433 protein-coding genes, 8 tRNA genes, 3 rRNA genes, 2 CRISPR repeat arrays and 2 riboswitches (2 of these 448 running past the window's edge) are annotated in these 461,373 nt (G+C 61.6%); of the genes, 187 read left to right on the top strand and 257 right to left on the bottom strand.

The window, feature by feature from the left end:
* From dctP (RN346_RS14415) to RN346_RS14430, 4 genes are all read left to right on the top strand, one after another.
* A protein-coding gene (gene dctP, locus RN346_RS14415; RefSeq protein WP_311961513.1) for a TRAP transporter substrate-binding protein DctP crosses the window boundary here: on the top strand, positions 1-117 show its end. The gene continues 978 nt to the left of window position 1, outside the view; 117 of the gene's 1,095 nt are visible here — the last part of the coding sequence; its start codon lies beyond the left edge, outside the window; it ends in the stop codon at positions 115-117.
* 56 nt (positions 118-173) lie between these two features.
* Positions 174-689, top strand: coding sequence for a TRAP transporter small permease subunit (locus RN346_RS14420; RefSeq protein WP_263586132.1), 516 nt, complete (start codon positions 174-176; stop codon positions 687-689).
* A complete protein-coding gene (locus RN346_RS14425) occupies positions 673-2,007 on the top strand; it encodes a TRAP transporter large permease subunit (protein ID WP_263586131.1) in 1,335 nt (444 codons plus the stop codon). Before RN346_RS14420 ends, RN346_RS14425 begins: the two co-directional genes overlap by 17 nt.
* Positions 2,008-2,233: 226 nt before the next feature.
* Complete coding sequence (locus RN346_RS14430) at positions 2,234-3,907, top strand: iron ABC transporter permease (protein ID WP_311961514.1); 1,674 nt, start codon at positions 2,234-2,236, stop codon at positions 3,905-3,907.
* Here the strand turns inward: RN346_RS14430 and RN346_RS14435 are convergent.
* On the bottom strand, positions 3,873-4,979 hold the full coding sequence (locus RN346_RS14435) for an ABC transporter ATP-binding protein (RefSeq protein WP_311961515.1): 1,107 nt from the start codon (positions 4,977-4,979) through the stop codon (positions 3,873-3,875). The genes RN346_RS14430 and RN346_RS14435 overlap by 35 nt on opposite strands.
* Before the next feature lie 218 nt (positions 4,980-5,197).
* Here RN346_RS14435 and RN346_RS14440 point away from each other — a divergent pair, with 218 nt between their 5' ends.
* Positions 5,198-6,238 carry a Fe(3+) ABC transporter substrate-binding protein gene (locus RN346_RS14440; protein ID WP_311961516.1) on the top strand — a complete coding sequence of 347 codons (1,041 nt, stop codon included), beginning with the start codon at positions 5,198-5,200 and terminating at the stop codon, positions 6,236-6,238.
* A 64-nt stretch (positions 6,239-6,302) separates the two neighbouring features.
* Here RN346_RS14440 and polA read toward each other — a convergent pair whose 3' ends face one another.
* Positions 6,303-9,068: a DNA polymerase I gene (polA, locus tag RN346_RS14445; RefSeq protein WP_311961517.1), complete on the bottom strand. Its 2,766-nt coding sequence runs from the start codon at positions 9,066-9,068 to the stop codon at positions 6,303-6,305.
* A 162-nt stretch (positions 9,069-9,230) separates the two neighbouring features.
* On the opposite strand from polA, the gene RN346_RS14450 reads away from it, so the two are divergent.
* Both RN346_RS14450 and speA read left to right on the top strand, forming a co-directional pair.
* Positions 9,231-10,190: a homoserine kinase gene (locus tag RN346_RS14450; protein WP_311958668.1), complete on the top strand. Its 960-nt coding sequence runs from the start codon at positions 9,231-9,233 to the stop codon at positions 10,188-10,190.
* Positions 10,190-12,109 (top strand): biosynthetic arginine decarboxylase, encoded by a 1,920-nt coding sequence (gene speA, locus RN346_RS14455; RefSeq protein ID WP_311961518.1) that lies wholly within the window; start codon positions 10,190-10,192, stop codon positions 12,107-12,109. The genes RN346_RS14450 and speA overlap by 1 nt, the downstream gene beginning before the upstream one ends.
* A 77-nt stretch (positions 12,110-12,186) precedes the next feature.
* Here the strand turns inward: speA and RN346_RS14460 are convergent, their stop codons facing one another.
* From RN346_RS14460 to thpD, 4 genes are all read right to left on the bottom strand, one after another.
* Positions 12,187-12,852, bottom strand: a complete 666-nt coding sequence (locus RN346_RS14460; RefSeq protein ID WP_311958670.1) for a fumarylacetoacetate hydrolase family protein — start codon at positions 12,850-12,852, stop codon at positions 12,187-12,189.
* A 166-nt stretch (positions 12,853-13,018) separates the two neighbouring features.
* Positions 13,019-13,789: a Crp/Fnr family transcriptional regulator gene (locus tag RN346_RS14465; protein ID WP_311961519.1), complete on the bottom strand. Its 771-nt coding sequence runs from the start codon at positions 13,787-13,789 to the stop codon at positions 13,019-13,021.
* 504 nt (positions 13,790-14,293) lie between these two features.
* The gene (locus RN346_RS14470; protein WP_311961520.1) at positions 14,294-14,797 is read right to left on the bottom strand and encodes a ferritin-like domain-containing protein; all 504 of its coding nucleotides are present in this window, start codon (positions 14,795-14,797) and stop codon (positions 14,294-14,296) included.
* A gap of 373 nt (positions 14,798-15,170) precedes the next feature.
* The gene (thpD, locus tag RN346_RS14475; RefSeq protein WP_311961521.1) at positions 15,171-16,157 is read right to left on the bottom strand and encodes an ectoine hydroxylase; all 987 of its coding nucleotides are present in this window, start codon (positions 16,155-16,157) and stop codon (positions 15,171-15,173) included.
* Between the two features lie 712 nt (positions 16,158-16,869).
* Here thpD and RN346_RS14480 point away from each other — a divergent pair.
* Positions 16,870-18,822: a nitrate- and nitrite sensing domain-containing protein gene (locus RN346_RS14480; protein ID WP_311961522.1), complete on the top strand. Its 1,953-nt coding sequence runs from the start codon at positions 16,870-16,872 to the stop codon at positions 18,820-18,822.
* Between the two features lie 211 nt (positions 18,823-19,033).
* Positions 19,034-20,512, top strand: coding sequence for a flagellin (locus RN346_RS14485; RefSeq protein ID WP_311961523.1), 1,479 nt, complete (start codon positions 19,034-19,036; stop codon positions 20,510-20,512).
* A 326-nt stretch (positions 20,513-20,838) separates the two neighbouring features.
* On the opposite strand, the gene RN346_RS14490 is transcribed toward RN346_RS14485, so the two are convergent.
* From RN346_RS14490 to fliD (RN346_RS14565), 16 genes are all read right to left on the bottom strand, one after another.
* Complete coding sequence (locus tag RN346_RS14490) at positions 20,839-21,543, bottom strand: acylneuraminate cytidylyltransferase family protein (protein ID WP_311961524.1); 705 nt, start codon at positions 21,541-21,543, stop codon at positions 20,839-20,841.
* Positions 21,540-22,592, bottom strand: coding sequence for a nucleotidyltransferase family protein (locus tag RN346_RS14495; protein ID WP_263586117.1), 1,053 nt, complete (start codon positions 22,590-22,592; stop codon positions 21,540-21,542). The genes RN346_RS14490 and RN346_RS14495 overlap by 4 nt, the downstream gene beginning before the upstream one ends.
* Before the next feature lie 28 nt (positions 22,593-22,620).
* A complete protein-coding gene (locus RN346_RS14500) occupies positions 22,621-23,268 on the bottom strand; it encodes an acetyltransferase (RefSeq protein WP_311961525.1) in 648 nt (215 codons plus the stop codon).
* Positions 23,265-24,338 carry an N-acetylneuraminate synthase gene (gene neuB, locus RN346_RS14505; protein ID WP_311958678.1) on the bottom strand — a complete coding sequence of 358 codons (1,074 nt, stop codon included), beginning with the start codon at positions 24,336-24,338 and terminating at the stop codon, positions 23,265-23,267. The genes RN346_RS14500 and neuB overlap by 4 nt, the downstream gene beginning before the upstream one ends.
* Positions 24,339-24,343: 5 nt before the next feature.
* On the bottom strand, positions 24,344-25,498 hold the full coding sequence (gene neuC / locus RN346_RS14510; RefSeq protein WP_263586114.1) for a UDP-N-acetylglucosamine 2-epimerase: 1,155 nt from the start codon (positions 25,496-25,498) through the stop codon (positions 24,344-24,346).
* Positions 25,491-26,135 (bottom strand): hypothetical protein, encoded by a 645-nt coding sequence (locus RN346_RS14515; RefSeq protein ID WP_263586113.1) that lies wholly within the window; start codon positions 26,133-26,135, stop codon positions 25,491-25,493. The genes neuC and RN346_RS14515 overlap by 8 nt, the downstream gene beginning before the upstream one ends.
* An 8-nt stretch (positions 26,136-26,143) precedes the next feature.
* Complete coding sequence (locus tag RN346_RS14520; protein WP_311958680.1) at positions 26,144-27,133, bottom strand: NAD-dependent 4,6-dehydratase LegB; 990 nt, start codon at positions 27,131-27,133, stop codon at positions 26,144-26,146.
* The gene (locus RN346_RS14525; RefSeq protein ID WP_311961526.1) at positions 27,133-28,386 is read right to left on the bottom strand and encodes a hypothetical protein; all 1,254 of its coding nucleotides are present in this window, start codon (positions 28,384-28,386) and stop codon (positions 27,133-27,135) included. The genes RN346_RS14520 and RN346_RS14525 overlap by 1 nt, the downstream gene beginning before the upstream one ends.
* Before the next feature lie 19 nt (positions 28,387-28,405).
* Positions 28,406-30,712: a glycosyltransferase gene (locus tag RN346_RS14530; protein WP_311961527.1), complete on the bottom strand. Its 2,307-nt coding sequence runs from the start codon at positions 30,710-30,712 to the stop codon at positions 28,406-28,408.
* Between the two features lie 273 nt (positions 30,713-30,985).
* On the bottom strand, positions 30,986-31,840 hold the full coding sequence (locus RN346_RS14535; protein ID WP_263586109.1) for a flagellin: 855 nt from the start codon (positions 31,838-31,840) through the stop codon (positions 30,986-30,988).
* Positions 31,841-32,044: 204 nt separating this feature from the next.
* Positions 32,045-32,908 carry a flagellin gene (locus tag RN346_RS14540; protein WP_263586108.1) on the bottom strand — a complete coding sequence of 288 codons (864 nt, stop codon included), beginning with the start codon at positions 32,906-32,908 and terminating at the stop codon, positions 32,045-32,047.
* Between the two features lie 275 nt (positions 32,909-33,183).
* Positions 33,184-34,026 carry a flagellin gene (locus tag RN346_RS14545; RefSeq protein ID WP_263586107.1) on the bottom strand — a complete coding sequence of 281 codons (843 nt, stop codon included), beginning with the start codon at positions 34,024-34,026 and terminating at the stop codon, positions 33,184-33,186.
* 205 nt (positions 34,027-34,231) lie between these two features.
* Positions 34,232-35,092, bottom strand: a complete 861-nt coding sequence (locus RN346_RS14550; RefSeq protein WP_311961528.1) for a flagellin — start codon at positions 35,090-35,092, stop codon at positions 34,232-34,234.
* A gap of 203 nt (positions 35,093-35,295) precedes the next feature.
* Positions 35,296-36,138, bottom strand: a complete 843-nt coding sequence (locus tag RN346_RS14555) for a flagellin (RefSeq protein ID WP_263586105.1) — start codon at positions 36,136-36,138, stop codon at positions 35,296-35,298.
* A gap of 228 nt (positions 36,139-36,366) precedes the next feature.
* Positions 36,367-37,671: a flagellar filament capping protein FliD gene (gene fliD, locus RN346_RS14560; protein ID WP_311961529.1), complete on the bottom strand. Its 1,305-nt coding sequence runs from the start codon at positions 37,669-37,671 to the stop codon at positions 36,367-36,369.
* Positions 37,672-37,865: 194 nt separating this feature from the next.
* On the bottom strand, positions 37,866-39,167 hold the full coding sequence (gene fliD, locus RN346_RS14565) for a flagellar filament capping protein FliD (RefSeq protein ID WP_311961530.1): 1,302 nt from the start codon (positions 39,165-39,167) through the stop codon (positions 37,866-37,868).
* A 363-nt stretch (positions 39,168-39,530) separates the two neighbouring features.
* On the opposite strand from fliD (RN346_RS14565), the gene RN346_RS14570 reads away from it, so the two are divergent.
* Complete coding sequence (locus RN346_RS14570; RefSeq protein WP_311961531.1) at positions 39,531-39,848, top strand: hypothetical protein; 318 nt, start codon at positions 39,531-39,533, stop codon at positions 39,846-39,848.
* A 318-nt stretch (positions 39,849-40,166) separates the two neighbouring features.
* On the top strand, positions 40,167-41,177 hold the full coding sequence (locus tag RN346_RS14575) for a serine hydrolase (protein WP_311961532.1): 1,011 nt from the start codon (positions 40,167-40,169) through the stop codon (positions 41,175-41,177).
* 35 nt (positions 41,178-41,212) lie between these two features.
* Here RN346_RS14575 and RN346_RS14580 read toward each other — a convergent pair whose 3' ends face one another.
* The 14 genes from RN346_RS14580 to RN346_RS14645 form a co-directional block, all read right to left on the bottom strand.
* Complete coding sequence (locus RN346_RS14580) at positions 41,213-41,770, bottom strand: YqhA family protein (RefSeq protein ID WP_311958687.1); 558 nt, start codon at positions 41,768-41,770, stop codon at positions 41,213-41,215.
* Between the two features lie 54 nt (positions 41,771-41,824).
* Positions 41,825-42,418 (bottom strand): exopolysaccharide biosynthesis protein, encoded by a 594-nt coding sequence (locus RN346_RS14585; RefSeq protein ID WP_311961533.1) that lies wholly within the window; start codon positions 42,416-42,418, stop codon positions 41,825-41,827.
* Complete coding sequence (locus tag RN346_RS14590; protein ID WP_311961534.1) at positions 42,411-42,875, bottom strand: TerB family tellurite resistance protein; 465 nt, start codon at positions 42,873-42,875, stop codon at positions 42,411-42,413. Before RN346_RS14590 ends, RN346_RS14585 begins: the two co-directional genes overlap by 8 nt.
* A 79-nt stretch (positions 42,876-42,954) precedes the next feature.
* On the bottom strand, positions 42,955-43,968 hold the full coding sequence (locus tag RN346_RS14595) for a nucleoid-associated protein (RefSeq protein ID WP_263586097.1): 1,014 nt from the start codon (positions 43,966-43,968) through the stop codon (positions 42,955-42,957).
* Positions 43,969-44,009: 41 nt separating this feature from the next.
* The gene (locus tag RN346_RS14600) at positions 44,010-44,771 is read right to left on the bottom strand and encodes an ABC transporter permease (RefSeq protein ID WP_263586096.1); all 762 of its coding nucleotides are present in this window, start codon (positions 44,769-44,771) and stop codon (positions 44,010-44,012) included.
* Positions 44,768-45,703: an ABC transporter ATP-binding protein gene (locus tag RN346_RS14605; protein ID WP_263586095.1), complete on the bottom strand. Its 936-nt coding sequence runs from the start codon at positions 45,701-45,703 to the stop codon at positions 44,768-44,770. Before RN346_RS14605 ends, RN346_RS14600 begins: the two co-directional genes overlap by 4 nt.
* 83 nt (positions 45,704-45,786) lie before the next feature.
* The gene (locus RN346_RS14610) at positions 45,787-46,065 is read right to left on the bottom strand and encodes a peptidylprolyl isomerase (protein ID WP_252106155.1); all 279 of its coding nucleotides are present in this window, start codon (positions 46,063-46,065) and stop codon (positions 45,787-45,789) included.
* 80 nt (positions 46,066-46,145) lie between these two features.
* Positions 46,146-47,252, bottom strand: a complete 1,107-nt coding sequence (locus tag RN346_RS14615) for a serine hydrolase (RefSeq protein WP_311961535.1) — start codon at positions 47,250-47,252, stop codon at positions 46,146-46,148.
* Positions 47,253-47,330: 78 nt separating this feature from the next.
* The gene (locus tag RN346_RS14620) at positions 47,331-48,437 is read right to left on the bottom strand and encodes an acyltransferase family protein (protein ID WP_311961536.1); all 1,107 of its coding nucleotides are present in this window, start codon (positions 48,435-48,437) and stop codon (positions 47,331-47,333) included.
* A 181-nt stretch (positions 48,438-48,618) separates the two neighbouring features.
* The gene (locus tag RN346_RS14625; RefSeq protein ID WP_409335771.1) at positions 48,619-48,927 is read right to left on the bottom strand and encodes a hypothetical protein; all 309 of its coding nucleotides are present in this window, start codon (positions 48,925-48,927) and stop codon (positions 48,619-48,621) included.
* Between the two features lie 358 nt (positions 48,928-49,285).
* Positions 49,286-50,581, bottom strand: coding sequence for a TRAP transporter large permease (locus tag RN346_RS14630; RefSeq protein WP_311961537.1), 1,296 nt, complete (start codon positions 50,579-50,581; stop codon positions 49,286-49,288).
* Positions 50,578-51,117 (bottom strand): TRAP transporter small permease subunit, encoded by a 540-nt coding sequence (locus tag RN346_RS14635; RefSeq protein ID WP_311961538.1) that lies wholly within the window; start codon positions 51,115-51,117, stop codon positions 50,578-50,580. Before RN346_RS14635 ends, RN346_RS14630 begins: the two co-directional genes overlap by 4 nt.
* Positions 51,118-51,187: 70 nt before the next feature.
* Complete coding sequence (locus RN346_RS14640) at positions 51,188-52,177, bottom strand: TRAP transporter substrate-binding protein (RefSeq protein ID WP_311958741.1); 990 nt, start codon at positions 52,175-52,177, stop codon at positions 51,188-51,190.
* 212 nt (positions 52,178-52,389) lie between these two features.
* A complete protein-coding gene (locus RN346_RS14645) occupies positions 52,390-53,298 on the bottom strand; it encodes a LysR family transcriptional regulator (protein WP_263587280.1) in 909 nt (302 codons plus the stop codon).
* Between the two features lie 150 nt (positions 53,299-53,448).
* Here RN346_RS14645 and RN346_RS14650 point away from each other — a divergent pair, with 150 nt between their 5' ends.
* Positions 53,449-54,651: a CoA transferase gene (locus RN346_RS14650; protein WP_311961539.1), complete on the top strand. Its 1,203-nt coding sequence runs from the start codon at positions 53,449-53,451 to the stop codon at positions 54,649-54,651.
* A gap of 10 nt (positions 54,652-54,661) precedes the next feature.
* Positions 54,662-55,597: a hydroxymethylglutaryl-CoA lyase gene (locus RN346_RS14655; protein ID WP_311961540.1), complete on the top strand. Its 936-nt coding sequence runs from the start codon at positions 54,662-54,664 to the stop codon at positions 55,595-55,597.
* Here the strand turns inward: RN346_RS14655 and RN346_RS14660 are convergent.
* From RN346_RS14660 to speB, 4 genes are all read right to left on the bottom strand, one after another.
* Complete coding sequence (locus RN346_RS14660) at positions 55,594-57,039, bottom strand: aldehyde dehydrogenase family protein (RefSeq protein WP_311961541.1); 1,446 nt, start codon at positions 57,037-57,039, stop codon at positions 55,594-55,596. The genes RN346_RS14655 and RN346_RS14660 overlap by 4 nt on opposite strands.
* A complete protein-coding gene (locus RN346_RS14665) occupies positions 57,036-58,670 on the bottom strand; it encodes a 5-guanidino-2-oxopentanoate decarboxylase (RefSeq protein WP_311961542.1) in 1,635 nt (544 codons plus the stop codon). Before RN346_RS14665 ends, RN346_RS14660 begins: the two co-directional genes overlap by 4 nt.
* 9 nt (positions 58,671-58,679) lie before the next feature.
* On the bottom strand, positions 58,680-60,062 hold the full coding sequence (locus RN346_RS14670) for a YjiH family protein (RefSeq protein WP_263586085.1): 1,383 nt from the start codon (positions 60,060-60,062) through the stop codon (positions 58,680-58,682).
* Positions 60,063-60,208: 146 nt separating this feature from the next.
* Entirely contained in the window at positions 60,209-61,159 is a 951-nt protein-coding gene (speB, locus tag RN346_RS14675; RefSeq protein WP_311961543.1) for an agmatinase, read from the bottom strand.
* A 212-nt stretch (positions 61,160-61,371) separates the two neighbouring features.
* Between speB and RN346_RS14680 the strand changes: the two genes are divergently transcribed.
* The 6 genes from RN346_RS14680 to recQ all read left to right on the top strand — a co-directional run bounded on the left by RN346_RS14680 (position 61,372) and on the right by recQ (position 69,267).
* Positions 61,372-62,769 carry a sigma 54-interacting transcriptional regulator gene (locus RN346_RS14680; RefSeq protein ID WP_311961544.1) on the top strand — a complete coding sequence of 466 codons (1,398 nt, stop codon included), beginning with the start codon at positions 61,372-61,374 and terminating at the stop codon, positions 62,767-62,769.
* Positions 62,770-62,852: 83 nt separating this feature from the next.
* On the top strand, positions 62,853-63,977 hold the full coding sequence (locus tag RN346_RS14685; RefSeq protein ID WP_263586082.1) for an ABC transporter ATP-binding protein: 1,125 nt from the start codon (positions 62,853-62,855) through the stop codon (positions 63,975-63,977).
* Positions 63,978-64,023: 46 nt separating this feature from the next.
* On the top strand, positions 64,024-65,295 hold the full coding sequence (locus tag RN346_RS14690) for an ABC transporter substrate-binding protein (protein WP_311961545.1): 1,272 nt from the start codon (positions 64,024-64,026) through the stop codon (positions 65,293-65,295).
* Positions 65,296-65,348: 53 nt separating this feature from the next.
* Positions 65,349-66,233: a sugar ABC transporter permease gene (locus RN346_RS14695; RefSeq protein WP_311961546.1), complete on the top strand. Its 885-nt coding sequence runs from the start codon at positions 65,349-65,351 to the stop codon at positions 66,231-66,233.
* Positions 66,234-66,246: 13 nt separating this feature from the next.
* Complete coding sequence (locus tag RN346_RS14700) at positions 66,247-67,086, top strand: carbohydrate ABC transporter permease (RefSeq protein WP_311962726.1); 840 nt, start codon at positions 66,247-66,249, stop codon at positions 67,084-67,086.
* A gap of 54 nt (positions 67,087-67,140) precedes the next feature.
* Positions 67,141-69,267, top strand: coding sequence for a DNA helicase RecQ (recQ, locus tag RN346_RS14705; protein WP_311961547.1), 2,127 nt, complete (start codon positions 67,141-67,143; stop codon positions 69,265-69,267).
* Positions 69,268-69,286: 19 nt separating this feature from the next.
* On the opposite strand, the gene mtnA is transcribed toward recQ, so the two are convergent.
* The gene (gene mtnA / locus RN346_RS14710; RefSeq protein WP_311961548.1) at positions 69,287-70,303 is read right to left on the bottom strand and encodes an S-methyl-5-thioribose-1-phosphate isomerase; all 1,017 of its coding nucleotides are present in this window, start codon (positions 70,301-70,303) and stop codon (positions 69,287-69,289) included.
* An 82-nt stretch (positions 70,304-70,385) separates the two neighbouring features.
* Between mtnA and mtnB the strand changes: the two genes are divergently transcribed.
* Genes mtnB through RN346_RS14725 form a run of 3 tightly spaced genes read left to right on the top strand, consistent with a single transcriptional unit; the run spans position 70,386 to position 72,232 of the window.
* Positions 70,386-70,970, top strand: a complete 585-nt coding sequence (gene mtnB, locus RN346_RS14715) for a methylthioribulose 1-phosphate dehydratase (RefSeq protein WP_311961549.1) — start codon at positions 70,386-70,388, stop codon at positions 70,968-70,970.
* The gene (gene mtnC / locus RN346_RS14720) at positions 70,967-71,653 is read left to right on the top strand and encodes an acireductone synthase (RefSeq protein WP_311961550.1); all 687 of its coding nucleotides are present in this window, start codon (positions 70,967-70,969) and stop codon (positions 71,651-71,653) included. The genes mtnB and mtnC overlap by 4 nt, the downstream gene beginning before the upstream one ends.
* 30 nt (positions 71,654-71,683) lie before the next feature.
* Positions 71,684-72,232: a cupin domain-containing protein gene (locus tag RN346_RS14725; RefSeq protein WP_311958752.1), complete on the top strand. Its 549-nt coding sequence runs from the start codon at positions 71,684-71,686 to the stop codon at positions 72,230-72,232.
* 94 nt (positions 72,233-72,326) lie between these two features.
* Here RN346_RS14725 and mtnK read toward each other — a convergent pair whose 3' ends face one another.
* Together mtnK and RN346_RS14735 are read right to left on the bottom strand one after the other, a co-directional pair.
* Positions 72,327-73,592 carry an S-methyl-5-thioribose kinase gene (mtnK, locus tag RN346_RS14730; RefSeq protein WP_311958753.1) on the bottom strand — a complete coding sequence of 422 codons (1,266 nt, stop codon included), beginning with the start codon at positions 73,590-73,592 and terminating at the stop codon, positions 72,327-72,329.
* 53 nt (positions 73,593-73,645) lie between these two features.
* Complete coding sequence (locus RN346_RS14735) at positions 73,646-74,902, bottom strand: GGDEF domain-containing protein (protein WP_311961551.1); 1,257 nt, start codon at positions 74,900-74,902, stop codon at positions 73,646-73,648.
* Between the two features lie 144 nt (positions 74,903-75,046).
* Here RN346_RS14735 and RN346_RS14740 point away from each other — a divergent pair, with 144 nt between their 5' ends.
* Positions 75,047-75,331, top strand: a complete 285-nt coding sequence (locus RN346_RS14740) for a YrhK family protein (protein WP_263586072.1) — start codon at positions 75,047-75,049, stop codon at positions 75,329-75,331.
* A gap of 89 nt (positions 75,332-75,420) precedes the next feature.
* Here the strand turns inward: RN346_RS14740 and RN346_RS14745 are convergent, their stop codons facing one another.
* From RN346_RS14745 to RN346_RS14755, 3 genes are read right to left on the bottom strand one after another with little or no spacing between them, the layout of a single operon-like run.
* Positions 75,421-76,896 carry an ABC transporter permease gene (locus RN346_RS14745; protein ID WP_311961552.1) on the bottom strand — a complete coding sequence of 492 codons (1,476 nt, stop codon included), beginning with the start codon at positions 76,894-76,896 and terminating at the stop codon, positions 75,421-75,423.
* Positions 76,896-77,549, bottom strand: a complete 654-nt coding sequence (locus RN346_RS14750) for an ATP-binding cassette domain-containing protein (protein WP_311961553.1) — start codon at positions 77,547-77,549, stop codon at positions 76,896-76,898. Before RN346_RS14750 ends, RN346_RS14745 begins: the two co-directional genes overlap by 1 nt.
* 2 nt (positions 77,550-77,551) lie before the next feature.
* The gene (locus tag RN346_RS14755; RefSeq protein ID WP_263586069.1) at positions 77,552-78,418 is read right to left on the bottom strand and encodes a putative selenate ABC transporter substrate-binding protein; all 867 of its coding nucleotides are present in this window, start codon (positions 78,416-78,418) and stop codon (positions 77,552-77,554) included.
* 287 nt (positions 78,419-78,705) lie between these two features.
* On the opposite strand from RN346_RS14755, the gene RN346_RS14760 reads away from it, so the two are divergent.
* The 4 genes from RN346_RS14760 to RN346_RS14775 all read left to right on the top strand — a co-directional run bounded on the left by RN346_RS14760 (position 78,706) and on the right by RN346_RS14775 (position 82,998).
* A complete protein-coding gene (locus RN346_RS14760; RefSeq protein WP_311958757.1) occupies positions 78,706-79,185 on the top strand; it encodes a peptide-methionine (S)-S-oxide reductase in 480 nt (159 codons plus the stop codon).
* Positions 79,186-79,286: 101 nt separating this feature from the next.
* Positions 79,287-80,264: an ABC transporter substrate-binding protein gene (locus tag RN346_RS14765; RefSeq protein WP_311958758.1), complete on the top strand. Its 978-nt coding sequence runs from the start codon at positions 79,287-79,289 to the stop codon at positions 80,262-80,264.
* Positions 80,264-81,967: an iron ABC transporter permease gene (locus tag RN346_RS14770; protein ID WP_311961554.1), complete on the top strand. Its 1,704-nt coding sequence runs from the start codon at positions 80,264-80,266 to the stop codon at positions 81,965-81,967. The genes RN346_RS14765 and RN346_RS14770 overlap by 1 nt, the downstream gene beginning before the upstream one ends.
* Positions 81,955-82,998, top strand: a complete 1,044-nt coding sequence (locus RN346_RS14775) for an ABC transporter ATP-binding protein (RefSeq protein ID WP_311961555.1) — start codon at positions 81,955-81,957, stop codon at positions 82,996-82,998. The genes RN346_RS14770 and RN346_RS14775 overlap by 13 nt, the downstream gene beginning before the upstream one ends.
* 30 nt (positions 82,999-83,028) lie before the next feature.
* On the opposite strand, the gene RN346_RS14780 is transcribed toward RN346_RS14775, so the two are convergent.
* The 5 genes from RN346_RS14780 to RN346_RS14800 form a co-directional block, all read right to left on the bottom strand.
* Complete coding sequence (locus RN346_RS14780; protein ID WP_263586064.1) at positions 83,029-83,202, bottom strand: DUF1289 domain-containing protein; 174 nt, start codon at positions 83,200-83,202, stop codon at positions 83,029-83,031.
* Complete coding sequence (locus tag RN346_RS14785) at positions 83,202-83,567, bottom strand: hypothetical protein (RefSeq protein WP_263586063.1); 366 nt, start codon at positions 83,565-83,567, stop codon at positions 83,202-83,204. Before RN346_RS14785 ends, RN346_RS14780 begins: the two co-directional genes overlap by 1 nt.
* 30 nt (positions 83,568-83,597) lie before the next feature.
* Positions 83,598-84,746, bottom strand: coding sequence for an MFS transporter (locus RN346_RS14790; protein ID WP_311961556.1), 1,149 nt, complete (start codon positions 84,744-84,746; stop codon positions 83,598-83,600).
* Complete coding sequence (locus RN346_RS14795) at positions 84,737-85,735, bottom strand: GlxA family transcriptional regulator (protein ID WP_263586061.1); 999 nt, start codon at positions 85,733-85,735, stop codon at positions 84,737-84,739. Before RN346_RS14795 ends, RN346_RS14790 begins: the two co-directional genes overlap by 10 nt.
* A gap of 90 nt (positions 85,736-85,825) precedes the next feature.
* Positions 85,826-86,509, bottom strand: a complete 684-nt coding sequence (locus RN346_RS14800; protein ID WP_311961557.1) for a GntR family transcriptional regulator — start codon at positions 86,507-86,509, stop codon at positions 85,826-85,828.
* A 146-nt stretch (positions 86,510-86,655) separates the two neighbouring features.
* Between RN346_RS14800 and dctP (RN346_RS14805) the strand changes: the two genes are divergently transcribed.
* The 5 genes from dctP (RN346_RS14805) to RN346_RS14825 all read left to right on the top strand — a co-directional run bounded on the left by dctP (RN346_RS14805) (position 86,656) and on the right by RN346_RS14825 (position 92,482).
* Positions 86,656-87,645, top strand: a complete 990-nt coding sequence (dctP, locus tag RN346_RS14805; RefSeq protein WP_311961558.1) for a TRAP transporter substrate-binding protein DctP — start codon at positions 86,656-86,658, stop codon at positions 87,643-87,645.
* Positions 87,646-87,735: 90 nt separating this feature from the next.
* Positions 87,736-88,257, top strand: coding sequence for a TRAP transporter small permease subunit (locus RN346_RS14810; protein WP_263586058.1), 522 nt, complete (start codon positions 87,736-87,738; stop codon positions 88,255-88,257).
* A 2-nt stretch (positions 88,258-88,259) separates the two neighbouring features.
* Complete coding sequence (locus RN346_RS14815; protein WP_311961559.1) at positions 88,260-89,594, top strand: TRAP transporter large permease; 1,335 nt, start codon at positions 88,260-88,262, stop codon at positions 89,592-89,594.
* A gap of 12 nt (positions 89,595-89,606) precedes the next feature.
* Entirely contained in the window at positions 89,607-90,965 is a 1,359-nt protein-coding gene (locus tag RN346_RS14820) for a malonyl-CoA decarboxylase (protein WP_311961560.1), read from the top strand.
* On the top strand, positions 90,962-92,482 hold the full coding sequence (locus RN346_RS14825) for a malonyl-CoA synthase (RefSeq protein ID WP_311961561.1): 1,521 nt from the start codon (positions 90,962-90,964) through the stop codon (positions 92,480-92,482). The genes RN346_RS14820 and RN346_RS14825 overlap by 4 nt, the downstream gene beginning before the upstream one ends.
* On the opposite strand, the gene RN346_RS14830 is transcribed toward RN346_RS14825, so the two are convergent.
* Positions 92,477-93,100 carry a cyclodeaminase/cyclohydrolase family protein gene (locus RN346_RS14830; protein ID WP_311961562.1) on the bottom strand — a complete coding sequence of 208 codons (624 nt, stop codon included), beginning with the start codon at positions 93,098-93,100 and terminating at the stop codon, positions 92,477-92,479. The two genes, RN346_RS14825 and RN346_RS14830, sit on opposite strands and share 6 nt — an antisense overlap.
* Positions 93,101-93,272: 172 nt before the next feature.
* Between RN346_RS14830 and RN346_RS14835 the strand changes: the two genes are divergently transcribed.
* The 6 genes from RN346_RS14835 to RN346_RS14860 all read left to right on the top strand — a co-directional run bounded on the left by RN346_RS14835 (position 93,273) and on the right by RN346_RS14860 (position 97,491).
* Positions 93,273-93,734 carry a DUF2170 family protein gene (locus RN346_RS14835; RefSeq protein WP_263586053.1) on the top strand — a complete coding sequence of 154 codons (462 nt, stop codon included), beginning with the start codon at positions 93,273-93,275 and terminating at the stop codon, positions 93,732-93,734.
* A 15-nt stretch (positions 93,735-93,749) separates the two neighbouring features.
* Positions 93,750-94,442: a PspA/IM30 family protein gene (locus RN346_RS14840; RefSeq protein WP_311958767.1), complete on the top strand. Its 693-nt coding sequence runs from the start codon at positions 93,750-93,752 to the stop codon at positions 94,440-94,442.
* A gap of 77 nt (positions 94,443-94,519) precedes the next feature.
* On the top strand, positions 94,520-95,239 hold the full coding sequence (locus tag RN346_RS14845; RefSeq protein ID WP_311961563.1) for a DUF2491 family protein: 720 nt from the start codon (positions 94,520-94,522) through the stop codon (positions 95,237-95,239).
* 53 nt (positions 95,240-95,292) lie between these two features.
* Entirely contained in the window at positions 95,293-95,703 is a 411-nt protein-coding gene (locus RN346_RS14850) for a DUF350 domain-containing protein (RefSeq protein ID WP_252106107.1), read from the top strand.
* Between the two features lie 10 nt (positions 95,704-95,713).
* On the top strand, positions 95,714-96,319 hold the full coding sequence (locus RN346_RS14855; protein WP_263586050.1) for a DUF1190 domain-containing protein: 606 nt from the start codon (positions 95,714-95,716) through the stop codon (positions 96,317-96,319).
* 5 nt (positions 96,320-96,324) lie between these two features.
* Positions 96,325-97,491, top strand: a complete 1,167-nt coding sequence (locus RN346_RS14860; protein ID WP_311958769.1) for a glutathionylspermidine synthase family protein — start codon at positions 96,325-96,327, stop codon at positions 97,489-97,491.
* 16 nt (positions 97,492-97,507) lie between these two features.
* Here RN346_RS14860 and RN346_RS14865 read toward each other — a convergent pair whose 3' ends face one another.
* Entirely contained in the window at positions 97,508-98,437 is a 930-nt protein-coding gene (locus RN346_RS14865; protein WP_311961564.1) for a hypothetical protein, read from the bottom strand.
* Between the two features lie 374 nt (positions 98,438-98,811).
* On the opposite strand from RN346_RS14865, the gene RN346_RS14870 reads away from it, so the two are divergent.
* The 8 genes from RN346_RS14870 to RN346_RS14905 are packed head-to-tail and all read left to right on the top strand — an operon-like array spanning position 98,812 to position 108,387.
* Entirely contained in the window at positions 98,812-100,824 is a 2,013-nt protein-coding gene (locus RN346_RS14870; protein WP_263586047.1) for a methyl-accepting chemotaxis protein, read from the top strand.
* A gap of 19 nt (positions 100,825-100,843) precedes the next feature.
* Positions 100,844-101,887 (top strand): chemotaxis-specific protein-glutamate methyltransferase CheB, encoded by a 1,044-nt coding sequence (gene cheB, locus RN346_RS14875; protein ID WP_311961565.1) that lies wholly within the window; start codon positions 100,844-100,846, stop codon positions 101,885-101,887.
* Positions 101,888-101,898: 11 nt separating this feature from the next.
* A complete protein-coding gene (locus RN346_RS14880) occupies positions 101,899-103,269 on the top strand; it encodes a CheR family methyltransferase (RefSeq protein WP_311961566.1) in 1,371 nt (456 codons plus the stop codon).
* Positions 103,259-105,385, top strand: coding sequence for a hybrid sensor histidine kinase/response regulator (locus RN346_RS14885; protein WP_311961567.1), 2,127 nt, complete (start codon positions 103,259-103,261; stop codon positions 105,383-105,385). The genes RN346_RS14880 and RN346_RS14885 overlap by 11 nt, the downstream gene beginning before the upstream one ends.
* 27 nt (positions 105,386-105,412) lie before the next feature.
* Entirely contained in the window at positions 105,413-105,781 is a 369-nt protein-coding gene (locus RN346_RS14890) for a response regulator (protein WP_311961568.1), read from the top strand.
* A 16-nt stretch (positions 105,782-105,797) separates the two neighbouring features.
* On the top strand, positions 105,798-107,489 hold the full coding sequence (locus RN346_RS14895; RefSeq protein ID WP_311961569.1) for a diguanylate cyclase: 1,692 nt from the start codon (positions 105,798-105,800) through the stop codon (positions 107,487-107,489).
* On the top strand, positions 107,470-108,000 hold the full coding sequence (locus tag RN346_RS14900) for a chemotaxis protein CheW (RefSeq protein ID WP_409335772.1): 531 nt from the start codon (positions 107,470-107,472) through the stop codon (positions 107,998-108,000). Before RN346_RS14895 ends, RN346_RS14900 begins: the two co-directional genes overlap by 20 nt.
* A 3-nt stretch (positions 108,001-108,003) precedes the next feature.
* The gene (locus tag RN346_RS14905) at positions 108,004-108,387 is read left to right on the top strand and encodes a hypothetical protein (RefSeq protein ID WP_311958777.1); all 384 of its coding nucleotides are present in this window, start codon (positions 108,004-108,006) and stop codon (positions 108,385-108,387) included.
* Here the strand turns inward: RN346_RS14905 and glp (RN346_RS14910) are convergent.
* Genes glp (RN346_RS14910) through RN346_RS14920 form a run of 3 tightly spaced genes read right to left on the bottom strand, consistent with a single transcriptional unit; the run spans position 108,362 to position 110,442 of the window.
* A complete protein-coding gene (glp, locus tag RN346_RS14910; RefSeq protein WP_311961571.1) occupies positions 108,362-109,567 on the bottom strand; it encodes a gephyrin-like molybdotransferase Glp in 1,206 nt (401 codons plus the stop codon). The two genes, RN346_RS14905 and glp (RN346_RS14910), sit on opposite strands and share 26 nt — an antisense overlap.
* Positions 109,560-110,069: a molybdenum cofactor biosynthesis protein B gene (moaB, locus tag RN346_RS14915; protein WP_311961572.1), complete on the bottom strand. Its 510-nt coding sequence runs from the start codon at positions 110,067-110,069 to the stop codon at positions 109,560-109,562. Before moaB ends, glp (RN346_RS14910) begins: the two co-directional genes overlap by 8 nt.
* Positions 110,070-110,115: 46 nt before the next feature.
* Entirely contained in the window at positions 110,116-110,442 is a 327-nt protein-coding gene (locus RN346_RS14920) for a DUF1244 domain-containing protein (RefSeq protein WP_311961573.1), read from the bottom strand.
* Positions 110,443-110,619: 177 nt separating this feature from the next.
* On the opposite strand from RN346_RS14920, the gene mobA reads away from it, so the two are divergent.
* Genes mobA through RN346_RS14940 form a run of 4 tightly spaced genes read left to right on the top strand, consistent with a single transcriptional unit; the run spans position 110,620 to position 114,504 of the window.
* Complete coding sequence (gene mobA / locus RN346_RS14925) at positions 110,620-111,228, top strand: molybdenum cofactor guanylyltransferase MobA (RefSeq protein WP_311961574.1); 609 nt, start codon at positions 110,620-110,622, stop codon at positions 111,226-111,228.
* Positions 111,225-112,520 (top strand): gephyrin-like molybdotransferase Glp, encoded by a 1,296-nt coding sequence (glp, locus tag RN346_RS14930; RefSeq protein WP_311961575.1) that lies wholly within the window; start codon positions 111,225-111,227, stop codon positions 112,518-112,520. Before mobA ends, glp (RN346_RS14930) begins: the two co-directional genes overlap by 4 nt.
* Complete coding sequence (gene moaA / locus RN346_RS14935; RefSeq protein WP_311961576.1) at positions 112,501-113,493, top strand: GTP 3',8-cyclase MoaA; 993 nt, start codon at positions 112,501-112,503, stop codon at positions 113,491-113,493. Before glp (RN346_RS14930) ends, moaA begins: the two co-directional genes overlap by 20 nt.
* 9 nt (positions 113,494-113,502) lie before the next feature.
* On the top strand, positions 113,503-114,504 hold the full coding sequence (locus RN346_RS14940; protein ID WP_311962727.1) for a GTP-binding protein: 1,002 nt from the start codon (positions 113,503-113,505) through the stop codon (positions 114,502-114,504).
* Here RN346_RS14940 and RN346_RS14945 read toward each other — a convergent pair.
* Entirely contained in the window at positions 114,434-117,571 is a 3,138-nt protein-coding gene (locus RN346_RS14945) for an EAL domain-containing protein (RefSeq protein ID WP_311961577.1), read from the bottom strand. The genes RN346_RS14940 and RN346_RS14945 overlap by 71 nt on opposite strands.
* A gap of 175 nt (positions 117,572-117,746) precedes the next feature.
* On the opposite strand from RN346_RS14945, the gene RN346_RS14950 reads away from it, so the two are divergent.
* The 8 genes from RN346_RS14950 (at position 117,747) to RN346_RS14985 (ending at position 128,176) form a co-directional block, all read left to right on the top strand.
* The gene (locus RN346_RS14950) at positions 117,747-118,682 is read left to right on the top strand and encodes a LysR family transcriptional regulator (protein WP_263586032.1); all 936 of its coding nucleotides are present in this window, start codon (positions 117,747-117,749) and stop codon (positions 118,680-118,682) included.
* A 195-nt stretch (positions 118,683-118,877) separates the two neighbouring features.
* Positions 118,878-121,964, top strand: a complete 3,087-nt coding sequence (fdnG, locus tag RN346_RS14955) for a formate dehydrogenase-N subunit alpha (RefSeq protein ID WP_311962728.1) — start codon at positions 118,878-118,880, stop codon at positions 121,962-121,964.
* Positions 121,961-122,914, top strand: coding sequence for a formate dehydrogenase subunit beta (gene fdxH / locus RN346_RS14960; RefSeq protein ID WP_311961578.1), 954 nt, complete (start codon positions 121,961-121,963; stop codon positions 122,912-122,914). The genes fdnG and fdxH overlap by 4 nt, the downstream gene beginning before the upstream one ends.
* Positions 122,915-122,916: 2 nt before the next feature.
* A complete protein-coding gene (locus RN346_RS14965) occupies positions 122,917-123,621 on the top strand; it encodes a formate dehydrogenase subunit gamma (RefSeq protein WP_263586030.1) in 705 nt (234 codons plus the stop codon).
* Positions 123,622-123,675: 54 nt separating this feature from the next.
* On the top strand, positions 123,676-124,629 hold the full coding sequence (gene fdhE / locus RN346_RS14970; protein ID WP_311961579.1) for a formate dehydrogenase accessory protein FdhE: 954 nt from the start codon (positions 123,676-123,678) through the stop codon (positions 124,627-124,629).
* Positions 124,630-124,680: 51 nt separating this feature from the next.
* Positions 124,681-126,135, top strand: a complete 1,455-nt coding sequence (selA, locus tag RN346_RS14975; protein WP_311961580.1) for an L-seryl-tRNA(Sec) selenium transferase — start codon at positions 124,681-124,683, stop codon at positions 126,133-126,135.
* The gene (gene selB, locus RN346_RS14980) at positions 126,132-128,048 is read left to right on the top strand and encodes a selenocysteine-specific translation elongation factor (protein ID WP_311961581.1); all 1,917 of its coding nucleotides are present in this window, start codon (positions 126,132-126,134) and stop codon (positions 128,046-128,048) included. Before selA ends, selB begins: the two co-directional genes overlap by 4 nt.
* A gap of 30 nt (positions 128,049-128,078) precedes the next feature.
* Positions 128,079-128,176: transfer RNA gene (locus RN346_RS14985), tRNA-Sec, on the top strand.
* A 12-nt stretch (positions 128,177-128,188) separates the two neighbouring features.
* On the opposite strand, the gene RN346_RS14990 is transcribed toward RN346_RS14985, so the two are convergent.
* Positions 128,189-129,691, bottom strand: coding sequence for an NCS1 family nucleobase:cation symporter-1 (locus RN346_RS14990; protein WP_311958788.1), 1,503 nt, complete (start codon positions 129,689-129,691; stop codon positions 128,189-128,191).
* A 608-nt stretch (positions 129,692-130,299) separates the two neighbouring features.
* Here RN346_RS14990 and RN346_RS14995 point away from each other — a divergent pair.
* The 4 genes from RN346_RS14995 to preA all read left to right on the top strand — a co-directional run bounded on the left by RN346_RS14995 (position 130,300) and on the right by preA (position 135,442).
* Positions 130,300-131,166 (top strand): nitrilase-related carbon-nitrogen hydrolase, encoded by an 867-nt coding sequence (locus RN346_RS14995; protein WP_263587276.1) that lies wholly within the window; start codon positions 130,300-130,302, stop codon positions 131,164-131,166.
* A gap of 30 nt (positions 131,167-131,196) precedes the next feature.
* Positions 131,197-132,639 (top strand): dihydropyrimidinase, encoded by a 1,443-nt coding sequence (hydA, locus tag RN346_RS15000; protein ID WP_311961582.1) that lies wholly within the window; start codon positions 131,197-131,199, stop codon positions 132,637-132,639.
* Positions 132,640-132,722: 83 nt separating this feature from the next.
* Positions 132,723-134,102 (top strand): NAD(P)-dependent oxidoreductase, encoded by a 1,380-nt coding sequence (locus tag RN346_RS15005; RefSeq protein WP_311961583.1) that lies wholly within the window; start codon positions 132,723-132,725, stop codon positions 134,100-134,102.
* On the top strand, positions 134,099-135,442 hold the full coding sequence (gene preA, locus RN346_RS15010; RefSeq protein WP_311958790.1) for an NAD-dependent dihydropyrimidine dehydrogenase subunit PreA: 1,344 nt from the start codon (positions 134,099-134,101) through the stop codon (positions 135,440-135,442). Before RN346_RS15005 ends, preA begins: the two co-directional genes overlap by 4 nt.
* A 12-nt stretch (positions 135,443-135,454) precedes the next feature.
* Here preA and RN346_RS15015 read toward each other — a convergent pair whose 3' ends face one another.
* Entirely contained in the window at positions 135,455-136,231 is a 777-nt protein-coding gene (locus tag RN346_RS15015) for a class I SAM-dependent methyltransferase (RefSeq protein ID WP_311961584.1), read from the bottom strand.
* A gap of 265 nt (positions 136,232-136,496) precedes the next feature.
* Between RN346_RS15015 and RN346_RS15020 the strand changes: the two genes are divergently transcribed.
* The 5 genes from RN346_RS15020 (at position 136,497) to RN346_RS15040 (ending at position 141,396) form a co-directional block, all read left to right on the top strand.
* The gene (locus RN346_RS15020) at positions 136,497-137,378 is read left to right on the top strand and encodes an ABC transporter substrate-binding protein (protein ID WP_263586021.1); all 882 of its coding nucleotides are present in this window, start codon (positions 136,497-136,499) and stop codon (positions 137,376-137,378) included.
* Between the two features lie 193 nt (positions 137,379-137,571).
* Positions 137,572-138,849 (top strand): cytosine permease, encoded by a 1,278-nt coding sequence (gene codB, locus RN346_RS15025; RefSeq protein ID WP_311961585.1) that lies wholly within the window; start codon positions 137,572-137,574, stop codon positions 138,847-138,849.
* Complete coding sequence (gene codA / locus RN346_RS15030; protein ID WP_263586019.1) at positions 138,850-140,097, top strand: cytosine deaminase; 1,248 nt, start codon at positions 138,850-138,852, stop codon at positions 140,095-140,097.
* Positions 140,098-140,147: 50 nt separating this feature from the next.
* Complete coding sequence (locus RN346_RS15035; RefSeq protein WP_311961586.1) at positions 140,148-140,612, top strand: YbaK/EbsC family protein; 465 nt, start codon at positions 140,148-140,150, stop codon at positions 140,610-140,612.
* A gap of 57 nt (positions 140,613-140,669) precedes the next feature.
* Positions 140,670-140,816, top strand: a riboswitch (FMN riboswitch).
* An 82-nt stretch (positions 140,817-140,898) separates the two neighbouring features.
* Positions 140,899-141,396 carry a 6,7-dimethyl-8-ribityllumazine synthase gene (locus tag RN346_RS15040; protein WP_311961587.1) on the top strand — a complete coding sequence of 166 codons (498 nt, stop codon included), beginning with the start codon at positions 140,899-140,901 and terminating at the stop codon, positions 141,394-141,396.
* Between the two features lie 63 nt (positions 141,397-141,459).
* Here the strand turns inward: RN346_RS15040 and RN346_RS15045 are convergent, their stop codons facing one another.
* A complete protein-coding gene (locus RN346_RS15045; protein WP_263586016.1) occupies positions 141,460-141,912 on the bottom strand; it encodes a rhodanese-like domain-containing protein in 453 nt (150 codons plus the stop codon).
* A gap of 57 nt (positions 141,913-141,969) precedes the next feature.
* Positions 141,970-142,416: a GNAT family N-acetyltransferase gene (locus tag RN346_RS15050; protein ID WP_311958797.1), complete on the bottom strand. Its 447-nt coding sequence runs from the start codon at positions 142,414-142,416 to the stop codon at positions 141,970-141,972.
* Between the two features lie 103 nt (positions 142,417-142,519).
* Here RN346_RS15050 and RN346_RS15055 point away from each other — a divergent pair, with 103 nt between their 5' ends.
* The 3 genes from RN346_RS15055 (at position 142,520) to RN346_RS15065 (ending at position 145,694) form a co-directional block, all read left to right on the top strand.
* Complete coding sequence (locus RN346_RS15055; protein ID WP_311961588.1) at positions 142,520-144,088, top strand: PLP-dependent aminotransferase family protein; 1,569 nt, start codon at positions 142,520-142,522, stop codon at positions 144,086-144,088.
* 202 nt (positions 144,089-144,290) lie between these two features.
* Entirely contained in the window at positions 144,291-144,956 is a 666-nt protein-coding gene (gene pcsA / locus RN346_RS15060) for a phosphatidylcholine synthase (RefSeq protein ID WP_311961589.1), read from the top strand.
* 45 nt (positions 144,957-145,001) lie between these two features.
* The gene (locus RN346_RS15065) at positions 145,002-145,694 is read left to right on the top strand and encodes a uracil-DNA glycosylase family protein (RefSeq protein ID WP_311961590.1); all 693 of its coding nucleotides are present in this window, start codon (positions 145,002-145,004) and stop codon (positions 145,692-145,694) included.
* A 162-nt stretch (positions 145,695-145,856) separates the two neighbouring features.
* Positions 145,857-148,753: a CRISPR direct-repeat array (repeat unit 29 nt; unit sequence CGGTTCATCCCCGCGCCTGCGGGGAACGG).
* A gap of 110 nt (positions 148,754-148,863) precedes the next feature.
* Here the strand turns inward: RN346_RS15065 and cas2e are convergent.
* From cas2e to RN346_RS15120, 11 genes are all read right to left on the bottom strand, one after another.
* The gene (cas2e, locus tag RN346_RS15070; protein ID WP_106375122.1) at positions 148,864-149,160 is read right to left on the bottom strand and encodes a type I-E CRISPR-associated endoribonuclease Cas2e; all 297 of its coding nucleotides are present in this window, start codon (positions 149,158-149,160) and stop codon (positions 148,864-148,866) included.
* 1 nt (position 149,161) lies between these two features.
* Positions 149,162-150,082, bottom strand: a complete 921-nt coding sequence (gene cas1e, locus RN346_RS15075) for a type I-E CRISPR-associated endonuclease Cas1e (protein WP_311961591.1) — start codon at positions 150,080-150,082, stop codon at positions 149,162-149,164.
* Between the two features lie 10 nt (positions 150,083-150,092).
* Positions 150,093-150,695, bottom strand: coding sequence for a type I-E CRISPR-associated protein Cas6/Cse3/CasE (cas6e, locus tag RN346_RS15080; RefSeq protein WP_311961592.1), 603 nt, complete (start codon positions 150,693-150,695; stop codon positions 150,093-150,095).
* Positions 150,670-151,353 (bottom strand): type I-E CRISPR-associated protein Cas5/CasD, encoded by a 684-nt coding sequence (gene cas5e / locus RN346_RS15085; RefSeq protein ID WP_311961593.1) that lies wholly within the window; start codon positions 151,351-151,353, stop codon positions 150,670-150,672. The genes cas6e and cas5e overlap by 26 nt, the downstream gene beginning before the upstream one ends.
* Before the next feature lie 2 nt (positions 151,354-151,355).
* On the bottom strand, positions 151,356-152,495 hold the full coding sequence (cas7e, locus tag RN346_RS15090; RefSeq protein WP_311961594.1) for a type I-E CRISPR-associated protein Cas7/Cse4/CasC: 1,140 nt from the start codon (positions 152,493-152,495) through the stop codon (positions 151,356-151,358).
* A 2-nt stretch (positions 152,496-152,497) separates the two neighbouring features.
* Positions 152,498-153,580 (bottom strand): type I-E CRISPR-associated protein Cse2/CasB, encoded by a 1,083-nt coding sequence (gene casB, locus RN346_RS15095; RefSeq protein ID WP_311961595.1) that lies wholly within the window; start codon positions 153,578-153,580, stop codon positions 152,498-152,500.
* Positions 153,567-155,141, bottom strand: a complete 1,575-nt coding sequence (gene casA, locus RN346_RS15100) for a type I-E CRISPR-associated protein Cse1/CasA (protein WP_311961596.1) — start codon at positions 155,139-155,141, stop codon at positions 153,567-153,569. The genes casB and casA overlap by 14 nt, the downstream gene beginning before the upstream one ends.
* 299 nt (positions 155,142-155,440) lie before the next feature.
* The gene (gene cas3 / locus RN346_RS15105) at positions 155,441-158,119 is read right to left on the bottom strand and encodes a CRISPR-associated helicase Cas3' (protein WP_311961597.1); all 2,679 of its coding nucleotides are present in this window, start codon (positions 158,117-158,119) and stop codon (positions 155,441-155,443) included.
* The gene (locus tag RN346_RS15110) at positions 158,106-158,477 is read right to left on the bottom strand and encodes a CRISPR-associated endonuclease Cas3'' (protein WP_311961598.1); all 372 of its coding nucleotides are present in this window, start codon (positions 158,475-158,477) and stop codon (positions 158,106-158,108) included. The genes cas3 and RN346_RS15110 overlap by 14 nt, the downstream gene beginning before the upstream one ends.
* Positions 158,478-158,717: 240 nt before the next feature.
* Entirely contained in the window at positions 158,718-159,122 is a 405-nt protein-coding gene (locus RN346_RS15115) for a type II toxin-antitoxin system HicB family antitoxin (RefSeq protein WP_263586004.1), read from the bottom strand.
* A 23-nt stretch (positions 159,123-159,145) separates the two neighbouring features.
* Complete coding sequence (locus tag RN346_RS15120) at positions 159,146-159,301, bottom strand: type II toxin-antitoxin system HicA family toxin (RefSeq protein ID WP_311962729.1); 156 nt, start codon at positions 159,299-159,301, stop codon at positions 159,146-159,148.
* A 230-nt stretch (positions 159,302-159,531) separates the two neighbouring features.
* Positions 159,532-160,537: direct repeats of the CRISPR family, unit length 29 nt; unit sequence CGGTTCATCCCCGCGAACGCGGGGAACGG.
* 33 nt (positions 160,538-160,570) lie between these two features.
* Here RN346_RS15120 and RN346_RS15125 point away from each other — a divergent pair.
* Positions 160,571-160,876, top strand: coding sequence for a hypothetical protein (locus tag RN346_RS15125; RefSeq protein ID WP_311961599.1), 306 nt, complete (start codon positions 160,571-160,573; stop codon positions 160,874-160,876).
* A 247-nt stretch (positions 160,877-161,123) separates the two neighbouring features.
* Here the strand turns inward: RN346_RS15125 and RN346_RS15130 are convergent, their stop codons facing one another.
* Both RN346_RS15130 and RN346_RS15135 read right to left on the bottom strand, forming a co-directional pair.
* Positions 161,124-161,894: a hypothetical protein gene (locus tag RN346_RS15130; RefSeq protein ID WP_311961600.1), complete on the bottom strand. Its 771-nt coding sequence runs from the start codon at positions 161,892-161,894 to the stop codon at positions 161,124-161,126.
* 167 nt (positions 161,895-162,061) lie between these two features.
* Complete coding sequence (locus RN346_RS15135) at positions 162,062-163,492, bottom strand: PLP-dependent aminotransferase family protein (protein WP_311961601.1); 1,431 nt, start codon at positions 163,490-163,492, stop codon at positions 162,062-162,064.
* Between the two features lie 156 nt (positions 163,493-163,648).
* Between RN346_RS15135 and RN346_RS15140 the strand changes: the two genes are divergently transcribed.
* Both RN346_RS15140 and RN346_RS15145 read left to right on the top strand, forming a co-directional pair.
* Positions 163,649-163,807 (top strand): DUF1127 domain-containing protein, encoded by a 159-nt coding sequence (locus RN346_RS15140; protein WP_311958809.1) that lies wholly within the window; start codon positions 163,649-163,651, stop codon positions 163,805-163,807.
* A gap of 28 nt (positions 163,808-163,835) precedes the next feature.
* Complete coding sequence (locus tag RN346_RS15145) at positions 163,836-164,690, top strand: PhzF family phenazine biosynthesis protein (RefSeq protein WP_311961602.1); 855 nt, start codon at positions 163,836-163,838, stop codon at positions 164,688-164,690.
* Between the two features lie 42 nt (positions 164,691-164,732).
* Here RN346_RS15145 and RN346_RS15150 read toward each other — a convergent pair whose 3' ends face one another.
* From RN346_RS15150 to RN346_RS15220, 15 genes are all read right to left on the bottom strand, one after another.
* A complete protein-coding gene (locus tag RN346_RS15150) occupies positions 164,733-165,923 on the bottom strand; it encodes an MFS transporter (RefSeq protein ID WP_311961603.1) in 1,191 nt (396 codons plus the stop codon).
* Between the two features lie 108 nt (positions 165,924-166,031).
* Positions 166,032-167,453, bottom strand: coding sequence for a dihydropyrimidinase (hydA, locus tag RN346_RS15155; protein WP_311961604.1), 1,422 nt, complete (start codon positions 167,451-167,453; stop codon positions 166,032-166,034).
* A gap of 74 nt (positions 167,454-167,527) precedes the next feature.
* The gene (locus tag RN346_RS15160; protein WP_311961605.1) at positions 167,528-167,926 is read right to left on the bottom strand and encodes a gamma-glutamylcyclotransferase; all 399 of its coding nucleotides are present in this window, start codon (positions 167,924-167,926) and stop codon (positions 167,528-167,530) included.
* Positions 167,927-167,943: 17 nt separating this feature from the next.
* Entirely contained in the window at positions 167,944-168,825 is an 882-nt protein-coding gene (locus tag RN346_RS15165) for a DMT family transporter (protein WP_311961606.1), read from the bottom strand.
* Complete coding sequence (locus RN346_RS15170; protein ID WP_311961607.1) at positions 168,822-171,788, bottom strand: FAD-dependent oxidoreductase; 2,967 nt, start codon at positions 171,786-171,788, stop codon at positions 168,822-168,824. Before RN346_RS15170 ends, RN346_RS15165 begins: the two co-directional genes overlap by 4 nt.
* A 9-nt stretch (positions 171,789-171,797) precedes the next feature.
* Positions 171,798-172,676 carry a 4-hydroxy-tetrahydrodipicolinate synthase gene (gene dapA, locus RN346_RS15175; protein ID WP_311961608.1) on the bottom strand — a complete coding sequence of 293 codons (879 nt, stop codon included), beginning with the start codon at positions 172,674-172,676 and terminating at the stop codon, positions 171,798-171,800.
* Between the two features lie 19 nt (positions 172,677-172,695).
* A complete protein-coding gene (locus RN346_RS15180; protein ID WP_311961609.1) occupies positions 172,696-173,976 on the bottom strand; it encodes a TRAP transporter large permease in 1,281 nt (426 codons plus the stop codon).
* Positions 173,973-174,542, bottom strand: coding sequence for a TRAP transporter small permease (locus tag RN346_RS15185; RefSeq protein ID WP_311961610.1), 570 nt, complete (start codon positions 174,540-174,542; stop codon positions 173,973-173,975). The genes RN346_RS15180 and RN346_RS15185 overlap by 4 nt, the downstream gene beginning before the upstream one ends.
* Before the next feature lie 17 nt (positions 174,543-174,559).
* Positions 174,560-175,531 (bottom strand): TRAP transporter substrate-binding protein, encoded by a 972-nt coding sequence (locus RN346_RS15190; protein WP_263585989.1) that lies wholly within the window; start codon positions 175,529-175,531, stop codon positions 174,560-174,562.
* Positions 175,532-175,791: 260 nt separating this feature from the next.
* Positions 175,792-176,445 (bottom strand): GntR family transcriptional regulator, encoded by a 654-nt coding sequence (locus RN346_RS15195; RefSeq protein WP_311961611.1) that lies wholly within the window; start codon positions 176,443-176,445, stop codon positions 175,792-175,794.
* A 252-nt stretch (positions 176,446-176,697) separates the two neighbouring features.
* Positions 176,698-177,318 (bottom strand): TetR/AcrR family transcriptional regulator, encoded by a 621-nt coding sequence (locus RN346_RS15200; RefSeq protein WP_311958811.1) that lies wholly within the window; start codon positions 177,316-177,318, stop codon positions 176,698-176,700.
* A gap of 88 nt (positions 177,319-177,406) precedes the next feature.
* Positions 177,407-178,084 carry an RES family NAD+ phosphorylase gene (locus tag RN346_RS15205; RefSeq protein ID WP_311961612.1) on the bottom strand — a complete coding sequence of 226 codons (678 nt, stop codon included), beginning with the start codon at positions 178,082-178,084 and terminating at the stop codon, positions 177,407-177,409.
* Entirely contained in the window at positions 178,081-178,482 is a 402-nt protein-coding gene (locus tag RN346_RS15210; RefSeq protein ID WP_263585985.1) for an antitoxin Xre-like helix-turn-helix domain-containing protein, read from the bottom strand. The genes RN346_RS15205 and RN346_RS15210 overlap by 4 nt, the downstream gene beginning before the upstream one ends.
* A 184-nt stretch (positions 178,483-178,666) precedes the next feature.
* Complete coding sequence (locus tag RN346_RS15215; RefSeq protein ID WP_311961613.1) at positions 178,667-180,163, bottom strand: CoA-acylating methylmalonate-semialdehyde dehydrogenase; 1,497 nt, start codon at positions 180,161-180,163, stop codon at positions 178,667-178,669.
* An 18-nt stretch (positions 180,164-180,181) separates the two neighbouring features.
* A complete protein-coding gene (locus tag RN346_RS15220) occupies positions 180,182-181,543 on the bottom strand; it encodes an aspartate aminotransferase family protein (protein WP_311961614.1) in 1,362 nt (453 codons plus the stop codon).
* A 193-nt stretch (positions 181,544-181,736) separates the two neighbouring features.
* Between RN346_RS15220 and RN346_RS15225 the strand changes: the two genes are divergently transcribed.
* On the top strand, positions 181,737-183,008 hold the full coding sequence (locus tag RN346_RS15225) for a Zn-dependent hydrolase (protein ID WP_311961615.1): 1,272 nt from the start codon (positions 181,737-181,739) through the stop codon (positions 183,006-183,008).
* A gap of 232 nt (positions 183,009-183,240) precedes the next feature.
* Here RN346_RS15225 and RN346_RS15230 read toward each other — a convergent pair whose 3' ends face one another.
* From RN346_RS15230 to RN346_RS15245, 4 genes are all read right to left on the bottom strand, one after another.
* The gene (locus RN346_RS15230; protein ID WP_311961616.1) at positions 183,241-183,573 is read right to left on the bottom strand and encodes a hypothetical protein; all 333 of its coding nucleotides are present in this window, start codon (positions 183,571-183,573) and stop codon (positions 183,241-183,243) included.
* Between the two features lie 326 nt (positions 183,574-183,899).
* Complete coding sequence (locus RN346_RS15235) at positions 183,900-185,093, bottom strand: DUF6575 domain-containing protein (protein ID WP_311961617.1); 1,194 nt, start codon at positions 185,091-185,093, stop codon at positions 183,900-183,902.
* A complete protein-coding gene (locus RN346_RS15240) occupies positions 185,086-185,502 on the bottom strand; it encodes a hypothetical protein (protein ID WP_311961618.1) in 417 nt (138 codons plus the stop codon). Before RN346_RS15240 ends, RN346_RS15235 begins: the two co-directional genes overlap by 8 nt.
* 370 nt (positions 185,503-185,872) lie before the next feature.
* A complete protein-coding gene (locus RN346_RS15245) occupies positions 185,873-186,175 on the bottom strand; it encodes an antibiotic biosynthesis monooxygenase (protein ID WP_311961619.1) in 303 nt (100 codons plus the stop codon).
* Positions 186,176-186,253: 78 nt separating this feature from the next.
* Here RN346_RS15245 and RN346_RS15250 point away from each other — a divergent pair, with 78 nt between their 5' ends.
* From RN346_RS15250 to RN346_RS15265, 4 genes are all read left to right on the top strand, one after another.
* On the top strand, positions 186,254-187,861 hold the full coding sequence (locus RN346_RS15250; RefSeq protein WP_311961620.1) for an FAD-binding domain-containing protein: 1,608 nt from the start codon (positions 186,254-186,256) through the stop codon (positions 187,859-187,861).
* Between the two features lie 75 nt (positions 187,862-187,936).
* Positions 187,937-188,383 (top strand): Rrf2 family transcriptional regulator, encoded by a 447-nt coding sequence (locus RN346_RS15255; RefSeq protein WP_311961621.1) that lies wholly within the window; start codon positions 187,937-187,939, stop codon positions 188,381-188,383.
* 123 nt (positions 188,384-188,506) lie between these two features.
* The gene (locus RN346_RS15260) at positions 188,507-189,679 is read left to right on the top strand and encodes a globin domain-containing protein (RefSeq protein WP_311961622.1); all 1,173 of its coding nucleotides are present in this window, start codon (positions 188,507-188,509) and stop codon (positions 189,677-189,679) included.
* Positions 189,680-189,720: 41 nt separating this feature from the next.
* The gene (locus tag RN346_RS15265; protein ID WP_311961623.1) at positions 189,721-190,074 is read left to right on the top strand and encodes a DUF488 family protein; all 354 of its coding nucleotides are present in this window, start codon (positions 189,721-189,723) and stop codon (positions 190,072-190,074) included.
* 7 nt (positions 190,075-190,081) lie between these two features.
* Here RN346_RS15265 and RN346_RS15270 read toward each other — a convergent pair whose 3' ends face one another.
* The 5 genes from RN346_RS15270 to RN346_RS15290 form a co-directional block, all read right to left on the bottom strand.
* Positions 190,082-190,402, bottom strand: coding sequence for a carboxymuconolactone decarboxylase family protein (locus RN346_RS15270; RefSeq protein WP_263585969.1), 321 nt, complete (start codon positions 190,400-190,402; stop codon positions 190,082-190,084).
* Between the two features lie 85 nt (positions 190,403-190,487).
* Positions 190,488-192,377, bottom strand: a complete 1,890-nt coding sequence (locus tag RN346_RS15275; protein WP_311961624.1) for a diguanylate cyclase — start codon at positions 192,375-192,377, stop codon at positions 190,488-190,490.
* 76 nt (positions 192,378-192,453) lie between these two features.
* Positions 192,454-193,716, bottom strand: coding sequence for a sodium:proton antiporter (locus RN346_RS15280; RefSeq protein ID WP_263585967.1), 1,263 nt, complete (start codon positions 193,714-193,716; stop codon positions 192,454-192,456).
* A gap of 185 nt (positions 193,717-193,901) precedes the next feature.
* Positions 193,902-194,789, bottom strand: coding sequence for a carbon-nitrogen hydrolase family protein (locus RN346_RS15285; RefSeq protein ID WP_311961625.1), 888 nt, complete (start codon positions 194,787-194,789; stop codon positions 193,902-193,904).
* 11 nt (positions 194,790-194,800) lie between these two features.
* Positions 194,801-196,174, bottom strand: a complete 1,374-nt coding sequence (locus RN346_RS15290) for an APC family permease (protein WP_311961626.1) — start codon at positions 196,172-196,174, stop codon at positions 194,801-194,803.
* Between the two features lie 281 nt (positions 196,175-196,455).
* Between RN346_RS15290 and RN346_RS15295 the strand changes: the two genes are divergently transcribed.
* Positions 196,456-197,280, top strand: coding sequence for a helix-turn-helix transcriptional regulator (locus tag RN346_RS15295; protein WP_311961627.1), 825 nt, complete (start codon positions 196,456-196,458; stop codon positions 197,278-197,280).
* 66 nt (positions 197,281-197,346) lie between these two features.
* Here RN346_RS15295 and gabT read toward each other — a convergent pair whose 3' ends face one another.
* Genes gabT through RN346_RS15310 form a run of 3 tightly spaced genes read right to left on the bottom strand, consistent with a single transcriptional unit; the run spans position 197,347 to position 201,522 of the window.
* A complete protein-coding gene (gabT, locus tag RN346_RS15300; RefSeq protein ID WP_311961628.1) occupies positions 197,347-198,618 on the bottom strand; it encodes a 4-aminobutyrate--2-oxoglutarate transaminase in 1,272 nt (423 codons plus the stop codon).
* 11 nt (positions 198,619-198,629) lie between these two features.
* Entirely contained in the window at positions 198,630-200,081 is a 1,452-nt protein-coding gene (locus tag RN346_RS15305) for an NAD-dependent succinate-semialdehyde dehydrogenase (protein ID WP_311961629.1), read from the bottom strand.
* A 25-nt stretch (positions 200,082-200,106) separates the two neighbouring features.
* Entirely contained in the window at positions 200,107-201,522 is a 1,416-nt protein-coding gene (locus tag RN346_RS15310) for an APC family permease (protein WP_263585961.1), read from the bottom strand.
* A gap of 232 nt (positions 201,523-201,754) precedes the next feature.
* Between RN346_RS15310 and RN346_RS15315 the strand changes: the two genes are divergently transcribed.
* From RN346_RS15315 to RN346_RS15345, 7 genes are all read left to right on the top strand, one after another.
* Positions 201,755-203,197: a PLP-dependent aminotransferase family protein gene (locus RN346_RS15315; RefSeq protein ID WP_311961630.1), complete on the top strand. Its 1,443-nt coding sequence runs from the start codon at positions 201,755-201,757 to the stop codon at positions 203,195-203,197.
* Between the two features lie 25 nt (positions 203,198-203,222).
* Positions 203,223-203,879, top strand: a complete 657-nt coding sequence (locus tag RN346_RS15320) for a lysozyme-like domain containing protein (protein ID WP_263585959.1) — start codon at positions 203,223-203,225, stop codon at positions 203,877-203,879.
* Positions 203,880-203,888: 9 nt separating this feature from the next.
* Positions 203,889-204,629 carry a sulfite exporter TauE/SafE family protein gene (locus RN346_RS15325; protein WP_263585958.1) on the top strand — a complete coding sequence of 247 codons (741 nt, stop codon included), beginning with the start codon at positions 203,889-203,891 and terminating at the stop codon, positions 204,627-204,629.
* Between the two features lie 118 nt (positions 204,630-204,747).
* On the top strand, positions 204,748-205,134 hold the full coding sequence (locus tag RN346_RS15330) for a hypothetical protein (RefSeq protein ID WP_263585957.1): 387 nt from the start codon (positions 204,748-204,750) through the stop codon (positions 205,132-205,134).
* A gap of 93 nt (positions 205,135-205,227) precedes the next feature.
* Positions 205,228-206,613, top strand: coding sequence for an AbgT family transporter (locus RN346_RS15335; RefSeq protein WP_311961631.1), 1,386 nt, complete (start codon positions 205,228-205,230; stop codon positions 206,611-206,613).
* Between the two features lie 100 nt (positions 206,614-206,713).
* The gene (locus tag RN346_RS15340; protein ID WP_311958847.1) at positions 206,714-207,832 is read left to right on the top strand and encodes an alkene reductase; all 1,119 of its coding nucleotides are present in this window, start codon (positions 206,714-206,716) and stop codon (positions 207,830-207,832) included.
* 199 nt (positions 207,833-208,031) lie between these two features.
* A complete protein-coding gene (locus RN346_RS15345; RefSeq protein ID WP_311961632.1) occupies positions 208,032-208,619 on the top strand; it encodes a cell division protein ZipA C-terminal FtsZ-binding domain-containing protein in 588 nt (195 codons plus the stop codon).
* A gap of 27 nt (positions 208,620-208,646) precedes the next feature.
* On the opposite strand, the gene RN346_RS15350 is transcribed toward RN346_RS15345, so the two are convergent.
* Both RN346_RS15350 and RN346_RS15355 read right to left on the bottom strand, forming a co-directional pair.
* On the bottom strand, positions 208,647-210,239 hold the full coding sequence (locus RN346_RS15350; protein WP_311961633.1) for an ABC-F family ATPase: 1,593 nt from the start codon (positions 210,237-210,239) through the stop codon (positions 208,647-208,649).
* A gap of 111 nt (positions 210,240-210,350) precedes the next feature.
* Positions 210,351-211,211, bottom strand: coding sequence for a CbiX/SirB N-terminal domain-containing protein (locus RN346_RS15355; protein ID WP_311961634.1), 861 nt, complete (start codon positions 211,209-211,211; stop codon positions 210,351-210,353).
* An 82-nt stretch (positions 211,212-211,293) separates the two neighbouring features.
* Between RN346_RS15355 and RN346_RS15360 the strand changes: the two genes are divergently transcribed.
* The gene (locus tag RN346_RS15360; RefSeq protein ID WP_311961635.1) at positions 211,294-211,854 is read left to right on the top strand and encodes a gamma-glutamylcyclotransferase; all 561 of its coding nucleotides are present in this window, start codon (positions 211,294-211,296) and stop codon (positions 211,852-211,854) included.
* A 2-nt stretch (positions 211,855-211,856) separates the two neighbouring features.
* On the opposite strand, the gene RN346_RS15365 is transcribed toward RN346_RS15360, so the two are convergent.
* Together RN346_RS15365 and RN346_RS15370 are read right to left on the bottom strand one after the other, a co-directional pair.
* Positions 211,857-212,384 carry an HPP family protein gene (locus RN346_RS15365; protein ID WP_263585938.1) on the bottom strand — a complete coding sequence of 176 codons (528 nt, stop codon included), beginning with the start codon at positions 212,382-212,384 and terminating at the stop codon, positions 211,857-211,859.
* Between the two features lie 104 nt (positions 212,385-212,488).
* Positions 212,489-212,782 carry a hypothetical protein gene (locus tag RN346_RS15370; RefSeq protein WP_263585937.1) on the bottom strand — a complete coding sequence of 98 codons (294 nt, stop codon included), beginning with the start codon at positions 212,780-212,782 and terminating at the stop codon, positions 212,489-212,491.
* Positions 212,783-212,947: 165 nt separating this feature from the next.
* Here RN346_RS15370 and RN346_RS15375 point away from each other — a divergent pair, with 165 nt between their 5' ends.
* From RN346_RS15375 to RN346_RS15400, 6 genes are all read left to right on the top strand, one after another.
* Positions 212,948-213,874, top strand: coding sequence for a LysR family transcriptional regulator (locus RN346_RS15375; RefSeq protein WP_311961636.1), 927 nt, complete (start codon positions 212,948-212,950; stop codon positions 213,872-213,874).
* Positions 213,875-213,995: 121 nt separating this feature from the next.
* Positions 213,996-215,024, top strand: a complete 1,029-nt coding sequence (gene dctP / locus RN346_RS15380) for a TRAP transporter substrate-binding protein DctP (protein ID WP_311961637.1) — start codon at positions 213,996-213,998, stop codon at positions 215,022-215,024.
* Between the two features lie 65 nt (positions 215,025-215,089).
* Positions 215,090-215,587, top strand: a complete 498-nt coding sequence (locus RN346_RS15385; RefSeq protein WP_311961638.1) for a TRAP transporter small permease — start codon at positions 215,090-215,092, stop codon at positions 215,585-215,587.
* A complete protein-coding gene (locus RN346_RS15390; RefSeq protein WP_311961639.1) occupies positions 215,584-216,861 on the top strand; it encodes a TRAP transporter large permease in 1,278 nt (425 codons plus the stop codon). Before RN346_RS15385 ends, RN346_RS15390 begins: the two co-directional genes overlap by 4 nt.
* Before the next feature lie 4 nt (positions 216,862-216,865).
* The gene (locus tag RN346_RS15395) at positions 216,866-217,618 is read left to right on the top strand and encodes a M15 family metallopeptidase (protein ID WP_311961640.1); all 753 of its coding nucleotides are present in this window, start codon (positions 216,866-216,868) and stop codon (positions 217,616-217,618) included.
* Between the two features lie 72 nt (positions 217,619-217,690).
* A complete protein-coding gene (locus tag RN346_RS15400) occupies positions 217,691-218,452 on the top strand; it encodes an SDR family NAD(P)-dependent oxidoreductase (RefSeq protein ID WP_263585936.1) in 762 nt (253 codons plus the stop codon).
* Between the two features lie 9 nt (positions 218,453-218,461).
* Here the strand turns inward: RN346_RS15400 and RN346_RS15405 are convergent, their stop codons facing one another.
* Together RN346_RS15405 and RN346_RS15410 are read right to left on the bottom strand one after the other, a co-directional pair.
* Positions 218,462-219,349, bottom strand: coding sequence for a GGDEF domain-containing protein (locus RN346_RS15405; RefSeq protein WP_263585935.1), 888 nt, complete (start codon positions 219,347-219,349; stop codon positions 218,462-218,464).
* A gap of 383 nt (positions 219,350-219,732) precedes the next feature.
* Positions 219,733-220,491, bottom strand: a complete 759-nt coding sequence (locus RN346_RS15410; protein ID WP_311961641.1) for a metal-binding protein ZinT — start codon at positions 220,489-220,491, stop codon at positions 219,733-219,735.
* A 195-nt stretch (positions 220,492-220,686) separates the two neighbouring features.
* On the opposite strand from RN346_RS15410, the gene RN346_RS15415 reads away from it, so the two are divergent.
* Together RN346_RS15415 and RN346_RS15420 are read left to right on the top strand one after the other, a co-directional pair.
* Positions 220,687-221,682, top strand: coding sequence for a calcium/sodium antiporter (locus RN346_RS15415; RefSeq protein ID WP_409335773.1), 996 nt, complete (start codon positions 220,687-220,689; stop codon positions 221,680-221,682).
* Positions 221,683-221,711: 29 nt separating this feature from the next.
* The gene (locus RN346_RS15420) at positions 221,712-222,284 is read left to right on the top strand and encodes a hypothetical protein (RefSeq protein ID WP_311961642.1); all 573 of its coding nucleotides are present in this window, start codon (positions 221,712-221,714) and stop codon (positions 222,282-222,284) included.
* On the opposite strand, the gene RN346_RS15425 is transcribed toward RN346_RS15420, so the two are convergent.
* Positions 222,252-224,042 (bottom strand): TRAP transporter fused permease subunit, encoded by a 1,791-nt coding sequence (locus tag RN346_RS15425; RefSeq protein ID WP_311961643.1) that lies wholly within the window; start codon positions 224,040-224,042, stop codon positions 222,252-222,254. The genes RN346_RS15420 and RN346_RS15425 overlap by 33 nt on opposite strands.
* 111 nt (positions 224,043-224,153) lie before the next feature.
* Entirely contained in the window at positions 224,154-225,131 is a 978-nt protein-coding gene (locus RN346_RS15430; RefSeq protein ID WP_263585931.1) for a TAXI family TRAP transporter solute-binding subunit, read from the bottom strand.
* 399 nt (positions 225,132-225,530) lie between these two features.
* On the opposite strand from RN346_RS15430, the gene nhaD reads away from it, so the two are divergent.
* The gene (gene nhaD, locus RN346_RS15435) at positions 225,531-227,000 is read left to right on the top strand and encodes a sodium:proton antiporter NhaD (RefSeq protein ID WP_263585930.1); all 1,470 of its coding nucleotides are present in this window, start codon (positions 225,531-225,533) and stop codon (positions 226,998-227,000) included.
* Positions 227,001-227,036: 36 nt separating this feature from the next.
* Here the strand turns inward: nhaD and RN346_RS15440 are convergent, their stop codons facing one another.
* The 15 genes from RN346_RS15440 to RN346_RS15510 form a co-directional block, all read right to left on the bottom strand.
* A complete protein-coding gene (locus tag RN346_RS15440; protein WP_311958858.1) occupies positions 227,037-227,708 on the bottom strand; it encodes a glutathione S-transferase in 672 nt (223 codons plus the stop codon).
* A gap of 33 nt (positions 227,709-227,741) precedes the next feature.
* Positions 227,742-228,332 carry an antibiotic biosynthesis monooxygenase gene (locus tag RN346_RS15445; protein WP_263585928.1) on the bottom strand — a complete coding sequence of 197 codons (591 nt, stop codon included), beginning with the start codon at positions 228,330-228,332 and terminating at the stop codon, positions 227,742-227,744.
* A gap of 128 nt (positions 228,333-228,460) precedes the next feature.
* A complete protein-coding gene (locus RN346_RS15450) occupies positions 228,461-228,838 on the bottom strand; it encodes a hypothetical protein (RefSeq protein WP_311958859.1) in 378 nt (125 codons plus the stop codon).
* Between the two features lie 6 nt (positions 228,839-228,844).
* The gene (locus tag RN346_RS15455; protein WP_263585926.1) at positions 228,845-229,069 is read right to left on the bottom strand and encodes a DUF2835 domain-containing protein; all 225 of its coding nucleotides are present in this window, start codon (positions 229,067-229,069) and stop codon (positions 228,845-228,847) included.
* A 66-nt stretch (positions 229,070-229,135) separates the two neighbouring features.
* Complete coding sequence (locus tag RN346_RS15460) at positions 229,136-230,914, bottom strand: EAL domain-containing protein (RefSeq protein ID WP_311958860.1); 1,779 nt, start codon at positions 230,912-230,914, stop codon at positions 229,136-229,138.
* A gap of 196 nt (positions 230,915-231,110) precedes the next feature.
* Positions 231,111-231,602, bottom strand: coding sequence for a C40 family peptidase (locus RN346_RS15465; protein ID WP_311961644.1), 492 nt, complete (start codon positions 231,600-231,602; stop codon positions 231,111-231,113).
* Positions 231,603-231,714: 112 nt separating this feature from the next.
* Positions 231,715-232,530 (bottom strand): phosphonate ABC transporter, permease protein PhnE, encoded by an 816-nt coding sequence (gene phnE, locus RN346_RS15470; protein WP_311958862.1) that lies wholly within the window; start codon positions 232,528-232,530, stop codon positions 231,715-231,717.
* A gap of 13 nt (positions 232,531-232,543) precedes the next feature.
* Positions 232,544-233,368 carry a phosphonate ABC transporter, permease protein PhnE gene (phnE, locus tag RN346_RS15475; RefSeq protein WP_311961645.1) on the bottom strand — a complete coding sequence of 275 codons (825 nt, stop codon included), beginning with the start codon at positions 233,366-233,368 and terminating at the stop codon, positions 232,544-232,546.
* Positions 233,365-234,195, bottom strand: a complete 831-nt coding sequence (gene phnC, locus RN346_RS15480) for a phosphonate ABC transporter ATP-binding protein (protein WP_311961646.1) — start codon at positions 234,193-234,195, stop codon at positions 233,365-233,367. Before phnC ends, phnE (RN346_RS15475) begins: the two co-directional genes overlap by 4 nt.
* A gap of 73 nt (positions 234,196-234,268) precedes the next feature.
* Entirely contained in the window at positions 234,269-235,231 is a 963-nt protein-coding gene (gene phnD, locus RN346_RS15485) for a phosphate/phosphite/phosphonate ABC transporter substrate-binding protein (protein ID WP_311961647.1), read from the bottom strand.
* A gap of 77 nt (positions 235,232-235,308) precedes the next feature.
* On the bottom strand, positions 235,309-237,057 hold the full coding sequence (locus RN346_RS15490; protein WP_263585919.1) for a bifunctional diguanylate cyclase/phosphodiesterase: 1,749 nt from the start codon (positions 237,055-237,057) through the stop codon (positions 235,309-235,311).
* A gap of 120 nt (positions 237,058-237,177) precedes the next feature.
* Positions 237,178-239,100 (bottom strand): alkaline phosphatase D family protein, encoded by a 1,923-nt coding sequence (locus RN346_RS15495; protein ID WP_311961648.1) that lies wholly within the window; start codon positions 239,098-239,100, stop codon positions 237,178-237,180.
* On the bottom strand, positions 239,093-240,472 hold the full coding sequence (locus RN346_RS15500; protein ID WP_311961649.1) for a HAMP domain-containing sensor histidine kinase: 1,380 nt from the start codon (positions 240,470-240,472) through the stop codon (positions 239,093-239,095). Before RN346_RS15500 ends, RN346_RS15495 begins: the two co-directional genes overlap by 8 nt.
* Positions 240,465-241,136 (bottom strand): response regulator transcription factor, encoded by a 672-nt coding sequence (locus RN346_RS15505; protein ID WP_263585916.1) that lies wholly within the window; start codon positions 241,134-241,136, stop codon positions 240,465-240,467. The genes RN346_RS15500 and RN346_RS15505 overlap by 8 nt, the downstream gene beginning before the upstream one ends.
* Positions 241,136-241,501, bottom strand: a complete 366-nt coding sequence (locus RN346_RS15510; protein WP_311958867.1) for a PepSY domain-containing protein — start codon at positions 241,499-241,501, stop codon at positions 241,136-241,138. The genes RN346_RS15505 and RN346_RS15510 overlap by 1 nt, the downstream gene beginning before the upstream one ends.
* 168 nt (positions 241,502-241,669) lie before the next feature.
* Between RN346_RS15510 and RN346_RS15515 the strand changes: the two genes are divergently transcribed.
* Positions 241,670-242,146: a PepSY domain-containing protein gene (locus RN346_RS15515; RefSeq protein ID WP_311961650.1), complete on the top strand. Its 477-nt coding sequence runs from the start codon at positions 241,670-241,672 to the stop codon at positions 242,144-242,146.
* Between the two features lie 46 nt (positions 242,147-242,192).
* Here RN346_RS15515 and RN346_RS15520 read toward each other — a convergent pair whose 3' ends face one another.
* A complete protein-coding gene (locus RN346_RS15520) occupies positions 242,193-243,587 on the bottom strand; it encodes a Glu/Leu/Phe/Val dehydrogenase (protein ID WP_311961651.1) in 1,395 nt (464 codons plus the stop codon).
* Positions 243,588-243,696: 109 nt separating this feature from the next.
* Here RN346_RS15520 and RN346_RS15525 point away from each other — a divergent pair, with 109 nt between their 5' ends.
* Positions 243,697-244,656: a DUF1853 family protein gene (locus RN346_RS15525; RefSeq protein ID WP_311961652.1), complete on the top strand. Its 960-nt coding sequence runs from the start codon at positions 243,697-243,699 to the stop codon at positions 244,654-244,656.
* 38 nt (positions 244,657-244,694) lie between these two features.
* On the opposite strand, the gene proB is transcribed toward RN346_RS15525, so the two are convergent.
* The 4 genes from proB to rplU all read right to left on the bottom strand — a co-directional run bounded on the left by proB (position 244,695) and on the right by rplU (position 247,861).
* Positions 244,695-245,834 carry a glutamate 5-kinase gene (proB, locus tag RN346_RS15530; protein WP_311961653.1) on the bottom strand — a complete coding sequence of 380 codons (1,140 nt, stop codon included), beginning with the start codon at positions 245,832-245,834 and terminating at the stop codon, positions 244,695-244,697.
* 109 nt (positions 245,835-245,943) lie between these two features.
* Entirely contained in the window at positions 245,944-247,134 is a 1,191-nt protein-coding gene (cgtA, locus tag RN346_RS15535; protein ID WP_263585910.1) for an Obg family GTPase CgtA, read from the bottom strand.
* A 123-nt stretch (positions 247,135-247,257) separates the two neighbouring features.
* Positions 247,258-247,515 carry a 50S ribosomal protein L27 gene (gene rpmA / locus RN346_RS15540; RefSeq protein ID WP_263585909.1) on the bottom strand — a complete coding sequence of 86 codons (258 nt, stop codon included), beginning with the start codon at positions 247,513-247,515 and terminating at the stop codon, positions 247,258-247,260.
* Positions 247,516-247,549: 34 nt separating this feature from the next.
* A complete protein-coding gene (rplU, locus tag RN346_RS15545; RefSeq protein ID WP_252105958.1) occupies positions 247,550-247,861 on the bottom strand; it encodes a 50S ribosomal protein L21 in 312 nt (103 codons plus the stop codon).
* 322 nt (positions 247,862-248,183) lie between these two features.
* Here rplU and ispB point away from each other — a divergent pair, with 322 nt between their 5' ends.
* The 3 genes from ispB (at position 248,184) to RN346_RS15560 (ending at position 250,645) form a co-directional block, all read left to right on the top strand.
* The gene (gene ispB / locus RN346_RS15550) at positions 248,184-249,185 is read left to right on the top strand and encodes an octaprenyl diphosphate synthase (protein ID WP_263585908.1); all 1,002 of its coding nucleotides are present in this window, start codon (positions 248,184-248,186) and stop codon (positions 249,183-249,185) included.
* Positions 249,186-249,288: 103 nt separating this feature from the next.
* Positions 249,289-249,365 (top strand) — tRNA-Pro (locus RN346_RS15555).
* A gap of 149 nt (positions 249,366-249,514) precedes the next feature.
* Positions 249,515-250,645 carry an endonuclease/exonuclease/phosphatase family protein gene (locus RN346_RS15560; protein ID WP_311961654.1) on the top strand — a complete coding sequence of 377 codons (1,131 nt, stop codon included), beginning with the start codon at positions 249,515-249,517 and terminating at the stop codon, positions 250,643-250,645.
* A 72-nt stretch (positions 250,646-250,717) separates the two neighbouring features.
* On the opposite strand, the gene RN346_RS15565 is transcribed toward RN346_RS15560, so the two are convergent.
* Complete coding sequence (locus tag RN346_RS15565; RefSeq protein WP_311961655.1) at positions 250,718-251,380, bottom strand: GntR family transcriptional regulator; 663 nt, start codon at positions 251,378-251,380, stop codon at positions 250,718-250,720.
* Between the two features lie 166 nt (positions 251,381-251,546).
* Between RN346_RS15565 and RN346_RS15570 the strand changes: the two genes are divergently transcribed.
* From RN346_RS15570 to madM, 4 genes are all read left to right on the top strand, one after another.
* Entirely contained in the window at positions 251,547-252,890 is a 1,344-nt protein-coding gene (locus tag RN346_RS15570) for a malonyl-CoA decarboxylase (protein ID WP_263587273.1), read from the top strand.
* A gap of 41 nt (positions 252,891-252,931) precedes the next feature.
* The gene (locus RN346_RS15575) at positions 252,932-254,473 is read left to right on the top strand and encodes a malonyl-CoA synthase (protein ID WP_311958874.1); all 1,542 of its coding nucleotides are present in this window, start codon (positions 252,932-252,934) and stop codon (positions 254,471-254,473) included.
* Positions 254,474-254,566: 93 nt separating this feature from the next.
* Positions 254,567-255,031, top strand: a complete 465-nt coding sequence (madL, locus tag RN346_RS15580; protein ID WP_263585904.1) for a malonate transporter subunit MadL — start codon at positions 254,567-254,569, stop codon at positions 255,029-255,031.
* Between the two features lie 12 nt (positions 255,032-255,043).
* Positions 255,044-255,805 carry a malonate transporter subunit MadM gene (gene madM / locus RN346_RS15585; protein WP_263585903.1) on the top strand — a complete coding sequence of 254 codons (762 nt, stop codon included), beginning with the start codon at positions 255,044-255,046 and terminating at the stop codon, positions 255,803-255,805.
* A gap of 81 nt (positions 255,806-255,886) precedes the next feature.
* Here the strand turns inward: madM and RN346_RS15590 are convergent, their stop codons facing one another.
* Together RN346_RS15590 and RN346_RS15595 are read right to left on the bottom strand one after the other, a co-directional pair.
* Positions 255,887-257,086 (bottom strand): Bcr/CflA family efflux MFS transporter, encoded by a 1,200-nt coding sequence (locus RN346_RS15590; protein WP_311961656.1) that lies wholly within the window; start codon positions 257,084-257,086, stop codon positions 255,887-255,889.
* Between the two features lie 92 nt (positions 257,087-257,178).
* Entirely contained in the window at positions 257,179-258,075 is an 897-nt protein-coding gene (locus RN346_RS15595; protein ID WP_311961657.1) for a LysR family transcriptional regulator ArgP, read from the bottom strand.
* A gap of 127 nt (positions 258,076-258,202) precedes the next feature.
* Between RN346_RS15595 and RN346_RS15600 the strand changes: the two genes are divergently transcribed.
* Entirely contained in the window at positions 258,203-258,808 is a 606-nt protein-coding gene (locus RN346_RS15600; protein ID WP_311961658.1) for a LysE/ArgO family amino acid transporter, read from the top strand.
* Between the two features lie 179 nt (positions 258,809-258,987).
* Complete coding sequence (locus tag RN346_RS15605) at positions 258,988-260,112, top strand: MFS transporter (protein WP_311961659.1); 1,125 nt, start codon at positions 258,988-258,990, stop codon at positions 260,110-260,112.
* 173 nt (positions 260,113-260,285) lie between these two features.
* On the opposite strand, the gene RN346_RS15610 is transcribed toward RN346_RS15605, so the two are convergent.
* Entirely contained in the window at positions 260,286-261,341 is a 1,056-nt protein-coding gene (locus RN346_RS15610) for a glycosyltransferase family 4 protein (RefSeq protein WP_311961660.1), read from the bottom strand.
* Positions 261,342-261,378: 37 nt separating this feature from the next.
* Between RN346_RS15610 and RN346_RS15615 the strand changes: the two genes are divergently transcribed.
* Positions 261,379-263,481: an HAD-IIB family hydrolase gene (locus tag RN346_RS15615; RefSeq protein WP_311961661.1), complete on the top strand. Its 2,103-nt coding sequence runs from the start codon at positions 261,379-261,381 to the stop codon at positions 263,479-263,481.
* Between the two features lie 2 nt (positions 263,482-263,483).
* Positions 263,484-264,353 (top strand): glycosyltransferase, encoded by an 870-nt coding sequence (locus tag RN346_RS15620; RefSeq protein WP_311962730.1) that lies wholly within the window; start codon positions 263,484-263,486, stop codon positions 264,351-264,353.
* A gap of 13 nt (positions 264,354-264,366) precedes the next feature.
* Here RN346_RS15620 and RN346_RS15625 read toward each other — a convergent pair whose 3' ends face one another.
* On the bottom strand, positions 264,367-265,530 hold the full coding sequence (locus RN346_RS15625; RefSeq protein WP_311961662.1) for a glycosyltransferase: 1,164 nt from the start codon (positions 265,528-265,530) through the stop codon (positions 264,367-264,369).
* 159 nt (positions 265,531-265,689) lie between these two features.
* On the opposite strand from RN346_RS15625, the gene RN346_RS15630 reads away from it, so the two are divergent.
* On the top strand, positions 265,690-266,469 hold the full coding sequence (locus tag RN346_RS15630) for a sulfite exporter TauE/SafE family protein (protein ID WP_311961663.1): 780 nt from the start codon (positions 265,690-265,692) through the stop codon (positions 266,467-266,469).
* Here the strand turns inward: RN346_RS15630 and RN346_RS15635 are convergent.
* The 6 genes from RN346_RS15635 to RN346_RS15660 form a co-directional block, all read right to left on the bottom strand.
* Positions 266,466-268,715, bottom strand: a complete 2,250-nt coding sequence (locus RN346_RS15635) for an ATP-dependent DNA helicase (RefSeq protein ID WP_311961664.1) — start codon at positions 268,713-268,715, stop codon at positions 266,466-266,468. The genes RN346_RS15630 and RN346_RS15635 overlap by 4 nt on opposite strands.
* Positions 268,712-270,391 carry a VRR-NUC domain-containing protein gene (locus RN346_RS15640; protein WP_311961665.1) on the bottom strand — a complete coding sequence of 560 codons (1,680 nt, stop codon included), beginning with the start codon at positions 270,389-270,391 and terminating at the stop codon, positions 268,712-268,714. The genes RN346_RS15635 and RN346_RS15640 overlap by 4 nt, the downstream gene beginning before the upstream one ends.
* A 61-nt stretch (positions 270,392-270,452) precedes the next feature.
* The gene (locus tag RN346_RS15645) at positions 270,453-270,809 is read right to left on the bottom strand and encodes a hypothetical protein (protein ID WP_311961666.1); all 357 of its coding nucleotides are present in this window, start codon (positions 270,807-270,809) and stop codon (positions 270,453-270,455) included.
* Positions 270,810-270,900: 91 nt separating this feature from the next.
* Positions 270,901-271,926: a histone deacetylase family protein gene (locus RN346_RS15650; protein ID WP_311961667.1), complete on the bottom strand. Its 1,026-nt coding sequence runs from the start codon at positions 271,924-271,926 to the stop codon at positions 270,901-270,903.
* Positions 271,927-271,961: 35 nt separating this feature from the next.
* On the bottom strand, positions 271,962-272,255 hold the full coding sequence (locus tag RN346_RS15655) for a GIY-YIG nuclease family protein (protein WP_263585889.1): 294 nt from the start codon (positions 272,253-272,255) through the stop codon (positions 271,962-271,964).
* Complete coding sequence (locus RN346_RS15660; RefSeq protein WP_409335774.1) at positions 272,248-272,706, bottom strand: YchJ family protein; 459 nt, start codon at positions 272,704-272,706, stop codon at positions 272,248-272,250. Before RN346_RS15660 ends, RN346_RS15655 begins: the two co-directional genes overlap by 8 nt.
* A 147-nt stretch (positions 272,707-272,853) precedes the next feature.
* On the opposite strand from RN346_RS15660, the gene RN346_RS15665 reads away from it, so the two are divergent.
* The gene (locus tag RN346_RS15665) at positions 272,854-273,165 is read left to right on the top strand and encodes a hypothetical protein (RefSeq protein ID WP_252105936.1); all 312 of its coding nucleotides are present in this window, start codon (positions 272,854-272,856) and stop codon (positions 273,163-273,165) included.
* 271 nt (positions 273,166-273,436) lie between these two features.
* Here RN346_RS15665 and argE read toward each other — a convergent pair whose 3' ends face one another.
* Positions 273,437-274,606 carry an acetylornithine deacetylase gene (gene argE / locus RN346_RS15670; RefSeq protein WP_311961669.1) on the bottom strand — a complete coding sequence of 390 codons (1,170 nt, stop codon included), beginning with the start codon at positions 274,604-274,606 and terminating at the stop codon, positions 273,437-273,439.
* A 204-nt stretch (positions 274,607-274,810) separates the two neighbouring features.
* Between argE and ugpB the strand changes: the two genes are divergently transcribed.
* The 4 genes from ugpB to RN346_RS15690 all read left to right on the top strand — a co-directional run bounded on the left by ugpB (position 274,811) and on the right by RN346_RS15690 (position 279,078).
* The gene (gene ugpB / locus RN346_RS15675) at positions 274,811-276,139 is read left to right on the top strand and encodes a sn-glycerol-3-phosphate ABC transporter substrate-binding protein UgpB (RefSeq protein WP_311961670.1); all 1,329 of its coding nucleotides are present in this window, start codon (positions 274,811-274,813) and stop codon (positions 276,137-276,139) included.
* 132 nt (positions 276,140-276,271) lie between these two features.
* Positions 276,272-277,156, top strand: a complete 885-nt coding sequence (ugpA, locus tag RN346_RS15680; protein ID WP_263585885.1) for a sn-glycerol-3-phosphate ABC transporter permease UgpA — start codon at positions 276,272-276,274, stop codon at positions 277,154-277,156.
* Between the two features lie 16 nt (positions 277,157-277,172).
* The gene (gene ugpE, locus RN346_RS15685; protein WP_263585884.1) at positions 277,173-278,021 is read left to right on the top strand and encodes a sn-glycerol-3-phosphate ABC transporter permease UgpE; all 849 of its coding nucleotides are present in this window, start codon (positions 277,173-277,175) and stop codon (positions 278,019-278,021) included.
* A 1-nt stretch (position 278,022) separates the two neighbouring features.
* A complete protein-coding gene (locus RN346_RS15690) occupies positions 278,023-279,078 on the top strand; it encodes a sn-glycerol-3-phosphate import ATP-binding protein UgpC (protein ID WP_263585883.1) in 1,056 nt (351 codons plus the stop codon).
* 15 nt (positions 279,079-279,093) lie between these two features.
* On the opposite strand, the gene RN346_RS15695 is transcribed toward RN346_RS15690, so the two are convergent.
* Positions 279,094-280,731, bottom strand: coding sequence for a 5'-nucleotidase C-terminal domain-containing protein (locus RN346_RS15695; protein ID WP_311961671.1), 1,638 nt, complete (start codon positions 280,729-280,731; stop codon positions 279,094-279,096).
* Positions 280,732-280,947: 216 nt separating this feature from the next.
* Between RN346_RS15695 and phnD (RN346_RS15700) the strand changes: the two genes are divergently transcribed.
* The 4 genes from phnD (RN346_RS15700) to RN346_RS15715 all read left to right on the top strand — a co-directional run bounded on the left by phnD (RN346_RS15700) (position 280,948) and on the right by RN346_RS15715 (position 284,641).
* Complete coding sequence (gene phnD, locus RN346_RS15700) at positions 280,948-281,832, top strand: phosphate/phosphite/phosphonate ABC transporter substrate-binding protein (RefSeq protein WP_311958892.1); 885 nt, start codon at positions 280,948-280,950, stop codon at positions 281,830-281,832.
* A 10-nt stretch (positions 281,833-281,842) separates the two neighbouring features.
* A complete protein-coding gene (locus RN346_RS15705; RefSeq protein WP_311961672.1) occupies positions 281,843-282,643 on the top strand; it encodes an ATP-binding cassette domain-containing protein in 801 nt (266 codons plus the stop codon).
* A gap of 11 nt (positions 282,644-282,654) precedes the next feature.
* Positions 282,655-283,467: a phosphonate ABC transporter, permease protein PhnE gene (phnE, locus tag RN346_RS15710; RefSeq protein WP_311958894.1), complete on the top strand. Its 813-nt coding sequence runs from the start codon at positions 282,655-282,657 to the stop codon at positions 283,465-283,467.
* A gap of 94 nt (positions 283,468-283,561) precedes the next feature.
* Entirely contained in the window at positions 283,562-284,641 is a 1,080-nt protein-coding gene (locus RN346_RS15715; RefSeq protein WP_311961673.1) for an aldo/keto reductase, read from the top strand.
* Positions 284,642-284,747: 106 nt separating this feature from the next.
* On the opposite strand, the gene RN346_RS15720 is transcribed toward RN346_RS15715, so the two are convergent.
* Together RN346_RS15720 and RN346_RS15725 are read right to left on the bottom strand one after the other, a co-directional pair.
* Positions 284,748-285,752, bottom strand: a complete 1,005-nt coding sequence (locus RN346_RS15720; RefSeq protein WP_311961674.1) for a porin — start codon at positions 285,750-285,752, stop codon at positions 284,748-284,750.
* A 262-nt stretch (positions 285,753-286,014) separates the two neighbouring features.
* Positions 286,015-286,482 (bottom strand): Lrp/AsnC family transcriptional regulator, encoded by a 468-nt coding sequence (locus RN346_RS15725; RefSeq protein ID WP_311961675.1) that lies wholly within the window; start codon positions 286,480-286,482, stop codon positions 286,015-286,017.
* A 129-nt stretch (positions 286,483-286,611) separates the two neighbouring features.
* On the opposite strand from RN346_RS15725, the gene kynU reads away from it, so the two are divergent.
* From kynU to RN346_RS15755, 6 genes are all read left to right on the top strand, one after another.
* On the top strand, positions 286,612-287,844 hold the full coding sequence (kynU, locus tag RN346_RS15730; protein WP_311961676.1) for a kynureninase: 1,233 nt from the start codon (positions 286,612-286,614) through the stop codon (positions 287,842-287,844).
* A complete protein-coding gene (locus tag RN346_RS15735; protein ID WP_311961677.1) occupies positions 287,844-288,710 on the top strand; it encodes an alpha/beta hydrolase in 867 nt (288 codons plus the stop codon). Before kynU ends, RN346_RS15735 begins: the two co-directional genes overlap by 1 nt.
* The gene (gene kynA, locus RN346_RS15740; protein ID WP_311961678.1) at positions 288,703-289,563 is read left to right on the top strand and encodes a tryptophan 2,3-dioxygenase; all 861 of its coding nucleotides are present in this window, start codon (positions 288,703-288,705) and stop codon (positions 289,561-289,563) included. Before RN346_RS15735 ends, kynA begins: the two co-directional genes overlap by 8 nt.
* 155 nt (positions 289,564-289,718) lie before the next feature.
* Positions 289,719-290,882, top strand: coding sequence for a glycosyltransferase family 1 protein (locus RN346_RS15745; protein WP_311961679.1), 1,164 nt, complete (start codon positions 289,719-289,721; stop codon positions 290,880-290,882).
* A complete protein-coding gene (locus tag RN346_RS15750; protein ID WP_311958899.1) occupies positions 290,845-291,384 on the top strand; it encodes a phosphatase PAP2 family protein in 540 nt (179 codons plus the stop codon). Before RN346_RS15745 ends, RN346_RS15750 begins: the two co-directional genes overlap by 38 nt.
* A 100-nt stretch (positions 291,385-291,484) precedes the next feature.
* Positions 291,485-292,942 carry a sodium/glutamate symporter gene (locus RN346_RS15755; RefSeq protein ID WP_311961680.1) on the top strand — a complete coding sequence of 486 codons (1,458 nt, stop codon included), beginning with the start codon at positions 291,485-291,487 and terminating at the stop codon, positions 292,940-292,942.
* 86 nt (positions 292,943-293,028) lie between these two features.
* Here the strand turns inward: RN346_RS15755 and RN346_RS15760 are convergent, their stop codons facing one another.
* Positions 293,029-293,163, bottom strand: coding sequence for a hypothetical protein (locus RN346_RS15760; RefSeq protein WP_263585869.1), 135 nt, complete (start codon positions 293,161-293,163; stop codon positions 293,029-293,031).
* A gap of 853 nt (positions 293,164-294,016) precedes the next feature.
* Between RN346_RS15760 and RN346_RS15765 the strand changes: the two genes are divergently transcribed.
* Together RN346_RS15765 and RN346_RS15770 are read left to right on the top strand one after the other, a co-directional pair.
* Positions 294,017-294,151 carry an entericidin A/B family lipoprotein gene (locus RN346_RS15765; protein WP_263585868.1) on the top strand — a complete coding sequence of 45 codons (135 nt, stop codon included), beginning with the start codon at positions 294,017-294,019 and terminating at the stop codon, positions 294,149-294,151.
* A 2-nt stretch (positions 294,152-294,153) separates the two neighbouring features.
* A complete protein-coding gene (locus RN346_RS15770; protein WP_409335804.1) occupies positions 294,154-294,669 on the top strand; it encodes a YqiA/YcfP family alpha/beta fold hydrolase in 516 nt (171 codons plus the stop codon).
* Between the two features lie 51 nt (positions 294,670-294,720).
* On the opposite strand, the gene ntrC is transcribed toward RN346_RS15770, so the two are convergent.
* The 4 genes from ntrC to glnA form a co-directional block, all read right to left on the bottom strand.
* Positions 294,721-296,151: a nitrogen regulation protein NR(I) gene (ntrC, locus tag RN346_RS15775; RefSeq protein ID WP_263585866.1), complete on the bottom strand. Its 1,431-nt coding sequence runs from the start codon at positions 296,149-296,151 to the stop codon at positions 294,721-294,723.
* Positions 296,148-297,206: a nitrogen regulation protein NR(II) gene (gene glnL, locus RN346_RS15780; protein WP_311961682.1), complete on the bottom strand. Its 1,059-nt coding sequence runs from the start codon at positions 297,204-297,206 to the stop codon at positions 296,148-296,150. Before glnL ends, ntrC begins: the two co-directional genes overlap by 4 nt.
* 211 nt (positions 297,207-297,417) lie before the next feature.
* Positions 297,418-297,963 (bottom strand): DUF4124 domain-containing protein, encoded by a 546-nt coding sequence (locus RN346_RS15785; RefSeq protein ID WP_311958901.1) that lies wholly within the window; start codon positions 297,961-297,963, stop codon positions 297,418-297,420.
* 77 nt (positions 297,964-298,040) lie between these two features.
* Positions 298,041-299,447, bottom strand: a complete 1,407-nt coding sequence (gene glnA, locus RN346_RS15790; RefSeq protein WP_263585863.1) for a glutamate--ammonia ligase — start codon at positions 299,445-299,447, stop codon at positions 298,041-298,043.
* Between the two features lie 609 nt (positions 299,448-300,056).
* On the opposite strand from glnA, the gene RN346_RS15795 reads away from it, so the two are divergent.
* On the top strand, positions 300,057-300,362 hold the full coding sequence (locus RN346_RS15795) for a hypothetical protein (protein ID WP_263585862.1): 306 nt from the start codon (positions 300,057-300,059) through the stop codon (positions 300,360-300,362).
* Positions 300,363-301,377: 1,015 nt separating this feature from the next.
* Positions 301,378-302,346: a HEPN domain-containing protein gene (locus tag RN346_RS15800; RefSeq protein WP_311961683.1), complete on the top strand. Its 969-nt coding sequence runs from the start codon at positions 301,378-301,380 to the stop codon at positions 302,344-302,346.
* 613 nt (positions 302,347-302,959) lie between these two features.
* On the opposite strand, the gene RN346_RS15805 is transcribed toward RN346_RS15800, so the two are convergent.
* Positions 302,960-303,121: a hypothetical protein gene (locus RN346_RS15805; protein WP_263585860.1), complete on the bottom strand. Its 162-nt coding sequence runs from the start codon at positions 303,119-303,121 to the stop codon at positions 302,960-302,962.
* 160 nt (positions 303,122-303,281) lie between these two features.
* Between RN346_RS15805 and RN346_RS15810 the strand changes: the two genes are divergently transcribed.
* The 8 genes from RN346_RS15810 to RN346_RS15845 all read left to right on the top strand — a co-directional run bounded on the left by RN346_RS15810 (position 303,282) and on the right by RN346_RS15845 (position 310,941).
* Positions 303,282-303,935: a hypothetical protein gene (locus RN346_RS15810; protein ID WP_311961684.1), complete on the top strand. Its 654-nt coding sequence runs from the start codon at positions 303,282-303,284 to the stop codon at positions 303,933-303,935.
* A gap of 131 nt (positions 303,936-304,066) precedes the next feature.
* Positions 304,067-305,809, top strand: coding sequence for an HD domain-containing phosphohydrolase (locus RN346_RS15815; RefSeq protein WP_311961685.1), 1,743 nt, complete (start codon positions 304,067-304,069; stop codon positions 305,807-305,809).
* A gap of 133 nt (positions 305,810-305,942) precedes the next feature.
* Positions 305,943-306,092 carry a hypothetical protein gene (locus RN346_RS15820; protein ID WP_252105911.1) on the top strand — a complete coding sequence of 50 codons (150 nt, stop codon included), beginning with the start codon at positions 305,943-305,945 and terminating at the stop codon, positions 306,090-306,092.
* Positions 306,089-306,823 carry an ATP-binding cassette domain-containing protein gene (locus tag RN346_RS15825; protein ID WP_311961686.1) on the top strand — a complete coding sequence of 245 codons (735 nt, stop codon included), beginning with the start codon at positions 306,089-306,091 and terminating at the stop codon, positions 306,821-306,823. Before RN346_RS15820 ends, RN346_RS15825 begins: the two co-directional genes overlap by 4 nt.
* Positions 306,807-307,700 (top strand): metal ABC transporter permease, encoded by an 894-nt coding sequence (locus RN346_RS15830; protein WP_252105909.1) that lies wholly within the window; start codon positions 306,807-306,809, stop codon positions 307,698-307,700. The genes RN346_RS15825 and RN346_RS15830 overlap by 17 nt, the downstream gene beginning before the upstream one ends.
* Before the next feature lie 51 nt (positions 307,701-307,751).
* Positions 307,752-308,885, top strand: coding sequence for a metal ABC transporter solute-binding protein, Zn/Mn family (locus tag RN346_RS15835; RefSeq protein ID WP_311961687.1), 1,134 nt, complete (start codon positions 307,752-307,754; stop codon positions 308,883-308,885).
* Between the two features lie 148 nt (positions 308,886-309,033).
* A complete protein-coding gene (ampC, locus tag RN346_RS15840) occupies positions 309,034-310,191 on the top strand; it encodes a class C beta-lactamase (RefSeq protein ID WP_311961688.1) in 1,158 nt (385 codons plus the stop codon).
* Positions 310,192-310,275: 84 nt separating this feature from the next.
* On the top strand, positions 310,276-310,941 hold the full coding sequence (locus RN346_RS15845; RefSeq protein WP_311961689.1) for a cupin domain-containing protein: 666 nt from the start codon (positions 310,276-310,278) through the stop codon (positions 310,939-310,941).
* Between the two features lie 3 nt (positions 310,942-310,944).
* On the opposite strand, the gene RN346_RS15850 is transcribed toward RN346_RS15845, so the two are convergent.
* Complete coding sequence (locus RN346_RS15850; RefSeq protein ID WP_311958908.1) at positions 310,945-311,313, bottom strand: DUF6164 family protein; 369 nt, start codon at positions 311,311-311,313, stop codon at positions 310,945-310,947.
* A 1-nt stretch (position 311,314) separates the two neighbouring features.
* The gene (gloA, locus tag RN346_RS15855) at positions 311,315-311,848 is read right to left on the bottom strand and encodes a lactoylglutathione lyase (protein ID WP_263585851.1); all 534 of its coding nucleotides are present in this window, start codon (positions 311,846-311,848) and stop codon (positions 311,315-311,317) included.
* Positions 311,849-312,013: 165 nt separating this feature from the next.
* On the opposite strand from gloA, the gene RN346_RS15860 reads away from it, so the two are divergent.
* The 6 genes from RN346_RS15860 (at position 312,014) to RN346_RS15885 (ending at position 316,242) form a co-directional block, all read left to right on the top strand.
* The gene (locus RN346_RS15860) at positions 312,014-312,388 is read left to right on the top strand and encodes a DUF2237 family protein (RefSeq protein ID WP_252105889.1); all 375 of its coding nucleotides are present in this window, start codon (positions 312,014-312,016) and stop codon (positions 312,386-312,388) included.
* A gap of 68 nt (positions 312,389-312,456) precedes the next feature.
* Positions 312,457-312,547: riboswitch (TPP riboswitch) on the top strand.
* 23 nt (positions 312,548-312,570) lie between these two features.
* Positions 312,571-313,398 (top strand): hydroxyethylthiazole kinase, encoded by an 828-nt coding sequence (gene thiM / locus RN346_RS15865; RefSeq protein ID WP_311961690.1) that lies wholly within the window; start codon positions 312,571-312,573, stop codon positions 313,396-313,398.
* Positions 313,395-314,006, top strand: a complete 612-nt coding sequence (gene thiE / locus RN346_RS15870) for a thiamine phosphate synthase (protein WP_311961691.1) — start codon at positions 313,395-313,397, stop codon at positions 314,004-314,006. The genes thiM and thiE overlap by 4 nt, the downstream gene beginning before the upstream one ends.
* On the top strand, positions 314,003-314,929 hold the full coding sequence (locus RN346_RS15875; RefSeq protein WP_311961692.1) for a LysR substrate-binding domain-containing protein: 927 nt from the start codon (positions 314,003-314,005) through the stop codon (positions 314,927-314,929). The genes thiE and RN346_RS15875 overlap by 4 nt, the downstream gene beginning before the upstream one ends.
* An 85-nt stretch (positions 314,930-315,014) precedes the next feature.
* Complete coding sequence (locus RN346_RS15880) at positions 315,015-315,446, top strand: DoxX family protein (protein ID WP_311961693.1); 432 nt, start codon at positions 315,015-315,017, stop codon at positions 315,444-315,446.
* A 58-nt stretch (positions 315,447-315,504) separates the two neighbouring features.
* Positions 315,505-316,242, top strand: coding sequence for a class III extradiol ring-cleavage dioxygenase (locus RN346_RS15885; protein ID WP_311961694.1), 738 nt, complete (start codon positions 315,505-315,507; stop codon positions 316,240-316,242).
* Positions 316,243-316,305: 63 nt separating this feature from the next.
* On the opposite strand, the gene RN346_RS15890 is transcribed toward RN346_RS15885, so the two are convergent.
* The 48 genes from RN346_RS15890 to RN346_RS16125 form a co-directional block, all read right to left on the bottom strand.
* Positions 316,306-317,181 carry a DMT family transporter gene (locus RN346_RS15890; protein ID WP_311961695.1) on the bottom strand — a complete coding sequence of 292 codons (876 nt, stop codon included), beginning with the start codon at positions 317,179-317,181 and terminating at the stop codon, positions 316,306-316,308.
* A gap of 93 nt (positions 317,182-317,274) precedes the next feature.
* Positions 317,275-318,654, bottom strand: coding sequence for a serine hydrolase (locus tag RN346_RS15895; RefSeq protein ID WP_311961696.1), 1,380 nt, complete (start codon positions 318,652-318,654; stop codon positions 317,275-317,277).
* A gap of 249 nt (positions 318,655-318,903) precedes the next feature.
* Positions 318,904-319,290, bottom strand: coding sequence for a 50S ribosomal protein L17 (gene rplQ, locus RN346_RS15900; protein ID WP_252105881.1), 387 nt, complete (start codon positions 319,288-319,290; stop codon positions 318,904-318,906).
* A 39-nt stretch (positions 319,291-319,329) separates the two neighbouring features.
* Positions 319,330-320,325, bottom strand: coding sequence for a DNA-directed RNA polymerase subunit alpha (locus RN346_RS15905; RefSeq protein WP_252105880.1), 996 nt, complete (start codon positions 320,323-320,325; stop codon positions 319,330-319,332).
* A 123-nt stretch (positions 320,326-320,448) separates the two neighbouring features.
* Positions 320,449-321,069 carry a 30S ribosomal protein S4 gene (gene rpsD, locus RN346_RS15910; protein ID WP_252105879.1) on the bottom strand — a complete coding sequence of 207 codons (621 nt, stop codon included), beginning with the start codon at positions 321,067-321,069 and terminating at the stop codon, positions 320,449-320,451.
* A 12-nt stretch (positions 321,070-321,081) separates the two neighbouring features.
* The gene (gene rpsK / locus RN346_RS15915) at positions 321,082-321,468 is read right to left on the bottom strand and encodes a 30S ribosomal protein S11 (protein ID WP_009099028.1); all 387 of its coding nucleotides are present in this window, start codon (positions 321,466-321,468) and stop codon (positions 321,082-321,084) included.
* Between the two features lie 52 nt (positions 321,469-321,520).
* Positions 321,521-321,877 carry a 30S ribosomal protein S13 gene (rpsM, locus tag RN346_RS15920; RefSeq protein ID WP_252105878.1) on the bottom strand — a complete coding sequence of 119 codons (357 nt, stop codon included), beginning with the start codon at positions 321,875-321,877 and terminating at the stop codon, positions 321,521-321,523.
* A 124-nt stretch (positions 321,878-322,001) separates the two neighbouring features.
* Positions 322,002-322,115: a 50S ribosomal protein L36 gene (gene rpmJ, locus RN346_RS15925; RefSeq protein ID WP_031384759.1), complete on the bottom strand. Its 114-nt coding sequence runs from the start codon at positions 322,113-322,115 to the stop codon at positions 322,002-322,004.
* 81 nt (positions 322,116-322,196) lie between these two features.
* Positions 322,197-323,528 (bottom strand): preprotein translocase subunit SecY, encoded by a 1,332-nt coding sequence (secY, locus tag RN346_RS15930; protein ID WP_263585843.1) that lies wholly within the window; start codon positions 323,526-323,528, stop codon positions 322,197-322,199.
* Entirely contained in the window at positions 323,529-323,963 is a 435-nt protein-coding gene (gene rplO / locus RN346_RS15935) for a 50S ribosomal protein L15 (protein ID WP_263585842.1), read from the bottom strand. It abuts the gene before it with no gap.
* Between the two features lie 3 nt (positions 323,964-323,966).
* Positions 323,967-324,149, bottom strand: coding sequence for a 50S ribosomal protein L30 (rpmD, locus tag RN346_RS15940; RefSeq protein WP_252105875.1), 183 nt, complete (start codon positions 324,147-324,149; stop codon positions 323,967-323,969).
* Between the two features lie 6 nt (positions 324,150-324,155).
* Entirely contained in the window at positions 324,156-324,656 is a 501-nt protein-coding gene (rpsE, locus tag RN346_RS15945) for a 30S ribosomal protein S5 (RefSeq protein WP_252105874.1), read from the bottom strand.
* A gap of 12 nt (positions 324,657-324,668) precedes the next feature.
* Entirely contained in the window at positions 324,669-325,019 is a 351-nt protein-coding gene (gene rplR / locus RN346_RS15950) for a 50S ribosomal protein L18 (RefSeq protein ID WP_008959159.1), read from the bottom strand.
* Between the two features lie 9 nt (positions 325,020-325,028).
* Positions 325,029-325,559, bottom strand: coding sequence for a 50S ribosomal protein L6 (gene rplF, locus RN346_RS15955; protein WP_252105873.1), 531 nt, complete (start codon positions 325,557-325,559; stop codon positions 325,029-325,031).
* A 9-nt stretch (positions 325,560-325,568) separates the two neighbouring features.
* Positions 325,569-325,961: a 30S ribosomal protein S8 gene (rpsH, locus tag RN346_RS15960; RefSeq protein WP_252105872.1), complete on the bottom strand. Its 393-nt coding sequence runs from the start codon at positions 325,959-325,961 to the stop codon at positions 325,569-325,571.
* A 32-nt stretch (positions 325,962-325,993) separates the two neighbouring features.
* Entirely contained in the window at positions 325,994-326,299 is a 306-nt protein-coding gene (rpsN, locus tag RN346_RS15965; RefSeq protein WP_252105871.1) for a 30S ribosomal protein S14, read from the bottom strand.
* Between the two features lie 10 nt (positions 326,300-326,309).
* Entirely contained in the window at positions 326,310-326,849 is a 540-nt protein-coding gene (gene rplE / locus RN346_RS15970) for a 50S ribosomal protein L5 (RefSeq protein ID WP_263585841.1), read from the bottom strand.
* Between the two features lie 18 nt (positions 326,850-326,867).
* Positions 326,868-327,182, bottom strand: coding sequence for a 50S ribosomal protein L24 (gene rplX, locus RN346_RS15975; RefSeq protein WP_252105869.1), 315 nt, complete (start codon positions 327,180-327,182; stop codon positions 326,868-326,870).
* 14 nt (positions 327,183-327,196) lie between these two features.
* Entirely contained in the window at positions 327,197-327,568 is a 372-nt protein-coding gene (gene rplN / locus RN346_RS15980; RefSeq protein WP_252105868.1) for a 50S ribosomal protein L14, read from the bottom strand.
* 49 nt (positions 327,569-327,617) lie between these two features.
* On the bottom strand, positions 327,618-327,878 hold the full coding sequence (gene rpsQ / locus RN346_RS15985) for a 30S ribosomal protein S17 (protein ID WP_027337515.1): 261 nt from the start codon (positions 327,876-327,878) through the stop codon (positions 327,618-327,620).
* 1 nt (position 327,879) lies between these two features.
* Positions 327,880-328,071, bottom strand: a complete 192-nt coding sequence (gene rpmC / locus RN346_RS15990; RefSeq protein ID WP_252105867.1) for a 50S ribosomal protein L29 — start codon at positions 328,069-328,071, stop codon at positions 327,880-327,882.
* Positions 328,071-328,484: a 50S ribosomal protein L16 gene (gene rplP, locus RN346_RS15995; RefSeq protein WP_252105866.1), complete on the bottom strand. Its 414-nt coding sequence runs from the start codon at positions 328,482-328,484 to the stop codon at positions 328,071-328,073. Before rplP ends, rpmC begins: the two co-directional genes overlap by 1 nt.
* A 15-nt stretch (positions 328,485-328,499) precedes the next feature.
* Positions 328,500-329,204 (bottom strand): 30S ribosomal protein S3, encoded by a 705-nt coding sequence (gene rpsC, locus RN346_RS16000; RefSeq protein WP_263585840.1) that lies wholly within the window; start codon positions 329,202-329,204, stop codon positions 328,500-328,502.
* A gap of 11 nt (positions 329,205-329,215) precedes the next feature.
* Positions 329,216-329,548, bottom strand: coding sequence for a 50S ribosomal protein L22 (rplV, locus tag RN346_RS16005; RefSeq protein ID WP_252105864.1), 333 nt, complete (start codon positions 329,546-329,548; stop codon positions 329,216-329,218).
* A gap of 18 nt (positions 329,549-329,566) precedes the next feature.
* The gene (rpsS, locus tag RN346_RS16010; protein ID WP_027337511.1) at positions 329,567-329,842 is read right to left on the bottom strand and encodes a 30S ribosomal protein S19; all 276 of its coding nucleotides are present in this window, start codon (positions 329,840-329,842) and stop codon (positions 329,567-329,569) included.
* A gap of 33 nt (positions 329,843-329,875) precedes the next feature.
* Positions 329,876-330,706, bottom strand: a complete 831-nt coding sequence (rplB, locus tag RN346_RS16015; protein ID WP_252105863.1) for a 50S ribosomal protein L2 — start codon at positions 330,704-330,706, stop codon at positions 329,876-329,878.
* A 17-nt stretch (positions 330,707-330,723) separates the two neighbouring features.
* Complete coding sequence (gene rplW, locus RN346_RS16020; protein ID WP_252105862.1) at positions 330,724-331,020, bottom strand: 50S ribosomal protein L23; 297 nt, start codon at positions 331,018-331,020, stop codon at positions 330,724-330,726.
* Positions 331,017-331,622, bottom strand: coding sequence for a 50S ribosomal protein L4 (gene rplD / locus RN346_RS16025; protein ID WP_263585839.1), 606 nt, complete (start codon positions 331,620-331,622; stop codon positions 331,017-331,019). The genes rplW and rplD overlap by 4 nt, the downstream gene beginning before the upstream one ends.
* Positions 331,623-331,637: 15 nt before the next feature.
* Positions 331,638-332,276, bottom strand: a complete 639-nt coding sequence (gene rplC / locus RN346_RS16030; RefSeq protein ID WP_252105860.1) for a 50S ribosomal protein L3 — start codon at positions 332,274-332,276, stop codon at positions 331,638-331,640.
* 149 nt (positions 332,277-332,425) lie between these two features.
* Positions 332,426-332,737: a 30S ribosomal protein S10 gene (gene rpsJ / locus RN346_RS16035; protein WP_009098983.1), complete on the bottom strand. Its 312-nt coding sequence runs from the start codon at positions 332,735-332,737 to the stop codon at positions 332,426-332,428.
* Positions 332,738-332,895: 158 nt separating this feature from the next.
* Positions 332,896-334,089: an elongation factor Tu gene (tuf, locus tag RN346_RS16040; protein WP_252105859.1), complete on the bottom strand. Its 1,194-nt coding sequence runs from the start codon at positions 334,087-334,089 to the stop codon at positions 332,896-332,898.
* Positions 334,090-334,118: 29 nt separating this feature from the next.
* The gene (gene fusA, locus RN346_RS16045; protein ID WP_263585838.1) at positions 334,119-336,242 is read right to left on the bottom strand and encodes an elongation factor G; all 2,124 of its coding nucleotides are present in this window, start codon (positions 336,240-336,242) and stop codon (positions 334,119-334,121) included.
* Between the two features lie 151 nt (positions 336,243-336,393).
* Positions 336,394-336,864, bottom strand: a complete 471-nt coding sequence (gene rpsG, locus RN346_RS16050) for a 30S ribosomal protein S7 (RefSeq protein WP_252105857.1) — start codon at positions 336,862-336,864, stop codon at positions 336,394-336,396.
* 116 nt (positions 336,865-336,980) lie between these two features.
* Positions 336,981-337,355, bottom strand: coding sequence for a 30S ribosomal protein S12 (gene rpsL / locus RN346_RS16055; protein ID WP_263585837.1), 375 nt, complete (start codon positions 337,353-337,355; stop codon positions 336,981-336,983).
* Between the two features lie 199 nt (positions 337,356-337,554).
* Positions 337,555-341,769: a DNA-directed RNA polymerase subunit beta' gene (rpoC, locus tag RN346_RS16060; RefSeq protein ID WP_311958915.1), complete on the bottom strand. Its 4,215-nt coding sequence runs from the start codon at positions 341,767-341,769 to the stop codon at positions 337,555-337,557.
* Positions 341,770-341,779: 10 nt separating this feature from the next.
* Entirely contained in the window at positions 341,780-345,856 is a 4,077-nt protein-coding gene (rpoB, locus tag RN346_RS16065; protein WP_263585835.1) for a DNA-directed RNA polymerase subunit beta, read from the bottom strand.
* 329 nt (positions 345,857-346,185) lie between these two features.
* Positions 346,186-346,557 (bottom strand): 50S ribosomal protein L7/L12, encoded by a 372-nt coding sequence (gene rplL, locus RN346_RS16070; protein WP_263585834.1) that lies wholly within the window; start codon positions 346,555-346,557, stop codon positions 346,186-346,188.
* A 91-nt stretch (positions 346,558-346,648) separates the two neighbouring features.
* Positions 346,649-347,155: a 50S ribosomal protein L10 gene (rplJ, locus tag RN346_RS16075; protein WP_263585833.1), complete on the bottom strand. Its 507-nt coding sequence runs from the start codon at positions 347,153-347,155 to the stop codon at positions 346,649-346,651.
* A 310-nt stretch (positions 347,156-347,465) separates the two neighbouring features.
* Positions 347,466-348,158 carry a 50S ribosomal protein L1 gene (rplA, locus tag RN346_RS16080; protein WP_252105851.1) on the bottom strand — a complete coding sequence of 231 codons (693 nt, stop codon included), beginning with the start codon at positions 348,156-348,158 and terminating at the stop codon, positions 347,466-347,468.
* 2 nt (positions 348,159-348,160) lie between these two features.
* The gene (gene rplK / locus RN346_RS16085) at positions 348,161-348,592 is read right to left on the bottom strand and encodes a 50S ribosomal protein L11 (RefSeq protein WP_263585832.1); all 432 of its coding nucleotides are present in this window, start codon (positions 348,590-348,592) and stop codon (positions 348,161-348,163) included.
* 175 nt (positions 348,593-348,767) lie between these two features.
* Entirely contained in the window at positions 348,768-349,301 is a 534-nt protein-coding gene (gene nusG / locus RN346_RS16090; protein WP_263585831.1) for a transcription termination/antitermination protein NusG, read from the bottom strand.
* 8 nt (positions 349,302-349,309) lie between these two features.
* Positions 349,310-349,693: a preprotein translocase subunit SecE gene (secE, locus tag RN346_RS16095; RefSeq protein ID WP_263585830.1), complete on the bottom strand. Its 384-nt coding sequence runs from the start codon at positions 349,691-349,693 to the stop codon at positions 349,310-349,312.
* Between the two features lie 72 nt (positions 349,694-349,765).
* A tRNA-Trp gene (locus RN346_RS16100) sits at positions 349,766-349,841 on the bottom strand.
* Positions 349,842-349,985: 144 nt separating this feature from the next.
* Positions 349,986-350,060 (bottom strand) — tRNA-Thr (locus RN346_RS16105).
* 31 nt (positions 350,061-350,091) lie between these two features.
* A tRNA-Gly gene (locus tag RN346_RS16110) sits at positions 350,092-350,165 on the bottom strand.
* Positions 350,166-350,259: 94 nt separating this feature from the next.
* Positions 350,260-350,343: transfer RNA gene (locus RN346_RS16115), tRNA-Tyr, on the bottom strand.
* Between the two features lie 130 nt (positions 350,344-350,473).
* Entirely contained in the window at positions 350,474-351,313 is an 840-nt protein-coding gene (locus RN346_RS16120; protein ID WP_263585829.1) for a type III pantothenate kinase, read from the bottom strand.
* Positions 351,310-352,293, bottom strand: a complete 984-nt coding sequence (locus tag RN346_RS16125; protein WP_311958916.1) for a biotin--[acetyl-CoA-carboxylase] ligase — start codon at positions 352,291-352,293, stop codon at positions 351,310-351,312. The genes RN346_RS16120 and RN346_RS16125 overlap by 4 nt, the downstream gene beginning before the upstream one ends.
* A 163-nt stretch (positions 352,294-352,456) precedes the next feature.
* Here RN346_RS16125 and typA point away from each other — a divergent pair, with 163 nt between their 5' ends.
* The 5 genes from typA (at position 352,457) to RN346_RS16150 (ending at position 358,493) form a co-directional block, all read left to right on the top strand.
* Positions 352,457-354,283: a translational GTPase TypA gene (typA, locus tag RN346_RS16130; protein ID WP_263585827.1), complete on the top strand. Its 1,827-nt coding sequence runs from the start codon at positions 352,457-352,459 to the stop codon at positions 354,281-354,283.
* A 319-nt stretch (positions 354,284-354,602) separates the two neighbouring features.
* On the top strand, positions 354,603-355,373 hold the full coding sequence (locus RN346_RS16135) for an ABC transporter ATP-binding protein (protein ID WP_311961697.1): 771 nt from the start codon (positions 354,603-354,605) through the stop codon (positions 355,371-355,373).
* Between the two features lie 42 nt (positions 355,374-355,415).
* Positions 355,416-356,162: an ABC transporter ATP-binding protein gene (locus RN346_RS16140; RefSeq protein ID WP_263585825.1), complete on the top strand. Its 747-nt coding sequence runs from the start codon at positions 355,416-355,418 to the stop codon at positions 356,160-356,162.
* A 16-nt stretch (positions 356,163-356,178) separates the two neighbouring features.
* Positions 356,179-357,183, top strand: coding sequence for a branched-chain amino acid ABC transporter permease (locus RN346_RS16145; protein WP_311958918.1), 1,005 nt, complete (start codon positions 356,179-356,181; stop codon positions 357,181-357,183).
* Positions 357,183-358,493 (top strand): branched-chain amino acid ABC transporter permease, encoded by a 1,311-nt coding sequence (locus RN346_RS16150; protein ID WP_311958919.1) that lies wholly within the window; start codon positions 357,183-357,185, stop codon positions 358,491-358,493. Before RN346_RS16145 ends, RN346_RS16150 begins: the two co-directional genes overlap by 1 nt.
* A 76-nt stretch (positions 358,494-358,569) precedes the next feature.
* Here RN346_RS16150 and RN346_RS16155 read toward each other — a convergent pair whose 3' ends face one another.
* From RN346_RS16155 to RN346_RS16165, 3 genes are all read right to left on the bottom strand, one after another.
* The gene (locus RN346_RS16155; protein WP_311961698.1) at positions 358,570-359,778 is read right to left on the bottom strand and encodes an ABC transporter substrate-binding protein; all 1,209 of its coding nucleotides are present in this window, start codon (positions 359,776-359,778) and stop codon (positions 358,570-358,572) included.
* A 141-nt stretch (positions 359,779-359,919) separates the two neighbouring features.
* Positions 359,920-361,467, bottom strand: a complete 1,548-nt coding sequence (locus tag RN346_RS16160; RefSeq protein ID WP_311961699.1) for a phospholipase D family protein — start codon at positions 361,465-361,467, stop codon at positions 359,920-359,922.
* Positions 361,460-361,708, bottom strand: coding sequence for a hypothetical protein (locus RN346_RS16165; RefSeq protein WP_311961700.1), 249 nt, complete (start codon positions 361,706-361,708; stop codon positions 361,460-361,462). The genes RN346_RS16160 and RN346_RS16165 overlap by 8 nt, the downstream gene beginning before the upstream one ends.
* Positions 361,709-361,774: 66 nt before the next feature.
* Between RN346_RS16165 and RN346_RS16170 the strand changes: the two genes are divergently transcribed.
* The gene (locus RN346_RS16170) at positions 361,775-362,578 is read left to right on the top strand and encodes a TlpA disulfide reductase family protein (protein WP_311961701.1); all 804 of its coding nucleotides are present in this window, start codon (positions 361,775-361,777) and stop codon (positions 362,576-362,578) included.
* A gap of 104 nt (positions 362,579-362,682) precedes the next feature.
* Complete coding sequence (gene rapA, locus RN346_RS16175; protein ID WP_311961702.1) at positions 362,683-365,622, top strand: RNA polymerase-associated protein RapA; 2,940 nt, start codon at positions 362,683-362,685, stop codon at positions 365,620-365,622.
* Between the two features lie 35 nt (positions 365,623-365,657).
* Here the strand turns inward: rapA and RN346_RS16180 are convergent, their stop codons facing one another.
* Complete coding sequence (locus RN346_RS16180; RefSeq protein ID WP_311961703.1) at positions 365,658-366,566, bottom strand: TIGR01777 family oxidoreductase; 909 nt, start codon at positions 366,564-366,566, stop codon at positions 365,658-365,660.
* 198 nt (positions 366,567-366,764) lie between these two features.
* Between RN346_RS16180 and RN346_RS16185 the strand changes: the two genes are divergently transcribed.
* The 5 genes from RN346_RS16185 (at position 366,765) to fabB (ending at position 372,256) form a co-directional block, all read left to right on the top strand.
* Positions 366,765-367,763 carry an FAD-dependent oxidoreductase gene (locus tag RN346_RS16185; protein ID WP_311962732.1) on the top strand — a complete coding sequence of 333 codons (999 nt, stop codon included), beginning with the start codon at positions 366,765-366,767 and terminating at the stop codon, positions 367,761-367,763.
* Positions 367,764-367,937: 174 nt separating this feature from the next.
* Positions 367,938-368,858, top strand: a complete 921-nt coding sequence (locus RN346_RS16190; protein WP_263585815.1) for a MerR family transcriptional regulator — start codon at positions 367,938-367,940, stop codon at positions 368,856-368,858.
* Positions 368,859-368,937: 79 nt separating this feature from the next.
* Positions 368,938-370,344, top strand: coding sequence for a deoxyribodipyrimidine photo-lyase (gene phrB / locus RN346_RS16195; protein WP_311961704.1), 1,407 nt, complete (start codon positions 368,938-368,940; stop codon positions 370,342-370,344).
* A 166-nt stretch (positions 370,345-370,510) separates the two neighbouring features.
* Complete coding sequence (fabA, locus tag RN346_RS16200) at positions 370,511-371,026, top strand: 3-hydroxyacyl-[acyl-carrier-protein] dehydratase FabA (RefSeq protein WP_252105831.1); 516 nt, start codon at positions 370,511-370,513, stop codon at positions 371,024-371,026.
* Positions 371,027-371,038: 12 nt separating this feature from the next.
* Positions 371,039-372,256 (top strand): beta-ketoacyl-ACP synthase I, encoded by a 1,218-nt coding sequence (gene fabB, locus RN346_RS16205; RefSeq protein ID WP_263585813.1) that lies wholly within the window; start codon positions 371,039-371,041, stop codon positions 372,254-372,256.
* Between the two features lie 239 nt (positions 372,257-372,495).
* On the opposite strand, the gene RN346_RS16210 is transcribed toward fabB, so the two are convergent.
* The 4 genes from RN346_RS16210 to RN346_RS16225 form a co-directional block, all read right to left on the bottom strand.
* Positions 372,496-373,257 carry a 1-acyl-sn-glycerol-3-phosphate acyltransferase gene (locus tag RN346_RS16210; RefSeq protein WP_263585812.1) on the bottom strand — a complete coding sequence of 254 codons (762 nt, stop codon included), beginning with the start codon at positions 373,255-373,257 and terminating at the stop codon, positions 372,496-372,498.
* On the bottom strand, positions 373,254-374,153 hold the full coding sequence (locus RN346_RS16215; RefSeq protein WP_311961705.1) for a sugar nucleotide-binding protein: 900 nt from the start codon (positions 374,151-374,153) through the stop codon (positions 373,254-373,256). Before RN346_RS16215 ends, RN346_RS16210 begins: the two co-directional genes overlap by 4 nt.
* Positions 374,154-374,208: 55 nt before the next feature.
* On the bottom strand, positions 374,209-374,829 hold the full coding sequence (locus tag RN346_RS16220; protein WP_263585810.1) for a single-stranded DNA-binding protein: 621 nt from the start codon (positions 374,827-374,829) through the stop codon (positions 374,209-374,211).
* 157 nt (positions 374,830-374,986) lie between these two features.
* The gene (locus tag RN346_RS16225; protein ID WP_263585809.1) at positions 374,987-376,369 is read right to left on the bottom strand and encodes an MFS transporter; all 1,383 of its coding nucleotides are present in this window, start codon (positions 376,367-376,369) and stop codon (positions 374,987-374,989) included.
* Between the two features lie 231 nt (positions 376,370-376,600).
* Between RN346_RS16225 and uvrA the strand changes: the two genes are divergently transcribed.
* From uvrA to RN346_RS16240, 3 genes are all read left to right on the top strand, one after another.
* A complete protein-coding gene (gene uvrA, locus RN346_RS16230) occupies positions 376,601-379,432 on the top strand; it encodes an excinuclease ABC subunit UvrA (protein ID WP_263585808.1) in 2,832 nt (943 codons plus the stop codon).
* 123 nt (positions 379,433-379,555) lie between these two features.
* Positions 379,556-380,299, top strand: a complete 744-nt coding sequence (locus RN346_RS16235; RefSeq protein ID WP_311961706.1) for a Crp/Fnr family transcriptional regulator — start codon at positions 379,556-379,558, stop codon at positions 380,297-380,299.
* Positions 380,300-380,340: 41 nt separating this feature from the next.
* Entirely contained in the window at positions 380,341-380,889 is a 549-nt protein-coding gene (locus RN346_RS16240) for a hypothetical protein (RefSeq protein ID WP_311961707.1), read from the top strand.
* Here the strand turns inward: RN346_RS16240 and RN346_RS16245 are convergent.
* The 26 genes from RN346_RS16245 to RN346_RS16370 form a co-directional block, all read right to left on the bottom strand.
* A complete protein-coding gene (locus RN346_RS16245) occupies positions 380,886-381,548 on the bottom strand; it encodes an OmpA family protein (protein ID WP_311961708.1) in 663 nt (220 codons plus the stop codon). The genes RN346_RS16240 and RN346_RS16245 overlap by 4 nt on opposite strands.
* Before the next feature lie 4 nt (positions 381,549-381,552).
* A complete protein-coding gene (locus RN346_RS16250) occupies positions 381,553-382,368 on the bottom strand; it encodes a motility protein A (RefSeq protein WP_263585804.1) in 816 nt (271 codons plus the stop codon).
* Between the two features lie 39 nt (positions 382,369-382,407).
* Complete coding sequence (locus RN346_RS16255; RefSeq protein WP_263585803.1) at positions 382,408-383,106, bottom strand: RNA polymerase sigma factor FliA; 699 nt, start codon at positions 383,104-383,106, stop codon at positions 382,408-382,410.
* Positions 383,107-383,131: 25 nt separating this feature from the next.
* A complete protein-coding gene (locus tag RN346_RS16260; protein ID WP_311961709.1) occupies positions 383,132-383,536 on the bottom strand; it encodes a flagellar protein FlhE in 405 nt (134 codons plus the stop codon).
* A 37-nt stretch (positions 383,537-383,573) separates the two neighbouring features.
* Positions 383,574-384,071 carry a hypothetical protein gene (locus RN346_RS16265; RefSeq protein WP_311961710.1) on the bottom strand — a complete coding sequence of 166 codons (498 nt, stop codon included), beginning with the start codon at positions 384,069-384,071 and terminating at the stop codon, positions 383,574-383,576.
* A gap of 83 nt (positions 384,072-384,154) precedes the next feature.
* Positions 384,155-386,395 carry a flagellar biosynthesis protein FlhF gene (gene flhF / locus RN346_RS16270; protein WP_311961711.1) on the bottom strand — a complete coding sequence of 747 codons (2,241 nt, stop codon included), beginning with the start codon at positions 386,393-386,395 and terminating at the stop codon, positions 384,155-384,157.
* Positions 386,396-386,435: 40 nt separating this feature from the next.
* Positions 386,436-388,520 (bottom strand): flagellar biosynthesis protein FlhA, encoded by a 2,085-nt coding sequence (gene flhA / locus RN346_RS16275; protein WP_311961712.1) that lies wholly within the window; start codon positions 388,518-388,520, stop codon positions 386,436-386,438.
* Positions 388,517-389,683, bottom strand: coding sequence for a flagellar biosynthesis protein FlhB (gene flhB, locus RN346_RS16280; RefSeq protein ID WP_263585798.1), 1,167 nt, complete (start codon positions 389,681-389,683; stop codon positions 388,517-388,519). Before flhB ends, flhA begins: the two co-directional genes overlap by 4 nt.
* A 115-nt stretch (positions 389,684-389,798) precedes the next feature.
* A complete protein-coding gene (cheZ, locus tag RN346_RS16285) occupies positions 389,799-390,494 on the bottom strand; it encodes a protein phosphatase CheZ (protein WP_311958937.1) in 696 nt (231 codons plus the stop codon).
* A gap of 39 nt (positions 390,495-390,533) precedes the next feature.
* Positions 390,534-390,923, bottom strand: coding sequence for a chemotaxis response regulator CheY (cheY, locus tag RN346_RS16290; protein WP_263585796.1), 390 nt, complete (start codon positions 390,921-390,923; stop codon positions 390,534-390,536).
* Between the two features lie 57 nt (positions 390,924-390,980).
* On the bottom strand, positions 390,981-392,681 hold the full coding sequence (locus RN346_RS16295) for a methyl-accepting chemotaxis protein (RefSeq protein WP_311961713.1): 1,701 nt from the start codon (positions 392,679-392,681) through the stop codon (positions 390,981-390,983).
* A 25-nt stretch (positions 392,682-392,706) separates the two neighbouring features.
* The gene (locus RN346_RS16300) at positions 392,707-393,765 is read right to left on the bottom strand and encodes a chemotaxis response regulator protein-glutamate methylesterase (protein WP_263585794.1); all 1,059 of its coding nucleotides are present in this window, start codon (positions 393,763-393,765) and stop codon (positions 392,707-392,709) included.
* 63 nt (positions 393,766-393,828) lie between these two features.
* The gene (locus RN346_RS16305) at positions 393,829-394,701 is read right to left on the bottom strand and encodes a CheR family methyltransferase (RefSeq protein ID WP_311961714.1); all 873 of its coding nucleotides are present in this window, start codon (positions 394,699-394,701) and stop codon (positions 393,829-393,831) included.
* Positions 394,698-396,860 carry a methyl-accepting chemotaxis protein gene (locus tag RN346_RS16310; RefSeq protein WP_311958940.1) on the bottom strand — a complete coding sequence of 721 codons (2,163 nt, stop codon included), beginning with the start codon at positions 396,858-396,860 and terminating at the stop codon, positions 394,698-394,700. Before RN346_RS16310 ends, RN346_RS16305 begins: the two co-directional genes overlap by 4 nt.
* A 96-nt stretch (positions 396,861-396,956) precedes the next feature.
* A complete protein-coding gene (locus RN346_RS16315) occupies positions 396,957-398,240 on the bottom strand; it encodes a methyl-accepting chemotaxis protein (RefSeq protein WP_263585791.1) in 1,284 nt (427 codons plus the stop codon).
* A 90-nt stretch (positions 398,241-398,330) separates the two neighbouring features.
* Positions 398,331-398,831 (bottom strand): chemotaxis protein CheW, encoded by a 501-nt coding sequence (cheW, locus tag RN346_RS16320; RefSeq protein ID WP_263585790.1) that lies wholly within the window; start codon positions 398,829-398,831, stop codon positions 398,331-398,333.
* Positions 398,828-400,930 carry a chemotaxis protein CheA gene (cheA, locus tag RN346_RS16325; protein ID WP_311961715.1) on the bottom strand — a complete coding sequence of 701 codons (2,103 nt, stop codon included), beginning with the start codon at positions 400,928-400,930 and terminating at the stop codon, positions 398,828-398,830. Before cheA ends, cheW begins: the two co-directional genes overlap by 4 nt.
* A 44-nt stretch (positions 400,931-400,974) precedes the next feature.
* Positions 400,975-401,892: a flagellar motor protein MotB gene (motB, locus tag RN346_RS16330; RefSeq protein ID WP_263585788.1), complete on the bottom strand. Its 918-nt coding sequence runs from the start codon at positions 401,890-401,892 to the stop codon at positions 400,975-400,977.
* Entirely contained in the window at positions 401,889-402,758 is an 870-nt protein-coding gene (gene motA, locus RN346_RS16335; RefSeq protein WP_263585787.1) for a flagellar motor stator protein MotA, read from the bottom strand. Before motA ends, motB begins: the two co-directional genes overlap by 4 nt.
* 215 nt (positions 402,759-402,973) lie before the next feature.
* On the bottom strand, positions 402,974-403,498 hold the full coding sequence (gene flhC / locus RN346_RS16340; RefSeq protein WP_263585786.1) for a flagellar transcriptional regulator FlhC: 525 nt from the start codon (positions 403,496-403,498) through the stop codon (positions 402,974-402,976).
* A complete protein-coding gene (gene flhD / locus RN346_RS16345) occupies positions 403,495-403,827 on the bottom strand; it encodes a flagellar transcriptional regulator FlhD (protein ID WP_263587271.1) in 333 nt (110 codons plus the stop codon). The genes flhC and flhD overlap by 4 nt, the downstream gene beginning before the upstream one ends.
* 102 nt (positions 403,828-403,929) lie before the next feature.
* Positions 403,930-404,223, bottom strand: coding sequence for an EscU/YscU/HrcU family type III secretion system export apparatus switch protein (locus RN346_RS16350; protein ID WP_263585785.1), 294 nt, complete (start codon positions 404,221-404,223; stop codon positions 403,930-403,932).
* Positions 404,223-405,527 (bottom strand): flagellar hook-length control protein FliK, encoded by a 1,305-nt coding sequence (locus tag RN346_RS16355; RefSeq protein WP_311961716.1) that lies wholly within the window; start codon positions 405,525-405,527, stop codon positions 404,223-404,225. Before RN346_RS16355 ends, RN346_RS16350 begins: the two co-directional genes overlap by 1 nt.
* Positions 405,524-405,910, bottom strand: a complete 387-nt coding sequence (gene fliT, locus RN346_RS16360) for a flagellar protein FliT (RefSeq protein WP_311961717.1) — start codon at positions 405,908-405,910, stop codon at positions 405,524-405,526. The genes RN346_RS16355 and fliT overlap by 4 nt, the downstream gene beginning before the upstream one ends.
* Before the next feature lie 7 nt (positions 405,911-405,917).
* The gene (gene fliS / locus RN346_RS16365; protein ID WP_263585782.1) at positions 405,918-406,334 is read right to left on the bottom strand and encodes a flagellar export chaperone FliS; all 417 of its coding nucleotides are present in this window, start codon (positions 406,332-406,334) and stop codon (positions 405,918-405,920) included.
* Positions 406,335-406,479: 145 nt separating this feature from the next.
* Complete coding sequence (locus RN346_RS16370) at positions 406,480-408,174, bottom strand: PilZ domain-containing protein (protein ID WP_311958944.1); 1,695 nt, start codon at positions 408,172-408,174, stop codon at positions 406,480-406,482.
* A 272-nt stretch (positions 408,175-408,446) separates the two neighbouring features.
* Between RN346_RS16370 and RN346_RS16375 the strand changes: the two genes are divergently transcribed.
* On the top strand, positions 408,447-408,794 hold the full coding sequence (locus RN346_RS16375) for a flagellar protein FlaG (protein ID WP_311958945.1): 348 nt from the start codon (positions 408,447-408,449) through the stop codon (positions 408,792-408,794).
* Between the two features lie 141 nt (positions 408,795-408,935).
* Here the strand turns inward: RN346_RS16375 and fliE are convergent, their stop codons facing one another.
* Positions 408,936-409,271 (bottom strand): flagellar hook-basal body complex protein FliE, encoded by a 336-nt coding sequence (gene fliE, locus RN346_RS16380; protein ID WP_263585779.1) that lies wholly within the window; start codon positions 409,269-409,271, stop codon positions 408,936-408,938.
* A gap of 273 nt (positions 409,272-409,544) precedes the next feature.
* On the opposite strand from fliE, the gene fliF reads away from it, so the two are divergent.
* The 13 genes from fliF (at position 409,545) to fliR (ending at position 420,944) form a co-directional block, all read left to right on the top strand.
* Entirely contained in the window at positions 409,545-411,317 is a 1,773-nt protein-coding gene (gene fliF, locus RN346_RS16385; protein WP_311961718.1) for a flagellar basal-body MS-ring/collar protein FliF, read from the top strand.
* Complete coding sequence (gene fliG, locus RN346_RS16390) at positions 411,310-412,317, top strand: flagellar motor switch protein FliG (protein WP_311961719.1); 1,008 nt, start codon at positions 411,310-411,312, stop codon at positions 412,315-412,317. The genes fliF and fliG overlap by 8 nt, the downstream gene beginning before the upstream one ends.
* The gene (locus RN346_RS16395; RefSeq protein WP_311961720.1) at positions 412,310-413,077 is read left to right on the top strand and encodes a flagellar assembly protein FliH; all 768 of its coding nucleotides are present in this window, start codon (positions 412,310-412,312) and stop codon (positions 413,075-413,077) included. Before fliG ends, RN346_RS16395 begins: the two co-directional genes overlap by 8 nt.
* Positions 413,074-414,462, top strand: coding sequence for a flagellar protein export ATPase FliI (fliI, locus tag RN346_RS16400; protein WP_311958947.1), 1,389 nt, complete (start codon positions 413,074-413,076; stop codon positions 414,460-414,462). The genes RN346_RS16395 and fliI overlap by 4 nt, the downstream gene beginning before the upstream one ends.
* 1 nt (position 414,463) lies before the next feature.
* Positions 414,464-414,916 (top strand): flagellar export protein FliJ, encoded by a 453-nt coding sequence (gene fliJ / locus RN346_RS16405; protein WP_263585775.1) that lies wholly within the window; start codon positions 414,464-414,466, stop codon positions 414,914-414,916.
* A 97-nt stretch (positions 414,917-415,013) separates the two neighbouring features.
* Complete coding sequence (locus tag RN346_RS16410) at positions 415,014-416,432, top strand: flagellar hook-length control protein FliK (protein WP_311961721.1); 1,419 nt, start codon at positions 415,014-415,016, stop codon at positions 416,430-416,432.
* Positions 416,433-416,581: 149 nt separating this feature from the next.
* Positions 416,582-417,055, top strand: a complete 474-nt coding sequence (fliL, locus tag RN346_RS16415; protein WP_263585773.1) for a flagellar basal body-associated protein FliL — start codon at positions 416,582-416,584, stop codon at positions 417,053-417,055.
* Between the two features lie 21 nt (positions 417,056-417,076).
* The gene (gene fliM / locus RN346_RS16420; RefSeq protein ID WP_263585772.1) at positions 417,077-418,138 is read left to right on the top strand and encodes a flagellar motor switch protein FliM; all 1,062 of its coding nucleotides are present in this window, start codon (positions 417,077-417,079) and stop codon (positions 418,136-418,138) included.
* A complete protein-coding gene (gene fliN, locus RN346_RS16425) occupies positions 418,131-418,634 on the top strand; it encodes a flagellar motor switch protein FliN (RefSeq protein ID WP_311961722.1) in 504 nt (167 codons plus the stop codon). Before fliM ends, fliN begins: the two co-directional genes overlap by 8 nt.
* On the top strand, positions 418,631-419,053 hold the full coding sequence (gene fliO / locus RN346_RS16430) for a flagellar biosynthetic protein FliO (protein ID WP_311958949.1): 423 nt from the start codon (positions 418,631-418,633) through the stop codon (positions 419,051-419,053). Before fliN ends, fliO begins: the two co-directional genes overlap by 4 nt.
* Positions 419,054-419,061: 8 nt before the next feature.
* On the top strand, positions 419,062-419,850 hold the full coding sequence (gene fliP, locus RN346_RS16435; protein ID WP_311961723.1) for a flagellar type III secretion system pore protein FliP: 789 nt from the start codon (positions 419,062-419,064) through the stop codon (positions 419,848-419,850).
* Between the two features lie 34 nt (positions 419,851-419,884).
* Positions 419,885-420,154 (top strand): flagellar biosynthesis protein FliQ, encoded by a 270-nt coding sequence (gene fliQ, locus RN346_RS16440; RefSeq protein WP_263585768.1) that lies wholly within the window; start codon positions 419,885-419,887, stop codon positions 420,152-420,154.
* A gap of 1 nt (position 420,155) precedes the next feature.
* Positions 420,156-420,944: a flagellar biosynthetic protein FliR gene (gene fliR / locus RN346_RS16445; RefSeq protein ID WP_311961724.1), complete on the top strand. Its 789-nt coding sequence runs from the start codon at positions 420,156-420,158 to the stop codon at positions 420,942-420,944.
* A 66-nt stretch (positions 420,945-421,010) separates the two neighbouring features.
* Here fliR and flgL read toward each other — a convergent pair whose 3' ends face one another.
* The 11 genes from flgL to flgB are packed head-to-tail and all read right to left on the bottom strand — an operon-like array spanning position 421,011 to position 431,299.
* Positions 421,011-422,270 carry a flagellar hook-associated protein FlgL gene (gene flgL / locus RN346_RS16450; RefSeq protein WP_263585766.1) on the bottom strand — a complete coding sequence of 420 codons (1,260 nt, stop codon included), beginning with the start codon at positions 422,268-422,270 and terminating at the stop codon, positions 421,011-421,013.
* A gap of 14 nt (positions 422,271-422,284) precedes the next feature.
* Entirely contained in the window at positions 422,285-423,907 is a 1,623-nt protein-coding gene (gene flgK / locus RN346_RS16455) for a flagellar hook-associated protein FlgK (protein ID WP_311958952.1), read from the bottom strand.
* Between the two features lie 60 nt (positions 423,908-423,967).
* Entirely contained in the window at positions 423,968-425,002 is a 1,035-nt protein-coding gene (flgJ, locus tag RN346_RS16460) for a flagellar assembly peptidoglycan hydrolase FlgJ (RefSeq protein ID WP_311958953.1), read from the bottom strand.
* Complete coding sequence (locus RN346_RS16465) at positions 425,002-426,120, bottom strand: flagellar basal body P-ring protein FlgI (RefSeq protein ID WP_311961725.1); 1,119 nt, start codon at positions 426,118-426,120, stop codon at positions 425,002-425,004. Before RN346_RS16465 ends, flgJ begins: the two co-directional genes overlap by 1 nt.
* A 21-nt stretch (positions 426,121-426,141) precedes the next feature.
* The gene (locus tag RN346_RS16470) at positions 426,142-426,831 is read right to left on the bottom strand and encodes a flagellar basal body L-ring protein FlgH (RefSeq protein ID WP_311961726.1); all 690 of its coding nucleotides are present in this window, start codon (positions 426,829-426,831) and stop codon (positions 426,142-426,144) included.
* A 34-nt stretch (positions 426,832-426,865) separates the two neighbouring features.
* Positions 426,866-427,648, bottom strand: a complete 783-nt coding sequence (gene flgG / locus RN346_RS16475) for a flagellar basal-body rod protein FlgG (protein WP_263585761.1) — start codon at positions 427,646-427,648, stop codon at positions 426,866-426,868.
* A 30-nt stretch (positions 427,649-427,678) separates the two neighbouring features.
* Positions 427,679-428,437, bottom strand: coding sequence for a flagellar basal body rod protein FlgF (locus RN346_RS16480; protein ID WP_263585760.1), 759 nt, complete (start codon positions 428,435-428,437; stop codon positions 427,679-427,681).
* A gap of 27 nt (positions 428,438-428,464) precedes the next feature.
* Positions 428,465-429,703, bottom strand: a complete 1,239-nt coding sequence (flgE, locus tag RN346_RS16485; protein WP_263585759.1) for a flagellar hook protein FlgE — start codon at positions 429,701-429,703, stop codon at positions 428,465-428,467.
* Positions 429,704-429,738: 35 nt separating this feature from the next.
* Positions 429,739-430,434: a flagellar hook assembly protein FlgD gene (locus tag RN346_RS16490; RefSeq protein ID WP_311961727.1), complete on the bottom strand. Its 696-nt coding sequence runs from the start codon at positions 430,432-430,434 to the stop codon at positions 429,739-429,741.
* A gap of 2 nt (positions 430,435-430,436) precedes the next feature.
* Positions 430,437-430,847, bottom strand: coding sequence for a flagellar basal body rod protein FlgC (gene flgC / locus RN346_RS16495; RefSeq protein WP_263585757.1), 411 nt, complete (start codon positions 430,845-430,847; stop codon positions 430,437-430,439).
* A 26-nt stretch (positions 430,848-430,873) separates the two neighbouring features.
* Positions 430,874-431,299, bottom strand: coding sequence for a flagellar basal body rod protein FlgB (gene flgB, locus RN346_RS16500; protein WP_263585756.1), 426 nt, complete (start codon positions 431,297-431,299; stop codon positions 430,874-430,876).
* A gap of 291 nt (positions 431,300-431,590) precedes the next feature.
* Here flgB and flgA point away from each other — a divergent pair, with 291 nt between their 5' ends.
* The 4 genes from flgA to RN346_RS16520 all read left to right on the top strand — a co-directional run bounded on the left by flgA (position 431,591) and on the right by RN346_RS16520 (position 433,894).
* On the top strand, positions 431,591-432,217 hold the full coding sequence (gene flgA / locus RN346_RS16505; RefSeq protein WP_311958956.1) for a flagellar basal body P-ring formation chaperone FlgA: 627 nt from the start codon (positions 431,591-431,593) through the stop codon (positions 432,215-432,217).
* A 102-nt stretch (positions 432,218-432,319) separates the two neighbouring features.
* Positions 432,320-432,583: a flagellar biosynthesis anti-sigma factor FlgM gene (gene flgM, locus RN346_RS16510; RefSeq protein ID WP_311958957.1), complete on the top strand. Its 264-nt coding sequence runs from the start codon at positions 432,320-432,322 to the stop codon at positions 432,581-432,583.
* Positions 432,584-432,589: 6 nt separating this feature from the next.
* Positions 432,590-433,039, top strand: a complete 450-nt coding sequence (locus tag RN346_RS16515; RefSeq protein ID WP_311958958.1) for a flagellar protein FlgN — start codon at positions 432,590-432,592, stop codon at positions 433,037-433,039.
* A 114-nt stretch (positions 433,040-433,153) separates the two neighbouring features.
* Positions 433,154-433,894, top strand: coding sequence for an SDR family NAD(P)-dependent oxidoreductase (locus tag RN346_RS16520; RefSeq protein ID WP_311958959.1), 741 nt, complete (start codon positions 433,154-433,156; stop codon positions 433,892-433,894).
* Between the two features lie 189 nt (positions 433,895-434,083).
* On the opposite strand, the gene rrf is transcribed toward RN346_RS16520, so the two are convergent.
* The 5 genes from rrf to RN346_RS16545 all read right to left on the bottom strand — a co-directional run bounded on the left by rrf (position 434,084) and on the right by RN346_RS16545 (position 439,366).
* A 5S ribosomal RNA gene (rrf, locus tag RN346_RS16525) occupies positions 434,084-434,199 on the bottom strand.
* Between the two features lie 130 nt (positions 434,200-434,329).
* A 23S ribosomal RNA gene (locus RN346_RS16530) occupies positions 434,330-437,219 on the bottom strand.
* A 264-nt stretch (positions 437,220-437,483) separates the two neighbouring features.
* A tRNA-Ala gene (locus tag RN346_RS16535) sits at positions 437,484-437,559 on the bottom strand.
* 110 nt (positions 437,560-437,669) lie between these two features.
* Positions 437,670-437,746: transfer RNA gene (locus RN346_RS16540), tRNA-Ile, on the bottom strand.
* 85 nt (positions 437,747-437,831) lie between these two features.
* Positions 437,832-439,366, bottom strand: a 16S ribosomal RNA gene (locus tag RN346_RS16545).
* The 16S, 23S and 5S rRNA genes sit together here with 2 tRNA genes alongside, the layout of an rRNA operon.
* Before the next feature lie 566 nt (positions 439,367-439,932).
* On the opposite strand from RN346_RS16545, the gene RN346_RS16550 reads away from it, so the two are divergent.
* Both RN346_RS16550 and RN346_RS16555 read left to right on the top strand, forming a co-directional pair.
* The gene (locus RN346_RS16550) at positions 439,933-441,843 is read left to right on the top strand and encodes an ATP-binding protein (protein WP_311961728.1); all 1,911 of its coding nucleotides are present in this window, start codon (positions 439,933-439,935) and stop codon (positions 441,841-441,843) included.
* Positions 441,836-443,218 (top strand): sigma-54 dependent transcriptional regulator, encoded by a 1,383-nt coding sequence (locus RN346_RS16555; protein WP_311961729.1) that lies wholly within the window; start codon positions 441,836-441,838, stop codon positions 443,216-443,218. The genes RN346_RS16550 and RN346_RS16555 overlap by 8 nt, the downstream gene beginning before the upstream one ends.
* On the opposite strand, the gene RN346_RS16560 is transcribed toward RN346_RS16555, so the two are convergent.
* The 3 genes from RN346_RS16560 to RN346_RS16570 form a co-directional block, all read right to left on the bottom strand.
* Positions 443,194-443,865, bottom strand: a complete 672-nt coding sequence (locus RN346_RS16560; RefSeq protein WP_263585750.1) for a metal-dependent hydrolase — start codon at positions 443,863-443,865, stop codon at positions 443,194-443,196. The genes RN346_RS16555 and RN346_RS16560 overlap by 25 nt on opposite strands.
* A gap of 90 nt (positions 443,866-443,955) precedes the next feature.
* Positions 443,956-444,510: a gamma carbonic anhydrase family protein gene (locus tag RN346_RS16565; RefSeq protein ID WP_263585749.1), complete on the bottom strand. Its 555-nt coding sequence runs from the start codon at positions 444,508-444,510 to the stop codon at positions 443,956-443,958.
* A 23-nt stretch (positions 444,511-444,533) separates the two neighbouring features.
* Entirely contained in the window at positions 444,534-445,883 is a 1,350-nt protein-coding gene (locus tag RN346_RS16570) for a sodium-dependent transporter (RefSeq protein ID WP_311961730.1), read from the bottom strand.
* Positions 445,884-446,126: 243 nt separating this feature from the next.
* Here RN346_RS16570 and prlC point away from each other — a divergent pair, with 243 nt between their 5' ends.
* From prlC to RN346_RS16590, 4 genes are all read left to right on the top strand, one after another.
* Complete coding sequence (gene prlC / locus RN346_RS16575) at positions 446,127-448,175, top strand: oligopeptidase A (RefSeq protein WP_311961731.1); 2,049 nt, start codon at positions 446,127-446,129, stop codon at positions 448,173-448,175.
* Between the two features lie 96 nt (positions 448,176-448,271).
* Positions 448,272-448,520 (top strand): YheV family putative zinc ribbon protein, encoded by a 249-nt coding sequence (locus RN346_RS16580; protein ID WP_263585746.1) that lies wholly within the window; start codon positions 448,272-448,274, stop codon positions 448,518-448,520.
* 347 nt (positions 448,521-448,867) lie between these two features.
* Positions 448,868-449,857: a TAXI family TRAP transporter solute-binding subunit gene (locus RN346_RS16585; RefSeq protein ID WP_263585745.1), complete on the top strand. Its 990-nt coding sequence runs from the start codon at positions 448,868-448,870 to the stop codon at positions 449,855-449,857.
* An 88-nt stretch (positions 449,858-449,945) separates the two neighbouring features.
* Complete coding sequence (locus tag RN346_RS16590; protein WP_311961732.1) at positions 449,946-452,147, top strand: TRAP transporter fused permease subunit; 2,202 nt, start codon at positions 449,946-449,948, stop codon at positions 452,145-452,147.
* Positions 452,148-452,344: 197 nt separating this feature from the next.
* Here the strand turns inward: RN346_RS16590 and metF are convergent, their stop codons facing one another.
* Positions 452,345-453,187 (bottom strand): methylenetetrahydrofolate reductase [NAD(P)H], encoded by an 843-nt coding sequence (gene metF / locus RN346_RS16595; protein ID WP_263585743.1) that lies wholly within the window; start codon positions 453,185-453,187, stop codon positions 452,345-452,347.
* 136 nt (positions 453,188-453,323) lie between these two features.
* Between metF and RN346_RS16600 the strand changes: the two genes are divergently transcribed.
* Positions 453,324-454,259, top strand: coding sequence for an AEC family transporter (locus RN346_RS16600; protein WP_311961733.1), 936 nt, complete (start codon positions 453,324-453,326; stop codon positions 454,257-454,259).
* Between the two features lie 11 nt (positions 454,260-454,270).
* Here the strand turns inward: RN346_RS16600 and ligB are convergent, their stop codons facing one another.
* Together ligB and metK are read right to left on the bottom strand one after the other, a co-directional pair.
* Positions 454,271-456,025 carry an NAD-dependent DNA ligase LigB gene (gene ligB, locus RN346_RS16605; protein ID WP_311961734.1) on the bottom strand — a complete coding sequence of 585 codons (1,755 nt, stop codon included), beginning with the start codon at positions 456,023-456,025 and terminating at the stop codon, positions 454,271-454,273.
* 114 nt (positions 456,026-456,139) lie between these two features.
* Entirely contained in the window at positions 456,140-457,360 is a 1,221-nt protein-coding gene (metK, locus tag RN346_RS16610; protein WP_263585740.1) for a methionine adenosyltransferase, read from the bottom strand.
* A gap of 273 nt (positions 457,361-457,633) precedes the next feature.
* Here metK and tkt point away from each other — a divergent pair, with 273 nt between their 5' ends.
* From tkt to RN346_RS16630, 4 genes are all read left to right on the top strand, one after another.
* Complete coding sequence (gene tkt, locus RN346_RS16615) at positions 457,634-459,622, top strand: transketolase (protein ID WP_263585739.1); 1,989 nt, start codon at positions 457,634-457,636, stop codon at positions 459,620-459,622.
* A 33-nt stretch (positions 459,623-459,655) separates the two neighbouring features.
* On the top strand, positions 459,656-460,000 hold the full coding sequence (locus RN346_RS16620) for a CidA/LrgA family protein (protein ID WP_263585738.1): 345 nt from the start codon (positions 459,656-459,658) through the stop codon (positions 459,998-460,000).
* Positions 460,001-460,012: 12 nt separating this feature from the next.
* Positions 460,013-460,735, top strand: coding sequence for an LrgB family protein (locus RN346_RS16625; protein ID WP_263585737.1), 723 nt, complete (start codon positions 460,013-460,015; stop codon positions 460,733-460,735).
* Between the two features lie 66 nt (positions 460,736-460,801).
* Positions 460,802-461,373: the 5' portion of a glyceraldehyde 3-phosphate dehydrogenase NAD-binding domain-containing protein gene (locus RN346_RS16630; RefSeq protein WP_311958968.1), read on the top strand. The gene runs 472 nt beyond the window's last position; the window shows 572 of its 1,044 coding nt (coding positions 1-572); the start codon lies at positions 460,802-460,804; its stop codon lies off the right edge, out of view.

A 461,373-nucleotide genomic window follows, 5' to 3' on the forward strand; every position in this document is an offset into this window, starting at 1 on the left:
TCGATGGTCAGCTACCTGCAGGATTACGCCACCTGGCGCGACGTCTCCTACCCCTTCAACATGAGCCGCACCATGGACAACCTGCCGTCACTGGAAGAGATCGAAGCCTGCCTGTAAGGCGCGTTTACCGCCCCGGCCAGGCCGGGGCTTTCAGCTGACTGCGGAGGGCTTCCATGAATGCCATTGCCAAGGCGATCGACGCCTTCAACGAGCTGTTCGGGCGCCTGATCGCGCCACTGATCGCCGTGATGACCCTGATCGTGCTTTACGATATTGCCTCGCGCTTTTTTCTCGGGCGGCCCAGCGACTGGGCCTTCGATGTCACCAAGATGCTGTTTGGCGCCCACTTCATGCTGATGGCTGCTTACGGGCTCAAGCATCACGCCCACGTCGAAGTCGACGTGCTCAAGCGCCTTTTGTCACACAAGCGCCAAGCGGTGCTGACCCTGCTGGGCTATCTGATCTTCTTCGTGCCCTTCATCTGGATGATGCTGAAATACGGCTGGCTGTTTTTCGAGCGCGCTTTCAGCCGGGGCGAAACGACTTACGGCATGGTGGCGCTGCCGGTCTACCCCATCAAGGGCGTGATCGTGCTCGCCGCCGCGCTGATTCTACTGCAGGCGATCGCGATCGTACTGCGCGCCGTTATCGCCCTGCGTGAGGAACGCTCCCATGAACTTGAGTCCTGAGCTATTGGCGCTGGTGATGTTCGGTGGCCTGCTGGTCGGGCTGTTCATGGGTCATCCGCTCGCCTTCGTGCTCGGCGGGGTGGCGGTGATCGGCGCCTTCGTCGGCCCCGGCGAGCGAGTGCTGGGCACGCTGATCAACAACATTTTCGGCAACGCCATGGACAACTACGTGCTGGTGGCGATCCCGCTGTTCGTGCTCATGGCGAGGTTTTTGAACGACTCCGGCGTCACCGAGCGCATGTTCGACGCCATGCGCCTGCTGCTGGCCAATCTGCGCGGCGGGCTTGCGCTGACCGTGGTCATCGTTTCAGTGCTGTTGGCCGCGACCACCGGCATCGTCGGCGCCTCGATTGCGGTGATGGGCATGATCGCGCTGGTGCCGATGCTCAAGTATGGCTACAACAAGGAGCTCAGCGCTGGGGTCATCATGGCCAGCGGCTGCCTGGGGATTCTGATTCCGCCGAGCATCATGCTGATCTTGATGGCGAGCTACTCGCCGGTGTCGGTCGGTGCGCTGTTCGCCGGCGCCATGGTGCCCGGCGTCATGCTGGGCGTGATGTACGCGCTTTACGTGCTGATCATCTGCCACTTCAAGCCCTCCTATGGGCCGCCGGTGCCAAAGGAAGAGCGCGCGGAGGTGAGTACCGGCGAGCTCTTGAAAATGCTCGGCAAGTACGTGGTGCCGCCGATGGCGCTGATTCTCGGCGTTCTGGGGGCGCTGTTCACCGGTATCGCCACCGCCACCGAGGCCTCGGCGATCGGCGTGCTGATCGCGTTCATCCTGTTTTTGATCTTCGGCGATCGCAAGGTCTCCACCTGCTACCGCACGCTGATCGACGCGGGCAAGACCACCACCATGGTCATGCTGGTGCTGGTGGGCGCGACCGCCTTTACCGGCGTGTTCTCGCGAGGCGGCGGCATGCAGGTGATTCAGGATCTGCTGCTGGCCATGCCCGGCGGCACCACCGGCGCGCTGATCATGATGTTTTTGCTGGTGTTCGTGCTGGGGATGTTTCTCGACTGGACGGGCATCGTGCTGCTCAGTTTTCCCATCATGCTGCCGATCATCGAGCAGATGGGGATCGATCCGCTCTGGTTCGTGGTGATGGTCGCCGTGGTGCTGCAAACCTCGTTTCTCACCCCGCCGTTTGGTTACGCGCTTTTCTATCTCAAGGGCGTTGCCCCGCCCGGAGTGGAGATCGTCGACTTGTACAAGGCGGTGATCCCCTTCTGCGCGCTGATTCTGATCGCCTGCGTGCTGATGGCGTTCTTCCCGGTGCTGGTCACGGGCCTGCCGGGGCTGATGGTCGGCTATTGAGCCCTTGCCGCCGCCTTCGGGCGGCGGCGTCTTGTTCGATCTGCCCACGCTTCCCTCATCACACCGTCCTCCTTTCCTGGCTGCGCCGCTTCTCGCGCGGTGATACTATTCTCGGCCGCACTCTTTTCTCGTTTCAAGCTTTCTCGTTTCAAGCTTTTTCGTTTCAAGCTTTTTCGTTTCAAGCTTTTTCGTTTCAAGGACTGACGCGCCGCCCTGGAGGCCTTTCATGTCGACGCTCCCCCACTGCTCGCCCCGGGCCGCCTGCCGACTCGCTGGCGCCTTGTCGCCCTGGTCTTTGGCCCTTTTTGGCGTAGCCCTGGCAGTGGCGCTGCCGATCTTGATCGTGCTGGCCCACGTGCTGGTGCCGACCGACGGCATCTGGGGGCACCTGGCGAGCACCGTGCTTCCGCGCTATCTGATCAATACGCTGTGGCTGACGCTGGGAGTCGGGCTCGGGACGCTGATCATCGGCACCGGCTGCGCGTGGCTGGTGGTGATGTGCCGCTTTCCGGGTAAGCGCCTCTTCGAGTGGGCGCTGTTGCTGCCGCTGGCGGTGCCGACCTACGTGATCGCCTACGCCTATACGGATTTCTTTCAGGTGGCGGGTCCGTTTCAAAGCGCGCTGCGCGCCTGGTTCGACTGGCAGTATGGCGATTACTATTTCCCCAACATTCGCTCGCTGGGTGGGGCGGCGACGCTGATCACCTTCGTGCTCTATCCGTATGTTTACCTCTTGGCCCGCGCCTCGTTTCTGGAGCAGTCGGCGGGCATGCTGGATGTAGGCCGCACGTTGGGGCGCGGGCCCTGGCGGCTCTTTTTCAGCGTGGCGCTGCCGCTTTCACGTCCGGCGCTGGTGGGCGGGGTGTCGCTGGCATTGATGGAAACGCTCAATGAGTTCGGCGCGGTGCAGTTCTTCGGTGTGGATACCTTCACGACCGGCATCTACCGCACCTGGTTTGGGCTCGGCGAGCCGGTAGCCGCCGCGCAGCTGGCGGCGTGCCTTTTGAGCTTCGTGATCGTGCTGGTACTGCTGGAGCAGGTGTCGCGCGGCAAGCGGCGCTATTTTCACGCCGCAGGCCAGCGCCAGCCGCTGCCGGAGTATCGGCTGGCCGGGGGGAAAGCGGCGGCGGCCACGCTTGCGTGTGTGTTGCCGGTCGTCGTCGGTTTTCTGCTGCCTGGCGGCATTCTGCTCCACTTGGCGCTCACCCAGGGCGATGCGCTGTTGGGCACCCGCTTTCTTCGCTTCGCCTTCAACAGCCTGAGCCTGGCGGCCGTCGCGGCGCTGATCGCGGTGGGGCTGGCGGTCGTGTTGAGCTACAGCGTGCGGCTAAACGACACCGCGCCGGCCCGGCTCTTTACCCGCGTGGCGGCGATGGGCTATGCCATTCCCGGCTCGGTGGTAGCGGTGGGCATCTTGATTCCCTTCGCCTGGCTCGATAGCACGCTCAATGCCTGGCTGCACGCCCGCTATGGGGTGATCGTGGGGCTGGTGTTCAGCGGCTCGGCGTTCATTTTGATCTACGCCTACGTGGTGCGCTTTCTCGCGGTGTCGTTCAACGCCGTGGAGGCGAGCCTTGGCAAGGTGACGCCGAGCATGGACGCCGCCTCGCGCACGCTGGGCCACACCGCAGGCGCCACGTTAAGACGAGTACACACGCCGCTGATGCGCTCGAGCCTTCTGGCGGCGGGCATTCTGGTGTTCGTCGACGTGATGAAGGAGCTGCCGGCGACGATGATCCTGCGCCCGTTCAACTTCGACACCCTGGCGGTGCGCGCCCACAGCCTGGCCTCGGACGAGCGCCTGGCCGAGGCCTCGACCGCCTCGCTCGCTATCGTGCTGGCGGGCATCGTGCCGGTGATACTGCTCAGCGTGGCGATGCGCCGCGGCGCGGGAAAATGAACACCTGGGAGTGATCCAGGTCGATCTCCACCGGCTGGCCGGGCGCGGGCAGGTAGACGCCGGGCACGCGGGCGTGCAGGTGGGCTTCCTCACCGTTCTGGGCGTGGGCGCAAAGATGCACGAGGCTCGCCCGGCCCAGAAGCTTGGCCATGATCACGTGGCTTTCGCGGTGCTCGCCAATGGGCAGATTGAGCGCTTTTAGCCGCAGCGCCTCAGGGCGAATCATCACCTGCACCGCGGTGTCGTCCTCGAGCCACTCTGCTTTCAAGGTACCGATCGACGTCTCTATCTGGCCGTTTTTCACCACGCCTTCGAGCTCGTTGACCTCGCCAAAGAAGGTGACCACGAAGGGGTCTACCGGCAGGCAGTAGAGCTCATAAGGCGTGCCGGTCTGAACGATCTGGCCGTCGCGCATCAGCGCGATACGATCCGCCATGAACATCGCCTCTTCCGGGTCGTGAGTGACCAAGAGCGTGGCGGTGCCAAGATGCTTGAGCACGTGGAGCGTATCGTCGCGGATTTGATCGCGAAGCCTGGCATCCAGGCTCGAAAACGGCTCGTCGAGCAGCATCAAATTGGGTCTCGGCGCCAGCGCCCGGGCCAGTGCCACCCGCTGCTGCTGGCCGCCGGAGAGCATGTGCGGGTAGCGGCTGGCGTGATCCGCCATGCCCAGCTGTTCGAGCAGCGACTGCGCCCGCGGCGCTCTTTCGCGCCGGGGCAGGTGGTTGAGCCCGAAGGTGACGTTATCGAGCACGCTCAGGTGGGGAAACAGCGCCGACTCCTGAAACGCCAGCCCCACGCTTCGCTTCTCCGGCGGCCGGTGCGTTCGGCCGGGCCCGGCGATCTCTTCACCGTCGAGACACACCCGCCCCGTTTGCACCGCTTCAAGGCCCGCGGCGATGCGCAACAGCGTGGTTTTGCCGCAGCCGGAAGGCCCCAGCAAACACATGACTTCTCCCGGGTTGATCACCAGATCGACGCCCTTGACGACGCGATGATCACCGAAGGCGTGCTCGATGCCCTGAAGCGCGAGCGCCGGCGAATCGAAGGTGGGGGCAGTAGACGAGGTCATGGGCACTCTCGGAAAGGGGCAAGCCGCAGGGTTAAAAGCGCCATTGTATTTTCAATCCGCCGCGCTTTCATCCGTTAACATCAACGGATGCGTCTCGTTTTCATTTGACTTGACCCGCACGCGGGGAACCGTTTCAATACCGGCGAATGAAAACCATTATCAAATAATAAGCCCTCTAACCATTTGCCTTACGGAGAACAATCATGAAGAAGACAGGTATGAAAAATACAGTCATGAAGAGAACGCTGACCCTGGCGCCCCTGGCCGCCGCCGTGATCGGCGCGGGCGCCGCGGCCAGCGCCCAGGCAGATGAGGTCAACATCTACTCGGCCCGCCACTACGACTCCGATGAGGTGCTTTACAAGGCCTTTACCGATGAAACCGGTATCGAAGTGAACGTGTTGGAAGGCGACTCCGACCAGCTGATGGAGCGCATGCAGCGTGAAGGCATCGCCAGCCCCGCCGACGTGATGCTGACCGTGGATGCGGGCCGGCTGTGGCGCGCAGAAGAAGACGGCCTGTTCCAGAGCGTGGATTCCGAGGTCTTGAACGAGCGCCTGCCCGAGGCGATGCGCCACCCGGAAGGCCTGTGGTTCGGCTTCAGCCAGCGCGCGCGGGTGATCTTCTACAACCCGGAAACCGTTGACCCGAGCGACATCGCCACCTACGAGGCGCTGGCCGAGCCCGACCTCGAAGGCCGCGTGTGCATTCGCTCGTCGAACAACATCTACAACCAGTCGCTGCTCGCCTCTCTCATCGAGCATCATGGCGCAGAAGAGGCCGAAGCCTGGGCTCAGGGCGTGGTGAACAACATGGCCCGCGACCCGGAAGGCGGCGACACCGACCAGATTCTCGGCGTGGCCAGCGGCGAGTGCGACGTGGCAGTGGCGAATCACTACTACTACGCGCGCCTTCTGAACTCCGACGACGATTCAGAGCGCGAAGCCGCCGAGCGGGTAGAGATTCTGTTCCCCAATCAGGACGACCGGGGCACCCACGTCAACGTCGGCGGCGCGGGCCTTGTGGCCAACGCCCAGAACCCGGAAAACGGCATTCGGTTCCTGGAGTTCCTGGCCTCCGATGAGGCTCAGGAGATTCTGGCCGACCGCAACTACGAGTTCCCGGTGGTCGAGGGCGTGGCCAAGGACCCGCTGCTCGACTCCTGGGGCGAGTTCAAGCGCGACGACATCAACATGAGCCTGTTGGGCGAGAACAACCCGGAAGCGGTGCGTATTTTCGACCGCGTGGGCTGGCGCTAGGCTTTCGCCAGAACCAGAACGGCCCGCCATTCGGCGGGCCGTTTCGTTGTGGGCACCGCTCGCGCTAGTGCGCCTCGTCCCAGTTATCGCCGGTCTCTGCCTCGACGATCAGCGGCACTTTAAGCGCCGCCGCGCCCTGCATGCGTTGTTGCACTTGTTCGATGAACGTCTCGACCTGGTCCTCCTTGACCTCGAACACCAGTTCGTCGTGCACCTGCATGACCATCAGCGCGTCGAATTGGCTATCCAAAAGCCAGGCGTCGACGTCGATCATCGCCTGCTTGATGATGTCGGCGGCGGTACCCTGCATCGGCGCGTTGATCGCGGTGCGCTCGGCGCCCTGGCGGCGGGCGCGGTTTTGCGAGTGGATCTCCGGCAGGTACAGCCGCCGACCCAGCACGGTTTCGACGAACCCGTCTTCCGCGGCCTGGCGTCGGATACGCTCCATGTAGCGCGCCACGCCCGGGTAGCGATCAAAATAGCGGTCGATGTAGGTCTGGGCCTGGCCGCGCTCGATGTGCAGCTGTTTACCCAGCCCCCAGGCGCTCATGCCGTAGATCAGGCCGAAGTTGATCGCCTTGGCGCTGCGGCGCTGATCGACCGTGACTTTATCAAGCGAGGTGCCAAAGACTTCCGCGGCGGTGGCGGTGTGGATGTCGCGGTTCTCGGCAAACGCTTCCAGCAGGCCCTTGTCCTCGGAAAGATGCGCCATGATGCGCAGCTCGATCTGCGAGTAGTCGGCGGCGACGATCTTGTAGCCAGGCCGGGCAACGAACGCCTGGCGGATCTTGCGTCCCTCTTCCGTTCGGATGGGGATGTTCTGCAGGTTCGGGTCACTGGAGGAGAGCCGCCCGGTGGCGGTGACCGCCTGATGGTAGCTGGTGTGGACCCGCTTGCTGGCCTTGTTGATCAGCCGGGGCAGCTTGTCGGTGTAGGTCGATTTGAGCTTCGAGAGCCCGCGATGCTGCATGATCACCTTGGGCAGCGGGTAGTCGAGCGCCAGCTCTTCCAGCACCGCTTCGGCGGTCGAGGGCGCGCCCTTGGGCGTTTTCTTGAGCACCGGAATCTTCTGCTCCTCGAACAGAATCTCGCCGAGCTGCTTGGGCGAGCCGAGGTTGAACTCGCGCCCGGCAAGCTCGAACGCCTCGCCTTCGAGCTCGCGGATACGTTTATCGAGCTGCTGACTCTGCTGGTGCAGACGCTCGTCGTCGATCGCCACGCCGTTGCGCTCGATACGCGAGATCACCTTGATCAGCGGCAGCTCCAGCTTATCCAGCACCTCGGACAAGCGCCCTTCGGCTTCGACCAGGGGGCGCAGGGTGTCGTGCAGGCGTAGGGTAATGTCGACGTCCTCACAGGCGTAGGGCGCGGCCTCCTCGAGCGCGATCTGGTTGAAGGTGAGCTGCTTGGCCCCCTTGCCGGCGATCTCTTCAAACGAAATCGTTTTTTCGCCCAGGTACTTGAGCGCTAACGAATCCATGTCGTGACGGGTGGCGGTGGAGTTGAGCACATAGGACGCCAGCATGGTGTCGGCAAGCTTACCGGCCACAGAAATGTCGTAGTTGGCGAGCACCGAGATGTCGTACTTGAGGTTCTGGCCGATCTTGACGGCGTCAGTGCCTTCGAGAATCGGCTTGAGCGCGGCGAGCACCTCGTCGCGGTCGAGCTGGGTGGGCGCGTCGAGGTAGTCGTGGGCGAGCGGTATGTAGGCCGCCTCGCCCGCTTCCAGGCATAGCCCCACGCCGACGATCTCCGCCTCCATGTAGTTGAGGCTGGTGGTTTCCAGATCGAAACAGAAGCGCTTGGCGCTCTTCAGTCGCTTTAGCCACTTATCGAAAACCGTCTGTTCAGTGATGACGTGGTCCTCGCGCGCCGCGCTCGGCGTGGGCTCACTTTCGTCAGCGTTTGCAGCGACGGGCTCGCCGCCTTTCACGTCGTCGACGCCTTCGTCGCGGCCTTCGAGCAGCTCGGCAAGCCACTGTTTGAACTCCAGCGCCTTATAGAGCTCGGTGAGCTTTTCGCGGTCCGGATGGGCGATCTCGAGATCATCGAGGCCCACCGGCAGTTCGCAGTCGGTCTTGATGGTGGCGAGCTGGTAGGACAGGTACGCCTGCTCGCGGTGCTCCTCGAGCTTTTTCGGCAGCGTCTTGGCACCGCGAAAGCTCAGCGTTTTCACTCTCTCCAAATCGCCGTAGATGATATCGAGGCCGCCTTCCATGCCCTGCAGAAGGCCGATCGCGGTCTTCTCGCCCACGCCGGGCACGCCGGGAATGTTGTCGACCTTGTCGCCCATCAGCGCCAGATAATCGATGATCAAGCTGGGCGGCAGGCCGAATTTCGCCTCGACCCCGGCGACATCGAGGGTTTCATCCTTCATGGTGTTGACCAGCGTAATGTGGCCGTTGACCAGCTGCGCCATGTCCTTATCGCCGGTGGAGATCACCGCGTCGCGCCCGGCTTTGGTCGCGTGAAAGGCGAGCGTGCCGATCACATCATCCGCCTCGACGCCTTCGATGCATAGAAGCGGAAGACCAAGTGCGCGCACGCAGTCGTGCAGCGGCTGGACCTGGCTTCTCAGGTCATCCGGCATCGGCGGGCGGTGGGCCTTGTACTCGCGGTACATCTCGTCGCGAAAGGTCTTGCCCGGGGCATCGAAGACCACCGCCATGGGGCTTTTCGGATAGTCCTTGATCAGGCGCTTCAACATGTTGATGACGCCCTTCACGGCGCCGGTGGGCTGGCCATTGGAGGCGTTGAGCGGGGGCAGCGCGTGAAAGGCGCGGTAGAGATACGACGAGCCGTCGACGAGCACGATTGGAGCGCGGGCCATAACCGGGTTCCCTATTGATGAGTAGCGGTCGCAAAATGCGGATGGCCTTATGATACGCGCTCCCTGGCGCTATTGCAGAGACAGCGATGAAATCGTCTTAACGCTGCCAAGTGGCGCGCTGACTCGCTACAATGGGCGCTCAAAAATTCGGGCGAGAAAACGATGGCAGTATTCACCCCGCTTGGCGACGCGCAGGTCGCCACCTTTCTGGAAAAATTCGACGCAGGCCGACTCACCGCGCTCAAGGGCGTGGCCGGCGGCACGGAAAACTCGACCTTTTTCGTCACCACCGACCGGCGTGAACTGGTACTGACGCTGTTCGAGCAGGGGGAGCACGAGGAGCTGCCGTTTTTCGTCGAGCTGATGGATTACCTGGACGAGCACCGCATTCCGGTGCCCGGCCCGGTGCACGACCGGGAAGGCATTGCGCTTCAAAGCCTGGCGGGCAAGCCGGCGCTGCTGTTTCCGCGCATGCCGGGCAGCCATCCCGCTCACCCGAACCTGGCCCAGTGCCGGGCGCTGGGCGATGCGCTGGGGCGGCTTCACGTGGTCTCCCAGCACTTTCCCGGACAGCGCCCCAACCCGCGGGATCTTCACTGGCTTCAGGCGGTCCACCACAAGGTGCTGGGATATTTGAGCCCGGAAGATCAAACGCTGATGAAAAACGAGGTCGATGATTTCGAGGCCGCGTTCAATCAATACGGCGAGCTTCCCACCGGCGCGCTGCACGGCGATCTGTTCCGCGATAACACGCTGTTCGAGGGCGATACGCTTGGCGGTATCATCGATCTTTACAACGGCTGCACCGGGGATCTGCTGTTCGACGTCGCCATCGTGATCAACGACTGGGCCACGGACGACGATGGCAGGCTCAATCATGAGCGCTACGACGCCGTGCTCGGCGCCTATCTCGCCCGCCGGGCGTTTGTTGAGGCCGAACGCGCGCTGTGGCCGGTGATGCTGCGCATGACGGCACTTCGCTACTGGCTCTCGCGGCTTTTAGTGGTTTACGTGGACCCGCCGGCCCATGATCTGACGCCCCATGACCCGGAGCGTTTTCGCACCATTTTGAAGGCGCGCATCGCACACGGTGCGCTGCCGCTACCCGAGGTGACTGCTTAATGAGTGAATCGCTGACCGTAACGAATGCCGCCCAGCGCGCCCGCCGTACCTGGAACATCGATCAGTGGGGGAGCGGCTACTTCGACGTCAACGACCAGGGCCAGGCGCTGGTAAGGCCGCTGGGCAGCGACACCGACGGGCCGGTGTTGCCGCTCAACGCGCTGGCCCGCGAGCTTCAGGCCGCGGGGTTGCGCCTGCCGGTGCTGGTGCGGTTCAGCGACATTCTTCATGACCGGGTCGAGCAGCTTTGCAGCGCCTTCGACGGCGCCATGCAGGAAGCCGACTACGCCGGCGGCTACACCGCGGTTTACCCGATCAAGGTGAACCAGCAGCGCCGCGTGGTCGAAGAGATTCTCGCCACCGCCGAGCGCGGCAGCGGACGCGTGGGGCTCGAAGCGGGAAGCAAACCGGAGCTTCTGGCCGTGCTGGCGCTTTCCGACGCCGGTTCGTCTCTGATCGTGTGCAACGGCTACAAGGACCGCGAGTACGTGCGTCTGGCGCTTCTGGGCGAGAAGCTGGGTCACAAGGTGTATCTGGTGGTCGAGAAGCTCTCCGAGCTTTCGATGATTCTCGAGGAGGCGCGCGAGCTCGAGGTGACCCCGCGCATCGGCCTGCGCGCCCGGCTCGCCTCGGTAGGCAAGGGCAAATGGCAAAATACGGGTGGCGAGAAGTCGAAGTTCGGCCTTACCGCCAGTCAGATTCTCGAGGTCGTGGAAACGCTCAAAAGCCAGAACGCGCTGGAGAGCCTGCAGCTGGTGCATTTTCACCTCGGCTCGCAGATCGCCAACATTCGCGATATCCAGCGCGGGCTGCGCGAGTGCGCCCGCTTCTACCAGAACCTGGTGGCGCTCGGCGCGCCGGTCGATACGGTCGACGTCGGTGGGGGGCTGGGCATCGACTACGAAGGCACCCGCTCCAGAAGCGACTGCTCGGTCAACTACTCGATGCGCGAGTACGCCCGCAACGTGGTCAACGCCTTCGCTCAGCTTTGCCAGGAAGCGGATCTGCCCGCCCCGCACCTGATCAGCGAATCCGGCCGAGCGCTGACCGCCCACCACGCGGTCCTGATCACCAACGTGATCGGCGAGGAGCGCATCGACGACACGCCGCCGGCGCGCGATGACACCGACGACCCGCAGGTCGAGGCGCTGTGGCGGGTGTTCGACCAGTTGGAGGAGACCCAGGAGCCGCGGGTGCTGGTCGAGGCGTGGCACGACGTGCTGCAGGCAGTCAGCGAGCTTCATGAGCGCTTCGTGCTGGGGCTTTCCAACATCGACGCCCGCGCCCAGGGCGAGCGGCTCTACATGGCCGCCTGCGCGCGGCTTAAGGGCCAGCTGGACAGCCGCAACCGCGCCCACCGCGAGATTCTCGACGAGCTGGCCGAAAAGCTCGCCGACAAGCTGTTCGTCAACTTCTCGCTGTTTCAGTCGGTGCCGGACGTGTGGGGCATCGAGCAGATTTTCCCGGTGCTGCCGCTGACCGGGCTCGACGCCCCGCCCACCCGGCGCGCGGTGATTCAGGACATCACCTGCGACTCCGACGGGCGTATCGACAGCTACGTCGACGGCCAGGGCGTGGAGAGCACCCTGCCGCTGCCCGAATGGCCGGATGACAACGAGCGCTGGCTGGGCTTTTTCCTCGTCGGCGCCTACCAGGAGATTCTTGGCGACCTGCACAACCTCTTCGGCGACACCGACTCCGTGGATGCGGCGCTCAACGAGCGCGGCGAGTGGGTCTTCTCCAACCCCCAGGCCGGCGACACGGTGGCCAACGTGCTGGGCTACGTCAATTTCGACGCTCGCGTGCTGCAGCGCAAGCTGTTCGACCAACTCACCAAAAGCGGCTTTTCAGAAGCGGAGCAGGCGCGCTTCGCGGCGAGCCTCAACGAGGGGCTCGAGGGCTACACCTACCTCGAGTAGCGCCGCTCAAGGCGCGCTGCATGAAACAGAAAAGGGCCGCCGGCACTCAGCCGGCGGCCCTTTTTACGTTTGAGCGGTTATTCGACGACGGAGGTGCTCACCTCGAGCCCACCGGTCAGCGTCAGTTTGAGCGCCGCGCCGCGGGGCAGCTCGCCGACGCCGGCGGGCGTGCCGGTCAGCACGACGTCTCCCGGTTCGAGGGTGAAGTGGCGGCTCATTTCCGCCACCAGCGTCGGGATCGCAAACAGCATGTCGGAGCCTTCACCGAACTGGCGCTGCTCGCCGTTGATCTCGAGCGTAAAGGTCAGCGCGTTCCAGTTGGGCACCTGGCTTAGCGGCAAGAACGCCGAGAGCGGGCAGGCGCCGTCGAAGGCCTTGGCGATCTCCCAGGGGTGGCCCTTCTCCTTGAGTTTGGTCTGCACGTCGCGCAGGGTGAGATCGAGCGCCAGGCCAATCCCGACCACGGCGCGCTCGGCCTGCTCATGGGTCGCGTGGGTCAGCGACTCGCCGATCAAAAGCGCAAGCTCGGTTTCAAAATGCACCTCGCCGCGCGAGAAGGGAGGCTCCAGAGGCAAAGTGATGTCCACCGCGCTGGTCGCCGGCTTGATGAACAAAAGCGGCTCCGAGGGTACCGGGTTATCGAGTTCTTTAGCGTGGTCGGCGTAGTTGCGGCCAACACACACGATTTTACCCAGCGCGTGGGAAAACTCCTGGCCATCGGTAAACCGGGTAACAAAACGCATGGCGGGTACTCTCCTTCTCGTTATACGTGCCGGGACAGGCGCACTAGTCTACCCCACCCGAGCACCGGCACAACAACCCGCCCTGCTTTTTTACCGGCCATCGTTTTACCGGCTGCCTGCAAGTCAAACGCGGCTATCCGCTTGCCCATGACGCCGATCAGGCGGCTCAGTTCATGTAGACGTGCCCGTACATCAGCTGCTCGTCGAAGCCAGTTTGCTCTTTCAATCGCTCGGGCTCGAGCAGCTTGACGACGGTGCGGCTTTTGCGGATCAGCTTTTTTTGCTCGAGCGCAGTCATGCAGCGGCTAACATGGACGCTGGTCATGCCTAAAAGCTCGCCGATCACTTCCTGGGTAATGGGCAGCGAGAAGAAATCGGCATCGTCGTCCTGCTTGAAACGGTAGCGCGCGTAGACTTCGAGCAGATAGTGGGCAACGCGCTCCTCTGCCTTGTGGTGGGTGCAGCTTCTTAGCCGCGCAATGGCGATGTTGTCGTTCACCATGACATAAGAAACGATCGCCTTTCTTATGTCATCGTGCGCCTCGAATAACTCGTGCAGGTCCTCGGCCGCCACTCTTTCCAGCTCGCAGTGCTGTAGCGCCAGAATGGCCACGTCCTGATGGTCAAAAAAGCTTTCACGCAGACCCACGATATCGCCGGGCATATAGACGTTGCCGATATCCTGCCCGTAGTTTTTCACCGAGTGGCAAATGCCCACCCACCCCTTCTTCACGACAAAAAGGCGAGGCTTGCCTTCCTGCAGAAAAAAGAGCTTCTGATGTCTTCGCAGTGTGATGGTTTTTACACCGACGCCGCCCAACAGGCTCTGCGACAACGCGCCGATAGGGCCGTAAAGTCCCAGCGTGTTGGCGAGCGTAATGCGCGCATCCTTGGCACCGCGACCGTTGAGTAGCGGCGTAGAGCTACCTGCTTCCATTAAATCCTTTCCATCAACATTCTGCTTGCTGCGTACTAACGAAGGCCTACATAACCCAGGGCACCCAGCTTAGCGCCGATGATTCGAGCGCCTGAGCACGACTAAAGTCGATAAAACAACGAGCGCAGTACACTGCCTCATTGCGAGAAACGGCACACCTTTAAACCCGATAAATTTAACAAGGGTTAAATAACTGACGATTATTCAGGTGGTCGAGGGCCGTAAATTCGTTTTAAACCAGGCAGATGATAATTGAACATCAGAGATTTTTTGTCAAAGAATAAAGCTATTAAAAATAATAACTTATGTTATTGAAAGAAAACCCTTGTTTAAAAGCCCTCTATCGAGACCTGAAAAAGAATATAAAAAAGGACACTTTTAAAACTTCCATTTAAATAGTGGCTCAACAAACCCTACAATATGAAAGTCTTTAACTAAAAGTTAAAAACCAAACCCCGGTTTAAGGCCGGGGTTTGATAAAAAGGGAATTATTGAAAACTCACATTACTCGGTAGAGTTCGGTACATCGTCTTGAGAGCGCTCCAAAAAGACGCGCGTTGTTTCATCGAAGTGCTCCTTGAGCCATTTTGCCATGGCCACTTCCTCCTCGAGGCTTTCGCGGCAAATTTGTGAGATTTCCGCCTGTTTCGCGTGATCCGCCGCCTTGACGATCGCCTTGTAGCTGGCGATTTCAAAGTGCTCGAACGCATAGGCGGCGATACTGCATTTGACGACGTCTTCGTCCTCCATGGTAGCGCTTAGAATTTGGCTTGATACGGCAGGTGGCGCGCCGACATCCTTGATCGTTGCTTCATCGGTACCCAGAAGTCCCATGCAGTGCTCGAGTTTCTTTATCTGGCCTTTGGTTTCGGCAAGATGCTCTTTGAGACGCTTTTGCAGAATCGGATAGCGTTCGAGCCGTTGAATTCGGGCGCCGAGCATCTGCTCGGCCTCTATTTCCATGGCGTGCGCGTCACGCAGCCAGTCCAACAGGTGTTTGCTTTCCATGACGACCTCTCGTCTTGAACCGAGGCTGCCAGCACGTCCCTGCTCTGGCAGAGGTTGACTGCTCATCCCGGAGCACACTCGGCCGACAGCGTCTGAAAGACTCCGCTTTCACACCGCGACCTCTCTTTTCCCTAAGAAGTGGTTAAAGCAGTTATCGGCTCGCCTGTGTGACCGAGCAAGTGCTCGCCAAAGGAACAAGGAGCCGTTCACTTCATCATAGGCGGGCTTTACACAACATCAAGACACGTAAAGAGTGTGGATTTCTGAACACATGGCGCGTAATAACAGAAACGCTAAAACGCCGCTCTCATTTACCTGCTGGAAAGCGGCGCTCAATAAAAACGGCCGCCTATCAGGCGGCCTGGTAGAACGATCAATCCGACTGCGGCGACCAGTCCGCATCCGGGCCGTGGGCGAGAAAGCCCGGGCGCTGCTTGGGCGCCGCGAAGGGCTCGCCACAGCGGTTATCAAGACGATTGAACACGAAGAATACGTTGCTGCGCGGGTCTGGCGAGAGGTTCGCGTTGGAGGCGTGCAGCGTGTTGCAATCGAACAATAGCAGCCCGCCGGCCTTGCCCTTCGGCGCTTCGATGCCGTGCTTGGCCACCAACTCACTAAGTGCTTCGGCGCTTGGCACGCCCACTTCCTGGGCTTTCAGCGAGCTCTTGTGGTTATCCTTCGGCGTTTCGCCCAGACACGGAACGAACTCCTTGTGCGAACCGGGGATGAGCATCAGCGGCCCATTGAACTCATGGTTATCGGTCAAAATCAGCGAAGCGCTGACGGCGTCCATCCGCGGCATGCCGTCTTCGGCGTGCCAGGTCTCAAAATCCGAATGCCAGTTGAACCCCTTTCCAGCAAAGCCCGGCTTGTAGTTGATGCGCGACTGGTGAATGTAGGGGTCGTCGCCAATGATCTGACGCGCCGCACCGGCCACACGGTCGTCCGAGGCGAGCGCGCCCAGGCGTTCGGAGAGCTTGTGGACAGCGAACAGCGAGCGAATTTCGTTGCTTTCGGGCTCGGTGATGCTGAACTCGCGGTTGCGAAACTCATCCCGATTCATCAGCTCGGTAATATCATCGCAAAGCTCCTCGAGCTCGTCGCCGCTGATCAGGTTGGGAATGAACAAAAAACCCTTACGCTCGAACTCTTCAAGCTGCGCTTTCGATAGCGGCCCATCGAGCTTGCCCCCTTTCACCACCGCATCCTGTCGGGGCTGGGTCAGCGAGGCCGGCGCCTCGGCCAGGCGTGTCGGGTAAAGGTCCTGCGCACTCGTCGTTTGCGTAGAGAGCGTATCGCCGAGTTCACTGAACTGTTTATGGGCGGTCACAACATTAAGCGGTGTGTTGGTGACTGTCATCTAATCCACTCCTTGTATGATTAAACTTCAGATCGATCAATAGCGCTTTATAAGCACCATAAATGTGTAGTGGTAAGGTAGCCGATATAAAAGGGCTTGCAACCCATAAGCAGCCTCCCTATAACGCACGTTATGATCACAACGCCAACCTGCTCATTTGCCCGACTTTGATGCAAGAAAACCGCCTTACTAGCAACTTTTACGGCTATTTAGCTGCCATTCGCGCCTATTTAACTTCTCAACCTCAGTAAGCCCGGATTAAAATCAGCCCATCTTGAAGCGCTAAGACATTTATAAATCAACAAATTCATCAAACGGTATAAAAAACAAACAACATGGATTAAAAAGCTTCCTTTAATTATTAACTTTTGATAGATAAAAATTAAGCTTGCCGTTTTATTACGCTTCGCCGAAAAGACGTTTTTTATCCTTACGTCGGGCAGACTTGCCGTCGGGTTCGTCACTATTGATGCGGCGGTAGCCACCGGATTTGAATCATGTAAGCAGCCTTATGACTGTTGATCTCAACCATCTCGGCCCTTGGATTCATGGCCCAAGAGGAATCAAACGTTTGATTCAGGAGCCTTCTATTTAAATTGAATTATTTTGCTCAATTTCGTCGCTCGGGCGCCGATAGAATATCAATCCTTGGATTAGTCGTGGTTAACCCCGGGGAGTGACCAGATTCCGCCAACGCGCAAGAGATCGACCAATGCTCAAGGCATTACACCGTATCCCCATGGGACGCAAATTCATGCTCGTGCTGTTTCTCCCGCTGCTCACGATGGTGTGGCTGGCGGCCTCCGGCATTCTGGAGCGTAGCGAGATGGCCGCAAGGATGAATGCGCTGCAAAGAATGACCACCCTGAGCCAGCACGCCGGCGAACTGGTGCACGAGCTTCAACGCGAACGCGGCATGTCGGCCGCCTTTTTAGGCAGCAGTGGGCAGAACTTTCGCGTAGAGCTTCCCGAGCAGCGCCGCCAGACCGATCAGGAGCTCGATCAACTCGAGACCTATCTGGCGGATTTCACGTTTACCGACGCCGATGCCGCGCTTAGAGCACAGGTGACGCAAGCCGAGCAGCAGCTAAGCGAACTCGCTACCGTACGCCAGCAGATCGATCGGCTGGGCGTGAGCGGCGAGCAGTCGACCACTTACTACTCGGGGATCAACGCGCTAATGATCGATATCGTTAGCCGCCTGACGTTCAGTGTGGAGCAGGGTGAAATCGTTCGTCAGCTTAACGCCAACTACCACCTGCTCAACGTGAAAGAGCTCGCCGGTATCGAGCGCGCGGTACTGACGACCGCTTTTAGTACCGATGTGCTCTCCCCTGCCGCTTATAGCAACTTTCTCTCGCTGGCGGGCCGCTCGAGCGCCTATCTTCGCAGTTTCGACATGCTCGCAACGCCAGACCTTGCGCAGCGGCTGGCCGAGGTCCGTCAAAGCCCGCTGGCGGACAACTTGGCCGCTATGCGCCAGATCGCCATGGAGCGCGGCGTCGCCGGTGGCTTCGGCGTCAACCACCAGAGCTGGTTCGACCAGCAAACCCAATTCATCGACCAGCTCAACGGGGTGGCCCAACAAGCCTCGAACCAGCTGCTCGATACGGCGCAGCGGCTGCACAGCGAAGCGATCCGAGGATTGATCATCTATCTGGTCGCTTCTATCACCGCCACGCTGTTGGCACTGCTGCTGGCGTTTTTGATCGTGCGCAGCATTACTCGCCCGCTTCAGGCCGCGCTCGACAGCATTCGCAATCGTGGCGGCGATCTCACCCAGCGCCTGGCGGTGCCGGGAAGCGACGAACTCTCGACGCTCTACCTGGCCTTCAACGACTCGACGGCCAACACCGAGGAGCTGGTCGCCAGCATCAAGCAGAGCGCGCTTTCCGTGGAGCTTGCCAGCAAGGAGATCGCCAAGGGCAATGCCGACCTTGCTCAGCGCACCGAGGAGCAGTCATCCTCGCTGGTACAAACCGCCTCGAGCATGGAGCAGATCACCGCCAACGTCAGGCAGAGTGCCGACACCGCTCAGCAGGCACGCCTCTCTACCCAGGACATGGCCGACCAGGCCAATGAGGCAAGCCTTGTCTCGCAGCAGGCGCGTACGGCCATGGAGCAGATCCACCAGGCCAACCAGAAAGTCACCGCCATTGTGGAAGCAATCGACAATATCGCCTTTCAGACCAATATCCTTGCGCTCAACGCCTCCGTGGAAGCCGCGCGCGCCGGCGAACAGGGCCGCGGATTCGCGGTGGTGGCGTCTGAAGTGCGCAACCTGGCCAGCCGCAGCGCCGACGAGGCCCGCCAGATTCGCCAACTTATCGATAACAACGTCGAGAGCATCACCCAGGGCTCGGGCCTAGTGAACGCCACCAGCGAAGCGCTGACCTCCATTGCCGAGCGCGCCCAGCACACCGCCGCGCTGGTCACCGAGATATCCGCCGCCTCGAACGAGCAGTCCTCGGGGATCGAGCAGATCAACCAGGCACTGGCCCAACTTGATGAGGTCACCCAGCAAAACGCCGCGCTGGTCGAGGAAGTGGCGACCGCCAGCGGATCGCTGGATGATCAGGCGGTGGATATGGCGGGGATGGTGGGGCGGTTCAAGGTGACTGAAAAGGAATATACGCCGGTATTGGCCCACAGTAGCTCGTGGTAAGCGCCTATGGTCCATGAAGTGAGAAATTGGAGGGCAATGCTGTCGTTAATGAACGATATCAAACGCAGTAATAACAATATAATAGAGAGCGAAAGCTCCAAGCGGGGTCGCATGGAGCGTCATTACTACCAAGGTAACAAACGGTACAACAACGATTTTTTGGAGAGCGGTTTCGTAATCCAGAGTTAGAAGCAACCGGAGCAGCTACTCCATGATGGGCATCAGGACCAATATGACGAGTCTTGCGTTACAACAGAATCGAGTTACGGCTCGAAATTCTGCTCAAACAGCAATACAACGTCTATCATCCGGTTTGCGTATCAACAGCTCCAAGAATGATGCTGCGGGACGTGCGATCGCCAACAAAATGGAAAGTAGTATTAGAGCCAACGCGCAATCGCAGCGAGGCATGAATGATGGCATCAGCCTGATACAAACGGCCGAAAGCGGCCTGAACAGTATTAATAACCTGCTACACCGCGCCAATCGTTTAGCGGTACAGGCCGCGTCGGAAACGCTATCCAGTAATGACCGTTCGGCGATCAATGGCGAGTACATGCAGCTGCGAGACGAAATTGACCGCATCGCCAATGCTACAGAAGCGTTTGGCAAAATGCCCTTGGCACCGGCTGAGCCGGGGCCCGCCCCTGCTCGATTGGGAAATACTGAGCATATTACGGTCAAACTGGATGACAAGTTAAAGAACTTTACATCAGGAATCGTACCGACTGCCTACATTCCAGCGGGTGCCACCCAAGTGCGTATCGATATGAACTCCCTTAGAGTTGATGACGATATGCAGCTTTTTACACTTGATGGCAAGCATCTGGTAGGAACCCCCGTCATTGGTTCGGATAATAGCCCGACCGACTATGTGTGGTCGTCACGCAATATCAATGATGCCGACTCAGCGGATAAACTGATGACCGAAGAAAACGGTCTTTTACCCGGTGCGGCCTACGATGCCTCAGTATTTAAGGATGCGACAGGTCAGTATAGTATCGACAACCCGCCCGTCGATTTTGAATATAACGGCATGAGAATTACCTATAGCGGTGATCGAGATCGAGCGTTCGCACTAGAGGAGGGCACTGATTTCAATAGCGGCAGCATTGACAACGTTACACCCTCTGAGACGTTTGAAGTCATTACTATCGATAAAACAACTGAGCCCTTGATGCTATTGGTAGTAGGACGCGGCATATTTTATGCCAAAGCGACTTGGGATGAGATGCCTGTCGAATGGGTTGATCCAGAGCCCAGCTCAGCGCCAACTAGCCAGTCAACTACTATTGTTACCAGCGCTGATTATGGAAATGATCTTGAAACCATGACGATCGAAGCGACTCCTTCTGACCATCGATCGCTAGGCCTGGAAGAAGTATCGCTGGATACGGCTGGGAACGCCCAAGATGCAATCTCTTATTTTCAATCCGCGCTACAAACAATTGGCTATTATCGGGGATATTACGGCGCGACACAAAATAGACTGGAAAGCGCAGTTACCGGAAGTGAAAACCAAACCGCTGATCTATATACCGCGCAATCTCGTATCATGGATGCAGACTACGCGCTGGAGAGCAGCCGTTTGGTTAAAAGCCAAATTTTACAACGAGCTGGTGATGCTCTTTTGGCTCAGGCAAACCAGTCATCGCAAAACGTTTTAAAATTATTAAACCTTACCCGCTAACAGTTTACTCTTTGAAAAAACCCAAACATCATGCCTCATTGCCCCTCAAATAGCGGAGCTTAGTAGTCTTCCGTTCAAATTTATTGGAAACTTCATCTGAATCCACGTATCAAGACTCGCAAGCAACTGAAAATTTCATAGTGTATGATTGCGCGTCACTAAACGCTTCATTAGAAGCTTTTATAATCCAAAAACTGGTAGACAAATCTCTAAACACAAGCCAACCCTCCCTACTCAACAAGTATTACTTCCAGAACACACTAGCAATTCAAGAACGATCAAGACACTCGAAAAACACTGATAAATGCTATTTTTTTTATCACACTCTATAAATAATTTAAAAAAAACTCGCACTGTTTAAAGTCAAAAATATCGTCGATATCCAGCGACCCTCTCTTATCCATCATGAATACTTTTGCACTACTGGTTACCAGCTGACGCTGCTCTTTAAGAGTGTATGGAGTCACTATATAAATAGCACCATTCAATCGATATTCCTTTTCGGCCTCCTGAGAACGTGAAACTGAAAGATCAATTCCCACAAGTCCCAAATTTTCATCAACCTTGCCACACCAAGCGGTGGGGTGGTCTACCTCACAAACCGATACAATATTGTCAGCCCGCATCTCAACAAACAGCCGAACAGCCCCTTCGATATCGCTTACTGTCCTCAAAGGAGATGTTGGCTGAAGTAAAACAACACGCTCGGGCCAAACTCCTCGCGCTTCCATCTCGATTAAAGCATGAATAACAACATCGACGCTTTTAGCCGTATCGGTAGCGAGTTCTATTGGTCGCTGGATAATTTCAACTCGGGGGCTCTGATAAGCCTTGGCAATCGAGATAACTTCTTCATCATCAGACGTCACTACCACCAGATCTACCAATTGTGTTTTTAAAGCCTCATCAATCGACCAGTTTATTAACGGTTTCCCTGCCAAAGCGAGCACGTTTTTTCGTGGAAGCCGCTTACTATCTTTACGTGCAGGAATGATGGCCAGCGTACCTATGCGCTTTATCTCTTCTCTCATTGTAGGCTACCGGCTATATCCTTTTGAGCACGCGCAAATTCCTCCATACGTCCAATATCTAACCAGTATTCATGGATAGGGAACATATTGACCTTGCGTTGAGCCGCTATTTCATTTTCAAGTACCGTTGGCATGTCAATATGGTGGTCTGGCGCCGCTCGATGAACGAGTTCAGGATCAAGCAAATAGATTCCTGCATTCACGAAATAACGTTGCAGCGGCTTTTCTACCATGGACGTAATATGGTGCCCTTTACCCTGGATGACACCATAGGGAATCTGATGCTCATACTCACGCACACACATCGTCGCACTTGCGGGATGCGAGTTATGAAACTGCAAGAGACTTTCAAAGTTAAGTGTGGTGAGCAGATCACCATTCATCAAGAAAAGTGGCTGGTCTATTTCTGTCTTGGGCAAGAGCCCCAAGGCGCCTCCCGTTCCAAGAGGCCTCTCTTCATGTATATATTGAATTGATACTCCCCAAGAACGGCCATCGCCGAAATGTGCGCGAATCATTTCGGGCATGTAATGGGTCGAAATATAAAAGCGGTGAAAGCCAGCCTTGATAAAGCTTTCGACAATTATTTGAAGAATAGGCTTATCTCCTACCTTTAGCATCGGTTTGGGACAATCGTTGGTCAAGGGCCGCAAGCGTGTGCCAAATCCGCCCGCCATGAGAAAAACAGGATTGCTATAAGTTGAAGGGTTTAATAAGTCATGCAGACTTTCCAGCCCAATGAGGCGCTGATGATCGTCAACAATCGGCAGCTGCAGAAGTTGCCCCTGCTCCATTACATGAAGGAGCCGTTCACGGCTCCAGTTCAGCGTTGCCACTTTAGGGCGAGGATTCATGGCATCATCCACCGCCGACTCGAGCGGCCTATGGCTGATCAAGGCACGGCGCAGATCGCCATCGGTGAGTGTTCCCAGCAGCTTTCGCTGCTCATCGACCACCAGCACAATGCGCAGGGCGGCGCTATCCAATACCTTGATCGCGTCGCTCAAGCTTGTGCCACTGTTGACTAACGCTTTTTCCCACTTTTTCATTAACGACTGTGCCTCCATCCATTATTTGTTATAAGGGGGTTGGCGAACGCGGTGCCTGACCGATGAGTTGATGATACTCGGGCAGGTCGTGCAGCACCGTTGTCCCCGCGCCGATGATGGCGCCGGTACCGATAGTGACTCCCTGAATGATCGTGACATTAGGGCCTACATGAACGTTATCCGCGATCCTGATACCTCCCGAGAGCACAGCGCCAGGGGCGATATGTACATGCCTACCCAGTTGGCAGTCATGATCGATATGCGCAGCCGTATTGACCAGGGTGCCCTCTCCAATTTGCACGTCGGCTTGGACTACACACCCGGCCATGACTTGGGCGCCGCGGCCCAGAATTGCGCTTTCAGAAAGCACGGCACTGGGATGAACCAGGGTCGCGAAGCGGTAACCTAGAGCAATGATTCGCTCGTGCAGGTTGTGGCGCGTGGACTGGCCGGGCAAACTTCCAACCCCGTTGGCGAGTTCTACCGTGTCAGCTACATGGCTTAACAAGTCGTTATCACCACCCAGTACAGGAATTCCTCGCCATAGGCCACCCGGTTTGTGCTCCAGTATTGGGTCGCATACGCCGATAACGGTGCGCCCAGTGAATCGTAAAAGATCAAGGACTACCTTGGCGTGTCCACCGGCTCCCAAAAGAATAACAGGAGGAGCATTCACAACATTTCACCCGCTCGATAATCGCGGATCGCTTGTTTGCCCAGATAATCCCAGTAGAGGTAGGCAGGCTCGCCCCGGCCAGCTCTGGCAGTGGTCATGTTGTCCGGGGTGAATGTCTCCCCATGTTTGATCGGTCGCCGAGCTATTAACTGCTGGCGTGCGGCATCACGCGTTTGCCATTCGCTTGGCTGAGGTGCCTTATACCCATCGCCCAGCGCGAGACTTACCTGGCGAATGGCATCGACCATACGGGCGAGTTCATTGGGTTCCAGGGACGCCTTATGATCCGGCCCCGGTAACTGGCGGTCTAGAGTAAAATGCTTTTCAATAATGGTGGCTTCTCGAGCGGTGGCGGCAACCGGGATTAGTAAATCCTGGGTATGATCGGAGTAACCCACCGGCAGGCCAAAAACACTGAAAAGAGTATCCATAGCTCTTAAATTAACTTCCGCCATGGGGGTCGGATATTGCGAGGTGCAGTGCAGAAGGCTGACCCTATCCGATAGCACTTCGCGTGCTACTTGCTCACTCCAGTTTCGCCAGACCTCCGTCATGTCTTGTGGCGGCTGGTCATTGCGAATGGCGTGACTGATGATCGCCAGCGCCTGCTCAACCTCCGACAGCGATGCCATGCCTGTAGAAACGACGAGTGGCTTTCCGGTATTAGCAAAAGCCCACAGCAGCGGCGCATTGGTGATTTCCCCTGAGGGAACCTTATAGAAAGGTAGCTTCAGCGTTTCCAGAAACGCAAGGCTCTGCAGGTCAAATGCGGTCGACAGAAACTCGATTCCGCGCTGATGCGCATGGTGTTGGAGCGGCTTGTGCCACTCCATGGGCAGCTCCAACGCCTGCAGCATGACAAGCTGGCTCTCGCCGACATCGGTGGTCTGCTGCTGGTAAGCGGCTTTAGGTGCCGAACCAGCGGCCAGCCGCTTTGCGTTAAAGGTCTGAAACTTTACGGCGTCGGCACCAGAGGCGGCGGCGGCATCTACGAGGTCGAAAGCACGCTGGCGGTCGCCATTATGGTTAACGCCAGCTTCGGCAATGATGAATACCTTATCGGATATCAAAACGGTTACCCCAAATAGTCATGGAAACGTTTGATCGTGGTCAAAGGCATGGATAACAGCATGTCCATAATGCGACCGGCTGCATCACCTTGCCCATAGGGGTTTTGAAAACGTCGAGTGTCAGAGCGAACCTCCGGGCTCAGCGCGTGCTGAATAGCCCCTCGAATCGAAGCTGATGTCGAATCGCAATTAATCACGGACGCAGCGGCTAGACGACCAGCTTGCCGCTGACCAATATTAACGGTCGGCGCCAGAAAGCTCGGTGCCTCGATGATACCGCTTGATGAATTACCTATAACGACAGCGCACTCGGCCAGCGCGGAGTGGTAGCGCTGGGATCCCAGCGATGGAACGGCCATAACGCGATGAGGCTGGCGCGCGCTATACGCCTCAATAGCACCTATCATCTCCCGCCCACCCTCATCGGCATTCGGATAGGTCAGGATGACTTGGTAGTCAGGCCACTCATCAAGTGCTGTAAGAACAGTTTGAAGACTCTCCAGTGCCGGCACGTCTGCAAGAGTTTCAGGATGATAGGTCACCAGAAAAAAAGGGCGTTCAAGTGAAAAGTGAAGCGTTTTAGCAAGCGCTTCTCGGCTCAAACGAGGTGAGCGTTTGACATGATCCAAGCCAAGCGCACCGGTATTCACGACACGTTGAGGATCCTCCCCCATCTGGATAACTCGCTGCCGATAAGGCTCAGCTGCCACAGCATGCATCATCGCCATTTTAGTGATCGCGTGGCGAATGGCATCATCGTAGGCGCCTTCGGTCACCTCACCGCCATGAACATGCAAGATGGGAATCTTGAGCATCAGGGCCGTTTGGGCTGCGGCTAACGCTTCGAATCGATCGCCCAGAATCACGATCACATGAGGTTTCAGGCGATCCAGTGCATCGGCTAGACTGATGACGCCAAGACCGATGGATTTCGCAACACCAACGCCGGTATTCGAAGAAAGCAGCATTTCGACCTTAGCATCGATGCTAAAGCCATCACATTCGATCAGGTTAGATGTTTTACCGAATTCGGGAGAGAGGTGCATGGCAGCCACGATCACCTGCAACGATAGTCGAGGATGAGCGTCGATCTCTTTCATCAACCAGTACAGTAGACCGTACTCGGCACGAGTTCCGGTAAAAACAGCGACGTTACGCATCGCTCCTCCTGCCTAACAGAATCAGGCTGCTAGCCAAATTAACTACTCGCTTCTCTAAACACTCTAAATGGGATATGTCGCCGACGGGCGAATGAGCATACATGGGCAGCCAACTCCTCAATTTCCCGATAAGCAATGTCACCATGATCTTGTGTTTGATCAGCTTGAGCCATTCCGCACGTTGCGCCACCTCGCCACGAATCACCGCATTGAGCCAATAGTTGCTACGCCACCCGTCCTGCTCGGTTATAACGAGAGGATCACCGGCCTCAAAGTGATCAGCAAAGCCCGCTGCCAAGCGCCATTTCTCTCCAGCAAATGTCTCGATTTGCTTGATCTGGCCATTCACACACGCAGAGTTTGGGGTCAGCATGACGTAGTTATAGCCCAGCTCATCGTTCGTATATTCATAAGGATACGGCGCTTTGTTTGTCGCTATTGAGTTGGGGATGCCCCTATAAACGGCAATACTATGCTCTAGCTTGTCAACATAGTTCCTGACGCTGGAAACAAAAGTAGATCCAATCGTTTCAGCCACATAGGTTTTTCTACCACCTTGAGATACAAGTTCAGGTAGGGGATTGAACGCCTCCGTACGGTAATAGCCACGAACGAATTCGATCAGCTTAGGCAGCATGGTATAACTCAAATGTTATATAGATTGGCTTTGTATTTTGCCAACTGGTTGGGTTGAGAAAACCAGTCGATCGTTTTCTTGAGTCCTTCACGAATGTCGTGCTGAGGGGAAAAACCGGTCATCTCGCGAAGGCGGGCGTTATCTCCCCAAAGACGGAACACTTCCGATTTACCGGGACGCAACCTCTGTTCGTCAATAATGAACTCGACATCGTGATCCATTAATTCACGAATGATTCCGAGCGTGTCGCCGACCGATATTTCGTAGTTAGAAGCGATGTTTACTGTTTCGCCGATCGCAATATCGCTGTTGGCCAAAGCCAGGAAACCGCAACAGGTATCTTCCACATAATTAAAGTCACGAGTGGGCGAAACATCGCCTAGCTTGATCTGCTTCATCCCGGATGCTATCTGGCTGATGATGGTCGGTATGACGGCGCGAGCCGACTGACGGGGACCATAGGTGTTGAAGGGTCTAGCTACCGTAACAGGTAGATCGAACGCATTATAGAAACTCATTGCCATGGCATCAGCGGCTATCTTGGACGCACTGTAAGGCGATTGCGGCTGCAACGGATGATGCTCGTCAATAGGGACATACTGTGCAGTGCCATATACCTCACTCGTAGAGGTATGAATTAAACGAGTTACACCATTATCAAGGGCTGCTTGGCAAATATTGAGCGTACCTTTGACATTGGTATCTACGTAGCTATCCGGCGCGATGTAGGAGTAAGGAATGGCAATGAGCGCTGCCAAGTGAAAGACCGTGTCAACCTCCCGGGTAATATACTTACAGAAGTGGGGATCGCGGACATCACCACTGACGACCTCTACGCTGTTCAAACAGCCGATATCTTCAAGCCACCCCCAGCTATTGAAGGAGTTGTATTGGGCAAGCGCCTTTACGCGATAGCCCTCCTCGACCAAAAGCTCGACCAAATGAGAACCGATAAATCCATCGGCTCCCGTTACCAGCACCTCTCTACTCGCTTTCATTAAGAGCTCCCTTCGCTAGCGGGAAGCGACAATACTTTCGAAACCGCATGCGTCACACGCTCTTTTGAACCGAGACTATAGGGGCTAGCCCTGGATAGATCTCTGACGAGGTTATCCTTAGTGACTTCGGAACATCTAAAAAGAAGACCAGTTACGAACTCACGCTCCACCTCATCGATAAGCTCCGAGCAGTGAACAGAAGGCACACCAAAGTTGAGTGCATCTAGTGCACAGGTGGAGGACCAAGTGATATGAACACCGGCCTGCTTTAACGAATCATTGATCGCTAGCTTGTTAGGGTCCTCCAATTTCGCTTTGACTCCCTCTTTTTGGAGTAAAGTCATCACTTCTTTTGCTTCACCAATATGCAGTGGATGAGGTCTGACAACGATCTCGCGTTTTTTCAGTTGATAAACGCGTTTGATCTCTTCCAAGGGCACCGGTATGCCCTTTGATTGTGGCTGATGGGTATAAAGTATTTTATTTCCCTCCTTGGCATCGCGAGAAAGGTAGACAGGCCCGCCCCCCTCGACCACCGTAGCGCCTGATTCAATGGCGCTTCCCTTGGTCAACATGTGTGTTGCCATATCACTCCATGTCCAGAAGATATCTGGCAGAAATGGGCTGTCAATTTCACTTTGTTTGAATCTTGAATAGCAAACGTGTTTAAGCCCATTAATACCGTGCTGAACGTCAATTACGGTAATCCCCAGCATCTTGCAGGCAAAGATAATGGGGAAGTAGTTAAGTCCGTAGTAGACCCTGAAAAGGAGAGCATCGACTCCTGACCGCTTGAGCAGGTCGTAGTATTTTGGAATCATGGCGTTAACGAGATAAAAACGATCTTCGAGCTTCTCGCGGATATCGCAGCCAAACGAAGTACGCAAGTGGTGATCGAAAAAGTCTATCTCCTCTCGCTGCTTGTTACTTAGCACTTTCTTGAATCGCGCAGGAATAAGTTCGAGCTTTTCGACCGTGACACCTTGCGCCTCAAAACCGGTCAGAATATTGCTCAAAAAATCCTGGTCGTGGAAGTAACCAATCTTTCTGATTTCGCGTTTGGCCGGGTATCGAGAACGATCGACGCCCGACAGCCCCAAGCTTTTTGTGTTCTCGACATCGCCAATTTTATCTGCTTTGTCCAGGCAGAACTGAAAGCCCTCCCTGAGCAGTGGTGAGTAGGTCAGCGCGCTACCCACCGGCAGACTCGAGACTATCTCGTCAAAAACATCGAACTTTTCGTAAGCAAACATTCAAGCCGCCTCTGCTATATCAATCAATTAACGCCAAAAGGTTGTCGTCGTGCCCCAGAAAGGCGGCTTGAGACGCGTCCATCCGCGTCGAAGAGCGATTTTCATCACCGCCGTCGGTTTGTGTAGTAGAAGGCAAAATCTTGTGGGCTTCGAGAAATTCTAACGCTTTGTCATGACTGATGCCCGCCATCAACTCGAAGGCCATATCATGTGCGGCAAAGCAGGCACTCATGATAAAAGCGAGTTTTCTTTTCTGCTTATCGCTAAGCTTCGCCATACGCTCGTAACTGGGTAGAAAGAGTACATCCGCACTCTCCTGCTCGCTGGCGCAGGGCGAACGCTCGTTCAGTTTTTCCGGCAGATGGCTATGGTGGCGGATATTATGAAAACGGTAGAAACGGAACCCGTTGCGGCTCGCCCAATGCTGTAGCTCGGCAAGGCTGGGCTGCTTCTCGTGAGTTAATTGAAACGGCACGCGTGCCTGAACCAGCAGCGTCTGTTCGAGATATTGCTTGCCGTTTTCCAGAACGGCCATGGCATCGCTCAACTCGTCCAGAATGAGCCAATCGAGGCTCTCCAGCCCCGTAATGCTGTCCACAGCTACCGTATTGATCGGCAGATCCGCGATTTCCTGTGCCCCTAAATGGTGGCGTTCGGCTAATTTATCTGCCGAAAGGGGTGCCAAAGTGCTGGTCATTTCCGGGGCAACGCAGGCATGCAGGGTGGCCGGTCGACCATCGCCCAATAAAGCGTGCTGGAAAAGCTGAATCGTATCACTGCCTTCGTATTGCTTGGGCGTCTTGATTTCGCTGGCGGGGTCAAAGGCTACGATACCGAACGCCCCAGTTACTGCCATCTGATCAGCCAAACCACTCTTGATCAGGCTGGCACGATTATCAAGTACGATGATCTTCCCCTTTAATTGCCAAGTAAAATCTTCAGTGAGATGCAGCTTGGTCGCTTGGGTGTCGCTCCCCAAAACGCCTTTTATTTTGCCGTTGATCAGCTGCTGTAGAGTGCGATCCACTTTCATTTCTGGCTTGGTGGCCCTGCTTGGAAGGCGTTGGCGATGACGCTTCTTCTGGCTGGCCGAAAACTCCTTGTTACCAGCGCGTTCTCGCACCAGAGGAGCCAAGGCACTAAGCAGTCTGTCGGTAGCACGATCAATGTGGTGTTTCTCTTCACCTATGTTGAAAGCCTGTGCCACGTATTTCTGATAGAGCGCCTCATCATCGAAAAAAGCGACCGCTGCATTGAATAGCGGCTGTAACTCTTGCTCGCCAAGCAGATGCTGGTAGGGCTCTTCATAACACTGTTCGGGGAAATCGAAGGTGATACCCGCCTTACCTACCATTTCGGGCATGCCACCGCGATTGGTGATCAGCGCCGGTATACCATTGAGCATGGCCTCAGCAAGCACCCGCCCGGAGCTCTCCCACCAGAGGCTGGGCGCAGCCAATACGCGCGCGCGGCTATAAGGCCCTCGCATATCACTGGTATTACCCGTCACAGTCACGTTACTCAACGTGCTGCGCTGTTGCCCCATCCGCTTGGTCGTCTCACGCAGCACGGCCGACCAATCGGCGCGCGCCTCCACGACCTCAAGTTCGATATCCGGACGCTCTCGCTCGAGCTTTTCAGCCAGTTGTACGAACACGCTGGCGCCCTTCTGCCAGCTCGGATTCACAAAAAGAAGTCGCTTGCGCTCGTGCTCATCGGCAACGAAGCGGTCCGAGGCAATGAACTTGCCTACCGGCGTGGAGGTAAATCCTACTTCCTTGCGATACATGTCTGCCGTTGCTTGGCTGTCGGTTACGATCAGATCAATATCACGGCACCAGCGGGGCGATTTATAGTTGCCATTAGCCAGATAAAAGGCCACGGGGATACCTCGATCGCGGGCCTCGTCGGCGATAAGCATATCCACGGTCTGGCCACCGTAGAACCACACAACGTCCGGCTTGAAGGAATCCAACAGATATACATACTGGCTATACCAGAGCCCTTCTTCGTGCGTGGTGAAATGATTCCGGTTATAGCTGTAGCTCACGAGCATCTGATGAGTCAGAGGACCATCTTTCGCGTCAATCAACTGGTGCAGATGGGAATCGAGATCAGCGAACTGCTCCTTGAGAAGCGCCATTCCCTTGGGGTTGTCGAATACCGTCGCTCCCAGCACTTTGACGTCATACCCATTGGCCACTAACTGAAGCAGCATTTGGCGTACGGTCATGCTTGCACCGCTGGACGTATCCAAAAGGCAGAACGGGTTGGCCCATAGCAAACGAGGTTTACGTTTGGGTGTGGCGGGAGTCGTCTTGGCCATTAGGCAGCTCGCAAAAAAGTGGCAGTCTGCCTAGTCTACTTCGCGACCACGTGTACCAAAGAGGCAAATGCACCGGTTTTTAAGCAGGTATTCCATGGACTGCTTCAGGAACCAGGGTTGCGAAGGAGATAATTATAGTTACCGAATGTGCGACGCCACGCTTTAGGCTGGCCTGGTAGGAAACGTGTAAAGGAGCTGACACTGAGCCACCTAAAAGAAAACGGGGCCTTTTGGCCCCGTTCGGTTGTTTCATTAGTTGTACCGCTGAAAGAATTAACCCAGCAGAGACAGTACAGACTGCGGCGTCTGGTTCGCCTGGGCCAGCATGGAGGTACCCGCCTGCTGAAGGATGTTGGCGCGAGTCATGTTGGACACTTCTTTCGCGTAATCGGCGTCTTCGATTCGTGAGCGCGCTTCGGACAGGTTGGTCGAGGTGGTCGCCAGGTTGTCGATTACGGAGTCGAAGCGGTTCAGCGTGGCACCCAAGGTTGCGCGGTTGGTGTCCAGAGTCTTGGTCGCGGCATCGACGGAGTCGATTAGATTCTGGAAGCTGCTGTGGGCTGCGGTGCCACCACTAACGGCAAATGTGGTGCCGGTGATTTCACTGCCGCTTGCTAAGCCCAGACCCGCCACAGTCGCATCGACGGTCTTGACACTAATCACGTCTTCGGAATCGGTGTTGGAGCCAACCTGAATGCTCAGGCTGCCGCTGGCATTGAGCAAGCTAGTGCCGTTGAAGTTGTTGCTGCCTGCTACGCGGTCGATCTCGGCCAGACGCTCGTTGATCTCAGTGGTGATCGCAGTACGGTCATCGGCGGTGTTGGTATCGTTGGCGCCCTGAACCGCCAATTCGCGAATACGCTGCAGGTTGTCGTTGATCTGGTCCAGACCGCCTTCCATGGTTTGAACGAGCGAGATACCGTCGCTGGCGTTACGGCTCGCCTGATCCATACCCTTGATCTGGGCGGTCATCTTGTTGGCGATCGCCTGACCTGCTGCGTCGTCGGAGGCGCTGTTGATACGCAGGCCGGAAGAGAGACGCTCTTGCGCCTGAGCCAGCATGCCCTGGGACTTGCTCAGGTTGTTCTGGCCAATCATGGACGTGATGTTGGTATTGATGACGGACATGGGGTAATCCTCTGTGTTTAGTGGCCCAGGAGAGGCCTTTAAATCGGCGCTTGCATCGCCGTTATTATAATTAACGGCTGTTGGAGGTACTTCTTTAGGCCTTTCGCGCGATTCACATGAGAAAAAATGCGGGAGGCGCCCAACGAAAAACGGGGCCTTGCGGCCCCGTCGTTCACTTCACTCGTTGTGCTACTGCTCGAGCAATTAACCCAGCAGAGACAGTACGGACTGCGGCGTCTGGTTAGCCTGCGCCAGCATGGAGGTGCCCGCCTGCTGGAGGATATTAGCGCGGGTCATGTTGGAGACCTCATCCGCGTAGTCGGCATCTTCGATGCGCGACCGAGCTTCGGAAAGGTTGGTTTCGGTCGTTGCCAGGTTGTCGATCACCGAATCGAAACGGTTGAGCGTGGCACCCAGCTCCGCACGATTAGTGTCCAATTCTTTTACGGCGCTATCCACTGAATTAATCAAAGATTGGAAATCACTATGGTCACCACCACCTGATACCGCGGTGGCCGCTGCCTCCAGGTTGGCAACCCCACCACTCACCGCGCCCAGGTTGTCGCTAGTGGCGTCAAAGCGGCTTACTGAAATGGTGTCATCGTCAGTGGTGTTCGCGCCGATCTGAATTTCCAGGTCGTCAGTACTAACGCCGTCCAGCAAGTTAGTACCGTTGAAGTTGTTGCTACCCGCAACACGATCAATTTCTTCAATACGCTCAGTGATCTCGGTGGCAATCGCCGCGCGATCTTCTTCCGTGTTGGTATCGTTAGCGCCCTGCACCGCCAGCTCACGAATACGTTGCAGGTTGTCGTTGATCTGATCGAGACCACCTTCCATGGTTTGCACCAAGGAAATGCCGTCGCTGGCGTTACGGCTGGCTTGGCTCATACCGTTGATTTGGGCAGTCATCTTGTTGGCGATGGCTTGACCTGCGGCATCGTCGGAGGCGCTGTTAATACGCAGTCCGGAAGAGAGACGCTCCTGCGCCTGAGCCAGCATGCTTTGTGAAGAGCTCAGATTATTCTGGCCAATCATGGAGGTGATATTCGTATTGATTACAGACATGAGTATTGCTCCTTGAAGTATAACTGGCCAGCGGGCCAACTTGGCGACGCTTGTGCCGTCGCTACCAAGGGGTAACGGCTGCTATATCCAACACTTGAAGAAACAAGGCTTTTTTTATGTAGCAAAGAGTAACGCTATAGAAAAATGATGCAGAAGATCTGCGTTATTTTCAGGCTATGCGGGGGTTATAGCGTGTAACGAAGTGTTCCATATTTCTCTCAAGCCTATAACGAAAACGGGGCCTTTCGGCCCCGTCGACACTCATTAATGTGTTATTAACCAAGCAGAGATAGAACGGACTGCGGGGTCTGATTGGCCTGAGCCAGCATGGACGTACCCGCCTGCTGCAGAATGTTGGCGCGGGTCATGTTGGACACCTCCTTGGCATAATCGGCATCCTCGATACGTGAGCGCGCTTCGGACAGATTGGTCGAGGTGGTCGCCAGGTTATCGATCACGGAATCAAAGCGGTTCAACGTGGCGCCCAAAGTCGCGCGGTTGGTATCCAGGGTTTTCGTTGCGCCATCGACAGCGTCGATCAAACTCTGGAAAGTCGTGTGCGATGCTCCTGCACCGGAAAGCGCGGCAGCTGCGCCACTCACTCCCAAGGCAGCGCTAGTCGCATCGATTGTGCTCACTTCAATAACATCATTGGTCGATGTATTGGAGCCAACCTGAATGTTCAGAGTACCGCCACCGCTAACATTAAGCAGGTTAGTGCCGTTGAAGTTATTGCTGCCCGCTACGCGGTCGATCTCGGCGATACGCTCGTTGATCTCGGTCGTGATCGCCGCGCGATCGTCGGCGGTATTGGTGTCGTTAGCACCCTGTACCGCCAGTTCACGAATACGCTGCAGGTTGTCGTTGATTTGATCCAGACCGCCTTCCATGGTCTGAACGAGCGAGATGCCGTCGCTGGCGTTACGACTGGCCTGCTCCATGCCCTTGATCTGAGCAGTCATCTTGTTTGCGATCGCCTGACCGGCGGCATCGTCGGATGCGCTGTTGATGCGCAGACCGGAAGAGAGACGCTCTTGTGCCTGAGCCAGCATGCTCTGCGAAGCGCGCAGGTTATTCTGGCCGATCATGGAGGTGATGTTGGTATTGATAACGGACATGGATGAGATCCTCGGTATTTTATGGCCTGAGAAGGGCCTACAGGTCGGCGACTGCGTCGCCGTTATTATAATTAACGGCCGTTAACGTGGATTCTTGAATGGTTTAAAGCCGTTTTGTGAAAATAATTTTGCTTGCAGAAAGAACGAAAAACGGGGCCAATTGGCCCCGTTACTCTAGCTGTCAATGGCAGCACTTACCCGACTATTAGCCCAGCAGAGACAATACCGACTGCGGCGTCTGGTTCGCCTGGGCCAGCATCGACGTACCCGCCTGCTGGAGGATGTTGGCGCGCGTCATGTTCGACACTTCCTTGGCGTAGTCGGCGTCCTCGATTCGCGAGCGTGCTTCGGACAGGTTGGTCGAGGTGGTCGCCAAGTTGTCGATCACGGAGTCGAAGCGGTTCAGCGTAGCACCCAAAGTAGCGCGGTTGGTATCCAGTGTTTTAGTAGCAGTATCAACGGCATCGATCAGGCTTTGGAAGCTGGTGTGGGCGCCAGCTCCGCTAGCGGCCGTAAAGGTAGTCCCTGCGACAATCCCTCCCGACGCGCCAGTCAAACCAAGGCCCGACACGGTAGCGTCAACAGTTTTAACATTGATGACGTCTTCAACATCGGTATTGGAACCGACCTGGATGCTCAGGCTGCCGCTGGCGTTAAGAAGATTGGTACCGTTGAAATTGTTGCTGCCCGCTACGCGGTCGATCTCGGCCAAACGCTCGTTGATCTCGGTTTCGATTGCGGCGCGATCATCGTCGGTGTTGGTGTCGTTGGCACCCTGAACCGCCAGCTCACGAATACGCTGCAGGTTGTCGTTGATCTGGTCCAGGCCGCCTTCCATGGTTTGAACGAGCGAGATACCGTCGCTGGCGTTACGGCTCGCCTGATCCATACCCTTGATCTGGGCGGTCATCTTGTTGGCGATCGCCTGACCTGCTGCGTCGTCGGAGGCGCTGTTGATACGCAGGCCGGAAGAAAGACGCTCCTGCGCCTGAGCCAGCATGCCCTGGGACTTGCTCAGGTTGTTCTGGCCAATCATGGAAGTAATGTTGGTATTGATGACGGACATGGGGTAATCCTCTGTGTTTAGTGGCCCAGGAGAGGCCTTTAAATCGGCGCTTGCATCGCCGTTATTATAATTAACGGCTGTTGGAGGCACTTCTTTAGGCCTTTCGCGCGATTCACATGAGAAAAATGCGCGAGGCGCCCAACGAAAAACGGGGCCTTGCGGCCCCGTCGTTCACTTCGCTCGTGGTACTACTGCTTGAGCGATTAACCCAGCAGAGACAGTACAGACTGCGGGGTCTGGTTAGCCTGGGCCAGCATGGACGTACCCGCCTGCTGAAGGATGTTGGCACGTGTCATGTTCGACACTTCTTTCGCGTAGTCGGCATCTTCGATGCGTGAGCGCGCTTCGGAAAGGTTAGTAGTCGTGGTCGCCAGGTTATCGATCACAGAGTCGAAGCGGTTCAGCGTGGCACCCAGAGTCGCACGCTGCGTGTCGAGCGACTTGACGGCGGTATCGACATTGTCGATCAGCGTCTGGAAGTTGTCGTGAGTCGCGCCGGCACCGGAGAGAGCCGCCGCAGACCCGCTAACACCCAGCGCACTGCTAGTTGCGTCGAAAGTATTGACGGTAATAGTGTCGTTGCCGCTGGTGTTAGAACCGACTTGGATATTGAGCGCCGTGCTCGCGCCGCTTGACAACAGGTTAGTGCCGTTGAAGTTGTTGCTGCCCGCTACGCGGTCGATCTCAGCGATACGCTCGTTGATCTCGGTGGTGATCGCCGCGCGGTCATCGGCGGTGTTAGTGTCGTTAGCACCCTGTACCGCCAGTTCACGAATACGCTGCAGGTTGTCGTTGATCTGGTCCAGGCCGCCTTCCATGGTTTGAACGAGCGAGATACCGTCGCTGGCGTTACGGCTCGCCTGATCCATACCCTTGATCTGGGCGGTCATCTTGTTGGCGATCGCCTGACCTGCTGCGTCGTCGGAGGCGCTGTTGATACGCAGGCCGGAAGAAAGACGCTCCTGCGCCTGAGCCAGCATGCCCTGGGACTTGCTCAGGTTGTTCTGGCCGATCATGGAAGTGATGTTGGTATTGATGACGGACATGGGGTAATCCTCTGTGTTTAGTGGCCCAAGAGAGGCCTATAAATCGGCGCTTGCATCGCCGTTGTTATAATTAACGGCGAAGCGGGGCGATCCTTTAGCTCATTTACCCACTTTTTTATGAAAATTTGGCCTTGAAACTATAACGGGGCCTTACGGCCCCGCTGATAAAATAAATTGTCGTTACGAACGAGAGCGTATTAGCACCGTTTCGTTTGATAGCAAGGTTTACTACTTCTGCATATTGCTCAGCATATCGAACTGCTGGCCCAGGTAGCTGCTCATGGAGTTCATCTGCGCAATCATGCCATCGAGCTGGGCAAACTGCTTACGATAGCGCTCCACGTTGCGCTCGATGCTGGCTTCCATGCGCTCCTTGCGCTTATCGAGACTCTCGATTCGCTGTTCTGCACTGGTGACCGAGCTTTTAATGAGGCCATCTTCTGAGGTAATGGTCGTCAATGTTGTGCTGAGGCGCCCTGCAAAGCCTGCTTCCTTGCTGTCACCAGCGAAGAAGGCAGATAGGCCTTCAGGGTCGTTGGCAACAGCGGCATCGAGCTTTTCTTCGTCGACCTTCAAGCGCCCGCGCTCATCAATCGAGATTCCGATTTCAGACAGCCGCGTGATATCGCCGCCCGCCAAGCTGTCGCTCACGTCACGACTCAAGCGGTTTTCGATAGTGCGTACGGTACGGTCACCTATCAGCTCGCCCGAGATCTCGCCTTCGCCGTTGAACTTGGTCATGCGCTCTACGGTCGATTTCATTTCGTTGTAGTTACTGACGAAGTTATTGATCGCCTCCTTCAAGGAGTCGTTGTCTCGCTCGATCACCAGGGTGGCGGGGGATTCCGACACGGCGGTGAGATCGAGCGTTACACCCTCAATAGCGCCTTCGACGCGGTTGGTCTTGCTGGTGATCGCGATGCCGTTGACGTTGAGCGCAGCGTCCTGGCCTGGCCGCACCGTCGTGCTATCCATTGAAAGCCCATCGAGACCGGAAAACCCTGTGAGCGAGGCGTCCTTGCCGGTTTCCTTTGAGCTGAGCGCCAAACGGTATCCGGTGCCATCGTTGACAAGCGAGGCGGTAACACCCGACTCCTTATTTGCATTGATCTGATCGCGTACCTGGGCTAGCGTGCTGCCTGCCTTGATATCGACGTCAAGGCTCGTCTGCGTAGTGCCCGCGCCGAAATTGAGCTTCAATTTCGTATCAGTAGCAGTGAGCTCCTGATCCAGCGCCACACTATTGGACGCCGCGCTGCCGGCACGAGCCAGCTGAGACACGCTAATTTCAAAGCGCCCAGGGTTGGCCTTCTCACCCGCCGTGGCCAGAACGCCACTGCCGGTTACCGTGCTTTTTTGCTGTTTGAAGGTCGAGGCATCGTTTAGCGCCTTGACCGAGGTGTTGACCCGGTCCATCGCCGACTCAAGACGCCCATAGGCCGAAATTTTGGTCTTTTGAGCACTTTGCTGCTGTAAAACGGGGGTAAGCTTCTGGCGCTCAGCGGCTTTAAGCTGATCCACCAGACCGTTCAAGTCCAACCCGGAACCTACACCAAGCGCGGAGATTGATGCCATGGGTTAAATCCTCGAGTAATAAGTAGCAAAGAGTATGGGTTGATTACCTTGTTTATCGGCGGGGTGATAACGAACTTTAGGCACCTTCAAAAGATACCTCTAAAAAAAGCCCAGCGTTGTAGCTGGGCATTTCCTGTCCGTGAGAGCTGGGCCTAGCTCTGGTTGGTTTGGGCCAGCATTCCCAACTGCTGTTCGAGATAGGCACCCGTCTGATTCATTTGCGCCACCATGCTATCCATTGCTTGAAACTGAACACGATAACGCTCGACGGTTTGCCCGATGCGCTCTTCGGTTCGGCTATAGCGCTCCTGTAGCGACTCGACGCGGCTTTCTGCATTTTCTTTGGCCGTATCAAGGCGGCCGCCATCGCCTACCAGGCGCTCAAGAGACGTATTGATTTGTCCGGCCATGCCGCCTCCTTCGCTGCTCCCTGCGAAAAATTGGGCCAGCCTGTCCGGCTGGGTGGCAATGACGTTATCCAGCTTTTCGTCATCGACCTTTAGCGTACCGTCGGTTTGCAATGAAATGCCGACGTCGGACAGTACGTTGAAGCCGTCACCGCCGGTCATACCGCTAATAGCCTGACGGAGCTCGCGCTCGACGGCTCGTGTAGTCGCATCAGCGTTCAAGCCTCCCGACTGGCCCGTTTCCACATCGAAGTTGGTCAAGGTATTCAAGGTGCTCTTGAGCGTGTTGAAGCTTTCCACAAAGGTATTCACGTTCTCACGCAGTGCTTCATTATCCTGCTCGACCTTGATGGTACTCGAAGTACCGGCCTCCGTGAGCGTCAAGGTCATTCCTTGAATGGCGCCCTCGACCTGGTTGGAGGCACTGACGATATCGATACCGTTGACGTTGAACGCCGCGTTCTGTCCCTTTTGCACGACCTGAGTGTCCGAGGTGGTGACATCACCGGATAGAATGGTCGAGAAATTGGTACTTTCGATACTGGCATCAGCGCCGGTCTCGCTCGACATGACCGAGAGCCGATACCCTTGCCCGTCATTGATGATAGAGGCAGTCACCTGACCGCCGCCTTGATCGTTGATGGCGTCTCGAATGTCTTCAAGCGAACTGCCATCGGCGATCGTGATCTCGGGCATACTGCCTTCAGTCAGTGCGAAGCTGAGCGTCTGCTCACCGCTGACAACACTTTCATCAGCGCTATCCAAACGCTCTGTCACGAGGCTACCAGCAGTTGCCAGTTGATCCACCTCTACGTCGTACCGGCCCGCCTGTGCTTCGCTGGACGCAATGGCGATAACACCGTCGCCCTCGACATTGGTGGTGAGGCTTTCAAACGACGACGTATCGTTCAACGCCTGGGTGGCATCCTGGAACGTGGAAACCGCGCTTTTGAGCGCTCCATAGGCAGAGACGGTCGTGTTGGCAGATTGAACCTGCTCGGCAATGGGCTGAAGTTTGGCGCGCTCGGCGGTTTGAAGCTGATCCAATAGCCCGTTTAAATCGAGCCCCGAGCCAATGCCCAGTGAAGATATGGAAGCCATCGATTGCTGCCCCTTTAAATGTGATCGCCTGCTCTTTAGGCGAGCTGAAATTTGCCTGTGTCAATGCATTGATTATCGGCAAATCGCGCAGTGTCTTTAGCCTTTATCCCACTTTTAACTTAGTAAACGGTTATTTTCTGTAATCTTTACGACTTTTTCGGTTAAAAGAGCCACCCAAGAGGAAATAACCGCAGGGCGCAATACGTACCGAACCCAAGCGTTGAACACGCCAAAAACTTAGACCTTGGTCTAAATAGGTCAGCTCCATTACACTAGGGAAACGTTGTTCGTTAAACGATGGAGCATTCAATGCCCTGCGAAGGTGACACCCCCGGCGCCCCTGCCGCCGTAGATGCGTCTCGGCTGCGTCAGTGCCTATTCACACTGGCAGAGCTTTTGTACGTGAACGGTCATGTGTTGGAAACCGTGACGCTGCCCGGCTGCGGGTTGGCAAAGCGCGAGATCGCGGCGCTCGATGAGCAGGATGCGGGCTGGGCGGCGTGTCGTGAAATGCTTGAATCAAACGCGGCGGGAATGACCAATCAGGAAGGGCGTTTCGTGCTAACGGCGCTGGGCCGGGACATCATGTTCGACCTGTTCGGTCAGGGCGCGGCGGACTGCGCCTAGCGCAAAAGGCTCCGCTCGAACGTAAAAACGCCCGCATTTGCGGGCGTTTGTGTTTGGCACGGCGCCTTGATTAGCGCAGGCCAAGCATCGAAAGAATGAACAGCACGACGACGACCAGACCCACGATATAGATGATGTTACGCATTGCGGCGCTCCTTGCTTTTTTGCGTTTTAGGAAAATCAAAGGGTTGCTTACCCATCGAGGCAACATTCTCATCCTAGCAGGCTTTCGGGCGGTTTGCGTAATTTACGTGCGCGCAACCGCCGCACGCTCTACGCTTTTTAAAAGCCTCGTTGGTATTGCAAAAAGGAAAGCCCATGCGCGTGCGAATGTTCTCTCGGGCGGTGATGCTCGTGCTGGGGTTAGCGCTCTTGAGCGAAGGGGCGCTGGCCCAAACGCCCTCCGACGCGGCCTTCAAGGCGCTCGATGAGCAGGCCAGTGCGCTCGACCGGCTGCATACGGTCGTGGTGGCGGTGGACGGGCATCGGGTACATGAATTTCATCAGGGTGGGCCGGGGACGAGCACGCCGGTCAACGTGAAGTCGCTCTCCAAGACGGTGCTGGCGGCCATTACCGGTGCGGCGATTGAAGCCGGCGTAATCGACTCCCTCGACCAGCGGTTGGTCGAACTACTGGGTGAGCGCGTCCCAATGGGGCTGGACCCGCGCGTGAGCGACATCACCCTCGAGAACCTGCTTTCCATGCAGGCGGGGCTCGAGCGTACCTCCGGCGAGAACTACAGCGGCTGGGTCGCGAGCCCCAACTGGGTGGAAAACGCCCTTTCTCGCCCCTTCGTGGACGAGCCCGGCGGGCGCATGCTCTACTCCACCGGCTCGAGCCACCTGGTCTCCGCCGCACTTACTTACGGCAGCGGTGAATCCACCTACCAGCTTGCCCAGCGCCTGTTGGCTGAGCCTCTTCACATCACCCTTCCCCGCTGGCTGCAGGACCCGCAAGGCGTTTTTTTTGGCGGCAACGACATGCAGCTCTCACCGCGCGCGCTGGTCGAGATCGGTGAGCTGTACCGGCTGGATGGCGTAGTCGATGGCGAGCGACTACTACCGGAAGGCTATGTGGAGGCGTCCTGGACGCCGCGGGGCCGGTCGCCCTGGACGGGGGATGGCTATGGGCTTGGCTGGTTCGTGACCACTTTCGGCGACACGCCGGTCTACTACGGGCGCGGCTATGGCGGCCAGGCACTGTTCGTGATCCCGGAGCGCGCGATGACGGTGGCGATCACCTCCAACCCCAACCCGCCGTCCCCCGGTGGGCAGTTTCAGCAGCAGCTGAATCGGCTGGTAGCCCGCTTGTTACAAGCGCCACGCTAATGCTCGCTGGGTCACGCGGCGCGTTGCTCTTTCATTCACTCTTTTTTGTGCGACTGGCTCATCAGGTAGAGCGTAGCGGCCAGCGCCAGCACTGAAAGCGCTAGATAAATGGCCTCGAGCGGCGTCGTGAAGCGAATATCCACCACGGCGCGAAAGAACTCGATGATGACGGCCAGGATCACCACCCGGGTGATCTTGTCCTTGAGTTGATCGAGCGAGGCAACGTTGAAGGGGTGACGGGGATAGCGCGCTTCAGCCTGATCGATGCGTGACACGAAAAGTCGATAGATCCCCAGGCTAAAAATCAGCAGCACGATGGCGATCAGGTAGATGTCCACCGCAATGATGATGTCAGGCACCAGCGTATCATGAATGTTCTGGCTGCTATCCAGCAGATAGTAGCGGACCACATCGAGTACAACGCTGACGATATCCAGCGTGCCAACAACGAACAACGCAATGGATCCCAGCAGGCTCGGCACGACCGCCAGTAACACCAGAAAGCGTGATCGCCATAGCACGGTTTCGATACGCCGCTCCCAGCTGGACTGCTCGTCTGGCGTTTTAGGCGGTGGTGGTTGTGACTCTGACATGCATTCTCCTTGAGTGATCGATCAAACGCCTGCACGGTGCAGGATCACGTCACGCTATAGAAAATAAACGAGAATCGCGGTAAACGTGGCGCCGGTGATTAGAAACCCCAGTGCCAGCACCAGCCCGTCCCTGGCGACCAGCCCCAGTCCATAAAGCGTCAGCGCCAGGCCCGCGCCATTGGCGGAAAAGGGAACAAACTCCATGGGCGGCATGGCCAGCGCGATCAGCACGCAGGCCAGCGCCGTTGCGCGCATGCCTAGATAGCCGCTCATCCACGCCAAACGCACGCCCATCAGCCCGTCGACCCAGCGCCCGGGCTTGCGCATCCATCTGAGCGCCTTGTCGAACCCCTTGCGCGACACCGATCGGTTCAAAAGCCAGCGCGGAAGCCAAAAAAAGCGGCGCCCAAACAGCAGCTGGCTCGAGGTCAGCAGCACCAGTGCGGCCATCAGGGTGGGCACCCCGGGGATATCGCCGACGACCGGTGCCAGCACGACCAGCCCCGCCACCAGCAGCATCGGCCCGAAAGAGCGCCGCCCCACGGCGTCGACAATGTCCTCGACGCTGACGCGAGTCTTCTCGTTTTCCATTTGATCCAGCGCATCCAAAAGCTCGGTCAGGCTGGACGCATCGTTGTCATCACGCATGGGGTGGGCGCTGCTCCTGGACGTCGAGCTTGGCGCGAATGAAATCGCGGTGGCTGACATGCAGAAGATCCGCCAGGCGGCGAATGCAGTGCTCCTCGAGCGCGTCGACGCTGCCGTCCGCCCAGGCCAGCTGCCACATCAGCGCTACCAGCTCGAAGCGCTGGGCGTAGTCGTAGTGCTCCTTGATGAGGCTGACGAACTGGTAGTGGTCGACCGCCTCATCGACCTCCGCTTCGGCCAGCGCCATCAGCTCGCTTACCCGCGCGTCATCCAATCGATAGCGCGTCATCAGCATCTGCTTGAGCGCCGCCTGCTCCTCCGGGGTTTGCTCGTAGTCGGCGCGCATCACTTCGCACAGAAGCGCCGCCGTGGCGAGTTCCAGCGTCAGGTGATGGTTCTCGCGCCCTTCCGGTGCGGCCAGCGCGTCGTGAAAAAAGTCTCGAATTGCCTCCAGCATGGCCCTCTCCTTTTAAACGCTTGCCGCGTCCATGATCATCTCACACGTCTATCTACTGACTCGCCGCCGCGCAGAAAGGTCACTCCTTGCGCTTGGCGAGCTGCTCCTTGAGCTGCCTGGGCACCTGCTTGATGATCAGCCGGTCCTGGCCTTCGTCGTACTCGATGCTCGAACCCAAAAGGTGCGAGTCGAAGCTGATCGAGACGCCACCGGCGCGGCCGGTAAAGCGACGAAACTGGCTCAGCGTTTTCTTGTCCGGCGGAATCTCCGGCGAAAGGCCGTAGTCGGCGTTGCGAATGTGCTCATAGAACGCCCTGGGTGCTTGCTCGTCGACCAGTCCCGAAAGCTCCTCGAGCGTCATCGGCTCGCCGCGGCGCATCTGCTCGTGGGCGTAGTCGACCAGCGACTCGGTCTTTTCGCGACTGGCCTCCTCGTCGAGGTCTTCGCTTTCCACGTAGTCGCTGAACGCCTTGAGCAGCGTGCGGGTCTCCGCCGGGGCATCGATGCCCTCCTCCATGCCGAGCACCGCCGCCACACCGTCGGCCAGCTTCTTCGCGCCGCGGTCTTTCAAAAACGAAACGTACTGCTGGCTGCCCGCACCATCGCCCTGCTGCCACTGGGTCAGGTTGACCCGCGCGGCCAGGGTGAGCTGCTGGGTATTGAGCTGGGCGGCGGGCACCGCCTGGTGCGCCTCCCCGATGCCGATGCCTTCACGCTGATGTAACAGTGCGAAAAAAAACGTTTCGGTATCGCCCTGGCGCTGATGGGCGATGACCAGATAGCCGCCCACCGAGAGCGTTTCCTGTAATTCGCGGGCCAGCCGCTCGGTCAGCTGAGTGCTCAGCGCTTCGAACTCAAGCTCGCCTTTCGAATACGCGTCGAGCCAGGCCACCAGCGGCCCGGCCTGCTCGCCTTCGCTGGCAAACCGCCCCCAGCCCTTCGCCTTGGTGTTGTAGGTGTCCGCGAGCTTGCTGACCAACGCGGCCATCGTGTCGTCATTACTGTCGGCGGGCCCCGGGGCAGCGGTGACGGTCAGGCGTTCGCCGTCAAGTGTAGGGTCCAAACGGTGCACGATGCTTTGCAAAAGCGGCATAGAGAAACGAGCCTTTTAAGCGGTTGAACGATCGAAAGGGGTCAAGGCTTGAGCCGGTAGCCAGTGTGGAAAATCCAGCCCACCATGGCCAGGCTCACGGCGAGAAAGAGCGCGACCATGCCGACACTCGCCCAGAGGCTGACATCGCTGATGCCGTAGAAGCTCCAGCGAAAGCCGCTGATCAGATACACCACCGGGTTGGCCAGCGTCACGGCCTGCCAAAACGGCGGGAGCATATCGATGGAGTAGAAGCTGCCGCCCAGAAACGTCAGCGGCGTGATGATCAGAAGCGGCACGATCTGCAGCTTGTCGAAGCCATCCGCCCAGATACCAATGATGAAACCCAGCAGGCTGAAGGTCACGGCGGTGAGCACCAGAAAGGCGAGCATCCAGAACGGGTGGGCGATCTCCAACGGCACGAAAAAGCTCGACGTGCCGAGAATGATCAGCCCCAACAGCATCGACTTCGACGCCGCCGCCCCCACGTAGCCCACCACCACTTCCAGATACGAAATGGGCGCCGACAGAATTTCGTAGATGCTGCCGGAAAACTTGGGAAAGAAGATACCGAAGGAGGCATTCGACACGCTCTGGGTCAGAAGCATCAGCATGATCAACCCGGGCACGATAAAGGCGCCGTAGCTCACGCCGTTGATCTCGCTAATGCGCGAGCCGATCGCCGCGCCAAATACCACGAAGTAGAGCGAGGTGGAGATCACCGGCGAGACGATGCTTTGCAACAGCGTGCGCCGGGTGCGCGCCATTTCCGCCATGTAGATCGAACGGACGGGGTAGAGATTCATGAGCGCTCCTTGACCAGATCGACGAAAATATCCTCCAGCGAGCTCTGCCGGGTATGTAAATCCTTCACCAGGATCTCCTCTTCGTTGAGCACGCTCAAAAGCGCTGACACGCCGCGGCCCTCCTCTTCCTGGTGACCATCGTAGGTATACACCAGCGAGCGGCCATCACCACTCAGCGTCAGGGTGTCGACCTGCAGGCGCGGCGGCAGTGCCGGCAGCGGCGTGTGTAGCTCAAGAGTGAGCTGCTTGCTGCCGAGCTTTTTCATCAGCGCGGCTTTCTCTTCCACCAGCACCACTTCGCCGCCGTTGATCACGCCGATGCGATCGGCCATCTCCTCGGCCTCTTCGATGTAGTGGGTGGTGAGTATGATGGTGACGCCGTCGTCGCGAAGCTTGCGCACCACCTCCCACATGTCGCGGCGTAGCGCCACGTCCACGCCGGCGGTGGGCTCGTCGAGAAACAGGATACGCGGCTCGTGGGAGAGCGCCTTGGCGATCAAGACACGGCGCTTCATGCCACCGGAAAGCGTGATCAGGCGGTTATTGCGCTTGTCCCATAGCGCCAGCGACTTGAGCACCTTTTCGATGTGGGCCGGGTTTGGCGCTTTGCCAAACAGCCCGCGGCTGAAGCTCACCGTGTTCCAGACCGTTTCAAACGCCTCGTTGGTCAGCTCCTGGGGCACCAGGCCGATGCGCTCGCGCGCCTGGCGGTACTGCTTGACGTTGTCGAAGCCGTCGACGCTCACGCGCCCGGCGCTTGGGTTGACCAGCCCGCATACCAGACTGATCAGGGTGGTCTTGCCCGCGCCGTTCGGGCCGAGCAGCGCAAAAATTTCGCCACGCTGGATGGACAAATCCACGTGCTTGAGCGCTTGAAAGCCACCTTCGTAGGTTTTATTCAAGCCCTCGATCGAGATGATGGGGTCGTTCAAGGCGTGCTCCTCACACCGCGACGGGCCACGGTGCCTGGCGGCCCAAAGCGGCCGGCGGTTGAGGCCGGCCGGCAACAGGCCGATTAACTGCGGCTGGTGACTTCGAGCAGGTGGTAGCCAAACTGGGTCTGGACCGGGCCGTGGACCTGGTTCAGCTCGCCGTTAAAGACCACCTTGTCGAACTCGGGGACCATCTGGCCGGGGCCGAAGGTACCGAGCTCGCCGCCCTGACGACCGGACGGGCAGTTCGAGTGCTCTTTTGCCACGTCCGCGAAGTCGCGGCCGTTTTCGATCTCTTGCTTCAGCGCGAGACACTGCTCTTCGCTGTCTACCAGAATATGACGGGCGCTGGCACTGGCCATGATAAGCCTCCATTGGGTTCGTTTAAGTGAGCCATGAGTTAGAGGCCTCAGTTTAACACGCACGCCGCCCACCTGGGGGCTCAGGGTGCGCCTACCGCGCCGGTGATTCTGAGCGCTTCGCCCACGCGAGCCAGCGCCTGCTCATGGGCGGCGCGCGGCTGCCCCCCGCGGGTGCAGGTAACGATCACCCAGGGGCCCGCGGTTTGCGCAGCCGCCTCGCTGTACGCAAGCCCTGCGTCGCAGCTTCGGTGATGCTGAGTACCGGTCTTGTGGGCAAAGGTAATGCTCTCCCCCAGGCCACGCGTCAAGCGCGCCTGGCCTGAGCGGGTGCGCGTCATCACTTCGATCAGCGCTTGGCGCTGGGTGGCGTCCAGGTCGCCCTGCCCAGCGTTTTCGAGCGAGGCGAGCAGATCGCCATAGGCGCGCAGCGTCGCGGTGTTTTCGCCAGTGTGCTGGTAGGCATCGAAGGCGCTTTCGTAGTCGGGCTGGCGAAGGCTTTGGGGTGAAACGCCCAGCCGCCGCGCCAGCGCCGCGGGGCGCTGGCTGACGCGGTGTTTGCGAAGCTCGATAAAGTCGGTGCCGGCAAGCGAGCGCGCCTCGGGGTGCAGCTCGCCGTACACGCCCCGGCGTACCCCCTTGAGCGTCGTGATCGGGCCCAGCTCGCCTGGGTCGCCGCCGCTGGCGGCGACCATCTGCGCCGCCCGGGCGTTGACGGCGGCAAGTTCGACGCGGTCGATCAGCATATCGGTGGCGGTGTTGTCGCTGACGGTGATCATCTGTTCGAGCAGATACGCGATCGAGATCGGCGTGCCCGGGTCGTGCCAGATCACCGGGCCCGCGCCGTCGACGAAATCGCTCTGGGCAAGCGTCAGACGCTGGTCAAGCGTCAGATCGCCTGCCTGGCGCCGGGCCAGCACCTCGGCGGCCACGGGCACCTTGATCAATGAGGCCAGATACCACGGCGTATCCGCCTGCCAGGAGAACGCCTCGCCGCTTTGTAGATTCTGAACGTAGACGCCCAGCGCTCCACCAAAGGCCTCCTCGATGGCGGCCAGCCGCGTGCTCAAACTCCCCTGCCAGGCGCTTTGTTTATCGACTTCAAAATACCAGTCGGCCTGGGCCGGCAGCGCGATTGAAAGCGCCACCAGCAAAAGCCCGGACTTGAGCGTGCGTATCAACCCTCGCAAAGCGTTTCCTCTGTATTGTTGCTTCTGTGTCGTTACTACTGTGTCGTCATGCTCAGGCCGACCTGAACCGCGCAGCGTTTAGCGGTGCGCGGCCATCCAGCGGGTAAGCCAGATCCAGAGCGCCGCCCCAAGAATCAAAAGCCCCCCGGCGCCCAGCGCCTGGGGGTACGTGATGGTGTCGTTCAAGCCCAGCAGAAAGCGCAGCACCAGAAAGATCATCACGATATGAAAAATGAACGCCTTGAGCGCGTCGCTTCCGACCAGCGTCAGCGGCAAAAGTGCCCGGGCGGCGGTGCGCCCGCCGGCCAATGCCAGGCCCAGAATGATGAAGGCCCCGCCGACGCTGAACAGCATGAAGGCAAGCCCTGGAGGATGCTTGCCGACGTTATTCGCCACCGCCGTCATGGCCGCGTACACGTCGCCCTGGGCTGCGGATAGCGCGTAAAAAGCACCGACCATCACCGCGCCGAGCGCGATCAACGCTAGCACCAGCCGGCGCTGCGCGCCCTGCTCGCCGTGACAGCGAAGCGCCGCTTCGCCAATCAAAAGCCCGATGAAAATGAGCGGCGCGCGGCTTAGCTGCCCCCAGGCGTAGTAGTCGGGATGATCGACCAGCAGCGCCTTCAAAATGGCGTGGCCGCCGAAATCGAACTCCTGCAGCCAGGCAGAGAGCGCCGTAAACCCTATAATCGCAGCTAGCCGCGACCACAGCGGTGCCTTCGCCCATAGCGGCAGGATCAGCGGCACCCAGACGAGTGCGATGGCGTAGAAGCCGAGGATCTCCACCCAGATGGCGAAGTTGCCGTACAAAAGCGTGGTGAGGATGTCGGCGGGGGCGTAGAAGGGCAGCATTTCGACGATGGTCAGCGCCTTGTACCAGAACCACACCTCGAGGCCACGCAGCCAGAGCTTCAGCCGCCGCTGGGGCCAATCCTCGTTTTGTGTGCGCGGCAGAAACGCCACCGCCAACGCGATACCGAACACCGTAATGAACAGCGACGAGGAAAATTTGGTGAGCAGATGCACCGGCACTATACCCCACTCGGGCACGTTGGGGATCCCCACCAGCCCGCTGACGGTGTGGCTCAAAATCATCAGTCCAATCGCGATACCGCGGGCCAGATCGATCGCCTCGACCCGCCCCTCGATCCGAGGCAATACCGGCACTTCGTTAAAACTCGGCACGTAACGTACATCCCTGTCGGCGGCTTGAAAGCGCTCAAGCCGTAGTGGAGAACGTTAACCTTAGCCCAACGCTCAAATCAGGGGTAGCGAGGCCCTTTAAACGCAAAACGCCCCGCAATCGGCGGGGCGTTTCGTGGCTCATCCGTGAGCCAGAAGCAGTGTCTCCTTTATCAGGAACGGGTTACCAGTTGCTGTCGGACTCCATGTCGGTGTCGGTATCCGTATCGGTTTCCCACTCCTCCTGCTCCTCCTCTTCTTCCTCGTAAGTAAATTCCTGCTCTTCCTCTTCGTACTCGGTCGTCACACCCGGCTGTTGATCCGTTTCATCACTCTGGTAGGTGCCCTGCCCCTCCTGCATCGAGTCTTCGTGCGGCGTTGGCTCCTGTGGCGTGGTGGTCTCTTCTTCCATACCGGCAAAGGCCATTGGGCTTGCCATCAGCCCGAAAGAGACGCCGAGGATACCCAGCTTTTTTAGAGATTCCTTCTTCATGATCGTACCTCCTGGTGGTTTCGCTTTGCTGCTTTAAAACGTGGGCAAAAGATGAAATGCCCGGTTGACACGTTTACTGAGTCGACACGAGAGTGACTCGTCATCCTGACGTTGCGCTCTCGGCCCACTCATTGCAGCGGGCGTACCAGGTTGGCACCACTTATCTTAAAGTCCTTTCACGTCATGATCTTGCAACAAAAACCGTAGGCTAAAGCCTGTTCCAAACCAGGAATAATGAGAATTGTTTTGTTTACGGTTGGCACATGGGCCGGGGTGGTCATGTCAACCGGGGTTAGCAAAACGCCGGCTTGGGAGCCGGCGTTTTACTTACCTCATTCAAAAATGAGAGTGAGGCCTTTTAGTACCCCATCACCTCCGGAAGCCAGGTCGCGAGCCCCGGAATGGCGATCAACAGCAAAATCGCAAGTATCACCGGAATCAGAAACGGCAGGACCGCCTTGACCACCTGGCCGTAGCGCAGTTTGGTGATGCTGACCATCATGAACAGCACCGTGCCGAAAGGTGGCGTGATGACGCCGATCGAGAGCGTAATGACCATGACGATGCCGAAGTGGATCGGGTCGAGGCCGGCGGTCAGCGCGGCGGGCACTACGATCGGGGTAAAGATCAGAATGCTTTCGATCACCGACATGAAGCAGCCGATCAACAGAAAGAACAGCGCAAAGCAGATCAACAGCGCGAAGGTGGGCATGTCGAGGCTCGCAACCTGGCCCGCCAACGCTTGGGGGATGCCCATGCGCACCAGAATCCAGCCGTAGAAGCTCGACACCGCAATGATCAGCAGAATCACCGCGCTGAACATCAGCGTGCGGCGAAAGGCGTCATACAGACTCTTCAGCGTCAGGTCGCGATAGATCACGCCGCCGAGGACGATGGCGTAGAGCGAGGCGATGGCGCCGGCTTCGGTAGGCGTGAAGAAGCCGCCCCAGATACCGCCGACGATGATGGCCGGCATCAACAGGGGTAACATCGCCCGCTTGCCGGTGCGCAGCACTTCGCCGCCGTCGAACGGGGTCGGCTCGGGCATCTTGACCCGTCCGGTCGCGCCGAGAAACACGGTCATGCCCATCAGCAGCGCGGCCATCAGAATACCGGGCAGCAGCCCCGCCATGAACAGCCCGCCGATGCTGACGTTGGCAAGCCAGCCGTACACCACCAGCGCGATACTCGGCGGAAGGATAGGGCCGACCACGCTCGAGGTCGCGGTGATCCCGGTGGTGTAATCGAGCGCGTAGCCGCGCTCTTTCATCGCCTTGATTTCGATGCTGCCAAGTCCCGCGGCATCGGCGACGGCGGTGCCGGACATGGTGGCGAAAATGGAGCTCGCCACCACGTTGGCGTGGCCAAGCCCGCCGCGAGTGAAGCCCACCAGCGCGGTGGCGAAATCGAAAATTCGCGTCGTGGTCGAGCCCAGGTTCATGATGTTGGCTGCCAGAATGAACAGCGGTATGGCCAGCAGCGTGAAATTGTTGAGCGTTTGCACCATGCGAAGCGATAGAAGCTCCACCGGCAAGCCGCCGGCGCCGGTCACCGCCAGCGCGATAAAGGAGGTCACGCCAATGGCGACCACCACGGGTAGGCCGATCATCATCAGCCCCAGCAGCCCGCCAACGAAAATAGCCAATTCGGTCATGGGGCGTGCTCCTCGTGAGCGGTCTCGATACGCCAGCTAACTGGGCCGCGAAGCACCTGCCAAAGCGCGATCACCGCCATACAGGCAAAACTTAGCAACAGCGCGTAATAGAGATAGGTGAAGCTGATGCCGAGCGAGACGGTATTATTGTAGGCACTGGCCTTTGTCATGACCCAAGCGCCCCAGCCCGCGAGGGCAAAAAAGCCAAGCGATACCAGCGCGATGAACCGGTACTGCACCTGGCGGCCCAGCCCATTCAGGCGGTGGCTGAAAAGATCGACGACCAGATGATCGCTTCGCACCCAGGCCGAGATCGACCCTAAACCAACGGCGTAAATGGCCATCAGCGACACGACTTCCTCGCTCCAGGGCATTCCCCAGTTCAGAAAGTCCCGCGCCAGCACCGCGGTGACGACAAGCCCCAGTATGCCCACCAGGATGGCAACCCCCAGGGCGTCGCACACACGGGTGACAAGGCGTAATACGCCAAAGGCAAAACGATCAACGCCGCCCGCAGGCGGCAATGTTTCATCCACGAATTCACTCCTTCGTTTATAACAAGGGGCGGCTAAAAGAGGCGGCGCTCGCGCGAGCGCCGCCGGTCAATCATTCGGCCGGGACGGCGCTGGCGTTGACGGCATCGTCACGAACGCCTTCGGCCATCTCGGATAGCACCTCGTCGATGGCGGGCATGGCCGCTTCGCGGAATGCTTCGACATCGGGCTCGATGACCGTCATGCCCTCTTCCTGAAGCGCGTCGAGGTAGTAGTCGTCGAGTTCGCGCTCTTGCTCGTTACCGTACTCGCGCGCCACGTCCACGGCCTCGCTGATCAGCGTCTGATCCTCTTCGCTCAAACCATTCCACCAGCGCGCGCTCGCCACCCAGCTCCAGGGGAACTGCACGTGGCTGGTCATGATGAGGTAGTCCTGCACCTCCCACAGGCGCCGGGTATAGGGTGAGGAGAGCGAGTTTTCGTGTCCGTCCACCTGACCGGTCTGCATCGCCAGATAGATTTCCGGCGCGGGCACGTTCACCACCTGCGCACCGATCTCCTCCCATACCGTCAGCCAGATCGGCAGTGACGGGAGACGCAAACGAAAGCCTTCCAGGTCCTCGGGCGTATGGATTTCCTTGTTGGCCGTCATGTGGCGCGGGCCACGGTGCTGAAGCCCCAGGAACTTGAGCCCGCCGCGCTGTTCGGCCTGCTCCACCATGGTTTGGCCCGAGGGGCTGTCGAGATAGCGGTCGACCTGATCCCACGTGGTGAACAGAAACGGCACGGTGATAGCGTCATATTCCGGCGCGTACTGCTGGCGCCAGTTGCCACCGGTCAGCGAGATCTGGGTCTGCCCCAGATTGAGAAGCTCCAGCACCGAATCCTCGCCACCAAGCGAGCCTGCGAGGAATGGGCGAACGTCGAAACGTCCGGGTGCCTGCTCCTCCAGGTACTCAGCGAAGCGTTCGACGGCGGCGCTTTCCGAGCCGCCCTCGCTCATGGTGTTGTTGACCTGGATTTCGATCGTGTCGGCCAGTACGAACGGCGCCGCCGTCAACATGCCAACACCTGCCAGCGTGGCCAGTAGTGATTTCCGCATTGTCGTGACTCTCTACGGTTGTCGTTATTAGGCGCTGCACACCCTGGGGCAGCCTGTGTGTTGGCTCGATCTTGAAACAAGGGGTGTCAGGGCTCAAATCGACGTTCGTGAAGGCAGACTTCGTCAAATACGATGGCTTTAAACGCTGTCAGGACGGGTCATTGATAGGGGTACCTCAAAGGCTATACGACTAAAGAAGCATGCGGCGAGACTCACGTTGCGGCGTCAGCAGGCACTTTTCGAGTGAGATGATCAACCAGATGTCGGGCGGTGGCCGAAAGCGTTGCGTAGCGACGCATGCCGATCACCAGCTCACGCTGCGCCCAGGGCTCGGCCAATGGAATGCTTGTTAGCCGAAGGTCTCGCAAATCCCGATAGATCGTCTGCTCGGGCAGAATACCGATCCCCATGCCGTGGTGAATCATTCGGCAAATGGCATCGAAGCTTCGCACCTGAATACGCATGCGCAGCGCGCCGCCCGTTCGCTGCGCCTGCTCGAGGAGCAGGGAGTGAAGGGAGGTATCCTGCTGTAGGCCGATGAAATCGAAATCGAGCGCATCAAAAAAGGTGATGTGCTCACGCTGTGCCAGCGGATGGTCGGCAGCCATGACCAGCATGAGCCGATCCTGACGATAAGGCTTGCACTCGAGATCCGGTGCGGCGACGTGGCCGGCGAACACGCCGACATCGGTGAGCCCATCGCGTACCGCCGTGATGATTTCGCTGCTTACCCGCTCCTGCAGGTCGATTTTGATATCCGGATAGCGCGTGCAAAACGCACTCAGATCCTGTGGGAGAAATGCGATGATCGCGGAGGTGTTGGAGTGGATACGTACGTGCCCCTTGACGCCTTCGCTGTACTCGTCCAGCTCCGCTTGCAGCCGCTCGAGGTTATCCAGAATCTGGCGGGCGTGATGCAAAAAAGCGTGGCCGGCAGGCGTTAGCTCCACGCCGCGCGGCTTGCGATATAAAAGCGTGGTACCCACGAGCACCTCCAGGTCGCTCATGCGCTTGCTCACCGCCGCCAGCGCCAGATGCTCGCGTTCGGCCGCGGCGGTCAGGCGGCCTTCATCCGCGACGGAAATGAAAAGCTTCAATGTCGTGAAGTCGAACCGGCGCATGGCTGTCTCCTGAAAACGAATATTCATGCTAACGCACCCTTTCGTCGTTCACGAAGTCCTGCTTATCGATTGCCTAATTGTCGAACGCGCATCCCTTGAGCATGCTGAAGGTAAGGATACTCCTATAATCGTCATAGAGAGAGGCCGTCGGTGACTACAACGACTCGTGAACTACCGCTAAAAGGCATCAAGGTGTTGGAACTTGGTCAGCTGATCGCGGGGCCTTTCGCCACCAAGTTACTGGGCGAATTCGGCGCCGATATCATCAAGATCGAGCCGCCCGGGACAGGCGACCCGCTTCGCAAATGGCGAATGATGGAAGAAGGCACCTCGCTCTGGTGGCACGTACAGACGCGCAACAAGCGCTCAGTGGCGCTGGACCTTAGAAGCGAAGAGGGGCAGGCACTCGTTCGAAAGCTCGCCCAGGAGGCGGACGTGGTGGTCGAGAACTTCCGCCCGGGCACGCTGGATGGCTGGAATCTGGGCTGGGAGACGCTATCAACGCTCAACCCGGGCCTGATCATGGTGCATATCTCCGGCTACGGCCAGACCGGTCCCTACCGCGACAAGCCGGGCTTCGGCGTGATCGGCGAAGCGATGGGCGGGCTTCGCTACCTGACCGGCCAGCCCGGTGAGCCATCGGTGCGCGTGGGCGTGAGTATCGGCGATTCGCTCTCGGCGCTCTACGCGGTGATCGGCACGCTGCTCGCGCTTCAGGAGCGCCAGAAGAGCGGCCTGGGCCAGGAGATCGACGTGGCGCTTTATGAGTCGGTCTTTGCGATGATGGAGAGCCTGCTGCCGGAATTCGACGCCAGTGGCCAGGTCCGCGAGCCAAGCGGCAGCGCCCTGCCCGGCATCACGCCCTCGAATGCCTACCGCTGCGAAGGCGGCGAGTACGTGCTGATTGCCGGCAACGGCGACAGCATCTTCAAACGCCTGATGGGCGTGATCGGCCGCCCTGATCTGGCCGAGGACCCGGCGCTTGCCCATAACGACGGGCGCAGCCGGGAAGCCGCCATGATCGATGCCGCCATTGAGGCCTGGACCGAGCAGCGGCCGCGCGATGCGATTCTCCAAGCGCTGGACGATGCCCGCGTGCCCGCCGGCTACCCCTACACCGCCCAGGACATCGCGTTTGATCCGCACTACATCGCCCGCGAGATGATTCAGACCTATACCCGCGAAAGCGGCGAGCCGCTGAAGGTGCCCGGCGTGCTACCCAAACTCAGCGCCACGCCCGGGCGGCTCGGTAACGGCGGCCCAACACTTGGCCAGCACACCGAGGAAGTGCTCGACGAACTCGGTATCGACCAGGCCACCCGCGCCAAGCTGCGCGGCGCCGGCATCATTTAAGGAGCGCACCATGATCCCCCAAACTCCCTGCCCCGAGCGCATCGAGATCAATGAAGTCGGCCCCCGCGATGGCCTGCAGATCGAGAAGCGCTTCGTGCCCACGCCGGACAAGATCCGCTGGATCAACGCGCTCTCCCAAACCGGCCTTGCGCGTATCGAAGCCACCTCTTTCACCTCGCCCAAGGCGATCCCCAACCTGGCGGACGCCTCAGAAGTCGTCAACGGCATCAAGCGCCGCGACGGCGTCGAGATTACCGTGCTGGTGCCCAATCTCAAGGGTGCTGAACGCGCGCTGGCCTGCCAAGTCGATGAACTCAACCTGGTCATGTCGGCAAGCGACAGCCACGGCCTGGCCAACCTGCGCATGACGCCCGAGCAGTCGATCGAGCGCTTTGGCGACATCCTGGACGTGGCGCGGGAAAACAGCGTGTTCGTCAACGCCTCGCTATCGACGACCTTCGGCTGCCCGTTCGAAGGCGAAGTCCCCCAGAAGCGCGTTCTGGAACTCATCGAGCAATTGGTCGCCCTCGGGATTCAGGGCGTCACGCTGTGCGACACCACCGGCATGGCCAACCCCGCCCAGGTGAAGGCGCTTTGTGAAGCGGTCATCGCCCGCTGGCCAGGCACCGCTTTCACCCTGCACGTGCATAACACCCGCGGCATGGGCCTGGCCAACGCGCTGGCCGCCTGGCAGGCGGGCATCACCCGCTTCGACTCGGCCCTGGGGGGCCTTGGCGGCTGCCCCTTCGCGCCGGGCGCGACGGGCAACGTCTGCACCGAGGACCTGGTGCACATGTTCGAGGCGATGGGTGTGGACACCGGTGTGGATCTGGACGCCCTGCTGGAGGTGGCCGCCACGCTGCCCGAGCTCGTCGGTCACGACGTGCCCGGGCAGGTGATCAAGGCGGGTAAGTGGGACCGGCGTTATCCAATGCCCAGCCGCTAGGCCGGCCCCACCACGTGCTTCACCTCCAGATACGCATTGAGCCCCCAAGGCCCAAGCTCGCGGCCGATGCCGCTTCGCTTGAAGCCGCCCCAGGCGGTCTCCGGTAGCACCAGCTGCTCGGTGTTGTACCAGATGCTGCCGGCCTTGAGTTGCTGGCCGATGCGCCTGGCGCGATCAACGTCGCCGCTGATCACCGTGGCGGCGAGGCCAAAGTCGCTGTCGTTGGCGAGCGCGACCGCCTCCGCCTCATCCCTGACGCTGCGCGCGCAGAGCACGGGGCCGAAGATCTCCTCGCGCCATAGGCGGCTTTCTACCGGCACGTCGCGGTAAAGCGTCGGGGCGGCGAAGTAGCCCTGCTCGGGCAAGGTGTAGTGGGTGTGATCGCGTACCGCGGTCAGCCCTTCCTGTTCGGCGATATCCAGGTAGCCGTTGACGGCGTTCCGCTGTCTGGCGCTGGTGAGCGGGCCCAGGTCCGTGCCCTCGTCAAGCGGGTCGCCTAGAGTGAGCGCGTCCATTCGCGTGGCAAGCGCCTTAAAAAGCGCCTCGGCCACGTCTTCGTGCACTAAAAGGCGCGAGGTCGCCGAGCAGATCTGGCCGGCGTTGAAATAGATGCCCGCCATGACCCAGTCGGCGGCCTGCGAAGGATCCGCGTCCTCCATCACCAGAATGGGCGACTTGCCGCCAAGCTCCAGCGATACCCCGGCAGTGCGCGCGCTCGCGGCCTTCATCACCGCCTCGCCCACGCGGTTGCTGCCGGTGAAGGAGATTTTGTCCACGCCCGGATGACTTGCCAGCGGCGCGCCAATGCCGTCACCATCGCCGTTCAAGAGATTCAGCACGCCCGCGGGCAGGCCGATGTCCAGCGCGATTTCCGCCAGCGCCTGCTCGGGCAGCGGCACCACTTCGGAAGGCTTCAACACCACGGTACAACCGGCAGCCAGGGCCGGGGCGAGCTTCCAGGCGCTGGTGACCAGCGGAAAATTCCAGGGCGTGATTAGAGCAACCACGCCGGCGGGGTCCAGGTAGGCCCGCGCCTCGACGCCCTCCATCTCGACCTCGACCCGTTCGCCCTGGCGGGCGTCCAGCGCCCGCGCCTGGCCGGCGTAGTAGCGGTAGCAGGCAATCGCGTCGTCCAGATCGATGCCCGCTTCCATTAGCGGCTTGCCGTTGTTGGTGGCACTCAGCTCGATCAGCGCCTCGCGCCGGGCGCTCAAGGCGTCTGCAAAGCCGTCGAGATACTCCGCACGCGCCGCGCCGCCTAGCGCCTGCCACGCGGGCTGAGCCTGTCGTGCCGCTTGCACCGCAGCGTCGACATCCCGAGCGGCACCCGCGGTGACGCGTGCGATCACTTCTTCGCGGTACGGATTAACCACCTCCAGCTTTCGCGTGCCTTCAGAGAGCACCCACTGGTTGTTGATGAACTGCTGATCGAGGATTTTCATGGTGTCTCCGAACGGGTAGCGCCTTGCTGCCAAACGGCGGCGTCGATTTCGATGAGAAGCGGACGAGCGGCGTCGCGCTCGGCAAGCGCCGCCGCCAACTGGGACGGGCTTTCGATATGGGCGGACGGGCAGCCGAAGCCGTCGGCGAGGATCAAAAAGTCTGGCGCCTTGAGATCGACGCCCAGGCGCGCCACGCCGTTATCGTCCATATAGCGGCGGATCTCCTCGTACCCCGCGTTGTGCCACAGCAGGATCACGACAGGAATCTGCTCCTCGACGGCGGTGGCGATCTCCGAGAGCGTAAACATCACCCCGCCATCGCCCACCAGCGCCACCACGGGAAGCTGCGGCTGCGCGAGCTGGGCACCGAGCGCAGCGGGCAATCCATAGCCCAGCGTCCCGTAGCCCGTCGAGGCGTTGAAGTAGCGCCGCGGCTGGGGCTGACTGACCAGATGATTGCCGGCGTAGACCGGTGCGGTGGAGTCGCCCACCAGAATCGCCTCGGGCAGATGCTCGGCAAGCGTCTCGTAGAGTGGCACGAAGGTGGAAAACGCCGGATCGTTTTTCAGATCGAGTTCCGCCAGCGCTTCACTGACCCGCTCGGCACCGCCCCGCGACAGCGGCTCAGGGAAATACTCGGCCAGCAGCGCCAGCGTGCGCCCGGCATCGCCCACCAGCCCAAGCGTGGTGGCCTGGTTGCGCGCCAGCTGCTCGGCGTCGATATCCACGCGAATCAGCGTGCCGGTCAGCAGAAAGCCGTCGTCGAACACCACGTCATAATCGGTTTCACCAAGCTCGGTGCCCACGGCGAGAATCACGTCGGCATCAAAAGCGAGCCGGCGCACCGCGGGGAGTGCTGCGTTGGCGCCGAGATCCAGCGGGTGGTCGCGCCCCAAAAGCCCCTTGGCGTTGATGGTCGTCACCGCCGGGGCGTCGAGGCGTTCGACCAGCGCGTGGGCGGCCTGGAAGGCATCCTCGCAGCCGCCGCCCAAGAGCACCAGCGGGCGCTTCGCCGCCTCCAAAAGCCTTGCTGCCTCGCGCAGGCCTTCCGGGTCCGGCGCCGCGCGGTAAAGGCGCGGTGCCTGCCAGCGGCGAGGCGGCGTGACCGGCGCGTCGAACAGATCGATGGGCATCTCGATATGCACCGGGCCCGGGCGTGCGCCTCTGAACACTGCAAAGGCGCGAGCCAGGACCTCGGGCAGCGTGTCGGCGTCGAGCAGCGTATGGCTGAAACGCGCCACACCGCTGATCACCTGCTGCTGGCTTTGTAGCTCGTGGAGCCGCCCCTGGCCGAGCCCCAGGGTGTCGCGGCGGTTGACGCTCGAGATCACCAGCATCGGCACCGAATCCGCCAGCGCTTGGCCCATGGCGGTGGCAATGTTGGTCATGCCGGGGCCGGTGATGATCAAACACACCCCGGGCTGGCCGCTGGCGCGGGCGTAGCCGTCGGCCATGAAGCCCGCGCCCTGTTCGTGGCGCGGCGTGACGTGACGGATGCCTCCGCCTTCGAGGCCGCGGTAGAGCTCGACCGTATGCACGCCGGGGATGCCGAAGAGGGTGTCGACGCCGTAGGTGTCGCGCAGAAGGCGAATCAGAAGCTCGGCGCAGGTCATCGTATCGTGCTCTTTCATCGAAGCTCCTTAAAAGACGAGGGTATGCGCGATCAAGGCGATGATCGGCAGCGTAATGGCGGTGCGCAGCAGAAAGACCGCTGCCAGCTCCCAAAGCGCGATGGGAATCTTCGACTTCAGCAGCAGCGCGCCGATTTCGGACATGTACACCAGCTGCGTCATCGACAGACACGCGATCACGAAGCGAGTGAGCTCGCTGTCGATATTGGTGGCCAGCACCGCCGGCAGAAACATGTCGGCAAAGCCCACCAGTGTGGCCGGTGCCGCGGCCTGAGCTTCAGGAATGCGCAGCCACTCCAGTACCGGCACCATGGGGTAGGAGAGCCAGGTAAAGAGCGGCGTGAACTCGGCCAAAATCAGCGCGACGGTGCCGATCGCGAACACCAGCGGCAGAAGCGTCAGGAAGATGTCGATGACGTTGATCAGCGCCAGTTTGGCGAGCGCCATGGGGCCGGGTGCCCCGGCGGCGCGGCGCGTGGCCTGCTGCAGGCTGTAGCGGAAAAGCCCGGCGCGGCCGGTGTTCTCTTCGCGAATCTGACAGCCGACCGGCTCATGGTAGTCGTCGGATTTCAGCGACAGCGGCGGAATGCGCGAGACGATGATCGCGGCAATCAGCCCGGAAACCACCACGGTGAAGTAGAACGGCACGAACAGGTGGTTCAAATCGACGAAGTTAACCACCAGCAGGCTGAAGGCAATGGACGCCACGGAGAAGTTGGTGGCGATCACCGAGGCCTCGCGACCGCTATAGAAGCCCTGCTCGTATTGCTGGGAAGTGATCAGCACGCCCACGGTGCCCGAGCCCATCCAGGAGGCGGTGGCATCGATGGCGCTGCGCCCCGGCAGATTGAAGATGAGGCGAAACGGCTTGCGCACCAGGCTACCGATGAACTCCATGAAGCCGAACTCGACCAGAAACGGCAGCAAAATCGCAGCGAAGAAGAAAAACGTCAAAAGCACCGGCGCCAGGTCGTTGAGCATGACCCCGCCGGTAAACGAGGCGGTGACGAATTCGGGGCCCACTTGAAAATAGGTCATCACCACGAAAATGGCGCCCAACACGCGCAGCGCCACCCAGATCGCCCCGACCTGAAACATGTCGCCGAAGTGCCCGCCCTGGGCCCAGGCCGGTTTCGCGGCCTTCACGTAGAGTGTAACGATGACCGACACGCACAGCACCACCATGGCGATCAGCGGCAGCGCCCCGCCGAGTAGTGCCTGCAGGCCATCGGCCATCATCCCCATACCGATGTTGACCGACTCACCGGTTTGAAACGGCACCAGAAACAGCAACACCCCGATGATCGAGGGAATCAGGAACTTGAGCAGATGGCGGCGCGGGATGGCCTCGTCGGGCGCGCGCTCATCGTGTATCGCTTGAGGGTCGGACATGATGTTCACCTGTTGGAAATGATTATTGAAGGTGGGCTGGCGGCGTTCGCAGGAAAGGTTCGACCTTTCTTTTTTGTCGTTTTTTTATCGTTCTTTTTATTACCCGTATCGCTTTCAGACGGGCGCCCGAACGGCGCCCAACGCGATCACTCTCCTTTCTTCACGCCCGGCAGCACGCAGAGCATCTCGTACAAAAGCGTGGCGCCCATCAGCGCGGTATTGCCGCTGGTGTCATACGGCGGCGAAACCTCGACGAGATCACCGCCGACGATGTTGAGCCCTGCCGCGCCGCGCACGATCTCGAGGCCCTGATGGGAGGTCAGCCCGCCCATCTCGACGGTGCCGGTGCCCGGCGCCACCGACGGGTCGAGGCCGTCGATGTCGAAGCTGATGTACACCGGTGTGTCGCCCATCTGCGCGCGTACTTCTTCCATCAAGGGCGCCAGCGACTGGTACCAGCACGCCTCGGCCTGAACCACGCGAAAGCCCTGGTCACGGCACCAGTCGAAGTCCTCGGCGGCGTAGCCGGTGCCGCGCAGGCCGATCTGCACCACCTTCTCTTTCGCCAAAAGCCCCTCTTCCTGAGCGCGGCGGAAGGTGGTGCCGTGGGCAATCTCCTCGCCGAACATGTGCTCGTTGACGTCGGCGTGGGCATCGATATGAATCAGCCCCACCGGGCCGTGCTTTTTGGCCATGGCGCGCAGAATCGGCAGCGTCATGGTGTGGTCGCCGCCAAGCGTCAACGGCACGCAGTCGTGGCTCAGCACGTCGTCGAAGAACGCGGTGATGATGTCCACGCTCTTGGGCAGGTGGAAGGTGTTGATCGGCACGTCGCCGATGTCCGCCACCTGCAGGGACTCAAAAGGCGCGGCGCGAGTGGCCATGTTGTAGGGGCGCAGCATGCGCGACTCGTCGCGAATCTGGCGCGGGCCCATCCGCGTGCCGGGTCGGTTGGAGGTGCCGATATCCATGGGGATACCAATGAAGGCAACGTCGAGACCTTCGGCACTTTCCTGGCTAGGCAGGCGCATCATGGTCGCCGGTCCGCCAAAGCGCGGTACGCTGTTGCCGCCCAGCGGCTGGTTGAAATCACTCACGGCGCTTCTCCTTGTAATGATTCTCGAGTCCAGCGTCCTGAACACTGAGCCCGATCGAAAGGTTTACACAGATACTGCATTTAGCGTGCCAGGCGAGATGAGCCCCCAAAATCGGTCTTTATCCGCCCTGATTGATGCAAAAACGACTCGAAAACGCGTAGTATCGAGTCGTTTTTGCATTGACGAGTCACCATCGGTTCGAGGAAAACGGCGTGGACGAAATCGATCGCAGCGTGCTCAAGACCATCGTGGAGACCGCCAACGACCACTTCTTCATCGTGAGTGGCGACGGTCAAATACTGGACATCAGCCCCGGCGTCGAGGCGGTGTACGGGCTCTCGCGCGAGGCGCTACTGGGCAGCAACGTCAGAGAGCTTGAGCGCGACGGCGTGCTCAGGCCCTCCATCAGTCTGGAGGTCATGCGCACCCACCGCCCGGCGCAGCTGATGCAGGTCACTGGCACCGGGCGGCGGGTGATCGCCGAGGCCCACCCGGTGTTCGTGAACGGCAGGCTCGAGCGCATCGTCAGCCGCTCGCGGGACATGACCGACCTGCAGCTTTTGCAGGACGAGTACGCGCTGTTGCAAAAGCGCTTCAACGAGCACGTCAAGCGCGGCCAGAGTGTGGCCGACGACCCGGCGCTCGACAGCGCTTTGGAGGAGCTTCAGGTGCGAAGCCACGCGATGCGCGAGGTCGCAAGCCTTTTGAAGCGCGTGGCGCCTTCCGGGGCCAGCGTGCTGATGCTGGGGGAATCCGGCGTGGGCAAAACGGCGTTTGCCCGTCAGCTCCACCGCTGGAGCGAGCGCGCGGCCGGCCCCTTCGTCGAGGTCAACTGCGGCGCCATTCCGGAGAACCTGTTCGAGTCCGAGATGTTCGGCTACCAGCCCGGCGCGTTCAGCGGCGCCGCCCGCCAGGGCAAGGCGGGGCTTCTGGAGCAGGCCGAAGGCGGCACGCTGTTTCTCGACGAGATCGGCGAGCTTCCGCTGTTGATGCAGACCAAGCTTTTGAAGGTAATTCAGGACGGCAAGATGACGCGCCTGGGCGACACCCGCCCCCGCCGGGTCGATTTCCGCCTGGTGGTCGCCACCAACCAGGACCTGGCGGCGCGCGTGCAGGAAGGCCTTTTCCGGCTGGATCTCTACTACCGCCTCAACGTGATTCCCGTGACGCTGCCGGCACTTCGCGATCGCCGCGAGGACATTCCGGGGCTTGCCGAGGCGTGTCTGGTGCGGCTCAACGCCCACTACGGGCGGCAGAAGTTTCTCGACAACCACGTCTGGTCGACGCTGATGGGCAGCGACTGGCCCGGCAACGTGCGCGAGCTCGAAAATTGGCTGGAGCGCGCCTGGCTTTCGAGCGCGCTCGATCGCATCGAAGGGTTCGAATCCCCCGCTTCGCCCACCAGCGCGCCTCACACGCCACCGACGCCCAGCGCGCCGCCGCCCCTGGAGAACGAAACCCTGCCCGCCTACCTGGCCCGCCTGGAGCGCGAACTGCTCGAGCGCGGCTGTCGCACGCACGCCAGCACCTACGCGCTGGCCGAGCACCTGGGAATCAGCCAATCAAGCGTGGTGCGAAAGCTCAAGCGTCACGGGCTTAAACTTCGCTGACACACTTTCGCCACGCAAGCGTCACACAACGGCAACGTCCTTGACCCACAGTGATTGGCCACGATCCATCTTTGGTGAAAGCCATGAGCCAATCGCGCATTCAACTGGCGGGCGTCTCCAAACAGTGGGGCGCCATCGCCGCTGTCGACGACATCTCGTTTGAGGTGACGCCGGGGCAGTTCGTCATTCTGCTGGGGCCCTCCGGCTGCGGTAAATCGACCACGCTGCGCATGATCGCCGGGCTCGAAGAGGCCTCAAGCGGCGCGATTCACATCGGCGAGCGCAACGTCACGCGCGCCCCGCCCGGGGATCGCGGCCTCTCGATGGTATTTCAGTCCTACGCGCTCTTTCCCCACCTGAGCGTGGCCGAGAACATCGTCTTTGGCCTGAAGAGCCGCCGCGTGCCCAGGGCCGAACGCCAAAAGCGCCTTGCACACGTGGCCGAGCTGGTCGACCTGACACCCTATCTCGACCGCAAGCCGGCGAACCTGTCCGGCGGCCAGCGCCAGCGGGTGGCGCTGGCCCGCGCCATCGTTTCCGAGCACCCGATTTGTCTGATGGACGAGCCGCTTTCGAACCTGGATGCGCGCCTACGCACCGAGATGCGCCGCGAAATCAAGGCGCTGCAGCGCCGGCTCGATATGACGGTGATTTACGTCACTCACGATCAGGTGGAAGCCATGAGCATGGGCGACCGGGTCATTTTGATGCAGCACGGCCGCATCGTTCAGGACGCCACCCCGAGTGAGCTCTACAACCAGCCGGCGAGCGCCTTCGCCGCCAGTTTCATAGGAAGCCCCGCCATGAATCTACTGCCTTTGGTCGCCGGTGTTGCCGGTGCTGTGATCGACGGCGACACCACCCCCGTCGCGCCGCTGGAAGCCGCCGGCGGGCAGCTCGGCGTTCGCCCCGAGGATATCGAGCTTCGCCCTGAAAACGCGCCCGGCGTTGCCGCACGCATCGAGGGCGAAGAGTACCTGGGCGCCGACACCGTCGTTCACGTGAGCGTGGGCAGCCACTCTCTTCGCGTACGCGTGGCGGGCCGCCCCGCTATCGAAGAGGCGGCCTGCCGCCTCTACTGGGCGCCGGAAAAGGCGCATCTGTTCGCCGCCGACGGTCTGCGACACGAGCATTTGGCGCCCCGCGCCTTCGCCGCCGCCCCAAGAAGCGTTGCCCGCCCGCCGACGGTAGGCTCGTTCCAGCACTGATTCGCCACCTACTCGTTATCCACTCGCTATTCAGAAGGAGCTCATCATGTCGTCTCGTCTTCCCTTTGCCCTCACCGCGCTGGCCGCCGGCCTTTTGAGCGCCACCCAGGCCAGCGCCGCCGTCGACCTCACGATGTACTACCCGGTGTCGGTGGGCGGCGCCTTGACCGACGTGATCGACGAGCTGGTCGAGGAGTTCGAGGACGAACACCCGGAGATCGATGTCGAAGCCATCTATGCCGGCAACTACGACGACACCCGGGTGCGCGCGATGTCCGCCATCGAAGCCGGCGATACGCCCGAGCTTTCGGTGATGTTCTCCATCGACCTGTTCGAACTGATCGAACAAAACGCCATCGTCGCCTTCGACGACCTGGTCGAGACCGACGAGGAGCGCGCGTGGCTGGACGGTTTTTACCCCGGTTTGATGGAAAACGGACAGCTCGACGGCAAGACCTACGGCATCCCGTTCCAGCGCTCGACCATCGTGCTGTTCTGGAACAAGGATGCCTTCGAGGCGGCCGGGCTCGACCCGGATACGCCGCCGCAAAACTGGGATGAAATGGCCGAGATGGCCGCCACCGTGCGCGAAGCAAGCGGTGACCAGTGGGGCGTCATGGTGCCATCCACCGGCTACCCGTACTGGATGTTTCAGGCCTTCGCCTATCAAAACGGCCATCGGCTGATGAACGAGGCCGGCACCGAGGTCTATTTCGACGACCCGGCGGCCATTGAGGCGCTGGAGTACTGGGTATCGCTTGCCGAAGACGGCGTCATGCCCGGCGGCACCATCGAGTGGGGCACGCTTCGCCAGAACTTCCTCGAGCAGTCGACGGCGATGATGTGGCACACCACCGGCAACCTGAGTGCCGTGAAGAGCGACGCCGATTTCGATTTTGGCGTGGCGATGCTACCGGCCAAAACCCAGCGCGGCAGCCCCACTGGCGGCGGCAACTTCTACATCTTTGCCGATACCAGCGACGAGGAGCAGCGCGCTGCGATGACCTTTATCCGCTGGATGACCGCTCCCGAGCGCGCCGCAGACTGGTCGATCGAAACCGGCTACATGGGCGTGAGCCCCGCCGCGTTTGAAACCGAAGCGCTGCGCGACTACGTCGAGGCCTTCCCGCCGGCGGCGGTCGCTCGCGATCAGCTCGAGTTCGGCACCGCTGAGCTTGCCACCTATGAGGGCGGGCGCATTCGCCGCACGCTGGATAACGCCGTGCAAGCCGCGCTCACCGGCCAGATGACGCCGGAAGCGGCTCTGACCCAGGCGCAAGCCGAGGCCGACCGTATCCTGCGCCGCTACGCCCGCTAAGCCTATTCAGGCGCCGGGCCTTCCCGGCGCTCACTTACCGGCGAGCCTTCACCATGACGCTGACCGCCCACCGCAAGCTCCAGCTCTATGGGGCGCTTTTGCTGCTGCCCGCCGCGCTGCTGCTGGGTCTCTTCGCCTATCTGCCCACGATCACCACGGTGATTCAGAGCCTTTATCTGCCCGGCTTTCGCGGCGCGCCGCCGGCATTCGTTGGGCTAGAGAACTACCGGTTTCTGTTCGAGGACCCCAAGTTCTGGCAAGTGGCGCGCAACAACCTGCTCTACGCGCTGGGCACCATTCCGCTCTCCATGGCGCTCGCGCTCTGCATGGCGCTGCTGGTCAACGGCAAACTTCCCGGCCGCGGGCTGGTACGCATGGCCTACTTTACGCCGACGATTCTGCCGATGATCGCCGCCGCCAATATCTGGATGTTCTTCTACGCCCCGCAGATCGGGCTGTTCAACACGCTGCTCGGCGCCTTGGGCCTTGGCGGCGTGAACTGGCTGGGCGACCCTGACGTGGCGCTTTACTCGATCATCGTGATGTCGGTGTGGAAGGAGGCCGGCTTTTTCATGATCTTCTATCTGGCCGCCCTGCAGGGCATTGCGCCGGAGCTCAAGGAAGCGGCGGATCTCGAGGGCACGAGTCGCGCGCGCTTTTTCTGGCGGGTGACCTTTCCACTTTTGATGCCGACCACTCTGTTCGTTTTGATCAACGCGCTGATCAACGCCGTGCGCGTGGTCGATCACCTGTTCATCCTCACCAAGGGCGGGCCGAACAACGCCACCAACCTGCTGCTCTACTACGTGTACGAGAACGCCTTCGCGTTTTTCGACCGCACCACGGCGGCCACCATCACGGTGGTGATCCTGCTGGTGCTGGCGGTGGTGGCCACGCTCAAGTTCACCCTTCTGGACCGCAGGACCCACTACCAATGACGACGTTATGCCAATGAGCACTCTGGCCGCCTCCCACCCACGCCGTCTGGCGCTGACGTTTTCGCTTGAGCATCTTGCCGCCTGGCTTCTGGCGATCGTCTGGATCTTTCCGCTGCTCTATGCGGTGTGGGCGGCGTTTCACCCGCCGGCGTTCATGGTGCGCTTCGAGCTCTTCGCACCATTGAGCCTTGAGAACTTCAAAACTGCCTGGTCTCAGGCGCCGTTCGCGCGCTACTACCTCAACACCTTTTGGCTGGTCACCGGCGTGGTGGCCGCGCAGTTCGTGGTGTGTACGCTGGCGGCGTTTGCGTTTGCGCGCTTCCCCGTGCCCGGCAAGAACGCGCTGTTTTTGCTGGTGCTGATTCAACTGTTCGTGTTTCCCGAGGTGCTGATCGTCGAGAACTACCGTATCGCAAGCGACCTTGGCTTGATCGACACCATCGCCGGTATGGGGCTGCCTTACGTGGCCAGCGCCTTCGGCATTTTTTTGCTGCGCCAGACCTTCAAGACCATCCCCCGGGAGCTCGAGGACGCCGCGCGCATCGAAGGCTGCAGCTGGCTCGGGGTGCTTTGGAAGGTCTACGTGCCGCTCGCCAAGCCCACGTATCTGGCCTACGCGCTGGTCTCGATCAGCCACCACTGGAACAACTTCCTGTGGCCGCTGGTGGTGACCAACTCCGTCGAGAGCCGCCCACTTACCGTGGGCCTGGGCGTTTTTTCCGCGCCGGAAACCGGCGTCAACTGGGCCACGGTCAGCGCGGCGACGCTCTTGAGCATCGCCCCGCTTCTGGTGGCTTTTCTGCTCTTTCAGCGTCAGTTCGTGCAGTCGTTTCTACGCGCGGGCATCCGGTAGCCCCCGCTTTCGTGCGACAATCCTCAAAAACGTCAACAAGCGAGGAGAGCGAGGATGCACGGCGAACCCCACCCGGCGGCGTTGAAAGTGCTGCAGGAAGTCTTCGGCTTCGATCAGTTTCGCGGCCCGCAGCAGGCCATCATCGAACACGTCACTCACGGCGGCGATGCGCTGGTTTTGATGCCCACCGGCGGCGGCAAGTCGCTTTGCTACCAGATTCCGGCGCTTCTGCGCGAGGGCACGGCGATCGTGGTCTCGCCCCTGATCGCGCTGATGCAGGACCAGGTGGCCGCACTGGTGCAAAACGGCGTGCGCGCCGCTTACTTGAATTCGAGTCTCGATTTTCAGGACGCGATGGCCGTGGAAAATCAGCTTCGCGCAGGCTCCCTCGATCTTCTCTACGTCGCCCCGGAGCGCCTGGCCACGCCGCGCATGCAGGCGCTGCTCGACCAGGCGCCGATTGCGCTCTTCGCCATCGACGAGGCCCACTGCGTCTCGCAATGGGGGCACGACTTTCGCCCGGAGTACCGCCAGCTCTCCCAGCTTCACGAGCGCTTTCCAAGCGTTCCCAGGATTGCGCTCACCGCCACCGCCGACGTGCCGACCCGCGGCGATATCATCGAGCACCTGCAGCTTCAAAACGCCGCGCTCTACAACAGCGGTTTCGACCGGCCCAACATTCGCTATCACATCGCCGAAAATCAGGGCAACACGCGCGAGGCGCTCTTGCGCTTCATTCGCGAGAACCACGACGGCGAGGCGGGTATCGTCTACTGCCTGTCTCGCAAGAAGGTCGAGGAGACCGCGGCCTGGCTCGAACGCCAGGGATTGACCGCCCTTCCCTACCACGCGGGGCTTCCGCCGGAGCAGCGCCAGGAGAACCAGAGCCGCTTTTTGCGCGAGGACGGCGTCATCGTGGTCGCGACCATCGCCTTTGGCATGGGCATCGACAAGCCGGACGTGCGTTTTGTGGCGCACCTGAACCTGCCCAAGAGTATCGAGGCCTACTACCAGGAGACCGGCCGCGCCGGGCGCGACGGTTTGGCTGCCGACGCCTGGATGGCCTACGGGCTGCAGGACGTGATCACCCTGCGTCAGATGCAGCAGGATTCGAGCGCCGGCGACCAGCAAAAGCGTATCGAGCAGCAGAAGCTCGATGCCATGCTGGGGCTTTGCGAGATCATCAGCTGCCGCCGCCAGGCGCTGCTGCACTACTTCGGCGATCATCTGGAAACGCCCTGCGGCAACTGCGACAACTGCCTGACCCCGCCGGACACCTGGGATGCGACCGTGGCCGCGCAGAAGGCGCTGTCGTGTGTCTTTCGCACCGAGCAGCGCTTTGGCGTGACCTATCTGGTCGACGTGCTGCTGGGTAAATCGAACGAGCGGATCACGCGCTTTGGCCACGACCGGGTCAGCACCTTCGGCATTGGGGCCGAGCTCAACGCCAACGAGTGGAAGGCGCTTTATCGTCAGCTGATCGCCAGCGGCTATTTGAGCGTGGATATCGAAGGCCACGGCGCCGTCCACCTGACCAATAAGGCCAAGCCGGTGCTGCGCGGGGCGGAGTCGCTGACGCTTCGAAAGCCGGTCAAAACGAAAGCCACACGGCGCGGCAAAGGGGCCGCCCCCGCCCAGGGCCACGGCCCGCTGTGGGAGGCGCTTCGCCACCACCGCAAGGCGCTTGCCGACGAGCAGGGCGTGCCGGCCTACGTGATTTTCAACGACGCCACGCTCAATGAGCTCGTCGAGCGCCGCCCGGAAAACCTCGAGACGCTGGGTGGCGTCACCGGCATCGGCGCGCGCAAGCTCGAGGATTACGGCGAGGGAATTCTGGCCGTGATCGCGGCGCACAAGGGCGACGCCCCGGCGGTGAGCGTCGGTGATAGCGCTCGGCAGTCCGCTGACATGGTGAAACAGGGTCTTCCGGTCGAGGAGGTGGCGAACCGTCGCGGCTTTACCGTCAATACCATCTACCGCCACTTGGCGGAGGCGATTGAAGGCGGAGCGCTCATGCTCGATCAGGTGATGACGCTTGCGCCCGCCGAGCGCGAGCGCATCGAAAGCGCGATCCGTCAGCACGCGGGGGGCGGCATGAAAGCGGTTTTCGAAGCGCTCGACGGCCAGGTCGACTACAACGTGCTGGCCTGTGTGCGTGCGGCGATGAACGCGCCAGGCTGAGGCCAAGACCAGGGCAAGGCTAGCGCTCGCGGCAGTGCTCGCCGCGGGCGATGGCGTCCTGATCAAACACACCGGTGTCGAGCACCCAGCCGGTCACAAGCGTTGCCGGGGTGACGTCGAACGCCGGGTTCCATACCGGGGCATCCTTGGGTGCCCAGCTCGCCTCGCCGAAGGCACCGGTCACGCCGCGCACTTCAGAGCCGTCGCGCTGCTCGATGGGAATCTTGGCGCCGGTGGCGCAGGCCGCATCCACCGTGGTGTAGGGAGCGACGACGTAGAACGGCACTTGGTGGTAGTGCGCCAGCACGGCGAGCATGTAGGTGCCCACCTTGTTGGCGAAGTCGCCGTTGGCACAGATGCGATCGGCGCCGACCATGATCTTGTCGACCTTGCCCGCCGCCATCAGGCTCGCTGCCATGCTGTCGCAAATGAGCTGGTAGTCGATGTCGAGATCCGCCATCTCCCAGGCGGTCAGGCGCCCGCCCTGTAGAAGCGGTCGGGTCTCATTCACGTAGACGTGAAGTTTGGTGCCCCGGGTATTGGCCACGGAGAACGCACCGATGGCCGTTCCCACACCGGCAGTGGCCAGCGCCCCCGTGTTGCAGTGGGTCAGCACTCGGTCGCCGTCCCTTAAAAGATCGGCGCCGCGCTCGGCCATCGCCTGGCAAAGCGCGCGGTCCTCCTCGAACAGCGCCGTGGCGCGCGCCCAAAGCGCCTCGACGCCTTGATCAAAGCAGGCCTCCATCGCGTCCAGACAGTACATCAGGTTCACCGCCGTGGGGCGCGTGGCGCGAAGATTATCGCTCACGCCCTGCCAGTTGCCCTGCGGGTTTCGTGCGGCGTACTGGGCCAGCACGAAGGCCGCGCTCAGCCCGATCAGCGGCGCGCCGCGAATCGCCAGGCGCTTGACCGCCGCCTGCCAGGCCTCTGGCGTATTGCAGGCCTCCCACTGCTCCACCTGGGGCAGACGCGTCTGGTCCAGATACGCGAGGGTCTCGACATCGACGCGCAGGCTGCGGGATTGAACGAAGGGCATGGGCAACTCCTGAGGGGCGACTTATCACGCGCGGAGCATATCATATAGAATGAAGCGCTTTGGATAGCGACCGGTACCGCGCATGACCTCAAAAGACGACCTCTTGGCGGCGATTAGCTGGGCCGCCGGCAATGGCTGGACCCCGGCCACCGGCGGCAATTTCTCCGTTCGCGCCGAGCGGGGGTATCTCGTCACCGCCTCCGGCGTCGACAAGACCCGCGTGCGCGAAGATGACCTGCTCTTGTGCGATTCTGGCGGCCGCGTGCTCGAAGGCACGGGCAAACCGAGCGCCGAAAGCGACCTGCACGCCGCACTCTACCGTCTCGACTCATTGATCGGCTGCGTGCTGCACGTTCACACTGTGGCGAGCACCGTACTCTCGCGCCGCTTCCCCCAGGGCATTGCGCTCGAAGGCTTCGAGATGCAGAAGGCGCTGTTGGGCAACACCACCCACGACGCCTCGATCACGCTGCCGGTCGTTCCCAATTCTCAGGATATGGCCGAGCTTTCGCGCCATGTAGAAGCCGGCTGGCCGATGCCCTGGGGCTTTCTGGTCGAGGGCCACGGCATCTACGCCGTGGGGGCCTCCATCGCCGAGTGCCGGCGCCATTTGGAAGCGATCGAATTTCTGCTTGCCTGCGTTCTGGAAGAGAGCCGCTACTCATGAGTGATTCCACTATCCGCGCCGTGGTCATGGATGTCGAAGGCACCACCACCGACATTCGCTTCGTCCACGACGTACTGTTCCCCTACGCCCACGATCAGCTGCCCGAGTACGTGCAGACCCACAGCGCCCAGCCCGAGGTCGCCGAGCAGATCGACGCCGTGCGCCGCGAGCTTGCAAAGCCCGAGGCGAGCCTCGACGAGGTCATCGAGGCGCTGCTCTACTGGATCGAGACCGACCAGAAGGTCACCGCGCTCAAGGCGCTGCAGGGCATGATCTGGGCGGACGGCTACCAGCGCGGCGCCTTCAAGGGCCATCTGTATGACGATGTAGCGCCGTGTCTTCGCCAGTGGAAAGAGCGAGGGCTTTCGCTCTACGTCTACTCCTCCGGTTCGGTGCAGGCGCAAAAGCTCCTTTTCGGTCACAGTGAGGCCGGTGATCTCACAGCGCTGTTCGACGGCCACTTCGACACCCACATCGGCCACAAGCGCGAGGCAGATGCCTATCGGCGCATCGCGGAGGAGCTTGCTCTCGCCCCGGCGTCGATCCTGTTTCTATCGGACGTGGTCGAAGAGCTCGACGGTGCCGCAAGTGCCGGTATGAAAACGCTGCAGCTGGTGCGCGAAGGCACGCAGGCGGGCACCGAGCACGGCGTTGTGGCAAGCTTCGACGACATCACCCTCTAACGCATAACGCCAATAGCAAAGGAGCGCCCCATGTCACAACTCAAGGTGTTTGCCGACCAGAACCCGCAGGCCGCGCTGGTGGATATCCAGGACGGCGCGCAGATCAAGGCAGAACTCAACCGCGTCGGCGTGCTGTTCGAGCGCTGGGAAACGCCCGGCGAGATTGCCGACGACGCCACCCAGGAAGAGATTCTGGCGCTGTATGAAGCGGACATCGAACGCCTGAAGGCCGAAGGCGGCTACCAGACGGTGGACGTACTCCATATGGTGGCCACGCACCCGGACAAGGACGCCATGCGTCAGAAGTTTCTCAACGAGCACCGCCACCATGAGGATGAGGTACGCTTTTTCGTCAAGGGTCAGGGGCTTTTCTGCCTGCACCTCGACGACAAGGTGTATCAGGTGCTCTGCACCCAGGGCGACCTGATCAGCGTACCCGCCAACACCCCGCACTGGTTCGATATGGGCCCGGAACCCTCCTTCACGGCGCTGCGTTTCTTCGACAACGTCGAAGGCTGGGTGCCCCACTGGACCGACAGTGATATTGCCGGACGTTTCGATCGTCTCGACCAGCTTTAAAACGCTCTCTCGGCCGCCGCCGTGCCTCCAGCACGCATGGCCGCCAGAAACGACAACGCGGGCCATGGCCCGCGTTGTCATTAGTGTTCTTTTCTTAGCGATTGTAAGCGCGAGCCAGCGCCAGTAGCGCGTGGGGTTTGCGGTAGGCGCTCGCATTGACCACCAGCTCCTCGCCCATTTTCAGATTGCGCGCTTCCAGCTTAGCGCGAAGCGCGGTATCGCCGATCTCCTCGAAGTCGGCGTTGTGGGCAAGCGAGAGCACTCGGCGGTGCATCTCGATGCCACAAAACGCCAGGGCGTCGTCGCGAAGCTCCAACAGCAGCGTTTCGCAGGCGGTTTCGCTCTCCTGGTTCTGGTCCTCGAACAGCGCGCGGGGGTAGAGAATGCCGCTGCGCTCGGTGTGCCAGAGGTGGCGAAACTCGTCGTCGAAACGGTTCAAACACTCGCCGATCACCTCGAGAATCCACGCCTGATACGCCTCGAGCGCGTCCGCCGTTCGGTGGGCGGGCTGACTGAAGTAGGCCATCAGAAAGTTCGCCACCGCCATGCCGAGATCGAAGGCCATCGGCCCGTACTGGGAGAACTCCGGGTCGATCACGCGCACGCTCGACTCGGTCGCCATGATCGAGCCGGAATGCAGGTCGCCGTGAATCATGGTTTCGGCGTTGGCGGTGAATTTCAACAGCATCCGCTGGGCCTTCGCCTTGAGCAGGGCGTTAGTGCGAAGCGCGGCCACGGCCTCGGCAAGCTCCGGGGTGTGGTGGTTCATCTCGGCCTCGAAATAGGGGTCGGTGAACACCAGCGACTCGGTAATGGCGGGAATCGCCACGTTGCCGGAAAAAAGCCCGACGTCGGCTTTCTTCTCCGGGCTCGAAAGCGAAAGCTCCGAGCCGCGAAAGGCGGTACGCGCGCAGAACTCACCCAGCACTTTACCCAGCCCCTCGACCCGCTCGCCCTTGATCAGCTTGCGGCGCAGGATGACGTGCGGCTGCAGGTACTCCATCACGATCAGCGCCTGGGCCTTGTCGAAATGGTACACCTCGGGGGCGACGCCGGGGGCGCGTTTGGCCTGGCGTACCAGGGCGTAATACTCGAAGTGCGCCCGATAGAGCGGCAGCGGCCAGCTCTCGCCCACCATGCGCACATAGGGCAGCGCCTGCTTGACCACCACGCTGCCCGTCTCGCCGGTGACGATGAACACCAGGTTCAAGTTGCCGTCGCCCACCTCACGCACGTCCCACTGAGCGGGGTCGCCGCCCACACGTCGCGCAACGTCGTCGACGCCCCCCAGCCGTGCGCCCAGCGTCGCCACATCGAGCGCTTCATAACCGTCGGATTTACCGCTTTGATCGCCCTGCACAACCGTCTCCTTCGAAAATAGTCGGCCTATTTGTGCCTGGCGCGATAGCAAAGTCAACTCGATGAACGCGGCGCTCGAGGCGCATCCATCTCCCCGCTCGCGCTTTTCTGCCATGGGGCGTCTTGAGCCAGGAAGGTGCGGTTGCGCCCGCCAAGCTTTGCCTGGTAGAGCGCGACGTCGGCCCGCGCCAGCAGATCATTGGGCGCCGCGGCTTCACGTTGGCTCGAGACCGCCACACCGATGCTGACCGTCACGATCGCTGACTCAGCGACGCCGGGATTGGCGATATGTAGCGCTTCGATACGCCGACGCACACGCTCGGCGGTTTGATACGCCTGGTGTGAGGAGATATTCGCCAGCAGCAGCGCGAACTCTTCGCCGCCGATACGTGCGACCTGGTCGATCTCGCGGCTTTCGGCCTGCAGGGCGGCGGCGATCCGGCGCAGGCACTCATCGCCTTCGGGGTGGCCATAATGGTCGTTGTAGGCCTTGAAGTGATCCACGTCGATAATCAAGAGACTCAGCGGCGCCTGGGAGACGCTCGCCTCTTGCCACCGGGCCTCAAGCGCAGCTTCGAACTGGCGCCGATTGCCAATATTGGTCAAGGGATCGGTGAGCGAAAGCTTCGAGAGTTTTTCGTTATCCTGACGGTAGTGGCCGGAGCGAATCCTTTCGCGCAGCAGCAGTAAATAGGCGCGCCGTTCGTTGCGCTCCAGCCGATAGCAGGTCACCAGCGTGAAAAGCGCCGTGGAAAAGATTCCCAAACACGCCAACCGTTTGGCCTCTATCGGCATGGGCTCGTACCCGACGAGGGTGACCAGCATGACGGCGATACACACCGCCGTGGTCACGCAGGCAAACGTGAATCGCAGAGGAAAAAATGTATTGCCGGCCACCAGAATCAGGCCGAAGCAGTACACGTCGTAGTACGAAAAGGGGGCCTGGGAGGCGCGCAGCACGATACAGGAGGCGACCATGGCGCCCACGACGATATTAGCGACGAGCGTTTCGCGCCAAAATGGTGTTACCCCTCGATAGAGCAGCCAAAAGGCGGGCATCCCGATCAGCAGTACGGCGCCCACCCGCACCAGCAAAATGAAATCGAAAATGTCGGAGCGAAACGTGTAGTCGTTGGCCAGAAACAAAAAGTAGATGGGGGTCGCGATCAGCGTCGACACCAACATGCTGCGCCGCCGCCGACTCTGGGTATCGGCTTCGAACTGCGCCTCAAGCGGGGAAGGGAAGTTCAGACGAAACTCGCTTTGCGAAAGTTCAGCATCGACGGCTTTCGCTAACGCCCTGTCATCCATACGCTCTCCCATGCCCGTAACGCTTTACCTTTTTTTACATTTTACGGCACGTTTTGAACAATGACACGCCGCGCAGCACCTGTACCAGCACGATGTGACACATGCTCTATCATTAACGTTCGTTTTTAATTCAAGGAGATTTTCATGCAGCGCCAACAGCATTCCCAAAGCGGCGACTGGCTTTTCACCATTGGCCAGCGCGAACTCGTCGTTCATCAGCGCTACGAAGTATTAAGCATCGTTAACGATATTCTGATCGGCATCTGGTTCGTGATTGGCAGCGTCTGCTTTTTCTATGAGGGCAGCATTCAGACCGTCGGCGTGTGGCTGTTTCTGATCGGCAGCGTGCAGCTTTTGATTCGCCCGCTCATTCGGCTTCACCGCTTCATCTACTTCAAGCGGCTGCCGGACACCGACCAGGACGCCTGATCAAGGCTTTGGCGGCGCGACGTTTTTAGCGCAGCCGAGCCTGCGCGCACCCGCTCATCGACTCATGAGTCGCCTTCGTTAGAGAGCGCCTAACACTGCTGGCGATTGACCCCGTGACGCAGGCGCAAATGTCCGCGCAGGCGCCTTGCCAGCACGTCGACGCCAATGTTGAGTAGCGCGGTGATCAATATCAGCACCATCGCGCGGTCAAAGCGAATCTCCTGGATCGCGCTATCCACGTAAAAACCGAGGGTAGCGATGCCGAGGATGCCGAGAATCGCCGTTTCGCGCATGATGATCTCCCAGCGGTAGAACAAAAGCGCCAGAAAGGGGCCGTAAAGGCGTGGCACCATCTCGTACGCGTAGCGGTTCACCCCCGTTGGGGCGTCCTGTCTGAGCGTCACCTCGTTGCTGCGCCGCCCGATAAGGTGCGCGATGATGCCGCCGTTGTGCAGCGCCAGCGCCACCACCGCTGGCAGCATCGACGGCCCCCAGAGCTGCAGCAAAATGAACGCCAGCATGTACTCCGGCGTCGAGCGCATCACCACCAGACCCACGTGGCCCGCCACGCCGCCGAAGCGGCCCATGAAGTGGCGCGAAATCAGCGGAAAGAGCAGCAGCGCCAGCACCCCGGTCGCCACCAGCGCGATCTGGGTGAGCAGCAGCGTATTCCAGATGCCCGGCAGCGCCTGGTCGACGAACAGCCGGGTCAACCACGCCCACAGTGCCTCGAGCCCCTCGCCTCTTCTGAGCGGCGCGGGCACGATGTCCTCGGTGAAAAACCGCGTCACGTTCGACCACATGATGGGAAGCCCCGTGCCCAGAAAGAAAGGCGCTACGAGCAGATAAAGCGGCAGGATTTTCGGGCGCACCCACCACCTGAGCGTACCGATCAACAGGTAAAACATCAGCAAAAGCGCGCCCACCGTCGGGTAGTGGCCTTGGGCGAACGCCGCCATCAGGTGATAGCCAATGGTCGGCATGCCGACGAAACCGAGCACCGCACTGGAGCGCAGCCCGCACTCCAGACGGTAGGCCGTGTAGCTCACCAGGTGCGGCCAGGCCTGGCTGATACGCGCGTAGACGAGTGTCGAGACCCGGTCGGCTCTTCGCGGCAGCGCCTCACCGGGCAGCGGGTCGGTTTCATCGAGGATTTCCGCGTACACCTTGGCGAAGATGCCCGCGTAGGGAATGGCGATGGCCAGCACCCCGGTCACCGGATGCAGGCCGAAGCTTTGAAGAAAGATTAGCGCCCAGAAGAGTTCGTGGATGGCGCGAATGAAGGCGCTGAAGGTGCGCACCCACCAACGGTGGAAGACAAGCGCCAGAAGCATCCCGGCAAGCGAGCCCACCCCAACGCCGACGAAGGCAAACGCCACGGTGCGCAACAGCGCCCCGCCAAGCGAGTCGACGCTCGAAAAATCCGGCTGGAGCAAGCCTAAAAAAAGCTGGCCCAGCGAATGCCAGGGGGCGTGGGCGCTGATCTCGAAATCGCCAAGCGCCAGGCACACCAGCGCCAGCAGAACGAACCCGAGCGTGACGCGGGTCGTGGCAGAGAGCGGCATCAGTAGAGATCCTGAAGAGAGGCGGCGGTGAGCGTCTTGCTCGGCGCATTCAGCGCGATGGCCCCCTCCTTGAGCCCGACGATTCGGGTACAGAACGCAAGCGCCAGCTCCAGATCGTGCATCGCCAGCACCGTGCGCGGATAGCCCTGGGTCAGCTTGCCCATGATCGCACTTGCCTGGGGGCCATCGAGCGCCGAGACCGGCTCGTCGGCCAACAGCAACTCGCCCTGCTGATAGAGCACGCGAGCCGCCGCCACGCGCTGGCGCTGGCCGCCGGAGAGCTCACCGCAGGGCGTCCAGCGCTTCTCGCCAATGCCAACGTCATCGAGCAGCGCGACGATCTCGTCGATGTCGCGCTTCCAGGGTTTGGCAAGGGTCGCCAGGTTGCGCCACCAGGGGTGGCGGTCGAGCCTGCCCATGTAGACGTTGTGAAACACCGACAGCGTATCAACGAGCCCCAGCGCCTGGGGCATCAGCGCCACCGGCTGTGTCTGCCAGCGGTCATACATCAAGGAGAGCAGCGTCGACTTGCCCGCCCCGCTCTTGCCGATGAGCGCCACGTGCTCGCCCTTGTCGATCGTAAAAGACAGCGGCTCGAGCACTCGGGTGGCGCCGTAGTAAGCCTCGGCGTTTTGTAAAACGAAATCGCTCACCCTTACAGCAGGTCCAGCGAGACCGCCACGTCATGAATCGGTTGGAAATCCTCGTTCGAGGCGGGGATGAAGCCCGAGCGCGGGAAGCTCGCCAAAAGCTCCGGGTCGTCCATATCCAGAAGCGCCTGCTGCAACCGCTCGGTGAACCCCTCGCCGAAGCGCTCGTCGACGTCGCCGCGCACGGTCCAATGGTAGTCCGGATAGGTCGGTGATTCCCAAACGACCTGCACCTGCTCCGGGTCGACGTTGCCCTGCTCGACCTCGTTCTCCCAGGCGGTATAGCTCAGAACGCCCGCCTGATACGCCCCGGACTGCACCAGCGACACCGTGCGGCTGTGGTTGCCGCTGTAGCCCACGCGCGAAAAGAGCTCGCCCGGCGAGGCGCCCAGATCGCGAGTCAGAAAGTACTCCGGCATCAGCCGCCCGGACGTCGAGCTTTGCGAGCCGAAGGTGAAGGTCAGCCCCTCGAGCGCTTTTGGTGCGGTATCGGACTCGACCGGCTCGATGCCGGTGGATGCGTTGGCGATGAAGTAGCTCTTGTACTCCGGGTCCTCGACGCCCTGGGCGATCGCTTGGGAGCCGGGCACCAGCTCGCGCGCCTGCACGCCGGTAAAGCCGCCGAACCAGGCCAGCTGTACCTGATTGTTGCGAAACGCGGTGACCGAGGCGGCATAAGAGGTCACGGGAATGAAGCGCACGTCGACATCGAGCTCGTCAGAAAGGTAGTCTGCCACCGACTGAAAGCGCTGCTGCAGGCGCGTCTCGTCCTCGTCGGGAATGGCGGTGAAAACCAGCGTATCGGCGGCGGCCAAGGGTGAGGCCAGCGCAAACAGAACGGCCGCACGGGCCAGTAGCGGTGGGCGAGACATGGGAGCGTCCTTTCATGAATGAAGAAACCGGCGCCGAGCACGCCGAAGCAAACCTAACCCAAGAATAACAGCATCGCCTGCGCTGTCAGTCAAACGGTGCTTGAAAACATCATCCTTTACCGCCAGAGGATTGTCGACTTTCATCAGGAGACCGACGCCTTGTGTGCACACGCTGGTGCGTTTGATAGGCGCCATGAAAGCATCTATAAAAGCGACCGATCACATCAACGCCGCCCCTATTTATCGCATTGAAAGTACCGGCGTTTTTTTTAAAAAGAGTAAAACGAATGACCATACACGAGATCTTTTTTGCCGGCGGCTGCCTATGGGGCGTGCAGGAGTTCATGCGCCACCTCCCCGGGGTCGTGCGTACCGAAGCCGGTCGGGCCAACGGCACCACCTCGACCACGTCATCGAACTACGACGGCTACGCGGAGTGCGTGCGCGTCGAGTTCGATACGCGCGAGGTGGGCGTGGCGGCCCTGATGGGATACTTCTTTGAAATCATCGACCCCTACAGCGTGAACCGCCAGGGGGAGGATGTCGGTGAAAAATACCGCACGGGGGTCTACAGCCGACGAGCGGCGCATCTTGAGGCGGCCCGGGCCTATATTCGCGGGCGTGACGATAGCGACAGGATCGCGGTCGAGGTGGCGCCGCTTTCCAACTACGTCAAAAGCGATCCGGAACATCAGGACCGCTTGACCCTTTTTCCTGAGGACTACTGCCACATCCCGCTCGATCTGCTGCGCAAGTATCGCGTCTAGCGCGCTTTTCAGTGAATGGTTGCCATCCAGGCAGCGCTGTCACAGAAGTGTCAACTATCGCTCGTAGGCTAGTGGGCGCTCACCTTCCTGGAGACGTCCCCATGCTCAAACGCCCGCTTTGCCTTGCCGTTGCGCTTTCGACCCTTACGCTTTCTACCATCAGCGCCGCCGAAACCCTGACGCTTTATACCAGCCAGCCGCAAAGCGACGCTCAGCAGACCGTCGATGCCTTCATGGCAGCGCACCCGGAGATCGAGGTGGAGTGGGTGCGCGACGGCACCACGCGCTTGATGACGCGGCTTCGCTCGGAGCTCGCCGCCGGCGTGAGCAACCCGGACGTGCTGCTGATTGCGGACAGCATGACCATGGAGTCGCTCAAGAATGATGGCCACCTGCAGCCCTACCAGAGCCCGGAGCGCGAAGCGTTCGATTCAAGCCTCTTCGACCCGGAAGGCTACTACTACGGCACCAAGCTGATCACCACCGGCATCGTCTACAACACCGGCGCCGACCACCAGCCGTCGAGCTGGCAGGACCTGCTCGACCCCGACTACGAGGGTCTGGTCGCCATGCCGAGCCCGCTCTACTCGGGGGCGGCGCTGATTCACATGGCAGCGCTCACCGACAACCCGGAGTTGGGTGACGCCTACTATGAAGGGCTTCGCGACAATCGCGTCGAGGCGCAAAGCGGCAACGGCGGCGTCTTCAACGCGGTGGCGGCGGGCACCAAGGCCTACGGCATCGTGGTGGACTTTCTGCCGATTCGCGAAGCGGCCAAGGGCTCGCCGGTCGCGTTCGTGTTTCCCGACGAGGGCGTAAGCGCAGTGACCGAGCCGGTGGCGATCATGGCGGATGCCGATAACGTCGACGCCGCCCAGCAGTTCGTCGACTTCGTGCTCTCTCAGGAAGGCCAAGAGTTGGTCAGCGGCCAGGGCTACCTGCCCGCCCGCGACGGCACCGCCCCGCCGGACGGCTTTCCGGCGCGGGATACCATCGAGCTGATGCCGGTGGATACCGCCCAGGCCCTCGAGCAGGAAGAGGCGCTGAAGGCGCGCTTTAGCGAGCTGTTCGGCGGCTGATGGTGGCCTTCGAGATCGGTGCCGGCGGCCAGCAACGGCGACTTCTGACGGCGCTGACGCTCGTCATCGTCATCTTGAGCCTGGCCCCCAGCGCGCGGCTGCTATTCGAGGCGCTGGGAGATCTCAATCTCGGCAGCGACGCACCGCTTGTGCGCGTGCTACAAAGTGGCGCCACCTGGCGGGCGCTCGGGTACAGCGTCTACACCTCGGGGCTGGGGATGCTGATCGCGCTCGTGCTTGGCAGCCTCTTTGCCTTCGTCATCACCCTGACCGACATTCGCGGAAAAGCGGTGCTGGTGTTCTGCTTCATGCTGCCGATGATGATTCCGCCCCAGGTGACGGCCCTTGCCTGGCTGCAGCTTTTCGGCCCGGCGAGCCCCCTTCTGAAGAGCTTAGGGGTAGCGCCGGCGCTCGGCAGCCCCCAGCCGCTCTACTCCGCCGAAGGCATCGCGCTACTGCTCGGCATTCAGGCAGCGCCGCTGGTGTTTCTGGCGCTGCGCACCTCGCTTCTGTCGCTGCCGCGGGAATTGATCGAAGCCGCGCGCATCAGTGGCGCCCGCCAGTCCCAGGTATGGGGCCATATCGTGCTGCCGGTCACACGCGGCGCTCTGGTGGCGGGGGCGTCCATGGCGTTCATCTCGAGTCTGGGTAATTTCGGCATTCCGGCCATGCTCGGCATCCCCGCCGGGGTTTACGTGCTGCCGACGCTGATCTACCAGCGCATGGCGAGCTTCGGCACCGGGGTGCTGCCGGAAATGGCGTCGCTGTCGCTGTTGATCGGCGTGATTGCGCTTCTCGGCGTGGCGCTTCAGCAGCATTTCATGGGCAAAAGCCGCTTTGGGCTGACCGGCCACAGCGGCCGCGCCCACGACTTTTCGCTGGGGCGTTTCAAGCTGCCCATCACGGCGCTGATGGTCATCGTGCTGCTGGTGATTCTAATCGCCCCACTGCTGGCGCTCATGATCAGCTCGCTGGTGCCCGCCATGGGCGTGCCGCTGAACGCCACTACCGCCACGCTCGCGGCGTTTGAAGAGGTGCTGAGCCGCCAGGGCGCGACCTGGCGTGCGGTGAGCAATAGCCTGTGGCTCGCCGGCGGCGCCGCGCTTTTGCTGATGGCTGCGAGCCTGCCTCTGGCCTACCGCCTTTACCGGCTGTCGCCCAGGCTACAGCACCTGGCGCTCGGCGCGGTGGAGCTGCCCTACGCGCTGCCCGGGGTGGTGCTCGCCATCGCCTGCATTCTGCTGTTCGTGCGGCCGCTTCCGCTCATCGACGTGGCGCTTTACGGCACGCTGACGCTGATCTTCATCGCCTACCTGGCGCGCTTTTTAGTGGTGTGTTTGAAGCCGGTGGCGGCGAGTCTTGCCCAGCTCGACCCGTCGCTCGAGGAGGCCGCCCAACTCGCCGGCGCCGGGCCCTGGCGCCGCATGGCGACGATCGTGCTGCCGCTGGTGGCGCCGGCGCTGTTCGCCGGCGGGCTTCTGGTGTTTTTGCTCGCGGTGAACGAGCTCACGGTGTCGGCGCTTTTGTGGAGCGCCGGCAACGAAACCCTGGGCGTGCTGATTTTCAATCTGGAGGAAGGCGGCGAAAGCGTGCTGGCCTCGGCGGTATCGATACTGGTGGTCGCGATGGTCGCCGTGCTGATGCTCGCCTTGAGCCTGTTGGCGCCTCGTCTACCCAAGGGAGTCGTTCCATGGCAGCGCTGAGTATCGACGGTGTGAGCAAGTTCTTTGGCGAGCACGCCGCCGTCGAAGACCTGTCGCTCACCGTGGAGCCCGGTGAGTTCGTGGCGCTCCTTGGCCCCAGCGGTTGCGGCAAGACCACGATGCTACGCATGCTGGCGGGCTTCGAGCCGGTCTCCCGCGGCGAGATCCGCCTGAATGAGTCGCTGCTGGCAAGCGCTTCGCACCATGTCGAGCCGGAGCAGCGCCACATGGCGATGGTGTTTCAGTCCTACGCGCTATGGCCGCACATGAGCGTGGCGGACAACGTCGGCTACCCGCTCAAGCTCAAGAAGGTGCGCGGCCAGGCCTACCACGAACGCGTTCAGCGAGCGCTGGCGCTGGTAGAGCTCGAAGGCTACGCCAGCCGCACGCCCCAGCAACTTTCCGGCGGCCAGCGCCAGCGCGTCGCGCTTGCCCGATGTCTTGTCACCGACCCGGCGGTGGTGCTGCTCGACGAGCCGCTGGCAAACCTGGACCGCCACCTGCGCGCCGCCATGGAGCAGAGCTTTCACGCGTTTCACCGCCGCACCCAGGCCACCATGGTCTACGTGACCCACGACCAGAGCGAGGCGATGGCGCTGGCGGATCGCATCGCGGTGATGCGCGACGGCCGCCTCGTTCAGTGGGCCACGCCCGAAACGCTCTACCGCGAGCCTAGAAGCCAGTGGGTAGCGGGCTTCATCGGCCAGGGCAGCGAGCTTCACATCGCCGCCGGTGCCCCGGGCCAGCGCCTTGAAGAGGCCGCGCTGATGCAGGGCCTGGCCGCCCCTGCCCAAGCCCGCACCCAGCCGGTGCTGGTGCGCCCGGAGCACGTTCGCATCAAGCCGGATGCCCCGGTTGATCAGGATCTGATCGCCTGCGTCGAGCACCAGACGTTTCGCGGCGAGCGCTTCGAGCTGCACCTGCGCCTTTTGGATGGCACCGCGCTCATGGCCTACCACCCGCACGCGCTGGCGCTTGGCCAGCCGGTGGCGCTGTCGCTGACCGAGGGCTGGTGCCTGGAAAGGGATTAGCCGGCGCAGAAGCTGGCCGACAGAAGGCGTTCAGCGCGCGAGCTTCTTGCGTCGCTGCTCGGCGCGTTTGAGCGTTGACATCTTTTCCGGGCGCTTCATGGAAGACCAGCGGCTGATCTCGTCCATGTTGCGCCCGCAGCCGGTGCAAAGCCCGCTCTTGAGCTGGCAAACCCCGATACAGGGACTTTCGATCTTCTGAGCCATCAGTGCTTGACCCCTTTATCGCGCAACCGGCGCCGCCAGTCGCCCCCGTGGGTACGTGCGCAGGCCTGTTCGCTATCAACCTCGATGTGCCGGGCAGGGGTTTCGATAGCCACGCCGGCCTCCTCGAGCGCCACCGTCGTCAGCGCCTCCAGCCGCTGCTGACCCTCCCCTTTCAGCGCCTGGGCCAAGTGGGCGTCGGTATCGAAGACCCAGATGACGCGCAGGCTTGCTGGAAAGTGGCCGTAATCCACCTCGTGGGTAAGCCAGACGAACCCGTCGAGCTCGAACTTGGCCTCCTCGCAGGCGCGAGTGAGTGAATCGACCAGCGCGCGCTCGACTCTTCCGCGCTCTCGTTTGGCTATCATGGAGACTCGCTCTTTATCAAAAGCACGATCCTACCGGTAGCGCTGCCAGGCCAGCAAGGCAATGGGTAACAGCGACACCGGCAGCAGCCACGCGTTGAGCGCCGCCCAGCCGAGCGTGCTCACCAGCGGCCCGGCCGCGAGCGCCGACACTGCCACGGCGCCGAACACCAGAAACTCGTTGGCTGCCTGCACCCGCGCTTTCTCCGCCGGGCGCCAGGCCTGGCCGACGAGCCCGGTGGCCGGCAGGAACGTAAAGTTCCAGCCAAGGCCGAGCAGCACCAGCGCCACGTTGAAGCCGGCAACGCTGAGCGAGAACTGAGCGGCCAGCGTGCTCGCCGCCAGCAGCAGGCAGCCCACGACGATCACCGTGCGAGCGCCCAGCCGGGCGATCAAGGGCCCGGTGAAAAACGACGGCGCGAACATCGCCACCACGTGCCACTGAATGGTCATGGCCACGTGATCGAAGCCGTGCCCGACGTGACTCATGGCCAAGGGCGTGGCCGTCATCGCCAGGTTCATCACCGCGTAGCCGACCATTGCCGAGACGACCGCCACCAGGAAGGCGGGCTGGCGCAGAATCTCGCCCAGCGGGCGCTGCTCGCCCGTCGACGCCTCACTGAATGCCGGCGGGAGCCGGGTGACGAGCAGCAGACCCAGCGCGAGCACGTAGAGCATGGCGAGCCCCGCAAAGCTTGCCAAAAACGGTATGTCGGCGAGCTCGCGGCTGAACCGGGCAAGCCAGGGGCCGGCGAAGGCGGCGAGCAAGCCGCCGCCCATGACCAGCCCCAGGGCGCGCTCGCGGTGGCGCGCCTCGGCGGCTTCCAGCGCGGCAAAGCGGTAGAGCTGGCCAAAGCCGATGCCCACACCGATCAAAAAGGTCGCGAGCAGGAAAAGCGGGAAGCGGCCCAGCGTCAGCGCCGCCATGGCCACCCCGGTGCCCAAAAGCCCGACGAGATTACCCAGCACGAAGCCGCGCTTGCGCCCAAGCTTGCCCATGATCAGGGAGGCGGGCACGGTGGCGCACATCAGTCCCAGCCACTGGCTCGCCACCGGCATCGTGGCAAGTGAGGCACTGGGGGCGAGCGCGGCGCCGACCAGCGGCGAGACCGCGATCAAGAGGATGTTGCCGCTGACCAGCAGCGCCTGGCAAAGCGATAGCAGGATGACCGTTAGCGGCATGGGGGTTCTCCTTGAAGGGGTTCGCGGTACCCGTGGTGAAAGCGCTGGCGGTAAACGGACGGCGAAACGCCGTAGTGGCGCTGAAAGAGCCGGCGAAGCTGCTCGGCGCCGCCCAGCCCCCAGCGCCCCGCCAGCCGTTCGAGCGACACGTTCGGGGCATCGAGCAATGCTCCACGCGCCTGCTCCAGGCGCAGCCGGGTCAGGTAGGTGCCGGGGGTGAGCGCCAGGTGGCGCTTGAACAGCCTGGTGAGGTGGCGCGGCGAGACCGCCATGACCGCCGCCATGCTCTCGAGGCTGTGCGCGGCGCCGGGGTCGGCGTGAAGCACATCCAAAAGCCGCTTGAGTGGCCCGGCGCGGCCTTGACCTTGCAGCATCTCGCTGAACTGCGACTGCCCGCCGGGCCGGTGCAAGAACATCACCAGCTCCCGGGCGATCTGCCCGGCAAGCGTGGCCCCCTGGTCGGCCTCGACCAGCGAAAGCGCCAGGTCGATACCCGCCGTGACGCCGGCGCTGGTGTAGCGCCCGCGGCTTTCGAGATACAGCGCGTCGGGCTCGACGGCAAGGCGCGGATATTCGCGCGCCAGCTGCTCGGCCCGGCGCCAGTGAGTGGTCACGCGGCAGCCGTCCAGAAGCCCCGCCTCGGCCAGCAGAAACGCCCCGCTGCAGATCGACCCCAGCCGGCGCACGTTGGGCGAAAGCTTACAAAGCGCCGCCGTCAGGGCCGGATCAAAGCGGGCCTGCATCACGCCGCTGCCGCCGGCGACCAACAGCGTATCGAGCGGCTGACGTAACAGCTCGCCGACGGCGCAATCGGCCTGAACCGCGAGGCCGCCGTTGGTGGTGATCATGCCCGGCGTGCTTGCTGCGAGGCTCAAGCGATAGCGCGTTTCACCGCTGAGTTTGTTGGCAGTGGCAAAGACCTGCCAGGGTCCGCTGATATCGAGCATCTGGCAGTCGGGGTAGGCAATGAAGGCGATGGGGCGCGTCACGCAGCGTCTCCGAATCGAGAGGGTAGGCCCAGTGTCCGCCGCCGGCGTCGTGTCGGCAAGGACCATCATCCCACCGATCGGGACATCACCCTAGCCAGTCGAGCCTACCGGGGCTTGAAGGCGATGAACGCTGGCGGCGAAGTCGCTGAACCGCTCGCCCTGGATCAACACGTGCTCGCAAAGCGCCTGCTCGGCCTGGGCGGCGTCGCCCCGGGTGATCGCATCGACGATCGTTTGATGCTCGGCTAGCGACCCACGCATGCGCTGGCGGACCTGCAGCTGCAGGCGCCGGTAGGGCTTGAGCCGCTGCTTGAGCTGACGCGCCTCGAGGGCCAGAAAGGTATTATGGCTGGCGGCGTAGATGCACTCGTGAAAGCGCTCGTTTTCGTAGTAGTACTCGTCGGTGTCGCCGGCCAGCGCCGCGGCCTCACAGCGCCGATGGGCGACTTGCAGGGCGTCGAGCTCCGTCTCGGTGATGCGCCGCGCCGCCAGCCGAGCGCACATGCCCTCGAGCTCCGCCATGACCTCGAACATCTCGATGAGCCGGTCAAGCCCCACGCTTGCCACGAAGGTGCCCTTTTTGGGCGACACGGTGACCAGCCCGCTCGCCACCAGATGCTGAAACGCTTCGCGAACCGGCGTGCGCGACACGTTGAACGCACGGCCAAGTTCTTCCGGGTCGAGCCGCTCGCCGGGTTTTCGTCGGCCGTTGATGATGTCGTCTTCGAGACTGTCGCGCAGTCGCTGAGCGCTGGAGCGCTTGGTGGAAACCATGGCTTTTCCTCGTGCTTGACGTTTATTTTTGTTATGCATGCTTCTTGACATTAGCACACTGAAACGCTATTGAAATATACATCAGTCTCACTGATGAACATTAAAAGCGCTTCCAAACACACAAAAACAAACGTTGGAGATGCCCCATGAAACCCATCGTACTCCCGATGGCGACCGCCCTTGCGCTCTGCGCATCCGCCGCCTCTGCCGATACCGTTCTACGCGCCTCGCACCAGTTTCCCGGTGGCCAGGGCGACATTCGCGATGAAATGGTCCAGATGATGGCCCGCGACGTGGCCGCCGCCGATGTAGGCCTGACCATCGAAGTCTATCCCGGTCAGTCGCTGTTCAAGGCGCGCGAACAGTGGGGCGCCCTTACCCGCGGCCGCCTCGATATCACGTCCCTTCCGCTGGATTACGCCAGCGGCCGCCACCCGGAGTTTTCGGCGACGCTGATGCCGGGGCTGGTGCGCAACCAGGCGCACGCCCAACGCCTCAACGACTCCGAGTACATGGCGATGATCAAGGAGGTCATCATCGACGGCGGCGCCCGCGTGCTGGCAGATGCCTGGCTTTCCGGCGGCTTCGCCTCGAGCCAGCAGTGCATTACCTCGCCGGACACGATCGAAGGCCAGAATATCCGCGCGGCGGGCCCGGCGTTTGAAGAGATGCTCGAAGCCGCCGGCGCCTCGATCTCCTCGATGCCCTCCTCCGAGATCTATACCGCCATGCAGACCGGCGTGCTCGACGCTGCCAACACCTCCTCGATGTCGTTCATCTCCTACCGGCTTTTCGAGCAGGTCGACTGCATGACCCAGCCCGGCGACTTTGCGCTGTGGTTCATGTACGAGCCCATCCTGATCTCCGAGCAGGTCTGGCAGGGCCTTGATGAGGCGCAACAGACCGCGCTGATGGAGGCCGGTGAAGCCGCCGAGGCGTTCTTCGCCGAAGAGGCCGCGGCCATCGACCAGCAGATGGTCGATGTCTACGAGGAGAACGGGGTCGAGGTGGTCAGCATGAGCGAAGAGGATTACAACGCCTGGCTGGATATTGCCCGCGAGACCTCCTACAAGAACTTCGCCGAAAGCGTTCCCAACGGGCAGGCCATCATCGATGCGGCATTAGCGGTCGAGTAAGCCCTTACTCACGCTCCCCCCTGGCCACTTCGCGCGTCAGTACGCAGGCAGTGGCCAGGGGTATCGCCCGCTTAGCTCGATGAGGCCTTTATGACGACTACAACGACGCAACGCCCCGCCGCGCGCGCCGGGGTCATCGGCGGGTATATCCGCTCCATGGATATACTTTCGCGCTTTTTTGCTTATCTCGCCTGCGCGCTGTTCATCGCCGGGGTGCTGGCGATCTGCCAAATGGTGTTCATCCGCTACGCGCTGGGCATGAGCACCAGCTGGCAAACCGAGTTCACCATCTTCTCCGTGACCGGCGCCATGCTGCTGGGAAGCCCCTACGTGCTGATGACCGGGGGCCACGTCGCCATCACCATTTTACCCGACGCCCTTGGGGGCGTGGTCAAGCGCGCGATGCAGCTGATCGCCGCGCTCTTCGGGCTGGGCTTTTGCGTCGCGCTTGCCTACGGCGCTTGGGTCTACGTGATCGAGGCGTTTCACGGTGGCTGGACCACCGGCTCGGTCTGGAACCCGCCGCTCTGGCCGGCGCTTCTGCCCATGGCGCTGGGCGCGACGCTTTTGTCGCTGCAGTACGTGGCCGACATTCTGCGCGGGGAGGGCTAACCATGGATCCAATCACGCTAGGTATCGTGGTGGCGGTAGGCTTGATTGTGCTGATGGCGATCGGCACGCCGATCGCATTTGCCCTCGGCGGCGTGTCGCTGCTCGCCCTGCTCTACGACCGTGGACCTTCGGAGCTTACCTACTTCGGTGAAACCTTCTTCGACCGTATCGCCGAGTTCGGCTTCATCGCCATTCCGATGTTCATTTTGATGGGCGCGGCGGTGGCCTCCTCGCCAACCGGGCGCGATTTGTACCGCTCGCTGGATCTCTGGATGGGTCGGCTACCCGGCGGGCTCGCGGTGTCCAATATCGGTGCCTGCTCCATCTTCGCCGCGCTTTCCGGCTCGTCGCCGGCCACCTGCGCGGCGATCGGCAAGATGGGCATTCCAGAGATGCGCGTGCGCGGCTACCCCGATGGCGTGGCCGCGGGCTGCATCGCCGCCGGCGGCACGCTGGGCATTCTGATTCCGCCCTCGGTCACCATGATCATCTACGGCATCTCGACGGAGACCTCGATCGGGCGGCTATTCATTGCCGGGGTCGTGCCCGGGTTCATGCTGGCCGGGCTGTTCATGGTGTGGACCATGATCGCCTGCAAGATGGCCGGTGGATATAACAATCCCATGGCGGCCTCGGCGGAAAAGCTCACCCAAACGGTCAAGGAGAACGTCGATGCCAACCTGAAGGCGCTGGTACGGGTGCTGCCCTTCCTCGCCGTGGTCGCGGGCATTCTATTCGCGCTCTACGGCGGTGTGGCCACGCCGTCGGAAGCCGCCGGCGTCGGTGCATTTCTCTGCCTCGCCCTGGCGGTGATCATCTACCGCATGTGGCAGGTGGGGCCGATCAAGCTGATCATGCGCGACTCGCTGCGCGAAAGCGTGATGATCATGCTGGTGATCGCCACCGCCGAGGTGTTCGCCTATGCGCTCTCGTCGATGTTCATCACCCAGACCGTCGCCGAGGCGATCGCCAATCTGGAGGTCAACCGCTGGCTGCTGATGGGCGTCATCAACCTGTTCCTGCTGGTCGCCGGCTTCTTTTTGCCGCCGGTGGCGGTCATCGTCATGACCGCGCCGATTCTGCTGCCGATCATACTGGCCGCCGATTTCGACCCCTACTGGTTCGCGGTCATCCTGACCATCAACCTGGAGATCGGCCTGATCACCCCGCCGGTGGGGCTCAACCTGTTCATCATCAAGGGCATCGCGCCAGATATTTCGCTGCGCGACATTTTGCTGGGAAGCCTCCCCTACGCGCTGTGCATGGTGCTGGGCATCCTGCTTTTGTGCCTGTTCCCCGGCATCGCTTTGTGGCTGCCCAACCTGATCATGGGCTAAAGGAGGCGCATCGTGAACATGACGTTTCTACAGGAGCTTTTCAACAACATCACCCAGCGTGATGCGCTGTTGCGGCGCAAGCAGCCGGAGGCGGTGACGCCGGATCATCACCAACTGATCAAGGCGTGCAACGCCTTGATGGCAAGCGACGGCGAGGCGTCGAGTATTGCGCTGGCCAGTAGAGCGCTGGCGCTCTACCAGCGCCTCTCGCCCGGCGAGAAAACCACCTTCTTCGAGCGTCTGGCAGCGGACTTCGCCGCCGACCCGGCGCAGATCGACACCGCCTACGCGGCGTACGCGAAAGCGCGGGACAACCTCACGCTTCAGTCGCTGTTCGAGGCCTGCGAGCCCCGGCGTCAGGAGCTTTTCCGGCGTTTGAACCTGGCAAGCGACGGCACGTTCGACCTGGTCAAGATGCGCGAGGACCTGCTCGGGCTTTTGCGCGAGCAGCCAGCGCTTGCGCCTATCGACGAAGACTTCGCCCACCTATTCGGCTCCTGGTTCAACCGCGGTTTTTTGATGCTCAAGCGCATCGACTGGAACACGCCAGCCTCGATTCTCGAAAAGATCATCCGCTACGAAGCGGTGCACGAGATTCAGGACTGGAACGATCTGCGCCGGCGACTGGACGCGCGCGACCGTCGCTGCTTCGCCTTCTTTCACCCGGCGATCGGCGACGAGCCGCTGATCTTCGTCGAGGTGGCGCTGCACAAGGGCCTGCCCAACCGCATACAGCCGATTCTCAAGGGCGAGGAGAGCGGCCTCAAGGAGCCGGATAACGCCGATACTGCGGCCTTTTTCGGCATCAGCAACTGCCAGACCGGTCTGCGCGGCATCTCGTTTGGCAATTTCCTGATCAAGCAGGTCGTGCAGGAGCTCAAACAGGAGCTTCCCCAGCTCAGGTACTTCGTCACCCTTTCACCGGTGCCGGGCTTTGCCCAGTGGCTTTCAGAACAGCGCCAAAGCGCCCACTGGTCGGAAGAGGTTCAGACGGCGCTCAAGGCGCTCGACACCCCGGGCTGGCCGGCGGACAGCGAGCGCGAGGAGCGCTTGAAAGAGGTGATCAAGCCGCTGGCGGCCCACTATCTGGTCGATGTCAAACATCCAGGGGGGCTGCCGCTCAATCCGGTGGCGCGCTTTCACCTGGGCAACGGCGCCGAGCTTCATCGCATCAACTGGTTGGGCGACACCTCGACCAAGGGCGTCCAGCAGGCGACGGGGCTCATGGTCAACTACCTCTACGTGCTGGACGACATCGAACGCAATCACGAAAACTACACCGCCAAAAAGGCCGTGGCCTGCACAAGCGAGGTCCGCGACCTGGCCCGTCGGGCGAGAAAAACGCTGGCCAAGGGAGAGACGTCCAAATGAATCACAACCTGTTCGACACCTTTGCCGCAACGATGAACGCGCGCGCGGCGGCCGACTTCATCACCACCCGCGAAGGCCGGCGCTACACCTACCGTGACGCCCATGATAAAAGCGCGTGCCTGGCCGGTGCGCTCGTCGCCCTGGGCGTCAAGAAAGGCGACCGCGTGGCCGTGCAGGTCGAGAAAAGCCCGGAAGCGATTCTGCTCTATCTTGCCTGCCTGCGCATCGGCGGCGTCTACCTGCCGCTCAATACCGGCTACACCGGCGATGAAATCGACTATTTCCTGAGCGACGCCGAGCCTGCGCTCTTCGTCTGTGCCCCGTCATCATTGGTAGAGGCGCGCGAGATCGCCGAGAAAACCGGCTGCCCCGCGGTAGAGACGCTGGGGCAAAGTGCCGACGGCACGCTGTGGGAAAAAGCCGCGCAGGCGCCGCCGCAGGAGGAGATCGCCAAGCTCTCATCCCAGGATCTGGCCGCCATTCTCTATACCTCCGGCACCACCGGGCGCTCCAAGGGCGCCATGCTGACACATCAAAACCTGGCCTCCAACGCCAAAACGCTGGCCCGGGCGTGGCACTTCAGCGCCGAGGACCGGCTCATCCATGCGCTGCCCATCTTTCATACCCACGGCCTGTTCGTCGCCTGCAACGTGGTGCTGATGGCCGGCGCGTGCATGCTCTTTCTGCCCAAATTCGACGCCGACGTGATTTTCGAGGAGCTGCCGAGGGGCAGCGTGATGATGGGCGTTCCCACTTTCTACACCCGGCTGGTTCAGGATGCGCGCCTGACGCCAAAGGCAACGGCCAACATGCGCCTGTTCGTTTCGGGCTCGGCGCCGCTCACGGCGGAAACTCATCAGGCTTTTGAAGAGAAAACCGGCCAGGCCATTCTCGAGCGCTACGGCATGACCGAAACCAACATGAACCTCTCCAACCCCTATGAGGGCGAGCGGCGCGCCGGCACGGTCGGTATGCCGCTGGACGGGGTCGAGATTCGTATCATCGACCGCGAGACCGGCCGGGAGGTCGAGGACGGCGATATCGGCATTCTCCATGTACGCGGGCCCAACGTATTCATCGGCTACTGGCGCATGCCGGAAAAGACCCGCGAGGAGCTGCTGGACGACGGCTTTTTCATCACCGGCGACCTGGCCCTGCGCGATACCCAGGGCTACGTGCATATCGTCGGGCGCGACAAGGACCTGGTGATCTCTGGCGGCTACAACGTCTACCCCAAGGAGGTCGAGCAGCTGATCGACGAGCTCGACCCGGTCGACGAATCCGCCGTGATCGGCCTGCCCCACCCGGATTTCGGCGAGGGCGTGACCGCCGTGGTCGTGCTCAAGCCCGGCGCCGAGGCCAGCGAGCAAACGATTCTCGAGCACCTTCAAGGGCGGCTGGCCAAATACAAGCAGCCCAAGCGGGTGTTCTTCGTCGACGAGCTCCCGCGCAACACCATGGGCAAGGTGCAGAAAAACCAGCTGCGCCAGCGCTTCGAGGCCACCTACCGGTCATGATGCGGGCGCCTCGAACCCCTGGATCAGCGCCCGGGATTGCTCACGAATCTCGTTCTGTGCCGCGCGTGCGTTTTGTTTGGTCTGCTCGTCGCCAAGTGCCTCCAGGTTGGCGTTGACGTTGAGCAGCACGCTTTGAACCGCGGCGTGAAGCAGATAGGCGCCGGCGGTGGCATCGCTTTCAAACTGTGCCTCGATGTGCGAAAGCGCCTGGTGGCCAAGCGTGAGCGCCTCCAGGCAGCGCCGGGCGGTGTCCAGCGGCACCTGAACGGCGCGGCTCGCCGCCGCCTGGATGGCCTCGCGCCGGGCGGCTTTCTCATCAAATGAGCGTTTGGGGCGCTTAAGCGCGTCCATCATCGCCTCGAACGCGGCCACGTCCTCGTCGGCGAGCGGCGACAGCGCCTGTTTTAACGCCTCTCCCTCGTCGATCAACGCCTGACGGTCATCGCTTTGCGCGTGCTGCTGGCCAAGGTGTAGCCCCTTGAGTATCAGCGCCAGGCCCAGGCTTGCGCTGACGGCGGCCGCGGCACCGCAGCCCGGCATGGGCTTTAGGGCCAGAGCGTCGCGAAAGTCATCGAGCGGCATCTGCCAAATACTGTCGTGCGCTGTATCATGAGTCATGAACGTTCCTCGAAAGCGGTGGATGCGAGAACTCGCGCGGGCGTGCCGGGTCCTAGAAAGACACGTTTCAGGTTAAATCATTTGTCCCGCGCCGTATCGGAGTGTCAGGGTCTATCCTTGTCTTTCGATCTTCGCTTTTATTCATGGACGCTTTTATCAGGGAGTATCACTTTTGACGACGCTTACCGACACGCCCGCCGCCTCCGCGGCCGAACTTCACGAGCGCATCGTGGCCAGCGCCGCCCACGATGGCTCCCTCGAGTGGCCCAGAGCCGATATGGAGCTCGACGAGGACAACGACACCCTCATTTTTGCGCTACACGACTACGGCAACCTGACGCTCACGTTGTCCAAAAGCGACGACGAATGGGTGGCGATGACCACCATCACGCCGGTCGATAGCGTGGCGGACCAGACCGCGCTGAACGAGGAGCTTTTGCGCCAGGGCGTGATGCTGCCGCTGGCCTCCGTTGGGATCGTCACTTTGGACGGGCGCGACTACTACGTGGCTTACGGCCAGCTTTTCGCCGATTCGCGACTCGCCTCCATCTGCGCCGAGCTTCACGCCACGGCGAGCGCGGCGATGGAAGTGGCGCGCCTCATTCAGTCCGATTTTTCCCATTCGCCGCGTTAATCCCGAGGAATTTTTATGCTCAACAAGATCATGACCGCGCTGCGCGGCAAGGCCAATGAAACCGGCCAGGCCGTCGTCGACTCCCAGGCACTGCGTATCCTCGACCAGGAGATTCGCGACGCCGAGCAGCATCTGAAAACGTCGAAAACCGAGCTTGCCCGCCTGATGGGGCAGCGACAGATCAACAGCGACAAGGCCATCACCCTCGAGAAAAAGATCGATGAGCTCGAGCACAGCGCCGAGGCGGCGCTGGATCGCGGCGAGGAGCAGCTCGCCGTTGAGGTTGCCGAGCGCATCGTTGCCCTGACCGAGGCGCTCGAGGCCGAGCAGCAGATCGTGGGCGAGTTTGATACCAGCATCGAGAGCCTTCGCAACACCATTCGCAACACCGAAAACCAGCTGCGCCAGCTCAAGCAGCAGGTCAGCGTGGTCAAGGCAACGGAGTCCGCCCAGCGCGCCCAGTCCGCCGTGGCCGCTCGCCACTCCGGGCAAAACAGCGCCATGGGCAGTGCGATGGAGTCGCTCGAGCGTATCCGCGAGCGCCAGGCGCTGGACAGCGCGCAGATGAAGGCCGCCGAGCAGCTCAGCGCCGAAGAGAGCGGAAGCGAACTCGAAAGCCGCCTGAAAGCGGCAGGCATCGGTGCCAACGAGCGCCGCGCGGACGACGTATTGGCCCGCATCCGGGCCAAAAAGGCGCCCACCGAGTGAGCTTTTTCAAGTCATAACGCCCAGGGCGATGGCGGCAGGTCGCCGCCGATCGCCGGCCGATTACCCAGGAGAGCCGAATGCTGAAAACCCTGAAAGCGCTGCTTGGCGGGCAAAGCGAGCGCTTTGATGCGCCGGACGCCTCGTCGGATTTCACCGCTGGCCTTCCCATCGGCATGTCGTCGAGCGACTTCGCCGGGCTGCGCCTGGATGGGCGTGTGCGACTAAAGCTCAGCGAGCTCGCCGCCTACCCGGATACGCTGTTTCAGTGGGAAAGCGAGCGTGACTATCACATCGCTGCGGTGGGCCACGTGGAGCTGGGCCAGGGCGCGCACCTGGTGCGCTTTTATCTGGAAAACGATACCTGGCTTCAGGCCAACGTCGAGGGCCGCCAGGTCATCGAGTACAAGGTGTTCGACTTCTACCGGGTGAGCCATCTCTCAAACGATGAGTTCGACGCGCTCTTGAACCCTGCCGAGGCACAAACGAGCACGCTCGGCGTCAAGCGCCTCACCGTGGCCTCGACCGCCGACGAAGGCGAGCGCGTCTTCGACCGGGTGTGGGGCGAACCGGAAAGCGAGTGGTCGCCGCCGGTGCAGTTCGAGGAGCAGGTCATGACGCAGGAGAGCGTCATGACCCGGCAGGTGGTGCATCACGCCATGCTGTACGAGCGCGCCATCGACGGTGCCGAGCGCATGGAGTACGTGCTGTTGAGCGCCGAGGACGATGGCGAAGGTGGCTTCATGCTGGTGGAGAATCTGGGCGTTGACGTCGCCTCGATCGACATTGATGCTATTTGATCCTCGGCGTCTTATGCTGTCAGACCTCATTCGTCAACACGGAAGACTCGACCATGAACTATCTGCAAGGCCTGCCCCACTTTCTCGGCTATCTGATCGGCGCACTGATTCTTTTGGGCGCGTTCATGTACTGCTACAGCCGCATCACGCCGCACAAGGAGTGGGCGCTGATTCGCCAGGGCAACGCCGCGGCCGCGACCGCCTACGCGGGTTCGATCATCGGCTTTACCCTGCCGCTTTATAGCGCCATGGCGAACTCGATCAACTTCATCGACTTTTTGCTGTGGGGGGTGATCGCCTTCGGCGTACAGCTGGCGACGTTCTTCGGCTTGAAAGTCGTTCTTCAGAATCAGGGCGAAAGCCTTTCGACCCATATTAACGAAGGCCATATGGCCTACGGGATTCTGGTCGGCAGTATCTGCATTGCGGTCGGTTTACTCAACGCCGCCTCGATGACGTGGTAAGGAGTCCTTCATGAACCAGCACGACAATCATCTGCCCTCGCGCAAGCGCAGCGCGCGGCTCTCTTTGGCACTGATGGGCGCCGGCGCCTTCACGCTGACCGGCTGCGGCCAGCCCGAGGAAGTGACCGACGTCCGCTTCGACAGCCCGCGCAGCTATCAGAGTGTCGAGGAGTGCGTCGAGGCGAACGTCTATACCCAAAGCGCCTGCGAGGAGTCTTATGAAGCCTCGATCAAGGAAGTGCCGCGCTTTGACTCGCTCGAAGCCTGCGAAGCCGAACACGGCGAAGGCGCCTGCGTGGCGCCGACCGAGGAGCAGGCCCAGGCCGCGACCGGCGGCGGTGGCGGCGGCTGGTTCATGCCGGCACTGATGGGCTACATGGTGGGCAACATGATGTCGCGCACCAGCCGTGGCGCCACCAGCCAGGGGCTTTATCAGGAGCCGGTCTACCGCAACCGGCAAAACCAGGGCAACTGGAACGCGGCCACCAACCAGGCCAGCCAGCGCGTCAACCAGCGTCAACAAACCATGCGCACCTCGGCGATGCAGAGCCGCCAGGCAACCCAGCGCAGCGGCTTCGGCTCACGCTCCTCCGCCCGCGGCGGCTGGGGTTCCTGATCTTCATGCTCAGAGTCGAGATCAAGGAGCGCGCGCAGTGGAAAACCCTGGCCCAGGAGCTGGGGTTTCATTTTCATACCATCGACGGCGAACCCTACTGGAAAGAGAGCGCCTACTACCAGTTCACCCTGGAACAGGTAGAGCGCGACATTGAAGCCCCGACCGAGGAGCTTCACGAGATGTGCATGGCGCTGGTGGACAAGGTGTGTCACTCCAACGCCCTGATGCAGCGTTTGAGCATTCCGGAATTCATGTGGGACGCCATTTTCGATTCCTGGCGCGCGGGCCAGCCCCATCTTTATGGACGCATGGATTTCGCTTACGCAGGCGATGGGCCGGCCAAACTGCTGGAGCTCAACTACGACACGCCCACCTCGCTCTATGAGGCGGGCATCTTTCAGTGGGTGTGGCTCGAGCAGGCGATCGAGCAGGGGCTGATCCCGCGCCACGCGGATCAGTTCAACTCGATTCAGGAGAAGCTTTTAGGGGCGCTGGCGCATATCGGCCAGCGTCTGAGTGATAACACGCTGCACTTCTCCTGCATCAAGGATAACGTCGAGGAGCGTGCTACGGTCCACTACCTGCAGGATATCGCCGTACAGGCCGGACTCAAGGCGCCGTTCATCCATACCGAGGATATCGGCGTTCAGCCCGGCTGCGACTACTTCGTGGATCTGGACAACGCGCCGATCAAGGCACTGTTCAAGCTCTACCCCTGGGAGGAGCTGGCCCAGGAGGAATTCGGCAGAATGATTCCCGAGCTTGCCACCCACTGGTTCGAGCCGCCCTGGAAGGCGGTGCTCTCCAACAAGGGGATTCTGCCACTTTTATGGGAAGAGTATCCGGATCACCCCAACCTGCTGCCCGCCTACTTCGAAAAACCGGACGAGAAGCCACTAGCACCTGGCTGGGTGCGCAAGCCGTTTTTCTCTCGCGAGGGAAGTAACGTTCAGCTCAAAACCAACGATGGAGCGTTCGAGGACGTGGCCGGGCCCTACGTGGATAGCCCCTGGATTCGCCAGGCCTACCACCCGATGCCGCGTTTCGGCCAATATCATGCGCTGGTGGGCAGTTGGGTAGTCGGTGACCGCGCCTGCGGCATGGGCATTCGCGAAGATGTGGGGCGCATTACCAAGGATTCGTCCTGCTTCGTGCCCCACGCGATCATTTAACTCCCACAATAACGGCTTACGCGGCTGTCGCATCCTGAAGCGACCTTTGACTCGCCGACCGGCTTGCCCAAAGGGGAAGCGCCTGAGGGGTGAGCGGTTCGGACTCGACCGGCTTGAAGTTGCGAGCACCGGTCCAAGCGATGGGTTGTCCAAGCCTGACTTCTCGCGCCACGCTGCCTTTGGCCAGGCACAGAAGATAGTCGTTGCTTTCGGTCGGGTGCCAGTGCGACAGAAGCTCGAATGCCTCTGCCTGAGAGCGCCGTGCGGCGATCACGCCCAGCGCAGGCTCGCTGTAAAGCTCGACGATATGCGCCACGCCCTTCTCCTTTAATGCCTGCCAGGTGGCGGCATCCAGCGGTGAGGTGGCGATCGCGGTGATGCCAGCGGGCAGTGACGGCAGGCGTTGGGCGAGTTGGCACCAGCGCTGGCTATCGGTGGCCACGACGTCACCGGCATTGAGCTCCCAAAGCGCGCCAGCGCTTTCGAAAAGTGAGCGCGTTTGCCAGCCGCCCGCCTGGGGTAGCAGCGCGCCGAGCATGAAGCCGGATACGGTCTGCAATGAGAGCCAGCTAATCAGCGTGCGCTCGCTGGAGGTGGAAAGCTCCAAAAACGCTTTGAGCGACTGGGCCTCCTGGGCCAGCGCCGCGCCGACGTGCCGATACGAACGCTGCAGGCGGTTACAAAACGCGTTAGGCGTGGTGTCGAACAGGTTTAAATACTCGATGTCCGCGTGTTCGGCAATGGCACCGGCCCACTCGTCGAGCGTGATGGCGGTGTCCGCCAGCGTCAGCTTTTGGGTACCGAGCAGGTGGCCAATCGCGTGAGCCAGTCCGGCGCGTTCCGGCGTGCCGACACAGGGCAGCATGTCCGTATGCTTCGCCTTGTGGTGCTGGGCCGCAACCGAGCGAAGAACGCTCAGGGTCGTCCGGTGTGAGAGTGACAACATGATTGCTTCCTCTGCAAAGATGTCATTTTGACCGTCATAAATTATTCGATTGTATCACTTTTGTCAAAATAATTATGCGCTACCCACGCCAGCAAAAAGCCTTCCTGACACTGTTTATAAGCGATATTTTGCTTCAAAAGCCCAACTGACTCCTGAGCCTGCCCATCCAGTGAAGGCCGTCATTGTACAACTATTGAATCGAGTTATGAGCTTACGCTTTTTTCGATGTTTCACATTAATTCACAAAATTGGCCGTTCAAAGCGCGCTCAGTGGCTATAGCGCTCAATGCATTTAGCGGTACTATGGAACTAATCACTTATTACCACCTCTTTGGTCATCGCTTGCCGCTCGACCCTTTTGGAGCCCCGCCCGGATGAAGGCACGCTGGAAATCCCTGCCCCTGAGTTTGAGACAGTTTCTCTCCTTTGCCACCGTGATGACGCTGACACTGCTTCTGGCGCTGTACTTGCAAGCTCGCACCCAGACGCAGGCGCGTTTCGAGCAGCTCATCGACGAGGAGTTACCTCAACAGGTCGAGGCGCTGGCTACACGCTTGGTGCTCCGCTTGAGCCCTTCTCTCGCGGTTTCCGAGAGTGTGGCCGATAGCTACGTATTGGAGCAGTGGGTACGCGATGGATTGCCGGCGACCGAACAGGACGCGGTTGCCGGCTACCTGTCACGCACGGTCGATCAACTTCAGGCGGATCTGCTCTTTTTTGCCGTACAGTCACCGGTAGGCGCCTATTACTTTCAGTACCGTGATGGCGAGCTTCTGCAACGCTCGCTCGAAGGCCCCGCCAGCGACGACCGCTGGTATTACGAGTTCACCGATAGCGAAGCGCCCTACAACCTCAACCTGGACAGCGACACCTTCACCCCGGGCGACAGTTTCGTCTTCCTCAATTTTCGCAGTGACGCGCTGGCGCCCAACGGACGCCCGCTGGTCGTTGCCGGGGCGGCGCTGAATCTCGATCAAATGGCCCGACTGATCGAAGACTTTACGCTGGGCGAGACGGGCCACGCGGCGCTACTGGACGACACGGGCGAAATCACCGTCAATAGTGCAGAGGGCACCTCAGACGCCAGCACCACCGTTTCGCTGCCCACTGCGCCAGGTAGCGGCACCAGGGTCGAAGAGGTCCTTCGCGACGGTACTGCCTATCTCACCGCCACGCGCTGGGTGCCGGAGCTTGGGCGCTATTTGATGATCGAGGTGGACAAGCACGAATACGTCAAGGCCGCACAACTGCGTTTTCTAGCCTCGACCGGCTGGGGGCTTTTGATTTTGCTGATCGGGCTTTTATTGCTCTATCCGCTAACCGTAAGACTACTGCGCCCCTTGACGCGCTTTCAGCGTCAACTCAAGGAGATCACGCTAAGCCTTGACCTTACCCGCCGCGTCGAAACCGACGACCGCGCCGAACTGGGTGACCTGGCCGATCAAACCAACGAACTACTGGAGCGCCTGGCCCGCGCCATGACCGCCGTTTCCAGCAATGCCCTGGCGCTTAACTCCGTCGCGGATCGGTTAGCACAGACCGCCGGGCTTTCCGGCGTAAAACACGGTGACATGGGCGTCGAAGCCGACCAGACCATGGCCGCTGCGGTCGAGCAAATGGCCTCGTCGGTGGCGGAAATCACCTCCACCATGGAGGAGCTTTCAACCTCATCCACGCAGATCGCCGATCATTCCGGGTCGGTGGTGGATGTCGCCAACCAGACCCTCGAGCGCAGCCGTAAAGGCGCAAGGGCCATGGAGCTTCTGCAGTCGAAAATGCAGGAGATTAGTAGTGACAGCGAACAGAGCCTGGCGGAAATCGTCGCATTGGGCGCGAAATCAAAGCAGATCAGCAAGGTGATGGAGCTCATCAACACATTGGCTGCGCAAACCAAACTGATCGCCTTCAACGCCGCACTCGAGGCCTCAAGCGCCGGTGACTCCGGGCGACGCTTTTCGGTAGTGGCCAACGAGATCCGTCGACTGGCCGACAGCGTGACCGACTCCACCCAGGAAATCGAAGTCCATACTGAAGAAATTCAGCACGCCATCAGCCGTTTGGTCGTAGCGTCGGAAAAAGGCGCGGCGTCGATTGAGCAGGGCGTGGACGTCAGTCAGACCACGGCACAGGATCTTGATGCGGTACTCAAGGCCGCCAGTCAGACCAGCAATGCGGCTCAGCAGATATCGCTTTCGACACAACAGCAAAAAACCGCCAGCAGCCAGGTCGTGACGGCGCTACGTGATATCGATACGGCCAGCGCCCGCAACGCCCAGTCGGTACGCCATATCACCGATATCAGTCAGGAAATGATTCGCATGTCCGCCGAGCTCAACGAACTCGTGCAGGAGTTCAGGCTCGACTCGTCCACCACGGAGCTCACGTAGCGCGTCCAGGAACCCAACCATGAGTGCAATCCGGGTGGTAATCGTCGACGACAGCCCCGTGGCGCGAGACGTGTTGCGCCATATCCTTGCCCGCGAAAACGACATCGAGATCGTGGGCGAGGGCTCCAATGGGCAGGAGGCAGTCACGCTCGCCCGCCGGCTGGCACCTCACATCATGACCATGGATCTCTCGATGCCGGTCATGAATGGTTTGGCGGCGATCAAGGAGATCATGCACACCAAGGCGCTACCGATTCTGGTGGTCAGCGAACGCTTCGAGGCACAAGCCGCCTGCCAGGCACTTGAGTTGGGCGCGCTGGAAGTGATCGGCAAGCCTGCCTTTGATGGCGAGGATGCCCAACGGCTGGTCGAGCGTATCCGGCTCTTGTCCGGTGTCGCCGTCATCACCCGCATGCGCCGGCGCGCCATGACGCCATGCTCGCTTCTGCCCAACACAACTGCGCCGCTGCGGGCATTCCAACGCATCGTGGCGATCGCCTGCTCGACGGGCGGCCCTCAGGCACTGGCGCGCCTGCTCAGCCGGTTACCGACCGATTTCATTGCGCCGATCGTCATCGCTCAGCATATCAGCCCCGGTTTCATCGAAGGTATGGCACAGTGGTTGTCCACTATCTGCACGCTACCGGTCAACGTCGCCCGTGACGGGGATCACTTGAAGCCCGGGTGCATTTATCTGTCACCTTCGGAAAGCGATTTAGAGATTACCGCGGACCATACGTTCAAGCTTCTCCCGAGCCCGCCGGGGTCGATTTATCACCCCAGCTGCGACACCCTCCTGAGCAGCGTGGCGGAGGTTTACGGCCCGGATGCCGTGGGTATCATTCTGACCGGCATGGGGCGTGACGGTGTGCAGGGCATGAACGCCATCCGCCTTGCCGGTGGCACGACGATCGCTCAGGACGAGGCGAGCTCAGTGATTTACGGCATGAACCAGGAAGCTGTGCGCGCGGGGAGTGTTCAACGAGTGGTCGCCCTCGAGCAGTTGCCAGAGCACTTGATCGAGACCCTGCATACCCCGCGTTGGCCGAGATCATCGCCTTGATGAATACGTATATGCCCCTCAAACAGCTGGTATACGAGCATTACGGCCTTCAACTGGACGGGCTGGCCGAGCCGCGCCTGTTAAAGGCGATCAACGCGCTGATCAACAGCACCGGAAAAACCGATACCGTGGCACTGATCGGCTTGCTCGAAAACGACAAGCGCCTGTTCGATGATTTCATCGGCCAACTGACGATCAACGAAACCTATTTTTACCGGGAGGTTGAGGCGCTCGACTGGCTCGTAAGCCATTACCTTCCCCTGCGTTTGAACGAAACCTCGGCCCCCCTGCGTCTTTTAAGTGCGGGCTGCTCCTCCGGGGAAGAACCTTACAGCCTGGCCATGGCGCTGATGGAGCGCTTTGGACCGCGGGCGACGTCACTTTTTAGCCTTACCGGCGGCGACGTGGATAAACAGATGCTGGCCAGAGCGCAGCGGGGGCTTTATAGCGGCATGGCCTTTCGCACGCTCCCCCCTCACTTGAAGGCGCGCTACTTCAAGGCCTACGGGCGCCAGTACCTGATCGACGACGCGCTTCGCGACTGGGTGCACTTTCAAACGCTCAACGTGCTGGCCCCCACGCCTGAGAGTGATCGACACGCGCCCTTCGATGTCATCCTGTTTCGTAACGTTTCCATCTATTTCGATGAAGAAAAGCGCCGGGTCATTCAACAGCGCTTGAGCGAGCGCCTCGCGCCGACCGGCGTTCTGCTTTGTGGTGTCACGGAAACCCTGGGCAACGATCTGGGCATTCTCGAGCTGACCCAGGACCAGGGCGTGTTTCATTTTCGCCACGCAAACGCCGCCGCCGGTCCGGTCTCGCCAGTTGCCGACGCTCGCCTCGCGCCAGACTCTCGACCGGTGCCCCAAGCGCCGAAGCCGCTTCAACGGCGCTCTGTCGAGAAGGCGACCAATGGGGAGCCACCGCACTCGCCGCCGGCCTCTTTCAAGCAACGCCTCGAGCTTGCGCGCGAGTGGCTGGATCATAACCAATTCGATGACGCCGAAGCTTGCGTGGCGACCCTGCTAAAAGAGCAGCCCTGGAGCGTCGATGCGCTGGTGCTGGCCGGGCTCATCGCCCGCTGGCAAAAAAATGCCGACCACGCTCAGGCGCTTTTCAAGCGCGCCATCTACGTGATGCCGGAATGCTGGCCCGCGCATTTCTATCAGGCGGAGCTGTTTCGCACGGGCGAGCTGCCACGCTCGCCGGCCCCGCTGCGTCGCGGCTATGAGGCCACGTTGCGTTTGCTCGACGCTAACCCCACATCGCCTGGCGGGCTTGAGGTCATGGCACCGCCGATCCCGCCCGGAGACGCGTTCTTTTTAGCCAAACGCTATCTCGAAGCGCATGCCATTGGGCTGGAGGACGACGATGGCCTTTGATCTCTCCCGCTTCATCGCGCGCTTCGTCGAGGAGGCGCAGGATCATCTGCCCCGCTTGAAAGAAGGGGTCGACGCCCTCGGCCGTGGCGAACGTCACGCCGAAGAGATCAACGCCCTGTTTCGCGCCATGCATACGCTCAAGGGGTCATCGCGGATGCTGCGCCTGGACGCCATTACGTCGCTGGCGCACAGCGCGGAAGAGCTTCTGAGCGCGCTGCGCGACGGTACCCGCAAGCCAACGCCGGACACGCTCGAACTATTGAACCAGGCCGTGGAGCTACTGGACACCCAAGTCAACCGCCTGGCCGAAGGCCACGCGCCGGACACGCTGCCTACCGCCGACCCCGCGCTTTGCCAGGCCATGGAGGGCACCACCGCGGCGCCGGCTTCTGCATCAGACCCGGCGCCGATACCCGCGCCTGTCCCTGGCCCAACCTCTGCCGCTGAAAAGAACGTCGCTCAAGCGGCCACCGACGAAGCACTTTCCCGACGCCTCAAACTCAGCGATACCGTTCGCGTTCGGCTGGAGCGACTCGATGATCTGATTCGTCTGATGGGCGAGGTGCTTTCGGGTCATCATCAGCAGCACGACCTGCTGGATCGGGCCCAGGCGCTGGGAAAAGCGTTGCCGTCGACGTATCAGAGCACCTTTCGCGCGTTTCATCGCGATCTTAAGGATAGCGTGCTCACCCAGGACGCACTGATGAGTGATCTTCACGACCGCGCACTGCAGATGCGCATGCTGCCGCTTTCTGTCGTGTTCGACCCGCTCGCGCAGATGACCAGAGATCTGGCTCATGCCCTGAACAAGCAGGCTTCCTGTGAGTTGCAGGGAAGCGAGATCGAGCTCGATCGACAGATGATCGACCGGCTGTCCGAGCCGTTGATTCACCTGCTGAGAAACGCCCTGGATCACGGGCTGGAAACGCCCGATCTGCGGCGTCAGGTCGGCAAGGCCGCGAAAGGCAGGGTATCGCTCAAGGCGTGGCAGGACGGGGGCTGGGTCGTCATCGAACTCAGCGACGACGGCGCGGGTATCGATATCGACGCCGTTCGCCAGAAGGCGCTTGGCCGGCAGTTGATCAATGAAGAGCAGCTCACGACGCTGAGCGAGCATGAAACCCTCGAACTGATTTTCCTGCCCGGATTCTCGACCAAACCACTGATCACCGACATGTCAGGCCGGGGTGTGGGTATGGATGTGGTCAAGCGCACCGTGGTGGACGAGCTCAGCGGCGATATCCGGGTCGACAGCCAGCCGGGTAAGGGCACCACCTTCGCGCTGCGTCTGCCGCTGTCGCTTGCCATGCTGCGAGTGCTGCTGATTCGAGCGGGCTCACAGACGCTGGGCTTCACAGCACCCTATGTTCAGGAGCTTTTGAAAGTCACGCCCGACGACTTCATCGATACGGCGGGCCAGCCCACGCTGGTTTTGCGCGACGAATTCATTCCCGTGGTATCGCTCGCGTCACTGCTGGGCCTTGAAGCGCCGACAGAAAATGCCCAGGTGTTGCTACTGATCGTTCATCAGGGCAGCCAGAAGCTTGCGCTAATCGTCGAGGAGTTGATTGACGAGCGTGACATGGTGATCAAGCCTTTACCGCCCCATCTTCGCCATCTGCCGCTGGTCTCCGGCATGGTCAGCGTCGGGCGCAACGACCTTGCAAGCCTGCTTCACGTTCCCGCATTATTAACTCAGGTTAAACGAGGCGGCCGCCGCTCCTCGATACTGGAACTCAAGCAAGCCCGGGCGCATCGAATACTGATCGTGGACGATTCGCTCAATACACGCGAAATCGAGAAAGATGTGCTCGAGGCTTGGGGATACCGGGTATCGCTTGCCGAAAACGGTCGCGATGGCCTGACCAAGGCGCTTGCCGACTCCTTCGACGCGGTGCTGACCGATGTCGAAATGCCGATCATGGATGGTTTTACGCTCACCGCTCGGCTGCGCGAACACGAGCGCTATCAGCACGTGCCGATCATCATCATCACCTCGCGAGAGAAAGAGAGCGATCGCCAGCGAGGCATCGACGCCGGTGCCGACGCCTATATCGTGAAGGGTAGCTTCGACCAGAACAACCTCGTGGATACGCTCAAAGCCCTACTGGGATAGCGCCCCAGGACCAGAAAGAGGAACCTCATGCGGATTCTAGTCGTTGACGACGATGAGCTAGCGGGCGAGATGACCGCTGCCGTCCTCGCCTCGCAACACTACACCCCAGTGCTTGCGCTGAACGCGATGGAAGCGATCACCCAGCTCGAGCGTCATTCGGACATCGCGGCCATTGTCAGCGACATGCATATGCCGCTGATCAATGGCACCGACCTCTGCTCGATGCTCAGGGAGCAGGATGTGACGCTGCCGTTTATCCTGCTGACCGGTGATAGTCCGGATAGCGACCTCCTTGAGACGCCGGGGATTCATGCCTGCCTGCAAAAGGAGGCGGATATGGCCTCGACGCTGTGTCAAACCCTCGAAAGCGCCCTTGGTGCGCACTCCCCTGAGTGAGAATACAGGTATCGAGATGCCGTCCCACGCCCAAACACTGCACGACAAACTCAACGAGCTGCGCTTGCGCTTCGTCGAGCAGCTCCCAGAACGGTTGCAGGCCGTTACCCAGCAGTGGCAGCAAAGCCAAGCCTCCTGCGAGGCGCGGGCGCGGGCGCGGCTGGCACCGGATCTACATCGTTTTTTCCATAGCCTGAAAGGCACCGGGCGTTCACTGGGGTTCGAGCGACTCGCCGCGTTAGCCGAACAGGGCGAGAAGCTTCTCACCTCGACATCGGCGCAGGCGCATATCGCCCCGATGATGGATACACTGCTTGGCAAGCTCCGTCAGGAACAGGCAAATCTGTTAAAGCAAAAAAACCAGGCGACCACACACGGCTCATCCGCCACGGTGGAACTCCCGGCAACTGCCCTGCGCGCAGGCAATCATCGCCAGCGACTGATCTATCTCTGCGACGATGAGCCCGAGCAGGTCAGCCAACTGCTGCATCATTTACGCTGTTTCGGCCACGAGGCGTACCACTTCGAAGACACGCAGACCTTCTTCAACGCGGTACTGACACGTCGGCCCGACGCCATCATCATGGATGTCCAGTTCCCTCAGGGAAAGACCGCTGGTCCCGAAACCCTGGCCAGCCTGAACAAGCTGACCGGCGAGCGGCTGCCGGCCATCGTACTCTCCTCCTCTGGCGATTTCGGTTCACGACTCAGCGCGGTGCGCGCCGGCTGCAGCGGCTACTTCATCAAACCGGTGAAGCCACTGGAGATAATGCTGGCGCTGGACAAGTTGACCGCCGAACCCGACGACGAACCGCTCAGAGTGCTGGTAGTGGACGACGAGCCGGAAGCGGCTGGCTATCACGCCGCCTTGCTCGAGCGTGCCGGCATGATCACCCAGCAGGCTCACTCCCCCGCCCAGGCATTCGTTACGCTGGAACGCTTCAACCCGGATTTGATGCTGGTAGACATGTACATGCCGGTCTGTTCCGGCGAGGAGCTGGCCACCATCGTACGCCAGCAGCCGGAGTACGTGGGGCTTCCGATCATATACCTCTCTGGCGAGACCGACAGCCAGAAGCAGTTGACGGCCATGAACGCCGGCGTAGAAGGCTTCATCACCAAGCCCGTCATCCCCGATGACCTGGTGGCCGCTGTGACGCTGCGCGCCGAGCGCTTGCGGCACCTGCGCGCGCTGATGACCCAGGACAGCATGACCGGTCTTTATAACCACAGCACCACCACCGATTTGATCAACCGAACGCTGGTGCAGGCGTACCGAGACGACACTCACCATGCCATGGCCATGCTCGATATCGACCACTTCAAGGACATCAACGATACCTACGGCCACCTGGCGGGCGACCAGGTCATCATCACCCTGGCGCACATGCTGAAAACGCGCTTTCGCACCTCGGACATCATCGGCCGCTACGGCGGTGAAGAGTTCGTCATCCTGATGAAAAACGTGACGCTGGACATCGCCACCCGGCTGATCGAGAGGCTACGCCAAGACTTTGAGCAGGTCGATTTTCACGCCGGTGACGCGCGCTTCAACTGCACCTTCAGCGCCGGTATCAGCGATTTTCCCCGCCACCCTTCCACCGAGACGCTGCGCGTTAGTGCCGACCAGGCCCTTTACCGCGCCAAGAGCCAAGGGCGTAATCAGCTCGTCATCAACACGGAGGCCGATGCCCTTGACGACCAATGATGATTCTCGTCTGGATCTCGAGCAGGCGCTTTCAAGCCAGGGCGCCGGATGCTCAGGCCTTGAGGTAGATGAGCCGACTCAGCAAGTGGTGCTTTTTCGGCTGGCCGGTCAGCGCTTCGCCTTGGCCGGAAGCGTGGTGAGCGAAATTCTGAGCGGCGAGCAAAGCGTGTACTTCATACCCGGGCTGCCCGATACCATCGAGGGCGTAATCCATCTGCGGGGCACCATCGAGTCCGTTATTACGCTCGAGCGCCTTCTGGGACTTGAGGCGTCCAGAAGCGATGGCATGATCCTGCTCGTTCGTGGCGATGCGATTACCACAGGGGTACGCATTGAGCAGCTGGACGATGTTTGCGACGTCGTGATCAGCGCGCTCAGGCCCCCGCCTGAAACGCTGCCTGAAGCGCTCAAACCCTTCGTTGGCGCGGTGATCCATAGAGACGAGCGTGAAGCCATCGCCCTGCTCGATGCCCAGGCACTGCTAAGCGCTTTTCAGGCAGGCCAGGGTTAGCGCGTGCCGACAGTCGCGCTCGTCGCCTTCTCGACAGGCCACTACCGCTACGCGCTCGAGGCAAGCCAGGTACGCCGCCTCACCCTGCACGCCGACGTCGAACGCGTCATCCGGGCAGCAGCGCTACTGGGTCTACCGGATAACGACGCTCCCCCGGATCGCTGGCTTACGCTAAGCGATGCACAAGGCGTGTGGCAACTCGGGGTCGGGGGCAGCGTTGAGCTCATCGAGTGGCCCGCCTCAGCGCTTTACCCCTTGCCCGCGCTCGTCAAGGCACGCGCATTGGCCCCCTTGTGCGGCGTGGCCATGCAAGGAGCACGTGCCGAGCTATGGCTACTGGACGCCGAGCGACTCACTGGCCCTACGGCGCCAGCCACAGACACGTAAGCGAATCGCCGGGCGTGACCGTCCGATGCGCCTCGACGACGGCAAGCGCATCGGCGGCCACGCAGGAAGAGAGCACCGAGGAGTCCTGATCCTCGAAGGCGTGCGCCTCAATGCCGCTGGGGGTAAACGAAAGCCTGACGCGCATGTAGTGCTGGCGCGGGCCGGTGGTGGTCGAAAAGCGCGCCACCGCTGGAAGAGGTGAAAGCGAGGTGAGCGCCGGGCAGCCCAGAAGCATCCCCATCAGCGGGCGCAGAAACAGCCACGCGCCGACAAACCCCGATACCGGGTTGCCGGGAAGGCCGACAAAGCGCGCCGCGCTTTCATCACCCCGGGCCAGCCGCCCCAGCGCCAGCGGCTTGCCCGGGCGAATGGCCAAACGCCAGAGATCCAGCTGGCCCAGCGCCTCCAACGCTTTTTTGACGTGATCCTCCTCGCCCACGCTCACCCCACCAGTGGTGATGACCACATCGGCGCCCTGAGCCGCCCGGGTCAGGCAGGCGCAGGTCTCGTTGAAGCTGTCCGGCACGCTTTCGATATGCACGACCTCGGCGCCGAAGCTCTCCAGAAGGCGCTTGAGCATCGGCCGGTTGCTGTTGTAGAGCTGGCCGGGCGCGATCGGCTGGCCGGGCTCGATGACCTCATCACCGGTGGACAATAGCGCCACCCGCGGACGGCGACGCACGCTCACCCGCGCGATGCCCTGCCCCGCCAGATGGCCAAGCGCGGCGGCGTTTAGCCGCGTGCCCGCTTCGAGCAGGACATCCCCACGGGCGACATCCCGGGCGCGGCGGCGCACGCTATTGCCCACCGCGATACCGGCGGGGATGTTCGCCCGCTCGCCGTCGAGTTCGACCTCCTCCTGCATCACCACACAGTCGGCACCCTCCGGCAGCTCGCCGCCGGTGAAGATGCGCGCGCAGGTGCCGGGTGCAAGCGGCGCGGCCGGGTGGCCCGCGGCGATGCGCTGGGAGACCGGCAGCCAGCCGCCGGCGTCCGCGGCGCGCAGGGCGTAGCCGTCCATGGCGCTGTTGTCCCGGGCGGGCACGTCGAGCGCGGCGGTGACGGCGGCGGCCAGCACGCGCTCGGCGGCGTCATCGAGCGCTACCTCCTCAACGTCAAGCGGGCTTACGTCGGCCAGAAGCGCCTCTAACGCTTTCTCGATGGGGGCGAGCTCAGCCATGCTGCCCCCGCCCGGGAATCACCAGGTTGGCGAAGTTGCAGGGCTTATGGCGGCTGTCGAGCTGCTCGGCCAGCAGGCGGTCCCAGCCGGTGCGACACGCCCCGGTAGAGCCCGGCAGGCAGAAGATCACGGTGGCGTTGGCAAGCCCGCCCAGGCAGCGGCTCTGAATCGTGGAGCTTCCGATCTCGTCGCCGCTTAACTGGCGAAAGCGCTCGCCGAACCCCTCGATGGCTTTATCGAACAGTACCGATACCGCCTCCGGGGTGGAGTCGCGCCCGGTAAAGCCGGTGCCGCCGGTGGTGATGACGACCTGCACCTCAGGACTTGCGATCCATTCGGCCACCACCGCGCGAATACGGTACATATCGTCGGCCACGATGCGCTTTTCCACCAGCCGGTGGCCAGCGCCTTCCAGCCGCTCGATTAACAGCGCGCCAGAGCGGTCGCTCTCCTCGGTGCGGGTGTCGGAGACGGTGAGCACGGCGATATTCAAGGCCTCCATGTCCCCTGACCTGGCCGCTTGAGGGCTGTTTTGCGTTTCCAAGGCGCTACTCCTCGTGGCTCTTGTTCGCCTGGCGCGCCTCGAGCACGGCGAGCTGCTCCGGTGTGGCCTTCGCCTGGTGGTGCTCTTTCCACTCGCTGTAGGGCATGCCGTAAACGTGCTGGCGGGCGGCCTCGTAGTCGAGGCGTTCGCCGCGCTCCTCGGCGGCGCTGACCAGCCATTTCGAGAGACAGTTGCGGCAAAAATCCGCCAGAATCATCAGGTCGATGTTCTGAACGTCCTTGTTGGCGTCCAGATGATTCAGCAGCCGACGAAAGGCGGCGGCTTCGAGTTCGGTTTGGGTCGTCGGGTCCAGATCGTTGAAGGCGTGCATGAAAGCTCTCCGCGGTTGAATGGTGCTCAGCATAGCAAAAGAGTCGCTTTAAAAACGTTTTCGCCGCTGCGAATATGGCACACTCTGAGCACGTCGCGACTCAGGCGCGGTCTACCTTTAAAAGCCGCGCCTTTCAGGCGTGCCGACGGCTTCACTCATCACGCGCAGGGCACTTTCATGATCGCGCCACAGCAACTGACCGGACTGATTTTGGCCGGCGGCGAAGGTCGCCGCATGGGCGGGCGCGACAAGGGCCTGGCGCCCTTCGAGGACCTGCCGCTGTTCGCCCACGCCTTGAAGCGTCTGGAAGGGCGCGTGAGCGAAACCCTCGTCAGCGCCAACCGCAATCAGGACGCCTATGCGCTTTTGGGTCCGCGCGTGATCGAGGATGCCAGGCCCGGCTTTTTCGGCCCGCTGATGGGCATCTACAGCGGCCTGCTGGCAGCGAAAACGCCGTGGCTGATCGTGGTGCCCTGCGATACGCCGCTTCTGCCCATGACGCTGGTCGAGCGCCTGGTCGGTGGGCTCGACGGCGGCCAGACGGCCATCGCCTTCGACGGCGAGCGCGACCACCCGACGGTGGCGCTCATCGCCACTGCGCTGGCCGACGATCTCGGCGCCTTTCTGGCCAGCGGCGAGCGCAAGCTCGGCCGCTGGTTCGAGCGTTTTGGAGCGCGGCGGGTGGATTTCTCTGACGTGAAGGAGGCGTTCGTCAACCTCAACAGCGAAGAGGCGCTCAAGCGTTTGGAGCTTGGCCGCGCGGACGCCCGCCGGGAGCGGCCATGACGCCGGATCGAAGTGGCGCGCCGCTGAGCGTCGACCAGGCGCGCCAGGCACTGCTCGCGCTGGTCCCCCGGCCGATGGGCAGCGAGGAGGTTCGCCTCGACCAGGCGCTCGGGCGCCTGTTGAGTGAGTCGATCACGGCGCCCATGGACGTGCCCCGCTACACCAACGCGGCGCTGGATGGCATCGCGCTTGGCTGGCGCGAGGCGCTGCCCGCGCGCTGGCATCCGGCTGGCAGCGCCTTCGCCGGTCAGCGCTTTGACGGCGCGCTCGGTGAAGGCGAGTGCGTGCGCATCACCACCGGCGCGCCGCTGCCGCCAGGCACCGACACGGTCATCGCCTGCGAGCAGCTCGATGAGCACGACGGCGCCGTGATGCTCAACGACCCCGAGCGCGTGGTGAAAGGCCAGAACGTTCGCCGGGCCGGTGAGGAGTTGGCCGCGGGTGCTCCAGTGCTGTCCGCGCTCACGCGTCTCGACCCCGGCGCTCTTGGGCTGATCGCCTCGCTGGGGCTTGCCACGGTGCGCGTCGTCAAGCGCCCGAAAGTGGCGCTCTTTTCCACCGGCAACGAGGTTACCGAGCCCGGCGAGACGCTGCCACCGGCGGGTATTTTCGACGCCAACCGATTCGCCTTAAAGGGGCTTTTACAAGAGGCCGGTGCGCGCGTGCTGGATCTTGGCATCCTGCCGGACGACCCGGAGGCGATCGTCTCCGCGCTGGGCAGGGCCGCCGAGCAGAGCGACCTGGTGCTCACCAGCGCCGGCGTCTCGGTGGGCACGAAGGATTTCACCCGTAGTGCGCTTGAGCGGCTGGGCACGCTCGGCTTCTGGCGGGTGGCGCTGCGACCGGGCAAGCCGCTGGCCTGCGGCACACTCGGCGCGCGCCAAACGCCCTTCGTCGGGCTGCCCGGGAACCCGGTAGCGGCGATGGTGACGTTTCATCAGTTCGTCGCGCCGCTACTGGCGCGCCTGGAGGGCCAACCCGTTGCCGCGCCCGCGCGCCTGACGGCGGTACTCGACTCGCCGGTTGAAGGGCGCCTTGGGCGGCTCGATCTGCTTCGCGGGGTGTACCGGGGCGATGAACAAGGCGTGATACGTGTACACGCGCTCAAGGCCCAAGGCTCGGGTATGTTAACCTCGATGGTGGCGGCCAACTGTCTGATCGAGCTTTGTGAGGAGCGCGATGTCGCCGTGGCGGGCGAGGTCGTCGCGATCCAGCCGCTTCGCGCGCCCCAATCGACTACACTGCCCCCATTCACCGGTTCGAGAGATGGCCATGACCGAGCAACTGATTGACAGCGTTGGCCGCCGGGTCAACTACGTACGGATCTCAGTCACTGATCGCTGCGACTTTCGCTGCGTGTACTGCATGAGCGAGGAGATGACCTTTCTCCCGCGTGCGCAGGTGCTCACCCTCGAAGAGATCGCCACCGTCGCGCGGGCCTTTACCGAGCTCGGCGTCGAGAAAATCCGCCTGACCGGCGGTGAGCCGCTGGTGCGCGGTAATATTGGCGAGCTGGTCGACGAGATCGGCGCCCTGCCCGGGCTCAGTGACTTCACCATGACCACCAACGGCGCAAGCCTCAGAAAGCACGCCCAACGACTTTTCGACGGCGGGCTCAAGCGGCTCAACGTAAGCCTCGACTCGCTCGACCCCGCGCGCTTCAAGGCGCTGACCCGCACCGGTGATCTGGACAAGGTGATCGATGGCATTCGCGCCGCCAAAGAGGTGGGCTTTGAGCGCATCAAACTCAACGCGGTGATCCTCAAGGGGCGCAACGACGATGAGGTGCTGGATTTGGTCGACTTCGCCCGCCGGGAAGGCCTCGATATCAGCTTCATAGAGGAGATGCCGCTGGGGGATGTGTCGGATCACTCTCGCGCCGAAACCTTCTACTCAAGCGACGACGTCAAGGCGCTGATCGAGGCGCGCTACCCGCTGATGCCAAGTACGGTGACCACGCCGGGCCCGTCGCGCTACTTCAAGATGAGTGACAGCGACAGCCGCATCGGCTTCATCTCGCCGCACAGCCACAATTTCTGCGACAGCTGCAACCGGGTGCGCGTCACCGTCGAGGGGCGGCTCTTGCTGTGTCTGGGCAACGAGCACTCGGTGGATCTGCGCGCGGTGCTTCGCCGCCATCCCGGCGACATGGACGCGCTCAAGCGCGCGATCATCCATGCGCTGCCGCTCAAGCCCGAGCGCCACCACTTCACGACCGACGGCGATGTGCAGGTGGTGCGCTTCATGAACATGACCGGCGGCTAACCCGTGACGATGGCGCGCATTCCCACCCACGTGGTGACCGGCTTTCTCGGCAGCGGCAAGACCACGCTTATCCACAGCCTGATCGAGCAAAAGCCTGTGGAAGAGACATGGGCGGTACTGGTCAACGAGTTCGGCCAGATCGGCATCGACCAAACGATGTTCGACCATCGCGACGACGTGGTGGTCAAAGGCCTGCCCGGCGGGTGTCTGTGCTGCCAGCTCGCGTTCGTGCTGCAAGCGGCGCTGGTCGAGCTGATCCGCCGCGCCCGACCCGATCGGGTGATCATCGAACCGTCGGGCCTTGGCCATCCGGCGGGGCTGCTGGATCTGCTGCGCGGCGAAGCTTTTGAGGGCGTGCTGGAGGTGCGCGACATCATCGCCACCCTCGACCCACGCCGACTCGATGAGCCCCGGGTGCGCGAGCACGAAACCTTCAACGACCAGCTCGCCGTGGCGGACGCCGTGGTACTCACGCTGACCGACCAGGCCGTTGAAGCCCAGAACGCCCGCGGCCGGGCCTTCGTCGAGGCGCTATGGCCCGCACCCAAGTGGGTCCACGACAGCGCGGGCGGAGCGCTGCCGCTCTCACTTCTCACCCAGGGCGGCCAGGCGGGTTCATCAACGGTGGTCATGCCCGACGCCCACCGGGTACTGGTCGCCCCGCCAACGCTTTCGGGCCATTTTTTCGACGCCCCGCCCGCGCCTGGCTCGCCGCGACTCGAGACCGCCTCGGCACTAGGCTACGCCAGCAGCGGGCTTCGCTGGCATCCGGATGAGCGCTTCGATCTCGACCGGCTCGCCCACACGCTATCAGAGCTGCCCAAGGCAGCGCGGGCCAAGGGCGTGTTCCATACCGACGGCGGCTGGAAACGGCTCAATCGCGCCGAGGGCGTATTGAGCGTCGAGGCGAGCGCCTGGCGTCAGGACTCGCGCCTGGAAGTCATTCTTCCCGACGACCAGGCCCTGGATCACCCGACCCTTCTCGATCGTCTGGCCGCTCTTTCGCACTGAGCGCGATGGCCTCGAGCGCGGCGACTGGCATGGGCCGGCCGAACAGATACCCCTGAAACGCGTAACAGCCGTTGGCCAATAGCCACTGGTACTGCTCTTGGGTTTCCACCCCTTCGGCAATGACGTCCAGACTCAGACTCGATGCCAGGGCGATGGTGGTGCTTACGATGGCCGCGTTGGCCGAGCTTTCCGGCACCTGCTGCACGAAGGACTGATCGATCTTGAGCTGGTCCAGCGGCAATTGGGCCAGATACGAAAGCGATGAGTAGCCGGTACCGAAATCGTCGAGCGAAAAGCGCACGCCGTGGGCCTTGAGCCGCAGCATGGTATCGCGCACTTCCTCTGGCGCCTCGACGAACAGCGACTCGGTCACCTCGAGCTTCAGGCGCGAAAGCGGCGCCTGGGTGCGCTGGAACACGCTTTCGGTTCGGCGAACGAAGCCCGGTTCGCGAAACTGCAGCGGACTTAGATTGATCGACAGCGTCAGCGTCGCGAGAATCGGGTCGCGCGCCCACTCGATGAGCTGCCAGCACGCCTGCTCCAGAATCCACTCGCCGACTTCGTTGATCAGCCCGGTGGACTCCAAAAGCGGCATGAACGCGCCCGGCGAGATGATGCCACGCTCGGCGTGATCCCAGCGCAGCAGCGCCTCGACGCCGGTCAGGGTGCCATCGGCGTCGACCTGGGGCTGATAGAAAAGATGCCACTGCTTGAAGATGACCGCCTGGCGCAGGTCGGCCTCGAGCCGCACTCGGGTCAAGAGCTCCGCCTGCATGTCCGGAGTGAAGAAGCGCAGCGCCTGACGGCCGCTCGCCTTGGCCTGGGAGAGCGCCATATCCGCCTGCTGCAGGTAGTCGTCCATGTTCTGCTGGTCGTTCGACATCATCGTAGCCCCGACGCTGGCGGTCACCGTGATCAGGCTATCATTGATACGAATGGGCTCACTGAGCGTGGCCATGAGCTTGTTGGCGATGCCGCGGGCCAGCTGGTGCGTTTGCGCCAGGCTGCTGTCCACGCCCTCGACCAGCACCGCGAACTCGTCGCCGCCAAGCCGCGCCAGGGTATCGGTGTCGCGCAGCATCCGCGACAGGCGCCGCGACACGCCTCGCAACAGCTGGTCCCCCGCGTGGTAGCCCAGGGTATCGTTGATCTCCTTGAAGCTGTCGATATCGAACAGCATCACCGCTCCAAAACGCTGGTGGCGGTTGATCTCTTTCAGGGCGGTTTCGAGCCGGTCCATGAACAGGCGCCGGTTGCTAAGCCCGGTCAGCGGGTCGTAGAACGCAAGCTGGTGAATCTCCTGCTCGGCGGCCTTGCGCTCGCTGATGTCGCTGATGGTCGCCACGTAGTGGCTGAGTGTGTCGCTGTCGTCGTAGGTGGCGCTGATGGTGATCCACTGCGGAAAGAGCTCGCCGTTTTTACGCTTGTTCCAGATCTCGCCTTCCCAGTTGCCGCTTTGATGCACGCGCTGCCAAAGCTCGCGGTAGAACGCCGCACCGTGCTGACCCGAGCTGAACATCCGCGGCGTTTTACCGACCATTTCCTCTTCGCTGTAGCCGGTGATGCGCCTGAACGTGTCGTTGGTCTTGAGGATGTAGCCCTTACAATCGGTGATCAGAATGCCCAGATGGGTCTGAAAGGCGGCAGCAGCGATTCTGAGTTCTGCCTGCAGTTTTTTGTCCTCGGTGATGTCGCGCACCACCGACAGCACGCCGCTGAACTGGCCACTTACGTCCGTCAGCGGGCTGACCGTAGCGTTAAAATGGTTGAGTTTGCCGTCGAGGGTCAGTGGATACTCGTAGTTCTCCACCTGACGCAGCCGCTTGACGCGTTCGAAAACGTTCTGAAAGGCCTCGGCCAGGTCCTTTGGCAGTAACTCGGTGAAGTGGCGCCCGATGATGAGCTCAGGCTCGAGCAATAGCCGCGTTCTGTCGATCGCGTGAACGTAGCTAAAACGTCCCTGCTCATCGAAGACGAAGATCAGATCCTGCAGCGAATTCACCAGTGCATCCAGGCGCACGTCGCGCTCGCGGGCCTGTGCCCTGGCGAGCTCGCGCTCCTCGATGCGCGTTTGTAAAAGCCTCGCCAGCGCCAGCCGGTTGAGATAGTGGCGAAGACCCCAGGCACCCAGCAGCGCGATCAGTATCATCACGAAGCACAAAAGCGCCACGCGGTCGCGCCACTCGCTCAAAAGATGCTGGCGGTCCACACCGACGACGGCGTAGATGGGGTAGTCGCCGACGCGCTCCATATGCAGCAGCCGTTCTCGATGATCGATGGGCGAGCGCATCACGAAGGTACGCGAGTACTCGTTGGAGGCGAGCGGCGTCCACGTGGCGGGAAGCTCCAACCGCTGGCCGATCGAGACACGCAGCGGTGGCTGCGCATGGCGTGCGATGAGCTGATAGTCGGTGTCGATCAGCGCAATGCTCTCGCCGTCACTGATGCCGACCCGGGAGAGGGCATCGGCAAAGATCTGCGGGCGAATACGCGAGACGACGATACCGGCAAACTCGCCCTGGGCGTCGTCCCGGCGCCGAGCGCTATAAAGATAGACCTCGCCACTTTCCGGAGAACGCTGAAGCGTGGTGGCATCGTGCACAAGATCGCTACTCTTGAACGCTTCGAAGAACCCGGCATCACGATACGAGACCCCTTCGTAGCGCTCGTCGCTAGCCAGAATGACGCGGCCACTTGCATCGAGTACGCCCATTTCGTCGACGGAGGTGACGTAGCGGGTCAGGTGATCGAGCGCCTGCTCTAGCGCTTCGGGATTACGCCCCCCCTCGTTTTCGAAAAACGACATCAATTCCGAGAGGCTGAAAAGCGCCTGCTCGCTTTGGCCCATGATGCCACTGGTCCACTGAGCGACGACGCTGGCGCGCGCCTCCATACGCAGTTCGGCGGTGCTGATTTCCTGGCGGTACTGCTGGTACATCATCGCGCTGGAGACACCGATGGTGACGATCAGCGCCAGCACGTAGCACAGTACGGCGCGTCGCCCAGTGGCGGCGGGGCCAGGAGGCTCGAGGATCGACGAGGGGGTGCTATCCGGTGAGTGAGACATTACGGGGATGCCTTCTTCATGAGATCAGCAGACCGCGGCCGAACGTGCGGGCGAAAGGTTGTTGACGTTCAAGGTGTGTGATCCTGACCCAAAGCGATACGATAGGTTGTTTAAACACCGGCGCCATTGTAAACGATCTGTCTAAAAAGATCGTTTCCTGGAACAGGAGAGCCTCATGGTATCGCTTGGGCAGATGAGCGACTACGAAATCCGCTTGATCCGGGTATTCAATACCGTGGTCGAGTGCGGTGGCTTCACCGCGGCGGAAACCACGCTCGGCATCAGCCGCTCGGCCATCAGCCAGCACATGAGCGATCTGGAAAAGCGCGTGGGCCTGTCGCTTTGTCAGCGCGGCCGCGGCGGCTTCAGCCTCACCGAAGAGGGCAAGGAGCTTTATGAAGCCGGGCTTACGCTATTGGCGGCGCTGGAAACCTTCAAAAGCGGCGTGAACGCGCTTCATCGCACGCTCAAGGGCGAGCTCAATATCGGCATCACCGACAACCTGGTGACGCTGCCCGCCATGAACGTCACCGATGCGCTTGGCGAGCTCGCCTCGAAAAGCCACGAGATCAGCGTCAATATCCAGATGGACCCAAGTGATGCGGTAATTCGCCAGGTCATGGACGGTCATCTTCACGTCGGCGTGGTACCCAACGTCAACCTGCCCGCCAGCCTCGAGACGCTTTGGCTCTACGACGAGCCCTCCTACCTTTACTGCGGTGCCGGCCACCCGCTTTTCGATGCGCCTGCCCCCGCCTGGGCGCAGATCACCCAAGCGCCGGCGGTGGCGCCGCGCTACCCGCTGCCGCTCAAGGCGCGCCAGGCCCACGACGCCCTGACGCTTCGCGCCTCGGCCTCGGACCGTGAAGGGGCGGCGTTTCTCATCCTGACCGGGCGCTATCTGGGCTTTTTGCCCGAGCACGTCGCCGCGCAGTGGGTCGAGTCAGGCAAGATGCGCGCGCTGCACGCCGAGCGGAGAAGTTATCGCATTCCGTTTGTGCTCATTACCCGCCGGGACCGGCGCCCCAACCGGGTGGTGGATGCGTTTTTAGCACTGGTCAGCGGCGCCGTGGGCGACGTTGACGCGCCCGCAAGCCCGAAGCCGCTTTAATGAAGCGTTGAACGATCACCTGGACCACTGGCCGGCATTAGCTGCTAGTCTGGTTTTATACCCAAACCAATACATCGTACCAGGACCGTACCGGCACCCGACAAAGACAAACGCGCGACAACGCCGTGGCTTTAACGTGGCTCGAATTTGCGCCTTCCCGTCGAGTGCTATCGATGCCCGAGGTGAACCATGACGATCCAAGTAACCCGACGCGGGTTCTTCAAGCTGGGGGCGGCGGGGCTCGCCACTTCCAGTATGGCGATGATGGGGTTTGCGCCGGAAGCGGCGGCGGCCTCCATTCGCCCGTTCAAGCTGACCCACACCAAAGAGACGCGCAACATCTGCACCTACTGCTCGGTAGGCTGCGGGGTCCTGATCTATAGCCGCGGTGACGAGGCGAAAAACACTCACCAGCAGATCATCCACATCGAAGGCGATCCGGATCACCCGGTTAGCCGCGGGGCACTCTGTCCGAAAGGCGCGGGCCTTCTGGACTACGTCAAAAGCCCGTCGCGCCTCGAGTTTCCCGAGGTGCGCGAGCCCGGCACCGATGAGTGGAAGCGCATCTCCTGGGACGAGGCGATCGACCGGATCGCCCGCCACGTGAAGGCGGATCGCGACGAGAACTTCGTTGCAACCGATAGCGAGGGCCGCACGGTCAACCGCTGGACGACCACCGGTTTTCTGGCCGCCTCCGCCTCCTCCAACGAAGCGGGCTATCTGACCCACAAGTTCATCACCAGCCTTGGCATGCTGGCCTTCGACAACCAGGCGCGCGTTTGACACGGACCAACGGTGGCAGGTCTTGCCCCAACATTTGGTCGCGGTGCGATGACGAACCACTGGGTCGATATCCGCAATGCCGACGTCATTCTGGTCATGGGGGGCAACGCCGCCGAGGCGCACCCGGTCGGGTTTCGCTGGGTCACCGAGGCGAAGGAGCACAATAACGCCCAGCTTTTGGTGGTGGATCCGCGCTTTACGCGTACCGCCTCGGTCGCGGACTTCTACGCGCCGATTCGCACCGGCACGGACATTGCCTTTCTCGGGGGCTTGATTCGCTATCTGATCGACACCGATCAGATCCAGCGCGAGTACGTGCTCAACTACACCGATGCGGCCCTGCTGGTGGACGAGGGCTTCGGCTTCGAGGACGGGCTGTTCGACAGCTACGATGAACACACGCGTTCGTACGACAAGGAGCACTGGGTCTATCAGACCGGTGCCGACGGCTTCGCGCTCAGGGATGACACCCTCGAGCATCCGCGCTGCGTCTACCGGCTTTTGCGCGAGCACTTCGACGCCTATTCACCGGAGATGGTCTCCTCGATCTGCGGCACGCCGGTGGAGAAGATCCTGCGCGTCTGGGACACGCTGGCAAGCACGGCCACGCCGGATCGCACCACCACGCTGATGTACGCGCTCGGCTGGACCCAGCACTCGCTGGGGTCACAGATCATCCGCACCGCCGGTATGGTCCAGCTTCTGCTGGGCAACGTCGGTATCCGCGGCGGCGGGGTCAACGCCCTGCGCGGCCACTCCAACATCCAGGGGCTGACGGATCTCGGGCTTCTGTCGAACCAACTGACGGGCTACATTTCGGCGCCGGTGGACGACGAGCAGGACGTCGACACCTTCCTCGAGGCCCGGCGCCGGGCGCCGCTACAGCCAGGTCAGGTGTCGTACTGGCAAAACGCCGACGCGTTTTTCATAAGTCTGATGAAGGCCTGGTACGGCGATAACGCCCGCGAGGACACTCAGTGGGCGTTCGACTGGCTGCCCAAGCTCGACAAGCCGCTCTACGACATTCTCGACACCTTCGAGCGGATGTCGAAAGGCGAGATTTACGGCTACTTCTGCCAGGGGTTCAACCCGCTGGCGGCGATTCCCAACAAGGCGAAGGTGTCGCATTCGCTCTCGAAACTCAGGTATTTGGTCTCGATCGACCCGCTCAACACCGAAACCGCCGAGTTCTGGCGCAACGCCGGCGAGTACAACGACGTCGACCCAAGCGAAATCCAGACCGAGGTGTTCCGCCTGCCGGCGCTGTCGTTCGCCGAGGACGAAGGCTCCACGGTCAACAGCGCCCGCTGGCTGCAGTGGCACTATCCCGCCGCTTCAGGCCCCGGCGAGGCGCGCGCCGACACCCACATTCTGGGCGCGCTGTTCACCCGCGTGCGCGCGCTTTACGCGCGCGACGGCGGCGCCTTCCCGGACCCGATTCTGGGAATGGCCTGGCACTACAAACAGCCCGACAAGCCCGCCCCGGAAGAGCTTGCCCGGGAGTACAACGGCCGCGCGATCAGTGATGTGTACGTCAACGGGCAGCTCGTTCGGCGCATGGGCGAGCAGCTTGCGGGCTTTGGCGAGCTGCGTGACGACGGTTCGACCGCCTGCGGCTGCTGGATCTTCGCCGGCGCCTGGACCGAGGACGGCAACCAGATGGCCAACCGCGACAACGCCGACCCCTACGGCATCGGTCAGACGCTTGGCTGGGCCTGGTCGTGGCCGGCCAACCGGCGCATTCTTTACAACCGCGCCTCGGCCAGGCTCGACGGCACGCCCTGGTCGGAGCGCAAGGCGCTCGTCTGGTGGGATAACGTCACCCGGCGCTGGACCGGTGCCGACATTCCGGACTTCCCGGTGGACTCCGCGCCGACCCGCGGTCAGATGCCCTTCATCATGAACCCGGAGGGCGTGGGCAAGCTGTTCGCAAGTCAGGGCATGGCGGAAGGCCCCTTCCCCACCCACTACGAGCCGCTGGAGAGCCCGGTGCCGGAGGGCAACCTGCTCTTCCCGCGCAACGACAAGGTGCGCTACAACCCGGCGGCCCGGGTCTTCGACCAGGACCTCGAGACGATGGGTACCTGGGAGGAGTACCCGTATGCGGCCACCACCTACCGGCTGACCGAGCACTTCCACTACTGGACCAAGCACGTGCACCTGAATGCCATCGTGCAGCCCGAGCAGTTCGTCGAGATCGGCGAGGCACTGGGTAACGAGCTGGGCATCAAGGAGGGCGACTGGGTACGGGTGTCGTCGAAGCGCGGCTACATTCGCGCCGTGGCGGTGGTCACCAAGCGCATCAAGGCGATCACCGTCGGCGGCCGTATCGTGCACCAGGTGGGCATTCCGATTCATTGGGGCTTTTTGGGCCTTGCCCGTAAGGGCTTTCTGGCCAATACGCTCACGCCTTTCGTGGGCGATGCCAATACCCAGACGCCGGAATTCAAGTCCTTTCTGGTCAACGTCGAGAAAGACACTTCAGGAGGCAGGGCATGAGCAATACGCAAAATATCCTGCGCCGTTCCGCCACGACCACGACGCCCCCTCAGGGGCGTCACGAGGTCGAGCCCGTGGCCAAGCTGATCGATGTCAGCCGCTGCATCGGCTGCAAGGCGTGTCAGGTCGCCTGCATGGAGTGGAACGACGTGCGCGACGAGGTCGGCATCAATAGCGGCACCTACAACAACCCCGGGGATCTGACCGAGAACTCCTGGACGGTGATGCGTTTCACCGAGCATGAAAACGCCAGCGGCGATCTCGAGTGGCTGATTCGCAAGGATGGCTGCATGCACTGCGCCGACCCGGGCTGTCTCACCGCCTGCCCGGCGCCGGGGGCGATCGTGCAGTACGCCAACGGCATCGTCGATTTCGACTCGGACAAGTGCATCGGCTGCGGCTACTGCGTCACCGGCTGCCCCTTCGACATCCCGCGCATCTCCGAGCGCGACAGCAAGTCCTACAAGTGCACGCTCTGCTCGGATCGCGTCTCGGTGGGGCTCGAGCCCGCCTGCGTGAAAACCTGCCCGACCGGCTGTATCGAGTTCGGCTCCAAAGCGGACATGCTCACCCGCGCCGAGCAGCGCGTGGCCGACCTGAAAGGGCGTGGCTTTAGTGAAGCCGGCGTTTACGACCCGGCGGGCGTCGGCGGCACCCACGTGATGTACGTGCTGCACCACGCCGACACCCCGGAGATCTACGCCGGCCTGCCAGCCAAGCCCGCCATTTCGCCGTTCGTCAGCGCCTGGAAAGGCCCGGCCAAGCCGATCATGAGCGCGATCATCGGCATCACGGCGTTCGCCGGTTTCATGCACTACCTCACCAAGGGGCCGAAGGACGAGCCGCTCGACGAAGAGGTGTTCGGCCCGGAAGGCGAGGACGCTTACCTTCGTGATCGCGCTCATGCAGCGTCCGATACCGAGCCGAGCGACGTCCGACAGGAGAAGTGACCATGAGCCGCGACGATCAAAACCGAAACCACCTGGGCCAGCGCATGATGCTGCGCTATTCGGCCTCGACCCGGGTCAACCATTGGACGATGGCGCTGAGTTTCATCCTGCTGGCGCTTTCGGGGCTGGCCTTTTTTCATCCGGCGTTCTTCTTTCTCACCCATACGCTGGGCGGACCGGTGTGGGCGCGCATTTTGCACCCGTTCATCGGCGTGGCGTTCTTTCTGCTCTTTGCGCTCATGGCGGTCAGCCACGTGGGCAACAACCTGCCGATCAAAAACGACGTGCGCTGGATGAAGCAGATCAAGGACGTCCTCGCCAACCGCGACGAGAAGGTGGCGCCCATCGGCAAGTACAACCCGGGCCAGAAGCTGGTGTTCTGGCTTTTGGTGCTCTGCGTGCCGACGCTCTTGATCACCGGCGTATTGATGTGGCGGCCCTGGTTTGCCGGCTACTTCCCGGTCACCATTGTGCGCATCGCAAGCCTTCTACACGCGCTCGCCGCGTTTGGCGCGATTCTCACCATCGTGATCCACATCTACGCGGCGATCTGGGTCAAGGGCTCGTTTGGCGCCATGATTCGCGGCTTCGTGACCCACGCCTGGGCCAAACATCATCACCCCCTCTGGTACGATGACCACGTCAAGCGCGAGCGGTCGCGACCGAGTACGGACGCCCCGACCAGGCGTGACGACCCTGTCGCCTGATCGCAATACGACACCACGGGGCGCCTTCAAGCGCCCCGTTTCGCAGGAGCGCGCATGAGCGACATATCCGACACGCTGCACGACCCAAAGCCCCCGCGCCACGGCGAGCCGCCCCAGGTGGTGGTGGCAGAATCGCGCCTGTTCGCCACGCGCGCGGCCCGCTTTCGCGAGCTGCAAACGCGCCTTGACGAGATGGGCTTGTTTCTGGGCTTCAACGACCACCTGGCCCGCGCCCAGCACCGCGTATTGAAGGAGCGCCAGGCCGACGCCTTCGACCCGCAGAGCTGGGACATGGCGCTGGCCCACGAATTTCCGCCGCTGGCGCCCACGGCGCTGATCGAGACGCTGGACTGGCAGGCGGATCTGACGATGCTGCTCGATGCGCTGGACCGGACCCTCGCCGACGAAGGCGAGACGTTTGACGCCCAGCGCGCACTTTTGGCCACGCCTGGCAAGCTCAGCAAGCGCAGGGAGATCGCCCGTGCCATCGTCGAACAAAAGAGCATCGCCGTTGATCAGCGCGCGTTGGCACCGCTGGTGGGCGCGGCGCTGCAGGTCACCTGGACGCGGCTGGCGCGCTCGCTCAAGCGCCTTCCCGGCCGCCCCAGGGGCGCCGCGCAGGGGCTGTGCCCCTGCTGCGGGTCGCCGCCGGTCGCTTCCACCGTGCAGCTCGGCCGCCACCGCTCGCGGGTGCGCTACCTGGTGTGCGGGCTCTGCGCGACCCAGTGGTATCTCGAGCGGGCGCGCTGTAGCCACTGCTTCGATACCGAAAAGCTCGACTATATCGGCGTAGAGGGCCCGGACGGCAAGCGCGCGCTGCCCCTTCGCGCCGAGAGTTGCGGCGCCTGCCGCGCAAGCGTTAAGTTAATGGACCGCGAATGGGAAACCGATACCGACCCGTTCGCCGACGATATCGCAACGCTTGGCCTGGACATGCTGCTGGAAGAGCTGGGCTACGCCCGCGCGGGGTTCAATCCGCTGCTCGCCTTCGGCGATGCGCAGAGCTGATCCGATTGCGAGACGCCCGGCCACCGCTCGACTCGGATACACGAAAGCCCCATGACTGACACCGCCTCTTCGACAATCGCCTCCTCCCTGACGGCGCCGGACTGGCGCCGCGCGCTGCCCTCGGTCGACCGACTGCTCGACCACCCGACGCTCAGGACGCTTGCCGAGCAGTACGGCCAGCGCCTGTGCACCCGCGTCGCCCGCGATACGCTGACGGCGCTTCGCCAGTCGCCCAGGGCGCCGGGGCTCGACGAGGCGGCGCTGGCACGCCAGGTGAGTGAAAATCTTCTGCGCTTCGTCGCGCCCAATGCCCGGGCGGTGTTCAACCTGACGGGCACCGTGATTCATACCAACCTGGGCCGGGCGCTGCTCTCCGAGCCCGCCATCGATGCCATGGCCCATGTGGCCCGCTACCCGGTGGCGCTGGAGTACGACATCGCCTCCGGCGGGCGCGGTGACCGCGACGACCTGATCGAAGCCTTGATCTGTGAGCTGACCGGTGCGGAAGCCGCCACGGTGGTCAACAACAACGCCGCCGCCGTGGTGCTCACGCTGGGGGCGCTCGGCGCCGGTCGGGAGGCGATCGTGTCGCGTGGCGAGCTGATCGAGATCGGCGGCGCCTTTCGCATGCCGGACATCATGGCCGCCGCCGGCTGCCGGCTTCGCGAGGTGGGCACCACCAACCGTACCCACCCGAAGGACTACCGCGAGGCGATCAATGAAGAGACCGGGCTTCTGATCAAGGTGCACACCTCCAACTACGCCATCGAGGGCTTCACCCGGGCGGTGGACGAAGCGGACATGGCCGAGATCGCGCACGCCGCGGGGCTCCCGCTGGTGGTGGATCTTGGCAGCGGCGCGCTCACCGATCTTTCACGCCTCGGGCTGCCCTACGAAACCCAGCCCTCTGATGCCATTGCCGCCGGCGCCGACGTGGTGACCTTCAGCGGCGACAAGCTGCTCGGCGGCCCCCAGGCCGGCATCATCGCCGGCAAGCGCGAATTCATCGAGCGCATCAAGCGCCACCCGCTCAAGCGCGCGCTGCGCCTGGACAAACTCGTGCTCGCCGCGCTCGAAGCTACGCTCAAACACTACCGCGACGACGACCACCCGGCGCACTCGCTGCCCACGCTGCGCCTGCTGACCCGCGAGGCGGACGTCATCCAGGCCGCTGGCGAGCGTGTGCTGGCCGGTATCACGACGCTTCCCGCCGGGTACCACGCTCACCTGGCCCCCTGCATGAGCCAGCTCGGCAGCGGCTCGCTGCCGGTGGACCGGCTGCCGAGCACGGCGCTGGTGCTGGAATCCAGCGCCCCACGGCGCGAGGCGCGCGAGCAGGCGCTCAAGCGTCTCGAGTGTGCCTGTCGCGAGCTTTCACGCCCGATCATCGGGCGCATCAGGGAGAGCGCGCTATGGCTCGACCTGCGCTGTCTGGCCGTCAACGATGAGCAGCTTCTGGCCGAGTCGCTGACTACCGCGCTCGCCGCCGCCGAGGCGCCGACATGATTCTGGCGACCGCGGGCCATGTGGATCATGGCAAGACGACGCTGCTCCACGCCCTGACCGGCGTGGATGCCGACACCCTCAAGGAGGAGAAAAGCCGCGGACTGACCATCGAGCCCGGCTTCATTTACCCCACGACCGCAAGCGGCGCCGAGCTCGGTTTCATCGACGTGCCGGGCCACGAGCGCTTCGTTCACAACATGCTCTCGGGCGTGGCCGGCGTCGACGGTGCGCTTTTGATCATTGCCTGCGACGACGGCGTGATGCCGCAAACCCGCGAGCATCTGGCCATTCTTACATTGCTCTCGATTCCCGTCGTCGCGGTGGTGCTGACCAAGACCGACCTGGCAAGCGACGAGCAGATTCTAGCGCGCCAACGAGAGGCCGAGGCGCTTGGCGAAGGTGCCCCGGTGTTTAGCGTCTGCGCGCGCCAGGCCACCGGGGTCGAGGCGCTCTCGATCTGGCTCGAACGGCGCGCCGGCGAGTGGCAGACCCGCCCGGCGCCGGGGCGCTTTCGCCATGCCATCGACCGGGCGTTCAGCAAGAAAGGCGCCGGGGTCGTGGTCACCGGCACGGTGGTGGACGGGCGCGTCGAGCAAGGGGATTCGCTTTGGCTGCTGCCCAGGGAAATTCGCGTTCGCGTGCGCGGGCTTCGTCGGCAGAACCAGCCAGCCGAGGCCGCCCATCGGGGCGATCGCTGCGCGCTGAACCTGGCCGGCATCGAGCGCGAGTCGCTCAAGCGCGGCGACTGGCTGGTCGATGCGCCGGAGCCCCCGGCCAGCAGCCAGCGCATCGACGTGATGCTCAAGCTGTTGCCGACGCTCGAGCGCGACGCGCTGCACTGGACGCCGGTGCACATTCACATGGGCGCGGCGCACCTGACCGGGCGGCTGGGGCTTCTTGAAGCGCCGACGCTCGCCCCCGGCGGCCAGGCGCTGGCCCAGCTAACGCTCGACCAACCCGTGCACGCTTGCTGCGGCGACCGCTTCGTGATCCGCTCGCAAAGTGCCGACGAAACCCTGGGCGGCGGGCGCGTGCTCGACCCTTGGCCGCCGCGGCGCGGCGCCCGCCGACCAGAGCGTTTGGCTTATCTAACGACGCTGCAGGCCGCGCTTGCGGCCGGCGCCGCCGAGCGCGAAGACGGCTTCGCGCCCACGCTCAAGGCGCTGGCCGCGCCTCAGCCCGGCGGTATCTCGCTCGATGAGCTGTCGAGTACGCTCAACCGAGGCGTCGAGCGCCTCGCCGCCCAGGCCAAGGCCCAGGGCCTGACGCTACTTCGCGCCGCCAGCGAATCGCGTGCCTTCGACCCGATTCATTTGGAGGCCCTGGCCCGCACGCTGATCGAGGCGCTGGAGACGTTTCACGCAGAGTCGCCTTCGGAAGTCGGTATGGAGCGCGACCGGCTGCGCCGCTGGGTCGCCCCCGGCTGGAACGTCGCGCTCTTTCGCCGCTGGCTCGAGGGGCTCGTCGCCTCGAAAAGCGTCGACGCCCAGGGTCCCTTCATCAAAAGCCCCCATCACCAGGTGGCGCTGGATGAGGCCGACCAGGCGCTGTCGCAAACGCTGCTGCCGCTTTTGGCAAACCAGTTCGATCCGCCGCGGGTGCGCGACCTGGCCCAGGCGTACCATCTCGACGAGCCCCGGGTGCGCGAGGTACTGCACGCCAACGCACGGCTGGGGCGGCTTTTTCAGCTGCGCAAGGATCACTTCTACCCGCCGGAAACGCTCGCGCAGCTCTCCGAGATCATCGAGCGTCTGGCCTGCGAGCACGGCGCGATTCGCGCCGCCGACTACCGCGACCGGACTGGGGTGGGCCGCAAGCTCGCCATCGCCCAGCTCGAGTTCTTCGACCAGGTGGGCTACACCCGCCGCGTGCGCGACGCCCGTCAGCTGCGCCAGCCTGGCATGTGGCACTAAAAGCGGTTAGGCTTTTCGAGACGCAACGCAGGAGGAGGTTCGCTCCCCGGTGGGACGACCGGACTTCAACTCCGAGTAGGGGCTGCCATGCAGCCCCTGGTGGGTTCGACTCCCACCCTCCTCCGCCACGAGCGTTTCCCTCACGTCATGTCCGTTGCGGCCATCTTCTGGTGGGCCTTTTCATGCCCCATGAGCGTGCTTGCCACAAAATAAACGATCGCCCCAAGAATCGAGCCGGTGAACCAGCCGTAGTCGTAGAACCAGTTCATCGTCCCTGTCAAAAGCGATACCAGCGTCAGCCCCACCGGCACCCCGAAGGCGATGAAGCCGGCGACGTTCACCGCCGGATAGGCGTGGCCATCCATGTAAAGACTCGGCACGTCCAGCGACTGCTTCTTGATCAGAAAATAATCTACCGCCATGATGCCGGCGATTGGCCCCAAAAGGCTCGAATAACCCAGCAGCCAGTTCGAGTACATCTGCTCGAGCGAGACGCCCTGGGCGATCACCCCCGCCTTTTGCAGCAGGTCGTAACCCATCAGCAGCACGCCGACCAGCCCCGTCATCAGCACCCCGCGCGTCTGATTGATCAGTTTCGGGGCGATGTTCTGGAAATCGTTGGTAGGCGAGACGATGTTCGAAGCGGTGTTGGTGGAAATCGTCGCCACGATGATCAGAAGCATCGCCAGAATGACCCAGAACGGGCTATCGATGAAGCCGATCAGGCGCACCGGATCCGCCACGGTCTGGCCGACGAGGGTTTCCGAGGCCGCCGTCATCACCACGCCGAGCGAGGCGAAGAAGAACATGGTGAGCGGAAGCCCCATGATCTGGCCGACGATCTGATCCTTCTGGCTTTTGGCGAAGCGGCTAAAATCGGGAATGTTCAGCGAAAGCGTCGCCCAGAAACCCACCATGGCGGTCAGGCCAGCGAAGAAGTAACCGTAGACCGGCGCGCCTTCCGGGCGTGAAGGTGGCTGGGCGAGTAGCTCGGTCATCGACATGTGCGGCCAGGCCCAGACCATCAGCCCCACGCCCACCGCCAATAGCAGCGGCGCAGCCAGTGTTTCCATCCACTTGATCGACTCCGCGCCGCGAATCACCACGTAGAGGTTCATGGCGCCGAAGACGAAAAAGCCGATCACTTCACCAACGCCGCCCAGCGCCGCCCAGGCGGGAAACAGCGCCGACAGCAGCAGATGGATCGCCAACCCCCCGAACATGGTCTGGATACCGAACCAGCCGCAGCCCACCAGCGCGCGCACCAGACAAGGCACGTTCGAGCCCAGAATGCCGAAACAGGAGCGCAATACGATGGGAAAGGGAATGCCGAACTTGGTGCCGGGAAAGGCGTTGAGCGTCAGGGGCAGCAGCAGGATGACGTTGGCGATGAGAATGGTGAAAAGCGCCTCGCCCACGCTCAACCCAAAGTAGGCGGTCAGCACGCCGCCCAGGGTGTAGGTGGGCACGCAGATCGACATGCCGACCCAGAGCGCGGCGATGTTCCACTTGCTCCAGGTGCGCTCGCTTGCTTTGGTCGGCGCGATATCCTCGTTGAAGCGGGGGCTTTGACGAACGTCGTCGTTCACCTCGAGTTCTATCAACCCCTCTCGGTCTACCATGCGAGATGTTGTAACGGTCATGGAGTTCTCCTCAGCAGAGCCACTGTCGTTTATCGTTATTGCGTCAGGCTTTAAATCGAGTCAGCGCTAACCCCAGCAATAAGCATGCCTACACTTGGCTTAAAGCGCATAAACGATTGAATTAAAGCTGACCTTTTCGACATGTAATCTCGTACCAGTCTCGAATTTTTTGTTATTGACAAACCGGCTTTTAAAAGCCATTGCCAAAATAGCGCACTTGGCCTCAAAAACGCACCAAAAAGTCTCTTTGAATAAAAACGGAAAAACAAATAAATCTATAAACAACTGTTTTTTATAAAAAATATTTTTAAAAATCTTTATTTCAAAGCACTCATGAACACGTAATAGACCAATAAAAATTACTAAAAAACAATAAAATCATAACGTTAAAAGTTATTTTAAAGCACGCCACAAAAACCTTGAAAGGCGCCCGCGTTTCGCACTACTCTCAAAAAAGCTGCCGACATGGACAGCTTTATAATCATTACAAAAAAACTCCCTCGCTGCTTGGCGAGTGGATCTTGCAGCACGCCTTGATCGTCAATAGCGATAACCGTCATCGCGCCCAATCGGGCGACGGTGTGTGCAAGCAAAGAGAGGGCCTCGAGATGCAAACGATGAAGATCGGCTTGATCCAGATGGGATTGAAGGCCAGTACCGACCAGGACCCCGCGCAGATTCGTGACGCCATGAACGAAGCGCACTTACCGATGATCGAGCAGGCCGCGAGCCAGGGCGTGCAGGTGCTCTGCTTTCAGGAAGTGTTCAACCAGCCCTATTTTTGCCCCAGTCAGGACGAGAAGTGGTACGCCGCCGCCGAGCGGGTACCCGAAGGGCCGACCTGCCAGCTGATGCAGACGCTCGCCGCCAAGCATCGCATGGTGATCATCGTACCCGTCTACGAAGAGACCGAAACCGGGGTCTATTACAACACCGCGGCGGTGTTCGACGCCGATGGCAGTTTTCTTGGCAAGTACCACAAGACCCACATCCCCCAGGTCGCCGGGTTCTGGGAGAAGTACTTCTTCAAGCCAGGCAAGTCCGACTGGCCGGTGTTCGATACCGCCTTCGGCAAGATCGGCGTTTATATCTGCTACGACCGCCACTTCCCCGAAGGCTGGCGGGCGCTGGCGCTCAATGGCGCCGAAGTGATCTTCAACCCCTCCGCCACCGTCGCCGGGCTCTCGCAATATCTTTGGGAGCTCGAGCAGCCCGCCTCCGCCGCCGCCAACGGCTGCTTCATCGCCGCCATCAACCGGGTCGGCACCGAGGCGCCCTGGAACATCGGGGACTTCTACGGCTCGAGCTACATCGTCAACCCGCGCGGCAAGATCGAAGCCCAGGCCAGCGCCACCGAGGATGAGCTGCTGGTGCACGAAATCGATCTGGATGCGGTGCGCGAGGCGCGCAACAACTGGCAGTTCTTCCGCGACCGCCGCCCCGAGACCTACACCCGCCTGACCGACGGCGAATAACCAAGCGACTGGTACAGCAGGAGAGATCCCATGAGCCTACTCATCAAGGGCGGCACCGTCATCACCCACGCCGACACCTACCGCGCCGACGTACTCTGCGTCGATGGCAAGATCGAGGCCATCGGCATGAACTTGGATACCCCCGAGGGCTGCGAGATCGTCGACGCCACGGACCAGCTCGTCATGCCCGGCGGCATCGACCCCCACACCCATATGCAGATGCCCTTCATGGGCGCGGTGGCCAGCGAAGACTTCTACACCGGCACCGCCGCGGCGATGGCCGGGGGCACCACCACGATCATCGACTTCGTCATCCCGAGCCCCGGTCAGTCGCTGCTGGAAGCTTTCGAGACCTGGCAGGGCTGGGCCGAGAAAGCCGCCACCGACTTCGCCTTCCACGTGGCGATCACCTGGTGGGACGACAGCGTGAAAGAAGAAATGGGCACGCTGGTCCATGAGCACGGCGTCAACAGCTTCAAGCACTTCATGGCCTACAAGGGCGCGATCATGGCCACCGATGACATCCTCGTGGAGAGCTTTTCGCGCTGCCTGGAGCTGGGTGCGGTGCCCACCGTCCACGCCGAAAACGGCGAGCTGGTCTACCACATGCAGCAAAAGTTGCTCGCCCAGGGCATGACCGGCCCGGAAGCTCACCCGCTGTCGCGCCCGCCTCAGGTCGAAGGGGAAGCCGCCAGCCGGGCCATCCGTATCGCCAGCACCCTGGGCGCACCGGTGTATCTCGTGCACGTATCTACCAAGGATGCGGTGGACGAGATCGCCTACGCCCGCCAGCAGGGCCACGCGGTGTTTGGTGAGGCGCTCGCCGGGCACCTGGTGCTCGACGACAGCGTCTACCAGCACCCGGACTGGGCCACGGCGGCGGCGCACGTGATGAGCCCACCCTTTCGCCCGAAAGGCCACCAGGAGGCGCTCTGGCACGGCCTGCAGTCGGGCAACCTGCAAACCACCGCCACCGATCACTGCTGCTTCTGCGAGGAGCAAAAAGCCGCCGGCCGTGAGGACTTCACCAAAATCCCCAACGGCACCGCCGGCGTCGAGGACCGCATGGCCGTGCTGTGGGACGAAGGGGTGAACACCGGCAAGCTCTCGCCGCAGCAGTTCGTCGCCCTGACCTCTACCAACACCGCCGAGATCTTCAACCTCTACCCGCGCAAGGGGGCGATTCAGGTCGGTGCCGACGCCGATATCGTGGTGTGGGACCCCAACGGCACGCGCACCATCTCCGCCAAAACCCACCACCAGAACGTCGACTTCAATATTTTCGAGGGCAAGACGGTGCGCGGCATTGCTCGCCATACCGTTAGCCAGGGTAAGTGGGTCTGGCGCGATGGCAAGGAGCTACACGCCGAGCGCGGCGCCGGACGCTATCTCGAGCGCCCCGCCTATCCGGGCATCTTCGAGCAGCTCAAAAAGCGCGCCGAACTCAACGCCCCCAAAGCGGTAAACCGCTGAGGCAGCGCCCATCGATATAACGACCATCGACAAAGAATAGCGACATAAAAACCATCGATACCCACGTATCGGGAGAGACGACCGTGACCCATCCACTCGACTACCTGCCGAGCGCACAAGAGGTCGGCACCTACGACGGCCCGGCGCTTGCCGGCAACTTCAGCGACCTTCATCCACCGCTCACCCAGCGCCAGGCGATCATCGAGAGCCAGCGCTGTCTTTACTGCTTCGATGCGCCCTGCGTCGAGGCGTGCCCGTCGGAGATCGACGTGCCTAGCTTCATTCGCCAGATCAACGAGGGCAACATCAACGGCGCGGCGCAGACGATTCTGGAAGCCAACATCCTGGGCGGCAGCTGCGCCCGAGTGTGCCCGACCGAGATTCTCTGCGAGCAGAGCTGCGTGCGTAATCACGACGCCGAGTGCCAGCCGGTGCTCATCGGCCTGTTGCAGCGCCACGCCACCGATCACATGCAGTTTGACGGCCACCCGTTCAAGCGTGCGTCCGCCACTGGCCGTCACATCGCGGTGGTGGGCGCCGGCCCCGCCGGGCTCTCCTGCGCCCATCGACTCGCGCTTCTGGGCCATCGAGTAACGATTTTCGAGGCCGAGGCCAAACCCGGCGGGCTCAACGAGTACGGCATCGCCCGCTACAAGATGACCGACGACTTCGCCCGCCGCGAGGTGGAGTTTCTGCTCGAGGTGGGTGGCATCGACATTGAGTACGGCCAGCGCCTGGGCGAAAACGTGACGCTGGGCGAGCTGCGCGAGCGTTTCGATAGCGTGTTTCTGGGCCTGGGCCTCGGCGCCAGCCGGGCGCTGATGCTGAGTGACGAAGACGCCACCGGATCACTCGCCGCCGTCGACTACATCAAGCTGCTGCGCCAGACCAACGACCTGGGCCAACTGCCCGTGGCCCGGCGCTGTATCGTGATCGGTGCCGGCAATACGGCAATCGATATGGCCACGCAAATGGCGCGTTTGGGCGCGTCTGAAGTGACGCTGGTCTACCGGCGCGGGCTGGAGGCGATGTCCGCCACTCACCACGAGCAGGAGATCGCCAAAGCCAACGGCGTGCGCATGCTCACCTGGGCGCAGCCGGATCAGGTGCTGCTCGACGAGCAGGGCCGCGTGTCGGGCATGCGCTTTGCCAGAACCCGCGCCGAGGAGCGCGGCCTGGCGCTGACCGGCGAACACGTCGACATCCCGGCGGACGCCATCTTCAAGGCGATTGGCCAAGGCTTCGAGAGCCAGAGCCTTACGGATGCCACCGCCGCCGAGCTTGCCCGCGACGGCGAGCGCATTCGCATCGACGATCATTTTCAGACCTCGATGGCCGGCGTTTACGCCGGCGGCGACTGCGTGGCACCGGGGCAGGATCTGACCGTGCAGGCCGTGCAGCACGGCAAGCTCGCCGCCCACGCCATTCACCAGGCGCTGATCGCGCGTCAGGAGGCCGCATGAACACCAACGCTTTCACTCCCCTCGCCTTTCCCGGCAAGAAAGGGCGCGGCGACGCCGTGGTCAACGGTGTCGATCTCTCGGTCAACTTTGCCGGCATCAAGGCCCCCAACCCCTTCTGGCTCGCCTCGGCGCCGCCTACCGACAAGGCCTACAACGTGGTGCGCGCGTTTGAAGCCGGCTGGGGCGGCGTGGTCTGGAAGACGCTTGGCGAAGAGCCGCCGGCGGTGAACGTATCGTCGCGCTACTCCGCCCACTACGGCAAGAACCGCGAGGTGATCGGTTTCAACAATATCGAGCTGATCACCGACCGTTCGCTGGAGGTGAACCTGGCCGAAATTACCCAGGTGAAAAAGGAGTGGCCGGACCGGGCGCTGATCGTCTCGATCATGGTGCCCTGCGTCGAGGCGTCCTGGGCCTACATTCTGCCGCGGGTCGAGGCCACCGGCGCCGATGGCATCGAGCTGAATCTGGGCTGCCCCCACGGCATGCCAGAGCGCGGCATGGGCGCGGCGGTAGGCCAGAACCCGGATCTCATCGAGCAGGTCACCGCCTGGTGCAAGAAGTACTACTCGAAGCCGGTGATCGTAAAGCTCACCCCCAACATCACCGATATCCGCGTGGGTGCCCGGGCGGCGCTGCGCGGCGGGGCGGATGCGGTGTCGCTGATCAACACCATCAACTCGATCACCAGCATCGATCTCGACAACATGGTCGCCAAGCCCACCGTGGGCCACCAGAGCACCCACGGCGGCTACTGCGGCAGCGCGGTCAAGCCCATCGCCATGAACATGGTGGCCGAGATCGCCCGCGACGTCGAAACCCCTGCGCTGCCCATTTCCGGCATCGGCGGTATCTCGAGCTGGCGGGATGCGGCGGAGTTCATTGCGCTCGGGGCGGGCAGCGTGCAGGTCTGCACCGCAGCGATGCTCAACGGCTTTCGCATCGTCGAGGAGATGAAGGATGGCCTATCGCGCTGGATGGCGGAGAAAGGCTACGCGTCGGTCGAGGCGTTCTCGCGCAAGGCGATCCCGCAAACCACCGACTGGAAACACCTGGACATCAACTTCAAGACCATCGCCCACATCGACCAGGATCTCTGCATCGAGTGCGGGCGCTGCTATATCGCCTGCGAGGACACCTCGCACCAGTCGATCGCCAAGCTCTCCGAGCCCGGCGGCGCGCGCCGCTATGAAGTGATCGACGAGGAGTGCGTGGGCTGCAACCTGTGCCAGATCACCTGCCCGGTGGAGAACTGCATCACCATGGTGCCTCAGGAAACCGGCAAGGGCTTTCTGGCTTGGGACGACGACCCGCGAAACCCCTTCAAGGCCGCCGGTTAGACGTAAAACGCCTCAAGCGCCCTGCGGGGCGCTTTTTTTCGGCTCGGCCACCATCACGTAGTCCGCGCCGTGACTGAGCCCGCCGTCGATGTCGATGTGCGAAAGCGCGCGGCGCTCCAGATCCTCGACGTGCTTGAGCATCGCCTGGGCCAGGTAACGGTCGGCGATCGTCGCCATGCGCTGGCGGCACATCTTCATCTGGCCCTCGACGAACTTCTTGCCGTAGCGGATCGGGAAGCGTTTGGTCTCGACGACCTCGAAACCGGCGCGGTCGAGCTGACGTTCGACCCAGGCACTCGGGTACTCGCGGTAGGTGCGCTCGCCGGCCAGCAGTAGGCAGGCATCGCGCAGCCGACCGATCTCCACCACCAGCTTGCCCGACGCGGTGGTCGCATCGAACGGCACGTAGGGCTCGAGACCCACCAGGTATAGCCGCTTTTTCGTCAGCGCGCAGAGCCGGGGAAACAGCTCGTCCTGCCAGTAGGGGGCGAAGCCATCGATGGCGCCGAGCAGGTAGTCCGCCAACACGGTGTCGAAACGCTCGTCGGCGAGAAAGCGCGGATCCTGCCAGTTGCCCAGCACCAGCCGGTCCTGCTCCCGTTTTTTTCCTTGTACGGCACGCTCGACACTTTGCGCCATACCGCCGGCGCCGGTCACCGCTGTCCAGCGCGTGGTATCGAGCCCGCTCACCCAGTTGATCGAGTTGATGCCAGTGCCAGCGTCCAGAAAATCGCCCCACTCGCGCTCGCCTTGAAGCGCTTCGATATGTTCGAAAAGTACGGATGCCACCCGGGTTCTCCCTGCCAGGTTGTGGTTGTGACCGCAAGGAGTGCGGGCACGGCCTTAAATAAATATAATATAACATTTCAATTTATCTGGCGATCACGGCTACCTCTTTTGAAAGCGTTCGTATCGAAAGCTTCTGTATTGAACGCTTACGTGTTGAAAGCGTTTGTTTTAAAAGCCTCCGTTCTGAAAAAAAGTGACAATGCCTAACCATTGCTAATATGATAATAAATCTCATATAAAACATCTTCTCAAAAAAGGGAATGTCATGAAGAAAATCGCCATGAAATCAGCGCTCGCCACTTCCTCGCTTCTGGCCGCCGCCGTCAGCGCTGGCGCCCACGCCGAGGAGCGCTTCGCGCTGTTCGATCTGGGCAGCCTGGACACGCTGATCGCGCTGGGCGCCAGCGATCAGGTGGTCGGCTATCCCAAACAGACCATGCCCGGCTACCTGTCGAGCCTGGAAGAGGGCGACTACACCGATATCGGCGGTTTGAAAACGCCGGATCTCGACGCGCTGGCCGAGAGCGAGCCGACGCTGATCGTCTATACCGGCCGTCAGGGCGAGCACAAGGAGGCGTTAGAGGCGATCGCGCCGCTGTTCGACGCGGGCCTGACCGGCGACGACTACCTCGCCGCCTTCGATGACAACGTGCGCACCCTAGCCGAACACGCGGGCCTTGAGAGCGAGGCCGAAGATGCCCTCGAAACGCTGCACAATGAGATCGAGACCCAGCGTGAAGCGCTTGCCGATGCCCCGCGCACGCTGGTCGTGACTCATAATGACGGTAACTACTCGCTCAACGAGCATCCGGTGATTCACGAGCTGCTGGGCGTCGAGAAGCAGGCGATGCCGGACGGCGTCGAGGCCGAAACCTTCGGTGAGCGCAGCTTCACGCGGCTCTCGCCAGAAGCGATCGCCGAGATCGACCCGGAGCGCCTGCTGATCATCGACCGCAGCGCCGCCATCGGCCAGCAGCCGCTCGATGCCGACGAACTGCGCCAGCAGCTCGAAGAGGCCGGCGCCGCCAATGCCGAGGTCGCCGTGCTCTCGCCGGCGCTTTGGTATCTTTCCGGCGGCGGCCTGCAGAGTCTGTCGCTTCAGATCGACGAAGTGGTGAGCGCGCTGGGCACCGCGCCGGCGTCCTGAGTCTCGATCCTTTAAGCCATATAACCTTGAACGCCCCCCGCCCCCTCCCTGCAAGGGGGCGTTTTTTTGCCCCGCCCAACGCGACCGAAGCCAACCACCTCGCAGCTCATTAGAAAACGCTCAACTGGCCTGTTTATTGCTTCATTCAAGGTTTACCGCAACGCGCGCGATGCGCCGTCACGAGGTCTTGAGCATGCAAACATCCGACTACCCCCTGCGCGAGGTGCCCGCCAGCGCCCGTAAGGGGCTTCTCTCTACGTCCGTCGTGTTACTGGGGTTCACCTTTTTCACCGCCACCATGTGGGCCGGCGGCTCGCTTGGTCAGGCCTTTCCCATTGGCCAACTTTTGTGGGTCGTGCTGCTGGGCAATCTGCTGCTCGGCGCCTACGCCGCCGCACTGGGCTACATTGCCTGCAAGAGCGGGCTCAACGCCGTGCTCATGGGCCGATTCTGCTTCGGTGAGAAGGGCAGCAAGCTGTCGGATTTCATTCTCGGTTTTACGCAGATCGGCTGGTACGCCTGGGGCACGGCCACCATCGCCGTCGTGCTGGTACGCACCACCGGGATGCAAGAATGGATGGAAATCCCTCTTATGGTGCTTTTTGGGTTCGGTTTCTGCATCACCGCGATGATCGGCTACCGCGGCATGGACTGGCTATCGCGCGTTGCTGTGCCGGCCATGATGGTTTTCATTCTGCTGAGCCTGGCCGCCGGGCTGGTCGACGTGGGCGGCTTTGCCGGTCTTGCCCGCCAAACGCCGAGCGAGAGCATGAACGTGGCCGCGGCGGTCACGGTCATCATCGGCACCTTCATCAGCGGCGGCACCCAGGCAACCAACTGGAGCCGCTTCGCCAAAAGCCCGCGCGTGGCGGTCATCGCCACGCTGCTGGCCTTTCTGGTCGGTAACGGGCTGATGGTGCTGACCGGGGCGCTTGGCGCGATGATTTACCAGCAGGCGGACATCGTCGACGTGCTGATCGCCCAGGGGTTCGTATCGATTGCGGTGCTGATGCTGTTTCTCAATATCTGGACCACTCAGGACAACACCATCTACAACTTCGCCGTGGCCGGGTGTAACCTGGTCCGCACCGACCGGCGACGCACGGTGACCGTGGCAGGGGCGGCGATTGGCACCGTGCTGGCCGTCGGCGGCATGTACAATTATCTGATTCCATTTCTGGTGCTGCTCGGCACCTTCATTCCGCCAATGGGTGGAGTGATCATGGCGGACTTCTGGCTCAAGCATCGGGGCCGCTACCCGGCCCTGATCGATGCCAACCTGCCCGCTTTCGATCGCCGGGGCCTCACCGCCTACGCCATTGGCGCCGCGGCGGCCTACTTCTCGCCGCTGTTGCCGCCGCTGGTCGGCGTGCTGATGGCCGCGCTAAGCTATGCCCTGCTGCTGCACGTGGGTCAGCCGGCACCGGTCAATCGCCTTTCATCTTCTACCGAACACTCTGTGAGCCACTGAATGCATATCGTCAACGCCCGCCTGCGCCAGCGCGCCGAACTCTTCGAGATTAAAATCGACAACGGCGTCTTCACCGCCATCGAGGCGCAGAGCGCTCCCATCGAGGCCTCGGCCGATCAGCTCGATGCCGGCGGCAAGCTTGCCTGCGCGCCGTTCATCGAGCCGCACATCCACCTGGACGCCGCACTGACCGCCGGTGAACCGGCCTGGAACGAAAGCGGCACGCTGTTCGAGGGCATCGAGCGCTGGGGAGAGCGCAAGCCGATGCTTTCTGAGGCCGATATCCGCGAGCGCGTCATCAAGACGCTTAACCTGCTGATCGGTAACGGTGTGCAGTTCGTGCGTACCCACGCCGACACCAGTGACCCGAGCCTGGTCGGCCTCAAAACGCTGTGCGCGCTGCGCGACGAGTTCAGGGACAAGATCGATATCCAGGTGGTCGCCTTTCCCCAGGACGGCCTGCTCTCTTTTCCAAACGGCGACAAGCTGATGGAAGAGGCGCTGGAGATCGGCGCCGACGCGGTGGGCGGCATTCCCCACTTCGAGTACACCCGGGAGCTAGGGGTGGCCTCGATGAAGCGGGTGATCGAGCTTGCCATGAAGTACGACCGGCTGGTCGACGTGCACTGCGACGAGATCGACGACCCCAATTCGCGCTTTCTCGAAGTGCTGGCCTGCGAGGCGCTGTTCAACGATCTGGGCTCGCGCGTCACCGCCAGCCACACCGTGGCGATGCACTCCTACGACAACGCCTACTGCTCCAAGCTTTTTCGACTGCTCAAGCAGTCGAACATCAACTTCATCGCCTGCCCCACCGAAAGCATTCATCTGCAGGGGCGCTTCGACACCTACCCCAAGCGCCGCGGCGTGACCCGGGTCAAGGAGCTCGACGCGGCGGGCATCAACGTCTGCTTCGCCGAGGACTCGATCTTCGATCCCTGGTACTCGCTGGGTAACGGCAAGCTTCTGCGCACCCTCGATTTCGGCCTGCACATCTGCCAGATGATGGGCTACAAGGATTTCAGCAAGGCGCTTTCGCTGGTGACCGACAACAGCGCGCGCACGCTCAATATCGAAGATCGCTACGGCATCGAAGTGGACAAGCCCGCAAGCTTCAACCTGCTCGACGGTGAGGACGACTACAGCGTGCTGCGCAACCAGGGGGATGTGTTGCTCTCGGTACGCAAGGGCGAGGTGATCATGCAGCGCGAGCCGTCAAGAATCGTCACACCCGCCTGGATTGGCTGAGATCAGAAAAGCGCGTTAATCTGAAACGGTTCAAAACAAGGAGCCGTTTCATGAGCATTGATACCGCGCGCGGGTTTCTGGCCGAGCACGCCCCGGACCTGACGATCATCGAACTCGACGAAAGCACCGCCACCGTTGAGCTTGCCGCGAAGGCCCACGGCGTCGAGCCTGGTCAGATCGCCAAGACGCTGGCACTGAAAGTGGGCGAGCAGCCCTTTCTGGTGGTGGCGGCGGGCGACGTGCGCCTGGATAACGCCAAAATCCGCGAGCGCTTCGACGCCAAGGCAAAAATGCTCGACGAGGCGACGGTGATGGAGCTGACCAGCCACCCGGTAGGCGGCGTCTGCCCCTTTGGCCTGGCCACTGATCTGCCCGTTTACTGCGATGAATCCCTCAAGCGTTTCGACGAAGTGCTGCCGGCAGCGGGCTCGCCCACCAGCGCCGTTCGCATTGCCCCGTCGCGTTTGGCCGAGCTGGTAGGCGCTGAATGGGTCGATGTGTGCGCACCGGCCTGAGATAAACAGCCAATGTAGCGGCGCCAGGCCATTCGACGTACACTGGGGCCGCGTTTAGCACGCTCTCAGGGCGGGGTGAAAGTCCCCACCGGCGGTGATGGCCTTTGACGGCACGAGCCCGCGAGCGCTCCAGCACGCTGGAGGTCAGCAGATTCGGTGCGATTCCGAAGCCGACGGTGATAGTCCGGATGAAAGAGAACGGCTGCTCTCGCGCCCCCGCTTGCCGGGTGCGTTCGGTGCCATGCCGCATGCCCTGATTCTGGTATCCTTTAAAGCGAGAACCACCATGAATCAGACCTTTCCGTTAGAGCTTTCCTCTCATACTACCGCCCAGCGTATCGCCTTCATTCAGGGGCACTGGCACGGCGATATCGTCAATCAGGCCTACACCTCCTTCATCGAGGAAGTCGAGAAAAACGGCATGAGTGCCGATCAGGTCGAGGTATTCACCGTCTCCGGCGCCTACGAGATTCCGCTGCAGGCCAAAGTGCTGGCGGAAAGCGGCCGCTTTGGCGCCATCGTCGGGGCCGGTTTTGTGGTCGACGGCGGCATCTACCGCCACGACTTCGTCGCCCACGCGGTGATCGACGGGATGATGCGCGTCCAGCTCGACACCGGCGTGCCGATCCTGTCGGTGGTGCTCACCCCGCACCACTTCCATGAGCACACGACCCACCACGACTTCTATTTCGAGCACTTCGTCGCCAAGGGCCGCGAAGCCGCCAGCGCCTGCCTGAACACCATTGAAAATCTGCACCGCGCGCGCAAGTTAAGCGAGGCTTGATTTGGCCATACGATCAAACCCGGCGCGATGCCGGGTTTGATGCGTATTGACTGAAGCGACGGCCTAGCAGCCGCAGGGCGCCAGCGCCTCGCTGGCAAGCGTACCGCGCTCGTCTCCTGTCTGCACCGGGTGTTCGTCCCGGCGCCAGAAATCCAGCCCGCCCAGCAGCTCCTTCACCTGGAAACCGGCGCTCGCCAGTTTCCACGCCCCTTTGGTCGAGCCGTTGCAGCCGATGCCGTCGCAGTAGGTGACGTACACCTTTTCGGGGTCGAGGGTCGCGAGCCGCTCGGGCGTCATCTCACGGTGCGGCAAGCTCACCGCGCCGGGTATATGGCCCGCCCGGTAGTGCGCCTGGCTTCGCGTGTCGATCACCACGATCGCTTCCACACCGGCGGCCAGGTCCTGGGCCAAATCCCAGGCATCGGTGTGGTGGCAAAGTTTGTCGTACATCGCGTGCGCCATGACATCCGGCGCTGCCGGTGGAAACGCGAGAACCGCGGAAGGGGTAGAAGACATCAGGTTGCTCCTTTGTGCGATATACGGTCATGTGATATCCGGCTATGCGACATCCCGCTATTTCACATCCAACAAATAGCTATAAAACGCGGTGTTACGCTGCCACCCCAATGACTCATAAAGCCGCTGGGCGGCGCTGTTCTCGACCTGGGTCATCAACACCAGCCGTGGTACGCCGTGCTCGCGGGCCAGCGCACTTGCCGCGTTCATCAGCGCGCGCCCGGCGCCCAGGCCTCGCGCGTCGGGCGCCACGAACAGGTCATTGAGCGTCCAGCGGCTGTTGAGCCCCACGGTGGAGAGCCCGGGATAGAGCTGCACGAAACCGGTCATGTCGCCCTTGTCGTCTTCGCTGACCAGAATAAACGAATCCCCCAGCCCGAAGCGCTGCTCGAGAAAATGGCGCGCGGCGGCTACATCGCTATTCTGGCCATAGAACTGGCGGTAGCCGTCCAGCAGGTCCGTCAGGGTGGGCAGGTCGTTGAGTACGGCGGCTCTGGTGTGCATCGCGGGCTCCATTTAACGCGTTTTGATCCCGTATCGGGCCCCTCAGTCTCGCGCTATAGTGGCTCCCGCATAAGAGCCACTTTCAGCCGTTACGAGGGAACCAGTGACCCAACGCGCAACTTCGACGGACGGGATCATCGACGCCCTGGCGCTTCGCCTGCTTCCGCGTACCAAGACCCCGCTGGCCCGTCAGCTTTATCAGCTGCTTCGCGACTGGATTCAGCGCGGGGAGCTTTCCGCTGGCAGCCGGCTGCCCTCGTCACGGCGTTTGGCGCGTGGGCTCTCGCTTGGGCGTAACACGGTGCTGGCCGCCACCGAGCGGCTGATCGCCGAAGGGCTGGTGGAATCGAAACAAGGCGCCGGGCTCTTCGTTGCCGACCTTTCTCCCTTCGCTGCACTGCCCGCCGCGCCGCGGGCGGCGCCGGGTCACGTTTCCACCCGCGGCGAGGCGCTGTTGGAGCGTTGCGGCACGCTGAGCGAGCGCCACCTGGCCTTCGCCCCCGGCGTTCCGGGGCTGGATCTCTTTCCCCATGCCCAGTGGCAACGCCTGCTGCGCCGCCACTACCGCCAGGCCGAGCAGCAGTGGCTCGCCTACCAGACGCAGGGCGGGCTGTTGGCGCTACGAGAAGCGCTGTGCGATTACCTCACGCTTTCACGGGCAGTGCGCTGCCGCCCGGAGCAGATCGTGATCACCCAGGGCGCGCAGCAGGCCTTCGAGCTGGTCGCACAGCTTCTGACCGATCGTGGTGACAGCGTATGGATGGAGGAGCCAGGCTACGGCGGCGCCCAGACCAGCTTTCTGGCCGCCGGGCTCGACGTGGTACCCGTGCCCGTGGATGACGAGGGCATCGACCCGGCACGCCGCCCGGCGGGGAGCGCCTCACCGACGCTGATCTACGTCACGCCGTCGCACCAGTACCCAAGCGGTGTCACCATGCCGGTGCCCAGACGACTGGCGCTTTTGGAGCAGGCGGCGGCGCACGGTGCCTGGGTGATCGAGGACGACTACGACAGCGAGTTTCGCTACGACATCCCGCCGGCGCCGTCGCTGCAAGGGCTGGCGGCAGGCCCCGGTGATCAGGCGCGGGTGATCTATATCGGCACTTTCAGCAAGGTGCTTTATCCGGCGCTGAGACTGGGCTATATCGTACTGCCCGAGGCGCTGGCGCCCTCTTTCCGCTTGGCCCAGGCCCGGCTACATCGCGAAGGCCATTACCCCATTCAGGCGGCGCTGGCGGAGTTCATCCAGCGCGGAGATTTTTCCCGCCATATCGCGCGCATGCGCATAAGCTACCGCCAGCGCCAGGCCTGCCTGCGCCGGGCGCTGGCCCCGGCGGTGGCCGAAGGGCTTGTGCTCTCGTCGGGCCACGCGGGCATGCACCTGGTCGCCGAGCTCGAATCGGCTGCCGAGGAAGAGGCGCTGATGGCAAAGGCGCGCCTGGTCGGCGTGACGCTGTCACCGCTTTCGCGCTATTACCTGAAGGCCCCCATGCGCGCCGGGCTGGTGCTGGGGTACGCCGGCGCGACCGACGACGCGATTCTTCGCGCCGGGCGCTGGCTGGCGCATGCGTGGCTCGATCTAAAACATTCAAACAGTGAGAGGCAGGCCTTGTCGGAGGGGCCAGGGGGAGCAGTGGGGCACGGTCCAGCGAAAGCGCGCACGCTCGGCTAGCGGATTTGTGCGGGAGCGGCCATGCTGAAAGGAGCCTGGCTGACTGCTTACGCCACGTGGCCTGTTATAGTAGTGTAGCGTCTCGCACGCTTGTCTATACACCAATACAGCAAGGGAACCCGGCGTTCCCAATGGGGTTATCGTGGCTCAACCGCTCTCTTCACACCCACCGTCTCACGCTTCACGATACAAGGCCTGGAGTGTGCACGTGCTCACTGCCAGCGGTGTGCTGCTGGGTACCATGGCGCTTTTGGCCCTGATCGACGATAACCCGGTGGCCTGCCTGTTGTGGCTGGGCGCGGCGATGATGATCGACGGCTTCGACGGCACCCTGGCGCGCAAGTACGAGGTCAAAACCATCCTGCCTCACTTCGACGGCTCCACGCTCGACATGGTCATCGACTACCTGACCTGGGCGTTCATCCCGGCGCTGTTCATCTACTACTTCGTCCAGTTACCGGCGGGCTTCGAGCTTTTGGCGGTGTTCACCATCTTGCTGTCATCGATGTTCTGCTTTTGCAACGTCGATATGAAAAGCCAGGACAACTACTTCGTCGGCTTCCCGGCGGCGTGGAATATCGCGGCGGCTTACTTCTTCATCCTCGATTTCCCGCCCTGGTTCACCTTTGCGGCCATCATCTTCCTGGCCATTCTCACCGTCACCAAAATGAAGTTCCTCCACCCCTTTCGAGTGCGCCGCTTCATGCCGTTCAACATCGCCATCACGCTAATGTGGTGCGTGTGCGCCACCTCACTGATTCTCACAAGCCCCGTACACGCCGGCTGGGCGCTGTTGGGCCTGGCGGTGGCCTCGATCTACTTCGTGGGCATGTGCGTCTGGCGCACCGCCCAGGAGTGGTTCGTCTGATTTGGTTCTGAACTGATCCCGAACGCCGTTTGAAAGGAGGCAAGGATGCCGCTGACCGCCAAACAGCGCGAGCGCTTTAGAGCGCTTGCCGCCGAGATCGACGGTATCGATCTCGAGGTCTACGAGCGCTTCGAGCGCGACCCGCTCGAGCCCATCATCGGCCTGGGCAAAAAGAACCTGCGCATTGGCTTTTTCGGCCGCGATCCGGGCCGGGAAGAAGTCCGCTTCCAGGAGCCCTTCATCGGCGCCGGCGGCCAGCTGGTAAGAAAGGCGCTCTATCAACACCTTTACGGCGACGAGCTGCCGGATTTCGAGGCCTCCAAAGCCGTAGGCGAGCACTTTTTCTGGATCAACACCGTGCCCTACAAGCCGGTTGGCAACAAGGCGTGGTCGATGAAGGTGAAACGCCACTTCCGTGAGCTGATGAACGAAGTGTTGATCTCGCGCTTCGAAGGCCGTGACCTGATCACTCTCGGCCGCGAGGCCTTTTTGTGGTTCGGCATCGACCGCCCGAAAGAGGAGCGCGACCGTCTGGAGGCGTTCTGGAAAAGCGAGGCGCGCTTCGAGCAAAGCCTCGACGTTACCCTCGAAGATGGTCGAGGCCAATCGCGCACCTTCACCCTCCACCCGCTGCCCCACCCGTCTCCGCTCAACCAGACCTGGTACAAACGCTTTCCCGGGCTCCTGGCGCAGCGTTTGAATCAGCTGGACGTGCGCAAGGGTAATCTCACGCTTTGAGCGATTGGCTTTATACCTGGCGCGAGCAGCCCGTGCCAGGTATCAAAGGCCCTCGAACCAGGAACAAGTGGGTTTTATTCAAGCCACCGCCTTTCATTGCAAGAACCTTCGCCCTCTGCCCGACCGATTGAATTACATGAGCGACCACGCGCACACGCTCTACGGTTCATCCTAGTGCTTGCGGGGAATGGGGGTGCCGGCCTGTGAGGAGATCTGCTTCATGACGATTCATCCCCGCGCCTGCGGGGAACGGGCGGTGATCGAGCCGCTCGACTACGAAACCATCGGTTCATCCCCGCGCCTGCGGGGAACGGATGATCTATCGCGGAAACGAGTTGTTGTTCTACGGTTCATCCCCGCGCCTGCGGGGAACGGGCAACGTTGCGTTGATTCTCGAATTGCCCGGCCGGTTCATCCCCGCGCCTGCGGGGAACGGAGCCCCAGGTGCTCGATGTTGTTGAACGTGGCCGGTTCATCCCCGCGCCTGCGGGGAACGGCGCGTGAAGAGTCATCGTCACTGACAGGCGCCCGGTTCATCCCCGCGCCTGCGGGGAACGGTATACCCGTTGCGAGCCGTGACTGGCTCCACGCGGTTCATCCCCGCGCCTGCGGGAAACGGCTTTTGAGGTAATACGGAGGCGCGCCGCACGACGGTTCATCCCCGCGCCTGCGGGGAACGGTCGGTTCATCGGTGGAGCACTTTCTCGAAGGTCGGTTCATCCCCGCGCCTGCGGGGAACGGCCAGTCACGGCAACCGCTTCAAAGCGCATTTCCGGTTCATCCCCGCGCCTGCGGGGAACGGTTGATCATCAAATACTGGGAACCCATCAAGGGCGGTTCATCCCCGCGCCTGCGGGGAACGGGGCGGGCGAACACCCACATAGATCGTCATTTTCGGTTCATCCCCGCGCCTGCGGGGAACGGAGCAGATTTCACGGAGATTTAAACGATCAAGACGGTTCATCCCCGCGCCTGCGGGGAACGGGGCGCCCTGAGCAAGGGCCGCATGAAGCTCGGCGGTTCATCCCCGCGCCTGCGGGGAACGGATTCAAGCCATCGCCATCAATATGATCGATTTCGGTTCATCCCCGCGCCTGCGGGGAACGGAGCTCACTGCCGGCGCCGTCCGTGAACGCCTGCGGTTCATCCCCGCGCCTGCGGGGAACGGGGTCGAGCGCCGACTACGATCATGTCGCCGGGCGGTTCATCCCCGCGCCTGCGGGGAACGGGGTTCCTCTGGTGGCTCCGCGGGCGGCTCTGGCGGTTCATCCCCGCGCCTGCGGGGAACGGGTCAGATTTTTCTGGTTATGCTGCTGACAGCTCGGTTCATCCCCGCGCCTGCGGGGAACGGGTCTGCCCGCCTTTATCCATTATCGGGGCGATCGGTTCATCCCCGCGCCTGCGGGGAACGGTTGATGCTTAACCGCTCAGGCGTATCCACATACGGTTCATCCCCGCGCCTGCGGGGAACGGCAACGCCCTCGAAGCTCGCGCTCATCGCGTCGCGGTTCATCCCCGCGCCTGCGGGGAACGGGCGAGCGGGATCATTTATGGATTCTACAGCGACGGTTCATCCCCGCGCCTGCGGGGAACGGTCAAGCCGATTGCTCATCGCGTCCACTGCCTGCGGTTCATCCCCGCGCCTGCGGGGAACGGTCCTTGGTGCCGCCGCCGTTGCGAGGCGAATCCGGTTCATCCCCGCGCCTGCGGGGAACGGCAAGCTGTTGAATCAAGGCCCAGTAATGATTCCGGTTCATCCCCGCGCCTGCGGGGAACGGTCATGGGCTGCCTGACGATGAAAGAGATTGGTCGGTTCATCCCCGCGCCTGCGGGGAACGGCTGCAATCTCTAAAGGATTACCCAGGCGTTGACGGTTCATCCCCGCGCCTGCGGGGAACGGTGTGTTCAGTTGTAGTGCCGCGCTCATTCGCCCGGTTCATCCCCGCGCCTGCGGGGAACGGACGGTCAGCACGAGCACACCGTTGAGCGCTTGCGGTTCATCCCCGCGCCTGCGGGGAACGGCGCCAGCCCAGCGCGCGACCCGAAATAGGATGCGGTTCATCCCCGCGCCTGCGGGGAACGGCAGGCAGGTACACCCAGGGCAGTCAACCGCACCGGTTCATCCCCGCGCCTGCGGGGAACGGCGACCTCCATCCGAACATTCCACGGGGTACTTCGGTTCATCCCCGCGCCTGCGGGGAACGGGGGCAGGACCCGCAGACAGCACCTCCGCCCACCGGTTCATCCCCGCGCCTGCGGGGAACGGCCCTACGCTGAATCGGGGCTTCTACGAACCCACGGTTCATCCCCGCGCCTGCGGGGAACGGTGACGTTCACTAACGGCAAGCCTAAGCTTGAGCGGTTCATCCCCGCGCCTGCGGGGAACGGAGCACGTCATCGCTGCGGAATACGAACAGGGCCGGTTCATCCCCGCGCCTGCGGGGAACGGGACAGCAGCCCGATAGCGCTGGCTAGCGCGTACGGTTCATCCCCGCGCCTGCGGGGAACGGAGAAACCGGCGCAACAGCACCGGCAGCAACATCGGTTCATCCCCGCGCCTGCGGGGAACGGATCGCTGGAAGAGAAGTTGAGGTTAGGTGGGCCGGTTCATCCCCGCGCCTGCGGGGAACGGAAGTTTTTTCCGATACATCGGATCATAATAAACGGTTCATCCCCGCGCCTGCGGGGAACGGACTCACCATCAGGGCTTTCGAGCGATAGTTGACGGTTCATCCCCGCGCCTGCGGGGAACGGTGCGGGCAACGTGCTGGCAAATGCGCTTGATGCGGTTCATCCCCGCGCCTGCGGGGAACGGAAGCTGCACCGCCGCAAGCGTGGCGCGCTCACCGGTTCATCCCCGCGCCTGCGGGGAACGGTCTATGCGTTTTACTCGAATGACTTTTTCATGCGGTTCATCCCCGCGCCTGCGGGGAACGGCTATCTGCCTTAATCGGCACTGCCTGCCACCCTGGTTCATCCCCGCGCCTGCGGGGAACGGCTCGATGATGCCGGCCAGATTGAGATCGAAAACGGTTCATCCCCGCGCCTGCGGGGAACGGACTAATTGTAGTCACTTGTTTTCAAAAAGAAAAATCGCCAGCGTAAAATCCACCGGCGATTATGATCATTTTTTGAACAGCTCTATATTATTAAAGAGCATCAAAAACAGCTACTTATCCATGGGCGGCAAAAAACGCACCAAGCGTAATCCGTCATGGTCGATAGGCACGCGGCGGTTGTCGCCGAAGGTCTGGAACTCGAAGCCGGATTCGTGATTGCTGGCCCAGGCCATGGCGACGTTGCCGCCCTCCTCGGCCAATACCTCGATCTGCTCCCAGATCATTTCGCGGATACGCTTACTGACGTCTCCCACATAGACACCGGCGCGAATCTCCAGTAGCCAGACGGCGAGCCGCCCACGCAAGCGCGGCGGTACAGCTTCGGTGACGACGACGAGCATGGCCATGTTAATGACTCCTGTGGCCGCTATCGCCTATCGATGCTGGCTCGGGGATGGCCGGCGGCACGGCATCGGCCGGGGGTGGTGGCGGTTCGATCTCGCCTGCCGCCAGCACTTCTTCGATCATGGGGATGATGCGCTGGAGCAGCCGGGTCTGCTTGAAGGCGTCGCGGCAGGCAATGCGCACCTCGCGCTCCGGCATCGGCGGGTTTTTCGCGGCGATGCGAAACGCTGCCGGGACCACGGTTTCGAATTTGACGATATCGGCGATGTCGTAGACGAAGCTCAGCGGCTTACCGGTGTGCAGAAAGCCGATGGCCGGGGCGTAACCCGCCGCCAGAATCGCGGCTTCGGTGATCCCGTAGAGGCAGGCGGTGGCGGCCGAGAGACACTGGTTGGCCACGTCCGAGGCGTCCCACTGCTTCGGATCATAGCGCCGCCCCTGCCATTTCAGGCCGTACTGCTTGGCGAGTACCTGGTAGGTCTTGCGCACCCGCGCGCCTTCGATACCACGCAATTGCTCGACGCTGCGCCGGGAAGGCGGCTCCTCACCAAAGCGCAGCTCGAACATCTTGCGCACGACTTTCAGGCGCAAGCTTTCGTCCAGCGCCAGCTGGGCCTGGTAGAGCAGCTTGTCCGAGCGCGCCCCGCCCGGTTGCCCGGCGCTGTAGAGCCGCACCCCGGCATCGCCCACCCAGATCAACAGCGTACCCACCACTGAGGCCAGCTTGACCGCGGCATGCGAGACTCGCGTGCCCGGTTCGAGCAACAGACAGGCCACCGACCCTACCGGAATATGCATGCGCTCGCCGTTGACCTCATCGACCACGACGAACGCCCCGTCGCGTACGTCGATCTGGCCCATGCCGACGAAGATCATCGACATGCGGTCCTTGAGGGGAATGGGCTTGAGGGGGATGAAGCTCATGGCATATTCATCATCGTGGAGAAATGCTTAGCAAACCGAGTCCGAAAGCCTTGCCAGGCCCAATTCCTTGTTCGATCGCATTTTTTAACAGGGTTGGGTCAATCGCGGTTAGAACACCTTCGAACCAAGCCTGACGTAAGCGAATATTGCCTTGCCGAACATCGAGAGTTTCCGTGGCCATCACCAGCGCTGTCTCTACGTTAAAGCCCGCCCTTACGGCCTGCCGCTCCAGCCACTGATACTGCAGCTCTTCACTGGCGAGCCCGACCCTTTTTCCAGCTTGCGTTACCGTGGGATTGGCAAACAACCTGAATCGATACTTCCCTTTCGCTGTCAGGATTTGATCAATATCGACATTTTTAGACTCTACCTGTGCTTTCAGATAGCCGGCCATCTCGAAGCCTGACCAGTCAGGCTGAACAAGCGACTGAACGACAATGATGGGGTCCCGTCGCCCCGAATCGGGTTCCAATCGCCATAAAAAGCGTGGTGGCTTTTCCTCGGGGTTACTTACGAAGGCTCGTACCATCGATCGATGCATCTCATACGCATCGGCCAGATCCCGCCTGACGCTCGCATTACGCCGATCAAGCGTGAGTCGAGTGAGATGCATCACTACCCCCTGGCGTCAGTTGCAACGTCTTGACGAATCGAGGGCCAAAGCGGCGCTCGGCGAAGGGGGCCACCGGCTCATCGAAGCGAACGGCACCTTCGGCACTATCTTCCACGACAAACCGGCAGGATTGATCGCCCCACTCACTCTCATGCACGTCGGAAGAAAGCGGTGGAAAGGTTTTTAATGCCGTCATGAGGTCAGTCTGCACAAGACCATCAGGCAGATAAATCGGCTGGGAGGGGACGAAGCTCTTACGCCCCAGGCAAAGCGGCCAGTGAGGAGCCCGTAAAGCGCCATGGATACCATTCAGCAACTCGGCACTACCTTCCAGCCCCACCAGAAAAACAGCGTCCGCCAGGTAATAACGCGTACTTACCACGGTTCGGCCAGTATCCGGTTTGCCCGTTGAAGCGACTACGACCCCCGTTGCCGTATGATAATCACGCATCGGAATACCTTCCCGATCAACCCGCACCCCCATACGCAGCTCGGCAAGATCATCGATGGTTTCTGCTCGATCCCGCCCCAAAGCCGCACATACCAGCCCGAGCACCCCGGATTTCGAGGGTTCAAGCTGCGTATCCCGCTCATCGAAACGGCTTTGGGTGCCCCAGGACTGCATCGGGCCCGCCAGACGAAACAATAATGTTGCCATGATTACCCCTCCAGCAATCTAGAGGCGACATCACGGACACGGGAAGCCAGCGTTTTAAGATTGGGCTGCTGCTCACCCTTGTTTTCTGGCCATTTGGACGTCAAATCAAGATAAAGCCACTCATCCTGATCATCTCCATATACGGTGGACAGGCGCTGATCTGCATCAGCCAGGCGAGTCACCGACTGCTCGGTCAACGATTCATCCATGCGCGCATTGACGGGCTTTTCAAAGGCATTGGCCAAGTTCATGGGTGCTACGTGGCGAATACTGATACCAATGAAATCCGGCGCATTATGTGCTGCAAAAGTATTCTGTTTACCCGTTGGTATCGCTCGAACCGTTGCGGTCACGAACGCTTCGACGGCCGACAGGGCAAGCTCACGATCCCCTTGTAAGTTGTCGACCAGCTTATTGATATCGAGTACTGCGTAGCGGTAGAAGGTGGCCGAGTTGAACTCGATCTGGCCGATCATATCGGCACCGGTATCATCTTCCAGACCGCGATCATCGACTGCCGTGTAGTAGTCGAACTCACGTTCGACCCGGTGAGTGCTGATCGCATGTGCCACTTGGCACGCTGCGTCCTGATTCACGGCCGGCAGATCGGCGAGCATACGTCCGAACAGGGCAATGTCCACCGCCTTGCCGCCGTCGAGCAGCGCCTTGGCTTTTTTGGTCACTTCCGGCGCCGCGGCGGCCTTGCGTTGCTTCTTGTTGGCCGCCGCGTCGACGTTGGTGAGTTCGTCCCAGTGCTGGTCGACCAGCTCGGCAAAGCCGGCGATTTCATTTTCACCGAGAAACAGCAGGTATTCGGTCTTGTCACTGTCCTTTTTGGAAAAGCTCAGACCCGCCGCGGCCAGCGCGCTCTCGATCTTGCCCGCCGCTTCTTCCGGATCGCGGTCGGGTAGACGCTCCACCAGCAATCGCTTGAGCCGCTTGGTACGAATGCCTCGATGGGCTTCATCGATGAGATCATACTCGGCTGCTGCCAAGCGCGTGGCCCGCTTGAAGCATTGACTGCTCACCCGCGCACGCCGATGGCCGCCAAAGATCGCGTCCTTGGGTGCGCCGGTGTCGTCGCGATTGAGATTGGAGGGCGCAAAGTTCTGGATCAGATGAAACTCGATAAACGCTCGCATTGTTATGCTCCTTCATTAGATTGCTGCTGCGGGTCTGAATGATTGTTGACTCGAGAAGACTGATAGAAATCTCTGGCCCAGCGCTGGCGGACCTGATCCACCCACGCCGGATCTACCCACGGATTGAGCCAGGTCGAGAGATCGTCCAATAGTCTGATCAGGCTAAAAGGCATATCAGCGGATGCCATAAGGCTGACCGTCTGGCGTAAATGATCCGCCAGGTTGTCAGCATCAGCGCCAAGCAGCGCGATAAAGCGCTTTTCAATACCATCGCTTTTGCTTTCAAGGGCGATCTTGCCAAGGGCTGTCGCCAGACTCTGACGCTCTGATATTTTCGGATTGAGCGCTGCAATACCGGCGACCAGATAGCGTGCTTGTCGCCGCGTATCACGAAGCGACCAGTCGGGCGCCATGAATGGTTCGACAATGGGAAAAGAAGCCGGAAAACCGCCCGGAGCGAATGCCAGGCTTCGGCGTAGAACGGCAAGCTCAGCGCGGGCAGAGGATGAACCATCACGCTCTGATACGAGTGATTGGATATGATCGATGAACGCCCCTGGATCGCTGTTGCCCCCGTCTTCGCTTAACGCAGCGCGGTAATAGTCGCGCCCCCAGCCTTGTTTCACCTTATTCAAGGCGCGCTCATCGCCCTGGGGGTCCAGAAGCAGAGAAAGATCACCGAGCAGCGTGACGTAATCGAAGCCGATCTCCTCGGCTTTGAGCAGGTGCAGGGCCTGGCGTAAATGTGTGACAAGACCTTGTTCACCGGCCTCCATTAGCGCAATAAACCGTTTTTCGATAGTCGCGCTGCCGCGTCGCTCGGATAACTCTCCAAAGGCTGCAGCAAAACTACGGTGGGCATGGTGTGGGTAGTGTGCAAACAAACCCGCTACTGCATATAACGCCAATCGCCGCGGCGAATCGACTCTGCTTTTGGCGCCTGCAAAACGCTCCACCCAAGGGTAAACGTGCTCATCCTGACCCAAGGTGAACGACAGGCTACGACGCAGTGCTGCCATGGCGCCGGTGCTTTGGGATGCCAGACCCTGCAAATAGGTAATGAAGGCTTCATTATGGCTCGCCATGCTGGCTACTCTCCTGTGCAGCGTTATTCTCATTCGACGGCGCCATCTGCTTCAATAATGCAAGCAGGCGGGGATAGAGCTGCGCCTCGGCACGCAAGGCGCGTGGGGTAGTACCCAGCCCTACGATCACGCGTCGCCAAGCATCCAGCGCGCCTTGGCGTAACTCCTTACGCCACTGCTGGTCGGCCCCATCGAAATCGTCTTGTCCGAGTCGTGACAGAACCTCAGGCAGCGCACGTTCGGCACATGAGAAGTAAGTCGCCGCCAACGGCCCTGCAGCGACAAGTGCCTGGGCTCGTTTGCGGGTGTCACCGCTTGCAGGGTCAGGGAGCGTCTGGGTCAAAAGGCGAGTTGCCAGAAAGCGAAGATCGACAAACAGCTTTTCGGCATCGGCCACGAGTGTTTGAAGATACTGCGCGTTCTCGGGGTCAACCAGGAGATTGGCGGGCAGCCTGAATTGCTCCAGACGCCAGCGAAGAAGCTTTGCCTGATCACTTGCCATACCCGCTACCAGCACTGGCTGAAAAACCGGGTCGACACTATCGATGTCATGCAACGCTGCCGCAAAGCTAATTACGGCTGCCGGTCGGCTTGTTTCATTCTCCCGTCGCGGCCCCGGCAGGATCGCCGGCAGATCGCGCCACATGGCACGCCCTTCGTAAAACGAGATACGAACGGGGCCATTACTGCCGGAACGAAAACTTGCCATTGGGTCCGGGGCGTTATCATCATCGGCAAGTGCATAGCCTGCGGCAAATCGAAGCCAGCTTACGCTGCCATCTTCCTCACGCAACAGCAGAACCGCGCGGCTCTGTCGCGTATAGCGGTCATTTGGACCGCTTGCATGAACAGGGTTACCGCTGAGTTGCTCAATTGTCAGCGGTTCGCGCTCCCAGGCCGGTAGATCAGTTGACGCTTCTGCCTGCGAAAACGGGTGCAAACACAGCGCAATCGTCTGCGTCAGGTTGGCTCCCATGGGTATTATCGCGGCGGTATTGGCCAGAGCGCCCGCCTTATCGGAACCGCGCAGCGTTTTAACCAAGCCGCCAGGCGTGAATTGCAAAAACCCGAGCAGCGAATTGATAGCCTCGGCAGGAGTAATCGTACCTGGCGCTATATCGTAGGTATGGTCGAACACTACAGGCGTATTGCCATTGGCGCTGGCCAGAGAAATCTGTGTCCACGGCTTGACCTTGTCGCGGGTGGCCTCGGCGTTGTCAAGCGCCGCCACCTGCATGAAAGGAGAGCTAGGGTGGAATAGATAGAAACGCTCACGCAGCGATTCCAGATAGCCGCACACCGCATCAAGCGGTAGCCCTTCCCGGTACCAACCGGCCCGATCCTTGCTACGCCATTTGCCAACTTTTTGCGTTAGCGCACGGTGCGTGATCGCCAATAGCAAACGGTATTGTGCTATTAGGCCCGGCGGCGATGTTTCGGCCAGTGCGACGATCTCGGCACTGCGTTTAAAAACATCGAGTAAACCGAGAGACATCACCTGCCCGTTAGCGAGTCGTACCGGCAACCATGGCTCATCCAACAATGAGTAATTAGCTGACATTCACGCTCCCCCCACCCCATCCGTTGAAGACGCCTTGCCCGCTCCAGCGACGCCCGATTAGACGACACTACCGCACCCAGAGCATTTGGACAACATATCCATAAGTATAGATACTCAATATTTAGCTATTTAAAAATAACGGTATAAAATATAAAGTCGTTGGGATTTTTCAGGTAAATACTCGTCAATTGGTTTACCATCCTTACTCCCCAAGCTCCTTGGGGATGAACCGTATAGCTACTCTATCCAATTGATTCTCTGATCAATTTCCCCGCTCAGGCGGGGATGTCGAGAACAATTCATTCGCTGGCACCATCCACGTAGACAAGTCCAAGCTCGGAATCCAGATAGACCGCTTGGGCACCAAGTTGCCCTACGCCTTTCTCGAGCGGCAGCGGGTAGAGATGGCGCAGAATTGGATGTTCGGCAAAAGCCACAGGTAATTCGGAGTGCTGGCAGTGCTTGACCACAGCCTTGCGGCCGAGTCGTAGCTGACGTTTATAGAGTGCCTTCGCGCTCTCATCATCGGGCACGCACCGTGGATCGATAATGACGTCCCCCACTTTCCAGCCGCACTCTGTAACCTCGACTGGAACCACGGCTACCGAGTCCGCTCCCAAGCGGGTTCGATTACGCAAACCCAGCTCATCGTCGCCACCGTATGGCAGGTTGCTATACGCCTCCAGCGGTTCTGCATCTATATCAATCGAGACATTGGCAGCCAACTGTCGTTTACCTGCCTCCTCTCCGAGATGGTCGCCATAGGCCTCTATCTCGATAAAGTGGCTGATTGTCTCGGGAAGACCGGCCGGCATTTGTGCTTCGCTGTATACCACCTGAACCAGACGATCGATGTCGACAGGCAAGCGCAGTGTTGTTTCATCACGCAGGAAAGCCCAGCTTCGACCCAGCCAGTAAGGGTCGTAAACATGTCCCCACGCCGTGTCTTCAAGCGACGGCAGGCGATCGCGCTCCAGACCAGCGACCCAAAGCCGAGGTTTTTCATGCTGAAGCGGACGGTCGTGTTGGTGCCGATGCAGACGCCCGGCGCGCTGCAAAATCAAATCAACCGGCGCGAGATCACTGAGCATGAAATCAAAGCTGATATCGAGAGACTGTTCTGCCACCTGAGTGGCGATCATTAAGGCTGCTCGGGGTCGTTGTTCGTCATTTTCTCCAAACAGGTCGAGCACTTGAGTCTCGATTTCGCCGCGCTGGTCGGCCGGAAAGCGTGCATGGAATAAAACCAGCTCAAGATCCTGAAGGTGCAGGGATTGCTCGGCGTCATCGCGCAGGGTTTTGAGCATTCGGTAAAGCGCTTGGGCACGGTTCACAGTATTGACGACAATCGCGCCACAGCCCCCGTCTGCAATCAGCTCGATAGCCTTCTCAGCCACTACGTCCAGGCTTTCGTGAATCCCGTTCAACTCAATGGGCTTGAGGTCACGTGCAGGACAATGTACCCCCTTTGTTTTTTGATCATCGATCATTATGACCCGAGGGTAATCAAACTCGGGCACCAACTTTGAATCTGCCCCCCACGCCTCAACCAACTGGTCCCGGGTTTTACGTGGCAATGTGGCGCTCATCAGAACGACCGAGCAGTTCATCGCTTTCAACCAGCGCACTAACGAGACAATCAAATTACCGGTGTAAGTGTCGTAGGCATGAACCTCATCAAATACCACGACACGATTACCCAGCCCCCAGAGACGAACGAAGTGGTGCTTGACGTTGAGTGTCGCCAGAAGCGCTTGATCGACTGTCCCCACCCCGTAAGGTGATAGCAGTGGACGCCGCCGCTGCGAAAACCAGGCCGAGGCTGACAGCGTTTCTTCGCTGCTGTGCGATATGTTGCGTAAGTGGCGCACCTGCTCGTTCATGGCAGCGCCACCGTGAACCAGCTGGATATCGGTGCGCTCGGTCAGGAAACTTTTCAGGAACCTTTGGGTACGTGTAAACAGCGCATTGCCGGTAGCCTGCGTCGGCAGAGCAAGGTAGAGGCCCCGATGCCCATTGGCCGCCTCAAAACGCAAATGGGCAAGAAATGCCAGCTCGGTCTTGCCCTCTCCCATCGGTGCCTCGACCAACAGCAGAGCTGGGCCCTTGGCGGTTTGTAGCAGTTGATCGCCCTGTATCTGTAATGGTCTGGGCGCCGTGGGCCTGCCTCGAATCCTGCCGAGCAGTTCGGCTGTTCCATTCTGATCTTCGAGTAGCGCTCTGGCTTTCTTCCAGCCAATGTCATGTAGCGCAAGTGCCGCCAACCGCTTTGCGTCGATATAATAGGTTTGCAATTGCTCGTGGCGCTCGCCAAGGGGGAACCAATCAGGATTAGAGGCTATCCAGTCGGCAGTACTGGTCAGGCCTGCGAGCCAGTTTACCGCCACGATATCGAGTTCTCGGGGAAGTATCTCGCCACTTGGCGACAGTACGCTCCAGTAAGCCGCCAAGAGGCATTCGCGCGCGTCAAACCAGCCCTGCGACTCACCTTTGGGCTTGCCTGACTGCCTCTCGCTGATGAGAAAGTGCTTACCGTGATGAGCGCTGATGGCCTGCACTATCGCTCGAAGCCATGAAAGCTCGACCTCCAAACGCTTTTGCAGAGGGGGAACAAGTAGCGCGGCAGTCGCTAGTGAGTGATTACTTTGGCGGCAGGCTCTTTCAGAAAATACGAGCCCTGTACGCTCAATGATCTCTCGCCCGACAGGCCATTTAGCAGCGAACCCGGGTATCGCTTTACCGAAGTCGTGTAGTCCAATAAAGGCGGCGAGCCACCGTGCACAGGATTCACAGGGCAAGCCAAAAGCGTGCGCGGCCCAATCCAGTGTCGATTGAGGCTCAAGTTCCAGAAGCGTTTCTGCAACCGCGGCCACGTCCAGCATATGCGCTAAAAGATTATGACCCGGTCCCTCGATAGCGCTTTTCGACCATAGACTCCGCGCGGCTATGGACAGGCTGGAAAAACTATTGACCGACATGGCTCTCCACCCCCTTAAATAAGCATTGGCTTATGTAGCACCCATGAGACTCACCTTGCGGCAGAGCCATGCCATCGAGCGCGAGCTTCAGCACTTCCTGGAAAGCCCGGGAGAACTTGCCAAGGTCATGTAGGCAGAGCAGAAACACCAGCAGCCGCCGCAGCGGTTCGGGCTCGATACCCAGCTGCGCGGCCAGCTGCCTTGTCAAGGGTCGCTCGGGGGCCAACAGGTGCCAGCCGACGGCCGCGACGTCCAGGCTGTGCCAGGCAAGCAGATGGCAGGCGCCCTCCGACTGGCTTGGCAGCGCCTTGCCGGCGTAGCGGTGATAGGTCGGTAGGCGTGAAGATCGCGTCGGCATGGCCAGAACATTCTCCCTTGATCAGGATGACAGCCACGCTCGCTCAGTAAAATTAGCGAACTGACCAAAACCGACGATAGCGTGTCTACAAGTTGAAGGGAAGGTCCAAAACGACCGGTGGGTGAACGCGTTGCGTCATCATGAAAAAACCCGCTCTCGGTCGAGAGCGGGTTTTCCATTTGGCCTGCGGCTTCAGCGTCACCACATCAATACGCCTGCCTCTTTCAGTCAGGCTATTCGTTACGCGTGGGTCAGCTTTTCCAACGCCGCCGAGGCAATGAACGCAGAGCGGCTTTTGATGCCGTGGGTGGTCACGTATTTATCGATCTGGCGGATGACGTGGCCAGGCAAGGTAACGTTCACCTTTTCAGTTTTGCCGAGATAGGGAGTGATATCGATATCGATAATCCCCCAACCGTATCCTTCGAATTGTGGATTCCTACGATGCTCCGCGATGCTGCGAGGCATGGGAATATCCTTGTTATCGTTGGCCAGTTCTTCCAACTGGATATGGGCCACCTCCACCGCCATCTCATAGGCGTGTTCGGTCGTGTCGCCCGCTGTCACGGCGCCGGGAATGTCGGGAATCACGATACCGGTAGCGGTATTCTCGTCGCCCCATTCGATGGCAATCGGATATTGCATGATCTACCTCCTTCACAGCTGAGCTACTTGAGCCCAGCGAGTTTCCTGATGCTGTGGATAGTCCCCTTGGGTAAATCCTTTTTTGGATGAGGGACGGGCACGCTGCCGGGTTTGGTGGAATGCTTGAATACGTGATGGCTCCCACTAACACGATCAAGATACCAGCCGTCGGCCTCCATCTCCTTGATGAGATCCCTGCTTTTCACTCCGGCCCCTTATTGATTTTCGCCCAATAAATTATAACTCTAGGGTTATATTTTATGCAAAAATTATAACCCTAGCTACATCTCTGTGGTGCAATTATTACTGAAGTCGGCAAGATATCTTAGGTCATATTTAGTTCAGGAATGGCTTACCCCTGCTGGTGTAGAGAACTGATCAGCTCAAGGTTGGCCTCGAATGGCAGCAACAGCTTATTCCCGCGAATGCGGGGAACGGACGGCCTGGAGCTTGCCGATGTAGTCGTCCCACGGTTCATCCCCGCGAGTGCGGGGAACGGGTATCGAGCTGAGTGTAGAGCTCGTCGAAGCGCGGTTCATCCCCGCGAACGCGGGGAACGGAACAACAACAACCCCGGCAGTCATCGGAAACTCGGTTCATCCCCGCGAACGCGGGGAACGGCGTACAGCTGATCGATACGGGCGTGGATCACCACGGTTCATCCCCGCGAACGCGGGGAACGGCGCCTCGACAACTCCGAGCCTCGTACCGTTAGCGGTTCATCCCCGCGAACGCGGGGAACGGCTCCTTGGCGAGCGCCTTCATGGAACGGCTGGCGGTTCATCCCCGCGAACGCGGGGAACGGCGCTGGGCGTTGCCGTTTTCATCCATCCAGCTCGGTTCATCCCCGCGAACGCGGGGAACGGGTGGTCACGCTCGACGCTAGACTCGCTCGTTACGGTTCATCCCCGCGAACGCGGGGAACGGCTCAATATGCGTGTTGACCCCAAGAAACGCGCCGGTTCATCCCCGCGAACGCGGGGAACGGTCAATGCGAACTCTCAGACCCGCAACCCCTTGCGGTTCATCCCCGCGAACGCGGGGAACGGGCCCGGATGGACCGTTAAAACCATGTTCATGGCGGTTCATCCCCGCGAACGCGGGGAACGGATTTTCAAGGACACGGCCGAGAAGATCGGCGACGGTTCATCCCCGCGAACGCGGGGAACGGGAGCGCGGCGTGTAGCGCCTCGGCGGTGATCGCGGTTCATCCCCGCGAACGCGGGGAACGGTTCATATTGTTGCCGCAGGTGCTTCAGGTGGTCGGTTCATCCCCGCGAACGCGGGGAACGGATTGACAAGAATTTGAACGTCTACCCGTTGTTCGGTTCATCCCCGCGAACGCGGGGAACGGTTCCAGCTCCTGCAGGCCATTCCATCTCGACACGGTTCATCCCCGCGAACGCGGGGAACGGTCTAATTTTAGATGATTGTTCTACAAGTAAAAAATGAGCATTAAAAAATCTACCGGCGATTTAGATCAATTATTGACCAACGATATATTATTAAAGATCAATAAAATCAGTGGCTCGAAAAATAACGCCAAAAACGCACCAAGACTGATCGTTCAAGCTTATCGAAGGAACGTGCCATTTTCACGGGGAACAGGGCCATTGCAGTACACGGCGCCTGATGGTGGCAATTGGTTAGAGATGTTCACACCGGTCTTTTGTGGAGTGGCGCACCACTTGCAAGGAAGCTTAACGACGATCGCAGCCTGGATGCACGATATCAACCTGCAGCGCATCACATGAAAAAAGCCGCCCTCGCTAAAAGGCGTAATGCCAGTCAGTTAGCGGGGAAACGTGTCTGGTATTGTGCGACGGTGCCCCCTGGTACGTTAGCGCATAAATTCATAGCGCGGGTAAGCCGATAGGCGCACCCGCGGATCTTGCGAGGCGTCGTAAGGCCGCGCTCTGGGTGACCGAAGGGGCAGTGGCCCCCTCCCGGGCGGCTAACGCCGCCTTATTCCTCTTGGACAAGCGCCCCCCGAGCGCCTCTTTAACGCGCTTGGCGCGGGCGGTAAATACGCCCTATAGAAAACTCGACGAGATTTTTGAAATGGTCATTGATGTTGGCAAGCTCTTGTAGCTCGGACTCGCTGACCTCTTCCCAGTCGTATCTGGCGAAGAGCTCGTTTCGTATCTGATCACAGGCGCGTACTTTAGCCTCTGGTGCGTCGTAGGCGCTGGTGTCTGTGCCAGAAGACCAGGAATACCGTTCAGGATCATAAGTGTAATGGCTCTCGACGAAGACAGGACCCTTTCGTTCGTAAAGCCACATGGGGCACATCACCTTGTCGCCCATGTTCGTGAAGCTTTTCTCGAACATCACCAGTAAGGGCAAGGGAGCCAGTGCATGATGCTCCTGACTATTAGGGGGATAGATATACTGTGTATCCAGGGGGTAGTCGACGTGGGAATCCTTGGCAAAATAAGGCTCATACGGCGTTCTCTCCTCCAGGGCATAGGGGCTGTAGTACGCGGCCAGCCCGATACCCGCTACAGGAATCACCGCAAGAACTCTGCCCCAAAAGCGACCCAACCGTTTTTCGATGAAGTAGGCCACTACCCCCATCAGCAGGGTCGCGATAAAAACGCACGTAACGAGAGTCAGTAACGCCCCGGTGTCGAATCGCCACCCCAGAAAGTTCGTCCGCGCCAGGCCTTCCGCCGACGGATGATGTTCATGAACGTACAGATACAGCATCCAGCTAAAGAAGGTCACTCCCCCCCACGCGTAGAGTCGAGTGACGACAGGTAGTTTTTTCACCGTTCCTCCTTGTTAAGCAGATTCTAAAAAACAAGGAGTTTACCGTTTTATGCGAAGTGGTACATCGAGCCCGCCTGCTGCCCGCTACTCGATGAGTTTGTCATTACCGCTCTCCCGCGGCCAAGTGCGCTCGCCGCCGCCAGTACCACGATCCAGGTACTGCCCCCTCAGCCCAGCGGCGCTCGCATTTCGTCCACCATCACCTTCGCCAACTCGCCCACCGTGCGCACCGCCACTTCGATTTCCGGCGTCAGGGTAAAGGCGAAGTTTAGCCGCAAACACTGGCGAAACTTGCCGGAGGCGGAGAACAGCGAGCCTGGCGCCACGTGAAGCTGATACTCGGCCAGGCGCTCGTTAAGGCGCACGCAGTCCACCGCGGCGGGCAGCTCGACCCAGAGTATAAAGCCGCCCTGGGGGTAGCTGATGCCCGTGCCTTTCGGAAAGTAGCGTTGCACCCAGCCGATCATGACATCGCGTTGGCGCTGATACTGGCGCGTTGCATGGCGCAGGTGGCGATCGAAATGGCCCTTGGCGATGAACTGCGCCACCGCCTGCTGGGGTAGCGTGGCCGAGGCACCGGTGGAGACGTACTTCATGTGCAGCGCCTGGTCGCGGTAGCGCCCCGGCGCCAGCCAGCCGATTCGAAGCCCCGGCACCAGCGTTTTGGAAAAGCCGCTGGCGAGCAGCACCCGGCCATCGTCGTCGAAGGATTTGATGGTCGGCGGCCGGGGCTGGCTAAACGATAGATCGCCGTAGATGTCGTCCTCGACGATGGCCACGTCGAAGCGCTGAGCGAGTTGAAAGAGCGCGCGCTTGCGCTCGGCGGGCATGGTATAGCCCAGCGGATTGTTGAAGGTGGGCGTGATCTGAATCGCGCGGATCGGCCACTGCTCCAGCGCCAGTTCCAGCGCTTCCAGGCTGATGCCGGTTTGCGGGTCGGTGGGAATCTCGAGCGCCTTCAGGCCGTTGGCCTTGAGAATCTGCATGGTGCCGTAGAAGCTCGGTGAATCGACCGCGACCACGTCGCCGGGTTGGGTCAGGGTGCGCAGCGCAATCGCCAGCGCCTCCTGGCAGCCCGTGGTGATCAGGATGTCGTCCGGGTGCAGCAGGCAGTTTGATCCCACGGCAAGGCGTGCCACCTGCTGGCGAAGTTCGGAGCTGCCGATGAGCGTGTCGTAGTTGAAGCTGAGCTCGGTATCGCGGTGCAAACCGCCCAGCATCTTCGCCAACGGCTTGAGCGTCGCGTAGTCTACGTTAGGCACCCCGCGGCCCAGCAGCAACCGCGCATCGTCGCGCTGGGTGGCCAACAGCTCGAGCACCTGATCCCATTGGGAGACGTCCAGCGGCCGCTGGGCCGGGCGCGATACCGATGGCAACACCATTGGTGCCCGGCCGGCCAGCACGAAGTAGCCCGACTTCGGGCGCGATTCGATCAGCGCCGCGTCCATCAGCTGGCGATACGCTTCCTGGGCGGTCGAGATACTGACCGCCATCTCCTGGCAGACCGCGCGAATGGAGGGCAGCCGGTCCCCCGGGCGGTAGATTCCGTGTTCGATGCGCTCGCGCAATACAGCGGCCACCTCTTCATAGCGCGTCATGGCGTTTCCTTTTTCGGCACCATACAGTTGACCCCATAAATCGCCCTACAACGGCTTAAAATCGCCTATCTGTATTTTTAAAATAGCTTTTTCTATATCTGTATGGCAAACCACGCGCTGGGTAATCTGGAGGGGCCACTTACCGGAGGACTCCTCATGGCTCGTTTCAGTCTTGCTCGCCTTCGCCAGCGCTTACGTCGCTACCAGGAACGCCGCCGCAGCCGGCGCCAACTGCTGGCCCTCGATGATCGCCTGCTCAAGGATATCGGCATCAGCCGCGCCCAGGCCCGCCAGGCGAACCGCAAAACCTTCTGACCACCTGCCACATGCGATAAGGAGCCCCATGAACCGCGCCGAGTATCACCTGCTGGATGTCTTCACCGACACCCCCTTTGCCGGCAACCAGCTGGCGGTCTTTCCGGCGGCTGACGGACTGGACACCGCCACCTGCCAGGCCATCGCCCGGGAGCTCAACCTGGCGGAAACAGTGTTTCTGGGCAGTGCCCGCGCCGCCAACCATTACCCCATGCGCATCTTCACGCCGACCGAGGAGCTCGACTTTGCCGGGCACCCCACGGTGGGCACCGCCTGGCTTCTGGCCGAGCTCGGGATGGTGACACGCGATACACCGCTGATTCTCGAACCACCGGTAGGCGAGCTGCCCATCGCGTTCGCGGATGGCAAGGTCTCCTTCATCACTGCCCGCCCCGCCCGGATCCACCCGAGCACGCTGGACGCCTCGTCTGCGGCGGCGCTATTGGGGCTCGAGGCGCACCAGGTGGTCGGCGCGCCGGTAGTCGCCTGCTGCGGGCTGGCATTTCATCTCATCGAAGTCGATGATCCGGCGACCCTGGCGCAGATACGCCTTTCCGCCGTTGACTGGGCACGTCTCGTTACGCCCAGCGGCGTCGAGCAGGTGTATCTGTACAGCGTCGAGTCGGCAAGCGATACCGAGACCGTGCTGCGCGCCCGTATGTTCTGCCGAGAGCACGGCCTGTGCGAAGACGCCGCCACCGGCAGCGCCGCCGCAGCGCTCACCGGCTACCTGGCATGCCGAAGCGAGATGCGGCACTGCATCATTCATCAGGGCGTGGAGATGGGCCGACCCAGCGTGATCGAAACCGCCATGGCCGGCGAACTGATTAGAGTCGGCGGCCGCGCGGTGCGGGTAGGCAAAGGCGAGATCTACGTTGAATAAGCCGCTGGCCCCGACACGCTGCTTTCTTTTTCAGCCAACGTCTCAGGCCGGCTTGCGACGATACAGCAGCGCTAGCGACACGCAGCAAAGCGCCGCTACGGCCAAGTCGAACGTTAGCGCCGTGACCTTCAGGCTGGCCACGCTACTCATGAGCCCGATGCCCACCACCGGCAGCGAGATCGCCACGTACGCGATGACGAAGAAGGTGGAGACCACCGCGGAGCGCTCCTTCGAGGCGCTGGCCGCCGATATTGCACCGAGCCCGGCGCGAAAGGCGATGCCCTGGCCGATACCGGCGACCACCGCCCCCAGCACGAACCCGGCGAGCTGCTCCTCCACCATGCCCCAGGCAACGACCAGCACGCCGGCCAGCAGCACCGCGCAGCCGCTGGGCAAGCGCGACGTTTCGGGCAGGCGCCCCTGCATCATTTGCCCCACGGTGGAGGCGATGAACACCAGCCCCGCCACGAGACCCACCAACGCCGGATGGGTATAGCCCAGCACCTGGCCGAGAAACGCCGGCGAAGCGGCGGTATAAAAGCCGCACACCATGAAGCCGGCAAAGGCAGCGATGGCCGCCGGAATGAATACCGGACGCACCGTCGCCGGAACGCCGGGCTTTTGCACGCTTAGCCGAGGCCGCGCCGGGCGCTCGACCGTTTCCGGCGCGCGCCAGATACAGGCAACGGCCACCAGCACCAGCACGAAATGAGCGCCAAACGGCACGACCATTGGCGCGGCGAAAAGGGAGGCCAGCGACCCGGCCACCATGGGCCCGAGCCCCAGCCCGCCCATGTTGGCGGCGGTGGCCACCAGCGTGCCAGCGCGCTGCCAGCCCGGCGGGGCCAGCTCCATCACCGCAAGCGTAGCCGTGGCGGTGAAGATGCCCGCCGACAGCCCGGACAACACGCGCCCCGCCAGCAGCGCGCCCACGCCGCCAGCCTGTAAAAAGACCAGATCACTGATCGCCGACAGCGCCAGCCCCGCCAAAAGCATCGGCCGCCGTCCCAACTGATCCGACCAGCGCCCGGCGATCAGCAGCGCCGCGATCACCCCCGCCGCGTAGACGGCGAAAATCACCGTGACCATCAGCTGCGAAAAGCCCATCGTCTGTTGATACATGGGGTAGAGCGGCGTAGGCAGTGTAGTGCCCATCATGGTGGTCAGAAACGCCAGGGCGGCGCCAAGAAAAATATTGGCGCGCTGTGGCACCGTCGCGGAGGAAACACTCATGGACATCCTTGCCGATCAAGCGCCCCGCCGCGTGGCCGGCGGGGCTGAATGCTCTTTAGCGTAGACTAAATGAGTCAGCGCTTCGCGACACCGACCTTGTTGCCAACATCAGGATTTTGTTCGATCAGGAATCAGGCTCGATACACCTCGGGGGATAAACGTGCCTTTACCCGCGCTACCCACCGGGCGGCCGTTTTCTGCCACTATCTCACCATTAGAAATGACGGTGACGGGATAGCCTTTCAGCTCCATGCCCTCGTAAGGTGTATAGTCGCAGTTATGGTTAAGCATGGATTGCGAAAGCGTGATGCGCTTCTCAGGATCCCAGAGTGCAATATCAGCGTCCGACCCGATGGCGATGGTGCCCTTGCGGGGATACATTCCATACACCTTGGCATGATTCGTCGCCGACAAGGCCACAAATTGGTTCAGGCTGATACGCCCTTCGCTGACACCTTTGCCAAAGAGTATTGGGAGGCGCGTTTCCACGCCGGGAATCCCGTTGGGCACATATTTGAAGCTGGCATCCGCGCCCGGTTTTTTTTTGCCAGTCTCGCTTTCATGGATGAACGGGCAGTGATCTGACGTGAAGGTCGAAAAAACGTCTCTGGACAGCGCATCCCAACAAGCTTTTTGATTAGCCTTGTCTCGGGGCGGCGGGCTGCATACATACTTGCTCCCTTCCATGTTGGCTTTATCCAGATCGTCTGCGGTAAGCGTGAGATACTGCGGACACGTTTCGGCGTAGATGGGCAGACCACGACGCTTGGCCCACTCGATCTGCTCGATCACATCTCCACCGGAAACGTGAACGACGAACAGTGGGACATCCACAAGCTCGGCAAAACTGATCGCGCGATGGGTCGCTTCGCGTTCGACCACGATAGGCCGAGATTCGGCATGGCCGCGCGGGCCGTTCTGGCCAGCCTTTTCAAGACGCTCGGTCATCTGCTGGATCGCGTCGAAATTCTCCGCGTGAACCATGGTCAGCGCACCTTCACGCCGCGTTGCCTCCATGACCTTGAATATCTCGGCATCGTTCAACGCCATATCCTGGTAAGTCATGAAAATCTTGACCGACGAGACTCCCTCCTGGACCACTTGCGGTAAATCCTGCTCGAGCGCCTGAACGGTCGGGTCGGTAATGATGGCGTGCAGCGCATAGTCGATATAGCACTTGTCCGCCGCACGCTGATGGTGCGCCTTGACCGACTCGAGCAGTGACGCCCCCCGCTCTTGAAGCGAAAAGGCGATGACCGTCGTATTCCCCCCACAGGCCGCCGAACGGGTTCCAGACTCGAAATCGTCCGCCATGACGCTGCCATCGCTTGTCGGTTGAGCCAGATGCACATGGCTATCGATACCGCCCGGCATGACCAGCAAACCGGTTGCGTCGATTTCGCGCTCGGCCGAATCCAGCGACTCCGCCAGAGCCACTATCTTGCCGTTTCGAATCCCCACATCGCAGCGCATGGTATCGCTTGCAGTGACCACGGTTCCGTTACGGATGATCAAATCGAATCCAGTCATGAAAAAGTGCCTTTACTAGTGAAATGAGCGCCTTGAACCAATGAGTGCCCTATCGCTGCTCGATCAACGCGTCGTTATGCCTTTCGGGCAAGGTATTTGAGCCATCCCCCCTCATTGGTGATATCCACCACCCCCTCAGCATCGATTTCCTCAGCTCGCATTTTCATGCTCAACGAACCGCTACCGTCTTCCATTTCGATCACTCCCAGCTCCAGCTCGGAGGGTTCGTTAGGAAGTAATGAATCCCGAAGTTGTGCGTAAGTCACTTCGTAAAGCTCACCCGGAATCGATTGTCCCCCCTGCTCGACAGGCCATAGGCCCGGAAACTCGTCACGTACGGAGTAAAAGCGGTACCTGGCAGCGGTACTGGTAGCTCCAAGAAACTTCGCATCCTTCAACGCAAAATTGATACTGCCGCCCGACATTGCCTGTCCATTGACGAACATACGCACTGTTTTGGATTGCTCGCTCATGCAAATCTCCTCTTCGTTTAGTGTCGATGACGCTCATTGATAATGAGATAACCGCCTGCCAAGGCGACGATCCCTGCCCCGACAAATGTCGCTTTTGTGGGATAGTCGCCGAAAAACCAGTAGCCAATGAAGGTGGCCCAGATCAGTTGGGAATATAAAAAGGGAGAGACCAGCGAAGCCGACGCCGAGCGCATGGCTTCGATCAATGCAAAATGACTCAACGCCCCCAACACGCCGATCATGACGAACAAAGCGATATCCTGATGCTGAATGGGCACCCAGAAAAAAGGCACCGCCAGTGTGCATACGACGCCCCCGGCAGCGGCGGTATAAAGCAGCGAGATCAGCGCTGAATCCTGGGCGGCGAAGTACCGTGTTGCCAATTGATAAAGCGCAAAGCAAACCGCCATGGCTACGGGTAGCAAAAGCTCGCTGCTCAAGCCCCCCGCGTCGGGTTGCACGGCAATCAATACGCCCGAAAAGCCGCCCACAACCGCCAGAACGCGTTTAAAACCAACACGTTCGTTCAAAAGCGGTATTGCCAATAGCGTGACGATAAGCGGCGAGCTGAAATTGACGACATAGACTTGCGTAAGCGGCAGCACACGAACAGAGAGATAGGCAAATATCGTGGCACCAAGCAGCAGTAGTCCTCGCCCTAACTGCCCCCAGGGCGCCTGACTTGCAAGATCGGTACGGTTGAGTCGACCCGTCAAGGCAAGCAACAGTACCAGCACGATCAAATGCACGCTGTAGCGTGACCACGCCAGCTGTACGGGGGAGTAACGATCACCCAGGTATTTGGCGAGCGAGTCCATGGCAACGAACAGCGCCGCGGCCGCCAGCATGCAGGCAATGCCACGAAGCGGGCGCTGCGTGGCAGCAGTTACTGCCGTCACGAAATGTTCTGCCCTTCAAAGCGCTGCAAAGAGAAAGGCGCGAGGTTCCAATCGCTTTTTCCACGCGTGATCAGATCCGCCGTGATCTGACCCACCAGAGGCCCCAGGGTAAAACCATTGGACGTCACTGCATTATAAAAACCGGGAAGTTGCGGTGCCTCTCCCAGAATCGGTGCACCATCGATATTGATATTGATCGCCGCCCAGCTACGCAGTACACGCAGTTGGCCCAGGGCCGGGAGCACGTGTCGCGCTACCCACAAGTTGCCTTCGATACTATCGAGCAACGGACGCTGATACCCAAAAGGAATGCTGAGACCTGCAGGCCAGCCGCCGCCGATAATGACATTGCCGTTCGCCGCCTGCTTGAGCGTTAGGTGTCGATCGGCGTGGGCAAGAAGCACATCCACGACCGGCTCCGCCGCCTCGGTGACAATCATCTGCAACGGCGCCGCATGTACCGGCACGTTTATTCCCGCCAACTTGCCTATGTCGCCCGCCCAGGCACCAGCCGCATTGACGACCCGAGAAGCGCGATAGATACGCCCGCTTTGGGTACCGACCTGCCATTTCCCGTTGACTCGCTCGATCGTCTGTACCGCCTCGCCGGTGTAAAAGTGCGCTCCGGCCAGGGTGCCCGCCCGGACCAGAGCCGGCGTCGCCAATAGAGGATTGATCTTGCCCTCCTCAGCGCACCACGCCCCACCGATCACAGCCTTTGAAATAGCGGGCAGTTTGCGCTCGACATCGGCACGCTCAATGATCCGGGTATCGATACCCAGCGAGCGTTCGAGTGCCGCTTTACGTTCCAAAAAGCGCAGCTGTGTTTCGTTTTCCGCCACCATGAGACCGCCGCTGCGTTTGAATTCAATGTCACCATCGAGCTCACCGGCCAACGTTTCCCAAAGTGAGGCACTCGCCTGTTGCAGTGGTAGCGTGCTGGCGGCAGGCCCGCCACCACCTTCGGCCTTTTTTCCGAAATCGAACGACAGCAATTGAACGTGCAGACTGCCCGCGTTACCGCCCGAGGCTTCGCCATTGGGCAATCCGCGATCCAGCACCGCTACCTCGACGCCCTGACGGGCAAGGGACATTGCGGTCGAACTTCCCGCCACACCAGCGCCGATCACCAGCACATCGACCTCGATGGTTGGCTGTGAAGTGGCAGTCGCATGATGAACCGATGCCCTCGGTGTCTCTACGCGTCGGTGTCCGGCCCACTCACCCTTCTCGATGGCCAGAGCACCGATGGCAACGGGCTTGATTGGATTCTGCGGAGCTGGCAGGTCGAACTGGCTACCTTTTCTATCGCTGGCGATAAGAAGATTGACCGTCGCGGCGCAGTACCGCCCCTGGCAACGCCCCATGCCGGCTCGGGTCTGGCGCTTGATGGAGGCCACATCACTACAGGCTTCGCGCCCGGCAAGAATATCGCCGGCCGTAATACCTTCGCAGCGACAAACGACCGTCTCGTCGGTAAGCCCCGCCAACGGCTTCAAGGGAGAGGCAAAGGCACTCCAAAGTGCTTTTTGAAAGCGTCGATGCTTTCGCTGCTGCGCATTCCAACTCGCAAGGTCTTCGCTTACCTGATAGCCACAGTGTTTGGCGGCGGCGGCTCCCGCCAGCGCGCCTTGGGCAAGCGCCAGCTGAGCACCGCCAAAGCCACCCGCCTCACCGGCGATGAAAACGCCGGGCACATTGCAGCTACCGTCTTGCGCCCTATCTGCCGAAAGCACTTTGGTAACAGAGGCCATGGCGGGCGCATAGAAATGTTCGACACCCAGCAGCCGACCAATTTCGGCCTGCGGTTGAAAACCGTATCCAAGACCTATCGCTTTCACCCGAAGGCGTCGGGTCGATTCGCCAAGCTCCCCTGTCGAGGTTACCGGGGCGAGAACCACGCTTTCGACCTCGCCATCCCCTTCGATCGCCGTGACCGTGTAGCCATCGAAAATGGGGACACGGGCTCGTTTGAGCGTCAGCAGGTAGCCAAGCCCGGCACCTATCAACGTGGGCGCGTGACGCGTCGCTTGACCCGTTTGAGCAAGCGCGGTCGGGGACGTAAGCTTGGCGCTTTCCACAACGCCCGCCACTTCCACGCCTGCAGAGACCAGCTCTGCAGCAACCTGTAGATTGAGTGGCCCGTTACCAGCGACCAGTACGGGCCCCGGGGGCGCCGTTCGATAGGAACGTAGCAGGGTTTGCAACCCTCCCGTGGTCATGACGCCGGGCAGTGTCCAGCCGGGCACGGGATACGGCCGTTCGGTGGCACCGGTCGCGATAACAACGGCCCGGGGCTCGATAATCAAAGCGACACCTTCTCGTTCAACGCCGATCTGTATCTGGTCGGGATGCTCTCGAAACGCGCCCCAAACGAGCGTGTTATGCCAAGGCTTTACATCAGCTTTTACTAACGTCTCTATCAGCGACCGACCTGCCTGCATTTGTTTATCGGGTGCGATGCCCTTTGCCGTTGTATAGGCCGGTGAGAGCTGCTTGAAATACTGGCCGCCAAGGCTTGCGCGCTCATCAATCAAAAGAACATCTGCGCTGGTCTGTCGGGCCGAGAGCGCCGCCTGCAGACCGGCGGGGCCCGCGCCGATGACCAGCACATCGGTCGTCACGCGCTCGTGCGAGGTTTTGAACGGTGCCGGCTCGGCTGGCTCGTAAACAAGGGGGCTTTTGTAGGGATGATGCTTGACCACCAGCCCTTCCTGAACCGGTGTCATGCACGCACGCACGCCATGACGCCCGTCCACGTTGACCAGGCACTCGAAACACGCCCCCATACCGCAGTAGTGGCCGTGCTTACCGCCCAGGCGACCCTCGCGCTGAGACAAATGGCCGGCACCCACGAGGGCCGAGGCCAGGCTCTGGCCCTTCAGAGCGCTTAGCTGTTTACCTTCGAAAGTGAAGGTAACCTCTGGTGCCTTCCTGACCACCTTTCGTCCCAGCGCGTCCATATCGATCCCTTACTTCAGCGAAAGAGTGCGAACGATGCGATCCGCCCACGCCTTGTCTTCGACGGGCGAAGGCAGCCGTGGCGGGCGAGGGTGACCAACGCTTTTACCCATCGACTCAAGCAACGCTTTGGTGCCCGATACGTAGCGATGGCCAAAGACGAAATCGATAACGGGAAGGATGCGGTGATACACCTCTCGGGCGCGATCCAGATCCTTTTCCACGACCGTTGCCGTATAAAGGTCAGCGAATTCGGCAGGCATCACATTGGAGCCCACCGCTACCCAGCCGATCGCACCTTCCACGTAGGATTCGAAGCCCAGCACGCCGCCGAACACGCCAATCTTGTCGCCGCAGAGTCTCAGGATGTCGCGCACTCGGGTTATCTCGAGCGTGGACTCCTTGATATACGCCACGTTCTCGATCTCGGCGAGTCTGGCAACCGTTTCGGGCTGCATATCCACATTCGCCGCATTAGGGTTGTTGTAGATCATGATCGGCAGTGAAACGGCATCCGACACCTGCTTGTAATGATGGTAAAGCTCGTCTTCCGTCGGGCAGCTATAGAACGGCGGGATAATCATCAAGCCATCGGCACCCAGCTCTTCGGCCTCGCGGCTATAACGAACCACATCATTCGTGTTTTCCGCCCCGGTGCCCACCAGTACGGGCACGCGACCAGCGGTCTGATCGATGACGGTCTTGGCCACCAGGCGGCGCTCCTCATCCGTCATCGAGAGGAACTCCCCGGTACTTCCGAGAGGAATCAAGCCATGGATACCCTGCTCGATCTGCCAATCAATAAAAGAGCGCAATCTTTCGACATCTACGTTCAAATCGTTATCGAACGGGGTGATGAGCACACTATAAGTACCAGCGAACTGCGACATTTGAATCTCCGACTCAACGTTAACGGGTTCTAAAAAAATCAGGTAAGGCGGTTACGATATAAGGCACGTAAGTCACGAGCAGGAGCACGGCGATCATGAAGCTCAGCGGCAGAACGATTTTTGAAGCCACACGCATGATCGGACGCTGGGCGATGCTGCTGGCCACGAATAACGTGATGCCATACGGCGGCGTGACCATGCCGATAGAAAGGTTGATGATGATGACGACCCCTAAATGCAGTGGGTCGATGCCATAGCTCTGAGCTACCGGCATGAGTACTGGTACCAAAATCAGTATCGCGGCAATGCTTTCCATGAACATTCCGATAAAGATCAGTCCGACATTGAGCATAGCCAGAAAAATCAGAGGGTTATCGGAGACGGACTGCAGAAACTCTACCAGTAGCTGAGGCGCCCCCTCTCGAGCTACCAGCCAGGAAAAGATGTTGGCTACGGCGATAATCATCATCACGGACGCTGAGATACTGGCGGCCCGCAATATCAGTCCAGGCAAATCGCGCAGCTTGAGCTCACGATAGATCAGAAGCCCCACCAGTAGCCCCGTCGCCACAGCCACCGAGGCTGCTTCAGTCGGAGTGAAGACGCCCCCAATGATCCCGCCGATGATGATCAATGGCATCAGAAACGCCGGAATGGCCTTGAGCGCCGTGCTACCCAGTTCGCGAAGAGAGAAAGGCTGTACTTGGCTGTAAACGCCGCCGTGACGACGAGCATGAAAATAGCCCGCCAGCAATAAACCGAGAGCCATTAGAAAGCCAGGCACTACGCCTGCGATGAACATATCGCCTACGGAAACGTTACCCACCGATGCCAGAACGATCATCATGATGGAGGGTGGTATAACCGGCCCGAGAGAGCCCGCCGCGGCCATCAATCCGGCAGCGAAATCGATATCGTAACGACGTCGTCTCATTTCCGGCAGCATGAGTGACGCTGTCGCGGCCGTATCGGCAGACCCTGATCCCGAGACGGCCGCAAGGCCTGTACCAGAGACGACGGAGACCAGCAGTAGCGAGCCGCGAATCCAGCCCACCAGGGCGGTCGCGAAATCGATCATACGTTTAGCAATGCCGCCCCGCTCCATCAACAGCCCAGACAGAACGAAAAAGGGGATTGCCATGATGGTAAAACTATCAAGCCCCGCGAATAGGCGCTGTGAAATGATGCTGCTGGGAATGCCCTCTCCCATCAACACCAAACTAGCGGATACTCCCATGGTAAAAACAATGGGAGCGCCCAGGATCAAAAGCACCAGGAATAATAAAATGACCGTTATCATGACGTGGCGCCCTTTTTATCTTTCCCTGCGTTATCGATCGGTGTCTTGAAGAAAATTTTCTTTAAGTAGGCGATCAAGAACTCGAGGAAGAAATAGCCTAGCCCTACAGGCAGAGAGAGATAGGGAATCCACATGGGGATCCCCAATGCCGAAGAAGTTTGCATCTGGCCGATTTGCAATAGCCGCTGACTACCCAAAATGGCTAACCACAAGAACCAACTTCCCAGCACCAGTATCAATAGCGCCGTAACGCGCTTGAGAATGTTCGGCAGGGCTTCATATAAAATATCGACGCCGATGTGAAGCCTTTCACGCATGGCCAGTCCGGCGGCCAAAAAGATGACCCATATCTGAGCGAAAGTAGCCGATTCCGCCGCGCCTGCGATGGAAAAGTCGAAAATATATCGGCCCGCCACGAGCGTTAAGATCGCAATGACCATGTAGGCAAATAAAACGATGACACACGCCGATATCAATAGCCGGACACACTGGAGCAGACGCTCTGCCCATTGCATTAAGGGGGGCATAATTAATTCCCGATACGCAGGGCTATTCAAACGAATCATGAATAGCCCTTTATGGGTTAACGTAATTGCTCGATCTCATCCAGGAGTTCTTGTTTTTGGTCCGTATCGACAAACTCGTCATAGACCGCTTGAGATCTCTCGCGAAAAGGTGCCAGGTCGGGCTGCGTAAACTCGACACCCGCACTCAAAAGCTCCTCGCGAATACGTGCGTCCATGTCTGCATATACCTGGCGCTCGTACTCTGCAGACTCTTGACCAGCTACCAACAAGGCTTGCTGTACGTTTTCGGGCAAACTCTGGAAACGCTGCTCAGACATTACAAGATCCGCCACTAGTGTTGTCCAGCTCACTTCAGCAAGATACGGCGCCACTTCATAAAAGCGCTGAGCCTGATAGTTGGTAAACGCCGCCTCGGCGCCATCTACTACGCCCGATTCCAGTGCGGCATAGAGTTCGCTATAGGCAAGTGGCGTCGCATTGGCACCGAACTCGTTGAATGCGGCCACATGTGCCGGAATCTGCATGGTCCGAATACTCTGGCGATCCAGATCTTCGATGCTATTGACCGGCGCCTGGGTCACGATATGGCGAACACCTGCCTCATAAAAACCCAGTAGACGAAAGCCATTTTCCTGCATCGATGAAGCCAAACGGTTCCCTACTTCACCGTCCAATACCTCATACATATGCTGACGGTCGTCAAACAGGAAAGGCAGATCGAAAAGCGAAAGCTCAGAGACGAAGTTAGTCAGCACACCATTGGTGGGTACAGCGATATCAAGCGTGTTCATGAGAACACCTTCAATCATTTCACGCTCATTACCCAACTGGTTATTGGGGAATATTTGCACCGTGACTTCACCATTGGTTTCTCGCTCGACAACCTCGGCGAACTTCTCCAACCCTTTCTGATAGGGCTCACTGAGGTTGGCCGAATGACCCGCCGTTAGTGTCAATGTTTCAGCCCAGGAAAACGTTGAGCAAGTCGCAGTAAACAAAGCAATTCCAAACGCCATAGAGTTTTTCATAGTTGTTCCTGTTTGAAGTTATTATGTATTTGTAGACCAGTGGTATACCAGCTGTCAACTATCTCTTATCACAAGAGACACTCACTCTCTTGCATCAAAAAGTGGCCTTCAAAATTAATTTGCACAGATTTTGTGCACAAGCACGTTTAGTTAACGATCAGAAAGTTATTTGGTCTTACAAGGCTTTGAATTGGGTAGCTCAGCGGCTTACTAACCAAAAGTATAACGCACCAAATTCGAGCCTTAATGATAAATTAAAATTAGATTGCTTCGAATATATTCTTCCTGGTTTCACGCAAATGGAGCTGCATCGCTTGTCGTGCTTTATCAGAATCACCCGTCACGATGGCCTCAATGATAGCCAAGTGAGCATCGTAGCCAGGAAAAGAACGAGCGGGCAGGGTCTGGTTCTCGAAAATCTGCGTCGTTTTCCTGAGTTCCGATATGATTTTGAACAACACCTCGTTGCCCGTTGCCTGCGCAATTCCCATGTGAAGTGTTTGGTCGAACTCCCATTGCTGCTTGAGGCCGGCCTGTTTCGAGTACCTGATAGCATCGAGCTTTTTCGCCCACTCGTTGATCATGGGTGTACCGAATTTGGTCGCCGCCAGGGACGCCGCTTCGGGTTCCAATAGCTCTCTAACCTGCAGCGCTGCAACATATTCATTGATAGCGATCTTTTTAACGCCAATCGTGCGCGCATTTAGCCTTACCAGCCATCCTTCCGCTTCCAGTCGTCGTAAAGCCTCGCGTACAGGCGTACGTGACATATCCAATTCATCCGCCAAGCGCCTTTCCTGGATGATATCGCCACCCGAGAGTTCGCGCGCGAGAATCATGCGCATGATAGCTTCATAGGCCACGCTGGATAGCCCGCCCTTTTCGGCTCGCTCGCCATGCTCGCTATCGTTCAATGCTAGAAACACTCGTTATTCCTCTATTAGCAATACTGGCCGCTATTCAATCCATGTTTTAGCGAACCCTGGAAAAGTCATCACCGACACCGTTGTTCTAATCTTTTATTTTTACCTATAACAATAAACAGCTTACAGACATTAATGATAGCGTTTTTCTCAATTATAAGATTCAAGGGTTAGCCTGTTGACCCTCCATGAATGCCATACCTTCGTCGTGTATGCCGATCACCTTCTTTTGATTCGAGTGGCTCAGCTCGTCAACCCAATCCCGCGCAAAATCACCGAGGTGACCGTCTGTACCGCCTTTTCGAACTGCAGGTCATCGAGCGGCTGGTCGCCGTTGAGCAGGCCGATCTGGTAGTCGAAATCGGCGTAGTGCTGGGTCGAGGCCCAGATCATGTAAAGCAGATGCGACGGCTCCACCGGGGCGATTTGCTTCGTTTTCACCCACTCGCTGATCCTGGCCTCTTTCAGCTTGGCCCAATCGAAGAGGTTCTCGCGCAGGCGCTTACCGATAATGGGCGCGCCCTGCATGACCTCCATGGCCCATATTTTTGAGCCGTGGGCGCGGTAGCGCGAGTGGTTCATCTTGGCGCGAATGTAGGTCGAGAGCACCACGCGGGGATCGTCATAGAGCTCGAAGCACAGCGCATCCTGCTTCCAGAGCTCCAGCAGCGCCAGCAGCACTTCCTGGTAGAGCGCCTTTTTGGTCGAAAAGTAGTAGTGCACGTTGGATTTGGGCAGCCCGGCTAGCGCGGCGATTTCACCCATCGAGGCGCCGGCGTAGCCTTTTTCGGCAAACAAGCGCTCGGCGGCCTGAAGGATGTTCTTGACGTTGGTCTGACGAATCTCTTCCTGGGTTCTTGGCACGCGCGGCTCTGCCCTCTGACACGAAACGGTGAAAAACGCCTGGGCGCTGTTCGCAGGCCCGGCAGGTTCAAAACAAGATGTTGATTTTTCAATTCACCCACGTCAATTCCAGCACATGACGAATCCGCTCGCCGTCCCACTCGTACCCCAAGTGGCGTCCCTGTCGAGTGGCCGACATGACGGGCGGTCGCAACACCGCGGCGCATTCACCGCCCGTCTCTCTCACGCTGGGATATACGATGCCGTCGGCGCCGTCTTCTCGAAGACGCAAACCAATTGCCTGTCCTGCTTGCCAGCTTTCGGGATTCAACAGGGGCGCGGCTTCCGGGTTATCGCGCAGATCAAAAAGTTCGCCCTGAAGATCGGACAGGTAGACGCGCTGCTGCAGCTGCATTGGGGGCTCATTGGAGTCCTTCATGAACCGTTCCATGTGATAGCGCGTCTCGGCAATCGCCGTGGCTTCGGTTCGGGCGCAGTAATAGACGCCGAAGCTTCCGTTGCTAAAACGTGATCCTTGACCGCTGAAGTGGCAGAAAGCCGCCATGATGGGCGTCCATCCCGGGCCGTAGCGTCGATCCGATGCCGGCACCATATGAATCGCGCCGGCTTCCTCTCTCAGGCGAGCGGACGTTTCTCCCTCCAACTGGTTCAGCAGTGACCAGTCGTCCGGCTCGGCCACCCGTTCGAACAAATCGATGGGCGGAAACCGTGAAGGCACCACCCGGTAACTGGGCCGCCACTGCAGGGCCGTACGGGGAAAACTCATGCGTGCCCCGCGCCTCGTGCACCGTCGAGGTGCTGTCGGACCACATAAAGATCGGACACCAGGCCGCTGCGCAGTCGATCCAGCGGCGGCTGGCCGGAGAAAAGCGGGTTCTGGTTGGCGCGGCGCAGCCAGGTATCAGCGGCGTCACTACGCGGTAATAAAATCTGTAGCGCTTTGTAGATCCCCAGAATCAAGGACATTCGTTCCATCTGGCTCTGATCCAGACGCGCCTTATCGGGCGCCTGCTTCCAGCGGCGATAGGTCGCGTCAGGCACGCCCAGCAACAGTGCGGCGTCATGCTCCTTGAGCTGCCAATCCCTGACAATATTGGGATAGGTACGCATGACCGACGCACTCATATTGCGGCGTTCTTCGACGGACATTGTGGTGATGGCCATGCAACCCTCCCTCCTAAAAATGGCGCTTTATAATCATTTTACGCCATTTGAGCGGATTGTCAGCTTGTACTGGCTACGATTTTCGTTAATGACCTATGGTTTTGCACTCAGTGCGCTTTAACACGGCCAAAAAAAGCACCGCCCGAAGGCGGTGCTGAGACGATGTCCTGGTTGGAGGAGGACGTCAACTCTGGTTGGCGGGGAAGGAGAACTCGGCGCGGGTCGCCTCGGACACCGAGGGCCAGCGCTGGGAAACCGCCTTGCGCCGGGTGTAGAAGCGCACGGAATCCGGCCCATAGGCGTGCAGGTCGCCGAACAGCGAGCGCTTCCAGCCGCCGAAGCTGTGGTAGGCCACCGGTACCGGCAGCGGCACGTTGACACCGACCATGCCGACCTCGATGCCGTCGGTGAAGCGCCGGGCGGCCTCGCCGTCGCGGGTGAACAGGCACGTGCCGTTGCCGTACTCATGGTCGTTGATCAGCGCCATGGCATCGTCCAGGCTTCCCACGCGCACCACGCACAGCACCGGGCCGAAGATCTCTTCCCGGTAGATGCGCATATCGGCGGTGACATGATCGAACAGGCAGCCACCGACGAAGTAGCCGTTTTCATGGCCTTTTACTGACAGCTCGCGACCGTCGGCGGTAAGCCGGGCGCCGGCGTTGACGCCGTCTGCGATGTAGCTCAGCACCTTGTCACGGTGCTCGGCGGTGACCAGCGGGCCCATGTCCAGGCCCTTATCGGTGCCGGGGCCAACCTTGAGATCACGAATCTTGGGCAGCATCGTCTCGACCAGCCGGTCGACGGTTTCATCGCCCACGCACACCGCCACCGAGATCGCCATGCAGCGCTCGCCGCAGCTACCAAACGCCGCGCCCATCAGCGTGTTGGCGGCATTTTCAAGGTCCGCATCCGGCAGTACCACGGCGTGGTTCTTGGCACCGCCCAGTGCCTGGACGCGCTTGCCGTTCGCCGTGCCGCGGCTGTAGATTGCCTCGGCCACGGGAGTGGAGCCCACAAACGAGATCGCCTTGACCGCCTTGGCGTCGAGCAGCGTTTCGACCGCTTCGCGCCCGCCGTGCACCACGTTCATCACGCCGTCCGGAAGCCCAGCCTCCTTCAGCAGCGCCGCCACGGCGTGCGCCGCGCTCGGGTCCTTTTCCGACGGCTTGAGCACGAAGGTATTACCGCAGGCGATCGCCATGGGATACATCCACAGCGGCACCATGGCGGGGAAGTTGAACGGCGTAATACCCGCCACCACGCCCAGCGGCTGAAAGTTCGACCACGCATCAATCCCCGGGCCAACGTTGTGGGAGTATTCGCCCTTCAGAAGCTCCGGCACGCCGCAGGCGTACTCGACGTTCTCGATGCCGCGCTTGAGCTCGCCCAGCGCGTCTTCCGGCGTCTTGCCGTGCTCCTCGCTGACAAGCCTCACCAGCCGCTCGGCATCGTCTTCCAGAAGCTGCTTGAAGCGGTACATGACCTGGGCGCGCTTGGCCGGCGGCGTATCGCGCCAGGCGGGAAACGCCGCCTGGGCGGCGGCAATGGCGCGCTCGACGTCCTCGCGGCGACCCTCCGCTACCTGGCGAATCACCTCGCCGGTGGAGGGGTTGGTGACGTCGAGCGTCGTCGCGCTTTGAACGGATTCGCCATTGATCAGGTGGGCCACTAGATCCATCGTGTGTTCTCCAATTGGTTAAGCCATAGCGTCCAGGGTGGTGGCGACGGCGTCAAAGAGCCGCTCGAGTTCGGCCTCGGTGGTGCCGAAAGGCGGGCCGAACTGCAGCGTGTCGCCGCCAAAGCGTACGTAGAAGCCCGCCTCCCACAGCGCCAGGTGGGCGTCGCGCGGGCGAATGGTCGGGTCGCCCGCGCGTGGGGCGAGCTGAATGGCCCCGGCGAGCCCGTAGTTGCGAATATCCACCACGTGCGGCCGGCCCTTAAGGGCGTGCAGCTTTTCCTCGAAGGCCGGGGCGATTCCGCGCACCTGGGCGGGGAAGTCCTCGCGCTCGAGCATTTCGAGCGAGGCCAGCCCCGCCGCGCAGGCCACCGGGTGGGCGCTGTAGGTGTAGCCGTGAGGGAACTCGATGGCATGAGCCGGGCCACCGCCGTGCATGAAGGTATCAAAGATCTCGTGGCTTGCGATCACCGCGCCCATGGGTACCGCGCCGTTGGTCACCTGCTTGGCCACGTTCATGATGTCCGGCGTGACGCCAAACGCCTCGGCGCCAGTACGCGCGCCGCTGCGCCCGAAGGCGGTGATTACTTCATCGAAAATCAAGAGGATATCGTGCTCGGTGCAAACCTGGCGGAGCCGGTCCAGGTACCCTTTTGGCGGCACGATGACGCCGGCGGAGCCGGACATCGGCTCGACGATTACCGCAGCAATGTTCGAAGCGTCGTGCAGGGCGATCTGGTCGAGCAGCGCGTCGGCAAGCTCAGCGCCGGTCTCCGCCTGGCCGCGAGTAAACGCGTGCCCTGCCTGCAGCGTGTGCGGCAAATGGGTCACGTCCATCAACTGCCCGTAGTGCTTACGGTTACCGCCGATGCCGCCCAGGCTTGTGCCGCCGATATTGACGCCGTGATACCCCTTGGCGCGGCCGATCAGGCGCGTCTTCTCGGGCCTGCCTTTCAAGCGCCAATAGGCCTTGGCCATCTTGATCGAGGTGTCCGCCGCGTCCGACCCGGAGTTGGTGAAAAACACATGATCGAGCCCCTGGGGCGTGAGACTTGCGATCTTCTCGGCGAGTTCGAACGCCAGGGGGTGGCCGATCTGAAAGCCCGGCGCGAAATCGAGCGTGCCGAGCTGTTTTGAAACTGCCTTCTGGATTTCCTCGCGATTGTGCCCGGCGCCGCAGGTCCAGAGCCCGGAGAGCGAATCGAAAAGCTTGCGGCCCTGGTCGTCGATGTAATAGCGCCCCTCGGCCCCGGTGATGACCCGCGGGTTCGCGCGAAAATCGCGGTTGCCGCTGTAGGGCATCCAGTAGTGGTGGTTGAGCGGCGTTTCACTGGCCGCAGCCGTCGAAGAAGACGACGCCGGTTTATTCTTCAATCCAAACATGGTGCCTGGCTCCACAGCGATTAGACATGACCCGAGCATGCGGCAAGCCAAATGTTTATCAAACCCTATTTCTCTTTCGCTCACGTTAGCCAATTCATACGTAATAAACGATGTCTTGGCCCTACGCTGTGCAGTAGATCGATAAAAGATGGGAGCCGCCATTACTTGCGCGTACACCGATCAAGGAGCCTTCATGAACTCGTTTACAAAGCCCGATACGTCAGCCCGATTACGTACCGATAGCGACCGCCTTTGGACCTCAATGATGGAAATGGCCAGGCTTGGCGCCACCATCAAGGGCGGCGTCAACCGGCAGGCGCTGACCGACCTGGACCGCCAAGGGCGGGATCTGTTTATCGAGTGGTGCCGGGCGGAAGGCTGCACGATTCGAGTGGATCGTATCGGCAATATTTTTGCCCGCCGGGAAGGCAGCGACCTGGATGCCAAAACGGTGATGGCCGGCAGCCATCTGGATAGCCAGCCCACGGGCGGGAAGTACGACGGTGTCTTCGGCGTATTAGCAAGTCTCGAAGTCATCCGCACGCTCAACCAGCACGATATCAAAACCCGAGCGCCGGTCGAGATCGCGGCCTGGACCAATGAAGAGGGCTGCCGCTTTCCGCCCTGCATGATGGGCTCCGGTGTGTTTGCCGGGGTACTCGATTTTGACGAGATGATGGCGCGCCGCGACGCCGATAATGTAACGGCGAGCGACGCCCTGGATGCGATTGGCTATCGCGGCAATGACCCCGTCTCGACCGATGAGATCGCCGCTTATTTCGAGCCGCATATCGAGCAGGGGCCAATTCTGGAAGATACCGAGACGACGATTGGCGTGGTGATGGGCGGGCTGGGCCAGCAGTGGTTCGACCTGACACTGACCGGCCTGGAGGCCCACGCTGGCCCCACGCCCATGAACCTGCGCCGCGACGCCATGATGGGCGCCGCCGAAGTGACTCAGGCGCTGAATCGTATTGCCAACGCACACCAACCCCACGGCCGCGGCACAGTGGGCTATATGGCGCTGCACCCCGGCTCGCGCAACGTGATTCCCGGTCAGGTCAAAATGACGCTGGACATGCGCCACTGGGAACCGGACGAGCTTAACGCCATGAGCCAAGCCGTGAGCGACGCCATCGCCGAGATTTGCCAGCGTCACGGCCTTGAACATGAACTCACACCAACCGCCAACTTCGCCCCCGAACACTTCGATGCAGGCTGCATCGGCGCCGTGCGCCGCGCCGCCAAGGCGCTGGGGTTGTCTCACCGCGATATCATCAGCGGTGCCGGCCACGATGCGATGTTTATCGGTCGAGTCGCCCCGGCGGCGATGATCTTCATTCCCTGCAAGGACGGCATTAGCCACAACGAGGCCGAAAGCGCCACGCCCGAGCACGTTCACGCGGGTGCCAACGTGCTGCTTCACGCGGTATTGGAGGCGGCAGGTGTAGAAGAGGCTTCTTGAGCCACTCGCGACCGTGAAAGGTTTATCGGTATGCTAAAAAAAACGGTGGTTATCGCGTCGATTTACTCAAGACCGACACCACTTGCAGTATGTAAAACGGCTTACCTTCCAAAGAGAAGGCAAGCCGTTTTGACATGGCGACAGTGGCCGAGCCTTGGCAGGAATAAATACTCTGGATGAATATTCGCGCTAACCGCTCAAGGCGACGCGATCATCACGCCGCGACGCTGCTTTAATCCAGATCACTCAGCGTAACCACGATATCGCGCTGCGAAACATCCACATCCCAGAAGGTGTAGCTGTCCTTGTCTTCATCCACCAGGCGAATATCGAATATAGGGCTTTCGTAGTTGTTTAGCGTCACACGCTGGGTCTCGCCGTCTCGAAATACATTACTACCCAGCACGTCTTCCTCCCAGGTCTCGGCCTTCGCGGGGCTGACGTACATATACAAAACGGTATAGCCCGTATCGTTGGTGATATCGACGTAGTAATCCGCAGCACTTGCCAAGGATGAGCACCCCAGCAGCAGAAGCCCCACGAGCAAGCTTTTGACTAATTTCAAAACCAATTCCTCTTTCTTTCAATGATTCCCACCCAAGCGACCTGCGACTGGATGACTCGCGCCATGAGCAGCCCCATGGCCGGGTTAATATACCGAGCTCGCTGTGTCAGTGGTATGCGGTAGCGTTTGTTGGACTGAGTCGCACCCAACTTCGTGGACACTTTCAAGCTTTTCAGAAGTAATCATATACTGTTTTTTTAAGCTAAAAAAATTCAAAAATCGAAGCTGTTAACGCCTTTCTTACTAGTCTGTTAAGTGGCTCTAGCTTGTGATAAATTTGCGAAGCAAAACACAAGCTAGCAGCGCGTAATTCGGTCTGCGCACAGCTATTTGGTAACTGGCTCTAACGCAACGAGAGCCCACTTTGTATATTCAGCACCAGATGAAAAATTTGTTTCGATAATTTTTTTTAAAGTGACGTTATATATTCCATTAATTTCTGAGTGTCTTATCGCCTCCAAGGACTCGTCTACAATTTTTCCGCTATAGTCTTCATTGTCATTTAAATGACGTACTCGATACCGCTTAGTCTTGGTATCCAAACCTAATAGCTCAGCCCTAAAAACAACTGATTCAGACATATTAATGTCTATTTTGCTAACCAAGTCGAACGCTTTTTTAATTTCTTGTTTAGAGAGCAACAAAACGCGACCACGCTCGCTGTTAGGTGAACCCCAATGCAGCCTCATAGGAGAGTCTAGCTTCGCAACCTCACCTAGAAAAGAGCGATATTTAGATGCAACCCTACCCTTCAATTCGTGAAGTTTATTGCTGATATTATCTTCACTATCTCTTGATTCGATTAATTTTGTTAATTCTAGAAGAACATCGGATGCCAATGAGCTATGAAACAAATCTGATGTTGACTTTGATTTTAACTGTAATCCGAACGAACCTTCAAAAATTTGTGTGGCTCTAAACTTTGTTGCTTCGAGGATTTCAGTAGGGATCGCACCCTTTAAAGTTATATCACCCTTACAATATTGGCCAAGTGCGTTAGAGAGCTCTTGAAACGAAGTAAGTATACCACCTAAATTTTTTGCATCAATTTCAGGGAGCTTAGTATCCCAAGGATAAAAATGAAGGTTATATGTTTCTCTTCTTGAACTCACTGCCGCAACATCTGCATCAACAACTCCAAGACCAATATTAAAACTTTCTTCAGATTCTAAATAAGCAGCCTCATCTGGTAAATCTTCTAGAGGGATCTGCTCTGGAAAGATATGACGCACAGTTGACTCACCGGAAAAGCTCGATTCCACTTCAAAAAGGTAACCATCTTCAGGAGAAAGAAAAGCTTCCCTAAGCGCAATTCCTTTGTTCACAATAGTAGAGAGTCTATCTACTGACACAGGTAGATACAGCCAATTGAAGCTTTCATAATCATCGAACACAGATAATGCTAGAAATTTTGTGCCAGAGTTATTTGCACAAGCGAAGAGTCGGGGAATATCATAAAACTGGAAAACTGCTTCAATGCGAAGCTTTCCTAGTATAGTATTATTTGGAAGGTTAAGCATGAGCCACCTTCGAAAAATCTATTGGTATAAATATTTCAGCCAAGTCTTGGGCGCTAATAAGTGGCCATAATGTCTTGTGATTATAAGTATTTTTCGAAGGGGTAGGAGCGATTACACCTGACTTCGAATCTAGTTCGCCGATACAAAGCTTCTTTTTCTTAAGCGCAGGCACCAATGATATTGCTGTTTTGCAATCTTCCTCTGACGTATAGACGGACAACCCTCTAGCTTGGCAGGCTTTTTGACCCCAATTCTCATCGGGTTTTAATTCATAATAAGATAGAAAATCCCTATCTTTTGGATTAGCTCTATTGGTAAACCTATACACTAAGCCCAATACATCTTCCGCATCTTTCGGGGGGCATTTCTCAGGATAATGATCTGGCCACATTGAGAATTTCTCTTCCATTTTAAACAATTTTTATACGACAACACGGAGCTACCATTACCACTAACAGTGATTATATACTCAGCTTCATAACCTCAATAAACGCTCCGACGCGTTTATTGAGGTTATGAAGCCCGCGCATAAAACATAAAGCATTGATTTAAATATTTTTGACCAACAAAAAAAAGCTACCAACTCCCTATTCGCGTGGCTACTGTTTTGCCCGGTTCAACCATACCTTATCGACAAACTTACCTTAGGTCACGCGTAAATTCGATTACAGCCCTAAACCATAGGTCGCAGGCCTGCACTCACCAATTTTTAGGCAGGCCCCACACAACACTGCCGCTCGTAAGCGGCAGCATCGGACACGTGGTTTCAAAGGGAGGCGTTAAAGCACCACCTCATACCCCTCAAACTTCGGCGGCCCCAAGTAAATCCCTTCCGGCGACTTGGCATTGGCATGCGCCTTACGAAACGCCTCGGATTTGGTCCAGTCACGAAAGGCGTCCTCGCTCTCCCAAATGCTATGGGAAATAAACACAGTATGGTCGTCCTGCTTCTCACCCTGGAGCATCTTGAATTCCTTGAAGCCGGGCACTTCCTCGAGGTGCGAGTCGCGGTTGCGCCATACCTCGAGAAAATCCTCTTCCCGGCCCGGGGCGATACGAAAACGGTTCATGGCGATGTACATGGGCTTGCTCCTTGAGGGATTGTGACCAACGCTTGATGGTAACGCTACGACCCGGGCACGGATAGCCCAAGGAGACCCATGGCTACTGCCGGTATTCACGTGGTGTGGTTCAAGCGCGATCTGCGCGTTCACGACCACGCCCCGCTCACTCTCGCCGCCGAGGCGGGTTGGGTGCTGCCGGTGTTCGCCATCGAGCCCGGCCAGTGGCAGGCGCCGGATAGCGCCCTGCGCCACTGGCAGTTCGCCGCCGACTCGCTGGTCGATTTGAAGGCGGCGCTGAGCGCGCGGGGGCTGCCGCTGTGTATCTGGGAAGGCGACGTGCTCGCGCTGCTCGCCGCGCTGAAGGCGCACTACGGGGCGCTGACGCTCTACTCCCATGGGGAAACCGGCAATGCCTGGAGCTATGCGCGCGACGTGGCGGTGGGTGAGTGGTGCCGTGCTGAAGGAGTAGTGTGGCACGAACACCGCCAGGTGGGCGTAGTGCGCGGGCTGAAAAGCCGCGTGGATCAAAGCGCCTGGGAGGCGCAGTGGGAAGCGCTGATGCAGGCCCCACCCTTTAAGGCACCCGCGAGCGCCCAACCCGCTCCCGGCTGGGCGGCGTTTCATCACCGGCCGGTGGAAGAACTCCCTACGCTCACGCTGGGTGTCGACACCACGCCCTGCCCCGAGCGCCAGCGCGGTGGGCGCCGCGCCGGGCGCGCGCTCTGGTGTGGCTTTATCACACAGCGCGGCGAGCGCTACCGGGGCTCGATCTCCAAGCCCCTGAGGGCCGAGGTGCACGGCTCGCGGCTGTCGCCCCACCTGGCCTGGGGGACGCTTTCGATGCGCGAGGTGGTGCGCTCGCTTCGCCACCAGCGCGAAAAGCACGCCGAGAAAACCCGCTGGGCGCATTCGTTACGAGCGCTCGCCTCGCGGCTGCACTGGCACTGCCATTTCATTCAAAAGCTCGAAAGCGAGCCAAGCCTTGAGACCCACACGCTGCACCCGGCGCTCAAGGGGCTTCGCGAGCGCGACCCGCAGCATCCTCGCTTGCTGGCCTGGAAGCGCGGCCAGACCGGGGTGCCGCTGGTGGATGCCTGCATGCGCTGTCTGATCCATACCGGCTGGATCAACTTTCGCATGCGCGCGATGCTCATCTCGTTTGCTACTTTCGGCCTCGGCCTTCACTGGCGGGAGCCTGGCCTTCACCTGGCGCGGCTGTTCACCGATTTCGAGCCCGGCATCCACTACCCGCAGATCCAGATGCAGTCCGGCGCCACCGGCTTCAATACGTTGCGCATCTACAACCCGATCAAGCAGGCCGAGGACCACGACCCGAGCGGTGAATTCGTCGCCCGCTGGGTACCGGAACTCAACGTGCTGCCCGTCGAGTGGCGGGCCAAACCCTGGGCGCTGCCGGAAAGCCTGCAAACGCGCTACGCCTTCATTCCCGGCGAACACTACCCGATTCCATTTGAGTTCGAGGCCGAGGCGCAGAGGTGGAAAACGCGCATCTTCGAGATGAGCCATACGCCAGAGGCGAAAGCGATCAGCCAAACGCTAATGGCCCGGCTTGCCAGCCACCGCCGCCCCAGTGCCCGGCGCGGGCGCGCCAAACCCGTCGATCATCGCCAGCTGGCGCTGTTCGAGCAGGCGAGCGCATCCGCGAACGCCGGCGTCTCGCCCAATGATGAAACGCCGCTTTGACCCGACATGCGTAAGTGATTAGGCTACGGCCTCCCCTCTTGATGCCCCGTGTGGGGCTAACGCCAGGCGCCCGCCATGCAGCTAACCCGGTTCACCGACTACTCGATTCGCGTATTGATCTATCTGGCCGTCAAGGGTGAGACGCGCGCGACAATCGGTGAAATCGCCGAAGCCTTCGATATCTCGCGCAATCATCTGATGAAGGTGGTTCACGAGCTGGCCCAGAAAGGCTACGTCACCGCGATTCGCGGTAAAAACGGCGGGCTGTTGCTGGCCAAGGATCCTGCCACCATCGGGCTTGGGGCGCTGGTGCGCGATACCGAGCAGGACATGGGCCTGGTCGAGTGCTTTCAACAGGGCAACGGCTGCACGATCACCCCGGCGTGCCGGCTCAGACCCATTCTGGGCGAGGCGCTCGGCGCCTTTCTCGCCGTACTCGACCGCTACACCCTGGCCGATGTGCTCGATGGCCACGCGACGGAACTCGCCGGGCTGCTACGCATTCCCGCCGCCCACGTTTGAACCCAGCCTTTCGCTAATGCACCGGCTCTTGATCTGGATCAAGAGGCGGCGAGCGTCATGCGTTGAGCTTTGTTGGCACGCCTTATAAGATATATTTTAAATACATCTTATAAGGAGCACGCCATGTTGAGCCACGAGCAGGAAGCCCTGATCGACGCCACCGCCCCCGTCGTTGCCGAACACCTCAACGCCATCACCAGCCGGTTCTACCCGCTGATGTTCGAGCGCTACCCGGAGGTCAGGGTGCTGTTCAACGAGGTGCATCAGCAAAACGGCAGTCAGCCGCGGGCGCTGGCCGGCGCGGTGCTCGCCTACGTACAGCTTCGAGGCAACCCGGCCAAGGCGCGGGCCGCACTCGATATCGTGGTCAGCAAACATGTCTCGCTGAACATTCTGCCCAAGCACTACCCGATCGTCGGCGAGTGCCTGATGGCAGCGATCGGCGAAGTGCTGGGAGACGCGCTTACCCCGGAGATCGCCGATGCCTGGGGCGCGCTCTACAATGAGCTGGCCGCCCTTCTGATCGATCTGGAAGATCAGCGCTACCGCGAGTTCGAAAGCCGCCCCGGCGGCTGGCGCGGCGCGCGGCGGTTCAAAATCGCCCGCACCCATCAGGAGAGCTCGGTCATCCGGTCGTTCGTTTTCGAGCCCGAGGATGGCGGCCCCGTGGCAGCCCATGAGCCCGGCCAGTACATTGGCGTGCGCGTGATGATCGACGGCGAGCCGGTTTATCGCCACTACAGCCTATCGGATTTGCCCAACGGCAGAAGCTACCGGATCTCCATCAAACGTGAGGAGCAGGGCCGCGTCAGCCGTCACTTCCACGATGTGTTAGCGGTGGGCGACACCCTGGAGCTTTTGCCACCGGCCGGCGATCTGACGCTCATCGAAGGAAGCGAGCCGCTGCTGCTGGCCAGCGGCGGCGTGGGCCAGACGCCGCTTCTACCCATCGCCCGCCAAGCGCTTCTTGATGGCCGCCGGGTGGTGTACCTGCACGCTGCGATCGACCGCGACCACCACGCGTTTGGCGACGACGTCAAAGCGCTCAAGCGCGACTACCCGGAGCAGCTCACGGTGGCCAACGTGCTCGAACGCGGTGAAGGGGTCGAGCACATCGGCCGGATCGATCGTGACCTGCTGGCCCGCTACCTGCCGGGGCCCAGGGCGCGCTGCTACTTCGTCGGCCCGCAGGGCTTCATGGCCGCCGTGGACACCGCGCTGGCGGGGCTGGGCATTGATGATAGCCACCGCCACTTCGAGCACTTCGGCCCGGCCAGACCGCTGGTGGCCGCCTGACGCCGGGCACGCAATCAGCCTTTATCTACCAGGGAGGCAACATGGCAAGGATCGCACTAAAACGCGCCTTCGATGCGCCGCAGAAAGAGGATGGCTACCGCGTGCTGGTGGATGGTCTCTGGCCGCGCGGCGTCAAAAAGCAGCACGCCCACATCGACGAATGGCCGAAGGAGATCGCGCCCAGCCGTGAATTGCGCGAGGCGTTTCACGACGGCTCGCTCGGCTGGGGGACGTTTCGAACGCGCTACCTCAAGGAGCTGACCGAGCACCGGGAAACGCTCAGGTCGCTTGCTCAGCGCGCAAAGCGGGAAACGGTGACGCTGGTGTTCGCCTCGAAAGAGACGCGCACCAACAACGCCGTGGTGGTGCGCCAGTACCTGAACATGCTGGGCTAGCGGCGGATCAGTTCGCGTCGGTGATATCGGTGATCCAGGTCAGCGCCGCTACGGCAGCGGGAAAGCCGATGGTCGGCACCGCCAGCATGGCCACCTGCTTGAGTTCCTCGGCGCTGATGCCCTCTTCGAGCCCACGGCGCACGTGGGAGTGCACCGCGCCTTCGGAGCGGTTACCGACGGCCAGCGCCAGCTTGACCAGCCGCCGGCTTCGCGCCTCCATCGGCCCGGCCTCGGCGCACGCCTTACCGAGCGCGGCGTAGGCGCTCCATACGTCGGGGTATTCGTCGGCGACATCGCCGGCACCGGAAGGAAGTTTTCGTGACGTCATGGCGCGCATCCTCATGCAACGAAGTATGCGCTCAGTATAGGCGCCGGCCTTGACGATGCCAGGCCGGCGCCCGCCTCGCCAAGGCTTACTTCGCAGGCAGCATAGGGTTGTCGTCGAAAAGAGTGCTGCTAATGGGCCGCAAGCGCTCTTCTCTCTCCTGGCGTACAGAGAGAACAACGCGATTCCGTCCCTGAAGCTTTGCCTGATAGAGCGACTTGTCGGCCTCTTCGGCAAAGGTGGGCAAAGTGTCATCGAGATGGGCTAACCCCGTGGCCACACCAATGCTGACCGTGAACCAAATCGGCTCTCCGGTCGTTGCTACGATCAACTCCGCGATGGCCGTTCGAATTCGCTCGGCCATCGCCTCGGCCCTTTCGCTTGAGAGGCCATAAAATACAGTGGCGAACTCCTCCCCACCGAGGCGCCCGGCAAACGCATTGTCCCCCTGGCAGTAGTGAACCAGCGTTTTACCCACCAGGGCCAGGCACTCATCGCCGACGTTGTGGCCATGGGTATCGTTGATCGCTTTGAAGTGATCGATATCGATCATCAGAAACGCCAGTGGTACGCTCTTCTCAAGGCTAAGCTCGAGCGCTTCATCGAACTTCTCCTCGAAACCGCGACGATTATTGAGGCCGGTAAGCGGGTCGGTGGTACTCAAATGCAACAGTTCCCGATTGGCCTCCTCCAGCTGACGAGTGCGCAAGGCCACCTTCTTTTCGAGCACCTTCGTGTTTTGCTCTTGCACTACCAGAAGTGCTTTTTGAGCTTCCATTCGAGAGGCTCTTTCACGACTGATACGCTCTGCCAAGGCAATGGATAGCAGCAGAAACTCCAGAATAAAGCCAAGCAGTTGGGCCGCACGTATAGCGAAGTTCATGGATAAAACTCCGCTCATTGCCAGCATTAGAAAGAAGGTGGATGTCACCAGACATAACCACGCAATGAAAAAATAACCGGCAGAAACATTGCCCCGCTGCCATATGATGAACGCAATACCCAACATCACGATACATGTGAGAGCGCCCGCCTCTTCTATAAAGAGCTCATAGGCATACTGCGGGAACAATAGAGATACCAGAACGACGCTCGACCAGTAAAAGATAATCATATTGATGCAGCGCTCAAGCCAGCGCCCTTCGCTTTTGATGTTCAAAAACTGACGTTCAAAAACACAGGCAGATAAAAACGCTAGACCAATCGACAGGAAATCCACGCGCAGATTGAACCACGGCCACTCCGACCACAGAAAATAGGAGCCGTAGCTGTAAATACTCCCTACATAAAGAATGATCGCCGCCAAATAGCAGCAGTAATAAATATAGGAACGATCACGAATGAAAATAAACAGCGACGCGCTGTAGAGCATCATGACCAGCATGGCACCGAAGAAAGCGCCCATACGCAGATAGTCATAAAGCGCTTCACGATGGAACGTTTCACGGTCGACCATTCGCATGGGAAGAATCAGGGGCAGCTGACTCTCCAAGCGCAAATAAACCTCGGCAGGGCCCGAGGGTAGTGTGATGGGCAGAGCCAGCACGGGGCTTGCGATACCTCGCTGGGAATGCTCGATGAAATTGCCGGTGCGAACCGGGGCCGACCATTGGCCGTTTGCACGGTCGAACACTCGCGCTTCGATCAGGTGGTAGCTCCAGTCGACCATGAGCAAACGCTCTAAAGGCTCTGGTGAGCGGTTCTCCACCCGAAAACGCACCCAAGCACCCTCTGACCGATTTCCCAGGTTAAGCGTAGGCTTTTGATTGGATTGCCATCCACCTGCACGAGCGGCATCTTCTGCTTCTAAAAAGCGATGGTCATTGGTACCTGTCAGATACTCAAGCTCATCGGCCAATCTGCCCGTCAGGGCATAAGAATCGAACTCATTGGTGTTTGTCCAAATAGAAAATAAACTGATATATCCAATCAACACGATGGCCAAGGCCACCACAAGACCGGCAAGGAATCGCTGCATTCGCTAGCCTATTTTAACAGAGATTAACCTTTTATCGGCGGCTTCACGCCGGTCTTGAGGGCCCAGGTGTCAGGGGTTACCCGCGGCTGCTCCAGCGAATCACCTTCCCCATTGAAAGCCCCTGGACGACGATCGAGAACACCACCACGCAGTAGGTCAGCGTCAGTACCAGGTTTCTCAGATCGCCCTCGGGCAGCGACAGCGCCATGGCCACCGAAATACCGCCGCGCAGCCCGCCCCAGGTGAGAATCCGGATCGTCCCGGGTGATTGCTCCCTGACCCGCTTGAGCGTGCCCATGATCAAGGAGACGCAGAAGCCGCGCGCGCCGACCACGACAGGAATCATCAGTGCGCCGGCCAAAAGCCAGGCGCGCTCGATGGGCAGAATCAAAAGCTCCAGGCCGATCAAAAAGAACAGCACCACGTTGAGTATCTCGTCGATCAGCTCCCAGAAGGTATCGACGTTTTCACGGGTTTCATCCGACATCGCGAACTGTCGTCCGTGGTTGCCCACGAACAGCCCCGCGATCACCACGGCGATGGGCGCGGACAGGTGCAGGCCGTCTGCCAGGGCGTAAAGCCCCATGGCGAGCGCCAGGGTGATTAGCACCTCGACCTGATAGTTATCGACGCGCTTGAGCATCTGGTGGGTGGTATAGCCCACGGCGCACGCCAAAAGCAGCGCCCCGCCCACCTCCTTGAGCAGTAAAAAGCCGACCGCCGCCGCGTCGATCGGCGAGCCAAGGTGCGAGCCCTGCTGTGCCCCGTCGAGCCCTGCGAGCTGTAACAGCACCATGAACACCACCACGCCCAGGCCGTCGTTGAACAGCGACTCTCCGCTGATCTGGCTTTCGAGCTGCTGCGAGACACCGACGGATTTCATGATCGCGACCACCGCAATGGGGTCGGTCGGTGAGATCAGCGCACCGAACAGAAGCGCGTGCATGAAAGGAATTCCGAGCCCCATCCAGCCGAGTATCCACCAGGCAAGCGTTCCCACGATGAACGTGGACATCAGCGTGCCCACCACGGCGAGTAGCCCGATGGGCAGCCACTCCCGGCGCAAATGGTCGAACTTGACGTGAATGGCGGCGGCGAACAGCAAAAACGCCAGCAGCCCGTGCAGCACTACCTGGTCGAAGTCGATGCGCGCCACCAGAGCGGTGGCTTCATCGCGAAGGCCGTCGTTATAGGGGCTGATCAAAATCAGCGCGAGCGAGCCAAGTAGCGCGACCAGCATGACGCCGATCGTCGTCGGCAGCTTGATATAGCGGTAATTAAAGTAGCTCGATACGGCGGCGAGCGTGATCAGTACGCTCACCAGAGAAAACAGGCTCATCGGGGCTCCCGGGGATTTAAAACGGTGACGATCCCATAAAATGACGCCCGGCCGGGCGTCATTTTCAGGAGAACTAATATAGCCTTAAAAAGCGAGGCCCGCCCCCGCCGCAGGCAAACGCTTGCGGTGGGGGCGGGCTATCGATACCACCACGATGGGCGCAAGCTCACCTTTTAACAAAGGCGTTACGCGCGATGTGCCCACTTGCCAGGGTCCAAACGGCCTTCGTACATGGGTAGTTCAAGCACCGGATCATCGTCTCGAAATTGAGACCACATACGGTTCAAGCCCGCTGTTCCGAAGGTTCGCACGCGTTCGACCTCCTCCAGGTTGAGCACGTCGGTCAGCGTTCCCGCCGTGGCGCCGGGCATGCGTGCTCGAATACGACCTTCCGGGTCCACGACCAGGCTCTGCCCTTCCCCTGAAGGCGTCGCGGCATTGACGCTCACCATGTAGACCTGGTTGAAGATGGCGTTGGCCTGAACGAGGATCTGTTCCTGAGCCCGGTCGCAGGTGGTCGTGGCGACCTGGTTGATGATGACGTCGGCCCCCAGCCACGCAAGCTGGCGTACCGTTTCGGGAAACCAGATATCGTAACAGATGGCCAGGCCTACACGGCCGATGCCCGGCACGTCGAACACCTCCAGGCGACTCCCGGGCCGGTAGGGTTCAAAGGGGCGCCAGGGAAAGCACTTGCGATAGGCGGCAACGCGTTCGCCGTCGGGCGAGTAGACCGGCGCCGTGTTATAGAGGTACCCGTCGCTGCCGCGCTCACACACCGAACCGGGTAGCAGCCAGATCCCCAGATTGCGCGCGATGCGTGACAAGTGCCGGTCGCGGGGGCCGTCGATCGGCTCCGCCGCGGCTTCCAGTTGGCTCTTGCGCTGTTCGGGAGTGCCCGAGGCGCTGCACAGGTGCATCTCAGGATAGACCACCATTCGGGGCTGCTCGAAGTCGGCGCCGAAATCGCTGAGCTGCGCGGCGATTTCGGCTTCGAACGCCTGGAGCTCGGCGTCACTGCCGTGCAGGCGAGCGACCTCCTGCATCATTAGTATCGGCAAGTATCGGGCCATGGGGTGCCTCCTTAGCGAGCGTTTGACGTCTCGGTGTGTGCCGAGCCATCCGAGTCATCGAAGTCTACCTCGGGAGGCGGCTGTCGAAAGCCTCGGGTCAGATAGATCAATTGAACCAGCCCGATGGCCAGCCAGATGGCGCCCAACACAAAGGCATTGCTGTCCAACTGGCTCATCAGCCATAGGTTGACGCCGGCACCCACCAGAGGGATCAGCATGCCCTTGACGACCCCGTAGCGGTGCCTGGCGTCAGCGTCCCGGTTCACCATGAAGAGCACCGACAGATTGACCATGATAAAGGCGATGAACGCGCCGAAATTGATGAAGGAGGCGGCCGAGAGCACATCGAGGAACAGCGCGACGACACCGATGGCGCCGGTCAGCACGATATTGAATACCGGCGTACGAAAGCGCGCATGAAGCGCACCGAACAGGCGGCGAGGCAAAACGGCGTCGCGGCCCATGGCATAAAGAAGCCGCGAAGCGCTGGCCTGAGCGGCAAGCCCCGAGGTGAACTGGGCCAGCACCAGCCCGGCCAGAAACACGGCGCCGAAAAGATCTGCCCCGATCATTGTGGCGATTTCGAAAGCAGCGGAATCGGCATTGATGAACTCACTACCTGGGTGTACGAGCTGGGTGGTATAGCCTACCAGCACGTAGATACCGCCGCCGATCAGCGCCGTCAGCATGATGGCGAGTGGAATGTTGCGCCGGGGCTCGATGGTCTCCTCGGTGAGCGTCGTCACGGCATCGAATCCCAGAAAAGAGTAGGCCGCCACGGCAGCCCCGGCGGCGATCGCCGTAAAGCCGGCGTTATCGCCCAAAAACGGCCCCATGCTGAACAGTGAACTCGCACCGCCGGAGGAGACGACGTGGCGCACCGACAGCAGCACGAAGAAGACGATCACCAATATCTGAAAAACCATCAACAGCGAGTTCACCCGGGACGCCATCTTGATCCCGTAAACGTTCAGGCTCGTGGTGATGCCAATGAAGCCCAGCAAAAATAGCCAGCTGGGGACCTCGGGAAAGCGCGCATTGATATAGGCCGCACCGATCAGCCAGATCACCATGGGCAAAAAGAAATAATCCAGCAGTACGCTCCAGCCCACCATGAAACCGACGCGGGAATCGATGGCCTTGCGTGTATAGGTATAGGCTGACCCGGCGATCGGATAGGCGCGCGCCATGATGCCGTAACTGTAGGCAGTGAACAGCATGGCGATGGTGGTGATCAAATACGCGGTGGGCACTGCCCCTTGACTGGTACTGGCAATGACACCGAACGTACCCAGCACGATCAAGGGTGTCATGTAAGCAAGCCCAAATAGCACTACCGCCTTGAGCGATAACGTTCTTTCCAGCTTGATATTATTATCTATCATGATGTGTCTCCTAAAGGCATCGTCAACCATACCGGCGCGTCTTGCGACCGGTCGTCACGACGTTGTTGCCAGGTCATCCGCTTTGGCTTGCCTGACTTGCTATCATTAGGGGCATGGCACTCGATGGCCGTCTGCCTGGCTCCCCTGCCAGACGAAACGGCCTCGTACCCACCCGATAAAGAAGGTAGGGACAGCGCACCGCTACGTATATAACCCCAGGGGGGTATGGGAACAGGGGTATGAGAACAGAGGTATGAGAACAGAGGCATGGAAACAGTGATGTGGAGCGAGTGACGCAGAGCAAACGCGATCAGCAGCTGGCCGATACGATCATGGCGCTGTCCGCCCCGGATTTTACGAGCCACTTTTCTGGCTGGGTCAAGCAGCTGGCAGCGTTCGATAATCTGATCATCATCGCCTATCAGGGAGAGCGACGCCCCGACGTGCTGTACCGGGAGTGCGTCGATCCGGTGGTGTATCAACAGATGGATAGCCACTACCTGGAAGGCGCCTACCTGCTGGATCCGTTCTACCGCGAACACCTCAAAGGCGGCGTACGGGGTATACGCCGCCTGGCCGACGTGGCGCCGGATCGTTTCTGGCGCACGCACTATTACGAGCACTACTACCGCCAAACGACGCTACTCGATGAAATCGCGATTTTCGCGCAGCTTAACGATGACGTGACGCTAAACGCCTGTTTTGGAAAGGATCGCTCGAGCAATCAGCCGTTTAGCCCGTCAGAGCTGGCCGCCCTTGGCCGCCACGAACACACCCTGGCGGGGCTTCTCAGCCGCCATTGGCAGCACTATCGACCGGAAAGCGCCCAACAAGCTCCGCCCTTGCCGCTCGAAAAACGCCTGCGAGAAGCGCTTTATCAGCAGCGCGGCATCCAGCTGAGCCCTCGGCAAGCGGAAGTGGCGCTTTTCATCCTGCGTGGCCACTCTTCGCTTTCCATCAGCCTGCACCTTAATGTCAGCCTGCAAACGGTCAAGGTGTTTCGCCGTCAGCTCTATGCCAGGTGTCGCATTTCCTCCCAGGCAGAGCTGTTTGCACTGTTAATGCCGTTCTTCGCTCAGCTGACGTCATCGATTTCGACACCATAAAAAAGCCCGCCCTCGCTCCAGGCGAGTGCCTGTAGCGAGCGCGGGCTCAGTCAAAACGCTCGTGGTTTAGCCGAGCGTCTCCAGCGAGGCCTCGATGATGGAGAGGCCCTCTTCCAGCACGTCACTCGATACCGTTAGCGGCACCAGGATGCGGATGCTGTTGCCGTAGAAACCACACGACAACAGGATCAGGCCCTGCTCGCGCGCCTTGGCACACAGCGCGGCAGTGGCGGCGGGGTCGGGCTTGCCGTTTTCATCGACGAGCTCAAATGCCGCCATCGCGCCAAGCTGGCGGCCGTGGGCCACGTGAGCAAAGCGCGCTTCCCACACCGCAAAGCGCTCGGCGAGCATGCGGCCCATCTGCTCGCTGCGCGCGAGGATGTTCTCTTCTTCGATCGTCTCGATCACCGCCAGCGCCGCCGCGCAGGCCAAGGGGTTTCCGCTGTAGGTACCGCCGAGCGAATTGGGGCCGGAGGCGTCCATGACGGCAGCGGTTCCCACGACCGCGGAGAGCGGCATGCCGTTGGCCAGGCTCTTGGCGGTGGTCAGAAGATCCGCTTCGACACCGCTGTGTTCCAGCGCAAACAGCTTACCGGTACGCGCGAAGCCGGACTGCACTTCGTCGGCGATCAACAAAATGCCGTGCTCGTCGCACAGCGCGCGAAGCGCTTGCAGGTACTCCGGTGAAGCGATGTAGAAGCCGCCTTCGCCCTGGACCGGCTCGATCACGATGGCCGCGGTGCGGTGCGGGGCGATGTCGGTCTTGAACAGCGTGCGAAGGGCCTCCAATGAGGCCTCTTCGCTGATGCCGTGGATCGGGTTCGGAAACGGCGCACGGAAGACGTCGCCGGGCATCGGGCCGAAGTCGTTCTTGTAGGGCAGCACCTTGCCGGTCATGGCCAGCGTCATCATGGTGCGCCCGTGGAAGGCGCCATCAAACGTGATGATACCGGTGCGGCCAGTGGCGGCGCGGGCGATCTTCACCGCGTTTTCCAGCGCCTCGGCGCCGGTGTTGACCAGCATCGCCTTGCGCTCAGGGCCGCGTACCGGGGTCAGCTCGCAAAGCTTCTGGCACAGCTGTACGTAGGGCGCATAGGAGATCACCGCGGCGCTGGTGTGCATCACCTTCTTGAGCTGCGCTTCCACCGCGGCGACGATTTTCGGGTGGCGGTGGCCCAGGTTCAGCACGCCGATGCCGCCGGCGAAGTCGATCCAGCGCTGGCCGTCGGCGTCCCAGATTTCCGCGTTTTCGGCGCGCTCGGCGAACTGAGCGGTCGGGGTCGCGGCGCCCTTGGCGACAAAACGGTTTTTCAGCTCGTTCAACTCGTGGTTCGTCATTTCAACTCCTCTTATAGACCGCCGACACAGACGTATTTCAGTTCGGTAAATTCATCGAGCCCGTGGTGCGAGCCTTCACGCCCAAGCCCCGACTCCTTCACGCCGCCAAAGGGCGCAAGCTCGGTGGAGATCAGCCCTTCGTTGACACCGACCATGCCGTATTCGAGCGCCTCCATGGTGCGCCAGATGCGGCGGTAGTCGGTGGCGTAGAAGTAGGCGGCCAGGCCAAACGGCGTGTCGTTGGCCATGGCAATCGCCTCTTCGTCGCGCTCGAAGCGAAACACCGGCGCGACCGGGCCGAAGGTCTCTTCAAAGGCCACGGCCATCTCGGTGGTCACGTCCGCCAGCACCGTGGGCGTGTAGAAACGCTCGCCGGCCTCACTCACGCTTCCGCCACACACCACGCGAGCACCCTTGCCTTGGGCGTCGCTGACGTGGCGCTGCACCTTGTCGACCGCCGCTTGGTTGATCAGCGGGCCAATGACGCTGCCGTCCGCCAGGCCGTCGCCGACCTTCAGCGCCTGAACGCGAGCGGCGAGCTTTTCGACGAAAGCGTCGTAGACGCCGTCCTGGACCAGAAAGCGGTTGGTGCAGACACAGGTTTGCCCGGCGTTACGGAATTTCGAGGCGATGGCGCCGTCGACCGCGGCGTCGAGATCCGCGTCATCGAAGACGATGAACGGCGCGTTGCCGCCCAGCTCCATGGCGGTCTTCTTGACCGTGCTAGCGCACTGGGCGAGCAGGCGTTTGCCGACCGGCGTGGAGCCGGTAAACGACACCTTGCGCACGCGCGAATCCGTGGTCAGCACCTCGCCCACCTCAGCGGGTTGGCTGGCGGTGACCACGTTGATGGTGCCGGCGGGCAGCCCCGCCTCAATTCCAAGGTACGCCGCGGCGAGTGCCGTCAGCGGCGTGGCTTCGGCGGGCTTGATCACGACGGTGCAGCCAGCGGCCAGCGCCGGAGCGCACTTGCGGGTGATCATCGCCAGCGGGAAGTTCCAGGGCGTGATGGCGGCCACCACGCCGACCGGCTCGCGCGTGACCAGAATCCGCTTGTCGGCGGCGTGGCCTGGCAGGGTTTCGCCGGCCATGCGCTTGGCTTCTTCGGCGAAGAACTCGATGAACGAGGCACCATAACCCACTTCGCCTTTCGCCTCGGCCAGCGGCTTGCCCTGCTCGAGGGTCATTAGTCGGGCCAGGTCGTCGGTATGCTCGATGATCAGCTCGAACCAGCGGCGCAGAATCTTCGCGCGCTCCTTGACCGGGGTGGCGCGCCAGGCGGGGCCCGCCTCATACGCCGCCGCGACGGCCTCTTCGGTGTCGCGACCGCCAAGCTCCGCGACGCGGGCGATGGTCTCACCGGTGGCCGGGTTGTCGACGGCGAAGGTTGACTCACCCTTGCGCCACTGCCCGCCGATGAGCGCCGGGACGCTGTCGTTCAACCATTGATCGATAAAGCTCATGAAGTGCTCCTGAATGAATGAAACGTTACAAGTCGTCCAACATGTGACGGTCGCTGTAGGCGCGCCCATAGGTGCGCAGCGAATAGACGTACAGCGCCAGCCCTAGAACCGACCAGCCGGCAAAAATGATCCACTCGGCGCCGGTGAGCGCGGCGGGGCTGCCCGGCAGGTAAAGAAACGCCATGGCGAGTGACATCAGCACGGCGGCCACGCCGCAGGGCATGCCGAAGCTCACGCGAAACGGGCGCGGCATGTCCGGCTCGCGCACCCGTAGCACGATGAAAGAGATCGCGACGAACAGGTAGGCGATGACGATGCCCAAACCACCGGCATCGACGATCCACACCAGCGCCGGGCGACCGAAAAACGGCGCGATGCAGGAGAGAAAACCCATCAGAAAGACGGCGTTGGTCGGCGTCTTGTAGCGCGGGTGCAGCTTGGCAAAGGTCTGGGGCAGCATGCCGGCGGAGGCCAGGGCGTAGATCGCCCGCGAGCCGCCGATGTAGAAGGCGTTCCAGCTGGTAATGATGCCCGCGATGCCGGCCAGGACCATCAAATTGCTCGCCCAGTCGGCGTCAAACAGCACACCCATGGCTTCCGGCACGGTCAAACTCGCGTTTTCGAGTGCTGCGCTATCAAGCATCAGGCTGGTGCCCAGAATGATCAGCGAGTACCAGGCCACGGCCAGCAGCACGGAAAGCATCAGTACCTTACCGATCGCCTTGTAGGGCAGGTTGATCTCTTCGGCGGCCTGGGGGATGACGTCGAAGCCGACGAACAGAAACGGCACCATGACCAGCACGGCCATGATACCCGCGGCCATACCTGCCTCGCCGGAAGCGAACAGCGGCGTCATATTGGCGGTGTTGCCCTCGAAAAGCGCGCCGGTGATGAACATCACACCCACCACCAGAATCAGCCCGGTGACGACTTTCTGCAAAAGCGCGGCGGTGGTCACGCCGAAGTAGTTGACCATCATCATGATGAGCGAGCCGCCCACGCCGACCGCCACCCAGGTCGCCTTCACTTCCCAACCGGCAATGGTCCACAGATGGCCCACGGCGTAGTTGGGCGCGATGTATTCGACCACCGTCGGCAGCGCCACGGCTTCGAACGCCACCACGCTCAAATAGCCCAGAATGATCGCCCAGGTACACAGAAACGAGGCGCCGTGGCCCAGTGCCCGGTAGCTGTAAACGTGTTCGCCGCCGACTTTCGGCATCGCCGAGGCGAGCTCGGCGTAGGTCAGGCCCACCAGCAGAATCGCGATGCCGCCCACGATGAAGGCCAGAATGGCGCCGAGACTACCGGCGGATTGAATGGCGGTGCCGGTCAGTACGATCCAGCCCCACCCGATCATGGCCCCGAAGGCCAGTGCCAGCACGTCCCCGCGTGCCAACACGCGAACAAGCTTTGCCTGTTCAGGAGTTGATGTCGTCATGATGGTATCTTCCCAGGAGTGATTGGTTGTTGTGTGAGCGTGGCGCATTGTTATGACAGGGCGCCCCCGCCCATTCGGCGAGGGAGCGCTCTTTAGTACACGCTAGCAGGCAAAACCACCCAAGCGAATGGACCATTGCACGGTTGGACTAGACCACTTTTATCGAACGTGTGATAACGTTCTGATTTGTTGGTGACATAGCGCGTTGGATAAAAGCGTTGAAGGAGCGTCCATGACCGTCCAGGAAATGCTCGAGCAGTTTGCCGAGCTCTACCAGGCCCAGCCCGGGCGGCTCAACAAACAGGTGCGCATCGAGCAGGCGCTGCGCCTGGCCATTACCCAGCGCTGGAGCCAGGGCAGCCGCTTGCCCTCGCACCGGGCGCTTTCTGAGGCCGCCGGCTGCGCACGCCAGACCATGGCTCAGGCGATCGAGACGCTGCGCGGCGAAGCGTTATTGAAGACCGCTCACGGCCAGGGCACCTGGGTGCGCAAGCCGCCGTTGGCGCCAACTCCCAATCCGCTTTCCGCACCGCTTTCCCGGCGCGCCCGTCAGGTGCTCGGCGCCCCCGGGTCGAGCCGTATTCAAAGCGGCGCCTTCATGCCCGGCATTCCTGACATCGCCCGCTTTCCGATGCGCCGCTGGCGCCAGCTCTATGGCAGCGTCACGGTGGCGCAGAACGCGCTGCTGCTCTCCTACTCCACCGGCGGGTACGGGCCGCTCAAGCGCGCGATTCGCGATTTTCTCGCGCGCTGGCGCAACATCGACTGCGACGTGGATCAGATCATCATTACCGACGGTACCCACAACGGCATCGAGCTGTGCGCCATGGCGCTGACCGACGTCGGCGACACCGTCGCGATGGAGTCGCCCTGCTACTGGGGCGCGCGCAACATCTTCACCGCCGCAGGACTTGCCGTCGACATGCGTGCTTGGCACCCAAACGACGGCTATCGTTTGGAGCGCCCGGGCGGGCCGGTGGCGCTGGCGTACCTGACCGGCTCGCACCACTACCCGCTGAGCATGCCTGCCAGCGCCCGGCACAAGCGCGCGTTTTGTGAAGCGCTCCAGCCCGCCTACGTGGTGGAGGACGACTACGAGTTCACCAGGGATGATCACACCGAGCTTCTGTTCGATCCCGGCTCGTCGCGCCATTTGCTGGTAGGCTCGTTTTCCAAGATGATGTTTCCGGGCCTGCGCCTGGGCTATCTGGTAGTGCCACACCACCTGGCAGAGCCGATGAACCGGCTGAGAAGCGAGCTTTTTCGCGAAGGCCGCATGCTAGACCAGGCGGTGCTCGCCCAGTTCATATTCGACGGCGACCTGGACAGCTGGTGCCGACGCATTCAGCGCGACTATCTGGGCCGCCAGCAGGTGCTGCACGACCAGCTTGAGCGCCTGCCCCGGGTCAAGCGCGTCTCACCGCCGAGCAGCACCATCAGCCTGTGCGTGGAGTTCGAGCCCGGGGTGGACGACGTCGCCATCGCTCAGGCGCTTTTGAGAGAGCACCTCATCGTGCGCCCGCTTAGCCCGGTGTGTGCGCCAAATGATGCCCGCTCGGGGCTGGTCATGGGGGTGGGCATGCTCTCCGGCGATACGCTGAGCCGCGAAGTTCAGCGCCTGCGCCACCACCTGGCCGCGCTGCTGCGCCAATCCAACACGCCAGAGAAACGATAACATCAGGGATCGAACAGGAGACGCCATGCGTCATTTACGTACAATGAGCGACGCTTACGCGCGCCCCCTTTGGGCACTTTGCGCGCTGCTTACGCTTTCAGGCTGCGCGGCGTTCGCCCCCAGCCCGCCGCAGGATCAGAGCAACGTGTGCGAGATCTTTCGCGAGCAGCCAAGCTGGTACGACTACGCCCGCGACTCGGAAAATCAGTGGGGTACGCCGATCGCCACGCAAATGTCCTTCATTCAGCAGGAGTCCTCGTTTCGAAGCCACGTGCGCCCGGACCGCAAGTACTATCTCGGCTTCATTCCCGGCCCTCGGCCCTCGTCGGCCAAGGGCTACGCCCAGGCCCAGGACCCGGTGTGGGGCGAGTACCGCGATCAGGCCGGCAGCCTCTTTGCCCGGCGTACCCACATGAAGCATGCCACGGACTTCATTGGCTGGTACAACGCCCGCACCCGCGCGCAAACCGGCATCTCGCTGCAAAACCCGGAGCATCTTTACTACGCCTACCACGAAGGCGCCGGCGGCTATCAGCGCGGCACCTATCGCAATAAACCCCACGTACTGCGCGCCGGGCGTCAGGTCGCGAGCCGCGCGGGGCGCTACCAGTCCCAACTCAACGCCTGCGAGGCAGAGTTTCAGTGCCGCAAGTTCTACCAGGTATGGCCTTTTTGCCGCTAAGGAGTCTGCATGGCCGTTTTGATCGGCGCCCTCTTCGTCGGCGTGGTCTTTTGTACGTCGCTTCTATCCGGCATTTTCGGCATGGCCGGCGGGCTGGTACTGCTCTGGTTTTTGCTGCTGATCTTTCCCGCGGCCTCCGCTATGGCGGTGCACGGGGTGATTCAGCTCACCGCCAACGCCTCGCGCGCGTGGCTTTCCCGGCGCTTCATTAACTGGCGAGTGGTGGCGCTGATGGCCGGCGGCGTGGCCGGCGCGGCGGGGCTGCTGCTGTTATTCGACTACAGCCCCGACGCCGCCACGGTATCGATTTTGATCGGGCTTTTACCGATTCTGGTCTGGGTACCCAAGCGCTGGTTCGCGCTCAACGCCAACCGCGCAAGCCACGCGCTCGCGTGCGGGCTGGCCTCCGGCGGGCTCACCATCGCCGCCGGCGTTTCCGGGCCCTTGATCGACATCTTCTTCGTGCGCTCGGACATGGACCGCCGCCAGGTGGTGGCCACCAAGGCGATGATTCAGGTCGTCGCCCACAGCATCAAGATTCTGTTTTATCTCGGCTCGGCGCTCGCCCTCGGCGCCGGCGACTGGGCCATGGTGGCGCTGGCCGCCCCCTTTGCACTGTTAGGCACCCAAACCGGCACGCGTATTCTGCACCGCTTGACCGACGCCAACTTCCGCGCCTGGACGCGCTGGATCGTGACCGCCATCGGCGCGTTCTATTTGATTCAAGGCGTCTATCTGCTGACGGCTTGAAGCGGCGCATGACTCCCCCGCCCCGTCATTGACACGATGACGGGCACACGCTATCGTCTCGCATAAATACAAATGAGAAACATTTTAATTTAACCGAGTCGCCCGCAGGAGAGCCCGCATGAAACGGTGGAGTGTACCCAGGGATCAGCGCCAGCTTCGCCAGAGCGTTTTGTTGCTGCGCACTTCTTTTGAAGCGATGCAGCACTCGATCGCCCCGCGCCTTGAGGACCCGCTGCCCTGCTGGCTCGATACCGGCACGCTTTCGATGCTCGCCGGCGAGCTTGCCCGCGTTAGCGAAACGGCCAAATCGACGCTCCCGCCCGAGGCCCACACCAGGCTCTGCCTGGCCGCAAACCAGTGCGAGCTGCTGCTCAAACAGTGCCCCGGCGTTTTGAGCAGCGCGTTTTGTCATCGCCAGCTCGGCGCCATCGTCCTTACCCTTAACGCCGCACTTTTGAGCGCGGCGGCGCCGGCACCCAAAAAGCGCTGGTTCTGGTCATCTTGATTCCACGCTAGCGGCCACTGGTAAGATACGCCTTCTTCGCCCGGCGCCCGAGTCGATCGGCCGCCTTACACGACACCCGCGAAAAGGCCCCTCATGACGCCCGCTCCCACTCCTGATAAGCCAAGCCCCTGGTACCGCACGGTGCCGGATCCCATGGTCCTGATCTTCATCATTCTGGTCGCGACCTATCTGCTAACCTTCGTCATTCCCGCCGGGGAGTTCGAACGCGTGACCGAGGCCGGCCGTACCCTGGTGGTACCGGAGTCGTTTCGCTATTTGGACGATGTTGCCGCGATCGCGCCTTTCGATATCTTCGTGGCCATTCCTCAGGGGCTGATCAACGCCTCACAGTATCTGTTCATCGTGTTCATCGCCGGCGGGCTCTTTCATATTCTGCAAAAGACCGGGGCGCTGGAAAACGCTATCGGCGTGGCGGTGAACAAGGTCGGCGTTCACCGGCGCAACCTGATCATTACCGTGGGTACCTTCATCTACGGCTTTTTTGGCGTCGCCGTGGGCTATGAGAACAACATCGCGCTGGTGCCGATCGCGGTGCTGATCGCCAGCGCCATCGGCTGTTCGAGCCTGGTCGGTACCACCATGGCGGTGGGCGGTATCGGCGTGGGGTTTGCGCTGTCGCCGATCAACCCCTACACGGTGGGCGTGGCGCAGGGCATCGCCGAGCTTCCGACCTTTTCCGGCGCCTGGCTGCGCACGCTTTTGCTGCTGTGTTCGCTCAGCCTGTTGGCGCTCTATATCTGTAAGCACGTGGTGCCCATGCCGTTCAAGGAGTCGCCGGACGCCGCGGGCATGAGCCGCCCTCTGAATGAGTACACGCTGAGCCGGCGCAACCTGGCAACGCTTGCGGCCTTCGTCGGCGGGCTTGCGGTCATGCTTTACGGCGTGTTCACCCGCGGCTGGTACATCAACGAAATCGCCGCCATGTTTCTGTTGATGGCGATCGTGATCGGGGCGCTGAACGGGCTATCGCCCAACGGCATCGTTGCGCGCTTGATCGAAGGCGCCTCGAGCGTCACTGCCGGGGCGATGGTCATTGGCCTGGCGGCGTCGATTCAGGTCATCCTCAACGAGGCGTCGATCATCGACACCATCGTTTTTGGGCTGAGCGGGCTTTTGAGCGGCGTACCCGCCGCGCTCACGGCCATCCTTGCAAGTGTCCTCCAGGGCGTGATCAACCTGTTCGTGCCCTCGGGCTCCGGCCAGGCGCTGGTCACCATGCCGATTCTCATTCCCCTGGCGGATCTGGTCGGCATCAGCCGTCAGCTCATGATCACCGCCTTTCAGGTCGGCGATGGGCTGACCAACCTGATCATTCCCACCTCCGGCGGAATGCTGGCGATGATCGCGCTGGGGCGTGTCAGCTATGAGCAGTGGCTCAAGGCCATCCTTCCCTTCATGGCGATGGTCTATCTTCTAAGCTTCGCGGGATTGGTGCTGGGCCACGTTGTAGGCTATTGAGTGATGTCGGCGGGCCGATTTTTCGGTCCGCTGGCGAACAATAGTAAACTGGTCTATTGTTGATGGTCTCGCTTATTTATCCGCAAGAAGGAGTTTGCCCATGGCGTTCGAAACGCTACTCGCCCCGACCCAGCTTGGCAGCCTGACGCTTCCCAACCGGGTGATCATGGCGCCGCTGACCCGCGCGCGCACGCCAAACAGCGTGCCCGGTGAGCTACAGCAAGCCTACTACGGCCAGCGCGCCGGCGCCGGGCTGATCATTAGTGAGGCGACCAACATCTCGCCGACCGCCCGCGGCTACGTTTATACCCCGGGCATCTGGACCGATGAGCAGCAGGCCGGCTGGAAAGGCGTGGTCGACGCCGTGCACGCCAAGGGTGGGCGCATTGCGCTGCAGCTCTGGCACGTTGGGCGTGTTTCTCACGAAATGGTTCAGCCGGACGGCCAGAAGCCGGTCGCCCCGAGCGCCCTCAAGGGTGAAGGCGCCCAGGCGTTTGTCGAGTTCGAAGACGGCAGCGCCGGTCAGCACCCAGCCAGCACCCCGCGGGCGCTGGAAACCGATGAGATCCCGGGCATCGTCGAGGATTACCGCCAGGCGGCTCAGCGCGCTAAAAACGCCGGGTTCGACATGGTGGAAGTTCACGCGGCCAACGCCTATCTGCTCAACCAGTTTTTGGCCACCGGCTCCAATCAGCGCTCTGATCGCTACGGCGGCTCGATCGAGAACCGCGCGCGCTTCCCGCTGGACGTGGTCGACGCGGTGATCGAAGTTTACGGCGCCGACCGCGTGGGCATTCGCCTGACGCCGTTCATCGAGATCTTCGGCTTGACCGACGATGAGCCCGAAGAGATGGCGCTGTATCTTGCCGATGAGCTGGCCAAGCGCGAAATCGCCTACATTCACCTCAACGAGCCGAACTGGGCCGGTGGCGACAACACCTTCCCGGACGGTTTCCGCGAGCGGATGCGCGAGCGCTTCAACGGCAGCATCATCTACTGCGGCCACTACGACGCCGAAAAAGGCGAGGCGATGGTTAAAAGCGGTAATAGCGACTTCATCGCGTTTGGTCGCCCCTATATCGCCAACCCGGACTTGGTCGAGCGCTTTCGCCAGAACGCCTCTCTCAACGAGCCGAACAAGGACACTTTCTACGGCGGTGACGAAAAGGGCTACACCGACTACCCGTTTCTGGACAACGGTTACGACCGTCAACAGTAAGCGCTGTTTTAAAACAGGTTATTGACCTTTTCAATACGCGCTGGATGGATTCAAAGCACCACACTCGTGGTGCTTTTTTTGTAGGCTGGCGCCTGTCAAAACGATCATTTTCACCTACTTTATCGGTACTATGGAGTAAGACGTATCGACATGGACAGGTGGCGGCGTCTCACATTCGGATCAGGCTCGGGGTGATAAAATGGAGAGTAGTTCCCTTCCCTTTTTATTGGCGGGTTTTTCGCTGCTGCTGGGCGTACTGGCCGCTGGGATATTCTGGTATCGAAGAGACTCGATGCAGCGCCCCTTCAAGGCGCGCCGCGTGGCGCCGCCCCCCAGGCCCGCGCGGGCGTCCGAGGTTTCGAGTACAACGCCGAGCGTGCCTCACGCCGCCACCACGCGCACCCGCCAGCACGCGCTGTTCGTGATCTTCGCCCACCCGGATGCCACCACCGACGAGCGCCTGACCGAGTGGCTGCGGGGCAAGAACGCGCGCTTCGATGACGCTCGCAAGGTGTTTTTGATCGATGGGCACAAGCGCTCCAACCCGATCGTCATCGCCAACGCCTACCCGCCGGGCGAAATGGCGGATCTTCTCAGCGGCGAAAGCAACGGTACCGTGCGCGGCGTGAGCCTGCTGGTCAAGCCGCCGCTGCATCGGCGCCGAAACCAGCAGATGCACGTCTACGTGGCGCTGGCCAAGGAGATGAACGACACCTTCCGCGGCCAGATTCTCGATAGCGAGCAGAACCCGGTTTCCGAGCTCACCTACCAGACCATTCTCGGCTGAGTGACGAAGTCGCCCACCGCGTGATCGTTAAGCCACCAGGCCCTGGCTTCGCAGGTAGTCGTCGTAGCTGCCGCTGAAATCGACGATGCCGTCCGGCTGCATGTCGATGATCCGCGTGGCAAGGCTTGAGACGAACTCGCGGTCGTGGCTGACGAATATGAGCGTGCCCGGGTAGTTTTCGAGCGCGAGGTTGAGCGCCTCGATCGACTCCATATCGAGGTGGTTGGTGGGCTCGTCCATCAGTAGCACGTTGGGGTTGGTCAGCGTCAGCTTGCCAAACAGCATCCGGCCCTGTTCGCCACCGGAGATCACCTTCACCGACTTATTGATGTCGTCGCTTGAAAACAGCATCCGCCCGAGCGCGCCGCGCACCACCTGCTCGCCTTCTTTCGTCCACTGACCCATCCACTCGAACAGCGTGGCATCTTCGGCGAAATCTGCCGCGTGATCCTGGGCGAACACGCCAAGCTCGGCAGCATCGGTCCACTTCACTTCGCCGCTATCCGGGGCAAAATCGCCGGCCAGCGTTCTCAACAGCGTCGTCTTGCCGATGCCGTTGGGGCCGATGATCGCGATCCGCTCGCCGGCTTCGACGCCCATCGAAAAGCGCTCGAACAGCGGCTTGTTGGCATCAAAGCCCTTGGTGATCGCCTCGACGGCCAGCGCGTTACGGTGAATCTTCTTGTTCTGATCGAAACGAATGAACGGGCTCACCCGGCTCGAGGGCTTGATGTCCTCGAGCTTGATCTTGTCGATCTGGCGCGCCCGTGAGGTCGCCTGCTTCGCCTTGGAGGCGTTCGCGGAGAAGCGGCTAACGAACTGCTGAAGCTCGGCGATTTGCGCCTTCTTCTTGGCATTGTCCGCGTGCTGACGCTCGCGCGCCGCGGTGGCCGCGGTCATGTAGTCGTCATAGTTGCCCGGGAACAGCGTGATCTCGCCGTAGTCCAGATCCGCCATGTGGGTGCAGACGCTGTTCAGAAAGTGGCGGTCGTGGGAGATGATCACCATGGTGCTGCTGCGCGCTTTCAGAATGTCCTCGAGCCAGCGGATGGTGTTGATGTCCAGGTGGTTGGTCGGCTCATCGAGCAGCAGCACGTCCGGGTCGGAAAACAACGCTTGGGCAAGCAGTACACGAAGCTTCCAGCCCGGCGCGACCTCGGACATGGGGCCAAAATGCTGCTCCAGCGGAATGCCCAGCCCCAGCAGCAGCTCACCGGCGCGAGCGTCGGCGGTGTAGCCGTCGAGCTCAGCAAAGCGCACCTCGAGATCCGCCACGGCCATGCCATCCTCTTCGCTCATCTCGGCCATCGAGTAGATGCGCTCGCGCTCGGCGGCGACTTTCCAGAGCTCGGTATTCCCCATGACGACGGTATCGATCACGCGCTCGTTTTCAAACGCGAACTGGTCCTGGCGCAGCTTGCCAAGCCGCGTGGTGGAATCGAGCATGACCTGGCCGGACGAGGGCTCCAGCTCACCGCCCAGAATCTTCATGAAGGTCGACTTGCCGCAGCCGTTGGCGCCGATCAAGCCGTAGCGGTTGCCGTTGTTGAATTTGACCGAGACGTTCTCGAACAGGGGCTTGGCCCCGAACTGCATGGTGATATTGGCGGTGGCGATCAAGATGAGGACCCTGGCTGACGATGGATGCGTGGCGATGAGTGCGGGCACGTGCCCGTGAAAGGCTCGCGATTCTACGCGCTATTGGGCCATCTGACACCTGGTGGCTCGGCCTCATTCGCCGCCGCGCGGGGCAAGCTCCAGCAGAACCCGACCGTGATCAGTCACTTGCTGAAAACGCGTGCGCAGAATATCGACGATGCCGTTGTGCTCGCCGACCAGCCGAGTGGTAATGACGCGAAGGCGCGGGTGGCGCGCCTGGGCCTGGCGGCAGATCTCGGCGATGTCGCCATCTTCACCGGCGTGGCGGCCCGGGGAGAGAAACAGCAGCGCCACCACCACGGTGGCATCGCGAAAATCAGGGCTCTCCAGCAGGTTTTCCAGAAGCGGCTCGTTGAAGCGGTACGCCTCGCCGTCGCGGCGCTCCATCGAGGCTGGCGCCACGCAGGCGGCGCGCTCGCCCAACAGCGCCCCGAGCTGGCCCGCCAAGCGGTTGCGAACCGCGGTGACTTCGAAGATCGGGCTTCCGTGATCGACCAGCGCCACGCGCGGCGGCGCCCCATCGGGCACTACTTCCATCACGTTGTCAGCCAGAAGCCGTGCCAGGCGCAGGTCGTTGTCGCCGCGCTCGTCGACCAACGGCATCGCCACGCGCACGCTCACCCGCGGAAAGCGCTCCTGAAGCTCGGCCATGCGTTTGGGCAGGTAGTCGGTGAGCGCTCGGCTTTCGCCGAAGAAAAACGGGATAATGATGATCTCGCGCGCGCCCGCCTCGGCGCGGCGCTCGGCGGCGGGGCCAAGCGTTCGGGCGGGTTCGCCGCCGAGTTCATCCAAAGGAATCTTGTTCGAGTGCAGCAGCGATGCCGGCTCGACCGGCTCGCCCAACGCGTCGCCGAGAGCCGCTGCGACGCGGCGAAGATTGAAGACGGCGGCGGGTTTGAGCGAACCGTTATCGACCAGAAAAATCGCGCGCATGAGCCTCTCCCAAAAAGCGTTTTACGTCATGTTACCATGACGCTTTTACGCTACATTCTCTCATGATCATCGCGGGAGCCCCATGCTGATAGACACCACCGCCGTCAACCAGAGCCGCCGCCCGTTCGACGACAACGGCGATATCTGGCTGTTCGGCTACGGCTCGCTGATCTGGAAGGCGGACTTCCCCTTTCTGGAGCGCAAAAGCGCCTATATCGAAGGCTTCGAGCGGCGTTTCTGGCAGGGCTCTCACGACCATCGCGGTACGCCACAGGCGCCGGGGCGGGTCGCCACACTAATTCCCGTGGAAGGCGCGGTGTGCCACGGCATGGCGTATCGCATCAGCGAGGAAACCCTGGCGCCGCTGGATCACCGGGAGAAAAACGGCTACCTGCGCGAGGTCACGCCGCTGCATTTCGCCGACGGTGGCCAGGTGCAGGGCCTCGTTTACATGGCGACCGAGGAGAACCCGGCGTTTCTGGGCCCCGCGCCGCTCGAAACCATGGCGCGCCATATTCATGAAGCCGTGGGCCCGAGCGGCCCCAACCGTGACTATCTGCTCAACCTGGCCCAGGCGCTTCGCGAGCTCGACGTGGAAGACGCGCACATTTTCGCGCTACAGGCAGAACTCGAGCGCCTTTAACATTACCAGTAGCGCGGGTAGCGGCGGTGGCGCGCCAGGTTGTTGACCAGCACCGCCACTACCAGCATCACCACGCAGCCCATACCGATCGGCGCGAGCGGGTACCACCAGCCAAGCGCGTGAACGCTCGACCCACCGCCGACGGCGATCAGCGCCGCCGCCGCGCCCGGCGGATGAACCGTATGAGTAAGCTGCATGACCAGAATGGAGAGCGACACCGCCAGCGCCATGGAAAACGGCGTGGCGCCCAACAGCTGATAGCAGGCCACCCCCACCGCCGCGGACAATACGCTTCCGAACAGCACGTGGCTGGGCTGGGCGAAGGGGCTTTCGGGAGCGGCGTAAATGAGTACCGAGGTGGCGCCGAAGGAGCCAACGATCAGAAGCTGCTGACTGAGCCACTCGGCGCTGAGCCAGCAGATCAGCGCCATGCCGCAAAATGCCCCGATCCATGACCAGAGCGCGTCCTGCCAACCGACCCGCGCACGCTTGAAGGGCTCGCCGCGCATTTTGCCAAGATAGGTTTTCATCGCACTCACTCAAGCACCAAATGAGTGCAGATGATCGCAAAACGCACCAAATAAGCAAATGTTAATGCGTCATGCGCCGATAAATTTCATTCAACCGCTCGTCGCTACATCATCAGCCAGGAAAGAATGAACAGCGCGATGAACGTCTGAATGATCCCGCCGACGATCGACCCGCGCAGAAACGACTTGATTCCGCCCCACAGAATCAGCAGGCCGATGATGAGCACGGCGATGCTGAAAAAGGAGTCGTTGATGCCCAGCGAGCGCGTCAGGCCATCGATGAAATCGCCGAACGCGCCAAAGAAGTTGCCAAAAATACTCAACAAGAACTCCACCACCACGCGAATCGCCTCGCCAATGGTCTCGCCTACCTCGTCGAAAAATCCGTTTGCCTGCATGCGTCCTGTCCCGTGGTTTGAGGAGTACGGCATTGTCGATTAAAACGTAAACCAGGGCAAAGCATAGTGCTCGTTTTATGAAAGGCCCATATAGCGCCAACCCTTGCCGGGTTCGAACTCTGCTAGACTATGCTCCGCTTTTCCCCCCTTCATGGCGTTATTCTCATGCTCAACCAGCGTGCGCTCATCTACCTCAACGAGGTCATCCGCCGGGGCTCGCTGCGTCGGGCGGCGGCGCATCTGGACGTCGATCCTTCCGCGCTGAGTCGCCAGATCAAGATGCTGGAAGAGTCATTGGGCAGCAAGCTCTGTGAGCGCGTCGGCAGCGGTATGCGGGCCACCCAGGCAGGCTTGCTGTTGGCCCAACACTTCAACACCCAGCGCGCACAGGAAGAGGCGGTGCTTTCCAGGCTCAACGCGCTTCAGGGGTTGACCCGAGGAAACGTGCGTATCGCGGTGGGTGAGGGATTCATCGCCGATCTGATCGCCCGCCCGCTGGGCGATTTCATGACCACCTTTGCGGGGATCAACGTGGATATCCGCATGGCGGGGGTGAACGAGGCCATGTCACTGCTGAAGGATTACGAGGTGGATCTGGCACTGCTATATGCCCCGCCCGTGGACCCGGCCCTGTATTGCCATGTGGAAACCCGCCAACCCCTTGACTTGATCGTGCCGCCGAATCACCCGCTCGGTGAACTCGAACGGCCCATTACGCTCGACGATTTGCGCCGCTGGCCGCTGGGGTTGATGGACAACCCTTTCGGGATGCGCCAGATGGTCAATATGGTGGAGCATCATGAACGGATTCATCTCGAGGCACGGCTTTATACCAACTCGGTGGCGGTGCTCAAGAACTTCGTACGCTCGGGCATTGGCGTCACCTTCATGCCGGAACTCACCGTAGAGGACGAAATTCGCCGCGGCGAGATCGTCCCCCTTCCCATGCAGTATGCGTTGATGAACGATGCCCGGGCACAGATCGTCAGTCTGAAAGGCCATGAGCTGTCGGTGGCGGCCAATACCTGCCTGCATCACCTTCATCACGGCATGCGCTTTTTTTCCGCCAGCGCGCCGCGACTGTTGCGTTAAAAACAACACTTTGGGTATTGCATAGTCAACACATCAATGCCTAGGCTCGTCGGGTCACATCATTAATAACGATAAGTGGGCTTTGCATGCCTGCCATTCAAAGGAAACCAGGAGACCCCCTATGTTGCGTTTCAATCTGACGCGCCTGGGCGCTGCGTGCCTGCTAGGCTCAATGGCCATGGCTAACACTGCGCTGGCCGCCACCACCATCAACCTGAGCTACAACGGTGCACCGGACCCGGAAAAGAACGCGGTTCACGTATTTGCTACCAACCTGAAGGAGTTGGTGGAAGAGCGCACCGATCACGAGATCGAGCTGCGGCTGTTCGCCAACAGCATGCTGGGTAGTGAAGAAGAGCGCATGGAGCAGACCATGAACACGCCCATGCTCAATATCGCCTCCTTTGCCGGCGTCTCGCCACTGGCCGACGAACTCTTCGTCAGCGCCATTCCTTTCCTGTTCGAGGATTTCGCTGCCGCGCGTGATTTCTTTGACGAAGGCGCGTACTGGCAGACCTTCAGCGATGAGCTGAGCGAACGCGCCGGGGTAGACATGCTGGCAGTGGTCGAGGAAGGCGGTTTTCTGGCCTTCACCAACAACGAGCGTCCGATTCGCCAGCCCAGCGACTTCGAGGGACTACGCTTTCGCGCCATGGACCCAAGCCAGGTAGCGCTGTACGAGTCTTTTGGCGCCTCCGGCACGCCGATTCCCTGGACCGAAACCTACATGGCGCTGCGCACTGGTATCGCCAACGGCCAGATGAATCCGCCGATGTACATCATTCTGGCGAGTCTCTACGAGGTTCAGGACTACCTGACCCTGGCCAATATCCAGTATTCGGATCAGTTTCTGGTAGGTAACAGCGACATGATCGCCGGCTGGGATGAAGAGCTTCGCGACGCCTTCATGGAGGCCGTCGCCGAAGCCAACCAGCGCGCCCGGGAAGCCAATGAAGCCCAGGTCGAATCGCGCATCGCCTACCTCGAAGAGGCGGGCATGGAAGTGATTCGCCCGAATAGCGACGAGCTCGAAGCCTTCAGGAGCGTCGGCCAACCGGCCTATCTCGAGTGGCTCGAAGAGCGCGGTATCGACCAGCGCTGGATCGACATGGCACTCGAGGATGCAGGCGCTGGTGAGCTGACTCAGTAAGCCACCGCCGCTGACAGGGCTAGCCGCGGCTAGCCCTTTTTCTGATGGTTCGCTGGAGCGATCGTATGCCTACTTCGTTTCGTCATCGCCTGCTCGCCACCAGCCGCTTCGTCACGCTTGCCGTGGCCGGCGCCTTACTGGCGGTCAATGTCATGGTCATTCTCTACGGGGTGCTCACCCGCTACGCACTCGGTGGGGCGCCGATCTGGACCGATGAGCTCTCGCGCTTTCTGATCATCGCCACGGTAATGCTCGCCGCGGGTGCGGTGTGGTCGGAAGGCGGTCACATGCGCGTCGCTCTTCTGGAGCGTCGCCTGCCTTCGCCATTGGGACGCACGCTGAATCTTTATCAGTGGGTGGTTACGCTGGTCGTCGCGGTTGGCGGAGCCTGGATCAGCTATCGCTACGCTGTGTCACCCTCGATCGGGCTGTTCAAGACGTCGGGGCTGGGCATTAGTCGCTCGATCCCGCTTTTTTCACTGGCCATCGGTTTCGCGCTACTAACTTGGCACGTACTGCTTTATGGGCCCGCCCCGCTCAAGACGGTGGAGGACGAACAATGATTCTGACCATGCTGGCGGTCTTTCTGATCCACGTGCTGCTGGGACTGCCCCTGTTCCTTTCACTGCTGGTCACAGCGCTGACGGGGTTTCTCTTCGTCGATCCGTCCATGATCATGCGCATGATGCCTCAACAGTTTTTCGGTGGCATTGATGCCTTTTCGCTGATGGCGATTCCGCTGTTCATCCTGGCCGGTAACCTGATGAACGCAAGCGGACTGACCGAGCGGCTGATGGGATTCGCCCGGCTGATCGTCGGCCACCTCCGTGGTGGCATGGGACACGTTAACGTGGTGTCGAGCGTTTTCTTTGCCGGCGTAAATGGCTCTGCGGTGGCGGATACCTCAGCGCTAGGGTCACTGCTGGTGCCCGCAATGGAAAAAGAGGGCTACTCGCGCGCCTTCGCCGCCGGTCTCACCGCGGGAAGTTCGCTGATCGGGCCAATCATTCCGCCCAGCATTTTCATGATTCTCTACGCCTCGCTGACCAACACCTCAGTGGGCGATCTGTTTCTGGCCGGCGTCGTTCCCGGCATCATTCTGGGCCTGGCTTTCATGGGCATGAACGCTTGGTACGCTTGGCGCCACCGGCTACCCAAAAGTGGGCGCCTGCCGTCGGTCAAGGAGGTTGGCAGCGCCTTCATGGCCGCCACACCCGCGCTCGTCGCGCCGTTCATTATCGTTGCTGGCATCGTACTGGGCTTTGTCACGCCGACCGAGTCCGGTGCCCTCACTGCCCTTTATGTGGCACTTTGTGGTGTGGTGCTAGGAGGGCTCAGATTGCGCCACTGCTGGCAGGCTATCCGGGATACCGCCCGGCTCACCTCAGCGATCTTTTTGATCATGGCGGCCTCGTCCACCATTAGCTGGCTGCTCTCCTACGCCCAAGTGCCGACTCAATTCGTCGAACTACTCTCTCCCTACGTGGATAACGCGATCATCATTTTGCTGCTGCTCAGCGCGATTACCTTCGTGACGGGCATGTTCATGGAAGAGGTCTCGGCGCTGATGCTGCTGACACCTATTTTCGCCCCGGTCGCCATGATGGCGGGAATTGATCCGGTTCATCTGGGAGTGATCATCACCCTTAATATCACTATTGCCTTGATCACCCCGCCGCTGGGGGCATGCGTATTCGTCGCCGCCGCCGTCAGCAAGCTGGAAATCGTCTCCCTGTTCAAAACCATCTGGCCATTCGTACTGCTGGCCGTTTTCGTACTGGTTCTGCTTATCGTGTTCCCCACTCTGACCCTCTGGCTGCCTAATGCTCTTGGATGAATCGATGCCTCTTTCTCATGCCACCCTCTCCGTCATACCGAGTGATCCAGTACCGGACTGGCCGCGGGTCAACGACCTATTTATCGTGGATAACGGCGAACGCCTGCTGCCGCTGAGCCTTGCCCCGGCGCCCATTCGCGTATTTCCGGCCTATTCACGTTTGGGCATTCCGGGCGCGTTAAACGAGTGTTTCGTACGTGAGGGAGTCTACCGCGCGCTGGTGGCGGCCGCTCAAAGCCTGCCAAAAGGGGTGGGTATGATTGTGCTCGACGGTTGGCGTCCTTGGAGGGTGCAGCAGTATCTGTTTGAAACGCTGCAGGAAGCGATCGCTCAACGCTACCCGGAACTCGATGATGACGCACTGTTCGAGCGTACCCGCGAATTCGTCTCGGTGCCTAGCTCCGAACAGGCCGCCCCTAGCCCGCACCTTACCGGTGGTGCCGTGGACGTCACCCTGTGTGACGATATTGGCGTACCGCTGGATATGGGTACGCTGTTCGATGAGGCCGTGCCCGCCTCAAATACCGCGCATTTCGAGCGCGACAACCTCGATGAGCGAGAGCGCCGTGCCCGGAACAATCGTCGGCTGCTCTACCACGTCATGCGTTCCCAAGGCTTCACCAACCTGCCGAGCGAGTGGTGGCATTTCGACTTGGGCGATCAGCTTTGGGGGCATTACAGTGGCCAATGCACAGTGCCGTACGGCCCCGCGGCGCTGGATACCATCGAGAACCGATGGCGGCGCCAGTTAGGTTAAACCTTCACAAGCGCGCGCGAAACCGGCTACATTAAAGCGCGATCATGTTCACGTCCCGATGGAGAGTCTTTGATGCCAAGCGTATTGATCACCGGCGCCACCTCCGGCTTTGGCCGCGCCGCCGCCTACCGTTTTGCCAAGGCTGGCTGGTCGCTGATTCTGACCGGACGGCGCGAGGAGCGCCTGAAAGCGCTCGAAGATGAGCTCAAGGATCAGGTCGACGTACTAACGCTCACACTGGACGTACGCGACAGCGAGGCCGTGGCCCAGGCGTTCAAGGATCTACCGGAAAAGTTTTTACCGCTGACCTGCCTGATCAATAATGCGGGGTTGGCGCTGGCACCGGAGCCTTCGCAGAAGGTCGATCTCAAGGATTGGCACACCATGATCGACACCAATATCACGGGGCTTGTGAACGTCACACACGCGGCGCTACCAAAGCTGATCGAGCACGGCGAAGGTGCGAGCATTTTGAATCTGGGATCGGTGGCCGGGCAGTGGCCGTACCCAGGTGGGCACGTTTACGGGGCGTCCAAGGCGTTCGTGCAGCAGTTCGGTTACAACCTGCGCTGCGACCTGCAGGGCACCGGCGTACGCGTGACGGACCTGGCGCCCGGCATGGCGGAAACCGAGTTCACGCTGGTGCGTACCAAGGGCGACCAGGCCGCCTCCGATGCGCTTTACCGCGGCACCACCCCGCTTCAGGCCGAAGACATTGCCGAGCAGCTCTTTTATCTGGCCACGCTTCCGGCGCATATCAATATCAACCGTTTGGAGATCATGCCGGTGCGCCAGGCCTGGTCGCCCTTCAACGTGGACCGTGACCCGACTTGAAGCCGTCGCCTAGTAGCTGACGCGATCGCGCCCTTGCTCCTTGGCGATGTAGAGGGCGTCATCGACGCGTTTCATCACGCTCTTTTGCGATTCGTTCAGCCGCGCCTCGACCACGCCGAGGCTGATGGTCACCTGACCCGCCTCGGGGAAGCGGGTCTGGCGCACGCAGCAGCGTATTTTCTCGGCCAGCTGGACCGCCTGCTCGAGGGAGGTTTCCGGCGCCAGAATCATGAACTCCTCGCCGCCCCAGCGGGCGCAGACATCGACCTTGCGCAGGTTCTGCGTCAATAGCTGGCCAAGCTTCGCCAGCACCTGGTCGCCTACATCGTGGCCGTGGCTGTCGTTAATCGCCTTGAAAAAATCGATATCCAGCATGATCAGCGAAAACGGGCGCACATAACGGTGGCGTCGGCGAAGCTCGGTCTTGAGCAGCCGGTCGAAACGCACGCGATTGTAGAGCCCGGTCAACATATCGGTGGTCGCCAGGCGCTCGAGTTCGGCTTCTTTCTCGACGCGCTTGGAGATGTCGCGCTGCACCAGCACCAGCACGCGTTCGGCGTAGCCGGGCATGGTCATCGCCGTCACGCGCCACTCGATGAGCATGGGCGGTTGGTTGGCGGAGAGCGGCCAGCTGCTTTTATCGAGCCCGGAAAGCGAATAGCCATCGCCCAACTCACCCTTGGCCAGCGCCCGGCAAAGTTTGCGCAGGAGTTTTCTGTTCTCGATATCGCAGCCCACGATCCTGGGCGAAGCCCCCAGCCACTGGTCGCGCTCGCCTCCCCAGAACCGGGTGTACTCGTCGCTAACGTCCAAAATGGTAAGATCCGAACCGTCTGCACAGGCGCCCATTACCGCAATGGCCTGACGGTTGACCTCTCTGACAGGAGGAGCTGACATTACCAGAGGTTCCAACATCGTGTTTTCGTCCAGTCGATCGTCGATCAGGTTAAGCAGCGCCCTTAACGCTCGCTTGCTCGCCTCGAGCAAGGGGGTCGTGATTTCGGGCCGTCATTACGGCACACCTCGTTTACACTATGATACACTTTTTTACCAATAGCAGGCATATCCTGCATTATTAAACGCACTCCGTTACATGCAAAAAGAGTGTCGGGCACGACGTTTGAGACAAACATTTGATAAATGAAGCATTCTTTGGCGAATACGGGTCAGGCGCACGAGTCAGACATCGGTAACGTTGAAGGGTTGCCCAATCTCCATAAAAAACGCCCCCGGTCCATGGGCCGGGGGCGCGGTGACGAAACGAACCGAATGCGGTTTGATCAGTGCGCCAGCATCTCTTCCACGATACCGTTACTGTCTAGTTCGCTTGGGTAGTAGGTCGGCCAGTTGGTGACCTCTTCCAGCAGCGCTTCACGATCGTCGCCCCAGTACAGGTGGAAATGGTGCGCGTCGGTCGGGTAGATGTCGTGATCCGAGAACTGGATGTAGTGCGGCATGTCGGTATCGCCCTCTTCGGTTTCGAAGATGAAACGAACGCCGCGGTTGCCGGCTGCGTAATCGAGGATTTCGTAGCCGTCGTACTGGTACTCGGCGCTGCGCTCTTCGCCGTTCTCGTAAAACGTCACGCTGTTGCCCTCGATCACGATGCGATCGACGTCGGTTTCGTAACCCACCTCGTAGTATTCGGCATACTGCTCAGCGGTCTTGTCACCGTTTTCGGCTTTCTTCTCGAAGACCGGTTCGAGCGAGCCATCCTGCAGATAGGGATAGACGGACTGCCAGTCGCCTTCCCAGTCGCTTAGCGGGCGGTCTTCGATCTGATCGTCGTCGAAATAGCCGGCGTAAATATCGCTGTCGTGGTCGTGAGAGTGATCATGAGAATGGTCGTGGGAATCGTCGTGACCGTGCTCGTGGGAGTGCTCGTGTTCATGAGCGTGTTCATGGGAATGATCGTGTGAGTGCCCGTGGTCATGATCGTGGGCGTGGTCGTCCTGCTGAGCGTAAGCGCTTTGTAAGCCGCCAACCATTAGCGAACCTACGGCCAATACTCCAAGCGTCTTGCGTGCTAAAAGTGACATGTACTCTCCTTGTGTGACCTGCTGATGAATAGAGCAGAAACAGCTCATATAATTAATGATATAACATATCAATAAAAACGGGCTACGCCAATACTCCCTTGCGGCTTTACCTGGACCGAAGCGTTGAAAAAGCGAGCAAGGGGCTTGCCAATAACCGTAGCGATACGGCTTATTTCACGCTAATTTGAGCGACTAATGGCGCGCGACGCTGATCACCGTGAAGAGATCACCATGCTCTACTTCGTGTTAAGTCTATTGGGCGGTATTGCGCTTTTGACCCTCGGCGGCGAGGCGCTGGTACGAAGCGCGGTTGCCGGCGCCGAGCGTTTGGGGGTATCGGCACTGTTTACCGGGCTTGTGATCGTGGGCTTTGGCACCTCGGCACCGGAGCTGGTCGTGTCGATCAACGCCGCGCTCGATCAGCAGCCGGATATCGCCATCGGCAACGTGGTGGGGAGTAATATCGGCAATATCATGCTGATTCTGGGTCTTTGCGCGCTGATTTATCCGCTGACCACGAAACGCCAGGCGCTCAAGCGTGACGGGCTGGTGATGCTGGCCGCGACCCTTTTGTTTATTGTTTTGGGCGCCAGCGGGGAGCTTGGCCGCCTCGATGCGCTGCTTTTCCTCGCAGGGCTCGTTGGCTATCTCGTCTGGGCGTACCTGAGCGAGCGCCAGACAGCCCCCACGCAGGAGCCGCCCAACGTACTGCCGGAGCCACCGGCCCAGAAGCCGACCTCTACCCTCTGGATCGTTCTCGGCCTGCTCGGCGGATTGGCGCTGTTGATCGGCGGCTCGCAGTTTTTGCTCTACGGTGCCGTCGGTATCGCCCAGACGCTGGGGCTTTCCGAGGCGGTCATTGGGCTGACCATCGTCGCCGTGGGTACGTCACTTCCGGAGCTTGCGGTGTCCCTGGTCGCCGCGCTACGCCGCCATGCCGACGTGGCGGTGGGCAACATCCTGGGCAGCAATATCTTCAACCTGCTGGGTATTCTGGGCGTCTCGGCGTTTTTGCAGCCGCTGGTGCTCATCGAGCGCATGGTGATATTCGATCAGTGGGTGATGCTTGGCTCGGCGGTCGCGCTGCTGGTGTTTCTCTATACGGGGCTTCGCCTGTCTCGAACCGAGGGTGGCATTTTACTGGTGGGCTATGCGGGCTTCGTGGCGGCGAGCTTTACACTCTTTGGCTAAACCCATTTTCTCGATCCAAGGAGCCACTCATGCGCCTGGGCACGCTGGGGCCGGAGAGCAGCAACCACGCACTGATCGCCAAACGCTACCTGGCCAGGCGCGCTAACGGCACAGGCGAATGTGTCTACTTCGAGGATTTCGAGCGTGCCTTCGAGGCGCTGTTGGCCGGCGACATCAGCCACCTGCTTCAATGTACCGCGCACTCGAGCCACGCCGACTGCGTTGGGCGTACCATGCATCGCGCCTTCCCGGTGGACGTGTTCATCGCCGGCTCCCACCCGCTGGCGCTGATCGTGCGCCGCGACGTCCAGCGCCCGTCGCGTCTTGCGCTGCAGCCGGCCACCCGCCACTACACCGATCTGAGCGCCTTCGACGAAATCGTCGAACTCCCCACGACCTCGGCCGTCGCCGACGCCTTGCTTGCCGGCGAGGTGGACGCGGGCCTGTGCGCCGCGCAGGTGGTCTCGCAGGCACCACAAACCCTGCGCATCGAGCGCGCCCTTGGCTCGGCGTTGGACACCTGGGTGATCTACTCGACGACCCAGGCGCCGCCCTCATCACCGCTGCGACTAGACGAGGAAGATGGCGGCCAAGCCCCCTAGCACCAACACCAACCGCCACCAGAGTGCGCGCCGGGCGATGACGCCGAACGAGATCATGCCAAGCCCAATGGCCACCTTCAGCGCGCTTATCAGCGCCGCGCCGGGCGTAAAGGCGAGCTCGATGATATGAGGGTTGGCCACCATGGCCAGCGGGATGATGTAGAGCCCGATCCCCAGCGCCATCGCCTTGACTGCCACCTTGAGCCAGTTTTCACCCACCATGCCGGCCGCGATGAACACGCCGCCGCACACCGGCGGGGTAATGGTGGACAACAGCGCGAACCAGAAGACGAACAGATGCGCGAGCAGCGGTGAAAGTCCCAGCGAGGTCAGCGCCGGCCCCGCCACCGAGACACAGATGACGTAGGCGGCCGTGGTCGGCACCTCCATGCCCAGCACCAGGCACGCGAGCGCGGTGAGCAACAGCGCCGGCCAGAGCATGTCGCCAGAGAGCGACAGGATGCCCGAGGTGATCTTGACCCCGAGCCCGGTCATGGAAAGCACGCCGATCACCAGCGACGCGCAGAGAATGATCGCCCCGATCATCGCGATCTGGCGCCCGGCGGTGAGCGCGGCCTCACAGAGCCGGCTAATGAAGCCCGAAAACGAAAAGCGCAGCCTCACGTTGAACAACAAAAGCGCCATACCCGCGAAGATCGCGATGCTCGCCGCGTATTGAGGCGTAACGCCGCCGTTGAAGATGCGCTCCAGCAGCAGCACGAAGGGAACGGCAAAGAACAGTGAGGTAATGCATACCTCTTTGGCTGTCGGGCGCTCACTTTTGGCCACGGGCTTCAAATCGTGGCGCGAGGCGTAGGCATTGATACCGATCCAGACAGTGAAAAAATAGAGCAACGCAGGCAGCGCCGCCGCCGCCATGATCTGGGTGTAGGGGGTGCCGGTTAGCTCGACCATGACGAAGGCGCCAGCGCCCATCAGCGGCGGCATGATCTGCCCGCCGGAGGAGGCCACCGCCTCCACTGCCCCGGCCAGTGTGCGCGGATAGCCCAGCCGCACCATCGACGGAATGGTGATCGCGCCGGTAGACGCGACGTTGGCCGAGGCGGAGCCGGAGATCGAGCCCATTAGCGCCGAGGAGATCACCGACACCTTCGCTCCGCCGCCGGTCAGCCGTCCGGCAATGGCGCCAGCCAGGTTCATGAACCCCTGCCCCGCCTCGCCGGCGTTCAATACCGCGCCAAAGATTACGAAGATCGCCACTACCCCCACGCTCACCCCGGTCAGCGATCCCCACAGGCCGCCCTCGGCGATGGTGAGCGTTCCCACCAGGCTTGCCAGAGGAATGCCCGCGTGGCCAAAGGCTCCCGGCACGTACTCGCCAAATACGCCGTACAGCAGCGCCAGCAAGGCGACCAGCGGTAGCGGCCAGCCGATCGCCCGGCGCGCGGCCTCGAGTGCAACGAAGATCAGAAACACCCCGATCGCCATCTGCAGATGCGTGTCGATAAACCCATACTGCGTGGCGAGTGCGGTTTCGTTGAGCGCGATATAGCCGCAGGCCGCTATCCCCGAAAGCGTCAGCAGCCAGCCGCTCACATACTGAAAGCGGCTGCGCGCCATGTAGATCAGCACCCAGGGCAGCAGCAGCGCCATGTGCAGCGGGCGGCTCACCAGTGCCGGGGCCAGCCCGTAGAAGATGAGCCCGAGATGAAAAATGACGCTCGCCATCCCCAGCGCTACCCAGCCTGTCGCCCGAGGCGCTGCCGCGACCGCGGCGTCTTTCGATAAAACCTGCATGACGTTTGCCTATACGACTGAAAACACGACGACGATGAAATACACGAAGACAATGAAAAACACCACGGCAACCGGGGCGCCGTGGTGAATCAATTCATGAAAGAGTAAGGATCAGCGCAGCGCGTCTGGAACGTCGACGCCCGCCTCTTCGTAGTAGCGAATTGCGCCGGGGTGCAGCGGCGTGGTCATGTTCTCGAGCAGCGCCGGGGTGATGCTGCCCCACCAGGCGGCTTCTTCGGCCATGGCGTCGCGACGTTCCCAGAAGGTTTTGGTCAGCGTATAGGCGGTGTCGTCGTCCATCTGCGCCGTGGTGTAGGCCATGACCGGAAGCGAGGTCGTATGAACGTCTTCATTGACGCCGGGGTAGGTGCCGCCTGGAATCACCTGAGCGGTCGCGCCGGTCTGCTCGATCTGTTCATCGGTCAGCGACACCAGGGTGATCGGCATGCTGGCAGCGGTTTCGATCACGTTCGGCGTGGGGAAGGAGCTGGCGGTGACGAAGGCATCGATCTGGCCGTTCTTGAGCGCATCGGGACCGTTGCCCAACGCGGCATCCGCCAGGCGAATCTCATCGTCGAGGCCGAAGAGTTCGAAGTAGCGCTGGGCTTCCCGGGCGCCAAAGGTGCCGCGGCCGATCAGTACGTGCTTGCCGGCGAGCTCATCGACGCGGGCGACACCGTCATCCCCGGCAATGACGAAGTGCATGGTGATCGACGGAATAGGGAAGAGCCCACGAATGTCCTGAAAGCGAGGGCTTTGCCGCTTGGCGAAGGGCCCTTCGGCGTCCATGGCTTGCTCGACGAGTGCCGGAGGCGTCGTAAAGACGTAATTGCCCTGACGCGCCATGACCTCCATGACGTTTTGTACCGAGCCCTGGCTCTCTTCCAGGGTCAGCACGATATCGTCATTGGTGCCTTCGCGAATCGCCTCGGAAAGCTCTACGCCCATCTGATAATAGGCCGTACCGGCAGACGACGACTTATAGGTAATACGCGTTTCGGCCTGGGCGGAAAACGCCATCAGTCCCGACACCAGTAAGGCGGTCGTAACCGTAATCGAACGATGAAATAGAGGAGCTAGAGGGCGCATGAAATATCCTTGGCTGGAGCGGCGTTTGCGAGGAAGTTTGCTTGTTGTGGTCGTTAGAGGGTGTCTCTGATGCCCATAAAATACCATGACCCTGGCGGAATGCCAGCCATCAACCGCGCGCAATGCTCGCATTGATCCGGTTTTTAATAACTGGCCTTATTCAGTAAACAATACGCTTTAATAAAAGCGTACTTTAGACCAATGGATAAGAGCATTCGTGACATAACACCAAACGCTAAAACCAGCCATTCTCTAAACGACTAATTTGCTAAAAAAAGACGTTTCAAACCCATTGATAGCGCACTTCTTTCGGTTTTATTCCATATTGCGTTAATCCCCCCGTTGTTAAACTCGAAGTGCCTCTTTTTAGTCCCTTTTAATAATAAGGAAATCACTCTTATGCTGATGCGACATCACGCCTTACGCCAGCCGCGACCCGCTCGCCGCTGGCTTTTTTTATGGGCGATGGCCCTGCTGATCTTCTCGCCCTGCGCTCTGGCCATCACCGGCGAACTCGATTTAACCAGCTCGATGACGGGGTTTCTGGCACTGGGAATTTTCATACTCGCCTACGCGCTGGTCATGGCCGAAGAGAAAATCCACATGCGCAAATCCAAGCCGGTATTGGTGGCAGCGGGCATCATCTGGGGACTCATTGGCTGGGTATACGTTCAAAACGGGCTGTCGGAAACCTCCGAGTACGCGTTTCGAATGACGCTTCTGGAATTTACCGAGCTGATGCTCTTTTTGCTGGTGGCGATGACCTACATCAACGCCATGGAGGAGCGTCGGGTGTTCGATGCGCTGCGCAGCTGGATGCTGCGTAAGGGCTTCAACTACCGCACGCTGTTCTGGCTGACCGGCGGGCTCGCTTTTTTCCTCTCGCCGATCGCCGACAATCTGACCACGGCGCTTTTGATGTGCGCGGTGATCACCAAGGTGGCAGAAGGCGACAAGCGCTTCATCAACCTGGCGTGTATCAATATCGTGGTCGCCGCCAACGCCGGCGGTGCCTTCAGCCCCTTTGGCGACATCACCACACTCATGGTGTGGCAGGCAGGCATCATTCCCTTCCAGGAGTTCTTCATCCTGTTCGTGCCGGCGCTGGTCAACTTCTTGCTGCCGGCGACGATCATGAGCCTGGTCATCAAGGATCAAAAGCCCGCCAGTGTCTACGAAGAGGTCATCATGAAGCGCGGCGCGCGGCGCATCATCGCGCTTTTTCTGCTGACGATCACCACCGCGGTTTTGTGCCATACGCTGCTGGATCTGCCGCCGGTACTGGGCATGATGACCGGCCTTGGCTACCTGCAGTTTTTCGGCTTCTACCTGCGCAAGAGCCTCCCCAAGTCGCTTGCGCGCAAGCGCGAAATCTATAGCCGCGAAGGCGACAATAAAAAGCTCGCACAGCTGGGTAGCGTGGTGCCCTTCGATGTTTTCAACCGCGTCGCGCGCGCCGAGTGGGACACGCTGCTGTTTTTCTATGGGGTGGTGATGTGCGTCGGCGGACTTGGGTTCATGGGCTACCTGGGGCTTTTATCCGAAGCGCTTTACAGCGGCTGGAACCCGACCTGGGCCAACGTGGTGCTCGGTGTGGTGTCCGCCGTAGTAGACAACATTCCGGTGATGTTCGCCGTACTGACCATGCAACCGGCGATGTCCGATGGGCAGTGGCTTTTGATCACGCTGACCGCGGGCGTCGGGGGCAGTCTTCTATCGATCGGCTCGGCGGCGGGAGTGGCCGTCATGGGCCAGGCCCGCGGCTCGTATACCTTCATGGGTCATCTTCGCTGGACGCCGGTGATCCTGCTTGGCTACGTGGCCAGCATCCTGGTGCACCTGTGGCTCAACGCGGCAAGCTTCGGCTAACGGTTTGCCCGGCGCGGGGCGCGCCGGGCACTTTCTTTAGCGCTCGAGGATATCCAGCGGCCCGGCGCGCTCGATCACCCGCTGCCAGGCGGGGTCGCTCTCCAAACGCTGGGTGAATCCTGCGATGGCCGGGTAGTTGCCAAGCGAGCGGGTGCCCTTGAGCGCCAGCATCGGAAAGCTCATCTGTACGTCTGCCCCGCTTGGCCAGGCGCCGCCGAAGTTCTCCTTCGCGCGCAGGTGCGCTTCGATGAACGCCATGTGCTGATCGAGCTGCGGGTCGAGAAAGCGCTCGCGGATCGTCGAGCTGATTCCCTTGGCCACGGGCCTCACCAGCGCCGGCGACTGTTTGGGAATATGGCTGAATACCAGGCTCATGAGCAGAAGCGGCATGAGCGAGCCTTCGGCGTAGTGCAGCCAGTAGCGGTAGTCCAGCCATGTCTCGACGTCCTCAGGATCAGGCTTGAAACGTCCTTTACCGTAGCGCTCGACGAGGTAGTCGATGATCGCGCCGGACTCGGCGATGGTCAGCTCACCATCGACGATCACCGGTGACTTGCCCAGCGGATGCACCTCCTTGAGCGCTTTCGGTGCCTGCATGGTCTTGTCGTTACGTTTGTAAACGTGAATGTCGTACTCGAGCCCCAGAAGCTCCAAAAGCCAGATAACCCGGTGCGAGCGCGATTTCTCGAGATGGTGGACGTGAATCATGGCCCTTCCCTGGTGGTGGATGGTGAAACGCTCTTACAGCCTGGCCTGGGAGCGATGGCTTTGCCACCAGCGGCCCAGCTGTACACGCGGCGACCACCGCCCCTGAAGCCAGGGCGCCAGCAGCCGGGTCGACAGCGGAATGAAGATGAACACCATGATCGGCGTTAGCGCCAGCGTGCTGACCAGCACGCGTGGCACGAGCGCCCAATCGGCCAACAGCGCGCCAAACAGCCACTGAAACATCAGCGAAATGGGAAAAAATGCCAGCCACACCGCCACCGCCTGTTTCCAGCGCGGGGTAGGCTCGACGCCGTCCATGTGAAACCAGGCCCCCAGACCCGTGGCACGCTGCTCGATCGGGGAGTCGAAAAGCCCCTGGCCGCGCTTGAGCCAGCCTTCACGTGAGGCGGAGTGCTGCCAGACGTTGAGCATCTGCTGATCGCTAAAGCGAAACACGATCTGATACTCGTCGTCGCCCCGAGGCGGTGCCAGCACGCCGGAGCCCAGATAGCCGGGGAAATCCGCCGCCAGGTCGCGGCCTTCGTTGAGCCAGCGCTGAAAGTCTTGATAGCGGCCGTTGGCCACGCGGCGGGCCACCATCATCGTCACGGGTAAGGTCGACATGGGTCATCTCCAAAATGAGTCACAGCGAGACCGGGTAGGCCGCTGTCGCTCGCCGGGGCGGGTAAGCCCTGGGCGAGCCCTGCATTATAGACGCAATATCGGTGCCAGAAACGTTCGGCCACTGAAAATTAACGGGGGATTGGCGCTGCACGCTCGCCGCGCTGAAAGGCGCGTACGTGATCGTAAATAGCGATGGCGTCGCGGATCACGGCCTCCTCGCCGGGTTTGAACGACAGCGGCGGCGAGCGGTGATTTTCATTGTCGATCAACGCGTTGACGTCGTCACGATAGCGCTCCAGCACCCCCTCCAGCCCCAGGCGAAGCCGGTATATCTCGAGGGCGAACTGCTGTTTTTGCTCCTTGCGCCGCAGCACCTCGAGCGGGTCGCTGGCGCTTTCGATCAAACTCTCGAGCGTATTGAGCACCAGGGTGTCGGCCTGGTTGAGGTTGGGAATAATGCGCAGCACCAGCTCGTTCAGGCTCGGCGCTTGATGAAAGGCGGGCATGGCGAATTACCTTTGAACGAAATCGATGCGGCTAAAGCGGCCCTCACCCGTAAACGTGAGTCGAAATACCCCGTGCACGCCCTCCTGGTCGACGACTCGGCGCAGCGCCTCGGCGGGAAAGACGACCCAGCGGCCGTCGACGCTGCGCGCGCGTACGTTGCGATAGCGCCCTTCGTAGTACGCCAGGCACTCACGCGGAGTCAAACTCAAAACGACGTCGATGGAAGGCATGGTAACGGTACGAGCAACACTCAAGCGGCCAGGGAAATAATGGATAGAAACGAGCAGGCATCGAGCTTACAACAGCCCCTTCGAAAGCGGCTTGATGGTGTGCCACTCGAGGCGCTCGGGCCAGTGCTCGATCCAATCGGGCACCTGCTCGGCGGGCATGGGGCGTGCGATGCCATAGCCCTGGGCCAGGTGGCAGCCCAGCGCCATTAGCGCGCTCGCGTGGGCCAGCGTCTCCACGCCTTCGGCCAGCATCGGCTTTTTAAACCGGTTGGCCATGTAGATCACGCTCTCGACGATCGCCATGTCATCGTGGTCGTCCAGCATATCGCGCACGAAGCTCTGATCGATCTTGATCAGGTTCACCGGCAGCTGGCGCAGGTGGGTAAGCGACGAAAAGCCGGTACCGAAGTCGTCGATGGCAAAGCCCACGCCCAGCGTCTGACAGCACGCCATGTTGACCAGCGCCGACTGGATGTCGTGAATGGCGGCGCTTTCGAGCACTTCGAGTTTCAAAAGCGACGGGCTCACGCTTGGGTAGCGCGCCAGGTGCTCGCCAAGGCGATGGCTGAAATCCTTGACCAGCAGATGGGAAGGGCTGATGTTCACGCTCACCGTCAGCGCCGTGCCTTGGGTTTGCCATACCGAGAGCTGGCGCAGCGCTTCGTTGATCACCCACTCGCCGAGATCGACCTCGAGCGGGGTCGCCTCGATGTCCGGTAAAAACGCCGCCGGGGCCAGCAGCCCCTCTTCCGGATGCTGCCAGCGAATCAGCGCCTCGAGACCAACGATCTCACCGGTGCGCATGTCGATTTGCGGCTGATAGAAAAGGCGCAGCTCGTCACCGTTGAGCGCATCGGAAAAGCGCTGGCGCTTTTCATGGCGCACGCGCAGCTGGCGGTCCTGATCCGGGTCAAAAAAATGGTAGGTATCGCGGCCGCGCTGCTTGGCGCGATACATCGCCTGGTTGGCGTGGCGCAGCAGTATGTCGCCCTGGGCGTAGTCGTTGGGGTAGAGCGTGACCCCCAGACTCACCGTGAGATAGATACTCTGACCATCGAGCATCAGCGGCTGGCGAATCGAGTTCAAGAGCGTTTCGAAATACGCCTCGTCCACCCCGTGGTGCAACAGCAGCACGAATTCGTCGCCGCCGACTCGAGCGAGCACGTCATCCCCAACCAGCAAGTGGCTCACGCGCCGGGAAAACGCCGCCAGAATGGTATCGCCGCGCTTGGGACCCAGCCGCTCGTTGAGGGTCTGAAAGTAGTCGATATCGAGCGAGCATACCGCCAGCGGCAGGCCCCTGGCATCGGCGTGCTGAATGGATTCCTGAATGAGCTGGGTCAAAAGATGCAAATTGGGTAAGCCGGTAAGCGAGTCGAAGCTGATTTCGCGGTCGAGATGACGCGCGTGGGCGGGAATGGCGGAGAGATCCGACAGCACGATGACATGATAGGCCACCCCGCCCTGCTCGTTGCGTACCCGATTGGTCGACATCATCGCCGGATAAGGCTTGCCATCGTGTCCCCGGTAGCTCACCTGGCTCTTGCCGCGGTCGCGAAACAGCACGTCGTCGTTCAAAAACCGCGAGGCCCGGCTATCCTCCAGCGCCAGAATGCTGAACGATTGGGGCGATTTACCCATCACCTGGTCCAGGGCAAGCCCGGTCAGCTCACAAAAGGCCGGGTTGACGTCGACGACGAGATTCTCGGCATCGGTGATGATGATCGCTTCATTGGCACAATAGAATGCCGCTTCGCAGAGCGAATACGAAGCGCTGGAGGGCACGACCGAGAGCGGCGCGTTACCTCGCAACGACAGCGCGGCATCGAATTGTTGCTGAGCCAATGACTGCTCCTTGGGCAAATCGGGGAGTGAGCCATGCATCGCGGGAAAGCCTGCCAATTCAGCGGCTTGATCAGCGGCGCATTCGCCGCGCGAAGCAACACGGCGCGGATGACTAAATTCATCACGCTTAACAGGCTACCATTATTAACATTTAATGGGCGTACTTAAACGAAACTTCTCATCTTTTTTCGCGCGCTTATGGCGCCAGTGACGCCGCGCCCAGGTAGCGGCTTTCCCAGTAGTCGATGTCCAGCGGTACGCTGACCACCTGACGGCCGCTGCCCGGCGCGTGGATCATCTGGCGGTTGCCGCGGTAGATGCCCACGTGGGTGGCCTTGGCACCGCTGCCGAAAAAGAGCAGATCTCCCGGGCGCGGCTGTGGGGTGCCGGGCAGCGCCCGGTACTGCTGATCGGCGGTGCGCGGCACCTTGAAGCCGGCGGCGCGGTAGGTCATCTCGACCAGCCCCGAGCAGTCGAGCCCTTTGGGCGTATTGCCGCCGAAGCGATACGGCGTACCGATCGCCTGCTGGGCGTGGGAAAGAATCAGCGCGCGCTCCATCGAGATGCCCGCCATGTTCGGGGTCGGGGCGGTGGTTATCTCCTTGCTGGCGCAGCCAGCGAGCAGAAAAAGCGCCAGCAGCGCCCCAAGGCGCCGGCAGGCGCGAGGCAAGACAACGTTAAAAGACAAGCGAGAAGCGGTACAAAAACACGGTGTCGACATGGTGCGCTCGGCCGGTGGCGTCAATGAGGTTTCATCATGGCCCAAGGCGCGCACGGTTGCCACACCTGCCTGTTGAGCCTCAGATCATCGCGTGGCGCACACGCGCCGAGATCCACTCTGAGACCAAAACGGTTGCGAAGATCATCACGAAGATGACGCTGACCTGACTCCAAGCGAGGCTATTGATCGAGGCGTTGAGCTGTAGCCCGATGCCACCGGCGCCGACTAGTCCCAGCACCGTCGACTCGCGAATGTTGATATCCCAACGGTAGACGCTGATGCCGGCGAAAGCAGGCAGGATCTGGGGCAGCACGGCGTAGTTCATCACCTGCAGGCGGCTTGCCCCGGTGGCGCTGATTGCCTCGACCGGGGTTGGGTGGATCTCCTCGATCGCCTCGTACAAAAGCTTGCCGACGAAGCCGATCGAGCGCAGCGCGATGGCAATGATGCCCGCGAGCACGCCGGGCCCAACGATGGTGACCAGCAACATCGCCCAGATCAGCGAGTTGATCGAGCGCGACGAAACGATGACGGTCAGCGCCAGGCTTCGCACCAGCGGGTGCGGCGTGGTGTTGCGCGCGGCGAGAAACGCCACGGGAAAGGCCATCAGGATGCCCAGCGCCGTGCCCAGGGTGGCAATATTGAGCGTGTCCCACATCGGCTGCCAAAGGCTCGCCGCGTACTCCCAGCGCGGCGGCAGCATGCGACTTAGAAGGTCACTGCCCTGGCGCCCGGCGTCCAGGGCGAACACCCACATGGTGTTGTCCGAAATCACTTTCCAGCAGAGCAGAAACAGGCACGTGCCCGAAAGCCAGCCGCCAAAGCGCAGCCACTGGGCGCGGCTGGTGCGCCGCTGCCACAGCGGCAAACCATCAAGAGAGGTCGAAACGGGCATCAAGGATTCCTGCCTATTGGGTGAAGCGGCGAACGTGGCTGGAGGCGTATTCGCTGGCCAGCACGATCGCGATGATGATCAACAGGATCGCCGCCGAGGTGCTGTACTCGTAGCGGCTGAGCGAGGTGTTGAGCGTGGCGCCGATGCCGCCGGCGCCGACGATGCCGATCACCGACGACTCGCGAAAGTTGATGTCGAGGCGGTACATGGAGAGCCCGATCAGCCGCGGCATCACCTGGGGCTGGACGGCGTGGTTCATCACCTGCCACCAGCCGGCGCCGGTCGAGCGCACCGCCTCGACCTGGCGCGCGTCGAGATCCTCGATGTCCTCGGCCAGAAGCTTGGCCATGAAGCCGATGGTGGCAAAGGCCAGGGTGAGCATCCCAGCCAGCGGCCCGAAGCCGAACATCACCACGAACAAAATCGCGATGATGATCTCCTGAAAGGTGCGCGACACCGCGATGATCGCGCGGCACAGCACGTAAACCGGCAGCGGCGCGATATTGCGCGCCGCCCCGAGCCCCACGGGAATGGCGAGCAGCACGCCGATCACCGTGGAGGTGAGCGTCATGGTCAAACTCTCCAGCAGCCCGGCGAGGATGTCGCTCTGGCGGCTTACAAAATCCGGGTGGGCAAAGGCCGCCAAAAAGTTGAGCCCGCGCCCGGCGCCCTCGGCGACCCGCGCCCAGTTCACCTCGACGGAGCCCAGCGCCAGCGCAAGATACGCCAGCACGCCTACGCAGAGCACCACGCGAAGCCACCGGCGCTCGATGAAGGCGGGCTTTCGCCACTGCCCGCGCCGCGCCGCGCTCAGTCGCGCCTGGTTATACGACCTCATGAGGCGGCCACGCGCATTGCCGGCGCCGCGGCCCGCCGCTGCGCGTCTGGTGCCTCATACTCGCTGTCCGCGCTCTCGCGAACATCCCACTCCTCCTCGCCGTAGATCGTAGTAAGCATTTCGGCGGTCAGCTCCCCCGGGGCGCCATCGAAGACGATGCGCCCGGCGTTGAGCCCAACGATGCGGTCGGCGAACTGCTGCGCCAGGGCCACATCGTGGATGTTGATGATCGCGGCCAGGCCCCGCTCGGCGCAGAGCTCGCGGATCAGGCGCATGATCTGGCGCGAGGTTTTCGGGTCGAGACTCGCCGTGGGCTCGTCCACCAGCAAAAGCCTCGGGCTTTGCAACAGCGCCCGGGCGATGCCCACCCGCTGGCGCTGGCCGCCGGAAAGCGCATCGGCGCGCTTGTCGATGGCATGCGCAAGCCCCACCCGCTCGAGCAGGCGAAACGCTTCGCGCACCGCATCCGACGGGTAGCGGCGCAGAAAGCTTCGCCAGAAGCCGACGTAGCCCAGCCGCCCGGAGAGTACGTTCTCCATCACCGTGAGCCGGTCCACCAACGCGTACTCCTGAAAGATCATGCCCATCGAGCGCCGCGCCCGCCGGAGCCCGGCGCCGGACAGAGTGGTCAGCTCCTGATCGCCCAGGCGAATGCTGCCCTGAGTCGGCTCCACCAGCCGGTTCACGCAGCGGATCAGCGTACTCTTGCCCGCGCCCGATGGGCCGATCAGCGCCAGCACTTGCCCCTCAGGAAGGGTCAGCTCGATATCGCTGAGCGCGCGATCACCGGTGGGGTAGCGTTTACCAACGCCTGCAAGTGTGAGCATGGAAGTACCTCGTCAATACGGCACTCGGCCGCAAGCGTAGCTTCCGGCCGAAAGGTCTCGAAAAACGCGGGGGTCAGTCGCAGTCGTAGGTGACGTTGTTGGCGTCGGCGATGGTGCGAATCACCGACCAGTGATCGGCGTAGGTGATCGGAATGAACTGCGCCTCGCCGGAGTTTTCGAACTCCGCTGCCAGCGGCGTGCCTTCCCAGTCATAGCTGAAAAAGGCGTCCTGAATCTGCTGGGCGAGCTCGGGTTTCAGGTTGTGCGCCAGGCCATAGCCGGTGGTCGGGAAGGTTTCCGAGGTATAGATGACGTCGAAGTCGCCTTCGTTGACCACGCCGCGGGCGAGCATGCGCTTGGCCACCGAGTTGGCGATCGCCGCCGCGTCGTAGTCCTGGTTCACCACGCCCAGAATCGAGTTGTCGTGAGAGCCGGAGAAGGCAGTTTCGAAATCCTCGCCCGCTTCCATGCCATACTCGGAGCGCAGAAGCGCCGAGGGCGCGCGGAACCCGGAGTTGGAGGTTTCCGAGGTAAACGCCAGCTGGCGCCCTTCCAGGTCCTCGACGGACGCGATGCCGCTATCCGGGTAGGTGATGATCTCCATCTCATAGCCGAAGCTGCCGTCGTCGGCGGCCATCATGGCGAACGGGCGGAACCCGCCGCAGTTCACCGCCACCGGCAAGCCGCCGGTGTTGAAGCCGGCGATATGCAAACGCCCGGCGCGCAGCGCCTCCTGCTGAGCGGCGTTGGACTGCACCGGGAAGAACTGCACCTCCTTGCCGGTCGCCTCGCTCAAGTGCTCGAGAAAGTCCGCCCACACCTCGGCGTACACTGCCGGGTCTTCTACCGGCGTGTAGGCGAAGACCAGCGTATCCGGGTCGACCCACTGGGACTCGTCGCTGGGCACGTCGGCGATCATGTCACCATCGTCATCGGTGTAGCGCGAGGAGAGATCGGCGGCGGCGCCGAGCGTGGTCAGCGCGAAGGCACCCGTAATGGCGGCGCTAAGAAGCGTGCGGGTAAAAGAGAGCGTCATCGTGAACCCCTAAGCGTTGTTCGAAGTGCCCTCATGGTGACAGCGCCGAATGACAGCCCCGCGACACTAACGTGACATCAGGATGACACTGAGCCCTGGGCCTCACGGCGCTCGACGAACAGGCTGTTGCCGGGAATCTTCTTCGCCTGGTGCTTGAGCTCGGAGAGTTTGGCCGCGACCTCGAGCGCTTTATAGCGCGTCGCATCCAGCACCGGCTGGACGGCGATCGACACGCTCACACAAGGAAAAAAATCCGCCTCCCCCCGACGATTTTCGACCCGCACCCCGCCCTGCTGTCGATCGCTCTCGGTATAGAACTGCGGCGCCATCACGCCAAAGGAGTCGAGAATCTGGCGGCACACGCTCTCCCAGTGCTCGATGGGCAGCAGCATCATGAAGTCATCGCCGCCGATGTGGCCGATAAAGCCGCCGGCGCTGTCCACCTGCGCCTGCAACAACCGGGACAGCGCAATGATCACCTGATCGCCCCGGGCGTAGCCGTAGGCGTCGTTGAACGCCTTGAAGTTGTCCAGATCGACGTAAGCGGCGGCGAAGGGCGTTTGCGCCTCGAGCGTCTGGCTCAGGGTCTCGTTGATCAGAATGTTGCCGGGCAGCCCCGTGAGCGGATTGGCGTGGCGCGCCTGGCGCACCTGAATGGCGGTGATCTCGCGCAGCAGGTCGACGATGCTGCCCATGCCCAGATAGCGCCCCTGCTCGACGATCACGAAATCCTCCTGGTCGATGTCGTGGCGCTCGGTCAGCGCCTGGCTGAGCGTTTCCAGCGGCGTGTCCGCCTCGCTGATCAGCGCACGGGTATCGGCAACGTCCATCACCCGGCGCTTGGCGTAGAGCGCGTGGCTGTAGGGGTTGGTGAACAGAGTCAAAAAGGCGTTTCGCCGCACCACTGCGACCGGCCGGCCGCTGTCGATCACCGCGACACAGCGAAGCGTGGGGGCGTTACGAAAACGCTCGGCCAGCGCCAGCACCGAATCCTCTGGGGCGACGGTATCGATCGGGCGCGAAATAGCGCGGGCGGTACGCCCGGCGCTGCTGATCTGCCCGGCGGCGGGTAGCTGCATATGAAGGGAAAGCGGCGGCGTGGCGCTGGGCCGGGCAAAATAGAAACCCTGCAAGAGCGAAAGTCCGCGGTCGAGCTCCCAAAGGCACAGATGCTCGGCGGCGGTTTCGATCCCCTCGGCAATCAGCTTGCAGTCGAGACTTCGCGCCACATCCAGAATCGAGCGCAGAAACTCCCGCTTGGCCGGCTCCTGGTCGATCCCGGCGATGAAATGACGGTCGAGCTTGACGAAGTCCGGGCGCAGCTCCGCCCAGTGGCGAAGGCTCGAGTGCCCGGCCCCCAGGTCGTCGAGGGCCACCTGAAAGCCCATGTCGCGGTAGTGATCCACCGCTTGGCGCATCAACTCGTAGTCGTGAATCGGCACGTGCTCGGTGAGTTCGATCACCACCCGCTCCGGGGGCAGGTTGCTTTCGCGCACGAACCCCAGGGTCAGCCCCTCCTGAAAGTCGCGCTCGACGATGGTCAGCGGCATGACGTTGAGAAACAGAAAGCCCGGAAGCTCGAGCTCGGCAAAGCGGGTAATCGCCAGGCGCCGGCACAACAGATCGAGCTCGACCAGAAGCCCGGCCTGGGTCGCCACGTCGAACAGGCGCAGCGGCGAGTGCAGCGGCGACGCTTCTGGCCCGCGCACCAGCGCCTCATAGCCAAAGATCGCCTGCTGGCTCGCGTCCATGATGGGTTGAAACAGAACGCTCAGGTCTTCGCGTTCGAGAATGAGATGTAGCCACTGAGCGTCTTGCGCGGTCATGCCAAAGGCCTTATGAACGGGGTGTACGGATAAACCTCATTGAGCCCTGGTCCTTTTGGATGAGATTCGACCCGCAAAATCCTGCGTCATGGCGGTGACATTTTTATGACAACCCGGTGATCAGGTCGGCGCTTTGGGTGGCGGAAAGCGGACCTCCCCGCCCCCAGCATCGAGCTGGCGAATGTCCGTCGGCCGGCCCTGGTGATCCAGCGTTACCAGCCCCAGGCCGCTGGCGTTGTAGAGCCGCTCGCCGGCACTGGCACCGACCGGGTCACGGGGCACGACATCGAACTTGCGCCGTTTGGTGAACCAGTTCAGCGGCGACCAGGGCGCGTAGAGCCAGCGGTTGAGCCGGTCGAACACGTTCAAGAGCTGTTTGGGAAAGGTGTTCTTGATGCCGCTGGAGGTGATCTGCCACAGATGCGGAGGACGTTCGCGGCGGCGCACGAAAACGTCGTAAGCGAAGGAGTAGTGAACGTCTCCCGATAAAATCACGTAGTTGCCCGGCGTTTTCGAGTGGCGCCAGATCTGCAGCAGTACGTTGGCCGCCCCGCGGTGGGCCATCCAGTTTTCGGCGTCCACTACCAGCGGCTTGCCCGCGAGCGTAAAGAGCTTCTGCACGCCTTCGATCAGCTTGACGCCAAACATCGGCGCGGGCGAGACGATCACCGCGCTTTGGCACTCGAGAAGCTGCTGCTGCATCTCCATCAGCGCCTCCCAATCCATCAACCCGGAGGGGCGCCTGGGGCTTCGCTCGCTGCGCCAGCGCCGGGTGCGGGTATCGAGCACGAGCAGCGCCGGCGTACCGGGCACGTGACACTCCCAGCCCTGAAAGCGCAACAGCCGCTCGATGAAGCGATCCTGATGCGGTGCCTCGAGCGTATCACCGGCGGATGCCAGCAGCGCGCCGGCCTCGTCGACCAGCGGAGTGAGCTTGTCCGGGTCGTTCCCCCACCCCTGGCAGAGCAGGTAGGCGATCAGGGCGTTGCCGATGATGCGTTTTGAGAACGGGTGCCCGTAGGCGCAGCGCTCCCAGTCCGCCGTCAGGTTCCAGTCGTCGGTCACGTCGTGGTCGTCGAAGATCATCAGGCTCGGCAGGTGCGCCATCAGTCGCGCGCACTGCGGAAGGCCCTCGACGAAGGCCGCCATCGTCGCCTGCTCCTGGCGGTAGGTGGCCTGATCCTTTGGCTCGAGCGCGGGCTCGGCCGGGTCGATCAGCGTCCAGGGGGTCGGCGACCACGCCAGGCAGTACATGGCGAGCATTTCGGCCAGTGTCATCAGGTGGTTCGAGGCGTTCGCCGAGGTGAACACCGGCTTTTTCACCCCGCCAAAAAAGCGCTCGCGAAGGGCGGCGTTGCTGGTCACGTCCGGCAGCAGCTTTTCGCGGTGATAATACGTTTGCGGCGCGGCGTAGAGCGCCTGGCTATCCTCGACCGTGGCCCCCTCGAGGCATTCGTCGAAAAGCCCGAGCCGGTCGATCAGCGCGTGAATGGCGGTGAGCGTCGGCCCCGCCACGTCGTCGACGTACACTTGGTCGCCGGTCATCAGAAGCCACGCCGGCCACTGCCTGGCTTCGTCCTGACGCGTTGCAAGCCAGGCGTCGCCGCGCACCAGCCCATCGGGGCTTTCGTGATGGGGCTTGCGACATGAGCCGTGCATCAAGCGGTGGTGGCGCGAGGCGAGCACGAAGGCGGGAAACGCCTGGCCGTCATGGCAAAGCCAGGGCGCCCACTCGGCGATCGAGCGCCAGCCGCCGGACGCCGTTTTCAGGCGCAGGTCGTAGTCGATGCGCTCGTCATACGGCAGCGGCGCCTCGAGCGCCACATCGATCAGGCAGATGTGCGCGTGGCGGCCGACCGGCAGGCGCGTCTGCGCCGCGCTTATATCCAACGTGCGCTCGCGCGGCTGGTGGGGGAAGAGGACGAGTGTCATCTCGAGCGGGCGCGAGCTCACGAGCCATAGCGTCAGCCGCGTGGGGCTTAGCCGACGCAGCAGTGGGCCGACCAGTACGTCGGGCAGCGCCTGCTCGATACGCTCAGCCACGGGCCACCACCGGAAGCCGAAGGGCGACACAAAGCCCACCGGCCTGGCCGCGGGTGAGCGTCAGCGTGCCCTGATAAAGCGCTACCAGATCCGCCACGATGGAGAGCCCGAGGCCGCTGTTCGAGCGCTGCTCGTCCAGGCGCTTGCCGCGCTCGAGCGCCGCCTGGCACTGCGCCTCGTCCATGCCCGGGCCGTCGTCCTCCACGCTTAGATGAAGGGTCTCGCCCTGCGTTTGAACACGTAGCGTCACGCGGCTTTCGGCCCAGCGCAGGGCGTTATCCAGCAGATTGCCCACCACTTCCTGCACGTCCTGGCGGTCCATACGCACGTGGGGGCGCGCCTGCCAGCGGGTTTCCAGCGCCACCTGTCGCCGACCCGCCAGCCGGCCAAGGCCCTCGATGAGCCCGGCCAGCGTCTCCTCCAGGGCGATCGGCGCCAAGTGAAGGCCATCACCGGCGGCGCTCGCCCGGGCCAGGTGGTGGCGCACGGCGCTGTCGATGCGCGAAAGCTCGACGTCGAAGCGCTCGCGCGGCTCCAAGGGGAGCTGATTAAGCTGAAGGCGCATGACGCTCAGCGGCGTTTTCAGCGCGTGGGCGAGATTGCCGGCGGCGTGGCGGCCGCGCTCGATCAGGCGCTGGTCGCGGGCGAGCACCGCGTTCATCGAGGTGGCCAACGTGGCAAGCTCCTCGGGCAGGCGGGTTTTCATGCGGCTTGCGCCGCCCCTTTCGACCTCGCGAAGGTCAGCGTTCATGCGCCGAAGCGGCGCCAGCCCAAAGCGCACCTGCAGCGCCAGAACGCCCAGCAGGAGGAGCGAGAGCGCCAGCACACCCAGCCACAGAAGCCGCTGAAAACCGAGAATCTCCGCTTTGAGTGCGCTTTCATCGGCGGCGACGCTGACGTGCAGCGGCGTCTCGAGCGGCGCGAGGTAGATGTCGCGCTCGACCACGCGAAGCGGCTGGCCGCGCGGGCCTTCAAGGCTTCGCGCGCGGGCCAGGCGGCTGTCGGTGACCGGCAGGCGCTGATCCCACAGCGAGCGCGAGGCGAGACGGTGCTCGCCCTGGTCGGTGATCTGCCAGTACCAGCCGGAAAAGACCTGATCGAAGCGCGCATCGCCCAGCGCGCTGGGGTAATCAAGCGTATTGGCGACAGGGTCGAAGGTGACGCCGGCGATCACCACGTTCAGCGTGGCCTCCAGCCGCTCATCGAACGCGTCGACCGCGGCGCGTTGGTAGTAGAGGGCAAGCCAGGCCCCGGCCAGCGGCAGCGCCAGCCCCACGAGCACAAGCGCGGCAAGCAGCAGCCGGGTGGCGATCGAGCGGCGAGCCCAGCGCTGACCAATCCTGGCGCGAAGGCGCGCGCGCCGGCTAGGCATCCGGCGCCTCGGCCAGCAGGCGGTAGCCCTGGCCTCTAAGGGTGACGAAGCGCCAGGCGCCGAGCTTGCGGCGCAGCCGGCTGATCTGCACGTCGATCACGTTGGAGTCCGGCTCCTGGTCACGATCATAAACGTGTTCGGCGAGCTCGGCGCGGCTGACCACGCGCGGGGCAGCGTGCATCAAATAGCTGAGAAGCCGCGTCTCCTGAGCGGTGAGGCTGACCGGGCGCCCGGCGAGACTGACGTGCTGGGTGTGGGTGTCCAGACTCAGCTCGCCCAGACGAATCACCGGGTGGGCATGACCGTGGGTGCGGCGCAAAATCGCGCGCAGGCGAAACAGCACCTCGGCGGACTCAAAAGGCTTGGTGACGTAATCATCGGCGCCGGCGGAGAAGCCCGCCGCCTTGTCCGCCCAGCGCTCACGCGCGGTGAGAATCAGCACCGGCAGGTCGATGCCGTCGTCGCGCCAAGCGCCTAGCCAGCGCGTGCCGTCGCCGTCGGGCAGGCCGACATCGAGAATCAGCGCGTCATAGGTCTCGGTTCGCACCAGAAAATCCGCTTTTTGTCCGGTATCGGCGACTTCCACCAGCCAGTCGCCGTCCTTGAGCGCCAGCGCCAGTTCACTGGCCAGGGCCTGGTCGTCTTCCACCAATAAACACTTCATTATTCGCCATCCTTGACGTCGTCGCGGCGCATCTCGTTGATCCGCACGCCCTCGATTTTCATTAGCTGGCCGCTTTTGCCATCGAACTCGAACTCGACCACCTGGCCCTGGGGACCGAGCATCTTGATCTCGTACTCGATCTCGCCGTCATCGCGCTCCATTTCGATTTCGATGACTTCACCCTCATAGCGCGCCTCCAGCCAGTCCAGAAGCGACTCCAGCCCCACCGTTTCGCCACGCTGCACCTGACCGTGAAGCGTTCGCCACTGCGGCTCGGCGTCGGCCGAGCTCGTCCACGCAAACGTCGCCACGGCCAGCAGCGCGGCGCAAAAGGAAGCTGGATAGAACCACGAAAATCGTTTCATGGGCTCAGGATGCCAAACTCTAGATGAACGCGGGATGAACGCCGCCTTCAGCTTGGCGACAGAACGGCGCTGTTATAAAGAGACGGTCTCACCTTACCAGGCGCTGCGTGAACGCTGATGCGAGATTTCAAGCCTGTAAGGTTTTTATACCGCAATAAGGAGTGTGACATGACGTCGATGAAAAAAGCAGTGCTGCTGCCGGCCTCCGCCCTGTTGCTCGTTGCCACTACCGGCGCCGCCCAGGCCGACCGTTTGGGGCTCGAGCGGTTGGATGAGGTGCTGAACTACACCGCCGACTACGGTTTTACTCATATCGAAGAGCTCAGCGTCGAGGACGATAGCCGTATCGAAGCCGAGGGCTGGCTCGACGAGGAGTGGTTCGCCGACATCGAGCTCTCGCTCGATAGCGGCGAAACGCTCAAGGAGGAGCGCGAGCGTCTGGTCAGTGGCGCTTGGGGCATGAGCGAGGACGATATCCGTCAGGCGTTCGAGATGGCCCGCCAGGAAGGCATGACCACGTTCGAGGAGATCGACATCAGCCGCAGCGGTATCATCGATATCGAAGGCCAGGCTGAAAATGGCCGCGATATCGAGATCAGCGTGCGCCAGGGCTCTTTCGAGGTGGTCGAGATCGACCGCGACTGACGTTTGAGCCTGCCAGGGGCGAGCCAACGCCCGCCCCTGAGGTGCCCTAGCGACAGTCCTGACAGTTGCCGCGCGCCATGATCGCCTCGGCAATCCGCTCGACCCCCTGGCGATACGCGGCCTGACGATAGGTGATCTTTTCGTCGCGGGCGCGCTCCAGCACCCGGTTGGCCTGATCGTCGAGGGTTTCGTCCAACCGCTGGTTGACCTGCTCTTCGCTCCAGGCCTGCCCGGCGCGGTTTTGTAGCCACTCGAAGTAGCTCACGATCACGCCCCCGGTGTTGGCCAATACGTCCGGCAGCACGTCGACCCCGCGGCTTTCCAGCGCGCGATCGGCGTCGCTGGTGACCGGACCGTTGGCGATTTCGAGAATCATCCCGGCGCGAATGTCGTCCACGTTATCATTGGTGACCTGATTCTCCATCGCGGCCAGCGCCAGCACGTCGACCTCGAGCGCCAACAGCTCTTCGCCCTTGATGCCGTTGCCCTGGCGGCATTTGGCAAGCTCGCCGTGCTTCTCCTTGGCCTTTTTGGCCGACTCGATATCGAGCCCCTTTTCCTTGTAGATGCCGCCGCTGGAGTCGGACACCGCCACCACCTGATAGCCGCGCTCGCAGGCCAGGCGGGCGAAGTGGTACGCCGCGTTACCGAAGCCCTGCACCGCCACGGTGGTCTCTTCCGGCTTACGTGACTGCTGCTGCGCCCAGAGCTCCAGCACCTTGAGCGCGCCGCGGCCGGTGGCCTCGACCCGGCCAGGGGATCCGCCCAGCGACAGCGGCTTGCCCGTGATCGCCGCCGGCGCCCGGCGGCGCACGATGTTCTCGTACTCATCGATCATCCAGCCCATCACCTCGGCGTCGGTGTTCATGTCTGGCGCGGGAATGTCACGATCCGGGCCCATGACGTCGGCAATAGCACGAATGTAGCCTCGCGCCAGGCGCTCACGCTCCAGCGATGAAAGCGCCTTGGCATCGACCTGGACGCCGCCCTTGCCGCCGCCAAACGGCAGCCCGGCAACCGCGCACTTCACCGCCATCCAGAAGCTGAGCGTGGTGACCTCGTGCTGATTGACCTTCGGGTGAAAACGCACGCCACCCTTGGCCGGCCCCAGCGAGATATCGTACTGCACGCGCCAGGCGGGGAACGCCTGTAGGCGGCCGTCATCCATGCGCACCGGAATGCTGACCTGCAGCGACATTGCCGGCTGCATCAGCCGTGCGCGGGCGTCGTGGTGAATATCCAGCGCCTCGAACACCTCTTCCAGGCGCGAGCGGGCATCGTCAAAAAGCGCCGCGCCGGTTTGCGGCGTGAGCGCCTGGGCTTCGACATCAGAGTGGGGAGAGGCCGCGTTTTTCGACTCGGCGCTTTTCGAAGACGCCTGCTTTTTGCGCTTGGCGCTATCCTTCGCACTGCTTTTACCGCTATTTTTCGAATGAGCCATGAATACACTCCCTTGCATCGATGGGCCGTTGAGATCGTCAACCGCATTTAAGCGTAGCAGCCGTTTTTCGATTTCACCGCTAACGTGCAGACGCCGCCGGAGCGACGACATGCCGCCACAAAGCCCTCTTGATGCGCCCAGCGCCCCGCTCGAAGACGCCATTGCGCGCGATCTGGCGTGGCTTCTGGACGCCCCGGACATCGTCGAGCTCAACGGTTACCCGGGCCGGCCGAGCCGCGCGGTGCTGGGGCTTGCGCGCGGCGAAAAGGCCTGGCTTTTGCGCCAGGAGCCGGCGATTCGCGCGCTTTCAAAAAAGCGGGTGACGCGCATGGGCCACTACCACGAGGCGCTGTGGCATCTGCTGCTTGCCCATAGCCCCAATACCCGGCTTCTGGCGCACAACGTCGCCATTCGCGAGCGCCGCCAGACCCTGGGCGAGCTGGACATGCTCTACCGCACGCAAGCCAATCCCGCCCCCCTACATCTGGAAGTGGCGATCAAGTTCTATCTGGGACTCGATGAAGGCCCGGATGCACCGGACAGCCCCAACCGCTGGATCGGCACCGGCGGACTCGACAGCCTGGCGCGCAAGTGCGCGCACCTGCACGCTCATCAACTGCCGCTTTCCGCCACTCCGCTTGCCCGCAGTACGCTGCGCCACTGGCTCACCCCACGCGACTGCCCGGGCGAGATCGGCGAGATCACCCAGCAGGTGGCGATGCCCGGGGTGCTGTTTTACCCGTTTCACGCCACGCTGCCCCCGCCGCGAGGCGCGACCGCGCAGCACGACCGTGGGCGGTGGTGCCATCGAAAGGATTGGGAAGCGCTTTTAAAGAGCGCGGGAAAGGTGCGGCTGGCCTGGCTTGCGCGGCCGTTCTGGATGGCGCCGCCTGTCGAGGCGGCGTTTCACCCGCCGGCGGCGCTGTGGCCGCAGATCGAGGCGTGCATCGAGCGCTTCGGCCCGCAGCAGGTAATGCTGAAAGCCGATGATGGTGCGATCGAGCGCGTATTCATCGTGCCCGACGCCTGGCCGCGGGAGGTGCCGCTGCCGATCAAAACGCGGGCTTGAGGCTAGACGATCTAGACGATCTAGACGATCTAGACGATCTAGACGATGACCAGATTATCGCGGTGAATCAGCTCATGCGCTTCGATGAAGCCGAGGATCGCCTCGATCTGGTGGCTCGGCTTGCCGGCCAGCTGGCGCGCTTCGTCGGCGCCGTAATTGATCAGCCCCTTGGCAATGGAGTTGCCCTGCTCGTCCACGCAGAGCACCATATCGCCGCGCTTGAAGCTGCCCTGCACCTGACGCACGCCGACCGGCAGAAGGCTCGAGCCCTTTTCGCGCAGCACGTTCACCGCGCCGGCATCGAGAGTGAGCGTGCCGCGCACCTGAAGCTGGCCGGCGAGCCAGCGCTTGCGCGCCGCCATCGGTGCCTGGTCGGGTTTGAGGAGCGTGCCCAGCGCCTCGCCGGCCATGATGCGCGTGATCACCTCGGGCTGGCGGCCGCTGGCGATGATCGTCAGCGCCCCGGAGCGCGCGGCGAGCTTGGCAGCGCGCACCTTGGTGCTCATACCACCCCGGCCCAGCGCCCCGCCGCTACCGGCCACGGCGGCGAGCTTCGGGTCGTCGGCCCGGCCCTCCTGGATCAGGGTGGCGCTGGGGTCGTGACGCGGGTCGGCGTCGAACAGCCCCTCCTGGTCGGTGAGCAGCACCAGCGCGTCGGCCTCCAGCAGGTTCGCTACTAAAGCGCCCAGGGTGTCGTTGTCGCCAAAGCGGATCTCGTCGGTGACCACGGTGTCGTTTTCGTTGACCACCGGCACCACGCGCAATTCGACCAGCGTGCGCAGCGCCGACAGCGCGTTAAGATAGCGCTTGCGATCGGAAAGATCGTCGTGGGTCAGCAGAATTTGGGCGGTGAGCATGGCGTGGCGGGCGAAGTGCTGCTCGTAGCACTGGGTCAGGCCGTTCTGGCCCACGGCGGCGGCGGCCTGGAGTTCGTGTACCGCGCTCGGCCGGGCCTGCCAGCCAAGGCGCACCATGCCTGCCGCCACCGCGCCGGAAGAGACCAGCACGACCTCGACGCCGCGCCCGTGAAGCGCGGCGATCTGATCGACCCAGGCACCGATGGCCACGTCATCGAGGCCCCGCCCGTCGTCGGTGATCAGGGCGCTGCCGATTTTCACCACCACGCGGCGCGCGCCCGTCAATACCTCCCGGCCCGGCCACTGCTCACGATGTTCCATGCCGCCTCACTCCTGCCCGCCACGTTACAAGCTCGATGGCGATAATACGTTGAACGTTACTGCCAGGCCCGCTGACTGCTGCGAGCCTGCGGGCCCCTTCGCCTTGCCGTCAGGGCGCGTACTCGACGTCGACATCGTAATCGTCGTCATCGAAGTCGTCATCGTCTTCGACGTTGCGCTTTCTGCGGTTATGGGTCAGACGCGCCTCGGTGCGGGCGACGGACTCTTCCTCCATGCGCCGGCGCATCTCCTGCTCGCGCTCGAAGGCCTCTTCGTCTTCGTTTTCAAGACGCTGCTGGTCGGTGAGCCAGCGGTGCGCCGCCTGTACCAGTTTCTCGGTGCCGTCACTCGAAATCGCCGAGATCTGAAACACCGGGCCATCCCAATCGAGCGCGTCGATTACGGCCTGGGCGCGCGCTTCGCGCTCCTCTTCGGGCAGCAGGTCGAACTTGTTGAGCACCAGCCAGCGCGGGCGCTCGGAGAGCGCCGGGGAAAACTCCCCCAGCTCGCGCACGATCGCCTTCGCCGCATCGACCGGGTCGGACTCGTCGAACGGCGCGATATCCACCACGTGGAACAACAGCCGGGTGCGGGTCAGGTGCTTCAAAAAGCGAAGCCCAAGGCCGGCGCCGTCGGAGGCGCCTTCGATCAGCCCGGGCACGTCCGCCATGACGAAGTGCTCGTGCATGCCGAGCTTCACCACGCCCAGGTTCGGCACGAGTGTCGTGAAGGGGTAGTTCGCGACCTTCGGCTTGGCCGCCGACACCGAGCGGATCAGGGTGGATTTACCCGCGTTGGGCATACCCAGAAGGCCCACGTCCGCCATCACCTTCATTTCCAGACGCAGGTTGCGCCGGTCGCCTTCGGTGCCAGGCGTGGTGCGCCTGGGCGCCCGGTTGGTCGAGGACTTGAAGTGAATGTTGCCAAGCCCGCGGCGCCCGCCTTCGGCGACCAGCACCACTTCGCCGATCTCGGTGACGTCGGCGATCACTTCCAGCGTGTCTTCGTCGATCACCGTGGTACCGACCGGCACCTTGACGTGCAGATCCTCACCGGCCTTACCGCTCATCTGGCGGCCCATGCCGCCCTGGCCGTTTTCGGCCTTGTAAAAGCGCTGGTACTTGAAATCGATCAAGGTGTTCAGCGCATCGTCACCGATCAGGTAGACGCTGCCGCCGTGGCCGCCGTCGCCGCCGTCGGGGCCGCCCTTGGGCACGTATTTTTCGCGGCGAAAGCTCAGACAGCCGTTGCCGCCCTTGCCTGCCTCGACAATGATCGAGGCCTCATCGACGAACTGCATTGAATTCTCCCGGCCGCTTTCGCCGCCCTTTTCCCCTGCCTTGAGCGCAGGGGGTTAAACAGACAAAAAAGCCCCGCCAATGCGGGGCTTTTCTTTCGTTCACTCGTCCAAGCGGCTAAGCGCTTACTCGGAAACGATGCTCACGAATTTACGGTTGTGCGGGCCCTTGGTCTGGAACTGCACCTTGCCGTCGGTCAGAGCGAACAGCGTATGGTCGCGACCGATGCCAACGCCGGTGCCGGCGTGAAAACGGGTGCCGCGCTGACGCACGATGATGTTACCCGCGGTGGCCGCCTGGCCGCCGAAGAGTTTTACACCAAGGCGTTTGGATTCGGAATCGCGACCGTTACGCGTGGAGCCGGCTGCCTTTTTATGTGCCATCGAAATAGCCTCCTAATCAGGGGAATAGACCGTGTTAAACGGAAATTCCGGTAATTTTGACTTCGGTGAACCACTGACGGTGGCCCTGACGCTTCATGCTGTGCTTACGGCGACGGAACTTGATGATGTTCACTTTTTCGCCGCGGCCGTGCGAAACGATTTCAGCGGAGACTTTCGCGCCGCTGATCATCGGTGCACCGATGTTGAAATCGTCGCCGTCTGCGACCATCAGCACTTCTTCGAAATCGATGGATTCGCCGGTGGCGACTTCGATTTTCTCGAGCTTGAGGGTCTGGCCTTCCTGAACGCGGTACTGCTTGCCACCGCTTTTGATAATTGCGTACATGTCGCTCTCCGGACTCGTCGTTGAAGCTGGCCCCTTTAAGCCAGCGCTCATCACTTACGCGCTTTCGCGTCGTGCTCTTAAGACCTGCGGCGAGTGGCGCCCCTTTCGGCAGCCATCTGACAGGGAGCATGATGAGTGGGTCGCGGATTATAGCGATGATCGATCTTTACCACAAGCCCCCAGGGGCGTGTCAATTGGCGTGGTGCGGCTCGCCAGCGGCTCGCCGGTGGCTTCGCCTTGACGCCTTACAGGTGGCCCCATAGCATAATCCCCACTCAGGGCGGTAATGGCCGCTTTTCACCTGCTGCGATGACCCTATTTCATGACTAACGTCTCTCCCCAAACGCCTGTCAGCCCCACGCCTTCACCGCTGCACGCCGTGGTGGCGGGCGATTTCGAGGCCGTTAACCGCACCATTGTCGAGCAGCTCAACTCCAACGTCCCGCTGGTCGAAACCATCGGTCAGTACATCATCGAAAGCGGCGGCAAGCGCATGCGCCCACTTTTAGTGCTGCTGGCCGCGCGCGCGCTGGGCTACGAAGGCGACAAACACATCACACTCGCCACCCTGATCGAGTTCATGCACACCTCGACTCTTTTGCACGACGACGTGGTCGACGACTCGCACCTGCGCCGCGGCAAGAAAACCGCCAACGACGCCTGGGGCAACGCACCGTCGGTGCTGGTGGGAGACTTTCTCTACTCGCGCTCGTTTCAGATGATGGTCAGCGTCGGCTCCATGCGCATCATGGCGATCCTGTCGAGCGCGACCTGTATCATTGCCGAAGGCGAAGTGTTGCAGCTCACCAACATCGGCAACCCGAGCCTGTCTGAAGAGGCCTATTTCGAAACCATCCAGGGCAAGACCGCGATGCTGTTCGAGGCAGCCTCCCACAGCGGCGCGGTGCTCGCCGAGGCCACGCCCGAGCAGGAGTGCGCGCTTCAACACTACGGCCGCTACCTGGGGCTCGCCTTCCAGCTGATCGACGATCTGCTCGACTACCAGGGCGACGCTGATGCGATGGGCAAGAACGTCGGCGACGACCTGGCCGAAGGCAAGCCGACGCTGCCCTTGATCAACGCCATGGAGCGCGGCACGCCCGAGGAGGCCAAGCTGATTCGTCAGGCGATTCGCAAGGGCGGGCTCGAGCAGCTCGATGAGGTGCTCGCCATCGTTCACCGCACCGGCGCGCTCGAATATACCCGTGAACGCGCGGTGGAGATGGTCGAGCGCGCGCTCGCCGAGCTCGAAAAGCTGCCGCAAAGCGCGTACCGCGACAGCATGACCGAGCTTGCCCGCCTGGCGGTCGAGCGCCAGTCCTGATTCACGCCCGACATTATTCACGCCCGACATTGACGAGTATTTTTGAATTACCTCTTGAAAAACCCGAGGCGCGGGCGTAAGATTCATCCCCGTTATTGAGCGCCGGAATATAGCTCAGCTTGGTAGAGCGCTGCCTTCGGGAGGCAGAGGTCGTAGGTTCGAATCCTGCTATTCCGACCAGAAATTGTAATAAAAGTGGCCACTTAGCTTTTTTAAAGCAGGTGGCCATTTTTTTGTGCCCAACATTCCCAGGTAGTCTACTTTCATTACGTTAGCGCCTTTCACTGGGCGGCAAACCCACCATTTCGCCACCTGATTCGAGCAACGTCATGCTTTTAAACATTCTACTGTGGGTCGTCCGTGGCCTGACCCTTGCGTTGATCACGGTCAGCCTGCTTCCTGAAATCCCCAGCGGCCACTGGGCGATCCGGCTGTGGGAGTTTCCCCGCTTGCAGTTGAGCCTGGTCATCGCGGTCACGCTGTTACTGCTGACCCTGCACGCCTGGTTGGCCCGTGCCCGGAAAGAGCACGCGGTATTGCTGGTGGCGCTGCTGGCAACGGGCGCGTGGCAGGGCTCCCACATTCTGCCCTTTACGCCGGTGTGGCCCGACGAAGTGGCCGAGGCCAGCGCCCAAACGCTTTCGAATCAGTCCACGTTCAAGATCATGACCGCCAACCTCGACTTCCAGAATGACCGCTACGAAGAGGCGCTGGAGGTGATAAAACGCGAGGACCCGGACATCGCACTGCTCATCGAAGTCGATAGCGGCTGGGAGGATAGTCTGGCGCCGCTGGACGAGCTTTATGAGTACCGCGAGGGGGACGTGCGCGGTGAGGGGCTCGGCATCGTGGTCTGGTCGCGCATTCCACTGCAAAACGCCCGGGTCGAGCACCTGGTGTCCGAGCGTCGCGCGTCGATCTTTGCAACGCTTGACGTGCCGGGTATCGGGCCCGTTCGCTACGCGGGCATTCATCCGGTGCCGCCGGGGCTTAAAGAGCGCACCCCCAACGACGGCGGTGAAACCGAGCGCCGGAATAGCCGGGAGCGCGACGCAGAGCTGATGCTGGTGGCCGAACGCGTGGCCGAGGACGCGGACAACCGCTGGATCGTGACCGGCGACTTCAACGATGCCGCCTGGTCCAATACCACGCGGCTGTTCAAGGAGCTGAGCGAGCTCAAGGACCCGCGCCGGGGAAGAGGACTCTTGAGCACGTACCACACCGAGTACCCCCTGTGGCGCTACCCGATCGATCACATGTTCGTCTCCGACGGCTTTGAGCTCGTCGAGCTCGACCGTGTCACCATCGAAGGGTCGGATCATTTCGCCATCACGACGACATTGACCGCCGCCGCCAAGGACCAGGCGCCGCCGGATGCGCCACAAGAGGCGCAACAGGACGCCGACGAGCTGATAGAGGAAGGCGCCAAGGATGCCAGTGAGCAGGGCGTGAGCAGCTAAACAGCAGCGCTGAACGATAAGGGCCACCCGGCATCAAGGCGGGTGGCCTTTTTGATGGGCGGCGCTTGGCGATCACCCACCATCCAGAGCATGCATCGACGCCACCAGATCGTTGAAGCGCTCGCCCTGCACCATGACGTGCTCGCGCAGCAGCTGCTCGGCGCGGAGGCCGTCGCCCGCCTCGATGGCGGCGACGATCGCTTCGTGCTCGGCCAGCGAGCTTTCGACGCGCATTCGCACCTGAAGCTGCAGCCGACGGTAGGGCTGTAGCAGCGCGTGCAGGCGAGCGGCTTCCTGGGCGAGAAAGTGGTTATGGCTCGCCGCGTAGATGCAGTGGTGAAAGACGCTGTTGTCATAGTAGTAGCCGTTGGCATCGTGCTCCTCGGCGCGGGCGCGACACGCCTTGAGCGCCCCACTCAGCGCGGCGCGTTCGTCGTCGGTAATGCGCCGGGCGGCCAGGCGCCCGCAAAGACCCTCCAGCTCCGCCATCACCTCGAAGCGCTCGACCAGCTCAGTGACGCCCAAGCGAGTGACGAACGTGCCGCGTTTGGGCACGACCTGCACCATGCCGGACATCGCAAGCTGTTGAATCGCCTCACGGATCGGCGTGCGCGAGCACGCGTACTCGAGCGCCAACGCATCCGGGTCGAGCCGCTCCCCCGGCATATACTGCCCAGCGATGATCGCGTCCTCGAGAAGATCACGCAGCCGCTGCGCCTGGGATATCTTCGCCATAAGTCTACCCCCTGCTTCCTTGACTCATAAATTCTTTACCTATATTTGTTATATACAACATGACGCGCTGTTTAATACTTACCACGCTAAGAGACAATGATAAAGCGTTGGCATCGTCACCGGCAGACTGCCCACCCGATAAACTCAAAGGCTGATGCGCATGAACATGAATATGACGTTTCTTCAGGGGCTGCTCACCAATATCAGCTCGCGTACCCGGCAGCTCAGTAGCGCTCTGGGCACCGACAAGGAGAGTGAAAACCACTTCACTGCCCTGAAAGCGGCCTGCCAGGGCCTGATGGGCCGCACCGGTGAAGCCTCGCAAATTCTGATGGCCCAGCAGGCGCTGGCCCATTACCGCGCGCTCGACGATGAGGAGAAGCTGGCGTTTTTCCAGCTGCTGGCCAACGACTACGCCGCCGAACCCGCCGATATTCACAGCGCCTACGCGGTGTACCGCGAGCACGAAGATAACGCCTCGCTCGAGAAGCTGTTCAATGCCTGCGAGCCGCGCCGCCAGACGCTGTTGCGCCGCTTGAACCTCTGCCCCGGCGGCACCTTCGATCTGGTCAACATGCGTGCGGACCTGCTCAAGTGCCTGCGCCAATCGCCGGAGCTCTCGGCGCTGGATAGCGACTTTGCGCACCTGTTCAACTCCTGGTTCAACCGCGGCTTTTTGATGCTCGAAAGCATCGATTGGAACACCCCGGCGGCGGTGCTGGAGAAGATCATCCGCTATGAAGCGGTGCACGAAATCGGCGATTGGCACGACCTGCGCCGCCGGCTCGACCCGGACGATCGCCGCTGCTATGCCTTTTTCCACCCGGCCACCGGCGACGAGCCGCTGATCTTCGTGGAAGTGGCGCTGTGCGACGGCATTCCCGGCAACGTCCAGCGCATTCTCGAGCACGGCGAGGAGCTGCCGCTCGAAGACGCCGACACGGCGGTGTTCTACAGCATCAGCAACTGTCAGGCCGGGCTCAAGGGTGTGTCCTTCGGTAACTTTTTGATCAAGCAGGTCGTTCAGGAGCTGAGCCGCGAGCTTCCGCAGATCAAGAACTTTGTCACCCTTTCGCCGGTGCCGGGTTTCGCCGACTGGCTCGACGAGGCGCGCAAGGAGGCGACGCTGTCCGAGGAGCTCACCGCTTACCTCGACACCCACGAAAGCGAGGAGCTCTCCTCCAGCGCCCACAAGGAGTTCATGCGCCTGGCGTCGCACTATCTGGTCGACGTGAAGCATAAAAGCGGCCAGCCCCTGAACCCGGTGGCGCGCTTTCACCTGGGCAACGGCGCGAGCCTGCATCGGCTGAACTGGCGGGCGGATACGTCATCAAAAGGCCTCAAGCAGGCCCACGGTTTGATGGTGAACTACCTCTACCAGCTCAATCGCATCGAACAGAACCACGAGGCGTACAGCGCCAACCACACGGTGGTGTGCGCCAGCGACATTCGTCGTCAGGCCAATCAGGCGAGCCAGTATTTCGAGACGAAAACACCGGCCAAGGCGTAACGCCCCCGATCACGGCTGACGACAAAAACAAGGAGTCTTTTATGAACCATAACCTTTACCTGCACTTTTACCCGCACTTCGAGCGCGCCCCGGACAAGGTGCTGATGGACACGCTCGACGGCCAGCGCTACCACTACCAGGACGTTCTGAGCCTGAGCCGGCGCTTTGCAAGCGTGCTGTTGGAGCTCGGCGTCGAGCCCGGCGACCGGGTCGCCGTTCAGGTCGACAAGAGCCCCGAGATCGTCATGCTCTATCTCGCCTGTCTGCAGGTCGGCGCGGTCTATTTGCCGCTCAACGTCGCCTACACCGACAGCGAGATCGACTACTTTTTGGGTGACGCCGAGCCGCGCCTGTTCGTCTGCCGCCCAGAGGTGCTGGAAAACGCCCGCGAGATCGCCGAAAAGGCCGGCGTGGCCCGCGTCGAAAGCCTGGGCACCAAAGCCGACGGCACGCTGATGGACAAGGCCGCCGATGCTTTCGAGACCACCACGGTCAGCGAAGTCGGCGCCGATGATCTGGCGGCGATTCTCTACACCTCTGGCACCACCGGGCGCTCCAAGGGCGCCATGCTGAGTCACCAGAACCTGGCCTCCAACAGCCAGGCGCTGACGAAGGCCTGGCACTACAGCGAAAACGATCACCTGATCCACGCGCTGCCGATCTTTCACACCCACGGGCTGTTCGTGGCCTGTAACGTCACGCTGATCAACGGCGCCTCGATGACGTTTTTGCCCAAGCTCGACGTCGATGAGCTGCTCGATTTGATGCCCCACTCGACCGTGCTGATGGGCGTGCCGACCTTCTACACCCGCCTTCTGGCAAGCCCGCGCCTGAACCGCGACGTGGTCGCCAACATGCGCCTGTTCATCTCGGGCTCCGCGCCGCTTCTGGCCGAAACCCACGAGGATTTTAGCGCGCGCACCGGCCACGCCATTCTCGAGCGCTACGGCATGACCGAGACCAACATGAACACCTCCAACCCGTACGACGGCGAACGCCGCCCGGGCACGGTGGGTATGCCGCTGCCTGGCGTCACCGTGCGCATCACCGACCGCGAAACCGGCGCCGAGCTTCCCCAGGGCGAGACCGGGCTGGTCGAGCTCACCGGGCCCAACGTGTTCCAGGGCTACTGGCGCATGCCGGAGAAGACCCAGGCAGAGTTTCGTGAAGACGGCTACTTCATCACCGGCGATCTGGGCCTGATCGACGAGAAGGGTTATCTCAATATCGTCGGCCGCGACAAGGACCTGGTGATCTCCGGCGGCTACAACGTCTACCCGAAAGAGATCGAGCAGATCATCGACGATATGGAAGGCGTCGAGGAGTCCGCCGTGATCGGCGTGCGTCACACGGATTTGGGCGAAGGCGTAGTCGCCGTGGTGGTGCCAAAAACCCAGGGCGCGGTGAGCGAGGAGCAGGTACTCGAAGCGCTCAAGGGCGAGCTTGCCCGCTACAAGCAGCCCAAGCGGGTCTTCTTCGTGGATGCGCTGCCGCGCAACGTGATGGGCAAGGTGCAGAAAAACCAGCTGCGCGACGCCCACGCCGATACCTTCAGCGCCGGGCGCACCGCCACCAGCGCTTGATTCGCGCCATCATCCCATTCACTCCATCGACGGGGCGCTCACCACTCACCAAGCGCCCCTCACACAACAACGACAATTAAAAAGGACATCGCCATGGTCATTTACGGAGTCGCGCTGCTGGCCGGCTGCATGCTGTTCGGCCTGTGGGCGGGTGACGTGCTGGGCATGCTGCTCGGCGTGGAATCCAACGTGGGCGGCGTGGGCATCGCCATGCTGCTGCTGATCTTTCTGGGCGGCTATCTGATCGACAAGAAGAAGATGCCCCCCAGCACCGAAAGCGGCATCACCTTCTGGAACGGGATGTACATCCCCATCGTGGTCGCGATGGCAGCCAGCCAAAACGTGGCCGCCGCCATCGACGGCGGCCTGATCGCACTGCTGGCAGCCCTTGTGGCGGTCGGCGCAAGCTTTGCGCTGGTGCCGGCGCTGACGCGCCTGGGCCAGCCCAAACCAGGCGCCCAGGCCCCGGTCGACGAGACGCCGGTCAACAAGGTCGCCTCGCGCGCCCCTGACGACACGCGCTCGACCTCTACCTCACGCCCCCACCACGCCCGCTAAGGAGCTGCCCTCATGCTCGACTCACTCCTCACACAGCTCGAAAAGCAGCACCTGATCGCCGCCTTCGCCCTGGTAGGCGCGGCCATGTACGTGTCGTACCTGGTGAGCGACAAGCTGACCAAAGGCCGGGTTCACGGCTCCGCCATCGCTATCATGGTGGGCCTGGCGCTCGCCTACGTCGGCGGCGTTTACACCGGCGGCAGCAAGGGCCTGGCGGATATCAGCCTGTTCGCCGGGCTGGGCCTGATGGGCGGCGGCATGCTGCGCGATCTGGCGATCATCGCCACCGCCTACGGCGTGCGCTTTCAGGAGATTCGCCAGGCCGGCATCAGCGGCGTGCTCGCGCTCTTTCTCGGTGTGGTCGTGTCGTTCATCGCCGGTGTGGCCATCGCCTACGCCTTTGGCTACCGCGACCCGGCCAACCTCACCACCATCGGCGCCGGCACGGTGACCTACATCGTCGGCCCGATCGCCGGCGCCTCCATCGGCGCCTCGTCGGAAGTCATCGCGCTCTCGATTGCCGCCGGCCTATTCAAGTCGATTCTGGTGATGGTGCTCACGCCCATCGCCGCGCGCCATATCGGCCTTGATAACCCGCGCTCGGCGATGATCTTCGGCGGGCTGATGGGCACCACCAGCGGCGTGGCGGCAGGCTTGGCCGCCACCGACCCGAAGCTCGTGCCGTACGGGGCGATGACCGCGACCTTCTACACCGGCCTGGGTGCCCTGCTCGCCCCGTCGCTGCTGTACTTCTGCGTACGGGCGCTGTTCTGATCCAGCCGGCAACGGCTGCAAGGCAAAGCGCCGTGGCGATCGCCACGGCGCTTTTTTTATCGCTGTCATGGGGCCGGTTGCTCAACCCGCCTCGACCACCGCGCGCCCCTTGACCAGTGAGCGCGTAAGCATTGCGTAGGCCACCGCGCCGCAGGCGGCCATGGCGAGTACCACCGCCCCCAGAGTGTGAGGCAGCACCGTCGAAAGCCCGCTCAAAATACCGGCAATGCCGAACTGGGCCGCGCCCAAAAGCGCGGCGGCGGTGCCGCCGCTGGTGGGAAAGAACTCGAGAAAACAGGCCTGGATGTTGGGCGAGATCGCGCCCACCGCGCCGATGGTCAGCATCATCGCCGGGACGAAGAGATAAAGCGGCGCCTGGAGAAACGTCGCGGCCAGTAGCAGCACCATGCCCACCGCTTGGCAGGCGGTGGCCAGCTGCAGAATACGCAGCGAAGGCAGGCGCGACAGCAGCACCCGGTTGAGCACGTTGAACACGAACATGGCGACGATATTGGCGGCGAACAGCAGCGAAAACGTCGAGGCGTCCTGTTCGAAGTGCCCCTGGTAGATGAACGAGGCGTAGGTAATGAACATCATCATGACCGAGAACGACCCCGCCTGCCAGGCGATGAACGGCAGCGCCGGTTTGGTCGAGAGCACTAGTTTGTAGCGCGCCAGCAGGCTCATTTCGGCCCCCTTAACGCGCGAGACCTTGCCGCTGCCGGTGAACAGCACCTTGATCAACAGCGGCACCAGCGCCAGCGCATAAAGTGCCAGCGCGAAGAAGATGTAGTGCCAGGAGCCGAGCGCCAGGATTGCGCTGCCCACGCTCGGCGCGATGCCGGGGGCCAGCACGATGATGAAGCCCATCATCGAGAACAGCTTGGCGGCGTCGCGCCCGGCCACCCGGTCACGCACCAGCGCCGGCACCGACACCAGCGTCCAGCCGGCGCCGAACGCCTGCACGGCCCGCCCGCCCAGCAGCACGTCGAGCGATTCGGCGGTGCCGATGGCCACGCTCGCCATGGCAAAGATCGCCAGCCCACTCATCAGCACCCGCTGACGGCCGAAGCGATCCGACAGCGCCCCGCCAATCAGTTGGCCTACCGCCATCATGAACACGTACACCGAGACGCTCAGCGACACCGCCTGCTGGGAAACGCCGAGCGACTCGCCGATCGCCGGAAACGCCGGCAGGTAGGTATCCATGGAAAACGGCGCCAGCATGATCGTCATGGCCAGGCTCAGTACCACGATAAAGGGGGTCTTGGACGGGGGCATGGGCACTCGCAGTCAGAGGATCGGTCAGCGTTCAAACGCTTATGATAAGACTCGCGGCCCGGCTCGGCCAGTCAACGCTTGTGCACGCTCCGTCACGCGCCATCTGACGCCACCAACCAGCCGCCCGCCCGCTGGCGAAGATGGCGCGTCAGATCGGTGAGAAGCTCACCACCCTGGCGCCAGTAGTGCCAGTAAAGCGCCACATCGACCGGGTGCGCGGGAGCAAGCTCCAAAAGTGTACTTCGCTCGAGCTCGGCCTCGACCTGAAGGCGCGGCACGAGCCCCCAGCCAAGCCCGCTTTCCAGCAGTTTCACGAAGCCCTCCGCCGAGGGGCACAGGTGGTGGATGAGCGGGTCGCGAGCGCCCAGCTGTTGAGCGAAGCGGTGCTGCAGGCGGTCGTCGGTGCCGAACACGATGGCCGGGGCCTGACTTAGCCGCTCGCCGTCGAACCCGCCGGCGAAGTGACGCTCGATGAACGAAGGCGCCGCCACGCCGCAGTAGCGCATCGCCCCGAGAGCAACGCTTTTCGCGCCAGCGACCGGGCGCTCGGCGGCGCACACGCAGCCCGCTACCTCGCCGTCGCGCATGCGCTTGAGGCCCACGTCCTGGTCCTCGATGATCAGCTCCATCAGCACCTCGCGGCGGATGAAGAAGTCGCCGGCCGCCGCGGCCCACCAGGTCGCCAGGCTGTCGGCGTTGAGTGCGATACGAAGCCGCTGGGGCGCGCCGTCATGAACGGCAGGCACGCGGGTTTGCAGGTCGCGCTCGAGCAGGCGCACCTGCTGTACGTGGTTGAGAAGCCGCCGGCCCGTCACCGTCGGTGTCGGCGGCGTTACGCGCATCAATACCGGCTGGCCCAGGCGCGCTTCGAGCAGCTTGATGCGCTGGGATATCGCCGACTGGGTCAACCCGAGTGCCCGGGCGCCGCGCTCGAAGCCGCCCTGCTCCACCACCGCGGCGAGCGCGGCCAACAGCTTGTAGTCGAGCAATCAGTTCTCCTAATGCGTCATTACCATTATGCGTTTTATTTATACCGGAAGTCGCCGCACACTGCCTTCACCTTTCGCTTGCCTGAACATGGTACGGCGATTTCAATCGCTTACGAGGATAGTCATCATGGGGCAGAGTTATGCGAACGGCGTATTGATCGGGCTGGGGCTGATCGTGGCCATCGGCTCGCAAAACGCTTTCGTGCTGTCGCAAAGCCTGCGCCGCGAACACCACCTGAGCGTGGCGCTGGTGTGCATCCTGTGCGATGCGCTGCTGATCGCGGCGGGAGTGTTCGGCCTGAGCGCACTGCTTTCCCAAAGCCCGCTGCTGCTGGCGGTCGCGCGCTGGGGCGGGGCGGTATTTTTGCTCGGCTACGCCCTGCTGGCGCTCAAACGCGCCGCCGGTAAAGACGCGCTGCGCCTCGAGCGCGGCACCAAGCGCTCGCACGCCCAGGTGCTGGCGCTGACGCTTGCGATCACGCTGCTCAACCCGCACGTCTATCTCGATACCGTCGTGCTACTGGGTTCGCTCGGCGCTCAGCAGAGCGTACCCGGCGCCTTTACGCTGGGGGCGATGTGCGCCTCGACGCTCTGGTTCGCCGCCCTGGCGCTGGTGGGCGCCAAACTCGCGCCCTGGCTCACCCGCCCCGTCGTATGGCGGCTGATCGATGTGGGGGTCGCGCTGATGATGATCACGGTCGCCCTTCAGCTGATCTTCGGAGCGACGTTTTGAACGATGCGAGGCTTTGGACGATGCAAGATTTTGAACGATGCGACGTTTTGAAAGAGCCACGCTGTAAAAATAGCCTGCTAACAGATGTGCTACTCTAGCCGATCGCTATCGATCAAAACCGGAGAGCCATCATTCACCACGCGACCCACACCAAGGCGGTACTCCTGTTCGCCAGCACCATGACCGTAATGTCCGGCGCGATCATCTCGCCGGCGCTGCCCGGCATCGGCCGCTTTTACGCGGACGCCCCCCAGGTACTGATCCAGCTGATTTTGACGCTGCCGGCACTGATGATCACGCTGTTCAGCCCGCTGATGGGCTATCTGGCCGACCGCTTCGGGCGTAAGCCGCTGCTCATACTAATGCTCTCGATCTACGGGCTGGCCGGCGCTTCGGGCTTTTTGATCGATAACGTGAATCTGCTGCTGGCCTCGAGAGCGCTGATGGGCGTGGCGGTGGCGGGTATCCTGAGCATCAGCACCACGCTGGTGGGGGATTACTTCAGCGGCCCCGAGCGGGTGCGCTTTCTGGGGCTTCAAAGCAGCGCCATGGCGCTGGGCGGAGTGATTTTCATCAACCTGGGCGGGCTGTTGTCGGACTGGAGCTGGCGGGGGCCGTTTCTTTTGTATCTCACCGGCGTGCTGCTGCTGCCCTACGCGCTGATGGTGCTGCGCGAGCCGCAGCGAACGGCCAGTGATAGCGCCGCGTCTCAGGCGCCTGCGGTACGGCTGGATCTCTGGCGTACCGGGCTTGCCTATCTGATCGGCATGATCAGCATGATGATGTTCTACCTGTTTCCCGCGCAGCTGCCGTTTCTGCTGGCAAGCCAGGGGATCGAAAGCGGGCTGGCCATCGGCGTGGCGCTCTCCATGGCGGCGCTGACCGCGAGCTTGATGAGCTTTTGCTACGCTCGGGTGAAGGCACGCTGCTCGGTGATGACGATCTACGTGCTGGGCTTTCTCATCGCCGCGCTGGGCCTGTTCATTACCGGCGCCGCCCGGGGCTACGCCATGGCGATGGTGGGCGCAGCGGTGGCCGGGCTGGGTTTGGGGCTCTTCATGCCCAACACCACCACCTGGCTGATGCGCATCGCCCCGGAGCGGGTGCGGGCGCGGGTATTCGGCGGCTTTACCGCGACCTTCTTCTTCGGCCAGTTCATTTCCCCGGTGGTGGTCTCCGGGGTATCGACCTGGCTCGATTCGCTGCGCGAGGTGTACCTGGCGATGGGGCTTTTATGCCTGAGCCTGGCGCTGGTCGTGGCGGTGCTGGGCAAGACGCTGCTGAAAGCCGACGCCTCTCTTTAGCTTCAGCGCCAGGATCTGTCTGAAAAGTCGACGAGCGAAGGCAAGACAAGGCAAAAATTGGCGAAGAAACGGAGTTTACGATGTGTAAATGAGTATTCTGATCGAACTCGCGCACGAGCCAATTTTTAACGCCGTATTGTCGAGCGCAGGCACTTTTCAGACAGAGCCTAGTGCTAGCGCGCCAGCAGCCGCTCATACAGCGCGACGTAGTCGCGCGCCATGCGCTCGGCGGTGAAGCGCGCCAGAAAACGCTCGCGGATGCGCGCCCGGTCGAGCTCGGCCAAGCGCGCCACCGCGGCCACTGCCTCCTCGATCGTCTCCACGATAAAGCCGGTCACCCCGTGCTCGATGACCTCTTCCACACTCCCATTGCGCCAGGCGATGACCGGGGTGCCGCAGGCCATTGCCTCGATCATCACCAGCCCAAAGGGCTCCGGCCAGTCGATGGGAAATAACAGCGCCGCGGCGCCGCCCAAAAGCACCTGTTTCTGCTCGTCGTCGATCGTGCCCACGTGCACGATGGCGTCGTCGAGCTCACGGGCCACGTGCGCATCGAACCAGTTTGGGTTGCCCACGTCCACGCCACCAGCGAGCCTCAATGAATAGCCGGTTTTGCGCGCCACCGCGATGGCGCGGTCCGGGCGTTTCTGGTCGGTCATGCGGCCGATGAAGGCCAGATACCCGCCATCGCCCGCCCCCAGCGTGAAGCGCTCGGCTTTGAGCCCGTGGTGAACGACGCCGACCAGGTTCGCCGCTGGAATCGCGCGCGCCTGCGCGTGGGAGATCGCCGCCACCGGCAGGTCCGGAAAGCCCTCGAAAAAAAGCTGTCGGTCGAGCTCGTCGACCCGCCAGTGCACGGTGGTCACACTTTCGGCGCGGCGAGCTCCCAAGAGTGCGGCGTGGGCGAACTCGCCGTGGCAGTGAATCACATCGAACTCGTCGAGGTGCGCGCGCAGTGCTTCCAGCACGCGCGCCTCGAGCACGCCAGGCACCCCCGGCGGTACCTGGCCGTGCTGGCACTCGAGGGCGTACAGGCTCGGCGCCGTGGCCAGATGGCGCGCCGGAGTGTGGCAGTCCGACGGGCCTATTAATGTGACATCGTAACCAAGGTTAAAGAGCGCCTCGGTCAAGTCCGCCACAATGCGTTCAGTGCCGCCGCTGCCCGGGGGCGGCGAGGGAAAGATCACTGGAGCGACCTGGGCAATGCGTATACGCTTTTTAATGGTCATGGCGCGGTGAGGCCTTGAGTGAAAGGGAATTCACGACATGCATATCGTACATATTGCCTTACAGGGCTGCCTTCGCGGCCACGATGTCGAATACGGCATTACCGCTGACACCGGTGGGCACATTCGCTACCTGCTGGAGCTGGTCGAAGCCTCGGCACTGGATCCGGCCGTTACGCGACTAACGTTAGTCACCCGCGCCTTTACGTGCCAGTTTAGCGACATCGATTACGGCCCCGGCGCGGAGCAGGTCGGCCCGAACATCGAGCTGATTCGCCTGCCCAGCGAAAGCCCCGACTACCTGCCCAAGGAGGCGCTGTGGCAGGAGCTTCCCTCCTTTACCGACGCCCTCGTCACCTGGCTCGACGCGCTGCGCGACAAGCCCGCGATCCTTCACGCCCACTACGCCGACGCCGGCGAGGTCGCCGCCGACGTGCAGGCGCGCCGCGGCATTCCTTTCGTGTTCACCGCCCACTCGCTGGGGCGCAGCAAGCGCAAGTGCCTGGAGTACGAAGGCGAGACGCTTGACGCCGAGACCCTGGCCGCTCTCACCCGACGCATCGCGTTCGAAGAGCGCGCCATCCGCAAGGCCGCGTTGATCATCGCAAGCTCCCGCGACGAAGCCGAGAGCCAGTACGCCGACTACGACCACTACGCGCCGGGCAAGATTCGCGTGATCGCCCCGGGCAGCCATCTGGATGAGTTCGAATCCGCCCGCTCGACGCCGGCGGTGGATGCACTTCTGGCGCCGTTTCTGACGAACCCGGACAAGCCCGCCCTGATCGCCATTGCCCGGCCGGTGACGCGCAAGAACCTCGCCACCCTGGTGCGCGCCTTCGGCGAAAACGACGCGCTGCGCGAGAAGGCCAACCTGGTGATCGTGGCCGGGGTGCGCGATCACATCGACGACCTCGAGTCCGAGCTTGCCGACAATCTGCACGAACTTTTGACCCTGATCGACGATTTCGACCTTTACGGCCATATCGCCTACCCCAAGCACCACGCCCCGCAGGACATCAAGGCGCTCTACGCCTGGGCCCGGGAGCGGCGCGGTATTTTCATCAACCCGGCGCTCAACGAGCCCTTTGGCCTTACCCTTCTGGAAGCCGCGGCGGCGGGCCTGCCGCTGATCGCCACCGACAGCGGCGGCCCCAACGACATCATCGAGCAGTGCGGCAACGGCGTGCTGATCAACCCGCGACGGGCCGAGGCGATCGGCGGTGAGGCGCTGGCGCTTTTGAACGACCCGGCCCGCTGGCAACAGATGGTCGACAACGGTCGGCTGGCGGTCAAGGCGTTTGACTGGCAGCGCCACGTCGAGCGCTACCACGACCTGCTGTCACGGCTTTGCCACCCGTGCACGGGGCAAACGCTCGACCGGGTCAACGCGCTTCTGATTTGCGACATCGACAACACGCTGACCGGCTCGCCGGTGGGCGTGCTCGCCTTCAACACGTGGTACGCCGCTCAAAAGCAGCTGGGCTTCGGGGTCGCGACCGGGCGCAGTTTTCACAGTGCGCTGGCGATTCTCTCCCAGGCGGGCATCCCCTACCCGCCGCTCATCATCTCCTCGGTGGGCTCGGAAATTCACTACCTGAACGACGATGGCATCACCTACCGCCAGGACACGGCCTGGCGCGAGATCGTCAATCGCCACTGGCAGCGCGACGCCCTGGCCCGCGCCCTCGACACCTTCGATGACCTCCTCCCCCAGGGCCCACTCGAGCAGCGCGCTTTCAAGCTCAGCTACCTGAGCGACGACACCCGCGACATCACGCTGCGCCTGACGACCCACCTCAAGCGTTTGAGGCTTCGCGCCACGGTGATCCACAGCCACGGCCGCTACGTCGATATCCTGCCCGAGGCCGCCTCGAAAGGCCGCGCGGTCGCTCACGTGCGCAAGCACCTGGGCGTGGATGAAGCTGCGCTTTATGTGGCCGGCGACTCCGGCAACGACCTGGACATGCTGCGCGCCTCGAAATGCTCGATTCTGGTGGCCAACTACAGCGACGGTCTGGCCCAGGCGCCGGGCATGGGCCACGTCTACATCGCCCGCGCCCCCCACGCCCAGGGCGTGATCGAAGGCGTGAAGCACTTTCAAAGCCACCCGCCGCGCCAACCCCTCGAGGATATCGCCTCGTGAACATGAGCGTGCTGACACTGGTGCGCGGGCGCCGCGACCACCTGGTCAACCTGATGCAAAGCCTGAACGCGCAAACACACCTGCCGAACGAGCTGGTGATCGCCTGGATGCAGCCCGAGGCGCACGCGGCTCTGCCCGATGTCGGCTTTCCCGTGCGCCACGTGTTCGTTGAGGGTGAGGCGCTGCCGCTTGCCCGCGCCCGCAACGCCGCGGTCGAGGCAGCCTCCAATGAGGGCCTGGTGTTTCTCGACGTGGACTGTATCGCCTCTCCTCGGCTCATCGAGCGCTACCGTCAGGCGCTCACCGAGAAGGCCGCGCTCTACATCGGCGAGGTGCACTACCTGGCCGCGGGCGCGGCACCATACTCGAGTCATAATGAGCTCGACTTCGCAGCGCTTTTCGAGCAAGGCGAGCGCCACCCCGCCCGCCCGGCCATCGACGAGGATGAAATCCGCCCGGAGCCGAATCACGGCAATCTGTGGGGGCTATCGTTTGCGCTCATGAAGGACGACCACCGCCGCGCCGGCGGTATGGACGAAGGCTACATCGGCTACGGCGGCGAGGAGACCGACTACGCCTGGCGGCTTCACGCGGCGGACGTTGCGCTTTACTGGGTCGGCGGGGCGCTGGCCTGGCATCAGCACCACGCGGTGTACGCTCCGCCCTGGCCGCACTTCGAAGCGATCATCGACAACGCCCGGCGCTTTCACGCGCGCTGGGGGCGCTGGTGCATGGAGTACTGGCTCGATCAGTTCGCAAACGCCGGCGCCATCGACTGGTCGCCCAACGCCACGGCGATCGAGATTCTGCGCTACCCGGCACCAACAGAGATCGAGCGCGCGCGGCTACCGGCCAGCGCGCGCTTCGGTTAGACCCTTTTCAGGGTCAGGCCCGTTCGATAGACGCGTTCACAGCGTTTGCGCTCATGGCGGCAGCCGTGGGCGCGCCTTCCCAGAGCCCATCGACCGTGGCTTCGAGCCAGCGGGCGGCGCGCTCGGCGGCGTCGGCCTCATAAAGCGTGGCAAGCTTTTCGACATCGAGCCCGCGCGCCTTTTCGAGCACCGCCTGCCAGCCGGCGAAATCCCCGGGCCACGCCGGCATGTTCACCGCCGCCGAAAGCTCTGAAAGCCGCTCGGCCTTGCGCTGCTGCTCGTTGAAGTAGCGCCACTCCGGGGCAACGATATAGGGACGCCGGAGCATCGCGATTTCGTGCACGGTGTTGTCGCCGGCGGAGGCCAGCACGATGTCGCTGGCGGCGAGATACTCCACCACGTTGTCCACCCAGCCGGCGTTGACCAGGTTGGCGAAGTCGGTTTCGTGGCCTTCCAGATGCAGCGGGCCGATAGTGATAAAGAGCGTCTCGGGTGCGGCCCGGGCGGCCACGGTGAGCGGCGCGTAGGGCGTGCCCGCCCCGCCGCCGCCGGTCAGCGCAACGACGATTTCGCGATCCGGGTCGAGTCCCAGGCGACGGCGCGCCTCCTCCCGGCTGGGTACGGCGGCGGCGGTGGTGCAAAGCCCGCCGCTGTAGAAGGTCTTTTCGCGCAGATGCGCCGGGTAGTCGGCCTGCTCCAGGCGTTCATCGAACGGCGCGAGCATGGCGACACTCGCTTCATAAGCCCCCAGGTGGCCCGGGTCGTTACGATCGCCATGCATGCGAATGCTGACCGCCGGGACGCTGGCGATACGCGATAGAAGCGCCAGTTCGGCGGAGACATCGATGACGAACAGCCCCGCGTCGATGTCGTCGAGATGATCGAGAATGCGCCGCATGGTCTGGCGCATCTCGACCACGCCCATCGGCACGCAGTGCATCACCGACGGCGTCGGCTGGTCATAAAGCGCCTGGGTCGGCACCGCGGCGCCGATCATGTTGGGCAGCGCGATCACGTCGATGGCGCGCTCGAAGCCGTCGAACAGGCTGGGGTCGGCGGTCAGTACGCTGACCGGGCGGTCGATGGCGAAGTGGCGGATGATCGCCATGGCGCGGCGGGCGTGGCCGCGCCCCTGGTGGTGGACGAAAAAGCTGATCGGTTTTTTCGATGTTGGCATGGGAGAACACGTTCCGTTGTGTTGAGAGACCGAGTGAGGCGTCGGGCCAACTGCGCTTTTTGGTCATTTCCTGGTAGGCTTGATTCAGCATAGCCGCCGCCGGAGAAAAAGAACGCGGCGGCGACGCTCTTTAACGTTTGTTCGGTCAAGAGGCGGTCAATGGCGGATCTTTTGTGGTACCAGTACGCACTCATCGGGCTGATCTTTGCCTGGAGTGGCTTCGTGCGTACGAGCCTGGGCTTTGGCGGCGCGGTGCTCGCACTCCCCTTTCTGCTGCTGGTGCATAACGACCCGCTGGTGTTCTTGCCGATCATCGCCATTCATCTTTTGATCTTCTCGAGCTGGATCGCCTGGCAGGGCAACCGCCAGATAAAGGCGGATACGACGACGGCGACCCAGAGCAACATCGATTGGCGCTATCTCAAAAAGGCGCTGAAGATCATGATCGTGCCGAAGCTGATCGGCGTGGTGGGGCTTTTGACGCTGCCCCCCATGATCATGACCAACATCATCTTCGCCATCGTGCTCGTCTACGCCGTGGGCTATGTGCTGAACAAGCCGTTCAAGAGCCAGCACCGCTATGTCGACGTCGTGCTATTGGGACTGGGCGGCTACGTTAGCGGCACCTCGCTCATCGGCGCGCCCTTGATCGTGGCCGTGTTCGCCGCTCACGTGGCGAAGGAGCAGCTGCGCGATACCATGTTCGTGCTCTGGTTCATCCTCGTGGTGATCAAGATGGTCTCGTTCATCGTCGCCGGCGTCGACCTGCAGCTCGTGCATCAGCTCTGGCTCTTGCCCTGCGCCTTTGCCGGCCACCTGCTCGGCGAGCGCGCCCACCGCTACCTGCAAAAGGCCGACACGGTGCTTTTCTTTCGCGTGCTCGGGGTAGTGCTGATTCTGGTGAGCGTCATGGGCCTTGCGTTTTCGGCGCTTGCCTAAAGCGCCCACCAGCTCGGCAAAAGCCCGCGCACGGCGCGCTGGTCGAAGCGGTCGTCCATCAGCACCACCACGCCTTCATCGTCGGGGCCTCGAATCACCCGGCCCGCGGCCTGGACCACCTTGATCATGCCGGGAATGCGGTAGGTGTAGGCCTCGCCTTCGCCGAAGCGCTCGTGCAGGCGCCCCTTGAGCGCCTCGTTGTAAGCGTTGAAGGGCGGCAGGCCGAGCGTGGCGATAAACGCGCCGATCAGCCGGTCGCCGGGCAGATCCACGCCTTCGCCGAAGGCTCCACCCAGCACCGCAAAGCCGATGCCCCGCCCGCCGGGGGTGAAGCGGGCCAGAAACGCCTCGCGCTCGCTTTCGGCCATGCCGCGGGTCTGGGCAAAGGCGGGTATCTCGGGCCAGTCGCGGGTAAAGCGCTCGAACACCGCGTCGAGATAGGCGAAGCTGCTGAAAAACGCCAGATAGTGGCCGGGCATCTCCCGGTACTGCTCGGCGATGGTGGCGACGATGGGCGCAACGGATCTCTCCCGGTCGCGGTAGCGCGTCGAGATGTGGCGCGCGAGCCTGACACTGAGCTGGTGCGCGGCGAAGGGCGAGTCGATTTCGCGCCAGACGCTGTCCGCTGGCAGCCCCAGCAGGTCGCGGTAGTAGCGCGGCGGCGTGAGCGTCGCGGAAAAGAGCACCAGGCTCTGGGCGCGCGCGATGCGTGGGGCGAGAAAGTCCGCCGGAATGACGTTGCGAATGCCGAGCACCGCGCGGCCTCGCTCATGACGGGTGACGTCGCAAAGCGAGTGCTGGCCAAAGGACTCCGCCAGTCGGCAAAACCCCAGCGCCTCGAACAGAAGCTCCTGAAGCGCCAGGCTCGCCGCCTCCGGGTGCTCGCCCAGATACTCGGTGATGGCGCTTGCCACCTTGTAGAGCGCGCCGACGAGCTTGGCGGGCAGCGCCTCCAGAATCCGGTAGCGCTCAGAGCCCGCCTCATCGCCATCGGACAGCGTCTTCCACTGGCGACCCAGCTGCTCCAGCGGCTTTTTCAGCGCCGTCGGGGCGCCCTTTTTCGCCTGGTTGAAGCGCTTTTGCGACACTTCGGCGCTGTACATGCCGCGGGCCCGCTCGATCAAATTGTGCGCTTCATCGACCAGTACGCCCACCCGCCAGTCGCCCGCCGCCGCCAGGCCGTGGAGCAGCGCGTGGGCGTCGAACCAGTGGTTCACATCGCCCACCACCACGTCGGCCCAGCGCGCCATCTCCTGGCCCAGATAATAAGGGCAGACATCGTGCGCCAGAGCGGTCTCTCTCAGCCCGGCGCGGTCGAGAAAGCCGCGCTCGACGCAGGCCGCGCGCGCGGCCGGTAAGCGGTCATAAAAGCCCGCCGCCAGCGGGCACGCCTCGCCGTAGCAGGCGCGCTCCGGAAACTCGCAGGCCTTGCTGCGCGCGACCAGCTCGACCACGCGAAGCGGCGTTTCGTTTGCGGCCTGCAGGGTCTGGAGGGCGTCAAGTGCCAGCCGCCGGCCGGGGGTTTTCATGGTCAGAAACGCCACCCGGTCCAGGCGCTTTCGCGGCATGGCGGTGAGCATGGGAAAGAGCGTGGCGAGCGTCTTGCCGATGCCGGTGGGCGCCTGGACGAGCAGGCAGCGCTCGGTGCTCACCGCCTTGAACACGTTTTCGGCAAGCGCACGCTGGCCCGGACGAAACGTCGCGTGGGGAAAGGCAAGCGCGCCCAGGCGCTCGTTTCTAACCTCGACGTGGGCGGCTTCCTGTCTCGCCCAGGCGAGAAAGCGTCGGCACTGATCACGAAAGAACGCCTGAAGATCTTCGGCGTCGAATTCATGGCTCAGCCGGGTTTCGCGCTGGCTACTGATCTCGAAATACACCAGCGCCAGCGTCACCCGGGAAAGCTCACGCTCGGCGCACAACAGCGCCCCGTACACCTTTACCTGGGCCCAGTGCAGCGCGCGCTGGTTGTCCGCCATGCGCGAAAGATCGCCGCGGTGGGTCTTGACCTCTTCCAGGCAGTGGGTATCCGGGTCATAGCCGTCTGCCCGGCCGGAGACGCGCAGGCCTTCGACGGTCGCGGCAAGGGGCAGCTCGGCGATGTAGCCCTCGCCACGGCGGCTGGCGACCAGCGTATGGCCAGCGATACCCTCCTGGGCGCTGGGCGCCGGCGTGAAGCGGTAGTCGAGATCGCCCCGGCGGGCGGTGAATTCACACAGCGCGCGCACCGCGACCCGGTACTCGCTCACGGGGTGGCCTGCCAGCGCACGTGGCACACCTCGACGGGGATGGCGTGGCGCTGGAAATGGGCGAGCCAGCGGCGCTGGTTATCCTGCAGCCGATCACCGGGCCCCTTTACCTCGATCATGCGATAGCGCGGGCCGTCGTCGGCCTCGGGGAAGAACTGGATCAAGTCGGGAAAGCCCGCCCGGTTGTGCTTGAGATCCTCCAGCAAGCGCTCGAACAGCGCGCGCAGATGCTTACCCGGAATACACGTCAGCGCCGTTTCCAGCAGCGTCTCGTCGAGCGCCGGCCAGTGGATGAACGCCGAGGCGGTGCCGTGCTTGTCGGCGAAAACGTCGCGAATGCCTTGAACGTGGCGGCCGTCGTCGAGGCGCGCCAGGCAAGCGTCTATCTCCTCGCGGCGCGCCTCGACGAAGTCCTCGCGGTAGAGATCCGCCGGGGCGCTGTGAAACGGGTGGAAGAAGGCGCCGGGCAGCGGTTTGAACAGCGCCGGCCACAGCAGCAGGCCAAAAAGCCCGGTGATCAGGCTGTTCTCGACATAGTATACCGGCGCATTGGGCCTGCTCAGGTGCTCGGCCACGGCGCGCTCGACGGGCCGGGGGCCCAAAAGCGTCAGCGTTTTCACGGCCACGGCGGCGCCTTGCCCGCGCTTGACCGGCGGGCCGCCCAGGCGCCGTTCCAGCCGCGGGATCAGGCGCTCCAGCGCCTGGCGCTCGCTTTCGCGCGGGCCGCCTTCGAGCGCGGCGCGGGCGAGCTCCAGCGCACGGCGGTCTTCACCGCGCCGCTCCAGCAGGCGAAGCTGTCGAATGCGGGCGTCGCTGCCGGTAGCCGCCTGATAAAGCGTGAGCGAAAGCGCCTCGTCGCCGCTGCGCTCGGCCTCGCGGCCCATGCTCACCAGCAGCCGGCTTCGCCGGGCGTCAAGCCAGCGGTTGCCGCTGGCCTTCGGCACCTCGTTGAAAAGTGCCGCTGGCGGCTCGCCGTCGCTCAGGCGCTCACGCAGGCGGTGCAGGTACAAATAGGTAGTGACCTCGTCGCGCCGGGCAAACGCCCGGGCGTCGGGCGAGAGCGCCACCGGCTCGAAGCGCTGCCGGCCAAGCTCGGTGAGCACGAACTCCGCCCAGTCCTGGCGCAGGTTGCCAAAGAACATCAGCCGCAGCCGGTCACAGGTCTCCATCACGCTCAGGCGTACCAGCGTATCAGGGGCGTCCGGCCACCACTCGCTCAAGGGCTTGACCGCCGAAAGCGTGGGCACAAGGTGCTCCAACAGCACTTTTTTGGCCGGCGAGGCGCCAAGCCCGGCGGCGCGGATATCAAACGCCAGGGCCTGCTTGAGCTCGGACAAAAGCAGATGGTGACCAAGCTCGGCGGCGGTGAGCATGGGGTCACGCTCGACCAGCCCGGCCTTAACCAGCGGCGCCAGCGCCTGGCCGGTATCGCCAATTTCAACGTAGACGAGCTTGCCGGTGCGAAAGTGTTCGCCCTTGCGCATTACCATGCGCGCCAGCAGCGCCTGGGAGGCGTGCGGAAGCGCTCTAAAGGCGCTCAGAAACGCGCGTTCGGGCTCGCCGAGCAGATCATGGTGGCGATCGTTTACCCACGCGAGCACGAAACGAAAGTTCGTCAGGTAGTAGAAAGGATCATCCAGGGAGGCCGTGGCGGGCACGGAGAGGGCACTGTTCATTCATCCATTGTAGCAGCGCGCCGGCGGTGTCGTTAAGCGCCTGCTTGGCCGACCTTGTGTATTAGCCGACCTTGTGTTGCAGCAGCGCCTCGATGGCCTCGGGGCTCTCTTCCTGAGCCGGTGCCGCGGGGGCCGGGGCAGCGGCGCGGGGCTTTTTGCCGCTGACCAGCACGTACCACTCGGTTTCGGTCAAATAGTGCTGGCACCAGCGGCTGAGGCTGTCGGCGACGACGTCGCTCGCGCCCTGTTCGCCGCGAAAGGTTTGGGCCAGGCACAGCAGGTCCTGGCGAGCGGTGCGGGCCCGGGCCGTGCCGCCGTGCACTTTGGAAAGCGGGCAGCGCCGGTCGAAGGCAGCGTTGACCAGGGCGTTGAGCCAGCGCTCCACCTCATGTGCCTGAATGCCGCCGTACACTGCCACGCGTTAACTCCTTGCCACCGAACGGGCTGAAAAGGGCGCTAGACTGCCCGAATTGACGCGCGCTGTCACCCGCCGCGCCGCGTTTCGAGACCTATCCCTCGAAACCCTGCAGTACGCTTACCACATTGGCCCCGATGTCGTCCACCGCGTAGCCCCCTTCCATCAATAAAACGCAGGGCAGCCCCGCCTCTGCCAAACGCTTGCCCAGCGCGGCAAAGTCGTCGCGCTTGAAGGTGAAGGTGCTGATGGGGTCGTTCTCGAAGATATCCACCCCGAGCGAGACGATCAAAAGCTCGCTCTCGGCGCGGGCGATCCTCTCCAAAGCGTCGTCGAGCGCCGCCATCCAGGTACTGACCTTCGTACCCGGCGCCATCGGGTAGTTAGCGGTGAAGCCTTCGCCCTCGCCTTCGCCGGTTTCATCCGCGTAGCCCGAGTAGTAGGGGAAAGTGACGTCCGGGTCGCCGTGCAGCGAGGCGAAGAAGACGTCCGAGCGGCGATAGAAGATCTGCTGAGTGCCGTTGCCGTGGTGGAAGTCGACGTCGAGCACCGCCACGCGCTTGTGGCCGTTATCCAGCGCGCGTTGAGCGGCGATGGCGGCGTTATTGAAAAAGCAGTAGCCGCCGAACTGATCCGTGGCGGCGTGGTGGCCCGGCGGGCGGCACAGCCCAAAGCTCGGTTTGCCGGTTTCAAGGGTGTACTCCAGCGCCGCCAGTGCCGTGTCCTTGCTGGCAAGCGCGGCCTCATACGTGCCTTCGCACAGCGAGGTTTCCGCGGCCAGGGCGTAGTAGCCAAGCTGGCCTTCCAGCGAGCGGGGAATGCGGTCGGCGCGCAGCGTGCGCGCCGGCCAGATGCTGGGGATCGCCTCGCCCGGGTGGCCTTCGGCCTGCCAGCGCGGCCAGAAGTGGGCGATGAAGTCGATATAGCCCGCGTCGTGCACCGCCTCCACCGGCGCCAGGCCGTACTTGCCGGGCGCGTGCACCTCGAGCCCGGCGCGCTCGAGCGCCTCGAGCACGATCTCCATGCGCCGGGGCGTTTCATAAGGCGCCACCAACGTGCTGCCGTGAAGCTCGGTGGCCGCCTGGCGGCGAAAGCTCTGATCGGAGAAAAACGTCTTCATGGCGGTGGCTCCTTGAAAGTCTCGGAAATCGAAAGTCACGGGGAATCGTCGGGCGCGCCGCAGGGCCAGCGGGCCGCCCAGCGGCGCTTCTCGGTGGGCGTTTGCTGCTTCAGGCGATACTCGGCGCGGCTCGCCTCGGCGCGGCTATCGAACGGCTGAGCGCCCAACAGCGCCTGGGGCGGGTTGGCGCGGGTGTAGCGCGCGCCCTTGCCTTGGCAGTGAGCGCGGTAGCGCCGCGCCAAGTCGTTGGTGATCCCGGCGTAGGTGCCGCGCCGACACTCGAGCAGGTAAAGATACCACGACGCCTTTACGTCTTCGCCATCAGCCACCGCAGCACGCCTTGAGCTTGCGCCCGCTCCCACACGGGCAGCGCTCGTTGCGCCCTAACTTGAGCTTCTCAAGGCGAGGGTCGCCGTCGACGTAGTACCAGCGCCCGGCCTCGAACACGAAACGCGAGACCTCCTCCAGCACGTGCCAGCCGCCTTCCCAAAAAAACGCCTTGAAGTGAACGGTGCCCTGCTCACCTTCCGGCGCGCTCGCGCGCTCGATGGATAGGCGCTTCCACTGCGTGGCCGGGTCCGGCGCCAGCGTTTGAGGCCGGGTGCTGGAGTGCCAGGTGGCGTTCAGGTAATCAACGAGATCGAGTGCAAAGGCGCTATAGCGCGAGCGCATCAGCGCCTCGGGCGTCGGGGCGGCCACGCCCTGGTGGTAGACGCCGCAGCATGTCTCGTACATATCGTCACTGCCACAGGGGCAACGTGTCATTAAGCATGAAGTCATATCGGTGGCCCCATTAACGCCGGTGCATCGGGCCTTTTTCCTGTATCGGTCGCGATCAATGGGGGTATAGTAGCAGAGTCACATGGCCAAAAAAGACGGAGTACGACACACGACCCAACTCTCTTTCCAGACGCAGCGGAGGTTCGCATGAAGGTATACAGACCGGAATGGCAGTGCACGTTCAGCGTAAACGAGGGCGCGGTAGACGCGGCCCGATGGAAAGAAAGGCTTGCATGGCGACTGCGGCGGTTCGCCGACCGCCTTCAGGGCGGCGGCCGTACGGTCAGAATCGACTGTCACGTAACGCCTGCCATTAGCCTCGCCGAGGTGGATACCTGCCTGATGAAAGGCTTCGAAGTCACCCAGGGTCTGATCACCCAGCTTGCCCACCAGCAGGCCTGCGAGGAGGTGATGCGCGACGCCAAGGCGGAGCTTTTTGAAGAGCACTCCTCGCCCTGACAGAAACGTTTGACGATACCAAAACACCCGCTCATGGCGGGTGTTTTCGTTAGTGTCGAGCTCACTATGCTACCCAACCAGCCGTGCCGGGCAGCCCGTAACGAGGGTCTTTCGCCAAGGTCGGAATACCGTTCCCTTCGTTTCCGACATTCCCGCCGTCCTTGGCGGTCAGATGGCGAAAGTAGCGTACAGGGAGGTATTCACAGCGCCCTCGTGTAGGGCTGCCCGGCACCGCCCCCTGTCTCTATCACCCCGCCAAAACCGCTTTCATCTACCCCTCGAACGGCGCTTCCAGCGCTCTACCCATTCGGGTCATGAATTCGACGCACGCGACAAGCTCGCTTTTCTCGATGTACTCGTCCGGCTGGTGGGCCTGGGCGATGCTGCCCGGCCCGAGGATGATCGTTTGCAGCCCCTGCCCCTGGAACTGCCCGGCTTCGGTGGCGTAGGCCACCGCGTGGTTGCAGCACTCATTAGGCAGGTGATCCCGGGCCAGGCGCAGCACGGCGGCGTTGTCGCGATCGGCCAGGCCCGGCACGGTGACGTTGAGCGCCTCGGTGTCGATGGTGACTCGCTTGCCACGCGCCGAAAGCTCGGCCTTGAGCGAATCGACATACTGGGTGAAGCGGTCAAACACCTCGCCGAACGTCTCGGTCGGCAAATGACGAATCTCCCACTCGAAGGTACATTCGCGCGCCATGATGTTGATCGCCGTACCGCCTTTGATCCGGCCTACGTGCAGGCTGGTGTGGGGCACGTTGAAGGCCTCGTCCACCCGGCCCTCCTCGACCAGGGCGGTCATGGTGTCCTCGATGAAACTCACCAGCCGCGCGGCCACGTGGATCGCCGAGGTGCCCTGGTTGACCTGGCTGCTGTGCGCCTCGACCCCGGTGACCGTGGTGCGCAGGTTGGTCGCGCCTTTTTGCGCCACCACCGGCTGCATCAGGGTCGGCTCGCCGACGATGACGTGAGCCGTGGTGGAGTAGTGTTCATAAAAGCGCTTGATCAGCTCCGGCGCGCCGACGCAGCCGATCTCTTCGTCATAGGAGAAGCCGAAGTAGATGGGCTGCTTGAGAGGCGCCTTCACCCACTCGGGCACCATGGCGAGCGCGCAGGCGATGAAGCCTTTCATGTCGCAGCTTCCCCGGCCGTAAAGCCGGCCGTCGCCGCCGTCGTGAAGCGTAAACGGGTCCGTCGACCAGGGCTGGCCCTCGACCGGCACCACGTCGGTGTGGCCCGACAGCATCACCCCACCCGGCGCGTCCGGGCCGATACGCGCAATCAGATTCGCCTTGGTGTTGCAGGGGCTCATGACCCGCTCCGAGGCGACGCCGTGCTTGGCCAGATAGCCTTCGACGAATTCGATCAGCGCCAGGTTGGAGCCGCGGGAGGTGGTATTGAAGGCGATGAGTTGGGAAAGAAGCGATTCTGCATTCGTCATGACGTATCTCGGGTTAAGCGCGTTGCCACCACCCTAGCACTGCCCACCGCGCTCGCCTACTGCCAAAGTGGCATGAGCCTTGAACCTTCGTCCGGTTATCGTTCATCAATTTGTCATATAGACTCACTACTGTTCAGTGCACCTCACAAGCTCAATAAACGTACTGCGCCGCCCGGCCATGCCCGGGCCCACAAGGAGTGATGTATGTCTCGTTTCACGTTACGCGCGTTATCCGTCGGTATCGCCGCGGCAAGCCTGAGCATGTCCGCCCAGGCCGCCACCGAGATCACCTGGTGGCACTCCATGGGCGGCGAGCTCGGCGAGCGCCTGAGCGCCCTGGCCGAGGACTTCAACGCCACTCAGGATGAGTACCAGGTCACGCCCTCCTATCGGGGTGAGTACGAAGCGACCATGGTCAACACCATCGCCGCCTTCCGTGCCGGCGAGCAGCCTCACATCGTACAGATTTACGAAGTCGGCACCGGCACCATGATGGCCGCCCAGGGCGCCATCTATCCCGTGTATGAGCTGATGGAAGCACACGGCAACGACTTCGACGCAGACAACTACCTGCCCGTGGTGACCGGCTACTACACCGACACCGACGGCAACATGCTCTCGATGCCGTTCAACTCCTCCACGCCGATTCTCTACTACAACAAGGACGCCTTCGAGGCCGCCGGGCTCGACCCGGAAACTCCGCCGACCACCTGGGCTGAAATGGGCGAGATGGGCCAACAGATCGTCGATGAAGGCGCAGCGTCCTGCGGCTTCACCATGGCCTACGCGGCCAACTGGATCGGCTTGGAGAACTTCTCGGCGCTGCACAACCAGCCGATCGGCACCCAAGAGAACGGCTTTGGCGGTCTGGACACCGAGTTCGTCTTCAACGGCGAGGTGCAGGCGCGCTTCTGGGATCAACTCAAGGAGTGGAGCGACAGCGGCGTTTACAGCTACGCCGGCCCCGCCAACGGCCCGGACGCTGCGCCCTCGTTCTACGCCGGCGACTGCGCGATGTACATGAACTCTTCGGCCTCGCGCGCCGACGTGCTCGCCAACTCCGACTTCGAGGTCGGTTTCGGCATGCTGCCTTACTATGATGACGTCGAGGGCGCGCCGCAGAACTCGATCATCGGCGGCGCGACGTTGTGGGTGCTTTCCGGTCATGAAGACGACGAGTACGCCGGCGTGGCCGAATTCCTCGAGTACCTGTCGCTTCCCGACGTACAGGCGGAGTGGCACCAGGGCACCGGCTATCTGCCGATCACCACCGCCGCGTATGAGCTGAGCCAGGAGCAGGGCTACTACGAGGAGAACCCGGGTGCGGATCTCGCCATCGAGCAGATCAACCTGAACGAGCCCACCGAGAACTCCAAGGGCCTGCGCTTTGGCAACTACCCGCAGGTACGCATGGTGCTCGACGAGGAGTTCCAGGCGGTGCTAGCGGGCGACAAGAGCGGGCAGGAAGCGCTGGATGACGCGGTCGAGCGCGGCAACCAGATCCTGCGCGATTTCGAGTCAGCCAATAACTAACGCTTGATCGTCTCACGAACCCCGGCCCTTGCGCCGGGGTTCGTCGTGAGAGCCCTCCCCTGCGCCTGCCTTCGCTTTCAAGGCGGGGTTCACGGGACGGCTTTTCCGGGCGCTCGTGATACAGGATTCATCATGCAGACCAAACGCTCCACCTATCAGAACCGGTGGCTTCCCTACTGCCTATTGGCGCCGCAGCTCATCATTACGCTGGTGTTCTTCATCTGGCCGGCGAGCCAAGCGGTGAAGTCGAGCTTCGAGCGCACCGACGCCTTCGGCTTCAAGACCACCTTCGTGGGCCTTTCGAACTACGCCCGTATTCTAAGCGATCCAAGCTACCTGAATGCGCTGGGGCGCACGGCGATCTTTGCCGTGTCGGTCACGGTGCTCTCCATGGGGTTGGCGCTGTTGCTGGCGGTGTGTGTCAACCGGGTGCTGAGAAGCGCGAAGTTCTACACCACGCTGCTGGTCTGGCCCTACGCGGTGGCACCGGTGGTGGCCGGGGTGTTGTGGTGGTTTCTGTTCAACCCGACCATCGGGCTTTTGCCCCACGTGCTCGACTGGTTCGACATCGACTGGAACCACCGGGTCTCGGGCAGCCAGGCAATGATACTGATCACCATTGCCGCGGCCTGGAAGCAGATCTCCTACAACTTCCTGTTCTTTCTGGCCGGACTTCAGTCGGTGCCCAAATCGCTGATCGAGGCCGCCGCCATCGACGGCGCCACGCCCTTCAAGCGCTTCTGGAGCATCGTCTTTCCGCTGCTGTCGCCGACCACCTTCTTCTTGCTGATCATCAACATCAACTACGTGATGTTCGACACCTTCGGGGTGATCGACGCCACCACCGGCGGCGGGCCGGGTCAGGCGACCATGACGCTGGTCTACAAGGTCTACACCGACGGCGTGGCGGGGCTCAACATCGGCTCCTCCTCGGCCCAGTCGGTGCTGTTGATGGGTATCGTGATCCTTCTGACGTTCGTGCAGTTCCGCTACGTGGAACGCCGAGTCAACTACTAGCGCAAAGGTCTTGACCATGGTCGAAAACAGACCCTTCTTGAATATTCTGACCCACGCGGTGCTGATTCTCGGCGTGCTGGTCGTGGCGTTTCCGGTGTACGTGGCGTTTATCGCCTCGACCCACGAACCCGGCGCCTTCGTGCGCGGGGTGCTGCCGCTCACGCCCGGCGACCACCTGTGGGATACCTACTCACAGATGCTCGGCTCGGGCTGGCAGGTCGCCGGCGCCCCACCGCTTTGGCTGATGCTCGGCAACTCGACGATCATGGCGCTCACCATCGCCATCGGCAAGATCGCGATCTCGATTCTCTCGGCGTTCGCCATCGTCTACTTTCGATTTCGCTTTCGCCTGCTGGCGTTCTGGATCATCTTCATCACGCTGATGCTGCCAGTCGAGGTGCGCATCATCCCCACCTACGCGGTGGTCGCGAACTTGGGCATGCTCAACTCCTACGCCGGGCTGACGCTGCCGCTGATCGCCTCGGCCACGGCGACGTTTCTGTTTCGCCAGTTCTTCATGACCGTGCCCGAGGAGCTGATGGAGGCGAGCCGCGTCGACGGCGCCGGGCCGATGAAGTTCTTCAAGGACATACTGCTGCCGGTCTCGATCACCAATATCGCCGCACTGTTCGTGATCATGTTCATCTACGGCTGGGTGCAGTACCTGTGGCCGCTGCTGGTCACCACCGACGAGGATTTCTATACCGTCGTGCTGGGGATCAAACGCCTGATGGCCTCGTCCGATCGGGTGCCGGCGTGGAATTTGATCATGGCCACCGTGATGCTGGCCATGGTGCCGCCGGTGATGGTGGTACTGTTGATGCAGAAACTGTTCGTGAAAGGCCTGACCGAGACGGAGAAATAGCATGGCCAGTGTGACCCTGGAAGGGATCAAGAAAACCTACGCCGGCGGCGTGCAGGCCGTCAAAGGCGTTGACCTTGCCATCGAGGACGGCGAGTTCGTGGTGCTGGTGGGCCCGTCAGGCTGCGGCAAATCCACGCTTTTACGCATGGTGGCGGGGCTCGAAACGATTTCCGAGGGCACCCTCAAGATCGGCGACCGGGTGGTCAACACATTGGAGCCGGCCGAGCGCGACATCGCCATGGTGTTTCAAAACTACGCGCTCTACCCGCACATGACGGTGTACAACAACCTCGCTTACGGGCTGAAAAACCGCGGTTTCAAGAAACCCGCGATCGAGGAGCGGGTGCGCAAGGCCGCGAAGATGCTCGAGATCGAAGAGTACCTTCAACGCAAGCCGCGCAACCTCTCCGGCGGCCAGCGCCAGCGCGTGGCCATGGGCCGGGCGCTGGTGCGCGAGCCGGCGGCGTTTCTGTTCGACGAGCCGCTGTCGAATCTGGATGCCAAGCTGCGCGTGCAAATGCGCGTGGAGATCCGAAAGCTGCAGCGCCGCTTGAAGACCACCAGCCTCTACGTCACCCACGACCAGCTCGAGGCGATGACCCTGGGCGACCGCCTGGTGGTGCTCAACGCCGGGCAGATCGAGCAGGTGGGCACGCCCATGGAGATCTTCAACCGCCCGGCGAGCATGTTCGTGGCCGGCTTCATCGGCTCACCGGCAATGAACATGCTGCCGGTCGAGTATCTGGCCACGCGAAGCGCCGACAACCTGCTCGACGACCTGCCCGCCGGCACCGATATCGTCGGCATCCGCCCGGACGACATGCGCTTGACCCCGCCCAACGCCCCACACCTGGTGGTCGATTCCACCCTGGAGCTTTTCGAGGCCGCCGGCGCCGAAAGCCATCTTTACGTGCGCCTGGCGGGCAGCGAGCAGCCTACGGTGATCCGCACCAGCTCAGGCTCCCCCCCGGTGAAGGAAGGCGAGACGCTGCGCTTTTATGTGGCCCGCAGCGCCCTGCACCCGTTCAATCAGGAAAGCGGCCAGCGCACCGACTGAGGTGCAAGCAAGCACTCACTCGCCCACGTCTCCCTCTGCCACATCGACAATGCGCCCTTCCACCCGGGGCGCGATCTCGCCCTGCTCCACCAGATAGTCGCGCAGCATTTCCCAGTCGGTATTGCCGACGATGTGGCTGCGGTCACTCTCATGGGCGCCTTCAAGCGCGGTGTGGCTGTCGCCGCCGGCGGCGGTGAAGTTGTTGGTAGCGACTACATAAGTGCGCGCCGGGTCGATAGCGGTGAGCGCGCCGTTCTCGGTCACCTTCAGGCTCACCACCCGCTCGCCGGCCGGTTTGGCGCTGTCATACACCACCTCGGTGCCCTGGGAGACGTGCAGGAACGCGCCGCTCTCCTCCGGGGCGCCGGCCAGGGCGATCTCGAAGGTTTTCAGAAGCTCGGCGCCGGTCAGGTCCATTAATGTCAAACGGTTACCGAAGGGCTGCACGGCGATCAACTCGCCCACGGTCACGGGGCCTGCGGGGATCGGCTCGCGCACGCCGCCGCCGTTTTGCAGCGCCAGCACGGTCTGCGGGTTCACCCGGCGCGCGGCGGCCAGCTGGCCATCCGCGATCAAATTGCTCAGCGCGGTTTCGTTGGCGCGCACGCTCTGTTCGTCGCCGCTGCCGTGACGCGGGTTGGGCAAGGCCTCGGCGAGTGTCACGCCCACTTCGGCATCGCGCAGCGCTTCGATTTGGGCCGTATACGGCGCGAGCATCGCGGCGGCATCGGTGTCCGGCTCGAAGTCTTCCGCCGCCAGCAGTTCGCCGCTGGCATCCGTCACTACGCCGTCGTCATCGAAGGTGACCTGCATGACCCCCAGGTACTTGCCGTATTCGTTCGCCTGGCCGATGACCGTGGGCGCTTTCGCCTCGCCCCGGTCGTTCTCGGCCACGGTCACGGGCGACTCGAGCCGGGTGTGGCTGTGCCCGCCGATGATCACGTCGATCCCCTCGACGTGCTGGGCAAGCAGCAGGTCGTTGCCCACCGCCGGGTCGCTATCGAAGCCCAGATGCGTCAGCGCGACGATCTTGTCGATGCCCTGGGCTTCAAACGCCGCGACCATCGCCTCGGCCGCCGCGCGGTAGTCACCAATGGTGACGTTGCCCGGGCTCGAAACGGTCTCGCTCGACGGGGTGCTCAGCCCGAACACGCCAATGCGCTCGCCGCCCTGCTCGAGGATCACGCCGTCATAAAGATGCCCCGGCTGCGGCGCAGCGCTGATCGAATCCCCCAGCCGCTCGCTGAACTCCGGTGCGCCGGAAAAGTCCAGATTGGCGCCCAGAATGGGAAACTCGGCGGCCTCGAACAGAGCCACCAGGGCCTGGTGGCCCTGTTCCGGGTCGTTCAGGTCGAACTCGTGATTGCCGGGCACAAACGCGCCATAGCCCATCGTATTCATGAACTCGACGGCGTCCAGCCCCTTGAACGCGTTGAAGTAGAGCGTGCCGGAGAAAATATCGCCCGCGTCGAGCAACAGCCCCTCGCCGTACTCGCTGCGCGCCTGTTCGAGGGCGCTGACAAGCGGCGGGTACTGGTCAGTGCGCCCGTGAAGGTCGTTGGTGTGATAGATCGTCAGCGTGAAGGGCGCGGCCAGTACGCCCGGGGAAAGTGCCAGCGCGGCGATGGCCCATCCGGTTCTCGATAACGGCATGGTGTTTCCTTTTAAAGCGGGAGTTGTGCGGCGCACTCGCGCCGGGCTTGTAAGCGACGCTTCACTATTACCAGCATTCGTGACAATTATTAATCCCCCGCCGCCTGGTTTAACTCGAAAATCGGCGTCAACGCTGGGTCAACCCGGCTACACACGACTGTCATCTTTGCCTGCCACGCTATTGCCTCTCGATACTTTCTTTTGCCGAGAGCTCTCATGAAAAAATCACTGCTTGCCGCTGCTGTTGCCGCTGCCCTTTCGTCCACCGTTTTCTCAGCCGCCGCCTTCGCCGCGAACGACTTGAACAACGTGTGCCCGAACCCGATTCGCATGGCGGATACCGGCATCGAGGGTATGGGCCCGCTGGCCGAGGCTTTCGGCCCTTTCGCCGAGGCGTTCGAAGCCGCGACCGGCCTTGAGCTTGCCATGTTCAGCCTGAGTAACCGCACCGCCGCCGGCACCGCGCTTGCCTACGACGACGTGGAGCTGGTGTTTGCCGGTCCTGCGGAGTTCGTGCTGTTCGACCGGGAGAGCGATATCGAAATTCTGTTTACCATCGAGCGCCCGCACTACGGCAGCAGCTTTTATGTTCCCGCGGACAGCGATATCGAAACGCTTGCCGACCTGGAAGGCCACCGCGTGGCGCTGAAGGACGTCGGCTCGACCAGCGGCCATATCTTCCCGAGCCAGATGCTGGTGGACGCCGGGCTCGATATCGACCGCGACCTGGACATCATCATGGCGGGGGATGCGCGCATCGCGGCCCTGGTCAACGGTGACGTCGACGCCATGGGCGGCGGCAACCGCGATATCGACGAAATCCAGGCCATGGATCCCACTGGTGAGTACCGCGTAATCGCCCAGAGCGATGCGCTGCCGGGTGATCCGGTCGTGATGCGCGGCTCGCTGGATCAGGCATGCAAGAGCGCGCTGCGCGATACCCTGAGCGACAACGCCGACGAACTCTGGCAGGCACTGATCGCCACCGAGCGCAACGAGGACAAATTCCTGAACCGCGACTCCTCGCTGAGCTTCGACCGTGACAACGCCGACTACGATATCGTCCGCCGCGCCTACGAAGCCGCCGGCATCGCGCTTTGAGCCAGCCGCCATGACCGCCATTTCGACCACCGGCCTCAACAAGCATTACGGCAAGCTCCACGTTCTGCGCGGGCTCGATTTGACCGTGGCCCGCGGCGAGTGCGTGATTCTGCTCGGCGCCAACGGCTGCGGCAAATCCACCCTGATGCGCTGCCTGAATGGCCTTACGCCTTTCGAGCAGGGCGAAATCATCATGCTGGGAGAGCCGCTATCGCGGCTTTCCGGGGGTGAGCTGCGCGCGCTTCGCCAGAAAGTGGGCGTGGTGTTCCAGCAGTTCAATTTGGTGCAGAACCTGAGCGTGTTTCAAAACGTGCTGTTCGGGGCGCTGGGCAGGGAGCGGCTGGGGCTTTTATCCACGCTGTCTTCGCTTGCAAGCGAGCCGCTGCGTGAGCGCGCCATGGTCTCGCTCGAACGCGTGGGGCTTGGCCACAAGGCCGAGGCGCGCTGCCGTGAGCTCTCCGGCGGCCAGCAGCAGCGCGTCGCCATTGCCCGCACGCTGATGCAGGACGCCGAGATCATCATCGCCGACGAGCCTATCGCAAGCCTGGACCCCCGGGCGGGCCGTGAAATACTCGATCTGTTGCTGGATGTCGTTATCGAGCGCGGCATGACGGTGCTTTGCACCCTGCACCAGCTCGAACTCGCCAAGCAGTACGGCGATCGCATCGTGGGCATGAAAGCGGGCCGGATAGTGCTGGATACGCCACGCACTACGGCGTCGTGTGATGAGATGCGCGCGCTCTACCAGGGCGACACCCGCGTCGACCAGACCGCCGCGCCGTCCTCACATGGCGCTTTCGCCGCTACCTGACCGAGACGATCATGTCACAGCAACCCTCTACCGCCGGCGCCTCGACGCCGCTACCGCCACGCTTCAAGCGGCCTTCGCTGTTTACCTGGGCGCTGGGCCTTGGCTTTCTGGCGCTTTTTCTTCAGGGACTTTCGAGCACCAATGTCACCCTGGAGCGGCTTCTACGCGGCGCGGTGAACCTGGGCCATTTCGTTGGCCGCGCCTTTCCACCGGACGTCAGCCGCTTCGACGTGCTCGCCTGGTCGATGTTCGAAACGCTCAATATCGCCATTGTCGGCGTGACCTTTGGGGTGATTCTGAGCGTGCCCTTTGCGCTTCTGGCCGCGCGCAACACCTCGCCCTTCCCCTGGGTGCGCAGTGTGGCACGACTTGTGATCGCCACCATGCGCACCATCCCGGATCTGATCTGGGCGCTGATTTTCGTCGTCGCCGTGGGCCTTGGCCCCATGGCCGGGGTGCTCGCCATCATCATGGACACCATCGGCTTTGCGGCGCGGTTTTTCTCCGAGCGCATCGAGGAGGTTCACCCCGGCCCTTCGGAGGCGCTAAGCGCCACCGGCGCCGGCAAGCTCTCGGTGATCGGCGGGGCGATTTTGCCGGAAACCCTGGCCTCGATGACCGCCACCAGCCTTTATAGCGTCGAAAAGGCGCTGCGCTCGGCGGTTACTCTGGGGTTGGTGGGCGCCGGCGGTATCGGCGTGGAGCTTGCCGCCTCGATGCGCCTTTTCAACTATGACCGGGCGCTGGCCATCATTCTGCTGATTCTGGTGGTGGTGATCGGCTTTGAACAGCTCTCCTCGCAGATTCGCAAGCGTGTCATCTGATCCAAACGGGCCGCTTTGACAAACCCGGCGCATCTCCTAGGCTAATTGCTCGCCTTCAGGCAATACCACTTTCGTTGAGCAGGGATGTGTCGACATGAAATATCGTCCGTTGGGAAATTCAGGCCTGTTGGTCTCGGAAATCGTGCTGGGTACCGTACCGTTTGGCGGCAGCGGCGGCTTCGAGAAGGCGGCGAGCGTCGATGTAAACGGCGCCAAACGCCAGATCGACATGGCCCTCGATGCCGGCGTGAACATGATCGATACCGCCGATCTCTACTCCATGGGCGAGTCCGAGGAGATCGTCGGCAAGGCCCTGGGCGACAAGCGCCAGGATGTCATCCTCGCTTCCAAGGCGCGAAGCCCGCTAGGGGATAACCCCAACCACAGCGGCTTTTCGCGCTATCACCTGATCCAGGCCTGCGAGGCGAGTTTGAAGCGTCTGGGCACCGACCATATCGATCTCTACCAGATCCACAACTGGGACGGCGTCACACCGGTCGAGGAGATGCTCTACGCGCTGGATCACCTGATTCAGAGCGGCAAGATCCGCTACCACGGCACCTCCAACTTCACCGGCTGGCAAATGATGAAGACGCTGGGCAAAGCCGAGCTTCATAACCTGGCGGGGCCCATTAGCCAACAGATCTACTACACGCCGGAGTCCCGCGAGGCGGAGTACGAGCTGATGCCGCTGGCCATCGATCAGAACGTCGGCACGCTGGTGTGGGGGCCACTGGGTGAAGGGCTCTTCAACGGCAAGGTGCGCCGCGGCCAGAAGGCGCCGGAAGGCACCCGCCAGGGCAACGGCTGGCCGGAGCCCTACGTGCACGACATGGCGCGCGCTTACGACATCATCGAGCTTCTGGCCGAGATCGGCGAAGCCCACGGCGCCTCGATTCCGCGCACCTGCCTGGCCTGGCTGAAAGACCGCCCCGGCGTGACATCCCTGATTGTCGGCGCACGCAGTGAAGAGCACTTAAAGGACGATCTCGCGGCCGCCGAGATGACGCTCACAGCGGAGGAGGTCGAGCGCATCGAGGCGGCCACGCGCCCGGCGCCGCAGTACCCCTACTGGCACCGCGTGGTGGCCGGTATGGACCGTATCGACAGGGCCGAACAGCCGTTCATCGACGGCTATAAAAAGACCATCGACCAGCGCGACGACGAGCGCTGATGCAAAAAGGCCGGTACGACTGCCCGTACCGGCCAAAAGGATCGATCAACAGTGCCCGCCTACCGGCGCCCTACCTCATTGAAATGGCGCCCGAATTACCGGCACGTTAGAAGTAGTAGCGAGCGCCCAGAGCGTAGTAGAGGTCTTCGTCGTCGATCTCATCGACCGAGTCGCGGTCACCGTCGTAAAGCTCCAGGAACACATCGAAATTGTCGGTCAGGTTATGCAGCGTGCCCAGTGCCCAGGCATTGCGCGTCCCGTCGACGTCGTCGGCATCGATATGGTAGACATCGCCGTAAAAGGCGGTCGCGTTAAAGGCGTAGGTCGCGCCAAGTCCGTAGCGGTCGAACCCACCGCCGTAGACGTCGCTGTCATCGCGGGTTTCAAAGCCTGCGCGCAGCTGGAAATCTTCGGAAACCTCGAAGGCTGCGGTGCCGCCCACGCGGGTCTGGTTGTTGCCGCCACCGCGAATATCGTCGTCCACCACGCCGAGAGCCAGCCGTACCGGACCGGTCGTATAGACCACGCCGCCCTGGGAAGAGACGCCGCTGCCGCGCTCGGTCTGTTCAGCTTCAGTCAGGCCGCGCTCGGAGAAATGCTTGACCGCCAATACGACCTGGAAACCGTTGAGGTTCGGTGACTCGTAACCGATCGAGTCGCCGCGGGCCTGCAGGCCGCCACCGGCAAACTCGTAGCCTTCGGCGACGTACACGTCGAACGGCGTCATGACGTAGTTATCGTAGAAACTGTCGAAGTTGCCTGCGGTGAAGGTACCGAAGGTGTCGCTTTCGATACCGATGTAGCTCTTGCGCACTTCCTTGAAGCCGGGGCGGCTGCGCTCGTCACCGTTGAAGCGCCACTCCAGGCGGCCAAAGGCGGTCAAGTCGCGCGTGACCTGCTGGCTCAGTTTGAAGCCCAGGCGTGAGCTGAAATCACGAAACTCCGCGCCGTTGTCCACACCGTCGCCCACACCACCGCCTTCGAACCCCATGGCGATGCGGCCGTACAGGTTGACCTTCGTGCCGTCTTCGTCATAAACCGTGGCGGCCTGAGCGGTGGCGCCCGCGAACAAACCACCCAGCGTCAGCGCCAGTAGCGTTTTCTTAAACATGAACGTTCCCATTGCAGTGAGCAGCCGTCGTGCTGCCTGATCTTTTAAAAATAAGCGCGTGGCCGGCGCAGTGAATCCGCCACTCGATCAACGGCCTGTCCCTTGGCGATGGAAACCCTAACGGAGTTGTATGACATAAATCTTAACGTTTCATGGATGAGAGAATAAAAATCAACATTTACTAATGTTTTTATTTTTTAATACGAATTAAATATTTAGCGTGTAAGCACGGTATGTGAACACGTTTGCGGCAAGGCCGTGTTCAATACATGACCTTAAGCGGGCCGGCTTCCTTGAAGCACTCCAGCGCCACCTGGGTTTCAACGTTCAGTACCCCCGGAATCGGACTCACTACCGACGACAGAAAGTGGGAAAGCTCGGCAAGATCCGCCACCTTCACCTTGAGGATGAAATCGTGGCTTCCGGTGGTGGAGTGGCAATCGATCACTTCGTCGCGGGCCAGCAATGAGGCGATCGTTTCACGCGGTGAGCCCAGCCGTGACTTGTCCATCGATATCGTGATGAACGCCGTCACCATGAGCCCCAGCGCCTCCGGCGCCAGCCGCAAGGCGTGGCCCTGAATGACCCCGTTCGCTTCGAGCCGGGCAATGCGTCGCGAGCACTGGCTGGGGGAGAGGTTCACGCGCTCGGCCAGCTCCGTAAGCGTCTGTCGGGGCGAACGCTGCAGGGTATGCAGCAAACGGCGATCAAAGGCGTCAGGCGCATACATATTGCATATTTCCTTGGAAAATTTCGTTTACTTTTCATTAACTGCCAATAATACGCAAAACAAAGCAAATCGGCAGCGCGCCGCTCGTCTTACACTAGGGGCAACTCTTCGACACGACAGGATATGCCGATGCGCCCCACGCTCACCGACGCCCAAACGCTGGACGACCAGGACACGCTTGCCGATTTCAAGGCCCACTTCGCTCTGCCCGAGGGCATGCTCTATCTCGATGGCAACTCGCTGGGCGCGCAGCCAAACGCCGCCCGCGAGGCCCTCGATGTGACGCGGGACCAGTGGCGCGACTCGCTGATCGGTGGCTGGAACCAGGGCTGGTTCGATGCCCCCGAGCGCCTTGGCAACCTGCTGGCACCGCTGATCGGCGCCGGCGAGGGTGAGGTTCTGGTCAGCGATACCATTACCCTCAACCTGTTCAAGCTGCTGGGCTACATCACCGAGTCCCAGGGGCGCGCCAGGCCGATCATCCTTAGTGAAGGCGGCAACTTCCCCGCCGATGGCTACATCGCCGAGGGTTTTTGCCACAGCGCCGGCTTCGAGCATCGCGTACTGCCCGAAGGTGCAGCGCTTGAGGAGCATCTGAGCGATCAGGTCGCGGTGGTGGTGCTGAGTCAGGTCAACTACCGTACCGGCCAGCTGCGCGACATGGCGGAGGTCACCCGCCGCGTTCACGCAAAGGGCGCCGAAGTGATCTGGGATCTGGCCCACTCGGCAGGCGCGTTGGCGGTCGACCTTGCCGGCAGCGGCGCCCGTTACGCTGTTGGCTGCACCTACAAGTACCTCAACGGCGGCCCGGGCGCGCCCGGCTTTGTTTACGTGCGCAGCGATTGCCAGCAGGCCGGATGGCAGCCGCTGTCGGGCTGGCACGGCCACGCCAAACCTTTCGCTTTTGACGCCGACTACGCGCCCGCCTCGGGGATGACGCGTTTTCGTACCGGCACCCACTCGGCGCTGGCCTACGCCCCGCTCGAAGCCTCGCTGACGCTATGGCAACACGTTGACATGGCGGCGCTACGTGTCAAAAGCCTGGCGCTGACCGATCTGTTTCGCGCCTGCCTTGCCGATCTTTTCGAGGCCCACGGCATCGAGGACATCACGCCCGCCCCGGCCCAGCGCGGAAGCCAGGTGGGCCTGGTGCAGCGTGAGCACGGCTACGCCATCGTGCAGGCATTGATCAAACGCGGCGTGATCGGCGACTACCGCGAGCCCGGGTTGATGCGTTTTGGTTTCACCCCGCTCTATCTCAGCCACGCCGATGTCTGGCACGCCGCCGATCAGTTCCGCGAGGTCGTCGAGAGCGGCGAGTATCGCGACCCGCGCTTTCAGACCCGCACGGAGGTGACCTGATGCAGGACGGGCCGGGTCTCGAAGAGCAGAATCTCGATGGACAGAACCCTGGTGAACAGAGTCTAGAGGCGCGCGAGCATGCCCACTCGCCCAGCCAGTGGGCGCGCGATGCCGATGCGAGCCTGGCACAGCAGGCCGAACAGGGCCGAACGCTTCGCGAGCGGTACCCGCCCCTGCGCCTGGCCTATGGCGACGCGGACCACGCCTGGCTGCACCTGCATCGCCCGGCGGGCGACGGCCCCTGGCCGCTGATGATCTTTTTTCACGGCGGCTACTGGCAGGCGCTCGACGCTACCGCCACCGACTTCATGGCAGAGCGCTGGCTGGCGCGCGGCTGGGCCTTTGCCTCGTTGAACTACCCGCTGGCCCCGGACGCCTCGCTGGAGACGCAGATTGGGGAGAGCATCCGCGGAGTGCGCTATCTGCTCGATAAGCGCGAGACGCTGGGGTTGAGCGACCGGGTGCGCCTTGGTGGCCACAGCGCCGGCGCCCACCTGGCGCTGATGAGCGGCCTTGCGCCGGCGTGCCGCCAGGCGATCGAAGCCTTGTGGCTGATCAGCGGCGTCTACGACCTGCGTCCGCTGCTCGGCACCTCGATCGCTCGGCCGCTCGACCTTGATGAGGATCGTGCGACCCGGCTGAGCCCCTTGTGCCTGCCACTGACCGGGCTACCGACGCTGGAGCTGATTCACGGCGAGCAGGACCCGCCGGTGTTTCAGCAGCAGGGCGAGGCGCTGGCGGCGAAGGCCCGCCGCGAGGGCGTGCCGGCGACGATTACCCTGCTAGCCGAACGTGACCATTTCGACATTCTCGAGTACGCCGATACGGCACTCGAGCACGACACGGGAGATATTCCCCATGCATAACGATTCGCCGACCCCGTCTGAGCGCGGCGCCGTCAATCTGGACAACGAGCAGCAGGTGCACTGGGACCAGCCCATGAGCTACGGCGAGTACCTGGATCTGGCGCCGCTGCTCACCTGTCAGAACCCGATCAGCGATCAGCACGACGAGATGCTGTTCGTGATCATTCACCAGGTCTCGGAGCTGTGGCTGAAGCAGTGCCTGCACGAGGCCCACGCGGCGGCCCGGGCGATCGAGACCGATGCGCTGCGCCCGGCGTTCAAGATGCTCACCCGGGTGGCACGCATCCAGGCGCAGATGATCAACGCCTGGGAAGTGCTCGCCACCATGACGCCTTCCGACTATCTCGCCTTTCGCGACAGCCTGGGCCAGAGTTCGGGGTTTCAGTCGTATCAGTACCGCGAGCTCGAGTTTCTGCTCGGCAACAAGCACCCCCGCCTGGCCGAAGCGCACCGCCGCCACCCGGCCCACTACCAGCGGCTGCAAGAGGTACTTGCCGCCCCCAGCCTCTACGATGTCTGTCTGCAGCTACTGGCGCGGCGAGGCTTCGAGCTGCCGGCGTCGTCGCTTGAGCGCGACTGGTCGACACCCTACGTCGCCTCACCCGAGGTCGAGGCCGCCTGGTCGACCATCTACCGCCACTCGGAGCGCCACTGGGATCTCTACGAGCTTGCCGAGAAGCTGATCGATACCGAGTACAACTTCCACAAATGGCGCTTTAGCCACATGAAAACGGTGGAGCGCATCATCGGCCAGCGCAGCGGCACCGGCGGCACCTCGGGCGTGGGCTATCTCAAGAAAGCGCTGGAGCTGCAGTTCTTTCCGGAGCTCTGGTCGGTGAGAGCCGACCTCTAACCGCCTTCGGCGCCGCCCCAATACCCGCGCTTTAATAGCGCGTCAGGGGCCCGGCGAGCGGCGTTCGCCTGTCACGCGTTCGTCACCTGATTGTCCCGTCGCTGTCATCGTCTCTTGCCACACTGGGAGCACACCTTGGGCAGGGGACGAAAGCGATGCGGCTTTGTATTGTGAGTGAAACCTGGGCACCGGATATCAACGGTGTGGCCCATACGCTCAATCGCCTGGCCTGCGAGCTCGACCGCCTGGACGTTCAGGTCGATGTCGTGCGCCCCGCCCCGCGAGCCCAAAAGCCGCGATCGACAGCGGGGGAAGAGCTTCAGGTTTACCGGCTGCCGCTACCCGGCTACGCCGAGGTTCAGGTGGGCCTGGCAACGCCTGGAATGCTCACGCGATTCTGGAAAAAGCATCCACCGGATGCGGTTTATCTCGCCACCCAAGGCCCGCTGGGGCTGGCCGCCCGGCGGGTAGCGCGCAAGCTCGGCATCGTTTGCGTGGCGGGCTGGCACACCAACTTCGACCACTACTGCCATGACTACGGCATCGGCTGGCTGAGCGCGGCGACCCTTCGCTACCTGCGTCACTTCCACAACGGCTGCGCGCTGACGCTGGTGCCGACCCACGCCCAGGCCCGCACCCTGCACAAGGCGGGCATTCGCGATGTCAGCGTGCTCTCCCGCGGGATCGACGGCGAGCACTTCTCGCCGGCCCACCGCGACGACACCCTGCGCGATCAGTGGGGTGTGAACGAGCACCAGAGCGTGGCGCTCTACGCCGGGCGACTGGCGGCAGAGAAAAACCTGACGCTGCTGGTCGAGACCTTTCAGGCCATGCGCGAGGTGCGCCCGGACATGGCGCAGGTGATCGTCGGCGACGGCCCGGCGCGGGCGCAGTTGCAAAAGGCGCTCCCCCAGGCCCACTTCACCGGCTTTCTGGATCAGCCGAGTCTCGCTCGCCACTACGCCAGCGCCGATATCTTCGTGTTTCCCTCGCTTTCCGAAACCTGGGGTAACGTGATCACCGAGGCCATGGCCAGCGGCCTGGCGGTAGTGGCCTTCGATCACGCCGCCAGCGCCGAGCTGATTCGGCACGGCCATAACGGCCTGAGTATCGCCCCCGACGACCCCAGGGGGTTTCATCAGGCCGCCGCCGAACTCTGCCAGCACCCGGCCGACTACGCCCGTCTGGGCCGAACGGCCCGGCTCAGCGTGCTGGAGCACAGCTGGAGTGGCATCGCCGAACAGTTCAAGCGTTACCTGCATACCGCCCAGGAGGCACATCATGCGCTCTCGCCCGCTTGTCGCATTCGATCGTCTTGATACGTGGGAGTGGCGCTTTTGCCAGCGCGTCACTCGGCTTTCGCTGAACCCGGTGTGGCGGCGCGTACTGCAAACCGCCAGCCGGCTGGGCGATTGGCCGGTGTGGGTGGCGCTCATTGCCGCCCAACCCTGGCTCACTCCAAATGGCAGCCAGCGGATGCTGCAGTACAGCGCCATCGCGCTGCTGGCGCTGACGGTGTACCGGCTGATCAAGACCCGGCTTTGCCGCGAGCGCCCGTTCATCACCTATCTGGGCGGCGTTCACTGCGGCGAACCCGCCCGCGACCGCTACAGCTTTCCAAGCGGGCACACCATGCACGCGGTGATGTTCAGTGTGATGGTCGCCGCCCACACGCCCTGGCTTCTGGTCGTCGTGTTGCCGTTAAGCGCGCTGATCGCGATTTCGCGAGTAGGGCTTGGGCTTCACTACGCAAGCGATGTGCTGGCGGGCGCGCTGATCGGCTACGGCTTTGCGCTGCTCAGCCTTTATCTGGTGCCCTGATAGCGCTTTGATTAAAAAACCACTACGGTTAACTCACTCGGAGTGCTTACGTATTCTTTAGCGACGTCGGCGCCTATCCTGCTCATCAGGGAGTGATGACATGACCATGACCGTCGGTGACCTCTTCGTTGCGCTGGTCCTCATTGGGCTGGCGCTTCTACTCAGCAACGCCCTTCGCCTGAAAATCGGCTGGCTCAGACGCCTTTTCCTTCCAAGCTCCGTGATCGCTGGCCTGCTGCTCCTGCTGATGGGCCCGGACGTGCTCGGCCGCTTCATGCCCGAGGTGTTCGAAGAGAGCGCGGGGCTTTTTCCCGCTTACGTGCAGGAAAGCTGGGCATCGCTGCCCGGGCTTTTGATCAACGTGGTGTTCGCGGCGCTGTTCATCGGCAAGACCATTCCCGGCATTAAAACGATCTGGATGCGCGCCGGCCCCCAGGTCGTGGTGGGACAGACCATGGCCTGGGGGCAATACGTGGTGGGGCTGTCACTTGCGCTTTTGGTACTGGCCCCGGTGTTTGGCATGAACCCCATGGCCGGAGCGCTGATCGAAATCGGCTTCGAAGGCGGCCACGGCACCGCCGCCGGCATGGGCGACACCTTCGCGGAGCTGGGTTTCGAGGAGGGCGCGGATCTCGCGCTCGGGCTTGCCACGGTCGGGATCGTCTCTGGCGTACTGATCGGCACGCTGATGATCAATATCGCCGCGCGCCGCGGCGTCGTGACGCCAGAAAAGCAGCAAGAGGAGGGAGCGCCAGACGAGACCCTTCGCGACGAAGAGCGCCCCTCGGCCGGTGAGTTCAGCGAATTCAAAAAGGATCTGACCCAGGAAGCCGGCACCACCGACCCGCTGAGCCTGCATATCGGGCTGGTCGGGGTGGCGATCGTGATCGGCTGGCTGCTGCTGTCCGGGCTTCGATGGATCGAGCAGGTGACCTGGGCGCAAAACGGCGGGCTCGAAATTCTGGCTCACGTACCGCTTTTCCCCATCGCCATGATCGGCGGGGTGATCGTACAGCTGATCGTCATGCGCTTTAATCTGGAGCGCCATGTCTCCACCCGCACCATGTCGCGTATCGCGGGAACTGCGCTTGATTTCACCATCGTGGCGGCGCTGGCTACACTGTCGTTGACCACGCTCAGCGAGTACCTGATTCCCTTTTTGCTGCTGGCCTTTGCCGGCATCGCCTGGGGGCTTTTCGTGCTGATCGTGCTGGCGCCGCGCATCATTCCCCACCACTGGTTCGAGCGTGGCATCGGCGACTTCGGCCAGTCCATGGGGGTCACGGTAACGGGGCTTCTGCTCATGCGTATGGCCGACCCCAAAAACGAGTCCGGCGCCCTCGAAAGCTTTGGTTACAAGCAGCTGATGTTCGAGCCGATCGTGGGTGGGGGGCTGTTCACCGCCGCCGCCCTGCCCCTGATCGCCGAATTCGGCGCGCTCGCCGTCTTGATTCTTACCACCGTGCTAACGCTTGGCTGGCTGGCGTTCGGGCTTCTGTACTTCGGGCGCATGGTACCTGATCGCGGCAGGGGGCGCTGGCAAGGCGATCAGCGCTGAAAAGCGCCCAACGAAACGACTGGCGCCCGCAAACGCGGGCGCCAGTCGTTGAAAGTGGGTAATGGCGGATAAAAGAAAATGAAGGCTTACTTGAGATCCGGCGGGAGGTCGTCGAGCTTTTCCTGAGCCGTTCTGGATGAGGTCTTGACCATGACGTAAACACCCACCCCGGAAAACCCTAAAAACAAAATAAACATGACGAACATGAGAGCCATTGCCATGACGCTTGTCCCTGAGTAGGCAGCTGAACGTTGACGTTTTCTAGCTGCTGGGTTGGTTTATCCCTGAGGATAGACCAAAACGGGATACCCATCCGTATAAAATTTTATACAGACACTTCCCTACCACCACTCGATGAACAAATGCGTATAAATATCAGATCATTAGCACTTTCCTGTGAACGCAAAAAAGCCATCTCGTAAAAACGAAATGGCCAGTTTGCATCGCCGCCGCTCCCTGGCCGTGATGTCGGCGCCGCCTTGCGCCGATAAGAGTGAGCAGACTAGTGTCCGTAAAAATCCGTTTCCCTTTGGCTCCATGCCATCCTGTCTCTTCTGTAGCCTGCTCAAACCGATTAAGCTTTACTAACTCATTGCGGCAGCTCTTGCCTTGATGCTGCAGGGAGCGGGCCAACATCGAATAAAAAGCAATAAAACTCTTATTTATCATAACCCTGAAGCATCGAACTGCTTTACACCATCGAACTCAACAGTGCCTATAACGGCTTTTAATCTGTATAGATGTGGCACATGCGACAATAACGACGGCCCGGCACGACACGTTGGCTCAGTGCCGAGCGGCCTTTCGATTTATTCGCAGTAAGCCGTGATCTCAAAGTCGCATGGATGTTCGCGCGTTCACTTGGCAGCCCCCTACTGATCAGACTCGAAAAGCAGCGGTTTTAGCCGCGCTTTTCGATGCATGAAAGCCGTAAGTTTTGCTTACCAAAGCGGGCATTGCTGGCTAAAGTTAGCCAAGGCAGCCTTTCAAATGAGGCGGCCATCGCCCGGCTCCATGCGCCTGCCGGTAAAGGCTTTTCGCACAACGACTATTTTTAACGACGGATACACACCAATGAAACGCTCTATTGCTTTGGGTCTTTCGCTTTTGATGACGCTTCTCATGGTAAGTGGCTGCAATACGTTCCAGGGAATGGGCCGCGATATCGAACAGGGAGGCAAGGTCGTTCAGGACGCGGCGGAGGATTAATGCTGACCCATGTCTATCTATCCCACGGGCTCGAAAGCGGGCCCGAGGCGCTGAAAGTACAGGCGCTCAAGCGCGTGGTGGAAGCCCGTGAGGATTGCGAGGCGGTCGTGATGGACTACCGCGACCAGCCAAGTCATCAGGCGCGCTTTACTCACCTGCTGGCGACGCTTGAAACCCGCGGCGACGACCCGGCTCACTGCATCATGGCCGGGTCGAGTCTGGGCGGTTTTTTGAGCGCCGCCGTCAGCCAGCGCCACCCGGTACTCGGGTGCTTTTTATTGGCGCCGGCGCTCGGCATGCCGGACTACCCTGAAACCACGGTTACGCTTGGCGCCCGCCACACCCACATCATTCACGGCTGGCGTGACGACGTGGTGCCTTGTGAGCCGGTGATCGAGCACGCCCACCGCCAGCGGCTGTCGCTTCGCATGGTGGACGACGACCACCGCCTGCACGCGAGCCTTCCGCTGATTCTGCGCGATTTCGAGCAGTTTCTGGCGCTTTGCCAAACAGCGTAAGCCCTCACCTTACGTCACGTATCGGTCTGACGGCATGCCAAGCGGCTCGCCTCAAGCCTCGTCGGCCAGCGCCGGCAGCAGCGTTTTCAGCTTGCGGGTGAGCGTGTTGCGCCCCCATCCCAAAAGCTCGGCGGCCTCGCCCTTGCGCCCGCCGGTATGTTTGAGCGCGGTTTCGATCAGGATCCGCTCGAAATCCGGCACCGCCTCCTCCAGCAGGTGCGTATGGCCTTCGGCCAACGCGTGATCCGCCCAACCACGAAACGCGCTGCGCCAGTCGCCCTGCGCGCTGACTGACGAAGCGCCCACGGTGCGAAGTTCCGGCGGTAAATCCTCGATCAGAATTTCGCGGCCCGACGCCATGACCGTAAGCCACCGGCAGATATTTTCGAGCTGACGCACGTTGCCCGGCCAGTCCAGTTTGGTCAGGTGCGTTTCGGCATCAGAAGTGAGCACCTTGATGTCCGTGGCGAGCTCCTTGGCAGCTTCGGCGAGAAAGTGGCGCGTAAGCCTGGGGATGTCCTCGCGGCGCTCGGAAAGCCTGGGCAGGTGCACGCGAATGACGTTCAAGCGGTGAAACAGATCCTCGCGAAAACGCCCTTCGTCAACCAGCGACTCCAGGTTCTGGTGCGTCGCGGCGATGATGCGCACGTCCACCTTCACCGAGGTGTGCCCACCGACGCGGTAGAACTCGCCGTCGGCCAGCACGCGCAGAAGCCGCGTCTGGGTTTCCGCGGGCATGTCGCCGATCTCGTCGAGAAACAGCGTGCCGCCGTTGGCCTGCTCGAAGCGCCCCTGGCGCAGGGCGTTGGCGCCGGTAAAGGCGCCCTTCTCGTGGCCGAACAGCTCGGATTCGATCAGGTCACGGGGAATGGCGGCCATGTTCAGCGCGATGAACGGCTTGCCGGCCCGAGGGCTGTGCTGGTGAAGCGCCTGGGCGACTCGCTCCTTACCGGTGCCGGATTCGCCGTTGATCAAGACGGTGATATGCGAGTGCGACAGCCGGCCGATGGCGCGAAACACCTCCTGCATGGCGGGCGCTTCGCCGATGATCTCGGCGTTGAGCCCCTCCGGCACGCTCACCGGGCGCTGGCGCTCACGGGCGTGGGCCACGGCGCGGCGCACCAGCGCCAGCGCCTCGTCCACATCGAAAGGCTTGGGCAGGTACTCGAACGCCCCGCCCTGGTAGGAGGCCACGGCGCTGTCCAGATCCGAGTGGGCGGTCATGACGATGACCGGCAAATCCGGATGAGCTTCACGTACGCGCGACATCAAATCCAGCCCGTCGATGCCCGGCATGCGGATATCGGTGACCAGCACGTCCGGCGGGTCGTTCAAAAGCCGCTCGAGGGCGGTGTCGGCGCGTTCGATACATTCCACGTCAAGGTCCGGCTGCGCCAGGGCGCGCTCCAGCACCCAGCGAATGGCGCGGTCGTCGTCGACGATGATGACCCGTGAAACATCGGCGTGTGTCGTCTCAGTCATGACGCGTCTCCGGTAAGAGGATTAACCAGCGGAATTAAAAGACGAAACTCAGTCCGTCCCGGGTGTGAGTCGCATTCGATCAATCCGTGATGTTGATGCAGAATCGACTGAGCGATCGAGAGGCCCAGGCCGCTGCCTTCCGCGCGCCCGGAGACCATGGGGTAAAACAGCGTGGCGCGCAGGGCTTCCGGAATGCCGGGGCCGTTGTCGATCAGGCCTACCTCGCTGACCAGCCGGTGGCGCTCCGCGCCCAGGGTGAACTGGCGCTTGGCGCGGGTGCGCAGCACCAGCTCCGGCGCCTCGACCCGGGCTTCGGTCATCGCCTGCACGGCGTTGCGCGCCACGTTCAGCACCGCCTGAATCATCTGCGACTCGTCGCCGGAGAGCTCTGGCAGGCTCGGGTCGTAGTCGCGGGTGATGGTCACCGTCGGGTGTTCGGCCAGCAGCAGCGCCCGCACCCGCTCCAGAATCTTGTGAATATTGACCGGGGCATAGCGAGTCATACGATTCGGGCCGAGCATCGAATCTACCAGGTCCTTCAGCCGGTCGACCTCTTCGACGATGATACGGGTGTACTCGCGCAGCGCCGGATCATCAAGATCGCGCTCCAATAGTTGGGCGGCGCCGCGAATACCGCCCAGCGGGTTTTTCACCTCGTGGGCCAGGCCCCGAGCCAGCACCTTGATGGTCTCCTGGCGGGTCGTCAGCGCCTCCTCGCGGGAGATCTGCATCAAACGGTCGCGGGGTTCGACTTCCAGCAGCAATTCATCCGCCGAGAGCGGCGTGACCGTGTAGTCCACCGTGAGCGGCTCGCCGTTGAGCGGCGTAATGCGCGCCTCGCGCTGGGTGTAGGGATGAAAGGCGTCGCGCGCCTTGGCCAACACGCTATCGACGCTTTCGCCGCAGCCCAAAAGGGTATCCAGGCTCATGCCCTTCACGCGGCTGATACTCACGGCCAACAGCGCTTCAGCGGCAGGGTTCATCCAGCCAACGCGCAGTTCACCATCCAGCAGCAGTACGGCGGTGGTGAGATGTTCGAGTAAACGCTGATACATGGCGTGTCCTGAGGGGCCTTGGGTAAGTCGCGTGACGCTGCGAGGTTCAAACGTTGGGTCGCAAGCGCATGCACTGAAAGTGCAAAAAGCGCGCCAATCGCGCATCGATCGCGCCCCTGATGGATTAATCGCCTCAAGGCGGCGCAAAACGATGCGCCATTGCAACGCGGCGTAAAATTCACACGACGCTAATGCACTATTTTAGTGCATATTATCGCGGCGCGACGATGATACTCACCGCTTCGGTGCGGTGCTGAACCCGCCCCTGGCTGTCGAGCAGCTCGGCTTCCAGCCGATGCGCCCCCTGAGTGAGCCCGGTGAGCCAGAAGGCGTCGCTGTGTAGCGCCGACTGGCTGATCTCGCCGTTCACCAGCAGCCGAATCTGGTGATCCTCGCGCAGCGGCGGTTGAACGCGCACATCCACCGGCGTCATCGTGTCGTCGAGCCGCGTGCCGGGCGCCGGGCTTTCGATCGCGAACCGGTCATAGGGCATGAAGGGCTGACCGGGCCGCGCCTGGCTGCGTGACGGCGGAGGCGGCGGCGCGCCTTGCACGCTCGGCAGTGGCGCCAGCGTCACGGCCTCGCCACCGCTTTCCGGGTTGTCGGTGTAGGTCACCCGGCCGCTCTCATCGACCACACGGTACACCGTTTGCGCCTGGGCCGGACTTTCTGCCAGCCACAGCGTCAGGCTCCCCGCCAGGACGCAAAGCATTGGCGCTTTGGCCCGGCGCGCCCACCGATCGAATGTCGCTTTCATGGCGATTCCCCCATAAAAAAACCCCGCCGAGGCGGGGTTTGGAGCCAATACACCTCGAAGGTGAGGTGGGCCGCTGCTTAGCAGCTGTAGTACATGTCGAACTCGATCGGGTGTGTGGCCATGCGCATGCGCGTGACTTCTTCCATCTTGAGCTCGATGTAGGCATCGATCATGTCGTCGGTGAACACGCCACCTTCGGTCAGGAACGCGCGGTCGGCGTCGAGCGCTTCCAGCGCCTGATCCAGGCTGTTGGCGACGGTCGGTACGGCCTTGCCCTCTTCCGGCGGCAGGTCGTACAGGTTCTTGTCCATCGCGTCGCCCGGGTGGATCTTGTTCTTGATGCCGTCGATACCGGCCATCAGCATCGCCGCGAACGCCAGGTACGGGTTGGCAGTCGGGTCGGGGAAGCGAGTTTCGACACGCTTGCCTTTCGGGCTCGCGGTGTACGGAATGCGGATGGAGGCAGAGCGGTTACGCGCGCTGTAGGCGAGCATGACCGGCGCTTCGAAACCCGGCACCAGACGCTTGTAGGAGTTGGTCGACGCGTTGGTGAACGCGTTCAGGGCGCGAGCGTGCTTGATCACACCGCCGATGTAGTAAAGCGCCATTTCAGAAAGACCCGCGTACTCGTCGCCGGCGAACTGGTTTTCACCATCCTTCCAGAACGACTGGTGCACGTGCATGCCCGAGCCGTTATCGCCCACCAGCGGCTTCGGCATGAAGGTGGCGGTTTTGCCGTAGGCGTGCGCCACGTTGTGGATCACGTACTTCATTTCCTGAACTTCGTCGGCCTTCTTCACCAGCGTGTTGAACTTCACGCCGATTTCGTTCTGGCCGGCGTTCGCTACTTCGTGGTGATGCACTTCGACGGACTGGCCGATCGCTTCCAGGGTGTTACACATCGCGCCACGAATGTCGTGGAAGCTGTCGACCGGGGGTACCGGGAAGTAGCCGCCTTTCACGCGCGGGCGGTGGCCAAGGTTGCCGCCTTCAACGTCGCTATCGGTCGCCCAGGCGCCCTCTTCAGAGCTGATCTTGAACATGGAGCCCTGGATATCGGTTTTCCAGTGTACCTGATCGAAGATGAAGAACTCGGGTTCCGGGCCGAAGAAGGCAGTGTCGCCAAGGCCGGTGGACTCGAGGTAGGCTTCAGCGCGCTTGGCGATGGAGCGCGGGTCGCGATCGTAGCCCTGCATGGTAGCCGGCTCGATGATGTCGCAACGCAGGATGATGGTCGCGTCTTCGGTGAAGGGGTCGAGGAAGGCGGTGCCGTCTTCGGGACGCAGAATCATGTCGGATTCGTTGATGCCCTTCCAGCCTTCGATGGAAGAGCCATCGAACATTTGGCCGTTTTCAAAAAACTCTTCGTCGACGTCCCGTGCCGGTACGGTGACGTGCTGCTCTTTACCGCGCGTATCGGTGAAACGCAGATCTACCCACTTGACTTCATTTTCTTCGATTAGCGCGAGCGTCTTGGCTGACATACTGTTCTCCGTCTCCGGTATGAGCGTGGCTTAAAGCGTGTACTGTAAGCGATCGATTAAACGTATTGTTGAACAAAGCCGTCGTACGCAACGTGCGTAAGCCACGCCTTCGTTGTTTGTTCGCGTGATAGGCGCTGACTCCCGCCCTGACACCTGCGATTCAAGGTAAACCGGCTCTCGTTGTAGCACGCCCAAAAGCGTTTGCCTACGACGCCAGCCGTTGCCTTTTAGTAAGCATGTAGCGTGCCAACTTTGCACCAATATGGCATGCCCTATAACAAGACACTGTTTTGAAAAGTTTTTTCAATTTATTGGCGGTGCAACCTCGATGCATAACGCGGTTGGCTCGCTTCCAGCCTGCGCCCACAAAGCGAAAAACGCACCACAAACGATCACTCAGTTAAAATTTGAACCAAAAAAGTGCATAGCTGTTGATGAAATAGCCAGAACGAAACAATCAAACGCCTTTGCGCCTAAAAATGATGCGTGCCACCGCCTTTCGATAAGGCGATTCCACGGGGCCTCTAATGAAAAAGGCCACAGGTGGCCGATTGCCGACATTACAAACTACACTAAGCTCATCATTCACCCGGTAAAAGGACCCGCAGAATGCATCAACACATCGAATGGGACGACCCAGGCAAAACCAGCGTATCGGAATACTTCAAGAACGACCCGAACCACGACGCCCCCCGCCGCGGCGACATCCTCTCCGCCCGTTACCAAAACCGTATCGTGCGGGTGAAGGTGGAAACCTACCGGGAAGACGAAGGGGTCAGCGTTGGCAGCGTCGCCGCCATCCTCGACGCCCACGGCCACCGCTTCAAAACCCACGGCAAACTCAGCCTCGACGACATCGTCCGCCTGCCCGATGACAAGCGCGCGATGGAACACTGGGATGAGGGCGAGAAATAACGTTAAGCTTCCTTCTCGCTAGTATGGCCCCACCGTTTGAGTGCTTGGATTCCTTGAACGGTGGGGTTAATCCTTTAACAGGTTTTTACAAGCCAAAGTAAAAACTCAAGTCCTTGTCCGTATTAAATTAAATACTTTAGATTACTTACCTCGTTTCAAGCTTTCTAGATCAAGTACTATCGACTTTTTAATTGCCCTGGCTTCCACCGTATTACATTTTGCATCCATCGTTTCTGCATGCCATTTTTTATACTTAACTTTAGGCATATAATTAGCGACGCCACATAAAAAACCATCAGGTAAAACGGTACTTTCTCAGCGCTGTCCGCATTAGTCGAGGTTCAATTTTTCGAGCTTCTTATGATCACTGAGCCATTCTAAACCACGTACCACTACCCTTAAAACCATCTGAATGATACTAAGTACTGCTTCAAGACCTAGCATGGTTCGTTTTGACGAGTGACATTAAATTTTACTTCAAGATAGTACCTGACGCACTCTGGTGAATAAAAATGAATGCTCGCCAGGTCCATGTTATTTCGCTAGATACTCAAACCCTCGAATCGTTGAAAGAATTTCGTTCATAGACAGATCAGTAGTGTGTAGTCTTCTTAGGACAAAAATTCCACCACTACGTATTGAGCGAGAACATGACTAAACTGGCGCTCCTGAAGATGGCTTTGAACGAAGGCTAGTGAAGCTTGGCATGCTGTATCTCAATTTTTATACTCATGGAGACTCAGCTCGCTCATAAGGAGACGGGGGTGGCTGGGGGTATACAATTAAGCGCAATACATTGATAATCGGCGTTTTGTGATGCAGTGATACTTAGATTAATAAGACGCGCTTTAAGTAGAAATGACAAAGAATTGGCACGAGCAACTTAGCATGCTAAAAAAAGCAAAAGAAATGAGTCGTAAGTCACTTACAGCACTTTGCGTTAAATAAAATATTTTCTCACCTACTTCTGCATGCGTATATGCTATTCTCAACCACGCTTACTGGATATAAATATATGGAAATTAATATCAGTAAAAAAAACAAGCTTTATTTTGACAGGAGCAACTACTCTTCACACACCTTCTCTTTTTTAAGATCAATGCACAATGTTGGAAAAAACTGTCTTCTCATATATTTCTCACATAACCAACCAAGAATTAAAAGTGATTCGACAGAACTGGCTTTAATGCAATCTATTGTTTTTACTGTACGAGCACTTGAAACTTTCACAAGAGATTCTTTCATAACTTGTTTAGTAAACATAGACGGCTTCGAAGAAGAAATTTTAAAGAGAACACATGAAAAATACACAGAATATATCAAGGAACTTAGAAGTGAGCCTTATATTCTGCATGAATATTTAGCCTCGATACAGAATTTTCAAAACTTAGATGGAGTTAAAAAAGCTTTTTATCCGTTATACAAAAAGAATTTTCTTACGGTTATTGACGAATATAACACACATGCTTTTATATTCGAAAATGAAACAAAATTAGCACAACTATCTATGATTACTTACTTTAAATCTTGGAGGACATCACTGAAAAAACTATATGATGAAAGGCATGAAATAACTCACAACGCAAACCACAAAATCTCTTTAGATTATGATGACTTCATTAAGCTTTTTAAAACAGCACTTATGTTCGGTCAAATCATTGGAATTATAATTGGTGCATTAGCAAGCACTGATGACACACCAAGTAGTGGACAGGTTCTAATTGAAGCTCCTTTGTATAAAATAATGTGTTGGCGACATTTCCTAATGCATGGAGAGCCATCATTAAGCGAGTTATTCGAAAAAGTTAAACACTATAAAGACGAGAAGAAACTAGCAAGCATAGGTCCTTTTGTATTTCAAGGAATGGAAATTCTTCAGTGTGATTTTGGCAATGACGCATTATTTGATAAAAAAAATGTTTCCCATATTATTGAGATTTCAGAAAATGGTGATTTTAGAATTAAAAACATAGCAAGTATTTAAAAGAGCTATATGGACGGTCAACTCGTCAGCTTAATATTTTTTGCTTAGATGCGGAGGTTACTCTCGATATGGCCATTAGGAACCAAGAGACTCAATAACTGACCAAGCTTTTAGTGGAAGAAATACAGGCCTGTGAAAATCGGCATCTTATAAAGTGAGACCGCAGAGTTAGCTTGGCCGTAAGAATGATTCTGTGGCGTCTTTTGAACCCCCTTCAGCACTTCCAATGGTCACGCTTAAGATGGGCCTCCCATGAAAAACCAATCCCTTATCTTTTTTATCCCATATATTTTTCACACTTGGTCTACGGCCAAAATGTGATCAGCTTAAGGTAGGCCCCCTTCGCTAAGGGGCGGAATATACTCCGCTTAAATTACTGCATATAAATGAAAAATAAGAAAGGGTTCACTATGACCAATACCTACAAGAAGCTCGTCAAGCGAGTGAAGCGCAAAATCGGCAGCCCAAAAGCTAAAGCAAAGAACTGCGCTAAGCTTCAGTATCGTCCAATGTACGTTCTCTTGCACAATAACTGGTGTGTCGAAGCGCGCTCACAGGGGACCAAGGACTCGGCGTAAACATGATTTACCCACCCGTCAGACCCGAGGTGATGTTAGCAATGGTGAATATTCTTGTAGCGCGATTCGCTGCCTTCATCGGTGACGTACTCGACCCGGCCGCCGTTGACCAATACGCGACAGTGCTGCAGGTAGTAAAGATTGGCCCGCTTCGAGTGCAGGATGGTCTTCAGGTCATTCGACGAAACGTCATCCATGGGGCGCCCCTAAGTCTTTTTCATCATCTAACCATCCGCGCTGCTCAAACGCCATTAATCCTCGTCATACTTAAGCCTGGAAAAGAGGCGTTTCAACCGTCGCTTTAGGCCGGGCGTGCTACGCTTAGCGTTACTTTTTCCTCCTTATAGGCTTTCGATCATGCGGCTACGTCTCTGGCTCTGCGCGTTTGCGTGCGCGTTCACTCTTCCCGCTTTTGCGCAGTCTTCCAGTGACTGGGCGGCCTATGACGACGTGTTCGAAAACGGCGCGCGTCAGGCGAATCTTTGGCAGTGGGGGTGGAGCGGCATCTACGCCACAAGCCTGGCGGTGAACGTTTACCAGTCGAGTGAGGCCAGCGATTCCGACGATCGGTTCGATGCACGGGTGGGCGCGGTGAAGTCCGCGCTGGCGCTGGGCGGCATGTTCACCGATCGTCAGCCGCACCCGGCGGCGCTGGCGCGCTACGAGCGCTTGAAGGCGAGCGGTGATTTGAGCGGCGTGCAGGCGCTGGGCCTCGAGCTTGCCCGCGCCGAGCGCGAGCGGCGCGGGTGGGGCGCGCGGGTAGGGTCGCTGGTGGTAAATGGGCTGGCCGCCGGGGTGATCGCCGCCGACGGGCGCGGTGATGACGCGGCGCTCAACTTCGCCTCGGGCATGCTGGTCAACGAGCTGCAGATCTGGACGCAGCCGAATCAGGCGTCATCCGCCATCAATCGCTTTCAGCCGGCGCGGGTGTCGATGGGGCCGATCACGCTGGAAGGCGAGTACGCCCTGACCGTAGCGCCCAACCAGCTCGGCGCGACCTGGCGCTACTGAGTCCTGGTCAACGATCACGCGTATTGCTCAACGAAAACGAGTACTTAGTAACGAAAACAAGTCCTGAGTAACGAAAAGAGAAGAGCGCCGGCCAGACATCCAACAGGCGCCAATAAAACAACGAGACGGCCATGGAAACGGTAGTGTCAGAAAGCGTGACAGGCAACGGTTCAGGCAGTAGCGCGCAAAGCGATACGGGGCACGTACAGATCGTTGATCAAGCGCATATCGCTCGGGTGCTGGTGGGGTTGGATGATCGTCGCCACGCGCTCACGGTGGCCATTGGTGATCAGGCAACAGACTACCCGGCGCACCTGGAGGCGGTGAGCCTTGAAAACGAGGAGCTTTTGCTGACCATTACCGATGCAGGCAGCTTAAGCCCCGCCACGCTCGATCAGCACGGCATCATACTCAAGGCGGAAAACGATCAGCAGCTGAGCTTCGAGCGTATCGAGGTGCACCGAAGCGAGCGTGCGGGCGAGGCGCTCAAGCTATGGGGAGCGCTTCCCGGGCGATTGACGACCGCCGCACGTCGGGGGCATACACGCATTGCGCTGCGCCGGGACATGAGCGTCGAGGCGGCGCTAACGCTGTTCGAAGGGCAGCCGCCTCTTGCGTCGACACTGCGCGACATTTCCGGCGGCGGGTGCCTCGTTCAACTGCCGCTGGCCGAGTGCGTGCCGTTAATCGAAGGAACACTCGTTCCCCACGTGACGCTGACCTTTCCCAACGGCGAGCGCTTCTCCATCGGCGCGTCGGTGCGCCACGTCACACCGGTTGTCGATACGCACGACGCAGCGGTCGGGCTGGCGTTCGAGCCCCTCGATCTTGGCCATCAGCAGCAGCTCATGGATATCGTGTCCACGACGCAGCGGGAAATCGCCTGGCGCAGTGGCGAAGGCTCGCGGCTGGCCTCGCCTTCCGCGCTTTACACCGCGCCGGACACGCGAAAGCGATCAAGGCGCGAAAAGCGGCGCCGCTCAACGCCAGTGGTCGCCTTGCTCAAAAAGATCACCCGCGATCTGCACCTTTTTTTGCTGGCCCTGCAAAGCGGCCAGCCGCTGCCGATCGAGCGGCTGGAGCGTAGCGCCAACCGGCTCATCAAACTGCACGGCGAGGACCGCCAGGCGCTCTTTTATGGCCTGACGTGCCTGACCCACGAGCCGGGCTGGCTGCAGCACTCGCTCGGCGTGGCGGGCAAGCTGGCGGATCTGATGCTGGCGGAGCCCTCTTTTGCCGCGCATACCCATCGGGCGGTGCGCGCCGCGCTCATGCATGACATGGGCAAGGCGCTTTTGATCGACGAGAACCTGCCGTCGCTCGAAAGCGAGATGAGCGAGCCGCAGCGCCAGCGCCTGCAGGCCCACGTGACGGTGCTGATGAGCGCGCTTTCAAAGGCGAACTACCCGTTCGAGGCGCTGGAGCGCGATATCATCGGCGCCATCAACGAACGGCTGGATGGCTCGGGCTATCCGCGCGGTGTCGAGGAGCAAGCGCTTTCGCCCATCGCCCGCATGGCAGCGGTCATCGACGTAATCGATGCCATGACGCGCGCCCGCGGCGACCGACCGCCGCTGAGTGCCGTTCAGGCCTACCGCTATCTTTACAATCGCCCGGCGCGGTTCGATCAGCACTGGGTGACCCGCTACGTGCAGCGCCATGGTTTCTACCCGCTGGGCAGTCTGGTCGAGTTCTCCAACGGCTACCTGGCGTGGGTGCTGGGCGTGGACGAGCGTGGCCAGCCCAACCGGGTGCGCGTGATTCGCAACCTGCGCTGGGACGATGCGTTCTACGACGACGAGGTCGGTCGCCTGGATTTCGAACAGCTCGGCCGGCTGACCGGGGCCGCCCTGCCCCACCTTCACGACCTTTAAAACGTTTTTGCTTGCCAGCCGCGCAGTGCACGCGGAGATTGCCACGCCCCTGCAAGCGGGTAAAATACTCGGCAATTTTTTGGCATTTTTGCATGTTATGTTATAACCTAATCCGTCGCCGAGGAGAGAGACGTTGAGCCACCACCCGCACCGCCACAATCGCGAAGGGCCCTGCCACTTCTCACTGATGTCACTATCCGCCACCAAACGTCTGCTGCTGGTCGCCGTACCGCTGCTGGCGCTGTGGCTGCTGGTTTTCTGGGCCGGCGGGTGGGCGCAATGAGCCATCGCGATCACACGCGGTTAAAGCTGGACGACCTGCACCTGGCCCAGGGTCGACGCATGGTGCTCGAGCACCTGCACGGCGACTTTCTCCCCGGCGCGATCACCGCGCTGGTTGGCGCTAACGGCGCGGGCAAGAGCACGCTGATTCAGGCCATCATGGGCGAACTGCGCCCGGTGTCCGGCCACGTACAGTGCGATATCGCCCCTGAGCGGCGCGCCTGGCTCCCCCAGCAGCTGGCGCTCGACTTGACCTTTCCGATGAGCGTCGAAGAGCTAGTGATGACCGGCACCTGGCCAAGCCACGGGGCGCTCAAGGGGTACTGCGCGGCCCACTACCGCAAGGGGCGCGACATCATGGGGCGGCTCGGCATTTCGCACCTGGCCCACCGGCCGCTGGGCGAGCTTTCCGGCGGCCAGCGCCAGCGCGCGCTGATCGGCCGCACGCTGATGCAGGAAGCGGAGCTTTTGCTGCTCGACGAACCGTTTGCCAACGTGGACCGCGAGACGGTCGATATTTTGATCACGATTTTTCGTCAGATGGCAGAAAGCGGCGTAACGCTGATCATCGTGCTGCACGACATGGATCACCTCAAGCGCCTGGCCGACGAGGTCCTGATCATAAGCCAGGGGCATGGCCGCTGGATGGCGCCGGAAGCGATGGCCGAGCCGCACCTGCCCGCGCATTCTCTCTCCTTCACGCTGGGAGGTCAGCATGCTGGAACTGCTTAACGCCTGGCTGATCGCCCCGTTCGACTACGGCTTCATGCGCCGCGCGGTCGTGGGCGGGCTGGCCCTTTCGATCGCCGCCCCGCCGCTGGGGGTCTTTCTGGTGCTGCGCGGCATGAGCCTGATCGGCGACGCCATGGCCCACGCCATCCTGCCGGGCGTGGCGCTCGGGTTTCTGCTGGCCGGCTTTTCGCTGCCGGTGATGAGTATTGGCGGCGTGCTGTTCGGGCTCATGGTGGCGCTGCTGGCCGGGGCGGTATCGAAAATGGGCGGCCAGCGTGAGGACGCCGCCATGGCGAGCTTCTTCATCATTTCGCTGGCCGCCGGGGTCATGCTGATCTCGATTGGCGGCAGCAGCGTGGATCTTACCCATGTGCTGTTTGGCTCGATTCTGGCGATCAACTCGACGGCCCTGCTGCTCATTGCCGGCATCAGCACGCTGATCGTCGTCACACTGGCCTGGATTTTCCGCGCGCTGGTGGTCGAGTGTCTGGACCCACTGTTTCTGCGCGGCCAAAGCCGGCGAAACGGCTGGGTGCACAGCGTATTTTTGGGGCTTTTGGTGCTCAACCTCACCGCGGGTTTCCAAACGCTGGGCACGCTGATGGCAGTGGGCCTGATGATGCTGCCCGCCACCGCCGCGCGCTTTTGGAGCAAGCGCCTGGAAGGGCTGATGGGCATCGCGGTGGTGCTGGCCATGCTCGCCAGCACCGGTGGGCTCTTGCTCTCTTACCACCTGGATATTCCGTCGGGGCCGAGCATCATTTTGCTGGCAGGCTCAGCGTACTTTTTCTCGGCACTGTTTGGCCGCTATCACAGCCTGGCGGCCAGGCTGCGGCGTAAAACGGCGCCGCTCGAGGCGGCGTCCGAGCTGCCCTAGCGCACAGGCGCCCGGCAGCAGCCGCTCATTAACCACGTATCAGGAGTCGTTATGTCGTTACGTTTTACCCCGCTAGTGGTCGGCGTATCCACGCTGCTGGCCCTGCCCGCCGCCATGGCCGCCGAGCGCGTTCAGGTGGTCACGAGCTTCTCCATTCTGGCCGACATGGTCGAAAACGTCGGCGGTGAGCACGTCGAGGTCAGCTCGCTGGTCGGCCCCGACGGTGACACCCACGTTTACTCGCCGCGCCCGGGCGACGCCCGGGCACTTGCCGAGGCGGATCTGGTCGTGTTCAACGGCCTGCTGCTTGAAGGCTGGATGGACCGCCTGCTGGACGCCAGCGACTACCAGGGCCGGCTGGTCACCGCCACCGACGGTATCGAAGCGCTGGACTACCACCCGCACGATCACGGCCATGATCATGGACACGCGCATGAGCATGATCACGCCCACGACAGCGGCGAGGCCCACGACCACAGCCACGAACACGCCCACGACAGCGATGAGGCCCACGATCCCAGTCACGAGCATGACCACGGCAGCGACGACGCTGACGATCACAGCCACGACGAGCATGACCATGCGCACGGCGACCAGGACCCGCACGCGTGGCAGGACATGGCCCAGGCCGAGGTCTATATCACCAACATTCGTGATGGCCTGATCGACGCCGACGAGGCGAACGCCGATGACTACCGCGCCAACGCCGAACGCTATCTGGAAGAGATGGCCGAGCTCGACGGTGAGCTTCGTGCGCTGCTCGAGGACGTGCCGAGTTCCGCCACCGTGATCACCGGCCACGACTCTTTCGGCTACTTCGCCAACGCCTACGGCGTGCGCTTTTTGTCGCCTTACGGGCTGTCGACGGAAGTCGAGCCGAGCGGCGCCAGCATGGCGGGCCTGGTCGATGTGATCAACGACGAAAACGTGCAGGCACTGTTTCACGAGAACATGACCAACCCCTCGGTGATCGAGCAGCTCGCTGAAGAGACCGGCCTTGAGATCAAGGGCACGCTCTACGCCGACGCCCTCTCAAGCGACGGCCCGGCCAGTACGTATCTGGGCATGATGCGCCACAACGCCGAGCTGCTGCACGACGCCCTGGCTCACGCGGGCAACGCCGAGCAGGCGCATGAGCACAGCCACGACCATGCTCATGAGCATGACCATGAGCACAGCCACTGACGAACGGCCGAGCGTCTGACGGTCTACCGAGCGCCCCTTGCGGGCGCTTTTTGTTGCTCAAGATTTTGTCTGGCGATGGTTTTTCAGGCGCCGCATACTAAAGCGCTCGGCGCTGCGGTAGCCGCCTCGCCTCAAAAGGATGTCATTTATGCGCCTAAACATCTATTTCACGCCTACTCTGCTTGGCACTGCGCTACTGCTCACGAGCGCGGCCCACGCGATGCCGGAACCGCACATGAATGCACTGGTGGATGAAACCATCGTGCCCCTGATGGCCGAGCACCGCATTCCCGGCATGGCGGTCGCCATTCACGTCAACGGCGAGCGCTACCTGTTCGACTACGGCCTGGCCGATCGCGAGGCGGGCGTGGCGGTGGATGCGCAGACGCTGTTCGAACTGGGTTCGCTCAGCAAGCTCTACACCGGTCTGCTGGCCGCCTACGCCGAGGCCAGCGGCGCGCTGGCACTGGCCGATCCGGTCAGCCGCCACCTGACCACGCTCGAGGGCAGTGCCTTCGATGATGTCACCCTGCTTGAGCTTGCCACCTACACCGCCGGCGGACTGCCGCTTCAGGTTCCGGAAACGGTCGAGGAGCCGGCCGTGCTCGACTACTTCCGGCAATGGACCCCGACCTTCGCGCCGGGCACTCACCGCCTCTACTCCAACCCGAGTATCGGCCTGCTGGGGGTCGTCGTCGCCCGCCGCCTGGGCGACACGTTCGAGGCGGCGATGAACGATCACGTTTTTACCCCGCTGGCACTCGAACACAGCTTTTACGATGTGCCCGAAAGCGAGCGGGCACACTACGCCTGGGGCTATTCGGCGGACGACACGCCGCGTCGGGTCAGCCCTGGCGTGCTGGACGCCCAGGCCTACGGGCTCAAGGCCACCGCCAGCGACGTGCTGCGCTTTGTGGAGGCGCACCTGGACAGCAGCGCGCTTGCGCCTGCGCTCCAGCAAGCGCTTGCCACCACTCGCGAAGGGTACGTCAGTCTGGGGGCAATGACCCAGGGGCTTGGCTGGGAGCGCTACGCCTATCCGACGACGCTTGACGCGTTAAAAGCGGGCAACGCGCTGGACGTCGTACTCGAAGCGAACCCGGTGAAACGGGAAGAGACCGTGCTCTCCGCCGAGAGCCCGGCATTTTTCAACAAGACCGGGGCAACCAACGGGTTTGGTAACTACGTGGCACTGGTGCCCGAGGCGGGGATCGCCGTGGTGCTGCTGGCTAACCGTAACTACCCCACTCAGGCACGTATCGAAGCCGCTTACACACTGATCGAACGGCTTAATGAGGCGCCGTAAACCACGCGCTGGCGCTTCGGCGTTGCATTTTGGCCGCCGGATGCGGAGACTTGGCGTCTCCTACCAGTGAACATGAGTGGAACCATGCACCTGAACGCCGATTTTTCCCGGTTTGCCAGCGTGACGCCCGGCGAGTATGAGTGGGTCGACTCCCCCAGCGCCGGGGTACAGCGCATGATGCTGGATCGTATCGGCGACGAGGTCGCCCGGGCCACGAGTCTGGTGCGCTACGCGCCTCATAGTCAGTTCGAGCGCCACGTGCACGGCGGCGGCGAGGAGATTCTGGTACTCGAGGGCGTGTTCGGTGACGAGCACGGCCGCTACCCGGCGGGCAGCTACCTGCGCAACCCGATCGGTACCGACCACGCGCCGCAAATCGGCGAAGAGGGCGCGCTGATTCTGGTCAAGCTCCACCAGTTCGAGCACACCGATACGCTCAAGATCGCGGTGCCCGCCCACCGCTTGCCCTGGCAGCCGGACCAGCGCGAAGGCGTGGCCTACAAGATGCTGCACACCCATGGCCAGGAGCGCGTAAGCCTGGAGAAGTGGGGCGCGGGCGTCGTCGCCCGCTACCCACAGCTCAGCAAGGGGCTCGAGATTTTCGTGCTGGAAGGGACGCTTTGGGACGGGGAGACCGAGTACCCGACGGGCAGCTGGTGTCGCTACCCCTATGGCGCTCTGCCCACGCTCGAGGCCGGCGCCCGCGGCGTTCGGCTCTATCTCAAGCGCGGGCATCTCTCTGCGGCGTAATGCTCAAAGCGCGTTGAGCCCGAGAAACGGCAGCAAGGTCAGCAGCGCGACCAGCAGCACCGCGACGATGGTCAGCACCACCTGGATGGGGTGGGCCAGAAAGCGCCGCCAGAGCGTGGGCGCCTCGCCCCGAGCGCGGGCCTGCTCGAACGCCGCGCGCTCGCGCTGCCGGCGCGCTTGCTGATACTCGGCCAGCGCCGCCTCGGCGGCCTCGCGCTGGCTCGAGTCGCGCAGCCAAATTGCATCGACCCCAAGGCGGAAAAAGCCGGCCTGGGTCTCATAAACGTCGAAGCCGCGCTCATCCAGCAGCCTTCGCACTTCCAGCGCCTCTTCATCGGTCACGTGGCGCAGGCGAAACAGCAGGTGCGCCACCCTAGTCGCCCATACCGGCCATGAGGTCGGCCTGGATCACCTCGATCCAGTAGCCGTCCGGGTCCTTGACGAAGATCACGTCCTTCATTTTGCCCTGATCGGCGCGCTTGACGAAGGTCACCTCACACACGTCGAACCAGGCCTGGGCGGCGTTGAGATCCGGCACGCTAAAGCAGATATGGCCAAAGCCCTGGGGCTCGGCGTTGCCGTCGTGGTAGGCGAAATCCGTCTGCTCCTCGGTGCCCCAGTTGTGGGTCAGCTCAAGAAGCCCCTTTTGCGCGAAGGTCCAGGCAGTGCGCTCGCGCGTATCTTCCGGGATTGGCTCGCCCTGCTCGACGTTGGCGAGAAAATAGAGCGAAAACTGCATCTCCTCGAAATCGAGTCGGCGCAACACGCGCATGCCGAATACGCGAGAGTAAAACGCCAGCGCCGTTTCCGGGTCCTTGACGCGCAGCATGGTGTGATTCAAACGAAACCCCTGGGTGTTGGCCGGGGCGGCGACCACGCCGGGATGCTGCTCACCTTGAAAACTCATGAAATGCTCCTTTAAGGCCGATAAACTTTGACGAAACCGAGGCCGTGTACAAGGATGTACTCTACTTGATACAGGTATGACGCGCATTTACCCCTATCAACCACATCCAACCTTAACAATGAGGTCGGTGGCCCACTAATTCCAGCCCCGGCTTCCGGAGGCATCATGTCTCGTGACCGTAATGTTTTAGGTGAGCCTTTAACGCCCTGCTGCCACAGCCCTAAAACCGGTTTCTATCGCGACGGTTTTTGCCGTGTCGGCCCTGACGATGCCGGTGTGCACTCCGTGTGCGCCATCGTCACCGAAGAGTTTCTCGCTTTTTCCCAGGCCCAGGGTAACGACCTGGTCACGCCGCGCCCGGAGTTCGGCTTTCCAGGGCTCGCCCCCGGTGATCGCTGGTGTCTGTGCGCCAAGCGCTGGCTGGAAGCGTCGGAAGTAGGCCTGGCGCCGCCGGTGATTCTGTCCGGCACCAACCAGAAAACCCTCGATATCATTCCCCTGGTCACGCTCCAGCAGCACGCCATGGACGCGGTACACTAGTCGATTTGACCAGGCTCGATGGATCAGTCTCGACGGCTTTACAAGCCGCCGCCGTATCCGGATAGTAGCACTCACGACAGGGGCGCCCGTTTGGGCTGAGATGCACCCTTTGAACCTGAACCGGATAGTACCGGCGTAGGGAGTCGTGGTGTTCGCACCACCTCTCTCGCCGGGAGGACGTCATGACCCTACCCCCGCTTGGCCACTACCTTGGCGCGCTTCGCGAAAGCACCCCGCTCGTTCACTGCATGACCAATTTCGTCGCCATGAACTCCAGCGCGAACCTGGTGCTGGCCGTCGGCGCGTCGCCGGCGATGCTTCACGCGATCGAAGAGGCGCCGGCGTTCACCGAACTTGCCGGGGCGCTGTCGATCAATATCGGCACCATATCACCGAGCTGGGCCAAAGCGATGCTGGCCTGCGCCGACGTGGCGAGACGCCGCTCGATCCCTTGGGTGCTGGACCCGGTGGCGGTGGGCGCGACCGCCTACCGCCGTGAGCTTTGCGAGCAGTTACTGGCACTCGAGCCCACGGTGATTCGCGCCAACGCCTCGGAAGTATTGGCGCTTGCCGGGCTCGAACGCCAGGGACGCGGCGTGGACGCCGCCCCCACGACCCACGACGTTGAGGCAGCCGCCATGGCGCTCGCCAAACGTCAGCGCTGCGTGGTCGCCATGACCGGCGAGCGCGATGTCGTCACCGACGGTACGCGCCATCTTCATATCGATGGCGGACACGCCCTGATGCCGCGCGTTACCACCCTTGGCTGCGGGCTTAGCGCCATCGTGGCGGGCTTTGTGGCGGCCAGCCCAAGCGCCGCGCTCGAGGCGAGCACGGCGGCTCTGGCCGCCTTCGCCGAGGCCGGGCGTGACGCCGGCGAGCGCGCTCGGGGGCCGGGCAGCTTTCAGGTCGAGCTGATCGATGCGCTCTACCGGCTCACGCCAGCGGCGCTCTCCCAGGCGGGATCGACGTGCGTGACGTCCAAGGGCCGCGAAGGAGATCAACCATGACGCTCGATCTTTCGCTTTATCTGGTGACCGACGCCGTGCTTTGCCGCGACTACGGGCTCGAGCGTACCGTCGAGGCCGCGGTGCGCGGCGGAGTGAGCGTGGTGCAGCTTCGCGACAAGCACGCCAGTGACGCCGCCATGGTCGACGAGGCCAAACGCCTGAAGGCGCTGCTCACCGGCACCGGCGTGCCGTTGATCATCAATGATCGACTCACCGTGGCGCTCGAAAGCGGCGCCGACGGCCTGCACGTCGGCCAAAGCGACGCCGCCGCGCTTGAGGCGCGCCAGGCGCTGGGTGATGATGCGATCATCGGGCTTTCGATCAACACCCTCGCAGAGCTTGCGCGCGCGCCGCGCGAGGCGCTCAGCTACTTTGGCCTCGGCCCCGTGTTTGCCACCGCCAGCAAGAGCGATCACGCCGCGCCGCTGGGCCTGAAGGGCTTGGCCGAGCTTGCCCGCGCCAGCCGCTTGCCAACGGTGGCGATCGGCGGGCTCAAGGCGGAACACGCTGACGACGTGCTCGCCGCCGGCGCCAACGGGCTGGCAGTGATCTCCGCGATTTGCGGCACACCGGACCCTTGCCGTGCCGCGCAGGCGTTCAAGCGGTGAAGCATCAGCTCGAGCATATCAGCGCCTTTGTGAAGGTGGCGGAGCTTGGCAGCTACACCCGCGCCGCCGAAGCGCTGGATCTTTCCCGTACCAGGCTATCGCGCCAGGTGATGGCGCTGGAAGAGACGCTGGGCGCGCGACTTTTGCAGCGTACCACGCGCCGCATTCACCTGACGCCGGAAGGCGAGCGCTACCTGGCCCACGCCCAATCGATACTGCGCGCGCTGGATGACGCGGCCAGCGACGTGGGCAGCACCACCCAGGCGGTACGCGGTGAAATGCGCATCAACGCGCCGATGAGCTTCGGCGTGCGCTACCTGGCACCGCTGGTGGCGGAGTTCATGACCGAGCATCCCGAACTCGAGGTGCGTCTGGATCTCAACGACCGCCGGGTGGATCTCATCGAAGAGGGGTATGACGTGGCGATCCGTATCGGCCAGCTGGCGGACTCCAGCCTGATCGCGCGGCGCCTCACCCGGTGTCGGATGCTGTTTTGCGCCTCGCCGGACTATCTTGCAAGGATGGGTACGCCCACTACGCTAGCGGCGCTGGCCGACCACCGCTGCCTTCGATACCGCAGCGGCCAGGCCAGCGCCGACTGGGTGCTGGGTAACGCGACCACGCTGACCCCGCAGGGCCCGCTTGAAAGCAACAATGGCGACGTCCTGACCCACATGGCAGAGGCCGGGCTCGGTATCGCTCAGCAGCCAAGCTTTCTGGTCACCGAGAGCATTCTGACGGGCCGGCTGGTGCCGCTTCTGACCGACCAACCGCCGGTCATGCTCGATATTCACGCGCTCTATATGGCCAGGCGCTACCTGCCGGCCAAGGTCGAGCGCTTCATCGACCGGCTGCAGCAGGCCTGGGGTAATCCACCCTGCTGGGAAGAGGCCATGGGACTATCGCGCCTGACGCAACAGTGAAGTGGAAAAAGCGCAGATTATCTTCGACTCCGGCCGCGCTAAAGTCTCTCCATCGGCAACGTTCTGCCCCTTTGGAGACCCCCTCATGAACACCGCGCAACCGACATCCACCAACGCCTTCCAACCCTACGTTTTCCAACCCTACGCCACGACGCTGCTGCGCGTAGCGCTCGGCGTCATGGCGCTGGCCCATGGCCTTTTGAAAGTGCTGGTATTCACCCTGCCCGGCACGGTGGCCTACTTCGAATCATTGGGGCTACCCGGTTTTCTGGCTTACCTGACCATCGCCGGTGAAATCGGGGGCGGCCTGGCGCTGATCCTCGGTGTTTATACCCGCTGGGTGAGCCTGGCAATGATTCCGCTGCTGCTGGGGGCGGCCTCGGTTCACCTGGGTAACGGCTGGATGTTCTCCAACGCTGGCGGCGGCTGGGAGTTCCCGGTCTTCTGGGCACTCGCGCTGCTGGTACAGGCAGGGCTGGGGGGTGGACGTTTCAGCCTGACCGACCGCTCTCGCTAATCACGTTACGACGCCATGCCAGGCCCCGGTTGATGGGGCCTTTTGAAGGAGATCGATCATGCTACCCAGCCTGTTTGTTTCCCACGGCTCCCCGATGCTTGCGCTTAACGCCACGCCCGCCCACCGTTTTCTGCGCGAGCTGGGGCAAACCCTGACCCCCAAAGCGGTCATCGTCATCTCCGCCCACTGGGAGAGTTTAACGCTCAAGGTCAGCCAGAGTGCGTGGCCGGAAACCCTTCATGACTTTGGCGGCTTCCCCCGCGAGCTATTCGATTGCCAGTACCCCGCCCCGGGCGAGCCCGTACTGGCCAGGCGGCTGGGTGACCTATTGGGCGCCACTGTCGTCGATCGTGGCTTCGACCACGGCGCCTGGGTGCCGCTGTCGCTGATGTTTCCAAATGCCGACGTTCCGGTCGTTTCGCTGTCGCTACCGCTTCGCTGGTCGAGCGAAAAGCTCAAAGCGCTGGGGGAACAGCTCGCTCCCCTGCGCGAAGAGGGCGTGCTGATCATGGGCTCGGGCAGCCTGACGCATAACCTGTACGAAACCATGGCGATGGGCAGCCGGATGCCGCCGTGGGTCGGCGAGTTTTCCGACTGGGTGAACACGCAGTTCGAAACGAACAATCGCGACGCATTGCTGGCGTGGCAGAGCGCCCCGCAAGCGCAGCGCAATCACCCCACGCCAGAGCATTTTTTACCCTTGCTGGTGGCCATGGGTGCCGGCGGCGATGCCAGGCAGCTTCACCACAGCGTCGAGCACGGCGTGCTGGCGATGGACGTTTACGCCTTCGACTAAACGCTCATCCACATCGCCTGGCACGTGTTTCTGAGCGAACGGTCCCCCGTTACACGAGTGGGCTTACGCCGTCGGGCGGCGCTTGAGCGTAGTGCGGCGGTCGTGATAAGCGATCCAGAGCCCGCTTGCCATGATCAGCGCGCTGCCGATCCATACCCAGCGATCCGGAAGCTCGCCCCAGAACCACCATCCCAGCAGCACTGCCCATAAAAGCGCCGTATAGTCGAAGGGGGCAGCAATCGCAGCCGGCGCATGGCGAAACGCCAGCGTAATGAATGCGGTCGCCGCGACCCCCAGTAGGCCAGAGGCCAAAAAGCCCAGCCAGTGAATCGGTTCCGGCGTCGTCCAGACAAACGGCACCATGGCGCCAGTGAGTAGCATGGGTACCAGGGTCATGTAGAACACCAGCGCCCAAAAGGACTCTCGCGAACCGTAGCGCCGGGCGGTAATCATCGTCAGGGCGTAGAACAGCGCGGCACCGATCAATACCAGCGCGCCGATGTGAAAGGCGTCGCCGCCAGGACGCACCACGACCAGCACGCCGGCAAAGCCCAGCAGCGAAGCGGCCAAGACCGGGCGGTCGATGCGCTCACCCAACAGCGGCACCGACAAGAGCGTGACGAACAGCGGTGCGACAAAGGCGATCGCCGTGGCTTCGGCCAGCGGCATGAGAATCAGGCCAATGATGAAGCAGGTCATGGTGGCGGTATGAATCAACCCACGAAGTAAATGTACGCCCGGGCGACGCGTGGCGAGCTTTCTTAGCCCGCCGGCGAAGTGGGCGAGCAGTGCGATCAGCGGCAGCGACACCAGGCTGCGAAAGAAGGTGATTTGAACCGGCGAGTGGGTTTCGCCCAGCCATTTCGAGATGGCGTCGCCGAGTGCCAGAAACAGCACCCCGAGACACATGCTCAGGATTCCCTTTAGCGACGTCGACACGACCGCTTCTCCTCCATTGGGCAGCGACCGTGGCCACGCCCATAAAAAAAGCCCCGCCGACGATCCGCCGGCGGGGCCACGTTTCTGACCACGCTAAAGGCTTGCGTTGACCACCATGCAGTCCATACCGCGGGCGTGAAGCGTCTGACAGGCAGCGATGGCGCGCGCTTCGTCGAGCGCTACCACGCGAGCGCGAAACACCGGTGTCTGGCCATCAATGGTGTCCACCGCCACGCGCCCGCCGACGTTATTGGGCAGATGCTGGGCGGCTTGACGGGCGAGCTGCTCGGCATGGCTTGCCTGACTGAACGCGCCGACCTGGATACCCCAGCCGCCACTTCCCGCCACGGCCAGTGCCGGAGCGCTAATGCCCTGCTGCTCGTTGATCAGCGCGCGTAGCGGGTCGCGCGGTGCGGCCTCCGGCGAGGGGCGCGCGGGCTGGGCCACCGGTGCCGCGGTGGGCGCCATATTGGCCCCAGCGGTAGCCGAGGGTGACATCGTGGTGGTATCGATGTTGGCCAGAATTGGCGAGGGCGGCGTGCTTGGCGGCGGGGAACTCAAGGGTACCGGTGCCCGGCCAAAGGACATGAACTCCCGCGAGAAATTGGTATCGGCCATCCAGCTGGTGTTGTCGCGCAGCCTGGCGCGGGCGAAGCTGCGATCGAGCAGATCCGCCATGTGGGCATCGCGAGACGAGGAGCTGAAACCGCCCATCACGACCGCGATCATGCGACGGCCGTCGTGCACCGCGGTGGTCGCCACATTGAAGCCGGAGGCGCGAATGAAGCCGGTTTTCAGCCCGTCGGCGCCGGGATAGTCGCGCACCAGCCGGTTATGGCTGGTATGACGCGTGCCCTTGTAGCTGAACTCCTGCAGGCCGAAATAGTGATAATACTGGGGGAAGTCCTGCATCACGCGGGTCGAAAGGATCAGCATGTCGCGAGCAGTCGTGATCTGACCACTATCCGGCAAGCCCGAGGCGTTACGAAAGGTGGTATTGTTCATGCCAAGCTCGCGCGCCTTGGCCGTCATGAGGCTGGCAAAGCGCTGCTCGCTGCCACCGAGCGCCTCGGCCACCACCACGGCCACGTCATTGGCCGAGCGCACGGTCAATGCACGAATGGCCGTGTCCAGATCGATGGTGCTGCCCGCCGAGAGCCAAAGCTTGGTCGCGGGCATGGCGGAAGCCTGCGCGGACACCGCCAGCGGCTGGTTGAAGCTCAACTCACCCCGCTCGACCGCTTCCAACGCCAGATAGATGGTCATCATCTTGGTGAGCGAGGCGGGATAGCGCGGGGCATCGGCATTTTCCGAGTAGAGCACTTCGCCATTTTCCAGATCGACCACGATGCCCGCGTAGCGCGGGTTGCCGTCAGCCTGTGCACTGTTTCCCAGTACCAGCACCATGATGGTCACGGCGCACACAAGCCACCACCGCAGGGCGGTGTGTGAAGTCACGTCCCTCGCTGCCATACTTGCCCCTTTCAATCGCCTTGAGTTGTCCAGAAACCGCCCTACGCGGGCTTCGCCCCAGGCGCTCAGGTTAGCACGTCGGGGGCCGCAGTAAACGCCTTCTAAAACCGGAAAAACGCATTTCCTCTGGTGCAGACATAAAAAAAACCGACCCCGGAGGGTCGGTTTTCGCTGTGTCTTGAAAGCCCGTGCTACGAATACGTGATTCGAACACCGGTCTCAAACGCGGCGTGGCCTTGGTGGCGCGTCTTACTCTTCCGCGGCGGCGTCTTCGATTGCCGGGCGGTCGACCAGTTCGACGTACGCCATGGGCGCGTTGTCACCGGGACGGAAGCCACACTTGAGAATACGGATGTAGCCACCCGGACGCTCGGCGTAACGCGGACCCAGTTCGTTGAACAGTTTGCCGACCGCGTCCTTGGAACGGGTGCGGGCAAACGCCAGACGACGGTTCGCGACGCTGTCCTGCTTGGCCAGAGTGATCAGCGGCTCGATGACGCGACGCAGCTCTTTGGCCTTGGGCAGGGTTGTCTTGATTACTTCGTGCTCGACCAGCGACACGGACATGTTCTTGAACATGGCATGGCGGTGCGAGCTATTGCGGTTTAATTGACGACCACTCTTACGATGACGCATGGTTGTGATTCCTTACCAAACTGGGACTCAAGTCGACGCTTACGCGGAGGCCTTGTCGTCCTTCAGACTCGCGGGTGGCCAGTTCTCCAGCCGCATGCCAAGGGAAAGACCGCGCGCTGCCAAAACATCCTTGATTTCGTTCAAGGACTTCTTACCGAGGTTCGGGGTCTTCAACAGCTCCACTTCCGTGCGCTGGATCAGATCACCGATGTAGTAAATATTCTCGGCTTTCAGGCAGTTCGCGCTGCGAACGGTCAACTCGAGATCGTCTACGGGGCGCAACAGGATCGGATCGATGTGATCCTCTTCCTCTTCGACTTCCTGTTCCTTATCGGCTTCCAGGTCGACGAAGGCGGCCAGCTGCTCTTGCAGGATGGTCGCACTGCGGCGGATAGCCTCTTCCGGATCCAGAGTACCGTCGGTTTCCAGATCGATAATCAGCTTATCGAGGTCGGTACGCTGCTCGACACGAGCGGCTTCGACCGAGTAGGAAACGCGGCGGACAGGGCTGAAGGTGGCATCCAGCTGCAGGCGACCGATCGCGCGGGTCTCTTCATCGGAGCCACGAGCGTCAGCCGGTTCGTAACCACGACCCAGCGCCACCTTGAGCTGAATTTTCAGCTCGGCACCTTCATTGACGTGAGCAATGACGTGATCCGGGTTGACGATTTCGACGCTATGATCAAGCGCAATGTCGCCAGCGGTGACGACGGCCGGGCCCTGCTTGTTCAGCGAGAGCACCGCCTCATCGCGGCTGTGCATCTTGATCGCAACATCTTTCAAGTTCAGGAGGATCTCAATGACATCTTCCTGCACCCCTTCGAGGGCACTGTATTCGTGCTCGACACCTGCGATCTCGGCCTCTACCACGGCGGCGCCGGGCATGGACGAAAGCAGAATGCGACGCAGTGCATTCCCCAGGGTGTGGCCAAAGCCGCGCTCGAACGGTTCGAGAACGATCCTGGCATGATGTGCGCTGATTTCTTCGACCTTGATATCGCGCGGGCGAAGAAACTCTGTCACTGAACGCTGCATATGAACACCTTTCAGGCTGCCAAACGGATACTGAGTACTCTAGAGCGTGTACTCAAGAGCATCCGGGCGAGGCGTGAAACGCCGCGCCCGGGCTTCAAGAAGCAGATTTGCCAAGCAAACGGCTTACTTGGAGTACAGCTCGACGATCAGGTTTTCGTTGATGTCGGCAGTCAGGTCACCGCGTTCAGGCAGAGCCTTGAAAGTGCCTTCCATCTTCTTGGCGTCGATGTCGATCCAGGCGATGTCGCCACGGTTGGCCGCAATGGTCAACGCGTTTTGAATACGGGCCTGGTTCTTCGCCTTTTCACGGACGGTGATGACGTCACCCGGCTTCACTTTGTAGGAAGCCACGTTGACGCTACGACCGTTAACGGCGATCGCCTTGTGGCTAACGAGCTGACGCGCTTCAGAGCGAGTCGAGCCAAAGCCCATGCGGTAGACGACGTTGTCCAGTCGGGATTCGAGCAACTGCAGAAGGACTTCACCGGTCGCGCCTTTCAGGCGAGCGGCTTCCTTGTAGTAGTTGCGGAACTGCTTCTCGAGTACGCCATACATACGGCGTACTTTCTGCTTCTCGCGAAGCTGCAAGCCGTAGTCGGAAAGACGCTGACGACGCTGGCCGTGTACACCCGGGATCTGCTCGGATTTACACTTTTTCTCGAAAGGGGTAACGCCGCTCTTCAGGAAGAGGTCGGTACCTTCACGACGAGAAAGTTTGCATTTCGGTCCAATATAACGAGCCATGAATCTTTCTCCTTAAACGCGGCGTTTCTTAGGCGGACGGCAGCCATTATGGGGAATGGGCGTCGCGTCTACGATGCTTTGCACGCGGAAGCCGGCGGCGTTGAGTGCACGCACGGCGGATTCACGGCCGGGACCGGGGCCCTTGACCAGCACGTCTACGTTTTTCACACCATACTCGGCTGCAGCAGTCGCTGCACGTTCACTTGCCACTTGAGCAGCGAACGGGGTGCTCTTGCGAGAACCACGAAAACCCGAACCACCGGCAGTTGCCCAGGAAAGAGCATTGCCCTGGCGGTCTGTGATCGTCACGATCGTGTTGTTAAAAGAAGCGTGGATATGCGCAACCGCATCCACTACCTGCTTTTTAACCTTTTTACGGTTACTACGCGGGTTAGCCATGTTGATGTCTATTCCTGTCTTAACGCCGACTCTCTATGAGAGAGCCTGCGTGTTATTTGCGGATCGGCTTACGCGGGCCCTTACGGGTACGCGCATTAGTCTTGGTCCGCTGACCACGCAGCGGAAGACTACGACGATGACGCAGACCACGGTAGCAACCCAGGTCCATGAGACGCTTGATGTTAAGCGTGACATCACGACGAAGGTCGCCTTCTACGGTGTATTTGCCAACTTCAGAACGCAGGGTGTCGACTTCTTCAGCAGACAGGTCCTGGATCTTGGCATTATGGGCGATGCCGGCAGCGTCACAGATGTGAGCGGCGCGGGTACGGCCAATCCCGAAGATATAGGTCAGCGAGATCGCCGCATGCTTGTTGTCCGGGATATTGACGCCTGCAATACGGGCCATCAGCTTACTCCGAAATTTGAGCGGCTTGCTCGTTTGTTCATCTTTAAAAGGCGCAACAGCATACCCCTTTCATTGCCCGAAGGCAAGGGGTATGCCGGCGCCCGCTTTAATACAGCGCGGGGTTTTAGCCCTGACGCTGCTTATGCCGCGGTTCGGTGCAAATAACGCGCACGGCGCCATTGCGACGAATGATTTTGCAGTTACGGCACATCTTCTTTACGGAAGCTCGAACTTTCATCGTTCTTTCTCCAAAAACGGCTCGCGGCACGCCCGGCGCCTGACCAACACACGTATCGGCCAGAGCACTGGGAGGGAGCGCTTAACGCGCTATACCGCCGCTACCGTAGCCTTTCAGGTTGGACTTCTTCATCACCGAGTCATATTGATGCGACATGAGATGCGACTGCACCTGGGCCATGAAGTCCATGATGACCACTACCACGATCAATAGAGACGTGCCGCCAAAGAAGAACGGGACGTTCCATGCAACGATCAGGAACTGGGGCATCAGGGAAACTGCAGTGATATACAGGGCACCGAACAACGTGAGACGTGTCATCACCTTGTCGATATAGCGAGCGGTCTGCTCGCCGGGGCGAATACCCGGCAAAAACGCGCCTGACTTTTTCAAATTGTCAGCCACATCCTTGGGGTTGAAGACCAGCGCTGTGTAAAAGAAGCAGAAGAATACCACTGCCGCCGCAAAAAGCAAGATGTAGAGCGGCTGGCCGGGGCCGAGCGCCTGCGAGGCTCGCTGCAGCCACTCCATCCCTTCACCGGCACCCACCCACTGACCGATCGACGCCGGAAAGAGGAGGATACTGGAGGCGAAGATCGCCGGGATAACCCCGGCCATGTTCACCTTCAGGGGCAGATAGCTGCTTTGACCCGCATACATCTTGTTACCGACCTGACGCCGCGGATAGTTCACCTTGAGCCGGCGTTGGCCGCGCTCGATGAATACCACGAACGCCACGGTGGCGATCCCTAGCACTGACAGCGCTAACAGCGGAAGAACATTCCAGGCCCCTTCGTTGCGGGCAAGCTCGAAAGCCTGGCCCACGGCGCTGGGTAGCCCGGCGACGATCCCGGCGAAGATCAGCAGCGAAATACCGTTGCCGATCCCCTTCTCGGTGATCTGCTCACCTAGCCACATCATAAACACCGCACCGGAGACGAAGGTCACCACGGCGGTGAAGTAGAAGCTAAAGTCAGCGCTGTAAGCGATGCCTTGGCTAGCCAGGCCCACGGACATGCCGGTGGCCTGGATAAACGCCAGTATCACCGTGCCGTAGCGGGTGTACTGACTGATCTTTCGGCGGCCGGACTCGCCCTCTTTCTTGAGCTGCTCAAGCTGAGGCGAGACCGCGGTCATGAGCTGCATGATGATCGACGCCGAGATGTAGGGCATGATGCCCAAGGCGAGAACACTCATGCGCTCCAGCGCACCACCCGAGAACATGTTGAACATGCCCAGGATGGTGCCCTGCTGCTCCCTAAACAAGGCAGCAAGCTGGTCAGGATTGATACCGGGAACGGGGATATGGGCACCGATACGGTACACCACGATGGCGAGGAGCACGAAGCGCAAACGCGCCCACAGTTCACTCAGACCGCTGCCCGTCGCCGGCATGTTTCCTGACTTGGCCATTTAGTCCTCTACCTTGCCGCCAGCGGCTGCGATCGCGTCACGGGCACCTTTGGTGACCTTGAGACCGCGAACGGTAACCGCCTTGTTCAAATCGCCGGAAAGGATGATCTTCGCAAACTGCGTCGAGTCCTTCAGCACGTTGGCCTCTTTCAAAGTCTCGAGGGTGACTTCGTCACCCGCGACCTTGGCAAGCTCGGCCAGGCGTACTTCTTCAGAGACCAGCGACTTCGCCGACGTAAAGCCGAACTTCGGCAGACGGCGCTGCAGCGGCATCTGACCGCCTTCGAAACCGGGCTTGACGCTACCGCCACTGCGCGATTTCTGACCCTTGTGGCCACGGCCACCGGTCTTGCCCAGACCGGAACCGATACCACGACCCACGCGCTTTTCAGCGTGTTTGGAGCCCGGAGCCGGGCTTAAGGTATTAAGTTTCATGGATTACTCTCCCTCAACGCGCACAAGGTAGGTCACCTTGTGGATCATGCCGCGTACGGCCGGGGTGTCTTCCAGTTCAACCGTATGACCGATGCGACGCAGGCCCAGACCTTTCATGGTCGCCTTATGCTTGGGCAAAACGCCGATGGTGCTGCGGACCTGGGTAACCTTGATCAAAGCTGCCATGGTGTCTTACCCCGTAATCGCTTCGACAGACAGACCGCGCTTGGCGGCCACGTCGTCCGGTGATTGCATGGAGGCGAGACCATTGACGGTCGCACGCACCACGTTTACCGGGTTGGTGGAACCGTAGCACTTGGCCAGTACGTCGTGGACACCGGCAAGCTCCAGTACGGAGCGCATGGCGCCACCGGCGATGATGCCGGTACCTTCGGAAGCCGGCTGCATGTACACCTTGGAGGCGCCGTGACGGGCCTTGACCGGGTACTGCAGCGTTTGGCCTGCCAGGTTGACCTTGACCATGTTGCGACGCGCCTGGTCCATCGCTTTTTGAATCGCGACCGGCACTTCACGCGCCTTGCCACGACCAAAACCGACACGACCTTTACCATCACCAACGACGGTCAGCGCGGTGAAGCCGAAAATACGACCACCCTTGACCACCTTGGCGACGCGGTTGACCTGCACCAATTTCTCTTGCAGATCACCGCTTTGCTGTTCGTTCTTCGCCATCGTAAAAACCCTTTAGAATTCCAGGCCGCCTTCACGAGCGGCGTCGGCCAGAGCCTTGACGCGACCGTGATATTTAAAGCCAGCACGATCGAAGGCCACCTGGGTGATGCCTGCTTCTTTAGCGCGTTCGGCGATCAGAGCGCCCACCTTGGAGGCGGCGTCCGAGTTACCGGTCGCACCCTCGCGCAGAGCCTTGTCCAGCGTGGAAGCGCTGGCCAACACTTTGCCACCATCCGGCGAGATAATCTGCGCATAGATGTGACGCGGGGTACGGTTGACGCACAGGCGATACACGCCCAGCTCGCGGATCTTGGCGCGAGCGCGGCGGGCACGACGGAGACGAGATTCTTTCTTCGCGTTCATAACCCTGCCTTACTTCTTCTTGGCTTCTTTACGGCGGACCTGCTCGTCGCCATAACGAACACCCTTGCCTTTGTACGGCTCGGGCGGACGGAAGGCGCGGATTTCCGCGGCGCACTGACCGAGCTTCTGCTTGTCCGCGCTTTTCAGCACGATGGTGGTGTTTTTCGGCGTTTCCGCTGTGACACCTTCAGGCAGTTCGTAGTCGACCGGGTGCGAGAAGCCCAGTGAAAGATTGAGCGTCTGGCCTTTCGCTTGCGCGCGATAACCGACGCCAACAATTTCGAGAGTTCGTGTGAAACCCTCGGATACGCCCGTGACCAGGTTCTGAACCAGGGCGCGGGTAGTACCGGCCATTGCCCAGCTCTTGGCAGATTCGCTCGGGGCGAAGGTCAGCTGGCCGTCTTCCTGACCGACCACCACGTCCTGGTGAATCGGCATGGACAGCGTGCCCAAACCGCCTTTGGCGGTCAGCTGATCGTCGTTGATTTTAACGTCAACGCCGGCAGGCACTTTAACCGGATATTTCGCTATGCGGGACATTCCAGCCTCCTAGAATACGGTGCAGATGACTTCGCCACCGACGCCAGCCTGGCGCGCGGCACGATCGGTCATGACACCATTGGAGGTGGTGACAATCGCGATACCCAGACCATCGGCGACCTTGGGCAGATTGCTCTTACCCTTGTATTGACGCAGAGACGGCTTGGAAACCCGCTGAATGTGCTCGATGACCGGCTTACCCTCGAAGTATTTCAGGGTAACGGTGAGCTCGGGCTTGACGCCTTCAGCAACCGTGAAGTCGGCGATGTAGCCTTCTTCCTTTAGCACGCGGGCCACTTCCACTTTCAACTTGGAAGACGGCATGACTGCCGTCTCCTTGGTGGCCATCTGCGCATTACGGATACGGGTAAACATATCCGCCAGAGTATCTTGCATGCTCATTTAATGTGCGCTCCTGATGAATCTACGTGGCGTTACCAGCTGGACTTCTTGAGTCCAGGGACGTCGCCACGCATGGCGGCTTCACGCAGCTTGTTACGGCCAAGGCCGAACTTGTTGTAAAAACCGTGCGGACGGCCAGTGATGCGGCAGCGGTTAGTCCGACGCACCGGGCTCGAGTCACGCGGCAGTTGCTGCAGTTTCAGCGTCGCCTCGAAGCGGTCTTCATCGGTCGTGTTCACGTCCGAGATGATCTTCTTGAGCTCAGCGCGTTTGGCCGCGTACTTCTCGACCAGCTCTGCACGCTTTTGTTCACGCTCTACCATGCTTTTCTTAGCCATGATCCCACCCTTATTTCTTGAACGGGAAGTTCAGCGCGCTCAAGAGCGCACGGCCTTCCTCGTCGGTGTTGGCGGTAGTGGTGATGGTGACGTCCAACCCGCGGATACGATCGATCTTATCATACTCGATCTCCGGGAAGATGATCTGCTCACGCACACCCATGGAGTAGTTGCCACGACCGTCGAAGGACTTCGGGTTGAGACCACGGAAGTCACGCACGCGAGGAATCGCGATGTTCACCAGACGGTCCAAAAAGTCCCACATGCGCTCTGCGCGCAGCGTTACCTTGATACCGATTGGCCAGCCTTCGCGCACCTTGAAGCCCGCGATGGACTTACGTGCCTTGGTCACCAGCGGCTTTTGACCAGAGAGCTTCTCCAGATCGCCGACGGCATTGTCGATCAGCTTTTTATCGCTGACCGCCTCGCCGATACCCATGTTCAGAGTCACTTTCGTGATCCGGGGTACCTGCATTACGTTGGCGTAGCTAAACTGCTCTTTGAGTTGAGCCACCACCTCGTTTTGATAACGTTCTTTCAAGTTCGCCATTGTGCTACCCGACTCGCGTTAGGCGTCGATCTGCGTCTGCGTCGACTTGTAGATACGTACCTTGGTACCGTCTTCCTTCACCTGGAAGCCGACGCGATCCGCCTTACCGGTCTCCGAATTGAAGATGGCTACGTTGGACGCGTGAATCGGAGCCTCACGCTCGACGATACCGCCCTGATTTCCCGCCATGGGATTGGCTTTGGTGTGACGCTTGATCATATTCACACCGGACACCACGAAGCGGTTTTCCATTACCCGCTTAACAGTGCCACGCTTGCCTTTATCCTTCCCGGCGATGACGATGACTTCATCGTCACGTTTGATCTTTTGCATATTCGCCTCGCTCCTTACAGCACTTCAGGCGCTAAGGAAATGATCTTCATGAACCGCTCGTTACGCAGCTCACGAGTGACCGGACCGAAAATACGGGTGCCGATCGGCTGTTCGTTGGTGTTGTTCAACAAAACCGCCGCATTTCCATCGAAACGAATAAGCGACCCGTCGTTACGACGGACACCGCTACGGGTGCGAACGACCACCGCTTTCAGGACCTGGCCTTTTTTGACCTTGCCCCGCGGAATGGCTTCTTTCACCGTTACCTTGATGACATCACCTACGCGAGCGTAGCGACGGTGTGAACCGCCCAGCACCTTGATGCACTGCACCCGGCGCGCTCCGCTGTTGTCGGCGACATCCAGCATTGTCTGAGTCTGAATCATCGGTTTTCTCCAAACCTAATCTGACTGCACTGGTTGGAAGACCCAGGGTTTAACCCTTGGCCTGCTCGACCACCTCGACCAGCGTCCAGGCTTTCTTCTTGGAAAGCGGACGGCACTCCTGAATGGAAACCGTGTCGCCTGCCTTCGCCTGGTTCGCCTCATCATGGGCGTGCAGCTTGGTGGAGCGCTTAACGTATTTTCCGTAGATCGGGTGACGCTCACGACGCTCGATCATGACGACGATGGATTTCTCCATCTTGTCGCTCACCACCTTACCGGTAAGCGTACGTGCTTTTTTCTCTTCGGCCATCTCAATCACCTGCCTTCTCGTTGAGCAAAGTCTTCACGCGGGCGATATCCCGACGGACCTGCTTGAGCAGATGAGTCTGGCTCAGTTGGCCGGAGGCCTTCTGCATGCGCAGGTTAAACTGCTCGCGGAGGAGCTCGAGGAGCTGCTCTTGGAGCTCTCCTGCGGACTTTTCACGAATTTCTTGGGCTTTCATCACATCACCGTCCGTTTTGCAAAGGTGGTGGACAAGGGCATCTTCTGGGCGGCCAGGTCAAATGCTTCACGGGCCAGCTCTTCGGATACGCCTTCAATTTCATACAGGACCCGACCCGGCTGGATCTGGGCTACCCAGTACTCAACGGAACCCTTACCTTTACCCATACGAACTTCGAGTGGCTTCTTGGAGATCGGCTTGTCCGGGAATACGCGGATCCAGATCTTACCGCCACGCTTGACGTGACGTGTGATCGCACGACGGCCGGCTTCGATCTGACGGGCCGTGATGCGGCCGCGACCGGTAGCTTTCAGGCCGTACTCCCCGAAGCTGATCTTGCTTCCGCGATGCGCCAGACCACGGTTGCGGCCTTTCTGCATCTTACGGAATTTCATACGCTTGGGCTGTAACATCGACTCGCTCTCCCCTTACCTGGAACCTTTCTTCTTGGGCGCGTTGCCGGCAGGCTGTTGTTGCTTCGCCTTGGCACGTACTTCCTCGATACCGCCGAGGATTTCGCCCTTGAAGATCCACACTTTGACGCCGATGACGCCGTAGGTGGTGTGAGCTTCGAAGGTGGCGTAGTCAATGTCCGCACGCAGGGTGTGCAGCGGAACGCGACCTTCACGGTACCATTCGGTACGGGCGATTTCGGCGCCACCCAGACGACCGGACAGCTGGATCTTGATGCCACCAGCGCCCAAACGCATTGCGTTTTGTACCGCGCGCTTCATCGCACGACGGAACATCACGCGACGCTCCAGCTGACCCGCAACGTTGGCGGCAACCAGCTTGGCGTCGAGTTCCGGTTTGCGAACTTCTTCGATGTTCACGTGAACCGGAACGCCCATCATCTCGGTGAGGTCGCGACGCAGACGGTCGACATCTTCACCTTTTTTACCAATCACGATACCCGGACGGGCAGTATGAATGGTGATGCGGGCATTGTTCGCAGGGCGCTCGATGTGAATATGGCTCACGGAGGCATTTTTCAGACGCTCTTCCAGGAAGCTGCGCACTGCGAGATCGTTGTTGAGCTTGTCGGCGTAAGCGCCGCGCTCGGCATACCAGACAGAAGCATGGTCTTTGACAATGCCCAGTCGAATGCCTATTGGATTGACTTTCTGACCCATCTGGTCGACTCCTACTTCTCGGCTACCTTGACGGTGATGTGGCAGGTGCGCTTCAAGATACGATCTGCGCGGCCCTTGGCGCGCGGCTTGATACGCTTGAGCGTCATGCCCTCATCGACGCAGATGGTCGAGACACGCAGCTCGTCGATGTCCATGCCGTTATTTTCTTCCGCATTCGCGATGGCGGACTGAAGCGTTTTCTTGACCAGTTTGGCAGCCTTCTTCGGTGAGAAGGTCAGCAGGTCAATAGCTTCGGCGACCGGTTTACCGCGCACCTGGTCAGCCACCAAACGGGCCTTCTGGGCGGATAAACGAGCGCCACGCAGCTTAGCTGTGACTTCCATCTCTCAATCCTCTCTGGCTTACCGTTTGGCTTTCTTGTCCGCCACATGCCCGCGATACGTGCGAGTGGCAGCGAATTCGCCCAGTTTATGACCCACCATTTCCTCGGAGACGTGCACCGGGACATGCTGGCGTCCGTTATGGACTGCGATGGTCAGACCTACCATGTTGGGCAGGATCATCGAACGACGCGACCAGGTCTTGATCGGTTTGCGGTCGTTCTTTTCCACTGCAGCCTCTACCTTCTTCAAAAGATGAAGGTCAATGAAGGGACCTTTCTTTAGTGAACGTGGCACAGCCGTTACCTCTTAATGTCTTGGCAATTTCGATTAACGCGTCTTGTTACGGCGACGGATAATCAGCTTGTCGGTGCGCTTGTTCTTACGCGTCTTGTGACCCTTGGTCGGCATACCCCACGGGGATACCGGGTGACGGCCACCGCTGGTGCGGCCTTCACCACCACCGTGCGGGTGATCGACAGGGTTCATCGCGACACCGCGAACAGTCGGGCGCACGCCTCTCCAGCGCTTCGCACCGGCCTTGCCAAGTTGACGCAGGCTGTGCTCGGAGTTGCTCACTTCGCCCAGGGTCGCGCGGCACTCGGCCAGGATCTTGCGCATTTCGCCAGAGCGAAGACGCAAGGTGGCGTAGTTGCCTTCACGCGCAACCAGCTGTGCGCTAGTACCGGCACTGCGAGCAATCTGCGCGCCTTTACCCGGCTTCAGCTCGATCGCATGAACGGTCGAACCCAGCGGAATGTTGCGCAGCGGCAAGGCATTGCCTTTCTTGATGGCGGCGTTGACACCGGATTCCAGCACGTCACCCGCGCTGACACCTTTCGGTGCGATGATGTAACGACGTTCGCCATCGGCGTACTTCAACAGCGCAATGTGGGCACTGCGGTTCGGATCGTGCTCGAGGCGCTCAACGGTAGCCGGAATGCCATCCTTGGTGCGCTTGAAGTCGATCAGACGGTAGTGCTGACGGTGACCACCGCCCACGTGGCGGGTGGTGATGCGACCGTAGTTGTTACGGCCACCGGACTTGGACTGTTTTTCCAAAAGCGGCGCGTAAGCGCGGCCCTTGTACAGTTCCTCACCAACGATCTTGACGACGTGGCGACGACCGGCGGATGTGGGTTTGGTCTTGACGATTGCCATTATCCGTACTCCTGCCCTTATTCGGCGCCAGAGAAGTCTTCGAGCGTTTCACCCGCAGCCAGGGTCACATACGCTTTGCGGTAACCCTTACGCAGGCCAACGCCATGAGCAGTACGCTTGGTCTTGCCCTTGACGTTCAGAGTCTGAACGCTGCCGACCTTCTTGCCGAACAGTGCTTCGACGGCTTTCTTGATCTCGGGCTTGGTAGCGTCACTCGCTACCTTGAAGACGTACTGGTTGCGCTCGGCGGCCATCGCGGCCTTTTCGGTCACGTGCGGTCCAAGCAGAACCTTGAATACGCGTTCCTGGTTCATGCCAGCTTCTCCTCGAATTTACGCAGGGCGGAGACGGTGATCAGGACCTTGTCATAGGCTACCAGGCTCACCGGATCGGCTGCCGCGACGTCTACCACGTTGACGTGGGGAAGGTTGCGAGCGGCCAGATAGAGCGTTTCGTCGATCTCTTCGGTGACGATCAACACTTTCTCAAGGTTGAGCTCTTTCAGCTTGGCAGCGACCTGCTTGGTCTTGGGCGCGTCCACGGTGAACTCTTCAACCGCCACCAGACGTTCCTGGCGAACGAGCTCGGACAGAATGGAGCGCATCGCCGCACGGTACATCTTGCGGTTAACCTTCTGGGAGTGATCCTGCGGGCGAGCCGCGAAGGTTACGCCGCCGCTGCGCCATAGCGGCGAGCGGATGGTGCCGGCACGTGCGCGACCGGTACCCTTCTGACGCCACGGCTTCTTACCACCACCACGAACTTCAGAACGGTTCTTTTGAGCGCGAGTACCCTGACGTGCACCGGCCAAATAGGCAGTGACGACTTGGTGAACGAGCGCTTCGTTGAATTCTTTGCCAAAAGTGGCGTCGGCTACTTCAACGGTACCCGTGCCTGCAGCAAGATTCAGATTCATTGGTAATTATCCCCTTCAGCCAGCTTTCACGGCGCTGCGAACGATGACGTCGCTACCGGTTGCACCCGGAACAGCACCCTTGATTAGCAGCAGGTTACGCTCGGCATCGACACGGACGATTTCAAGGCTTTGCACGGTGCAGCGGACGTTGCCCATCTGACCGGCCATTTTCTTGCCTTTGAATACGCGACCCGGGGTCTGACACATGCCGATAGAACCCGGCGCGCGGTGCGACAGGGAGTTACCATGGCTGTTGTCCTGGGTACGGAAATTCCAGCGCTTAACAGCACCCTGGAAGCCTTTACCCTTGGAGGTGCCGGTCACGTCGATCATTTGACCAGCTTCGAAGAGGGATACGGTGAGTTCGCCACCCACTTCCGGAGCTTCTTCGCCTTCTGCAAGACGGAATTCCATCAGTGAACGACCAGCCTCAACCCCCGCCTTGGCAAACTGTCCAGCTTGCGCTTTGGTGAGGTGTTTGGCTTTGCGAGAGCCTGTGGTGACCTGTACCGCTGCGTAGCCGTCGGACTCGACGGTTTTAACGCGCGTGACACGGTTAGGATCCACTTCAATAACGGTTACGGGCACGGATGAGCCGTCTTCGGTAAAGACACGGGTCATCCCGGCCTTTTTACCGACTAAACCGATAGTCATACTCAGTCTCCTATAGTGTACGGGGCTATCACCCGCTATGGCTGCCCTTTCCAGAGCATTCCACTAGCACATTGTATGGCGTCTCACGACGCGGCGGCTGCTGATCAAAAAAACGTTAATGAACGCTGGGCCGCAAGTGTCTAGTGTGATTAGTCGAGCTTGATTTGCACGTCAACGCCGGCGGCGAGGTCGAGCTTCATCAGCGCATCAACGGTTTTCTCGGTCGGCTCGACGATGTCGAGCACACGCTTGTGCGTACGGATCTCATACTGATCGCGCGCGTCCTTATTGACGTGCGGAGAAATCAGGATGGTGTAGCGCTCGCGGTTGGTCGGCAGCGGGATCGGTCCACGAACCTGAGCACCAGTACGCTTAGCGGTTTCAACGATTTCCGCTGTGGACTGATCGATCAGGCGATGGTCGAACGCTTTCAACCGAATGCGAATCTTTTGGTTCTGCATTTGCCCTAAACTCCAATGGATGTCGACGGCGCGAGCCGTCTACCCACGCATTCAAAGGATGCGCATTATATGCACGTCAAAAGCACGTGTCAAACATTTGCTCATGATGCGCAGAAAAGGGGGCTCCTTGGAGCCCCCTTCGTCATTCAGTGACTAACTTACTGAACGATTTTGGCTACGACGCCGGCACCAACGGTACGGCCGCCTTCGCGAATCGCGAAACGCAGGCCGTCTTCCATGGCGATCGGCGCGATCAGGGTAACAACCATTTGAATGTTGTCGCCCGGCATAACCATTTCAACGCCTTCCGGCAGTTCACAAGTACCGGTTACGTCGGTGGTACGGAAGTAGAACTGCGGACGGTAGCCCTTGAAGAACGGCGTGTGACGACCACCCTCTTCCTTGGACAGAACGTAGACTTCGGCTTCGAAGACGGTGTGCGGCTTGATGGTGCCCGGCTTGGCCAGTACCTGACCACGCTCGACGTCATCACGCTTGGTACCACGCAGAAGAGCACCAACGTTCTCACCGGCACGACCTTCGTCGAGCAGCTTACGGAACATTTCGACACCGGTAACGGTGGTCTTGGTGGTGTCCTTCATGCCGACGATTTCAACTTCTTCGCCCGCTTTAACGATACCGCGCTCTACACGACCGGTAACAACAGTACCACGGCCAGAGATAGAGAATACGTCTTCGATCGGCATCAGGAACGGCTGGTCGATCGCACGCTCCGGCTCCGGGATGTAGTCATCTAGCGCCTTGATCAGGTTGGCAACGGCGGTCGTACCCATGCCGTTGTCGTCCTTGCCTTCCAGCGCCATCAGAGCAGAGCCCGTGATGATCGGGGTGTCGTCGCCCGGGAAGTCGTACTGAGACAGAAGTTCACGAACTTCCATTTCGACCAGCTCGAGGAGCTCTTCGTCATCGACCATGTCTGCCTTGTTCAGGAAGACAACGATGAACGGAACGCCAACCTGACGAGACAGCAGGATGTGCTCGCGAGTCTGCGGCATCGGGCCGTCAGCGGCAGAACATACCAGGATCGCGCCGTCCATCTGGGCAGCACCGGTGATCATGTTCTTGACGTAGTCAGCGTGTCCCGGGCAGTCGACGTGCGCGTAGTGACGCACTTCAGACTGATACTCAACGTGAGACGTTGCGATGGTGATACCGCGCTCGCGCTCTTCCGGAGCGTTATCGATGGTATCGAATTCACGCCAGTCGCCACCGAATACTTCGGCAGACACGCGAGTCAGGGCCGCAGTCAGAGTCGTTTTACCGTGGTCGACGTGACCGATGGTGCCGACGTTGATATGCGGTTTGGAACGTTCGAATTTTTCCTTAGCCACTGCTATAACCTCTTTACGTTAGCTAACGGTTAACCGTTTTGGTTGATGACGGCTTCAACGACGCTGGAGGGCGCCTCATCGTACTTCGCGAACTCCATGGAGTAGCTCGCACGGCCCTGGGTCTGAGAGCGTAGATCGGTTGCATAACCGAACATCTCACCCAGCGGCACCGTTGCACGGATGACCTTACCTGCAGAGGAGTCATCCATGCCCTGCACCAAGCCGCGACGACGGTTCAGGTCGCCCATGACGTCACCCATAAAGTCTTCGGGAGTCACGACCTCGACCTTCATCACCGGCTCCAGCAGCACGGCCTTGGCCTTCCTGGCACCTTCTTTCACGGCCATGGAAGAAGCAATCTTGAACGCGGTCTCGTTCGAGTCCACGTCGTGGTAGGAACCGTCAAACAGCGTCACTTTAACGTCGATCATCGGGTAGCCCGCGATGACACCGTTTTTCAGCTGCTCGTAAGCACCCTTTTCTACCGCCGGCACGTATTCCTTCGGAACCACGCCGCCCACGATTTCAGAAGCGAACTTGAAGAAGATTTCGTCTTCGCCTTCACCCTTCTCTTCAGCGGTCAGCGGCTCGATACGCAGGTAAACGTGACCGAACTGACCACGACCACCGGACTGACGTACGAACTTGCCTTCCTGCTCGACGCTGCCGCGAATGGTTTCGCGGTAAGCGACCTGCGGCTTACCGATATTGGCGTCAACCTTGAACTCGCGACGCATGCGGTCAACGATGATGTCCAGGTGCAGCTCACCCATACCGGAAATGATGGTCTGGCCGGTCTCTTCGTCGGTTTTCACCTGGAAAGAGGGATCTTCCTGGGCCAGCTTGCCCAGTGCCACGCCCATTTTTTCCTGGTCGGCTTTCGACTTCGGCTCGACGGCGACCGAAATAACCGGATCCGGGAATTCCATGCGCTCAAGGATAATCTTGTTATCGATGTCGCACAGCGTGTCACCCGTGGTGACGTCCTTCAGACCGATACAGGCGGCGATATCGCCGGCCAGAATTTCCTTGATCTCTTCACGCGAGTTGGAGTGCATCTGAACGATACGACCCACACGCTCTTTCTTGCCCTTGACGGAGTTGTACACGCCGTCGCCGGACTTCAGAACGCCCGAGTAAACGCGGATGAAGGTCAGGGTACCGACGAAGGGGTCGGTCGCGATCTTGAACGCCAGCGCCGCGAAGGGCTGGTTGTCGTCGGCTTCGCGGGTCGCGATGGTGCCGTCTTTATCGTCCAGTTCACCTTCGATCGCTTTAACTTCGGTCGGCGACGGCATGTATTCGATAACGCCGTCGAGAACCGCCTGCACGCCCTTGTTCTTGAACGCAGAGCCACAGGTGACCAGTACGACTTCGTTGGCGAGTGTACGCGCACGAAGGCCGGCCTTGATCTCTTCGATGGTCAAGTCGCCCTCTTCGAGGTACTTGTCCATCAGCTCTTCGGACGCTTCCGCGGCACACTCGACCATCTCTTCGCGGTACTTCTCGGCGGTCTCCATGAGATCGTCCGGAATGTCCACGAGGTCGTAGTTCATGCCCAGGCTCGCCTCGTCCCACAGAATCGCTTTCATCTGCAGCAGGTCGATAACGCCCTTGAAGTCTTCCTCGGTGCCCCAGTTGATCTGGATCGGCACGGCGTTGGCGCCCAGACGATCCTTCAGTTGCTCGACGACCATGAAGAAGTCAGCGCCGGTACGGTCCATCTTGTTGACGAACACCATACGCGGAACTTCGTACTTGTTGGCCTGACGCCATACGGTTTCGGTCTGCGGCTGAACACCGGAGGAGCCACACAGAACGACGACCGCACCATCGAGAACACGCAAGGAACGCTCGACTTCGATCGTGAAGTCAACGTGCCCGGGGGTGTCGATGATGTTGATGCGGTGCTCGTCGAACTGCTTGTTCATGCCCTGCCAGAAACAGGTGGTCGCAGCTGAGGTGATAGTGATACCACGCTCCTGCTCCTGCTCCATCCAGTCCATGGTCGCCGCACCGTCGTGCACTTCGCCCACCTTGTGGGAAAGGCCGGTGTAAAACAGTACGCGCTCGGTTGTCGTGGTTTTACCCGCGTCAACGTGAGCGACGATACCGATATTGCGATAACGCTTTAGTGGAGTCTTGCGTGCCACGGTGAAACTCCCGTTAGTTGGCGATGCTATTGGATCCTGCGACTTCTTTTATGCCACCGCCGCCATCAGGGGATAGCGGCGGTGGGTTGCGGCGCGGCTTAAGCACAACGCACGCAACGGGTTAAAAGAAACCCACTCAGCAACGCCGAGCTTAGAAACGATAGTGAGAGAAGGCCTTGTTGGCTTCAGCCATACGATGCACGTCTTCACGCTTCTTGACAGCGGAGCCCTTGCCTTCGGCGGCGTCCAGCATTTCGCCTGCAAGGCGCTGAACCATCGTTTTTTCACCGCGGCGACGCGCAGCGTCTACCAGCCAGCGCATAGCCAGCGCCTGGCGGCGAGACGGACGAACTTCAACCGGCACCTGATAGGTCGCACCGCCAACGCGGCGCGATTTAACTTCGACCATCGGCTGAATGGTTTCCAGCGCTTTGTCGAAGATTTCCAGCGGCTCTTCATTACTACGCTCGGCAACCCTGTCCAACGCACCGTATACGATGCGCTCAGCTACGGACTTTTTGCCGCTGACCATCAGGTGGTTCATGAACTTCGCCAGGCGGTCACTTCCGAACTTCGGATCCGGCAGGATTTCGCGTTTGGCTACAACTCTTCTTCTAGGCATGATAAGCCCTCAATTAAGGATCCTTCAGGTAAACCCGGGGCTTACGGTCGCCTGGTGGCGTTGCCCGACCTTACTCTTATCAGACCAGCAAATTCGTATTAAAGAGACCGCGAGTCTTAGGACTTCGGCTTCTTGGTACCGTACTTGGAACGACCCTGACGACGGTTTTGAACGCCGGAGGTGTCGAGCGCGCCGCGAACGGTGTGATAACGCACACCGGGCAAGTCTTTTACACGACCGCCGCGGATCAGAACAACGGAGTGTTCCTGCAGGTTGTGACCTTCACCACCGATGTAGGAAGAGACTTCGTACCCGTTGGTCAGGCGCACACGGCAAACCTTACGCAGGGCCGAGTTCGGCTTCTTCGGGGTGGTGGTGTAAACGCGGGTGCAAACGCCGCGCTTTTGCGGGCAGGCCTGAAGCGCGGGCACGTCACTTTTCGTGACGGGGCGCTTGCGCGGCTTGCGCACTAGCTGATTAATCGTTGCCATGGTGTTTAGCTGACTCCAATGGTTGCCTTGGCCTTTTTCGCGGTGCGGGCGCACCCACCCCACTGTTAAAGGCTGCGCATTCTAATGGCTGACCCTGGGCTTCGTCAAGTCCCGCCGGCGTTTTGCCGGCAGAACCGCGTACCCAAGGCCAACCGCCTGGTGAATCACTCGACCGCGTGACTCGCCACCTTAACGCTGATTACAGCTCGTCATCGGTGTCGAGAGCGGTGAGCTGAGCACCCAGCTCCTGTTCGACCTCGGTCGCCGAGGGATTGAACAGACGCTCGACGTCTTCGCGCTTGCGACGACGCTCGGCGTGGTGGGTCAAACCGGTACCCGCCGGAATCAGACGCCCCACCACGACGTTTTCTTTCAAACCGCGCAGGTAGTCGCGCTTGCCGGTGACCGCCGCTTCGGTGAGTACCCGCGTGGTTTCCTGGAACGAGGCCGCCGAAATGAACGACTCGGTCGCCAAGCTCGCTTTGGTGATACCCAACAGCAGACGCGTGTACTTGGCCGGGAACTTGCCCTCTTTCTCGAGGCGCTCGTTCTGCTCGAGTACGCGTACAAGCTCCGCCTGGTCACCGGTGATGAAGTCGGAGTCACCGGAGTCGGTGATTTCGACCTTGCGCAGCATCTGACGCACGATGACTTCGATGTGCTTGTCGTTGATGCCAACACCTTGCAGACGGTAAACGTCCTGCACCTCGGCGGTGATGTACTTGGCCAGCTCCGCCACGCCCAGAAGACGCAGAATGTCGTGCGGGTTGCTCGGGCCATCGGAGATGACCTCGCCCTTCTCGACGGTCTCGCCTTCGAACACGGCGATCTGACGCCACTTGGGAATCAGCGCCTCGAAGGGGTCGCCGGATTCCGGGGTGATCGTCAGACGACGCTTGCCCTTGGTCTCCTTGCCGAAGCTCACCACGCCGCTGATCTCGGCGAGAATCGCCGACTCTTTCGGCTTACGCGCTTCGAACAGATCCGCTACGCGCGGCAGACCACCGGTGATGTCCTTGTTACCGGACGCCTCGACCGGAATACGGGCAACGACTTCACCCACGCCGATGGCGGTACCATCGTCGACGGAGATGATCGAGTTACCCGGCAGCAGGTACTGCACCGGCGTGTTGGAACCGGAGACCGACACGTACTCGCCAGCGGCGTCCTGCAGCATGACCATCGGACGCTTGTCGCGGCCGGCCATCGGGCGCGCCGCGGACTCGATTACCTCGATGGAAGAAAGGCCGGTCATCTCGTCGACGGAGCGGTGCATGGTGACACCCTCGTCGAGGTCGATGAACTGCGCTTTACCTTCCACCTCGGCCACGATCGGATGCGTGTGCGGGTCCCACTTGGCCACTGTCGCGCCGGCGTCGACGACGTCACCGTCGCGTACCGAAAGCTCGGCACCGTAGGGCAGCTTGTAGTACTCGCGCTCGCGACCGTGGTCGTCGGCGACGGCCAGGGCGCTGGAGCGTGACACCACGACCAGTTTGCCGTCGGCGCGCTCGACGTGCTTGATGTTGTGCAGACGTACCTTACCGCCATGCTTGACCTGAACGCTGTCCACGGCAGACGAACGCGAGGCCGCGCCGCCGATGTGGAAGGTACGCATGGTCAGCTGGGTACCCGGCTCACCGATGGACTGCGCGGCGATGACGCCGACGGACTCACCGATGTTGACCTGGTGACCGCGGGCCAGATCGCGCCCGTAACAGGACGAGCACACACCGTGCGGCGTGTCACAGGTAATGGTCGAGCGCACCACGATTTCATCGACACCCATGGTGTCGAGGGCCGCGCACCACTTCTCGTCGAGCAGCGTGTTACGCGCGATCAGCACTTCCTCGGTGCTCGGATCGATGACGTCCAGCGCCACGACACGACCCAGTACGCGCTGAGACAGCGGTACGATGATGTCGCCACCCTCGATGATCGGGTGCAGCGTCAGACCGTTTTCGGTGCCGCAATCGGTCTCGGTGATCACCAGATCCTGGGCCACGTCAACCAGGCGACGGGTCAGGTAACCGGAGTTGGCCGTTTTCAGAGCCGTATCCGCCAGACCCTTACGCGCGCCGTGGGTCGAGATGAAGTACTGCAGTACGTTCAGGCCTTCACGGAAGTTGGCCACGATCGGTGTTTCGATGATCGAGCCATCCGGCTTGGCCATCAGGCCACGCATACCGGCGAGCTGACGGATCTGGGCGGCACTACCACGGGCGCCGGAGTCGGCCATGATGAAGACGCTGTTGAACGAGTCCTGCTCGACTTCGTTGCCGTCGCGGTCGATCACGGTCTCTTTCGAGATACCCGTCATCATCGCCTTGGCCACTTTATCGTTGGCCTTGGACCAGATGTCGATGACCTTGTTGTATTTCTCGCCCGCGGTCACAAGACCGGAGGAGAACTGGTCTTCGATCTCCTTGACCTCGGCTTCCGCCGCGTCGACGATCTCGGTCTTGGCATCCGGAATGACGAAGTCGTTGACGCCGATGGACGCGCCCGACCAGGTCGCCAGGCGGAAACCGGTGTACATCAGCTGGTCGGCGAAAATGACCGTGGGCTTGAGCCCGGAGCGACGATACACCTCGTTGATCAGCCCGGAGATCGCCTTTTTCTTCATCGGTTTGTCGATGAGCTCGAACGGCACGCCTTCCGGCAGAATGCGGAACAACAGCGCACGCCCGACGGTGGTGTCGTAAATGGAGCGCTTGTCGCTGCGCTCGCCGGTCTCTTCGTCGATCACGACTTCATCAAGGCGTACCTTGACGCGGGCGTGCAGCGAAACGGTTTGCGTACCGAAAGCGCGCTCGACCTCGTTGAGGCCGGAGAACACCATGCCCTCGCCCTTGGCGTTGATCTTTTCGCGGGTCATGTAGTAAAGACCCAAAACAACGTCCTGCGACGGTACGATGATCGGCTCGCCGTTGGCCGGCGACAGCACGTTGTTGGTCGCCATCATCAGCGCACGGGCTTCGAGCTGGGCTTCCAGCGTCAGCGGTACGTGGACCGCCATCTGGTCGCCGTCGAAGTCGGCGTTGTAGGCCGCACACACCAGCGGGTGCAGCTGGATCGCCTTGCCTTCGATCAACAGCGGCTCGAACGCCTGGATACCCAGACGGTGCAGCGTCGGCGCGCGGTTCAGGAGTACCGGGTGCTCGCGGATGACGTCGGCCAGGATGTCCCACACTTCCGGAAGCTCCCGCTCGACCATCTTCTTCGCGGCCTTGATCGTGGACGCATGGCCCAGCGACTGAAGCTTGGAGTAGATGAACGGCTTGAACAGCTCGAGCGCCATCTTTTTCGGCAGACCGCACTGGTGCAGACGCAGGGTCGGGCCGACGGTGATGACCGAACGACCGGAGTAGTCGACACGCTTACCCAGCAGGTTCTGACGGAAACGACCCTGCTTACCCTTGATCATGTCGGCAAGGGATTTCAGCGGGCGCTTGTTGGAGCCCGTGATCGCCCGGCCGCGACGGCCGTTATCCAGCAGCGCGTCGACCGCTTCCTGAAGCATACGCTTTTCGTTGCGCACGATGATGTCCGGCGCGTTCAGGTCGAGCAGGCGCTTCAGGCGGTTGTTACGGTTGATCACGCGACGGTAAAGGTCGTTGAGATCCGAGGTCGCGAAGCGGCCACCGTCCAGCGGGACGAGCGGACGCAGATCCGGCGGCAGCACCGGCAGCACTTCCATGACCATCCACGCCGGCGCGTTGCCGGAGTGGTAGAACGCTTCCAGAAGCTTCAGACGCTTGGAGAGCTTCTTGATCTTGGTCTCGGAGTTGGTCTGCGGAATCTCTTCGCGCAGCGTGTTGATCTCTTCTTCCAGATCGATGTCTTTCAGAAGCTCCTGCACGGCTTCGGCACCCATGCGGGCATCGAAGTCGTCACCGAACTCTTCGAGGGCTTCGAAGTACTGCTCGTCGTTCAAAAGCTGACCACGCTCGAGCGTGGTCATGCCCGGGTCGATCACGACAAAGGATTCGAAGTAGAGCACGCGCTCGATATCACGCAGGGTCATGTCCAGGAACATGCCGATGCGCGAGGGCAGTGACTTCAGAAACCAGATGTGCGCCACCGGGCTCGCAAGCTCGATGTGGCCCATGCGCTCACGGCGCACGGCCGCCTTGGTCACTTCGACGCCACACTTCTCGCAGATGATGCCGCGGTGCTTCATGCGCTTGTACTTGCCGCACAGGCACTCGTAGTCCTTCACTGGGCCAAAGATCTTGGCGCAGAACAGACCATCACGCTCGGGCTTGAACGTCCGGTAGTTGATGGTCTCGGGCTTCTTCACCTCGCCAAACGACCAGGAGCGAATCATGTCCGGCGACGCAAGGGTAATCTTGATCGCATCAAACTCTTCGGACTGAGACTGCGATTTGAGTACTTTCACCAAATCTTTCATTGGACAGCTCCTAGCTCTCTAACTCGATATCGATGCCCAGCGAGCGGATTTCCTTCACCAGTACGTTGAAGGACTCCGGCATGCCTGCCTGCATGGTGTGGTCGCCATCCACGATGTTCTTGTACATCTTGGTGCGGCCTTCGACGTCGTCCGACTTGACGGTGAGCATCTCTTGTAGCGTGTACGCCGCGCCGTAGGCTTCCAGAGCCCACACTTCCATCTCACCGAAGCGCTGGCCACCGAACTGCGCTTTACCACCCAGCGGCTGCTGGGTCACCAGCGAGTACGAACCGGTGGAACGGGCGTGCATCTTGTCGTCGACCAGGTGGTTGAGCTTCAGCATGTACATGTAGCCCACGGTCACCGGACGGTCGAAGCTGTCGCCGGTACGTCCGTCGTACAGCGTCATCTGGCCGGACTCGGGAATGTCGGCAAGCTTCAACAGGTGCTTGATCTCGTGCTCCTTGGCACCGTCGAACACCGGCGTTGCCATCGGCACACCGCCCTTGAGGTTCTTCGCCAGCGCGATGACTTCGTCATCAGAAAGCGAATCGATGTCCTCGAGGCGCGTACCCGGGGTGTTGTACACCTGGCCGAGGAAGTCACGAATTTCCGCCAGCTGCTGACCGCGCGCATCGCGCAGCATCGCGTCGATCTTCACGCCAAGCCCGCGTGCCGCCATCCCCAGGTGGGTTTCGAGGATCTGACCCACGTTCATGCGCGACGGTACGCCCAAGGGGTTCAGCACCAGATCGACCGGCTCGCCCTTCTCGTCGAACGGCATGTCCTCGATCGGCATGATCGCCGAGATGACACCCTTGTTACCGTGACGGCCGGCCATCTTGTCACCCGGCTGGATGCGACGCTTGACCGCCATGTAGACCTTGACGATCTTGAGCACGCCCGGCGCCAGGTCGTCGCCTTGGGTGAGCTTGCGCTTCTTGTCTTCGAAACGCTCGTCCATCTCTTTACGACGGTTTTCGAGCTGCTCATCCGCCTGGGCGAGCAGTTCGTTGAACGACTCGTCCTGCATGCGCAGCTTGAACCACTGCTGACGCGGAAGCTCTTCCAGGTAGGCCTCGTCGAGCACGTCGCCCTTCTTGAGCTGCGGGCCGCCGTTGACCGCCTGGCCGTCCAGGGTGCGCTTGAGACGCTCGAACGTGGCGTCCTCGGCGATCCGGTAGGTCTCCTGAAGATCCTTGCGGACTTCGTCGAGCTGCTCCTGCTCGATGGAGAGCGCGCGGGAGTCCTTCTCGACGCCGTCGCGGGTGAAGACCTGAACGTCGATGACGGTACCCTTCATGCCGGTCGGGGCACGCAGGGAAGTGTCTTTAACGTCGCTTGCCTTCTCACCGAAGATGGCACGCAAGAGCTTTTCTTCCGGCGTCAGCTGGGTTTCACCCTTCGGCGTCACCTTGCCGACCAGAATGTCGCCAGGGCCCACTTCGGCGCCGATGTAGACGACACCCGCCTCGTCCAGCTTGCCAAGCGCCGACTCGCCGACGTTGGGGATGTCCGAGGTGATCTCTTCCGGGCCGAGCTTGGTGTCGCGCGACACACAGGTCAGCTCCTGGATGTGGATCGTGGTGAAACGGTCTTCCTGGACCACCCGCTCGGAAAGCAGGATGGAGTCCTCGAAGTTGTAGCCGTTCCAGGGCATGAACGCGATGCGCATGTTCTGACCGAGGGCCAGATCACCCATGTCGACGGACGGGCCGTCGGCGAGGATGTCGCCGCGGGCGACGTTGTCGCCGGGGCGCACGATCGGGCGCTGGTTCATGCAGGTGTTCTGGTTGGAACGCGTGTACTTGGTCAGGTTGTAGATATCGACCCCGGCTTCACCGCCGATGATCTCGTCTTCATTGACCCGAACCACCACACGACGCGCATCGACGGAATCGATCACACCGCCACGACGCGCCACGGCGCACACGCCGGAATCGCGTGCAACGAAGCGCTCCATGCCGGTACCCACGAGCGGCTTGTCGGCGCGCAGAGTGGGAACGGCCTGACGCTGCATGTTCGCACCCATCAGGGCGCGGTTGGCATCATCGTGCTCGAGGAACGGGATCAGGGCCGCGGCCACCGATACAACCTGACGCGGGGACACGTCCATCAGCGTCACTTGCTCAGGACGCATGAAAGTAGTCTCGCCGCGGTGACGCACCTGAACCAGGTCATCACTGAGCTTGTTGGACTCGTCAACCGCCGCCGATGCCTGGGCGATGACGAAATCACCCTCTTCGATCGCCGACAGGTGGACGATATCGTCCGTCACCTGACCCGCGTTCACCTTGCGGTACGGCGTCTCGAGGAAACCGTAGCTGTTGGTGTGGCTGTAGGTGGCCAGCGAGTTGATCAGACCGATGTTCGGACCTTCCGGCGTCTCGATCGGGCACAGACGACCGTAGTGCGTGGCGTGTACGTCACGTACTTCGAAGCCTGCACGCTCACGGGTCAGACCACCCGGGCCGAGTGCGGACACACGACGCTTGTGGGTAACTTCCGAAAGCGGGTTGTTCTGATCCATGAACTGTGACAGCTGGCTTGAACCGAAGAACTCTTTCACCGCCGCCGCGACCGGCTTGGCGTTGATCAGATCCTGCGGCATCAGGCCTTCGCTTTCCGCCATGGACAGACGCTCTTTGACCGCACGCTCGACACGCACCAGGCCCACGCGGAACTGGTTTTCGGCCATCTCGCCGACACAGCGGATACGGCGGTTGCCCAGGTGATCGATATCGTCAACGTCACCAAAGCCGTTACGGATATTGATCAGCTCGCGCAGTACATCCAGGATGTCCTTGCGGTCCAGCACGCCGGAGCCGGTGTCGGAGTCGCGACGCAGGCGGCGGTTGAACTTCATCCGGCCGACACCGGAGAGATCGTAGCGATCTTCGGTGAAGAACAGGTTGTGGAACAGCGTCTCGGCGGCTTCCTTGGTGGGCGGCTCGCCGGGGCGCATCATGCGGTAGATCTCGACGAGCGCCTCGAGCTGCGACCCGGTGGTGTCGAGCTTCAGGGTGTCGGAGATGAACGAACCGCAGTCGAGATCGTTGGTGTAGAGCGTCTCGATTTGCGTGATGCCGCCCTGGGCCATGCGCTCAAGCACTTCCGGGGTGATCTCGGTGTTGCAGTTGACGATCAGCTCGCCGGTCTTGGCGTCGATCTGATCCTTGGCCAGGGTCTTGCCGTAGAGGTACTCCATCGGCACTTCCAGACGCTCGAGTCCGGCCTTTTCCAGCTGGCGGATGTGCTTCTGGGTGATACGACGGCCTTCCTCGACGATCAGCTCACCGTTGCCATCCTTGATGTCGAAGGTGGCGGTGTCACCGCGCAGACGCGACGGCACGAGCTCCACGGAGAAGCCAGACTTCTCGATGTGAAACTTGCTGGTCTCGAAGAATTCGTCGAGGATCTCTTCGGTGCTCATGCCAAGCGCACGCATGAGTACCGACGCCGGCAGTTTGCGGCGACGGTCGATACGCACGAACACGTTGTCTTTCGGGTCGAACTCGAAGTCGAGCCAGGAGCCGCGGTAAGGAATCACGCGAGCAGAGTAAAGGAGCTTGCCAGAAGAGTGGCTTTTGCCCTTGTCGTGATCGAAGAACACACCGGGTGAGCGGTGGAGCTGGGAAACGATTACCCGCTCGGTACCGTTGATGACGAAGGTACCGTTCTCGGTCATCAGGGGGATTTCCCCCATGTAGACTTCTTGCTCTTTGATATCTTTAATGGCTTTATTGGAAGAGTCGCGATCATAAATGATCAAGCGAACCTTCACACGCAGCGGTGCCGAGTAGGTGACACCGCGCAGCTGGCACTCTTTTACGTCGAACGCCGGCGTGCCGAAGCGGTAGCTGACATACTCGAGCGCGGCGTTGCCGGAAAAGCTCTCGATCGGAAAGACGGACTTAAACGCCGCATGCAGACCGACCTCGTGACGCTCGTCAGGCGAACGGTCCTGCTGGAGAAAGTCGTAGTAGGAATCAAGCTGGATCGCCAGCAAGTAAGGCACATCCATCACTTGGGGCAGTTTGCCGAAATCCTTGCGGATGCGTTTTTTCTCAGTATATGAGTAAGCCATCTGTATTCCCCAGCTTGTTCACCATGGGTGGCCGATGCGTGGTCATCTGCCCCGCGGGCGTTTCAGACGCAGACAGCAAGCTCCTAAATCGGTAGCTCGCCGTCAAAAATCTTGATAGATAACAGTGTTATCGGACGCTCATTCGGGTATAAGACCCTTTAACGACGATACCAAACACCGGTCTTACTGTGTGGCTGCCCTTATGGCAGCCTTTCTGCATAACACGGCAGCGCGTTTGATGCCAGCTACAACAGAAAAAGGCCGGCAGCGGGAGGGCCCGCCGCCAGCCGTGGAAGCTTACGCCGCGCGTAAAGCCACCGGCACAAGAATTACTTGAGCTCGACGGATGCGCCTGCTTCTTCCAGCTTGGTCTTCGCAGCTTCTGCGTCGTCCTTGGACATGCCTTCTTTCAGCGTGGCCGGTGCGCCGTCGACGGCACCCTTGGCTTCTTTCAGGCCAAGACCGGTGATTTCGCGAACGGCCTTGATGACGTTGACTTTCTTGTCGCCAGCAGAGGTCAGAACCAGGTCGAACTCGGTCTGCTCTTCAGCAGCAGCTTCGCCGCCAGCAGCCGGGCCAGCCATAACAGCTGCAGCAGCTGATACGCCGAATTTCTCTTCCATCGCTTCGATCAGCTCGACAACTTCCATTACGGACATGTCGGCTACAGCATTGATGATATCGTCTTTGGACAGTGCCATTGTTTCATTCCTAACTTTGCGGGAGTCTTGCGACTCGGGATTCGTTGCTCGGTTCACGCAGCGCCTTCACGCTGCCAACAGGTGAAGCGGTTTACGCCGCTTCGGCTTCCTGCTTCTGGTCGCGCAGAGCGGCCAGAGTACGAACCAGCTTGCCAGCGGAGGCTTCTTTCATGACCGACATCAACTTGGCGATTGCCTCGTCGTAAGTCGGTAGGGTTGCCAGACGGTCGATATCGGCAGCCGGAATCAGCTCACCTTCGTAGGCCAGCGCTTTTACTTCGAAGTTCTGCTCGGTCTTGGCGAACTCCTTGAACAAACGAGCGGCAGCGCCCGGATGATCGGTGGAGAAGGCCAACAGAGTCGGGCCAACGAAGCTCTCGGTCAGGCACTCCCACTGAGTGCCCTCGAGGGCGCGGCGTGCCAGCGTGTTGCGGACAACACGGATCTGGACGCCATTCTCGCGCGCTTGCTTGCGCAGGTCGGTCATTTTGCCGACCGTCACGCCGCGAGAATCGGCAACTACGACGGAGAGTGCGTCCTTGGCCGCTTCACTCACCTCGGCAACAATCGCTTTCTTGCCTTCAAGTGCTAGTGGCACAGTGATCACTCCTTCGTGCCGGACCTTCAAGGCCCGGTGGTTACCATCTCTTCCGGAGCCAACCGCTCCCCGAAAGCCGTAGGGATGGTGCTCACCAGACAAGCGCTGCTTAAAAGCATCAACCAACTGGCGGCCACACCATCTGCGCAGGCGCTTTGAGCGATTAAGCCATCGAGGCGTTGCCCCGTGTGGCACCTGCGGTCTTTGACGGCGCCCCACGCGTGCGTGGGGGACCGCAAAGTTCTTGCCTTACTTCTGTCAGGCGCGCCGGGCAGTGCCCGGCGCGCCTTCCATCGAACTCCGACGACGCTTAGACGTAGGCAGAGTGGTCGATGGTGATACCCGGGCCCATGGTAGTGGACAGGGTCATTTTCTTGAAGTAGATACCCTTGGACGTGCTCGGCTTGAGACGCTTGAGGTCGGCGACCAGCGCTTCCAGGTTGCCGGCAACGGCGCTCGCTTCAAAATCGATCTTACCCAGCGTGGTGTGGATAATACCGTTTTTGTCGGTACGGAAGCGTACCTGACCGGCCTTGGCGTTCTTCACCGCGGTGGCGACGTCCGGGGTCACGGTGCCGACTTTCGGGTTCGGCATCAGACCGCGCGGGCCGAGGATCTGACCCAGCTGGCCCACGACGCGCATGGCGTCCGGCGAGGCGATGACGACGTCAAAGTCCATCACGCCCTTTTTGACCTGCTCGGCCAGCTCGTCCATGCCCACGATGTCGGCGCCGGCTTCTTTAGCGGCATCGGCGTTGGCACCTTGGGTGAAAACGGCAACGCGTACGTCCTTGCCAGTACCGTTGGGCATGACGGTGGCGCCACGAACGACCTGGTCGGATTTACGCGGATCAACGCCCAGGTTGATCGCCACGTCCACGGACTCCTTGAACTTCACGGTGGAGAGCTCGGAGAGCAGGTTGACCGCTTCTTCCAGAGAGTACGCTTTCTTGGTGTCTACTTTGGCACGAATGTTCTGCGCGCGCTTGGACAGTTTAGCCATGATCAGAGACCCTCCACGTTTAGGCCCATGCTACGAGCGCTACCAGCGATCGTGCGTACGGCGGCGTCAAGATCGGCAGCCGTCATGTCCGGCTCTTTGGTGCGGGCGATCTCTTCGAGCTGTTCGCGGGTCACGGTACCGACTTTTTGCTTGTTCGGTACGCCAGAACCGGACTTGATGCCAGCGGCTTTTTTCAGCAGCACGGCGGCAGGCGCGGTTTTGGTGACGAACGTGAAGCTACGATCGGAATAAACGGTGATCACGACCGGCGTCGGCAGGCCCGGCTCGATGTCCTGAGTCGCGGCGTTGAACGCTTTACAGAACTCCATGATGTTGACGCCGTGCTGACCCAGTGCAGGGCCCACGGGCGGACTCGGATTGGCTTTACCTGCAGCGACCTGCAGTTTGATATAAGCCTGTACTTTCTTGGCCATGGTGATTACTCCAGTTGGGTGATAACGCCTGACGGCTCCCCGGTGTACGTAAAACGGCCAAAGCCGTTTTACATGAAAATCGTTTTATCGCGCGGCCTTTACGACCGGCCTCTTCCACCCTGCTCTTTCTTGCTCGGTTATCTCGACCGGATCTTTTAGAGCGAGCCTTATCTGGCTAGTCCTTCTCGACCTGGGAGAACTCGAGCTCCACGGGCGTGGCGCGACCGAAAATCAGCACGCTGACCTGCAGGCGGCTCTTTTCGTAGTTCACTTCTTCGACGACGCCGTTGAAGTCGGCGAACGGCCCGTCGGTAACGCGAACCGACTGACCCGGCTCGAACATGGTCTTCGGCCGCGGCTTGTCGGTGCCATCCTTGACGCGATGCAGGATAGCGTCCGCCTCGCGAGGGGTAATCGGCGCCGGCTTCTCCTTGGTGCCACCGATGAAGCCCATCACGCGAGGCGTCTCGTTGACCAGATGCCAGGTTTCGTCGACCATTTCCATCTCGACCAGCACGTAGCCCGGATAGAACTTGCGCTCACTCTTGCGGCGCTTGCCGTCGCGCATTTCGACCACTTCTTCCGTTGGCACCAAAATTTCGCCGAAGCGGTCTTCCATGCCATACATCTTTACCCGCTCGATGAGCGAGCGCATCACGTGCTTTTCAAAGCCGGAATAGGCGTGGACGACATACCAACGTTTGGACATGAAAACTCCTAACCAATGACGCCGGACATTGCCCAGCCAAGAAGCGTGTCGATCAACCAGAGCATAAGACCAACGACCATGACGGCTACCAGCACGATGGCGGTGGTCTGAATGGTTTCGGCGCGCGTGGGCCAAACGACCCGCTGAATCTCTTTCTTGGCGCTAACCGCAAGCTCGACCAGCGCGCGACCCTTGGTCGTGGTCAGCGCAATGAGGCCGGCGCCGGCGCACAAAAGCACGACACCCAGCACCCGGTAGAGCAAGGCGACATCGGCAAAATACGTGTTACCCACAACGGCAACGACAAGCAGCGCCGCGACGGCTACCCACTTGAGGCCATCGTGACGTGATTGTTGCACCTCGGCGCCAGGTTTTACGGAACTAGGCTTCATGAAAACGAGACTCCTCAGGGTGCAGCAAGCAACTTGGAATTCTTGAAAAAGACATACCAACCTGGGGAAGGTTGGCAGGCCAGGAGGGACTCGAACCCCCAACCTGCGGTTTTGGAGACCGCTGCTCTGCCAATTGAGCCACTGGCCTGTATCATCGTGTGCAGTTGCACACCTGCGCTACAGCGGGCAGCATGATAGCGAAGAACCGCCACCGTGACAACCCCAAACGTCGTCTACCGCATCGCGCGGCGACAAGACAAAAAAAGCGAGCAATGCCCGCTTTTTCGAAATATGGAGCTCATGGACGGAATTGAACCGTCGACCTCACCCTTACCAAGGGTGTGCTCTACCCCTGAGCTACATGAGCTTAACTTGCACTACAACCAACAGCGCTTGACTGGAGCGGGCGGCGGGAATCGAACCCGCACCATCAGCTTGGAAGGCTGAGGTTCTACCATTGAACTACGCCCGCTTGATCAAACATGAATCAAAAACCGGCAAGCTCAACCGAAAAACACGCCTTGCGGCTTTCAACTCCAGCAGCAAAATCAACGCTGCCGTAAAACTGGTGGAGAGGGAAGGATTCGAACCTTCGAAGCTTTCGCGGCAGATTTACAGTCTGCTCCCTTTGGCCACTCGGGAACCTCTCCAGCTGTGGCGGCACATTATGCCAGCCTCCAAAACAGTGTCAAGCCAGATAGCTACTTAATTTATCAAAGCTTTTGACTCAGCGTACGCCGCTTTCACGGGCCGCACTGCCTTGGAACGCGCTGCATTCTGTCAAAGCAGCATGGAAAAAGCAAGCGCCGCGCGAATTTTTTCCAACGCCACCGGCTCGGGCACCCTTGGCGCCCCGGCCATGCGGCCAGCGCGCTCGGCAAAGGTGAGCGGAAAACTCGCCTCCAGCCCGCCATACACCATGTCCGGCCACACCGCGTGAGGCACACGCACCCCGCGGGAGATCACCCGCGCATCGCCGCCGGTCAGAAGCATGGGCAGCGTGACGCCCTGCTGGTCACACACCTCGCTATACACCCGGTTGATTGCGCTGACCGCCGCCATATAAATGCCGTGGTTGACCGCATCCACCGTGCGCCGGCCAGGCTCCAGCAGCGCCTCGGCTTCGCTGTCCGGGTCGATCGCCACGTTGCGCGTGCCAAGCTGCAGGCTCTCTTTCATCAACCTGAGCCCGGGGATGATAAAGCCGCCCAGATGCATCCCTCCGGGGAGCACGAAATCCACGGTGATGGCGCTGCCGCAGTCCACCGCGCAGCAGCCGCCGGCGAGCTGGTAGCCCGCCAGCGCCCCCATCCAGCGATCCACCCCGAGCTTGCCCGGCTCGTCGTAGCCGTTGATCACCCCAAGCGACTCGGGCAGCGATTTGGCGACGAAGACGTGGCGCACCTGGCGGCGCAAAAGCTTGACCGTGTCGTCGAGCACTGCGGCGCGGGCGACGCTTGAAATACGCACCGCCTCGACCACGTCGAGATCCGGAATATCCGCGCCGGGGCGCCACTCCTCGCGCGTCCATACGGCCCCGCGCGAGCGAATCTCGCTGCTATTGGCATCCTTCAGGCGCCACTTGGAGAGCGTGTTACCAATATCCAGATCCAGAATCATAGGCGCCTACGCACGCTGATCTCACCGCCGGACAAACGCCGCGTCTGGCCGCTTTCATTCACCCAGAGATTGCCGCTGTCGTCGACATCGCCGGCGACCGCCTCGCTTTCTCGGGCGCCCTGGATGACGCGCACGCCAAGCCCCTTGTAGGCATGGCGCGCGTTCCACTCGTCGCGCCAGATGCCAAAGCCGTGCTCCTCGAAGCCAGCAAGCATGGCCAGAAGCCCTGCGATGACCTCGGCGGCGAGCTGATTGCGTGAAAGCGTCGGCACCTCGTCGAAAAGCGCAGCCACCGGCTGGTCGATCGTCTCGCGCAGGCTTTGGGGCAAAAAGAGGTTCATGCCCATGCCGATCACGGCCTCGCAGGGGCCGGCGGCGTCGCCGGTCACCTCGATCAGAATACCGGCGAGCTTACCGAGCTCGCCGCCTTTATCAGAAAGCAGCACGTCGTTGGGCCATTTGAGTTTGGGCGTTACCCCGTGGCGCTCGAGCACCTGAGCCACCACCACGCCCACCGCCAGGCTCAGCCCCTCAAGCGAGGCCACCCCGGCCTCGAAGCGCCAGCCAAGCGAGAGCATCAGACTCTGCCCCCAGGGCGTGGACCATACCCGCCCGCGCCGCCCACGCCCGGCGGTTTGCAGCTCGACCAGGCACACCTCGCCGTGGCCGGCACCCTGATCGAAGCGCGCGCGCAGATACTCGTTGCTCGAGGCAAGCTGGTCCTCGACGAACAGGCGCGCCAGCAGATGGCGCGCCTCGGCGGGAAGCTCCGATACCACTCGCTTGCCGTCCAGCGGCTCCAGCGGCTGGGCCAGACGGTACCCGCGGCCTTTCACCGCAACCAGCTCCACGCCCATGGCGTCGAGCTTCTTGAGCTGTTTCCATACCGCGGCGCGGGAAACGCCCAGCGCCTGGCCGAGCGCCTCACCGGAATGGACGTCGCCATCGCTTAACAAACGCATCAGGTTACCGATGGTCATGTCCTTGCCCTGGTTGGGAAAACGCCTATCTTACCGGATGCGCCCAGGCAGCGAAAACTGCCGCCATTGGGTTATTGACTTGCCTCTTTATTTAAGACAGCGCTGGTAGTCGCCCCACCCCAGACCCTATAATGCCGCCCTATTTTTCCAGCAGGATCGCGTCGTGATCGAGAATCTTCGTAACATTGCCATTATCGCCCACGTTGACCACGGTAAGACTACCCTGGTCGACAAGCTGTTGAGTCAATCCGGTACGCTTGATCGTAAGGCCGAAGGCCAGGAGCGTATCATGGATTCGAACGACCAGGAGAAGGAGCGCGGTATCACCATCCTGGCCAAGAACACCGCTATCAAGTGGCAGGATGACAAGGGTACGGACTACCACATCAACATCGTCGACACCCCCGGGCACGCCGACTTCGGTGGCGAAGTCGAGCGCGTCATGTCGATGGTGGACTCGGTCCTGCTGCTGGTCGACGCCGTCGACGGCCCGATGCCGCAAACCCGCTTCGTGACCCAGAAGGCCTTCGCCCAGGGCCTGAAGCCGATCGTCGTGGTCAACAAGATCGACCGCCCCGGCGCGCGCCCGGACTGGGTCATCGACCAGATCTTCGATCTGTTCGACAATCTCGGCGCCTCGGACGAGCAGCTCGACTTCCCGATCATCTACTGCTCGGCGCTCAACGGCATCGCCGGCATGGAGCCGGACGCGCTCGAAGAGAGCATGGACCCGATGTTCAAGTCGATCGTCAACATCGTCGAGCCGCCCAAGGTCGAAATCGACGGTCCGTTCCAGATGCAGATCTCCGCGCTCGACTACAACAGCTACGTTGGCGTCATCGGTCTTGGCCGCATCAAGCGCGGTAGCGTCAAGCCCGGCCAGCAGATCAGCGTGATCACCAAGGAAGGCAATACCCGTAAGGGCAAGATCGGCCAGGTGATGACCCACATGGGTCTTGAGCGCGTGCAGACCGACGAAGCCACCGCCGGCGACATCGTCTGCATCACCGGTATCGAAAATCTGGCGATCTCCGATACGCTGTGCGACCAGAACGCCGTCGAAGCGCTGCCGCCGCTGACCGTCGACGAGCCGACCGTCTCCATGACCTTCCAGGTCAACGACTCGCCGTTTGCCGGCAAGGACGGCAAGTACGTTACCAGCCGCAACATTCGTGACCGCCTCGAGCAGGAGCTGATCCACAACGTGGCGCTACGCGTCGAGCAGGGCGAAACTCCGGAGAAGTTCAAGGTCTCCGGTCGTGGCGAGCTGCACCTGTCGGTACTCATCGAGTCCATGCGCCGTGAAGGCTTCGAGCTGGCCGTTGGCCGCCCCGAGGTCATCATCAAGGAGATCGACGGCGAGAAGCAGGAGCCCTACGAAGAAGTCATCATCGACTGCGAAGAGCAGCATCAGGGCGCGATCATGGAAGAGCTCGGCTACCGCAAGGGCGAGCTCTCCAACATGAACCCGGACGGCAAGGGCCGTGTGCGCCTGGACTTCATCATCCCGGCGCGTGGCCTGATCGGCTTCCGCGGTCAGTTTCTGACCCTGACCTCCGGCACCGGCATCCTGACCAGCCGCTTCGATCACTACGGTCCGCTCAAGCCTGACGCGTCCATCGAGCGTCGCAACGGCGTGCTGGTCTCCATGGTCGGCGGCAAGGCGCTTTCTTATGCGCTTTACACCCTGCAGGAGCGCGGCAAGCTGATCATCGATCACGCCACCGAAGTTTACGAAGGCATGCTGATCGGTATCAACAACCGCGCCAACGACATGGTCGTGAACCCGACCAAGGGTAAGAAGCTCGACAACATGCGCTCCACCGGTAACGATGAAAACATCGTGCTGACGCCGCCGATCAAGTTCACCCTGGAGCAGGCGATCGAATTCCTCGACTCCGACGAACTGGTGGAAGTGACCCCGTCGCATATCCGTCTGCGCAAGAAGCACCTGACCGAAAACGAGCGTAAGCGCGCCGGCAAGAAATAAGCCCGCCGCTCGTCTGAAAAGCCCGCCACCGCGCGGGCTTTTTTTTGTGCCCGGCGTTTGGGCTCGCGCGCATTTAACGTCCTGATTAACGCAGCCTAAACGCAAGGGGGCTGGAAAGCGGACCCGTTCTGTCGCAAAGTAGGATGCGAACCGCGCCCAAGAACTCGGCTATCCTACAATTCATACAGGTGTTTGGATCGCGATCCGAGCCGACACCCACAGGGACGCTCCCGCACACAAGCCGTGTCGCCGCGCCGGCGCCGCCCTTTCAAGGGCCAGGCAATGGCCGGGCAGCTGCCTTCCCTGGCAAGAGGACACCATGACCCCGATTATCGAAGTACAACACGTCAACAAGGCCTTCGGCGGGCTACACGTCATCAACGACTGCTCGATCAAGGTCGAAAAAGGCTCCATCACCGGCATGATCGGCCCCAACGGGGCGGGCAAATCGACGCTTTTCAACCTGATCGCGGGCTCTCTCGTCCCGGACAGTGGCCGTATCCTGCTCGACGGCGAAGAGATCACCCCGCTTCCCGCCGACGCCCGCTTTCACAAGGGATTACTGCGCACCTTCCAGATCGCCCACGAGTTCAGCCAGATGAGCGCGCTGGAGAACCTGATGATGGTGCCGCCGCGCCAGGCCGGCGAGCGTTTGTTCAACACCTGGTTCAAGCCGGGGCTGGTGCGCCACGAGGAAGACGAGGTGCGCCGCCGGGCGCTGGAGGTGATCGAGTTTGTGGGCCTGCATCACGTGAGAAACGAGCTGGCGGGCAACCTTTCCGGCGGGCAGAAAAAGCTTCTCGAGCTTGGCCGCACCATGATGACCGACGCGAAAGTGGTGCTGCTCGACGAGATCGCCGCCGGGGTCAACCGCACGCTCTTGGGCGATCTGATGGGCAACATCGAGCGGCTCAACCGCGAAATGGGCTACACCTTTTTGGTCATCGAGCACGACATGGAGATGATCAGCCGGCTGTGCGACCCGGTCATCGTGCTGGCCCAGGGCAGCGTCATGGTCGAGGGTTCGATCGAGGCGATCCAGCAAAATCCCGAGGTGATCGAGGCCTATTTCGGCAGCGATGCCGCTTAGCGCGGTGCCAACAACAACACACTCTTTCGAGACTTTTCGATCATGTCCAACGATGCGTCACCCCCCTCGCCGGCGGCCAGCGCCGCGCCGCTTCTGGACGCGCGCGACGTGCACGGCGGCTACGGCAGTATGAACATCTTGAACGGGGTCGACATGACCCTCTACGCCGATGAGGTCGGCGTGATCGTCGGCCCCAACGGCGCCGGCAAGTCCACCATGTTGAAGGCGGTGTTCGGCCTTTTGAACGTCAATCAGGGCGAGATCCTGCTGGGCGGCGAGCCGATCCAGAACCTGGCGCCGAACCAGCTGGTCAAGCGCGGCATGGGCTTCGTCCCCCAGGAGAAGAACGTCTTCCCGAGCCTCTCGGTGCAGGAGAATCTGGAGATGGGCGCGTATTTGAAGCCGCACAACGTCAAGCGCATGCTCGAGCAGGTCTATGAGTTCTTCCCACCGCTCAAGGACAAGCGCCGCCAACCCGCCGGCGAGCTCTCCGGTGGCCAGCGCCAGATGGTCGCCATGGGCCGCGCGCTGATGGCCGAGCCCACACTCCTGCTGCTCGACGAGCCCACCGCCGGGCTCTCACCGCTCTACATGAACGAGATCTTCGATCGGGTAAAGAAGATCAACGCCGCCGGCGTCGGCATTTTGATGGTCGAGCAGAACGCCAAGCAGGCGCTCGCCATCGCCGACAAGGGCTTCGTGCTGGCCGCCGGCCAGAACCGCTTTACCGATACGGGGGCGGCGCTTTTGGCCGACCCGGATGTCGCCAAGAGCTTTTTGGGCGGCTAGCCCGGGGGAGATACTCGTGAACGAACTGGTCTTTTTCATCAATAACGTCCTGATCGCCGGCAGCGTCACCGGGTCGATCTACGCCATTGGGGCGATCGGCGTGACGCTGATTTTCAGCATCATGCGCTTCGCTCACTTCGCCCACGCCGACATGATGACCTTCGGCGCCTTCATGGTGCTGCTGCTCGCGTCGGCCTTTCCCGCCGCGGGCGCCAGCATCGGCGTGCCCACCGCGCTGATCATGCTGCCGCTGGCCATGGCGCTCACTGCCCTGCTCGCCGTCGGTATCGATAAGGCGTTCTACAAGCCACTGCGCGCTCACGGGGTCAAGCCTATCGTCATGGTCATCGGCTCCCTCGGGGTGACGCTGATGCTGCAGGGGTTGATCCGCCTGTTCGCCGGCACCGGCGGCCAGAGCCTGTATGTCGATGACCGTAAGGAGATTTTCCGGCTGGGGCTGCCTTTCGAAGGCGCCCGAGCCCCCATCGTGGTGACCGAACCGCAGCTCTATCTGTTCGTGATCACGGTGGTGGCGGTCGTGGCGCTGGCGGTGTTCTTGAACCGCTCGCGGCTGGGCAAGGCGATGCGCGCCATGTCGGACAACCCGGAGCTCGCTCAGGCCTCGGGTATCAACACCAACACCATCGTGGCGGTCACCTGGATAATCGCCGGCGGCCTGGCGGCGATTGCCGGCACGCTTTTGTCACTGGATGTGACCTTCAAGCCGGATCTGAGCTTCTTTCTGCTGCTGCCGATCTTCGCCGCCGCCATCGTCGGCGGGGTGGGCCATCCCTACGGGGCGATCGCCGGCGGTTTCGTGGTGGGCTTTGCAGAGACCCTGGCGGTGTTCAATTGGAACGTGCTGCTGCGCCCGTTTCAGGAGCGCCTGCCCGAGTGGCTGGAGCTTCCGTCGAATCTCGCCTTCGTGGGCACTGAGTACAAGATCGTGGTGCCGTTTTTCATTCTCGTGGCGATTCTGATCTGGCGCCCCACGGGGCTCTTCAAGGGCAAGGTGATCTAATGAACGATAAAACCTCCTCCTATACGCCCCGCGATGCCACCGTCACGCGGCGCTTCCCGCTGCGCGAGGTGGTGCTGTTCGCCGCGCTTTTGGTCGCGGTGCTCGGCGTCTACGCGCTGATGGGCGCGGCCTACAGTACGCGCATGCTGGTCGAGGCGGCCTGCTACGCCATTCTGGCGCTCGGCCTGACCATTCAGTGGGGCTACGCCGGGCAGTTCAACGCCGGCGTCATGGGCTTCGTGGCCCTTGGCGGCTTTAGCGCCATGCTCTTTAGCGTGCCGGTCAACGACGCTTTCTGGGGCACGGAGCTTCCCTTCGAGCTTGGCCGCGTGCTGCTTTACGGCATCGCCGCGGTGCTATTGGTGGTCGGCGTGAGCCGGCTCGACCGTTTCGGCATGCCCAAACGGCTGCGCACCGTGGTCACCGTGGTGGTGGCGGTAGTGCTTTATCTCACCGTGATCAGCATGCTTCGTGAGGTGACCGGCGAGATTCAGGCCCGCGCCGGCTTCGTCGGCGGTTTCGGCCTGCCGCCCTGGACGGGCTGGATCGTCGGCGGCGCGCTTGCCGGCGGCGTGGGCTACTTCATCGGCCATATTTGTCTCGGGCTTCGAAGCGACTACCTGGCGATCGCCACCCTCGGTATCGCCGAGATCATCAAGGCGTTTTTGAAAAACTCCGACTGGCTGACCCGCGGCACCGCCACGGTCTCGCCGCTGCCCTGGCCGACGCCGGGGCCTGCCGAGCTCGGCTTCACGCTGTCGCGGGCGATCTATCTATCGCTGACCGCGGTGATCATCGCGGCGATCTTCTTTTTGCTCCACCGCGCCTACCACGCCCCCTGGGGACGGATGATTCGCGCCATTCGTGACAACGAAGTCTCCGCGGCGGCCATGGGCAAGGACATCAACAAACGCCGCCTCGAAATCTTCGTGCTGGGCTGCATTCTGATGGGTCTGGGCGGCGGCGTGCTGGGCACCTTCAACAGCCTCTTCGACCCCCAGGGGTATCTGCCGCTGAATCACACCTTTCTGGTGCTGGTAATGGTGATTCTCGGCGGGCCCGGCAACAACCTGGGCACGATCTTCGGCGCCGTAGCGGTGTACATCATCTGGATCATGTCCGAGCCGCTGGCGCTCTACGTCATGGAGCTGGTGACGAGTATCGGCGAAGGTGCGGGCTGGGAGATGCCCAGCAACCTGGACAGCCGCGCGCTGCAGGCCCGCGTACTGGTGATTGGCATGCTGATCACGATCGTGCTGCGCTTCGCCCCCAAGGGGCTGCTGCCGGAGAACATCAAGACCCACGGCTAAGCACCGGCCACCACGAAAAACGCCCCGGGCTTTCGGCCCGGGGCGTTTGTTTTACAAGGCTTCCACGCCTTGCGGCTTACAAGTCGAGCTGACCCTTGGTCACGAAGCTACCGTCTTCCACCGCCATTTCGACCACCACGCCAGGGACGTCGCCGTTATCGTCGAACTCGTGCGAGCCGGAGGCACCTTCGTAGTTGATCTCGGTGCCCGCGGCAATCAGCTCCACAGCCTTCTCCCACTCGCCGGGCAGGATGACCTCGCCAGGGGCGCTCGAGACGCTGCGCAGCGCCTCACTCAAACCTTCGCGCTCGGCGCTTCCGTTCTGCTCGATGGCCAGCGCCAGCAGGAAGGCGGCGTCGTAGGCCTGGGCGGCAAATACGGCGCTGGGGTCGAAGCCAGCATCATTAGCGGCGCTCTCGAAGATCTCGGTGCCGGGTAGATCCGGGCTGCCCGGGCGCGTGGCGATCATGCCGTCGAGCACGTCGGCGCCGATCGCTTCCACCAGACTATCGCCGACCATGCCGTCGGCGCCCACGTACTGGGTAAACATGCCGCTTTCATACGCCTGGCGCAGTACGGTCTGGCCCGAGGTATCGGCATAGGCCAGCACGACCAGCGTGTCGGCGCCGCCGGCGGAGAGCGCACCGAGCTCAGAGCGGTAGTCGGCACGGTTGTCCTCGTGCGCGAGGTTGTCGGTGATCTCGCCGCCGCCAGCTTCGAACGCCGTGCTGAAGGCGTCGGACAGCCCCTGGCCGTAGTCGTTGTTGACGAAGGTGACCGCGACCACGTCGATGCCCTTTTCGAGCAGCAGCTTGGCGAGCATTTCACCCTGGAAGGCGTCGGACGGCACGGTACGGAACACCAGATCGTTGTCGTCGAGCTCGGTGACCGCCGGCGCCGTGGAGGCCGGCGAGACCATCACCACCCCACCCGGGATCGCGGCGTTGTTGGCCGCGGCGATGGTCGCGCCGGTGCAAAGCGCGCCGACGATCGCAGTGACGTTTTCGGAGTTGACCATACGGTCGGCGGCGTTGGAGGCCGCCGAGGCGTCAGAACAGGTGGTATCGCCGGACGGCATTGAAAGCGTTTCGCCATCCAGAATGCCGCCCTGCTCGTTGATCTGGGCCACGGCCAGCTGTGCGCCTTCGAAGATCGGCGGCGTCAGGCTTTCGATACCGCCGGTGAAACCGCCCAAAAAGCCGATTTTGACCTCGGCCTGAGCGGTGGCGGTCAAGGCAAGAGAGGACGCCGCGATGGCGGCGGCGAGTGTGCGTTTTTTGATCATGTTATTCGTCGCTCCCGGTATTTGAATCGCGCAGGCTGTCGCTCGCGCTGGTATCAATTTGAAACCGCCGGGTCGAAAATACAAGCTCCTTTTCTAACGCTTCTTAACGGCGCGGGCCTGGCGCATGTATAGGCGCTGGCGCTACAGCAAGGGTTCCAGATGGAAGGTTCGACTGAACCAGGCGTTGGCGTGACGCCACCAGCTGCCGGGCTCCTCCTCAGCGCGCCGGCGTTCGCCTTCGTGCTCGTACGCCCACCCCAGCGCGCCATCCTCGAGGGTGACGCGGTAGCTGATCGTTGGCTGCTGCCCAATCTCGACCAGTTCGTCGAAAGCCTCTCGTAGCCCGTCGCTTTCGACCAGCACGCCCACCTCGGTATTCCAGAACACCGAGCGGGGGTCGACGTTGAACGAGCCGATAAACACCTGATCATCGAAACCCAGCGCCTTGATGTGTAGCGCCGAGGCGGAGGCGCCGGGTACGCGCATCTCCTCCGCGGTGGCATTGCCGCTCGCCTCCTGCTCCGGGCGCAGCTCGAAAAGGCGCACGCCGCTCTCGATGAGCCGCGCCCGCCAGGGCATGTAAGCGCCGTGCACCACGGCGGCATCCGTGGACGCAAGCGAATTGGTGATGATATCGATGGCCACGCCCTGGCCTGCCAGCGCCTCCAGCCGCTCAACGCCGGCCTCGGTGGGCACGAAGTAGGCCGAGATCATCACCAGCCGCTCGCGGCTTTCGGCGTGGCGCAAAAGCCCGCCCAGAAGCGTTGCCTGCCAGTGGGGCGCGCCGTCGGAGTGGATCTTGTCCGGGCTGTCCCAGAACGCCTGGGCGCTGCCCCAGAAAAGCGTGCGCCAGGGCGGCGCCTCGGAGGGCGACTCGCGCAGCCGGACGAGGTAGTCGGCCTCGGCGTTGTCGTCGAGCCAGCGGTCGAGCTCATCGGCGAAGGGCTGCCAGGCGCTCGCCTCAACCGAATGGTAGCGTGCGATCGGCTGGGCGAGAGCGTGATTCCAGTAGTCGTCGAAGCTTTGCGAAAGCTCGGGCACCACCTGGCCGATCGTGACCAGGTCCAGATCGGCGAAGTTGAGCGACTCGTTGGCGTCGAAGTATTCGTCGCCCAGGTTGCGCCCGCCGACGATGCCCACGGTGTTGTCGGCGATCCAGAGCTTGTTGTGCATGCGCCGGTGCTGGGTTTTGGGCGCGGTGAACGAGGCCAGCACCCGAGTGACGAGATGGCCGCGGCCGAAGGCCACCGGGTTGAACACCCGCACCTCGATACGAGGATGGCTCGAAAGCGCGGCCAGCCGCTCGCCCTGGCCGATCGCCCCCATGTCGTCGAGCAGCAGGCGCACCCGAACGCCGCGCTCGGCGGCCTCGATCAGCTCTTCCATGACCAGCCGCGTGGTCTGGCCGTCGCCGAACAGGTAGGTCTGGATATCCAGCGAGCGCTCGGCGCGGTGGATGAGTTCCACCCGGGTCTCGAACGCCTGCTGGCCGTTGGCCAGAAGCGCAAAGCCGTCCGGCGCGCTCTGCCCCTTTAGCGCGCGGGCGACCCGCTCGCCAAGCCAGGTATCCTCGGCCTGGGCGCGCTCGACCGCTACCTGCGCCTCGCGGGGAACGTCCTCGTCGACGCAGCCGGCAAGCGCCAGCGCCACCACCAAAAGCGCGGCCAGCCACGGCCGGCGGCTAGCCATCGTTGGTGCCCGCCTCCAGGCGCGCGCGGCGCGCATCCGCCTCTTTACGCTGGCGGTTGCGCCGGTAGAGCCTAGCCAGCGCAATTAACAGCGCGGAAACGAGCATGAGGGCCAGCACCACGCCTTGCCAGGGGCGGGCGGCGTTGCCCATGACGGTTTCCAGCGCGATGATCAGCGTAAGCCCCAGCGCCTGGGAGCCGATCGCCAGCGCCCGCAGTACGTCGATGCCGGACGGGTACATGGAGTTCTCCGTAAACAGTGGCGTGCATGATATGGTGCCCCAGTGTAACTGCTCAACGGGAAAACCATGAACGCGATTGCCCTCGGCCCGCTCCTTCTTTCGCTGCCTCGCCTGTTCGCCCTGGGCGCCGCCCTTCTGCTGCTGCTGACGAGCCGCTACTGTCTGCCGCTTCCCGCGCGACAAAAAAGCCGCTGGTTCAGCGGGCTAATCCTTTGCTGGCTGGTGGGCGCGCGGGTGGGCTACGTGCTGCTCAATATGGGAAGCTTTGTCGATGCCCCGCTCGAGGCGCTCAAACTCTGGCAGCCGGGCTATCACCCGCTGGGCGGTTTTCTGGCCGGGCTCTTGTGGTGCGCCTGGTCGCTGCGCAACAGCCTCAAGGCGCTAGGCATCGCCGTCATCCTGCTGATTCTCAGCTCGGCGCTCTGGCTGGTGGCGGTCATGGTGAGCGTGGACGAGCAGCGCTTTGCAGTGAGCGCGCTACCCGAGGTGACGCTTGAAAACCTCGACGGCGAACCGGTTTACCTGCCGGACCTGGCCGCGCGCGGCGACCGGCTGATCGTCAATCTATGGGCGACCTGGTGCCCGCCGTGCCGGCGCGAAATGCCGCTTCTCGAGCAGGCCGACGGCCTGGAGGGAGTGAGCGTCGTCATCGTCAATCAGGGCGAGGATCTGCTGCCGGTGGTGCGCTATCTCGACGAGCAGGCGCTCTCCTTCGAGGTGGCGCTGCGCGACCCGAGCCAAACGCTGATGGCGCGTTTCGAAGCCCCGGGCCTGCCCACCACCGTGCTGTTCGACGCCGATGGCCGCACCCAGGAAGTCCACGTCGGCGAGCTGACCCGCGCCGAGCTCGACCGCTGGCTCGATAATTAAGCGACTCACCGCTTAATACCGCCCCGCCTTTGCGTTAGAATCCCCCGCCCTATCGCCGCCTGAACGCAGGCGGCTCGCCCCGTTTTGAACTTCCTTGAGGCATCATGAGCGATTTTACCCCCGGCCAGCGCTTTATCAGCGACGGTGAGGCCGAGCTTGGGCTGGGCACCGTACTCAACTGCGACGCCCGCAGCGTGACCATCTTGTTCAGTGCCAGTCAGGAAACCCGCACCTACAACACCCGTCAGGCGCCGCTGACCCGGGTGGTATTCGGTAGCGGTGACCGGGTGATCGCCGCCGATGGCTGGCAGATCACCGTCAGCGAAAGCAGCGAGCGCCAGGGGTTGATCATTTACCAGGGCCTGGACGACGACGGCGTCGCCCGCGAGCTTCCCGAAACGCGCCTGGCCGACACCATGCAGTTCAACCAGGCCCGCGACCGTCTCTTGACCGGCCAAGTGGATCGCAACGACTGGTTCGACCTGCGTTTTCGCACGCTGCACCACCATCAGCGTATCGAGCAGCACGAAGCCCTCGGCTTTAGCGGCCCGCGCATCGACCTGATCCCTCACCAGCTCTATATCGCCGACGAAGTCGCGCGCCGCCACGCCCCTCGGGTACTGCTCGCCGACGAGGTGGGCCTTGGCAAGACCATCGAAGCCGGATTGATTCTGCACCGGCTACTGCTGGCCGGGCGCGTTTCCCGCGCGCTGGTGCTGGTGCCGGATAGCCTCACCCACCAGTGGCTGGTGGAGCTTCTGCGCCGCTTCTCGCTCAGCGTCACGCTGCTCGACGAAACCCAGAGCCAGGCTCAAGCCGGCGCCAACCCGTTCGAGAGCGCCCAGCTGATTCTGGCAAGCCAGGGGTGGCTATTCGCCAACGAGGCGCGCCAGGCCCAGGCGCTTGAGAGCGACTTCGATCTGTTGATCGTCGACGAAGCGCACCACCTGGACTGGCACGCCGACGGCGAAAGCGGCCCGGGTTATCGCTGCGTCGAGCAGCTCGCCGGCCAGATTCCCGGCCTTCTGCTGTTGACCGCCACCCCGGAGCAGATGGGCCTGGAGAGCCACTTTGCTCGCCTGCGCCTGTTGGACCCGGAGCGCTACCACGATATCGCGCGCTTCAAGCAGGAGGAGGCGCACTACGTCGAGGTGGCCGGTGCCATCGAGGCGCTCGACGCCCTGCCTTCCGAGCGCGAGCGGGTGGCGGCGGTGGTCGATGACGCCGACGGCCAGGCGCTGCTCGACACGCTGTGTAGCGAAAGCGAAAGCGACGACGCCAGGGCAGAGGCCAAAACGAAGCTTCGCGACGCGCTGCTCGACCGGCACGGCACCGGCCGGGTGATGTTTCGCAACAGCCGCCGCCACGTGGGCGGCTTTCCCGAGCGGCGTCTGCACCAGAGCACGCTGGAGTTGCCCTCGGCCTACCGGCGCGTGCTGCGCCGGGTCGAGCGCGACGAGGACTACTTCGACGAGCTTCTGATCGAAACCGGCATGGATCACCCGGACGTGCTGATCTACCCGGACGCCACCTACCGCGCGCTCTCCGATGACCCGCTCAATGGCGAGCCCTGGTGGCAGATCGACCCGCGGGTGAACTGGCTGCTCGAGAAGCTCGCCGACACCGGTGAGGAGGGCCTGGCCGGGGACAAGGTGCTGGTGATCGCGCACCACCGCGAAACCGCCGAAGGCCTTTCCGAGGCGCTGCGCGTGCTCGGCGGCTATCAGGCGCCGGTGTTCCACGAGGATCTCTCGCTGATCGAGCGCGACCGCGCCGCGGCGGCCTTCGCCGACGAGGAAGAGGGCTGTCAGGTGCTGGTGTGCTCGGAGATCGGCTCCGAGGGGCGTAACTTCCAGTTCTGCCGGCATCTGGTGATGTTCGACATGCCCCAGCATCCGGATCAGCTCGAACAGCGTATCGGGCGCCTCGACCGGATCGGCCAGCGCCACGCCATCGAGCTGCACGTGCCCGCCTTCAGCGCCTCGCCCGGCGAGCGGCTTTTACGCTGGTACCACGAAGGCATGAGTGCCTTCGCCGCCCCCCACGGCGTCGGCAGCGAGCTGTTCGAGACCTTCGGCGATGCGCTGGCCGATGCGCTTCTGGACGACGAGGCGCTCGACGAGATCATCGCTGACACACGCGCCTTCTTCACCGAGAAGATGGCCGAGCGCGAAGCCGGGCGTAACCGCCTGCTGGAACTCAACGCCTGTCGGAGTGAGCGCGCCGAGCAGGTGGTCGAGGCGGTGCGCGAGCTCGACGAGGATACTGCCCTGCCGCGCTATGTCGAACGGGCGCTGGACGTGTTCGGCGTCGACAGCCAGGAGATCGGCAACGACCTGCTTTATCTGGCGCCAGGCTCGCACATGCTCGACGGCCTGCCGGGGCTGGTGAAAGGCGAGGAAGGGTTTTCCGCCACCTACCGGCGCGACGTGGCGCTGGCCCGCGACGACGTGCACCGGCTTGGCTGGGAGCACCCGCTGGTGCGCGAAATGATGGGCCGGGTGATCGACGGCACCATGGGCAACACCGCGCTTGCGCTGCTGCGCCACCCCGCCATCCCCAGCGGGCGGCTGATGGCGGAGCTGGTGTTCTGCACCCACTGCCCGGCGCCGAAGGCGCTGCACCTCAATCGCTTTTTGCCGCCCACGGCGGTGCGCGTACTGATGGACGAATCCGGCGCCAACCTGACCGCCAACATCTCCTTCACCGGGCTCTCGAAGAACGTCCAGAAGGTCAACAAGTCGATGGCCCGCGACCTGATCAAGAGCCGGGTGAGTGAGCTGCGCACGCTGTTGAGCCAGGGCGAAGAGGAGGCGGAAAAAGCGCTGCCGGGACTTTTAGAAAAGGCGCGAGAGAAGATGCGCGCCCAATTGGACGGCGAACTCGACCGGCTGCGCTCGCTCTCCCAGCACAACCCGGCGGTGCGCGACGAAGAGCTAGCGGCACTTGAGCGCGAGCGCGACGCGCTGATGGAAGCGATCGACGCCACCCGGCTGCGTCTGGACGCGGTGCGGGTGGTGATCACCGTCGACCCCAACGCCTGATCGGCGCCGGGCAGACCTCACCGTGCGTGGTGCGGTCAGTCGTCGAGTATATCGGCCAGCGCCTTGTCGAGGGTCGGGTAGCCGAAGTTGAAGCCCGCCGCGTGCAGGCGCTCCGGGCGCATGTCCGCCCCGGTCAGCAACAGCCGCGACATCTCTCCAAGCCCCGCCTTCAGTACGAAGGCGGGCACCGGAAAGATCGCCGGGCGGTTGAGGTGCCGCGCCAGGGTCTGGCTGAACTCCCGGTTGGTGACCGGGTGCGGGGCGCCGGCATTGAACGGCCCTTCGAGCCCGGACTTGTTGATCAAGTACAGAATCGCCTCGACGAGGTCTTCCCGGTGCACCCAGGGCATGAACTGGCGGCCATCGCCGAAACGCCCGCCCAGGCCCAGCTTGAATGGCGGCAGCATTTTGGCGAGCGTGCCGCCACCTTCGTCGAGCACCAAGCCAATGCGCAGGATCGCAAGCCTTACCCCGAGCGCCTTGATGGGCTCGGCGGCCGCCTCCCACTGGGCGCAGAGCCGATGGGCGAATTCAGGGTGCGGCGGCGTCTCTTCGTCCACCTTCTTTTGGCCCTGATCGCCGTAGTACCCCATGGCCGAGCCGCTGACCATCACCGCAGGCAGCGGCTTGTCCGCTTTTTGCAGCGCCTTGCAGAACTCGACCAGCGCCGTAGTGGCCTCGACCCGCGAACTGATCAGGCGTTTTTTCTGCGCATCGCTCCAGCGCTTGCCGGCAATTGGCTCGCCGGCCAGATTGACGATGGCGTCCGGCGGGGTATCGATGAACGCCATCGCGCTCTTGCCGGCGTTGCACTCCCGCGGTAGCCCGCGAGCCGCCTGAGAGGGCGAGCGCGATACGACGTCGACCTGGTGGCCGCCGTCGATCAGCTTTTCACACAGACGCTTGCCGACAAAGCCCGTGCCGCCGGTGACGAGTATTCGCATCCAGAACCTCCTTTCGTCCGCAGGCTCAGCCCGCAGACGGTTAGTTACACAAATGCTGTACTAAAATGCTACGATAAGTATATTGAGTGTCATCCATTCACGCGAGGATTTATGCCCGAAAAAGCGCGCCGAGCCGCTCGCCCTGAACGCGTTGCCGTGATCGGCGCCGGCATATCAGGCCTTGCCTGCGCTCAAACGATGGCCGAACGAGGCATCAACGTGACTCTGTTCGACAAGGCGCGCGGCCCGGGCGGGCGCATGGCCAGCAAGCGCCGCCCGAGCGCCACGCTGGACTTGGGCGCCCAGACCTTTACCGTGCGCGACGCGCGGTTTTTGCAGCTGATCGAATCCCTCGAAAACCAGGGTGTCGTCGCCCGCTGGCCCGGCGTCAGTTTCGAGGCCGGCAACGCCGGCTGGACGAGGCTGGATGACGACCAGCGCCGCTATACAGGCGCTCCACGCATGAGCGCGATCACCCGCGAACTCGCCAACCGCCTTACGCGTTTTAAACACGTGAAGACCCACTTCGACACCCGCGTTCAGGCGCTGACGAAACCAGGCGATGGCCAGCGCGGCTGGGCGCTTTGTGCTGATCACCATCAGCCGCTCGGCACCTTCGATACGGTCGTGATCACCGCTCCGCCCCCCCAGGCCGAGGCGCTGATCGGCGAGTGGGATCCAGTGCTGGCACAAGCGTGCAGCGCGCGCGCTCAGCGAAGCTGCTGGGCCGGTTACGTGGTGTTCAAGACGCCGCTGCCGCCGATCGATAGCGTCATCCATTGGGAATCGCTGCACGCGCGCCACGCAGCGCTCAGACTGGTATCGCGCAACCACACCAAGCCCGGCCGCGAGCACCAGCCGGAAAGCCTCAGCCTGCTCGCCCAGCTCGACTGGAGCGAGCAGATGCTCGAGCGCCCTGCGGGCGAAGTCGCCTGCGCGCTCTACGCCGCCTTTCGCTCGCTTTTACCGCGCGACATTGAGCTGCCCGACATCGTCGAGCTGGGCGCTCACCGCTGGCGCTACGCTCAGGCAAGCGCGCCCGGTCACGAGTCATACTTGTACAGTGAACAGGGCCTTGCGCTATGTGGTGAGAGCTTTCGCGGCAGCCGTGTCGAGGATGCCTGGCTCTCCGGGCGGGAGCTTGGAAATGCATTGGCAGAGCTACCAGAGAGTTACCGAAATCAAACGTCCGTATAACGTTAGCCTGCGCAAGGTTGTACCCAACGTCAAAAAGTTGTACAAAGTACGCTACCAAAAAAGGCTTTAACGTTATACCAGACGGCGAGCAGACACATCTTTGCTGCGCGCCGCCGCCATTCATGAAAGATCCCTGGGGCATCGGCCCGAGGCAACCAAGAGGCAATGGCGCCCATGAGCAAGAAGGCGACCCACCCACCCGATACGCCACTTTACCCGATTCGGGAAGTTTCCCGACTGACGGGAGTAAACTCGGTCACCCTGCGCGCCTGGGAGCGCCGTTACGGGCTGATCTGCCCGCAGCGCACACCCAAGGGCCATAGGCTCTACGCCCAGGACGACATCATCCGCATCGAGCGGATCTTGCAGTGGCTCAATCGCGGGGTGCCGGTCAGCCAGGTGGCGGATCTGCTCGACCAGCCGGAAACCGTCGAGACCCCAGCCCCGGATGCCGGCGACTGGGCCAGCCAGCGCCAGCAGCTGTTGGCCACTATCGAGGCGATCGATCTGGCCAAACTCGAGTCGCTCTATCAGCAAAGCCTGGCGCTCTATCCGCTGAGCACCGCGGTCAACGAGCTGTGGCAGCCGGTGATCTCAACGTTGGAGGCGAAGTGGGCGATCGAACCGGATGACCTGGTGCGCCGCTCGCTGGAGGCGTTTCTGCGAAGCCAGGTCGGCATTCGCCTTCACTACGCCAACCAGGCCACCCGCGGTCCGCTGATTCTGCTCAACGCCATGCCCGACGACCCGGGTCCGCTTTGGGTGCTGATGACGGCGCTGATGGCGAGCGAACAGGGTTATCGGGTTCAGCTTCTCGACCATTCGCTTGCGCTCGAGGACCTGCCCCAGGCGGTAACGCGGCTGCACTGCTCGATGGTGCTATTGACCAGCGGCCAGCGCGAAAACGATGACTTCATCCGCCAGGCACTACCGCGCGCCGCCACGTCGCTGAGCGTGCCGATTGGCGTGTGCGGCGAAGTCGCCCGCCAGCGCGATGTCGATCTGCGCGACAGCGATGTTCATATGCTCGGCGACGACCTGCCTCAGGCAATCGCCCGGCTGCGCCCGCTGCTGCGCGAATCCGGCATTCTGTAACGCCCTGCTATTCGGATTTACTACTTTGTTGACGCCGGCTTTTCACCGCCGGCGTTCTTGACGCTCCAGGGAGGGAGTCATGGCGCTTCAGCTTGTCTGGTTTCGAACCGACCTTCGCACCTTCGATCACTTGGCGCTGGCGTCCGCCGCCGAGAAGGGCCCGGTGGTGGCGGTGTTTTTGCGCAGTGTCGAGCAGTGGCGCGAACACGGCCACGGCGCCAACAAGATCGACTTTTGGCACAGAAGCGTTCGCGCGCTGAAAGAGAGCCTGAACGCGCTCAATATTCCGCTGCTGCACCGCGATATCGGCCGCTATGACGAGGCGGCCGAGGCGCTTTTAGAGATCGCCCGCGAGCACGGTATCGAGCGGCTTCACTTCAACCGCCAGTACCCACTCAACGAGCATCGCCGCGACGCCCAGGTACTCGAGGCGTTCAAGCACGAAGGTATTCCCGCTCACAGCTACCACGACGCCGTTGCGTTTGCACCGGGCACGCTTTTGACCGGCAAGAACGAGTACTACAGCGTGTTCACCCCGTTCTCGAAGGCCTGGCACAAGAACCTGAAGGATTCGCAGCTGCACGTGCTGGACGCGCCGAAAAAGCAGGCCGCGCTCTCCATTGGCAACAACGCGATCCCGGCGCTGCCCGAACTCGATCAGACGCCGGTGAATCAGACGGCGTGGCCCCCCGGTGAAGACGCGGCGAGCGACGCGCTCGCGCGCTTTTTGCAAAAACGCGCCAAGCGCTATAACGAGCAGCGCGACTTCCCCGCCGTCGCCGGTACCAGCGAGCTCTCGCCCTATCTCGCCCTCGGGGTACTGTCGTATCGCCAGTGCATGCAGGCGGTGATGAGCCACAACGGCGGCCACCTCGCCGATGGTGACAAGGGCCTGACCACCTGGGTCAACGAGCTGGTCTGGCGCGAGTTTTATCAGCACGTGGCCTATGGCTTTCCCCGGGTGGTACGCCACGAGCCGTTTCAGGAACACACCAAAGCGCTTGAGTGGCGCGACGACGACGAGGGCTTCAAGGCTTGGTGCGAAGGGCGTACCGGCTACCCGATCGTCGATGCCGCCATGCGTCAGCTGGTCAATACCGGCTGGATGCACAATCGCCTGCGCATGGTCACCGCGATGTTTCTAAGCAAGCACCTGTTGATCGACTGGCGCCGAGGCGAGCGGTTTTTCCTTGAACACCTGGTGGACGGCGAGTTCTGCTCCAACAACGGCGGCTGGCAGTGGGCGGCCTCCACCGGCACCGACGCCGCGCCCTACTTTCGTATCTTCAACCCCACCACCCAATCGACGCGCTTCGACCCGGACGGCGAGTTCATCGCCGAGTGGCTGCCCGAGCTTTCCGAGCTTCCCGCCAAGGCGCGCCACGCCCCGCCGAGCGACATGCTAACGAAGCTCGACTATCCCGAGCCGATCGTCGATCACAAGGCGGCGCGCCAGCGGGCGCTGGAGGCGTTCAAGGCGCTTTGAACGCCCGACAGCCCGCGCCGACTCAACGATAGATCGACGATGGCGTGCATTCAGCGGTTTCCGGAAGTAGACTAGGCATGGCCTTGCCAGCCGTTCGTGGCGACCCCGGCGCGTAACGCCGGTGCGACGGACGGCCAACGTCCACCTTGAACCTCGGAACGATTCAGTGACCAAGCAACATTCCTTTGATCGCGAAGAACTGCTGGCGTGCTCGCGCGGCGAGCTGTTCGGCCCCGGCAATGCGCAGCTGCCGGCACCCAACATGCTGATGCTCGATCGCATCACGCACATTCACGAAGAAGGCGGTGAGCATGGCAAGGGCGAGCTGATCGCCGAGCTCGATATCACCCCGGATCTCTGGTTCTTCGACTGCCACTTCCCGGGGGATCCGGTCATGCCGGGCTGTCTGGGGCTTGACGCCATGTGGCAGCTGGTCGGCTTTCATCTGGGCTGGCTGGGTCATCCCGGGCGCGGCCGGGCGCTGGGCTGCGGCGAAGTGAAGTTCAGCGGGCAGATCCTGCCCGATGCGAAACTGGTCACGTACCGTATCAATATCAAGCGGGTCATCACGCGCCGGCTGATTCTCGGCATCGCCGATGGCACGGTGTCCGTGGACGGACGCGACATCTACCAGGCGAACGACTTGCGCGTTGGCCTATTCACCTCCACTGCGAATTTTTAACAGGAGGCTCCCATGCGACGAGTGGTAGTCACCGGCCTGGGCATCGTATCTTGTCTTGGCAATGACCAGCACCAGGTTCTGGACGCGCTGAAAAACGGGCGCAGCGGCATTCGCTTTAAAGAGGAGTATGCCGAGCGCGGTTTTCGTAGCCACGTGGCCGGAAGCGTACAGATCGATCTTGAAGCGCTGATCGACCGTAAGCTTCTGCGCTTCATGGGCGACGCCGCGGCCTACGCCTATGTATCGATGGCGCAGGCCATCGAGGACGCGGGGCTAACGCCAGAGCAGGTTTCCAACGAGCGTACCGGGCTGATCGCAGGCTCCGGCGGCGCCTCCAGCGCCAACCAGGTCGAAGCCGCCGATGTGCTGCGCGACAAGGGGCTGCGTCGCGTCGGGCCGTACCGCGTCACCCGCACCATGGGCAGCACCGTCTCCGCGTGCCTGGCCACGCCCTTTCAGATCAAGGGCGTGAACTACTCGATCTCCTCGGCCTGCGCGACCTCGGCGCACTGCATCGGCAGCGCCATGGAGCAGATCCAGCTGGGCAAGCAGGATGTCGTGTTCGCCGGCGGCGGTGAAGAGGAGCACTGGACACTGTCGTGCCTGTTCGACGCCATGGGGGCGCTCTCGACCCACTACAACGATACCCCGGAAACCGCCTCGCGGCCTTATGACCAGACCCGCGATGGTTTCGTCATCGCCGGCGGCGGCGGCATGGTCGTGCTCGAAGAGCTCGAGCACGCGAAAGCGCGCGGTGCGAAGATCTACGGCGAAGTCGTGGGTTACGGCGCCACGTCCGACGGCGTCGATATGGTCGCCCCCTCGGGTGAAGGCGCCACGCGCTGCATGCGCCAGGCGATGGCCACGGTGGATGGCGATATCGACTATATCAATACCCACGGCACCTCGACGCCGGTTGGCGATGTCGCCGAGCTGAAAGCGATTCGCGAAGTCTTCGGCGACTCGACCCCGGCGATGAGTTCGACCAAGTCGCTGACCGGACACTCGCTGGGCGCCACCGGCGTGCAGGAAGCGATCTACTCGCTGTTGATGATGCAGCATGGCTTCGTCGCCGCCTCGGCCAACGTCACCAAGCTCGACGAGCAGGCCGACGGCTTCGACATCGTCACCGAGCGGCGCGATAACGTCGCCATCGAGCGGGCGCTCTCCAACAGCTTCGGCTTTGGCGGCACCAACGCCTGTCTGGTGTTCCAGCGCTACGCCGACTAGTAGTGATACGCAGCAACAAAAACGGCGCCTAGAGGCGCCGTTTTTGTTGGTCTGTTCTGTGGGATGCCGGGTAATCCTACGCGAGGGCGCCGTACGCGGGCCGCTGTGAATACCTCCCTGTACGCTACTTTCGCCCTCCCTGGCGAAAGATCCTCGCTACGGGTTACCCGGCAGCGCCAGCCTCAGCCGCCGCTAACTTAAAGCACACCAGGGCCGCGCAAAAGCCGGGCTCGAGTGTATTACCGGGCCCGAGGCGCGACGCTCATGGCCACGGGGTCGCCGCGGGGCACGTCAGAAATCTCCTCGAGGGTGGACTCGATCCAGCGCTCCACCTCGGCGAGCACCTCGTCCGGGGTGCGCCCGGCGGTTTCGATCGGCTCGCCGATGCGGACCCGCAGCTCGCCGGGTTGTTTGACCCAGTGGCGCCCGGGCCAGCGCTCGCCGGCGTTGTGCGCCACCGGCAGCACCGGCACGCCAGCCCGACACGCCACCACCGTGCCGCTCTTGTTGTAGCGCTTGCGGCGCCCCGGATCGACCCGAGTGCCCTCGGGAAAGATCAACACCGATAGCCCGCCTTGCAGCCGCGCCACGCCCTGGGTCAGCACCTGCTTCATCGCCCGCGCTGGCTTGGAGCGGTCGAGCCCGATCGGGCGTAACAAACGAAGCGCCCAGCCAAATATCGGAATGCGTAAAAGCTCCTGCTTGAGCACGGTACAGACCGGCGGCTTCATCACCTGCAGAAAAACGGTTTCCCATTCGCTCTGGTGATTGGCCTGAATGACGCAGGGCCCGTCAGGGATATGTTCGCGCCCCTGGATGTCGTAGCGCACGTCGCACACGCACTGGAACCAGAAGATGACGAAGTAGTTGTACAGATTGAGCAGCCGATAGCGCCAGGCCAGCGGTAGAAACGGCGTGAGTGGCAAGAACAGCACGCCGCAGGCGAGCATCACCGTAAAGTAGCCTAGATAAAAGACCAGGCTGCGCAACACGTTGGTCAAGCCGACTCTCCTTGTTCGAGGCCTTGCTCAGGAGGGCTCTGGTCGCGGGTCAGGCACCAGGCGTCCAGCATTCGACCGACTTCCAGCCGCCAGGGCTTTTGATGAACGCCGAACACGTCCAGCACTCGGCGGCAGTTGAGCACGCGTCTGAGCTTGGCGTCGTGATGATGATTCAGCGCCGTGACCTCGCCCAGCGCCACCGCCTCGCCGCGCCCTTCCAGGTGCGTGACGAGCTGTGTGCGCACCATCGAGGTAAAGGTGAACGCGCTGACCGGCTCGATGCCCGCCAGGTGGTACGCCCCCCAGGCCTCGGCACCGCATCCCTGCTGAGCGAGCATGCCGATCAGCGCCATGGCGACGGAGTCCGCCGAGGTCGGGCAGCAGATCACGTCCTCGGCGGCGCGCACGCTCTGGCCCGCTACCAGACTATCGATGATGTCGCCAAGCCAGGCGTGGCTGCCGTCGAGCGCGAACAGCGGCCCCAGCCGCACGATCAAGTGGCGGTGGTACTCGGCGCGAATCCGATTGCCGGTGGCGACCAGACGCCGCAGGCTTTCGTCACGCGGCGCGGGCACCACGTGCTCGTCGATCGGAATCTCGAAGCCCTCTTCGTAGAGCTGATCCGATACGCACCAGACCAGCGCCACGCCGTGCGCCTTGCACGCCTCCATGCACGCATCGACCGCATCGGCGTAGGCCTTCACGTCGGCCGGGGGCATGGTGTGAGGCTCGGCCAGCGGCGGAATGATCACCGCATGAGGCGCGATCGCCCCAAGCTCCTGGGCGTCCACGCCCATGCCCTGCTCGATGACCAGCTCGGTATCCGCCCGGCGGCTGGCCTCGCGGGCCAGCGCCAGGCTCAAGCAGTGCCCGGCATCCAGTATCAAAAGCTTCAAGGCAGACGCTCTCCTCTCTCACTGCGCCAAACGTGGATCACATGAGCGACGGGGTTTAGAACGGAATTTCGTCGTCGAAATCGTCGAAGTTACCCGGGTCCGGCGCGCCGAAGCGGCCGTTTTGATCGTTCGGCGCGCTTTGGCCACCGCGATTGGGTGCGCCTTGACCGCCCTGCTGGGGAGCACTCTGCTGACCGCCGCCGTACTGATTGCCCTGGGGCGGCGCGTTCTGATGGCTGGGCTGGTTGTTGGGCTGATTGCCAGGATAGCTCTGGCCACCCTGCGGGGCGCCGTTCTGATAGTTCTGCTGCGGCGCACCGCCGCCCTGGAAATCGCCGCCGCGGCTATCGAGCATCTGCATGTCGTTGGCCACGATCTCGGTGCTGTAGCGGTCCTGGCCGTTCTGGTCCTGCCACTTGCGGGTTTGCAGGCGTCCTTCGACGTAGACCTTGGAGCCTTTTTTCAGGTACTGCTGGGCGATCTCGGCGGTCTTGTTGAACAGCACGACGCGGTGCCACTCGGTGCGCTCCTGGCGCTGGCCGCTTTGGCGGTCGGTCCAGGTATCCGAGGTCGCCAGATTCAGGTTCGCTACCGCCGTGCCCGACGGCGTGAAACGTACTTCCGGGTCCTGACCCAGGTTACCGATCAAAATGACTTTGTTAATCCCGCGCGCCATGGCTCGCTCCTATCTGGTAAGTCCGTACTGGTAAGTCCGTACTGGTAGTTCGGTTCTCGTATTCGTCGATCGCCCATCGGCGATCGCGCAGTGTCCTCGCAGGCGTTAAGGGTATCACCAATCCCGCCGCGACGATGTCTCTGTTTGTGTGTGCCGGTCAGGGCTTGTCCGTGGGAATCAGCTTGTCCAGCGCCCCGCGATCGAGCGCCTTGCGATTGACCTTGAGATACATCAGCCGCTCCTCCGGCACCACCATCACATCCTCCACGCCGACCACATCGGCGAGGCGCTGCATCAAAAGCTCCAGCGTATCCGGATGGGTGTCGTCGCCCAGCGCCACCACTTCGCTTGAAAGCGGCGGCGGCGAGGGCAGGCGCCACATGAACAGCCACCAGCCAAGCGCCAGCACCGCGCAGCCCACGAACACTGCGTCCAGACCGAAGGCGCTGGAAAGCGCCCCGCCCAGCGTGCCGCCCAGAAAGGCGCCGAGAAACTGGCTGGTGGAGTAAACCCCCATGGCGGTGCCCTTGGCGCCCGCCGGGGCGAGCTTGCTCAGCATCGACGGCAGCGTCGCCTCGAGCAAATTGAAGCCGGTGAAATAGACGAAGAGTCCGGCAAACAGCGCGTGGCCGTGGGAGATCGGCAGCGCCAGCGCCACCAAACTCAGACCGATCGCGCCGATCGCCACCAGGCACACCGCTTTGATCTGCTGGCGCTTCTCGGCCAGGATCATCAGCGGCACCATGGCGACGAACGACAGCGCCATGATCGACAGATAAGCAAGGCCGTGGTACTCGATGGACACGCCCGCCTCGACGAGGCGAAACGGAATCGCGACGAAAATCGCCATCAGGATCAGGTGCAGCGAGAAGATCGACGCGTTCAAACGCCACAGATCCCACCGGGCCGCCACGCTCTTGAACTGGGCGCGGTCCATGCCCACGTCCTTGTGGCGCAGCCGGCGCGGCGCCGGCGGCACCCAGCGCCACAGCACGAAGAGCCCGAGCAACGTCAGCGCCGCCGTGACCCAGAATACCCCGGCAAGCCCGGCCTGGCTTGCAAGCCAGGGGCCGAGCACCATGGCGATGGCAAACGACACGCCGATCGAAAGCCCGATGGTGGCCATGGCGGCGGTGCGCACCTGTTCGCGGGTTTGATCCGCCAACAGCGCCATGATCGCCGCCGCCACGGCGCCGGCCCCCTGTAGTGCCCGGCCGGCGATGATGCCGCCAATGGAGTCGGCGCTGGCGGCCACGATACTGCCAAGCGCAAAAATCAAAAGCCCAAGGGCGATGATGCGTTTGCGCCCGAAACGGTCCGACAGCAGGCCGAAGGGGATTTGCAGTGTGGCCTGGGTGAGCCCGTAGACCCCCAGCGCCACGCCGACCAGCAACGGCGTGGCGCCGGACAGCGTGTCGGCGTAGAGCGCCAGCACCGGCAGCACCATGAAAAGCCCGAGCATGCGGGAGGCATAGAGCCCGGCCAGCCCACTGATTGCGCGGCGCTCGGAAGCCAGCAGCAGTGTGGAGAGGTTGCGCATAGTGCCCTTTGAAGTAGAACCAGGTGAACGAGCGGTACCCGTCGAGGCGCCTTTGAAACGCGCGCCTTCAAGACAACCGACGATGAAATGCCGATTTGGAAAAGCCCTCCATTCTAGCGCTTCGCGCCGGCGCTGGAAACGCTCGCCTTGCGACAAAGCGTCCCGCCCGCTTTGCTGTAATGGGGCATAAGTACTTATAATTACGCTTTTGCCACGCGATTCGAGGTGTTGATGGACAGCATTCTGGTCAGAGGTGCACGCACTCACAACCTCAAGCAGATCGATGTGGAGCTGCCGCGCGACAAGCTGATCGTGATTACCGGCCTTTCCGGCTCGGGGAAATCCTCGCTTGCATTCGATACGCTATACGCCGAAGGGCAGCGCCGCTACGTGGAGTCGCTCTCCACCTACGCGCGCCAGTTTCTTTCCATGATGGAAAAGCCTGATGTCGACCACATCGAGGGGCTCTCCCCGGCCATTTCCATCGAGCAGAAGTCGACCTCTCACAACCCGCGCTCCACCGTCGGCACGATCACCGAAATCTACGACTACCTGCGCCTGCTGTTCGCCCGCGCCGGCACGCCGCGCTGCCCGGAGCACGGCGAGGACCTGGAAGCGCAGACCATCTCGCAAATGGTCGACCAGGTGATGAACCTGGAGGAAGGCACCAAACTGATGCTGCTGGCGCCGGTGGTGAAGGGCCGCAAGGGCGAGCATCTGCAGCTTCTGGCCGAGCTTCGCGCCCAGGGCTTCGTGCGCGTGCAGATCGACGGCCAGATCCTCGAACTCGACGACATCGCCCCGCTCGACAAGCGTAAGAAACACGACATCAGCGTGGTCGTGGATCGCTTCAAGGTGCGCGACGATATCGCCCAGCGCTTGGCCGAGTCCTTCGAGACCGCGCTGAACCTGGCCGACGGCACGGCGATGATCCACTTCATGGACGGCGACCGGGAGGACCTGGCGTTCTCCTCGCGCTTCGCCTGCCCGGTGTGCGGCTACTCGCTCTCCGAGCTCGAGCCGCGCATGTTCTCGTTCAACAACCCCGCCGGTGCCTGCCCCACCTGCGACGGTCTCGGCATCCAGCAGTATTTCGACCCGGAGAAGCTGATCAGCCACGACGAGCTGTCGCTTGCCGAAGGCGTGATCAAGGGCTGGGACCGGCGCAATATCTACTACTTCACCCAGCTTCAGGCGCTGGCCAGCCACTTCGATTTCGCCCTCGAAACGCCCTGGAACGAGCTCTCCAAACGCCAGCGCGACATCATTCTCAACGGCAGCGGCAACGAACCCGTGCCGTTTAGCTACGTCAGCGACCGCGGGCGCAAGGTGACCCGCGAGCACGCGTTCGAAGGCGTGCTGCCCAACATGCAGCGCCGCTATCGGGAAACCGAATCGAACATGGTGCGCGACGATCTGGCCAAGTACATCGCCATGAAGCCCTGTACCGCCTGTAACGGCACGCGCTTGCGTCGCGAGTCGCGCCACGTCTTCGTCGACGATCGCAACATCGCCGACATCGTGCGCACGCCGATCGGCGAGGCCTGGGACTACTTTGCCAACCTCGCGCTTCCCGGGCGCAAGGGCGAGATCGCCGAGAAGATCGTCAACGAGATCCACTCGCGCCTGGAGTTTCTGGTCAACGTCGGGCTCGACTACCTGAACCTCGAGCGCAGCGCCGACACGCTCTCCGGCGGCGAGGCGCAGCGTATCCGTTTGGCGAGCCAGATCGGCGCGGGGCTGGTCGGGGTCATGTACATTCTCGATGAACCCTCGATCGGCCTGCACCAGCGCGACAATGATCGCCTGTTAAAGACGCTGGAGCGACTTCGCGACCTGGGCAACACCGTGATCGTCGTCGAGCACGACGAGGACGCGATCCGCGCCGCCGATCACGTCCTCGATATCGGTCCGGGTGCCGGCGTGCACGGTGGTGAGATCGTCGCCCAGGGCACGCCCCAGGACATCATGGACAACAAGAACTCGTTGACCGGGCAGTACCTTTGCGGCACTCGCGAAATCGCCGTGCCGCCGTATCGCATTCCCGGCAATCCGGAAAAGCAGCTGGTGGTGCGCGGGGCGACGGGCAACAACCTGCAAAATGTCACGCTTACGCTGCCGCTGGGGCTGTTCATCGCCATCACCGGGGTATCGGGTTCGGGCAAGTCGACGCTGATCAACGGCACCCTGATGCCGATCGCCGCCCGCGATCTCAACCGGGCCACCACCATGACACCGGCGCCCTACAGCGCCATCGAAGGGCTCGACCAGCTCGACAAGGTCATCGACATCGATCAAAGCCCGATCGGGCGCACGCCGCGCTCCAACCCGGCAACCTACACGGGCATCTTTACCCCGATCCGCGAGCTGTTCGCCGGCACCCAGGAGGCGCGCTCGCGAGGCTACAAGCCCGGGCGTTTCAGCTTCAACGTCAAGGGCGGACGCTGCGAAGCGTGCCAGGGCGAGGGCATGATCAAGGTAGAAATGCACTTTCTGCCGGACATCTACGTGCCTTGCGACGTGTGCAAGGGCAAGCGCTACAACCGCGAAACCCTGGATATTCATTACAAGGGCAAGAACATTCACGACGTGCTGGAAATGACCGTCGAGGAGGGTCTCGAGTTCTTCAGCCCGGTACCGGCCATCGCGCGGCGCCTGCAGACGCTTCTGGACGTCGGGCTCTCCTACATTCGCCTGGGTCAGAGCGCGACCACGCTTTCCGGCGGCGAAGCCCAGCGGGTGAAGCTTGCCCGCGAGCTTGCCAAACGCGATACCGGCCAGACGCTCTACATTCTGGATGAGCCGACCACCGGTCTACACTTCGAGGATATTCGCCAGCTCTTGACGGTGCTCCACCGCCTACGCGATCACGGCAACACCATCGTGGTCATCGAGCACAATCTCGATGTGATCAAGACTGCGGACTGGATCGTCGATCTGGGCCCGGAAGGCGGCTCCGGCGGCGGGCGGATCATCGCCGAGGGCACCCCGGAGCAGCTGGTGAAGAAAAAAGGCTCGCATACCGGGCAATTTTTGGCGCCGCTATTGCAAAAAAAGAAGTGAAAAAATAAAAAAACGATAAGGCAATGTCAGGCAAGCCGCCGTATCGTTCCCCTTTGGCCGTCACCGCCGGCCCTGAGCGGCGGCACAGCCCGGGCACGCAGTCAAGAGAAGGAGACACCGAGCATGAGTCAGGAAAAGAGCTGTATTGTTCGCCACTTCAACCATTATTACTCGTTGTCAAAAGACGAAGAGCAGCTGCTTGATTCGCTCGAAGAGAGCCCGCTCGATCAAAAGGCAGGGTCACTTCTGTGGGAGATGAAGGACCCCGCTCAGGAGTTTTGCACGCTGCGAAGCGGCTGGGCCTACTCCTATCGCCATTTGGAAAACGGCGATCGTCACATCATGGAGGTGTACCTGCCCGGTGACATCATCGGCCTGCGCGAATTCGCCTTCTCCCAGCGGCTGGAAAACGTGCGCTTCATCACCGACGCCGTGGTGTGCCGTTTTCCGCACAAGCGGATGATCGATCTGTTCAGCCAGTCGCTGCCGCTGACCTCGGTCATGTTCGCCATCAGCAGCCGCCAGCAGTCGCTTCTGACCGAGCGGCTGGTGAACCTGGCAAGACGCACCGCCCGCCAAAAAATGGCCCACTTCATCCACGAGATGTACGTCCGCCTGAGCCAGACCAACCCGGCTTTGACCGGGCAGTTTCGCCTGCCGCTCTCCCAGGAGCAGCTCGCCGACGTACTGGGACTCAGCCCGGTGCACGTCAGCCGCACGTTCACCGCGCTTAGCGAGGCGGGGCTCATTTATCGCGACCGCCATCACATCAACATCCCGGACCTGGCGGCGCTTGCCGCCGAAGGCGAGTTCGACGACTGTTACTTAAGCGACAACGTACGGCCGCTGCTCGGCCAGTCGGAGTGATGCGTATCTTTTCTCGACATCAATACTCGGCGAACCGTCCCATGACGTCTCACACTGTTGCCGCGGCCGCGCTCGGCGTCGCCGGGCTCTTCGTTTTCGCCACCGCCGCCCAGGCGGCGCGCTATCCGGTCAGCGATGACACCGCCTTCGGCGCCTGGCACGCCGCGACGACCACCGATGCCGGCCAGCGTCACTTTCGCGCGCTGGAGGCCGAAAGCTATTCGGACGCCATTTTGAGCGTGAACGCTACCGAAGGTGTGTGCCACCTGCCCTGGCTCGAACTACGCGTGACCCTAAAAGAGACGCAGTCCGAGAGCCGCGCGGTGAACCTGGTCCCGGCGCGGCTGCGCGTCGACCAGACGCCGATCATGGAGACCATGGCGGAGTTCATCGTCGAAGAGGGGGATGACGGCTTCTACAGCCACTTCTACCTGGGCGAGCTCGACGCGCTACTGGCGCGCATGAGTGAAGGCGAGCAGCTGTTCATCGGCTTCGAGCAGGGGAGTGCCACGCCCTGGACCATGACGTTTGATCTCGACGGCGCCGGCCAGGCGATTCAGGAGATGCAGCGACGCTGCGCCGGGGCTTAAGGCGTAACCCGCGCCGGCTCCGGGGCGGGAGTTCGCAGCACGAATTCGACGCGGCGGTTGGCGGCGCGCCCTTCCCGCGTGTCGTTGCCGGCGAGCGGGCGCGTGTCGGCGTAGCCCACGGCGCGTAGCCGCTGCCGCGCCACGCCCTCCTGCTCGAGATGGCGCACCACCGCGATCGCCCGCCCGGTCGAAAGCTCCCAGTTGGAGGCGAACGCCGCGGTCGAAATCGGCACGTTATCGGTATGGCCTTCCACCGACACCTCGCCCTCGAAGGTGTCGATCACCTCGCTCAATCGCTCGAGCACGCCTTCTCCCTGGGGGGTCAACTCGGCGGCGCCGCTGGCGAACAGCAGGCTGTCGTCGATGCGCAGGGTCACGCCTTCGCGCCCCTGGCTGACGCTTACGCCCTGAATGTCGAGCGCGGCCATGGCCGGCGATAGACCGCTGTCGCGCGGCAAGATTCCCGAGGAGAGCGGCTGAAGGCCCTGGCCTTCGTTTGATGCCTCGCCGCCGCTACCCGCCGGCGTCAGTGCCAGCAGGAGCACGAACAGCGTGATCAGAAGGGTCAATACGTCGAGGTAGCTGGTCAGCCACCCCTCCTCGCCGTCGCCGCCGGTAAAGGGCGTTTCCAGCGCGTGGCGGGCGTCACAATTGAGCATGGCGCTAGCCTTTCGCCGCGACGCCGCTGCCCGGGCGCGGCTTCACGTGGGGGTCGTTGATCTCGTCGTGGTAGTTGGCCACGAACGAGTTCAGCGTCTCTTCGATGAACGACGGCAGCCGGCGCTTGGTGATCAGCGAAATGCCTTCGAGCACCATGTTCATGGTGATCAAGCGCTCCTCGGTGCGCCGCTCGAGCTTCACCGCCACCGGCTTGAACACCAGGTTCGCCAGCAGGATGCCGTAGAAGGTGGTGAGAAGCGCCACCGCCATGCGCGGGCCGATCACCTCGAGATCCCCGGCGTCCATGACTTCGAGCATGTTGACCAGCCCCACCAGGGTACCGATCATGCCAAACGCCGGCGCGTAGGTCGCCATGGTGCGAAAGATCTGCGCCTCGGCGTGCTCGCGGGCCTTGAGCCTGGCGATACGCCAGCGCAGCATGTCAAAGATCTCGTCTTCCTTGGTGTTGGCGATGACGAGCTGGATGCCGGTGCGCAAAAACGGGTTGCGGGTGTGTTCGAGCTCGCGCTCCACTGCGCGCACGTCGCCCTTGAACCAGAGCCTGGCCATGGAGACTAGCTCGTCGATGTCGTCGCGCACATAGGTATTCTCGCGGCGAAATACCAGCCCCACCAGGCGTACCACGCGCACCACTTCCTTGAGCGGATAGCTGATGAAGGTCGCCGCCAGCGTGCCGGTGATGACGATGGCAAGCCCGGGCAGGTTGATGAAGCTTGCCGCGGACTCTGCGGTAAAGAACAGCACGCTCACCAGCAAGAGGATGCTGGCGCCTATTCCAATCAGGGTAGAGGGGTTCATCGACGGCTCCTCGCCGGTTGGGGTTAACAGTGAAAAGGTTTAGTCCGGCTCGTGCAGACGCGCCCGCAAACGGCTGATGGCTTGGCTGTGTAGCTGCGACACGCGCGACTCGGTGACGCCCAGCACCGCGCCCACCTCCTTGAGGTTGAGCTCTTCCTGGTAGTAAAGCGCCATCAACAGCTTTTCGCGCTCCGGCAGCGCCTCGATCGCGGCAATCAGGGTTTCGCGCTGCTGGCCGTCCAGTAGCTCCTCGAAAGGCGCGTTCAGCGACTCCTGAATCGGCTCGCCGCCCTCCTCCAGAAGCTCCTCAAAAGGCAGCAGATGGCCACTATTAGTGTCCGCCAGAAGCTGCTGGTACTCGTTAATTGGCATGTCCAGATCGCGGGCGATCTCGCTCTCTTCCGGGGGGCGGCCAAGGCTTTGCTCCAGCCGGCGCACGGACTCGTCCATGGCCCGGGCCGAGCGGCGTACGCTGCGCGGCAGCCAGTCCCGGGTGCGCAGCTCATCGACCATTGCGCCGCGAATTCGCTGGCTAGCAAAGGTGGCGAAGCTCGCCCCCTGGGCGGCATCAAAACGCCCCAGCGCCTCTAAAAGCCCTACCATGCCGGCCTGGATCAGATCGTCGAGCTCGATGCTGGCCGGCAAACGAACTTGCAACGCCAGCGCCTGGCGACGCACCAGCGGCATGTGCTGGTTGACCATATCGCTGTGTTGGATTCTTCCCTTTGCTGTATACATCGGCGTGCCCCTGGCTAATCGCTGGTCACTGATAGTTCACAATCACTTGAAGCCCTCTCACCCTCACCGGCGGCTGGCCACGCCCCAACGCGAAACGAAACTCGAGCGGCGCACCGGCATTGAGCCCGGCAAGGCCGGTGGCACTGCCGCGCTGGCCGTCGAGGGCGACGCAGCGCTCCGGGTGGCAAAGCCAGGCATGGATATCGGCCCCCGGCGGCGCTTCGAAGCGCCAGTTGACGCGCTCGATGCGCCCCTGATGAATCTCGGCACTGGGCGGCGGCGCGAGCGCCTGGCTGGCACTTGCCCGGTCGCTCATCGCGACCATCAGCCCAGTCGTATCGACACTCCAGCTGCCCCCGCCCGCCAGGGCCGACAGAGAAAGCCCGCTGGCCACCACCCCCCTCAGCGCTGCGAGAATGACGTTTCTCATTAGCATAACCTAACCATAGTGGCTCACTCAGTATGGCCTACCTGGCCAAAAGCAGCAGTTCGATCCCCAGGTACGCCGTCGCCGCCGCGCGCAGATTCTCGAGCAGCCCGGCGCGGGGCAGGCCCGGCTCATGCAGCGCCAACAGCCGTTTGGGCCCCTGGTGTTCGCTGACCAGGCGCAGCGTGCGGTACATGGCGGCGAACGCCTCGGCGTCGCTTCGCACCCACAGCGCCCAGCGCGAGTAGCGCGCGCAGAGCGCCTGGAGCGGCGCATCGGCGTCCACCGGCACGACCTCCCAGCTCTCTGGCGTTGCCGCCCAGCGCCGGCCAAGCCGCGACCACTCGTCGAGGCGCGCGATCACCGGCTCGCGCTGCTTCGACCCAAGCCCGACCACGGCGAGCGGTATTTTGGCGACATGCGCGTCTGCGACATGCGCGTCTGCGACGTGCGCGTTGGCGACATGCGCGTCCGCGACGGGCGCATCGACAGCGCGCGCATCGGCTTCGCTCGCCTCCAACGCCTGAGCCTGCCGCACATCGTCGTCGCCTTGCGCGTCGGCCGACTGGCCGGTGCGCAGGTTCGCCCACTGGCGCAGCCCCGCGGCCTGGTCCTGGCCGCTCATGCAAAGGTCTCGCGGCTGACGCTGCCAAACTGACGGATCGCGTCGCGGGTCATTAGAAAGTGCATGATCGCGTCCGCCAGCGCGCTATCGCGGCGCTTGCGCGGGCTACCCAAAAGGCGCAGTAAATCCTGCTGCAACGCCTGGGCCTCTTCGTCCTCGGCGCTGTCCAGGTGGGTGGCCACGCACGCTACGCCGCTGGCCATCAAGAGCCGTAGCTCAGCGCTGACCTCGCCGCCGTCCGACTCCTTGAGCGCGCGCCAAACGCGTTTGGTCAGCGCTACCGTGCCTTCACTTTGCAGCTGGGTGATCAAAAGCGACAGCGCCTCGCTCCCCAGCCGCGCCGGCGTGAGCCAATAGCGCTTGGCGACCCGCCGCGATGTTTCCGGGTCGCGCAGTTCGCCGCGCCAGGCGAGCAGCCGCCGGCCCGCGACGTCGGTAACCTCGGCGTGGGCGCTGTAGAGCGAAAGCGACTGACCGCGAAAGCGCACGGGCACCTGGTGGCCCAGGGTCGCCTCGTCAAACAGCGCGGCCATGGCGTAGCGCTCGCCCTGCCAGTATACCCGCTGGCTTCCGCTGACCCGGCTGACCCAGGTCAAGCGCTCGGCTTCCAGCGCGTTAAGCGTTTCGCCCTCGACCAGGGTGGGCAGCAGATGCACCGCGGCCTGGCGCTGCGCATCGATGCGCGCCTGCCAGCCGGCGCTCTGGCGGTGCTGTAAAAGCGTCAGCGCACAGAGGCGTCCGTCGGCATCGAGATTCAGATCCGGCATCGACCACTCCATGCCGCGCTCGGCGCGCCGGGGCGACCACACCACCCCCAGCGCGCGCTGCTCATGAGAGCGGTCTGCAAGCGCTGCCAAACGCTGGTCGTGGAGCACGCCGGGCAGCGCGGCGATATCCCAGCTCGCCTCCAGCAGAGAGAAGCCGGCAACGCGCTCGCGAAGGCTCGCCATCAGCAGGCCAAGGCGCCGCCCCTGGCCCAGCACTTCCCGCGACCAACGCGGCGCCAGCGCCTCGCTCGACCAGGCCGGGCGGGCGGGTTCGCGCTCGCGCACGTCGGTCATGGCGTGGGTGAGCGCCTGGTCCACCAGCGCCGTCGGCTCGGCCAGCTGCATGTCCTCCGGTACGCGCTGGCCGTTGGAGCAGAAAAGTACGCGCAGGCCAAAGCGCATGACGATATCCAGAAGCGGCGCCAGCCGGCCCGCCTCGTCCTGCTTGGTAATGATGCAGTCGTCGAGCTCCGCCCCGGCCGCCCGCGCCGCCTGGCGGTAGCGCAGCACTACCTCTTCCAGGGTTTCCGGCTGGCTGGCGGCGTTGAGCACCAGCACCAGGCGCACCCTAGAGCCGCCGCCCTGCAGCTGGTCGATCTGGGTGATGACGCGCTGGTCGCGCTGGCTCATGCCGACGGTGTCGATGATCACCCACTGCTTGCCGCCAAGGCGTCCGAGCAGGTCGTCGATCGGCTGTTCGTGATCGAGGGCGTACATCGGCGTGTCGAGCAGGCGGGCGTAGATCCGCAGCTGTTCGTGGGCGCCGATACGGAAGCTGTCGGTGGTCACCAGTGCCACCGGGCGCGTGCCGTGGCGCATGACGAAGCGCGCGGCGAGCTTGGCGGTGGTGGTGGTCTTGCCCACGCCGGTCGGGCCGACCAGCGCCACGATGCCGGTCTGGTCGAAAAACGCCTCTTCGCTGTCGAGTACCTTGAGCCGCGCGACGAGCTGGCGGTGCAGCCACGCGAGAACCCGCTCGTCCTGGGGCGACAGTGCGCCGAGCGATTCGGGCAGTGCCGCGCTGATCTCCTCGCAAAGCTCGTTGCCAAACCCCACGCGAGCGAGCAGCGTGTTGAGCGTTTGCGCCGTCGACGGCGCCGGCGCACTCGCCACGTGAGTGCGAGCGAGCAGCGCGCGCATGTCCTGCATCTCCTGCAAGAGACGCTCGCTGACCGCCTCGAAAGGCTGGCTCGCGCTTGCCGGCGCGGTGGAGGGCGGCGCCTCGAGCGCCGCGGCAACGTGCGCGTAGGGGCGATCGACGTCGGCTAAACGCTCCCTTGAAGGCTCGATGTCCGGTTGAGGCGCTGGCGGCGCGGTGTGATCCAGCGCGGCGTCCTCGGCCATGGCCAGGATTTCGACACCGGTGTCCGTGCGCCGGTTGGCGACGATCAGCGCCTCGTCGCCCAGCGCCGCGCGCACCTGGCGCATGACATCGCGGCTGTTGGCACCGATAAAGCGTCTTACGCTCATGGCTCTCCCCCTTCGTTATTCAAAGCGCGCCCGCAACGTCTCATCGCGACCCGCCCACCAGCGTGGTGATTCTGAGCGTGCGGTCGTCGGGAATTTCGGCCTGGGACATCACCACCAGGTGGCGCAGCCGGCGGCGCAAAAAGCGCGCGACGATGGGGCGCAGCGAGTGCTGAACCACCAGCACCGGCGGCTCGCCGCTGGCTTCCTGGCGCTCCAGCGCCTGCTGGGTCTGGTTCATCAGCGTATCGGCCAGCCCCGGCTCCATGGCGCCGTTGCCGTTCATGGCCTGGATCAACACCTGCTCGAGCTGGGCGTCCAGGCCGATCACGTGAAGCGCCTCCTGGCCTGCGAACCACTGCTGGGTAATCGAGCGCCCCAAACTGATGCGCACCTGAGCGGTCAGCTCGCCCACGTCCTTCTGCTGGCCGGCGACGTCGGCCAGGGTATCCAGAATCGTGCGCATGTCGCGAATCGAAACGTCCTCTTCGAGCAGGTTCTGCAGGATGCGCTGGAGCGTGGTGAGCGAAATCGCCTTGGGCACGACCTCTTCGACCAGGGATTTCTGCTCGTCGCCGAGCTTGTCGAGCAGCTTCTGCACTTCCTGGCGGCCGAGCATTTCCGGCGAGTGGCGGTGCAAGAGGTGGTTCAAGTGCGTGGCGATCACGGTGCTGGCATCGACCACCGTGTAGCCAAATACCTGGGCGTGCTCGCGCTGGCTGGCATCGATCCACACCGCCGGCAGGCCGAAGGCGGGGTCCTCGGTGGGCGTACCCGACAGCTCGCCGGAGACCTGGCCCGGGTTGATCGCCAGCCACTTGCCCGGCTGCGCCTCGGCGCGGCCGATCTCGGCGCCCTTGAGCGAGAGCACGTAGGCATTCGAGGAGAGTTCGAGGTTGTCGCGAATGTGCACCACCGGCGGCAGAAAGCCGACCTCCTGGGCAAACTTCTTGCGCACGCTCTTGATTCGCGCCAAAAGCTCGCCCTTCTGGCGCGAGTCGACCAGCGGGATCAAGCGGTGGCCAACCTCGAGCCCCAGCGTGTCGACCAGCTGCACGTCCTCCCAGCTCGCCTCCGGCGTTTCCTGCATTGGCACCGGCGCCTGGGCCATGTCCTCGCTTACCAGCACCTTCTCCTGATGGCGCTTCAGATACCAGGCGAGACCGCCGAGCAGCGCGGTGAAGATCAAGAACACCAGGTTGGGCATGCCGGGCACCATGCCCAGAAGTCCCATCACCGCGGCGGCGAGAATCATCACCTGCGGATTGACGAAGAGCTGGCTGAGCATCTGCTGGCCCACGTCCTGCTCGGTGTTGACGCGCGATACCGTCACGCCAGCGGCGGTGGAGATCACCAGCGCGGGGATCTGCGCGACCAGGCCGTCGCCGATGGTCAAAAGCGTATAGGTGCGCCCGGCGTCGGCGAAGCTCATGCCGTGCTGCATCATGCCGATGACCAGCCCGCCGATGATGTTGACCACCATGATGACCAGCCCCGCCATGGCGTCACCGCGCACGAACTTGCTGGCACCGTCCATGGAGCCGTAGAAGTCGGCCTCCTGAGCGACCTCGGCGCGGCGCTTCTTGGCATCCTCCTCGCCGATCAGGCCCGCATTCAAATCGGCGTCGATCGCCATCTGCTTGCCGGGCATGGCGTCCAGAGTGAAGCGCGCGCCGACCTCGGCGATGCGCCCGGCGCCCTTGGTGATGACCATGAAGTTGATGATCACCAGGATCAGAAACACCACCAGGCCCACGGCGAAGTTGCCGCCGACCAGAAACGTGCCGAAAGCCTCGATCACCTTGCCCGCCGAGGCGCCGCCCTGGTGGCCCTCCATCAGCACCACGCGGGTCGAGGCGACGTTGAGCGATAGCCGGAGCAGCGTGGTGAACAACAGCACCGCGGGAAACGCGGCGAAATCGAGCGGCTTTTCGGCGAACATGCTCACCAACAGCACCATGATGGACAGCGCGATATTGAAGGTGAACAGCAGATCCAGCGCAAACGGCGGCAGCGGCACGATCATCATGCCAAGGATCATGAGAATCAGCAGCGGGCCGGCCAACAGCTTGATCGGCACATCGCCAAAGGGGTTGCGTCGACTGATCAACTGGCTAAACGCCTTCATGAGCGTGCCTCAAAAGCACCGGGGCCTCGGGAGGGATAAGTCATCTCGTCGGGAACCGGTAAGTTATCGGGGGTTGGCGGCGTTTCGCCACCGTCTTGCGTCACGCTTTTCAAGCGGTACGCCCAGGCCATGACCTCGGCCACGGCGGTATAGAGCTCTGCCGGCACTTCGCCGTCGAGATCAACGTGGTGATAGAGCGCCCGCGCCAGCGGCGCGGCCTCCAGCCGCGGCACGCTCGCCTCCTGGGCAATATCGCGAATGCGCGCGGCCACCGCGTCGGCGCCTTTCGCCACCACGCGCGGTGCGCCCATCTGGCCCTCCTGATAGGAGAGCGCGACGGCGTAGTGCGTGGGGTTGGTGATGATGACGTCGGCCTCGGGCACCTTGCTCATCATGCGCCCGCGCGCCATGGCCTGCTGCTGCTGGCGAATGCGCCCTTTCACGTGCGGGTCGCCTTCGGACTCCTTGTGCTCGCGCTTGACCTCTTCCTGGCTCATGCGAAGCTTCTTGGCGTTGCTCCAAAGCTGAAAAGGCACGTCGATCAGAATCACCACCACCAGCGACGCGATCGCTAAAGCCGCCGCCAGCGCCGATAGATTCAGGGCACTGGCCAGCGCCTGCTGCACCGGCTGGTCGGCCAGACCCAAAAGCCGGTCGATGTTGAAATAGATGAACGCGCTGGCGATGCCGCCGACCAGAATCGATTTGGCGATCGCCTTGGCAAGCTCGATCAGCGCCTGGCTCGAGAAGATACGTTTGACGCCCGAAATCGGGTTGAGCTTGGAAAACTTCGGCTGCATCGATTTGGCCGAGACCAGCCAGCCGCCCAGCAGCGCGGGTGCGACCAGCGCCACGGCGCCGAGCAGTACGAACAGCGGAATCATCGCAATCAGCGTGCGCTCACCGAGATCGAGCGCGTTGGTCAGCATTGGCATGGGGTCGAAGGCCTGGTGGCGGTCGAACAAGAATGCCCGCTCCATCACCATGCCGAGCTGGTCGTAGAGCATCTGGCCCATGCCCCAAAGCCCGATGACGCCGGCCATCAGCAGTAGAAAAGTCGTGAGCTCACGCGAGCGGGGAACCTGCCCCTCTTCACGGGCTTTCTCCTTTCGCCTGGGCGTGGCCTCTTCGGTTTTTTCCTGATCGCTATCGTTGTCTGCCATGAGTCATCCGGCTCATCCTGGACGGCGCACCAAAAGTCAGCCGCCCCGAAGGACGGCTGAGTAAGGTGCCTAGTGTGCCAGATGAGACGTTTAACAATGTCTCAATAACAAGGTATTAAAAGCCTAATTCGTCCAATAAGTCGTCCACCTGATCCTGGCCGGTCACGATATCCGGGGCGTTATCGCGGATCTGTGGGCCGTTGAGCAGCTCTTCCTTGCGCCGTACGCTGTCGTTTTCCCACTGATCCTGGGCCTTGCGCTGCATGCTTTCGCGCGCCTCGGCGCCGGGCACGTTGTCGATCAGTACCTGCACGAGCTGGTGCTCGATTTCGCGGATTACATCCATCATCTTCTTGATGACCTGGCCGGTCAGGTCCTGAAAGTCCTGGGCCATCATGATGTCCATCAGCTCCTTGTTGGTGGCCGCGGTCATCGCGGGCACGTCACCCAGGTAGCCGCGCGTCTGCTTGACCAGCTCCTTCGCCTCATCGAGCTCCTGAGGCGCTTCGAACCAGGCCGCCCAGCGCTTGTCGAGCGCCTCGGCCCGCTCGGCGAGCTGATCCTGCAGCGGCTGGGCGCGGTCGATGGCGTTGAGTGCGCGATCGGCCGCCTGCTCGGTCATGGTGGCGACATAGTGCAGTCGGTCGCGGGCATCGGGAATGGCCACCGCTGCTTTTTCGATCTCCTTGTCGAGCCCGAGTTCGCGCATGTTGTCGCGCAGCATACGGGTGAGCTTGCCGATCCGATGAATCAAATCATCGGCGGCGTCGTCGGGCAGCGTCTTGTTGTCTGCCTGCTCGTTATGACTCATGGCACTCTCCTCGTGCGCCAGGCGCAAAGCCCGACCACTTTATTTGCCCATTTTTTCAAAGATTTTATTGAGTTTTTCCTCAAGGGTCGCGGCGGTGAACGGCTTGACCACGTAGCCGTTGGCACCGGCCTGGGCGGCCGCGATGATGTTTTCCTTTTTCGCCTCGGCGGTCACCATCAGTACCGGCAGCTCCTTGAGCGCGGCATCCTGGCGAATCTCCTTGAGCATCTCGAGCCCATCCAGATTCGGCATGTTCCAGTCGGAGACGACGAACTCGAAGCTACCGGCGCGCAGCTTGTTGAGGGCATCCTGACCATCCTCGGCCTCCTCGACGTTGGTGAAGCCCAGCTCCTTCAACAAACTGCGCACGATGCGACGCATGGTCGGAAAATCGTCCACGACCAGAAAGCTCATGTTCTTGTCGGCCATTGCTCGTTCTCTCTCTATAGGGGGCATTGGCCCCCGACCGGCGTCGGGGGCGTTGAATTAAAAGGATTCCCACTCTTCGACCTGGCTTTCACGCGCTCGCGCGGGCTCGGGTCGTTGAGCGATCTGCTTGGCGGGCTGGGGTGCTACGGCCGGTTTGGGGCGCGCACTGGCGGTGGCAGCCGATGTGTAGCCGCGCCCGCCGTCCAGCACCTTGAACACCGCGACCGCCTCTTCGAGGCGGCTGGCCTGCTCTTCGAGCGAGGCCGCGGCGGCGGCAGCCTGCTGCACCAGCGCCGCGTTTTGCTGGGTGACTTCGTCCATCTGACCGACCGCCTGGCTGACCTGCTCGATGCCGTCGCTCTGCTCCTGAGAAGCGGCGGAAATTTCGTCCATGATGTCCGAGACCCGGCGCACGGCGCTGACCACGTCGGTCATGGTGGCGCCTGCCTGCTCGACCAGGGTCGAGCCTTCGCTGATCTGCTTGACGGAGCTGTCGATCAGCGTCTTGATCTCCTTGGCGGCGTCGGCGCTGCGGCTCGCCAGGTTGCGCACTTCGCCCGCGACCACGGCGAAGCCGCGGCCCTGCTCACCGGCCCGCGCCGCTTCCACCGAGGCGTTCAAGGCCAGGATATTGGTTTGAAAGGCGATCGAGTCGATTACGCTGGTGATGTCCGCGACCTTCTGCGAGCTTTGCGAGATGCCGTGCATGGTTTGGACCACCTGCTCGACGACCTGGCCGCCATGCTCCGCCGTGGTAGACGCTTCACCGGCCAGGGTGCTGGCCTGGCGCGCGTTGTCCGCGTTCTGCTTCACGGTGGCGGTCATCTCTTCCATGCTCGCCGCGGTTTCCTCGATGGAGGCCGCCTGCTGCTCGGTGCGCGAAGAGAGTTCGGTGTTGCCCTGGCTAATTTCACGGGTGCCGTGGTGGATCTCACTGCTGCCGCCGCGTACGCGCTCGACCAGCCCGGTCAGGTTTTGCTGCATGGTGCCCATGGCCGCGAACAGGCGACCGATTTCATTCTTGCCCGAGGGGGGTACCGGCTCGGTCAGATCCGCCTCGGCGATCTTGTTGAGCCGGCGCACGGCGTCGTTGAGCGGCAAGGTCACGGTGCGACGCAGGCCGATGTAAATCACGACGATGAGAATGAGCGAGATGATCACCGCCGCGACGTAGAGCATGTTGAACAGATGGCGCTGCGACTCAAGCTCATCTTGAATCGCATCTACCCGTGAAAAGCCGTACTGGGTGAACGCGGTGATACTCTCTGCCATCGTGGCCAGCGGCGCTTTCATTTCGGTGCGTAGCTGGTTGAAAGTCGCCATGTCACGGTTTAGCAACGCCTCTTGCTGGCGTCTAACGACCGGCATCAGGCGTTGATAGTCTGCGATCATTTCTCGTGCCAGCTCCTCGCCCTGAGGGGTTCGCGGCGTCGCGATGAAGTTGTTAAAGCGCGCTTCGGCGCGCTCGATGCGGTCGAGCGCCGTGTTGAGCGACTCAGTGGCGAGCGCACTCTGGTTCCCTGTGAGGTAGTTGGACGCGGTTTCGAGCGATAACAGTGCCTGGTTGAGCAGCGAATCACCCCGGTTGAGTTCGTTGAGCTGCGCCCGGCTGATGGTGGTCAGCGTATTCACGCTCTTTGCGGTAGAACGATCCGTCATCACGTTGAGTGCGATCAACGCCAGTATCAACACCGTAAAGCCGCCAAGCGCTGCGATGACGGCCGCGTGGATACTCAAATTACGCCCGATATGCTTCATGACCTATCAACCCCCTTATATAAAGTTATACCCGCTGCGCGCGACCGGACGCTGCCACCAGCGCCATGAGACGTTCAGGAATGTCATCCAGCGCCAGCACCTCACAGGCGCCGCCTACTGCAATCGCTTCGCGGGGCATACCGAACACCACGCAGCTCTGCTCGTTTTGGGCGATCGTCGGTGCGCCGGCCTGGCGCATCTTCAAAAGCCCGTTGGCTCCATCCTTGCCCATGCCGGTCAAAATGACGCCGATGGCGTTCTTGCCGGCATACTTCGAGGCGGAGTCAAACAGTACGTCGACCGAGGGGCGGTGTCGGTTGACCGGCTCGCCATCGTGCAGGCGCACCACGTAGTTGGCACCGCTGCGGGCCAGTTCCAAATGCTGGCCGCCGGGGGCGATATAGGCGTGCCCGGGAAGCACGCGCTCGCCTTCCGAGGCTTCCTTCACGGTGATACGGCAAAGTCTGTTCAGGCGCTCGGCAAACGACCGGGTAAAGCCGCCGGGCATGTGCTGGGTAATCAAAATGGCCGGTGAATTGGCGGGTAGCGGCTCGAGCACGGCGCGAATCGCTTCGGTGCCACCGGTCGAGGCGCCGATGATGATCAGCTTTTCGCTGGTGATCATTGGCGCGCTCAGCGCCGCCGGCGCCGACGTGGGCTTACGCGCCTGACGCGGGCGCGAGCGCGCGGCGGCGCGAATCTTTTCGGCGATTTCGTTGGCGTACTCCATCATGCCGCTGCGCACCCCGATGCTCGGTTTGGCGACGAAATCAAGCGCCCCAAGCTCCAGCGCGCGCAGGGTGATTTCCGAGCCGCTTTGGGTCAGCGACGACACCATTAGCACCGGCATTGGGCGCAAGCGCATCAGCCGGTCGAGAAAATCGAGCCCGTCCATGCGCGGCATTTCGACATCGAGGGTCAGCACGTCCGGATTGTGCTGCTTGATCAAATCGCGAGCCACGAGTGGGTCCGGGGCGGTGGCGACCACCTGCATATCCGGCTGTTCGTTGATGATCGTGGTGAGCAGATCACGGATCAGCGCCGAGTCGTCGACGCACAGCACTTTGATTTTGGCAGTACTCAAGGTCCGCCTCCTGTTAGTGAATTCATCGCTACACGCCTTTCCAGCAGGGTCTCGGCTCGGCGCTCACCGCACGGCCCGGGTGTAGACCGTTTGGCCACGCAGCTTGAAAGCGTCGCTGATGTAGGAAAAATTCTCCGAGTGGCCGGCGAACAACAGACCGTCGCTTTTCATCACCGGGGCGAAGCGGGCCAAAATTCGGGACTGTGTCTCTTTATCGAAATAGATCATGATGTTGCGACAAAAAATGGCGTCAAAAGGCCCCTTTACCGACCAGGAGGGCGCCAGCAAGTTGAGCGGCTGAAACTCCACCAGCGCCGCCACTTCCGGGCGCACCCGGGCAAGGCCCTCGTGGCTGCCCGTTCCCTTCTGGAAAAAGCGCTTTACGCGCGCTTCGTCGAGCTTGCGCACCTGCTCCTGGGGGTAGATCCCCGCGCGCGCCTTCGCCAGCGCATCGGTGTCGATATCGGTGGCGATCACCTTGGCGTTCGACACCCGGGAACCGAGCACTTCCAGCAGCGTCATGGCGATCGAGTAGGGCTCCTCACCGGTGGAGGCCGCCGCGCACCAGATGGTGACGGGGCCGGTGCGGTCCTTCAGGTGCTGGGCCAGCAGCGGAAAATGGTGCGCCTCACGAAAGAACGCGGTCAGGTTGGTCGTGAGCGCGTTGGTGAACGCCTCCCACTCACTCGCGTCCGGCTGACGCTCGAGGCGCGTCAGATAATCGGTGAAGCGCGTCAGGCCGTGATGACGCAGTCGCCGTGCCAGCCGGCTATAAACCATCTCCCGCTTGTGTTCGGCCAGCACGATGCCGGCCCGCTGATAGATCAGCTCCCTAACGCGCAAAAAGTCGGCGTCCGTGAGAATCAGGTCGCGCTCGACCTGACCGCCCGTCGTCCAGGGGCTTTTTTCTCCCGACTCAACGCATGATTCGTTCAAAATTCCTGCCACTCCTCTGCAACCGCGACCTGCCGCTTAGCGGGGCTGGCAGCCGGCGGTAGGGAAGATGACTTCCCGGTGGAAAGCGTCGGCGAAGGCGTCTTATAAGTCGCGCTCGCGTGGGCTTGTTGGGTTTGCCGCTGCAGTCGAAACGCCTCGACCGACATCGACAGAAGGCTTGCCTGGTGCTCGAGCGCAAGAGCGGCCTGCGCCGTTTGCTGCACACGCTCGGCGTTTTGCTGCGTGGCCTGATCCATTTCGGTCACCGACTGGTTGACCTCACTGATGCCGCTGCTCTGCTCTTCTGATGCCGACGAAATCTGGTGCATGATGTCGGTCACGCTGCGCGCGGCGTCGACCACCTCGTTGATCGCACCTTCGGCCTGCTCGACCAGCGAGGCGCCGGTGGTGACATCCTGGTGCGAGCTGTCGATCAGACCGCGAATTTCCTGAGCGGCGGCGGACGAACGGCCGGCGAGATTTCTCACCTCTTCGGCCACCACGGCGAAACCGCGACCGTGCTCGCCGGCCCGCGCCGCCTCCACGGAAGCATTCAGCGCCAGAATGTTGGTCTGAAACGCAATGCCGTCGATGACATCGATGATGTCGGTCATCTTTTGCGAGCTTTGCGTAATGCGCTGCATGTTGCTGACAAGCTCGGTCATCAGGTCGCCGGTTTGACTGACCCGCTCGGCATTGTTATCGGCCAGACGGCGCGCTTTTTGAGCGTTGTCGCTGTTTTGCCGTACGGTCGCGGTCATCTGCTCCATGCTGGAGGCGGTTTGAGCCAGCGACGCCGCCTGCTGTTCGGTGCGCGCCGAGAGCTCTTCATTGCCGCTGGCGATATTGCGCGCCGCCGGCGTGACCACGTCGATCCCCTCCTTGACGTCGCCAATGATGCTGCCAAGGCTCTTGCGCATGGTGTTCAGCGAGCCCAGCAGATGGCCGATCTCGTCGCGCCGCGTCGAGGGCGCGCGGGCTGCGAGGTTGCCGCCGGCGATTTGCAGGGTGAAGCGCGAGGCGTCATTGAGCGGCCTGACGATCGAGCGCAGAATCATGACACCCAGCAGAATCAGTGCGAGCAGCCCAACGACCATGACGATGGCCTGGGTGGTCAGCATGCTCGCCTGCGCCCGTTCGCCTTCGGCGGCCATCGCCTCGGCGGCGCGCTGCTCCTGACCGATCAGCTCGTTCACCATCAGCGACAGCGCCCGCCCTTCTTCGTTGATTTGGGTGGTGATATCGCCCAGCTGGGTAAACACGTCCAGCGCGTCGTCGGACTGCAGTACCCGAACGGCGCTCGTCACGCCGCCTTCGAAAAACGTTTCAAGCTGCGCGTCGAACTCGGTGGCAAGCCCGGTCGCGTTCTCCTCTCGATCGAAAAAGGCCTGCCAGGTCGCACTGATCTCCTCGGCACGCTGAGTGATCTCATCACCGATATCGAAGCGGCGATCGACCAGCTCCATCCGATCGGACTCGACCAGCGACTGACGCGTCAACGCGATGCCCTGGTCGATCTGCTGCAAGCGAATGACGTCACGCAAACCGTTTTGATGAAGCTGCGTCAGCCGATCGCCGGCGGCGTTGATACCAAAAAGCCCAAGCCCGCCGCCCAACAGCAACAGCGCGCTGCCGATCACCACCATGCCGACGAGCTTTGCGCGAATGGTCGTCAGGCGCAGGCGCTTTAGCCGCTGGAGCGCGCCGCGCCGGCGAATACGGCCCTTGTCGAGATAGATCGCCTTGCCCCCCCCGGCGTTGACCTCGGCGTAAACGCGCTGGGCGCGGTCGATCGCCTCGCGGCTCGCCTGGATGCGCACCGAGGTGTAGCCCACCACCTCGTCGTTTTCGATGATCGGCGTGACGCTGGCCTCGACCCAGTAGTGATCGCCGTTTTTGCAGCGGTTCTTGACCAGCCCACGCCAGGTCTTTTGCGCTCTGGCGGTTTGCCACAGATCCTTGAACGCCACGGGCGGCATGTCCGGGTGGCGAATGATGTTGTGCGGCGCGCCGATCAGCTCATCGCGCGTATAGCCGCTGATCGCGACGAACGCCGGGTTGGCATAAGTAATGTTGCCCTCAAGATCCGTTCGCGAGACCAGAAAATCGTCGCTTCCCAGTTCGATTTCGCGCTGCGTGACGGGTTGGTTATTGCGCATGCTCTACCTTGTTCTTTTTTTGAAAATGATCCCGATGCAGAGCACGGCGAAACCGTGTTCTCCAGGGGTACTGATGACGGCCCGAACGATGCCGGTTTAAAACGCCTCCCACTCTTCGACGGCCGGCGCCGAGCGTACCGGCCTGGCGCGCTCGACGGGCGCGGCGGGCAGCGCCGGCCTGGCTACCGGCGCCGACGCGCCTTGAGTCGCTCCCCCGGCGACCTTGAAGCGCTCGACCGCGTCACGCAGGCGCGCCGCATCGCCTTCGAGCTCCCTTGCGCGTTCGGCGGCCTGCTGCACGAGCCGTGCGTTTTGCTGCACGACGTCGTCCATTTGAGTCACCGCCTGGTTGACCTGGCCGATCCCATTGCTCTGTTCAGACGAGGCCGATGCGATTTCGTCCATGATGTCGCTCACCCGTTGCACTGCGCTGACCAGCCCCTGCATGGTCTGCCCGGCCTGATTGACCCGCGCTGTGCCGCTGTCCACCTTGGCAAGCGAGGTATCGATCAACGTGCGGATCTCCTGGGCGGCAGAGGCGGAGCGGCTGGCCAGGCTACGCACTTCCTGGGCGACCACGGCGAAACCGCGGCCATGCTCGCCGGCGCGCGCCGCCTCGACGGAGGCGTTGAGCGCCAGAATGTTGGTTTGAAAGGCGATGGTGTCGATGAGCGTGATAATGTCGGCCACTCGATGCGAGCTCGAGCTGATCTCTTCCATGGTCTCGACGATGCGGCTCACCTCCTCGCCGCTTTGACGCGCGGTGAGCGTGGCGTCGCTGGCAAGCTTACTGGCCTGGCGGGCGTTGTCCGCGTTGTGGTTCACCGTCGAGGCGAGCTCCTCCATGCTGGAGGCGGTCTCCTCGAGCGACGAGGCCTGCTGCTCGGTGCGCGCGGACAGGTCACCGTTGCTGCTGGCGATGTCGTGGGCACGCTCGACAATGAGCACCCCGCTTCGGCGCACCACCCCCACGGTCTGCGAAAGCGACCCCTGCATTGCCGCCATGGCGAGATAGAGCCGCCCGATTTCGTTATTGCCGGGCGCGGTGATCGACTGGTTCAAATCGCCCTCGGCCATGCGTTCGAAGTAGCCCACCAAACGGCTTAGCGGGCGCAACACGTTGGCGCTCACGCCCCAGGCCACGACCGCCACGGTCAGCGCCGTGATCACCAAAATGGCGATCAGGGCCCAGCGCGCAAGGTCGGCGAAGGCGTCGAAACGCTGTTGAGCGGCGCTATCGGCCGCGCTGGCCACCAGCACACCGCTTTTATCCAACGCGTAGAGCCCGGTGGCACAGGCGGCAACGGTCAGAGCGGAAAAGGTGACCAGCACCAGCGTCCAGCTCAGCCGAACGGTCATGTTGCTCAACAGGGTATGCATCGACAGTCGCCCCTTTTACGCCCGCAGCACTCGCCGCGTCGGCGCTTTCAATATCCAGGTCGTGACCGAGCGCTCTCGCGCCGGCGGTTATCAGGCGTGACGGGTAGTATCGACCAGTGCCATCTCTTCGCTGGTCAAAAGCTTGTCGATGTCCACCAGCACCAGCATGCGATCCTCGAGGCTGCCAAGCCCGCTCAAGAAATCCGAGGAGAGCGTGACGCCGAACTCCGGTGCCGGCTTGATCTGATCCGGCGTCAGCGTCATCACGTCCGACACGCCGTCCACTACGATGCCCACCACGCGATCGGCCACGTTGACGACGATGACCACCGTCTGGCCGCCGTACTCGACGTTATCGAGATGAAACTTGATGCGCAGATCGACGATCGGCACGATCACACCGCGCAAATTGGTCACGCCCTTGATGAAGTCCGGCGCGTTGGCGATGCGGGTGACGTTTTCGTAACCGCGGATCTCCTGAACCTTCAGGATGTCGATGGCGTACTCTTCCTCGCCTAGCGAGAACACCAGAAATTCGCTGTTGTCCGCTTCGGCGGCGGCCAGCACCGCATCACTATTGGCTTGGGTCATGACAGTTCGATCTCCTTGTCATACGAGAGGTGTTGGGCGTAAGCGGGCTTTCCCGCTTCCTTTTTGGCGCGGCTCAGGCGATGCAGCCCGGTAATGTCCAGAATCAGCGCGACGCTTCCGTCGCCCAGAATCGTGGCAGCGGAAACGCCTGGCACCTTGCGGTAGTTGTCTTCCAGGTTCTTGACCACCACCTGCTGCTGACCGACCAGCTCGTCGACCAGCAGCGCATAGCGCCGGCCTTCGCCCTGTACGATCACGGCGATACTGCGGGTCGGGTCAGTGATGGCGTCCGCCACGTCGAGCGCTTCGTGAATGGCGATCACCGGCAGATACTCGTCGCGCACCTTGAGCACGACATCGTCACCGGCCATGGCGTACATGTCGCCTTTCGCGGGCTGAAGCGACTCGAGCACCGTGGAAAGCGGCAGAATGAAGGTTTCGCTGCCCACCTTGATCGACATACCATCGAGAATCGCCAGCGTCAGCGGCAGCACGATCCGCGTATTGGTGCCCTCACCCAGCTTCGACTGGATCTCGACGCGCCCGCCCATGCCCTGAATGTTACGCTTGACCACGTCCATGCCGACGCCGCGCCCGGAGACATCGGTCACCTCGGCGGCAGTGGAGAAGCCCGGCGCGAAAATGAGCTGATACACCTCTTCATCCGACATGGTGTCGGAGACGTTCAGGCCGTTTTCCCGTGCCTTGGCGAGCAGGCGCTCGCGGTCCATGCCGGCACCGTCGTCCTTCACTTCGATCAAAATGTTGCCGCCCTGGTGACGCGCGGCCAGCGTCAGCTTGCCCTGGCGGGGTTTGCCCAGCGCTTCACGTTTGTCGGGCATCTCGATCCCGTGATCGAGGCTGTTGCGCACCAGGTGGGTCAGCGGGTCGGTGATCCGCTCGACCAGGCTCTTGTCGAGCTCGGTGGATTTGCCTTCGGTGATCAGCTCGATCTCTTTACCCAGCTTGCCGGCGGTGTCGCGCACCACGCGCGGGAAACGGCTAAAGACGAACTCCATGGGAATCATGCGGATCGACATCACCGCTTCCTGCAGGTCGCGGGCGTTGCGCTGCAGAAGACTCATGCCGTTTTGCAGCGAGCCGCTTGACGCCGACTGGTCGCTTAAATCGCTCACCGTTTGATCGAGCATGGACTGGGTGATGATCAGCTCGCCCACCAGGTTGATGATCTGGTCGACCTTGTCTACCGACACGCGAATCGAGCTCGACTCCGACGCGCCTTTCTTGCCGCCTTTCTCACCGGCTTTCTCACCGCCTTTTTCGCCGGCGCTTTTCGGCGTATTCGGCTTACTGGCGGCGGGAGCTGGCGCAGCTGCGGGCTTTTCAGTCGGCGCCGACGGCCTGGGTGCCGGGGGCGTCGCCGGGGTGGCGGCGCTGTCCGGGGAGGCAGCACTGGAGGGAGCGGCGCTGATGCTGATCTGCTCGGGCTCGATGATGAAGCACATCACCGCCTCGATGTCGTCGGCGCTGACGCTTGCCGTCATCACGACCTCGAAGCGCTGCTCATCGCCAGACTGGCTTTTGATCTCACCGAGCTGCTCGAGCTCTTCGACCAGCAGCGTGCGATCCTTCTCCTTGACGTTCAAAAGCGTGACGAGAAGCTGGCCGCTTACGGCCGGCTCGCTCGGCGCCTGCATGGGTTCAGTCGCGGGTTCGGGGGCGACGACCGGCGTAACCGCTAGCGGCTCACCCATCTCCTCAAGCGCGATTTGCTGCAGCGTTTGGCAAATACGCTCGAAAGCCTGCTGGTCGGGTTCTGACTCGCTGCGGTAGGCGTTGAGCTGTTCGTGCATGATGTCCTTGGCCTCTAAAAACGTATCCACGAGGTCGGCTCGCAGCGAAAGCTCGCCCTTGCGTGCAGAATCCAGCAGGTTTTCCAGCATGTGCGTGGTTTTCTGCAGCACGCTAAAGCCGAACGTACCCGCCCCGCCCTTGATCGAGTGGGCGGCGCGAAAGATGGCGTTTAGCTGCTCGCTATCCGGATCATCGACATCCAGCTCCAGCAGGTGCTGTTCCATGTCCGCCAGGAGCTCTTCCGCCTCCTCGAAAAAGGTGTCAAAAAAATCCGCTATATCCATGCACTGCTCCACATTAGCGTCATAGTTGTTATGACAAGCCTTGCTTACTGGGCTGTATCGGCCTGCGGCAGATTTTCTAAAGTCTCTTCGAGGCTATTTTCGTTCGACACGGGCTCGCCCTGACTCAAAATGCTCGGATTGCGGATCGCCTCGGCGATTTCGGGCAGCAGCACGACCAGTTCGATCCGGCGGTTACGCGGGTCGACGGAGTCGGTATCCGGCAGCAGCACGCGGTCGGCAAAGCCGGAGACGCGCAGAAGCTGGTCCGGGTCGAGTCCTCCCGCGACGAGCTCGCGACGCGAGGCGTTGGCACGGTCGTTGGAGAGCTCCCAGTTGCTGTAGCCACGATAGCCGCCGGCGTAGGGCACGCTGTCGGTATGGCCACTGATGCTGAGCTCGTTGGGCAATTCGTTCAAAAGCGGCGCCATGGTACGTAGAAGGCTTCGCATGTAGGAGGCGACCTGGTCGCTGCCGAGTTCGAACATCGGCCGCTGGTCGGTATCCAGAAGCTGAATACGCAGCCCCTCGCGGGTCAGGTCGAAGCGCATCTGGGAGCGCAGCTGACGAAGCTCCGGGTCCTGCTCGATGGCGCGCTCGATACGCGCCTGCAGGTCCTCGAAAAAGCGTCGCTCCTGCATGCTGGGGCGGGTGTGCTGGAGCGTATCGATACGCGCGCGTTCGCCGTCCGTGTGGGTCGGGTCAGGGCCGCCGCCGGGAATGACGTTGGTGCTGCCGGAGCGATCGCCCCCGGTGATCGCGGTGGCCAGCGGCGCGCTAAAGTAGTCGGCTACCCCTTGGCGCTGCTCTTCACTGGCCACGCTCAAAATCCAGAGCACCAAAAAAAGCGCCATCAGCGCGGTCATGAAGTCTGCCAAAGCGATTTTCCACGCACCGCCGTGGTGGGCGTGAACCACTTTTTTGCGCCGGATGACGATCGGGCGCTTGTCGGCCCCTTTACTCATGCAGCGCCACCCTTCTTGGCATCGCGGACGTACTCTTCAAGCTCGCTAAAGCTCGGGCGTTCGGCGGTGTGCAGCGCCTTGCGGCCAAACTCCACGGCCAACTGCGGCGCGTAGCCATGCAGGCTGGCCAACAGCGTTACGCGAATACACTGAAGCATCTTCTCGGCCTCGCGGGCCTGACGGTCGGCGTAGCTGGCGATCGGGCTAATGAAGCCGTAGCCCATCAAAATGCCCAGAAAGGTACCGACCAGCGCGTGGGCGATCATTTCACCCATCTCGTCGGGGCTCGCATCGGCGTAGGTCAGCGCTTTGACCACGCCCATGACCGCGGCCACGATACCGAAGGCCGGCATGGCGTCGCCCACCTTGCTGATCGCATCGATCGGCACGTGCATTTCCTGCTCGAACACTTCGATTTCGTGCAGCATCAGCTCATCGATTTCCATGGGCTCCATGCCACCGCTGACCATCAGGCGCAGATAGTCGGTCAGAAAGTTCATGATATGCGGGTCGGCCAGCACCGTCGGGTGTTCCTGAAACAGCGCACTCTCTGCGGGCGTGTCGATATCGCGCTCGATGCCGAGCATCCCTTCGCGACGAATCTTCGACAGAATCTTGAACTGCAGCGCCATGAGCTCCATGTAGAGCGCCTTGTCATACTTTTTGGCCCGCTTGAGCCGGGGCAGTATCTTGAACGTCGCCTTGATCGCTTTGCCGTTATTGGCCGCAATGAACGCGCCCACGCCAGCCCCCCCGATGATCAATAGCTCGAGAGGCTGATAGATCGGCCCAAGGCTTCCCCCCGCTAACATATACCCGCCGAATACCGACAGCAGTACCACCAGATAACCTAAGGCAATCAGCACGCGCACATTCCTTGCGATAACAGTGAGTAACTCGAGAAGCCAGCGTCGTCATCGATGATGAACGTAAGCGCTTCCCGCCTAAGCAACGCTTAGGGCTATCATACCCAGGCAATGGCGATTCTTAATGATAAAGTACCGCCGCCTTTTACCTTTATCCCAGGATTAAAACCGAATGGGCCGCGATAGCGGAAAACGTAAAAGGCGTGGTGGGCCGCTCAGGAGAGCGATTTTCGCGTCTTTCCGGCGCGTGAGGGCGGCTGGCAAATACCGCATACGTAGTCGCGAGTAGGGCTGTGAGCGTGGGCGACGAAATGGCCTTCGCAGCGAGTGCAGGGGGTAAGCTGTAAAAGATCGCTCTCGAAAAAACGTACCAACGTCCAAGCGCGGGTCAATCCCAACACCGGATCGACGTTTTCGATCTTGATCTGCTCTTCATAGATGCGGTATGCCTTAACGAAGGCATCGATGCGCTCGCAGTCAGTATTTTTTCTCAGGCTTTTATAGATGTTGTAGAAAAGCGACGAATGGACGTTGGGAAGCCAGGTGACGAACCAGTCCGTTGAAAAGGGCAGCATGCCCTTGGGCGGTGAAACACCCCGCACTTCCTTGTACAGTTTGATCAGTCGCGTGCGGCTTAGTTCGGTTTCCGTTTCCAGCACCTGCAGGCGGGCCCCGAGCTCGATGAGCTCGATCGCCAGCTGCACCTGGTGCATTTCATCGACCAGGCTTTTTTGGCTCACTCTTTTTCCCCCTCGGGTAGCGAATCGAACGGCTCGCTGGCCATCAGTAGCGACGCATGAAGCCCTGAAAGCCCTTGATCTCTGGGGTTTTCCATTACCTGACGCAGCTGGCCCGCGCTTATCTGGCTGAACCGGCACACCAATTGATTGGTACGCGCGAGTCTGGAGAGTTGCCGCGCGTTCATGGAGACGAGCAGATCGGCAAGCTCGTTATCTACCTTCAAACGCAGCATCGCCGCCTCACGATCTTCGCTCAAAAGCCTCTGGGCCAACAACAGATACGCGAGGTTAATTTCTTGTATTTCATCAAAGAAGCTTGTTTGACTCATAATGTTCCATCGAACGTCCAGGCGATAAAGAATTGTAATACTGACGTGAAAACATTGCGGATGTTTGACCATTATCATGGTTGCACACAACGTCGGTATTGGCTACTTGCGCCTTTCTATATGAGTCGGCTCATTCTCCGAGAGCTCGAATACCCATACCAGCAGTTCGGCGACCACTTGATACAGGCTAGCAGGAATTTCGCTGTCCAGGTTAAGTTGCATTAAAAGCGCGACGAGTTCGGGGGCGTCATGAACATAAATGCCCTGGCGCTCGGCCTCGGCCATGATCCGCTCGGCAAGCTCACCGTAGCCCTTGGCAACGACGCGCGGCGCCTGTTCGCCCTCCTGATAAGCCAGCGCAACCGCCTGACGGCGGCGCTCGTTCGAACCGTCCATCAGGCGTCGCCCGCCATTGCTTTAAGCGTTACGCGCACATGTTGGAAATCGAGCGCGCCAAGACGGGTACGGAGGTCCTCCACGGCAGGCGTCAGACGCTGATGAGTCTCCGCATTCTGGGCGGTCACATCGACCCCCAGCGTGGATTGAACGAGGGTGATGGCGACGTCGAAGGCGCCGACCGCGGGGACATCGAGGTGCATTTGCGAATGCCACCGCTGATCGGCTTCCCCCACTTCGCCGCCGGACTCCCCGAATTGGCCGCTACCGGGCAGCTTGATGACCAGCGCCATGAAGATGCCCGCCCAGACGTCCCCCTCCCAACGCAGAGCCGGCGTCGCCAGCATCTCCAGCTGCTGGCGTACCAGTGGCTGAAGACTTTCGTGAACGATCTCACGCTTGAACGTGGCGGCCGTATCGATATCGCGCAGCGCCTCGATGTCCTGCGGGGAGACGCCGTTTCCCCGTGCGCCCCCGGTGAGCGGGGCCGGCGTCGACGAGAGCGCGGTGGTCGGCCGCTCATAAACGCCGGGCTCACTGGTTGTCGCCGGGGCGCCGGACTGGACGGCGCCGGGCAGCGGCGCCATCGCCCCTGGCGTCAACGCCCCCTGTCGAGCCGGTGTTGCCAGCGGCGGCGCGGGGAGGAGTGACAGGCCGCTGGCCGCAGTGGGCGCCTGTACGAACAAAAGCGGTGTGTTGGGTAAAATGGCGCTGGAAGCAGAAGGCTGTGCGCCAGGGCCAGTAAAGGCCCCCATTGCTGGTGCCTGGCCGGCCGCCTGGGGCCTTGCAAGCTGCATCTGCGGCTCACGCATCAGCTGCAAACGGGGCACGTCGCCTTGAAACCAGCGCTTGAGATGCGCCTCGTAAAAAAGGCCGCTGTCGCGGATGCTGGCACTCAAGCGATTGGAGAGCGTATCGGCGCTAACCGGCTCACCGGGCTGCATCAAAGGGGCGGCTGGCCGCAGCGCGGCGGGCGAGGCGGGAAAACGCAGCAGCACGTCGGCGATACTGCGCGCGGCGGGGCTAAAATGCGTTTGTGTAGAGCCTGGCGGCGCGTCGCCGCGGGCATCAATCGCGCCGCGACCGCGCTGGTCGAGCGACGGCGGCAAGCGGCGCAGCTCGTCGATGAGCGGCTGCGCGGGAGGACGGCCATCCAGGCCTGCATCGCGCGAAAGCGCGCGGGGCCCATCGCCGTAAGTGACCGGCTGGACGGGCGCATTGATCGAACGCTGCAGCGATGACTCGCCCTGACGCCCCAACACCTGGTGCATCAGTGTGTCGATCAACGGCGTGATGCCGCTCACGGCGAGGGCTCATCCTGATAAGAGCCGCCTTGCTGAGGAGCGTAGGCGCGGTGCAGATCACGCTGTTTTTGCGACACGCCAATCAGCTTCCCGAGCTCGTCGCGCCGGGTGACCAGCCGCCGACGAATCTCGACATCGTGCTCGAGTATGCGCTCGAGAAGCTCGGCCTTGCGCGCCTTGCCGGTGTCGTCGAGCGTAATGCGTTCATCGAGCTCGCGCAGCTTGTCGACGAGCATGACGTAATGGGTACGCTCCTCGATAAGTTCCGCCCACTGCTCGCTGCTCGCCAGCACCTGCATTTGCGCGGCGCGGGTCAAAAGCTCGGTGTAGGTGTCGAGCAGAACTTGCTGGCTATCGTCGGATGCCGAATCGAAAGCAGACATGGGCGCCTCACGCACTTTGTTGTTGGCCGATTTCACGCCAGGCCGAGGCCACATCCTCTAGTAGGCGCTCCGCCTGGTTCAGGCTTTCTTCATCATTGCGCAAATTAGCGGTCAAAAGCAGCCGCGCAATGTAGTCGTAAAGCGACCCCAGTCGCTCGGCGATTTCGCCGCCCTTCTCCTGATCGAGCGCGGCGGCCAGGCCGTTATTGACGATATCCAGCGCTTTTGAAATCGCGCGGCCTTTTTCGTTCACGTTACCCGCCTGCATGTGGATGCGCGCGGCGCGAATCGAGGCCTGAGCGCCGTCGAACAGCATAACGATAAGCTGGTGGGGGTCGGCCGACATGACGCCACTCTCCACGCCGACGCGGGCGTAGGCATTCGCTCCCCGGCCGTAAGCGCTGGCGCTGCGAGAATATGTCATAAGTATGCTCCTGTATTGAAAAAATGCCCGCCGCCCGCGATCCGTTCGATGCTCTTGTAAAGGCTATCGGGCCTATCCTTGTCTATCGGCGCCGCCAACGGCGACTTTAATCGTTAGCGTCCTTTTTAAACGCGAATGCGGCGCGTCAGGTAGACACCGCCAGCTCGCGTTTCGGCACGCCAAGGCGCTCGGTGACATCGCCGGAAACGCTGTACTTGAGCGTTCCTCTCAGCGGCGCGACGGCCTGCTCGGTCAGTACGACCTCGGCCGGCGCCCCCTCGCCGTCAAGACGAACGATCCAGCCAAGCTGTTCGCTCGAAAAACGCACCAGCGCGCCCACCGGCAGTGCCTTGAAATGGTCGATGTAGCGCTTGACCCAGCGCGCATCGAACTGCTCCGGGTGACTCAGCAGGTAGCGATAGATCTCCTGAGTTGTTTTGGCGGGCCGGTCGGGGCGGTCACGGCGCATCGCCTCCACCACGTCGATAATCGCACAGGCGCGCGCAAGCTCACCCAGCTCTGTGCCACCCAGCCGATCGGGGTAGCCACTGCCGTCCATACGCTCGTTGATACCCTTGATGACGGAGTGCGCCACGCTTTGGGAGAGCCACTGACAACTTTTGAGCCGCTCGAGCAAAAGCCCCGGGTGCTCACTCAGCGCCTCGAGGTGCGACGCCTCGAAGTGGGGCGCCGTATAGACCACCTGGGAGATCAGCGCCTTGCCAAGATCGTGCACCAGCGAGCTCGCCACCAATGCCTTGCGCACATCCGCCGGCAAATCGCCTCCGATCCAGTCGAGCAGGTGAATCGCCACCGCGATGCCGTGACGCACGAGTACCGGCTCGAGCGACAGGCAGCGAGAGGCGAACAAAAGCGCCTGTCGATCCTCTTCATGCAGACTTATGATGCGATCGGCGTTGAGCGATAGCTGACGCGAGTCGATATCACTGCCCTGAGTCAGCAGCAGAAGCTGGGCGTCCAGGTATGCCGCCACCTTGACCAGCCGCCGGGCAGCGGGCGTGGCGTAGTGCTTGAGATCACGCCGGCCGACCTGGTCCTGCTCGCTCTTGTCCATTCCCTCTGCGGTGAACAGCGGCGACGACTGGCGCGTGGCAACCTCGGATTCCTTGTCGTAGCGCGTCGCTTCGCGCTCGATTTCGCACACGAAATACCATATCTTGCGTGACTGATCGACGGTATGATCGACCAGCTCGAAGCCCACGCGCAGCAGGTGGTGCTCGGCATCGGTTTGCTGGTGACGCGCTTCGGCGTCGACCGCGAAGTGCGTGCCGTCAGGAAAGGTGAACTCCAAACGCAGCGGCGAGCTGGACTGGGTTAAAAGGCCACTGGCGCTAAGCGGAAGCTCGACCTGGCAGCCGCTTTGTGACAAATCGCGAAGCTCACCTGAAACGTTATCGCCGCGCTCATCGATCACCCGTACCGCCACCGACATCCCCATACGCAGCTGCGCGCGAAACGATTCACGCCGCTGGAGCACCCAAAGCGCATCGGGATAGCTGCTGGTACAAAGAAAGCGCCCGCCGGAGTGGCGGGTCTCGATAAGCTTTAAGGGCGTGGTGCGAATGACCTTTCCCTGGGACTGCCCGCGCAGAAAAAAGGAGTCACCGTCCTGCAGTTGATGTAGCAGATGGCTCACTGCCGACAGGTCCATGACCAGCGCCTCGCCGGGATACTGCTCCATCAACACGATTGGCTCGGGGTCTGCCTCCGGCGTCGACAGACAGATCGACACACCTCCCGTTTCGATCATCGTATCCAGCAAAGCGCCCATCGCCGACTGATCGTCGACGCTTTCAAACCCGTCCTGCTCAACTTCCATTACCCACCTCGTCACGGTCGGCGCTAGCGGTTGGCGCCGGTCTCATTGCGGCTAGCATATCAAAGCTAATCAAGCGCTATTGCCTTATATGGCGCAGCGCTCATGGCTATTTTGGGCATTCAAGCAACGGCTAAGGTTAATCGTCTGAGGGCGCTAAAGTGATGCAATACATGGCCGATAGCTACTATCGAGGCCCGTGCGTATATGCCTGGGCTTCGGCTAGACGAAAGCGGACTTTTTAGCGCTTGGCAGCCCAACAAAAGGATCTACGTATGGACTCTTTACCACTGGATAGTTCCCTGATTGCCTCCAATAACGCCGCGACACCTTACACCCCACTCCCGCCACGTCAGCAGATCGTGGAAGGGCTCTCAAGAGCATCCGCCGTCAGCTCGCCGCCTTCCCGCGAAGAAATCGAGGAGCCGATGGCGCGGATCAACGAAATGCTGCGCCAACGCGGGCTGGAATTCGAGCTTAGCGAAGAGCCAACGCGGCTGATTACGAGAGTGATCGATCGAGAAACAGGGGATGTGATTCGCCAGATTCCCAACGAGGAAGTGCTGGCCGTATTTAGGCACATCGAGGAGATGCAGGGCGGGTTGATTTCGCTTGAGGCGTAAATCCAGGCTCAGAGAAAGAACAGCCGAACGGGCGATAAAACCAGCAACTGGCGCTTGATCAAGCCATTTGCATCGGCCTGCGCGGCTGTATTTAAAGCTGTAGTGAAAACAGGGCCAAATAAGGTGGCTACCCTGGCTGCACTATACCTGCATGTTCATGACATCGCGGTAGGCGCTGACCATGCGATTGCGCACCTGCATCCCCATTTGAAAGGCCACACTCGCCTTTTGCATATCGACCATGACGTCGTTAAGCTCGAGATTCGGTTCGCCGGCCTGAAATGCCATCGCCTTTGAGTTGGCGCTTTGCTGTAACTCATTGATACGCCGAATCGACGCCTGCAGCTCGCTACCGAAACCGCTTTGGCCGACGCCGTTGGCTCCCAGAGCAGCTGAATCGTTTTTCAAGGGCGCTGCGGCTTGCGAGGCCAGCCCTTGCATCTGCTGTAGCGCCGACTGAATGGCAGGTGAGCTCATACGCATACCTCATTGAGAAGTCGGTTAAAGTAATACCGACACCCTACCACCGGCAGTAAATCCCTCATACGAACAAATAAGTAATAAAAGCTGAGCTTTTCCTTCGTTCATGCTCGACCCGCCTAAGCATAATGGCGCACATCAAAGTTCCGCATCATTTCATCGATTTGGACGTCTGTTCACGACTCACCGCGATTGACGGATATTGCCCATGCCTTCATTGATGATGCGCCCTGGCCGTGACCTGTTTTGCTCAGCCCCCTGGAGGCTTTCATGAGCGAAACCGGCGCTACGGCAGGCCGTCAAACCAGCTCTTCCCCCAACGCCGCTCGCGGTACGGCGGCAGAGAGTGCTAAAGACAACACCACGCTTTCGCGACTCAAGCAGCAAATGCGCGCAAGCCCCCTGGTGGTACTTCTCGTGGCCGGGGCGGCATCGATCGCCCTGGTCGCTGCGCTGTTCATGTGGGCGGGCAGCCCGGAATATCGGGTGCTTTACAGCAATCTCGACGAAGCCGACGGCGGACGCGTCATTGCCGAACTCGATAGCCGCGCGGTTCCTTACCGCTTCAGCGATAGCGGCCAGGCCCTGTTGGTACCCGCCGACCAGGTGCACATGCTGCGCCTTCAGCTGGCCGAACAGGGGCTTCCCCGCGGCGGCAACCTGGGCCTTGAGCTCATGGACAACCAGGCATTCGGCATCAGCCAGTTTGCCGAGCAGGTCAACTTTCAGCGGGGCCTGGAAGGCGAACTCGCTCGCTCCATCGAATCCCTGGGCCCGGTCGAGCGCGTGCGCGTGCACCTTTCCATGGCCAAACCTTCGGTGTTCATTCGCGATCGCGAGCCCGCCAAGGCATCGGTCGTGTTGACGCTGATGCCCGGCCGCGTGCTTGGCGAAGGCCAGGTCAGCGCCATCGTGCACATGGTCTCGAGCAGCGTACCCGAGCTCGCCGCCCAGGACGTGACCGTGGTCGACCAAAGCGGACGCCTGCTGTCCGCCCAGGTATCCCAGGGCAACGATCTGGACGGTTCCCAGCTTGAGTACATCGCCGAGGTCGAGCGCTCCTATCAACAGCGCATCGAAAATATCCTGACGCCCATTCTGGGCAGCGACAACGTGCGCGCCCAGGTCGCTGCACAGATCGACTTTTCACGCCGCGAGCAAACCTCGGAGCGCTACGGACCGAACCAGCCACCCAACGAAGCCGCCGTCAGAAGCCGCCAGCTTAGCCTCTCCTTCGATGGCGAAAACCCGCTTGCCAACGGTATTCCCGGTGCGCTGAGCAACACCCCGCCGGGCGTGGCGGCCTCACTGATCAACCAGCCTGACGAAGGCGAAGAGGATGGCGGTGATGGCGAAGGCACCGAAGAAGAGCCGCCGCTCTCCAACCTGCGCCAGGACGATGTCGTCAACTACGAAGTGGATCGCAGCATCGAGCACGTTCAGCAGCGTCTGGGCCAGGTGCAGCGTCTTTCCGCCGCGGTGGTGGTCGATTTTAAAAGCGTCGTGAACGGTGATGGCGAGACCGAGCAGGTCGCCCTGTCGCCGGACGAGGTCGCTCAGCTCGAGCGGCTGATCCAGCAGGCGATGGGCTTCTCAGAGGCGCGCGGCGACCAGATCGAAGTGGTCAATACGCCGTTTGTGCGCGCCGCCGGCGACATCGAAGAGGATATCGCCTGGTGGCAGCGTCCCGAGACGCTGGCGCTGGCATCGACGCTGGGCCGCTACCTGATGGTGTTCATCGTCGCACTACTGCTCTATCTGCTGATTCTGCGTCCGCTGATCAAGCGCTACACCCAGGTGCCCGCCGCCGCGACTGGCGCGCAAAACGGTACCTTCCGCGCAAGCGTTGGAGACGACGACGAGAACGAAAGCGATGAAAACAGTGAAGCCTCGGGGGATAGCGACACCTATGGCGAGCGGCCCAAGCGCCAGCGCAAGACCTCGCTTTACGAGAACAATCTCAAGGATCTGCAGGACATGGCCAAGGACGACCCCCGTATGGTCGCCATGATTATTCGCAGCTGGATGAATGCCAATGAGTAGCGCCATCGCACAGATGAGCGGCGCCCGTAAAAGCGCCATCCTTCTCTTGACGCTGGACGAGGACAGCGCCGCCGAGGTGTTCAAATACCTGAACGCCGCGGAGGTACAGGCGATCAGTCTCGAGATGGCCAAGCTCGATCAAATATCGCACGAGGACATGAAGGCGGTGCTCGATGCCTTCCACCGCGAAACCGACGAGTTCGTGGCGCTCAATTTGAACTCCAGCGACCACATCCGCTCGGTATTGACCAAGGCGCTAGGCAGCGAACGGGCGTCGAGTTTGATCGAGGACATCCTCGAGAGCACCGGTAACAACTCCGGTATCGACTCGCTGAACCTGATGGAGGCCTCGATGGTCTCCGAGCTGATCCGCGACGAGCACCCGCAGATCATCGCCACCATCCTGATCCATCTGGAGCGCCACCAGGCCGCCAACATTCTCGAGTTGTTCGAAGAAAAGCTGCGCAACGACGTAGTGCTGCGTATCGCCACCTTCAGCGGCGTGCAGCCCGCCGCCCTTCAGGAGCTGACCGAAGTACTGACCAGCATGCTGGACGGCCAGAACCTCAAGCGCAGCAAGATGGGCGGCGTGAGAACTGCCGCCGAGATCCTCAACCTGATGAACTCCTCTCAGGAAGAGGGCGCCATCGATACCGTACGCGCCCACAACGAGGACCTGGCCCAGAAGATCATCGACGAAATGTTCCTGTTCGAGAACCTGCTCGACCTGGACAGCCGCGCGATCCAGATGGTCCTTCAGGAAGTCGAAACCAACTCGCTGGTCATCGCCCTCAAGGGCGCACCGGAGGCGCTGGTGGACAAGTTTTTGCGCAACATGTCTCAACGCGCTGCGGACCTGGTGCGCGAAGACATGGAGGCTCGTGGCCCGATCCGGGTCTCGCAGGTCGAAACCGAGCAGAAAGCCATTTTGCAGGTGGTGCGCCGCCTGGCCGACTCCGGCGAGATAGTCCTGGCCGGCGGAGACGACGAGTATGTCTAATTCGTCCACCAGCGAGTTCGATCGTCACGGCCAGTGGCAGCGCTGGCAGATGGATGAATTAAAGCACGACGCCTTTGGTGCCGATAATGAGAGCGGCGCGCCCAGCCCGCACCAGCGCCGGGTCGCCGCCGCACAAAAGGCCGCCGAGCAGGCGCGTCTGCGCGAGCAGCAAGAGCGCGACGAGCTCTTTGCGCGTGTGCGCCAGGACGCCGAGCAGCAGGGCTTTGACGCGGGACTGGCCAAGGGCCACGCGGAAGGTTTCGAGCAGGGCATGAAAGAGGCCCGCGAGCAGGCGCAAAAGACACTGGACGAACAGATACATCAGGTCGTGGCGCCGATGGAGGCGCTGGCCAAACAGTTCGACAGCGCCCTTTCGCGTCTCGACGACACCATCGCCGACGACCTGGTCGAACTCGCCATGCTGGTCGGGCGCCAGCTCGCACTCGACACGCTCAATGATCGGCCCGAGCAGGTGCTCAAGCTGGTACGCGAGCTTTTGCATACCGAGCCGCCGCTCAACGGCCAGCAGCGGCTGTGGCTCAACCCGGAGGATCACGTATTGGTTGAAGAGCACCTGGGTAGTGAGCTGAGCGCGGCCAACTGGAAACTGCAGCCCGACGATCAGCTCGCCCGCGGCGGCTGCCGGGTAACCAGCGCCCAGGGCGAGCTCGACGCCACCTTCGAGAGTCGCTGGCAGGCCGTGGCCGCGCAGATGCGCAAGCGCCACAAGCCCGACACCCCGAGTCAGGATAACGCATGAACAGCGCCTCGATGAGTCATACCCAGCGCTGGCGCAAGGCGCTCACCCGCACCGGCCAACGGGTGGGTCAGCTGCCCAACTACCGCCGCAGCGGCCGAGTCGTGCGCGCCACCGGTATGGTCATCGAGGTCGTGGGATTGCAGGTCGCCGTGGGCAGCGCCTGTCGAATCGAATTGCCGGGCGCCGACGGCCGCTTGGGCGAAAGCGCGCTTCACGCTGAGGCCGAAGTCGTCGGCTTTTCCGGCGACAAGCTCTTTTTGATGCCGTTGGAGCAGATCTCGGGGCTGATGCCCGGCGCGCGAGTATCGCCACTGTCCGACGGTGTCGGCCACAGTGCCCGGCGCTTTCCCATCGGCGAGGAGCTTCTAGGGCGTGTGCTCGACGGCAACGGCAACCCGCTGGATGATCGCGAAGGCACCGAGGAGGTGCCCCGGGCGACGCTTCATACTGCGCCGCTCAACCCGCTGTCACGGGCACCGATCGACACACCGATCGACGTCGGCATTCGTGCGATCAACGCGCTGTTGAGCGTTGGCAAGGGGCAGCGCATGGGGCTGTTCGCCGGCTCTGGCGTGGGCAAGTCGGTGCTACTGGGCATGATGGCCCGCTACACCCAGGCCGACGTCATCGTGGTGGGCCTGATCGGCGAGCGCGGCCGTGAGGTACAGGATTTCATCGACAACATTCTGGGTCCGGAAGGTCGGCGCCGCTCGGTGGTCGTTGCAGCACCCGCGGACACCTCGCCGCTGCAGCGCTTGCAGGGGGCGGCTTACGCCACCCGTCTGGCCGAAGGCTTTCGCGACAGCGGGCGCAACGTGCTGCTGATCATGGATTCGCTGACGCGTTACGCCATGGCCCAGCGCGAGATTGCGCTGGCCATCGGCGAGCCGCCGGCGACCAAGGGCTATCCGCCGTCGGTGTTTGCCAAGCTCCCCGGGCTTGTCGAGCGCGCCGGTAACGCCGAGCGTGGCGGCGGCTCGATCACGGCGTTCTACACGGTGCTGACCGAAGGCGACGATCAGCAGGACCCGATCGCCGACTCCGCCCGGGCGATTCTGGATGGCCATATCGTGCTGTCGAGAAGCCTGGCCGAAGCGGGCCACTACCCGGCGATCGATATCGAAGCATCGATCAGCCGGGCAATGAACGCGGTGGCGACCGACGAGCAGATCAGCCGCGCACGCACGTTCAAGCAACTGTTTTCACGCTATCAGCGCAACCGCGATTTGATCAGCGTGGGGGCCTACAGCCCCGGGCACGACCCTCGACTGGACGAGGCGGTGAATCTTTTTCCAGAACTGGAGCGTTTTTTGCAGCAGCGTATCGACGAACGCGCCACGCTTGAAGAGTCACGCCAAGCGCTGGCGCAGGTAGTAGGAGGCTAACATGCAGCATTCCCAGCTCGATATTCTCACGGATCTGGCGCGGGACGCCCGCGACCAGGCCGGTAAACTTCTGGCCGAAGAGCGCCAAAGCCAGCATCAGACCCAGGCCCAGCTCGACTCGCTCAGCCGCTACCGCGCCGAGTATGCCGAGCGATTGCAAAGTGCCATGCGCGACGGCATCGACCCGGCCACCATGTTCAACTACCAGCAGTTTCTGGCCTCGTTGGACGCCGCGCTCAGTCGCGCCCGGCAGGCGCTGACCGCACAGCAAAAACGCGTCCAGCAGAGTCAGCAGCACTGGCAGCAGGAGCAGCGCAAGCTCTCCTCATTTGATACCCTGGCCTCCAGGCGCTCGCTCGAAGAGCACCGCCGCCAGGAGCGCGCCGATCAAAAAGCCAACGATGAGTTCGTAACGTCCCAGACCGCACGACGCTCGCCGGACGGCGCTCAATAGACGTGCGCAGTGATCGTTCGCAGTAACCGTTCGAAGTAACTGTTTGCAGTAACTATTTGCAGTAACTATTTGCAGTAATACAGAGGAGTTAACCGTCATGACCATGTCGTTACTGCTTCAAACCACTCAGGGCCTGCGCGGCGCACTGTCTGCGCTGCCGGGCGCTCAAACGTCTCAAGGCCTCCCGGGCGCGTCGGAGGGCTTTCAGTCGGCACTGCGCCAGGCCTTCGATACCCGCACGGGTAGCGCCGCGGAACCTCTCGAGACGCCGACGAACGACGCGCTCGAGGCCTTTCGCGATGCGCTGGCCGCGCTCGGCGCCGATGTCGAAGCGCTCGACGACGCCGAGCTCGGCGCACTTTTCAGCGCCACCGAACAGGCGCTCTCCAGCGAGGCGCTTTCGCAGGGTGCTCGCATCGACATTTTTGCTCAGGTGCTCAGCGCCGCTGATGTGACCGCGCCGATACAGGGTAGCGACGCGGCACCGGTACAGAGCGCCGATATCGCGCCGGTTGAAAACCTCGACACGCTGAAGGCCGCCTTGAACGAAGCGTCCGCCGTTTTTGCGGCCCCGGCGAATACCGCACTACCGCTCGACGCGACGCAAAACGCCCAGCGTCAAGCATCTGCCGATGCGCTGGACGAGGTTCAGGCGCGCCTGGCGCTGGTGGCCGCGTTTACCGATACGCCCAAAACGGCCTTCCCGGCGGCCGGCCTGACCGAGACAGCGACCACCAGCGCGGCGCCGGCACTGAGCGACGCCGCTGCACGCGTGCTGAGCGCGGTCAACGCCCTGCAGTCGGGTACTGACGCCAACACCAAATCCTGGACGGGGTCCACCGTCGATGCGCGCCCCGCCTGGAGCGGCCAGCCGCTGGCGTCGCTTTATAGCGCGGCAACCCCGCTGGACACGACCGCACTCGATGCCGACGCGGCACCGACAGCGGCATCGCTGCCCACTAGCGCCAGCGCTAGTGCGATGCAGGGCGCGCTTGCGTCAGCCGGCCCGACCGGCGGCGAACCGACGCTGACCGGCGCACCGCCCGCCCCGACGACCACCCCAAGCCCCGTGGCCGGCGCTATCGCCACGCCGGTGACCAGCCCCGCCTTTGCCGAAAAGCTTGGCCAGCAGCTCATTCAGTTGACCCAACGTGGCGGCGAGCAGCAGGTGAAGCTCGAACTGCATCCGGCGGAGCTTGGCCCACTGACGATTACGCTGAAGATGGGCGAGCAGCACACCCAGGCACAGTTCTTCTCCGCCCACGCTCAGGTGCGCCAGATCATCGAGCAGGCGATTCCCCAGCTGCGCGAGGCACTTGCCGAACAGGGTATCGCGCTGGGTAATACCTCGGTGGGCGAGCACGGCCAGTCAAAAGAGCAAGCCTTTGCCCAGGCGAACGGCACCGGTGCTCAAGCCGGCGGCGGTACGGCCGATGACGTGGGCGAGGGCCTCGAGAGCGGCGTGAGCGCGCCGGTGCGCCTCACGCTCGATGGACGGGTCGATCTTTACGCCTAGCGTTATAGGCCCAACCGTTTCAACCCAACGACTTAAAAAGCTAAGCCAAAAGATAGGCTCACCAGATGAGCCTGTTCATTTATTAAGCGGCCTGCTCATTAGGCATAATGCATGGCATTCGTCATGCGTAAGGACCATGGGAACAGCAAATGGCAGAAGCAAGCGGTAGATCGAAAAAACTGCTTTATATCATGATCGTACTGGTCGCTTTGTCGGCGCTGGGTGCTGCAGCCGCGGTCTACATGGTGCTGGGCCACTCAAACGACGGTGAATCGGCTGAGGTGGAAACCGTCGCCGAGCCCGAGCCGCCGGTCTTTACGCGCATCGAGCCGTTCACCGTGAACCTGGCCGATGACCGCTATGGCTCGCGCCTTTTGTACACCGGTATTACGCTGCGCGTCGGCGGCGAGCAGAGCAAGGCGATCATCGAAGAGCACATGCCCCAGATTCGCAGCCGCCTTTTGATTCTGCTCTCCGGCAAGCAGGCCAGCGAGCTGACCTCGACCGAAGGAAAGGAAGCGCTCGCCCAGGCCATCATCACCCGGCTCAGCGTTCCACTCACTGAGAATCAGCCGCCGCTGGATCTTCAGGAAGTGCTGTTCACCGATTTCATCGTGCAATAACCTCGGGCGCGGGAGCCGTTCATGTCACAGGACGATCTACTGTCCCAGGAAGAAATCGATGCCTTGTTGAAAGGGGTCAGCGGAGACGATGAGCCCTCGAATGCCTCGTCGTCTGCCGCGACGGGCAATGAGCGTATTCGCCCGTACGACCCGGCGACTCAGCATCGGGTGATTCGCGAGCGCCTGCACGCGCTGGACTTTATCAATGAGCGTTTCGCCCGCTATTTTAGAAACGGGCTGTTCAACCTGATTCGCCGCAGCGCCGATATCACGGTGGAGTCGGTGCGCTACCAAAGCTTTAGCGAGTTTTCGCGCAACGTGCCGGTGCCCACCAACCTGAACATCGTCTCGATGAAGCCGCTGCGCGGCTCGGCGCTGGTGGTCTTTCCGCCCAACCTGGTGTTCATGGTGGTGGACAACCTGTTTGGCGGCGACGGGCGCTTCGTGACCAAATCCGATGGCCGCGAGTTCACCAACACCGAGCAGCGAATCATTCAGCGCCTGCTCAATTTGGCGATCGACGCCTACCAGGAAGCCTGGAAGGTGGTCTATCCGCTGGAGGTCAACTTTCTGCGCTCGGAAGTGCAGGCCAAGTTCGCCAACATCACCAACTCGCCCAACGAGATCGTGGTGAACACCAAGTTCAATATCGAGGTGGGCAACCTCTCCAGCAGTTTTCAGATCTGCATGCCCTACGCCATGATCGAGCCGCTACGGGATCTGCTCGCCAACCCGATCAACGACAGCAATCATGACCAGGACGGTACCTGGTCTCGGCGTATGGCCACCGAGCTTCGCCAGTCGGAAGTGGAGCTGATTGCCGAGTTTGCCCGAATTCCCAGCCGCATCGCGCAGGTCATGGGACTGAAAAAAGGCGACGTGCTGCCCATGGAGATCCCTTCCATCGTCACCGCCAGCGTCGACGGCGTGCCGGTCATGGAGTGCGAGTACGGCAGTCAGCAGCAGCATCGTGCGCTGCGTGTGCTCCACGTGATCGACCACGGCGCCATGAACAGCGCATCGTCCCCGGACTTCGTCAAGAGCCCGCCGCGACGCCAAGCCAAGGAACCCACGCATGACTGATCCTAAAAAGCCCGATCAATCCGTATCCGACGACGACTGGGCAAGCGCCATGTCGGAGCAGGACGCCGAAAGCGATACTGCCGGCGACGACGACCCCTGGGCGGCGGCCATGGCCGAACAGGAAGCCGCCGAGGCCGACGCCGACGAGCCGCCGACGCCTGCGCCGCCGCCCGCCAAAGCGGCGAGTGAGGATATTTTCCGCCCGCTCAGCAGTGAAAGCGGTGGCAACGTTTCGCGCGATCTGGAAATGATCATGGACATTCCGGTCAAGCTCACCGTCGAGCTCGGCCGCGCCAAGCTGACCATCAAGCAGCTTCTGGAGCTTGCTCAAGGGTCGGTCATCGAGCTCGAAGGGCTTGCCGGAGAGCCGATGGATATTCTGATCAACGGCTATCTGATCGCTCAAGGTGAGGTCGTCGTGGTGGAAGATAAGTACGGTATCCGTATTACCGAAATCATCACGCCCTCCGAGCGCATCCATAAGCTCAACCGATGAGCGTCGCCGCCTCCACTCACCAGGCCGGCTCGATCGACGCGCTGGGCTCGGATGCCTTGATGGGCATGGCCACCCTGGGCAAGACCGCTGCGGCGCTGGCGCTGGTCATCGCCATCATTTTGCTCTGCACGGCGCTTTTAAAGCGCGTTCAGCAAAAACGCTTCGATAGCGGCGCGCGCCTCAAGGTGGTTGGCTCCACCGCGGTGGGCGCGCGCGAGCGTATCGTGGTGGTGGAGCTCGAAGATACCTGGCTGGTGGTGGGCGTGGGCGGCGGGCGAATCACCAAGCTGCACGAGCGAGCAGCCCCCATCGACCGCCCGACTCCCGAGGTAAGCGTTTCCACTGGCTTCTCGAAACGCCTGGCGAAGGCGCTGTCGAAACGCTCGCCCCCTACTTCCGAGCCTCCTTCATCGTCATGAGAGATGCCATGCCCTGCTATCGGCTCCCCTTTCGCGAGCGGCTGCCTTCGACACTTGTTCTACTGACGCTGCTGGCGCTGGCGCTTATCGCTCTCGGTGCGCCGGCCCAAGCGCAGCAGCTGCCACCCGGGCTTGTGTCGCAGCCGATGGAAGGCGGCGGCCAGCAGTGGTCGCTGTCGCTGCAAACGCTGTTACTGTTGAGCTCGCTGGCGTTTTTACCCGCGATGCTTTTGATGATGACCAGCTTTACGCGCATCATCATCGTGCTCAGCCTGTTGAGAACGGCCATGGGCACCCAAGCCACGCCGCCCAATCAGGTACTGCTGGGCATCGCGCTGTTCTTGACGTTCTTCATCATGTCACCGGTGATCTCCCAGGTCTACGAGACCGCCTGGCAGCCGCTATCAAACGAGACGATCAACTTCGAGGAGTTTCTGGTACGCGCCCAGATCCCGTTTCGTGAGTTCATGCTGGCGCAAACCCGCGAGCCGGACCTGGCCATGTTCGCACGCCTGGCGGATGTCGGCCCCATGCAGGGCCCCGAGGATCTGCCGATGCGCGTGCTGCTGCCGTCGTTTGTCACCAGCGAGCTCAAGACCGCGTTTCAGATCGGTTTTACCATCTTCATTCCGTTTTTGATCATCGACCTAGTGGTCGCCAGCACGCTAATGGCACTGGGGATGATGATGGTGCCGCCGGTGACTATTTCTCTGCCCTTCAAGCTGATGCTGTTCGTGCTGGTCGACGGCTGGCAGCTTTTGATCGGCTCACTGGCCGAAAGCTTCTACATGCTATAGGCCGTCTGAGTAACCCTCGGCGACAGGAGCGATCATGACCCCCGAGACCGTAATGAGCATTGCCTACCAGGGCATGCGGCTGACCCTGTTCATGGGCGCGCCGGTACTGCTGGCCGCGCTATTCACCGGCCTGATCATCAGCCTGTTTCAGGCGGCGACCCAGATCAACGAGATGACGCTGACCTTCATTCCCAAGATTCTGGCGGTCTTCGCCGTGCTGGTGCTCGCCGGCCCCTGGCTGATCGGCCTGATTACCGACTTCACCCACCGACTATTCGTCAATATTCCGCAAATGGTGATGTAGCGTGGTCGAGGTCACCTTCGACCAGCTTCAAACCTGGCTGGTGGCGTTTTTCTGGCCCTTCGTGCGCATCACTGCTTTCATGGCGGTGGCACCTCTCTGGGGCCACTCGAGCATTCCCAATCAGGCCAAGGTGGGGCTAGCGGTTCTCATCGTGGTCGCCATCGCGCCGATTTTACCCGTCATGCCGACGGTGCCCATGCTCTCCTGGGCGAGCCTTGGCATCATGGTCGAGCAGCTTCTGATCGGGCTGGCCATCGGGCTGGTCATGCATATCGTCTTTGCCGTGGTGCAGGCGGCGGGCGAGTTCATCGGCCTGCAGATGGGGCTTGCCTTCGCCAGCTTTTTTGATCCCTCCAGCGGCACCAATATCATGGTGCTCTCGCGCATTCTCTACATGATTACGCTGCTGATGTTTCTGGCGCTCAACGGCCATTTGATGGTGATGGAAACCCTGGTAATGAGCTTTCAGACCCTGCCGGTCGGGTTTGCCGGCATCAACCCCAACGCCTTCGAGCTGCTGGCCCGCTACGCTGGCACCATCTTCGCCTCCGGGCTGTTGCTGGCCCTGCCGCTGGTCGCCTCGCTGCTCATCATTAGCCTGTCGCTGGGCATTCTGAATCGCTCCGCACCCCAGCTCACCGTGTTCAACATCGGCTTTCCTGCCTCGCTGACCGTGGGGCTGGTGCTGTTGATGGTGCTGGTCACCGATATCGGGCGCTTCCTGCAGCCGCTTTTCAGCCAGGGGCTGGCCTTTATGCAGAGCCTGATCGAAACGATGGCGGATAACTGAGTTCGCCATAAAAAAGCCACCGCGAACGGTGGCCAAATGGTAATGCAAAAGATGGTGTTGGACGACTTACATATAGTTGAACAGCGACATGCCGCCCATATCGACAAAGGTACGCTGAGAGGCCTGCAGACCGACCTGACGCAGGCTGTACTCCGAGATCGCCTCAACGTAGTCCAGATCCACGAGATCAGACATCGTTTGGGTATAGCTCATCATACGGTTGCTGGCGATGGAGTCGATCACATCCAGCTCGTTGAGCCTGGCGCCAGCCGAGGCGCGCACGGTCAGTACGTTGTCCAGCGCGTTGTCCAGGTCGCGCATGGCGGTATTCAACGTGTTGCGAAAATCGGCTTTTTCGACGTTGGTCGTCGCTGGATTTTCGAGCACACGAATGGCCTCTTCCATGGCCTTGAATAGATCGGGCTCGCGCTGACCGTTTTTGGCCTGACTGATGTTGACTTCATCAGCCGCCTCGGAGGCGCCGCTTAACGATACGCTAAGCCCGCCGAACACGAGGCGTTGAGGCGCGTCACCGCCGGTATAGGCGATGTCCGTCATATCCGGGACCGGCTGCCAGCCGTCGTCCTGGGTCAGGCGCTGCACGCTTAGCGTGGGCGTATCGGCGTCACCACCAAACGTGATTCGATAATCGTCACCATAGCCTTCGCCGTTGACATCACTCACCTGCGGGCCACCAAGGATCACGCTACCGGCGTTACGAGCACCGTCCGAACGCACTGCTTCACCAATATAGCCTGCGCCACTGGGGACCTTCTGAAAAATCGAGCGGCCGCTTTCGGCCACCGGCATGTTGCGAGCACTATCGATACGCTGCTCGCGCACGATGTCACTGCCGTTGTATTTCATGGCGCCCTGGTCGTTGGCAACATAGGGCGGCGCGTTATCGATTTGGCCACCGAAGAGATAGCGGCCGTTGCCGTCGGCGGTGTTGGCCTGACCGATCAGCGTCTGGTAGACACCTTTTAACTCACTGGCGATCGACTCGCGATCGGCGTTGCTGAGCGTATCGCTGGAGGCCTGGATCAGCAGTGTCTTGGCGCTGGTGATCGAGTCGCTAACGCTGTTCAGTACGCTTTCGCTTTGAGCAAGCGATGTACGTGCCGAGACACGCGAGTTACCGTACTGCTCGGTCATCGCCATGGACTGGGACACCCCTACCGCCTGCGAGGCCGCCTGCGGGTTGTCCGAAGGATTCACCACCTTGCGCCCGCTGGAGAGCTGCTGGCCAATCCTTAAAAAGTCACCCTGCTGGCGGTTAATGGACGCAGAGCTTTGCTCGTACATGGTAACGCTGCTGATACGCATGGTAGATGCCTCCCTTAGCTGCGCAGATTCAGGATGGTGTCCAGCAAACTGCCCGCGGTATCGATCACCCGCGCATTGGCCGCGTAGAACTGCTGGTAGCGAATCAGATTGGCTGCCTCTTCGTCGAGGTTAACGCCGGACTCGGACTGCTGTACGGCACGAAGCTGGTCGGTCAGCCCCTGGCGCGCTTCCAAATTTACCTGAGTGATATTGGTACGGTTACCGACATCCGATACCAGCGCCCCGTAGGCGCCGCTCAGCGAGGCGCGCCCGCCCACGATGTTTTCTCCCTGAAGGTCCTGAAGCTTGCGCGCGTTACGGTTGTCGCCGCTCGCGGCCTCTTCGCCGGCCGCAATCTTGTCCAGATCGTTGAAGGCGGTTTCCATACCGGCCCCGGCGCGACGCACGGGCTGAACGTCGAAACGATCGCCGTTAGCGGGCTGGGCGCTAAACTCCATTCGTATGCCGCCGAAGGCGAGCGTGTTGGTAGCGCTATCCCAGCCTTCACTTACATCGACCGCTTGGCCATTGTCCTTGCGGGTAACGCTGGGCTCACCGCTCTCGTCGAATCTGACGGTATAGTCCGTTGCCCGAAGCTCATCAGTAGCCTCAACATCGAAGGCGATGGACGTCACCTCGGCGTCGTTGTTTGGATAGCTGTACGCCTGCGGCTGGCCAATGTTGAAAAAGTCCTGACCGTCCTCGCCGTTGAGATCGATGCCCTGCTTGTGCTGCTCATTGAACGCGACCGATAGCGATACCGCCAGCTGGCCGATCTGGTTCTGCGTCTTGTCCAGCGTTTCAGCGCGAAAACTCATCAAGCCGCCCAGCGAGCCGCCCTTGATAGTGGACTCGTCGAGTTTTATGAGGTTATTGCCTCCATCGCGATAGCCCACGACGGTGCGCTGAGGATCGCTGTCGGCTTGCACGGCTTCCAGTTTGAAGCTCGATGTCCCCGTGACCAGCGGCTGGCCGTTGGGCAGGCTAACGTTGTACGTCTTGCCGTCCTGAACGTTGAGACGCAGATCCATGCGCTCGTTGAGATCGGACACCAGCTGGTCGCGCTGGTTGAGCAGACCGTTGGGCGCCTGGCCGGTCCGCGCACGGGCCAGCGAGATTTCGCGGTTGAAATCGGCAATTTGCTCGAGGGTGTTATTAATCTGAGTGACTTCGTCGCGAACCTGGTTGTTGACGTTGTTCTGCATGTCCTGCAGATAGCCATCAAAAGAGCGAAACTGTGCGCTCAACGTATCCGCTGCGCCGAGCACGCCCTGACGAGCGGCCGGGTCGGAGGGGGAGCTTGCCAGCGCATCCAACGAGGAGAAGAAGTCCTGAATGAGCGGCGAAAGCCCTGCCTCACGATCCGCCAGAAGATTATCGATCTGGGTGATCTGATTGTTATAGGTTTCCAGCGCGCTCGATTGGGTTTTAGCGTTATTGAGCTGGTTGGCTACGTATGTATTGAACTGACGCTCGATGGCATCCACGCGCACGCCGCCACCCACGCCCGCTTCGCTTAGTTTGGGCAACTCGCGGTTGTAGCCTGGCGTAAACAGGTTGCTGATGTTGTTGCTGGTCGCGCTCAGCGCATTTTGCGCCGCGTTCAGGCCGCTCAGGCCCGTCGAAAACATGCTCATGGTTCAGTCCTCAAGCCGATGCTTCTTTTATCGGCGGCTCGTTAAAAAGCTTTAACGGCGTTAGCGCGCGTCGGCCAAAAATTCCTGCCCAGCCGGTAGCGGCCCCATGGTCTTCATGATGGCAACGAGCTTCTCGGCGTAACGCGGGTCGGTCGCGTAGCCGCCGCTTTGCAGCGCGCGCGCGGCCTGCTCGGCGCTTTGCGCCTCGACCACTCCGGCGTAGCGCGGGTTCTGACCGATCAGGTTGGCGTAGTCGGTGAAGGCGTGCTCGAAGGAGTCATACACGCGGAAGGTATCCACCATGCGCGTGCGCTGTCCGTTGAGATATTCGTGGGTAACGATATCGGTCGTCGCGCCCTGCCAACGGCTGCCCGCCTTGATCCCGAACAGATTGTGGCTGTTGCCACCCTGGTGCGTGGGGATTTCGTGACGCCCCCAGCCGGTTTCCAGCGCCGCCTGGGCCAAAATCAGCTCGGCGGGCACACCGCTTGCCTGACTGGCCGCTTGGGCGGGGCCGGCGAGCGTGGCCATAAACCGCTTCACGTGATCCGGCGCGTTGGCGTTGATGAGGGGCGCGGCGGCATTAGCCGATGTCGGCGAGCGCTCAACGCTCGCCTGCTCCGGTGCAGCCCTGCCCTGGCGAATCGCTTCGAGCTCTCTAAGAAAGCGACCGCTCTCCTGGCCACCGGGGCCAGCGGGCTGTAGCGGGTCATCGAGTACTCGCGGCGTGCCGCGGGGAATGCCGGCAATCAGCGCCTGAATCTCGTCGTCGTTTTTCCCGCCGCCCTTGATTGCACCCTGGCGGGTAAGCTGCTCGACCAGCACGTCGGCAAGCCCTACGCCCTTCTCGGCGATCACCTGCGACCACTGCTGATCCAGCATCTGCTGGTAGGTGTCGCCGGCACTGCTGTTCAACAGTCCACCAGAAGGCGTCGCGTCGCGCATGCTCTTCATCATCATCTGCACGAACAGCGCCTCGAACTGCTGGGCGGCGCCCTGAGCACCGGCTTCCGGGTCCACGCGGGCGTTGTGCTGCAAGCGCTGAAAGCCGCTCATGTCGAAGGCGAGCTGGTTGGACATGCTGGTCATGCTCATCAGATCACCTCGAGCTCGGCGCGCAGCGACCCGGACGCCTTGAGCGCTTCGAGAATCGACATCAAATCCTGGGGTGTGGCGCCGAGTGCGTTCAAGGCATTGACTACCTCGTTGAGCTGAGCGCCTTCGACGATCTGCAGGAAAGCTTCGCGCTGATTGATGTCGATATCCGCATTGGGTACCACCACGGTCTCGCCCTGGCCCAGCGGCGCGGGCTGGCTGACGCCGAACTGACTATCGATGACGATCGACAGGTTGCCGTGGGCGACCGCGGCCTGGCGCAGCGTCACGGCGCTGTTCATGACCACGGAGCCGGTACGCGAGTTGAGCACCACGCGTGCCGGCGCATCCATCGGGGTGAGCTGAACGTTTTCGACGCGTGCCATGAAGTTGACCCGCAGATTCGCGTCCATTGGCCCGTCGAGCGCGATGACGCCGCCGTTGCGCGCGTAGGCCACCGACTGGCCGAACTCGGTATTGATCGCGCTCACCATCCGTTGAGCGGTGCCAAAATCCGGTTGATTGAGCTGAAGTTCGAGCAAGCCGCCGTTGCCGCCCAGGTTGAGCGCGACTTCACGCTCCACCAGTGCGCCGCCCGGAATACGCCCGGCGGCCTGCTGGTTGATCTGCACGCTGCTACCGCCAGCCTGGGCACCGGCGCCACCGACCAGCATGTTGCCCTGGGCGATGGCGTAGGTGTCGCCGTCGGCGCCCTTGAGCGGCGTCATCAAGAGCGTGCCGCCGCGCAGGCTACGGGCGTTGGCAATCGACGAAACGACGATATCGAGACGCTGGCCCGGGCGGGCAAACGGCGGCAGATCCGCGGTCACCATGACGGCGGCAACGTTGCGCAGCTGTAAATTGGTGCCCGGCGGTACGCTCACGCCGAGCTGCGAGAGCATGTTGGTCAGACTTTGGCTGGTGAACGGCGCTTGGGTCGTCTGGTCACCGGTGCTGTCGAGGCCGACCACCAGGCCGTAGCCCACGAGCTGGTTGTCGCGCACACCAGCAAAATTGGCCAGCTCACGTACGCTTTCCGCCTGGGCGCTGCCCGCCAGTACGCAAAAAGCAACCAGCACCACGGCTTTGAGGCGGCGCTTGAGGTTCAATGAAGTCATCATCACTCTCTTCTCGAGCGCCTAGAACGGCGACACGTTGAGGAAGAAGCGCTGCAGCCAGCCCATGTGCTGCGCTTCGTTGATGTAGCCATCGCCCACGTACTCGATGCGCGCATCGGCGACCTGATTGGAAGGGACGGTATTCGCCGCCGTCACCGTTTGTGGATTGACCACGCCGGAGAAACGGATGAACTCGGTCCCCTGATTGATCGCGATCTGCTTTTCGCCACGCACGCGAAGATAGCCGTTGTTGAGCACTTCCAACACCGAGACGGTGATCGTGCCGGTCATGGTGTTGTTGGCCTGGGTGCTGCCGCTGCCGGCAAAGACGTTGTCGCCGGCGACATCGAAGCCGTAATCTTCCAGAAAGTCGATGATCTCGGGAATCTGAGCGATATCCAGCGAGCCGGAGCCGCTGCGGTTGGCGCTCGACTGCGAGTTCTGGCTCGCGCTGACCTGCTCGTTGAGCACGATAGTCAAAATATCGCCGATCGCCCGCGGGCGGCGGTCCTCGAACAGCGGGTGGTAGCCGCGCCGCGATTGATAGATCGAGCCGTTGGCCACTGCCGGTGGCCGATCGATGATGTTGATCTGCTCCTGCTCGCCGACCACCGACGCGCGAGGTATCTGCGCGCACCCGGCGGCTAGAAGGATCAACAGCGCCACGGCCAGCTGCGCAAAACGGCGAGAAAGCGCGGTTTTTTTATGCATCGAACGCCCTGTGTTCAAGACCGGAATTCCGTAATTACAGCTGGCTCAAGCGCGCCAGCATCTCGTCACTGGTGGAGACCGCGCGGCTGTTGATTTCATAGGCGCGCTGGGTCTGGATCATGTTGACCATCTCCTCCACTACATTGACGTTGGAGGTTTCGACAAAGCCCTGGAAAAGACGCCCGGCGCCGTTGTTACCGGGAATATCCTGGTTCGGCGCGCCGGATGCTCCGGTTTCCAAATAAAGGTTGCCGCCGATGCTCTCGAGTCCCGTCGGGTTAATGAAGGAGGCCACGGTGATCTGGCCGATATCCGCATCCTGAGCGACCCCCGGCTGGCGCACACTCACCGTGCCGTCTTCGCCGATACCGATCGACAGCGCGTTGGGTGGCACGAAGATCGCCGGTTCAAGCGGGTAGCCGTTGGCAGTGACCATCTGGCCGTTTTCGTTGAGCTGAAAGCCACCGTCGCGGGTATAGCCGATCGTGCCGTCGGGTAGTAGCACCTGGAAAAAACCGTCGCCGCTGATGGCTAAATCGCGTGAGTTATCAGTGCGCTCCAGCCCGCCCTGAGTATGCAGGCGCTCGGTGGCCACGGCGCGTACGCCGGTACCGACCTGCATGCCCGAGGGCAGCCGATCCTGAATGTTGTTCTGAGCGCCGGGCTGACGCATGTTCTGATAAAGAAGATCTTCGAATACCGGGCGCGAACGCTTGAACCCGTTAGTGCTGACGTTGGCCAGGTTGTTGGAGATCACGTCGAGCTTGGTCTGCTGCGACTCGAGCCCCGTTTTCGCCGTCCACAACGATTTGATCATGATGGGTATCCTTTAATCGGGCGGCTGGGGTCAGCCTTGAAGTGAAAGCATGCTGTTGGCGCGTTGGGCATTCTCGTCGGCATTGCTGAGCACACGCATCTGCATGTCGTAGCGGCGCTGTACGTCGATCATCGAGACCATCGCCTCCACTGCGCTGACGTTGCTGCCTTCGAGCGCTCCGCTTACCAGCCGCGCCGTCTCATCGGCAGCCAAGACACCGGGCGCTCCCTCGTCATTCAAGGGCGCACGGAAAAGGCCGTCATCTCCACGGGTCAGTGTGGCGACGTCCGGCGTTACCAGCTTGATACGGCCCACATCCACCAGTGCATTGGGACCCTCTCCGGGGGGAATAGCGCTGATGGTGCCGTCGGCGCCCATGGAGAGCTGCGCCCCCTGGGGTAGCGCGATCGGCCCACCGTCGCCCACGACCGGGCGACCCAGGTTCAAGAGCACGCCGTCACTATCGACCTGCAAATCACCACGCCGGGTATAGGCTTCGGTGCCATCGTCGGTCAATACCGCAAGCCAGGCGCCATCTTGCATGGCGACATCCAGGGTACGCCCGGTTTGCTCGACAGGCCCTTGGGAAAAGTCGCTACCCGGCGTCGTGGCCATCGCTGAAACGCGGGTGTCGAGCGCGCCCGCGCCCAATACGGGTACCGAACGCGCGGCCTGAAGCTGCGCGCGAAACCCGGTGGTGGCAACGTTCGAGAGGTTGTTGCTCATCACCGACTGCTGATCCATCGCGTTTTTGGCCCCGCTCATGGCGGTATACAGCATTCTATCCACGCGCTACTCCTCTACTCGGCCCCGCACTTACAGGTTGATGATGGTCTGCAGGAGCTCGTCCTGAGTACTGATGGTCTGCGAGTTCGCTTGGTAGGCGCGCTGGGAGACGATCATGTCGACCAGTTCCTGTGCCAGATCGACATTGGAGTTCTCAGTCGCCCCTGGTTGGAGCAAGCCACGCTGACCCGTTCCTGGCGCGCCGATTAGCTCCTGGCCCGAAGATGACGTGGCACTCCAGAGGTTGTCGCCGATGGGTTGCAAGCCCTCCGGGTTACGAAAGCTCACCAGCGATACCTGGCCTGCCGCACGCGACTGCTCGTTGGAGTAGTTACGTTGTACGGTACCGTCCTGCTGGATGCTGATACCCACCAGCGAGCCCGAGGTGTAACCGTTCTGGGCGATATCATTTACCGTGGAAGTATTGGCAAACTGAGTAGTACCCGCGAAATTGAGATCGATATCCAAATTAGCCAGAATGGTGTTGTTGAACTCACCGCCGTTGATGGCAAGCGCGGCTTCGCCGCCGCCCTGAAGCGTACCGTTCTGGTTGAACGTGAGCGTCGTTAGACCTGGCAGACCGTAGGTTTGTGCATCGCCAGGGCCACCGGACAAGCGCCCATCTACGCGCCAAGCGTTATCGCCGGTTTTTGTGAAATAAAGCGTTAAATTGCGCGCGTTACCCTGAGAGTCGAAAATCGTCGGATTGGAAGAGAAGGTATAGCGATCGGCGCCAATGCCCTCTTCAAGCTCTGCTGCCGTTGGAGCGGCGCCCGTGATGGCGGGCTGGCCACTATTCAGGTTCAACGTCATGTTGAGCTGGCTGGTTGCGCTGGCTTCCAGGTCGCCTGGGTCCACGCTCAAAGGCGCCACATTACCGCCAGACAAAACATTGCCAGCAGCATCAGCCGGATAGCCCATGATCTGCGCACCCTGAGCGTTCACCAGTTCACCCGTCGGCGTCATGGTGAGCTGACCGTTTCGCGAGTAACCGATGCTGCCATTGGACTGCTGAAAACGGAAAAAGCCGTCACCGGAAATCGCCAGGTCGAGATTACGCGATGAGGACTCGATACTGCCCTGACTGAAGTTCTGTAATACGCTTGCGGTACGTACCCCAAGGCCAATCCGCGACTGAGCGTAAACGTCAGCGAACCGCACGTCAGTGCTCTTGAATCCGACGGTTTGCGAGTTGGCGATGTTGTTACCAATAGCGCTGAGTTTTTCGCGCTGGGCGTTCAAACCGCTAAGTGCTTGAGAAAAGCTCATGATGCTCTCCTGTTAAAAGAGGTATGAAGCAAAAATCAAAGGATCTGCTTGATCTGGTCGAGCGTGACTTGGCCGTAGACGGCGCCCAAATCCAAGCGAACATCGCTGCCTTTCGCGCCGGGTGATACGCCATGCACCAACGCGTAGTTCAGCGCTCGCGACTCAAGAAGCTCGCCATCGGCATTCGTGGCGCGGAAGTTGACGCTATAGACGCCTGCCGGCACCGCTACGTTGTCGTTGGTCATACCGCCCCAGCTGAAGGATTCGACCCCGGCATTTACCGGGCCCAGCTCGCGGGTATAAAGGACCTCGCCGGATTTACCGGTCACCGTTGCCACTACCTGCTCGGCCGGGGAGTCCAGCTCGATACCGAAGGGCGTAGCGTAAGTGATTCCCTCATCGTTAACGCCTACCTTCACGTTGTTACCGGGCACAAGCACCGACTTGTCGATGAGCCCTGCTGCCTGCAGCGCGCGTCCGGCGTCCATTTGTTGTGTAATGCCATTGAGCGTATCGTTGAGCTGCTCGATTCCGCTGACGGTATTGATCTGGGCCAGCTGGGAGGTCATCTCCGAGTTATCCATCGGATTCATCGGGTCCTGGTTTTGCAGCTGAGTAATCAACAGCGTCATGAAGCTGTCGCGCATCTCCTGGGACTGACTGGCGGAGAGATTGGGTCTGCTGCCGTTAGCGCCGTTGATGCTATTGATCACGCTTGAATCGATATTCATGTTTAGCCCTCACCGAGCGAGAGTGTTTGAACCATCATCTGTTTGGTCGTGTTGAAGACTTCGACATTGGCCTGATACGAACGCGAGGCGGAGATCATGTTGACCATTTCGTGCACCGGCTCGACGTTAGGCTTGGCAACGTATCCATCTTCGTCGGCAGCCGGATGGTTCGGCATATACTCAAGTGGCAGCGGCGACTCGTCTTCGACGACCTCGGTGACGCGTACACCGCCGACACCATAACGGTTGTTTTGGGCCTGGGTTTCGAACATCACCTGCTTGGCGCGGTAGGTTTCACCGTCGGGGCCGGCGATACTGTCGGCGTTGGCCATGTTGCTGGCGGTCACGTTCATCCGCTGCGCTTGGGCGCTAAGCGCTGAGCTTGCGATATCAAAGGCTGAGAACATCGACATCGGGGGTTATCTCTCCTTGCGCCGGATTATTCCGGCTGCATCGCGTTTTTGAGGCCCTGAATGCGGCGGTTCATGATCGTCAGCCCCGCCTGATAGCGAAGGGCATTGTCGGTGAACTGTGAACGCTCCCGGTCCATATCGACGGTGTTACCATCAAGGCTCGGCTGATCGGGCACCCGGTAAAGAAGGTCCGTACTGGTACTTTGCCAAGCGCGCCCCTGCGCCTCGATATGGCGCTCGGAGGTGCGTGCAAGCGCTACCCCACCGCCTTGCTGGGCGGATGCTCCGGTGCTGACCGCCTTTTTTAGCTCGCTGGCGAAGTCGATATCACGCGCCTTGAAGTTGGGCGTGTCGGCATTGGCGATGTTGGCCGCCAGCACGTCGTGGCGCGCCTGGCGAAGGCTAAGCGCGCGCTGGTGAAAGTTGAAGGCGGACTCCAGGTGATCGAACATGCATCCCCCATTGGCGAGGCAAAGATAATTCGGACATTTCTGAGGGTGAATAATAGGGAAGGCAGCATCAGCCTAAAGCATGGAACAAATGCCGTTTACCCCATCATTTCGCATGATTCGAGAAAAGCATTTGAATTAAGCTTTTGGTTACCGGCTACTGTCTGAAGGCCCAGCCACTCTCCTGCTCGAGCGATGACTCACATGCCCTATTCGCCGTCTCTGGCGCGCCCACGGTGGGCCCGCGCGTTAGCGCTTTGCTTGATCGCCGTTCTTTCCATCGTTTGGGGAGGATTGGCCAGAGCGCAGGACCAAGCGCTGGTCGAAACGGTGCAGAACTTTCTCTATCAGCAGGCGCAAACGCTTGGCCAGGAAGTGGTGATCGATGTGGCCCCACCCTCGCCCCACTTGGCGACCTGCATTGCGCCAGAGCCCTTTCTGCCCAATGCAGGCCAGGCGCCTTTAGGGCGCGTGTCGGTGGGGGTGCGCTGCGGCGAAGCGCGCCGGCAGGTACGCTACATGCAGGCTCAGGTCGACGTCATGGGAAGCTACACGGTGGCCGCTCAGGATATCGCGCGCAATACCATGATCACGCCCGCCATGGTGACTCAGCGCCAGGGCAGCCTGGGCGATCTTGCAGGCAACGCATTGACCGACGAAAATGCTATCATTGGCATGGTAACGCAGCGCCCTATCATGAGCGGCGACGCCTTTCAGGCGCACGCGTTAAAGGCACCGGAAATGGTGGAACGCGGCGAGCGCGTCACGGTCATAGCGCAGGGCTCGGGGTTTCGTATTTCACGTGAAGGCGAGGCGCTTGAAGGCGGCGCCCTGAATGCACGGATACGTGTGCGCTTCGATACGCGCGAACTCGTGACCGCCCGCATTACCGGCGATGGCACTGTCACCGTAGATTTTTGAGTCAATGTCTAAAGTCCTCTCCAAGCGCGCCGATACTCTTTATAACGGCATAGAGCCATGGCGTTTAGAGCGCTTCAACGTTGACGATGAGGGCCACACAACGTGAAAATTGATAACCTGAATCCGCTGCTGCGCACCAATCAGACGCAGCAGCGTGACGACACGCAAAAAGTCGGCGGCACACAGTCGTCGCCGGAAGGCAGTACCACTCGCGAGTCCACGCGCTTAAGCCAGATGCACATGGACGACTCCCAGGACATCGATATGGCTCGAGTGGATGATATTCGCGACGCTATTCGCGAAGGGCGTCTCGAGATTCGCGCCGACCGTATTGCCGATGGCCTGATCGCTCAGCTCAAAGAGTAATCGCTTATGAGTCTTTCCCGTTTGCTTTTCGATCAGCATCAGCGTCTGGACGAGCTTCTGGAGCTACTCGCCAAAGAGCAGCAGCTGCTGACACAAGGGGATATCGACGGTGAAGCGCTTGCCACGCTCGCCGAGTCCAAGCAAACGGTGTTGGGTGCGTTGGAGCGCATGGAAACTCTGCGTCGCACGACTCAGAACCGTTTGGGTTACGACGATGATGCTAACGGCGCCTTCAAGGCCGCGTCAGATGCCGGCTGTCAGGACAGCTGGGAGCTCTTTCTGGACAAAAGCGAGCGCGCTGGCCGCATGAACGCGTTAACGGGCCAGATGCTCACGGTACGCATGAAGCACAACCAGGACATGTTGAACTACATTCAGCAAATTGCCGAGAAAACGCTTTACCAGCCCAATGGGCGTAACCAGGCACAGTCGAGCCGCCTCAACACCTCTGCCTGATACTTTTTCCTACGCTCCTGTTTTCAAGCCCTCCTTCTCTACGCGCCCGTCAATAGACAAATCCTGTACAAGACGCTTCAATGAGAATGCTCACATTCTACAAGGAAGTGTCGAATGCTCGATCATCTACCTGAAAAGTTTACTGCGGTCATCACCGGCGCCAATGGCGGGATCGGTCACGCGCTGATCAAAGCGCTTCTCGATTCGACCCATGTTGGTAGCATCATTGCCGTTAGCCGCCGCGATACCGATATCGACGATGTGCGCGTTACCTCACTCGCTGCCGATATCACGACTCAATCAGGACTCGATGCGCTGGCCGCCGAGATCGAAGGGCGCCCGCTTCATCTTCTCTTCAATACGGTTGGCGTACTGCACGATGATGGGCACGGCGTTCAGCCGGAAAAGCGGCTGGAGCAGTTCGATGCCGAGGCCTTTGCTCACGTCATGCACGTCAACGCCGCGACCCCGCTCCGACTGTTGTCGGTACTCAACGATTCACTCAAGGGCTCACACCCCACCATCGTGGCCAGCCTGTCAGCACGAGTCGGCTCGATCAGCGACAATGGTTTCGGCGGTTGGTACAGCTATCGTGCCAGCAAGGCCGCGCACAATATGCTGATGAAAACCGCCTCCATCGAACTGGGCCGGCTCAACAAGCAGGCCATCGTTCTCTGCCTGCACCCTGGCACGACCGATACGTCGCTTTCCGAGCCATTTCAGGCACGCGTACCCGAGGATAAACTCTTTACGCCCACTTTCGTCGCCGAAAGCCTTTTGAAGGTCATCGATCAGCGCACGCCCCAAGACACCGGCAGCTTTTGGGATTGGGCTGGAAAGCCCATCGAGTGGTAATAGGGGAAATCAACGGCAGGACTGAATATCTGCATGGTATGCCTTACCTCCAGCAGAAGCAGGCGTTAGCCAGCGATGAGGCGCACCGCGCCGCCGGGGCGGCCGACCGGCTCTCCATCCGCGTTTTCCTTTTTCCACGCATAAAAAAAAGCCCCGAACACAGAGTGCTCGGGGCTTTTTCGAATAGGTGCCTGACGATAACCTACTCTCGCATGGGGAGACCCCACACTACCATCGGCGCGTTGCGGTTTCACTTCCGAGTTCGGCAAGGGATCGGGTGGTTCACGCAAGCCATGGTCGTCAGGCGTAACTTTCAATGTATATCGGCTGACGGTTTCGTGATCGTCTCGTTCGACATGAAGCCTTTTGCTTCATGTTCGTGCGTATCCGGTTCCTGCTTCGTTGTCACTGCGGGCCGAACCCCTTGGGTGTTATAGGGTCAAGCCTCACGGGCCATTAGTACACGTTAGCTCAACACCTTGCGGTGCGTCCACACCGTGCCTATCAACCAGCTGGTCTCGCTGGGCCCTTCAGGAGGCTCAAGGCCTCGGGGATGTCTCATCTTGAAGGGGGCTTCCCGCTTAGATGCTTTCAGCGGTTATCCCGTCCGCACATAGCTACCCGGCAATGCCACTGGCGTGACAACCGGAACACCAGAGGTGCGTCCACTCCGGTCCTCTCGTACTAGGAGCAGCCCTTCTCAAACATCCAACGCCCACGGCAGATAGGGACCGAACTGTCTCACGACGTTCTAAACCCAGCTCGCGTACCACTTTAAATGGCGAACAGCCATACCCTTGGGACCGACTTCAGCCCCAGGATGTGATGAGCCGACATCGAGGTGCCAAACACCGCCGTCGATGTGAACTCTTGGGCGGTATCAGCCTGTTATCCCCGGAGTACCTTTTATCCGTTGAGCGATGGCCCTTCCATACAGAACCACCGGATCACTAGAACCTGCTTTCGCACCTGCTCGACGTGTCTGTCTCGCAGTCAAGCACCCTTATGCTCTTGCACTCATTGCACGATGTCCGACCGTGCTGAGGGTACCTTCGTGCTCCTCCGTTACTCTTTGGGAGGAGACCGCCCCAGTCAAACTACCCACCACACACTGTCCTCGACCCGGATGACGGGTCGGAGTGAGAACACCAATGATGCCAGGCCGGTATTTCAAGGGTGGCTCCCTCCGAACTGGCGTCCGGAGTTCCTAGCCTCCCGGCTATCCTACACAGGCAACATCAGTATCCAGTGTGAAGCTATAGTAAAGGTTCACGGGGTCTTTCCGTCTAGCCGCGGGTACACCGCATCTTCACGGCGATTTCAATTTCACTGAGTCTCGGGTGGAGACAGCGTGGCCATCATTACGCCATTCGTGCAGGTCGGAACTTACCCGACAAGGAATTTCGCTACCTTAGGACCGTTATAGTTACGGCCGCCGTTTACCGGGGCTTCGATCAGGAGCTTCGGACGAATCCTAACACCATCACTTAACCTTCCGGCACCGGGCAGGCGTCACACCCTATACGTCCGCTTGCGCGTTGGCAGAGTGCTGTGTTTTTACTAAACAGTTGCAGCCACCTGGTATCTTCGGCCGGTTCGGGCTCGGGGAGCAAGTCCCTTCACCCTACGCCGGCGTGCCTTCTCCCGAAGTTACGGCACCATTTTGCCTAGTTCCTTCACCCGAGTTCTCTCAAGCGCCTTGGGATTCTCACCCTGACCACCTGTGTCGGTTTGGGGTACGGTCGCACATGATCTGAAGCTTAGAGGCTTTTCCTGGAAGCGTGGCATCAGTGACTTCCGGCCCAAAGGCCGTTCGTCTCGCATCTCGGCCTTGAACGCCCGGATTTGCCTGAGCATTCAGCCTACCTGCTTTCACCGGGACAACCAGCGCCCGGCTCACCTAGCCTTCTCCGTCCCCCCATCGCAATCATGTCCGGTACGGGAATATTGACCCGTTTCCCATCGACTACGCCTTTCGGCCTCGCCTTAGGGGCCGACTCACTCTGCTCTGATTAGCATCGAACAGAAACCCTTGGTCTTCCGGCGGGGGAGTTTTTCACTCCCCTTATCGTTACTCATGTCAGCATTCGCACTCGTGATACCTCCAGCAGACCTCTCGATCCACCTTCGTCGGCGTACACGACGCTCCTCTACCGCGCATCCATAAGGATGCACCCGTAGCTTCGGTACCTGGTTTAGCCCCGTTACATCTTCCGCGCAGGCCGACTCGACCAGTGAGCTATTACGCTTTCTTTAAAGGATGGCTGCTTCTAAGCCAACCTCCTGGCTGTCTGAGCCTTCCCACATCGTTTCCCACTTAACCAGGATTTGGGGACCTTAGCTGACGGTCCGGGTTGTTTCCCTTTTCACGACGGACGTTAGCACCCGCCGTGTGTCTCCCACGCTGCACTCACCGGTATTCGGAGTTTGCCTCGGGTTGGTAAGTCGGGATGACCCCCTAGCCGAAACAGTGCTCTACCCCCGGTGGTGATACGTGAGGCGCTACCTAAATAGCTTTCGAGGAGAACCAGCTATCTCCGGGCTTGATTAGCCTTTCACTCCGATCCACAAGTCATCCAAATCTTTTTCAACAGATCCTGGTTCGGGCCTCCAGTTGATGTTACTCAACCTTCACCCTGCTCATGGATAGATCGCCCGGTTTCGGGTCTATATCCAGCGACTGGTCGCCCAGTTAAGACTCGATTTCTCTACGCCTCCCCTATTCGGTTAAGCTCGCCACTGAATATAAGTCGCTGACCCATTATACAAAAGGTACGCAGTCACAGAACGAGTCTGCTCCCACTGCTTGTACGCACACGGTTTCAGGATCTATTTCACTCCCCTCGCCGGGGTTCTTTTCGCCTTTCCCTCACGGTACTGGTTCACTATCGGTCAGCCAGGAGTATTTAGCCTTGGAGGATGGTCCCCCCGTCTTCAATCAGGGTTTCTCGTGCCCCGACCTACTCGATTTCACTGTGCTCGGATTTCGGCTACGGGACTATCACCCGCTATGGTCAGACTTCCCAGACTGTTCGCCTATCGATTGCACAACTTAAGGGCTGGTCCCCGTTCGCTCGCCGCTACTGGGGGAATCTCGGTTGATTTCTTTTCCTCGGGGTACTTAGATGTTTCAGTTCCCCCGGTTCGCCTCGTATCCCTATGTATTCAGGATACGATACCGACCTTGTGGTCGGTGGGTTTCCCCATTCAGAGATGTCCGGGTCACAGGTCGTTTGCCACCTCACCGGACCTTATCGCAGGCTTCCACGTCTTTCATCGCCTCTGGCTGCCTAGGCATCCACCGTGTGCGCTTCATTGCTTGACCCTATAACCCGAAGGAGTCCGGGCCCGCAATGACAACGATTGCCGGATACGCTTGAGACGTATCACAAAACAATTGCGTATCGAGATCACGTCACGATCACAAAAGCCAAAGCTCATGTCACCGTATCGTCATTCGATACTGTCAGCATGATATACATTGTTAAAGAGCGACTGTTCGATGAACAGTGACAAGACGGCTTTTAAAACCCTGCCTTGTCAATGATCACAAAACAACAAACGGTACAACAACACGGCAACGAGATAATGGTGGAGCCAAGCGGGATCGAACCGCTGACCTCCTGCGTGCAAGGCAGGCGCTCTCCCAGCTGAGCTATGGCCCCATCGTTTTGCAATTTCACCTCTTGCCATCAACTTCCGTGAGACACGACAAAACGCAACAACGTACAGACCACCATACGAAGAGCTTTTGAACGCGGACATTACGGAAATTTGGTGGGTCTGGGCAGACTTGAACTGCCGACCTCACCCTTATCAGGGGTGCGCTCTAACCAACTGAGCTACAGACCCAAGAGGGGATCGTGCCAAACCGTTTGCTCTATCACTTGATCAGGCAATTCATTGTGGACGTTTACCGCGAGGATGACGCATCGTTTAAGGAGGTGATCCAGCCGCAGGTTCCCCTACGGCTACCTTGTTACGACTTCACCCCAGTCATGAACCACACCGTGGTGATCGCTTTCCCGAGGGTTAAGCTAACCACTTCTGGTGCAGTCCACTCCCATGGTGTGACGGGCGGTGTGTACAAGGCCCGGGAACGTATTCACCGTGGCATTCTGATCCACGATTACTAGCGATTCCGACTTCACGGAGTCGAGTTGCAGACTCCGATCCGGACTGAGACCGGCTTTTCGGGATTCGCTTGCTCTCGCGAGTTCGCTGCCCTTTGTACCGGCCATTGTAGCACGTGTGTAGCCCTGCTCGTAAGGGCCATGATGACTTGACGTCGTCCCCACCTTCCTCCGGTTTGTCACCGGCAGTCTCCCTAGAGTTCCCGCCATTACGCGCTGGCAAATAGGGACAAGGGTTGCGCTCGTTACGGGACTTAACCCAACATTTCACAACACGAGCTGACGACAGCCATGCAGCACCTGTCTCTGCGTTCCCGAAGGCACCCCGGAATCTCTTCCGGGTTCGCAGGATGTCAAGAGCAGGTAAGGTTCTTCGCGTTGCATCGAATTAAACCACATGCTCCACCGCTTGTGCGGGCCCCCGTCAATTCATTTGAGTTTTAACCTTGCGGCCGTACTCCCCAGGCGGTCGACTTATCGCGTTAACTTCGCCACAAGGTGCACAAGGCACCCAACGGCTGGTCGACATCGTTTACGGCGTGGACTACCAGGGTATCTAATCCTGTTTGCTACCCACGCTTTCGCACCTCAGTGTCAGTGTCAGTCCAGAAGGCCGCCTTCGCCACTGGTATTCCTCCCGATCTCTACGCATTTCACCGCTACACCGGGAATTCCACCTTCCTCTCCTGCACTCTAGCCTGACAGTTCCGGATGCCGTTCCCAGGTTGAGCCCGGGGCTTTCACAACCGGCTTGTCAAGCCACCTACGCGCGCTTTACGCCCAGTAATTCCGATTAACGCTTGCACCCTCCGTATTACCGCGGCTGCTGGCACGGAGTTAGCCGGTGCTTCTTCTGTGGGTGATGTCCTTCCTGACGGGTATTAACCGGCAGGCCTTCTTCCCCACTGAAAGTGCTTTACAACCCGAGGGCCTTCTTCACACACGCGGCATGGCTGGATCAGGCTTGCGCCCATTGTCCAATATTCCCCACTGCTGCCTCCCGTAGGAGTTCGGGCCGTGTCTCAGTCCCGATGTGGCTGATCATCCTCTCAGACCAGCTACGGATCGTCGCCCTGGTGAGCCGTTACCTCACCAGCTAGCTAATCCGACATGGGCTCGTCCGATAGCGGGAGCCGAAGCCCCCTTTCTCCCGTAGGACGTATGCGGTATTAGCCTGGGTTTCCCCAGGTTATCCCCCACTATCGGGTGGATTCCCATGCATTACTCACCCGTCCGCCGCTCGCCACCAGGAAGCAAGCTTCCCGTGCTGCCGCTCGACTTGCATGTGTTAAGCCTGCCGCCAGCGTTCAATCTGAGCCATGATCAAACTCTTCAGTTTAAAATCAGTGTGATTCTTGCCTGCCCCATGTACGACGACATGACGCAGAGGCGAATCAATCCTGGCTCAAGGTTCAAACGAATTTACCGTGATACCTCGAAAGGTATCGCTGTGTTCGTCTGCCTTGATATAAGGTGACTTGTCACCCTCATCGGCAAACGCCCACATGAATTGCCTGATCAAATTGTTAAAGAGCTGTTCGACGAACCGTTCGATGACCTGAACCGCTTGCCCGTCGAGGAAGGCGTATTCTACGCATTCCGGTGAATTTGTCAACCGCTGATTTCAGCGAGTGAAGCGAGCCATTCAAACCTGCCGAACAGTGCTCTAACTTCCTGACAAACCGAAGGTTTTCACCTTCATCCACCGCTGGAAACGTTGTCCGTCCCCGGCAGCGGATGCGTACTTTACGGATTTGGCGAGGCGAGTGCAAGCGGTTTTTCGACTGCAGGTGAAAACGACTTTAACCTCACCTTTCTACTACCCAAAAGGTATCCACCTTTATGGTATTGAGCCCCCTGGTTAAACCCCATAACCTTGGCGCTCTCCCGTTAAAGGCGAGGCTTATGATCCACTCACCGCTTTTTCCCTCGAGCCGCAGGCGCCTCGTTTGGATTTTGGCGCTTCTGCTCGGGCTGGTGGTCGGCATGTGGCAGGCCGCCGAGTTTGCCCGGGTGCGCGCGCTCGGTGAGCTGGAGGAGGACGCCGAAAACGAGCTGCGCCTGTCGGCGGCCAACCTCCAGGGCTATCTGCTGCGCTTTGACTATTTGCCTCCCATGCTGGCCACCCGCGAAGCCGTGCGCCGCTTTCTCGCCTCTCCACAAAGCCAAAACCCCATGCCGCTCAACATGCTGCTGGATCGGTTCCGCTTTACTGCTGGGGTGTCCGACGTCTATCTGCTGGACCGGGAAGGCACCACCCTGGCCGCCAGCAACTGGCACCGCCCCAACACCTTCATCGGCCACAACTATTCGTTTCGTAGTTACTATACCCAGGCCATGAATGGTCAGCCCGGACGCTTTTTCGGGCTGGGCACCCAGTCGCTCGAGCGCGGCTACTTCTTTTCAGCGCCGGTTTGGCTGGACGATACCGCCCCGGACGCCACCCCGGATGGAGTGATCGTGATCAAGGTACTGCTCGACGAGGTCGAGCAGAGCTGGGCGGAGCAGGATGCCGAGCTTTTCGTCACCGATGGCGACGACATCATCTTCATGGCCAGCCGCCCGGAGCTTCGCATGAGCGCGCTCTATCCGCTCGATGTTGCCGAGCGAGACATGCTAAGACGCACCCGACGCTACGCCATGGAGCCATTGAACTACTCTGGCATTCGCGTGGACGCTGACGATAACGCCAACGGCCGGCAAGTCAGCTTCGAGCAAGGCCCGCTGACGGGCGAGCACTACCTGAGCCTGACCCAGACCATCACCGAATTCGGTTGGCAGATGCATATCCTCAAACCGCTGACCCCGGTTGCACGCGCGCAGTGGATCGCCGCGCTGATGGCGGGCGGGCTGTATGGGTTGCTGGTGCTTGGCGGCGGCGTGGGCTGGCAACGTTGGCGGCTGCGCCGGGAGCGCGAGGCGTTCGCCGAGCGTGAGCGACAGACGCTTGCCCGGGTGCGCGACGAGCTCGAGGTCAGCGTGGCGCGGCGTACCCGCGACCTGGTGGCTAGTAACCAGCGCCTCTCCAGCGAGATCGACGAGCGTCTGCGCGCCGAAGCGAGCCTGCGCCAGACTCAGGACGAGCTGGTGCAGGCCGCGAAGCTGGCCGTTCTGGGCCAGCTGGCGGCCGGCATCAACCACGAACTCAACCAGCCGCTGGCGGCGATTCGTGCCTACGCCGAAAACGCCCGGCGCTTCATCGAGCTGGCCCGCACCGAGCAGGCCGATGCCAACCTTGGTCAGATCGTCGAGCTGACCGAGCGCATGGCGGAGATCAGCGCTCAGTTGCGCCAGTTCTCGCGCAAGAGCAGCGAGCGCCATGAAAGCATCGCCGTTCAAACCTGCGCCGAGTACGCGCTTCGCCTGTTTCAAAACCGCCTGCGCGAAAGCCACACCGAGGTGATTCAGACGATGCCCGCCGAACCGCTCTGGGTCGTTGGAGACCTGGTGCGTCTGGAGCAGGTGCTGGTCAACCTGATCGGCAACGCCCTGCAGGCCACCAGCGGCCAGCCAGCGCCCAGGCTGATACTCAGCGCCGGGAGTGAAGGCGACGTCGTGCAGATTCGCGTCGAGGATAACGGCCCCGGTATCGACGAAGAGCACCTAACGCACATCTTCGAGCCCTTTTTCACCACCCGGGCGCCGGGCAGTGGCCTGGGACTCGGCCTTTCGATCTCTTCGCGTATCATGAAGGATTTAGGCGGCAGCCTCGTGGCCAGCAATACCGACCGCGGCGCGTGTTTTACGCTTACCCTCGCCGCCGGTGAGCCGCCCGTCGAACCGCCCGCTCAACCGTTGGAGAGCCGCCATGCATGAGCCCGAGACGCTGCCCGTGATCGTCATCGACGACGAGGCGCATCTGCGCATCACGGCCAGCCAAACGCTGGAACTCGCCGGCTACACGCCGCACTGTTTCGCCTCTGCCGAGCAGGCGCTGGCTGAGCTTCCGCCGCACTTTCCCGGCGTCATCGTCAGCGACATGCGCATGCCGGGCATGGACGGCATGGCGCTTCTACACGCGTTAAAAAAGCGCGACCCGACGCTGCCGATCATTCTCATTACCGGTCACGGCGACATCTCTACCGCCGTGGAAGCCATGCGCGCCGGCGCCTGGGATTTTCTGGAGAAACCCTTCGCCGGCGAGCAGCTCGTCGACGTGGTGCGCCGCGGCATCGAAAAGCGCCAGCTGAGTCTGGAGAACACCCACCTCAAGGCGGAGCTCGAGGCGCAGCAGGCCGCGCTCGGCCCGCGCCTGGTCGGCCGCACCCCGGTGATCTCGCACCTGGCGGCGATGATTCAGCGCATCAGTCAGGTCGAAGCCGATGTGCTGCTGCTGGGCGAAACCGGGACGGGCAAGGATCTGGTCGCCCGGGCGATCCACGAGCGCAGCGCCCGGCGCGCCAGTCCGTTCATGGCGATCAACTGCGGGGCGGTGCCGGAGCACACCATCGAATCCGAGCTTTTCGGCCACGAGAAAGGCGCCTTCACCGGCGCGGTGGAGCGACGAATCGGCAAGTTCGAGCACGCCAACGGCGGCACGGTGTTTTTGGATGAGATCGAATCCATGCCGCCGGCGCTGCAGGTGAAGCTCTTGCGCGTACTCCAGGAGCGCAGCGTCGAGCGTTTGGGCGCCAACGAGACGGTGGCGCTGGACATCCGCGTCATCGCCGCCACCAAGGTGGATCTCAAGGTCGCCGCCGACGAGGGCCGCTTTCGCGAGGATCTCTACTACCGGCTCAACGTGGTGACGCTGCCGCTGCCCGCTCTGCGCGAGCGCCGTGAGGACATCCCGCTTCTATTCCAGCACTTCGCCGTGGTCGCCGCCAACAGAAGCGGCCTGGAAGCGCCGACGCTGGATAACCACGCCGTGGCCACGCTGTTGGCCCACGACTGGCCGGGCAACGTGCGCGAGCTTAGAAACCTGGCCGAGCGCTACGTGCTGCTCGGCGCGGCCTTCGACTACCGCCTCGATGTGCTGCTCGCCGGTGAAACCGCAAGCGTCGAAGAGCCCACGCTACCTCGCCAGGTCGAGCTGTTCGAAAAGAGCCTGATCAGCCAGTCCCTGGCCCGCCACCAGGGCCGCGTCATCGACGTGTGCACGCACCTGGGCCTGCCGCGCAAGACCTTTTACGACAAGCTGAAAAAGCACGGCCTGAGCGCCGAGGATTACCGCCACAAAAGCGACCCCTGATGCAAAAGCTCGCCCAGCACCCCCCAGGGCGGCACCCAGGGCATCAGAGTCAACAGCGCGATCAGCATCAACAGGTTGGAGACCGGCCGGCGGCTATCGCCGAGTTTTAGCGCCGTGCCGAAGGAGCGCTTGAGCCGCGCCCCTTCCAAATCGACGCTAAACAGCTCGTCGAGCCCCAAATGGATGAGAAACCCCAGCAGCACCGAGGCGCCGTGGGACCAGGCGATCCAGGGCGGCTGCATCAGCGCATTAAAGCTGAGCGCGGCGGTGGCGCCGGCACAGAGCGCTGCAGCCATCAAGGAGTGCCAGATACCGCGGTGCACGGTGAGTTTGGAAAACAGAATGCTTGCCAGATAGCGCACGCCAAAATAGATGCCGCCGCAGGCAACGAGCAGCATGCCCGGCGCCAACCACGGCTGCAACAGCAGTACGCCGAGCACCAGCGAGGGCACCGAAAGCAGGTTGAAAATCAAACGGATGGACTTGGAGCGGTCGGCGTCGATATCCGGCAAAATGCCGCCAAAGGCGACCAGCGCGATCATCAAAAGCGCTTGTGAAGGCGACCACCACTGCGCGTGGTAGCCCCCGTACGCGAAAAGCGTGCCGCCCGCCGCCGCCACCGTAATGTGCGTGCGAAAATTCGCCATACCGCGGCACCCTATAAAACTGTATAAATTAACAGATTATAGACCCGCGCGACACGCTGAGAATAGAAAAAAGAGTGTCAGGGCAACCGTTTAGGCAGATTCGTTATCCGGTTCGGCCAAAAACTGATCCTTCAACTTCACGTAATTGCCTGCCGTATAGGTAAAAAACGCCCGCTCCTTCTCCTTGAGCGGGCGCAGCGCCTTCGCCGGGTTGCCGCCGTAGACATGACCGCTTTCGAGCGTTTTGCCCGGGGTCACCACGGCGCCGGCGGCGATGATCACTTCGTCTTCGACCACCACGCCGTCCATGACGATCGCGCCCATCCCCACCAGAATGCGGCTGCCGAGGGTGGCGCCGTGCAAAAGCGCCTTGTGGCCGATGGTCACGTCATCGCCCACGGTGAGCGCAAAGCCGTCCGGATTGAAGTCGCTGGCATGGGTGATATGCAGCACGCTGCCATCCTGGATACTGACCCGCGCGCCGATACGGATACGGTGCATATCGCCGCGAATCACCGTCATCGGCCAGACCGAGCAGTCATCACCCAGCACGACATCGCCGATTACGACGCTCGCCGGGTCGATGAAGACCCGCTCGCCCAACCGCGGGCTCTGCCCCTTGAACGCTCTCAACGCCTTGCTCATGTGTGCTCCTTCAAGCTGGTCGGTCAGCCCAGCGCCAGCACGCCACCGACCAGCACCACCAACGTTAACGGAATCGATATATAGCGAAGCGTAGCACGCCAGAGCCGGTAGCCACGACTACCCGCCCCCAGCGACTCGACCGCCAGGGATTCCGGCAACACCCAGGCCGCGAAGATGGCGATCAAGAGCCCGCCCAGCGGCAAAAAGACATCCGGCGGAATCGAGCTTAAAAGCTCGAACACGTTGCGCCCCCAAAGCGGGCGGAACTCGCCAAGCGTGGAGAAGGAGAGCGCGGCCAGCACGCCGAGTAGCCAGACGCTCACAGCCACCGCCGCGGTACTGATACTCCGCCGCCACCCCATGCCGGTGAGCATAGCGACCATCGGTTCGGCCAGATTGATCGCCGACGTCCAGGTCGCCAGCAGCAACAGCAGGAAAAAGCCACTGAGCCAGAGGCTGCCAAAAGGCAGCTCGGCGAAGGCGATGGGCAGGGTGACGAACATCAGCCCCGGCCCCTGGGTCGGGTCGAGCCCCTGGGCGAACACGACGGAGAAAATCGCGATACCGGCCAATAGCGCCACGCAGATATCGAGCAGCGCCACCGCGAAGGCCGCCCGGGTCAGACTCTGCTCTTCGGGCATGTAAGCGCCATAGGCCATCAGCGCGCAGGCGCCCACCGCCAGGGTGAAGAAGGCGTGGCCCATGGCGTGAAACACCACCGTCGGCGTGATTGCTTCAAAAGAGGGCAAAAAGAGCCAGCCAAGCGCTGGGCCGAAACCGTCGGTGCTCGCCCCGTAGCCCGCCAGCACCAGCAGCAGGAGATACAAAAGCGGCATCAGAAAATTGTTCAGCCGCTCCAAACCCTTGGCAACGCCGGCGGCGACCACGGTCATGGTGATGAACAGAAACAGCGAGTGGTTGAAAACCAGAAGCCAGGGGTTGGCCAGAAAGGCCTCGAAGCCGGCGCCAATCGCCTGTGGCGACTGACCCTCGAAGGTGCCGTTGATCGAGGCCACCAGAAATTCGATCGACCAGCCGGACACCACCGAGTAAAACGACAGAATGCAGAAGACGGTCAGCGCGCCAAAAAGCCCCAGATAACGCCAGCGCGGACTCGCCTGGCTTGCCCTGGCGAGCGTGGCCAGCGAGCGCACCGGGCTTTGGCGCCCGCCGCGGCCGATCAGAATTTCCGCCATCATCACAGGAATGCCCAGCAGCAGCACGAAGGCGATATACAGCAATAAAAACGCCGCGCCGCCGTTTTCCCCGGCGATATAGGGAAAGCGCCAGATATTGCCAAGTCCCACCGCCGCCCCGGTCATTGCGAGGATAAAGGCGCGTTTGGACCCCCAGCGCTCTAGCGTGTCGTTCATCACCTGCTCCTGGCGGACTCGAAAAATGGGTATCGAAGATCGTAGTGAAAGTCGGCAAGCCTAGCAGGCGCCTACGTAAAGGCCAATGGTCAGTCAAACCCGCCATGAAGCGCCTCGAGCGCTTTGTGAGCGCCCGCGCAGCCGCCGCTTAATAGCGCCGCCGCCATTGAAAGCGCGGGGCATCGCCCGCACTGTGTCATGATCGCTTTCTGATCGCGCCCTTTAATTTTCAACGAGGTGTCCATGTCCCAAAATCCCCTGCTTGAGACACAAACGCTCCCCCCTTTCGCCGATATTCGCGCCGAGCACGTACTCCCGGCGATCGACACGCTTTTGGACGAAAGCCGTGCGGCCATCGAGTCCCTCGTCGACCAGGCACGTCACACGCCGCCGACCTGGGCGAACTTCGCAGCCCCCTTGGAGGAGGTCAACGACCGCCTTTCCCGCGCGTGGTCGCCGGTCAGCCAGCTCAACAGCACCATGAACTCGCCGGAACTTCGAGAGGCCTATGAGGCGTGCATCGAAAAGCTCTCCGCCTTTGGTACGTGGGTAGGCCAGCACGAAGGCCTCTTTCACGCCTGGCAAGCGCTCAAGCAGGAGCCCACCTGGTCGAACCTCGATGCCGGCCAACAGCGCGCCGTGGACAACGCCCTGCGCGATTTCCGCCTGGCAGGCGTTGATCTGCCCGCGGATAAAAAGGCGCGCTACGGCGAGATCCAGGCGCGGCTCTCACAGCTTTCCAACCAGTACTCCAACCACGTGCTGGACGCTACTCAGGCTTGGCACAAGGATATCGAAAGCGTTGATGAACTGGCCGGCGTGCCCGAAAGTGCCCGCGAGACGCTGAAAGCCATCGCTGAGGCGAAGGGCGTCGAGGGCTACCGCATCACCCTCGATTTCCCGAGCTTTTTCCCGGTGGTCAGCTATGCCGACCGCCGCGAGCTTCGCGAAGAGGTGTATACCGCCTTCGTCACCCGCGCCTCAAACCAGGGCCCGAACGCGGGACGCTTCGACAACGCCGCGCTGATCGAGGAAATTCTCGCGCTGCGCCAGGAGCTGGCCCAGCTGCTCGGCTTCGATACCTACGCCGATCTGTCGCTGGCGACCAAAATGGCGGACTCGCCGGGCCAGGTAGAAGAATTTCTCAACGACCTGGCCCGCCGTGCCAAACCCCAGGCCGAGGAGGAGTTCGAGGAGCTTGGCCGCTTTGCCCGCGAGGAGCTCGGCATCGACACCTTGAAGCCCTGGGATGTCGGCTACGCCAGTGAAAAGCTTCGCGAGGCGCGCTATGCGATCAACCAGGAGCAGCTTCGCCCCTACTTCCCCGCCCCGCGCGTGGTCGACGGGCTCTTCCAGGTGCTCGAGCGTCTTTACGGCCTGCAGGTCGAGGAGGACGCGCAGGCGCCGCGCTATCACCCGGACGTGCGCTTTTTCAACATTCTGGAGAACGGCACGCCGATCGCCGGCTTCTATCTCGACCTCTACGCCCGCGAAGGCAAACGCGGCGGCGCCTGGATGGCCGACTGCCGCGTTCGCCGCGAAGGCGTCGACGGCCTGCAGCTGCCGGTGGCGTTTTTGACCTGCAACTTCACCGCCCCGGTCGGCAACAAGCCCGCTCTTTTGACCCACGACGAAGTCACCACGCTATTTCACGAGTTTGGCCACGGCCTGCATCACATGCTCACCCGCCAGTCGATCGCCGATATCTCCGGCATCAACGGCGTGGCCTGGGACGCGGTGGAGCTGCCCAGCCAGTTCATGGAGAACTACTGCTGGGAGCGCGAGGGCATCGACCTGCTTTCCGGCCACGTCGAGAGCGGCGAGCCGCTGCCCGAGGCGCTGTTCGAGCGCCTGCTGGCGGCGAAAAACTTCCAGTCCGCCATGGGCATGATGCGCCAGCTCGAGTTCTCGCTTTTTGACCTGCGCCTGCATCACGAACTCAAAGCGCCGAGTGCCGATGACGTGCAGGCGCTTCTGGATGAGGTACGCCGCCAAACCTCGGTCGTACCCACGGTCGACTTCAACCGCTTCCAGAACAGCTTTAGTCACATTTTCGCCGGCGGCTACGCGGCGGGCTACTACAGCTACAAGTGGGCAGAAGTGCTCTCGGCGGACGCCTGGAGTGCGTTCGAGGAAGCGGGCATTTTCGATCCGGCCACCGGCACCCGCTTTCGCCAGCAGATTCTTGAACAGGGCGGCGCGGTGGATGCCGCCGAACTGTTCGAGGCGTTTCGCGGACGCGAGCCGAGCGTCGAGCCGCTTTTGCGCCATAGCGGTATCCGCGCCGCCTGACGCGCCCTTTCAACGACCTCTTTTCAACGACCTCTTTTCAACGACCTCTTTTCAACGACCAAGGAGCGCGGCAAGCCGCCGCGCTCGGGAGAGACCATGTCGAGTGTGAAACGCTTTATCGCTGGCGTCACCTGCCCGCGCTGCGCGGCCATGGACCGCATCCGCGCCTGGGAGCAGAACGGCATTCGCTATCGCGAGTGCGTGAGCTGCGATTTTTTCGAGCAGCTCCCCATTGAAGACGAAAACTCCTCGGAGCTGACCACCCGGGTCAACCAGGTACGCGAGGAGCAAAAGAGCCAGGACGTCCAGCCGGTGCGGATTCTCGACCCCAAAAGAAAATCCTGACCCGAGCTTTTGTCTGACGCCAGCCTGCCTGACTGGCGCTTACGCCATCCAGTAACGCATTGACGACCGCGCCTCGCATCCGAGTGGCCTCGCATTCGAGTGGCCTCGCACCCGAGTGTGCGGCTTTTCGCACGTCTGAACCCGGCGTCTGTGCGAATATCCAGCCACATCCCGCTTCTTCGGTTTCGACCAAAGTTGAAGGAAAACGTCGTAACTAACTGAAAACAAATAAAGGGACATTACCTGGCACGAGGATCGCTCTAAACAGGCTGTTTAACCGGGCCATTGCTGCCTTGTTTCAAAAGCCGTTTTACAAAAACCTCAATAACCGCCAGGGAATTCTCGCCATGCGCCAACTCATGCCCAAAACCGCGCTTATGCTCGCAAGCGCCACCCTCGTTGCCGCTGCCGGTAGCGCCAGCGCCGAGGAAGACCGCGCCGGCTGGCCAGACAACTTCACCGTTGGTACCGCAAGTCAGGGCGGCACTTACTTCGTCTACGGCTCCGGCTGGGCCAACTTCATCGCCGATGAGCTGGGCCTTTCCGGCGGCGGCGAAGTGACCGGCGGTCCGACTCAAAACCTGGCGCTGGTGCACTCCGGCGACATGGCCTTCGGACTGACCACCATGGGCCCGGCCGCCGATGCGGTGAACGGCGAAAGCCCGCTGGCGCCGGGGCTCAAGATGGATAACGTCTGCGCACTGTTCCCGATGTACGAAACGCCGTTCTCGATTACCGCGCTTTCAAGCTCCGGCATCGAGTCGATCTCCGACATTCCCGACGGCGCGCGCATCGGCTTTGGCCCGGCGGCCTCCACCTCGGACACCTACTTCCCGGCGATGCTGGAAACCCTGGGCGTGAACTTCGAGCGCCGTAACGGCGGCTGGTCGGATCTCGGCGGCCAGCTCCAGGACGGCCTGCTGGACGTCATCGCCTTCGCCGCAGGCATCCCGATTCCGGCAGTGAGCCAGCTCGAAGTGCAGACCGACGTCAACATCATCTCCTTCACCGATGAAGAGCGCGCTACCGTGCTCGACAACTACCCGGTCGCGGAGTACGACATTCCGGCGAGCACCTACACCACGCTCGAGGAAGACTCCCCGGTCGTCTCCATGTGGAACTTCGCCATGGCGGGCTGCGATTTGCCCGAGGACTTCATCTACGAAGTCACCAAGGTGACCATGGAGAACAACGACCGCATGCGCTCGATTCACCGCAGCGCCGAAACCACCGTGCCGGAAAACGTCGTGCACAACACCGTGCTGCCCTTCCACCCGGGGGCGGCGCGCTGGTTCGAAGAGAACGGCTATGAGATCGACGACAGCCTGATCAAGTAAGCCGACCCGCTCGCTTTTTGCCCCGCCGGCGATGCCGCGCGGGGCCGTTTTGCCTCTCCCTTTTACCGATGACTGAAGGTGACCTTGCATGAGTCATAACGCCGACTCCCCCCCATTTGATGCCAAGGATGAAGGTCACGTCACCGCGGCCTCGAGCGCGACGATCGCCGATGGCGTCGACGAGGAAGTGGTCGAAGCCAACCGGCGCGTCTTTACCGGCTGGCAGTTTTTGCTCTTTGCGACGCTCGCGATTCTCTACTCGGGATTTCACCTGTTTTCGCTGAACGTCTACCCAATCGAAACCTGGTCGTTTCGTATCATCCACATCGCCGGCGCCCTGATTCTCGGGTACGGGCTTTTCGCCGGCGCCCGCTTTGCCGAGGCCGGGACCCACGCCTCGCCCGCGTGGCTCAAGGCGCTGGGGTTCGCGCTGCTGATTCCGGCGGCCTATACGCTGGTGCAGGTATTCTTGATGCAGCAGACGCTGGCCGGCGGCGCCATGCGCATCGACCCCGCCGTGGAGAACTGGCACTTCGGCTATCCGCTGATGGCCACCACCGCTGCCGCCATCGTGCTCTCCTGGGGCTTTCGCTTGGAGCGTGATCGCTTCAACCCGGCGGATCTGGTCCTGATGGTGTGCGCGCTGGCAAGCGCCGGCTATTTACTGCTGATGTACAACTCGCCCATGCGTGCCTCGACCGGCACCTCCTTTGCGCCAATCGGCATCTCCTGGGCGGCGATCGCCGGCTCGCTGCTGATTCTGGAGCTGACCCGGCGTGTGGCGGGCCTGGCGCTGGTGGTGATCTCCGCCGTCTTTTTGGTCTACGTTTTCGCCGGGCCCTATCTACCGGGCTTTCTGGGCTATCCGGGGCTATCGGTGCAGCGCTTTTTCAGCCAGGTCTACACCGACGCCGGGATTCTCGGCCCGACCACCGCGGTCTCCTCGACCTACATCATCCTGTTCATCATTTTCGCGGCGTTTTTGCAGGCCTCCAAAGTGGGCGACTACTTCGTCAACTTCGCTTTCGCCGCCGCCGGGCGCGCGCGCGGCGGCCCGGCCAAGGTCTCGATCTTCGCCTCGGGCCTGATGGGCATGATCAACGGCACCTCGGCGGGTAACGTGGTCTCCACGGGCTCGCTGACCATTCCGCTGATGAAGAAAGTGGGTTATCCCGCGCGCAGCGCCGGCGCCATCGAGGCGGCGGCCTCTACCGGCGGGCAGATCATGCCGCCGATCATGGGCGCGGGCGCCTTTATCATGGCGGAAGTGACCGGCATTCCCTATACCGAGATCGCCATCGCCGCGATCATTCCCGCGGTGCTCTACTTCGCGTCGATCTACTTCATGGTCGATTTCGAGGCGGCGCGCAAGGGCATGCGCGGCATGCGTAAGGACGAAATTCCGCGCTTCTCGCGTCTGGTAAAGCAGGTGTACCTGTTCGCGCCGATCATCATTTTGATCGCAGCGCTGTTCATGGGCTACTCGGTGATTCGCGCGGGCACGCTTGCGACCGCCTCGGCGGCGGTAGTGAGCTGGATTTCACCGAACAAGATGGGGCCGAAAGCGATTTTGAAAGCGCTGCAGCTCGCCGGCACCATGTCGATCCAGATCATCGCCGTGTGCGCCTGCGCCGGGCTGATCGTCGGCGTCATTTCGCTGACCGGCGTCGGCGCGCGCTTCTCTTCGCTCTTATTGGGGCTTGCCGGCGTCAGCCAGCTTTTGGCGCTGGTGTTCGCCATGCTGATCAGCATTTTGCTGGGCATGGGCATGCCGACCACCGCCGCCTACGCGGTCGCGGCGTCGGTGGTGGCGCCCGGGTTGATCAATATCGGCATCCAGCCGCTGGTAGCACACTTCTTCGTGTTCTACTTCGCGGTGGTCTCGGCAATCACCCCGCCGGTGGCGCTGGCCTCCTACGCGGCGGCGGGCATCTCCGGCGATAACCCGATGGGTACCTCGGTGGCGTCGTTCAAGATCGGGCTGGCGGCGTTTATCGTGCCGTTCATGTTCTTCTACAGCCCGGCGATGCTGATGGAAGGCTCGGCGCTACAGATACTGCGCGTCGGCGTGACCGCCACGCTCGGTATCGTGCTGCTCTCGGGCATGGTGCAGAAGTGGTTCTTCGGGCCGGTCAACGGCGCGGCGCGGGTGGTGATGCTGGTGGGGGCGATTTTTCTGATCTACGGCGGCATCTATACCGATGCGTTGGGCCTTGCCATCGCCGCGGCGCTGTTTTTGATGCAGCGGCGCCAGAGGGACAACACACCGTCGACCAGCACTTCGTCATAGAAAGTGAATCGCGTAAAACGACAACGCCCGCCTGGTTCGCCAGACGGGCGTTTTTTATGAGTAGCCGTATCGAGTGACCCGTAGCGGGGGTTTTTCGCCAGGGATGGCGAAAGTAGCGTACAGGGAGGTATTCATAGCGCCCCGCGGAGGGTTACTCGATACGGCGCCCCCCTGCTCAACATATTCTCCGATACGCGTTAGCCGACCAGATTATTCACGACCTTCAGCACCGGAGCGGATTGGTTCAGGGTGTAGAAATGAAGGCCCGGCGCACCGCCGTCGAGCAGGCGTTGCGACAACCGGGTAACGACATCGGTACCGAAAGCGGCGATCGATTCGTGGTCGTCACCAAAGGATTCGAGCTGCTTGCGAATCCAGCGCGGAATCTCGGCGCCGCAGGCATCGGAAAAGCGCGCCAGCTTGGTGTAGTTGGTGATCGGCATGATGCCCGGAATGATCGGCTGGGTGACACCGTGGGCGCGGGCGCGCTCGACGAAGTGGAAGTAGGCGTCGGCGGTGAAGAAGTACTGGGTGATCGCCATGTCGGCGCCGGCGTTCATCTTGCGCGCGAAATTCTCCACGTCGCGCTCGAGGTTGGCCGCCTGAGGATGCGACTCCGGGTAGGCGGCCACGGCGATGTTGAAGTGATCGCCGGTTTCCGCGCGGATGAACTCGACCAGTTCGTTGGCGTAGCGCAGCTCGCCGATACTCGCCATGCCCGAGGGCAGATCGCCGCGCAGCGCCACCAGGCTCTCCACACCCTCTTCGCGGTACTGCGCCAGCAGATCGCGCAGCTGCGCCTTTTCACTGCCGATGCAGGAGAGGTGGGGCGCGGTAGTGATACCGCTTTCGCTCACCCGGCGAACGATGTCCTGGGTGCGCGCCTGGGTAGAGCCACCGGCGCCGTAGGTGACCGAGAAAAAGCGCGGGTTGGTGGCGGCCAGCGCATCGCGCACGTGAATCAGCTTCTCGCGCCCGGCCTCGGTGCTCGGCGGAAAGAACTCGAAGCTGATACCTAACGGATGTTCCTGGCTGCTCATGACGGGCCTCGCGGGGGCTATAAAGGTGATAATGTGGCCTATTGTCGCCGCTGAGCCGGGGCGCGGCTAATGAAAGATTCCACGGCGCTACGTTAATTTGATTCATAGTCGCGGCCTTTAACCTTTGGAAAACCTCATGGACCTCTCCTTTGCAACGCTTGCGGGCCCTTTGCTGACACTTCTGAGCTTCGTGGCACTCGGTTTCGTTGCGGCCAAACGGCTCAAGGTGAATCCGCAGCCCATCGCCACGCTGCTGGTCTACGTGATCGCGCCGTTCACCGTCTTTCGAGCGCTGATGAACGGTGACCCGACCGCCGAGTATTTGACGCTAACGTTGGCGCTTTTTCTCTTCACCAGCACCCTGGCGCTAGCGGTCAACGCGCTCGGCCGGCGCGTTTTCGCCGCTCATGAAGCGGCGCTTTTGGCGTTCTCCTCGGGCACCGGCAATACCGGCTACTTCGGCCTGCCCATCGCGTTGATTTTGTTACCGCCAGAGGGGGTGACGCTCTATCTCTTCTGCATGTTGGGCATCAATCTCTACGAGTTCACCGTGGGCTTTTACCTGAGCGCGCGCGGCCAGTTCTCGGTGCGCCAGAGCCTCATCAAGATCAGCCGCCTGCCGCTTCTCTACGCCTTCGCCCTGGCGCTTTTGCTCGGCGCGCTCTCGATACGCCTGCCCGCGCCGGTGATGGAGTCGCTTTCGGTGTTCCCGGCAAGCTACACGCTGCTGGGCATGATGATCATCGGCATGACCTTGAGCCAGGCGCGGCTTGCGGCCTGGGATACGCGCTTCGTGCTGGCGTGCCTGGGGCTTCGCTACGTGCTGTGGCCGACGCTGATGCTCATTGGGGTACTGGTACTCGATGCGCTCCTGGGGCTTTCGCCGACGCTGGCGTTGGCGCTATTGCTGTTGAGCGTGGTGCCGATGGCCTCCAACGTGGTGGTGGTCGCCATGGAGCTTGGGATCGAGCCGCAAAAGGGGGCGCTTGCGGTGCTGACGAGCACGCTGCTGGCCCCACTTTTGATACCGCTTTATCTGGGCGTGATGCTGTCACTCACCGGGCTCGGCTAGAAAGGCGCTGCTCAAAAACCCGCTACGCCGACGGCGCGCAGCTGAATCGCCATGCGCGTAAGCTCGGGATGGCTGAAAAACGCCGCCAGCGCCTCACCGCGCACGGGGCCGACGCCGGGCCGGGCCTGCCACTCGTCGGCACTCAACGCCTTGAGCGTTTCCCAATCCTGCAGGCGCGCGTTTGCCCCCGGCGGCACGCCGAGAGCGTCCAGCCACGTCGCGAAGGAGGCGCCGCGCGCCTGGCGAAACGCGCTCAAGAGCGCTTCGGCGCGCGCCTCCCCGATGCCGGAGACCTGCATGAGCCCCTCGCGGCTCAGTTGCTGCCAGCCCAAAAGCTCGTTCACCGCCCCCGCCTCCAACAGCGCGCGCCAGGTGCCCTCACCCACCCCGCGCATGTTGAGCCGCTCGCCAAGATACGTCAGCCGTGCCAGCAGCTGGTCGAAACAGCCTGGCGTCAGCGAAAAGCAGCTCAAGAGATGATAGCGCTCGGGCGCCGGCGGGGTGAGCTCGGCGCGCTCGCGGGTGTGCCAGACCACCTCGCGCGCCTGAGGGATGGTGAGCCCGGCGAGCTCGACGGCGACCTGGTCGCCGGGGCGCACGTCCCACTCGCGCCAACGATCGAGCGAGCCCAGCGACACCCGGCCAATGCGCCGCCCGTCGAGCTCGACCGGGTAGAGGTGCAGAAGCGGCGTCACCCGCCCGGTGCGGCCGACGCGAAACTCGACGCCGCGCACCTGCGCCAGCGCCTGGCTTGGCGGATACTTCCAGGCCACCGCCCAGCTCGGCGGCGAGCTCGACCAGCTCTGGATGCCCGGGCGCTCGGCCTGCTTGATCACCACGCCGTCGGTGGCAAATGGCAGCGGTGCGTTGAACCAGGTCTCGCGCCAGTAGGCGGCATCGTGCTGCTCATCGAGGCGGTGGGTATAGGCCGCGGTGTCGAAGCCGAGCGCTCGAAGCGCGTCAAGCCGAGTGGCCATGTCCGTCGGGCCGTCCGGCCAATCCCAGACGAAGAGCCCGATACGCTCGAGCGTCTCCGCGCTCGGCGCGCGCTGGGCCATGACGCCGGCCACCCGCCCCCGGGCACCGCTCTCCGGCGCCAGGGCCTGAACGTGGTCACTCAGGCGCCAATAGAGCTCCCCCTGGAGGATCGCGTCGATGGGCCGGGGCAGCCGGTTGGGCACCGCGGGCAGCTCCAGCGCGCGCGGGGTCCAGTTCTGGCCGCGCTCGCCATCGCCGCGGCTGACCGCATCGATCAGCTCGCCGGCCTCATAGTGGAGCGTGACCGCCACCCCGTCGACCTTGGGCTGAATCCAGAGATTGTCGCGGCGGGTAGTGAAGCGGCGCACGCCCTCCTCGTCGGTTTTATCGAGCCCGGTCTGCGCCGCCGGATGGGCGCGGGTGGAGGTGGTACGCTCAGCGGAAGCAGGCAGGGTAGGCGTGGAAACCGTGCGCGTGGACGTGGTACGCGTGGCACCGGTTGGCAGAGCGTTTTCGAGCGGCCGGTGCTGCGGCGTTTGCCCGAGACAGCGCTGCCACTGCGCCAAACGCGCCGCGGCCTGGTCATACAGCGTATCGCTGACCAGCGCCACGCCTTCGCCGTGGTAGCTCAAATCCCACAGCGTGATCTGCTCGGCCAGGGCCTGGGTTTCGAGTGTGAGCCGCTCATCGGGCCAGGGCGGGCAGTCATCGGCGCGAACCCCAAAGGCCAGCAGGGACAGTACGGCTAGCGTCAACAAAGAGGAAAGCGTACGCCTTTTGATCGTCATGACTCGGCCCCGAAGCTCACTATTCATTAAAAGCCTAGGGCAGCCGTGGGACTTTCGCCCATAAAAAAACGCCCCCGGCAAAGCCGAGGGCGCTGGATCGAACGCGGGGCGGGCCTAGAGGCCGGCGGCGCTTTTGAGCGCGTCCGCCTTGTCGATCTTCTCCCAGGGGAAGGCGGTGAAGGTCTCGACCTGCGTCTCGCCCTTGTCGTCCACCCACTCATAGCGGTGCTCGAAGGGCTCGCGGCCGAAGTGGCCGTAGGCGGCGGTGAGCTGATACATCGGGTGCAGCAGATCGAGCATAGTGGTGATCGCGTAGGGGCGCAGGTCGAAGTGCTCGCGTACCAGCTCGACGATGCGAGCGTCATCGATCTTGCCGGTGCCGAAGGTGTCGATCGAGACCGAGGTCGGCTCGGCCACGCCGATGGCATACGACACCTGGATTTCGCACTTGTCGGCAAGTCCCGCCGCGACCACGTTCTTGGCCACGTAGCGACCGGCGTAGGCCGCACTGCGGTCCACTTTTGAGGGGTCCTTGCCCGAGAACGCGCCGCCGCCGTGGCGGGCCATGCCGCCGTAGGTGTCGACGATGATCTTACGCCCGGTCAACCCGCAGTCGCCCACCGGGCCACCGATGACGAACTTGCCAGTCGGGTTGATGTGGTATTGGGTGTTCTCGTCGAGCCACTCGGCGGGCAGCACTTCTTCGATGATCTCGCGCAGCACCATGTGGCGCAGGTCTTCCTGGGCGATCTCCGGGTCGTGCTGGGTCGAGAGCACCACCGCATCGACGCCGCAGGGCTGACCCTGCGCGTCGTAGCGGAAGGTCACCTGACTCTTGGCGTCCGGGCGAAGCCAAGGCAGCATGCCGTTTTTACGCAGCTCCGCTTGGCGCTCCACCAGGCGGTGCGAGTAATGAATCGGCGCCGGCATGTAGGAGTCGGTTTCGTTGGTGGCGTAGCCGAACATCAGGCCCTGGTCGCCGGCACCCTGATCTTCGGGCTTGGTGCGATCGACGCCCTGAGCGATCTCCACGCTCTGCTTGCCGATCAGGTTCACCACGCCACAGGTCGCGCCGTCGAAGCCCACTTGTGACGAGGTATAGCCGATATCGGTGATCACGTCGCGTACCAGGGTTTCCAGGTCGACCCAGGCGGAGGTCGTGATCTCGCCGGCGATGATCGCGACACCGGTCTTGACCAGGGTTTCGCAGGCCACGCGCGCCTGCTTGTCCCGGGCGATGATCGCATCCAGCACCGCATCGGAAATCTGGTCGGCAATTTTATCGGGATGCCCCTCGGAAACGGATTCGGAGGTAAACAGGGAATATTCGCTCATTACGCGCTCGGCCCTCGTACGACGGCTGCCGGCTGACAGCATCAAAAAAATCGCGGCAGGAGGCACCCTGCCGGAGTGGTAACGCGGCGACGCCGCCGCAAACGGTGGAGTTTACACGCAAGCAAGGCGCGTTCCCATAAGGCGTGCCTATAATTTGCCGAGGCCCTTGAAGTCAGCGACAATAGCCCCCTTTCTGGTTTTCGCATCGATATTCTCGCTGTTATATCGATGTTTTCTGATCCCTGTTTTCCGTCTTCAGGCGAGGAGCCCCCCATGCCGTCCCGTTTTGAGCTGGCCAACGCCATTCGCGCCCTTTCCATGGATGCCGTCCAGAAGGCCAATTCCGGCCACCCCGGCGCCCCCATGGGCATGGCGGATATCGCCGAGGTGCTGTGGAACGACTACTTGAAGCACAACCCCGAGGATCCGAAGTGGGCCGACCGCGACCGCTTCGTGCTCTCCAACGGGCACGGCTCGATGCTGCTCTATTCGCTGTTGCACCTCACCGGCTACGACGTGAGCCTCGAGCACCTGCAGTCATTTCGCAAGCTCCACTCGCCCACCGCCGGCCATCCGGAATTCGGCTACGCGCCGGGCATCGAAACCACGACCGGCCCGCTCGGTCAGGGGTTTGCCAACGCCGTGGGCTTTGCCCTGGCCGAGCGCACGCTGGCCGCGCAGTTCAACCGCCCGGGCCACACCGTGGTCGACCACCACACCTGGTGTTTCCTCGGCGACGGCTGCCTGATGGAAGGCGTCTCCCACGAAGCGGCCTCGTTTGCCGGCACCCAGCAGCTTGGCAAGCTGATCGCGCTGTATGACGACAACGGCATCTCCATCGACGGCGAAGTCGAGGGCTGGTTCACCGACGACACCGCCAAGCGCTTCGAGTCCTACGGCTGGCACGTGGTGCCCAACGTCGACGGCCACAAGCCGGAAGAGATCAAGGCCGCCATCGAACTCGCCAAACAGAGTGACAAGCCGAGTTTGATCATCTGCAAGACCATCATCGGCTTCGGCGCGCCCAACAAGCAGGGCAAGGAAGAGTCCCACGGCGCCGCGCTCGGCGACGACGAAGTGGCGGCAACGCGCAAGCAGCTCGGCTGGGAGCACGCGCCGTTTTATATCCCCGAGCCGATCTACACCGCTTGGGACGCCCGTGAGGCGGGTAAAAAGCAGCAGGATGCCTGGAACGAGCGCTTCGCGCGCTACGCTGACGCCCACCCGGAACTCGCCCGCGAGTTCAAGCGCCGCATGAAGGGCGAACTGCCCGCCGAGCTCGGCACCGAAGCGCTGATCGAAAAGGCGCAGGAGAAAGGCGAAAGCATCGCCTCGCGCAAGGCATCGCTTGCCGCGCTCAACGCCATCGGCCCGCAGATGCCGGAGCTTCTGGGCGGCAGCGCCGACCTGGCCCCGTCGAACCTGACCTACTGGGAAGGCACCCAGGCAATCACTGCAGAAGACCCGAGCGGCAGCTACCTGCACTACGGCGTGCGCGAGTTCGGTATGGGCGCGGTGATGAACGGCATTGCTCTGCACGGCGGCTTCGTCCCCTACGGCGCCACGTTCCTGATCTTCATGGAGTACATGCGCAACGCCGTACGCATGGCCGCTCTGATCGGTAATCAGGCGATCTACGTCTTCACCCACGACTCCATTGGCCTTGGCGAAGACGGCCCGACCCACCAGCCGATCGAGCAGCTCACGAACCTGCGTACCACGCCGAACCTCTCGACCTGGCGCCCTTGCGATGCCGTCGAGACCATGGCGTCCTGGGATGCCGCGCTCAAGCGCCGCTCAGGGCCCACGGCGCTGGTGCTCTCGCGCCAGAACCTACCGCACCAGGCCCGCGCTCAGTCGCAGCTTGCCGAGATTCAGCGCGGCGGCTACGTGTTGAAGGATGCCGAGGGCACTCCGGAGCTGATTCTGATCGCCACCGGCTCGGAAGTGGCGCTGGCCATGGACGCGGCCGCCGCGCTCGAAGGTCAGGGCCGCGCGGTGCGCGTGGTATCGATGCCCTCGACCGACCGCTTCGACGAGCAGGACGCCGAGTACAAGGAGCACGTCCTGCCACGCGCGGTGAGCAAGCGCATCGCGATCGAAGCCGCCCACGCTGATTACTGGTACAAGTACGTGGGCCTCGATGGCCGCGTGATCGGCATGACCACCTTTGGTGAGTCTGCGCCAGCCGGCGATCTGTTCAAGCACTTCGGTTTCACTGTGGACAACATCGTCGACCAGGCCCGTGAACTGCTGGGCTGATCCCGTCGCGCGCAGCAAGGAGCCGCCGCCCGGATGCCCGCACTAACCGGTTTCTTGTGGCTGGTCGGCTACTACCTGATCGGGGAGGCGGTCATTCGCCTCTCCGGTCTGCCCGTCTCCTCCGGCGTGGTGGGAATGCTGTTGCTCACCGCCACGCTGATGCTTCTTCGCCGCGTCCCGGCCCCTTTGGCCGCCGCGGCCCAGCCGCTGATCGCGCTTTTAGCGATGCTGATCATGCCCGGCGTCGTTGGGGTGTTCTTCATCATCGACGACCTCCAGGGTCAGTGGTCGGTAATTCTTGCCGCGCTGGTGCTCGGCACGCTGGCAAGCGTGGCGAGCACTCTCTGGCTGCTCAAGGCTCTGATGGACAGATCATGATGGAAGGTCGCCATGAACGCTGACGGTTTGCTCGAGACGCTCGCCGCGTCGCCGCTGTTCGCCGTGGCTCTAACGCTTGCGGCGTTCATCGTCGCCAACGCCCTGTTCGTGCGTCTGAAACGGCCCGCTTGGCTGCCGGCGGTGCTGATCGCCGCGCTCCTGCTCGCCGCCACGCTTGCGCTGATCGATCTGCCCTACCCGCGCTATCGCGAAGGGGCGCTGTGGCTGACCCTGCTGCTGGGCCCGGCCACGGTGGCGCTGGGCATGCCGCTTTATCAGCAGCTACCGCACATCCGCGCGTTGTGGCGCGAGCTGGCCGTTTGCCTACCCATCGCCGCCACCCTGGCCGCCTGCTATGCCCTGGGCATTGCCTGGCTTCTGGGCGCGCCACCGGACATTCTCGCCTCGCTTGCCGCCAAATCGGTCACCGCGCCGATCGCCATCGGCATCACCGAGCAAATTGGCGGCTCGGTGGCGCTGATGCTCGGCGCGCTGCTGGTGACCGGCGTGGCCACGGCGGCGTTCACCGGCCCGGCGGCGAAACTTTTGAAGATCGAGGACGAGCGCGTCATCGGCTTTACCCTGGGACTCAACGGCCACGCGATCGGCACCGTGCGGGCGTTCGAAATAAGCCCCACCGCCGGCGCCTTCGCGTCGCTCGGCATGAGCCTTACGGGTATTTTCACCGCGCTTTTGCTGCCGCTTGCCTGGCACCTGGTAGGAGCCAAGCCATGAAATACGCTAGAATCACGCGAGTTTACGGCCGCCTGGCCGCCACCGCCCGCTAAAGAGCTGCCGCTTATGGCCGAGTCCACACCTGCATTTCGTATCGCCATCAACGGCTATGGCCGCGTCGGCCAGTGCGTGCTGCGCGCGCTCATCGAGCGCGACGACCCCGACCTCGAGATCGTCGCGATCAACGAGCTGTCGGATCTGGATACGATTGCGTATCTCACCCGCTTCGATACCACGCATGGCCGTTTTCCTGCCTCAGTAGAGAGCGACGGCGAGGCGCTGGTGGTGGGCGGGCGGCGCATTCAGGTACTCAGCGAAGCCGACCCGTCCCGCCTGCCCTGGCGAGCGCTTGAGATCGACCTGGTGCTGGAGTGTTCGGGTAGCTTCAAGGACCGCGCCACCGCTGAACAGCATCTCGAGGCCGGCGCCAAGCGGCTTTTGTTCTCGCAGCCGGCGGAGTCCGACGTCGACGCCACTATCGTCTGGGGGATCAACGAACAGACGCTGTCGGCCGAGCAGCGCATTCTGTCGGCGGCGTCGTGCACGACCAACTGTCTGGTACCGCTTCTCACCGTGCTCGACGAGGCGCTGGGGCTCGAGCACGGCGTGACCACCACCATTCACTCGGCGATGAACGA

Source organism: Halomonas sp. PAMB 3232, assembly GCF_031954225.1.
Taxonomy (GTDB): Bacteria; Pseudomonadota; Gammaproteobacteria; order Pseudomonadales; family Halomonadaceae; genus Vreelandella.

Coding starts and splice junctions, on each gene's coding strand:
- RN346_RS14485 (WP_311961523.1), top strand. CDS start 19,034: ATGATGGGCATCAGGACCAATATGACGAGTCTTGCGTTACAACAGAAT.
- rpsM (WP_252105878.1), bottom strand. CDS start 321,877: ATGGCCCGTATTGCAGGCGTCAATATCCCGGACAACAAGCATGCGGCG.
- RN346_RS14965 (WP_263586030.1), top strand. CDS start 122,917: ATGAGCCGCGACGATCAAAACCGAAACCACCTGGGCCAGCGCATGATG.
- glp (WP_311961575.1), top strand. CDS start 111,225: ATGACGCCGGATCGAAGTGGCGCGCCGCTGAGCGTCGACCAGGCGCGC.
- rplL (WP_263585834.1), bottom strand. CDS start 346,557: ATGGCACTGTCCAAAGACGATATCATCAATGCTGTAGCCGACATGTCC.
- RN346_RS15835 (WP_311961687.1), top strand. CDS start 307,752: ATGTCGTTACGTTTTACCCCGCTAGTGGTCGGCGTATCCACGCTGCTG.
- RN346_RS15620 (WP_311962730.1), top strand. CDS start 263,484: ATGAGCGTGCTGACACTGGTGCGCGGGCGCCGCGACCACCTGGTCAAC.
- hydA (WP_311961604.1), bottom strand. CDS start 167,453: ATGACTGGATTCGATTTGATCATCCGTAACGGAACCGTGGTCACTGCA.
- RN346_RS16165 (WP_311961700.1), bottom strand. CDS start 361,708: ATGTACCCGTCCGGCATCGACGTACTGCGGGCGCTGGCGATCGGCTCC.
- speA (WP_311961518.1), top strand. CDS start 10,190: ATGAGTGAATCGCTGACCGTAACGAATGCCGCCCAGCGCGCCCGCCGT.
- RN346_RS16620 (WP_263585738.1), top strand. CDS start 459,656: ATGCCCGCACTAACCGGTTTCTTGTGGCTGGTCGGCTACTACCTGATC.
- flhD (WP_263587271.1), bottom strand. CDS start 403,827: ATGAGTCAAACAAGCTTCTTTGATGAAATACAAGAAATTAACCTCGCG.
- RN346_RS14995 (WP_263587276.1), top strand. CDS start 130,300: ATGCAAACGATGAAGATCGGCTTGATCCAGATGGGATTGAAGGCCAGT.
- phnE (WP_311961645.1), bottom strand. CDS start 233,368: ATGAGGTCGTATAACCAGGCGCGACTGAGCGCGGCGCGGCGCGGGCAG.
- ispB (WP_263585908.1), top strand. CDS start 248,184: ATGACTAACGTCTCTCCCCAAACGCCTGTCAGCCCCACGCCTTCACCG.
- RN346_RS15260 (WP_311961622.1), top strand. CDS start 188,507: ATGTTGAGCCACGAGCAGGAAGCCCTGATCGACGCCACCGCCCCCGTC.
- RN346_RS14555 (WP_263586105.1), bottom strand. CDS start 36,138: ATGTCCGTCATCAATACCAACATCACTTCCATGATCGGCCAGAACAAC.
- phnD (WP_311958892.1), top strand. CDS start 280,948: ATGAAAAAATCACTGCTTGCCGCTGCTGTTGCCGCTGCCCTTTCGTCC.
- RN346_RS15695 (WP_311961671.1), bottom strand. CDS start 280,731: ATGCCGTTATCGAGAACCGGATGGGCCATCGCCGCGCTGGCACTTTCC.
- rplU (WP_252105958.1), bottom strand. CDS start 247,861: ATGTACGCAATTATCAAAAGCGGTGGCAAGCAGTACCGCGTTCAGGAA.
- flhA (WP_311961712.1), bottom strand. CDS start 388,520: ATGAAGGCGTTTAGCCAGTTGATCAGTCGACGCAACCCCTTTGGCGAT.
- RN346_RS15765 (WP_263585868.1), top strand. CDS start 294,017: ATGAAACGCTCTATTGCTTTGGGTCTTTCGCTTTTGATGACGCTTCTC.
- RN346_RS16555 (WP_311961729.1), top strand. CDS start 441,836: ATGCATGAGCCCGAGACGCTGCCCGTGATCGTCATCGACGACGAGGCG.
- rapA (WP_311961702.1), top strand. CDS start 362,683: ATGAGCGATTTTACCCCCGGCCAGCGCTTTATCAGCGACGGTGAGGCC.
- RN346_RS14670 (WP_263586085.1), bottom strand. CDS start 60,062: ATGTCCGACCCTCAAGCGATACACGATGAGCGCGCGCCCGACGAGGCC.
- fliJ (WP_263585775.1), top strand. CDS start 414,464: ATGCAGCATTCCCAGCTCGATATTCTCACGGATCTGGCGCGGGACGCC.
- rplA (WP_252105851.1), bottom strand. CDS start 348,158: ATGGCTAAACTGTCCAAGCGCGCGCAGAACATTCGTGCCAAAGTAGAC.
- rplX (WP_252105869.1), bottom strand. CDS start 327,182: ATGCAAAAGATCAAACGTGACGATGAAGTCATCGTCATCGCCGGGAAG.
- thiE (WP_311961691.1), top strand. CDS start 313,395: ATGACGCTCGATCTTTCGCTTTATCTGGTGACCGACGCCGTGCTTTGC.
- RN346_RS14570 (WP_311961531.1), top strand. CDS start 39,531: ATGCCCTGCGAAGGTGACACCCCCGGCGCCCCTGCCGCCGTAGATGCG.
- rpsG (WP_252105857.1), bottom strand. CDS start 336,864: ATGCCTAGAAGAAGAGTTGTAGCCAAACGCGAAATCCTGCCGGATCCG.
- RN346_RS15810 (WP_311961684.1), top strand. CDS start 303,282: ATGCGGCTACGTCTCTGGCTCTGCGCGTTTGCGTGCGCGTTCACTCTT.
- mtnC (WP_311961550.1), top strand. CDS start 70,967: ATGAGTGATTCCACTATCCGCGCCGTGGTCATGGATGTCGAAGGCACC.
- RN346_RS16560 (WP_263585750.1), bottom strand. CDS start 443,865: ATGGCGAATTTTCGCACGCACATTACGGTGGCGGCGGCGGGCGGCACG.
- RN346_RS16570 (WP_311961730.1), bottom strand. CDS start 445,883: ATGAACGACACGCTAGAGCGCTGGGGGTCCAAACGCGCCTTTATCCTC.
- RN346_RS15280 (WP_263585967.1), bottom strand. CDS start 193,716: ATGAGCCTGTTTTCTCTGGTGAGCGTACTGATCACGCTCGCCGCCGTA.
- RN346_RS14645 (WP_263587280.1), bottom strand. CDS start 53,298: ATGCGCCGGTTCGACTTCACGACATTGAAGCTTTTCATTTCCGTCGCG.
- RN346_RS16150 (WP_311958919.1), top strand. CDS start 357,183: ATGAACGATAAAACCTCCTCCTATACGCCCCGCGATGCCACCGTCACG.
- thiM (WP_311961690.1), top strand. CDS start 312,571: ATGACCCTACCCCCGCTTGGCCACTACCTTGGCGCGCTTCGCGAAAGC.
- RN346_RS15245 (WP_311961619.1), bottom strand. CDS start 186,175: ATGTACATCGCCATGAACCGTTTTCGTATCGCCCCGGGCCGGGAAGAG.
- RN346_RS15650 (WP_311961667.1), bottom strand. CDS start 271,926: ATGAAGACGTTTTTCTCCGATCAGAGCTTTCGCCGCCAGGCGGCCACC.
- RN346_RS15310 (WP_263585961.1), bottom strand. CDS start 201,522: ATGACGACATCAACTCCTGAACAGGCAAAGCTTGTTCGCGTGTTGGCA.
- fdhE (WP_311961579.1), top strand. CDS start 123,676: ATGAGCGACATATCCGACACGCTGCACGACCCAAAGCCCCCGCGCCAC.
- rplW (WP_252105862.1), bottom strand. CDS start 331,020: ATGAACCAGGAACGCGTATTCAAGGTTCTGCTTGGACCGCACGTGACC.
- RN346_RS14765 (WP_311958758.1), top strand. CDS start 79,287: ATGCTCAAACGCCCGCTTTGCCTTGCCGTTGCGCTTTCGACCCTTACG.
- fliI (WP_311958947.1), top strand. CDS start 413,074: ATGAACAGCGCCTCGATGAGTCATACCCAGCGCTGGCGCAAGGCGCTC.
- RN346_RS15390 (WP_311961639.1), top strand. CDS start 215,584: ATGATTCTGACCATGCTGGCGGTCTTTCTGATCCACGTGCTGCTGGGA.
- RN346_RS16160 (WP_311961699.1), bottom strand. CDS start 361,467: ATGGCTAGCCGCCGGCCGTGGCTGGCCGCGCTTTTGGTGGTGGCGCTG.
- RN346_RS16250 (WP_263585804.1), bottom strand. CDS start 382,368: ATGAACCCCTCTACCCTGATTGGAATAGGCGCCAGCATCCTCTTGCTG.
- madM (WP_263585903.1), top strand. CDS start 255,044: ATGCTCGACTCACTCCTCACACAGCTCGAAAAGCAGCACCTGATCGCC.
- RN346_RS15395 (WP_311961640.1), top strand. CDS start 216,866: ATGCCTCTTTCTCATGCCACCCTCTCCGTCATACCGAGTGATCCAGTA.
- neuC (WP_263586114.1), bottom strand. CDS start 25,498: ATGCGTAACGTCGCTGTTTTTACCGGAACTCGTGCCGAGTACGGTCTA.
- rplE (WP_263585841.1), bottom strand. CDS start 326,849: ATGGCGAACTTGAAAGAACGTTATCAAAACGAGGTGGTGGCTCAACTC.
- rplK (WP_263585832.1), bottom strand. CDS start 348,592: ATGGCCAAGAAAGTACAGGCTTATATCAAACTGCAGGTCGCTGCAGGT.
- RN346_RS14520 (WP_311958680.1), bottom strand. CDS start 27,133: ATGAAAGCGAGTAGAGAGGTGCTGGTAACGGGAGCCGATGGATTTATC.
- RN346_RS15630 (WP_311961663.1), top strand. CDS start 265,690: ATGGCGGATCTTTTGTGGTACCAGTACGCACTCATCGGGCTGATCTTT.
- RN346_RS14545 (WP_263586107.1), bottom strand. CDS start 34,026: ATGTCCGTTATCAATACCAACATCACCTCCATGATCGGCCAGAATAAC.
- cas3 (WP_311961597.1), bottom strand. CDS start 158,119: ATGTCGGTCAATAGTTTTTCCAGCCTGTCCATAGCCGCGCGGAGTCTA.
- proB (WP_311961653.1), bottom strand. CDS start 245,834: ATGGAACATCGTGAGCAGTGGCCGGGCCGGGAGGTATTGACGGGCGCG.
- RN346_RS16470 (WP_311961726.1), bottom strand. CDS start 426,831: ATGCATAAAAAAACCGCGCTTTCTCGCCGTTTTGCGCAGCTGGCCGTG.
- RN346_RS16585 (WP_263585745.1), top strand. CDS start 448,868: ATGCGCCAACTCATGCCCAAAACCGCGCTTATGCTCGCAAGCGCCACC.
- RN346_RS14420 (WP_263586132.1), top strand. CDS start 174: ATGAATGCCATTGCCAAGGCGATCGACGCCTTCAACGAGCTGTTCGGG.
- RN346_RS15625 (WP_311961662.1), bottom strand. CDS start 265,530: ATGCCAACATCGAAAAAACCGATCAGCTTTTTCGTCCACCACCAGGGG.
- dapA (WP_311961608.1), bottom strand. CDS start 172,676: ATGTCGCAGTTCGCTGGTACTTATAGTGTGCTCATCACCCCGTTCGAT.
- RN346_RS15825 (WP_311961686.1), top strand. CDS start 306,089: ATGAGCCATCGCGATCACACGCGGTTAAAGCTGGACGACCTGCACCTG.
- RN346_RS15220 (WP_311961614.1), bottom strand. CDS start 181,543: ATGTTTGGATTGAAGAATAAACCGGCGTCGTCTTCTTCGACGGCTGCG.
- rplQ (WP_252105881.1), bottom strand. CDS start 319,290: ATGCGTCATCGTAAGAGTGGTCGTCAATTAAACCGCAATAGCTCGCAC.
- RN346_RS15355 (WP_311961634.1), bottom strand. CDS start 211,211: ATGCGCGCGATTTTTCTGGTCGATAACGGTTCGCTCAAACCCGCCGCC.
- RN346_RS14440 (WP_311961516.1), top strand. CDS start 5,198: ATGAAAAATACAGTCATGAAGAGAACGCTGACCCTGGCGCCCCTGGCC.
- rplF (WP_252105873.1), bottom strand. CDS start 325,559: ATGTCCCGCATAGCGAAATATCCGGTTAAAGTGCCTGCCGGCGTTGAC.
- RN346_RS14890 (WP_311961568.1), top strand. CDS start 105,413: ATGCGGATTCTAGTCGTTGACGACGATGAGCTAGCGGGCGAGATGACC.
- RN346_RS14770 (WP_311961554.1), top strand. CDS start 80,264: ATGGTGGCCTTCGAGATCGGTGCCGGCGGCCAGCAACGGCGACTTCTG.
- RN346_RS15275 (WP_311961624.1), bottom strand. CDS start 192,377: ATGCAGCGATTCCTTGCCGGTCTTGTGGTGGCCTTGGCCATCGTGTTG.
- RN346_RS14780 (WP_263586064.1), bottom strand. CDS start 83,202: ATGGCTCAGAAGATCGAAAGTCCCTGTATCGGGGTTTGCCAGCTCAAG.
- RN346_RS14885 (WP_311961567.1), top strand. CDS start 103,259: ATGGCCTTTGATCTCTCCCGCTTCATCGCGCGCTTCGTCGAGGAGGCG.
- RN346_RS14655 (WP_311961540.1), top strand. CDS start 54,662: ATGATCCCCCAAACTCCCTGCCCCGAGCGCATCGAGATCAATGAAGTC.
- fliQ (WP_263585768.1), top strand. CDS start 419,885: ATGACCCCCGAGACCGTAATGAGCATTGCCTACCAGGGCATGCGGCTG.
- RN346_RS16245 (WP_311961708.1), bottom strand. CDS start 381,548: ATGCTCAATTGTGACGCCCGCCACGCGCTGGAAACGCCCTTTACCGGC.
- polA (WP_311961517.1), bottom strand. CDS start 9,068: ATGGCCCGCGCTCCAATCGTGCTCGTCGACGGCTCGTCGTATCTCTAC.
- RN346_RS15705 (WP_311961672.1), top strand. CDS start 281,843: ATGACCGCCATTTCGACCACCGGCCTCAACAAGCATTACGGCAAGCTC.
- ugpA (WP_263585885.1), top strand. CDS start 276,272: ATGCAGACCAAACGCTCCACCTATCAGAACCGGTGGCTTCCCTACTGC.
- RN346_RS16370 (WP_311958944.1), bottom strand. CDS start 408,174: ATGGAAGTTGAGCAGGACGGGTTTGAAAGCGTCGACGATCAGTCGGCG.
- RN346_RS15120 (WP_311962729.1), bottom strand. CDS start 159,301: ATGGAGGCCGACGGCTGGTATCTTGATCGTGTTAGTGGGAGCCATCAC.
- RN346_RS15640 (WP_311961665.1), bottom strand. CDS start 270,391: ATGAACAGTGCCCTCTCCGTGCCCGCCACGGCCTCCCTGGATGATCCT.
- RN346_RS14640 (WP_311958741.1), bottom strand. CDS start 52,177: ATGCGGAAATCACTACTGGCCACGCTGGCAGGTGTTGGCATGTTGACG.
- secE (WP_263585830.1), bottom strand. CDS start 349,693: ATGAAGCCTAGTTCCGTAAAACCTGGCGCCGAGGTGCAACAATCACGT.
- RN346_RS15610 (WP_311961660.1), bottom strand. CDS start 261,341: ATGACCATTAAAAAGCGTATACGCATTGCCCAGGTCGCTCCAGTGATC.
- RN346_RS15265 (WP_311961623.1), top strand. CDS start 189,721: ATGGCAAGGATCGCACTAAAACGCGCCTTCGATGCGCCGCAGAAAGAG.
- RN346_RS16580 (WP_263585746.1), top strand. CDS start 448,272: ATGTCGAGTGTGAAACGCTTTATCGCTGGCGTCACCTGCCCGCGCTGC.
- moaA (WP_311961576.1), top strand. CDS start 112,501: ATGACCGAGCAACTGATTGACAGCGTTGGCCGCCGGGTCAACTACGTA.
- phnD (WP_311961647.1), bottom strand. CDS start 235,231: ATGACGCTCTCTTTTACCCGCACGCTTCTTAGCGCCGCCATTACGGGT.
- RN346_RS15735 (WP_311961677.1), top strand. CDS start 287,844: ATGCAGGACGGGCCGGGTCTCGAAGAGCAGAATCTCGATGGACAGAAC.
- RN346_RS15805 (WP_263585860.1), bottom strand. CDS start 303,121: ATGGATGACGTTTCGTCGAATGACCTGAAGACCATCCTGCACTCGAAG.
- hydA (WP_311961582.1), top strand. CDS start 131,197: ATGAGCCTACTCATCAAGGGCGGCACCGTCATCACCCACGCCGACACC.
- RN346_RS14690 (WP_311961545.1), top strand. CDS start 64,024: ATGTCGTCTCGTCTTCCCTTTGCCCTCACCGCGCTGGCCGCCGGCCTT.
- RN346_RS14530 (WP_311961527.1), bottom strand. CDS start 30,712: ATGGCCAAGACGACTCCCGCCACACCCAAACGTAAACCTCGTTTGCTA.
- gabT (WP_311961628.1), bottom strand. CDS start 198,618: ATGACGAACCACGAGTTGAACGAGCTGAAAAACCGTTTTGTCGCCAAG.
- RN346_RS16395 (WP_311961720.1), top strand. CDS start 412,310: ATGTCTAATTCGTCCACCAGCGAGTTCGATCGTCACGGCCAGTGGCAG.
- preA (WP_311958790.1), top strand. CDS start 134,099: ATGAACACCAACGCTTTCACTCCCCTCGCCTTTCCCGGCAAGAAAGGG.
- RN346_RS15510 (WP_311958867.1), bottom strand. CDS start 241,501: ATGAAACGATTTTCGTGGTTCTATCCAGCTTCCTTTTGCGCCGCGCTG.
- RN346_RS16180 (WP_311961703.1), bottom strand. CDS start 366,566: ATGCGAATACTCGTCACCGGCGGCACGGGCTTTGTCGGCAAGCGTCTG.
- RN346_RS14550 (WP_311961528.1), bottom strand. CDS start 35,092: ATGTCCGTCATCAATACCAACATTACTTCCATGATTGGCCAGAACAAC.
- RN346_RS16465 (WP_311961725.1), bottom strand. CDS start 426,120: ATGACTTCATTGAACCTCAAGCGCCGCCTCAAAGCCGTGGTGCTGGTT.
- RN346_RS14460 (WP_311958670.1), bottom strand. CDS start 12,852: ATGCGTTTTGTTACCCGGTTTACCGATGGCCAGGAGTTTTCCCACGCG.
- fliF (WP_311961718.1), top strand. CDS start 409,545: ATGAGCGAAACCGGCGCTACGGCAGGCCGTCAAACCAGCTCTTCCCCC.
- phnE (WP_311958894.1), top strand. CDS start 282,655: ATGTCACAGCAACCCTCTACCGCCGGCGCCTCGACGCCGCTACCGCCA.
- RN346_RS16190 (WP_263585815.1), top strand. CDS start 367,938: ATGAGCAAGAAGGCGACCCACCCACCCGATACGCCACTTTACCCGATT.
- RN346_RS16565 (WP_263585749.1), bottom strand. CDS start 444,510: ATGAGCAAGGCGTTGAGAGCGTTCAAGGGGCAGAGCCCGCGGTTGGGC.
- RN346_RS15615 (WP_311961661.1), top strand. CDS start 261,379: ATGCATATCGTACATATTGCCTTACAGGGCTGCCTTCGCGGCCACGAT.
- flgK (WP_311958952.1), bottom strand. CDS start 423,907: ATGAGCATGTTTTCGACGGGCCTGAGCGGCCTGAACGCGGCGCAAAAT.
- RN346_RS14870 (WP_263586047.1), top strand. CDS start 98,812: ATGAAGGCACGCTGGAAATCCCTGCCCCTGAGTTTGAGACAGTTTCTC.
- nusG (WP_263585831.1), bottom strand. CDS start 349,301: ATGTCCAAACGTTGGTATGTCGTCCACGCCTATTCCGGCTTTGAAAAG.
- RN346_RS15425 (WP_311961643.1), bottom strand. CDS start 224,042: ATGCAGGTTTTATCGAAAGACGCCGCGGTCGCGGCAGCGCCTCGGGCG.
- RN346_RS14590 (WP_311961534.1), bottom strand. CDS start 42,875: ATGCTGGAGGCAATTCGAGACTTTTTTCACGACGCGCTGGCCGCACCG.
- RN346_RS14470 (WP_311961520.1), bottom strand. CDS start 14,797: ATGGAAAGCAAACACCTGTTGGACTGGCTGCGTGACGCGCACGCCATG.
- RN346_RS15800 (WP_311961683.1), top strand. CDS start 301,378: ATGGAAATTAATATCAGTAAAAAAAACAAGCTTTATTTTGACAGGAGC.
- rplP (WP_252105866.1), bottom strand. CDS start 328,484: ATGTTACAGCCCAAGCGTATGAAATTCCGTAAGATGCAGAAAGGCCGC.
- RN346_RS15795 (WP_263585862.1), top strand. CDS start 300,057: ATGCATCAACACATCGAATGGGACGACCCAGGCAAAACCAGCGTATCG.
- selB (WP_311961581.1), top strand. CDS start 126,132: ATGATTCTGGCGACCGCGGGCCATGTGGATCATGGCAAGACGACGCTG.
- flgG (WP_263585761.1), bottom strand. CDS start 427,648: ATGATCAAATCGTTGTGGACGGCGAAAACGGGGCTCGAGTCGCAGCAG.
- RN346_RS14725 (WP_311958752.1), top strand. CDS start 71,684: ATGTCACAACTCAAGGTGTTTGCCGACCAGAACCCGCAGGCCGCGCTG.
- flhB (WP_263585798.1), bottom strand. CDS start 389,683: ATGGCAGACAACGATAGCGATCAGGAAAAAACCGAAGAGGCCACGCCC.
- RN346_RS15785 (WP_311958901.1), bottom strand. CDS start 297,963: ATGAAAGCGACATTCGATCGGTGGGCGCGCCGGGCCAAAGCGCCAATG.
- RN346_RS15575 (WP_311958874.1), top strand. CDS start 252,932: ATGAACCATAACCTTTACCTGCACTTTTACCCGCACTTCGAGCGCGCC.
- RN346_RS15285 (WP_311961625.1), bottom strand. CDS start 194,789: ATGGCCCGATACTTGCCGATACTAATGATGCAGGAGGTCGCTCGCCTG.
- RN346_RS14740 (WP_263586072.1), top strand. CDS start 75,047: ATGCAGCGCCAACAGCATTCCCAAAGCGGCGACTGGCTTTTCACCATT.
- cas5e (WP_311961593.1), bottom strand. CDS start 151,353: ATGGCAACATTATTGTTTCGTCTGGCGGGCCCGATGCAGTCCTGGGGC.
- RN346_RS15520 (WP_311961651.1), bottom strand. CDS start 243,587: ATGGCTCATTCGAAAAATAGCGGTAAAAGCAGTGCGAAGGATAGCGCC.
- RN346_RS16225 (WP_263585809.1), bottom strand. CDS start 376,369: ATGCGCAACCTCTCCACACTGCTGCTGGCTTCCGAGCGCCGCGCAATC.
- kynA (WP_311961678.1), top strand. CDS start 288,703: ATGCATAACGATTCGCCGACCCCGTCTGAGCGCGGCGCCGTCAATCTG.
- RN346_RS14490 (WP_311961524.1), bottom strand. CDS start 21,543: ATGAGAGAAGAGATAAAGCGCATAGGTACGCTGGCCATCATTCCTGCA.
- fliM (WP_263585772.1), top strand. CDS start 417,077: ATGTCACAGGACGATCTACTGTCCCAGGAAGAAATCGATGCCTTGTTG.
- ntrC (WP_263585866.1), bottom strand. CDS start 296,151: ATGACTGAGACGACACACGCCGATGTTTCACGGGTCATCATCGTCGAC.
- RN346_RS15490 (WP_263585919.1), bottom strand. CDS start 237,057: ATGACCGCGCAAGACGCTCAGTGGCTACATCTCATTCTCGAACGCGAA.
- RN346_RS15500 (WP_311961649.1), bottom strand. CDS start 240,472: ATGCCTAGCCGGCGCGCGCGCCTTCGCGCCAGGATTGGTCAGCGCTGG.
- rplB (WP_252105863.1), bottom strand. CDS start 330,706: ATGGCAATCGTCAAGACCAAACCCACATCCGCCGGTCGTCGCCACGTC.
- RN346_RS14525 (WP_311961526.1), bottom strand. CDS start 28,386: ATGTTTGCTTACGAAAAGTTCGATGTTTTTGACGAGATAGTCTCGAGT.
- metK (WP_263585740.1), bottom strand. CDS start 457,360: ATGAGCGAATATTCCCTGTTTACCTCCGAATCCGTTTCCGAGGGGCAT.
- RN346_RS15370 (WP_263585937.1), bottom strand. CDS start 212,782: ATGCAGGCAAACGGATTTTTCGACGAGGTAGGCGAGACCATTGGCGAG.
- RN346_RS14785 (WP_263586063.1), bottom strand. CDS start 83,567: ATGATAGCCAAACGAGAGCGCGGAAGAGTCGAGCGCGCGCTGGTCGAT.
- rpsJ (WP_009098983.1), bottom strand. CDS start 332,737: ATGCAGAACCAAAAGATTCGCATTCGGTTGAAAGCGTTCGACCATCGC.
- RN346_RS14695 (WP_311961546.1), top strand. CDS start 65,349: ATGACGCTGACCGCCCACCGCAAGCTCCAGCTCTATGGGGCGCTTTTG.
- RN346_RS15445 (WP_263585928.1), bottom strand. CDS start 228,332: ATGTCGACCTTACCCGTGACGATGATGGTGGCCCGCCGCGTGGCCAAC.
- RN346_RS14450 (WP_311958668.1), top strand. CDS start 9,231: ATGGCAGTATTCACCCCGCTTGGCGACGCGCAGGTCGCCACCTTTCTG.
- RN346_RS15225 (WP_311961615.1), top strand. CDS start 181,737: ATGAACTCGTTTACAAAGCCCGATACGTCAGCCCGATTACGTACCGAT.
- RN346_RS14755 (WP_263586069.1), bottom strand. CDS start 78,418: ATGTCTCGCCCACCGCTACTGGCCCGTGCGGCCGTTCTGTTTGCGCTG.
- cas1e (WP_311961591.1), bottom strand. CDS start 150,082: ATGAGCTTCATCCCCCTCAAGCCCATTCCCCTCAAGGACCGCATGTCG.
- RN346_RS15690 (WP_263585883.1), top strand. CDS start 278,023: ATGGCCAGTGTGACCCTGGAAGGGATCAAGAAAACCTACGCCGGCGGC.
- RN346_RS14575 (WP_311961532.1), top strand. CDS start 40,167: ATGCGCGTGCGAATGTTCTCTCGGGCGGTGATGCTCGTGCTGGGGTTA.
- moaB (WP_311961572.1), bottom strand. CDS start 110,069: ATGGAGGCCTTGAATATCGCCGTGCTCACCGTCTCCGACACCCGCACC.
- RN346_RS14845 (WP_311961563.1), top strand. CDS start 94,520: ATGCTGAAAACCCTGAAAGCGCTGCTTGGCGGGCAAAGCGAGCGCTTT.
- RN346_RS16235 (WP_311961706.1), top strand. CDS start 379,556: ATGAGTCAGGAAAAGAGCTGTATTGTTCGCCACTTCAACCATTATTAC.
- RN346_RS16140 (WP_263585825.1), top strand. CDS start 355,416: ATGTCCAACGATGCGTCACCCCCCTCGCCGGCGGCCAGCGCCGCGCCG.
- RN346_RS14775 (WP_311961555.1), top strand. CDS start 81,955: ATGGCAGCGCTGAGTATCGACGGTGTGAGCAAGTTCTTTGGCGAGCAC.
- rpsL (WP_263585837.1), bottom strand. CDS start 337,355: ATGGCAACGATTAATCAGCTAGTGCGCAAGCCGCGCAAGCGCCCCGTC.
- RN346_RS15125 (WP_311961599.1), top strand. CDS start 160,571: ATGAGCATTAAAAAATCTACCGGCGATTTAGATCAATTATTGACCAAC.
- RN346_RS15150 (WP_311961603.1), bottom strand. CDS start 165,923: ATGAGTGTTTCCTCCGCGACGGTGCCACAGCGCGCCAATATTTTTCTT.
- RN346_RS16310 (WP_311958940.1), bottom strand. CDS start 396,860: ATGCGCAATAACCAACCCGTCACGCAGCGCGAAATCGAACTGGGAAGC.
- RN346_RS15720 (WP_311961674.1), bottom strand. CDS start 285,752: ATGTTTAAGAAAACGCTACTGGCGCTGACGCTGGGTGGTTTGTTCGCG.
- RN346_RS15515 (WP_311961650.1), top strand. CDS start 241,670: ATGACGTCGATGAAAAAAGCAGTGCTGCTGCCGGCCTCCGCCCTGTTG.
- RN346_RS14800 (WP_311961557.1), bottom strand. CDS start 86,509: ATGGTTTCCACCAAGCGCTCCAGCGCTCAGCGACTGCGCGACAGTCTC.
- RN346_RS15590 (WP_311961656.1), bottom strand. CDS start 257,086: ATGCCCCCGTCCAAGACCCCCTTTATCGTGGTACTGAGCCTGGCCATG.
- cas6e (WP_311961592.1), bottom strand. CDS start 150,695: ATGCATCTCACTCGACTCACGCTTGATCGGCGTAATGCGAGCGTCAGG.
- rplD (WP_263585839.1), bottom strand. CDS start 331,622: ATGAATCTGAATCTTGCTGCAGGCACGGGTACCGTTGAAGTAGCCGAC.
- RN346_RS15180 (WP_311961609.1), bottom strand. CDS start 173,976: ATGATAACGGTCATTTTATTATTCCTGGTGCTTTTGATCCTGGGCGCT.
- RN346_RS15715 (WP_311961673.1), top strand. CDS start 283,562: ATGAAATATCGTCCGTTGGGAAATTCAGGCCTGTTGGTCTCGGAAATC.
- madL (WP_263585904.1), top strand. CDS start 254,567: ATGGTCATTTACGGAGTCGCGCTGCTGGCCGGCTGCATGCTGTTCGGC.
- cheB (WP_311961565.1), top strand. CDS start 100,844: ATGAGTGCAATCCGGGTGGTAATCGTCGACGACAGCCCCGTGGCGCGA.
- RN346_RS15340 (WP_311958847.1), top strand. CDS start 206,714: ATGGCGTTCGAAACGCTACTCGCCCCGACCCAGCTTGGCAGCCTGACG.
- dctP (WP_311961558.1), top strand. CDS start 86,656: ATGAAACCCATCGTACTCCCGATGGCGACCGCCCTTGCGCTCTGCGCA.
- RN346_RS15135 (WP_311961601.1), bottom strand. CDS start 163,492: ATGACGCGCTATGAAGAGGTGGCCGCTGTATTGCGCGAGCGCATCGAA.
- cheZ (WP_311958937.1), bottom strand. CDS start 390,494: ATGAGTCATAACGAGCAGGCAGACAACAAGACGCTGCCCGACGACGCC.
- cheA (WP_311961715.1), bottom strand. CDS start 400,930: ATGGATATAGCGGATTTTTTTGACACCTTTTTCGAGGAGGCGGAAGAG.
- RN346_RS15605 (WP_311961659.1), top strand. CDS start 258,988: ATGACCGTAATGTCCGGCGCGATCATCTCGCCGGCGCTGCCCGGCATC.
- RN346_RS16295 (WP_311961713.1), bottom strand. CDS start 392,681: ATGAAGCATATCGGGCGTAATTTGAGTATCCACGCGGCCGTCATCGCA.
- RN346_RS15205 (WP_311961612.1), bottom strand. CDS start 178,084: ATGAGTTTTCCCCGTACGGCCCTGCAGTGGCGGCCCAGTTACCGGGTG.
- RN346_RS15905 (WP_252105880.1), bottom strand. CDS start 320,325: ATGCAGCGTTCAGTGACAGAGTTTCTTCGCCCGCGCGATATCAAGGTC.
- RN346_RS15250 (WP_311961620.1), top strand. CDS start 186,254: ATGGCTACTGCCGGTATTCACGTGGTGTGGTTCAAGCGCGATCTGCGC.
- RN346_RS14515 (WP_263586113.1), bottom strand. CDS start 26,135: ATGCTGCCTAAGCTGATCGAATTCGTTCGTGGCTATTACCGTACGGAG.
- RN346_RS14840 (WP_311958767.1), top strand. CDS start 93,750: ATGCTCAACAAGATCATGACCGCGCTGCGCGGCAAGGCCAATGAAACC.
- flgC (WP_263585757.1), bottom strand. CDS start 430,847: ATGTCGATGTTCTCAGCCTTTGATATCGCAAGCTCAGCGCTTAGCGCC.
- RN346_RS15320 (WP_263585959.1), top strand. CDS start 203,223: ATGCGTCATTTACGTACAATGAGCGACGCTTACGCGCGCCCCCTTTGG.
- RN346_RS16170 (WP_311961701.1), top strand. CDS start 361,775: ATGAACGCGATTGCCCTCGGCCCGCTCCTTCTTTCGCTGCCTCGCCTG.
- RN346_RS15020 (WP_263586021.1), top strand. CDS start 136,497: ATGAAGAAAATCGCCATGAAATCAGCGCTCGCCACTTCCTCGCTTCTG.
- RN346_RS14660 (WP_311961541.1), bottom strand. CDS start 57,039: ATGAAAATCCTCGATCAGCAGTTCATCAACAACCAGTGGGTGCTCTCT.
- RN346_RS14940 (WP_311962727.1), top strand. CDS start 113,503: ATGGCGCGCATTCCCACCCACGTGGTGACCGGCTTTCTCGGCAGCGGC.
- RN346_RS15565 (WP_311961655.1), bottom strand. CDS start 251,380: ATGGCGAAGATATCCCAGGCGCAGCGGCTGCGTGATCTTCTCGAGGAC.
- RN346_RS15450 (WP_311958859.1), bottom strand. CDS start 228,838: ATGCCCGCCTTTCATCAAGCGCCGAGCCTGAACGAGCTGGTGCTGCGC.
- RN346_RS15660 (WP_409335774.1), bottom strand. CDS start 272,706: ATGACTTCATGCTTAATGACACGTTGCCCCTGTGGCAGTGACGATATG.
- RN346_RS15040 (WP_311961587.1), top strand. CDS start 140,899: ATGAATCAGACCTTTCCGTTAGAGCTTTCCTCTCATACTACCGCCCAG.
- flgE (WP_263585759.1), bottom strand. CDS start 429,703: ATGAGCTTTTCTCAAGCACTTAGCGGTTTGAACGCCCAGCGCGAAAAA.
- RN346_RS14625 (WP_409335771.1), bottom strand. CDS start 48,927: ATGAAGAAGGAATCTCTAAAAAAGCTGGGTATCCTCGGCGTCTCTTTC.
- RN346_RS14735 (WP_311961551.1), bottom strand. CDS start 74,902: ATGGATGACAGGGCGTTAGCGAAAGCCGTCGATGCTGAACTTTCGCAA.
- fliT (WP_311961717.1), bottom strand. CDS start 405,910: ATGTCTGCTTTCGATTCGGCATCCGACGATAGCCAGCAAGTTCTGCTC.
- RN346_RS16120 (WP_263585829.1), bottom strand. CDS start 351,313: ATGATTCTGGATCTGGATATTGGTAACACGCTCTCCAAGTGGCGCCTG.
- RN346_RS14585 (WP_311961533.1), bottom strand. CDS start 42,418: ATGCGTGATGACAACGATGCGTCCAGCCTGACCGAGCTTTTGGATGCG.
- RN346_RS15170 (WP_311961607.1), bottom strand. CDS start 171,788: ATGGACGCGCTGGGACGAAAGGTGGTCAGGAAGGCACCAGAGGTTACC.
- RN346_RS16135 (WP_311961697.1), top strand. CDS start 354,603: ATGACCCCGATTATCGAAGTACAACACGTCAACAAGGCCTTCGGCGGG.
- RN346_RS15405 (WP_263585935.1), bottom strand. CDS start 219,349: ATGTCAGCTCCTCCTGTCAGAGAGGTCAACCGTCAGGCCATTGCGGTA.
- RN346_RS15725 (WP_311961675.1), bottom strand. CDS start 286,482: ATGTATGCGCCTGACGCCTTTGATCGCCGTTTGCTGCATACCCTGCAG.
- RN346_RS14425 (WP_263586131.1), top strand. CDS start 673: ATGAACTTGAGTCCTGAGCTATTGGCGCTGGTGATGTTCGGTGGCCTG.
- rplN (WP_252105868.1), bottom strand. CDS start 327,568: ATGATTCAGACTCAGACAATGCTGGATGTCGCCGACAACAGCGGAGCG.
- uvrA (WP_263585808.1), top strand. CDS start 376,601: ATGGACAGCATTCTGGTCAGAGGTGCACGCACTCACAACCTCAAGCAG.
- fliL (WP_263585773.1), top strand. CDS start 416,582: ATGGCAGAAGCAAGCGGTAGATCGAAAAAACTGCTTTATATCATGATC.
- tkt (WP_263585739.1), top strand. CDS start 457,634: ATGCCGTCCCGTTTTGAGCTGGCCAACGCCATTCGCGCCCTTTCCATG.
- RN346_RS15760 (WP_263585869.1), bottom strand. CDS start 293,163: ATGGCAATGGCTCTCATGTTCGTCATGTTTATTTTGTTTTTAGGGTTT.
- mtnB (WP_311961549.1), top strand. CDS start 70,386: ATGACCTCAAAAGACGACCTCTTGGCGGCGATTAGCTGGGCCGCCGGC.
- phnE (WP_311958862.1), bottom strand. CDS start 232,530: ATGCCCGTTTCGACCTCTCTTGATGGTTTGCCGCTGTGGCAGCGGCGC.
- RN346_RS14465 (WP_311961519.1), bottom strand. CDS start 13,789: ATGGAAGCAGGTAGCTCTACGCCGCTACTCAACGGTCGCGGTGCCAAG.
- RN346_RS15315 (WP_311961630.1), top strand. CDS start 201,755: ATGACCGTCCAGGAAATGCTCGAGCAGTTTGCCGAGCTCTACCAGGCC.
- ugpE (WP_263585884.1), top strand. CDS start 277,173: ATGGTCGAAAACAGACCCTTCTTGAATATTCTGACCCACGCGGTGCTG.
- RN346_RS16515 (WP_311958958.1), top strand. CDS start 432,590: ATGAGTCTTTCCCGTTTGCTTTTCGATCAGCATCAGCGTCTGGACGAG.
- RN346_RS14495 (WP_263586117.1), bottom strand. CDS start 22,592: ATGAAAAAGTGGGAAAAAGCGTTAGTCAACAGTGGCACAAGCTTGAGC.
- RN346_RS15385 (WP_311961638.1), top strand. CDS start 215,090: ATGCCTACTTCGTTTCGTCATCGCCTGCTCGCCACCAGCCGCTTCGTC.
- rpmA (WP_263585909.1), bottom strand. CDS start 247,515: ATGGCACATAAAAAGGCAGCCGGCTCCACGCGTAACGGTCGCGATTCC.
- rpmC (WP_252105867.1), bottom strand. CDS start 328,071: ATGAAAGCCCAAGAAATTCGTGAAAAGTCCGCAGGAGAGCTCCAAGAG.
- selA (WP_311961580.1), top strand. CDS start 124,681: ATGACTGACACCGCCTCTTCGACAATCGCCTCCTCCCTGACGGCGCCG.
- rpsH (WP_252105872.1), bottom strand. CDS start 325,961: ATGAGCATGCAAGATACTCTGGCGGATATGTTTACCCGTATCCGTAAT.
- RN346_RS14480 (WP_311961522.1), top strand. CDS start 16,870: ATGCTCAAGGCATTACACCGTATCCCCATGGGACGCAAATTCATGCTC.
- RN346_RS14435 (WP_311961515.1), bottom strand. CDS start 4,979: ATGACCTCGTCTACTGCCCCCACCTTCGATTCGCCGGCGCTCGCGCTT.
- motB (WP_263585788.1), bottom strand. CDS start 401,892: ATGAGTAAAGGGGCCGACAAGCGCCCGATCGTCATCCGGCGCAAAAAA.
- RN346_RS15400 (WP_263585936.1), top strand. CDS start 217,691: ATGCCAAGCGTATTGATCACCGGCGCCACCTCCGGCTTTGGCCGCGCC.
- RN346_RS15035 (WP_311961586.1), top strand. CDS start 140,148: ATGAGCATTGATACCGCGCGCGGGTTTCTGGCCGAGCACGCCCCGGAC.
- rpmJ (WP_031384759.1), bottom strand. CDS start 322,115: ATGAAAGTTCGAGCTTCCGTAAAGAAGATGTGCCGTAACTGCAAAATC.
- recQ (WP_311961547.1), top strand. CDS start 67,141: ATGCACGGCGAACCCCACCCGGCGGCGTTGAAAGTGCTGCAGGAAGTC.
- RN346_RS15325 (WP_263585958.1), top strand. CDS start 203,889: ATGGCCGTTTTGATCGGCGCCCTCTTCGTCGGCGTGGTCTTTTGTACG.
- RN346_RS15345 (WP_311961632.1), top strand. CDS start 208,032: ATGGAGAGTAGTTCCCTTCCCTTTTTATTGGCGGGTTTTTCGCTGCTG.
- flhF (WP_311961711.1), bottom strand. CDS start 386,395: ATGAGCGTAAGACGCTTTATCGGTGCCAACAGCCGCGATGTCATGCGC.
- RN346_RS16220 (WP_263585810.1), bottom strand. CDS start 374,829: ATGGCGCGCGGGATTAACAAAGTCATTTTGATCGGTAACCTGGGTCAG.
- cas7e (WP_311961594.1), bottom strand. CDS start 152,495: ATGCGAGCGTTTATCGAGTTTCATCTGATCCAGAACTTTGCGCCCTCC.
- phnC (WP_311961646.1), bottom strand. CDS start 234,195: ATGCTCACACTTGCAGGCGTTGGTAAACGCTACCCCACCGGTGATCGC.
- dctP (WP_311961637.1), top strand. CDS start 213,996: ATGTTGCGTTTCAATCTGACGCGCCTGGGCGCTGCGTGCCTGCTAGGC.
- cheW (WP_263585790.1), bottom strand. CDS start 398,831: ATGACCCAAGCCAATAGTGATGCGGTGCTGGCCGCCGCCGAAGCGGAC.
- RN346_RS16240 (WP_311961707.1), top strand. CDS start 380,341: ATGACGTCTCACACTGTTGCCGCGGCCGCGCTCGGCGTCGCCGGGCTC.
- RN346_RS15505 (WP_263585916.1), bottom strand. CDS start 241,136: ATGAAGTGTTTATTGGTGGAAGACGACCAGGCCCTGGCCAGTGAACTG.
- flgB (WP_263585756.1), bottom strand. CDS start 431,299: ATGTTCGATCACCTGGAGTCCGCCTTCAACTTTCACCAGCGCGCGCTT.
- rpsK (WP_009099028.1), bottom strand. CDS start 321,468: ATGGCTAACCCGCGTAGTAACCGTAAAAAGGTTAAAAAGCAGGTAGTG.
- RN346_RS16590 (WP_311961732.1), top strand. CDS start 449,946: ATGAGTCATAACGCCGACTCCCCCCCATTTGATGCCAAGGATGAAGGT.
- RN346_RS14950 (WP_263586032.1), top strand. CDS start 117,747: ATGGTATCGCTTGGGCAGATGAGCGACTACGAAATCCGCTTGATCCGG.
- prlC (WP_311961731.1), top strand. CDS start 446,127: ATGTCCCAAAATCCCCTGCTTGAGACACAAACGCTCCCCCCTTTCGCC.
- RN346_RS16260 (WP_311961709.1), bottom strand. CDS start 383,536: ATGAGAAACGTCATTCTCGCAGCGCTGAGGGGGGTGGTGGCCAGCGGG.
- secY (WP_263585843.1), bottom strand. CDS start 323,528: ATGGCCAAGTCAGGAAACATGCCGGCGACGGGCAGCGGTCTGAGTGAA.
- RN346_RS16625 (WP_263585737.1), top strand. CDS start 460,013: ATGAACGCTGACGGTTTGCTCGAGACGCTCGCCGCGTCGCCGCTGTTC.
- RN346_RS14810 (WP_263586058.1), top strand. CDS start 87,736: ATGACGACTACAACGACGCAACGCCCCGCCGCGCGCGCCGGGGTCATC.
- RN346_RS15235 (WP_311961617.1), bottom strand. CDS start 185,093: ATGCTTAACCTTCCAAATAATACTATACTAGGAAAGCTTCGCATTGAA.
- rpsE (WP_252105874.1), bottom strand. CDS start 324,656: ATGGCGAAGAACGAACAGCAAAGCGGTGATCTGCAAGAGAAATTGGTG.
- fliN (WP_311961722.1), top strand. CDS start 418,131: ATGACTGATCCTAAAAAGCCCGATCAATCCGTATCCGACGACGACTGG.
- rplO (WP_263585842.1), bottom strand. CDS start 323,963: ATGAAACTTAATACCTTAAGCCCGGCTCCGGGCTCCAAACACGCTGAA.
- RN346_RS15745 (WP_311961679.1), top strand. CDS start 289,719: ATGCGGCTTTGTATTGTGAGTGAAACCTGGGCACCGGATATCAACGGT.
- phrB (WP_311961704.1), top strand. CDS start 368,938: ATGGCGCTTCAGCTTGTCTGGTTTCGAACCGACCTTCGCACCTTCGAT.
- RN346_RS14825 (WP_311961561.1), top strand. CDS start 90,962: ATGAATCACAACCTGTTCGACACCTTTGCCGCAACGATGAACGCGCGC.
- RN346_RS14790 (WP_311961556.1), bottom strand. CDS start 84,746: ATGCCGCTAACGGTCATCCTGCTATCGCTTTGCCAGGCGCTGCTGGTC.
- RN346_RS14600 (WP_263586096.1), bottom strand. CDS start 44,771: ATGAATCTCTACCCCGTCCGTTCGATCTACATGGCGGAAATGGCGCGC.
- rpsQ (WP_027337515.1), bottom strand. CDS start 327,878: ATGGCCGAAGAGAAAAAAGCACGTACGCTTACCGGTAAGGTGGTGAGC.
- RN346_RS15365 (WP_263585938.1), bottom strand. CDS start 212,384: ATGAAAACCTATCTTGGCAAAATGCGCGGCGAGCCCTTCAAGCGTGCG.
- flgJ (WP_311958953.1), bottom strand. CDS start 425,002: ATGAGCATGACCAGCATGTCCAACCAGCTCGCCTTCGACATGAGCGGC.
- RN346_RS15305 (WP_311961629.1), bottom strand. CDS start 200,081: ATGAGCTTTATCGATCAATGGTTGAACGACAGCGTCCCGGCGCTCATC.
- RN346_RS14850 (WP_252106107.1), top strand. CDS start 95,293: ATGAACTATCTGCAAGGCCTGCCCCACTTTCTCGGCTATCTGATCGGC.
- RN346_RS14990 (WP_311958788.1), bottom strand. CDS start 129,691: ATGACCGTTACAACATCTCGCATGGTAGACCGAGAGGGGTTGATAGAA.
- rplR (WP_008959159.1), bottom strand. CDS start 325,019: ATGAACGCGAAGAAAGAATCTCGTCTCCGTCGTGCCCGCCGCGCTCGC.
- RN346_RS14535 (WP_263586109.1), bottom strand. CDS start 31,840: ATGTCCGTCATCAATACCAACATCACGTCCATGATTGGCCAGAACAAC.
- RN346_RS14895 (WP_311961569.1), top strand. CDS start 105,798: ATGCCGTCCCACGCCCAAACACTGCACGACAAACTCAACGAGCTGCGC.
- RN346_RS15065 (WP_311961590.1), top strand. CDS start 145,002: ATGCCGCTGACCGCCAAACAGCGCGAGCGCTTTAGAGCGCTTGCCGCC.
- RN346_RS14580 (WP_311958687.1), bottom strand. CDS start 41,770: ATGTCAGAGTCACAACCACCACCGCCTAAAACGCCAGACGAGCAGTCC.
- RN346_RS16155 (WP_311961698.1), bottom strand. CDS start 359,778: ATGATCAAAAAACGCACACTCGCCGCCGCCATCGCGGCGTCCTCTCTT.
- gloA (WP_263585851.1), bottom strand. CDS start 311,848: ATGAGTTTTCAAGGTGAGCAGCATCCCGGCGTGGTCGCCGCCCCGGCC.
- RN346_RS16520 (WP_311958959.1), top strand. CDS start 433,154: ATGCTCGATCATCTACCTGAAAAGTTTACTGCGGTCATCACCGGCGCC.
- argE (WP_311961669.1), bottom strand. CDS start 274,606: ATGACGAATGCAGAATCGCTTCTTTCCCAACTCATCGCCTTCAATACC.
- RN346_RS15750 (WP_311958899.1), top strand. CDS start 290,845: ATGCGCTCTCGCCCGCTTGTCGCATTCGATCGTCTTGATACGTGGGAG.
- fliE (WP_263585779.1), bottom strand. CDS start 409,271: ATGAGCTCACCTGCCATTCAGTCGGCGCTACAGCAGATGCAAGGGCTG.
- RN346_RS15140 (WP_311958809.1), top strand. CDS start 163,649: ATGGCTCGTTTCAGTCTTGCTCGCCTTCGCCAGCGCTTACGTCGCTAC.
- RN346_RS16255 (WP_263585803.1), bottom strand. CDS start 383,106: ATGTATACAGCAAAGGGAAGAATCCAACACAGCGATATGGTCAACCAG.
- rplV (WP_252105864.1), bottom strand. CDS start 329,548: ATGGAAGTCACAGCTAAGCTGCGTGGCGCTCGTTTATCCGCCCAGAAG.
- RN346_RS15755 (WP_311961680.1), top strand. CDS start 291,485: ATGACCATGACCGTCGGTGACCTCTTCGTTGCGCTGGTCCTCATTGGG.
- RN346_RS14830 (WP_311961562.1), bottom strand. CDS start 93,100: ATGACTCATGATACAGCGCACGACAGTATTTGGCAGATGCCGCTCGAT.
- RN346_RS15860 (WP_252105889.1), top strand. CDS start 312,014: ATGTCTCGTGACCGTAATGTTTTAGGTGAGCCTTTAACGCCCTGCTGC.
- RN346_RS14610 (WP_252106155.1), bottom strand. CDS start 46,065: ATGGCCAGTGCCAGCGCCCGTCATATTCTGGTAGACAGCGAAGAGCAG.
- codA (WP_263586019.1), top strand. CDS start 138,850: ATGCATATCGTCAACGCCCGCCTGCGCCAGCGCGCCGAACTCTTCGAG.
- fdxH (WP_311961578.1), top strand. CDS start 121,961: ATGAGCAATACGCAAAATATCCTGCGCCGTTCCGCCACGACCACGACG.
- RN346_RS15455 (WP_263585926.1), bottom strand. CDS start 229,069: ATGCCTTCCATCGACGTCGTTTTGAGTTTGACTCCGCGTGAGTGCCTG.
- RN346_RS15895 (WP_311961696.1), bottom strand. CDS start 318,654: ATGGCAGCGAGGGACGTGACTTCACACACCGCCCTGCGGTGGTGGCTT.
- RN346_RS16125 (WP_311958916.1), bottom strand. CDS start 352,293: ATGACCATCGGTAACCTGATGCGTTTGTTAAGCGATGGCGACGTCCAT.
- RN346_RS15375 (WP_311961636.1), top strand. CDS start 212,948: ATGCTCAACCAGCGTGCGCTCATCTACCTCAACGAGGTCATCCGCCGG.
- ligB (WP_311961734.1), bottom strand. CDS start 456,025: ATGACGATCAAAAGGCGTACGCTTTCCTCTTTGTTGACGCTAGCCGTA.
- RN346_RS15845 (WP_311961689.1), top strand. CDS start 310,276: ATGCACCTGAACGCCGATTTTTCCCGGTTTGCCAGCGTGACGCCCGGC.
- RN346_RS15665 (WP_252105936.1), top strand. CDS start 272,854: ATGAAGGTATACAGACCGGAATGGCAGTGCACGTTCAGCGTAAACGAG.
- RN346_RS16490 (WP_311961727.1), bottom strand. CDS start 430,434: ATGAATATCGATTCAAGCGTGATCAATAGCATCAACGGCGCTAACGGC.
- rpoB (WP_263585835.1), bottom strand. CDS start 345,856: ATGGCTTACTCATATACTGAGAAAAAACGCATCCGCAAGGATTTCGGC.
- RN346_RS15115 (WP_263586004.1), bottom strand. CDS start 159,122: ATGCAATATCCGATTGCCATCGAATGGGGCGACGAGAATACCGCTACC.
- codB (WP_311961585.1), top strand. CDS start 137,572: ATGCAAACATCCGACTACCCCCTGCGCGAGGTGCCCGCCAGCGCCCGT.
- RN346_RS15335 (WP_311961631.1), top strand. CDS start 205,228: ATGACGCCCGCTCCCACTCCTGATAAGCCAAGCCCCTGGTACCGCACG.
- rpoC (WP_311958915.1), bottom strand. CDS start 341,769: ATGAAAGATTTGGTGAAAGTACTCAAATCGCAGTCTCAGTCCGAAGAG.
- RN346_RS16350 (WP_263585785.1), bottom strand. CDS start 404,223: ATGGACGGTTCGAACGAGCGCCGCCGTCAGGCGGTTGCGCTGGCTTAT.
- fliO (WP_311958949.1), top strand. CDS start 418,631: ATGAGCGTCGCCGCCTCCACTCACCAGGCCGGCTCGATCGACGCGCTG.
- fabB (WP_263585813.1), top strand. CDS start 371,039: ATGCGACGAGTGGTAGTCACCGGCCTGGGCATCGTATCTTGTCTTGGC.
- RN346_RS15600 (WP_311961658.1), top strand. CDS start 258,203: ATGGGGCAGAGTTATGCGAACGGCGTATTGATCGGGCTGGGGCTGATC.
- cgtA (WP_263585910.1), bottom strand. CDS start 247,134: ATGCAGTTCGTCGATGAGGCCTCGATCATTGTCGAGGCAGGCAAGGGC.
- RN346_RS15885 (WP_311961694.1), top strand. CDS start 315,505: ATGCTACCCAGCCTGTTTGTTTCCCACGGCTCCCCGATGCTTGCGCTT.
- RN346_RS15255 (WP_311961621.1), top strand. CDS start 187,937: ATGCAGCTAACCCGGTTCACCGACTACTCGATTCGCGTATTGATCTAT.
- RN346_RS15270 (WP_263585969.1), bottom strand. CDS start 190,402: ATGACGTCACGAAAACTTCCTTCCGGTGCCGGCGATGTCGCCGACGAA.
- RN346_RS15410 (WP_311961641.1), bottom strand. CDS start 220,491: ATGTCACTTTTAGCACGCAAGACGCTTGGAGTATTGGCCGTAGGTTCG.
- RN346_RS15525 (WP_311961652.1), top strand. CDS start 243,697: ATGCCGCCACAAAGCCCTCTTGATGCGCCCAGCGCCCCGCTCGAAGAC.
- rpsN (WP_252105871.1), bottom strand. CDS start 326,299: ATGGCTAAGAAAAGCATGGTAGAGCGTGAACAAAAGCGTGCAGAGCTG.
- RN346_RS15430 (WP_263585931.1), bottom strand. CDS start 225,131: ATGCGCCCTCTAGCTCCTCTATTTCATCGTTCGATTACGGTTACGACC.
- thpD (WP_311961521.1), bottom strand. CDS start 16,157: ATGACAGTCACCAACACACCGCTTAATGTTGTGACCGCCCATAAACAG.
- casA (WP_311961596.1), bottom strand. CDS start 155,141: ATGTCAGCTAATTACTCATTGTTGGATGAGCCATGGTTGCCGGTACGA.
- metF (WP_263585743.1), bottom strand. CDS start 453,187: ATGAGCAGCCAGGAACATCCGTTAGGTATCAGCTTCGAGTTCTTTCCG.
- cheY (WP_263585796.1), bottom strand. CDS start 390,923: ATGGCCGACAAGAACATGAGCTTTCTGGTCGTGGACGATTTTCCGACC.
- RN346_RS14760 (WP_311958757.1), top strand. CDS start 78,706: ATGACCATACACGAGATCTTTTTTGCCGGCGGCTGCCTATGGGGCGTG.
- mtnA (WP_311961548.1), bottom strand. CDS start 70,303: ATGCCCTTCGTTCAATCCCGCAGCCTGCGCGTCGATGTCGAGACCCTC.
- RN346_RS16375 (WP_311958945.1), top strand. CDS start 408,447: ATGGACTCTTTACCACTGGATAGTTCCCTGATTGCCTCCAATAACGCC.
- RN346_RS14540 (WP_263586108.1), bottom strand. CDS start 32,908: ATGTCTGTAATCAATACGAATATCACCTCCATGATTGGCCAGAATAAT.
- rplC (WP_252105860.1), bottom strand. CDS start 332,276: ATGACTATCGGTTTAGTCGGTAAAAAGGCCGGGATGACCCGTGTCTTT.
- rpsC (WP_263585840.1), bottom strand. CDS start 329,204: ATGGGTCAGAAAGTCAATCCAATAGGCATTCGACTGGGCATTGTCAAA.
- RN346_RS14920 (WP_311961573.1), bottom strand. CDS start 110,442: ATGCACGCCTTCAACGATCTGGACCCGACGACCCAAACCGAACTCGAA.
- RN346_RS14745 (WP_311961552.1), bottom strand. CDS start 76,896: ATGCCGCTCTCTGCCACGACCCGCGTCACGCTCGGGTTCGTTCTGCTG.
- RN346_RS15210 (WP_263585985.1), bottom strand. CDS start 178,482: ATGGCCATCACCACAATGTCCGTCGAAGAACGCCGCAATATGAGTGCG.
- RN346_RS15050 (WP_311958797.1), bottom strand. CDS start 142,416: ATGCACACCAGAGCCGCCGTACTCAACGACCTGCCCACCCTGACGGAC.
- RN346_RS15240 (WP_311961618.1), bottom strand. CDS start 185,502: ATGGAAGAGAAATTCTCAATGTGGCCAGATCATTATCCTGAGAAATGC.
- RN346_RS14430 (WP_311961514.1), top strand. CDS start 2,234: ATGTCGACGCTCCCCCACTGCTCGCCCCGGGCCGCCTGCCGACTCGCT.
- RN346_RS15420 (WP_311961642.1), top strand. CDS start 221,712: ATGCGCCTGGGCACGCTGGGGCCGGAGAGCAGCAACCACGCACTGATC.
- cas2e (WP_106375122.1), bottom strand. CDS start 149,160: ATGGCCATGCTCGTCGTCGTCACCGAAGCTGTACCGCCGCGCTTGCGT.
- RN346_RS15110 (WP_311961598.1), bottom strand. CDS start 158,477: ATGCCGACGCGATCTTCACGCCTACCGACCTATCACCGCTACGCCGGC.
- RN346_RS15215 (WP_311961613.1), bottom strand. CDS start 180,163: ATGGATCTAGTGGCCCACCTGATCAATGGCGAATCCGTTCAAAGCGCG.
- RN346_RS15145 (WP_311961602.1), top strand. CDS start 163,836: ATGAACCGCGCCGAGTATCACCTGCTGGATGTCTTCACCGACACCCCC.
- RN346_RS14945 (WP_311961577.1), bottom strand. CDS start 117,571: ATGTCTCACTCACCGGATAGCACCCCCTCGTCGATCCTCGAGCCTCCT.
- RN346_RS14900 (WP_409335772.1), top strand. CDS start 107,470: ATGCCCTTGACGACCAATGATGATTCTCGTCTGGATCTCGAGCAGGCG.
- rpmD (WP_252105875.1), bottom strand. CDS start 324,149: ATGGCAGCTTTGATCAAGGTTACCCAGGTCCGCAGCACCATCGGCGTT.
- RN346_RS14865 (WP_311961564.1), bottom strand. CDS start 98,437: ATGTTGTCACTCTCACACCGGACGACCCTGAGCGTTCTTCGCTCGGTT.
- RN346_RS15190 (WP_263585989.1), bottom strand. CDS start 175,531: ATGAAAAACTCTATGGCGTTTGGAATTGCTTTGTTTACTGCGACTTGC.
- RN346_RS14700 (WP_311962726.1), top strand. CDS start 66,247: ATGAGCACTCTGGCCGCCTCCCACCCACGCCGTCTGGCGCTGACGTTT.
- RN346_RS15440 (WP_311958858.1), bottom strand. CDS start 227,708: ATGATTCACGTCCACCATCTCGAGAAATCGCGCTCGCACCGGGTTATC.
- fliP (WP_311961723.1), top strand. CDS start 419,062: ATGCCCTGCTATCGGCTCCCCTTTCGCGAGCGGCTGCCTTCGACACTT.
- RN346_RS15880 (WP_311961693.1), top strand. CDS start 315,015: ATGAACACCGCGCAACCGACATCCACCAACGCCTTCCAACCCTACGTT.
- RN346_RS16185 (WP_311962732.1), top strand. CDS start 366,765: ATGGCCGAACGAGGCATCAACGTGACTCTGTTCGACAAGGCGCGCGGC.
- RN346_RS15185 (WP_311961610.1), bottom strand. CDS start 174,542: ATGATTCGTTTGAATAGCCCTGCGTATCGGGAATTAATTATGCCCCCC.
- glnL (WP_311961682.1), bottom strand. CDS start 297,206: ATGTATCAGCGTTTACTCGAACATCTCACCACCGCCGTACTGCTGCTG.
- fliG (WP_311961719.1), top strand. CDS start 411,310: ATGAGTAGCGCCATCGCACAGATGAGCGGCGCCCGTAAAAGCGCCATC.
- RN346_RS15160 (WP_311961605.1), bottom strand. CDS start 167,926: ATGAGCGAGCAATCCAAAACAGTGCGTATGTTCGTCAATGGACAGGCA.
- RN346_RS15570 (WP_263587273.1), top strand. CDS start 251,547: ATGAATATGACGTTTCTTCAGGGGCTGCTCACCAATATCAGCTCGCGT.
- RN346_RS15815 (WP_311961685.1), top strand. CDS start 304,067: ATGGAAACGGTAGTGTCAGAAAGCGTGACAGGCAACGGTTCAGGCAGT.
- fliS (WP_263585782.1), bottom strand. CDS start 406,334: ATGACATATTCTCGCAGCGCCAGCGCTTACGGCCGGGGAGCGAATGCC.
- RN346_RS15560 (WP_311961654.1), top strand. CDS start 249,515: ATGCTTTTAAACATTCTACTGTGGGTCGTCCGTGGCCTGACCCTTGCG.
- kynU (WP_311961676.1), top strand. CDS start 286,612: ATGCGCCCCACGCTCACCGACGCCCAAACGCTGGACGACCAGGACACG.
- RN346_RS14880 (WP_311961566.1), top strand. CDS start 101,899: ATGCCCCTCAAACAGCTGGTATACGAGCATTACGGCCTTCAACTGGAC.
- RN346_RS14855 (WP_263586050.1), top strand. CDS start 95,714: ATGAACCAGCACGACAATCATCTGCCCTCGCGCAAGCGCAGCGCGCGG.
- RN346_RS16315 (WP_263585791.1), bottom strand. CDS start 398,240: ATGCATACCCTGTTGAGCAACATGACCGTTCGGCTGAGCTGGACGCTG.
- glp (WP_311961571.1), bottom strand. CDS start 109,567: ATGGCTGAGCTCGCCCCCATCGAGAAAGCGTTAGAGGCGCTTCTGGCC.
- RN346_RS16410 (WP_311961721.1), top strand. CDS start 415,014: ATGACCATGTCGTTACTGCTTCAAACCACTCAGGGCCTGCGCGGCGCA.
- RN346_RS14860 (WP_311958769.1), top strand. CDS start 96,325: ATGCTCAGAGTCGAGATCAAGGAGCGCGCGCAGTGGAAAACCCTGGCC.
- RN346_RS15360 (WP_311961635.1), top strand. CDS start 211,294: ATGCTGATAGACACCACCGCCGTCAACCAGAGCCGCCGCCCGTTCGAC.
- RN346_RS16600 (WP_311961733.1), top strand. CDS start 453,324: ATGGACCTCTCCTTTGCAACGCTTGCGGGCCCTTTGCTGACACTTCTG.
- RN346_RS15290 (WP_311961626.1), bottom strand. CDS start 196,174: ATGATAGATAATAATATCAAGCTGGAAAGAACGTTATCGCTCAAGGCG.
- glnA (WP_263585863.1), bottom strand. CDS start 299,447: ATGTCAGCCAAGACGCTCGCGCTAATCGAAGAAAATGAAGTCAAGTGG.
- nhaD (WP_263585930.1), top strand. CDS start 225,531: ATGCTGATGCGACATCACGCCTTACGCCAGCCGCGACCCGCTCGCCGC.
- mobA (WP_311961574.1), top strand. CDS start 110,620: ATGATCGCGCCACAGCAACTGACCGGACTGATTTTGGCCGGCGGCGAA.
- rpsD (WP_252105879.1), bottom strand. CDS start 321,069: ATGGCTCGTTATATTGGACCGAAATGCAAACTTTCTCGTCGTGAAGGT.
- RN346_RS14665 (WP_311961542.1), bottom strand. CDS start 58,670: ATGAAAGAGCACGATACGATGACCTGCGCCGAGCTTCTGATTCGCCTT.
- casB (WP_311961595.1), bottom strand. CDS start 153,580: ATGGCGAGCCATAATGAAGCCTTCATTACCTATTTGCAGGGTCTGGCA.
- RN346_RS16550 (WP_311961728.1), top strand. CDS start 439,933: ATGATCCACTCACCGCTTTTTCCCTCGAGCCGCAGGCGCCTCGTTTGG.
- ampC (WP_311961688.1), top strand. CDS start 309,034: ATGCGCCTAAACATCTATTTCACGCCTACTCTGCTTGGCACTGCGCTA.
- RN346_RS15830 (WP_252105909.1), top strand. CDS start 306,807: ATGCTGGAACTGCTTAACGCCTGGCTGATCGCCCCGTTCGACTACGGC.
- RN346_RS14595 (WP_263586097.1), bottom strand. CDS start 43,968: ATGCCGCTTTTGCAAAGCATCGTGCACCGTTTGGACCCTACACTTGAC.
- RN346_RS14630 (WP_311961537.1), bottom strand. CDS start 50,581: ATGACCGAATTGGCTATTTTCGTTGGCGGGCTGCTGGGGCTGATGATG.
- RN346_RS15330 (WP_263585957.1), top strand. CDS start 204,748: ATGAAACGGTGGAGTGTACCCAGGGATCAGCGCCAGCTTCGCCAGAGC.
- flgL (WP_263585766.1), bottom strand. CDS start 422,270: ATGCGTATCAGCAGCGTTACCATGTACGAGCAAAGCTCTGCGTCCATT.
- ugpB (WP_311961670.1), top strand. CDS start 274,811: ATGTCTCGTTTCACGTTACGCGCGTTATCCGTCGGTATCGCCGCGGCA.
- RN346_RS15045 (WP_263586016.1), bottom strand. CDS start 141,912: ATGTCTTCTACCCCTTCCGCGGTTCTCGCGTTTCCACCGGCAGCGCCG.
- RN346_RS14685 (WP_263586082.1), top strand. CDS start 62,853: ATGAGCCAATCGCGCATTCAACTGGCGGGCGTCTCCAAACAGTGGGGC.
- RN346_RS14815 (WP_311961559.1), top strand. CDS start 88,260: ATGGATCCAATCACGCTAGGTATCGTGGTGGCGGTAGGCTTGATTGTG.
- RN346_RS15415 (WP_409335773.1), top strand. CDS start 220,687: ATGGCGCGCGACGCTGATCACCGTGAAGAGATCACCATGCTCTACTTC.